408 protein-coding genes, 6 tRNA genes, 2 other RNA genes and 3 pseudogenes (2 of these 419 only partly in view) are annotated in these 445,572 nt (G+C 73.1%); 230 read left to right on the top strand and 189 right to left on the bottom strand.

From position 1 onward, the window contains the following. Positions 1–803, bottom strand: the 5' portion of a protein-coding gene (gene trpD, locus LPC08_RS09455) for an anthranilate phosphoribosyltransferase (RefSeq protein ID WP_230452443.1). Its footprint begins 211 nt before the window's first position; only the first 803 of its 1,014 coding nucleotides appear in the window; its start codon is at positions 801–803; its stop codon lies off the left edge, out of view. Between the two features lie 155 nt (positions 804–958). Next, positions 959–2,866 (bottom strand): peptidylprolyl isomerase, encoded by a 1,908-nt coding sequence (locus LPC08_RS09450; RefSeq protein WP_230452442.1) that lies wholly within the window; start codon positions 2,864–2,866, stop codon positions 959–961. A 135-nt stretch (positions 2,867–3,001) separates the two neighbouring features. On the opposite strand from LPC08_RS09450, the gene tpiA reads away from it, so the two are divergent. From tpiA to kdsA, 5 genes are all read left to right on the top strand, one after another. After that, the gene (tpiA, locus tag LPC08_RS09445; RefSeq protein ID WP_230452441.1) at positions 3,002–3,766 is read left to right on the top strand and encodes a triose-phosphate isomerase; all 765 of its coding nucleotides are present in this window, start codon (positions 3,002–3,004) and stop codon (positions 3,764–3,766) included. A 94-nt stretch (positions 3,767–3,860) separates the two neighbouring features. Then, positions 3,861–5,162 carry an MFS transporter gene (locus LPC08_RS09440; RefSeq protein ID WP_230452440.1) on the top strand — a complete coding sequence of 434 codons (1,302 nt, stop codon included), beginning with the start codon at positions 3,861–3,863 and terminating at the stop codon, positions 5,160–5,162. A gap of 49 nt (positions 5,163–5,211) precedes the next feature. Further along, positions 5,212–5,538 (top strand): preprotein translocase subunit SecG, encoded by a 327-nt coding sequence (secG, locus tag LPC08_RS09435; protein WP_230452439.1) that lies wholly within the window; start codon positions 5,212–5,214, stop codon positions 5,536–5,538. Positions 5,539–5,858: 320 nt separating this feature from the next. Continuing rightward, positions 5,859–7,493, top strand: coding sequence for a CTP synthase (gene pyrG / locus LPC08_RS09430; protein WP_230452438.1), 1,635 nt, complete (start codon positions 5,859–5,861; stop codon positions 7,491–7,493). Continuing rightward, entirely contained in the window at positions 7,493–8,317 is an 825-nt protein-coding gene (gene kdsA / locus LPC08_RS09425) for a 3-deoxy-8-phosphooctulonate synthase (RefSeq protein WP_230452437.1), read from the top strand. Before pyrG ends, kdsA begins: the two co-directional genes overlap by 1 nt. A 29-nt stretch (positions 8,318–8,346) precedes the next feature. On the opposite strand, the gene LPC08_RS09420 is transcribed toward kdsA, so the two are convergent. After that, on the bottom strand, positions 8,347–9,099 hold the full coding sequence (locus LPC08_RS09420) for an amidohydrolase family protein (protein ID WP_230452436.1): 753 nt from the start codon (positions 9,097–9,099) through the stop codon (positions 8,347–8,349). Positions 9,100–9,229: 130 nt separating this feature from the next. Between LPC08_RS09420 and LPC08_RS09415 the strand changes: the two genes are divergently transcribed. The 14 genes from LPC08_RS09415 (at position 9,230) to LPC08_RS09350 (ending at position 23,616) form a co-directional block, all read left to right on the top strand. Next, entirely contained in the window at positions 9,230–10,201 is a 972-nt protein-coding gene (locus LPC08_RS09415; protein ID WP_230452435.1) for a tripartite tricarboxylate transporter substrate binding protein, read from the top strand. A gap of 77 nt (positions 10,202–10,278) precedes the next feature. Next, a complete protein-coding gene (eno, locus tag LPC08_RS09410) occupies positions 10,279–11,559 on the top strand; it encodes a phosphopyruvate hydratase (protein ID WP_230452434.1) in 1,281 nt (426 codons plus the stop codon). Positions 11,560–11,713: 154 nt separating this feature from the next. Beyond that, positions 11,714–12,037, top strand: coding sequence for an FtsB family cell division protein (locus tag LPC08_RS09405; protein ID WP_230452433.1), 324 nt, complete (start codon positions 11,714–11,716; stop codon positions 12,035–12,037). Between the two features lie 314 nt (positions 12,038–12,351). Further along, the gene (gene pdhA, locus LPC08_RS09400) at positions 12,352–13,371 is read left to right on the top strand and encodes a pyruvate dehydrogenase (acetyl-transferring) E1 component subunit alpha (protein WP_230452432.1); all 1,020 of its coding nucleotides are present in this window, start codon (positions 12,352–12,354) and stop codon (positions 13,369–13,371) included. Between the two features lies 1 nt (position 13,372). Continuing rightward, positions 13,373–14,833, top strand: coding sequence for a pyruvate dehydrogenase complex E1 component subunit beta (locus LPC08_RS09395; protein WP_230452431.1), 1,461 nt, complete (start codon positions 13,373–13,375; stop codon positions 14,831–14,833). A 12-nt stretch (positions 14,834–14,845) separates the two neighbouring features. After that, positions 14,846–16,237 carry a pyruvate dehydrogenase complex dihydrolipoamide acetyltransferase gene (locus LPC08_RS09390; protein WP_230452430.1) on the top strand — a complete coding sequence of 464 codons (1,392 nt, stop codon included), beginning with the start codon at positions 14,846–14,848 and terminating at the stop codon, positions 16,235–16,237. Next, the gene (locus LPC08_RS09385) at positions 16,234–16,710 is read left to right on the top strand and encodes a GNAT family N-acetyltransferase (protein ID WP_230452429.1); all 477 of its coding nucleotides are present in this window, start codon (positions 16,234–16,236) and stop codon (positions 16,708–16,710) included. Before LPC08_RS09390 ends, LPC08_RS09385 begins: the two co-directional genes overlap by 4 nt. A gap of 3 nt (positions 16,711–16,713) precedes the next feature. Next, on the top strand, positions 16,714–18,156 hold the full coding sequence (locus LPC08_RS09380) for a hypothetical protein (RefSeq protein ID WP_230452428.1): 1,443 nt from the start codon (positions 16,714–16,716) through the stop codon (positions 18,154–18,156). Between the two features lie 20 nt (positions 18,157–18,176). Next, positions 18,177–19,571: a dihydrolipoyl dehydrogenase gene (gene lpdA / locus LPC08_RS09375; RefSeq protein ID WP_230452427.1), complete on the top strand. Its 1,395-nt coding sequence runs from the start codon at positions 18,177–18,179 to the stop codon at positions 19,569–19,571. Positions 19,572–19,780: 209 nt separating this feature from the next. After that, positions 19,781–20,761, top strand: coding sequence for a lipoyl synthase (lipA, locus tag LPC08_RS09370; protein WP_230453030.1), 981 nt, complete (start codon positions 19,781–19,783; stop codon positions 20,759–20,761). Positions 20,762–20,764: 3 nt separating this feature from the next. Continuing rightward, positions 20,765–21,238: a type II toxin-antitoxin system RatA family toxin gene (locus LPC08_RS09365; RefSeq protein WP_230452426.1), complete on the top strand. Its 474-nt coding sequence runs from the start codon at positions 20,765–20,767 to the stop codon at positions 21,236–21,238. Positions 21,239–21,282: 44 nt separating this feature from the next. Further along, positions 21,283–21,726 carry an ASCH domain-containing protein gene (locus LPC08_RS26205; RefSeq protein WP_304622077.1) on the top strand — a complete coding sequence of 148 codons (444 nt, stop codon included), beginning with the start codon at positions 21,283–21,285 and terminating at the stop codon, positions 21,724–21,726. Positions 21,727–21,832: 106 nt separating this feature from the next. Further along, the gene (locus LPC08_RS09355) at positions 21,833–22,480 is read left to right on the top strand and encodes a glutathione S-transferase family protein (RefSeq protein ID WP_230452425.1); all 648 of its coding nucleotides are present in this window, start codon (positions 21,833–21,835) and stop codon (positions 22,478–22,480) included. A 68-nt stretch (positions 22,481–22,548) separates the two neighbouring features. Continuing rightward, the gene (locus tag LPC08_RS09350; protein WP_230452424.1) at positions 22,549–23,616 is read left to right on the top strand and encodes a threonine aldolase family protein; all 1,068 of its coding nucleotides are present in this window, start codon (positions 22,549–22,551) and stop codon (positions 23,614–23,616) included. Positions 23,617–23,638: 22 nt separating this feature from the next. On the opposite strand, the gene LPC08_RS09345 is transcribed toward LPC08_RS09350, so the two are convergent. The 4 genes from LPC08_RS09345 to LPC08_RS09330 are packed head-to-tail and all read right to left on the bottom strand — an operon-like array spanning position 23,639 to position 27,493. Next, positions 23,639–24,130, bottom strand: a complete 492-nt coding sequence (locus LPC08_RS09345; protein ID WP_230453029.1) for a CinA family protein — start codon at positions 24,128–24,130, stop codon at positions 23,639–23,641. Continuing rightward, complete coding sequence (locus tag LPC08_RS09340) at positions 24,130–24,615, bottom strand: phosphatidylglycerophosphatase A family protein (protein WP_230452423.1); 486 nt, start codon at positions 24,613–24,615, stop codon at positions 24,130–24,132. Before LPC08_RS09340 ends, LPC08_RS09345 begins: the two co-directional genes overlap by 1 nt. Continuing rightward, on the bottom strand, positions 24,612–25,496 hold the full coding sequence (locus LPC08_RS09335; RefSeq protein ID WP_230452422.1) for an alpha/beta fold hydrolase: 885 nt from the start codon (positions 25,494–25,496) through the stop codon (positions 24,612–24,614). Before LPC08_RS09335 ends, LPC08_RS09340 begins: the two co-directional genes overlap by 4 nt. Continuing rightward, entirely contained in the window at positions 25,493–27,493 is a 2,001-nt protein-coding gene (locus tag LPC08_RS09330; RefSeq protein WP_230452421.1) for a lytic transglycosylase domain-containing protein, read from the bottom strand. The genes LPC08_RS09335 and LPC08_RS09330 overlap by 4 nt, the downstream gene beginning before the upstream one ends. 96 nt (positions 27,494–27,589) lie before the next feature. On the opposite strand from LPC08_RS09330, the gene LPC08_RS09325 reads away from it, so the two are divergent. Next, positions 27,590–28,339, top strand: a complete 750-nt coding sequence (locus LPC08_RS09325) for a metallophosphoesterase family protein (RefSeq protein ID WP_230452420.1) — start codon at positions 27,590–27,592, stop codon at positions 28,337–28,339. Positions 28,340–28,354: 15 nt separating this feature from the next. Here the strand turns inward: LPC08_RS09325 and LPC08_RS09320 are convergent, their stop codons facing one another. Further along, entirely contained in the window at positions 28,355–29,386 is a 1,032-nt protein-coding gene (locus LPC08_RS09320; RefSeq protein ID WP_230452419.1) for a glycosyltransferase family 4 protein, read from the bottom strand. A gap of 221 nt (positions 29,387–29,607) precedes the next feature. Here LPC08_RS09320 and dapA point away from each other — a divergent pair, with 221 nt between their 5' ends. The 12 genes from dapA to recO all read left to right on the top strand — a co-directional run bounded on the left by dapA (position 29,608) and on the right by recO (position 39,293). Beyond that, the gene (gene dapA / locus LPC08_RS09315; protein ID WP_230452418.1) at positions 29,608–30,486 is read left to right on the top strand and encodes a 4-hydroxy-tetrahydrodipicolinate synthase; all 879 of its coding nucleotides are present in this window, start codon (positions 29,608–29,610) and stop codon (positions 30,484–30,486) included. A gap of 7 nt (positions 30,487–30,493) precedes the next feature. Beyond that, positions 30,494–30,982 carry an SsrA-binding protein SmpB gene (gene smpB / locus LPC08_RS09310; protein ID WP_230452417.1) on the top strand — a complete coding sequence of 163 codons (489 nt, stop codon included), beginning with the start codon at positions 30,494–30,496 and terminating at the stop codon, positions 30,980–30,982. Continuing rightward, positions 30,982–31,656: a sulfite oxidase-like oxidoreductase gene (locus tag LPC08_RS09305; protein ID WP_230452416.1), complete on the top strand. Its 675-nt coding sequence runs from the start codon at positions 30,982–30,984 to the stop codon at positions 31,654–31,656. Before smpB ends, LPC08_RS09305 begins: the two co-directional genes overlap by 1 nt. After that, positions 31,649–32,188 (top strand): glutathione peroxidase, encoded by a 540-nt coding sequence (locus LPC08_RS09300; RefSeq protein ID WP_230452415.1) that lies wholly within the window; start codon positions 31,649–31,651, stop codon positions 32,186–32,188. The genes LPC08_RS09305 and LPC08_RS09300 overlap by 8 nt, the downstream gene beginning before the upstream one ends. Before the next feature lie 70 nt (positions 32,189–32,258). Further along, positions 32,259–32,759, top strand: coding sequence for a 2-amino-4-hydroxy-6-hydroxymethyldihydropteridine diphosphokinase (gene folK, locus LPC08_RS09295; RefSeq protein ID WP_370643348.1), 501 nt, complete (start codon positions 32,259–32,261; stop codon positions 32,757–32,759). 77 nt (positions 32,760–32,836) lie between these two features. After that, on the top strand, positions 32,837–33,238 hold the full coding sequence (gene rpoZ / locus LPC08_RS09290; protein WP_230452414.1) for a DNA-directed RNA polymerase subunit omega: 402 nt from the start codon (positions 32,837–32,839) through the stop codon (positions 33,236–33,238). A 5-nt stretch (positions 33,239–33,243) separates the two neighbouring features. Then, the gene (locus LPC08_RS09285) at positions 33,244–35,529 is read left to right on the top strand and encodes a RelA/SpoT family protein (protein ID WP_230452413.1); all 2,286 of its coding nucleotides are present in this window, start codon (positions 33,244–33,246) and stop codon (positions 35,527–35,529) included. A gap of 8 nt (positions 35,530–35,537) precedes the next feature. Continuing rightward, entirely contained in the window at positions 35,538–35,945 is a 408-nt protein-coding gene (gene acpS / locus LPC08_RS09280) for a holo-ACP synthase (RefSeq protein ID WP_230452412.1), read from the top strand. A 180-nt stretch (positions 35,946–36,125) separates the two neighbouring features. Then, positions 36,126–36,881 (top strand): signal peptidase I, encoded by a 756-nt coding sequence (lepB, locus tag LPC08_RS09275; RefSeq protein ID WP_230453027.1) that lies wholly within the window; start codon positions 36,126–36,128, stop codon positions 36,879–36,881. A gap of 28 nt (positions 36,882–36,909) precedes the next feature. Then, positions 36,910–37,623 (top strand): ribonuclease III, encoded by a 714-nt coding sequence (gene rnc / locus LPC08_RS09270; protein WP_230452411.1) that lies wholly within the window; start codon positions 36,910–36,912, stop codon positions 37,621–37,623. Further along, positions 37,616–38,530, top strand: coding sequence for a GTPase Era (era, locus tag LPC08_RS09265; protein WP_230452410.1), 915 nt, complete (start codon positions 37,616–37,618; stop codon positions 38,528–38,530). The genes rnc and era overlap by 8 nt, the downstream gene beginning before the upstream one ends. 7 nt (positions 38,531–38,537) lie before the next feature. After that, entirely contained in the window at positions 38,538–39,293 is a 756-nt protein-coding gene (gene recO, locus LPC08_RS09260; protein ID WP_230452409.1) for a DNA repair protein RecO, read from the top strand. Here the strand turns inward: recO and LPC08_RS09255 are convergent. Then, positions 39,290–40,915 (bottom strand): hypothetical protein, encoded by a 1,626-nt coding sequence (locus LPC08_RS09255; RefSeq protein WP_230452408.1) that lies wholly within the window; start codon positions 40,913–40,915, stop codon positions 39,290–39,292. The two genes, recO and LPC08_RS09255, sit on opposite strands and share 4 nt — an antisense overlap. A 121-nt stretch (positions 40,916–41,036) precedes the next feature. Beyond that, positions 41,037–41,468 carry a GFA family protein gene (locus tag LPC08_RS09250; RefSeq protein WP_230452407.1) on the bottom strand — a complete coding sequence of 144 codons (432 nt, stop codon included), beginning with the start codon at positions 41,466–41,468 and terminating at the stop codon, positions 41,037–41,039. Positions 41,469–41,635: 167 nt separating this feature from the next. On the opposite strand from LPC08_RS09250, the gene parC reads away from it, so the two are divergent. Both parC and LPC08_RS09240 read left to right on the top strand, forming a co-directional pair. Continuing rightward, positions 41,636–43,870 (top strand): DNA topoisomerase IV subunit A, encoded by a 2,235-nt coding sequence (parC, locus tag LPC08_RS09245; RefSeq protein WP_230452406.1) that lies wholly within the window; start codon positions 41,636–41,638, stop codon positions 43,868–43,870. Between the two features lie 130 nt (positions 43,871–44,000). Next, positions 44,001–44,432 carry a thioredoxin family protein gene (locus LPC08_RS09240; RefSeq protein ID WP_230452405.1) on the top strand — a complete coding sequence of 144 codons (432 nt, stop codon included), beginning with the start codon at positions 44,001–44,003 and terminating at the stop codon, positions 44,430–44,432. 6 nt (positions 44,433–44,438) lie between these two features. Here the strand turns inward: LPC08_RS09240 and LPC08_RS09235 are convergent, their stop codons facing one another. The 4 genes from LPC08_RS09235 to LPC08_RS09220 all read right to left on the bottom strand — a co-directional run bounded on the left by LPC08_RS09235 (position 44,439) and on the right by LPC08_RS09220 (position 50,954). After that, positions 44,439–45,206, bottom strand: a complete 768-nt coding sequence (locus tag LPC08_RS09235; RefSeq protein ID WP_230452404.1) for an arginyltransferase — start codon at positions 45,204–45,206, stop codon at positions 44,439–44,441. A 139-nt stretch (positions 45,207–45,345) separates the two neighbouring features. Next, positions 45,346–47,715, bottom strand: coding sequence for a penicillin acylase family protein (locus LPC08_RS09230; protein ID WP_230452403.1), 2,370 nt, complete (start codon positions 47,713–47,715; stop codon positions 45,346–45,348). Between the two features lie 107 nt (positions 47,716–47,822). Then, on the bottom strand, positions 47,823–49,334 hold the full coding sequence (locus tag LPC08_RS09225) for an aldehyde dehydrogenase family protein (protein WP_230452402.1): 1,512 nt from the start codon (positions 49,332–49,334) through the stop codon (positions 47,823–47,825). A gap of 153 nt (positions 49,335–49,487) precedes the next feature. Then, positions 49,488–50,954, bottom strand: a complete 1,467-nt coding sequence (locus LPC08_RS09220; RefSeq protein WP_230452401.1) for a hypothetical protein — start codon at positions 50,952–50,954, stop codon at positions 49,488–49,490. A gap of 194 nt (positions 50,955–51,148) precedes the next feature. On the opposite strand from LPC08_RS09220, the gene LPC08_RS09215 reads away from it, so the two are divergent. From LPC08_RS09215 to LPC08_RS09205, 3 genes are all read left to right on the top strand, one after another. Beyond that, on the top strand, positions 51,149–52,381 hold the full coding sequence (locus LPC08_RS09215; protein ID WP_230452400.1) for a CaiB/BaiF CoA transferase family protein: 1,233 nt from the start codon (positions 51,149–51,151) through the stop codon (positions 52,379–52,381). Continuing rightward, the gene (locus LPC08_RS09210; RefSeq protein ID WP_230452399.1) at positions 52,368–53,234 is read left to right on the top strand and encodes an alpha/beta fold hydrolase; all 867 of its coding nucleotides are present in this window, start codon (positions 52,368–52,370) and stop codon (positions 53,232–53,234) included. Before LPC08_RS09215 ends, LPC08_RS09210 begins: the two co-directional genes overlap by 14 nt. Before the next feature lie 70 nt (positions 53,235–53,304). After that, the gene (locus LPC08_RS09205; RefSeq protein WP_230452398.1) at positions 53,305–54,438 is read left to right on the top strand and encodes an alpha/beta hydrolase; all 1,134 of its coding nucleotides are present in this window, start codon (positions 53,305–53,307) and stop codon (positions 54,436–54,438) included. A 30-nt stretch (positions 54,439–54,468) separates the two neighbouring features. Here LPC08_RS09205 and hemB read toward each other — a convergent pair whose 3' ends face one another. Then, positions 54,469–55,473 (bottom strand): porphobilinogen synthase, encoded by a 1,005-nt coding sequence (hemB, locus tag LPC08_RS09200; RefSeq protein WP_230452397.1) that lies wholly within the window; start codon positions 55,471–55,473, stop codon positions 54,469–54,471. Between the two features lie 103 nt (positions 55,474–55,576). Continuing rightward, complete coding sequence (locus tag LPC08_RS09195; protein ID WP_230452396.1) at positions 55,577–56,902, bottom strand: O-acetylhomoserine aminocarboxypropyltransferase/cysteine synthase family protein; 1,326 nt, start codon at positions 56,900–56,902, stop codon at positions 55,577–55,579. Positions 56,903–57,010: 108 nt separating this feature from the next. On the opposite strand from LPC08_RS09195, the gene LPC08_RS09190 reads away from it, so the two are divergent. The 10 genes from LPC08_RS09190 to thiL are packed head-to-tail and all read left to right on the top strand — an operon-like array spanning position 57,011 to position 65,111. Beyond that, positions 57,011–57,871, top strand: a complete 861-nt coding sequence (locus tag LPC08_RS09190; protein ID WP_230452395.1) for a dienelactone hydrolase family protein — start codon at positions 57,011–57,013, stop codon at positions 57,869–57,871. Between the two features lie 44 nt (positions 57,872–57,915). Continuing rightward, complete coding sequence (gene rpiB / locus LPC08_RS09185; RefSeq protein ID WP_230452394.1) at positions 57,916–58,377, top strand: ribose 5-phosphate isomerase B; 462 nt, start codon at positions 57,916–57,918, stop codon at positions 58,375–58,377. A 9-nt stretch (positions 58,378–58,386) separates the two neighbouring features. After that, positions 58,387–59,691 (top strand): serine hydroxymethyltransferase, encoded by a 1,305-nt coding sequence (gene glyA, locus LPC08_RS09180; RefSeq protein ID WP_230452393.1) that lies wholly within the window; start codon positions 58,387–58,389, stop codon positions 59,689–59,691. Between the two features lie 36 nt (positions 59,692–59,727). After that, positions 59,728–60,180 (top strand): transcriptional regulator NrdR, encoded by a 453-nt coding sequence (gene nrdR, locus LPC08_RS09175; RefSeq protein WP_230452392.1) that lies wholly within the window; start codon positions 59,728–59,730, stop codon positions 60,178–60,180. Between the two features lie 27 nt (positions 60,181–60,207). Next, positions 60,208–61,314 (top strand): bifunctional diaminohydroxyphosphoribosylaminopyrimidine deaminase/5-amino-6-(5-phosphoribosylamino)uracil reductase RibD, encoded by a 1,107-nt coding sequence (gene ribD / locus LPC08_RS09170; protein ID WP_230452391.1) that lies wholly within the window; start codon positions 60,208–60,210, stop codon positions 61,312–61,314. Continuing rightward, on the top strand, positions 61,314–61,982 hold the full coding sequence (locus LPC08_RS09165; protein ID WP_230452390.1) for a riboflavin synthase: 669 nt from the start codon (positions 61,314–61,316) through the stop codon (positions 61,980–61,982). Before ribD ends, LPC08_RS09165 begins: the two co-directional genes overlap by 1 nt. Further along, a complete protein-coding gene (gene ribB / locus LPC08_RS09160; protein ID WP_230452389.1) occupies positions 61,979–63,106 on the top strand; it encodes a 3,4-dihydroxy-2-butanone-4-phosphate synthase in 1,128 nt (375 codons plus the stop codon). The genes LPC08_RS09165 and ribB overlap by 4 nt, the downstream gene beginning before the upstream one ends. After that, positions 63,103–63,612, top strand: a complete 510-nt coding sequence (gene ribH, locus LPC08_RS09155; protein ID WP_230452388.1) for a 6,7-dimethyl-8-ribityllumazine synthase — start codon at positions 63,103–63,105, stop codon at positions 63,610–63,612. The genes ribB and ribH overlap by 4 nt, the downstream gene beginning before the upstream one ends. Then, the gene (gene nusB, locus LPC08_RS09150) at positions 63,609–64,118 is read left to right on the top strand and encodes a transcription antitermination factor NusB (protein ID WP_230452387.1); all 510 of its coding nucleotides are present in this window, start codon (positions 63,609–63,611) and stop codon (positions 64,116–64,118) included. Before ribH ends, nusB begins: the two co-directional genes overlap by 4 nt. A gap of 24 nt (positions 64,119–64,142) precedes the next feature. Continuing rightward, positions 64,143–65,111, top strand: a complete 969-nt coding sequence (gene thiL / locus LPC08_RS09145) for a thiamine-phosphate kinase (protein ID WP_230452386.1) — start codon at positions 64,143–64,145, stop codon at positions 65,109–65,111. Positions 65,112–65,189: 78 nt separating this feature from the next. Here the strand turns inward: thiL and LPC08_RS09140 are convergent, their stop codons facing one another. Next, positions 65,190–66,095, bottom strand: coding sequence for a S1C family serine protease (locus tag LPC08_RS09140; protein WP_230452385.1), 906 nt, complete (start codon positions 66,093–66,095; stop codon positions 65,190–65,192). Between the two features lie 85 nt (positions 66,096–66,180). Then, a complete protein-coding gene (gene map, locus LPC08_RS09135; protein ID WP_230452384.1) occupies positions 66,181–66,987 on the bottom strand; it encodes a type I methionyl aminopeptidase in 807 nt (268 codons plus the stop codon). Between the two features lie 65 nt (positions 66,988–67,052). Here map and LPC08_RS09130 point away from each other — a divergent pair, with 65 nt between their 5' ends. From LPC08_RS09130 to pbpC, 4 genes are all read left to right on the top strand, one after another. Further along, entirely contained in the window at positions 67,053–68,465 is a 1,413-nt protein-coding gene (locus LPC08_RS09130) for an MFS transporter (RefSeq protein WP_230452383.1), read from the top strand. A 117-nt stretch (positions 68,466–68,582) separates the two neighbouring features. Continuing rightward, entirely contained in the window at positions 68,583–73,775 is a 5,193-nt protein-coding gene (locus LPC08_RS09125; protein ID WP_230452382.1) for an alpha-2-macroglobulin family protein, read from the top strand. A gap of 126 nt (positions 73,776–73,901) precedes the next feature. After that, positions 73,902–74,975: an endonuclease/exonuclease/phosphatase family protein gene (locus tag LPC08_RS09120; RefSeq protein ID WP_304622087.1), complete on the top strand. Its 1,074-nt coding sequence runs from the start codon at positions 73,902–73,904 to the stop codon at positions 74,973–74,975. After that, positions 74,950–77,034, top strand: coding sequence for a penicillin-binding protein 1C (pbpC, locus tag LPC08_RS09115; RefSeq protein WP_230452381.1), 2,085 nt, complete (start codon positions 74,950–74,952; stop codon positions 77,032–77,034). Before LPC08_RS09120 ends, pbpC begins: the two co-directional genes overlap by 26 nt. On the opposite strand, the gene LPC08_RS09110 is transcribed toward pbpC, so the two are convergent. The 3 genes from LPC08_RS09110 to LPC08_RS09100 form a co-directional block, all read right to left on the bottom strand. Continuing rightward, positions 76,994–78,670: a sensor histidine kinase gene (locus tag LPC08_RS09110; RefSeq protein ID WP_230452380.1), complete on the bottom strand. Its 1,677-nt coding sequence runs from the start codon at positions 78,668–78,670 to the stop codon at positions 76,994–76,996. The two genes, pbpC and LPC08_RS09110, sit on opposite strands and share 41 nt — an antisense overlap. 142 nt (positions 78,671–78,812) lie before the next feature. Further along, entirely contained in the window at positions 78,813–79,505 is a 693-nt protein-coding gene (locus LPC08_RS09105; RefSeq protein ID WP_230452379.1) for an RluA family pseudouridine synthase, read from the bottom strand. 59 nt (positions 79,506–79,564) lie between these two features. Next, positions 79,565–80,428, bottom strand: a complete 864-nt coding sequence (locus LPC08_RS09100; RefSeq protein WP_230452377.1) for a branched-chain amino acid aminotransferase — start codon at positions 80,426–80,428, stop codon at positions 79,565–79,567. A 145-nt stretch (positions 80,429–80,573) separates the two neighbouring features. Between LPC08_RS09100 and LPC08_RS09095 the strand changes: the two genes are divergently transcribed. From LPC08_RS09095 to LPC08_RS09075, 5 genes are all read left to right on the top strand, one after another. Then, positions 80,574–81,815 carry a 2OG-Fe(II) oxygenase family protein gene (locus tag LPC08_RS09095; protein WP_230452376.1) on the top strand — a complete coding sequence of 414 codons (1,242 nt, stop codon included), beginning with the start codon at positions 80,574–80,576 and terminating at the stop codon, positions 81,813–81,815. Beyond that, the gene (locus LPC08_RS09090) at positions 81,733–82,590 is read left to right on the top strand and encodes a TrmH family RNA methyltransferase (RefSeq protein ID WP_230452375.1); all 858 of its coding nucleotides are present in this window, start codon (positions 81,733–81,735) and stop codon (positions 82,588–82,590) included. The genes LPC08_RS09095 and LPC08_RS09090 overlap by 83 nt, the downstream gene beginning before the upstream one ends. A gap of 49 nt (positions 82,591–82,639) precedes the next feature. Continuing rightward, positions 82,640–83,395: an SDR family oxidoreductase gene (locus LPC08_RS09085; protein ID WP_230452374.1), complete on the top strand. Its 756-nt coding sequence runs from the start codon at positions 82,640–82,642 to the stop codon at positions 83,393–83,395. A gap of 82 nt (positions 83,396–83,477) precedes the next feature. After that, positions 83,478–84,491 carry a Bug family tripartite tricarboxylate transporter substrate binding protein gene (locus tag LPC08_RS09080; RefSeq protein ID WP_230452373.1) on the top strand — a complete coding sequence of 338 codons (1,014 nt, stop codon included), beginning with the start codon at positions 83,478–83,480 and terminating at the stop codon, positions 84,489–84,491. Positions 84,492–84,601: 110 nt separating this feature from the next. Beyond that, a complete protein-coding gene (locus tag LPC08_RS09075) occupies positions 84,602–85,390 on the top strand; it encodes an alpha/beta hydrolase (protein WP_230452372.1) in 789 nt (262 codons plus the stop codon). Between the two features lie 74 nt (positions 85,391–85,464). On the opposite strand, the gene LPC08_RS09070 is transcribed toward LPC08_RS09075, so the two are convergent. Then, on the bottom strand, positions 85,465–86,013 hold the full coding sequence (locus LPC08_RS09070; protein ID WP_230452371.1) for a cupin domain-containing protein: 549 nt from the start codon (positions 86,011–86,013) through the stop codon (positions 85,465–85,467). Positions 86,014–86,059: 46 nt separating this feature from the next. Beyond that, the gene (locus LPC08_RS09065; RefSeq protein WP_230452370.1) at positions 86,060–87,100 is read right to left on the bottom strand and encodes an amino acid ABC transporter substrate-binding protein; all 1,041 of its coding nucleotides are present in this window, start codon (positions 87,098–87,100) and stop codon (positions 86,060–86,062) included. A gap of 266 nt (positions 87,101–87,366) precedes the next feature. On the opposite strand from LPC08_RS09065, the gene LPC08_RS09060 reads away from it, so the two are divergent. After that, the gene (locus LPC08_RS09060; protein WP_230452369.1) at positions 87,367–87,909 is read left to right on the top strand and encodes a hypothetical protein; all 543 of its coding nucleotides are present in this window, start codon (positions 87,367–87,369) and stop codon (positions 87,907–87,909) included. 101 nt (positions 87,910–88,010) lie between these two features. On the opposite strand, the gene LPC08_RS09055 is transcribed toward LPC08_RS09060, so the two are convergent. Then, on the bottom strand, positions 88,011–88,559 hold the full coding sequence (locus LPC08_RS09055; RefSeq protein ID WP_230452367.1) for a TIGR00645 family protein: 549 nt from the start codon (positions 88,557–88,559) through the stop codon (positions 88,011–88,013). A 124-nt stretch (positions 88,560–88,683) separates the two neighbouring features. Here LPC08_RS09055 and LPC08_RS09050 point away from each other — a divergent pair, with 124 nt between their 5' ends. The 18 genes from LPC08_RS09050 (at position 88,684) to LPC08_RS08965 (ending at position 103,385) form a co-directional block, all read left to right on the top strand. After that, the gene (locus LPC08_RS09050) at positions 88,684–90,453 is read left to right on the top strand and encodes an arginine--tRNA ligase (protein WP_230452366.1); all 1,770 of its coding nucleotides are present in this window, start codon (positions 88,684–88,686) and stop codon (positions 90,451–90,453) included. After that, complete coding sequence (locus LPC08_RS09045) at positions 90,450–91,223, top strand: SPOR domain-containing protein (RefSeq protein ID WP_230452365.1); 774 nt, start codon at positions 90,450–90,452, stop codon at positions 91,221–91,223. Before LPC08_RS09050 ends, LPC08_RS09045 begins: the two co-directional genes overlap by 4 nt. Continuing rightward, a complete protein-coding gene (locus LPC08_RS09040) occupies positions 91,220–92,182 on the top strand; it encodes a glycoside hydrolase family 3 N-terminal domain-containing protein (protein ID WP_230452364.1) in 963 nt (320 codons plus the stop codon). Before LPC08_RS09045 ends, LPC08_RS09040 begins: the two co-directional genes overlap by 4 nt. 6 nt (positions 92,183–92,188) lie before the next feature. Then, complete coding sequence (locus tag LPC08_RS09035; RefSeq protein ID WP_230452363.1) at positions 92,189–92,887, top strand: site-2 protease family protein; 699 nt, start codon at positions 92,189–92,191, stop codon at positions 92,885–92,887. Continuing rightward, positions 92,884–93,672 carry a segregation and condensation protein A gene (locus tag LPC08_RS09030; RefSeq protein ID WP_230452362.1) on the top strand — a complete coding sequence of 263 codons (789 nt, stop codon included), beginning with the start codon at positions 92,884–92,886 and terminating at the stop codon, positions 93,670–93,672. The genes LPC08_RS09035 and LPC08_RS09030 overlap by 4 nt, the downstream gene beginning before the upstream one ends. Next, the gene (gene scpB / locus LPC08_RS09025; protein ID WP_230452361.1) at positions 93,662–94,414 is read left to right on the top strand and encodes an SMC-Scp complex subunit ScpB; all 753 of its coding nucleotides are present in this window, start codon (positions 93,662–93,664) and stop codon (positions 94,412–94,414) included. Before LPC08_RS09030 ends, scpB begins: the two co-directional genes overlap by 11 nt. Positions 94,415–94,632: 218 nt before the next feature. Then, a complete protein-coding gene (gene tatB, locus LPC08_RS09020) occupies positions 94,633–95,298 on the top strand; it encodes a Sec-independent protein translocase protein TatB (protein WP_230452360.1) in 666 nt (221 codons plus the stop codon). Between the two features lie 15 nt (positions 95,299–95,313). Further along, positions 95,314–96,099 carry a twin-arginine translocase subunit TatC gene (gene tatC / locus LPC08_RS09015; protein ID WP_230452359.1) on the top strand — a complete coding sequence of 262 codons (786 nt, stop codon included), beginning with the start codon at positions 95,314–95,316 and terminating at the stop codon, positions 96,097–96,099. A gap of 7 nt (positions 96,100–96,106) precedes the next feature. Continuing rightward, positions 96,107–97,381, top strand: coding sequence for a serine--tRNA ligase (serS, locus tag LPC08_RS09010; protein ID WP_230452358.1), 1,275 nt, complete (start codon positions 96,107–96,109; stop codon positions 97,379–97,381). Between the two features lie 95 nt (positions 97,382–97,476). Continuing rightward, positions 97,477–97,550, top strand: a tRNA-Pro gene (locus tag LPC08_RS09005). Positions 97,551–97,587: 37 nt separating this feature from the next. Beyond that, positions 97,588–97,899 carry an ETC complex I subunit gene (locus LPC08_RS09000; RefSeq protein ID WP_230452356.1) on the top strand — a complete coding sequence of 104 codons (312 nt, stop codon included), beginning with the start codon at positions 97,588–97,590 and terminating at the stop codon, positions 97,897–97,899. A 71-nt stretch (positions 97,900–97,970) separates the two neighbouring features. Further along, a tRNA-Arg gene (locus tag LPC08_RS08995) sits at positions 97,971–98,047 on the top strand. 141 nt (positions 98,048–98,188) lie between these two features. After that, positions 98,189–98,265, top strand: a tRNA-Pro gene (locus LPC08_RS08990). 356 nt (positions 98,266–98,621) lie between these two features. Continuing rightward, positions 98,622–99,398 carry an ABC transporter ATP-binding protein gene (locus tag LPC08_RS08985; protein ID WP_230452355.1) on the top strand — a complete coding sequence of 259 codons (777 nt, stop codon included), beginning with the start codon at positions 98,622–98,624 and terminating at the stop codon, positions 99,396–99,398. Positions 99,399–99,411: 13 nt separating this feature from the next. Then, complete coding sequence (locus LPC08_RS08980) at positions 99,412–100,137, top strand: ABC transporter ATP-binding protein (protein ID WP_230452353.1); 726 nt, start codon at positions 99,412–99,414, stop codon at positions 100,135–100,137. A gap of 16 nt (positions 100,138–100,153) precedes the next feature. Continuing rightward, positions 100,154–101,392: an ABC transporter substrate-binding protein gene (locus tag LPC08_RS08975; RefSeq protein ID WP_230452351.1), complete on the top strand. Its 1,239-nt coding sequence runs from the start codon at positions 100,154–100,156 to the stop codon at positions 101,390–101,392. 116 nt (positions 101,393–101,508) lie between these two features. Then, entirely contained in the window at positions 101,509–102,393 is an 885-nt protein-coding gene (locus LPC08_RS08970; RefSeq protein WP_230452350.1) for a branched-chain amino acid ABC transporter permease, read from the top strand. Positions 102,394–102,398: 5 nt separating this feature from the next. Further along, a complete protein-coding gene (locus tag LPC08_RS08965; RefSeq protein WP_230452349.1) occupies positions 102,399–103,385 on the top strand; it encodes a branched-chain amino acid ABC transporter permease in 987 nt (328 codons plus the stop codon). A gap of 24 nt (positions 103,386–103,409) precedes the next feature. Here the strand turns inward: LPC08_RS08965 and LPC08_RS08960 are convergent, their stop codons facing one another. Continuing rightward, positions 103,410–105,353, bottom strand: coding sequence for a tetratricopeptide repeat protein (locus LPC08_RS08960; RefSeq protein WP_230452348.1), 1,944 nt, complete (start codon positions 105,351–105,353; stop codon positions 103,410–103,412). 157 nt (positions 105,354–105,510) lie between these two features. Between LPC08_RS08960 and LPC08_RS08955 the strand changes: the two genes are divergently transcribed. Continuing rightward, complete coding sequence (locus LPC08_RS08955; protein ID WP_230452347.1) at positions 105,511–107,265, top strand: M10 family metallopeptidase; 1,755 nt, start codon at positions 105,511–105,513, stop codon at positions 107,263–107,265. Between the two features lie 66 nt (positions 107,266–107,331). On the opposite strand, the gene LPC08_RS08950 is transcribed toward LPC08_RS08955, so the two are convergent. After that, a complete protein-coding gene (locus LPC08_RS08950) occupies positions 107,332–108,399 on the bottom strand; it encodes a histone deacetylase family protein (RefSeq protein ID WP_370643322.1) in 1,068 nt (355 codons plus the stop codon). A gap of 136 nt (positions 108,400–108,535) precedes the next feature. On the opposite strand from LPC08_RS08950, the gene LPC08_RS08945 reads away from it, so the two are divergent. The 4 genes from LPC08_RS08945 (at position 108,536) to LPC08_RS08930 (ending at position 113,259) form a co-directional block, all read left to right on the top strand. Then, positions 108,536–109,825: an ArgE/DapE family deacylase gene (locus LPC08_RS08945; protein WP_230452346.1), complete on the top strand. Its 1,290-nt coding sequence runs from the start codon at positions 108,536–108,538 to the stop codon at positions 109,823–109,825. After that, entirely contained in the window at positions 109,822–111,063 is a 1,242-nt protein-coding gene (locus LPC08_RS08940; RefSeq protein ID WP_230452345.1) for a Zn-dependent hydrolase, read from the top strand. The genes LPC08_RS08945 and LPC08_RS08940 overlap by 4 nt, the downstream gene beginning before the upstream one ends. Positions 111,064–111,068: 5 nt before the next feature. Further along, entirely contained in the window at positions 111,069–112,559 is a 1,491-nt protein-coding gene (locus LPC08_RS08935; RefSeq protein ID WP_230452344.1) for a M81 family metallopeptidase, read from the top strand. A gap of 151 nt (positions 112,560–112,710) precedes the next feature. Beyond that, entirely contained in the window at positions 112,711–113,259 is a 549-nt protein-coding gene (locus LPC08_RS08930; protein ID WP_230452343.1) for a hypothetical protein, read from the top strand. Between the two features lie 50 nt (positions 113,260–113,309). Here LPC08_RS08930 and LPC08_RS08925 read toward each other — a convergent pair whose 3' ends face one another. The 7 genes from LPC08_RS08925 to recG all read right to left on the bottom strand — a co-directional run bounded on the left by LPC08_RS08925 (position 113,310) and on the right by recG (position 120,793). Further along, positions 113,310–113,750, bottom strand: coding sequence for an NUDIX hydrolase (locus LPC08_RS08925; protein WP_230452342.1), 441 nt, complete (start codon positions 113,748–113,750; stop codon positions 113,310–113,312). Further along, a complete protein-coding gene (locus LPC08_RS08920; RefSeq protein ID WP_230452341.1) occupies positions 113,747–114,841 on the bottom strand; it encodes a DUF4340 domain-containing protein in 1,095 nt (364 codons plus the stop codon). Before LPC08_RS08920 ends, LPC08_RS08925 begins: the two co-directional genes overlap by 4 nt. A gap of 10 nt (positions 114,842–114,851) precedes the next feature. Further along, positions 114,852–116,834 (bottom strand): GldG family protein, encoded by a 1,983-nt coding sequence (locus LPC08_RS08915; RefSeq protein WP_230452340.1) that lies wholly within the window; start codon positions 116,832–116,834, stop codon positions 114,852–114,854. 3 nt (positions 116,835–116,837) lie between these two features. Further along, complete coding sequence (locus LPC08_RS08910) at positions 116,838–117,569, bottom strand: ABC transporter permease subunit (protein WP_230452339.1); 732 nt, start codon at positions 117,567–117,569, stop codon at positions 116,838–116,840. Further along, a complete protein-coding gene (locus tag LPC08_RS08905) occupies positions 117,569–118,333 on the bottom strand; it encodes an ABC transporter ATP-binding protein (protein ID WP_230452338.1) in 765 nt (254 codons plus the stop codon). Before LPC08_RS08905 ends, LPC08_RS08910 begins: the two co-directional genes overlap by 1 nt. Positions 118,334–118,427: 94 nt before the next feature. Beyond that, positions 118,428–118,640 carry a hypothetical protein gene (locus tag LPC08_RS08900; protein ID WP_230452337.1) on the bottom strand — a complete coding sequence of 71 codons (213 nt, stop codon included), beginning with the start codon at positions 118,638–118,640 and terminating at the stop codon, positions 118,428–118,430. An 83-nt stretch (positions 118,641–118,723) separates the two neighbouring features. Then, positions 118,724–120,793 (bottom strand): ATP-dependent DNA helicase RecG, encoded by a 2,070-nt coding sequence (recG, locus tag LPC08_RS08895; RefSeq protein ID WP_230452336.1) that lies wholly within the window; start codon positions 120,791–120,793, stop codon positions 118,724–118,726. 87 nt (positions 120,794–120,880) lie between these two features. Between recG and LPC08_RS08890 the strand changes: the two genes are divergently transcribed. Together LPC08_RS08890 and mfd are read left to right on the top strand one after the other, a co-directional pair. Beyond that, positions 120,881–121,201 (top strand): FAD assembly factor SdhE, encoded by a 321-nt coding sequence (locus LPC08_RS08890; protein WP_230452335.1) that lies wholly within the window; start codon positions 120,881–120,883, stop codon positions 121,199–121,201. Beyond that, entirely contained in the window at positions 121,141–124,782 is a 3,642-nt protein-coding gene (gene mfd, locus LPC08_RS08885; protein ID WP_370643321.1) for a transcription-repair coupling factor, read from the top strand. Before LPC08_RS08890 ends, mfd begins: the two co-directional genes overlap by 61 nt. Here mfd and LPC08_RS08880 read toward each other — a convergent pair. From LPC08_RS08880 to LPC08_RS08835, 10 genes are all read right to left on the bottom strand, one after another. Next, the gene (locus LPC08_RS08880) at positions 124,724–125,113 is read right to left on the bottom strand and encodes a hypothetical protein (protein WP_230452334.1); all 390 of its coding nucleotides are present in this window, start codon (positions 125,111–125,113) and stop codon (positions 124,724–124,726) included. The two genes, mfd and LPC08_RS08880, sit on opposite strands and share 59 nt — an antisense overlap. Continuing rightward, positions 125,110–125,778, bottom strand: a complete 669-nt coding sequence (locus LPC08_RS08875) for a DsbA family oxidoreductase (protein ID WP_230452333.1) — start codon at positions 125,776–125,778, stop codon at positions 125,110–125,112. The genes LPC08_RS08880 and LPC08_RS08875 overlap by 4 nt, the downstream gene beginning before the upstream one ends. Before the next feature lie 341 nt (positions 125,779–126,119). Further along, positions 126,120–127,001, bottom strand: a complete 882-nt coding sequence (locus tag LPC08_RS08870) for a hypothetical protein (protein ID WP_230452332.1) — start codon at positions 126,999–127,001, stop codon at positions 126,120–126,122. A 5-nt stretch (positions 127,002–127,006) separates the two neighbouring features. Then, complete coding sequence (locus LPC08_RS08865) at positions 127,007–128,881, bottom strand: glycosyltransferase family 4 protein (protein WP_230452331.1); 1,875 nt, start codon at positions 128,879–128,881, stop codon at positions 127,007–127,009. Beyond that, complete coding sequence (locus LPC08_RS08860; RefSeq protein WP_230452330.1) at positions 128,878–131,535, bottom strand: methyltransferase domain-containing protein; 2,658 nt, start codon at positions 131,533–131,535, stop codon at positions 128,878–128,880. The genes LPC08_RS08865 and LPC08_RS08860 overlap by 4 nt, the downstream gene beginning before the upstream one ends. 60 nt (positions 131,536–131,595) lie before the next feature. Continuing rightward, entirely contained in the window at positions 131,596–132,459 is an 864-nt protein-coding gene (rfbA, locus tag LPC08_RS08855; RefSeq protein ID WP_230452329.1) for a glucose-1-phosphate thymidylyltransferase RfbA, read from the bottom strand. A 2-nt stretch (positions 132,460–132,461) separates the two neighbouring features. Then, positions 132,462–133,358, bottom strand: coding sequence for a dTDP-4-dehydrorhamnose reductase (gene rfbD, locus LPC08_RS08850; RefSeq protein ID WP_230452328.1), 897 nt, complete (start codon positions 133,356–133,358; stop codon positions 132,462–132,464). Then, positions 133,358–134,425, bottom strand: a complete 1,068-nt coding sequence (rfbB, locus tag LPC08_RS08845; protein WP_230452327.1) for a dTDP-glucose 4,6-dehydratase — start codon at positions 134,423–134,425, stop codon at positions 133,358–133,360. The genes rfbD and rfbB overlap by 1 nt, the downstream gene beginning before the upstream one ends. A gap of 13 nt (positions 134,426–134,438) precedes the next feature. After that, on the bottom strand, positions 134,439–135,044 hold the full coding sequence (gene rfbC, locus LPC08_RS08840) for a dTDP-4-dehydrorhamnose 3,5-epimerase (RefSeq protein ID WP_230452326.1): 606 nt from the start codon (positions 135,042–135,044) through the stop codon (positions 134,439–134,441). Between the two features lie 332 nt (positions 135,045–135,376). Beyond that, a tRNA-Ser gene (locus LPC08_RS08835) sits at positions 135,377–135,466 on the bottom strand. A 54-nt stretch (positions 135,467–135,520) separates the two neighbouring features. Between LPC08_RS08835 and LPC08_RS08830 the strand changes: the two genes are divergently transcribed. Continuing rightward, positions 135,521–136,528 (top strand): lipid A deacylase LpxR family protein, encoded by a 1,008-nt coding sequence (locus LPC08_RS08830; RefSeq protein ID WP_230452325.1) that lies wholly within the window; start codon positions 135,521–135,523, stop codon positions 136,526–136,528. A gap of 45 nt (positions 136,529–136,573) precedes the next feature. On the opposite strand, the gene LPC08_RS08825 is transcribed toward LPC08_RS08830, so the two are convergent. Beyond that, positions 136,574–137,374 carry a Hint domain-containing protein gene (locus LPC08_RS08825; RefSeq protein ID WP_230452324.1) on the bottom strand — a complete coding sequence of 267 codons (801 nt, stop codon included), beginning with the start codon at positions 137,372–137,374 and terminating at the stop codon, positions 136,574–136,576. A 330-nt stretch (positions 137,375–137,704) separates the two neighbouring features. Between LPC08_RS08825 and LPC08_RS08820 the strand changes: the two genes are divergently transcribed. The 9 genes from LPC08_RS08820 (at position 137,705) to mazG (ending at position 147,030) form a co-directional block, all read left to right on the top strand. Further along, positions 137,705–138,700: a lytic murein transglycosylase gene (locus tag LPC08_RS08820; RefSeq protein WP_230452323.1), complete on the top strand. Its 996-nt coding sequence runs from the start codon at positions 137,705–137,707 to the stop codon at positions 138,698–138,700. After that, positions 138,697–139,641, top strand: a complete 945-nt coding sequence (locus tag LPC08_RS08815; RefSeq protein ID WP_230452322.1) for a septal ring lytic transglycosylase RlpA family protein — start codon at positions 138,697–138,699, stop codon at positions 139,639–139,641. Before LPC08_RS08820 ends, LPC08_RS08815 begins: the two co-directional genes overlap by 4 nt. 51 nt (positions 139,642–139,692) lie before the next feature. Beyond that, positions 139,693–140,898: a D-alanyl-D-alanine carboxypeptidase family protein gene (locus LPC08_RS08810; RefSeq protein ID WP_230452321.1), complete on the top strand. Its 1,206-nt coding sequence runs from the start codon at positions 139,693–139,695 to the stop codon at positions 140,896–140,898. 4 nt (positions 140,899–140,902) lie between these two features. Then, positions 140,903–141,550, top strand: coding sequence for a dTMP kinase (tmk, locus tag LPC08_RS08805; protein ID WP_230452320.1), 648 nt, complete (start codon positions 140,903–140,905; stop codon positions 141,548–141,550). Beyond that, positions 141,547–142,575 (top strand): DNA polymerase III subunit delta', encoded by a 1,029-nt coding sequence (locus LPC08_RS08800; RefSeq protein WP_230452319.1) that lies wholly within the window; start codon positions 141,547–141,549, stop codon positions 142,573–142,575. Before tmk ends, LPC08_RS08800 begins: the two co-directional genes overlap by 4 nt. 222 nt (positions 142,576–142,797) lie before the next feature. Beyond that, positions 142,798–144,324, top strand: coding sequence for a methionine--tRNA ligase (gene metG / locus LPC08_RS08795; protein ID WP_230452318.1), 1,527 nt, complete (start codon positions 142,798–142,800; stop codon positions 144,322–144,324). Positions 144,325–144,328: 4 nt separating this feature from the next. Beyond that, on the top strand, positions 144,329–145,102 hold the full coding sequence (locus LPC08_RS08790) for a TatD family hydrolase (protein WP_230452317.1): 774 nt from the start codon (positions 144,329–144,331) through the stop codon (positions 145,100–145,102). A gap of 13 nt (positions 145,103–145,115) precedes the next feature. Further along, positions 145,116–145,901 (top strand): MBL fold metallo-hydrolase, encoded by a 786-nt coding sequence (locus LPC08_RS08785; protein WP_230453023.1) that lies wholly within the window; start codon positions 145,116–145,118, stop codon positions 145,899–145,901. A gap of 277 nt (positions 145,902–146,178) precedes the next feature. After that, positions 146,179–147,030, top strand: coding sequence for a nucleoside triphosphate pyrophosphohydrolase (gene mazG, locus LPC08_RS08780; protein WP_230452316.1), 852 nt, complete (start codon positions 146,179–146,181; stop codon positions 147,028–147,030). Position 147,031: 1 nt separating this feature from the next. Here the strand turns inward: mazG and LPC08_RS08775 are convergent, their stop codons facing one another. From LPC08_RS08775 to dusB, 10 genes are all read right to left on the bottom strand, one after another. Further along, on the bottom strand, positions 147,032–147,865 hold the full coding sequence (locus LPC08_RS08775; protein WP_230452315.1) for an inositol monophosphatase family protein: 834 nt from the start codon (positions 147,863–147,865) through the stop codon (positions 147,032–147,034). After that, entirely contained in the window at positions 147,862–149,208 is a 1,347-nt protein-coding gene (hflX, locus tag LPC08_RS08770; RefSeq protein WP_230453022.1) for a GTPase HflX, read from the bottom strand. Before hflX ends, LPC08_RS08775 begins: the two co-directional genes overlap by 4 nt. Continuing rightward, complete coding sequence (hfq, locus tag LPC08_RS08765; RefSeq protein ID WP_230452314.1) at positions 149,189–149,533, bottom strand: RNA chaperone Hfq; 345 nt, start codon at positions 149,531–149,533, stop codon at positions 149,189–149,191. The genes hflX and hfq overlap by 20 nt, the downstream gene beginning before the upstream one ends. A gap of 86 nt (positions 149,534–149,619) precedes the next feature. Continuing rightward, positions 149,620–150,312 carry an HAD family hydrolase gene (locus tag LPC08_RS08760; RefSeq protein WP_230452313.1) on the bottom strand — a complete coding sequence of 231 codons (693 nt, stop codon included), beginning with the start codon at positions 150,310–150,312 and terminating at the stop codon, positions 149,620–149,622. Continuing rightward, the gene (locus tag LPC08_RS08755) at positions 150,309–151,181 is read right to left on the bottom strand and encodes a D-amino-acid transaminase (RefSeq protein ID WP_230452312.1); all 873 of its coding nucleotides are present in this window, start codon (positions 151,179–151,181) and stop codon (positions 150,309–150,311) included. The genes LPC08_RS08760 and LPC08_RS08755 overlap by 4 nt, the downstream gene beginning before the upstream one ends. Before the next feature lie 24 nt (positions 151,182–151,205). Next, the gene (ntrX, locus tag LPC08_RS08750) at positions 151,206–152,615 is read right to left on the bottom strand and encodes a nitrogen assimilation response regulator NtrX (RefSeq protein ID WP_230452311.1); all 1,410 of its coding nucleotides are present in this window, start codon (positions 152,613–152,615) and stop codon (positions 151,206–151,208) included. Next, positions 152,605–155,016: a sensor histidine kinase NtrY-like gene (locus tag LPC08_RS08745; protein ID WP_370643320.1), complete on the bottom strand. Its 2,412-nt coding sequence runs from the start codon at positions 155,014–155,016 to the stop codon at positions 152,605–152,607. Before LPC08_RS08745 ends, ntrX begins: the two co-directional genes overlap by 11 nt. A 136-nt stretch (positions 155,017–155,152) precedes the next feature. After that, a complete protein-coding gene (gene ntrC / locus LPC08_RS08740) occupies positions 155,153–156,595 on the bottom strand; it encodes a nitrogen regulation protein NR(I) (RefSeq protein ID WP_230452310.1) in 1,443 nt (480 codons plus the stop codon). Continuing rightward, positions 156,592–157,821: a two-component system sensor histidine kinase NtrB gene (locus LPC08_RS08735; RefSeq protein ID WP_230452309.1), complete on the bottom strand. Its 1,230-nt coding sequence runs from the start codon at positions 157,819–157,821 to the stop codon at positions 156,592–156,594. The genes ntrC and LPC08_RS08735 overlap by 4 nt, the downstream gene beginning before the upstream one ends. Continuing rightward, positions 157,818–158,888, bottom strand: coding sequence for a tRNA dihydrouridine synthase DusB (dusB, locus tag LPC08_RS08730; protein ID WP_230452308.1), 1,071 nt, complete (start codon positions 158,886–158,888; stop codon positions 157,818–157,820). The genes LPC08_RS08735 and dusB overlap by 4 nt, the downstream gene beginning before the upstream one ends. Before the next feature lie 351 nt (positions 158,889–159,239). On the opposite strand from dusB, the gene LPC08_RS08725 reads away from it, so the two are divergent. Next, a complete protein-coding gene (locus LPC08_RS08725; RefSeq protein WP_230452307.1) occupies positions 159,240–160,427 on the top strand; it encodes a bifunctional 2-C-methyl-D-erythritol 4-phosphate cytidylyltransferase/2-C-methyl-D-erythritol 2,4-cyclodiphosphate synthase in 1,188 nt (395 codons plus the stop codon). A 7-nt stretch (positions 160,428–160,434) separates the two neighbouring features. Here LPC08_RS08725 and LPC08_RS08720 read toward each other — a convergent pair whose 3' ends face one another. Next, a complete protein-coding gene (locus LPC08_RS08720; RefSeq protein ID WP_230452306.1) occupies positions 160,435–161,553 on the bottom strand; it encodes an acetoin utilization protein AcuC in 1,119 nt (372 codons plus the stop codon). A gap of 43 nt (positions 161,554–161,596) precedes the next feature. Then, positions 161,597–162,769: an acetyl-CoA acetyltransferase gene (locus tag LPC08_RS08715; protein ID WP_230452305.1), complete on the bottom strand. Its 1,173-nt coding sequence runs from the start codon at positions 162,767–162,769 to the stop codon at positions 161,597–161,599. Between the two features lie 174 nt (positions 162,770–162,943). Between LPC08_RS08715 and LPC08_RS08710 the strand changes: the two genes are divergently transcribed. After that, the gene (locus tag LPC08_RS08710; protein WP_230452304.1) at positions 162,944–163,447 is read left to right on the top strand and encodes a hypothetical protein; all 504 of its coding nucleotides are present in this window, start codon (positions 162,944–162,946) and stop codon (positions 163,445–163,447) included. A gap of 142 nt (positions 163,448–163,589) precedes the next feature. Here the strand turns inward: LPC08_RS08710 and LPC08_RS08705 are convergent, their stop codons facing one another. From LPC08_RS08705 to LPC08_RS08675, 7 genes are all read right to left on the bottom strand, one after another. Then, on the bottom strand, positions 163,590–163,997 hold the full coding sequence (locus LPC08_RS08705; RefSeq protein WP_230452303.1) for a MerR family transcriptional regulator: 408 nt from the start codon (positions 163,995–163,997) through the stop codon (positions 163,590–163,592). After that, positions 163,997–164,323 carry an integration host factor subunit alpha gene (locus LPC08_RS08700; protein ID WP_230452302.1) on the bottom strand — a complete coding sequence of 109 codons (327 nt, stop codon included), beginning with the start codon at positions 164,321–164,323 and terminating at the stop codon, positions 163,997–163,999. Before LPC08_RS08700 ends, LPC08_RS08705 begins: the two co-directional genes overlap by 1 nt. A gap of 141 nt (positions 164,324–164,464) precedes the next feature. Further along, complete coding sequence (locus LPC08_RS08695) at positions 164,465–165,427, bottom strand: beta-ketoacyl-ACP synthase III (protein ID WP_230452301.1); 963 nt, start codon at positions 165,425–165,427, stop codon at positions 164,465–164,467. Positions 165,428–165,434: 7 nt separating this feature from the next. After that, positions 165,435–166,493 (bottom strand): phosphate acyltransferase PlsX, encoded by a 1,059-nt coding sequence (gene plsX, locus LPC08_RS08690; protein ID WP_230452300.1) that lies wholly within the window; start codon positions 166,491–166,493, stop codon positions 165,435–165,437. A 138-nt stretch (positions 166,494–166,631) separates the two neighbouring features. Then, a complete protein-coding gene (gene rpmF / locus LPC08_RS08685) occupies positions 166,632–166,835 on the bottom strand; it encodes a 50S ribosomal protein L32 (protein ID WP_230452299.1) in 204 nt (67 codons plus the stop codon). A 204-nt stretch (positions 166,836–167,039) separates the two neighbouring features. Then, entirely contained in the window at positions 167,040–167,558 is a 519-nt protein-coding gene (locus LPC08_RS08680; RefSeq protein WP_230452298.1) for a YceD family protein, read from the bottom strand. Further along, on the bottom strand, positions 167,555–168,094 hold the full coding sequence (locus tag LPC08_RS08675) for a ubiquinol-cytochrome C chaperone family protein (RefSeq protein WP_230452297.1): 540 nt from the start codon (positions 168,092–168,094) through the stop codon (positions 167,555–167,557). Before LPC08_RS08675 ends, LPC08_RS08680 begins: the two co-directional genes overlap by 4 nt. Before the next feature lie 144 nt (positions 168,095–168,238). On the opposite strand from LPC08_RS08675, the gene LPC08_RS08670 reads away from it, so the two are divergent. Continuing rightward, positions 168,239–168,790: an outer membrane protein assembly factor BamE gene (locus tag LPC08_RS08670; protein WP_230452296.1), complete on the top strand. Its 552-nt coding sequence runs from the start codon at positions 168,239–168,241 to the stop codon at positions 168,788–168,790. Between the two features lie 158 nt (positions 168,791–168,948). Here LPC08_RS08670 and LPC08_RS08665 read toward each other — a convergent pair whose 3' ends face one another. The 3 genes from LPC08_RS08665 to LPC08_RS08655 all read right to left on the bottom strand — a co-directional run bounded on the left by LPC08_RS08665 (position 168,949) and on the right by LPC08_RS08655 (position 171,173). Further along, positions 168,949–169,497 (bottom strand): hypothetical protein, encoded by a 549-nt coding sequence (locus tag LPC08_RS08665; protein ID WP_230452295.1) that lies wholly within the window; start codon positions 169,495–169,497, stop codon positions 168,949–168,951. 17 nt (positions 169,498–169,514) lie between these two features. Next, on the bottom strand, positions 169,515–170,156 hold the full coding sequence (locus LPC08_RS08660; RefSeq protein WP_230452294.1) for a YjbE family putative metal transport protein: 642 nt from the start codon (positions 170,154–170,156) through the stop codon (positions 169,515–169,517). 351 nt (positions 170,157–170,507) lie between these two features. Further along, the gene (locus LPC08_RS08655; RefSeq protein WP_230452293.1) at positions 170,508–171,173 is read right to left on the bottom strand and encodes a TerC family protein; all 666 of its coding nucleotides are present in this window, start codon (positions 171,171–171,173) and stop codon (positions 170,508–170,510) included. Positions 171,174–171,520: 347 nt separating this feature from the next. On the opposite strand from LPC08_RS08655, the gene purB reads away from it, so the two are divergent. The 3 genes from purB (at position 171,521) to LPC08_RS08640 (ending at position 174,113) form a co-directional block, all read left to right on the top strand. After that, the gene (gene purB / locus LPC08_RS08650; RefSeq protein WP_230452292.1) at positions 171,521–172,858 is read left to right on the top strand and encodes an adenylosuccinate lyase; all 1,338 of its coding nucleotides are present in this window, start codon (positions 171,521–171,523) and stop codon (positions 172,856–172,858) included. Between the two features lie 143 nt (positions 172,859–173,001). Next, a complete protein-coding gene (locus tag LPC08_RS08645) occupies positions 173,002–173,322 on the top strand; it encodes a hypothetical protein (RefSeq protein WP_230452291.1) in 321 nt (106 codons plus the stop codon). Between the two features lie 53 nt (positions 173,323–173,375). Continuing rightward, on the top strand, positions 173,376–174,113 hold the full coding sequence (locus tag LPC08_RS08640) for an NRDE family protein (protein ID WP_230452290.1): 738 nt from the start codon (positions 173,376–173,378) through the stop codon (positions 174,111–174,113). 103 nt (positions 174,114–174,216) lie between these two features. Here LPC08_RS08640 and LPC08_RS08635 read toward each other — a convergent pair whose 3' ends face one another. Beyond that, positions 174,217–175,206, bottom strand: a complete 990-nt coding sequence (locus tag LPC08_RS08635; RefSeq protein ID WP_230452289.1) for a hypothetical protein — start codon at positions 175,204–175,206, stop codon at positions 174,217–174,219. 71 nt (positions 175,207–175,277) lie between these two features. Continuing rightward, positions 175,278–175,790 (bottom strand): hypothetical protein, encoded by a 513-nt coding sequence (locus LPC08_RS08630; protein ID WP_230452288.1) that lies wholly within the window; start codon positions 175,788–175,790, stop codon positions 175,278–175,280. A gap of 285 nt (positions 175,791–176,075) precedes the next feature. Between LPC08_RS08630 and purC the strand changes: the two genes are divergently transcribed. The 10 genes from purC to grxD all read left to right on the top strand — a co-directional run bounded on the left by purC (position 176,076) and on the right by grxD (position 183,654). Further along, positions 176,076–176,840: a phosphoribosylaminoimidazolesuccinocarboxamide synthase gene (purC, locus tag LPC08_RS08625; RefSeq protein ID WP_230452287.1), complete on the top strand. Its 765-nt coding sequence runs from the start codon at positions 176,076–176,078 to the stop codon at positions 176,838–176,840. A 2-nt stretch (positions 176,841–176,842) separates the two neighbouring features. Continuing rightward, on the top strand, positions 176,843–177,088 hold the full coding sequence (gene purS, locus LPC08_RS08620; protein ID WP_230453020.1) for a phosphoribosylformylglycinamidine synthase subunit PurS: 246 nt from the start codon (positions 176,843–176,845) through the stop codon (positions 177,086–177,088). A gap of 29 nt (positions 177,089–177,117) precedes the next feature. Further along, the gene (locus LPC08_RS08615) at positions 177,118–177,363 is read left to right on the top strand and encodes a hypothetical protein (RefSeq protein WP_230452286.1); all 246 of its coding nucleotides are present in this window, start codon (positions 177,118–177,120) and stop codon (positions 177,361–177,363) included. Between the two features lie 34 nt (positions 177,364–177,397). Further along, positions 177,398–178,069, top strand: coding sequence for a phosphoribosylformylglycinamidine synthase subunit PurQ (gene purQ / locus LPC08_RS08610; RefSeq protein WP_230452285.1), 672 nt, complete (start codon positions 177,398–177,400; stop codon positions 178,067–178,069). Positions 178,070–178,378: 309 nt separating this feature from the next. Further along, on the top strand, positions 178,379–179,539 hold the full coding sequence (locus LPC08_RS08605) for an XRE family transcriptional regulator (protein ID WP_230452284.1): 1,161 nt from the start codon (positions 178,379–178,381) through the stop codon (positions 179,537–179,539). 2 nt (positions 179,540–179,541) lie between these two features. Then, on the top strand, positions 179,542–180,054 hold the full coding sequence (locus tag LPC08_RS08600) for a DUF4411 family protein (protein ID WP_230452283.1): 513 nt from the start codon (positions 179,542–179,544) through the stop codon (positions 180,052–180,054). Positions 180,055–180,143: 89 nt separating this feature from the next. Beyond that, on the top strand, positions 180,144–180,752 hold the full coding sequence (locus LPC08_RS08595; protein ID WP_230452282.1) for a transposase: 609 nt from the start codon (positions 180,144–180,146) through the stop codon (positions 180,750–180,752). Beyond that, complete coding sequence (gene purL, locus LPC08_RS08590; protein ID WP_370643318.1) at positions 180,749–183,055, top strand: phosphoribosylformylglycinamidine synthase subunit PurL; 2,307 nt, start codon at positions 180,749–180,751, stop codon at positions 183,053–183,055. The genes LPC08_RS08595 and purL overlap by 4 nt, the downstream gene beginning before the upstream one ends. Before the next feature lie 5 nt (positions 183,056–183,060). Beyond that, positions 183,061–183,294, top strand: a complete 234-nt coding sequence (locus LPC08_RS08585; protein WP_230452281.1) for a BolA family protein — start codon at positions 183,061–183,063, stop codon at positions 183,292–183,294. A 21-nt stretch (positions 183,295–183,315) separates the two neighbouring features. Then, positions 183,316–183,654, top strand: a complete 339-nt coding sequence (gene grxD, locus LPC08_RS08580; protein ID WP_230452280.1) for a Grx4 family monothiol glutaredoxin — start codon at positions 183,316–183,318, stop codon at positions 183,652–183,654. Positions 183,655–183,781: 127 nt separating this feature from the next. On the opposite strand, the gene LPC08_RS08575 is transcribed toward grxD, so the two are convergent. Further along, positions 183,782–184,561 carry a TspO-related membrane protein gene (locus LPC08_RS08575; RefSeq protein ID WP_230452279.1) on the bottom strand — a complete coding sequence of 260 codons (780 nt, stop codon included), beginning with the start codon at positions 184,559–184,561 and terminating at the stop codon, positions 183,782–183,784. A gap of 87 nt (positions 184,562–184,648) precedes the next feature. Further along, a complete protein-coding gene (gene rpsD, locus LPC08_RS08570) occupies positions 184,649–185,266 on the bottom strand; it encodes a 30S ribosomal protein S4 (protein WP_230452278.1) in 618 nt (205 codons plus the stop codon). Positions 185,267–185,471: 205 nt separating this feature from the next. On the opposite strand from rpsD, the gene LPC08_RS08565 reads away from it, so the two are divergent. After that, complete coding sequence (locus tag LPC08_RS08565; RefSeq protein WP_230452277.1) at positions 185,472–185,684, top strand: hypothetical protein; 213 nt, start codon at positions 185,472–185,474, stop codon at positions 185,682–185,684. A 7-nt stretch (positions 185,685–185,691) separates the two neighbouring features. Here LPC08_RS08565 and ruvB read toward each other — a convergent pair whose 3' ends face one another. Further along, positions 185,692–186,732 (bottom strand): Holliday junction branch migration DNA helicase RuvB, encoded by a 1,041-nt coding sequence (gene ruvB / locus LPC08_RS08560; protein ID WP_230452276.1) that lies wholly within the window; start codon positions 186,730–186,732, stop codon positions 185,692–185,694. 240 nt (positions 186,733–186,972) lie between these two features. Here ruvB and aqpZ point away from each other — a divergent pair. Beyond that, positions 186,973–187,647: pseudogene (aqpZ, locus tag LPC08_RS08555) on the top strand (aquaporin Z); the annotation flags it as partial. A gap of 238 nt (positions 187,648–187,885) precedes the next feature. On the opposite strand, the gene ruvA reads toward aqpZ, so the two are convergent. The 9 genes from ruvA to LPC08_RS08510 all read right to left on the bottom strand — a co-directional run bounded on the left by ruvA (position 187,886) and on the right by LPC08_RS08510 (position 192,814). Further along, positions 187,886–188,494: a Holliday junction branch migration protein RuvA gene (gene ruvA / locus LPC08_RS08550; RefSeq protein ID WP_230452275.1), complete on the bottom strand. Its 609-nt coding sequence runs from the start codon at positions 188,492–188,494 to the stop codon at positions 187,886–187,888. After that, the gene (ruvC, locus tag LPC08_RS08545) at positions 188,491–189,054 is read right to left on the bottom strand and encodes a crossover junction endodeoxyribonuclease RuvC (RefSeq protein WP_230452274.1); all 564 of its coding nucleotides are present in this window, start codon (positions 189,052–189,054) and stop codon (positions 188,491–188,493) included. Before ruvC ends, ruvA begins: the two co-directional genes overlap by 4 nt. Continuing rightward, positions 189,051–189,800: a YebC/PmpR family DNA-binding transcriptional regulator gene (locus LPC08_RS08540; RefSeq protein WP_230452273.1), complete on the bottom strand. Its 750-nt coding sequence runs from the start codon at positions 189,798–189,800 to the stop codon at positions 189,051–189,053. The genes ruvC and LPC08_RS08540 overlap by 4 nt, the downstream gene beginning before the upstream one ends. Before the next feature lie 132 nt (positions 189,801–189,932). Next, the gene (locus LPC08_RS08535) at positions 189,933–190,556 is read right to left on the bottom strand and encodes an MSMEG_1061 family FMN-dependent PPOX-type flavoprotein (RefSeq protein ID WP_230452272.1); all 624 of its coding nucleotides are present in this window, start codon (positions 190,554–190,556) and stop codon (positions 189,933–189,935) included. Between the two features lie 5 nt (positions 190,557–190,561). Further along, positions 190,562–191,431: a TIGR00282 family metallophosphoesterase gene (locus tag LPC08_RS08530; protein WP_230452271.1), complete on the bottom strand. Its 870-nt coding sequence runs from the start codon at positions 191,429–191,431 to the stop codon at positions 190,562–190,564. Beyond that, a complete protein-coding gene (locus LPC08_RS08525; protein ID WP_230453017.1) occupies positions 191,428–192,009 on the bottom strand; it encodes a 5-formyltetrahydrofolate cyclo-ligase in 582 nt (193 codons plus the stop codon). Before LPC08_RS08525 ends, LPC08_RS08530 begins: the two co-directional genes overlap by 4 nt. A 13-nt stretch (positions 192,010–192,022) precedes the next feature. Beyond that, positions 192,023–192,177, bottom strand: a non-coding RNA gene (gene ssrS / locus LPC08_RS08520) — 6S RNA. 9 nt (positions 192,178–192,186) lie between these two features. Then, entirely contained in the window at positions 192,187–192,507 is a 321-nt protein-coding gene (locus tag LPC08_RS08515) for a cell division protein ZapA (RefSeq protein ID WP_230452270.1), read from the bottom strand. A 4-nt stretch (positions 192,508–192,511) separates the two neighbouring features. After that, positions 192,512–192,814 (bottom strand): hypothetical protein, encoded by a 303-nt coding sequence (locus LPC08_RS08510; RefSeq protein WP_230452269.1) that lies wholly within the window; start codon positions 192,812–192,814, stop codon positions 192,512–192,514. Between the two features lie 134 nt (positions 192,815–192,948). On the opposite strand from LPC08_RS08510, the gene LPC08_RS08505 reads away from it, so the two are divergent. The 5 genes from LPC08_RS08505 (at position 192,949) to thiE (ending at position 196,959) form a co-directional block, all read left to right on the top strand. Beyond that, a complete protein-coding gene (locus tag LPC08_RS08505) occupies positions 192,949–193,371 on the top strand; it encodes a hypothetical protein (RefSeq protein ID WP_230452268.1) in 423 nt (140 codons plus the stop codon). A gap of 116 nt (positions 193,372–193,487) precedes the next feature. Continuing rightward, positions 193,488–194,405, top strand: coding sequence for a class I fructose-bisphosphate aldolase (locus tag LPC08_RS08500; protein WP_230452267.1), 918 nt, complete (start codon positions 193,488–193,490; stop codon positions 194,403–194,405). Next, on the top strand, positions 194,405–195,664 hold the full coding sequence (locus LPC08_RS08495; RefSeq protein ID WP_230452266.1) for a hypothetical protein: 1,260 nt from the start codon (positions 194,405–194,407) through the stop codon (positions 195,662–195,664). Before LPC08_RS08500 ends, LPC08_RS08495 begins: the two co-directional genes overlap by 1 nt. Beyond that, on the top strand, positions 195,642–196,253 hold the full coding sequence (locus LPC08_RS08490; protein WP_230452265.1) for a hypothetical protein: 612 nt from the start codon (positions 195,642–195,644) through the stop codon (positions 196,251–196,253). Before LPC08_RS08495 ends, LPC08_RS08490 begins: the two co-directional genes overlap by 23 nt. A gap of 67 nt (positions 196,254–196,320) precedes the next feature. Continuing rightward, on the top strand, positions 196,321–196,959 hold the full coding sequence (thiE, locus tag LPC08_RS08485) for a thiamine phosphate synthase (RefSeq protein WP_230452264.1): 639 nt from the start codon (positions 196,321–196,323) through the stop codon (positions 196,957–196,959). A 24-nt stretch (positions 196,960–196,983) separates the two neighbouring features. Here thiE and LPC08_RS08480 read toward each other — a convergent pair whose 3' ends face one another. Then, positions 196,984–198,582, bottom strand: coding sequence for an ABC transporter substrate-binding protein (locus tag LPC08_RS08480; protein ID WP_230452263.1), 1,599 nt, complete (start codon positions 198,580–198,582; stop codon positions 196,984–196,986). A 183-nt stretch (positions 198,583–198,765) separates the two neighbouring features. Here LPC08_RS08480 and LPC08_RS08475 point away from each other — a divergent pair, with 183 nt between their 5' ends. Next, on the top strand, positions 198,766–200,076 hold the full coding sequence (locus LPC08_RS08475) for a hemolysin family protein (RefSeq protein WP_230452262.1): 1,311 nt from the start codon (positions 198,766–198,768) through the stop codon (positions 200,074–200,076). Between the two features lie 46 nt (positions 200,077–200,122). Next, complete coding sequence (locus tag LPC08_RS08470; RefSeq protein WP_230452261.1) at positions 200,123–200,830, top strand: FkbM family methyltransferase; 708 nt, start codon at positions 200,123–200,125, stop codon at positions 200,828–200,830. On the opposite strand, the gene epmA is transcribed toward LPC08_RS08470, so the two are convergent. Further along, the gene (epmA, locus tag LPC08_RS08465; protein ID WP_230452260.1) at positions 200,821–201,870 is read right to left on the bottom strand and encodes an EF-P lysine aminoacylase EpmA; all 1,050 of its coding nucleotides are present in this window, start codon (positions 201,868–201,870) and stop codon (positions 200,821–200,823) included. The genes LPC08_RS08470 and epmA overlap by 10 nt on opposite strands. 95 nt (positions 201,871–201,965) lie before the next feature. On the opposite strand from epmA, the gene LPC08_RS08460 reads away from it, so the two are divergent. Further along, the gene (locus tag LPC08_RS08460) at positions 201,966–203,057 is read left to right on the top strand and encodes a lysine-2,3-aminomutase-like protein (RefSeq protein ID WP_230452259.1); all 1,092 of its coding nucleotides are present in this window, start codon (positions 201,966–201,968) and stop codon (positions 203,055–203,057) included. Here LPC08_RS08460 and LPC08_RS08455 read toward each other — a convergent pair. Continuing rightward, positions 203,024–204,286, bottom strand: a complete 1,263-nt coding sequence (locus LPC08_RS08455) for a metal-dependent hydrolase family protein (RefSeq protein WP_230452258.1) — start codon at positions 204,284–204,286, stop codon at positions 203,024–203,026. The genes LPC08_RS08460 and LPC08_RS08455 overlap by 34 nt on opposite strands. 119 nt (positions 204,287–204,405) lie before the next feature. Here LPC08_RS08455 and LPC08_RS08450 point away from each other — a divergent pair, with 119 nt between their 5' ends. Then, positions 204,406–205,398, top strand: a complete 993-nt coding sequence (locus LPC08_RS08450; protein WP_230452257.1) for a Bug family tripartite tricarboxylate transporter substrate binding protein — start codon at positions 204,406–204,408, stop codon at positions 205,396–205,398. 79 nt (positions 205,399–205,477) lie between these two features. Here the strand turns inward: LPC08_RS08450 and LPC08_RS08445 are convergent, their stop codons facing one another. After that, positions 205,478–205,927 (bottom strand): DUF3592 domain-containing protein, encoded by a 450-nt coding sequence (locus LPC08_RS08445; protein ID WP_230452256.1) that lies wholly within the window; start codon positions 205,925–205,927, stop codon positions 205,478–205,480. A 222-nt stretch (positions 205,928–206,149) separates the two neighbouring features. Here LPC08_RS08445 and efp point away from each other — a divergent pair, with 222 nt between their 5' ends. The 5 genes from efp to LPC08_RS08420 all read left to right on the top strand — a co-directional run bounded on the left by efp (position 206,150) and on the right by LPC08_RS08420 (position 211,317). Continuing rightward, entirely contained in the window at positions 206,150–206,719 is a 570-nt protein-coding gene (efp, locus tag LPC08_RS08440; protein ID WP_230452255.1) for an elongation factor P, read from the top strand. A gap of 163 nt (positions 206,720–206,882) precedes the next feature. Beyond that, positions 206,883–207,740: an inositol monophosphatase family protein gene (locus LPC08_RS08435; RefSeq protein WP_230452254.1), complete on the top strand. Its 858-nt coding sequence runs from the start codon at positions 206,883–206,885 to the stop codon at positions 207,738–207,740. A gap of 138 nt (positions 207,741–207,878) precedes the next feature. Beyond that, the gene (locus LPC08_RS08430; protein WP_230452253.1) at positions 207,879–208,481 is read left to right on the top strand and encodes a hypothetical protein; all 603 of its coding nucleotides are present in this window, start codon (positions 207,879–207,881) and stop codon (positions 208,479–208,481) included. Continuing rightward, complete coding sequence (locus LPC08_RS08425) at positions 208,478–209,626, top strand: MotA/TolQ/ExbB proton channel family protein (RefSeq protein WP_230452252.1); 1,149 nt, start codon at positions 208,478–208,480, stop codon at positions 209,624–209,626. The genes LPC08_RS08430 and LPC08_RS08425 overlap by 4 nt, the downstream gene beginning before the upstream one ends. Positions 209,627–209,673: 47 nt before the next feature. Then, positions 209,674–211,317, top strand: coding sequence for a peptidoglycan -binding protein (locus LPC08_RS08420; protein WP_230452251.1), 1,644 nt, complete (start codon positions 209,674–209,676; stop codon positions 211,315–211,317). A gap of 30 nt (positions 211,318–211,347) precedes the next feature. On the opposite strand, the gene LPC08_RS08415 is transcribed toward LPC08_RS08420, so the two are convergent. Then, entirely contained in the window at positions 211,348–211,683 is a 336-nt protein-coding gene (locus LPC08_RS08415; protein WP_230452250.1) for a DUF1491 family protein, read from the bottom strand. A 169-nt stretch (positions 211,684–211,852) separates the two neighbouring features. Here LPC08_RS08415 and LPC08_RS08410 point away from each other — a divergent pair, with 169 nt between their 5' ends. Then, the gene (locus LPC08_RS08410; protein WP_230452249.1) at positions 211,853–212,071 is read left to right on the top strand and encodes a hypothetical protein; all 219 of its coding nucleotides are present in this window, start codon (positions 211,853–211,855) and stop codon (positions 212,069–212,071) included. Positions 212,072–212,073: 2 nt separating this feature from the next. On the opposite strand, the gene LPC08_RS08405 is transcribed toward LPC08_RS08410, so the two are convergent. Next, on the bottom strand, positions 212,074–212,601 hold the full coding sequence (locus LPC08_RS08405) for a cytochrome b (RefSeq protein WP_230452248.1): 528 nt from the start codon (positions 212,599–212,601) through the stop codon (positions 212,074–212,076). 14 nt (positions 212,602–212,615) lie between these two features. Here LPC08_RS08405 and LPC08_RS08400 point away from each other — a divergent pair, with 14 nt between their 5' ends. Continuing rightward, positions 212,616–213,572, top strand: a complete 957-nt coding sequence (locus LPC08_RS08400; protein WP_230452247.1) for a hypothetical protein — start codon at positions 212,616–212,618, stop codon at positions 213,570–213,572. Here the strand turns inward: LPC08_RS08400 and LPC08_RS08395 are convergent. Further along, positions 213,554–214,540: a ketopantoate reductase family protein gene (locus LPC08_RS08395; protein ID WP_230452246.1), complete on the bottom strand. Its 987-nt coding sequence runs from the start codon at positions 214,538–214,540 to the stop codon at positions 213,554–213,556. The genes LPC08_RS08400 and LPC08_RS08395 overlap by 19 nt on opposite strands. Positions 214,541–214,954: 414 nt before the next feature. Between LPC08_RS08395 and LPC08_RS08390 the strand changes: the two genes are divergently transcribed. The 4 genes from LPC08_RS08390 to LPC08_RS08375 all read left to right on the top strand — a co-directional run bounded on the left by LPC08_RS08390 (position 214,955) and on the right by LPC08_RS08375 (position 220,440). Continuing rightward, complete coding sequence (locus tag LPC08_RS08390) at positions 214,955–215,551, top strand: hypothetical protein (protein WP_230452245.1); 597 nt, start codon at positions 214,955–214,957, stop codon at positions 215,549–215,551. 16 nt (positions 215,552–215,567) lie between these two features. Continuing rightward, the gene (locus LPC08_RS08385) at positions 215,568–217,067 is read left to right on the top strand and encodes a tripartite tricarboxylate transporter permease (protein WP_230452244.1); all 1,500 of its coding nucleotides are present in this window, start codon (positions 215,568–215,570) and stop codon (positions 217,065–217,067) included. A 259-nt stretch (positions 217,068–217,326) separates the two neighbouring features. Next, entirely contained in the window at positions 217,327–218,757 is a 1,431-nt protein-coding gene (locus tag LPC08_RS08380) for a mannose-1-phosphate guanylyltransferase/mannose-6-phosphate isomerase (RefSeq protein WP_230452243.1), read from the top strand. Between the two features lie 114 nt (positions 218,758–218,871). Beyond that, positions 218,872–220,440: a Na+/H+ antiporter gene (locus LPC08_RS08375; RefSeq protein WP_230452242.1), complete on the top strand. Its 1,569-nt coding sequence runs from the start codon at positions 218,872–218,874 to the stop codon at positions 220,438–220,440. Between the two features lie 27 nt (positions 220,441–220,467). On the opposite strand, the gene LPC08_RS08370 is transcribed toward LPC08_RS08375, so the two are convergent. Next, entirely contained in the window at positions 220,468–221,229 is a 762-nt protein-coding gene (locus LPC08_RS08370; RefSeq protein ID WP_230452241.1) for an HpcH/HpaI aldolase family protein, read from the bottom strand. Between the two features lie 308 nt (positions 221,230–221,537). On the opposite strand from LPC08_RS08370, the gene LPC08_RS08365 reads away from it, so the two are divergent. Next, positions 221,538–222,947 (top strand): FAD-binding oxidoreductase, encoded by a 1,410-nt coding sequence (locus LPC08_RS08365; protein WP_230452240.1) that lies wholly within the window; start codon positions 221,538–221,540, stop codon positions 222,945–222,947. A 106-nt stretch (positions 222,948–223,053) separates the two neighbouring features. Further along, positions 223,054–224,277 carry an MFS transporter gene (locus tag LPC08_RS08360; protein ID WP_230452239.1) on the top strand — a complete coding sequence of 408 codons (1,224 nt, stop codon included), beginning with the start codon at positions 223,054–223,056 and terminating at the stop codon, positions 224,275–224,277. Positions 224,278–224,724: 447 nt separating this feature from the next. Here the strand turns inward: LPC08_RS08360 and LPC08_RS08355 are convergent, their stop codons facing one another. Further along, complete coding sequence (locus LPC08_RS08355; protein ID WP_230452238.1) at positions 224,725–225,411, bottom strand: IclR family transcriptional regulator; 687 nt, start codon at positions 225,409–225,411, stop codon at positions 224,725–224,727. A gap of 458 nt (positions 225,412–225,869) precedes the next feature. Here LPC08_RS08355 and LPC08_RS08350 point away from each other — a divergent pair, with 458 nt between their 5' ends. From LPC08_RS08350 to LPC08_RS08335, 4 genes are all read left to right on the top strand, one after another. After that, the gene (locus tag LPC08_RS08350) at positions 225,870–227,099 is read left to right on the top strand and encodes an efflux RND transporter periplasmic adaptor subunit (protein ID WP_230452237.1); all 1,230 of its coding nucleotides are present in this window, start codon (positions 225,870–225,872) and stop codon (positions 227,097–227,099) included. A 12-nt stretch (positions 227,100–227,111) separates the two neighbouring features. After that, positions 227,112–230,282, top strand: a complete 3,171-nt coding sequence (locus LPC08_RS08345) for an efflux RND transporter permease subunit (protein WP_230452236.1) — start codon at positions 227,112–227,114, stop codon at positions 230,280–230,282. A gap of 69 nt (positions 230,283–230,351) precedes the next feature. Next, positions 230,352–230,978, top strand: a complete 627-nt coding sequence (locus LPC08_RS08340) for a glutathione S-transferase family protein (RefSeq protein WP_230452235.1) — start codon at positions 230,352–230,354, stop codon at positions 230,976–230,978. Positions 230,979–231,148: 170 nt separating this feature from the next. Further along, positions 231,149–233,485, top strand: coding sequence for a xanthine dehydrogenase family protein molybdopterin-binding subunit (locus LPC08_RS08335; protein ID WP_230452234.1), 2,337 nt, complete (start codon positions 231,149–231,151; stop codon positions 233,483–233,485). 344 nt (positions 233,486–233,829) lie between these two features. On the opposite strand, the gene LPC08_RS08330 is transcribed toward LPC08_RS08335, so the two are convergent. Continuing rightward, complete coding sequence (locus tag LPC08_RS08330; RefSeq protein WP_230452233.1) at positions 233,830–234,486, bottom strand: hypothetical protein; 657 nt, start codon at positions 234,484–234,486, stop codon at positions 233,830–233,832. Positions 234,487–234,767: 281 nt separating this feature from the next. Next, on the bottom strand, positions 234,768–235,214 hold the full coding sequence (locus LPC08_RS08325; RefSeq protein WP_230452232.1) for a GNAT family N-acetyltransferase: 447 nt from the start codon (positions 235,212–235,214) through the stop codon (positions 234,768–234,770). 178 nt (positions 235,215–235,392) lie between these two features. On the opposite strand from LPC08_RS08325, the gene LPC08_RS08320 reads away from it, so the two are divergent. Then, on the top strand, positions 235,393–235,881 hold the full coding sequence (locus LPC08_RS08320) for a DUF1269 domain-containing protein (RefSeq protein ID WP_230452231.1): 489 nt from the start codon (positions 235,393–235,395) through the stop codon (positions 235,879–235,881). Between the two features lie 104 nt (positions 235,882–235,985). Here the strand turns inward: LPC08_RS08320 and LPC08_RS08315 are convergent. The 9 genes from LPC08_RS08315 to ffh form a co-directional block, all read right to left on the bottom strand. Then, positions 235,986–236,062: transfer RNA gene (locus LPC08_RS08315), tRNA-Arg, on the bottom strand. A gap of 70 nt (positions 236,063–236,132) precedes the next feature. Beyond that, positions 236,133–237,245 (bottom strand): 3-isopropylmalate dehydrogenase, encoded by a 1,113-nt coding sequence (gene leuB, locus LPC08_RS08310; protein ID WP_230452230.1) that lies wholly within the window; start codon positions 237,243–237,245, stop codon positions 236,133–236,135. Then, positions 237,245–237,871, bottom strand: coding sequence for a 3-isopropylmalate dehydratase small subunit (gene leuD, locus LPC08_RS08305; protein WP_230452229.1), 627 nt, complete (start codon positions 237,869–237,871; stop codon positions 237,245–237,247). The genes leuB and leuD overlap by 1 nt, the downstream gene beginning before the upstream one ends. Next, positions 237,871–239,289, bottom strand: coding sequence for a 3-isopropylmalate dehydratase large subunit (gene leuC / locus LPC08_RS08300; protein WP_230452228.1), 1,419 nt, complete (start codon positions 239,287–239,289; stop codon positions 237,871–237,873). Before leuC ends, leuD begins: the two co-directional genes overlap by 1 nt. A 71-nt stretch (positions 239,290–239,360) precedes the next feature. Then, positions 239,361–239,753 carry a 50S ribosomal protein L19 gene (rplS, locus tag LPC08_RS08295; RefSeq protein WP_230452227.1) on the bottom strand — a complete coding sequence of 131 codons (393 nt, stop codon included), beginning with the start codon at positions 239,751–239,753 and terminating at the stop codon, positions 239,361–239,363. Between the two features lie 18 nt (positions 239,754–239,771). Continuing rightward, positions 239,772–240,527 carry a tRNA (guanosine(37)-N1)-methyltransferase TrmD gene (gene trmD, locus LPC08_RS08290; RefSeq protein ID WP_230452226.1) on the bottom strand — a complete coding sequence of 252 codons (756 nt, stop codon included), beginning with the start codon at positions 240,525–240,527 and terminating at the stop codon, positions 239,772–239,774. After that, positions 240,524–241,048, bottom strand: a complete 525-nt coding sequence (gene rimM, locus LPC08_RS08285) for a ribosome maturation factor RimM (protein ID WP_230452225.1) — start codon at positions 241,046–241,048, stop codon at positions 240,524–240,526. The genes trmD and rimM overlap by 4 nt, the downstream gene beginning before the upstream one ends. 29 nt (positions 241,049–241,077) lie before the next feature. After that, positions 241,078–241,419, bottom strand: coding sequence for a 30S ribosomal protein S16 (gene rpsP / locus LPC08_RS08280; protein ID WP_230452224.1), 342 nt, complete (start codon positions 241,417–241,419; stop codon positions 241,078–241,080). A 26-nt stretch (positions 241,420–241,445) separates the two neighbouring features. Continuing rightward, positions 241,446–242,831: a signal recognition particle protein gene (gene ffh, locus LPC08_RS08275; RefSeq protein ID WP_230453016.1), complete on the bottom strand. Its 1,386-nt coding sequence runs from the start codon at positions 242,829–242,831 to the stop codon at positions 241,446–241,448. Between the two features lie 267 nt (positions 242,832–243,098). Between ffh and LPC08_RS08270 the strand changes: the two genes are divergently transcribed. The 4 genes from LPC08_RS08270 to LPC08_RS08255 all read left to right on the top strand — a co-directional run bounded on the left by LPC08_RS08270 (position 243,099) and on the right by LPC08_RS08255 (position 248,982). Beyond that, positions 243,099–244,595, top strand: a complete 1,497-nt coding sequence (locus LPC08_RS08270; protein WP_230452223.1) for a serine hydrolase domain-containing protein — start codon at positions 243,099–243,101, stop codon at positions 244,593–244,595. 13 nt (positions 244,596–244,608) lie between these two features. Continuing rightward, entirely contained in the window at positions 244,609–246,198 is a 1,590-nt protein-coding gene (locus LPC08_RS08265; RefSeq protein WP_230452222.1) for an ABC transporter substrate-binding protein, read from the top strand. Positions 246,199–246,262: 64 nt separating this feature from the next. Continuing rightward, entirely contained in the window at positions 246,263–247,846 is a 1,584-nt protein-coding gene (locus LPC08_RS08260) for an ABC transporter substrate-binding protein (protein WP_230452221.1), read from the top strand. Between the two features lie 5 nt (positions 247,847–247,851). Then, complete coding sequence (locus LPC08_RS08255) at positions 247,852–248,982, top strand: substrate-binding periplasmic protein (RefSeq protein WP_230452220.1); 1,131 nt, start codon at positions 247,852–247,854, stop codon at positions 248,980–248,982. A gap of 50 nt (positions 248,983–249,032) precedes the next feature. Here LPC08_RS08255 and LPC08_RS08250 read toward each other — a convergent pair whose 3' ends face one another. Continuing rightward, the gene (locus LPC08_RS08250) at positions 249,033–249,740 is read right to left on the bottom strand and encodes an RraA family protein (RefSeq protein WP_230452219.1); all 708 of its coding nucleotides are present in this window, start codon (positions 249,738–249,740) and stop codon (positions 249,033–249,035) included. 162 nt (positions 249,741–249,902) lie between these two features. On the opposite strand from LPC08_RS08250, the gene LPC08_RS08245 reads away from it, so the two are divergent. Genes LPC08_RS08245 through LPC08_RS08235 form a run of 3 tightly spaced genes read left to right on the top strand, consistent with a single transcriptional unit; the run spans position 249,903 to position 252,671 of the window. Then, entirely contained in the window at positions 249,903–250,805 is a 903-nt protein-coding gene (locus LPC08_RS08245; RefSeq protein WP_230452218.1) for a dihydrodipicolinate synthase family protein, read from the top strand. Positions 250,806–250,812: 7 nt separating this feature from the next. Next, a complete protein-coding gene (locus LPC08_RS08240; protein WP_230452217.1) occupies positions 250,813–251,844 on the top strand; it encodes an aldo/keto reductase in 1,032 nt (343 codons plus the stop codon). Continuing rightward, a complete protein-coding gene (locus LPC08_RS08235; RefSeq protein WP_230452216.1) occupies positions 251,841–252,671 on the top strand; it encodes an amidohydrolase family protein in 831 nt (276 codons plus the stop codon). Before LPC08_RS08240 ends, LPC08_RS08235 begins: the two co-directional genes overlap by 4 nt. Before the next feature lie 34 nt (positions 252,672–252,705). On the opposite strand, the gene LPC08_RS08230 is transcribed toward LPC08_RS08235, so the two are convergent. The 6 genes from LPC08_RS08230 to LPC08_RS08205 form a co-directional block, all read right to left on the bottom strand. Continuing rightward, complete coding sequence (locus LPC08_RS08230; protein WP_230452215.1) at positions 252,706–253,113, bottom strand: hypothetical protein; 408 nt, start codon at positions 253,111–253,113, stop codon at positions 252,706–252,708. Positions 253,114–253,117: 4 nt separating this feature from the next. Then, positions 253,118–253,399, bottom strand: a complete 282-nt coding sequence (locus tag LPC08_RS08225; RefSeq protein WP_230452214.1) for an ElaB/YgaM/YqjD family protein — start codon at positions 253,397–253,399, stop codon at positions 253,118–253,120. 128 nt (positions 253,400–253,527) lie between these two features. Then, positions 253,528–255,213, bottom strand: a complete 1,686-nt coding sequence (locus tag LPC08_RS26200; RefSeq protein WP_304622075.1) for a sensor histidine kinase — start codon at positions 255,211–255,213, stop codon at positions 253,528–253,530. A gap of 65 nt (positions 255,214–255,278) precedes the next feature. Further along, positions 255,279–255,452 (bottom strand): NepR family anti-sigma factor, encoded by a 174-nt coding sequence (locus LPC08_RS08215; protein ID WP_230452213.1) that lies wholly within the window; start codon positions 255,450–255,452, stop codon positions 255,279–255,281. A 32-nt stretch (positions 255,453–255,484) separates the two neighbouring features. Continuing rightward, on the bottom strand, positions 255,485–256,132 hold the full coding sequence (locus LPC08_RS08210; RefSeq protein WP_230452212.1) for a sigma-70 family RNA polymerase sigma factor: 648 nt from the start codon (positions 256,130–256,132) through the stop codon (positions 255,485–255,487). A gap of 123 nt (positions 256,133–256,255) precedes the next feature. Further along, on the bottom strand, positions 256,256–256,885 hold the full coding sequence (locus LPC08_RS08205; protein WP_230452211.1) for a sigma-70 family RNA polymerase sigma factor: 630 nt from the start codon (positions 256,883–256,885) through the stop codon (positions 256,256–256,258). Between the two features lie 46 nt (positions 256,886–256,931). Between LPC08_RS08205 and LPC08_RS08200 the strand changes: the two genes are divergently transcribed. From LPC08_RS08200 to LPC08_RS08180, 5 genes are all read left to right on the top strand, one after another. Next, positions 256,932–257,654: a PhyR family response regulator anti-anti-sigma factor gene (locus LPC08_RS08200; RefSeq protein ID WP_230452210.1), complete on the top strand. Its 723-nt coding sequence runs from the start codon at positions 256,932–256,934 to the stop codon at positions 257,652–257,654. Positions 257,655–257,811: 157 nt separating this feature from the next. Further along, on the top strand, positions 257,812–257,979 hold the full coding sequence (locus LPC08_RS08195; RefSeq protein ID WP_230452209.1) for a CsbD family protein: 168 nt from the start codon (positions 257,812–257,814) through the stop codon (positions 257,977–257,979). A 127-nt stretch (positions 257,980–258,106) separates the two neighbouring features. Then, the gene (locus LPC08_RS08190) at positions 258,107–258,268 is read left to right on the top strand and encodes a DUF1328 domain-containing protein (RefSeq protein WP_230452208.1); all 162 of its coding nucleotides are present in this window, start codon (positions 258,107–258,109) and stop codon (positions 258,266–258,268) included. A gap of 44 nt (positions 258,269–258,312) precedes the next feature. Further along, positions 258,313–258,996 (top strand): hypothetical protein, encoded by a 684-nt coding sequence (locus tag LPC08_RS08185; protein ID WP_230452207.1) that lies wholly within the window; start codon positions 258,313–258,315, stop codon positions 258,994–258,996. Continuing rightward, positions 258,993–260,855, top strand: coding sequence for an ABC transporter ATP-binding protein/permease (locus LPC08_RS08180; protein WP_230452206.1), 1,863 nt, complete (start codon positions 258,993–258,995; stop codon positions 260,853–260,855). The genes LPC08_RS08185 and LPC08_RS08180 overlap by 4 nt, the downstream gene beginning before the upstream one ends. Positions 260,856–260,919: 64 nt before the next feature. On the opposite strand, the gene LPC08_RS08175 is transcribed toward LPC08_RS08180, so the two are convergent. Next, positions 260,920–261,423 carry an EF-hand domain-containing protein gene (locus tag LPC08_RS08175; RefSeq protein ID WP_230452205.1) on the bottom strand — a complete coding sequence of 168 codons (504 nt, stop codon included), beginning with the start codon at positions 261,421–261,423 and terminating at the stop codon, positions 260,920–260,922. Positions 261,424–261,566: 143 nt separating this feature from the next. Then, complete coding sequence (locus tag LPC08_RS08170; protein WP_370643317.1) at positions 261,567–262,976, bottom strand: M20/M25/M40 family metallo-hydrolase; 1,410 nt, start codon at positions 262,974–262,976, stop codon at positions 261,567–261,569. Between the two features lie 214 nt (positions 262,977–263,190). On the opposite strand from LPC08_RS08170, the gene LPC08_RS08165 reads away from it, so the two are divergent. Genes LPC08_RS08165 through LPC08_RS08155 form a run of 3 tightly spaced genes read left to right on the top strand, consistent with a single transcriptional unit; the run spans position 263,191 to position 267,255 of the window. After that, a complete protein-coding gene (locus LPC08_RS08165) occupies positions 263,191–264,693 on the top strand; it encodes an OpgD/OpgG family glucan biosynthesis protein (RefSeq protein WP_230452204.1) in 1,503 nt (500 codons plus the stop codon). A gap of 20 nt (positions 264,694–264,713) precedes the next feature. After that, positions 264,714–266,870, top strand: coding sequence for a glucans biosynthesis glucosyltransferase MdoH (mdoH, locus tag LPC08_RS08160; RefSeq protein ID WP_230453013.1), 2,157 nt, complete (start codon positions 264,714–264,716; stop codon positions 266,868–266,870). Between the two features lie 58 nt (positions 266,871–266,928). Then, entirely contained in the window at positions 266,929–267,255 is a 327-nt protein-coding gene (locus LPC08_RS08155) for a YciI family protein (RefSeq protein WP_230452203.1), read from the top strand. A gap of 9 nt (positions 267,256–267,264) precedes the next feature. On the opposite strand, the gene LPC08_RS08150 is transcribed toward LPC08_RS08155, so the two are convergent. The 4 genes from LPC08_RS08150 to LPC08_RS08135 all read right to left on the bottom strand — a co-directional run bounded on the left by LPC08_RS08150 (position 267,265) and on the right by LPC08_RS08135 (position 272,766). Beyond that, complete coding sequence (locus LPC08_RS08150) at positions 267,265–267,600, bottom strand: hypothetical protein (protein ID WP_230452202.1); 336 nt, start codon at positions 267,598–267,600, stop codon at positions 267,265–267,267. 79 nt (positions 267,601–267,679) lie between these two features. Then, positions 267,680–268,849 carry an acyl-CoA dehydrogenase family protein gene (locus LPC08_RS08145; RefSeq protein WP_230452201.1) on the bottom strand — a complete coding sequence of 390 codons (1,170 nt, stop codon included), beginning with the start codon at positions 268,847–268,849 and terminating at the stop codon, positions 267,680–267,682. A gap of 52 nt (positions 268,850–268,901) precedes the next feature. Then, entirely contained in the window at positions 268,902–269,297 is a 396-nt protein-coding gene (locus LPC08_RS08140; protein WP_230452200.1) for a GFA family protein, read from the bottom strand. Between the two features lie 25 nt (positions 269,298–269,322). Beyond that, entirely contained in the window at positions 269,323–272,766 is a 3,444-nt protein-coding gene (locus LPC08_RS08135) for an indolepyruvate ferredoxin oxidoreductase family protein (RefSeq protein WP_230452199.1), read from the bottom strand. A gap of 111 nt (positions 272,767–272,877) precedes the next feature. Here LPC08_RS08135 and LPC08_RS08130 point away from each other — a divergent pair, with 111 nt between their 5' ends. The 3 genes from LPC08_RS08130 to serA all read left to right on the top strand — a co-directional run bounded on the left by LPC08_RS08130 (position 272,878) and on the right by serA (position 275,464). Then, complete coding sequence (locus tag LPC08_RS08130) at positions 272,878–273,330, top strand: Lrp/AsnC family transcriptional regulator (RefSeq protein WP_230452198.1); 453 nt, start codon at positions 272,878–272,880, stop codon at positions 273,328–273,330. Positions 273,331–273,503: 173 nt separating this feature from the next. After that, on the top strand, positions 273,504–274,163 hold the full coding sequence (locus LPC08_RS08125; RefSeq protein ID WP_230452197.1) for an SCO family protein: 660 nt from the start codon (positions 273,504–273,506) through the stop codon (positions 274,161–274,163). A gap of 8 nt (positions 274,164–274,171) precedes the next feature. After that, positions 274,172–275,464 (top strand): phosphoglycerate dehydrogenase, encoded by a 1,293-nt coding sequence (gene serA, locus LPC08_RS08120; protein WP_230452196.1) that lies wholly within the window; start codon positions 274,172–274,174, stop codon positions 275,462–275,464. 50 nt (positions 275,465–275,514) lie between these two features. Here the strand turns inward: serA and LPC08_RS08115 are convergent, their stop codons facing one another. The 5 genes from LPC08_RS08115 to hflK form a co-directional block, all read right to left on the bottom strand. After that, on the bottom strand, positions 275,515–277,038 hold the full coding sequence (locus tag LPC08_RS08115; RefSeq protein ID WP_230452195.1) for a DegQ family serine endoprotease: 1,524 nt from the start codon (positions 277,036–277,038) through the stop codon (positions 275,515–275,517). A gap of 160 nt (positions 277,039–277,198) precedes the next feature. After that, entirely contained in the window at positions 277,199–277,615 is a 417-nt protein-coding gene (locus LPC08_RS08110; protein ID WP_230452194.1) for an MliC family protein, read from the bottom strand. Positions 277,616–277,679: 64 nt separating this feature from the next. Then, positions 277,680–277,880 carry a DUF2065 domain-containing protein gene (locus LPC08_RS08105; RefSeq protein WP_230452193.1) on the bottom strand — a complete coding sequence of 67 codons (201 nt, stop codon included), beginning with the start codon at positions 277,878–277,880 and terminating at the stop codon, positions 277,680–277,682. Next, positions 277,877–278,827 (bottom strand): protease modulator HflC, encoded by a 951-nt coding sequence (gene hflC, locus LPC08_RS08100; protein ID WP_230452192.1) that lies wholly within the window; start codon positions 278,825–278,827, stop codon positions 277,877–277,879. The genes LPC08_RS08105 and hflC overlap by 4 nt, the downstream gene beginning before the upstream one ends. Beyond that, complete coding sequence (gene hflK / locus LPC08_RS08095; protein ID WP_441295833.1) at positions 278,824–279,888, bottom strand: FtsH protease activity modulator HflK; 1,065 nt, start codon at positions 279,886–279,888, stop codon at positions 278,824–278,826. The genes hflC and hflK overlap by 4 nt, the downstream gene beginning before the upstream one ends. Before the next feature lie 364 nt (positions 279,889–280,252). On the opposite strand from hflK, the gene apbC reads away from it, so the two are divergent. Further along, a complete protein-coding gene (gene apbC / locus LPC08_RS08090) occupies positions 280,253–281,353 on the top strand; it encodes an iron-sulfur cluster carrier protein ApbC (protein ID WP_230452190.1) in 1,101 nt (366 codons plus the stop codon). A gap of 4 nt (positions 281,354–281,357) precedes the next feature. Here apbC and LPC08_RS08085 read toward each other — a convergent pair whose 3' ends face one another. Continuing rightward, positions 281,358–282,845 (bottom strand): hypothetical protein, encoded by a 1,488-nt coding sequence (locus tag LPC08_RS08085; RefSeq protein WP_230452189.1) that lies wholly within the window; start codon positions 282,843–282,845, stop codon positions 281,358–281,360. Positions 282,846–283,093: 248 nt separating this feature from the next. Here LPC08_RS08085 and LPC08_RS08080 point away from each other — a divergent pair, with 248 nt between their 5' ends. After that, positions 283,094–284,065, top strand: coding sequence for a Bug family tripartite tricarboxylate transporter substrate binding protein (locus LPC08_RS08080; RefSeq protein WP_230452188.1), 972 nt, complete (start codon positions 283,094–283,096; stop codon positions 284,063–284,065). A gap of 106 nt (positions 284,066–284,171) precedes the next feature. Here the strand turns inward: LPC08_RS08080 and LPC08_RS08075 are convergent, their stop codons facing one another. Further along, positions 284,172–284,858, bottom strand: coding sequence for a GntR family transcriptional regulator (locus LPC08_RS08075; protein WP_230452187.1), 687 nt, complete (start codon positions 284,856–284,858; stop codon positions 284,172–284,174). Positions 284,859–284,953: 95 nt separating this feature from the next. Continuing rightward, positions 284,954–285,994, bottom strand: a complete 1,041-nt coding sequence (locus tag LPC08_RS08070; protein ID WP_230452186.1) for a Bug family tripartite tricarboxylate transporter substrate binding protein — start codon at positions 285,992–285,994, stop codon at positions 284,954–284,956. A gap of 176 nt (positions 285,995–286,170) precedes the next feature. Between LPC08_RS08070 and LPC08_RS08065 the strand changes: the two genes are divergently transcribed. Together LPC08_RS08065 and LPC08_RS08060 are read left to right on the top strand one after the other, a co-directional pair. Next, on the top strand, positions 286,171–287,424 hold the full coding sequence (locus tag LPC08_RS08065; RefSeq protein ID WP_230452185.1) for a CaiB/BaiF CoA transferase family protein: 1,254 nt from the start codon (positions 286,171–286,173) through the stop codon (positions 287,422–287,424). After that, positions 287,421–288,209, top strand: a complete 789-nt coding sequence (locus tag LPC08_RS08060) for an enoyl-CoA hydratase/isomerase family protein (protein ID WP_230452184.1) — start codon at positions 287,421–287,423, stop codon at positions 288,207–288,209. Before LPC08_RS08065 ends, LPC08_RS08060 begins: the two co-directional genes overlap by 4 nt. A gap of 18 nt (positions 288,210–288,227) precedes the next feature. Here LPC08_RS08060 and LPC08_RS08055 read toward each other — a convergent pair whose 3' ends face one another. After that, entirely contained in the window at positions 288,228–289,634 is a 1,407-nt protein-coding gene (locus tag LPC08_RS08055) for an amidohydrolase (RefSeq protein ID WP_230452183.1), read from the bottom strand. Between the two features lie 194 nt (positions 289,635–289,828). Between LPC08_RS08055 and LPC08_RS08050 the strand changes: the two genes are divergently transcribed. The 3 genes from LPC08_RS08050 (at position 289,829) to LPC08_RS08040 (ending at position 292,662) form a co-directional block, all read left to right on the top strand. Next, the gene (locus tag LPC08_RS08050) at positions 289,829–291,316 is read left to right on the top strand and encodes an amidase (protein WP_230452182.1); all 1,488 of its coding nucleotides are present in this window, start codon (positions 289,829–289,831) and stop codon (positions 291,314–291,316) included. Between the two features lie 225 nt (positions 291,317–291,541). Further along, a complete protein-coding gene (locus tag LPC08_RS08045; protein ID WP_230452181.1) occupies positions 291,542–291,919 on the top strand; it encodes a nuclear transport factor 2 family protein in 378 nt (125 codons plus the stop codon). After that, positions 291,916–292,662 (top strand): sulfite exporter TauE/SafE family protein, encoded by a 747-nt coding sequence (locus tag LPC08_RS08040; RefSeq protein WP_230452180.1) that lies wholly within the window; start codon positions 291,916–291,918, stop codon positions 292,660–292,662. Before LPC08_RS08045 ends, LPC08_RS08040 begins: the two co-directional genes overlap by 4 nt. A gap of 84 nt (positions 292,663–292,746) precedes the next feature. On the opposite strand, the gene LPC08_RS08035 is transcribed toward LPC08_RS08040, so the two are convergent. The 3 genes from LPC08_RS08035 to LPC08_RS08025 all read right to left on the bottom strand — a co-directional run bounded on the left by LPC08_RS08035 (position 292,747) and on the right by LPC08_RS08025 (position 296,168). Then, the gene (locus LPC08_RS08035; RefSeq protein WP_230452179.1) at positions 292,747–293,109 is read right to left on the bottom strand and encodes a DUF4440 domain-containing protein; all 363 of its coding nucleotides are present in this window, start codon (positions 293,107–293,109) and stop codon (positions 292,747–292,749) included. An 87-nt stretch (positions 293,110–293,196) separates the two neighbouring features. Further along, the gene (locus tag LPC08_RS08030) at positions 293,197–294,570 is read right to left on the bottom strand and encodes an amidase (RefSeq protein ID WP_230452178.1); all 1,374 of its coding nucleotides are present in this window, start codon (positions 294,568–294,570) and stop codon (positions 293,197–293,199) included. A 26-nt stretch (positions 294,571–294,596) separates the two neighbouring features. Next, a complete protein-coding gene (locus tag LPC08_RS08025) occupies positions 294,597–296,168 on the bottom strand; it encodes an ABC transporter substrate-binding protein (RefSeq protein ID WP_230452177.1) in 1,572 nt (523 codons plus the stop codon). 293 nt (positions 296,169–296,461) lie between these two features. Between LPC08_RS08025 and LPC08_RS08020 the strand changes: the two genes are divergently transcribed. Further along, positions 296,462–297,415, top strand: a complete 954-nt coding sequence (locus tag LPC08_RS08020) for a Bug family tripartite tricarboxylate transporter substrate binding protein (RefSeq protein WP_230452176.1) — start codon at positions 296,462–296,464, stop codon at positions 297,413–297,415. Positions 297,416–297,520: 105 nt separating this feature from the next. Beyond that, entirely contained in the window at positions 297,521–298,924 is a 1,404-nt protein-coding gene (locus LPC08_RS08015) for a GGDEF domain-containing protein (RefSeq protein ID WP_230452175.1), read from the top strand. 41 nt (positions 298,925–298,965) lie between these two features. On the opposite strand, the gene LPC08_RS08010 is transcribed toward LPC08_RS08015, so the two are convergent. The 3 genes from LPC08_RS08010 to thyX all read right to left on the bottom strand — a co-directional run bounded on the left by LPC08_RS08010 (position 298,966) and on the right by thyX (position 301,133). Next, a complete protein-coding gene (locus LPC08_RS08010; RefSeq protein WP_230452174.1) occupies positions 298,966–299,859 on the bottom strand; it encodes a PfkB family carbohydrate kinase in 894 nt (297 codons plus the stop codon). Between the two features lie 9 nt (positions 299,860–299,868). After that, positions 299,869–300,117, bottom strand: coding sequence for a tricarboxylate carrier family protein (locus tag LPC08_RS08005; RefSeq protein WP_230452173.1), 249 nt, complete (start codon positions 300,115–300,117; stop codon positions 299,869–299,871). A gap of 77 nt (positions 300,118–300,194) precedes the next feature. Further along, positions 300,195–301,133, bottom strand: coding sequence for an FAD-dependent thymidylate synthase (thyX, locus tag LPC08_RS08000; protein WP_230452172.1), 939 nt, complete (start codon positions 301,131–301,133; stop codon positions 300,195–300,197). Between the two features lie 303 nt (positions 301,134–301,436). On the opposite strand from thyX, the gene LPC08_RS07995 reads away from it, so the two are divergent. The 12 genes from LPC08_RS07995 to LPC08_RS07940 all read left to right on the top strand — a co-directional run bounded on the left by LPC08_RS07995 (position 301,437) and on the right by LPC08_RS07940 (position 312,172). Beyond that, positions 301,437–302,396 carry a Bug family tripartite tricarboxylate transporter substrate binding protein gene (locus LPC08_RS07995; RefSeq protein WP_230452171.1) on the top strand — a complete coding sequence of 320 codons (960 nt, stop codon included), beginning with the start codon at positions 301,437–301,439 and terminating at the stop codon, positions 302,394–302,396. Between the two features lie 5 nt (positions 302,397–302,401). After that, the gene (locus tag LPC08_RS07990) at positions 302,402–303,607 is read left to right on the top strand and encodes a mandelate racemase/muconate lactonizing enzyme family protein (RefSeq protein WP_230452170.1); all 1,206 of its coding nucleotides are present in this window, start codon (positions 302,402–302,404) and stop codon (positions 303,605–303,607) included. A 156-nt stretch (positions 303,608–303,763) separates the two neighbouring features. Continuing rightward, positions 303,764–303,982 carry a hypothetical protein gene (locus tag LPC08_RS07985; protein WP_230452169.1) on the top strand — a complete coding sequence of 73 codons (219 nt, stop codon included), beginning with the start codon at positions 303,764–303,766 and terminating at the stop codon, positions 303,980–303,982. Positions 303,983–304,002: 20 nt separating this feature from the next. Continuing rightward, positions 304,003–304,364: a transfer-messenger RNA gene (gene ssrA / locus LPC08_RS07980) on the top strand. Between the two features lie 110 nt (positions 304,365–304,474). Beyond that, positions 304,475–304,999, top strand: a complete 525-nt coding sequence (locus LPC08_RS07975) for an SspB family protein (RefSeq protein ID WP_230452168.1) — start codon at positions 304,475–304,477, stop codon at positions 304,997–304,999. 225 nt (positions 305,000–305,224) lie between these two features. Further along, positions 305,225–306,868, top strand: coding sequence for a fumarate hydratase (locus LPC08_RS07970; protein WP_230453012.1), 1,644 nt, complete (start codon positions 305,225–305,227; stop codon positions 306,866–306,868). Between the two features lie 40 nt (positions 306,869–306,908). Further along, the gene (locus LPC08_RS07965; RefSeq protein WP_230452167.1) at positions 306,909–307,076 is read left to right on the top strand and encodes a hypothetical protein; all 168 of its coding nucleotides are present in this window, start codon (positions 306,909–306,911) and stop codon (positions 307,074–307,076) included. A gap of 7 nt (positions 307,077–307,083) precedes the next feature. Further along, positions 307,084–307,485 carry a RidA family protein gene (locus tag LPC08_RS07960; protein WP_230452166.1) on the top strand — a complete coding sequence of 134 codons (402 nt, stop codon included), beginning with the start codon at positions 307,084–307,086 and terminating at the stop codon, positions 307,483–307,485. Position 307,486: 1 nt separating this feature from the next. Beyond that, positions 307,487–307,897 (top strand): VOC family protein, encoded by a 411-nt coding sequence (locus LPC08_RS07955; protein WP_230452165.1) that lies wholly within the window; start codon positions 307,487–307,489, stop codon positions 307,895–307,897. 74 nt (positions 307,898–307,971) lie between these two features. Then, complete coding sequence (locus tag LPC08_RS07950; RefSeq protein ID WP_230452164.1) at positions 307,972–309,402, top strand: class II fumarate hydratase; 1,431 nt, start codon at positions 307,972–307,974, stop codon at positions 309,400–309,402. Between the two features lie 15 nt (positions 309,403–309,417). Beyond that, positions 309,418–309,675, top strand: a complete 258-nt coding sequence (locus tag LPC08_RS07945) for a ribbon-helix-helix domain-containing protein (protein WP_230452163.1) — start codon at positions 309,418–309,420, stop codon at positions 309,673–309,675. Positions 309,676–309,946: 271 nt separating this feature from the next. Continuing rightward, on the top strand, positions 309,947–312,172 hold the full coding sequence (locus LPC08_RS07940) for a M10 family metallopeptidase C-terminal domain-containing protein (RefSeq protein ID WP_230452162.1): 2,226 nt from the start codon (positions 309,947–309,949) through the stop codon (positions 312,170–312,172). Between the two features lie 790 nt (positions 312,173–312,962). Here the strand turns inward: LPC08_RS07940 and LPC08_RS07935 are convergent. Genes LPC08_RS07935 through dapD form a run of 4 tightly spaced genes read right to left on the bottom strand, consistent with a single transcriptional unit; the run spans position 312,963 to position 315,824 of the window. Beyond that, positions 312,963–313,226, bottom strand: a complete 264-nt coding sequence (locus LPC08_RS07935) for a hypothetical protein (RefSeq protein ID WP_230452161.1) — start codon at positions 313,224–313,226, stop codon at positions 312,963–312,965. Between the two features lie 60 nt (positions 313,227–313,286). Next, on the bottom strand, positions 313,287–313,859 hold the full coding sequence (locus tag LPC08_RS07930; protein ID WP_230452160.1) for a hypothetical protein: 573 nt from the start codon (positions 313,857–313,859) through the stop codon (positions 313,287–313,289). Positions 313,860–313,867: 8 nt separating this feature from the next. Beyond that, entirely contained in the window at positions 313,868–314,977 is a 1,110-nt protein-coding gene (dapE, locus tag LPC08_RS07925; RefSeq protein WP_230452159.1) for a succinyl-diaminopimelate desuccinylase, read from the bottom strand. A 10-nt stretch (positions 314,978–314,987) separates the two neighbouring features. Continuing rightward, positions 314,988–315,824, bottom strand: a complete 837-nt coding sequence (gene dapD, locus LPC08_RS07920) for a 2,3,4,5-tetrahydropyridine-2,6-dicarboxylate N-succinyltransferase (protein WP_230452158.1) — start codon at positions 315,822–315,824, stop codon at positions 314,988–314,990. A gap of 101 nt (positions 315,825–315,925) precedes the next feature. On the opposite strand from dapD, the gene LPC08_RS07915 reads away from it, so the two are divergent. Beyond that, a complete protein-coding gene (locus LPC08_RS07915; protein ID WP_230452157.1) occupies positions 315,926–316,750 on the top strand; it encodes an alpha/beta fold hydrolase in 825 nt (274 codons plus the stop codon). A gap of 4 nt (positions 316,751–316,754) precedes the next feature. Here the strand turns inward: LPC08_RS07915 and argB are convergent, their stop codons facing one another. From argB to rpmH, 6 genes are all read right to left on the bottom strand, one after another. Continuing rightward, the gene (argB, locus tag LPC08_RS07910) at positions 316,755–317,651 is read right to left on the bottom strand and encodes an acetylglutamate kinase (RefSeq protein WP_230452156.1); all 897 of its coding nucleotides are present in this window, start codon (positions 317,649–317,651) and stop codon (positions 316,755–316,757) included. Positions 317,652–317,813: 162 nt separating this feature from the next. Then, positions 317,814–318,503, bottom strand: coding sequence for a ribosome biogenesis GTP-binding protein YihA/YsxC (yihA, locus tag LPC08_RS07905; protein ID WP_230452155.1), 690 nt, complete (start codon positions 318,501–318,503; stop codon positions 317,814–317,816). Then, a complete protein-coding gene (gene yidC, locus LPC08_RS07900) occupies positions 318,500–320,263 on the bottom strand; it encodes a membrane protein insertase YidC (RefSeq protein WP_230452154.1) in 1,764 nt (587 codons plus the stop codon). The genes yihA and yidC overlap by 4 nt, the downstream gene beginning before the upstream one ends. Continuing rightward, complete coding sequence (yidD, locus tag LPC08_RS07895; RefSeq protein WP_230452153.1) at positions 320,263–320,514, bottom strand: membrane protein insertion efficiency factor YidD; 252 nt, start codon at positions 320,512–320,514, stop codon at positions 320,263–320,265. The genes yidC and yidD overlap by 1 nt, the downstream gene beginning before the upstream one ends. After that, a complete protein-coding gene (gene rnpA / locus LPC08_RS07890) occupies positions 320,511–320,915 on the bottom strand; it encodes a ribonuclease P protein component (RefSeq protein ID WP_230452152.1) in 405 nt (134 codons plus the stop codon). Before rnpA ends, yidD begins: the two co-directional genes overlap by 4 nt. Before the next feature lie 40 nt (positions 320,916–320,955). After that, positions 320,956–321,090, bottom strand: a complete 135-nt coding sequence (gene rpmH / locus LPC08_RS07885) for a 50S ribosomal protein L34 (RefSeq protein ID WP_211865817.1) — start codon at positions 321,088–321,090, stop codon at positions 320,956–320,958. Positions 321,091–321,390: 300 nt separating this feature from the next. Between rpmH and LPC08_RS07880 the strand changes: the two genes are divergently transcribed. Together LPC08_RS07880 and LPC08_RS07875 are read left to right on the top strand one after the other, a co-directional pair. Continuing rightward, the gene (locus LPC08_RS07880; protein WP_230452151.1) at positions 321,391–322,800 is read left to right on the top strand and encodes an FAD-dependent oxidoreductase; all 1,410 of its coding nucleotides are present in this window, start codon (positions 321,391–321,393) and stop codon (positions 322,798–322,800) included. Positions 322,801–322,848: 48 nt separating this feature from the next. Then, positions 322,849–323,640 carry a 3-hydroxybutyrate dehydrogenase gene (locus LPC08_RS07875; protein WP_230452150.1) on the top strand — a complete coding sequence of 264 codons (792 nt, stop codon included), beginning with the start codon at positions 322,849–322,851 and terminating at the stop codon, positions 323,638–323,640. Between the two features lie 4 nt (positions 323,641–323,644). Here LPC08_RS07875 and LPC08_RS07870 read toward each other — a convergent pair whose 3' ends face one another. After that, positions 323,645–324,142, bottom strand: a complete 498-nt coding sequence (locus LPC08_RS07870; RefSeq protein ID WP_230452149.1) for a DUF3293 domain-containing protein — start codon at positions 324,140–324,142, stop codon at positions 323,645–323,647. On the opposite strand from LPC08_RS07870, the gene LPC08_RS07865 reads away from it, so the two are divergent. Then, positions 324,141–325,121, top strand: a complete 981-nt coding sequence (locus LPC08_RS07865) for a serine hydrolase (RefSeq protein WP_230452148.1) — start codon at positions 324,141–324,143, stop codon at positions 325,119–325,121. The genes LPC08_RS07870 and LPC08_RS07865 overlap by 2 nt on opposite strands. Positions 325,122–325,127: 6 nt before the next feature. Here LPC08_RS07865 and LPC08_RS07860 read toward each other — a convergent pair whose 3' ends face one another. Beyond that, positions 325,128–326,321: a class I SAM-dependent rRNA methyltransferase gene (locus LPC08_RS07860; protein ID WP_230452147.1), complete on the bottom strand. Its 1,194-nt coding sequence runs from the start codon at positions 326,319–326,321 to the stop codon at positions 325,128–325,130. 82 nt (positions 326,322–326,403) lie between these two features. On the opposite strand from LPC08_RS07860, the gene LPC08_RS07855 reads away from it, so the two are divergent. Both LPC08_RS07855 and LPC08_RS07850 read left to right on the top strand, forming a co-directional pair. Continuing rightward, positions 326,404–327,642, top strand: a complete 1,239-nt coding sequence (locus LPC08_RS07855; protein ID WP_230452146.1) for an MFS transporter — start codon at positions 326,404–326,406, stop codon at positions 327,640–327,642. Between the two features lie 156 nt (positions 327,643–327,798). Then, positions 327,799–328,503 (top strand): CBS domain-containing protein, encoded by a 705-nt coding sequence (locus LPC08_RS07850; protein ID WP_230452145.1) that lies wholly within the window; start codon positions 327,799–327,801, stop codon positions 328,501–328,503. Positions 328,504–328,671: 168 nt separating this feature from the next. Here the strand turns inward: LPC08_RS07850 and LPC08_RS07845 are convergent. Further along, positions 328,672–329,214: pseudogene (locus LPC08_RS07845) on the bottom strand (sulfatase family protein); the annotation flags it as partial. A gap of 89 nt (positions 329,215–329,303) precedes the next feature. On the opposite strand from LPC08_RS07845, the gene LPC08_RS07840 reads away from it, so the two are divergent. Continuing rightward, positions 329,304–330,239, top strand: coding sequence for a LysR family transcriptional regulator (locus LPC08_RS07840; RefSeq protein WP_230452143.1), 936 nt, complete (start codon positions 329,304–329,306; stop codon positions 330,237–330,239). 10 nt (positions 330,240–330,249) lie between these two features. Here LPC08_RS07840 and LPC08_RS07835 read toward each other — a convergent pair whose 3' ends face one another. Both LPC08_RS07835 and LPC08_RS07830 read right to left on the bottom strand, forming a co-directional pair. Then, complete coding sequence (locus LPC08_RS07835) at positions 330,250–331,527, bottom strand: MFS transporter (RefSeq protein WP_230452142.1); 1,278 nt, start codon at positions 331,525–331,527, stop codon at positions 330,250–330,252. A gap of 7 nt (positions 331,528–331,534) precedes the next feature. Beyond that, positions 331,535–336,211 (bottom strand): NAD-glutamate dehydrogenase, encoded by a 4,677-nt coding sequence (locus tag LPC08_RS07830; RefSeq protein WP_230452141.1) that lies wholly within the window; start codon positions 336,209–336,211, stop codon positions 331,535–331,537. A 137-nt stretch (positions 336,212–336,348) separates the two neighbouring features. On the opposite strand from LPC08_RS07830, the gene LPC08_RS07825 reads away from it, so the two are divergent. Together LPC08_RS07825 and LPC08_RS26195 are read left to right on the top strand one after the other, a co-directional pair. After that, the gene (locus LPC08_RS07825) at positions 336,349–337,575 is read left to right on the top strand and encodes a cupin domain-containing protein (RefSeq protein ID WP_230452140.1); all 1,227 of its coding nucleotides are present in this window, start codon (positions 336,349–336,351) and stop codon (positions 337,573–337,575) included. Further along, positions 337,572–338,387 (top strand): OmpA family protein, encoded by an 816-nt coding sequence (locus LPC08_RS26195; RefSeq protein ID WP_304622074.1) that lies wholly within the window; start codon positions 337,572–337,574, stop codon positions 338,385–338,387. The genes LPC08_RS07825 and LPC08_RS26195 overlap by 4 nt, the downstream gene beginning before the upstream one ends. Before the next feature lie 81 nt (positions 338,388–338,468). On the opposite strand, the gene LPC08_RS07815 is transcribed toward LPC08_RS26195, so the two are convergent. Both LPC08_RS07815 and LPC08_RS07810 read right to left on the bottom strand, forming a co-directional pair. Then, entirely contained in the window at positions 338,469–339,965 is a 1,497-nt protein-coding gene (locus LPC08_RS07815) for a UdgX family uracil-DNA binding protein (RefSeq protein ID WP_230452139.1), read from the bottom strand. After that, complete coding sequence (locus LPC08_RS07810; protein WP_230452138.1) at positions 339,958–341,274, bottom strand: putative DNA modification/repair radical SAM protein; 1,317 nt, start codon at positions 341,272–341,274, stop codon at positions 339,958–339,960. The genes LPC08_RS07815 and LPC08_RS07810 overlap by 8 nt, the downstream gene beginning before the upstream one ends. A 114-nt stretch (positions 341,275–341,388) precedes the next feature. Here LPC08_RS07810 and LPC08_RS07805 point away from each other — a divergent pair, with 114 nt between their 5' ends. After that, positions 341,389–342,231 carry a hypothetical protein gene (locus tag LPC08_RS07805; protein ID WP_230452137.1) on the top strand — a complete coding sequence of 281 codons (843 nt, stop codon included), beginning with the start codon at positions 341,389–341,391 and terminating at the stop codon, positions 342,229–342,231. Between the two features lie 170 nt (positions 342,232–342,401). On the opposite strand, the gene LPC08_RS07800 is transcribed toward LPC08_RS07805, so the two are convergent. Then, complete coding sequence (locus LPC08_RS07800) at positions 342,402–343,031, bottom strand: LysE family translocator (protein WP_230452136.1); 630 nt, start codon at positions 343,029–343,031, stop codon at positions 342,402–342,404. Positions 343,032–343,174: 143 nt separating this feature from the next. Here LPC08_RS07800 and LPC08_RS07795 point away from each other — a divergent pair, with 143 nt between their 5' ends. Continuing rightward, complete coding sequence (locus tag LPC08_RS07795; RefSeq protein WP_230452135.1) at positions 343,175–343,876, top strand: hypothetical protein; 702 nt, start codon at positions 343,175–343,177, stop codon at positions 343,874–343,876. Positions 343,877–343,969: 93 nt separating this feature from the next. Then, positions 343,970–344,191, top strand: a complete 222-nt coding sequence (locus LPC08_RS07790; protein ID WP_230452134.1) for a DUF4170 domain-containing protein — start codon at positions 343,970–343,972, stop codon at positions 344,189–344,191. 21 nt (positions 344,192–344,212) lie between these two features. Here the strand turns inward: LPC08_RS07790 and LPC08_RS07785 are convergent, their stop codons facing one another. Continuing rightward, positions 344,213–345,004 carry an AraC family transcriptional regulator gene (locus LPC08_RS07785; protein ID WP_230452133.1) on the bottom strand — a complete coding sequence of 264 codons (792 nt, stop codon included), beginning with the start codon at positions 345,002–345,004 and terminating at the stop codon, positions 344,213–344,215. Between the two features lie 86 nt (positions 345,005–345,090). Here LPC08_RS07785 and LPC08_RS07780 point away from each other — a divergent pair, with 86 nt between their 5' ends. After that, positions 345,091–346,338, top strand: coding sequence for an MFS transporter (locus LPC08_RS07780; RefSeq protein ID WP_230452132.1), 1,248 nt, complete (start codon positions 345,091–345,093; stop codon positions 346,336–346,338). 451 nt (positions 346,339–346,789) lie between these two features. Here LPC08_RS07780 and LPC08_RS07775 read toward each other — a convergent pair whose 3' ends face one another. Then, on the bottom strand, positions 346,790–348,247 hold the full coding sequence (locus LPC08_RS07775; protein WP_230452131.1) for a serine/threonine-protein kinase: 1,458 nt from the start codon (positions 348,245–348,247) through the stop codon (positions 346,790–346,792). A 55-nt stretch (positions 348,248–348,302) separates the two neighbouring features. Further along, positions 348,303–349,178 (bottom strand): Tll0287-like and HAMP domain-containing protein, encoded by an 876-nt coding sequence (locus LPC08_RS07770; RefSeq protein ID WP_230452130.1) that lies wholly within the window; start codon positions 349,176–349,178, stop codon positions 348,303–348,305. A gap of 173 nt (positions 349,179–349,351) precedes the next feature. Between LPC08_RS07770 and LPC08_RS07765 the strand changes: the two genes are divergently transcribed. Further along, a protein-coding gene (locus LPC08_RS07765; protein WP_230448576.1) for an IS5 family transposase occupies positions 349,352–350,118 on the top strand; the annotation gives its coding sequence in 2 pieces (ribosomal slippage) (positions 349,352–349,676 and positions 349,676–350,118; 768 coding nt in all). On the opposite strand, the gene LPC08_RS07760 is transcribed toward LPC08_RS07765, so the two are convergent. Both LPC08_RS07760 and LPC08_RS07755 read right to left on the bottom strand, forming a co-directional pair. Further along, positions 350,115–351,227, bottom strand: coding sequence for a peptidoglycan-binding domain-containing protein (locus LPC08_RS07760; protein WP_230452129.1), 1,113 nt, complete (start codon positions 351,225–351,227; stop codon positions 350,115–350,117). The two genes, LPC08_RS07765 and LPC08_RS07760, sit on opposite strands and share 4 nt — an antisense overlap. A gap of 107 nt (positions 351,228–351,334) precedes the next feature. Beyond that, entirely contained in the window at positions 351,335–354,121 is a 2,787-nt protein-coding gene (locus LPC08_RS07755) for a polysaccharide biosynthesis/export family protein (RefSeq protein WP_230452128.1), read from the bottom strand. A 97-nt stretch (positions 354,122–354,218) separates the two neighbouring features. On the opposite strand from LPC08_RS07755, the gene LPC08_RS07750 reads away from it, so the two are divergent. From LPC08_RS07750 to phnE (LPC08_RS07665), 18 genes are all read left to right on the top strand, one after another. Continuing rightward, complete coding sequence (locus tag LPC08_RS07750; protein ID WP_230452127.1) at positions 354,219–355,970, top strand: heparinase II/III domain-containing protein; 1,752 nt, start codon at positions 354,219–354,221, stop codon at positions 355,968–355,970. 48 nt (positions 355,971–356,018) lie between these two features. Continuing rightward, entirely contained in the window at positions 356,019–356,933 is a 915-nt protein-coding gene (locus LPC08_RS07745; RefSeq protein ID WP_230452126.1) for a hypothetical protein, read from the top strand. Between the two features lie 30 nt (positions 356,934–356,963). Then, positions 356,964–358,184, top strand: a complete 1,221-nt coding sequence (locus LPC08_RS07740; protein ID WP_230452125.1) for an O-antigen ligase family protein — start codon at positions 356,964–356,966, stop codon at positions 358,182–358,184. After that, a complete protein-coding gene (locus LPC08_RS07735; RefSeq protein WP_230452124.1) occupies positions 358,177–358,839 on the top strand; it encodes a sugar transferase in 663 nt (220 codons plus the stop codon). The genes LPC08_RS07740 and LPC08_RS07735 overlap by 8 nt, the downstream gene beginning before the upstream one ends. A gap of 204 nt (positions 358,840–359,043) precedes the next feature. After that, a complete protein-coding gene (locus LPC08_RS07730; RefSeq protein WP_230452123.1) occupies positions 359,044–360,282 on the top strand; it encodes a DegT/DnrJ/EryC1/StrS family aminotransferase in 1,239 nt (412 codons plus the stop codon). Continuing rightward, positions 360,279–361,535 (top strand): glycosyltransferase family 4 protein, encoded by a 1,257-nt coding sequence (locus LPC08_RS07725; RefSeq protein ID WP_230452122.1) that lies wholly within the window; start codon positions 360,279–360,281, stop codon positions 361,533–361,535. Before LPC08_RS07730 ends, LPC08_RS07725 begins: the two co-directional genes overlap by 4 nt. Further along, on the top strand, positions 361,535–362,674 hold the full coding sequence (wecB, locus tag LPC08_RS07720) for a non-hydrolyzing UDP-N-acetylglucosamine 2-epimerase (RefSeq protein ID WP_304622073.1): 1,140 nt from the start codon (positions 361,535–361,537) through the stop codon (positions 362,672–362,674). Before LPC08_RS07725 ends, wecB begins: the two co-directional genes overlap by 1 nt. Continuing rightward, entirely contained in the window at positions 362,671–363,855 is a 1,185-nt protein-coding gene (locus LPC08_RS07715) for a glycosyltransferase (protein WP_230453011.1), read from the top strand. The genes wecB and LPC08_RS07715 overlap by 4 nt, the downstream gene beginning before the upstream one ends. A gap of 196 nt (positions 363,856–364,051) precedes the next feature. Further along, positions 364,052–366,034 (top strand): polysaccharide biosynthesis protein, encoded by a 1,983-nt coding sequence (locus tag LPC08_RS07710; protein ID WP_230452121.1) that lies wholly within the window; start codon positions 364,052–364,054, stop codon positions 366,032–366,034. 82 nt (positions 366,035–366,116) lie between these two features. Then, entirely contained in the window at positions 366,117–367,586 is a 1,470-nt protein-coding gene (locus LPC08_RS07705) for a nucleotide sugar dehydrogenase (protein WP_230452120.1), read from the top strand. Between the two features lie 113 nt (positions 367,587–367,699). After that, positions 367,700–368,845 carry a DegT/DnrJ/EryC1/StrS family aminotransferase gene (locus LPC08_RS07700; protein ID WP_230452119.1) on the top strand — a complete coding sequence of 382 codons (1,146 nt, stop codon included), beginning with the start codon at positions 367,700–367,702 and terminating at the stop codon, positions 368,843–368,845. Positions 368,846–368,893: 48 nt separating this feature from the next. Continuing rightward, positions 368,894–369,592, top strand: coding sequence for a hypothetical protein (locus tag LPC08_RS07695; RefSeq protein ID WP_230452118.1), 699 nt, complete (start codon positions 368,894–368,896; stop codon positions 369,590–369,592). Positions 369,593–369,674: 82 nt separating this feature from the next. Continuing rightward, on the top strand, positions 369,675–370,475 hold the full coding sequence (gene phnC / locus LPC08_RS07690; protein ID WP_230452117.1) for a phosphonate ABC transporter ATP-binding protein: 801 nt from the start codon (positions 369,675–369,677) through the stop codon (positions 370,473–370,475). Positions 370,476–370,556: 81 nt separating this feature from the next. After that, entirely contained in the window at positions 370,557–371,612 is a 1,056-nt protein-coding gene (locus LPC08_RS07685) for a DUF808 domain-containing protein (RefSeq protein ID WP_230452116.1), read from the top strand. A gap of 111 nt (positions 371,613–371,723) precedes the next feature. Next, a complete protein-coding gene (phnD, locus tag LPC08_RS07680; RefSeq protein ID WP_230452115.1) occupies positions 371,724–372,743 on the top strand; it encodes a phosphate/phosphite/phosphonate ABC transporter substrate-binding protein in 1,020 nt (339 codons plus the stop codon). A gap of 5 nt (positions 372,744–372,748) precedes the next feature. Beyond that, positions 372,749–373,759, top strand: a complete 1,011-nt coding sequence (phnD, locus tag LPC08_RS07675; protein WP_230452114.1) for a phosphate/phosphite/phosphonate ABC transporter substrate-binding protein — start codon at positions 372,749–372,751, stop codon at positions 373,757–373,759. Positions 373,760–373,881: 122 nt separating this feature from the next. After that, positions 373,882–374,784: a phosphonate ABC transporter, permease protein PhnE gene (phnE, locus tag LPC08_RS07670; RefSeq protein ID WP_230452113.1), complete on the top strand. Its 903-nt coding sequence runs from the start codon at positions 373,882–373,884 to the stop codon at positions 374,782–374,784. Continuing rightward, positions 374,781–375,629, top strand: a complete 849-nt coding sequence (gene phnE / locus LPC08_RS07665; RefSeq protein WP_230452112.1) for a phosphonate ABC transporter, permease protein PhnE — start codon at positions 374,781–374,783, stop codon at positions 375,627–375,629. The genes phnE (LPC08_RS07670) and phnE (LPC08_RS07665) overlap by 4 nt, the downstream gene beginning before the upstream one ends. Before the next feature lie 42 nt (positions 375,630–375,671). On the opposite strand, the gene LPC08_RS07660 is transcribed toward phnE (LPC08_RS07665), so the two are convergent. The 3 genes from LPC08_RS07660 to LPC08_RS07650 form a co-directional block, all read right to left on the bottom strand. Then, positions 375,672–376,178, bottom strand: a complete 507-nt coding sequence (locus LPC08_RS07660) for a GcrA family cell cycle regulator (protein WP_230452111.1) — start codon at positions 376,176–376,178, stop codon at positions 375,672–375,674. Positions 376,179–376,329: 151 nt separating this feature from the next. Beyond that, positions 376,330–377,295 carry an acetamidase/formamidase family protein gene (locus LPC08_RS07655; protein WP_230452110.1) on the bottom strand — a complete coding sequence of 322 codons (966 nt, stop codon included), beginning with the start codon at positions 377,293–377,295 and terminating at the stop codon, positions 376,330–376,332. A 105-nt stretch (positions 377,296–377,400) separates the two neighbouring features. Next, a complete protein-coding gene (locus LPC08_RS07650) occupies positions 377,401–378,141 on the bottom strand; it encodes an SDR family NAD(P)-dependent oxidoreductase (RefSeq protein ID WP_230452109.1) in 741 nt (246 codons plus the stop codon). Positions 378,142–378,381: 240 nt separating this feature from the next. On the opposite strand from LPC08_RS07650, the gene LPC08_RS07645 reads away from it, so the two are divergent. Next, the gene (locus LPC08_RS07645; RefSeq protein ID WP_230452108.1) at positions 378,382–379,572 is read left to right on the top strand and encodes a polysaccharide biosynthesis/export family protein; all 1,191 of its coding nucleotides are present in this window, start codon (positions 378,382–378,384) and stop codon (positions 379,570–379,572) included. A 747-nt stretch (positions 379,573–380,319) separates the two neighbouring features. Here the strand turns inward: LPC08_RS07645 and LPC08_RS07640 are convergent. The 4 genes from LPC08_RS07640 to LPC08_RS07625 all read right to left on the bottom strand — a co-directional run bounded on the left by LPC08_RS07640 (position 380,320) and on the right by LPC08_RS07625 (position 385,503). Next, the gene (locus LPC08_RS07640; RefSeq protein WP_230452107.1) at positions 380,320–382,626 is read right to left on the bottom strand and encodes a GNVR domain-containing protein; all 2,307 of its coding nucleotides are present in this window, start codon (positions 382,624–382,626) and stop codon (positions 380,320–380,322) included. A 167-nt stretch (positions 382,627–382,793) separates the two neighbouring features. Next, the gene (locus LPC08_RS07635) at positions 382,794–383,825 is read right to left on the bottom strand and encodes a glycosyltransferase family 2 protein (RefSeq protein ID WP_230452106.1); all 1,032 of its coding nucleotides are present in this window, start codon (positions 383,823–383,825) and stop codon (positions 382,794–382,796) included. 166 nt (positions 383,826–383,991) lie between these two features. After that, positions 383,992–384,210 carry a hypothetical protein gene (locus LPC08_RS07630; protein ID WP_230452105.1) on the bottom strand — a complete coding sequence of 73 codons (219 nt, stop codon included), beginning with the start codon at positions 384,208–384,210 and terminating at the stop codon, positions 383,992–383,994. Between the two features lie 141 nt (positions 384,211–384,351). Continuing rightward, the gene (locus LPC08_RS07625) at positions 384,352–385,503 is read right to left on the bottom strand and encodes a glycosyltransferase family protein (RefSeq protein WP_230452104.1); all 1,152 of its coding nucleotides are present in this window, start codon (positions 385,501–385,503) and stop codon (positions 384,352–384,354) included. A gap of 128 nt (positions 385,504–385,631) precedes the next feature. Here LPC08_RS07625 and LPC08_RS07620 point away from each other — a divergent pair, with 128 nt between their 5' ends. From LPC08_RS07620 to LPC08_RS07605, 4 genes are all read left to right on the top strand, one after another. Continuing rightward, positions 385,632–388,709 carry a family 16 glycosylhydrolase gene (locus LPC08_RS07620; protein WP_230452103.1) on the top strand — a complete coding sequence of 1,026 codons (3,078 nt, stop codon included), beginning with the start codon at positions 385,632–385,634 and terminating at the stop codon, positions 388,707–388,709. 214 nt (positions 388,710–388,923) lie between these two features. Further along, positions 388,924–390,447, top strand: a complete 1,524-nt coding sequence (locus LPC08_RS07615) for an MBOAT family O-acyltransferase (RefSeq protein WP_230452102.1) — start codon at positions 388,924–388,926, stop codon at positions 390,445–390,447. A 16-nt stretch (positions 390,448–390,463) separates the two neighbouring features. Further along, complete coding sequence (locus tag LPC08_RS07610; RefSeq protein WP_230452101.1) at positions 390,464–391,516, top strand: hypothetical protein; 1,053 nt, start codon at positions 390,464–390,466, stop codon at positions 391,514–391,516. A gap of 357 nt (positions 391,517–391,873) precedes the next feature. Beyond that, the gene (locus tag LPC08_RS07605) at positions 391,874–393,175 is read left to right on the top strand and encodes an acyltransferase family protein (protein WP_230452100.1); all 1,302 of its coding nucleotides are present in this window, start codon (positions 391,874–391,876) and stop codon (positions 393,173–393,175) included. 72 nt (positions 393,176–393,247) lie between these two features. On the opposite strand, the gene LPC08_RS07600 is transcribed toward LPC08_RS07605, so the two are convergent. Next, positions 393,248–394,759, bottom strand: coding sequence for a glycosyltransferase family 2 protein (locus LPC08_RS07600; RefSeq protein ID WP_230452099.1), 1,512 nt, complete (start codon positions 394,757–394,759; stop codon positions 393,248–393,250). Between the two features lie 61 nt (positions 394,760–394,820). Next, positions 394,821–395,555 (bottom strand): sugar transferase, encoded by a 735-nt coding sequence (locus tag LPC08_RS07595; protein ID WP_230452098.1) that lies wholly within the window; start codon positions 395,553–395,555, stop codon positions 394,821–394,823. Positions 395,556–396,323: 768 nt separating this feature from the next. On the opposite strand from LPC08_RS07595, the gene LPC08_RS07590 reads away from it, so the two are divergent. Further along, positions 396,324–398,096 carry a hypothetical protein gene (locus tag LPC08_RS07590; protein WP_230452097.1) on the top strand — a complete coding sequence of 591 codons (1,773 nt, stop codon included), beginning with the start codon at positions 396,324–396,326 and terminating at the stop codon, positions 398,094–398,096. 15 nt (positions 398,097–398,111) lie between these two features. Here the strand turns inward: LPC08_RS07590 and LPC08_RS07585 are convergent, their stop codons facing one another. The 5 genes from LPC08_RS07585 to LPC08_RS07565 are packed head-to-tail and all read right to left on the bottom strand — an operon-like array spanning position 398,112 to position 403,734. Beyond that, positions 398,112–398,810, bottom strand: coding sequence for an SDR family oxidoreductase (locus LPC08_RS07585; protein ID WP_230452096.1), 699 nt, complete (start codon positions 398,808–398,810; stop codon positions 398,112–398,114). Between the two features lie 46 nt (positions 398,811–398,856). Continuing rightward, positions 398,857–400,299: a cysteine--tRNA ligase gene (gene cysS, locus LPC08_RS07580; protein WP_230452095.1), complete on the bottom strand. Its 1,443-nt coding sequence runs from the start codon at positions 400,297–400,299 to the stop codon at positions 398,857–398,859. 6 nt (positions 400,300–400,305) lie between these two features. After that, complete coding sequence (gltX, locus tag LPC08_RS07575; RefSeq protein ID WP_230452094.1) at positions 400,306–401,634, bottom strand: glutamate--tRNA ligase; 1,329 nt, start codon at positions 401,632–401,634, stop codon at positions 400,306–400,308. Continuing rightward, positions 401,631–402,017 (bottom strand): hypothetical protein, encoded by a 387-nt coding sequence (locus tag LPC08_RS07570; RefSeq protein ID WP_230452093.1) that lies wholly within the window; start codon positions 402,015–402,017, stop codon positions 401,631–401,633. The genes gltX and LPC08_RS07570 overlap by 4 nt, the downstream gene beginning before the upstream one ends. A 16-nt stretch (positions 402,018–402,033) precedes the next feature. Continuing rightward, complete coding sequence (locus LPC08_RS07565) at positions 402,034–403,734, bottom strand: nitrilase-related carbon-nitrogen hydrolase (RefSeq protein WP_230452092.1); 1,701 nt, start codon at positions 403,732–403,734, stop codon at positions 402,034–402,036. Between the two features lie 121 nt (positions 403,735–403,855). Between LPC08_RS07565 and chrA the strand changes: the two genes are divergently transcribed. After that, positions 403,856–405,139 carry a chromate efflux transporter gene (gene chrA, locus LPC08_RS07560; protein ID WP_230452091.1) on the top strand — a complete coding sequence of 428 codons (1,284 nt, stop codon included), beginning with the start codon at positions 403,856–403,858 and terminating at the stop codon, positions 405,137–405,139. A gap of 34 nt (positions 405,140–405,173) precedes the next feature. On the opposite strand, the gene LPC08_RS07555 is transcribed toward chrA, so the two are convergent. Continuing rightward, positions 405,174–406,079: a DMT family transporter gene (locus LPC08_RS07555; protein WP_230452090.1), complete on the bottom strand. Its 906-nt coding sequence runs from the start codon at positions 406,077–406,079 to the stop codon at positions 405,174–405,176. 118 nt (positions 406,080–406,197) lie between these two features. Here LPC08_RS07555 and LPC08_RS07550 point away from each other — a divergent pair, with 118 nt between their 5' ends. Continuing rightward, positions 406,198–407,247 (top strand): 2OG-Fe(II) oxygenase, encoded by a 1,050-nt coding sequence (locus LPC08_RS07550; RefSeq protein WP_230452089.1) that lies wholly within the window; start codon positions 406,198–406,200, stop codon positions 407,245–407,247. Positions 407,248–407,270: 23 nt separating this feature from the next. Here LPC08_RS07550 and denD read toward each other — a convergent pair whose 3' ends face one another. From denD to LPC08_RS07535, 3 genes are all read right to left on the bottom strand, one after another. Further along, on the bottom strand, positions 407,271–408,257 hold the full coding sequence (gene denD, locus LPC08_RS07545) for a D-erythronate dehydrogenase (RefSeq protein ID WP_230452088.1): 987 nt from the start codon (positions 408,255–408,257) through the stop codon (positions 407,271–407,273). An 80-nt stretch (positions 408,258–408,337) separates the two neighbouring features. Further along, entirely contained in the window at positions 408,338–409,186 is an 849-nt protein-coding gene (locus LPC08_RS07540; protein ID WP_230452087.1) for a sugar phosphate isomerase/epimerase family protein, read from the bottom strand. Position 409,187: 1 nt separating this feature from the next. After that, a complete protein-coding gene (locus LPC08_RS07535) occupies positions 409,188–409,991 on the bottom strand; it encodes an IclR family transcriptional regulator (protein ID WP_230452086.1) in 804 nt (267 codons plus the stop codon). Between the two features lie 130 nt (positions 409,992–410,121). On the opposite strand from LPC08_RS07535, the gene LPC08_RS07530 reads away from it, so the two are divergent. Together LPC08_RS07530 and LPC08_RS07525 are read left to right on the top strand one after the other, a co-directional pair. Further along, a complete protein-coding gene (locus LPC08_RS07530) occupies positions 410,122–411,105 on the top strand; it encodes a Bug family tripartite tricarboxylate transporter substrate binding protein (RefSeq protein ID WP_230452085.1) in 984 nt (327 codons plus the stop codon). Positions 411,106–411,198: 93 nt separating this feature from the next. Further along, a pseudogene (locus tag LPC08_RS07525) lies at positions 411,199–411,959 on the top strand (SDR family NAD(P)-dependent oxidoreductase). 427 nt (positions 411,960–412,386) lie between these two features. Here LPC08_RS07525 and LPC08_RS07515 read toward each other — a convergent pair. The 7 genes from LPC08_RS07515 to LPC08_RS07485 form a co-directional block, all read right to left on the bottom strand. Then, on the bottom strand, positions 412,387–412,740 hold the full coding sequence (locus tag LPC08_RS07515; protein ID WP_230452084.1) for a DMT family protein: 354 nt from the start codon (positions 412,738–412,740) through the stop codon (positions 412,387–412,389). A 130-nt stretch (positions 412,741–412,870) separates the two neighbouring features. Next, positions 412,871–414,004 carry a beta/alpha barrel domain-containing protein gene (locus tag LPC08_RS07510; protein WP_230452083.1) on the bottom strand — a complete coding sequence of 378 codons (1,134 nt, stop codon included), beginning with the start codon at positions 414,002–414,004 and terminating at the stop codon, positions 412,871–412,873. A 22-nt stretch (positions 414,005–414,026) separates the two neighbouring features. Beyond that, a complete protein-coding gene (locus tag LPC08_RS07505) occupies positions 414,027–415,424 on the bottom strand; it encodes a class II 3-deoxy-7-phosphoheptulonate synthase (RefSeq protein ID WP_230452082.1) in 1,398 nt (465 codons plus the stop codon). A 150-nt stretch (positions 415,425–415,574) separates the two neighbouring features. Further along, positions 415,575–416,966, bottom strand: a complete 1,392-nt coding sequence (gorA, locus tag LPC08_RS07500; RefSeq protein WP_230452081.1) for a glutathione-disulfide reductase — start codon at positions 416,964–416,966, stop codon at positions 415,575–415,577. Positions 416,967–417,144: 178 nt separating this feature from the next. Further along, the gene (locus tag LPC08_RS07495) at positions 417,145–418,011 is read right to left on the bottom strand and encodes a Hint domain-containing protein (RefSeq protein ID WP_230452080.1); all 867 of its coding nucleotides are present in this window, start codon (positions 418,009–418,011) and stop codon (positions 417,145–417,147) included. A 150-nt stretch (positions 418,012–418,161) separates the two neighbouring features. Then, entirely contained in the window at positions 418,162–419,067 is a 906-nt protein-coding gene (locus LPC08_RS07490) for a DMT family transporter (RefSeq protein ID WP_230452079.1), read from the bottom strand. Between the two features lie 172 nt (positions 419,068–419,239). After that, positions 419,240–420,721 (bottom strand): NAD-dependent succinate-semialdehyde dehydrogenase, encoded by a 1,482-nt coding sequence (locus tag LPC08_RS07485; protein WP_230452078.1) that lies wholly within the window; start codon positions 420,719–420,721, stop codon positions 419,240–419,242. A gap of 129 nt (positions 420,722–420,850) precedes the next feature. Between LPC08_RS07485 and LPC08_RS07480 the strand changes: the two genes are divergently transcribed. Further along, positions 420,851–421,426: a hypothetical protein gene (locus LPC08_RS07480; protein ID WP_230452077.1), complete on the top strand. Its 576-nt coding sequence runs from the start codon at positions 420,851–420,853 to the stop codon at positions 421,424–421,426. 425 nt (positions 421,427–421,851) lie between these two features. Here LPC08_RS07480 and glmS read toward each other — a convergent pair whose 3' ends face one another. Then, entirely contained in the window at positions 421,852–423,675 is a 1,824-nt protein-coding gene (glmS, locus tag LPC08_RS07475; RefSeq protein WP_230452076.1) for a glutamine--fructose-6-phosphate transaminase (isomerizing), read from the bottom strand. Positions 423,676–423,680: 5 nt separating this feature from the next. Beyond that, positions 423,681–425,015 carry a bifunctional UDP-N-acetylglucosamine diphosphorylase/glucosamine-1-phosphate N-acetyltransferase GlmU gene (gene glmU, locus LPC08_RS07470; protein WP_230452075.1) on the bottom strand — a complete coding sequence of 445 codons (1,335 nt, stop codon included), beginning with the start codon at positions 425,013–425,015 and terminating at the stop codon, positions 423,681–423,683. 108 nt (positions 425,016–425,123) lie between these two features. Between glmU and LPC08_RS07465 the strand changes: the two genes are divergently transcribed. Next, on the top strand, positions 425,124–425,783 hold the full coding sequence (locus tag LPC08_RS07465; protein ID WP_230452074.1) for an HAD hydrolase-like protein: 660 nt from the start codon (positions 425,124–425,126) through the stop codon (positions 425,781–425,783). Between the two features lie 22 nt (positions 425,784–425,805). Here LPC08_RS07465 and LPC08_RS07460 read toward each other — a convergent pair whose 3' ends face one another. Continuing rightward, entirely contained in the window at positions 425,806–426,597 is a 792-nt protein-coding gene (locus LPC08_RS07460; RefSeq protein ID WP_230452073.1) for a DUF3108 domain-containing protein, read from the bottom strand. 171 nt (positions 426,598–426,768) lie between these two features. On the opposite strand from LPC08_RS07460, the gene LPC08_RS07455 reads away from it, so the two are divergent. After that, positions 426,769–426,843 (top strand) — tRNA-Val (locus LPC08_RS07455). 8 nt (positions 426,844–426,851) lie between these two features. Here LPC08_RS07455 and LPC08_RS07450 read toward each other — a convergent pair. Beyond that, positions 426,852–428,024 (bottom strand): M20/M25/M40 family metallo-hydrolase, encoded by a 1,173-nt coding sequence (locus tag LPC08_RS07450; protein ID WP_230452072.1) that lies wholly within the window; start codon positions 428,022–428,024, stop codon positions 426,852–426,854. A 126-nt stretch (positions 428,025–428,150) separates the two neighbouring features. Between LPC08_RS07450 and LPC08_RS07445 the strand changes: the two genes are divergently transcribed. Together LPC08_RS07445 and LPC08_RS07440 are read left to right on the top strand one after the other, a co-directional pair. Continuing rightward, positions 428,151–428,888, top strand: a complete 738-nt coding sequence (locus tag LPC08_RS07445) for a hypothetical protein (protein WP_230452071.1) — start codon at positions 428,151–428,153, stop codon at positions 428,886–428,888. An 83-nt stretch (positions 428,889–428,971) separates the two neighbouring features. Then, the gene (locus LPC08_RS07440; protein ID WP_230452070.1) at positions 428,972–429,358 is read left to right on the top strand and encodes a DOPA 4,5-dioxygenase family protein; all 387 of its coding nucleotides are present in this window, start codon (positions 428,972–428,974) and stop codon (positions 429,356–429,358) included. A 16-nt stretch (positions 429,359–429,374) separates the two neighbouring features. On the opposite strand, the gene LPC08_RS07435 is transcribed toward LPC08_RS07440, so the two are convergent. Then, on the bottom strand, positions 429,375–429,986 hold the full coding sequence (locus LPC08_RS07435) for a flavin reductase family protein (RefSeq protein ID WP_230452069.1): 612 nt from the start codon (positions 429,984–429,986) through the stop codon (positions 429,375–429,377). A 324-nt stretch (positions 429,987–430,310) separates the two neighbouring features. Here LPC08_RS07435 and LPC08_RS07430 point away from each other — a divergent pair, with 324 nt between their 5' ends. Genes LPC08_RS07430 through LPC08_RS07415 form a run of 4 tightly spaced genes read left to right on the top strand, consistent with a single transcriptional unit; the run spans position 430,311 to position 434,846 of the window. After that, the gene (locus tag LPC08_RS07430; RefSeq protein WP_230452068.1) at positions 430,311–431,546 is read left to right on the top strand and encodes an ABC transporter substrate-binding protein; all 1,236 of its coding nucleotides are present in this window, start codon (positions 430,311–430,313) and stop codon (positions 431,544–431,546) included. Between the two features lie 3 nt (positions 431,547–431,549). After that, complete coding sequence (locus tag LPC08_RS07425; protein ID WP_230452067.1) at positions 431,550–433,388, top strand: ABC transporter permease; 1,839 nt, start codon at positions 431,550–431,552, stop codon at positions 433,386–433,388. After that, entirely contained in the window at positions 433,385–434,143 is a 759-nt protein-coding gene (locus tag LPC08_RS07420; protein WP_230452066.1) for an ABC transporter ATP-binding protein, read from the top strand. The genes LPC08_RS07425 and LPC08_RS07420 overlap by 4 nt, the downstream gene beginning before the upstream one ends. Position 434,144: 1 nt before the next feature. Beyond that, entirely contained in the window at positions 434,145–434,846 is a 702-nt protein-coding gene (locus LPC08_RS07415) for an ABC transporter ATP-binding protein (RefSeq protein ID WP_230452065.1), read from the top strand. 18 nt (positions 434,847–434,864) lie between these two features. Here the strand turns inward: LPC08_RS07415 and LPC08_RS07410 are convergent, their stop codons facing one another. After that, complete coding sequence (locus tag LPC08_RS07410; protein WP_230452064.1) at positions 434,865–435,926, bottom strand: sensor domain-containing diguanylate cyclase; 1,062 nt, start codon at positions 435,924–435,926, stop codon at positions 434,865–434,867. A gap of 139 nt (positions 435,927–436,065) precedes the next feature. Next, on the bottom strand, positions 436,066–437,028 hold the full coding sequence (gene pip / locus LPC08_RS07405) for a prolyl aminopeptidase (RefSeq protein WP_230452063.1): 963 nt from the start codon (positions 437,026–437,028) through the stop codon (positions 436,066–436,068). A gap of 187 nt (positions 437,029–437,215) precedes the next feature. Between pip and LPC08_RS07400 the strand changes: the two genes are divergently transcribed. The 3 genes from LPC08_RS07400 to LPC08_RS07390 are packed head-to-tail and all read left to right on the top strand — an operon-like array spanning position 437,216 to position 438,657. Further along, positions 437,216–438,007, top strand: coding sequence for a hypothetical protein (locus LPC08_RS07400; protein ID WP_230452062.1), 792 nt, complete (start codon positions 437,216–437,218; stop codon positions 438,005–438,007). Positions 438,008–438,011: 4 nt separating this feature from the next. Continuing rightward, the gene (locus tag LPC08_RS07395; RefSeq protein ID WP_230452061.1) at positions 438,012–438,416 is read left to right on the top strand and encodes a DUF423 domain-containing protein; all 405 of its coding nucleotides are present in this window, start codon (positions 438,012–438,014) and stop codon (positions 438,414–438,416) included. Positions 438,417–438,453: 37 nt separating this feature from the next. Next, positions 438,454–438,657, top strand: coding sequence for a hypothetical protein (locus tag LPC08_RS07390; RefSeq protein WP_230452060.1), 204 nt, complete (start codon positions 438,454–438,456; stop codon positions 438,655–438,657). Positions 438,658–438,723: 66 nt separating this feature from the next. Here the strand turns inward: LPC08_RS07390 and LPC08_RS07385 are convergent, their stop codons facing one another. From LPC08_RS07385 to LPC08_RS07360, 6 genes are all read right to left on the bottom strand, one after another. Beyond that, complete coding sequence (locus LPC08_RS07385) at positions 438,724–439,551, bottom strand: hypothetical protein (protein ID WP_230452059.1); 828 nt, start codon at positions 439,549–439,551, stop codon at positions 438,724–438,726. Then, on the bottom strand, positions 439,542–440,318 hold the full coding sequence (locus tag LPC08_RS07380) for an SDR family NAD(P)-dependent oxidoreductase (protein WP_230452058.1): 777 nt from the start codon (positions 440,316–440,318) through the stop codon (positions 439,542–439,544). Before LPC08_RS07380 ends, LPC08_RS07385 begins: the two co-directional genes overlap by 10 nt. Positions 440,319–440,341: 23 nt before the next feature. Then, the gene (locus tag LPC08_RS07375; protein ID WP_230452057.1) at positions 440,342–442,225 is read right to left on the bottom strand and encodes a TRAP transporter large permease; all 1,884 of its coding nucleotides are present in this window, start codon (positions 442,223–442,225) and stop codon (positions 440,342–440,344) included. Continuing rightward, entirely contained in the window at positions 442,222–443,238 is a 1,017-nt protein-coding gene (locus LPC08_RS07370; RefSeq protein WP_230453009.1) for a TRAP transporter substrate-binding protein, read from the bottom strand. The genes LPC08_RS07375 and LPC08_RS07370 overlap by 4 nt, the downstream gene beginning before the upstream one ends. A gap of 67 nt (positions 443,239–443,305) precedes the next feature. Then, a complete protein-coding gene (locus LPC08_RS07365) occupies positions 443,306–445,063 on the bottom strand; it encodes a thiamine pyrophosphate-binding protein (RefSeq protein WP_230452056.1) in 1,758 nt (585 codons plus the stop codon). Further along, positions 445,060–445,572: the 3' portion of an alpha-ketoacid dehydrogenase subunit beta gene (locus LPC08_RS07360; protein ID WP_230452055.1), read on the bottom strand. Its footprint extends 480 nt past the window's final position; 513 of the gene's 993 nt are visible here — the last part of the coding sequence; the start codon falls outside the window, past its right edge; the stop codon is at positions 445,060–445,062. Before LPC08_RS07360 ends, LPC08_RS07365 begins: the two co-directional genes overlap by 4 nt.

Here is a 445,572-nt window from a genome sequence, read left to right as displayed (position 1 = left end):
TCCCCGCCGCGAAGCTGCTCGGCCGGGGAGCGGGGCAGGCCCGCCTCCTCGGGCGTGACCTCGAACTCGGCGATGCGACCGTCCTTCAGCTCCACGACCCGGGAGGGGCCGGCGATGGTCAGCTCGTCGAGTCCCTGGCCATGCACCAGCCAGGCATGCTCCGTCCCCAGGCGGCCGAGGCTTTCGGCCATGGGGCGCAGCCATTCCGCCGCATAGGCGCCGGTGAGCTGCCGCTTCACCCGCGCCGGGCTGGCCAGCGGGCCGAGCAGGTTGAAGATGGTCCGCGTCCCCAGCTCCATGCGCGGGCCGGCGGCGTGGCGCAGGGCGGCGTGGTGGCGGGGGGCCATCAGGAAGACCATGCCGGCCCCCGCCAACACCTCCGGCAGCCGCTCCATCGCCACGTCCAGGTTCACGCCCAGCGCCGCCAGCGCGTCCGAGGTGCCGGAGCGGGAGGAGAGGGCGCGGTTGCCGTGCTTGGCCACGGGCACGCCGCAGCCCGCCACCACCAGCGCCGTGGCGGTGGAGATGTTCAGCGTCCCGGCCGCGTCGCCGCCCGTGCCGACGATGTCGATGGTCCCCGGCGGGGCCTCGACGGGGATCATGCGGGCGCGCATGGCACGCAGCGCGCCGGTCATCTCCGCCACCGTCTCGCCGCGCAGGCGCATCGCCATCAGCAGGCCGGCGATCTGGGCCGGCGTGGCCTCGCCCGACATGATGATGCCGAAGGCCTGCTCCGCCTCGCTCTCGGCCAGCCGTTCGCCCGCCGCCAGCCGCGCCAGGATCGGCTTGAGGGAGGCGGTCATGCCGGCACCCCGCGCCACCAGGCCGCGCCGCGCGGAGCGGGGTGACGGGGTGGCGCGGCGGCCGCGCCGGGGCTGCGGAGGATCATGGCGCCCGATCCTTCGGATGCCGGCCGGGCACGGTCAAGGCCGGCCGGTGGCGGGCACCCTGCGGCGGCTCAGGGCGCGCCGGCGATCTGGCGCAGCGCGTCCTCGTTGATCGTGGCCCTGGCGCGGTCCCGCAGGGCGGCGGCGTACTGCGCCTCCAGCTCCTCCTGCATCGCCAGCTCGACCTGCGTGCGGGCGGCGCGCAGCGCCTCGGGGTCGGCGGCCGCGTCGCGGACCACCTCCACCACCTGCCCCACGGCGAATCCGTCCGCCGTGCGGGCCATGGTCACCTCGCGCGGCTTCGCCTCGAAGAGCGGCCGGATCAGCTCCGACGGCAGGGTGGCGGCGCCCGCCGGGTCCTGGCGCGGATCGCGGCCGAAGGGCGCGGTGCGGTCGGCCGACAGCCCGGCCTTCTCCGCGGCTTCGGCCAGCGAGGCGCCATCGCGCGTGGCGGCGAGCAGCGCGGCGGCACGCTCCTCCTGCGACCTCGCCCTGGCGTCGCGGATCCAGGCGAGCCGCACCTCGGGCTCCACCTCCGCGAAGGGGCGCAGCGCCGGGGCGGCGACGGATTGCAGCTGCACGCCGACGAAGCCGGCGCCGGCCTGGGACTCGGTCATCCGCGGCGTCTCGCCCTGGCGGGCGGCGAAGATCGCCTGCACCGCCTCGGTGCGGGCGTAATCCGGCACCGGCATGGCGGCCGGGTTCCCGTCCGGCCCACGGCCCTGGGCATCGGTGGTGACGGTGCCCACTGCGAGGCCGAACTGCCGCGCCGCCTCCTCCAGGGGAGCCCCGCCGGCCAGCGCATCCTCGGCGGCGTTCACCCGCTCGAAGGCGAGGTCGGCGGCGGCGACCTGCGCCAGCTCCTGGCGGATCTCGTCGCGCACCTGGTCCAGCGTCCGGGTCTGCGGCGGCTCGATCCGCTCCACCTTCAGCACGTGCCAGCCGAAGGGGGACTGCACCGGCCCCGCCACCCCGCCCGCGGGGGCGGAGAACGCTGCCTCCGCCAGCTCCGGCACCGACAGGTCGGCGCGGCTGGGCGTGCCGAGATCCACCGCCTGCCCCCCGGCCGCGGTGGCCTGGGACTGGATGGCCGCGAAATCGGCGCCGCCGCGCCAGGCCTCGGCCAGGGCCTTCGCCGCCTCCTCCTGCGGCACCACCGCCTGCTCCAGCGCCCGGCGCTCGGGCAGCTCGTAGCGGCCACGGTTGGCTTCATAGGCCTGGGCGATGTCGGCGTCGGACACCTGCACCTCGGGCGCCACCACCTCGGCGGCGAGGCGGGCGACCACGGCGGTGCGGTACTCGGGGGTGGAGAAGCGCGCCGCCTCGTTCTCCTGGTAGCGGCGAAGCTGCTCCTCGGTCGGCGCGGCCGGCTCGGGCGCGTCGTCGGCGCGCAGGCGCACGATGTCGGCCACCCGCTTCTCCCGCACGAAGGCGACCAGCGGCTTCACCATCGCCTCGGGCCCCGCGGCCCCGGCGCGCACCGCCCCGGTCAGCTGCTGGCGCTGCAGCTCGGCGGCGACCAGGGCGAGGAAGCCCTGCTCCGAGATGCCGTTGCCCGCCAGGAACTGGTTGAACAGCCGCCGGTCGAACTGGCCGGCCGTCTGGAAGGCTGGGATGCCGAAGACGTAGTCGCGCACCGCCTCGGCGGAGGCGGCGACGCGCATCCGCCGCGCCTCCTGCTGCAGGCTGCGCTGCGCCACCAGCGCCTCCACCGCCTGCCGCGCCACCGCGAGGCGCATGGTCTCGTTCGCCTCGAAGCGCGGGCCGAGCTGGCGCTGCAGCCGCTGCAGCTCCCGCCGTGCCGCATCCTGCGCCTCGGTCAGCTCGATCGGCTCGCCATCCACCCGGGCCACCGCCGTCTCGCGGCCGAAGTTGCGGACGATGTCCTCGATCCCCCAGATGCCGAAGGAGAGGATGAGGAGCAGGAACAGGACCTTGGCGAACCAGGTGCCGGCAAGGCGTCGGAAGGCGGAAAGCATCTCGGTCCCGTTCAGGCGGCAGGGAGGCGCGGACGCTTAGCGGAGCGGGCCACGCTTGCCAAACGCCGGTTGCCAAAAACGGGGGGGGCGGATACCGCCGTCACGCAACGTTTCGGTCCGCAGGAGCCTGCCACGATGACCCCCGGTGTCCGCCCCCTCATCGCCGGCAACTGGAAGATGAACGGCACGCTGCGCGAGGCCGCCGCCCTGGCCGAGGGAATCCGGGCCGGCGCGGCGGAGGTGGCGGAGCGGGCGGAGCTGCTGGTCTGCCCGCCCTTCCTGCACCTGCACGTCGCGGCGGCCGCCATCGCCTGGAAGCCCGTCTCGCTCGGCGCCCAGGACTGCGCGCCGCAGGAGAAGGGGGCGCATACCGGCGACGTCTCCGCGCCGATGCTGGCCGATGCCGGCTGCGGCTACGTCATCCTCGGCCATTCCGAGCGCCGGGCGGACCATGGCGAGACGGATGCGGTGGTGAAGGCCAAGGCGGAGGCCGCCATCGCCGCCGGGCTGGTGCCCATCGTCTGCGTCGGCGAGAGCGAGGCGCAGCGTGAGGCCGGGGAGGCCGAGGCGGTGGTGGCCGCCCAGCTCGCCGGCAGCCTGCCGGAGGGATTCGCCGCGGCGAAGGGCGTCGTGGCCTATGAGCCGGTCTGGGCCATCGGCACCGGCAAGACCCCGACCGAGGGGGACATCGCCGCCATGCATGCCCGGATGCGGGCGGAGCTGGCGGGGCGCCTCGGCGCGGGCGGGCAGGCGACCCGGCTGCTCTACGGCGGTTCGGTGAAGCCCTCCAACGCCGCCGGAATCCTGGCGCTGGCGAATGTGGACGGCGCGCTGGTCGGCGGAGCCTCGCTGAAGGCGGAGGATTTCCTGGGCATCGCCAGGGCCGTCGCGGCAGGCTGACGGCGCCGCGCCGCGCGGAAGTTTCGCGGCGCGCCCAACCCGGGGCGGGGGCGCCCGTTGCTGGGCCAGCCCCCCAGCCGGACCCGCGCCCCGCATGCCCACCGCCACGGCCGCCGACGCGCCGCATGCCCCCGTCCCCGCGCGGGCCCATCGCGGGCTGGACGGGCTGAACTTCTTCCTCGCCGATGTCCGCGACGGGCTGGGGCCCTACCTCGCCATCTACCTGCTGGCGGTGCGGGGGCCGGAGGAAGGGTGGAATCCGGCGACCATCGGGCTGGTGATGACCATCGCCGGGATCGTCGGGCTGGTCGCCCAGACCCCGGCCGGGGCGCTGATCGACCGTACCCGGCACAAGCGCGCGGTGGTCATCGCCGCCGCCATCGCGGTGACGCTGAGCTGCCTGGCGCTGCCCTTCATCTCGGACTTCGCCGCCGTCGCGGCCACCCAGTCCGTGGCGGCCATTGCCGGGGCGATCTTCCCGCCCGCGCTGGCCGCGATCACTCTCGGCGTGGTCGGGCCCAAGGCCTTCTCCCGCCGGATCGGGCGCAACGAGGCGTTCAACCACGCGGGCAACGCCGCCTCCGCCGCGCTGGCCGCCGGGACGGCCATGCTGTTCGGGCCGGTGGTGGTGTTCTGGATCATGGCGGTGCTGGCGGTGCTGAGCATCGGGGCCATGCTGCTGGTCCCCGCCGGGGCCATCGACGACGACGTCGCCCGCGGGCTGGACGGGCATGAGCCCGGCGAGGCGGGGGAGCAGCCCTCGGGCCTCGCCGTCCTGCTCACCAACCGGCCGCTGCTGGTCTTCGCCGTGCTGATGGCGACCTTCCACCTGGCCAACGCCGCCATGATGCCCTCGCTCGGCCAGCACCTGACGGGGATCGTGGGGGAGGGCTACGCCACCTCGCTGATCGCCGCCTGCATCGTGGCGGCGCAATGCGTGATGGTGCCCGTGGCGATGCTGGTGGGGGCGAAGGCCGATGCCTGGGGGCGCAAGCCGCTCTTCCTCGCCGCCTTCGCCGTGCTGGCGCTGCGCGGGGTGCTCTACACCCTCTCCGACAACCCGTGGTGGCTGCTGGGGGTGCAACTGCTGGACGGGGTGGGGGCGGGCATCTTCGGCGCCCTGTTTCCCGTGGTGGTGGCCGACCTGACCCGGGGGACGGGGCGCTTCAACGTCAGCCAGGGCGCGATCGCCACCGCCCAGGGGCTGGGCGCGGCGCTGAGCGCCAGCCTCGCCGGCGGCATCATCGTCGCCCATGGCTTCTCCGCCGCCTTCCTGGCGCTGGGGGCGATCGCCGCGGCGGGCTTCGTCGGCTACCTGCTGCTGATGCCGGAGACGCGGGCGGCCCCGGCGCCGCCGCTGCCCCGGGGAGGCATGGGAGCGGTGCCGGCGGAGTAGCGCGCGGCCGGTAGCCTTGCGGCGCGAAGGCCGCTAGAACCCGCCCGCCATGACCACCGTCCTGCTCGTCCTGCACTTCTTCGTCGCCCTCGCCCTGATCGGCGTGGTGCTGCTCCAGCGCAGCGAGGGCGGGGGGCTGGGCATCGGCTCCTCCCAGGGCATGGGCGCCTTCATGACCGGGCGGGGCACGGCCAACCTGCTGACCCGCAGCACGGCGGTCCTGGCCACGATCTTCATGGCGCTGGCCCTGGTGCTGGCGCTGCTGGGCCGCGGCAGCTCCGGAACCGGCTCGATCCTGGACGTGCCGCCCCCGGCCGCGGCGCCCGCCCCGGTGCAGCCGGTGGCCCCGGCCACGCCGGCGGTCCCGACCAACTGATCCGGCAGGCCGGGCGACGGCCCGGCCCGCCAGGGCCTGCCCCCCGCGCGGCCCGACGTGTCGATAGGAATGCCATCATAGATCGGACGCGCTTCGGGCGGCCGGGCGTTGCCATGGCCTGTCTCCATCCCGGGCACGGGAGGCCTGCCGGCCCGGTGGCAAGGCCGTAGGGTCGCGGGCAGGTCGGGCGGAGCCCCCCGAATCCCCGTGGTTCCGGCGCGCGACCGCCGCAAGCCCGGCGTGGACGTGATCCGCGCATGGGCCCTGCGCGTGCCATGCGGCTGGCGTCGGGGGCCTGGGCCGGGTTAGGAAGGACTCCCATGACGCGGTTCGTATTCATCACCGGCGGCGTGGTCTCCTCGCTTGGCAAGGGCATCGCCGCCGCCTCCCTCGCGGCGCTGTTGCAGGCACGCGGCTACAAGGTCCGCCTGCGCAAGCTGGACCCCTACCTCAACGTCGATCCGGGGACGATGAGCCCCTATCAGCACGGCGAGGTCTTCGTGACCGATGACGGGGCGGAGACCGACCTCGACCTCGGCCACTACGAGCGCTTCACCGGGGTGCACGCCAACCAGGCCGATGCCTGGACCACCGGGCGCATCTACTCCGACGTGATCGCCAAGGAGCGCCGCGGCGACTACCTCGGCGGCACGGTGCAGGTGATCCCGCACATCACGGACGCCATCAAGGAAGGCATCGTCACCGGCACCGAGGGCTACGACTTCGTGCTGGTCGAGGTCGGCGGCACGGTGGGCGACATCGAGGGCCTGCCCTTCCTGGAGGCCATGCGCCAGCTCGGCAACGAGCTGGGCCCGCGCCAGGCGCTGTTCGTGCACCTGACGCTGGTGCCCTGGATCGCCTCGGCGGGCGAGCTGAAGACGAAGCCGACGCAGCATTCCGTGAAGGAGCTGCTGGGCCTGGGCATCCAGCCGCAGATCCTGCTCTGCCGCAGCGAGCGGCCGATCCCGGACAACGAGCGGCGCAAGATCGCGCTGTTCTGCAACGTCCGCCCCGAGAGCGTGATCCCTGCGCTGGACGCGAAGAACATCTACGACGTGGTGCTGAAGTACCACGAGGAGGGGCTGGACCGGGAGGTGCTGCGGCACTTCGACATGTCCGCCTATGGCGAGCCCGACCTGTCGCGCTGGCACCGCATCGTCAACCGGATCGAGCAGCCGGAGGGCGAGGTGACCGTCGCCATCGTCGGCAAGTACACCAACCTGCTCGACGCCTATAAGTCGCTGAACGAGGCGCTGACCCATGGCGGGATCGCGCACAACGTGAAGGTGAAGCTCGACTGGGTGGACAGCCGGGTCTTCGAGGACGACGCGGAGGCGATCAGCCGGCTGGAGGGGGTGCACGGCATCCTCGTCCCCGGCGGCTTCGGCGAGCGTGGCGCGGAGGGCAAGATCCGCGCCGTGCAGTTCGCCCGCGAGCGCAACGTGCCCTTCCTGGGCATCTGCTTCGGCATGCAGATGGCGGTGGTGGAGGCGGCGCGGAACCAGGCCGGCCTGCCGCACGCCTCCTCCACCGAGTTCGGCGCCTGCGAGGAGCCGGTGGTCGGGCTGCTGACGGAGTGGCGGCGCGGCAACGAGACAGAGCGGCGGGCCGAGGGCGGTGCCCTCGGCGGCACCATGCGCCTGGGCAGCTATCCCGCGATGCTGGCCGAGGATTCGCTGGTCCGCTCCGTCTATGGCGGCGCGCGCGAGATCAGCGAGCGCCACCGGCACCGCTACGAGGTCAACGTGGACTACCGCGACAGGCTGGAGGCGGCCGGCCTCCGCTTCTCCGGCATGTCGCCCGACGGGGTGCTGCCGGAGATCGTGGAGCGGCCAGACCATCCCTGGTTCATCGGCGTGCAGTTCCACCCGGAGCTGAAGAGCAAGCCCTTCGACCCGCACCCGCTCTTCGCCGGCTTCGTGGGGGCTGCGGTGCGGCAGGCGAGGCTGGTCTGATGAAGACGGTCGACATCGGCGGCGTGGCGGTGGGCAATGGCCTGCCGCTCGCCTTCCTCTGCGGTCCCTGCCAGATCGAGAGCCGGACCCATGCGCTGGAGACGGCGCAGGCCCTGGCGGAGATGGCCGAGGCCGCGGGGGTCGGGCTGATCTACAAATCGTCCTTCGACAAGGCCAACCGCACCAGCCTGTCCGCCGCGCGCGGCATCGGCCTGGCGGAGGGGCTGTCGATCCTGGCCGAGGTGCGCGAGGTCACCGGCCTGCCCGTGCTGACGGACGTGCACGCGGCGGAGCAGTGCGCCCCGGTGGCCGAGGCGGTGGACTGCCTGCAGATCCCCGCCTTCCTCTGCCGCCAGACGGACCTGCTGCTGGCCGCGGGCGAGACGGGCAAGGCGGTGAACGTGAAGAAGGGCCAGTTCCTCGCGCCCTGGGACATGCAGAACGTCGCGGCCAAGATCGCCAGCACGGGGAACGGGAAGGTGCTGCTCTGCGAGCGCGGGGCCTCCTTCGGCTACAACACGCTGGTCTCCGACATGCGCTCGCTGCCGATCATGGCGCGGACGGGCTATCCGGTGGTGTTCGACGCGACCCATTCGGTGCAGCAGCCGGGCGGGCAGGGGACCTCCTCGGGCGGGCAGCGCGAATTCGCCCCGGTCCTGGCCCGCGCGGCCGTGGCAGTGGGCGTGGCGGCGGTGTTCATCGAATGCCACGCCGATCCGGACCGCGCGCCCAGCGACGGGCCGAACATGATCCCGATCCGCGAGATGCCGGCGCTGATCGCCCGGCTGAAGGCCTTCGACGCGCTGGCGAAGGCCGGGGGCTGACCGGCCGGCCCGCCCCGGCCGGGGCGGGATCAGCCGATCCGGTAGTAGGCGGCCGCGGTGTCGTGCAGCGCGGCCTGCGCCCGCTCGGCACCCAGCACCTCGCGGATGAGCGCGATGTCCTCCGGGCCGAAGGGCCGGGCCGCCCGGACCGAGGGCAGGTCGGTGGCGAACATCAGCGCCCCCGGCCGCCTGGCCTCGATCCGTTCCAGCGCGCGCCGCACGTCGAGGGCGACGCGGCCGAATCCCGTTGCCTTCACCATCGCGCCGGCGCCGGCGAGATCGAGGACCAGGGGCAGCCCGGCCTCGGCCATGCCCAGGTGGTCGATCACCAGGCCATCGCCCAGCGATGCCAGCGCCGCCGCGTGCGGTGCCAGCGTGGCGAAATCGGCATAGACCTGCGCGTGCAGCCCGGCCGCCGCGCGGGCGCGGCGGGCCAGGGCGACCAGCTCCTCCACCGGTCCGGCCATGCCCCGGTACAGGTTGAAGCGCAGGCCCCGCGCGCCCGAGGCGGCGAGGCGGCGCAGCGTCGCGTCGTCCCAGGACGGGTCGGCATTCAGCACGGCGACGTAGCGCGGCCCCAACTCGGCCAGCGGCGCCAGCACCGGCGCGGGGTCCAGCCCGTGGGTGGAGGCGGCCACCACGACGCCGCCGGTGATCCCGAGTGCCGCGGCGCGTGCCAGGTAGTCCGCGGCCAGGAAGGGCTCGGGCTGGAAGCCCTGGTTGCCGGGGGAGGGGAAGGCGGGGTCGAAGACGTGGAAGTGGCTGTCGATCAGGGGCGCCACGCGGATCTCCATCGGGCTGGGGCCACCGGCCCACCACGGCACGGCGCGGGAGTCCAGGCCCGGCCGCGGTGACCTTCCCCCCGGCTTGGCCTATGGGACCGGGGACAGATCCGAGCCGGAAGGAAACGCCATGACCCTCAGCCGACGTGCCGCCCTTGCCCTGGCTGCCCTGCTTCCCGCCGCCCGGGCGACGGCGCAGCCCGGCTGGGCGCCCGCGCGGTCGATCCGCATGATCGTCCCCTATGCGCCCGGTGGCGGGGCGGACACCACGGGCCGCCTGGTCGCCGGCCCGATGGGCGAGGCGCTGGGCCAGAGCGTGGTGGTGGAGAACCGTGGCGGCGCGGGCGGCACCATCGGCGCCGCGGAGGTGGCGCGCTCCGCCCCCGACGGGCTGACCGTGATGATGGACGCCATGGGGCATGTCGCCGCGCCTTTCCTGATGCCGCGCCTGCCCTTCGACTACGCGACCGCCTTCACCCCGATCAGCCAGGTGACGGTGCTGCCGCTGATGGTGATCGTGCCGAAATCGGCGCCCTACGCCAGCCTGGCGGCGCTGATCGAGGAAGCCCGGCGGAAGCCGGGACAGGTCAGCTACGGCTCGGCCGGCAACGCCACCTCCAACCACCTCGCGGGCGTGCTGCTGGAGCGGCAGGCGAAGGTGGAGATGCAGCACGTTCCCTATCGCGGCGGCGGGGTCGCCCTTCAGGACGTGGTGGGCGGGCGGCTGACCTTCATGTTCGCGACCGTCTCCTCCGCCACGCAGCTGGTGCGGGACGGGCAGGTCAAGGCGCTGGGCGTCTCCACCGGGCAGCGGATGGCGGCGCTGCCGGACCTTCCCACCATCGCGGAGCAGGGCTTCCCCGGCTTCGACTTCGCCGAGTGGAACGGCTTCTACGCCCCCGCCGGCACCCCGCCGGAAGCCGTCCGGGCGCACCACGCGGCGCTGCGGCACGCCCTGGCGGATGCCAATGTCGCCGCGCGGCTGGAGGCGATGGGGGCCCAGGCGGTGGGCAGCGACCCGGCCACCTTCGCGGCATTCCTGGCCCGGCAGCGGCAGTTCACCGGCGACCTGATCCGCGAGGCGGGAATCCGCGTGGACTGATGATACCGGTAGCGGCCCTTGCCCAAGGCGGGCCCCTCCCGTATCGCCCTGACGACCCACACGACGGAGTGCATCCCGTGGCCGCCATCGCCGACATCATCGCCCGCGAGGTCCTGGACTCGCGCGGTAACCCCACGGTGGAAGTGGACGTGGTCCTGGACAGCGGCGCCACCGGCCGGGCCGCCGTGCCCTCCGGCGCCTCGACCGGCGCCCATGAGGCGGTGGAGCTGCGCGACGGCGACAAGTCCCGCTACGGCGGCAAGGGCGTGGCCAAGGCCGTCGCCAATGTCGAGGGCGAGATCTTCGACGCCCTCTCCGGCCTGGAGGCGTCCGAGCAGGTCAGGATCGACGAGACGATGATCGCCCTCGACGGCACGCCGAACAAGGCGCGGCTGGGGGCGAACGCCATGCTGGCGGTGTCGCTGGCCACGGCCAAGGCGGCGGCCGAGGATGTCGGCCTGCCGCTCTACCGCTATGTCGGCGGCGTCTTCGCCCGTACCCTGCCGGTGCCGATGATGAACATCATCAACGGCGGCAAGCACGCGGACAATCCGATCGACATCCAGGAGTTCATGATCATGCCGGTGGCCGCCGGCACCATGGCGGATGCGGTGCGGATCGGGGCGGAGGTCTTCGCGGCGCTGAAGAAGAAGCTGCACGAGGCCGGCCACAACACCAATGTCGGCGACGAGGGTGGCTTCGCCCCCGACCTGAAGTCCGCCGAGGACGCGCTGGGCTTCATCAGCCAGGCCTGCGAGGCGGCCGGCCACCGGGTGGGCGAGGACATCGTCTTCGCGCTCGACTGCGCCTCCACCGAGTTCTTCAAGGATGGCGTCTACGACATGGAGGGCGAGGGCAAGAAGCTCGATGCCGGGGGCATGGTGGACTACCTCGCCGGGCTCTGCGGCAAGTTCCCCATCGTCTCGATCGAGGATGGCTGCGCCGAGGACGACTGGGCGGGTTGGAAGCTGCTGACCGACCGGCTGGGCGCGCAGTGCAACCTGGTGGGCGACGACCTCTTCGTGACCAACCCGGAGCGGCTGCGCGAGGGCATCGAGAAGGGCGTGGGCAACGCCATCCTGGTCAAGGTCAACCAGATCGGCACGCTGACCGAGACCCTGGACGCGGTCGAGATCGCGCACCGCGCCGGCTACAAGGCGGTGATGTCGCACCGGTCCGGCGAGACGGAGGACGCGACCATCGCCGACCTCGCGGTCGCGACCAATTGCGGGCAGATCAAGACGGGCTCGCTGTCGCGCTCGGACCGGCTGGCCAAGTACAACCAGCTGATCCGCATCGAGCAACTGCTCGGCCCGGCCGCCCGCTACGCCGGGCGCACCGTGCTGCCGAAGGGCTGATCCGGGCGACCGGGCGCGGCTTTGGCGCAACAGCGTTGCGCCAAGGCCCGAGCCGCCCTGCGGCTCCCTTGCCTTCGCCGGCCGGACATCGGAGGCTACGCCGACCGGGGGCTGATTCTCCCGGTCGTGCATTCGCTCGGGGGGGCGGACAGCGATGCTGCGAGAGTTGAAGCGGCACCTGCAGGGTGCTGTCCTTCCGGCCGTTTTCATCGGCCTGTGCGGGTACTTCGCCTATCATGCGCTGATCGGCTCGCGGGGCATCTATGCCCGCGAGGCGAAGCTCGCCGAGATCGCCATGGCGCGGGCCGACCTGGTCGCCGCGGAGGCGGAGCGCGATGCGATGGAGCGCAAGGTCGCCGGGCTGCGGGCCGACCATCTGGACCGCGACATGCTGGAAGAGCGCGCCCGCGCCCTGCTGAACGTCGTCGCGAAGGATGAGGTGATCATTCCCTACGCGCCGTCCGAGCGGCTGTTCTAGCGCGCCGACGACCTGGGTCCGCGCCCGACCGGGCCGGCCGCACCCTCGGGTGCCGCCGGCCTTTTTCGTGTCCGCGCCTCCCGCCCTGCGTCACGGGGCGCCCTGTCGGCCGGCGATCGCAGGGGCCCTGACGGTCCTCCATCATCTGTCAGACCAATCAACCGAAATTCGGTTAATCGCCATGATGCGCTGCAACATCAATAGCTTAGGACCGATTTGGGGTGCCTGCCATCCTTGCGCGGGCCGAAACCCGGGCGTATCTCCGACGCACTGCCTTCCGAGGCGGTGCGGCCATGCAGCAGCGGGAGACCCCCATGATCCAGGGCGTCGAGACGGCACCGAAGCGTCGGGGCAAGGCGAAGGAGCCTAGCCTTTCCCGCGAGGCCCTGCTGCGAGCCTACCGCGACATGCTGCTGATCCGCCGCTTCGAGGAGAAGGCGGGCCAGCTCTACGGCATGGGGCTGATCGGCGGCTTCTGCCACCTCTATATCGGCCAGGAGGCCGTCGTCGTCGGGCTGCAGATGTGCCTGCAGGAGGGCGACCAGGTCATCACCTCCTACCGCGACCACGGCCACATGCTGGCCACGGGGATGGAGGCGCGCGGCGTGATGGCCGAGCTGACCGGGCGCGAGGGGGGCTACTCCAAGGGCAAGGGCGGCTCGATGCACATGTTCAGCCGCGAGAAGGGCTTCTACGGCGGGCACGGCATCGTCGGCGCCCAGGTCTCGCTCGGCAACGGCCTCGCCTTCGCCAACTGGTACCGCGAGGACGGGCGGGTGGCCGTGGCCTATTTCGGCGAGGGCGCCTCGAACCAGGGCCAGGTCTACGAGAGCTTCAACCTCGCCGCCCTGCTGAAGCTGCCCGTGGTCTTCGTGATCGAGAACAACAAGTACGGCATGGGCACCAGCGTGGACCGCGCCTCCGCCTCCAAGGATCTGTCGAAGAACGGCGCCCCTTGGGGCATCCCGGGCGAGCAGGTGAACGGCCAGGACGTGACCGCCGTGCGCGAGGCGGGCGAGCGCGCCGTGGCGCATGCGCGGGAGGGGAAGGGGCCCTACCTGCTGGAGATGCGGACCTACCGCTACCGCGGCCACTCCATGTCCGACCCGGCCAAGTACCGCACCCGCGAAGAGGTGCAGAAGATGCGCGAGACGGCGGACTGCATCGAGACGGCGCGCAAGATGCTGCTGGAGGGCGGAGCCACCGAGGCGGACCTCAAGAGCATCGACGACGAGGTGAAGGCGATCGTGCAGGACGCGGCGGAGTTCTCGCAATCCTCGCCCGAGCCCGATCCGAAGGAGCTATGGACCGACGTGCTGGCGGAGGCGAAGTAAGATGGGTGCGACCGTCCTGATGCCGGCGCTCTCCCCCACCATGACGGAGGGCAAGCTCAGCCGCTGGCTGAAGAAGGAGGGCGACACCGTCAAGTCCGGCGACGTGCTGGCCGAGATCGAGACGGACAAGGCGACCATGGAGGTCGAGGCCGTCGACGAGGGCAAGCTGACGAAGATCCTGGTGCCCGAGGGCACCGAGGGGGTCTCGGTCAACGCCCCCATCGCCGAGCTGGATGGCGGCGACGGGTCCCAGGCCGCCCCGGCCGGCGATGCCGCGACGCCCCCTAAGGAACAGGGCGCGAAGCCCGGCGCGGCGGAGCAGCCGGTGACGCCGGCGAGCCAGACGGCCAGCCCGGCGGCTCAGGCCTCGCGCGAGGCGGAGGACCACGCCAAGGTCGCGGCCAAGGGTGCGGCGGAGCGCGAGGGCGTCGGCGCCCAGCCGAAGGCGCCGGCCGCCGAGCCCGAGAAGGACTGGGGCCCGACCAAGGCGATCACCGTGCGCGAGGCGCTGCGCGAGGCCATGGCGGCGGAGATGCGCGCCGATCCGGACGTCTTCCTGATGGGCGAGGAGGTCGCGCAGTACCAGGGCGCCTACAAGATCAGCCAGGGGCTGCTGGACGAGTTCGGCCCGAAGCGCGTCATCGACACGCCGATCACCGAGCACGGCTTCACCGGCATGGCGGTGGGCGCGGCGCTGACCGGGCTGAAGCCGATCGTCGAGTTCATGACCTTCAACTTCTCGATGCAGGCGATCGACCAGATCATCAATTCGGCCGCCAAGACGCTGTACATGTCGGGCGGTCAGCTCGGCTGTCCCATCGTCTTCCGCGGTCCGAACGGGGCGGCGGCGCGGGTCGCGGCGCAGCACTCGCAGTGCTACGCCTCCTGGTATGCGCATGTCCCCGGGCTGAAGGTGCTGGCGCCCTGGTCGGCGGCGGATGCGAAGGGGCTGCTGCGCGCGGCCATCCGCGACCCGAACCCGGTGATCGTGCTGGAGAACGAGATCCTCTACGGCCAGACCTTCGAATGCCCGACGGCGGAGGATTTCGTCCTTCCCATCGGCAAGGCGAAGGTGGAGCGCGAGGGCACGGGCGTCACCATCGTCGCCTATTCCATCATGGTCGGGCTGGCCATGGAGGCCGCCGAGGCGCTGGCCCAGGAGGGCATCGAGGCGGAGGTGGTGAACCTGCGCTCGCTGCGCCCGCTGGACACCGAGACCGTCGTGAACTCGGTCAGGAAGACGAACCGCCTCGTCACGGTCGAGGAGGGCTGGCCCTATGCCAATATCGGCACGGAGGTGGCGATGCGGGTGATCGAGAACGCCTTCGACCACCTCGACGCGCCGCCGGTGCGGGTCTGCGGCGCGGACGTGCCGATGCCCTATGCGGCGAACCTGGAGAAGCTGGCCCTGCCCACCGTGGCGCAGGTGGTGGAGGCGGCGAAGTCCGTCTCCTACAAGTAGGGGCGCGTTCCGATGGCCACGAACATCCTGATGCCCGCGCTCTCGCCCACGATGACCGAGGGCACGCTGGCCCGCTGGCTGAAGAAGGAAGGCGACACCGTCAAGTCCGGCGACGTGCTGGCCGAGATCGAGACGGACAAGGCGACCATGGAGGTCGAGGCCGTCGACGAGGGCATCCTCGGCAAGATCCTCGTCCCCGACGGCAGCGCGGGGGTGAAGGTCAACGACCCCATCGCCGTGCTGGTGGAGAAGGGCGAGGCGGTGCCGGACGGCGCCGCGCCTTCCGCCGCCAAGGCCCCGGCGCAGCACGGGGGGGAGGGTGGCCCGGCCCCCTCGGCCTCCGGCAGCGCCGCCCTGGCGGGGGTGGAGGCGTCGGGCGGCAAGGTCGCCGGCGCGGCGGAGCAGCCGGCCGCGGCGCCGAAGCCCGCCTCGGAGGGCAAGGCCCCGACCGTCGCGGCCGAGGGCCACGGCGACCGGGTCTTCGCCTCGCCGCTGGCGCGCCGGATGGCGCAGCAGGCCGGTCTCGACCTGGGCGGGATCAGCGGCTCCGGCCCCAACGGGCGGATCGTGAAGTCGGACATCGAGGCGGCGCTGGCCGGCGGCAAGGCCCGGCCCGCCGCGGCGCCGGAGGCACAGCCGGCCGCCGAGGCGCCGAAGCCGGCGCCCGCCGCTGCCCCGGCGCCGAAGGCGCCGCCTGCCATCACCGCCCCGCACAAGGCGGTGCCGAACAGCACGATGCGCAAGGTGATCGCGCGGCGGCTGTCGGAATCCAAGCAGACCATCCCGCATTTCTACGTCTCGATGGACATCCGGCTCGATGCGCTGCTGAAGCTGCGGGCCGACCTGAACGCGCGGTCGCCCAAGGACGGGGCGGGCGCCTACAAGCTCTCGGTCAACGACCTGGTGATCAAGGCGGCCGCCGCGACGCTGCGGAAATACCCCAGCGTCAACGCCGCCTGGACCGAGGACGCGATCCTGCAGTTCGACGACGTGGACGTCTCGGTGGCCGTCTCGATCCCCGAGGGGCTGATCACGCCGATCATCCGCAAGGCGGACCAGAAGGGCCTCGCCACCATCTCGAACGAGATGAAGGACCTCGCCGCCCGTGCCAAGTCGGGCAAGCTGAAGCCCGAGGAGTTCCAGGGCGGCGGCTTCTCCATCTCCAACATGGGGATGTACGGGGTGAAGGACTTCGCCGCGATCATCAACCCGCCCCAGGCCGGCATCCTGGCGGTCTCGGCGGGCGAGCAGCGGCCGGTGGTGCAGGACGGGCAGCTCGCCATCGCGACGGTGATGACCTGCACCCTCTCGGTCGATCACCGCGTCATCGACGGGGCCCTGGCCGCCGAGTGGCTGGGCGCCTTCAAGGCCGCCGTCGAGGACCCGCTGAGCCTGATGCTGTGACCGTATTGCGGGACGCCGCCCCCGGCGACGTCCCCGCCATGCTGGGCTTCGCACGCGCCCTGGCCGAGCATGAGGGCCGGCCGGAGGGGACGGTGGTCGCGACGGAGGCGATGCTGCGCGAGGCCTTCTTCGGCGCGGCGCCCATCGCCTGGGCGCTGGTGGCGGAGCGGGACGGGGCTGCGGTCGGCTATGCCGCCTGGAGCTACCCCTTCCGCGTGTACCAGGGCCGCTCCGTCATGCATGTCAGCAACGTCTTCGTGGTGCCGGAGACCCGTGGCGCCGGGACCGGCCGGGCGATCTTCGCCGAGCTGGCGCGGCGTTGCCTGGACCGGGGCTGCGCGGCCCTGGAATGGGGCGTGAAGGACGACAACGTCACGGCCCTCGCGTTCTACGATGCGCTGGGCGCGCAGCGGCGCACCGGCGGCCTGAGCCTCCATCTGGAAGGCGAGGCGCTGCGCCGCCTCGCGGCCTGACCGGTGCGCCTCGGCCTCCTCCGCGACCGACCGCTGGCGCAGGCCTGGCTCGCCTTCGTCCTGTGCTTCGGGGTGCTGCTGGGCCTCGGCGCGGCGACGCGGCCGCGCACGCTCGACGTCTTCGACCAGCGCTTCTACGTCATGACCGCCTGGGACCTGGTCGAGCACGGCGTCTACTCGAACGGCTATTTCGACGAGGTGGACAGCAGCGAGGAGGTGCCGCCGCCCGGCATGTTCCTGGGCCCGGGCTACCCGCTGCTGCTCGCCGCGCTGATGGAGGCGGATTCCGGCCTGCGCGGCAACGCGACCTGCCTGATGCGGCACTGGCCGCGCGGCGACGTGGCGGCGCATTGCCCGGCCTATCGCGGCCTGACCCTGCCGGTGCAGATGGCGCTCTGCGCCGGGGCGCTCGCCTTCCTCTACGCCGCCGCGCGCCGGCTGGCCCGGGGGGCGCCGGTGGCGGTGCTTGCGACCGCGATCGGGCTGGGGACGCTGGCGAGCTATGCCCATCTGATCACCCTGGCGATGACGGAGAGCCTGGGGTTGTTCCTCTTCGCGGGCGCGGCGCTGCTCTTCCTGCGGCTGGGCCAGGGCGATGGGGTCGACGATGAGCCGGAGGCGGAGGGCCGGGGCCTTCTCGCCCTGCTGGCGGGGGTGGTGTTGGGCCTGCTGGTCCTCACCCGGCCGAGCCATGTCGTGCTGATCCCCGTGGCGCTGGCGGTGGTCGCGCTCCTCGCCTGGCGGGGGCGCACCGCCTGGAGGGCGCTGCCGCTCTGCGCCCTGGGGCTGGGGCTGGCGATGCTGCCCTGGATGCTGCGCAACGCGCTGGTGCTGGGACATTTCGCCGTCACCGCCGGCTACGGCCCCGCCGTGCTGGTGGAGCGGCTGGCCTATGACGGCATGACGTGGCGGGAGTGGTTCGCCTCCTTCCTGTTCTGGCTGCCCGATTTCGGCGACCGGCTGGCCTTCGCCCTGTTCGGCGAGGACACGATCTGGCGGCTGGACTGGGACCGGCCGGGCAGCCTCTACGACATCGGCCAGCACGACCGCGCCGTCGCCCTGGCCGCGCCGGGGGGGATCGACGCGGCCCTGCCCGGGCTGCTCCGCGAGGGGCTGCTCGGCAACCTGTTCTGGCATGGCATGACCACCCTTTCCCTGGCCTGGCGCGGGATCTGGGTCGGCCGCTACTGGGGGCTGGGGATGGCGCTGCTGATCCCCTTCGGCCTGGCCGCGGCACGCCGGGCCGGCCGGCTGGGCTCCCTGCTGCTCTACGCCCTGCCGGCCTGGATCATGCTGGGGGTGCATGCCGCCGCCTCGATCAACCAGGAACGCTACAACCTCGCCCTGATGCTCGGCGGTGCGATCGCCGCGGCCTGGGGGATTCTCGCACTCGCGGCCCGGCGGATGCCGGCGCTGCGCCGCTGGCCCGGTCTGGCCGCGGTCTGAACCGACGGAGGGTGAAACCGATGGCCGAGCAGTTCGACCTGGTGGTGGTGGGCGGCGGCCCCGGCGGCTATGTCGCGGCGATCCGCGGCGCGCAGCTCAAGATGAAGGTGGCGCTGGTGGAGCGCGAGAACCTGGGCGGCATCTGCCTGAACTGGGGCTGCATCCCGACCAAGGCGCTGCTGCGCGCCAGCGAGATCAACCACCTGCTGCACAGCCTCGATGCCTATGGCTTCGCGGCCGACAACATCCGCTACGACTTCGCCAAGGTGATCAAGCGCTCGCGCGGGGTGGCGGGGCAGCTCTCGGCCGGCGTGAAGCACCTGATGAAGAAGAACAAGGTCACGGTCTTCGACGGCCATGCGAAGCTGGCCGGGCCGGGGAAGCTGGCGGTCGCCAAGGACGGCAAGCCGGTCGCGGAGCTTCAGGCCAAGAACATCATCCTGGCGACCGGCGCCCGCGCCCGGGTGCTGCCGGGGATCGAGCCGGACGGCCAGCGGATCTGGACCTATCGCGAGGCGATGGTGCCGCCCGCCATGCCGAAGTCGCTGATCGTCATCGGCTCCGGCGCGATCGGGTCGGAATTCGCCAGCTTCTACCTGAACATGGGCGCCGAGGTGACGCTGATCGAGGCGCTGGACCGGGTCCTGCCGGTCGAGGATGCGGAGATCAGCGCCTTCGTCCACAAGTCCTTCACCAAGCAGGGGATGAAGGTGCTGACCGGCGCCAAGGTCCAGGGCGTGCGGAAGGAGGGCGACGGCGTCGTCGCGACCGTCGAGGCCAACGGCAAGGTCCAGGACATCGCGGCGGAGCGGCTGATCTCGGCGGTCGGCATCGTCGGCAATGTCGAGGATCTCGGCCTGGAAGGGACGAAGGTGAAGGTGGAGCGGACCCATGTGGTCACCGACCCCTTCGGCTTCACCGGCGAGCCGGGGGTCTATGCCATCGGCGACCTGACCGGCCCGCCCTGGCTGGCGCACAAGGCGAGCCACGAGGGGGTGATCTGCGTCGAGGCCATCGCCGGGCTGCACCCGCACCCGATGGACGTCTCCAACATCCCCGGCTGCACCTATTGCCGGCCGCAGGTGGCCTCGGTGGGGCTGACCGAAGCCAAGGCGAAGGAGGCGGGGCACGAGGTGAAGGTCGGCCGCTTCCCCTTCATCGGCAACGGCAAGGCCATCGCCATGGGCGAACCGGAGGGGATGGTGAAGACCGTCTTCGACGCGAAGACCGGCGAGCTGCTGGGCGCGCACATGGCCGGGCCGGAGGTCACGGAGATGATCCAGGGCTACACCATCGCCCGCACCCTGGAATCGACCGAGACGGAGCTGATGCACACCGTCTTCCCCCACCCCACCGTCTCGGAAGCCATGCACGAGGCCGTGCTTGATGCTTACGGCCGGGTGATCCACATCTAGGCGGCGGCCGGCGGGGTCCGGCGGCGCTTCCGGCCGGGGAGGGGGCGCACCTTCCCGCCGCCGGCCGGGGCACAACATCCAGGGGCAGCATGGCCAAGATTCTGGTGGACCACCGTGCCGGCGGGGCGCACATCCAGCGCGGCGAGGCGCCGGCCGAACTGCCGGCGCACCTGGCGGCGCCGGCTGCCGTGATGACCGCGCCCGGCGGCATGCCGGAACCGCTGGCCGCGCCCGCCCGCTCCGCCGCCGCCCTGCGCCACCCGGAGAAGGCCAACCGCCCGGACAACCCGATCAAGCGCAAGCCGGAATGGATCCGGGTCAAGGCGCCGACCCACCCGGTCTATCACGAGACGCGCGCGCTGATGCGCGACAGCAAGCTGGTCACGGTCTGCGAGGAGGCGGCCTGCCCCAATATCGGGGAATGCTGGTCGCAGCGCCACGCGACCATGATGATCATGGGCGAGATCTGCACCCGCGCCTGCTCCTTCTGCAACATCACCACCGGCATGCCCAAGCACCTGGATGCGGACGAGCCGCGCCGGGTGGGGGAGGCGGTGGCGACGCTGGGCCTGAAGCATGTCGTCATCACCTCGGTGGACCGCGACGACCTGCGCGACGGGGGGGCGGCGCATTTCGCGGCCACCATCGCGGCGATCCGGGCCTCGGCCCCCGAGACCACGATCGAGATCCTGACGCCCGACTTCCTGCGCAAGGACGGGGCGCTGGAGGTGGTGGTCGCGGCGCGGCCGGACGTCTTCAACCACAATCTGGAGACGGTCCCGAAGCTCTACCCGACCATCCGGCCGGGGGCGCGCTACTTCCACTCGCTGCGCCTGCTCGACCGGGTGAAGGCGCTGGACCCGCGCATCTTCACCAAGTCCGGCCTGATGGTCGGGCTGGGCGAGACCCGGATCGAGGTGCTGCAGGTGATGGACGACATGCGCGCGGCCGAGATCGACTTCCTGACCATCGGCCAGTACCTGCAGCCCACGGTGAAGCACGCGGCGGTGGACCGCTTCGTGGAGCCGGACGAGTTCGCCGACTACGCCGCCATGGCGCGGGCCAAGGGGTTCCTGCTGGTCTCCTCCACCCCGCTCACCCGCTCCTCCTACCACGCGGACCGGGACTTCGCGGCGCTGCGCGACGCACGGGAGGCGAAGCTCGCCGCCCGTGCCGCCCTGCCGGCCTGAGCCGTGCCCACCTATGCCGAGAAGAGGGTGCTCCGCTACTCGCCGGAGCAGCTCTTCGACATGGTGGCGGATGTCCGGCGCTATCCGGAGTTCCTGCCGTGGTGCGTGGCGGCGCGGATCGTGGAGCGCAGCGAGACGGAGCTGACCGCCGACCTGACCATCGGCTTCAAGATGTTCCGCGAGACCTTCCGCAGCCGGGTGACGCTGGACCGGCCGCACCACGTGCATGTGGAATACCTCACCGGCCCCTTCCGCTACCTCAACAACCACTGGCGCTTCCACCCGCGCCCCGAAGGGACCGAGGTGGAGTTCTTCGTGGATTTCGAGTTCAAGTCGCGCCTGCTCCAGGCGGTGATCGGCACCGTCTTCAACGAGGCCGTCCGCCTGATGGTCCGCGCCTTCGAGCGACGGGCGATGCAGCTCTACGGCCGCCCCGGCGCGCCCGGCACCACGCCGGCCGCCCAGCCGGTGGGGTAGGGCGCGGCCGCGGCCCCGGTCGTGCGGCAGTCCGGGCAGGGACGATGGACAGCGACACGAGGCCTATCCTGGAAGCCGCCTTTCCTGGCGAGGAGGCGCGCTACTTCCTTCCGATGGTCATCGGCGGCGCCCCGGAACACGCCGAGGCGGGCGCCGGGCTGATCCTGGCGGGGACCAAGACGCTGACCTCCTCCCCCTTCTGGGACTATCCGGACGGCAAGCTTCCCTTCGTCGGTGCGCTCAGCGTCCTGCTGGACGGCTCCGGCCGGGCGCGCGGGATCGTGGAGACGGTGCGGCTGGAGGTCCTGCCCTTCGGCGCGGTGACGGAGGAGATGGCGCGGGACTATGGCGAGGGGGACCGGACTCTGGCCTGGTGGCGACGCGCCATGGGGGAGTTCTACCGGGCCTCGGCAGCGCGGGCGGGCGAGGCGCTGACGGAGGGGACTCCCCTCCTGTGGGAATGGCTCGACGTCCGACGCCGGTTCTGACCTGCCCCGAGGGGGTCTTTCCGCCCGCCGGGTTCAACGCCGCTGATGCCGGGCATCAGGCTTTGTGGTTTGCCCGGATGCCCGGATCGGGGGCAGCTTCCCGCCCATGGACCGCTACACGCTCTATGGCGACCGGGGCTCCGGCTCGCATCCCGTCGAGATGGTGCTGGCCGAGATCGGTGCGCCGGTCGAGCTGGTGGAGGTGCCGCTGGAGGGCGACCACCAGCTTTCGGAGGACCATCGCCGCCGCAACCCCATGGGGCGCGTGCCGGTGCTGCTGCTGCCGGACGGCACGGTGGTCACGGAATCCCTCGCCATCCTGCTCACCCTGGCCGCCCGCCATCCGGAGGCGCGGCTGCTCCCCCCGCCCGACGACCCCGGCCACGCCACGGTGCTGCGCTGGATGGCGCTGCTGGCGGGCGAGTTCTATCCCCACGTCACCCGCGCCGATTACCCCGAGCGATTCAGCGCCGACCCCGCCCATGCGCCCGCCATCCGTGCCCGGGCGATGGAGATGGGCCGCGAGGTCTGGTCCGTGCTGGAGGCGAATGCCCCGTTCGGGCCGGACGGGCAGGGCCCCTACCTGCTGGGGGACCGCTTCACCCTGGCCGATCCCTACATCGCCGCGCTCTCGCGCTGGCTGAAGGGCGACGAGTGGATGCCGGCCAACGCCCCGAAGGTGGAACGCCTGACCCGCGCCGTCGCCGCCCGGCCGAAGCTCGCGGCGATCTGGCGGAAGCACCGCGGGGGCTGACCAGGGGGGGCGGTCAGGGGGCCGACCCGTCTGGCCAGGGCGGCGCGCCGCTGGCAGGCTGCGCCGCCATGGTCCATGCCCCTCCGCGCCCGCCCGCCGGCGCCCCGCCCGTCCGCATCAACCTCTATTCCGACACCCAGACCCGCCCCACCCCCGCCATGCGCGCGGCGATGCTGGCGGCCGAGGTGGGGGACGAGCAGTTCGGCGACGACCCCACCGTCACCGCCCTCTGCGACCGCATGGCGGCGCTGCTGGGCAAGGAGGCGGCGGTGTTCCTGCCGTCGGGCACCATGTGCAACGTGGTGGCGCTGCTGACCCATTGCCGGCCCGGCGACGAGGTCCTGGCGCATGAATCGGCGCATATCCTGACCAGCGAGGGCGGCAACCACGCGGCGCTGGGCGGCATCCAGATCACCGGGCTGCGCGGCCCGCGCGGCCTGTTCGACGCGGACTCGCTGCGCGCGGCCATCCGCCCGCGCAGCCGCTACGCCCTGCCGCAGACGCTGCTGGAGATCGAGCAGACCGCCAACCTGGGCGGTGGCACCGTCTGGCCCAAGGCGCGGCTGGATGAGCTGACGGCCATCGCGCGGGAGCAGGGCTGGGCCACCCACATGGACGGCGCGCGGCTGATGAACGCCTGCGTCGCCGCCGGCATCCCCGCGGCCGAGATGACGGCGGGCTTCGACTCCGTGTGGCTGGACTTCACCAAGGGACTCGGCGCGCCGCTGGGCGCGGTGCTGGCCGGGTCGTCGGAGTTCATCGACCGCGCCTGGCGCTGGAAGCAGCGGCTCGGCGGCTCGATGCGCCAGGCGGGGATCAGCGCCGCCGGCTGCCTTTACGCGCTCGACCACCACATCGACCGGCTGGCCGAGGACCATGCCAATGCCCAGGCGCTGGTGCGCGGCCTGCGCCAGATTCCCGGCGTGGCGGTGGAGGAGTGCGACACCAACCTCGTCTACTTCGACCCCTCGGGCGCGGGGCTGTCGGCCGAGGCGCTGGCCGCGAGGCTGCGGGAGCAAGGCATCCAGGTCAGCCTGCTCGCCGGGAAGATCCGCGCCTGCACGCATCTGGATGTCACGGCAGGGATGATGGAGGAGGCGCTCTCCGCCATCCGCGCGATCCTGGCCGACGCCTGAGCCGGGATGTGGCGCGTCGGGGTCAGGCCCCGGCTGCCGCCTCCAGCATCCGCAGCGCCTCGGCCACCGTCGCGGCGCGCACGGCCGCCCGGTCGCCGGGGAAGACGTGGCGCGCCACCACCGTCTCCGTCCCCCGCCGCGCGGCGGCAAGGTAGACCAGACCCACCGGCTTGCCCGGCGTCTCCCCGCCTGGACCGGCGATCCCGGTGGTGGAGACGGCGCAATCCGCGCCCGACCGCGCCATCGCCCCCTCCGCCATGGCCCTCGCCGTCTCGGCGCTGACCGCGCCCACGCTGTCCAGCGTGGCGCGCGGCACGCCGAGCATCGCCTCCTTGGCGTCGTTGGAATAGGTGACGAAGCCCGCCAGCACGCTGGCCGAGGAGCCGGGGATCGCGGTCAGCGCCGCCGCCACCAGCCCGCCGGTACAGGATTCCGCGGTCGCCACGGTCAGGCCCCGCGCCTGCAACGCGCCCAGCAGCACAGCGGCCTGTTCCAACGTCTCCTCGGGCAGCATCACCAGACACTCCGTGCCAGCACCAGCAGCAGGGCGGCCATCGCCCCGCCGATCAGGTCGTCCGCCATCACCCAGCCGGGCCCCGCCTTGCGGTCGGCCCAGGAGACCGGCCAGGGCTTGGCCACGTCCAGCACCCGGAAGGCCAGGAAGGCGGCCAGCAGCCAGCCCCAGCCGAAGCCCGCCGGCAGGGCGGCCAGGGCCAGCGACTGTCCCGCCCCCTCATCGATGACGATCCAGGGAGGGTCCTCCACCGCCTCCGGCAGGCGCCAGATCGACCACATGCCGGCCACGGTCAGCAGCGCGGCCAGGGCCAGGCAGGCATCCGGTCCCGCCCAGGCAACTGGCAGCACGGCGGCCGAGCCCCAGCTTCCCGGCCCGGGCCGCAGCAACCCGATCCCGCCCAGGCTGGCGACCAGCTGCGCCGGGCCGGCATGGAAGCGGCTGCGCGGCGGCGCGCCGGCCGGCGCGGCCGGCGGGACGCTCACGCGATCCGGTCCAGGAAGGCGTCGAGGCGCGGCACGACCTCCGGCTCCTCCAGCGTCGGCGCATGGCCGGCATAGCCCAGGACGACCAGGTCGAGGTCCGGCTTGGCCGCCCGCATCCGGTGCACGGTGCGGGCGCCGAGCAGCTCGCTCCTCTCCCCCCAGACCAGCATCACCGGGAAATCCGCCAGGGCCTCGAAGACGGGGCCGAAATCCTGCCCGCCGCCCGCCCCGCCCTGGCCGTTGCCGCTCCCGTTCCCATTCTGGCGCATGGCCTCGACGATGCGCGTGTCCCAGTGCGCCCACCAGCGCCCGTCCTCGCCCCGCTTGAAGGTGCGCCGCGCGAAGCGGATCCAGCTCCGCTCGTCCGGGATCGGGGTTCCGGGCATCCGGGCCTTCAGCCAGGCGACCGCCTCCTCCTCGCTGGCAAAGCCGGGATTGGAGCCGATGAAGTCCTCCACCCGGCCGAGCCCGCCCGTCTCCAGCCGCGGCCCGATGTCGTTCAGCACCACCCCGCGCAGCAGCGCCGGCCGCACCACGGCCAGGAACATCGCCATCAGCCCGCCGAAGGAGGTGCCGACCACCGCCGCCCGGTCCACCCCCAGCGCGGCGCAGGCATCCAGGATGTCGCGGATCGCATGCTCCGGGCTGTAGCGCGACAGCTCCTCCGCCCGGTCGCTGCGGCCGTGGCCGACATAGTCCAGCGCCACCACCCGGCGCTTGCCCGCGTGGCGCTTGGCCAGGCCCTTGTAGTCCCGCGCGGTGCGCGAGATGCCGGGCAGGCAGAGGATCGGCGTGCGGCCGGGGTCGCCGGCCCATTCCATCGCCCCGAGCGTCAGCCCGTCCCGGGCGGAGATCCGCCGCTTGCGCGCCGCCAGCTTCACGGCGCCAGCCAGCGCGCGAGGGGATGGGTGTTGCCCGCCCCCGCCGCGCCGGCGGGGTTCAGGGCGCGGTACACCACGACGTTCTCCACCACGCGCTGCACGTAGTTGCGCGTCTCGTTGAAGGGGATCAGCTCGATCCAGTCGATCAGGTCCGGATTGCCCGAGGCGGGGTCGCCATAGGTCCCCAGCCACTCGTCGACCCGGCGCGGCCCGGCGTTGTAGGCGGCCGCCGCCAGGGCGGGGTTGCCGCCGAAGCGGTCGAGCTGGTCGCCGAGGTAGCGCGAGCCGAGGCGCATGTTGTGCGCGGGGTTGGCGGTCAGCCAGGCGTACTGGTGCGGGATGCCCGCCTTGCGCGCGACCTCGGCGGCCGTGGTGGGCAGCAGCTGCATCAGCCCGCGGGCGTTGGAGGACGACACGGCGGCAGGGTCGAAGTTGCTCTCCTGGCGGGAGATGGCCAGCACGAGCGCCGGCTCCGGCCCATCCGGCGGCAGCGGGTACGGGGAGGGCCAGCCCTCCGGCAGCAGCGTCACCCCATCGGCCCCGGCGCGGCGCGCGACCCAGACGGCGTGGTCGGGCCGCCCGATGCTGTTCGCCAGCCGCGCGATCAGCAGCCGGGTGGCGGCGTCGGGCGAGAGGTCCTCCATCCGCAGCAGGAAGACCCGGGCCCGGCGCGTGTCGCCCAGGTCGGCCAGGGTCAGCACCGCGCGGGTCAGCTCCCGCTCCACGAAGAGCGCCGTCTGGTCGGCGGGCGGGGCCGCGCTGGTGGCGGCGCGGATGCGCTGCGCCTGCTTCGCCGCATCCTCGCCCAGGGCGACGGAGGCGAGCTGGCCGTAATAGGCGGTGGGCAGCGCGGCCGCCGCCTCCCAGCGGCCGCGCGCGGCATTGGCATTGCCGGAGGCCAGCAGGGCGCGCCCCTCCCAGTAGCCGGCGCGGGCGCGGGTGATGACGCTGGTGCTGCCGTCCGCCACGCGGGAGAAGTGCTCCCGCGCCGTGTCCGGCTCGTTCAGCCGGCGCAGGGCGATCCACCCGGCGAGGAACTCCGCCTCCTGCCGCGCCTCGCTGGGCCCGGGCTGGCCGTGGCGGGAGGCGATGCGATAGGCGGCGCGGTCCTGGCCCAGCCGGATGAGCTTGCGTGCCAGCACGTGCCGCTCCGTCCAGACGGCCTTGGCCGCCTCGGGGGAGAGGCCGTCCTGCCTCGGCTCGGCGGCGAGCCAGACGGCGGCGGCCTCGCCGTCCCGCTCCTGGCGGCGGAGGAAGCGGGCGTGCTCGGCCATCAGGCCGAGGTCGCGGCTCTCCGGCGGCGGCAGCAGGGCCTCGGCGTCCGACCGGTCGGACGCCAGGGCAAGCCGCGCCTGTGCGGCGGCCTGCCGGCCGGCGTCGAGGTACGGCAGCACGCGCGCGGCGGCCGGCATCTCCCGCGCGAAGGCCAGCCGGTCGAAGCGCCTCCAGTGGTCCTCGGCGGTCAGTGCCGCGGCGTTGCGCGAGAGGAAGCCGGATTCGGCGACGGCATCGCCCGGCGCCTCCACCCAGGCGCCGCGGAGGACCGCGGCGGCCTCTGCCCCCTTGCCCGCGCGGCTGAGCGCATCGGCGTAGCGCTGCGCCCCGTCCAGGCTGCGCGGCGGGATGCGGGCGAAGTGCCGCAGCACCAGCGCATCGTCCGGCTCCACCGCCAGCGCCTCCTCGGCGCGCTGGCCGAGGGTGAGGGGCAGCGGCCAGTCCGGATTCTCGGCGAGCCAGGCGGCCAGCTCCGCCCCGGTGGCCTGGCCGCGCGTCTGCAGCCGGATCCAGGTGACGAGCTTGGCCGCCATGGGATCGGCGGCGGCGGCGATCCCCTGCGCCTCCGTCACCCGCCCGGCATTGGCGGCGGCGAGGGCGGTGCGGCCGGCGGCGCGCTGGGACTCGCTGGCCCAGGGCTGCGCGGCGGCATGGGGGGTCGCCATCGGGATGGCGGCCAGGGGAGCGGCGGCAAGGCAGAGGGCGAGGGCGGCACGGCGCATGGTCCGCTCCTTTACCCGAGGCGGCGCGGCTTGTCCTGCAACGCACTGTCTCCATCCGGGCTGGGAGCGCTGTGGCCGCGCGGGTAGCATGGCGCGATGGACGGGCGAATCGCGGTCATCGCGGATATCCACGGCAACCTCCTCGCGCTCGAGGCGGTGCTGCGTGACCTGGAGCGGCGCGGCGGCGCCGACCGGCTGGTGAATCTGGGAGACATCGTCTCCGGCCCGCTCTGGCCGCGCGAGACGCTGGAGCGCCTGGAGGGGCTCGGCGCCGTGACGCTGCGTGGCAACCACGACCGCTGGGTGGCGACGCAGGCGCCGGAGGCGATGGGCCCGTCCGACCGCATCGCGCACGACGCCCTCCTGCCCGCGCAGCGGGCCGCCCTGGGCGCGCTGCCGCTGCGCCACCTGGCGGCGCCCGGCGTGCTGGCCTTCCATGCCTCGCCGGAGGACGACAACGCCTACCTGCTGGAGGAGGTGCGCGAGGGCCGGCTGGTCCGCGCCGCGCCGGAGGCGATCCGCCTTCGGCTCGGGCCGCTGGACCCAGCGGTGCGCCTGGTGCTGTGCGCGCACAGCCACCGGGCGCGGCTGCTGCGGCTGCCGACGGGGCCGCTGATCCTGAATCCCGGCAGCGTCGGCTGCCCCGCCTATGACGACCCAGACCCGCCGGCCCATGTCTCCGAAGCCGGCTCGCCGCTGGCCCGCTATGCGCTGGTCGAGCCGGACGGGGCGGCGGCGCTGCTGGCGGTTCCCTATGACCACGAGGAGGCGGCGCGGCAGGCGGAGCGGCTTGGCCGCCCCGCCTGGGCGCGGGCGCTGCGCACCGGCTTCATGGCCCCGGCCTGAACCCTCCGGCCGGGCTCAGCCCGCCCCGGCCACCAGCCGCTCGTAGAGGTCCAGGTAGCCCTGCGCCATGCGGCGGGCGGACCAGCGCTCCTCGAAGCGGCGCCGCACCCGCGCGCGGTCCAGCCGCTCGGCCTGGGCGCAGGCGGCGACGGCCTCGGCCACGTTGCGCACCACGAAGCCGGTCACGCCCTCCTCCACCACCTCGCGCACGCTGCCGCGGTCATAGGCGATGACGGGACAGCCGCAGGCCATGGCCTCGATCATCACCAGGCCGAAGGGCTCGGGCCAGTCGATCGGGAACAGCAGGGCGCGGGCGCCGGAGAGGAAGGCGGGCTTCTCCGCGTCGTCGATCTCGCCCAGGTACTGCGCCGTGCCGTGCAGCAGCGGGGCGACGGTGGTGCGGTAGTAGGTCTTGTCCTCCTCGCCGATCTTGGCCGCCACCTGCAGCGGGCAGCCGACCTGCCGCGCGATCTCGATGGCGTCCACGATGCCCTTCTCCGGCGAGATGCGGCCGAGGAAGGCCAGGTGGTCGTGCCGCTCCACCGGCTGGGGCGTCAGCAGCCCCGTGGGCATGCCGTGCAGCACCGTTCCCGCCCAGCGGGCATGCGGCAGCGGCGCGCGCTGCGCGTCGGAGATCGAGACCAGCGGCACCCGCGGGAAGAGGTCGTAGACCTCCGGCACCCAGGGCTGGTCCAGCCGCCCGTGCAGGGTGGTCAGGAAGGGGGTGTCCTGGCGCGAGAAGACGGAGAAGGGGTGGAAGTCGATGTGGAAGTGCAGGACGTCGAACTCGTCGGCATGGCGCCGGACCAGTTCGATCATGCGGGCATAGGGGGCGGCGTTGCGCTCGAAGTTCGGCATGAAGCGCTCCGCCCGCGCCCGGGCCGGGATCAGCCGGGCGCTGGTGCGGGAATCGCCGCTGGCGAAGAGCGTCACCTCGTGCCCCATGGCCGCCAGCTCCTCGGTGAGCCAGTGGACCACGCGCTCCGTGCCGCCGTAGCGGCGGGGCGGGACGGATTCGAAGAGCGGCGCGACCTGGGCGATGCGCAAGCAGGGACTCCCCCCGGGACGAACCGGGGCAGGGGAGCGCAGGCCAGGGCGCCGGACCAGGGGCCGGCGGGGCCGCCCTGCTCCGCGCCGGGCGCCGGGCGCCGGGACTTGCGCCCGCGCCGGAACTCGTCGCCCGGGCCGCGCGGCCGGGCCGGGACGCTTGTTCCGGGACCCTCGGGCGCCTAGGTTCCGGCCCTTTCCCGGTTCAAGGACCATCCCCCATGTTCAAGGGCTCCCTCGTCGCCCTCATCTCCCCCATGACGCGCGACGGAGCCCTGGACGAGAAGGCGTTCAAGGCCTTCGTGGACTGGCAGGTGCGCGAAGGGACCCAGGGCCTCATCCCCGTCGGCACCACCGGCGAGAGCCCGACGCTGAGCCACGAGGAGCACGACCGTGTCGTGGAGCTCTGCGTCGAGGTGGCTGACGGGCGCGTGCCGGTGGTGGCGGGCGCCGGCTCCAACTCCACCGCCGAGGCGATCCGCCTGACCCGCCACGCCAAGGAGGCGGGGGCGGACGCCGCGCTGGTGGTGACGCCCTATTACAACAAGCCGACCCAGGAGGGGCTGTACCGCCACTTCATGGCCATCGCCGATGCGGTGGAGTTGCCGGTCATCATCTACAACATCCCCCCCCGCAGCGTGGTGGACATGTCCGTCGAGACCATGGCGCGGCTGGCGAGGCACCCCAACATCGTGGGCGTGAAGGACGCGACCGCGAACCTGACCCGGCCGCTGCACACCCGCGCCGCCTGCGGCCCGGAATTCTGCCAGCTCTCGGGCGAGGACCACACCGCGCTGTCCTTCCTGGCGGCCGGCGGGCATGGCTGCATCAGCGTCACGGCCAACGTCGCCCCCCGCCTGTGCCGCGAGATGCACGACGCCTGGGCCGAGGGCCGCATCCAGGACGCGATCGGGATCCAGGACCGGCTGGTTCCCGTGCACGACGCGATGTTCTGCGAGACCTCGCCCGGCCCCGTGAAGTACGCCGCCAGCCTGCTCGGCCACGGCAGCGACCATTGCCGCCTGCCCCTCGCCCCGGTGGGCGAGGCGAACCAGGCGCGGGTGCGCGCGGCCATGGTCGGGGCGGGGCTGCTGAACTGAGGACCGCATGGCCGAACCCCGCAAGAAGGGCCTGATCAGCCACGGCACCGCGGCGACCAACCGCAAGGCCCGCTTCGACTACAAGATCAACGACACGCTGGAGGCGGGCATCGTCCTCGTCGGGCCGGAGGTGAAGAGCCTCCGCGCCGGCCGCGCGACGCTGACCGAGGCCTGGGCCGGCGAGCGCGACGGCGAGATGTGGCTGTTCAACTGCTACATCCCCGAATGGCAGGCCGGCTCCTTCATGGCGAAGTTCGAGCCGCGCCGGCCGCGCAAGCTGCTGGTCCACCGCAAGCAGGTGGAGACGCTGGCCGGTGCCGTCTCGCGCGAGGGCGCGACGCTGGTGCCGCTGGAGATCCTGTTCAACACGCGGGGCGTCGCCAAGGTCGTGCTCGGCCTGGCCGAGGGCAAGACCAAGGCGGACAAGCGCCACGCCATCGCCGCCCGCGACTGGCAGCGCGACAAGGCCCGGCTGATGCGGGGGGAGAAGGGCTGATGGCCGAGGAGGATGACGGCGTCCGCCTGACCGGGCAGGTCCGGGAGAAGCTGGTCCAGACCAAGCAGGCCTGGGCGCGGGCCGGGCGGCTGCTGACCGGCGAGGCCGCCGACCCCGCCCTGGCGCGGCTGCCGCCGGGCCAGCGGCTGGTGACGGACTTTCCGGTGCTGGACCTGGGCATTCAGCCGGAGGTCCCGGAGTCCGCGGCCCGGCTGCGGCTGGACGGGCTGGTCGCCGCCCCGGCGGTGCTGGACTGGACGGAGCTCATGGCCCTGCCGCGCCAGCCCTTCCGCAACGACATCCACTGCGTCACCCAGTGGTCCCGCTATGACAACGACTGGGACGGCGTGCCGGTCCGGACGCTGATCGAGCGCGTGCGGCCGAAGGAGGAGGCGCGCTTCGTCTCCTTGGAATCCCATGACGGCTACACCACCAACCTGGCGATGGAGGATTTCGACCGGGAGGAGAACTTCCTGGCCTTCGCCTGGAACGGCGCGCCCCTGGAACGCCAGCACGGCGGGCCGATGCGGCTGGTGGTCCCGCACCTGTACTTCTGGAAGAGCCCGAAATGGCTGCGGCGGATCGAGTTCCTGGCCGCCGACCGGCCGGGCTTCTGGGAGGTCCGTGGCTATCACAACCGGGGCGATCCCTGGCAGGAGCAGCGCTATGGCTGAGATCGGTCGCCGGGCCGTCCTGGCCGCCTCCGGGGCGGCGCTGGCGCCGTTTGCGGCGCGGGCGCAGTCCGCGGCCGATTTCCGCTTCGAGGACATCGCCGGTGGGCCACTGCCGCTGTCCCGTTTCGCCGGACGGCCGCTGCTGGTGGTGAACACCGCCTCCTTCTGCGGCTTCACCCGCCAGTACGAGGGGCTGCAGGCGTTGCACGAGCGCCTGTCCCCGCGCGGCCTCGTCGTGTTGGGCGTGCCCTCCAACGACTTCGGGCAGGAGAGCGAGCGGGCCGCGACGATCAAGGATTTCTGCGAGGCGACCTTCGGAGTCGCCTTCCCGATGGCGGCGCCGGAGCACGTCACCGGGGCGCGGGCGCATCCCTTCTTCGCCTGGGCGGCGCGGCAGGGGGGCGGCCCGCCGCGCTGGAACTTCCACAAGTACCTGGTCTCCCGGGACGGGCAGCGGGTCCGCGGCTTCCCCAGCGCGGTGGAACCGGATGCGCCGGAGCTGACCCGCGCGATCGAGGCGGCCCTGGGCTGAGCCACCGCCGCTTGCCGGGGCGGGGCAGGGCGGGGAGGCTCCGGCGGCGCCTCGCGGAGGGGATTCCGTCCTGCTGACCGACACGCTGATCGCCCTGGGGGCCAACCTCCCCGCCCCCGACGGCGCGCCGCCGATCGAGACCTGCCGCCGCGCGGCGGCCGCGCTGGACGGGCTCTGCGGCCTGCCGCTGCGGGCCCTGTCCGGCTGGTGGGAGACGCCGGCGGACCCCCCGGACCCGCGTTCGCCGCCCTATGTGAACGGGGTGGCACGGCTGGCCGGCCTGGCCGACCCGGCGGCGCTGCTGGCCGGCCTCCAGGCCCTGGAGCAGGGGGCGGGGCGGCTGCGCCCCTATCGCAACGCGCCGCGCAGCCTGGACCTGGACCTGATCGCCGTGGGCGGGGTGGTGCGGGACGCACCGGACCCCGTCCTGCCGCATCCGCGGGCGCACCTGCGCCCCTTCGTGCTGGTGCCGCTGGCCGAGGTGGCCCCGCTCTGGGTGCATCCGGGGCTCGGGCGGGGCGTGGCCGACCTGCTTGCCGCCATTCCCGCCATGCCCATGCGGCGCCTCTGACCTTTGCCCAAAAACCTTGCAGCGGGCCGGGCGGGCGTCTATCTCCCGTCATTCTCCGAATCAGCGACTGGTAGGTCATGGCCCGCGTCACGGTCGAAGACTGCATCGACAAGATCCCGAACCGCTTCGAGCTCGTGCTCAAGGCGGCCCAGCGTGCCCGCAACATCAGCCGCGGCGAGGAGCTGACCCTCGACCGTGACAACGACAAGAACCCGGTCGTCGCCCTGCGCGAGATCGCCGACGAGACCCTGGACCTCGAGGCGCTGGAGCAGGACATCGTGAAGTCCCTCCTCCGCGCTCCGGAGCCGGAGCCGGTGGAGGAGGAGGTCATCGACCTCATCGCCACGGACGAGAACATCTTCGGCGTGGTGGACGTCAACGAGGGCGAGGCGAACGAGGCCGGCATGGGCGTCGAGGACATGCCCGCCGACGACATCGAGGCGGCCATCGCCGCCGAGCTGGGCGGCGGCCGACGCTGAACCCGATGGGCGCGAGCGATCCCGGAGGCTTCGGGCTCTGGGCACCGCACGCGCCCGACGGGCTGGCCGCCCCGAGCCTGGCCCAGGCCGAAGCGGCGGACGACCGGACGGGGATCGAGCTGGCCGATCTGGTCGCGTCCTACGACCCCCGGGTCGATCGCGGCGCGATCGAGCGGGCCTATGAATTGGCCCGCGCGCAGCATGCCCCGCAGAAGCGCGAGAACGGCGACCCCTATATCGGCCACCCGGTGGCCGTCGCCCGCATCCTGGCCGGCTACCGGCTGGATACCGCCACCATCGTGACCGCCCTCCTCCACGACACGGTGGAGGATACCGGCCTGACCCTCGCCGAGCTGGAGAAGCGCTTCGGCGGCGAGGTGGCGCGGCTGGTGGACGGCGTCACCAAGCTGACCCGGCTGGAGCTGCAATCGGAGCGGACCAAGCAGGCGGAGAACTTCCGCAAGCTGGTCCTCGCCATGAGCGAGGACATCCGCGTCCTGCTGGTGAAGCTCGCCGACCGGCTGCACAACATCCGCACCCTGCACTTCACCCGGCCGGAGAAGCGGGTCCGCGTCGCGCGCGAGACGATGGAGATCTACGCGCCGCTGGCCGAGCGCATCGGCATGGACGCGCTGCGCACCGAGCTGCAGGCGATCTGCTTCCGCGAGCTGCAGCCGGACGCGTCCCAGACCATCAACGCCCGCCTCGCCTTCCTGCGCGGCCAGGGCGCCGACCTGATCGACGAGATCGCCGCCGACCTGCGCCGCAAGCTGGGCGAGGCGGGGGTGCAGGTCATCGACGTGACCGGGCGGGAGAAGTCGGCCTATTCCATCTGGCTGAAGATGCACGAAAAGAAGGTCGAGTTCGAGCAGCTCTCGGACATCATGGCCTTCCGCGTCGTCGTGCCGGACAAGGGCCAGTGCTACGCGGCGCTGGGGGCGGTGCATTCCGCCTATCGCGTCGTGCCGGGGCGCTTCAAGGACTACATCTCCACCCCCAAGCCCAACGGCTACCAGTCGCTGCACACGGGCGTGACGGTGCCGGAGCGGCACAACGCCAAGATCGAGGTGCAGATCCGCACGCCGGAGATGCACGAGGTCGCGGAGTTCGGCGTCGCCGCGCACTGGATCTACAAGCAGGGGACGGGGGCGGCCCAGCCGCGCCGCCGCTACCCCTGGGTCAAGGACCTGCTCGACATCCTGGAGAATGCCGGGAGCGAGACGCAGGACTTCCTGGAGCACACCAAGCTCGCGCTCCACCAGGACCAGGTCTTCTGCTTCACGCCCAAGGGCGACCTGATCGCCCTGCCCAAGGGCGCGACCCCGGTGGACTTCGCCTATCAGGTCCACTCCCAGGTCGGCGATGCCTGCGTCGGCGCCAAGGTCAACGGCCAGATCAAGCCGCTCCGCCACCGGCTGGAGAATGGCGACCAGGTCGAGATCATCACCGCCCGCGGCAACACGCCCAACCCCGCCTGGGAACGCTTCGTCGTCACCGGCAAGGCGCGCGCCCGCATCCGCCGCTTCGTCCTGGCGAAGCAGCGGGAGGAGGCGAAGGAGCAGGGCCGGGGCGCCATCGCCCGCGCCTTCCGCCAGGAAGGGCTCGACTTCTCCGAGAAGATCGCCGAGCCCGCGGTCAAGGCGCTCAAGCAGCCGGGCTTCGAGGAGCTGTGCATCGCCGTCGGCAACGGCCACATCGCCGCGCGCGACGTGGTCTTCGCCGCCGTGCCGGAGCTGCGCGGCCCGTCCCGGGCGGCGCACGAGATGCTCCCCTATGCCCGGGCGCACGGCAAGCCGGGCGCCACGGTGCTGCCGACGCGGCAGGTGCGCCGGCCCGAGGCGGCCTATGGCATCTCCGGCCTCGTGGCGGGCATGGCGGTCAGCTTCGCCGGCTGCTGCCACCCCGTCCCGGGCGACCGCATCGTCGGCGTGGTGACGACGGGCAAGGGCGTGACGATCCACAACAGCCAGTGCGGCACGCTGGCGGCCTTCAACGCCACGCCGGAGCGGCTGATCGACGTGGACTGGGAAAGCGAGGACGGCACGGTCGGCGAGCACGTCGCCCGCCTGGCCGTGGTGACGACCAACGACAACAAGGCCGTGGCGGAGCTGACGGTGACCATCGCGAAGCAGGACGGCAAGATCCAGTCGCTGAAGTTCCAGCACCGCGCCGCCGACTTCACCGAGCTGAACGTCGACCTGGAGGTGAAGAACCTGCGCCACCTGCAGAGCATCATCGCCGCGCTGCGCGCCTGCTCCGGCGTGGAGCAGGTCGAGCGCGCGAAGGGCTGACGGCGGCCATGATCATCGGCCTCGGCAACGACATGGTGGACATCCGCCGGATCGAGCGCACGCTGGAGCGGCACGGCGAGCGGTTCCTCTCCCGCGTCTTCACGGAGGCGGAGCGGCGCAAGGCGGAATCGCGGGGCGAACGCATCCGCGCCGCCACCTACGCCAAGCGCTTCGCCGCCAAGGAGGCCGCGTCGAAGGCGCTCGGCACGGGCTTCCGGGCGGGAGTGTTCTGGCGCGACCTCGGCGTGGTGAACCTCTCCTCCGGCCAGCCCACCCTGCGCATGACCGGCGGGGCCGCGGCGCGGCTCGCCGCCATCACCCCCCCGGGGCATGCCGCGCAGGTCAGCCTGACCATGACGGACGAATACCCCTATGCCGAAGCGGTGGTGATCATCGCCGCCGTGCCGCTGCCCTGACCCGCGTTCCGCGTCGGTCCGCCCTGCCCTCGACCCCATGGGGCGTTCCTTGACAGGCCGGGGCACGGGGGGCTCTATCCGGCGCCCGGCGGGCCGCTTCCCTTGGCCCCTCGACCCCACCCGGCACCCCGCCCGGACCCTGGGGGACTTCCCAGGGACGCGGACCCTTCCATGAGCGCTATGGCGAAGAAGAAGACGCAGGGCGGCTGGCTCGAAAGCGCCAAGACCATCCTCTATGCCGGGCTGATCGCGATCGGCATCCGCACGGTGGCCTTCGAGCCCTTCAACATCCCCTCGGGCAGCATGATCCCGACCCTGTTGGTGGGGGATTACCTCTTCGTCTCGAAGTACTCCTACGGCTATTCCCGCGCCTCGCTGCCCTTCAGCCCGAACCTGTTCTCCGGCCGCATCTTCGGATCGCTGCCGGCGCGCGGCGACGTGGCGGTGTTCAAGCTGCCGCGCGACGGCACCACGGACTACATCAAGCGCATCGTCGGCCTGCCGGGCGACCGCATCCAGATGCGGGGCGGCATCCTGCACGTGAACGGCCAGCCCGTGCGCCGGGAGTTCATCGGCCCCTTCACGGTCGATGGCGACGGGCCGCGCATGGTGGTGCGCCTCTACCAGGAGACGCTGCCGGCCAGCCCGGGCGCGCAGCCGCGCACGCACCAGATCCTGGAGGCCTCGGATGACGGGCCCTTCGACAACACCCAGGAATTCGTGGTGCCGCCCAACCACGTCTTCGCGATGGGCGACAACCGCGACAACAGCCTCGACAGCCGCGCCATGAGCGCCGTGGGCTTCGTGCCGGTGGAGAACCTGGTCGGGCGGGCGGAGTTCATCTTCTTCTCCTGGGACGGCTCGGCCAACTGGTACGAGGTCTGGGCCTGGCCCTTCGCGGTGCGCTGGGGCCGGCTGCTCTCGGGCGTACGCTGATGCGGGACCCTGGGCCGGGGCCGGGACCGTGACCGGGCGCGATACCTCCGTCCTGGCGCGGCGGCTGGGGCACGACTTCGCCGATGCCTCGCTGCTGGAACAGGCGCTGACGCACCGCTCCGCCGCCGATCCGAAGCGGCGGCAGCTCGACAGCAACGAGCGGCTGGAGTTCCTGGGCGATCGTGTCCTGGCCCTGGCCATCGCCGAGTGGCTCTCGGAGCGCTTCCCGGGCGAGCGGGAGGGCGAGCTGGGCAAGCGGCTGGCCGTGCTCGTCGCGGCCGAGACCCTGGCCAAGGTGGGGGAGGCGATCGGCCTCTCCGCCGCGCTGCGCATCCCCCCGGCCGAGGGCCGCACGGGGCTGCGCCAGCGCGCCAACGTGCTGGCGGATGCGACCGAGGCGCTGATCGGCGCGCTCTACCTCGATGGCGGGCTGGAGGCGGCGCGCCGCTTCGTCCGCCAGGAGTGGGCGGAGTTCGTCCGCGCCGACCCGACGCCGCCGATGTCGGCCAAGAGCCGGCTGCAGGAATGGACCCTGGGCCGCAGCCTGGGCCTGCCGGAATACCGGCTGGAGGCCACCTCCGGCCCCTCCCATGCGCCGGTCTTCACCGTCTCCGTCCATGCCGCCGGCCGCTCGGCCGAGGCGAGCGGGGAGAACAAGCGCGCGGCGGAGCAGGCGGCGGCGGAGGCCTGGCTCGCCGGCATCACGGTACGCGAAGGCCGCGGCGGAGGGCGCGATGGCTGAGCCTGCCACCCCGGCGCAGACCCGCGCCGGCATCGTCGCCGTCCTCGGCGCGCCCAATGCCGGCAAGTCCACCCTGGTGAACCGGCTGGCGGGGACCAAGGTCTCCATCGTCTCGCCCAAGCCGCAGACGACGCGCTTCCGCATCCGCGCCGTGCTGATGCTGGGGGCGTCCCAGGTCGTGCTGACGGACACGCCGGGCATCTTCCGCCCGCGTCGGCGCCTGGACCGTGCCATGGTCCAGGCCGCCTGGACGGGGGCGCAGGACGCGGACATGGCCCTTCTCGTCGTCGATGCCCGCGCCGGGTTGACGGAGGGGGTGGAGGCGATCGTGGCCGGCCTTGCCCGGGGCGCGCCGAAGCTGTGGCTGGTGCTGAACAAGTCCGACCTGATCGATGCCCGCCGCCTGCTGCCGCTGACCGCCGCGCTGAACGAGCGCCTGACCTTCGCCGAGACCTTCATGGTCAGCGCCGAGACGGGCGACGGGCTCGACCGCCTGTCGGAGAAGCTGGCCGAGGCCATGCCGCCCGGCCCCTGGCTGTTCCCCGAGGACGAGCTCTCCGACCTCAACGAGCGGATGCTGGCCGCCGAGATCGTGCGCGAGCAGATCCTGCGCCAGACCCACGAGGAGGTGCCGCACCACGCGACCGTCGAGACGGAGAGCTGGCAGGAGCGCCGGGACGGCAGCGTGCGGGTGGACTGCACCATCTACGTCGCCCGCGCCTCCCAGAAGGCCATCCTGATCGGCGATGGCGGCGCGCGGGTGAAGGAGATCGGCCGCCGGGCGCGGGAGGAGCTGACGAGGCTGCTCGAACGCCGGGTCCACCTGTTCCTGAACGTCAAGGAACGCCCCGGCTGGGACGAGGAGCGCGCGCGGCTGCGCGCCATCGGCCTGCACGAGGAGGGGTAGCCTCGCCGTGGAGGAATGGCAGGCCCCTGCCATCATCCTCGACGCCCGCCCCTATGGCGAAGGCGGCGCCATCGTCACCGTGCTGACCGAGGTCCAGGGCCGCCATGCCGGGCTGGTGCGCGGCGGTGCCTCCCGCGCGAACGCCGCCACCTGGCAGACGGGCAACCTGGTCGAGGCGCGCTGGGTGGCGCGGCTGGCCGAGCAGCTCGGCAACCTCTCCGGCGAGCTGGTGCATCCCACCGCCGCCCTGGCGCTGGAAGACCGGCTGGCGCTGGCGCTGCTCTCCTCCGCCTGCGCCGTCGCGGCCGAGGCCCTGCCGGAGCGCGAGCCGCACCCCCGCGTCTTCCGCGCCCTGCTGCCCATCCTGGCGCATCTGGGGGAGGGGGCGGAGGCGGTGATGGCGGACTACCTGCGCTGGGAGGTGCTGCTGCTGGCCGAGCTGGGCTACGGCCTCGACCTCTCCGCCTGCGCCGTCACCGGGGCGCGGGAGGGGCTGGCCGCGGTCTCGCCCCGGAGCGGCCGGGCGGTCTGCGCCGAGGCGGCGGCACCCTATGCCGGGAGGCTGCTGCCCCTGCCGCGCTTCCTGCTCGACCCCGCCGACCCGGGCGACGCGGCCGCCTGGGCGGAGGGGCTGCGGCTGACCGGGCATTTCCTGGCGCGCGACGCCTTCGGCGCCCGGCACCGCCCCGTGCCGGCGGCGCGGGAGATGCTGTACGACCGGGTGGCCGCCCTGGTGACGACTGCCCCGGACGAGGCCGGCTAGCCCGCCGGGCGGATCAGCACCACCTCGAAGGTCCCCGTTCCGGCATCGACCGTCTTGACGCGCAGGAAGGCTGGACGCGGCTGCGCCGGGATCACCAGCCGGGAGGCGAGGCCGCCCGCGCCGTCGTCATCCTCGGCCAGCACGTTCCCCTGCGCGTCCAGCAGCTCCAGCACCGTATCCGTGGCCCCCTGGAGCGAATGCGTGAGCGCCAGCAGCGGCGCGTCGGAATCCGGCAGCGGCAGCACCGCCACCTGCCCGTTGCGCAGGCGCAGCCGGATGGACCGGCCGATCTCCGGTGCCGGCTTGCCACGTGCCTCCTCGATGGTCGCCGCCACATCGGCGGCCGGCGCCACGGCCTCGCGTGCGGTGACAAGGTCGAACTCGCCGCGGCCGTCGATCAGGTTGACGCGCAGGAAGGCCGGCGCGCGCGGGGCATCGCCCACGGCGAGGCGGGAGGCGAGGTTGCCGCCGCCATCGTCATCCTCCAGCAGCACGTTGCCGTTGGCGTCGAGCAGGGCGAGGTTCGTGTCCACGCCCTCGCCCAGCTTCTCCGTGCGGAAGACGAGGTCCTGCGCCCCCTCCGGCGGCAGGGCGAAGACGGCGACCTGACGCCGCCCCAGCCGCAGGTGCCGGGTGCCCGGGGCGATCGGCGGGCTGGTCGCGGCCTCCAGCAGCGAGGTCGGGAAATCGGGCGGGCCGGCGGGGGCCTCCCGCTCGATGACCAGGTCGAACTCGGCGGAGCCGCCATCGGCGGTGCCCAGCCGCAGCACGGTCGGGCTGCCGCCACCCTCGTCCAGCGGCAGCAGGGAGGCGAGGTCGCCGCCGCCATCGTCATCCTCGGCGATCACCCGCCCGCCGGCATCCAGCAGCGCCAGGGTGGTGTCCGTGCCGCGGCGCAGGTCGCGGGTGCGCGCCACCAGACCCGTGCGCTCGGCCGGCAGGGCGAGGAAGCCCGTCTGGCCGCGGCGCAGGCGGATGTGCAGCGGCTGGCCGGGGGCGGGCAGGGGGAATTGCGCCGCCTCGGCCGCCGAGGTCGCGAAGGGCAGCGGCCCGGGATCGGCGTCGCGGGTCAGCACCAGCTCGAAGCGGCCGCCGGCGCCGTCCACCGTGCCGGCGCGCAGGAAGGCGGGGCGGGGGCTGCCGCTTTCCAGACGGGAGGAAAGGTCCTGGTCGCCGCCGTCGTCATCCTCGCCCAGCGTGCGGCCCTGGGCATCGAGGAACTCCAGCACCGTGTCCGTGCCCTGGGCCAAGTTGCGGGTGGTGGCGGTGAAGGCCGGGCCCGCCTCGGGGGCGATGCGGAAGAAGGCCGACTGGTTGCGGTTCAGGCGCAGGCTGACCGGCCGGTCGGGTTGCAGGGGCGGGGTGCGGGCGGCGTCCTCGCGGCGGTAGGCGATGCTGGGCGCGGCCGGCGGGGGCGCGGGGGTCGTGGTGGCCGGGGCCGGACCCTTGGGCGCGCCCTTGCCGGCATCGGCCGGCGCGGGGGCAGGGCGCGGCGCGGGTTGGGCCGGGGCGGGGGAGGGGCTGCCGAGCAGCAGCGCGCCGGCCAGCAGGACCCCGGCCAGGGCATCGCCCGGCCGGACCCGGCTGGCGGGGGGCATCATCCTGGCGTCGCGCTTGGACATACCTGTCTCCCCTGCCGTCGGCCGTTCGCCTTGCTAGACCAGATCGCGGCGGGGCGGAAATCCATGCGGTGACGACGTCCGCGGCCCGCAGACGCGCGGGCGGGACATCCACGGGCGCCGCCTATGCCCCATCCCGCCGGGTGTCGGGCGGAGGCCTCGGCGGGACGGGGCCTGCCGGGATCGCGGACAGCCAGGGATGCGCGTGTTGGGTGAAGACCGCCTGCTCCGGCGGCGGGAAGCCCGGGTCGGCGAAGCAGCCGAGCGCCACCGCCACCGCTCCCGGCCGGCGCGCCGGGTACCAGAAGACCGTGGAGCCGCAATCCGGGCAGAAATGGAAGGCGATGGTGAAGCCGCTGTCGGCGGCGCGGACATAGGTGGCCGAGCAGCCCTCGGCCCAGGTGGCAGCCGCGCGGAAGAAGGCCGCCACCCCGAAGGCGCTGCCGGTGCGGCGCTGGCAGGCCAGGCAGTGGCAGAGGGACACCCTTTCCGGCTCCCCCCGGCAGTCGATGCGGAGCTGCCCGCAGGCACAGCGCGCGGTGCGGTGCGTGGTCATCGAAAGCCCCCCGTTGCCGTGCGCGCCGTCAGGCCGAGGCGGCGGTCCATCGCACGCTATCCCCGCGCGGCCCACAGGCGAACGATCCTGTGCCCCTGGCTTCTGCTTCCCCGACCTGCTAGAACGGACTCATCAAGAACGAAGCAGGAACAAGGGGCGTTCCGCCCATGCCCGACGACATCAAGGCCCTGCCGGACGGCGACCGCGTGCACGAGGCGCCGCTCGCCGAGGCGCTGAGCCAGCGCTACCTCGCCTATGCCATGTCCACCATCGTCAGCCGCTCGCTGCCGGATGTGCGGGACGGGATGAAGCCGGTGCACCGCCGCCTGCTCTGGGCAATGCAGCAGCTCAAGCTGGACCCGGCCGGCGGCTTCAAGAAATGCGCCCGCGTGGTGGGCGACGTGATCGGCAAGTACCACCCGCATGGCGACGCCTCCGTCTACGAGGCGCTGGTCAGGCTCGCCCAGGACTTCGCCGCCCGCTACCCGCTGGTCGAGGGCCAGGGGAATTTCGGCAACATCGACGGCGATAACGCCGCGGCCATGCGCTACACCGAGGCCAAGCTCACCGAGGTGGCCAAGGCGATGCTGGAAGGCATCGACGAGGATTCGGTGGATTTCCGCCCCACCTATGACGGGGAGGAGCAGGAGCCGGTGGTGCTGCCGGCCGCCTTCCCGAACCTGCTGGCCAATGGCGCCAACGGCATCGCGGTCGGCATGGCGACCTCCATCCCGCCGCACAATGCGGGCGAGCTGTGCGCCGCCGCGCTGGAGCTGGTGCGCAACCCGGGCGCCAGCACGGCAGAGCTGCTGCGCCACGTCCCCGGCCCCGACTTCCCCACCGGCGGCGTGCTGGTCGAGCCGGCAGAGGCCATCCTCGCCGCCTACGAGACGGGGCGCGGCGGCTTCCGCCTGCGCGCGAAGTGGGACACGGAGCCGCTGAAGAACGGCACCTGGCAGATCGTCGTCACCGAGATCCCCTACCAGGTGCAGAAGTCCCGCCTGATCGAGCAGGTGGCGGAGCTGCTGGAGGCGAAGAAGCTGCCGCTGCTCGCCGATATCCGCGACGAGAGCACGGATGTCGTCCGCGTGGTGCTGGAGCCGAAGTCCCGCACCGTCGAGCCCGCGATGCTGATGGAGACGCTGTTCCGCGCGACCGCCTTCGAATCGCGCTTCCCGCTGAACCTGAACGTGCTGGACGCCGACCGCACGCCGAAGGTGATGGGGCTGAAGGAGGTGCTGCGCGCCTGGCTGGACCACCGGCAGGTGGTGCTGATCCGGCGCTCCACCCACCGCCTGGCCGCGATCGGGCGGCGGCTGGAGATCCTCGACGGCTACCTGATCGTCTACCTGAACCTGGACGAGGTGATCCGCATCGTCCGCGAGGAGGACGACCCCAAGGCGGCGCTGATCCGCACCTTCTCGCTGACGGACAATCAGGCCGAGGCGGTGCTGAACATGCGCCTGCGCGCCCTGCGCAAGCTGGAGGAGATGGAGCTGCGGCGGGAGCACAAGAAGCTCTCGGCCGAGCAGAAGGCGTTGCAGCGGCTGCTGGACAGCGAGTCCGCGCGCTGGAAGCAGATCGGCGCCGAGCTGGAGGCGACGCGGGCGAAGTTCGGCTCGGGCCCGCTGGGCGACCGCCGCACGAAGCTGGTCTCGGAAATGGCGGCGGTGACGGTCGACCTCTCCGCCCATGTCGAGCGCGAGCCGATCACCGTGATCCTGTCGGAGAAGGGCTGGCTGCGCGCGCAGAAGGGCCACCTGCCGCCGGAGACGGAGCTCCGCTTCAAGGAGGGCGACGGGCTCCTCCTCATGCTGCACGCGGAGACGACGGACCGCCTGTGCTTCCTGGCCAGCAACGGCCGCAGCTACACCATCAAGGCGGAGGCGGTGCCGCGCGGCCGCGGCGACGGCCAGCCGGTGCGGCTGATGGTCGACCTCGCCAACGAGGACACGGTCGTCGCGGGCTTCGTCTGGAAGGAGGGGCTGCGCTTCCTGCTCGCCTCCCGCGCCGGACGCGGCTTCGTCGTGAAGTCCGAGGATCTGCTGGCCGAGAAGCGCACGGGCAAGCAGGTGCTGGTGGTGGAGGCGCCGGACACGCTGGCCGTCTGCGCCGATGCCGTGGGCGACACGGTCGCGGTGGTGGGCGAGAACCGCAAGCTGCTGGTCTTCCCGCTGGAGCAGGTGCCGGAGATGACGCGCGGCCGCGGCGTGACGCTCCAGGGCTACAAGGATGGCGGGCTGTCGGACGTGAAGGTCTTCGACAAGGCCCATGGGCTGAGCTGGGCGCTGGGCGGGCGCACGCGGACGGAGACGGCGCTGACCGGCTGGCGCGGCAACCGGGGCGGGGCGGGCAAGCAGCCGCCCAACGGCTTCCCGCGCTCCAACCGCTTCGACGGCTAGGCGGGGGGCGCCGGCCCGGACCCGGTGGCTGGAAGGCGTGCTTGCCCTTCCCGGCACCGGCACCGCATGCTGCCCTGCGGCGGGTCAGCCCGGCGACAGATCCGGGCGATCCGCACCAGGGGAGAGCGTCATGGCGAGCACCACCGTTCCGGACTTCTTCGACCGCTTCCCCATGCGCCCGGCCACGAGCGCGGGGCTGGACGAGGCGCTGTCCGAACCCGGGGCAGAGCCGCTGACCCTGCTCTTCCTCTGGGGCGAGAACTGCCCGAACTGCGACGTGGCCAAGCGCGCCATGCTGCAACGGCCGGAGCGGTTCGACTGGCCCCAGGTCCGCTGGCTGCACGCCAACGTCTATGACGACCCGGAGATCGGCACCCGCTTCGGCCTGCACGGCGTGCCGGCCTTCCTCCTGTTCCGGGGTCGCAAGAAGATCGGCCGCATCACCGGCTGGCCGGGGGCGGAGAGCTTCGTCGCCGTGGTGACGCAGCAGATCCGCGAGATGAAGGCGCATCCGGTCCTGGGCCTGGTGCAGCACGGCGCCGCACCGCTCGCCACCGGCTGACGCGCGTCAGCCCACGGTCTCGGGCAGGAAGGCGCTGGGCGCCGGCGCCTCCTGGTCGGTCAGCGCGCGCCAGACGCCGCCGGTGAGGACCTCGCTCGGCCGGAACCGCGCCTTGTAGGCCATCTTGCGGCTCTGCGGGACCCAGTAGCCCAGGTAGACATAGGGCATGCCCAGCGTCCGGGCGTGCTCGATCAGCCACAGGATGGCGTAGGTGCCGAGCGAGCGCTTCTCCAGCGCGAGGTCGTAGAAGGAGTAGACGGCCGACAGCCCGTCCCCGAGCACGTCCGTCAGGCAGGCGCCCACCAGCCGGTCGGGGGCGTCGCGGAACTCCACCAGGCTGGTGGTGATCGGCGTGTCCTCCACCATGGCGCGGTAGTCGTAGAAGCCCATCGCCGCCATGTCGCCGTCGCCGTGCCGGCCCTGCTGGTAGCGCTGGAACAGCCCGTACTGCTCCGCCGTGGCGCGCGCCGCCGCCTCGTGCACCGTCACCCCGGCATTGGCGCGGGCCACCTTGCGCTGGGTGCGGTCGGGCTGGAAGTCGGCCACGCGGATGCGGATCGGGATGCAGGACCGGCAGCCGGGGCAGACGGGCGCATAGGCGATGTTGTGGCTGCGGCGGAAGCCGGCGCGGGAGAGGCGGTCGTGCAGCGCCTCGCCATCCGGCCCCGCCAGCTCGGTCACGATCTTCCGCTCCGTCCGGCCCGCGAGGTAGGGGCAGGGCAGCGGCGCCGTCGTGTAGAAGAACTGTGGTCGGAGAGGCGGGCGGTGCAGCATCGGCGCCCCTATTGTTGGGCGTGTCGCAGCCCGGGGCAATAATGCCGGTGGGAAAACCCGCCCCGCCACCCGGATCGTCGCGCGGGACGCTCCGGCACGGCGGCCCGGCACGGCGGCAGGGGGGCCGTGCCGGCCACCCTCAACGCGCCGCGGCGGGCTCCAGCCGCAGCCGCCCCTCCGCCTCCGCATCACGGCCGAGCCGCAGCGCCCGGCCGTTGGCCCAGAGCGGGTTCAGGTCGGACCAGTGCCGCGACAGGGGGTTGCCGGATTGCCCCGTGGCGATGCTGGCGAGCAGCCCGTCCGGGGAGGCCAGGTTGGCCACCAGCCGCAGGCCCGCACCCTGCACCGCCAGGAAGTCGTCCCGGTAGCCGCCGCGCAGCACCGTGTTGCCATCTCCGGCCATGGGCACGGCGAGGCTGGTCAGCCGCCCCAGCACGGGCAGGAAGCGCAGCAGCGGATGCTCGAAGCGGGCCTGGTGCGCCTCGCCCCAGCGCCAGGCCGTGGGGTCCTGGCCGAAGCGTCCGGCCAGGGCGGCCACCGCCTGCTCCAGCGCGGCCGCGGCCAGGGCGTCGCAACCGCGGCTGCCGCACCAGCGGGCGCCCTGCTCCTCCGTCAGCACCATGCGAAGGAACTCGGGCCGGGGCGACCAGGCGCCGGCGGGCAATCCGCCCTCGGCCATGGCAAGCCGTGCGGCCTCCCGCCACCAGGCGTTGAAGATCAGCGGCTGCGGCCGGTCCGCCGCCATCTCCCCGTCCCACCCCTGCAGCAGGTCGCGCGCCTGCCCCGCCAGCCCGCCCGGGCGCGGCAGGCGGCGCAGCACCGGCAGCAAGTCGCGCGCGAAGAGGCTGACCGCATCCGATTGCAGCGCCACGAAATCCCCCGGCGCATGGCGGGGGCGCGAGGCGAGCACCTCGGCGATCCGGCGGAAGCGCCAGTCCCCGAACCAGTCCCGGCCCAGGAAGACCTCCGCCCCCTCGGGCTGCACCCGGTTGTTGGCATTGGCGACGGCGCCGGATTCCGGGGCGACGACATGGGGCAGCGCGTCGAAGGGAACCCAGCCCGTCCAGTCGTGGCTCCCGTCCCAGCCCGGCGCCGGCTGGTTGCCGTCGCCGGCCCGCCGCAGCGGCGTGCGGCCGGACAGGAACATGGCCACCGGCCCGGCGGCATCGGCGACCATCACGTTCTGCGAGGGCGAGGTGATGGCGGCGACGGCCCGCCGCGCCTCCTCCAGGCTGCGGGCCCGGTTCAGCGCGTGCAGGCCGGAGGGGGCGGTGTCGCCGGGCGCGAGGTTCGCCATGGCCACGGCCAGGATCCGCGGCGTCCCCTCGCCCCCGGGCGGGTCCAGGTCGGAGATGACCGGGCCGTGCCGGGTCTCGCGCACCAGCAGCTGCTCCGGCGGGGCGCCGCGGATGGCGATGAGCTCCTCGCGGGTCGCGAAGGGGCGCGGGCCGTCCGGGGTCTCGTAGGAATCCGTGCCGACGGGCCGCTCGACGAAGACGTCCTGGGTGTCGGAATGGGTGGTGGTGAAGCCCCAGGCCAGCCGGTCGCTGCGCCCGATCACCACCCCCGGCACGCCCGGCGCCGTGGCGCCGGCCAGGAAGCGCCCGCCCGGCAGCTCGATCCGCGCCAGGTACCACAGGACGGGCGCCGAGAAGCCCAGATGCGGATCGGAGGCGAGCAGCGCCCCGCCCGTCGCCGACCGCTCCGCCGCGACGGCCCAGGCGTTCGAGGCGGTCTCCGGCAGCGGCGCATCCTCGGGGAAGCGCGGCAGGGCGGCGAGCAGCCGGTCCAGCGGGCCGGCATCGAGCGCCGCGACCTCCGCCCGGCCAGAGCTGGCGTCGGCGGGCCACAGCTCCTCCAGCCGGTCGGGCGGCAGGATCGGGGCGAGGCGCGCACGCTCCAGCTCGGTGCGCCAGTTGCCCGAGAGGTAGAGCCCCATCAGCTTGCCCCAGAGCAGGCTGTCCCGCGGGCGCCAGGGCTCCGGTGCGCCGAGGGCGAGGTATTCCGGCGCGGCGAAGCGGCCGCGCGCGGCGATCCAGGCATTCACCCCGGCGGCGTAGGCGTCCAGCAGCGCCCGCGTCTCCGGTGCCTGGGCGGCGAGGTCCGCCTCCGCCCGCCGCGCCAGGCCCAGCGTGCGGGAGAAGCGGTCCAGCCGCAGGGCGGAAGGGCCCGCCACCTCCGCCAGCCGGCCGGCGGCGGTGCGGCGCATCATGTCCATCTGGAACAGCCGGTCGCGGGCATGCAGCACGCCCAGCGCCATGGCCGCATCGGTCTCGGTCGCGGCGGTGATGCGCGGGATGCCCTGGGCGTCGATGGCGATGTCAACGGGGGCGGAGAGGCCCGGCAGGGCCAGGCGGCCGTCCCGGGAGGGCAGGGTCCACCACAGCGCGCCGGCGAGCGCGATCGCCGCCAGGACGGGCAGGGCGACCAGGACAAAGGCGAGGCGGCGCAGGAAGCGGCGCCAGCGGGAGGGCCTGCGCCGGGTCTGGCGGTCAGCGGGACTGAGCATCGCGGGCCATTTCACCATGCCCGCCCGGACGGCGACAGGCGCAGGGCCCCGATGTCACGCAAGCGTATCCCGGCCTCCGTCGGGGGGAGGCCGGGGCGGACGCCGCGTCAGGCCATGTTCACCATGATGGTCTTCTTGTGGGTGAAGTGCTCCAGCATCGCCTCCAGCGAGGCTTCCTTGCCGAGGCCCGAGGACTTCACCCCGCCGTAGCTGAGGTTCGCTTGCACCACGAGGTTCTGGTTGATCTGCACCAGACCCGCCTCCAGCCGGTGGGCGAGGTCCAGCCCGACCTTGAGGTTGTTGGTCCAGAGCGACGCCGCGAGGCCGTACTCGCTGTCATTCGCCTCGGCCAGCACCTCCTCCGCGTCGTCGAAGGGGAAGATGCAGGTGACGGGGCCGAAGATCTCCTCCTGCACCAGCCGGCTGTCCTGGCCGAGGCCGGTGAAGATGTGCGGCTGGATGAACAGGCCCTTCCTCAGCGCCTGGTCCTTGGGCATGGCGGAGCAGGCGCGGCCGGTGGCGCCGGCGGTGGCCTTGCCCTCCTCGATAAAGCCGCGGACCTTCTCGAACTGATCCGTGCTGATGATGGTGCCGATGTCCGTCTTCTCGTCCAGCGGGTCGCCCATCACCATGGCGTCCACGCGCGTCGCCATCGCCTCGACGAAGCGGTCGAAGATCGGGCGCTCGACATAGATTCGGCTGGCGGCGGTGCAGCTCTGCCCCTGGCGGGTGAAGCGCATCGAGGTCAGCGCGCCCGCCACCGTCTTCTCGAAGTCGCAATCGGCGAAGACGATCATGGGCGACTTGCCGCCCAGCTCCAGCGTCACCGGGATCAGCTTCTCGCCCGCCGCCTTGGCGACGATCCGGCCCACGGGGACGGAGCCGGTGAAGGTGACCTTGCGCACCTTGGGATGCTCCACCAGCGGCGCGCCGCATTCCGGCCCGAAGCCCGAGAGGATGTTGAAGCAGCCCGCCGGCAGCACCCGGTTCATCAGCTCGCAGATGCGCATCACCGCGAGCGGCGCCTCCTCGGCGCTCTTCACCACCACCGTGTTGCCGGCGACGAGCGCGGGCGCGACCTTCAGCGCCATCAGCAGCATCGGCACGTTCCAGGGGATGATGGCGCCGACCACGCCCAGCGGCTCGCGGATGGTGACGCTCAGCACCTTGGGGTCGAAGGGCACGGACTCGCCCTTCAGCTCGCTGCCCAGCCCGCCGAAGAACTCCAGGATGTCGGCGACGGTGTTGGCCTCGACCCGGCTCTCGGTGCGCAGCGCCTTGCCCGTCTCCAGCGCGATCAGCCGCGCCAGCTCCTCGACATGCTCGCGGATCACGGCCGCGCACTTGTGCACCAGCGCGCCGCGCTTGCGGGCGGGCATCCGCGCCCATTCCTTCTGGGCCCTGGCCGCATCCTGCACGGCCGCATCCACGTCGGCAGCATCGCCCTCGGCGGCGCGGGCGACCTCCTCGCCGGTCGCGGGGTTCACCACGGCGAAGGTCTTGCCGGACTTCGCGGGGACGTAGCGGCCGCCGATGAAGTGGAAGCCGGACATGCGCTTCGCGAGGTCGGCCTGGTCGAGGGTCGGGGCCTCGGGGGTGGGGTGCGGGCGGTCGAGCATCGGCATTTCCTCCGGCAGGCAAGGCGTCTGAGGGCGCGGACCATGCGCCGCCCCCGGCCGGAACGCCAGGGGTGGCCCGCCCTCCGCCCGGCGCGGCGCCGCCCCGCCCACGGACATGTCAGGGGGCGGCGCCAGCCCGGGGGCGCGCGCCCGTCAGCGGGAATCGGTGCGCTGGAAGACGACCGGGCCGGAGACCAGGGCCCGGCCGTCCCGGGTCAGCACCTGGGTGCCCTGCGGGGTGACCAGCGTGATGCGGCCGTCCGCCTCCTCGCCATAGGTGGTGGCGATCGTCTGCCCGTCCGGCCCGGTGACGAAGACGCGCGTCGCGTCCACGAACTCCAGCTTCATCGAGGGACGCGCGGTGGCATAGCGGCGCCCCCGCAGCGGTCCGGCCTCGCGGCGGTTGACCTCCGCCAGGATGACCGCCCGCCGCGCCCTGGCGGCCTCGGCCAGCCGCTGGCCCGTCTCGCGGGACGAGGCCGGCCAGGCCTGCAGGTCCCTTGCCAGCAGGGTGTCGATCTCGCGCAGCGACTCGTCCCGCGCCGGCATCGCCGCCAGCCGCGCCTGGAGCTGCGCCAGCAGGGCCTCGCCCAGTGCGGCGCGGCGCGCCTCGGTGGCCTGCCGGACACGGGCCGCCTCGGGACCGGGGAGCAGCGCGAGGAGACGGGCATCGACCAGGGTGTCGAGCGAGCGGAGCGCATCGGCTTCCACCGGCACGGCCGCGAGCCGCGCGATGGCGGCATCGGCCACCTCGCGGGCCAGGGCGGCGCGGCGTGCCGCCATCGCCGTCTCGATCGCGGCGAGGGCCTCTCGGCCCAGCGCCGGGCCGAACTGCGCGCGGAGCCGCTCCGGGGCCTGCGCCATGGCCTGGAGCGAGTCCGGGGTCGCGGGCATCGCCGCGACCTCCGCCAGGGTCCGGTCGCGCACCGGGCCACGCAGGGCCTCGACCCGCGCCGCGGCCGGGGCCCGGACCTGGGCGTCGTAATCCTCGGGCGTCGAATCGCGGATGGCGCCCACCAGGGCGCGGGCCGCCACCGCGGCCTCCATGGGGAGGCCCTGCTGCGCCTGGGCGAGGACCGTCATCGCCTGCGGCCCGGGGGCGAGGCGCGCCAGCGCGGCGTAGAAGCGGAGCAGCGGCAGGGTGGGCGGCTGCCGCTCCAGCACCGCCATGGCCTGGGTCGACTCCGCCAACCCCTTGTCGCGGGCGGCGGCGTAGGGGATCACCTGGGTGGTGAGGATCTGCGCCGCCCGGCGCAGCCGGTCGGTCCCCTCGCGATTCTTCCGCCGGTCCATCGCGGGGTCGCGCTGGCAGGCGGCGATCGCGGCCAGGATGTCGCGCGCCTCCGCCTCCGTCAGCCGGGTCAGCGGACGGCCGAAGAGGCTCGCGGTCGCCGGCGCGGCGACGATCGCGGGCAGCCGGAAGCGGGTGCTGAAGGCGCCCGGCTCCCAGGTCTCGCCGGGCTTCTCGTCCCTGATCCAGCCGGCCAGGGCATCACAGGCCGGCGCCGCCGGCTGTGCCCGGGCGGGGACGTTCCAGGCGAGGCAGAGGGACAGGCCCAGCGCGGCCAGGCGCGCCGCCCCCGCGGCGGAATGGGCATGTGGCGGCGGACAGCTCGGCATCGGCGAACCCCTCGGCACGGCATCGGGTCGATGCCATGGCTGCATGACGGATCGGTTAGGAAAGGGGTGGGGCGGAAACATGGCTGGCGCGGAACGGGCCGGCGCCGCGTGGCAAGGGGTCCGGTCCCGACCTATAAGCGCCGCGAACGGTGCGGCGAGGGGCGTTCCCGGGCCGCCGGAAGGAGGATGACGGCATGACGGCACCCACGGCGGGACTGACCCCGGCCTCCCTCGCCCCCGGGGCCCTGAACGGGGTGAAGGTGCTGGACCTGACGCGGGTGCTGGCCGGCCCGACCTGCACGCAGATGCTGGGCGACCTGGGCGCCGAGGTGATCAAGATCGAGCGCCCGGGCGCGGGCGACGACACCCGCGGCTTCGCGCCGCCCTACGTGCCGAACACGAAGGAGAGCGCCTATTTCGTCGGGGTGAACCGCAACAAGAAGTCGGTCACGCTGGACATCGCCAGGCCCGAGGGGCAGGCCATCATCCACCGCCTGCTGGAGCAGGCGGACATCCTGGTGGAGAACTTCAAGGTCGGCGCGCTCGCCAAGTACGGGCTGGGCTGGGAGGAGGTGCGCGACCGCTACCCCCGGCTGATCTACTGCTCCATCACCGGCTTCGGGCAGACCGGCCCCTATGCCCCGCGCCCCGGCTATGACGGGCTGGTGCAGGCGATGGGCGGGGTGATGTCCCTGACCGGCGAGCCGGACGGGCTGCCGATGAAGGTGGGCATCCCCGTCGCCGACCTCTTCGCCGGGCTCTACGGCTGCATCGGCGTGCTGGCGGCGCTGAACCACCGGAACGCGACGGGGCAGGGGCAGCGGATCGACATCGGCATGCTCGACACCCACGTCGCCTGGCTGGCCAACCAGGGGATGAACTACCTCGCCACCGGGCAGGACCCGGCGCGGCTGGGCAACGACCACCCGAACATCGTGCCCTACCAGGTTTTCCCGACGGCGGACGGGCATATCGTGCTGTCCATCGGCAACGACCCGACCTTCCAGCGCTTCTGCAAGCTGACCGGGCAGGAGGCGCTGCTCGCCGACGAGCGCTTCGCCACCAACGCGGCGCGGGTCAGCCACCGCCAGCTCGTCACCGACACCCTGACCCCGGTGCTGCAGTCCCGCACCACCGCCGACTGGGTGGCGGCGCTGGAGGCGGCCAAGATCGGCTGCGGCCCGATCAACAAGCTGTCCCAGGTCTTCGCCGACCCGCATGTCCAGGCCCGCAAGGTGGTGGTGGAGATGGACCACGCCTCGGGCGAGACGGTGAAGGTGATCGCCAACCCCGTGCGCCTCTCCGCCACCCCGCCGAGCTACCGCTCCGCGCCTCCGGTGCTGGGGCAGCACACGGAGGAGGTGCTGGGCGGCCTCGGCGTCGGGGCGGAGGAGATCGCGAAGCTGCGGGCCGATGGCATTGCCTGACCAGCCCCGCTTTGGGGCCACCCTCGCCCGGCTGACGCTGGGCGAGGCGGTGGCGGAGGTCCCCCTGCGCTGGGCGGAATGGGGTCCGGCGGAGGGCTTCCCCACCCTCTGCGTCCACGGGCTGACCCGAACGGGCCGTGACTTCGACGACCTCGCCCGGGCGCTGGCCGCGGACGGGCGGCGGGTGATCTGCCCGGACATCCTCGGCCGGGGGATGAGCGGCTGGCTGCCGGACGGGCGTTTCTACGCCGTGCCGACCTATGTCCAGGCGCTGCTGCCGCTGGTGCAGGCGCTGGGCGGGCCGTTCGACTGGGTGGGGACCTCGATGGGCGGGCCGATCGGCATGCCCGTCGCCGCCATCCCCGGCATGCCGCTGCGCCGTCTGGTGCTCAACGACATCGGCGCCTTCATCCCGAAGGCGGCGCTGGCGCAGATCGGCGCCTATGTCGGCCAGGCGATGGACTTCCCCGATCTGCCGGCGCTGGAGGCGCATCTGCGCCGCATCCACGCCCCCTTCGGCCCGCTCACCGACGCGCAGTGGCGCCACCTGGCCCGGACCAGCGGGCGCATGACCCCGGCGGGGCGCTGGGTGCTGCACTACGACCCGGCCATCGCCGCGCCGATGCGGGGGGTGGAGCCGCAGGACGCGGATCTCTGGACGCTGTGGGAGCAGGTGAAGGCGCCGACCCTCATCCTGCGCGGCGAGAGCAGTACCCTGCTGCTGCCGGACACGGCGGCCCGCATGGCGGAGCGGGACGGGGTGCGGCTCGTCACCGTGCCCGGCTGCGGCCATGCGCCGGCGCTGATGGATGTGTCGCAGATCGAAACTGTTCGCGCTTTCCTGAACGGCTGAGGCGAACCCCTCCGGCATCGGGGCGTTCCAGGCGGGTCGTCACACACGGCAACAACCGAAGGACGCCCGCATGAACGCCCTCTCCCGCCGCTCCGCCCTGCTGCTCGGCCTCGGGACGCCGGCTCTCCTCGCCGCCTGCGCCACCCCGATGCCCACCACGCCGCCGGACCCCAGCGGGCTGGCGGATCCGGAGATGCTGTCCCTGCTGCAAAGCCTGGCGTCGCTGGGCGGCCAGCCGATCGAGACGCTGACGCCGCCCGAGGCGCGCCGCCAGCCCACCCTGGCCGATGCCGTCAAGAAGCGCCTGACGGAGCTGGGCCGCCCGACCACGCCGCGCCCGCTGCCGCTGGTCAAGGACACCATGGTCCCCGGCCCCGGCGGGCCGCTGATGGCGCGGGTCTACAGCCCGGCGCAGATTCCGATGATGCCGGGCCAGCTCCCGCTGCCGCTGATCGTCTACTACCACGGCGGCGGCTGGGTGATCGCGGATATCGACGTCTACGACGCCTCCTGCCGCGCGCTGGCCGCCGATACCGGGGCGGTGGTGCTGGCCGTGCACTACCGCCAGGGACCGGAGACGAAGTTCCCCGGCGCGCATGACGATGCCTATGCCGCCTATGTCTGGGCCATGCGCAATGCGGGCGAGCTGGGCGCGGACCCCTCCCGCATCGCCCTGGTCGGCGAGAGCGCGGGCGGCAACCTGGCGATCGCCACGGCGCTGAGCGCGAAGGCCACGGGCGTGACCCTGCCGCGGGCCCTCGGGCTGGTGTACCCGGTGGCGGGCACGGACCTGACCACGCCCTCCTACCAGCGCTTCGCCAACGCCAAGCCGCTGAACAAGCCGATGGTGGAGTGGTTCGTCCGCCACTACACCAACAGCCCGGCCGACCTGCAGGACCCGCGCCTGAACGTCTATGCCGGCGCCGACCTGCGCGGCCTGCCGCCCACCGTCATCGTCAACGCCCAGATCGACCCGCTGGCCGATGACGGGCTGCGCCTGGCGCAGGCGCTCCAGCGTGCGAACGTGCCGGTGGCGCGGCAGGAATATGCCGGCGTGACGCATGAGTTCTTCGGCGCCGACGCCGTGCTGAGCAAGGCCGGCGAGGCCCAGCGCTGGCTGGCGGGCGAGCTGCGCCGGGTGCTGCTGACCCCGGCGCCGGTGGAGCCGCAGCCGGCGATGCGCCGCCGCCGCCCGGTTCGCTGACCGGGGCAGGGGGAGGGCGCGAGCCCTCCCTCAACCCGCCTTCAGCCGGCGCGCGGCATCCAGGGCGAAGTAGGTCAGCACCCCGTCGCACCCGGCCCTGCGGAAGGCCATCAGCGCCTCCAGCACCACGCGGTCGCGGTCCAGCCAACCGTTGCGGATGGCGCCCATCAGCATCGCGTACTCGCCGCTGACCTGATAGGCGAAGGTCGGCACGCGGAACTCGTCCTTCACCCGACGGATGATGTCGAGATAGGGCATGCCCGGCTTCACCATCACCATGTCCGCGCCCTCGGCGAGATCCATGGCCACCTCGCGCAAGGCCTCGTCTGAATTGGCGGGGTCCATCTGGTAGGTCTTCTTGTCCCCCTTCAGCGCCCCGCCCGAGCCCACCGCATCGCGGAACGGGCCGTAGAAGGCGGAGGCATACTTGGCGGCATAGGACATGATCCGGGTGTGCACGTGCCCGTGCTCGTCCAGGGCACGGCGGATGGCGCCGACGCGGCCGTCCATCATGTCGGACGGGGCGACGACGTCGATGCCCGCCTCCGTCTGGTTCAGCGCCTGGCGCACCAGGATCTCCAGGGAGGCGTCGTTGTCCACGTAGAGCCCGCCGGCCGCGGGACGCAGCACCCCGTCATGGCCATGGTCGGTGTAGGGATCGAGCGCGACGTCGCCGATCAGCCCGAGATCGGGGAAGGTCTCCTTCAGCAGCCGCGCGGCCCGGCAGATCAGGTTCTCCGGATTGCCGGATTCCGTGCCCTCGGCGTCCTTCAGCCCGGCGGGCGTCGCGGGGAACAGGGCGATGGCGGGGATGCCCAGCTCCACCGCCGGGCCGACATGGTCCACCAGCCGGTCCAGCCCGACACGCAGCACCTCGGGCATGGAGGGGACCTCTTCCGGCAGCCCGGCGCCGTCGCGGATGAAGATCGGCCAGATCAGGTCGTCCACCGACAGCCGGTGCTCGGCGACCAGCCGCCGGGTCCAGGAATCGCGGCGGTTCCGCCGCGGGCGGGTGGTGGGGAAGCTGCCCTGCATCGTCTCTCCGCTGGGTGGGGGCGTGCCCGGTTCATAGACCTTCGCCGGGCCCGCTCCACCCCGTTCTCGGAAGGGCAGCCCTCCGCCCGCCGGGCGGGCCGGCCTACTCCGCCGCCATGCGCGCCGGGGCGGCGGTCTCCAGCGCCTGCTCCAGGTCGGCAAGGATGTCGTCGATGTGCTCGATGCCGATGGACAGGCGCACATAGCCCGGCGTGACGCCGGACGCCTCCTGCTCGTCCGCGTCGAGCTGGCTGTGGGTGGTGGTCGCCGGGTGGATGGCGAGGCTGCGCGCGTCGCCGATGTTCGCGACGTGGTAGAACAGCTTCAGTGCCTCGATGAAGCGCTGCCCCGCCTCCTTCCCGCCCTTCAGCTCGAAGCCGACCAGGCTGCCCCTGCCGCCCTTGAGATAGGCGTCCGCGCGCCGCCGCGCCTCGCCGGTCGCGAGGTCCGGGTGGATCACCTTCGCCACCGCCGGGTGGCCGACCAGGTAGCCCACCACCTTCGAGGCGTTCTCGCAGGCGCGCTCGATCCGCAGCGGCAGGGTCTCGATGCCCTGGAGGAACTGGAAGGCGTTGAAGGGTGCCATGGCCGCGCCGACGTCGCGCAGCAGGCAGGTGCGCATGCGGATGATGTAGGCGACGGGACCCAGCGGCTTCACCGCCTCCGTCCAGACGGCGCCATGGTAGGAGGGGTCGGGCTGGCACAGGGTGGGGAAGCGCGCCGCGTTCGCCTCCCAGTCGAAGGTGCCGCCATCCACCACGATGCCGCCGATGCTGGTGGCGTGGCCGCTGATCCACTTGGTGGTGGAGTGCATCACCACCGCCGCGCCGTGCTCCAGCGGGCGGCAGAGGATGGGCGCGGCGGTGTTGTCCATGATCAGCGGCACGCCGAGCTTGCGGCCGAGGGCCGCGACCTCGGCGATCGGGAAGACCTGGAGCTTCGGGTTGGGCAGGGTCTCGGCGTACCAGCAGCGGGTGCGCTCGTCGGTGGCGCGGGCGAAGGCCTCCGGATCGGCGGGATCGACGAAGCGGACCTCCACCCCGAACTGCTTCAGCGTGTTGGCGAAGAGGTTCCAGGTGCCGCCGTAGAGATCGGTGGAGGAGACGATGTTGTCCCCCGCCGAGCAGAGATTCATCACGCAGAAGGTCGTCGCCGCCTGCCCCGATCCCACCGCGAGCGCCGCCACCCCGCCCTCCAGCGCCGCGACGCGCTTCTCCAGCACGTCCACGGTGGGGTTCATGATGCGGGAGTAGATGTTGCCCATCTCCTGCAAGGCGAACAGGCGGGTGGCATGGCCGGTGTCCTGGAACTCGAAGCACACCGTCTGGTGGATCGGCACGGCGACCGAGCCGGTGGTCGGGTCCGACCGCCAGCCGGCATGCAGGGCGAGGGTCTCGGGATGGATCGAGGGCGGGGCTTCGCGGGCCATGGAACGTCCTGCCTGTTTCGTTGGTTCTGGCGTGGTCGGCCCCAGGTTACGCGGGGCCGGGGGCAGGGGCCAGCACGTCCCGCGCCCCGCGCCGCCGCAGGAGCCGCCATGTCCCGCACCGCCGCCCTTCTGGCCCTGCTGGCCCTTCTCGTCTCCGACCCGGCACGGGCGGCGGAGGTGGTCCGCTTCCCCGGCCCCGGCGGGGTGGCGCTCCGGGCGGTGCTGGTCCTTCCGCCCGGCGGCCGGCCGGGGGCGCCGGTCGTCGCCCTGCACGGCTGCGGCGGGCTGGGCGGCCCGGGCGCCGACCCGCGCCTGCCGGCCCGGGAGGCGGACTGGGCGGCGCGGCTGGCGGCGCTCGGCCATCCCGTCCTCTTTCCCGACAGCTTCGGCAGCCGCGGCCTCGCCGAGGTCTGCCACGGCGGCGAGCGCGGCATCACCCCCGAGACCCTGCGCCGGGAGGACGCGCTGGCCGCGGCGCGCTGGGCCTCGGCGCAGCCCTGGGCGGCGCCGGGCGGGGCCTTCCTGCTCGGGTGGTCGCACGGCGCCAGCACGGCGCTGACGGCGGCGAACGCGCCGGTGGAGCCGGGGCTGATCCGCGGCGCGGTCGCGCTCTACCCCGGCTGCGTCCGGCCCGGGCGGGCGGCGCCGGCCTTCGCCCCGGTCGCGCCGGTGCTCATGCTGCTGGGCGAGGCGGATGACTGGACCCCCGCCGCGCCCTGCCGCCGCCTGGCCGCGCGGGCGACGGGTGCCCCGGTGGAGGTGGTCGCCTATCCCGACGCCGGGCACGGCTTCGACCAGCCGCGCGGGATGCCGCGGACGCTGGCCGGGCTGGCGATCACCCCCGACGGCTCCGGCCGCGCCACGGTGGGCCAGGACCCGGCGGCGCGGGCGGATGCGCTGCAACGGGTGCCGGCTTTCCTGTCCCGGTCCGGTAGCCCCTTGCATGGCGGGGTCGCACCCCAGAACTAGGGGCCGTTGTTCCGCCGGGACACCGGCCGTGGTAGGGACCGGCCATGAATCCGTCCGACACCCCGATCGCCATCGGCTCCGACCATGCCGGCGTCGAGCTGAAGGCCCTGCTCCGCCGCACGCTGGAGGAGGCGGGGCACGCGGTCGAGGATTGCGGCACCCATGGCCCGGAGAGCGTGGACTACCCCGATTACGGCGACCGGGTCGCCGCCGCCGTGCTGGAGGGGCGCGCCCGCTTCGGCGTGGTGGTCTGCGGCACGGGCATCGGCATCTCCATCGCCGCCAACCGGCACAAGGGCATCCGCTGCGCCCTGGTGTCGGAGACCACCTCCGCCCGGCTGACCCGCCAGCACAACGACGCCAACGTGCTCGCCCTCGGCGCCCGGATGATCGGGCCGGAGATCGCGCTCGACTGCCTGCGTACCTTCCTCGCCACCCCCTACGAGGGCGGCCGGCACGAGCGCCGCGTCGCCAAGCTCTCGCCCGACCGCGCCCCCGCCGCCTGAGGCCCTGCCATGAACGACCAGACCCCCGCCGCCAACCTGACCCGTTTCTTCAACGCCCCGCTGGCCGAGGCCGATCCGGAGCTGGCCGAGGCCATCGGCCTGGAGTTGGGCCGGCAGCAGGACGGTATCGAGCTGATCGCCAGCGAGAACATCGTCTCCCGCGCCGTGCTGGAGGCGCAGGGCTCCGTGCTGACCAACAAGTACGCGGAGGGCTATCCGGGCCGCCGCTACTACGGCGGCTGCGAGTTCGTCGACGTGGCGGAGACGCTGGCCATCGAGCGGGCGAAGCAGCTCTTCGGCGCCGGGTTCGCCAACGTCCAGCCGCATTCGGGCGCCCAGGCCAACCAGGCGGTGTTCTTCGCCCTGATGCAGCCGGGCGACACCTTCATGGGCCTCGACCTCGCGGCCGGCGGGCACCTGACCCACGGCGCCGCGGCCAACCAGTCGGGCAAGTGGTTCAAGGTCGCGCCCTACACGGTGCGGCGCGAGGACCAGCTCATCGACATGGAGGAGGTCGCCCGCATCGCGCGGGAGAGCCGGCCGAAGGTAATCGTGGCCGGCGGCTCCGCCTATGCCCGCCACTGGGACTTCGCCCGCTTCCGCGCGATCGCGGACGAGGTGGGCGCGTATTTCATGGTCGACATGGCGCATTTCGCCGGGCTCGTGGCGGGCGGGGCGCATCCCTCGCCGGTGCCGCACGCCCACGTCACCACCACGACGACGCACAAGACCCTGCGCGGCCCGCGCGGCGGCATGATCCTCACCAATGACGAGGCGCTGGCGAAGAAGATCAACAGCGCCGTCTTCCCGGGCCTCCAGGGCGGGCCGCTGATGCATGTCATCGCCGCCAAGGCCGTGGCCTTCGGCGAGGCGCTGCGCCCGGAGTTCCGCAGCTATGCCCGGCAGGTGGTGGCCAACGCCAAGGCCCTGGCCGAGACGCTGCAGGGGCTGGGCTTCGGCATCGTCACCGGCGGCACGGACAACCACCTGATGCTGGTGGACCTGCGGCCCAAGTCGCTGACCGGAAAGCTGGCCGAGGCGGCGCTGAACCGCGCCCACCTGACCTGCAACAAGAATGCCATCCCCTTCGACCCGGAGAAGCCGATGGTCACCTCCGGCGTCCGGCTGGGCTCCCCCGCCGGCACGACGCGGGGCTTCGGCGAGGCGGAGTTCCGCGAGATCGGCACCCTGATCGGGCAGGTCCTGGAGGGGCTCGGGAAGGCCAACGACCCGGCGGCCAACGAGGCGGCGGAGGCGGCGGCCAAGTCCCGCGTCCTCGACCTCTGCGCCCGCTTCCCGATCTACCAGAGCTGACCGGCGGACCGGGGCAGGGCAGGGGACACACACCGCATGCGCTGCCCCTTCTGCGGAAGCGAGGACACCCAGGTCAAGGACAGCCGCCCGGCGGATGACGGCACGGCGATCCGCCGCCGGCGCTTCTGCAACGCCTGCGGCGACCGCTTCACCACCTTCGAGCGGGTGCAGCTCCGCGAGTTCACCGTGCTGAAGTCGGACGGGCGACGCGTGCCCTTCGACCGCGACAAGCTCGCCCGCTCCATCCGCGTCGCGCTGCGCAAGCGCCCGGTGGAGGACGCCCAGGTGGAGCGCATCGTCAGCGGCCTCCAGCGCCGGCTGGAGAGCGAGGGCGACAGCGAGATCCCCTCCCGCACCATCGGGCGGATGGTGATGGAGCGGCTGAAGGACCTCGACCAGGTCGCCTATGTGCGCTTCGCCAGCGTCTACGAGAACTTCAGCGAGGCGAAGGATTTCCGCGAGTTCCTCGGCTCGCTGGACAACCCCTGACCGGGCTGCCACACCGCCAGCCCCGTCATGTCCACCCCCTCCCAAGCCGACGAGGCGCAGCACATGCGGGCCGCGCTGTCGCTCGCCGCGCGCGGCCTCGGCAACACCTGGCCCAACCCGGCGGTCGGCTGCGTGCTGGTGCGCGACGGGATCGTGGTCGGGCGCGGCTGGACCGCACCCGGCGGCCGCCCGCATGCCGAGACGGAGGCGCTGCGCCGGGCCGGCGAGGCGGCGCGCGGTGCCACCGCCTATGTCACGCTGGAGCCGTGCTGCCACTGGGGCCGCACGCCGCCCTGCACCCAGGCCCTGATCGCCGCCGGGGTGTCGCGCGTCGTCGTCGCGCTGCGCGACCCCTACCCGAAGGTGGACGGGGAGGGGATGCGCCAGCTTCGCACGGCCGGGATCGCCGTGGAGGAAGGGCTGCTGGAGGCGGAGGCGCGCGCGCTGAACGCCGGCTTCCTGGCCCGGCTGGCGGAGGGACGCCCGCTCGTCACCCTCAAGCTCGCCACCACGCTGGACGGGCGCATCGCCACCCGGACCGGGGAGAGCCGCTGGATCACCGGGCCGGAGGCGCGGGCGCGCGGGCACCTGCTCCGCGCCACCCACGACGCCATCCTGGTCGGCAGCGGCACGGTGCTGGCGGACGATCCCGACCTGACCTGCCGCCTCCCCGGCGCGCGGCCGCGTCCGATCCTGCGCGCGGTGGCCGATGCCCGGCTGCGCACCCCGCCGGCAGCGCGACTCTTCTCCACCCCCGGCCCGGTGGTGGTCGCCACCACCCCGCGCGAGGACACCGGCGCCCGCGCGGCGCTGGAGGCGGCGGGCGCCACGCTGCTGGATGTCGCACCCGCGCCCGGCGGCGGGCTGGAGCCGCTCGCCCTGATGCGCGGCCTCGCCGGGCTGGGCGTCACCCGCCTGCTGGCGGAGGGCGGCGGTGCGCTCGCGGCCGCCCTGCTCCGCGCGGGGCTGGTGGACCGGCTCGCCTGGTTCCATGCTCCGGCGGCGATGGGGGGCGACGGCCTGCCCGCCATCCAGCCCCTGCCGGTGGACTCGCTGGCAGGGATGCCCAAATTCCGGCGCACCGCCGTCACCCCCTGCGGCGCCGACCTGTTGAGCGAGTTCGAGCGGATCTGATGTTCACCGGCATCATCACGGCGATCGGCACGGTCGCCGCCACCTCTCCCATCGGCGAGGGGCACGACATGCGGCTGCGGATCGCGACCCCGCCAGGCTGGCTGGAGGGGGTGCAGCTCGGCGCCTCCATCGCCTGCTCCGGCTGCTGCCTGACGGCCGTGGCGCTGGAGCCGGAGGCCTTCGAGGTGGAGGCCTCGGCCGAGACCCTTTCCCTCACCACCCTGGGCGGCTGGCGGGCGGGGACGCGCATCAACCTGGAGCGCGCGCTGCGGATGGGGGACGAGCTGGGCGGCCACGTCGTCTCCGGCCATGTGGACGGGCTGGCCGAGGTGGTCTCCGTCACCCCGGAGAACGGCTCCACCCGCTGGCGCTTCGCCGTCGCGCCAGAGCTGGGGCGCTTCATCGCGCCCAAGGGCTCGGTCACGCTGAACGGCGTGTCGCTGACCGTGAACGAGGTGCTGGGCGACGGGACGGCCCAGGGGAGCAACGGCACCGTCTTCGGCGTCAACCTGATCCCGCACACCCAGCTCGCCACCACCTTCGGGGAGCTGGCCCCGGGGTCCCGCATCAACCTGGAGATCGACATGCTGGCCCGCTACGTCGCCCGCCTCGTCGGCTCCGCCGTGCCCGGCCCGACGCCCGGCCTTGCCCCGGGAGCCGCCGCATGAGCGCCGTCACCACCCAGAAGACCTCCTTCGCCGAGTTCCTCAGCCCCACCGAGGAGCTGTTGGAGGAGGCGCGGCGCGGCCGCATGTTCATCCTCGTCGACGACGAGGACCGGGAGAACGAGGGCGACCTCGTCATCCCCGCCCAGTTCGCGACCCCGGACGCGGTGAACTTCATGGCCCGCCACGCGCGCGGGCTGATCTGCCTGGCCATGACCCGGCAGCGGGTGGAGGCGCTGGGCCTGCCGCTGATGGCGCAGTCCAACGGCACGCGGCACCAGACCGCCTTCACCGTCTCCATCGAGGCGCGGGAGGGGGTCACCACCGGCATCTCCGCCGCCGACCGGGCGCGGACCGTGGCGGTGGCGATCAACCCGGAGAGCCGGCGCGAGGACATCGTCACCCCCGGCCACGTCTTCCCCCTGGTGGCGCGGGAGGGCGGCACGCTGATCCGCGCCGGCCATACCGAGGCGGCGGTGGACTTCGCCCGCCTCGCCGGGCTGAACCCGGCCGGCGTGATCTGCGAGATCATGAACGACGACGGCACCATGGCCCGCATGCCGGACCTGGTGGCCTTCGCCCAGCACCACGGCCTCAAGCTCGGCACCATCGCCGACCTGATCGCCCATCGCCGCCGCACGGAGCGGCTGGTGAGGCGGGTGGAGGAGGGGGTGCTCGAGGACGCGCCGGGCGGCCCCTGGCGGCTGATCATCTATGCCAACACCGTGGAGTACGGCGAGCACGTCGCGCTGGTGAAGGGCGACCCTGCCGCCAACGGCCCGCCGCTGGTGCGGATGCACGCGGTCAACCTGCTCTCCGACATCATCGGCCGCGACGGGCCGGCCGAGCTGCACGCCGCCATGGCGGCGATCGGCGCGGAAGGCCACGGCGTGGTCGTGCTGATCCGCGACGTGAAGTCGACGGCGCTGAGCGAGCGGGTGCGCGCCGGCCGCGAGAAGGCCGCGCCCGAGTTGCGCGACTACGGCATCGGCGCCCAGATCCTGACCGACCTGGGCGTGCGGGAGATGGTGCTGCTGTCCAACCACCCGCGCCCCATCGTCGGGCTGGAGGGCTATGGCCTCTCCGTCACCGGCACGCGCTCCATCGAGGCGGAGACCAAGGCATGAGCACCCAGGACGCCCCCGAGCGCGGCCCCGTCACCCTCGCCGGCCGTCCCGCGCGGCTGCTGCTGATCCAGGCGCCCTACTATGCCGAGGTGGTCGGCGGCATGCGCGACGGCGCGCTGGCGGTGTTCCGGGAGGCGGGCGCGACGCTGGACGTGGTGGACGTCGCCGGCGCCTTCGAGCTGCCGGCCGCGCTGCGCATGGCTCTCCGCGCCGGGGCGCAGGGGACAGCGGGCGTGCCGGGCGGCTATGACGGCTTCCTGATCCTCGGCTGCGTCGTGCGCGGCGAGACGGATCACTACGAACACATCTGCCGCGAGGCCTGCCGCGGGGTCATGGACATCGCCGTCGAGACGGCGGCGCCCATCGGCTTCGGGCTGCTGACCGTGGCCACCATGGACCAGGCGGTGGCGCGCTCGCGCCCCGACCGGCACAACAAGGGCGCCGAGGCCGCGCATGCCCTGCTGGGGCAGGTCGCGCTGGCCCGCCGCCTGGGGATCGCAGGATGAGCGGCACGCAGAAGCCGAAGAAGCCCACCACCGGGCGCCCGCGCCTGGGCGCCCGCGTCGCCGCGGTGCAGGCGCTGTTCCAGTCCGAGGCCAATGGCGACAGCGTGGAGGCGGTGATCCAGCAGTTCGTCCGCCACCGCATCGGCGCGATGCCGGGCGAGGGCGGCTACGACGACGGCCGGGTGCCCCTGGCGGACGTGCCGCTCTTCAGCCAGATCGTGCGCAACGTCGGCAAGCATGCCGAGACGCTCGACGCCATGGTCGCCGCCCAGCTGACCGGGGGCTGGAGCATGGACCGGCTGGACCCGGTGCTGCGCGCCCTGCTGCGCGCCGCCGCCTCCGAGCTGTGGTCGAGCAAGGAGCCGCCGGCCAAGGTCGTCATCAACGAATACATGGACGTCGCGCACGGCTTCTTCGACGAGGCGGAGCCGCGCTTCGCCAACGGCGTGCTGGATTCCCTGGCGCGGCAGCTGCGCCCCGGCGAGTTCGCCGCCACCCGCGCCTGACTCCCCGGCCGGACCGGAGAGCCGATGCCCCTGCCGCCCGAATTCCAGCGCATCGCGCGGCACTTCGCGCCGCTGGCCGGGGAGGGGGCGCTGGGGCTGGCGGATGACGCCGCCCTGCTCGACCCGCCGCCCGGGCGGGTGCTGGTGCTGGCGGCGGATGCGGTGGTGGAAGGGGTCCACTACCTCCCGGACGATCCGCCGGACACCGTCTCGCGCAAGCTGCTGCGGACCAACCTGTCCGACCTCGCGGCCATGGGCGCGGAACCGCTGGCCTATCTTCTCACCACCGCCTGGACCCGCGGGACCGGGGAGGCGACCGTCGCCGCCTTCGCCGCAGGGCTGGCGGAGGACCAGCGGCGCTTCGGCCTCTCCGTGCTCGGCGGGGATACCGTTTCCACCGCCGGCCCCGCGACCCATTCCCTGACCATCCTGGGCACGGTCCCGCCGGGCCAGGCCTTGCGCCGGGCCGGCGCGCGGCCGGGTGACGCGCTCTGGGTCTCGGGCAGCATCGGCGACGGGGCCCTGGGGCTCGCCGTGCTGCGCGGCGAGGTGCCGGCGGATGCGGCGGGACACCTCGCCCGGCGCTACCGCCTGCCGGAGCCGCGGCTGGCCCTGGGCGTCGCGCTGCGCGGGATCGCCCGGGCGGCGATGGATGTCTCCGACGGGCTGGTCCAGGACCTGGGCCACCTGTGCCGCGCCGGCGGCTGCGGCGCGGTGCTGGAGACGGCGCGCGTGCCGCTCTCAGACCCGGCCCGTGGCGTGGTGGCGGAGGACGCGGCCTGGCTGCCGCGCCTGCTCGCCGGGGGCGACGACTACGAGCTGCTCTTCGCCGCCGCGCCGGAGGATTCCGCGGCGGTCGAGGCGGCGGGCCGCGCCGCCGGCGTCCCCGTCACCCGCATCGGGCGTTTCCTGGCCGGACCGGCAGAGGTCACGCTGCACGATTCGCGGGGGGCCACATGGACCCTGGACCGCCAGGGCTGGAGCCACGCGTAGCGGACCCGCGGCCGTGGCGGGTGTCCTGACGGCCGGGGCGGACCTGCCCCCGGCCGCGCCGGCGACCCCAGCCCGCGCTCAGCGCAGGCAGCGGAGGAACAGCACCGAGGGGTGGACCAGCTCGCCGACCTCGGCCGCGCTGCGCGGCGGGCCGGAGCTGTCGGCCAGGCGCGGACGGACGTTGTTCTGGCGCAGGAAGTCCAGCGCCGCATCGCCCTTCACGGCGAAGTTCACGTTCTGCGGGATGTCGCCCGTGCGCTGCGCGATGCGCTGGGCGTTCAGCTTGGAGACGATGACGCCCACCACGTTGCCCGCGGAATCCAGCAGCGGGCCGCCGGAATTGCCCGGCTGCACCGGGGCGCTGATCTGGTACTGCCCTGGATTGTCGGCGAGGCCGGCGAGGGCGGAGATGTCGCCCGTGGTCAGGGTGGGCCCCGAGGAGAGGACGCCGGCCAGCGGGAAGCCGTAGGTGACCACCGTCTCCCCGCGCCGGACCTGCGGCGCCTGCCGGAAGGCGAGGGCGGGGCCGGCATCCTGCCGCAGCTCCAGCAGCGCCAGGTCCTTCTCCGCGTCGGTGGCCTTCACCGTCACGTCGATCTCCCGGCCCTGGGCGTTGCGCGCGCGCAGGGACCGGCACTGCCGGACGACGTGGTTGTTGGTGAGGGCCTGACGGGCGCCGATCAGGAAGCCCGTCCCGGAGCCGACCTCGCGCCCCTGGGAGTCGCCGCCCGCCCCCGGCGGCAGCGGGGGCGGCTTGCCGCCCGGGGCGGCCTGGGCGGAGGGGCCCGGGCGCTGGCCGGGGGGCGGCGAGGGGCGCGGCCCGGCCTCCAGCGGCGGCGGCTTGCCGGACGGGTCGCCGGGGATGGCGGCGCGGGGATCGTTGAGGGGCGGAGGCTTCGCTTGCGCGAAGGCATCGCCCGGCCAGGGCAGGGCGGCAAGCAGTGCCAGCGCGGGGAGGGCCGGCACGAGGGGAGCGCGACGCATGGCGGAAAGGTGCGCGGCTCCGCGCCGGGAATCAACGGGCGAGCGGATCACCGAAGCGTTCGGCGGGCCGAGCCGGCCGGGCGGGTCAGACGCCGTAAGGCGGCTTGTGCAGCCCGGCGGGGGAGTAGGTGAAGACCTCGCAGCCCGTGGCGGTCACCCCGACCATGTGCTCGAACTGGGCGGACAGGGAACGGTCCCGGGTCACGGCGGTCCAGCCGTCGTCCAGGATCTTCACCTCGGGCCGGCCGGCATTCACCATCGGCTCGATGGTGAAGAACATCCCCTCCTTCAGCACCGGGCCCTCGCCGGGCCGGCCGAAGTGCAGCACGTTCGGGGCGGCGTGGAAGGTGCGGCCGACGCCATGGCCGCAGAAGTCGCGCACCACGGAGAAGCGGTGCCGCTCCACGTAGGACTGGATGGCGTGGCCGATGTCGCCCAGGGTGGCGCCCGGCTTCACCGCCGCGATGCCCCGCATCAGGCTCTCATAGGTCACGTCCATCAGCACCCGGGCCCGGGTGGAGGGCTCGCCCGCCACGTACATGCGGGAGGTGTCGCCATGCCAGCCGTCGAGCAACGGGGTGACGTCGATGTTCAGGATGTCGCCCGCCATCAGCCGGCGCTCGCCGGGAATGCCGTGGCACACCACATGGTTGATCGAGATGCAGGAGGACTTGGTGTAGCCGCGGTAGCCCAGCGTCGCCGGCACCGCGCCGTGGTCCAGCATGAAGTCGTGGCAGAGCCGGTCGAGCGCATCCGTGGTCACGCCGGGCTTCACGTGCGGGGTGATCATGTCGAGGCATTCGGCCGCCAGTCGGCCGGCCCGCCGCATGCCCTCGAAATCCTCCGGCCCGTGCAGCGGGATCCGCCGCGCCTCGCCCGCTGACTGTTCCATGTTGCGCAAAATGCGACCGTGGGGGACGCCTTGCAAGACTCCAGACGCCGGCGCATGGGTGGGTCGTGATCCGCTGGCGGGACGACCCGCGCGCGACCGCGGCTATCGTCGCCAGCGCGCTCTTCATGCAGAACCTGGACAGCAGCGTGGTGGCGACCGCGCTGCCGGCCATGGCGCGCGACCTGGGATCCACCCCGGTCCACCTCTCTGCCGCGATCACCGCCTATCTGGTGGCGCTGACGGTGTTCGTGCCGATCAGCGGCTGGGTCGCGGACCGCTACGGCGCCAAGCGCGTCTTCCTGTGGGCCATCGGCGTCTTCGTCGCCGCCTCCGCCGCCTGCGGCCTGGCGCAGGGGGTGGGCGAGCTGGTGGTGGCGCGAATCGTCCAGGGGCTGGGCGGCGCCATGATGGTGCCGGTCGCCCGGCTGCTGCTGCTGCGCCGAGTCACCAAGGAGGAGCTGGTCCGCGCCACCACCTGGCTGACCATGCCGGGGCTGATGGGGCCGATCCTGGGGCCGCCGATCGGGGGCCTGCTGACCGACACGCTCTCCTGGCGCTGGGTGTTCTGGATCAACCTGCCGGTGGGGCTGGTCGGGCTGGCGATGGCCTGGCGCTTCATCACCGAGCCGGACCAGGCGCGGCCGCCCCGGCTGGACATCCTGGGGGTGGTGCTGGTCGGGCTGGCGCTGGCCGCGCTGATGTTCGGGCTGGAGACGATGGGGCGCGGGCTGGTCCCGCCCTGGGCCTCCGGCGCCGCCCTGGCCGTGGGCGTGCTGGTGGGCTGGGCGGCCATCCGCCACTGCCGGCGGGTGCCCTTCCCGGCGGTGGACCTGACCCTGCTGCGCATCCCCGCCTTCGAGGCGACGGTGATCGCCGGCACGCTGTTCCGCATCGGGGCGGGGGCGATCCCCTTCCTGGTGCCCCTGGCGCTGCAGCTGGGGTTCGGCGCCTCGGCCAGCCTGTCGGGGCTGGTCACCCTGGCCTCGGCGCTGGGGGCGCTGGGGATGAAGCCGCTGGTGCAGCCGGTGCTGCGCCGCTTCGGCTACCGCGACACGCTGATCTGGAACACCGTGGCCCAGGCGCTGGCGGTGGGGCTGCTGGCGCTGCTGAATCCGGGCTGGCCGTTCTGGCTGGTCTTCATCGTGCTGGGGCTGGGCGGCATCTTCCGCTCCCTGCACTTCACCTCGCTCAACTCGCTGGCCTATGCCGAGGTGCCCCAGCCGCGCATGTCCGCGGCCACCAGCTTCTACGCGACGGCGCAGCAGCTCTCGATGGCGCTGGGCGTGGTGGCCGGCTCGGCGCTGCTGTCCGGGGCCGTGGCGCTGCACGGGCACGCGGCGCCGCAACTGTCGGACTTCGCCCTGGCCTTCCTGGGCGTGGCGGTGGTGGTGCTGTCCTCCCTGCCGCTGGCGATGCGGCTGCCCCCGGATGCGGGGGCGGCGGTGTCGGGACACGGGGGGCGCGGGCGCGGGCATTAGGCGCCCGTCGCCGGCGGCGGCTCCCACAACCGGGAGAGGTGGGACCGGGGCAGGTACCGCAGCCCCGCCCCGCCGTGGCACACTCCCGGCAACGACCCGCGGAGGACTCCACCAGCCATGCGTCTCGCTCCCCTCCTCGCGGCGCTCGCGCTCCTCCTCGTCCCGTCCTTCGCCCCCGCCCAGACCCCCTTCACCCCGCCGGGCCTGGAGCGCGACGCCTCCGGCTATGCCCGCGACCTGACGCGCCGCTACCCGGCCGGCGCCGCCCCGGCGCTGCGGACGCAGGCCGAGGCCTCCGCCCGCGCCGCCGAGGCGCGGGGCGACTGGTCCGCCGCCGCCGCGGCCTGGGAGCAGCGGGTCGGCATGCCCGACGCCCAGCCGGAGCACTGGCTCTTCCTGGCCCAGGCCCAGATGCGGCGCACCCCGCCCGACCCGAACCGCGCGCTCCAGGCGGCGTGGCGGAACTTCTCCCTCGTCGAGGCCGGCGCCGCCGAGATCCCCTCCCTCGCCGTGATGGCCCAGGCCTTCCAGGCCCTGAACAACTGGCCCCAGGCGGTCGGCGCGCTGGAGGCGATTACCGAGCGCGCGCCCTCCGACACCAAGGCGCGCGATGCCCTGGCCCAGGCGCGCCGCGCCGCCGGGCTGCTGGTCCGGCAGGTGCGGACGGAGCCCGAGGCCGACCCCGCCCGCGCCTGCATCACCTTCTTCGGCTCGCTCTCCCCCACGCTGCGCCCGGGCGACTGGGTGCGCGCCGACCCGCCCGTCCCCAACCTCGCCATCCAGCGCGACGGCCAGGCGATCTGCGTGGCGGGCCTGCCCTGGGGGCAGACCACGCGCCTGACCCTGCGCGCCGGCCTGCCCGGGCAGGATGGCGCCACGCTGCGCGACAACACCCCCGTCGCCATCTCCATGCCGGACCGCGCCGCCCGCATCGCCTTCGACGGCTCGCGCTACCTGCTGCCGCGCGGGCAGGCGGCGCGGGTGGGGATTGCGACCGTCAACATCAGCACGCTGAAGCTGCGCCTGGTGCGGGTGACGGAGCGCAACCTGATCCCCTTCGGGCGCGACAACCCGCTGGGCGACGCGCTGAGCCGCTGGTCCGCCTCCGACGTGCCGGAGAGTTGGGGCCGCGTGATCTGGGAGGGCACGGCGGAGGTCCCGAACTTCCGCCGCAACGTGCTGAACCGCGTGGTCCTGCCGCTGCCCGAGGCGCTGACCGCCTCCGGCCCCGGGCTGCACGTCCTGCTGGCGCAGGAGGCGGGCGCCGGCGACCGCGGCGACGACACGGCCGCCGGCCTGCAGATCATCGCGACCGACCTCGGCCTGACGGCCTGGCGCAGCCCGGCCGGGCTGGCGGCCCAGATCCGCTCGCTGCAGTCGGCCACGCCGCGCGCGGGGGTGAAGGTCGCGCTGATGGCCCGCAACAACGACGTGCTGGCCGAGGCGACCACGGGCGAGGACGGGCTGGTCCGCTTCGACGGCCCGCTGCTGCGCGGGGAGGGGCCGATGGCCCCCGTCGCGCTGCACGCCCGGTCGGGGGAGGGACCCGGGGAGGATCTGGTCTCCCTCCGCCTGGACGCCGCCGCCTTCGACCTGTCCGACCGCGGCGCCGAGGGCCGGCCGCATCCCGGGCCGCTGGATGCGTTCCTCTGGTTGGATCGCGGCATCTACCGGCCGGGCGAGGTGGTGAATCTCGGCCTGCTGCTGCGCGACGCCGCGGGCCAGCCGAAGGACGTGCCGGTGCGGCTGCGCCTCGTCCGCCCCAACGGGCAGGTGGCGGCGGAGGCGGTGCCTGAGCGGGGACCGGACGGCTCGGTGCTCTGGCCGGTGCGCCTCTCCCCCGGCGCCGCCGTGGGCGAATGGGCGATCGAGGCGCGGATCGAACCGGACCAGCCGCCGATCGGCCGTGCCGGCTTCCGCGTCGATGCCTTCGTGCCGGAGCGGCTGGACCTCAGCTTCGGCCCGGCGCCGGGGCCGCTGGTGCCGGGCACGCCGCTCTCCCTGCCGGTGGCGGCGCGCTTCCTCTACGGCGCGCCCGCCGCCGACCTGACCGGCGAACTGAGCGGCCGCCTGGTGCTGGACCCGCAGCCCTTCGCGGTCGCCGGCGATGGCGGCACGCGCAGCCCCTGGGACGGCTGGCGCTTCGGGCTGGCGGAGGAGCCGCTGACCGACGGCACCGCGCTGGAGGGCAGCGTGACGCTGAACGCCGAGGGCAAGGGCAACGTCGAGGTCACCCTGCCGCGCCTGCCGGACGTCACCCGGCCGCTGCGGGCGGAGATGACGCTGACGCTCGCCGATCCCAACGGCCGCGCCAGCCGCGCCGCGCTCTCCGTGCCGGTCCGGGGGACCGGCAACTACATCGCCATCCGTCCCGCCTTCTCCGGCGGCAGCGTGGATGCCAATGCCGAGGCTGCCTTCGACGTGGCGCTGGTCTCGCCGGAGGGCCGGGCGCTCGCCGGCTCGCTGCGCGCCCGGCTGGTGCGGGAGCGGCCGGACTGGCGCATCGTCACCCGCGGTGGCCGCGCCCGCTACGAGACGGTGTGGCGCGACGAGCCGGTGGACAGCGTGACGCTGACCACCCGGGCCGGCGACGGCGCGGACGTCACCGGCACCCCGGCGCGGCTGGCCCGGTCGCTGCCCTTCGGTCGCTACCGGCTGGAGGTGACGCAGCCCGACTCGCTGGCCATCGCCGCGATCCGCTTCCGCTCCGGCTGGGTCGGCTCCGACAGCCTGGACGTCCCCGACAAGGTGGACGTCTCCGCCGGCCGCCCGTCCTACGGCGCCGGGGAGACGGCCCGGATCCATGTCGCCGCGCCCTTCGCCGGGCGGGCCAGCGTGGCGGTGCTGACCGACCGCCTCGTCTCGCTCCGCGAGGTCGAGATCGCCGAGGGCGGCAGCGAGGTCGAGGTCCCCGTGGACTCCGCCTGGGGCCCCGGCGCCTATGTCGCCGTCACCGTCTTCCGCCCCGGCTCCGCCGCCGAGGGCCGGCCGCGGCGGGCCCTGGGCCTCGCCTGGGTGGCGCTGGACCCGGCGCCGCGCCGCCTGGAGGTCGCGATCGAAGCCCCGGATCTGCTGCGGCCGCGTCAGCGGGTGGAGATCCCCGTGCGCGTCGCCGCGGCCGGGGGCGGGGCCGTGACCGGCGCCTGGCTGACCCTCGCGGCGGTGGATGAGGGCGTGCTGCGCATCACCCGCTTCCCGAACCCCGATCCGGTCGGCCACTTCCTCGGCCGCCGCCGCCTGGGCGCGGACATCCGCGACGACTACGGCCGGCTGATCCCGCCACCGGAGGGCGAGCTGGCGGCGCTGCGCCAGGGCGGCGACGGCAATGCCGACCTGGCCGGCGTCACCCCGCCCCAGCGCGTGGTGTCGCTCTTCTCGGGGCGGGTCGAGATCGGGCCGGACGGGCTGGCACGGGTGCCGCTCGACCTGCCGGACTTCGCGGGCGAGCTGCGGCTGATGGCCGTCGCGTGGTCGGGGCCGCGGATCGGCGCCGCCGCGAAGGCGGTGACGGTGCGCGACCCGGTGGTGGCCGAGGCGCTGCTGCCGCGCTTCCTGGCGCCGGGGGACGCCGCCCGCCTGCCGGTGCTGCTGCACAATGTCGAGCTGCCGCCCGGCGAGGTCGCCGCCACGGTCACGGTGGAAGGGCCGCTGGCCCTGGACGGCCCCGCGCGCCTCGCCGCCAGCCTGGGCACCGGGGCACGGGCGCAGCCCTTCGCCACGCTGCGCGCGACCGGCGGCGGGGAGGGGGTGATCCGCGTGGCCGTCACCGGCCCGGACGGCTTCGCGGCGCGGCGGGAGAGCCGCATCACCATCCGCTCCTCCCGCCCCTCGCTGGTGGATGTGGCCGTGAGCGACCTGGCGCCGAATGTGGACACGCGCCTGTCGCCCGATCTCGGCCGCTTCGTCCCCGGCACGGCGGGGGCGCGTGCCCGCTGGGGGCAGCCGGTGCGCTATGACGCGGAGGCGCTGTTGCAGGCGGCGCTGGATTTCCCGCTGGCCTGCGCCGAGCAGGCGGCGACCAAGGTGATGGCCCTGGCCGCGGCGCCCCCCGACGTGCTGCCCGCCGAGACCCAGGCGCAGCGGATGGCGGCGGCCATCGGCTCGCTGCTCGACAAGCAGCGCTGGGACGGCGCCTTCTCGCTCTGGAGCAGCAATGGCGAGCCCGGCTTCTGGGTCTCCGCCTATGCCGTGGAGGCGCTGCTGCGCGCCAAGGCGGCCGGCGCCACGGTGCCGGAGGGCGCGCTGTCCGCCGCGCTCGACGACCTGGCGCGGCGCGCCGAGGAGACCACGCCCGACAGCCCGGAGGAGCGCGCGGACCAGGCCTACCGGCTGCACGTGCTGGCGCTCGCCAACCGCCCGCTGCCCGGCGCGACCCGCCGGCTGGCGGAGCAGATGGACCAGATGCCGACGCCGCTGGCGCGGGCCCAGCTCGGCGCCGCCCTGGCGCGCATCGGCGATGCGCCCCGGGCGGAGGCCGCCTTCACCGGCGCGCTCGAGGCCGGCGGGCGGCGCTGGTGGTACCACGACTATGGCAGCGCCATGCGCGACCAGCTGGCGGTGACGCTGCTGCTGCGCGAGAGCGGCGTGCTGGCGGCCCGCCTGCCGGCGCAGCTCGCCCGGCTGCCGGGCGCGCGCGAGCTGACGCCCGAGGGGTCCTCCACCCAGGAGCAGGCCTGGGCCGTGGCCCTGGCCGCCGCGCTGGGGCAGGACGGGACGCCGGCGCGGATCAGCCTCGACGGCCGCGCCCTGCCGCCGGCGCGCGTCGTCTCCGCCACGCTGGACCAGGCGGTGGTGGTGCGGAACACCGGGCCGCGGCCGGTGATCCAGTCGGTGACGACCACGGGCCTGCCGCAGCAGCCGCTGCCGGCGGCGCGGGCGGGGATGCGGATCAGCCGGAAGTTCCTGACCTTGCAGGGGGCGGACGTGAACCTGGACGACCTCCGGCAGAACACGGACTTCGTCCTGCTGGTCGAGGCCCGCGCCGAGACCGGGGAAAGCCACCGCGCCCTGGTGCAGCAGGGGCTGCCGGCAGGGTGGGAGATCACCTCCCGCCTGCCGTCGGGCGACGTGCCGGGGATGGGCTTCCTGGGCACGCTGACCGAGCCCGCGATGACGGCGGCGCTGGACGACCGCTTCGCCGTGGCGGCGGAGCTGACGCCCACCAATGCGGTGGCGCGCTTCGCCGTGGTGCTGCGCGCCGTGACGCCGGGCGGCTTCGAGCTGCCGGGGGCGCAGGTGCAGGACATGTACCGCCCGGGCGTCTTCGCCCGGCAGAACACCGGCCGCATCACCGTGCTCCCGCCGCCCTGACGGCTCGGGGGCGTGCCCGTCGGATGACGCGTCCGGATGACGCTTTCGGGGCGGCGGTGAACCCGGCGCCGCCCCGGGTGTTCCCCCCGCTGCTGGCCGGTGCGGGGAGGTGGGGCATTGCCGCTGGTGCGGGGCGCGTTGCTGGTGCTGGGGGCGGTGCTGCTGGCGGCGACGCTCCTGCCCCTGGTCCGGACGGGCGAATGGTGGATACGGATCTGGGACTTCCCCCGGCTGCAGATCGGCATCGGCCTGCTGGCGGTCCTGCTCCTCTCCCTCTGGGCCTGGCGCCGGCCGGGCCGCGGGTGGCGGGGCTATGCCCCCTGGCGACTGGCCTGCCTCGCCGCGCTCGCCGCCGCGGCCGCCTACCAGGGCGCGCGGATGCTGCCCTACACCCCACTCTGGCCGGTCGAGATGCGGGGCGGCGCCTGCCCCGCCGGCGAGCGGCTGCGGGTGATGGTGGCCAACGTGCTGATGACCAACCGCGAGGCGCCGGCCCTGCTGGCCCTGGCGCGCTCGCAGCGCCCGGACGTGCTGGTGCTGCTGGAGACGGATTCCTGGTGGGACGGGCAGCTCGCCGCGCTAGATGCCGACTTCCCGCACGCATTGAAGCGGCCGCTGGAGAACACCTACGGCCTGCACGTCTTCTCCCGCCTGCCGATGCGCGACGCGGCGCTGCGCCGGCTGGTGGAGGAGGACGTGCCCTCCGCGCGGATGCAGGTCCGGCTGCCGGGCGGCCACTGGGTCTCCTTCCACGCGCTGCACCCGCGCCCGCCCGTCCCGGGCCAGGATTCCGAGCCGCGCGATGCCGAGCTGCTGCTCGTGGGGCGGGAGATGAAGGCGGCGCCGCACCCCGCCGTGGTGGCGGGCGACATGAACGACGTCGCCTGGTCCTCGACGACCCGGCTGTTCCAGCGGATCAGCGGCACGCTGGACCCGCGCATCGGACGCGGCGCCTACGCCACCTTCAACGCGCACTGGCCGCTGCTGCGCTGGCCGCTGGACCATGTCTTCGCGACGCCGGAGTTCACCCTGGCGGAGCTGCGGGTGCTGCCGGCCATCGGCTCCGACCATTTCCCGATCCTGGCGGAGCTCTGCTACCGCCCGGCGGCCGCCGCGCGGCAGGCGCCGGCGCCCGCGACGCCCGGCGACCAGGAGCGGGCGTCGGAGACCATCCGTGACGGGCGCGAGGAGGTCCGGTGACGCGGCCCGGCGGCTCGCCTGCGGCGCGGCGCTGGGCCTCGCCGGGCTGCTCGGCGCGGGGCTCGCGCTGGACGCCGCCTTTCCGCCCGACCTGTCGCGGGTGGAGTCCGTCGCGCACGCGGTGCGGGACCGGGAGGGGCGACTCCTCTCCGCCCTGCCGGCGCCCGGCGGCGTCTGGCGCCTGCCGACCATGGTCGAGGACGTGCCGCCGCATCTGGTCGAGCTGCTGATCGCGGCCGAGGACCGGCGCTTCCGCCGGCATCCCGGCATCGACCCCCTGGCGATGCTGCGCGCCGCCGGGCAGTGGCTGCGGGCCGGGCGGGTGGTCTCCGGCGGCTCCACCCTGTCGATGCAGGCGGCGCGGCTGCTGGAGCCGCGGCCGCGCAACCTGCGCAGCAAGGCGATCGAGGCCTTCCGCGCGGTCCAGCTGGAGGCACGCCACGGCAAGGCCGGGGTGCTCCGCATCTGGCTCACCCTGGCGCCGATGGGCGGCAACCTCGAGGGGGTGCGGGCCGGGGCGCTGGCCTGGTTCGGACGCGAGGCACGCCAGCTCGACCCGGCGGAATCCGCCCTGCTGGTCGCCCTGCCGCGCCGGCCGGAGGCGCTGCGCCCGGATCGCCACCCGGCCGCCGCCCGTGCCGCGCGGGATGCGCTGCTGACCTCGCGCGCCGCCTCGGCCCCCGGGATCACCGCCGCGGACCGGGCGCTGCTGGCGGAGGACGTGCCGCAGGCCCGGCAGCCCATGCCCGCCCTGGCGCCGCACCTGTCGCGGGAGGTGGTCCGGGACGGGGCGGCCGAGGAGCGGACCACCCTGGACGCGGGGTTGCAGCGGGCGCTGGAGGCGCTGCTGGCCGAGGCGCGCCGCGACCTGCCGCCGCGCGCCTCCATCGCCGCGGTGGTGGCGGACCTGCGCAGCCGCGAGATCCGTGCCCTGGCCGGCGGCGCCTGGGGCGAGGAGGCGCGCGCCGGGGCGCTCGACCTGACCCGCGCCTGGCGCTCGCCCGGCTCGGCGCTCAAGCCGCTGCTCTACGCCCTGGCCTTCGAGGCAGGGCTGGCCCGTCCCGACACGCCGCTGGACGACGCCCCGACCCGCTTCGGCGGCTATGCGCCGGAGAACTTCGATCATGGCTTCGTCGGCCGGGTCAGCGCGGCCGACGCGCTGCGCCGGTCGCTGAACCTGCCGGCGGTGGCGCTGCTCGACCGTCTCGGGCCGCGGACCTTCCTCTCGGCGCTGAAGGCCGCCGGGGTGGCGCCGATGCTGCCGCCGGGGGCGGATGCCTCCCTGCCCCTGGCCCTGGGGGGGGTGGGGGTGACGCTGCGCGAGCTGGTGGGCGCGACGGCCGCGCTGGGCGATGGCGGCCGGGCGGGGCGGCTGGTATGGCGCGAGGGCCAGGCGGGGCTGCGCCCCGCCATCGGCCCGCGCGCGGCGGGGCAGGTGGCGGCCATCCTGACGCGGCCCTTCCCCGGCGGCGGTCCGGCGGGCATCGCCTGGAAGACCGGGACCTCCTGGGGCGGGCGCGACGCGCTGGCCGTGGGCTTCGATGCCGCGCATGTCGCGGGGATCTGGGCCGGGCGGCCGGACGGCACGCCGCTGCTGGTCGGTACCGGCGCCGCCACGGGCACGGCCCTGGCCCTGCCGCTGCTGGCCCGCACCTTCGCGCTGCTGCCCGCGGCCCCGCGCCCCGTGCCGGCGGCGCCCGAGGCCGCGCCGACGCCCATCGCCACGGCCGGGGCGGGCGACCGGCTGCGGCTGCTCTTCCCACCGCCCGGCGCGCAGATCCTGGCCGAGGGCGACGCGGCGGGCGTGACGCTGCGGGCGCTGGGCGGGCGCCGGCCGCTGACCTTCCTGGTGGACGGGGTGCCGCTGCCGAGCCTGCCGGCGCGGCGGGAGACGGCCTGGGCCCCCCCGGGGCCGGGCTTCTACCGCGTGACCGTGCTGGACGCGGAAGGGGCGGCGGTCAGCGTGCCGGTCCGGGTGCGCGGCGAGGCCCGGGCGCCCGCCGGGGCGGAGGCGGTCCTCAGCCCGGCGCCGGCACCGATGGCGCCGGTGTCCAGGTGATCTCCCACACCGTCCCCGGCCCGGGCAGGCGGACGAGGGTGGCGTCCACCGACCGGACCAGGGATTCCGCGACCGTCATGCCCAGCCCGCGCGGCGCGTCGACGGGAAGGCCCGGCCCGTCATCGGCGACGGTCAGGACGAAGCCCTCGCCGCGCGGGCGCAGGCCGATCCGCACCTTGCCGCCCGGCCGGCCGTATTTCAGCGCGTTGGTCGCCAGCTCGTTCACCACGAGGCCGAGCTTCACGGCCACGTCCGCCGGCACGCTGAGCGGCACGAGGTCCGTCTCCACCGAGGCGCTGCCGCCGCTGCCGGCATGGCGCTGCGGCAGGGCCTGGGCGAAGCGCAGGAGCATGCGGTCCAGCGAGACCTCGGCGCCGCCGACCTCGTGCAGCAGCTCATAGGTCGCGGCAATCGCCATCATCCGCCCCTGCGCGGCGCGCAGCGCCGAGACGGCGGCGGGGTCGGGCACGTGGCGCTCCTGCAGGCGCAGGAAGGAGCTGACCAGCGCGAGGTGGTTCTTGATGCGGTGGTGCGCCTCCTGCAGCAGCAGGTCGCGCAGCCGGATCGACTCCTCCTGCGTCGCGCGCGTCGCGCCCAGCCGGCGGATCAGGTCGGCGATCTCGGCCGGCGCCGCGTGCTCGTCGCTGGGCGGCGGCACCGGCCCCGGCGTCTCCAGCCGGCGCGTCGCCGCCTGCAAGGGCCGCAGCACCAGCCGGTTCAGCGACCAGATCAGCGTCCCGAGCCCGAGCAGCAGCAGGCCGCCGACGACCAGCGCCGGCACGGCGACCTCGGCCACCAGCCGCGCCGAGCTGGCCTCGCGCGGGAAGCGTCCGACCAGGGCGAGGTCGCCCGTCAGCCGCGCGACGAAGATGTAGTCGCGGTTTAGCCCCAGCCGCGGCGTGGCGAGGCGCAGCGGCTCGCCATAGGGGGGCCAGTCCTCCGAGGTCAGTTGCGGCTCGGCCGCGTCCTTCGCCGGGGGCGGCCCGAGCAACTGCGCGCTCTGCCCGTCCACGTCGCGCAGCCAGAGCCTTGCCCCGGGGCGGGTGGACAGCAGGTCCGCGACGCCACCCAGCCGTGCGACGTCCACGGGGGCCGCCAGGATGCCGAGGAGCCGGCCGTCCGCCAGCACCGGCTCCAGCACGCCGACCACCTGGCGCCCCGTCCAGGCGCTGGTGGCCAGCCCCCCCATGCCGCCCTGGCCGGCGGCGACCACCGCCTGCACCAGGGGCGAGGCGAGGGGAAGGGTGCGGCCGACGAGGCCGGGCAGGGTGGAGCAGCGCACCTGGAAGTCCGGCCCGACCAGGTACAGGGCCAGGACCTCCGACGGCAGGCTGCGGGCGGCCGCGTCCAGCGTCCCGATGCAGCGTTCCGCCTCCAGGAAGGGCCGCATCGTGCGGGCCAGCAGGGCCAGCCCGTTCCGGTCGCTGTTCAGCACGTTGACGATCCGCTCGGCCACGCGCTGCAGGTCGTTGGCCAGCAGGGCCTCGCCGCGGCGCGTCTCCACCTGTCCGCGCCAGCTGGCATAGGCGATGACGGCGAGGGTGATCACCAGCGCGAAGGCGCTGTAGACCAGGGCGAGGCGGGCGCTGACCGACCAGCCCCGCAGCGCCCGCCCGGTCGTCTTCAGGATGGGCATGGGCGAGGGCTGGCAGGGCCGTCCCCGGCCGGGGGGGAAGGGGCCCCGTTGCCGGGACTGTCACAGCCGGATGGCGCGGGCGGCAGGCAGGCAGGCAGGCGCGATTCGACCGAGACCGTCACAAGCAGCCACTAACCCGGATTCAGGAGCCGTTCCAGCCGCAGCGCCCGAATGCCGCCTGCATCGCTGCGGGCAGCGGCGCCTCCGCCCGCCGCGGCGGGTCGAGCGGCAGGCGCAGGGAGCGCGCCAGCAGGTGCAGCCCCCCCGGGGCGGCGGCGCCGTAGAGCGGGTCGCCCAGGATGGCGCCGCCGAGCAGGGTGCAATGGAGCCGGAGCTGGTGCGTCCGGCCGGTGGCCGGGCGCAGCTCCAGCCAGGTCAGGCCCTCGCCCCGCCCGAGCACGCGCCAGGCGGTGCGCGCGGGCTGGCCCTCCGGGTGCGGCTCCATGCGCCAGCCGGTGCGGGGGTGGCTGACCTTGCGCAGCGGGGCGTCCAGCACGCCGGACCCCCCGGGCGGCGTTCCCGACATCACGGCCCAGTAGGTCTTCTCGGCCCGCCCGCCCGCGAAGAGCGCCCCCAGCGCGGCGAGGGCCGGCTTGGTGCGGCCGAGCGCGAGGCAGCCCGCGGTGTCGCTGTCCAGCCGGTGGGCGGGCTGCGGCAGGTGGCGCTTGCCCTGTTGCAGCAGCGGCAGCCAGTCCTCCAGGCTGCCGCCGCCGCGCGGGCCGCGATGCACCGGCAGGCCGGCGGGCTTGTCGAGGATCAGGACGTCCGGGTCCTGGTGCAGGATCCGGGCCGCCAGCCAGCCGGGCAGCGGCACCGCCGGACGTGCCGCCGCCACGGGGGAGGGGCGCCGGCCGCGCGCGGCGCCCCGTCCGGGCGCGCGTCCTGGGGCGGGGCTCAGGCGGCCTTCGGCAGGATGCGGGAGCCCTCGGCCCAGGCGAAGTACAGCTCCCGGGCCTGGGCGGCCACCGGGCCGGGCTGGAGGTCGCGGCCCTCGTAGCGGGTGCAGGGCTGCACCTTGGCGAAGTTGCCGGTGGCGAAGATCTCGTCCGCGTCCGCCAGCATCGCCGGGGTGACGGTCGTCTCGCGCACCTCGCGTCCCGCCTCGCGCAGCAGGCCGATGACCCGGGCGCGGGTGATGCCGGCCAGGAAGGTGCCGTTGGCCGCAGGCGTCATCACCACCCCGTCCTTGACCATCATCATGTTGGCCGTGGCGAACTCCGCCACCTTGCCGTCCGGGTCGCAGACCACGGCGTTGTCGTAGCCGTTCTTGCGCGCCCAGGCGGTGGCGCGGGCGGAGTTCGGGTAGAGCGCGGCGGCCTTGGCGTCGGTCGGCGCCTGGTCCGGGGCGGGGCGCCGGAAGGGTGCGAGGCAGGCGGAGAAGCCGTTCGGCGGCGGCAGCGGGCTGTCGTAGACGGACAGGATGAAGTCGGTGGAGGCCGGGTCGGGCTCGGCCGCGCCCAGCCCCTTGCGGATGAAGAACATCGGCCGGATGTAGAGCTCCGCCTCCGGCCCCATGCGGCGCACGCCCTCGCGGCACAGCTCCTCGATGGTCGCGGCGTCGAGCTTCGGCTCCATCAGCATGGCGCGGGCGCTGCGCACCACGCGGGCACAGTGCAGGTCCAGGTCGGGGACCAGGCCGCGGATGCCGCGGGCGCCGTCGAAGACGATCGAGCCCAGCCACATGGCATGGTCCATCGGGCCCATGATCTTCGGCTCCTCGGTCGACCACTGCCCGTCGTACCAGAACACGCCCGCCATCGCCCTCGCTCCTCGCGCCGTCGGAAGCCCGGGGTTCTGGCACGTCCGGCGCGGGCGTTGAAGCGGAAGCCGCGCATGGCAGCGGCGGGATCGCGACAGCGGCGAGGCCGCCGGGGACCGCCTCGCCGCCGGCCTTCCCGGGACGGTGATCTGCTCTACCCTGGGGCGCATGGCGCTCGTCGGCTTCGGGGAGTTCCTCCCCGCCCTCACCCTGCCGGGGACCAGCAATCCCCGCTATGCGGTCCCTTCCGTGGCCGGTCGCTGGACCCTGCTGCTCTTCCTGCCGCGCGAGGGTGGCGCGGACCTGGCGCCGCTGGAGGCGGCGATCGCCCCGGTGCGCGCCCTGCTGGACGACCAGCGGGCGCTGCTCTTCCTCATCACCCCCCGTGCGGAGGCGCTGGGGACGGCGCTGCGCGACCACCTGCCCGGCATCCGCATCCTGGCCGATGCGGATGGCGCGGCGCTGGCGGCCTGCGGCGGCGCCCCGGCGGAGGGAGCGGCGATCCTGGCGGACCCCTTCCAGCGCGTCCTGGCCTCCGGCCCCCTGGCGGTGGCGCCGCGCCTCCTGGCGATGCTGCCGGAGTTGCCGCCGCCGGAGCGCCATGCGGGGGAGGAGGTGCCCGCCCCGGTGCTGGTGCTGCCGCGCCTGCTGGAGCCTGCCCTCTGCCGCCGGCTGATCGCGCTCTACGAGGCGGGGGGCGCCACGCCCTCAGGCTTCATGCGCGAGGTGGACGGGCGGACCGTGCCGGTGCGCGACGGCAGCTTCAAGCGGCGCTCCGACCACACCATCGCCGATCCGGAGGTGCTGGACGCCCTGCGCCAGCGGCTGGCGCGGCGCCTGGTCCCGGCGCTCCGCGCCGCCTTCCAGTTCGAGGCCACGCGGATCGAGCGCTTCATCGTCGCCTGCTACGACTCGTCCGAGGGCGGCTTCTTCCGCCCGCATCGCGACAACACCACCCGGGGCACCGCGCACCGCCGCTTCGCGGTGACGGTGAACCTGAACGCCGAGGAGTTCGAGGGCGGCGAGCTGCGCTTCCCGGAATTCGGGCCTCGGCGCTACCGCGCCCCGACCGGCGGGGCGGTGGTGTTCTCCTGCTCGCTGCTGCATGAGGCGATGCCGGTGACGCGGGGGCGGCGCTATGCCTTCCTGCCCTTCCTCTACGATGAAGGCGGCGCCCGCATCCGCGAGGCCAACCTCGCCTATGTCGGCGAGGCCGCCGCCCAGGCCGGAGAGACCAGCCCTGACCAGACCGAACCAGCCCCGACCGCCCCAGAGAGGGGCGCCCGAGCGGGGGGCGCCCCGGATGGAGGCGACCCGGGCGGACGCGCCCCCCCGGGCGCACCAGCGCGGCCAGGACCGGGGGCCGCTGCCGCCGCGCCCGCCTGAGCCGGACCGGCTCTGCGGCCGGGCGGCGGTGCTGGCCGCCTTCGCCCGGCGCCCGGCGGACCTGCTGCGACTCTTCTACCTGCCGTCGATGCGCGAGCCTGCCGGGCCGGTCTGCGCCGCCCTGGCGCGCGCCCGCCGTCCCTACCGGGAGGTCGCGCCGGAGGAGCTCACCCGCATCGCCGGCACGGCGCATCACGGCGGCATCGTCGCCGTGGCCATGCCGCGCCGCGTTCCCGCGCTGCCCGTGCCGCTGCCGGGGGCGCTGGCCCTGCCGGCGTTGGGCGCGGCGCCGGTGCTGCCGGTGCTGGACGGCGTGGGCAACCCGCACAACCTCGGCGCCATCGCCCGGTCGGCGGCCTTCTTCGGATGCCACGCCATGGTGCTCTCGGGCGATCCCCGGCAGGCCGGGCTGTCCGAGGCGGCCTTCCGCACCGCGGAGGGCGGGCTGGAGTCGCTGAGCCTCTACGCCGCGCGGGACCTGCCGGCGGCGCTGCACGCCGTCTCCGCCCAGGTGCTGACGGTCGCGGCGGTGGCGGCGGGCGGCGTGCCGCCGGAGGCGCTGCCGCGCGACCGGGTGCTGGCGCTGGTGCTGGGCAACGAGGAGCAGGGCGTCGCGCCCGCCACGGCCGCCGCCTGCGCGGCCCGCGTGACCCTGCCGGGCTCGGGGCGGGTGGAGAGCCTGAACGTCTCCGTGGCGGCGGCGGTGCTGATCCATGCGCTGTCGGTCCCGGGGACGGCCGGGCGGCAGGATGGGCGGACGGCGCATCTTGAATGACGCGGCGGGGCGGTGCAGGGAACCGCTCGGCCTTCTCGGGGATCGTCCCATGCTTCTGCTCGTTACCGGCGCCTCCGCCGGCTTCGGTGCGGCCATCGCCCGGCGCTTCGCGGCGGATGGCTCGCGAATCATCGCCGTCGGGCGGCGTGGCGACCGGCTGGACGCCCTGGCCTCGGAGTTGGGCGAGGACCGGGTGCTGCCCGTCGCGCTGGACGTGCGGGACCGCGAGGCAGTGCTGGCGGCGGTGGACGGGCTGCCGGCCGACTGGTCGGCGATCGACCTGCTGGTGAACAATGCCGGCCTGGCCCGCGGCCTCGGCCCGGCGCAGGAGGCGTCCCTGGACGACTGGGACGCCATGGTGGACACCAACGTGAAGGGCCTGATGTACATGACCCGCGCAGTGCTGCCGGGCATGATCGCGCGCGGCCGCGGGCATGTGGTGAACCTGGGCTCCACCGCCGGCGAATGGCCCTATCCCGGCGGCAACGTCTATGGCGGCACCAAGGCCTTCGTGCGCCAGTTCTCCAACAACCTGCGCGCCGACCTGTTCGGCACGCCCGTCCGGGTGACCGACATCGAGCCGGGGCTGGTCGGCGGCACGGAGTTCAGCGCGGTGCGCTTCGGCGGCGACCAGGCGAAGGCGGACGCCGTCTATGCCGGAACGGAGGCGCTGACCCCCGACGACATCGCCGACGCGGTGCACTGGGTGGCGAGCCGCCCGGCGCGGGTCAACGTCAACACGTTGCAGGTGATGCCCGTCTGCCAGTCCTATGGGCCGCTGCGGGTGCACCGCGCCGGCGGCTGAGGCGACCCTTAGGCGACGCGGCCGCCGCAACCCAGGCGGGCGCGCCGCGTCCATTCATGCTATGCATTCCGGGATCCCTGCCATGACCCTCTCCCGCCGCGCCCTCCTGGGCGCCGCCGCGCTGCCCCTGGCCTGTGCGTCCGCCCTTCCCCGGTCCGCCTCGGCCCAGGGTGCCGGGGACTTCCCCTCGCGTACCGTCCGCCTCGTCGTCCCCTTCGCCCCGGGCGGGGCGGTGGACATCACCGGGCGGCTGCTGGCCGAGCAGCTCCAGCCCCTGCTCGGGCAGACGGTGGTGGTGGACAACCGCGGGGGCGCGGGCGGCAACATCGGCGCCGACGCCGTGGCGCGGGCCGAGAAGGACGGCCACACCCTGCTGCTGGGCAGCGCCACCATCCTGGCCGCGAACAAGTTCCTCTACCGCCGCTCCATGCCGATCGACCCGCTGCGCGACCTGGCGCCGGTGACCCGCGTGGTGACGGGGACGGTGCTGCTGGTGGTCAATGCCCAGCGTCCCTGGAAGACCTTCCAGGAGCTGGTGGCGGCGGCCAAGGCCAGGCCGGGGGAGATCACCATGGGCTCCTCCGGCACCGGCTCGGTCAGCCACCTGACCCTGTCGGCGGTGAACCGGGCGGCCGGGGTCGACATCACCCACGTGCCCTACCGCGGCGGCGGGCCGGCCATCCAGGACCTGCTCGCCGGCAACATCGACATGATGTTCGACGTCATACCCGCGCTGCTGCCGCATGTGCGGGAGGGCCGCTTCCGGGCGCTCGCGGTCGGTTCGGCCGAGCGGGTCACCTACGTGCCCGAGCTGAAGGACGTGCCGGGGATGAAGGAGCTGCTGCCCGCCTCGAAGCTGGACGCGCAGTCCTGGTACGCGGTGACGGTGCCGTCGGGGACGCCGCCGGAGCGCATCGCCGTGCTGCACGAGCGGCTGCTGGCCGTGGTGCGGTCGGACGGCTTCCGCGAGAAGCTGCAGCCGCTGGGCTTCGCGCCCGTCTGGGATGCCACGCCCGACGACTTCGCTCGGTACTGGCGGGACCAGGAACTGGTCTGGCGCGAGCTGGTCGAGGCCTCCGGAGCCACCCTGGACTGAGGCTGCGAGGGCCGCATGGCGGGCCCGGCCGGACAGGGGCGGTCACCGGATGGTTGTCCTCCTCCCCGCTTGGCCCTAGCGTCCCAATAACGATGCTAAAACGGAACGTCATGCCTGGCCTCCTGCGGGCCCTGCTACTGCTGCTCATCCTCCTCCTCTCCTCAGAGGCCCGGGCCGCCTGCGCGTTGCCGGATCTCACCGATGGCGTGGAGACGCGGGTGGGCTGCCTGGCGCTGCGCTTCCACGGGCCGGCGCCGCGGCAGGACGGCAAGATCGTGGTCCTGATCCATGGCAACGGCGCACCGGGCGGGAAGGGCCCGGTGCGCACCCTTCCGCTCTGGGCACCCAAGGTGGTGGCGGCCATGCCGGGGGCTTCGGTGATCGCGCTGTACCGGCCGGGCTATGGCGATATGGAGGGGCGCGTCTCCGACGGGTCGGATGGCGGACGGGACGACAACTGGACCGCGGACAACATCGACGCCGTGGCCGATGCGCTGCGCGCGCTGCGGGAGCGGTACCGGCCGCAGGAGGTGGTGGTCCTGGCGCATTCCGGTGGCGCGGCGGTCGCCGCGAACATCCTGGGGCGCGCGCCGGGGCTGATCGACCGGGCGCTGCTGCTCGGCTGCCCGTGCAGCCATGCCCAGCTGACGATGGGCCCCTATCCGCGCAGCCTCGATCCCATGGACATCGTCAGCCGCATCCCGACCACGACCCGCGTCCTGCTGATGACCGGCAGCAAGGACAAGGTGACCAACCCGGCGGCCTCGCTGGCCTTCGTCGCCGCCCTGTCCGGCCGTGGCGTCCAGGCGCGCTTCGAGGCGGTGCCGGATGGCCAGCACGAGCTGACGCTGGACCAGTTCATGTTCGTCATGCAGCGGCTGAGCGTCTTCGCGCGCTGAGTTCGCAGCGGAAGGCCGGCCTTCGGGGATGGTCCGGGGCACCGGCCGGCGGTGCCCCGTCATCGGCGGGACGATCAGCCCCCCTCGCACCGCTCCGGCGGGTTGGCCGGGCCGGGATGCGTGTGGGTGGGATCGACCCAGGGCACGTTCTCCGGCTTCTCGACCGGCTCGATGTCCAGGTTCACCACCACCGCCTCGTTGTCACTGCGGACCAGGACGCATTCCAGCGTCTCGTCCTCCAGGGCGTTGATCTCCTGGTGCGGGACGTAGGGCGGGACGTAGATGAAGTCGCCCGGCCCGGCCTCGGCGACGAACTCCAGCTTCTCGCCCCAGCGCAGCCGGGCCTTGCCCTTGACCACGTAGATCACGCTCTCCAGCGCGCCATGGTGGTGCGCGCCGGTCTTGGCATTGGCGTGGATGTGGACGGTGCCGGCCCAGATCTTCTGCGCCCCGACCCGGGCGGCGTTGATCGCGGCGGCGCGGTTCATCCCCGGCGTCTGGGCGGTGTTGGCGTCCAGGCTGTTGCCCGGGATCACCCGCACGCCGGTGTGCTTCCAGCCATCGGGCGGCGTCGCGCCCGGCACCGGGTCGAGGGATTCATGGTGGTGGCCGTCATGCGGCATGGCGTCGGTCTCCCGTCGGGAACGCAAGCTTGGGAAGGGCAGGGGCTCAGCGGAAGGGCGGCGACCACATCAGCCCACCGTCGCGGGCCAGGCGGTTCTGCCCGCGCGCCACGCCCAGCGGCTCGTAGTGGCGCTTCCACACCTCGCCATAGTTGCCCACGGCGCGGACGGCGTTGAAGGCCCAGGCGTTGTCGAGGCCGAGCTGCTTGCCGAACTCGCCCGTGGTGCCGAGCAGGCGCTGCACCTCCGGGTTGGCGTCCTGGCGCCGGGAGTCCGCGTTGGCCTGGGTGACGCCCAGCTCCTCGGCGGCGACCAGGGCGTTGCCCACCCACTTCACGATGCTGAACCAGCGGAAGTCGCCCTGGCGCACCAGGGGCCCCAGCGGCTCGCGCGAGATGGTCTCGGGCATCAGCGCGTAGTCCGCCGCCTGCGGCCCGCGCGAGGCGCGCACGCCGGCCAGGCCGGAGAGGTCGCTGCTGTAGACGTCGCAGCGGCCGGAGAAGAAAGCGTTCTGCACCTCGCTGAAGTTCTCGATCACCACCGGCTGGAAGCGGATGTTGTTCACGCGCGCCCAGTCGGTGATGTTCAGCTCGCTGGTCGAGCCGGGCTGGAGGCAGATGGTGGCGCCGTCCAGCTCCTTCGCCGAGGACACGTTCAGGCTCTTGCGGATCAGGAAGCCCTGGCCGTCATGCAGGGTGACGCCGGTGAAGGCGAGGCCGATGCCCGCGTCGCGCCCGAAGGTCCAGGTGGTGCCGCGCGAGAGCACGTCCACCTCACCCGACTGGAGCGCGGTGAAGCGGGTCTGGGTGGTGGTGGGCACGAAGCGCACCTTCTCGCCGTCGCCCAGCACGGCGGCCGCGACGGCGCGGCAGAAATCCACGTCCAGCCCGCGCCAGACGCCCTGGCTGTCGGCCAGCGACAGGCCCAGCACGCCCGTCGAGACGCCGCAGACGAGCTGGCCGCGGGCGCGGACGGCGGCGAGGGTATCCGCGGCGGGGGCCTGGGCCCGGGCGGCCCAGGGCGAGAGCGCCGCGGCGGCGGCCAGGGCGAGGGCGGCGGGACGAACCCAGCGGTTCAGGCGTGACATCCGTTTCTCCGATCCTTGAACGTGCTATAATTCGTGGCACGGCCTTGTTCTGGCGGCTTTCATGCTCCCGGCGCCGGCATCCGGCAAGAGACCGCCGGCAATGCGCGATCACGCGGCGGTGAATGCCCGGCAGGGCTTGCGCCGGGCCGCGCCCGCCTCCGGCACGGCCGCCCCATCCCTCCGTTCAGGGGGTGCGCCGTGGCCGCGGAAGCGCCTAGCCTGGAGGCCTCCGGGATGACGCCGGCTGCATCAGGACCGTTTCGCGCATGCCACTGCCCTTCACCTACGAGGACCTCGAGAAGCGATTCGCCACCGTCCGCCCCTGGGCGAAGGACCTGGTCGGCGAGGACACGAACCGATGCGCCATCGTCATGGGCTATACGCTGAAGATGGCGCCCGACAAGTCGAAGGGCGACGCGAACCTGACGCACCTCGTGGGCAAGGAGCAGGAGATCGCGAACGCCAAGGCGGTGGTGGACGGCCCGGTGGGCCGGTCCTACCCGGACCTGTTCTTCATCCGCGCCGCGGACCTGCTGCCACGGGTCCGGCAGGCCTACGGCAATCCCGACGTGGAGGGCGAGGGCAAGGTCGTCTGGCCGCAGGTGCATGGCCGGAAGGGCGTCCTCTATGTCGAGAACTGCTATCCGATCGGTCGCGACAAGACCTGGGCCAAGGTCACGCTGGGCATCTACGAGCCCAACAGCGGCGACCACTGGGACCTCTTCGACGGGCTAAAGATGGTCGCGCTGGGCTACTGGGTGTCGAACACCAGCCATCCGGGGAAGATGTACTTCTGGGTGGCGAAGTAGCCTGGCGCCGGCTCCCCCCGGGGCATGGTGTCCGGGCCGGAGGGGTCGGGCCCGGATGGAGGGGCCGGGCCGCGGGACCAGGCCCGCCCCGCCCGCGCCCGTCAGTGCTGCTGGTGCGTCATCCGGTCCACCGCGGCGATGCCCAGCGCGGAGAGAACGAAGATCGAGTGGATGATGGCCTGCCACATGATCCCCTCGCTGGTGTAGCTGGACGCCTCCACCCCGACCCGTCCCGCCTCGATGAAGGTCCGCAGGAGGTGGATGGAGGAGATGCCGATGATCGCCATCGCCAGCTTCACCTTCAGCACCCCGGCATTGACGTGGCTGAGCCATTCCGGCTGGTCCGGGTGCCCCTCCAGCCCCAGGCGGGAGACGAAGGTCTCGTAGCCGCCGACGATCACCATCACCAGCAGGTTGGAGATCATCACCACGTCGATCAGCCCGAGCACGACCAGCATGATCTGCATCTCGCTGAACTCGGTGGCGTGGGTGAGGAGGTGCCACAGCTCCTTCAGGAACAGGAAGACATAGACCCCCTGGGCCACGATCAGGCCCAGGTAGAGCGGCAGTTGCAGCCAGCGCGAGCTGAAGATCAGCAGCGGCAGCGGGCGCAGCGCGGGCGGGACGGGGGAGGAGGGGTTCAGGCTCATGGTGCGGCGCACCTAACAATTTCTCCATGATCCCTCCAGGGGGTGCCCGGGACACCCCCGTGACGGTCCCGCCCCATGCGGGGCGGGCTGGAACGGCGGCGCCGGACATGCTCTAGGGGCGGCCATGTCCCAGGACGTCTTCCACACCATGCGCGAGGCCGTGGTCGCGCAGCTCCAGGCCCTGCTGCCCGACCTTCCGGCGGAGGCCTTCGCCCGCGTGCTGGTCGAGCCGCCGCGCGACCCCGCCCATGGCGACATGGCGACCAACGCCGCGCTGGTGGTGGGCAAGGCCGCGCGCCAGCCGCCGCCGAAGCTGGCCGCCGCGTTGGCGGAGCGCCTCGCCGCCTCCGGGCTGGTGACCGAGGCGGCGCCGGCCGGCCCTGGCTTCGTCAACCTGCGCCTGCCCGAGTCCCTGCTGCGCGCCCAGCTGCCGGTGATCCTGGCGGCGGCGGAGGGCTATGGCGACGGCAGGCTCGGCGGGGGGCGGAAGGCGAACGTGGAATACGTCTCCGCCAACCCGACCGGGCCGATGCATGTGGGCCATTGCCGCGGCGCCGTGGTGGGCGACGCCCTGGCCGGCCTGCTGGACAAGGCCGGCTGGGAGGTCACCAAGGAGTACTACGTCAACGATGCCGGTGCGCAGGTCCAGGCGCTCGCCTGGGCGGCCTACTGGCGCTACCTCCAGGCGCTGGAGACGGCGCTGACCGAGGAGGAGTTCGCGGCCCAGGTCCCTGGCGGCCTCCAGTACAGGGGTGAGTACCTCGTGCCCGTCGGCCAGGCGCTGAAGGCGAGGTACGGCGATGCCCTGGCGCCCGGCGCGCTGCCGGCCGACCCGGCGCTGTGGCTGGACACGGTGCGGGGCTTCACGATCGAGGCGATGATGGCCGAGATCCGCGAGGACCTCGCCGCGCTCGGCGTGCGGCACGACGTCTTCATCAGCGAGGCGGAGCTGGTGCGCGACGGCGTGGCCGACCGCGCCATCGCGGCGCTGGCGGAGAAGGGGCTCGTCTACGAGGGCGTGCTGGAGCCGCCCAAGGGCAAGCTGCCGGACGACTGGGAGCCGCGGCCGCAGACGCTGTTCCGCTCGACCGAGTTCGGCGACGACGTGGACCGGCCGCTGCGCAAGAGCGACGGCAGCAACACCTATTTCGCCAACGACATCGGCAACCACGCGGACAAGCTGGCGCGCGGCTTCGACGAGCTGATGCAGGTCTGGGGCGCCGACCATGGCGGCTACGTCAAGCGCATGCAGGCGGCGGTGAAGGCGCTGTCGGGCGACCGGCCGGTGCCGCTGGACGTGGTGCTGACGCAGATCGTGAAGGTGATGAAAGGCGGCGAGCCGGTTCGCATGTCCAAGCGCGCCGGCACCTACGTCACCCTGCGCGACCTGATCGACGAGGTCGGGAAGGACGCGGTGCGCTTCACCATGCTGACGCGCAAGGCGGACGCCCAGATGGAGTTCGACCTGGACGCGGTGGTGCAGCAGTCGCGCGACAACCCCGTCTTCTACGTGCAGTACGCCCATGCCCGCTGCCGGTCCGTGCTGCGCCAGGCGGGGGACCCGGCGCCGGGCGAGCTGGCCGACGCGCCGCTCGATGCGCTGGCGGATGCGGCGGAGCTGGCGCTGATCCGCCGCCTGATCGCCTGGCCACGCACGGTGGAGGCCGCTGCTGCGGCGCGGGAGCCGCACCGGATCGCGTTCTATCTGGGTGACTTGGCCGCCGACTTTCATCTACTGTGGAACCGGGGTCGCGAGGACGCGACCCTGCGCTTCATCCGGGAGGACGAACCGGAGGCGACGCGCGCGAGGCTGGCCCTCGTCGCCGCGACCGCCACGGTGATCCGCTCGGGCCTGCGCGTCATGGGGGTGACGCCAGTCGAGGAGATGCGGTGAGCGACATCACGGTTCCGTCCTACCGGGTGCACCGGGAGGCGGGTGGGGGAATACCCTGGAGGATGCTGGGGATCGCGGGGGCGGTCCTGGGCGTCATGGGAACGGGCGCAGCGGTGGTCTGGGGGGTCAGCCGCGCCGTCTCGACCGGCGTGCCGGTGATCGAGGCGGACAACCGGCCGATCCGGGTCAAGCCGGACGATCCCGGCGGGCTGCGCGTGGCCAACCAGGACGAGCGCATCTTCGAGATGCAGCGGCGCAATGCGCAGCAGGCCCGCACCGGCCAGCCGCCGGCGGCCGCGCCGACACAGGTGGTGCCGGAGCCGGAGCGCCCCGACCTGGCCGCGCTGCGCCAGGCGACGCAGGCCGCGCGGCAGCCGCCGCCCGCCCCGCGCCAGGCCGCGCCGCCGGCGCCCGCGGCCGCGCAGCCTGCCGCCGGCGGGCCGCCTGCCGCGGCGCCCGAGCCCGCGGCCGCGCGTGCCCCGGCGGCCGCACCGCCTGCCGCGCGCACGACGGGGGGCGGCCGCTTCCAGGTGCAGCTCGGCGCCCTGACGAGCGAGGAGGGCGCGAAGGCGGAATGGGACCGGCTGCAGCGCCGGCTGGGCGACCTGCTCTCCGACCGCAGGCCGCAGGTGCTCCGCTTCGAGCGGGACGGGCTGCCCACCATGTGGCGCCTGCGCACCGGCGGCTTCGCCGATGCCGATGCCGCCAAGGCCTTCTGTGACGCCGCCAAGGCCAAGGGCGCGCCCGCCTGCGCCACCATCGGCGGATGAGCCTGCCCCGCGCGGCCATCCTGGGCATCGCCGGGCCGGCGCTGACGGCGGAGGAGGCGGCGCTGTTCCGTCGCACCCCGCCGGCCGGCGCCATCCTGTTCGCCCGCAACGTCGTCGATCCGGCGCAGCTCCTCGCCCTGACCGCCTCGCTGCGCGAGCTGCTGGGGGAGGAGGCGCCGATCCTGGTGGACCAGGAGGGCGGCCGGGTGGCGCGGCTGCGGCCACCGCACTGGCCCGCCTTCCCACCGCCCGCGCAGTTCGAGGGCGATGCGGAGGGCGCGGCCGCCAATGCCGCCCGGCTCGGCGCGGCCTGCGCCGCAATGGGGCTGGACGTGGTCTGCGCCCCGGTGCTGGACCTGCGGCTGCCGGGCGCCCACGGCATCGTCGGCGACCGTGGCCTGTCGGCGGACCCGGCGGAGGTGGCGCGCCTCGGCGCCGCCTGGATCGGCGGTCTCCGGACCGCCGGCTGCGTGCCGGTGATCAAGCACATCCCCGGGCATGGCCGCGCCCTGCTGGACAGCCACGAGGCGCTGCCGCGGATCGGCGCGGGGGAAGGGGAGCTGGAGGCGGATCTCTTCCCCTTCCAGGCCGTCTGCCAGCCGGACCGGGGTCGCGGGGTCTGGGCGATGACGGCGCATCTGCTCTACGAGGCATGGGATGCCGAGCGCCCCGCCACCCTCTCGCCCATCATCGTCGAATCCGTCATCCGGCAGCGGATCGGCTTCGACGGCCCGCTGGTCTCGGACGACCTGGCGATGAAGGCCCTGTCCGGCACGCCAGCCGGGCTGGCCGTGCAGGCGCTGGCCGCCGGCTGCGACCTGGCGCTGCACTGCACCGGGGTGCTGGCGGAGAACGCCGCCCTGCTCGCGGCCTGCCCGCCCATGACCGACCGCGCGGCGGAGCGCCTGGCCGAGGCCCGCGCCGTCGCCCTGGAGAGCCGCCGCCCCGCGGCGGCCTGACCTCCCATGCCCGACTGGCTGACGGAACTGGTGACGGCGATCGCCGCCTCCGTGCTGGCGATCACGCTGCACGAGGCGGCGCATGGCTATGCGGCGCTCGCCCTGGGCGACCCCACGGCGAAGGAGGCAGGGCGGCTCAGCCTCAACCCGCTCCGGCACGTCGACCCGCTGGGCACGCTGATCGTGCCGGGGGTGCTGCTGCTGACGCAGTTGCTGACCATCGGGCGGGTCGAGGTGATGTTCGGCTGGGCGAAGCCCGTTCCGGTGAACATCCTGCGGCTGCGCAACCCGCGCTTCGGCATGGTGGCGGTCGCGGCGGCCGGGCCGGCGGTGAACATCGCCCTGGCGCTGGCGGCGGCCTTCCTGCTGCATCCCGTGCAGGCGGGGCTGCTGCCCGATGCCGTGGCCGTGGTGCTGTTCCGCTTCCTGCTGCTGCTGATCCTGGCCAACCTGGTGCTCGGCCTGTTCAACCTGATCCCGCTGCCGCCGATGGATGGGGGGCGGATCCTGGGCGGGCTGCTGCCGCCCTCGATCGGCATCCCCTTCCTGCGCCTGGACCGCTTCGGCCTGCTCTTCGTGGTCCTGATCCTGTTCCTGGCGCCGCAGATCGTGCCGGGCTGGTCGCCCATGCAGTGGCTGCTGGACTACGCCGTCACCCCGGCCATCCGGCTGGTGCTGCTGGCGGCGGGGCATCCGGTGCAATGAGCGGGCAGGGGACGCCGGCGCCGGTCGCCCTGCACCTGCGGCTGGAAGGGTTCGAGGGGCCGCTGGACCTGCTGCTGGAGCTGGCCCGGTCGCAGAAGGTCGATCTCTCCAGGCTCGATATCGTGGCGCTGGTGGACCAGTACCTCGCCGTGGTCGAGGGCGCGCGGCGCGTGCGGCTGGAGCTGGCGGCGGACTGGCTGGTGATGGCCGCCTGGCTCGCCTGGCTGAAGTCCCGCCTGCTGCTGCCCGAGCCGGAGCCCGACGCGGATGCCGAGGCCGCGGCCGGCAGCCTGGCCGACCGGCTGCGCGCGCTGGAGCTGCTGCGGGCCGGCGCCGCCTGGCTGGGCGAGCGGCCCGTGCTGGGCCGCGACACCTTCTCCCGCGGCCTGCCGGAGAGCCTGACCCAGCAGCGGGACGGGGCGCTCTCGGCCGACCTGCCGGCCTTGCTGCATGCCTGGAGCCAGGCGTTGCGCCGGGCGGCCGCCCGGCGCCCCTACGTCCCGAAGGCGCGCAAGCTGTGGACCGTGCAGGATGCGCTGGGCCGGCTGCGGCGGCTGCTGGGGACGGTGCCCGGCTGGGGGGAGCTGTCCCGCTTCCTGCCGGAGGAGCTGTCGCCCGACCCGGTGGAGCGCCGCGCCGCCCTGGCCAGCACGCTGATCGCCGGGCTGGAGCTGGCGCGCGGCGGCGGCGTGGAGCTGCGGCAGGAGGAGCCCTTCGGCCCGATCCTGCTTCGCCCGGGCGAGGGGCCGGAGCCGGGCGGGGAGGCGCTGCACGATGCGGCCTGACGAATGGGAGGCGGAAGGCCGCCCCACGGAGGAGCCCACTCCCCCGGCGGAGGCGCCGCCGGCCGTCCCCCCCGAGCCTGCCGCGGCGGAGCCCGATCCGCCGCGGGATGGGGATCTGCCGCCCTCCGACGCCGCGCTGCGGCTGGCCGAGGCGCTGCTCTTCGCCTCGGACCGGCCGGTGCCGCTGAACCGCCTCGCCGCCGCGCTGGGAGCGGAGGGCGAGGCGCGGGCGGTGATGCGCGCCCTGCGCGAACGCTATGCCGGGCGCGGCGTGGAGGTGGCGGAGATCGCCGGCGGCTGGGCCTTCCGCACCGCCCCGGACCTCGCCGCGCGGCTGACGCGCGTGATCGAGGTGCCGAAGCGCCTGCCCCGTTCCGCCATGGAGGCGTTGGCCGCGATTGCCTGGCGGCAGCCCGTCACGCGGTCGGAGATCGAGGAGCTACGGGGCGCCACCCTCTCCCAGAACACGCTGGAGGCGCTGCTGGAACAGGGGCTGATCGCGCCGCGCGGCCGCAAGGAGGCGCCGGGGCGTCCGGTGTTGTGGGGCACGACGCCGCGCTTCCTGGAGCAGTTCGGACTCCGCTCCCTCTCCGAGCTGCCGCGCCAGGAGGACCTGCTGACCGCCGAGGCGCCGCCGCTCGGCAGCGTCGCCGCGACGGGAGAGGGGGAGGGCGCGGAGCCCGGCCTGCCCCCCGACCATGGCGAGCTGGCAGGGGAGATGGAACGGGACGGCGGCGCGTGAGCCGCCGCCCCCGCGGGACCCGCCCGGCGGACCGGCGTGCCGACCGGCGGGGTGGCCCTTCGCTTTCCCGCCTCCGGCACCCTAGATGGGGGGGCGGCGTTGGCGGGGCTGGGCGATCCTGCTAACCCGGTCGCGCGCCCGCGCCCCGGCGGCGCCGGCCGATGCCGTCACTGTGTCTCGGTGGCAACCTTATCCCCTGGGGGCTTGAGCGGAGCACCATGTTCGACCTCGCGTGGTCCGAGATTGCGGTGATCGCCGTCGTGGCGATCGTCGTGATCGGGCCGAAGGACCTGCCCGACACGATCCGCACCGTGGCCAAGGGCATCGGCAAGCTGCGGCGCATGGCCGGCGAGCTGCAGGGCCACCTCGACGAGGTGGTGCGTGAGGCGAAGCTGGAGGACGTGCGCGACCAGATCCGCGACATCCGCAACTTCGACCTGAAGGGCGAGATCGAGCGCGCCGTGGACAAGGACGGCTCCGTGCGTGCCGCCTTCAACGACGATCCGTTCCGGGCGCCGCCGCCGACGCCCTCCGCGGATGCCGCCCCCGCGACGCCGGCCAATGCGGTCGGCGAGGCCCCCGAGGGCGCCGGGACGGATGCCACCGCCGCGGCGCCGGGCCCCGACCCGGCGCTGACGGCCGACGCCCCGGTCCCGGCCAACCCGCCGGAGACGGCCGCTGCGCACGAGCCCGCCGCCGTGGCCACCGGATTCTCGCCGCTGCCCGAGCCCGCCGCCCCGCCCGTGGACACGGCGCCGCCCGTTCCGCCGGCCGCGCCCGTCGCTGACCGGTCGGTCGCTGACCGGCCCGCCGCCGAGCTGCCCGTGACGGCCGCCGATGCAGCGCCGCCGGGCCCGCCCAAGCCGAACACCCAGAACGCCTGAGCCAGAAGAGCACCCGTGCCCCGCGATCCGGACGATACGATCGACGACAAGCCCATGCCGTTGATCGACCACCTGCTGGAGCTGCGCACGCGGCTCCTGTGGTCCCTTGGCGCCTTCGTCATCACCTTCGCGATCTGCTACTACTTCTCCACGCAGATCTACGGCTTCCTCGCCCGCCCGCTGGCCGACGTGCTGCAGCACCAGGGCGCGGGCGACCGGCGGATGATCTTCACGGCGCTGTACGAGGCCTTCTTCACCTACCTGAAGGTGGCCTTCTTCGGCGCGGTCTTCTTCAGCTTCCCGATGTGGGCGACGCAGCTCTGGCTGTTCATCGCGCCGGGCCTGTACCGGTCCGAGAAGAAGGCGATCACGCCCTTCCTCGTCGCCTCGCCCGTCCTGTTCATCATGGGCGCGGCGCTGGCCTACTACTTCATCTTCCCGCTGGCCTGGAAGTTCTTCATCTCCTTCGAGAGCCCCGGCGCGGCCGGCGGCCTGCCGGTGCAGCTGGAGGCCAAGGTCAGCGAGTACCTGTCGCTGGTCATGCACATGATCCTGGCCTTCGGCATCGCCTTCCAGCTTCCGGTGGCGCTGACGCTGATGGCCAAGGTCGGCATCGTCAGCGTGGCCGGGCTGAAGAAGGGCCGCCGCTACGCCATCGTCGGCATGTTCGTGGCGGCGGCCGTGCTGACGCCGCCGGATGTGATCAGCCAGGTCGGCCTCGCCGTGCCCCTGATCCTGCTCTACGAGCTCTCCATCATCGCCGCCGGTTGGGTCGCCCCGAAGCCGCCCGAGCAGAAGTAGACCACCGATGCACGACATCCGCGCGGTCCGGAACGATCCGGCCGGTTTCGACGCCGCCATGGCGCGGCGCGGCCTTGCCCCGGTGGCGGAACGGCTGATCGCGCTGGATTCGGCGCGCCGCGCCGCCATTGCCGCTGGCGAATCGGCCCAGGCGGAGCGCAAGGCGAAGTCCCGCGAGGTCGGCCAGCTCAAGAAGGAGGGCCGGCACGCCGAGGCCGAGGCGCTGATCGCCGCGCTGAACGCGGGCGAGGCGAAGGGGCTGGCCGATGCCGGCGCGGCCGAGGCGGCGCTGACCGCGGCGCTGGAGGTCCTGCCCAACATCCTCGACGCGGACGTCCCCGATGGGCCGGACGAGACGGCGAACGTCGTGCTGCACCAGCACGGCGCGCCCCCCAACTTCGCCTTCGCCCCGAAGCAGCACTTCGAGCTGGGCGAGGCGCTGGGGCTGATGGACTTCGCCGCCGCCGCCAAGCTGGCCGGCGCGCGCTTCACCGTGCTGCGTGGCGCGCTGGCGCGGCTGGAGCGGGCGCTGGGGCAGTGGATGATCGCGCTGCACGCGGACGAGCACGGCTATGCCGAGACCTCCGTCCCGCTGCTGGTCAACGACGCGACCATGTACGGCACCGGCCAGCTGCCGAAGTTCAGCGAGGACCTGTTCCGCACCACCGACGGGCGCTGGCTGATCCCGACCGCCGAGGTGCCGCTGACCAACCTGGCGCGCGACGAGATCCTGGCCGAGGCGACCCTGCCGGTGCGGATGACGGCGCTGACCCCCTCCTTCCGCTCCGAGGCAGGCTCCGCCGGGCGCGACACGCGCGGCATGCTGCGCCAGCACCAGTTCTGGAAGGCGGAGCTGGTGAGCATCACCCGGCCGGAGGACTCGGCCGAGGAGCACGAGCGCATGACCCGCTGCGCCGAGCGGGTGCTGACGGAGCTGGGGCTGGTCTGGCGCCGGGTGCTGCTGTGCTCCGGCGACACGGGCTTCGCCTCGACCAAGACCTACGACCTGGAGGTCTGGCTGCCGGGGCAGGGGGCCTGGCGGGAGATCTCCTCCTGCTCCAACTGCCACGACTTCCAGGCCCGGCGGATGGCCGCGCGCTACCGGCCGCGGGAGGGCAAGGGGACGGGTTTCGTCCATACCCTCAACGGTTCCGGCGTGGCGGTGGGGCGGGCGCTGATCGCCGTGCTGGAGACGCACCAGCAGGAGGACGGCTCCATCCGCATCCCCGAGGCGCTGCGGCCCTGGATGGGCGGGATGGAGGCGATCGTCGCGCCGGGCTGATCCGGCGCCGGTGCCGATGGGCGGCGGCGGGTGGACAGCGGCGGGATCCGCCCATAGGGTCCGGGCCGTCGGCCCCTCCCGCGGGGCTGCCACGTCGGGGCGTAGCTCAGCCTGGTAGAGCATAGCGTTTGGGACGCTAGGGCCGGAGGTTCGAATCCTCTCGCCCCGATATTCCACCGTGACGGTGCAGGGAACGAGCGAGCGCGATGGCCAAGGCCCGAATCTACAACCCCGGCAAGAGTGCCATGCAGTCGGGCCAGGCGCTGACCGATGACTGGGTGCTGGAGTTCGCCCCCGAGCAGCCCAAGCGGATCGACCCGCTGACCGGCTGGTACGGCTCGGCCGACATGAACCAACAGCTCACCTTCCGCTTCAGCTCGGAGGATGCGGCGGTCGATTACGCCAGGCGGCAGGGCTGGGACTATGAGGTCGAGCCGCGGCGCCAGGTCCCGCCGATCCGGCCGAAATCCTATTCCGACAACTTCCGCGCCGGCCGCCGCGAGAACTGGACGCACTGATCCGCCACGCGGATCGCGGGTCCCTCTCGGCAGGCGGCCCGTTCCGCCCTATTTTGTAACGGCTCGTCCACGCGCCCTTAGCTCAACTGGACAGAGCAACCGGCTTCTACCCGGTTGGTTGGGGGTTCGAGTCCCTCAGGGCGCGCCACGCCCCATGCCCATGGCCCGGACGCCTCCCGTGCCGCTCTCCCGTCTCGCCGCCAATGACGGCCGCGCAGAGGACGACCGGGGTAAATGACGGCCGGGCAGGGTTGAGGCTTCCGCGGTCGGGTGCTAGACGCCGCGTCGTCGGAGCGTAGCGCAGCCTGGTAGCGCATCAGTCTGGGGGACTGGGGGTCGTGGGTTCGAATCCCGCCGCTCCGACCATTCCCGGTCCGGGACCCGGGTCCCTGCACCACCGGCCAGCCCTCTCCTCCAGGGCGATGGCCCCGCTCCCTCAAGTCAGGCCGGTCACGGCGACAGGCCGGGGCACACCCCCGAGAAGCCCAAACGCCACGGCGCCCACCGCCTTCCGGCGCAGGCTGCGCGGTACCCCTGGCCGCTCGCAGGAGTAGCAGGCGCGGGCCCCTGCCATGGCTGGTCCGGCGGGGTTGACATTTTCGCTACCGCGCCATCCGACCGTTTGATTCTAGGACATATTTCCGCGCTTGCAGTCCGGCTGGTCTGCGGGCAACGTCTCATGGAACAAAACAACTCACAGGTCTTTGGGAGGCCTTGTCCAGGTGACCGAGTACGTCCTGGAGACATCCGGGTTGACGAAGGAGTTCCGCGGCTTCGTCGCGGTGTCCGACGTCGCCTTGCGCGTGCGGCGCGGCAGCATCCACGGCCTCATCGGTCCCAACGGGGCCGGCAAGACCACCTGCTTCAACCTGCTGACCAAGTTCCTGCAGCCGACGCGCGGCACCATCCGCTACGACGGCAAGGACATCACCCGGACCGCCCCGGCCGAGGTGGCGCGGCTGGGCCTGGTGCGCTCCTTCCAGATCTCCGCCGTCTTCCCGCACCTGACGGTGCTGGAGAACGTGCGCGTGGCGCTGCAACGCCAGCGCGGCGGGTCCTACGACTTCTGGCGCAGCGAATCCGTGCTCTCCACCTATGACGAGCGCGCGCGGGAGCTGCTGGCCGATGTCGGGCTCAGCGGCTACGCCGGTGCCGCCGCCGGGTCGCTGCCCTATGGGCGCAAGCGGGCGCTGGAGATCGCGACCACCCTCGCGCTCGATCCGCAGGTGATGCTGCTGGACGAGCCCACGGCCGGCATGACCCATGAGGACGTGGACCGCGTCGTGGCGCTGGTGCGCCGCGTCGCGGCGGGCCGCACCGTGCTGATGGTCGAGCACAACCTGAAGGTCGTGGAAGGGCTGTGCGACCGCATCACCGTGCTGACGCGCGGCAAGGTCCTGGCCGAGGGCCCCTATGCCGAGGTGTCGCGTAACCCGGAGGTGGTGGCGGCCTATCTCGGCACGGATCCGACCATCGCGGGGGCCACGGCGCATGCTTGACCAGGCGCAACCGATGGCGCCGCCCGCCGGCGCGGCGGGGAATGCCCTGCTGCGCATCCAGGGACTCCAGGCCTGGTACGGCGAGAGCCACGTCCTGCACGGCGTCGACATCGAGGTGCGCAAGGGCGAGGTGGTGACGCTGCTGGGCCGCAACGGCGCCGGCAAGACCTCCACGCTGCGCTCCATCATGGGGCTGGTGGGGCGGCGCGCCGGCTCGATCCGCTTCGAGGGCAAGGAGACGGTCGGCCTGCGCCCGGACGAGATCGCCCGCGCCGGCATCGGCTACTGCCCCGAGGAGCGCGGCATCTTCGCGAGTCTGGACGTCACCGAGAACCTGATGTTGCCGCCCGTGGTGCGGCCCGGCGGGCTGGACCTGCCGACCATCTACGCGCTGTTCCCGAACCTGAAGGAGCGGGCGAACAGCCCGGGCACGAAGCTGTCGGGCGGCGAGCAGCAGATGCTGGCCATCGCGCGAATCCTGCGCACCGGCGCGCCGCTGCTGCTGCTCGACGAGCCGACCGAGGGGCTGGCACCGGTGATCGTGCAGCAGATCGGCGCCACCATCCGCGAGATCAAGAAACGCGGTTTCACCGTGCTGCTGGTGGAGCAGAACTTCCGCTTCGCCCAGACCGTGGCCGACCGTCACTACGTGATGGAGCATGGCCAGGTGGTCGACACGCTGCGCAACGACGAGCTGGCCGGGGACAACAGCCGGCTGCACCAGTGGCTTGGTGTCTGAGAGGGAAACGACTGGGATGACGATGAATCGACGCACGTTGCTCGGCGCCGCCGCAGCCGTTCCCGCCTTCGGGGCTCTGCCTTACGCGACCGCCCGGGCACAGGCCGCGAACACGCTGAAGCTCGGCGTGCTAACGGACATGTCCGGTCCTTATCGCGACGGCTCCGGCCCCGGCTCCTATGCCGCGGTGCGCCAGGCGGTGCAGGATTCCGGCCTGCTCGCGCGCGGCTTCAACATCGAGGTCGTCCAGGGCGACCACCAGAACAAGCCGGACGTCGCCAGCAACCTCGCCCGCCAGTGGATCGACCGCGACGGCGTGGACGTCATCATCGACGTCGCCACCTCCTCCTGCGCCCTCGCCGTGAACGGTGTGGTGAAGGAGAAGAACAAGATCATGCTGAACTCGACGGGCGCGACGGCGGACCTGACGGGTCCGGCCTGCACGCCCAACACCATCCACTGGACCTACGACACCTACATGCTCGCCAAGTCCACCGGCGGGGCGATGGTGAAGGCAGGCGGCGATTCGTGGTTCTTCATCACCGCCGACTACGCCTTCGGCCATGCGCTGGAGCGCGACACGGGCAATCTGGTGAAGGCGCAGGGCGGCAAGGTGCTGGGCTCCACCCGGCATCCCTTCCCGGGCACCACGGACTTCTCCTCCTTCCTGCTCCAGGCGCAGCAGTCCCGGGCGAAGGTGGTGGGGCTGGCCAATGCCGGCACGGACACGATCAACAGCGTGAAGCAGGCGGCGGAGTTCGGGCTGACGCGGCGGCAGAAGCTGGCCGTGCTGCTGTTCATCGTCACCGACGTGCATAGCCTCGGGCTGCAGACGGCGCAGGGGCTGGTGCTGAGCGAGACCTACTACTGGGACCTGAACGACCGCACCCGCAACCTGGCCAACAAGTACAAGGGCGCCATGGGCGGGGCGATGCCGACCATGTGGCAGGCCGGCTGCTACAGCGCGGCCCTGCACTACCTGAAGGCCGCGGCGGAGATGGGCGCGGCCCAGGCCAAGGCGAGCGGCGCCGAGACGGTGGTGAAGATGAAGGCCATGCCGACCGACGACGACGCCTTCGGCCCCGGCTCCATCCGGCAGGACGGGCGGAAGATCCACCCCGCCTACCTGTTCGAGGTGAAGACCCCCGCCGAGAGCAAGGGTCCCTGGGACTACTACAAGCTGGTGCAGACCACCCCGGCCGAGGAGGCTTGGCGCCCCCTCTCCGAGGGCGGCTGCCCCCTCGTCCGCGCCTGAGACCGGGCCTGGGCGGCGCGCCGGGGGCGGGACCGCCGACGGCGTGACGCCGCCCGCCGGCGGAATGGATGTAGCGTTCCGGGGGGCCGGCGGGCTCCCCGCAGAAGAGGCGTCCGATGGAAGACTTCCTGTTCCAGCTTGAGCTGGGCCTGCCTCAGGTCGTCCTGGGCCTGGTGAACGGCGCCTTCTACGCGCTGCTCTCGCTGGGGCTGGCGGTGATCTTCGGCATGCTGAACGTCATCAACTTCGCCCATGGCGCCCAGTTCATGATGGGCGCCTTCGTGGCCTGGATGCTGCTGAACTGGCTGGGCATCGGGTACTGGGGGGCGCTGATCCTGGCGCCGCTGATCGTGGGCGCCTTCGGCATCGTCATCGAGCGATTGCTGATCCGCCGGCTGGCGGGGCTCGACCACCTCTACGGGCTGCTGCTGACCTTCGGGCTGGCGCTGATCATCGAGGGGCTGTTCCGCAACCAGTTCGGCTCCTCCGGCCTGCCCTACTCGCCGCCGGCGGCGCTGACCGGGGCGCCGGTCGACCTGGGCTTCATGCTGCTGCCGAAGTACCGCGTCTGGGTGGTGGTGGCGTCCCTCATCGTCTCGCTGGCCGTCTGGCTGGTGATCGAGAAGACGCGCCTCGGCTCCTACCTGCGCGCGGCCACCGAGAACGCGCCGATGGTACAGGCCTTCGGCATCAACGTACCGCTGATGGTGACGCTGACCTACGCGGCCGGCGTGGCGCTGGCGGGGCTGGCGGGGGTGCTGGCGGCGCCGATCTATTCGGTGAACCCGCAGATGGGCAGCAACCTGATCATCGTGGTCTTCGCCGTGGTGGTGATCGGCGGCATGGGCTCCATCCTGGGCTCGGTGCTGACCGGCTTCGCCCTGGGGCTGGTGGAGGGGCTGACCAAGGTCTTCTACCCCGAGGCCGCGGCGACGGTGATCTTCGTCATCATGGCCATCGTGCTGCTGACGCGGCCGGCCGGCCTGTTCGGGAGGGCGTGAGCGTCATGTCCGCATCCACGGCCGTCCCCGGCTCCGGCGACAAGGTCGAGCTGCCCGGCCTGCTGGGCTTCACCCGGGCGCAGGGGGTGGCGCTGCTGGTGCTGCTGGCGCTGCTGGTGGTCGGTCCTTTCGTGCTCTACCCCGTCTTCCTGATGAAGGTGCTGTGCTTCGCGCTCTTCGCCTGCGCCTTCAACCTGCTGATCGGCTATGTCGGGCTGCTCTCCTTCGGCCATGCGATGTTCTTCGGCATGGGCGGCTACGTCACCGCCCACGCGGCCAAGGAATGGGGGCTGACGCCGGAGATCGCCATCCTGGCCGGCACGGCGGTCGGCGCCTTGCTTGGCGTGGTGGCGGGCTGGATCGCGATCCGGCGCCAGGGCATCTACTTCGCCATGGTCACCCTGGCCCTGTCGCAGATGGTGTATTTCTTCTGCCTCCAGGCGCCCTTCACCCATGGCGAGGACGGCATCCAGTCCGTGCCGCGCGGCCGGCTGCTGGGGGTGGTCGACCTCGGCCCCGACATGGCGATGTACTGGGTGGTGGCGGCGGTCTTCCTGATCGGCTTCCTGCTGATCCACCGCACCGTCCATTCGCCGTTCGGCCAGGTGATGAAGGCAATCCGCGAGAACGAGCCGCGCGCCACCTCGCTCGGCTACCGCACGGACGACTACAAGCTGGTGGCCTTCATCATCTCCGCGGCGCTCGCGGGGGCCGCGGGGGGCACCAAGGCGCTGGTCTTCGGCATCGCGACGCTGACCGACGTCCACTGGACCATGAGCGGCGAGGTGGTGCTGATGACGCTGCTCGGCGGTCTGGGCACGCTGTTCGGGCCGGTGGTCGGGGCGGCGGTGATCGTGTCCATGCAGAACTACCTGGCGCAGTTCGGCGCCTGGGTGACGGTGATCCAGGGCGCGATCTTCGTCGCCTGCGTCATCGCCTTCCGCGCCGGCATCGTGGGCGAGGTGGGCAAGCTGCTGAAGGTCAGGCTCTGACGCCGACGACCTGACGGCGGCGGCTCAGGGCAGGCGCCGGGGAAGACCCTCCAGCGCCTGCCGGACCCGGTCGAGCACGCCTGCCCAGTCGCCGGGGGCGGCCTGGCGGAAAATCCGCAGCGAGGGGTACCAGGGACTGTCCTCCCGCCCGCGCAGCCAGCGCCAGCAGTGGTCGGCACGGTCGAGCAGCCAGACCGGCCGCCCCATTGCGCCGGCAAGGTGGATGACGGCCGTGTCGACGCCGATCACCAGATCCAGGTTCTGCACCAGCGCCGCCGTCTCGGCGAAATCCTGCAGGTCACCGCTGGGGTCCAGCATCTCCAGCGCGGGCCGATGGCCGGCTGGGCCCTTCTGCAGCGATACGAAGCGCAGCCCTGGCACCCCGCCGAGGCGTTCCGGCAGGCCGGGCGCCAGCGAGCGTCGGCGATCGGCCGCCATGGCCGGGTTGCCGGCCCAGACCAGCCCGATCCGCGGCCCGGGCGGCAGGGCGGCCAGGCGTTCCGCCCAGGCGGCGACGCGGGCCGGATCGGGGCACAGGTAGGGGGCAGGCGGAATCGCCGCCTCCGTCCACTGGGCCAGTCGATGCGGCAGGCTCATCAACGGCAGATGCAGGTCGAAGCGGGGCAGGGGGCTGCCCCGCGCCAGCACCCGTCCCATGCCCGGCTGGTCGGCCAGCAGCGGGATCAAGGGCGGCGGCACCTCCAGCAGGATCTCGCCCCCCGACCTCGCCACCCATGGCACGAAGCGGCAGAACTGCAACGTATCCCCCAGGCCCTGCTCGGCATGCAGCAGCAGCGTCCGGCCGGCCAGCGGGCTGCCGTCCCAGATCGGGGCGTGCAGCTCACGCCGCTCGCGGCACAGGGGGGACGCATGCCAGCGCGCCTCGTGCGCGGTCCAACCCTCCCGGAAGCGGCCCTGCTGCAACAGGAGGAAGCCGAGGTTCGTCTCGGCCTCGCCATAGCCCGGCCGGAGCCGCAGCGCCTCGCGCAGCAGCGCCTCCGCCTCGCTGTCTCGCCCGAGGTCGCGCGACAGCGCCCCCAGCGAGTTCAGGACCTCCGCCGATCCCGGCCGCCGGCGCAGCGCCTCGCGTAGGGCGGGCTCCGCCTCGCCGAAGCGTCCCAGCGTCGCCAGGGTGATGCCGAGGCCCAGCCAAGCGTCGGGGTGTTCGGGATGGCCGTCCAGGACCTCCCGGTAGAGCATCGCGGCCGGTTCGGTCCGGCCTGCCTCCGCCAGCGCCCCGGCCAGCTCGATACGGATGTCCGCATCGGCCGGTGCCAGACGCAACGCGTCGCGCAGGATCGCCTCCGCCTCGGCGGGCCGCCCCTGCCGCCGGGCCAGCCGTCCGAGCGCCAGGCGCGGTTCCGGCCCTTGTGGCCATTGCCGGCAGGCGAGGAGAAGCGGAGCGCCCGCTTCCTGCACCCGCCCGTGGTCGAGGAGCAGGAGGCCGAGGTTCAGTCCGGCCCGCGCGTGTCCGGGCGCGAGGCGCAGCGCGGTCCGGAAGGCGGCCTCCGCCTCCACGTCGCGCCCCTGCGCCAGCAGCGCCAGCCCCAGGTTGCTCGCCGCATCGGCATAGCCGGGTTGAAGCCGGAGTGCCCGGCGCAGGGCCTCCTCCGCCTCCTGCGGACGCCCGGTCTCGAGCAGTAGGTTCCCGAGATTGCCGAAGGCATCGGCGGAGCCGGGGGCAAGGCGGCATGCTGCACGCAGCTCGGCCTCCGCCTCGGGACGGGCGCCCTGGATTGCAAGGAGCGTCCCGAGCAGCCGATGCGCCTCCGCGGCCTCCGGCCGCCGGCGGCAAACCTCCCGCAGCAGCGGCTCCGCGGCCACGAGATCGCCGGCGCGCAGACGGTCGAGAGCGAGGGGGAGAAGGTCGCCACGCGCCTCTCGCGCGTCACGCGGCACGGGTGCCGCGGCGGGCGTTGGCGAGACCGGCTGACCGGGCCGACCCATCATGATGATGCGTCGGGTCATGTCGTAGTGTGTGTCTTCTCGCGCACAACCGAGATCGTTTCGTATCCGCAGAATGGACCGAGCATGACGCCGAATTTACCAATTCGTCGCCATCACAAGAAGGTTCCGAGGCCAGGAATCCGGGTGGCTCCCACACGGCTGTCCAAGGAGAAGATCATTGGCTCTCACCGCCGTCGAAGCACCATCAGGCAATCCCTTCGTCGATTTCCTCCTGCAGAACGGGCGCCACTACGTCAACGCGCCCAACGAGGATAGCAGCCCGAACACCGATCCGTTCAACATCAACTACTTCTTCGACACCCGCGTCACGGCGTCTGCGCCCCAGGGCTATACGTGGCGCCCCTTCGAGAAGCAGGCTTTCGCCTCCGCCATTCAGAACTGGGCGAACGTCGCGAACATCACCTTCACCGAAGTCTTCACTGCCCAGGACGCGCTGTTCCGCGAGCGCCTGATGGACCAGGCCACGGCCGGCGGCACCGTCTCCGCCTCGCACAGCCTCCCCTCCGCCAACCCGAACGCCCAGTCCCAGGGCAACTACAATTTCGAGGCGGTGAACGTCCGGCAATGGACGCCGGACCAGCTCGAGCCCGGCGGCAACTTCTACCGCACCTTCATGCACGAGATCGGGCACGGGCTGGGGCTGAAGCACCCGCACGACCCGGGTTCCGCCGCCTACATCGCCAACAACTACTTCCCCGGCGTCGACCCGACCCAGACCAGCGCCGAGCGCCAGCGCGACCTGGGCTTCCTCGAGCTGAACCACATGTTCGGCTCGGTGATGTCCTACATCCATGGCTACGAATTCGACGAGAACGGCCACATCCAGATGGTGCCGACCCGGCAGCGGCCGGTGGCGGATGACTACTTCCTCGACCACGGCTTCGCCGCCACCCCGATGGCCTACGACATCGCGGCCATCCAGTACATGTACGGTGCGAACATGACCTTCCGCACCGAGAACAATGTCTATCTGCTGCCCGACAGCAACGACCCGCGTCCCTTCGTGCGGGGCGAGGAGAACGAGGCGGGCGTGCCGGAGGGCATCGTCTACCAGCCCGATGCCGCCTACTGGGAGAGCATCTGGGATGCGGGCGGCGTCGACGAGCTGCGCTATGACGGGGCCCGCAACGCCATCCTGGACCTGACGGCGGCGACGCTGGACGCGACGGTGACCAGCCGTGGCGTGCTCAGCTACGCGGCCTTCATCGGCGGCGGCTATACCATCGCCAACGGCGTGGTGATCGAGAATGCCACCGGTGGTTCGGGCAACGACCTGATCACCGGCAACACCGCGGACAACGTGCTGCTCGGCCGCGACGGCAACGACACCCTCAAGGGCGCGGGCGGCAACGACACGATCGACGGCGGCGCGGGCACCGACACGATCGTCTTCTCGGACCTGTTCGCGAAGCACTCGGCCAGTCAGTTCGGCGCCTGGCTGGAGGTGACGGACGTCAACGGCGGAACCTCCCGGATCACCAACGTCGAGAGTCTGATGTTCACCGGCTTGACGTTGGATGTCGCCAGCCTGGTGAACGACGGCGACACCTTCGTGGACAGCTTCTACTACTTCGCGCGGCACCCGGACGTGCTGGAGGCCGGGGTGAGCGCGGTGGACCACTACTACGCCTTCGGCGCGAACGAGCGCCGCGATCCGAATGCCTTCTTCGACAGCTCCTACTACCTGGAGACCTATGGCGACGTGGCCGCCGAGGGCATGAATCCGCTGCAGCACTATGCCATCTTCGGTGGCCAGGAGGGGCGTAACACCTCCGCCTCCTTCAGCACCCGGGCCTATCTGGAGGCGAACCCCGACGTGGCCGCCGCCGGGATGAACGCCCTGACGCATTATCTGGAGTTCGGCCGCAACGAAGGCCGGGCCGCCTACGCGGCAGACACGCTCATCGCCTGACGCATGGCCGGGGAGGGGGTAACCCCTCCCCGGACGCCGGCGCCCGCTGCCGCCCGAGGGCGGCTGTCAGCCGCCCCAGCCGCCGAGGAATCGCTCCAGCAACCGACCGAGCTGGTCCACGGCGTAGCCACCCTCCTGGATGATGGCGGCCGGCCGGCCCAGCCCGGCCAGCCGCTCGCCGGCCCGGGCGAAGCCGTCCTCCGTCACCGCCAACGCTGCCAGCGGCTCGTGCTCCGACGCGTCGAAGCCCAGCGACACCACCAGCGCGTCGGGCGCGAAGCCGCGCACCGTCTCCAGCCCGGCATCGAGCGCGGCCAGCCAGCCCTCGTCGCCGGTGCCGAAGGGCAGGGGAAGGTTGCGGTTGCGGCCCTCGCCCGCGCCGGCCCCCGTCTCCCCGGCATGGCCGACGTACCAGGGGTAGTAGCGGTTCGGGTCGGCATGCAGCGAGACGGTCAGCACATCGCCCCGGTCCCAGAAGAGGCCCTGGGTGCCGTTGCCGTGGTGGCTGTCGATGTCCACCACCGCCACCCGCTTCGCCCCGGCGTCGCGCAGCGCCTGCGCAGCCAGGGCGGCGTTGTTGACGTAGCAGTGCCCGCCGGCCCGCGCGGCATAGGCATGGTGCCCTGGCGGGCGGCAGAGCGCATAGGCGGTGCCGCCCTGGGCCGCGACGCCCGCCGCGGCCAGGGCGCAGCCGGCGGCGGCCAGCGACGCCTCCCAGGTGCCCGGCCCGATCGGGCAGGCGGTGTCGGCCGTGTACCAGCCGACCTGCCCGACGATGGTGCCGGGGCGCTGCCCGCCCTGGGCCAGCATCTCCGGCGAGGGGTGGATGTTCGCCACCGCCTCCGGCCCCGCCCCGGGCAGCGCCGCCCATTCGGCCGCGACGCGGCGCAGGAAGTCCAGGTAGTCCGGGGCATGGACCGCGGCGAGGGCGGCCGGGTCGGGCAGGGCCGGCACCTCGGGCACCAGGCCGAGGCGGGCCAGCCCTTCGCGCAGCGCCGTGGCGCGGGCGGGGACCTCGAAATTCGGGCGCACCGCCCCGCGCATGAGGAAGAAGCGCGGCGCGTGCCGCTGGTCGTCGGGATGGGCGAAGCTGCGCATGGGCCGAAGGTTGGACCCGTCCGCGCGCCGCGTCATCCGCCCCTTCCCCCATCCGGCCCGGTCTTGTCGCGCCGCGAAGCCCGCCTGTAGCCTGCCGCACGACCGGGACGCCGCCCGCCCGCCCCACCGGCGGCAGGCCGGCGCGCGTCCCGTGCATGGGCAAGGACGACGGATGACACTCGACCCCGGCGCGCGGCGCGCGATCCTCGATGCGGTGACGGCGCTGGAGGGGGAGGCGGTCGGGACGCTGTTCGGCCTGGTGCGGCACGCCTCCGTGCTGGGGCAAGAGGCGTCCGTGCTGGACGCCATGGCGGAGCACTACGCCGCGCTGGGGCTGGAGCCGCGCCGCATCCCCACCGTGCCGGAGCGGCTGCGCGACCATCCCGGCTTCTCGCCGCCGCTCATCTCCTACGAGGGCCGCGACAACGTCGCCGCGATCCACGCCCCGCGCGAGCGCAAGGGCCGCAGCCTGGTGCTCCAGGGCCATGTGGACGTGGTGCCGGAGGGCGCGCTGGAGGAATGGACGACGCCGCCCTACGAGCCCGCGCTCCGCGGCGGCCGAATCTATGGCCGCGGCGCGGGGGACATGAAGGCGGGCATCGTCTCCTACCTGATGGCCTTCAAGGCGCTGAAGCTCGCCGGCCTCCAGCCCGCCGCCGAGGTGCAGATGCAGGCGGTGATCGAGGAGGAGTGCAGCGGCAACGGCGCGCTGGCGACGATGCTGGCCATGCCGAAGGCCGAGGCCGTCATCATCCCCGAGCCCGGCCCCGGCCTGCCCGCCATCTACGCCGCCGAGGTGGGCGTGATCTGGGCCTGGGTCACGGTCACCGGCCGCCCGAGCCATGTGCGCGACATGCAGGCGGGGGTGAACGCGATCGAGGCCGCCATGGCCGTCGCCGCCGCCTTCAAGCGCTATGAGTCGGAGGCCAACCGCGCCGAGCACGTCCACCCCGCCTATCACGGGGTGAACCACCCGGTGAACGTGAACCTCGGCACGGTCGAGGGCGGGGAGTGGAACTCCTCCGTCGCCAGCAAGGCGCGGATCGGGCTGCGCGTCGGCATCATGCTCGGCCGCACCGCGCGCGAGGTGAAGGCGGAGATCGAGGCGCTGGTCGCCGAGGCCGCCGCCGACGAGCGCCTGCGCGGCGCCAAGGTGAGGCTGGAGTTCAAGGGCTTCATGGCCGATCCCTGCCGCTTCGACCTGGACAGCGACATCGCCGTGCTGGCGCAGCGCAGCTTCGCCGAGGTGACGGGCGGCGCGCTGCGCCACTACCCGGCGACCGGGCTGACGGACGGGCGGTTCTTCACGCTCTACCAGGACACGCCCGTCGCCTGCTTCGGTCCCGACGCGCAGGAGATCCACGGCATCGACGAGAGCGTGGGCGTCGAGAGCCTGCACGCCATCACCCGCACCATCGCGCTCACCATGGCGGAATGGTGCGGGGTGGAGCGCGCGGCATGAGCGGCAACCTCCCGCTCTGCGGCACGCGGCTGTGGGATTCGCTGATGGAGATGGCACGGATCGGCGCCACGGCGAAGGGCGGCTGCAACCGCCAGGCGCTGAGCCCCGAGGATGGCGAGGGCCGCGCCCTGCTGAAGCGCTGGGCGCACGAGATCGGCCTGTCGCTCAGCTTCGACCGGGTCGGCAACATGGTGCTGCTGCGCGAGGGCCTGGAGCCGGACCGCCCGCCGGTCGCCATCGGCTCGCACCTCGACACCCAGCCCACGGGCGGGAAGTTCGACGGGGTGCTGGGCGTGCTGGCCGGGCTGGAGGTGATGCGCGCGCTGCACGAATCCGGCACGCGCACCCTGGCGCCCCTGGTGCTGGTCAACTGGACCAACGAGGAGGGAGCGCGCTTCTCGCCGCCGATGATGGGCAGCGGCGTGGCCATGGGCCTGCTGGACGAGGCGACGGTGCTCGCCACCCGGGACGCGGCCGGGGTCAGCTTCCGCGACGCGCTGTGGTCCGTCGGCTGGACCGGGGGTGAGGACCCGGCGGAGCTGCAGGGGCTCGGCGCCTATCTGGAGCTGCATATCGAGCAGGGGCCGGAGCTGGAGAAGCGCGGGCTGGAGGTCGGCATCGTCACCCATGCCCTCGCCCAGGAATGGCTGGACGTCACCGTGCGCGGCGAGGACGCCCATGCCGGCTCCGCCATGGCCTTCCGCCACGACGCCATGGCGGCGGCGGCGCGGCTGGTCTCGGTGGTCGAGGAGGTGGCGTTGACGGCGGGCGGCGACGGGCGCGGCACGGTCGGCCGGCTGCGCGTGACGCCGGACAGCCGCAACGTCGTGCCCTCCGAGGTCTGGTTCAGCGTGGACCTGCGCCATGGCGACCCGGAGCGCCTGGCCCGGATGGTGGCGGCCTTCCGCGAGCGGGCGGCGGAGATCGGCGCGCAGCGCGGGGTGAGCGTGGCGGTGGAGCCGCACTGGTCCTCGCCGCTGGTGCCCTTCGACCCGGCGCTGGTCGCCCGGCTGCGGGAGGCGGCGCAGGCGAATGGCTGCCGCTTCCAGGAGATGCCGACCGGCATCGGGCACGATGCCGTCTATGTCGCGCGGAAGGTTCCCACGGCGATGCTCTTCGTGCCCTGCCATGGCGGGATCAGCCACAACGAGGCGGAGAGCATCACGCCGGAATGGGCCGAGGCGGGGCTGCGCGTCCTGGCCGGGGCGGTGCTGGCCACGGCCGGCGTGGAGGGGTGAGCGGCATGCGCATCGCCATCGGCGGCTTCCAGCACGAGAGCCATTCCTTCGCCCCGCGCCCGACCGGCTGGCAGGAGTTCCTGCATCCCGGTGGCTGGCCGGCGCTGCAACGGCCGGCGACCCTGCTCGCGGCCATCCGCCCCACCGCCGTCCCCGCCGCCGGGGCCATCGCCGTGGCGGAGCGGGAGGGAGTCACGCTCGCCCCGCTGACCTGGTGCATGGCCAACCCCGCCGGGCCGGTGACGGAGGAGGCCTTCGAGCGCATCGCCGCGCTGATGGTCGCGGACCTCCAGGCGGCGCTGGACGAGGGGAAGCTGGACGGGATCTATCTGGAGCTGCACGGCGCCGCGCTGGCGGACGGCTTCCCGGATGCCGAGGGCGAGCTGCTGCGCCGCATCCGCGCCGTGGTGGGCCCCGGAATGCCGATCGCCGCCAGCCTGGACCCGCACTGCAACCTGACCGCCGCGATGGTGGCGCGGGCGGATGTGCTGGTGCCCTACCGCACCTATCCGCATGTGGACATGCGCTGGGCCGGCGGGCACGCGATGGAGCTGTTGGTCGCGCGCATCCGGCGCGGGGCGCCCTGGGCGCGGGCCTTCCGGCAGATCGACTACTGGATGCCGCTGCCGGCGCAATGCACCCTCGTCCCGCCCATGGCCGATGCCTATGCCGAGCGGGGGCGCCTCGCCGCCGCGCCGGGGGTGGTGGAGCTGGCCTTCTGCTTCGGCTTTCCCTACGCCGACTTCGCCGATTGCGGTGCGGCCATCGCCTGCTACGCCGAGGACCAGGCGGCCGCCGATGCGGGGGCGGAGGCGCTGCTCGGCTGGTTCGTCGCGCACGAGACGGAGTTCCGCCTCGACGTGCTGCCGGCCGCCGAGGGCGTGGCGGAGGCGAAGCGCCTCGCCGCCACGGCCGCGAAGCCGGTGGTGCTGGCGGATACCCAGGACAATCCGGGCGGCGGCGGCCATGGCGACACCACCGGGCTGCTGGCCGAGCTGGTGCGGCAGGGGGCCGCGGCCACGCTGGGGATCATCAACGACGCGGAGAGCGCGAGCGCCTGCCACGCCGCCGGGGTGGGCGCGCGCCTGCATCTCTCGCTGGGCGGCAAGAGCGACGGCGTGCCCTTCGCGGGGGAGGTGGAGGTGCTGCGCCTGTCCGACGGGCGCTTCACCTGCACCGGGCCGATGGGGAAGGGGAACCCGGCCGACCTGGGCCCCTCGGCGCTGGTGGCGATCGGGGCGGTGAAGGTGGTGGTGGTGAGCCGGAAGATGCAGGCCTACGACCAGGCGCTGTTCCGGCACCTGGGCGTGGAGCCTGCGGAGGAGCCGATCCTGGCGCTGAAGAGCAGCGTCCATTTCCGGGCGGACTTCCAGCCGATCGCGGAGCGGGTGCTGGTGGTGGCGGCGCCGGGACCGGTGGTGGCGGACCCGGCGGTGCTGGAGTTCCGGAACGTGCGGGAGGGGGTGCGGAAGCGGCCAGGAGAAGTTACAAGATAAGGAAATTCTCCTTCCATTTTTTCCCGTTATCCAAAAGAGTAAGATGATGAGCGAATTACTCAGCGTTCTTAGTCTTATCATATCGTCACTTGCATTGGTGACATCCATCGTTACAGCATGGCTCACCCTTCTGCGAAGAGGGCGTGTAAGGATGACCAAACCGACAACTATATATTTCGGGCCAGATGGAGGGGAGCTTCGAGAATCAAAGAATAAAATATACCTCCGAACATTATTGTATACCACAGGCAAACGCGGCAGAATTATCGAAAACATGTTTGTTCGAATAAAGCATAGAGAAACCGCTCAAAACTTCAGTGTTTGGGTGCATGGTGACACAAATCTAGTTCGAGGGAGTGGCTTATATGTTCCCGAGACCGGAGTTCTCGCAAACCACCATTTTTTGCTTCAAGGGCAACAGGAGTCTTTTAATTTTAGCCACGGTATTTACAGTGTAGAAATTTACGTGACCTACATGGGTCAACGGAAATCCTATCTTTTAATGCAGATACAGTTAAACCTAACAATAGAACTTGCGCATGAACTCAAAAAAATGGACGGTAAAGGAGTGTATTTCGACTGGAGCCCAGACAATCAAACTTATTATTCGCATTCGAAATCCCCGCCTCCTAAACCAAAACTTCCAGTTTTTCTGCTTGATTCAGCACTTTCGGATGACAAAGAAATAAATGCTTCTTAAGAAACATCGTGTTACTGCTTAAGCTATGACGGAGTGACTGCAAACCTAATTCAGATCATTGACTTTCGCCTTGTTCTAGCCATCACGATCGCCCGCACCGCCTCCTCCCACAACCCTAGCGTCGCCCACTCCTCCGGGATGAAGAATCGCGCCTCGGTCACGTCCCCACCCGGTCGGGGCTCGCCCGACACCCATTCCGCGCAGAAATCCAGGATCGTGTAGTGGAACCGCGCTCGCCCGGCCTCGTCCCGGGTGATCGCGTCCACCACCACGGCAACGGCGAGTGGCCCGACCTCCACGCCCGCCTCCTCGCGCAGCTCGCGGCGCGCGGTGTCCTCCGCGGTCTCGCCCAGCTCCTGGGCCCCGCCCGGGATGGACCACTCCCCCATCCGGGGCGGCTTCCCCCGGCGCACCAGCAGCACTTCCTCGCCTCGGAAGACGATGCAGCCGATGCCGATCCAGGGCCGGTCCGGATACTCGCGCGACGTCACCGCGCGGGCGGGGCGGCAGGAGCCTCCACCGCCGGCCCTCCGGGCAGGCCGGGCACCGCCCCCGGCGGGGGCGCGTTCCGCTCGCGCGCCTTCAGATCCTCCAGCCGCGGCGCGAAGGCCTTCTCCTTCCAGGCGCCGAGCTGATAGGCCCAGCCGCGCCAACGCGCGTTCAGCCGCGCCGCCTCGTCGTCGCCGGCCGCCGCCAGCCGCACCCAGACGGCCTCGCCCTCGCGGCTGGTGCGCACGGTGACGGCCAGGTTGTCCGTCAGGGTGAAGACCGCCTCGCCCACCGCCTCGCCGCCCAGCTCCGCCTCGCGCTTCACGTCCTGGAAGGTCAGGAACTCGAAGCCGCGTCCGATCTCGTCCAGCGCGATCTCGTCGGCGGGCGGCGCGTCGGCGGGGGAGACGATGCGCAGCGTCTCGCCCTCGCGCGCCAGCTCCAGCCGCGCCTCGCCCCGGGTGACGGCGACGCGCTGCACCCGCTCGCGCGGGAGGTTGGCCAGGTCGCGGTCGATCCAGAGCTGCGGGTCGGTGTCCAGCGGCAGCCGCCCCTCCGCCAGCCAGGCCTGGGTCTCGGCCGGGCGGCGGACATAGATGCTCTCCGGCACGTCGCCCTGGGTGCGGACGCGCCGGCGCCCGGTCACCAGCTCCACGATCGGCGCGCCGGCCGCGTCCAGCACGCGCAGCAGGATGGAGGTCGCCCCCGGCCGCGCCGGGTCCTCCAGGCCGAGCTGGTCCAGCAGCTCCGGGTTGGCGGTGCGGCGCTCGGTCAGGCGCAGCTCGGTCAGCCCGACCAGCATCTCCCGCACCCGCTCGCCCCGCGCCGGGTAGCCGGATTTCGCCGGCAGCAGCCAGGTCTCGCCCGCGACGGGCGTGCCGGGCTGGGCGCCCTGGCGCTCCAGCACCAGGGTCGCGTCCGCGCGCCGGATCTCGATGCGCGAGGCGCCGGCCAGGCGCTGCGCCAGCCCCGGGAAGGCGAGCTGCGCGGCGGAGGGCGGCGGGGGCGGGGCCTCCCGCGGGGTCAGCAGGACGGCGCCGCCCACCGCGGCGGCGGCCGCGACGCCCAGCCCGACCAGGGTGCGACGTCTCATGCTCGCCTCCTCACGCCCGGGCGGCGGCGCGGCGCCGCTGCCGCACCACCGCGAGCCCGATGGCGAAGACCGTCAGCAGCAGCGGCACGGCGGCGATGTTGGCGATGCGCAGCCAGCGCTCCAGCCCCTCGATGTCGCGCCGCAGCTCCAGCTGCACGGCGCGGAGCTGGCGGCGCGTGGCCACGATCTCGTCGCGCGCGCGGTCGATCTCGGCGCGCTGCTCCGGGGTGATGACCGTCTGCGCCGTGGCGCCGGTTGCCCCAGGCCCCTGCGGCGTGCCCTGGCGCAGCTCGCGCAGGCGGCGCTCCGTCGCCTCCAGCCGCTGGGTCAGCTCGCGCTCCGTCTGGCGGTACTGCGCCTCCGCCCGGCCGCGCATGTCCTCCACCAGGTCGAAGGGGCGCAGGGATTCGCCGCGCGAGCGCAGCGAGATCAGCGAATCCCCGCCCGCCAGCGTGTCGGTCAGGTTGGAGAGCAGCGCGCCGTTGTCGCTGAAGGGGGTCGCCACCTGCTGGCCGAAGAAATCCTGGGTGCGGACCCAGAAGCGGTCCTCCAGCACGTCGCTGTCGTTGATGACGACGAGGTTGGCCGGGCCGGCGGTGCGGGCGATATGCGCCGGGAAGCCCTCCGGCCGCGTCGTGCCCTCGGCGACGGGCGGCGGCCCGTCCGGGAAGGCGCTGGCCAGCATCCCGCGCACCCGGGCGGCGAGGACGTGGTGCTGCCCGTCCGGGCGGAACTCGGCGAGCAGGCGGGCGGGGTCGGGATTCTCCCGCACCCGGGCGGCGTCCACCAGCATGGCGCGGTCGCTGCTGGTCACCAGCGGCGTCAGCTCGATGGCCGCACCCGGCTTGGCGGAGACCTCGCCGGCCGAGGCGAAGGTCACCTGGTTCAGCTCGGCCGTCGCCACGTCCTGGCGGTTCAGGCCGTCGGCCTGGGCGTTGAACCAGGCGAGGTAGTCCACCGCCTGCACCCGGTCGTTCGGCCCGGCGCGCACGCGCCACGCCCCACGCTGGTCCGCCACCACCCGCTCGGAGGGGGCGACGATGCCCCAGGCATCGAACAGGCGGCCGAGGGAGGAGGCGGTGCTGGCCGGCGGCTGGCCGGTGGGGGAGGGGCGGGAGGCCTGCCCCTCGCTGTGCGGGTCGGTCAGGGCGAGCAGCTTGCCGCCGCGCATGACGAACTGGTCGATGGCGTAGAGGGTCGCGTCGGACAGGCCCTGGGGGTGGGCCACGATCAGCACCTGGATGGCCGGGTCGATCGCCTGCGCGTCCAGCGCCACGTCGCGGATGGAGAAGAACTGCCGCAGCTGGTTCATGGCCGCGAAGGGCTGCCCGGCGCCGGGGATGCGCATCATCATCGCGCGCGGGTCGCCGTTCAGCGGCAGGGGGGAGAGCACGCCGACCACCGGGCGCGTCGGGTTGGACAGCTCGTAGACCAGCCGGGTCAGGTCGTATTCGAGGAAGCGCTCGCGGTCCGGCTGGAAGAAGGGGATGGTGCGCTCCGCATCCACCTGGTTCACGCCCGCGAGGCCGAAATAGACCTGCTCGCCATTCTGGTCGACCGGCACGCCCTGGAGGCCATAGGCCAGCGCCCGGTCCTCCGTCTCGCTGAACGGCTCGGGGTCCAGCACCTCCAGGCGCAGCCTGCCGTTGGAGAGCGCCACGTACTCGGCCAGCATCTCCCGCACCCGGTCGGCATAGGCGCCGAAGACGGGCACGGTCGCGCCCAGGCGGCGGGAGTAGAAGAGCCGCAGGGTGATCGGGTCGGAGAGGTTGCCCAGCACCTGCCGGGTGCCGTCGCTCAGCGTGTAGAGGTGCTGCTGGGTCAGGTCGAGCCGGGCGCGCGGCAGCAGCCGGTCGGCCATGAGGTTGAGCCCGACCGCCAGGGCGCCGGCGGCGAGGAGGGCGGCGGCCGAGAGCCAGAAGCGGCGCGGGGCGGGCTTGGGCGCGGCCGGCGGCGAAGCCGGTTGAGGCGAAGGCAGGGTCGCGTCGCTCACGGGTCAGTCGGCCTTGCTGTGGTCCACGGCGACGGCGTTCGCGAAGAGCCAGAAGCCGATGAAGGTCGCGAAGAAGACGAGGTCGCGGGCGGTGACCACCCCGCGGGAGAAGGCGGCCAGCCGGTCGGTCACCGAGAGGCCGCGGGCGATCTCACTGAGCGCCGGCAGGTTGCGGTCCAGGAACTCGCCCACCACCGGCGAGCCGGCGGCGGCGAAGAGGAAGCAGACCGCGACCGCGAGCACGAAGGCGATCACCTGGTTCTTGGTCAGCGCCGACACCGCCGCGCCGATGGCGAGGTAGGCCCCGGCCACCAGCAGGCAGCCGAGATAGCCCGCCGCGATCACGCCATTGTCCGGGCTGCCCAGGATGTTGACGGTGATGACCAGCGGGAAGGTCAGGGCGAGCGCGATGGCGCAGAAGGCCCAGGCGGCCAGGAACTTGCCCAGCACCGCCTGCCACTGCGCGATGGGCAGGGTCAGCAGCAGCTCGATCGTCCCCTGCCGCCGCTCCTCCGCCCAGAGCCGCATGGTCAGCGCGGGCACGAGGAACAGGAACAGCCAGGGCACGAACTGGAAGAAGGGCTGCAGGTCGGCGGTGCCGCGCGAGAAGAAGCCGCCCAGCGTGAAGGTCAGCGTGCCCGACAGCACCAGGAAGACGATGATGAAGACATAGGCGACGGGCGTGGCGAAGTAGCCGGACAGCTCCCGGCCGGTGACGGCGAGGACGTTGCGCATCAGGCGGCCTCCGCCCCGCGTGCGGGCCCCATCAGGGGGGTGAGGGTCAGGTCGGCGAAGACGGCGTCCAGGGTGGGGCCGCGCCGGGCCAGATCGGCCGGGGTGGAATCGGCCACGATCCGCCCCTGGGCGATCACCACCGCCCGGGTGCAGATGGCCGAGACCTCCTCCAGCAGGTGGGTGGAGATCAGGATCGCCTTCTGCGGCGCCATGCGGACCAGCAGCTCCCGCGCCTCGCGCTTCTGGTTGGGGTCCAGCCCGTCCGTCGGCTCGTCCAGCACCAGCACCGGCGGGTCGTGCAGCAGCGCCTGGGCCAGGCCGACCCGGCGCTTGAAGCCCTTGGAGAGGGTCTCGATCGGCTGCAGCCGCACGCCCTCCAGCGTCGTCAGCGCCATGGCATGGGCCACCCGGTCGCGCGCCTCGCCGCCCGAGAAGCCGCGCACCCGCGCCACGAAGCGCAGGAAGCCGAGCACGGTCATCTCCGGCCAGGTCGGCGCGCCCTCCGGCAGGTAGCCGAGGTGCTTCCGGGCCTCGACTGGGTCATCCACCACGTCGTGGCCCAGGATGCGGGCGGTGCCGGCGGTGGGGGTCACGAAGCCCGCCAGCATCTTCATCGTGGTGGATTTGCCGGCCCCGTTCGGGCCCAGGAAGCCGACCACCTCGCCCGCCCGGACGGAGAAGGAGAGGTCGTCGACCGCGGTGAAGCTCCCGAACCGCTTGGTCAGGCGCTCGATCTCGATGAAACCCGCGCTGTCGCCGGACAAGCCCGCACCCCGAATGTTACCGCGCGCCGGGTTTACGCCGCGACCGGCGCAACGCAAGCCCCGGGCGCGTTGCCGAGTGTGTCCCGGGCCGGCCTCAGCGCCGCAGCTCCTCCTGGATGCGGGCGAGGTCCAGCGGCATGACCAGGACGTTGCCGATCCGCGCGCCCGGCTCGCGGGCCGCGACCGTCTTCGCGGCGCGCGCCTCCGCCTTCTGCTTGTTGATGTCCACGATCACCGCCATGGAGAAGCGGTGCTCCTCGCCCATGTAGTAGGACACGGTCACGGCGAAGGCCTGCTTGCTGGCCATTGGGGTCGTCTCCGGGAATGCCTCGGCCGCCGTGCTTACCGGGCGCCGGCCCCAACGCCTACCCGGGCGCCTATCCCGGGCGCCTACCCGGCGCCCAGCCGTTCCAGCGTCAGGTCGTGCCCGAAGAGCGGCAGCAGCCGCTGCGCCGCGAGCCCGCGGGGGGTGGAATCGAGCCGCGGGTCCTTCCGCAGCAGCAGCTCCGCGTCCTGGTGCGCCACGCGGACCAGCCCGGCATGGCGCTCCGGGTCCACCAGCCGGCGCCCGATCCGCCCCGCCTGCCGGGTGCCCAGCGCGTCGCCGCCGCCCCGGTGCTCCAGGTCGGCGTCCGCGATGACGAAGCCGTCCTCCGTGTCGCGCAGCACGGCGAGGCGGCGCTTCTCCCCCTCCGCCAGCTCGGCCGAGGGGAGGAGGAGGCAGTAGGACTGCGCCGCGCCGCGCCCGACCCGGCCGCGTAACTGGTGCAGGGCGGCGAGGCCGAAGCGCTCCGCCTGCTCGATGATCATGATGGTCGCCTCGGGCACGTCCACGCCCACCTCGACCACCGTGGTCGCGACAAGGAGCTGCGCCCGCCCGGCGGCGAAATCGCCCAGCGCGGCCTCGCGCGCCTCCAGCGTCTGCGCGCCATGGGCGAGGCGGACCCGCTCGCCGAAGACCTCGCGCAGCGCGGCATAGGTCGTCTCGGCGGCGGCGTTGTCGTGCTGCTCGCCCTCCTCGATGGCGCGGACCACCCAGTAGGCGCGGTGCCCCGAATCGAAGGCGCGGCGCAGCGCGGCCAGCACTTCCTCCCGCCGCTCGCGCGAGACGATGCGGGTGACGATCGGCTTGCGCCCGGCCGGGCGCTCGTCGAGGCGGGAGACGGCCATCTCGCCCCATTGGGTGAGGAGAAGGGTGCGCGGGATGGGGGTCGCGGTCATCACCAGCATGTCCGCCTCGCTGCCCTTGCCCGCGAGCATGAGCCGCTGCGACACGCCGAAGCGGTGCTGCTCGTCCACCACCACCAGGGCCAGGTCGCGGAAGGCCACCTTCTCCTGGAACAGCGCATGGGTTCCCACCACCAGCGGGATCGCCCCGCTGGCCAGGCCCAGCAGCACGCGGGAGCGCGCCTTGCCCTTCACGCTGCCGGCCAGCAGCTCCACCTGCACCCCGGCCGCCCCGGCGAGCTTGGCGAAGGTGCGCAGGTGCTGCCGGGCCAGCAACTCCGTGGGGGCCATCAGCGCCGCCTGCGCCCCGGCCTCGACGGCGCGCAGCATCGCCATGAGGGCGACGAGGGTCTTGCCGGAGCCGACATCGCCCTGGAGCAGCCGCAGCATCCGGCGGGGCGCGGCGAGGTCGGCATCGATCTCCGCGACCGCCCGCGACTGCGCCCCGGTCGGCGCGTGCCCGAAGGCGGCCAGCGCCTTCTCCCGCAAGGCCCCGTCGCCCGTCAGCGACCGCCCCGGCCGGTGCTGCACCGCCCGCCGCACCAACCCGATGGCGAGCTGCCCGGCCAGCAGCTCGTCATAGGCGAGCCGGTCGCCCGGTTCCGGCCCAGGCAGGGAGTCCGGCGCCTGCAAGGCGCGCAGCGCCGCGGCGAAGCCGGGCCAGCGCCGCTGCCGCAGCAGGGCGGGGTCCTGCCAGTCCACCGCCTCCTCCAACCGTTCCAGCGCCGCGTCCATGGCGCGTGCCACGTCGCGCCCGGTCAGCCCCTTCACCAGCGGCCAGACGGGTTGCAGGGGCGGGATCTCATCCGGCGGGGACACGAAATCCGCCCCCGCCATCTGCCAGCGCCCGCCATACTGGGTGAGCCGGCCGGACACGGTCCGCACCGCGCCGGCCGGGAAGCGCTTCGCCAGTTCCGCCCCCACCCAGCGGCCGCGACGGAAATCGGCGATCTCCAGCGTCGTGCCGCCGCAGCGGCAGCGCACCACCCAGGGGCGGGAGACATTGGGCGGCGGCGCCACCTCCACCACGGTCACGGAGAGGGTGCCGATGTCGCCATCCATCGCCTCGTCCAGCGAGGTCACCCGGCGCCGGTCCACGTATCGTTCCGGCAGATGGAAGAGCAGATCCACCACCCGCCCGCCGCCCACGGCCTCGGCCAGCCGCGTGGCCTTGGGGCCGGGTTCGACGAGGTCGGCGAGCGGGGAGAGCAGGGGGTCCGTGCGGGCTGACATGACAGGATGCGGGGCTTATATGGCAGCGGACGAACGAAGGGCGAACCCCGCCCCGGCTCCCCGCGGCCCCCAACTCAGGCCAGACCCATGCCCAGCGACGCCCCCGAAGACCTTCCGCCCCGCCGCAAGCGGCTGCTGTTCCGGGCCTGGCACCGCGGCACGCGGGAGGCCGACCTGATGATCGGGCGTTTCGTGGCAGAGCGGATCGCGGGCTTCTCCGAAGCCGAGCTGGACGAGCTGGAGTCGGTGCTGGAGCTGCCGGACGTGGACCTGGCGGACTGGCTCTCAGGCCGCCGTCCCATCCCGGCGGAGCATGCGACGCCGATGCTGGAGCACATGGCCCGGGAATGCGGCGGGCTGGGCGCCGGGGTGCCGCCGGAGGCCCGACGAAGCGGGGGCGCCGCTTGAACGCGCCCACGGCCACGGGCCTCACCCTGCACGGCGCGCCGGAGGGCTTCGACGCGCTGCTCCTGGCCCGCCGCCGCGCGGAGACGGACAAGCCGCTCCTGCACGTCTGCCGCGACGACGCCCGCATGGCGCGGCTGGCGGAGGCGCTGGGCTTCTTCGCCCCTGGCGTCGAGGTGCTGCGCTTCCCCGCCTGGGACTGCCTTCCCTATGACCGCGTCTCCCCCAATCCGGAGATCGTGGCCGAGCGCGTCGCCACCCTGGCGCGGCTGGTCGAGCCAGAGGCCGTGCCCCGCATCGTCCTGACCACGGTCAACGCGCTGGTGCAGAAGGTGCCGCCCGCCGGGGTGTTCCGCGGCGCCAGCCTGACTCTCGCGCGCAACGGCCGGGTGAAGCCGGAGGAACTGACCCGCTTCCTCGAATCCAACGGCTACGGCCGCACGGGCACGGTGATGGAGCCGGGCGAGTACGCCGTGCGCGGCGGCATCATCGATCTCTACCCCTCGGGCGAGCCCGGCCCCGTGCGGCTGGACCTATTCGGCGACGAGATCGAGAGCCTGCGCCGCTTCGACCCCTCGACCCAGCGCAGCGCGGAGGCGCTGGAGTCGCTGCGCATCCGGCCGGTGGGGGAGGTCTCGCTGGACCCGGACTCCATCGCCCATTTCCGCACCGCCTATGTCGACCTGTTCGGCGCGGCGGCGACCGAGGACCCGCTCTACGTCTCCGTCTCCGCCGGGCGGCGGCATCCGGGGATGGAGCACTGGGCGGGACTGTTCCATGAATCCATGGCGGTGCTGCCGGACTACCTGCCCAGCGCCGAGGTCAGCCTGGACCACCAGGCGGAGGACGTGCTCGCCGCCCGGATGGAGATGGTGGAGGACCACTACGAGGCCCGCCGCCTGCCGCCGCGCGACGGCGAGGTGCCCTATCGCCCCGCCCCGCCGCGCAGCCTCTACCTGGAGAAGGGCGGCTGGGACCGGATGCTGGCGCGCGGGCCGCTGGCGCGCTTCTCGCCCTTCGCCGGGGAGAGCGGGCCCGATGCCGGCGGCCGGCCGGGGCGGCTCTACAGCGACGTGCGCGCCTCGGGCGGCAACGTCTTCGCGGCCTACAAGGAACAGGCGGAGGTCCACGCCGCCCAGGGCCGCCGGCCGGTGCTGGCCGCCTGGACGCGCGGCTCGCGCGAGCGGCTGGGCAACCTGCTGCGGGAGAACCGCATCGCCGCCGAGGCGGTGGAGGACTGGGCCGCCGCCCGCAAGCTCGCCCCCGGCGCGGTGGCGCTGGCGGTGGTGGGCGTCGAGCGCGGCTTCGTCGCGGACGGCATCGCCCTCACCGGCGAGCAGGACCTGCTGGGCGAGCGCATCGCCCGCCCGCCGCGCCGCCGCAAGCGCGCCGACCAGTTCATCGCGGACGCGACAGAGATCGCCGAGGGCGACCTCGTGGTGCATGCCGACCACGGCATCGGCCGCTATGACGGTCTGGTCACCATCGAGGTCAACGGCGCGCCGCATGACTGCCTGCGCCTGATCTACGAGGGCAACGACCGCCTGTTCCTGCCGGTCGAGAACATCGAGGTGCTGACGCGCTTCGGCAGCGAGTCGGCCGGCGTGGCGCTGGACAAGCTGGGCGGCGCTTCCTGGCAGAACCGCAAGGCCAAGGCCAAGCAGCGCATCCGCGACATGGCGGCGCAGCTCATCCGCACCGCCGCCGAGCGCAAGGTGCAGGAGGGCCGGGCGGCCACCCCGCCGGAGGGCGCCTGGGACGAGTTCGCCGCCCGCTTCCCCTTCGCCGAGACGGAGGACCAGCAGCGCGCCATCGCGGACGTGGTCGAGGACCTGGCCTCGGGCAAGCCGATGGACCGGCTCATCTGCGGCGACGTGGGCTTCGGCAAGACGGAGGTCGCTCTGCGCGCCGCCTTCCTCGTCGCCATGACGGGGGCGCAGGTGGCCGTGGTGGTGCCGACGACACTCCTCGCCCGGCAGCATTTCCGCACCTTCTCGAAGCGCTTCGAGGGGCTGCCCTTCACGGTTGCCCAGCTCTCCCGCCTGGCCACGGCGAAGGAGGCGGCGCAGACGCGGGAGGGGCTGAAGGACGGCACGGTGAACGTCGTCGTCGGGACCCACGCCCTCCTCGCCAAGGGCATCGAGTTCGCCGATCTCGGCCTCGTCATCGTGGACGAGGAGCAGCATTTCGGCGTCGCCCACAAGGAGCGGCTGAAGGCGCTCAAGACGGATGTCCACGTCCTGACGCTGACCGCCACGCCCATCCCGCGCACGCTGCAACTGGCGCTGTCGGGGGTGCGGGAGATGAGCGTGATCGCCACGCCGCCGGTGGACCGCCTGGCGGTGCGGACCTTCATCATGCCCTTCGACGGCGTGGTGATCCGCGAGGCCATCCAGCGCGAGCGCTTCCGCGGCGGGCAGATCTTCTGCGTCGTCCCGCGCCTGGAGGACATGCCCAAGGTCTCCGCCCGGCTGCGCGAGATCGTGCCCGAGGCGCGGGTGATCGAGGCGCATGGCCGGCTCTCCGCGACCGAGCTGGAGCGGGTGATGACCGAGTTCGGCGACGGCAAGCACGACATCCTGCTCGCCACCAACATCGTCGAGAGCGGGCTCGACATGCCGGCGGTGAACACGCTGATCATCCACCGCGCGGACATGTTCGGCCTGGCACAGCTCTACCAGCTCCGCGGCCGCGTCGGGCGCGGCAAGCAGCGCGGCTATGCCTACCTCACCTGGCCGCCGGCGCACCGGCTCTCCGCCGCCTCGCAGAAGCGGCTGGAGGTGATGCAGACGCTGGACAACCTGGGCGCCGGCTTCACCCTCGCCAGCCACGACCTGGACATCCGCGGCGCCGGCAACCTGCTGGGCGACGAGCAGTCCGGCCAGATCCGCGAGGTCGGCATCGAGCTCTACCAGCAGATGCTGGAGGAGGCGGTGCAGGAGGTGCGCTCGCGCGGGAAGCGCCGGCGGGAGGAGGAGGCGGACACCGACTGGACGCCGCAGATCAACCTCGGCCTGCCCGTCCTCATCCCCGAGGGCTACGTGCGCGACCTGCCGGTGCGCCTCGGCCTCTACCGCCGCATCGGCACCCTCGCCTCCGAGGCGGAGGTGGAGGCGATGGCGGCGGAGCTGGTGGACCGCTTCGGCCCGTTGCCGGCAGAGGTGGAGAACCTGCTCCAGGTCGTCTCGATCAAGCGCCTCTGCCGCGAGACGGGGGTGGAGAAGCTCGATGCCGGGCCCAAGGGCGTGGTGCTGGCCTTCCGGAAGAACCGCTTCGCCAACCCCGGCGGGCTGGTGAACTGGGTCGCCGCGCAGAAGGGCATGGTGAAGCTGCGCCCCGACCACAAGCTGGCCCTGGTGCGGGAGATGGAGCTGCCCGACCGGGTCCGCGCGGCGCGCGACATCCTGGCGGCGCTGGCGACGGTGGTGCGGGAGGGCGAGGAGCCCGGCCGGGGCCCCACGCCGGCCGTCCTGTCCTTCGCGAGCCCCCCCGCGAAGCCGCCGGCGGCCCCCCCGGCCAGGACGATCAGTGCGCCGCCCGGTTCCACAGGGCGGAAAGGGTTCCCTCCAGCTCGGAGGCGGTGAAGGCCACCAGCGGGTCGTCGCGGAACTCGTTCAGCTTGTCGCGGAAGATGCCCTCGCGGCGGACCAGTGCATCCGCCTCTGCCAGGAAGCGGCCCATCTCCTCGGCCGAGGGGGTGGCGCCCTTCGCGCCCGCCTCGTCGATCCGCGCCATCAGCCCGCTCATCGGCCGCAGCCAGGCGAAGTCCTCGTGGTGCATCACCGCCTGCCACAGGGCGAAGGGATTGCCCGAGGACGGGTGGCCCGTGGCCTGCACGTTCAGCAGCGCCTTGTGCAGCGCCGCCAGCGCGGCGGCCAGACGCTTGTGCGGGGCGGTGCCGGGGGTTCCGCTCATGCCCATTCTCCTTCCGCGATGGCCACGTCCAGCAGCCGTTCCAGCACCTCCGGCTCCTGCGCCCCGGCGATGGCGTGCCGGCCGGAGACGACGAAGCAGGGCACGCCGTTGATGCCCAGCCGGTGCGCCCGCAGGTTCTCGGCATGCACCGCCTCGGCCTCGGACTGGCTGGCCAGGAAGCGGCGCAGCGCGACGCGGTCCAGCCCCAGCGCGCCGCCGATCGCCACCAGCGTGCCATGGTCGCCGATGTCGCTGCCGCTGGTGAAATGGGCCAGGAACAGCGCATCCACCATGGCGTCGGCCGCCCCGTGGCGTGCGGCGAAGCGCACCACCCGGTGCGCGTCCATCGAGGCGGGGACGCGGCGCAGCAGGTCGAAGCGGAAGGGGATGCCCTCGGCCCGGCCCAGCTCGCCCAGCGTCGCGTGCAGCCGGCGCGCCCGGTCCTCCCCGCCGAACTTCCGGGCCATGTAGTCGTGCCGCGCCACGCCCGCCGAGCTCGCCTCGGGGTTCAGCAGGAAGGGGCGCCAGACCAGCTCCGGCGTCACCTCGGGCCGCGCGCGCAGCGCCCGCCGCAACCTTCGGGTGCCGAGGAAGCACCAGGGGCAGACCAGGTCGAAGACCACCTCGATGGTCAGGCGGATGCGCGGCGGCGATAGGATGTTCACGGCCGGACAGTAGAGCAGATGGCGCGCGGAGGGGAATCTCCCGGGGTGGCGGAGCGGTCCGCGCGCCCGGACCGCCATCCACGCGATGCGTTGGTCACCATCCGCGAGCCGGCCGATGGGACGTCCCGCCACGAGCTGGCGAGGGGCGGAAGCGACGCTGCCCGCCCCGGCCATCGGCGATCAAAGGATCGCCGTTCCTCAGCGCCACCGAGCGACCTGGGCGGATCGGCGGCGCCGCTGCCGAAGGCGGGCCGGGTCGTCCGGCGCGCCCCTGGCGACGCTCCCCGCAGCGCTCCGGCGGCAGCCGGCCCAGGGCCGGGCGGGGGCTCTGTCCGCCCGTATCAGTCGATCATCCCCTGCGGCGGCGCGGGGTCGTTGTCGCGCGACGTCACCTGCCGGCGCCAGTCCGGTATGGCCCCGATGGCCTTCCCGCCGCCCCGCCCAAGCTGCGTGGCCAGCCAGGTGGCATCCACCAGGGCGCAGCCCTGGGCGCGCAGCCGGCTGCTCAGCATCTGCTCGTTCAGGATGGCGAGGGTCTTGCTCTCGAAGAAGGCCAGGGTGCCCGCATCCAGCCGGAAGCGCGAATGCCATCCCGTGCCCTGGCCGGTCCCGTCGCCGGTGAGCCAGCCGAGGATGTTCTGCCGGTAGCCTTCGGAGATCGGCGCCTCCGCGAGGAACGGCGCCTCCGGCCTGCCGCTGAAGAAGGCCGCGCGCTCCGTCACCCCGGCCAGCGAGCCGAGCAGGCGCAGCTCGGCCGGCGGCAGCAGGACGAAGGAGCTGCGCAGCCATGCCTGGCAGCCGAAGCCCAGCAGCGAGACCGGATCGTTGTAGTAGTCGACATGCCCCACCGCCGCCGCGCGGCCGTGGATCGCCCGCAGCATCGGCGTGTCGAAGCGGTCGAGGTAGCGGACATAGAGCTGCCGGAAGGCGGAGGTGGCAAGGTGGACGAAGTCGTAGCCGTCCAGCCGGTCGCCCAGCCAGCCGACCGCGGAGTCCCAGGCCGAGAACTCCCAGGCGTCGTTCGACCCGCCGATCAGGGTGACGCCCGGCTCCAGCGCTTCCTCGTGCCCCGGCGGCAAGGCGTTGTCGCTGACGACCACCTCGTGCGCGACCTCGGGCATCTGGCCCCGGAACAGCGCCCGGATGTCGGGCAGCGCGTCGGCGTACTTCGCCGTGCCGTGCCGCGCCAGGAGGGTGACGACTCGCATGCGGTCGATGGGCATCCCGGTCAGCCTCGCAGCACGTCGTCGCGGTGCAGCCACCGCTCGGCGCTGACCCCCGCCAGGCCGCGGTCCAGCAGCTCCAGCAACAGGGCCGCGCTCTCGCGCCAGCCGGTGACGGGTGCGCCCGCGTCCAGGCGGACGCCCTGCGGCAGGGCCGCGACGGGCATCCCCTCCAGCACCCGGCCGAGCGCGTCGACCAGGGAGGCAGGGTCGCCGAAGGGGATCAGCCGGCCGGGCAGGCGGGCATGGCCGGCGATCTCCTCCCAGATCGGCGAGCGACGGACGATCACCGGCCGGCCATAGGCCAGCCCCTCCACCACCGGCAGGCCGAAGCCCTCGTAGAAGGAGGGGAAGACGATGGCACGCGCCGTGGCGATCAGCCGATGCACCTCCTCGCTGTCGGCCTGCCCGCTGGGAATGGCCTGGACGAAGGGCGTCGGCTCCGCCTCCCCGCCCAGCACCACGAGGCGCTGGAAGGGAAAGGCCTGGGTCAGGACCGACAGGGTCAGCGCCAGCGCCTTGTGGTCGTAGCTGTTGCCGAACAGCAGGACATGCTCGCCCTCCGGCAGGTCGCGGAAGGCCGCGAGGGACTGCTCCTCCTGCTTCAGGCTGAGATGCGCCACCGCCTGCGCGACCCCGGGCGAGAGCGGGAAGCGCGTCCGGAAGCGGTCGCGCGAATAGCCCGAGATGAAGGCCAGCCCGTCGGCATGACGCGCGATCAGGCGCCAGACCGCTCCCGTCCGGTCCGGCAGCGGGTAGAGGGCATCCCAGCCGATCGTGTCGAGGATGTTGAAGGCGATCACCAGCGCATGCCGGTGCAGGGCCTTCACCGGCGCCAGGTCGAAGGGCTGATTCGGCGTCAGCGCCGCCGCGTAGCGGTCCAGGATCGGGCCGTGGCGGTGGCCAAACCCCGGGTAGCGACGCTTCAGCTCGTGGAACCGGGCCGCCTCCGGCGTGCTGAGCACGTCGATCTGCCAGCCCGTGTCCAGGGCCGCCATGCCGTCCAGCAGGCCCAGGGTGCACAGCGCGGTACCGTTGAACACGGGCGAGAGGCCGTGGCAGTCGAGCAGCAGCCGCCGCCGCTCCCCGGCCGGCGGGAAGCCGGCGCTCAGCAGCGCCTCGAACCGCCGCTGCGGCAGGTCCGCATTCTGCGCGGCGGCGCGGCGCGAATCCGGGTAGGCCGCCGCCAGCAGCGCGGCCTCGGAGGGCGGCGGCAGGGGATAGGCCTGCTCCGGCCCGAGGGTCGAGGCGACGACGGTCCGGTTCGCCACCACGTTGCGGAAGCCGCAGCGGCGGGCCTGGCAGAGCGCGTAGGCGAGGGCGCCGGCGCCGCTGGCCAGCCCCGCGGGAAGGGAGACGATCTCCGCCAGCTCGGGCCGCAGCAGCATGCAGGCGGCGGGCAGCTCCGCGGTGATCAGATGCTCCGGCAGGCGCGACAGGGCACCGCGCGAGGTCTCCGGCTCCGGCGCGGCCAGCGCCCCACGCGCCGGCAGGGGATGGACCAGGTCGGTCGCCGCCGCGGCCAGGCGCGGCTGGCTGCTGCCGAACATGGGATCGGCGGCCAGGGCCCGCAGCAGCCTCGGGACCACCGCGCTGGGCGGGATGATCGGGCCCGTCAGCACCAGCAGGAAGCGGCCGCGCCGCGCCGCCGCCATCAGCGCGGCGTGGAAGGCCTCGGCCGGGTCCGCCCCCGGCGCGGCATGGGCGGCAAGCTCGGGCGGCAGGGTCCGGCCGGGCGGCAACGCCAGGCGGACCTGCCCCGCGACGAGGCTCAGCTCGCCCTCGCGCATCAACCGGCGCAGGTGGGCGGCCGGATCGGTGGCCTCGCTCTCCGCGCCGGAAAGGTCGGCGAAGACGTCGTAGGCGGGCGGTGCGGTCATGTCGGGCCGCTCGTTCCATCCCGGCGCCCGAGGAACCGGCGCAGGGGCTCGTAGACGATGTCGGGGGAGAAGGCGCGGGCGAGCGTGTCGTTCTCGCGCAGGATCGCCTCCGCCGCCGCGTCGTCGGTGAGGAGGCGGATCAGCGCGCGGGCGAAGGTGAACCAGTTCCCGGCCACATGGCAGAAGGGGCGTGCCTCCGCGGGGATGCCCTCGGCCCCGGTGGGCCAGGTCACCACCGGAAGGCGGAAGCCGAGCGCCTCGACCGTCTTGATCTTCAGCCCGGTGCCGGCGACCGCGGGGTTGATGGCGACGCGCGCCGCCGCATAGGCCAGGTCCAGCCGCTCCACCCGCCCGAGCAGCCGCACCCCGTCCGGCGGGTCGAGGAGACCCTCTCCGACGGAGCCGACCACGTGCAGCTCCGCCTCCGGCACCTCGCGACGCACCAGCGGCCAGGCGAGGTCGAGGAAGCTCTGCAGCCCCTGGAGGTTCATGGCGTTGGCCGAGGCCACGAGGATGGCGACCGGGGCCGCTACCGGGGCACGCAAGCCGCCGGCGGCCGGGATGTCCACCCCGACGCTGAGGACGGCGCGGCCGGGGACCAGCCGCTCGATCTCCGCCGCCTCCTCCGGCTGGATGGCGAGGACCCCGTCCGCCCGGCGCAGCAGCGAGGCCTCCTCCTCCGGCGTCAGGCTCAGCGTGTCCCGCACGCCGAAGCGCACCACCTTGCCCGCCTTGGACGAGAACACGTCATGGGTGTCCACCAGCGTCAGGGGCCTGGGCTGCAGCAGCGGGAAGGCGCGGGTCATGAAGACGTACTCGCCGATGAGCAGCTCCGCCCGCAGCTCCTGCTGCAGGTGGCACAGCAGATCGGCGGCGACATCGGGACAGAAGGTCCGCTCGTGGCCGAGGAGGCGCGACTGGCCCCCCGCATCGTCCTCCTGCAACAGCGCCGCCATGGCCCGCGGCCGACGCCCGCGCAGCGGCTCCAGCAGCGCCTCGCCGCCCGGGAGCCGGTGCCACACCGTGCCGTCATGCTGGCAGATCACGAGGTTCGGATAGACCGCCGCCAGCTCGGCCCGCCGCGCCGCCGGGGGCTCCTCGCCCGGCAGGGGCACCAGCAGCAGCGTCATGTCCCATCCCTGGCCGGCGAGCCAGGCGAGCAGGCGATGGATGCGGTACTCGTTCCCCGCCCGCGGCGGATAGGGAAGCACGTGCCCGAGCAGCAGGCCGCGCCGGCCGCCCCCGGCCGGCAGCGCCTCCGGATGCGGTGCCGCCGGCGGGGGCAGCGGGCGGGGATCGAAGGTCACCTGGCGCGGCGGCGCGGCGAAGGGGAGGGATATCGGAGCCGCCGTGGGCACGGGCAGCGCGGGCGGGGCCGCCCCGCCGCCCCGGAAGGGGCGCAGCGTCGCCAGCCGCCAGGCCCCGCGCGCCGAGCGCATCGCCAGGTCCAGGGTGCGCGGATGCCGCGTGGTCACCGCCTGCAGCCGGTGCAGGGCGCCGGGATGCCGCTCCAGGAAGCCGCGCAGCGGCCCCGTCAGGCGCCAGCTGACGGAATTCTGCAGCGCCTCGGCCAGCCCCCGGGCGGCTGCCAGCTCCTCGCCGGTCTCGCGCAGCGCCGATTGCAGCGCCTCGCGGGCCCGGCGGTCCGCCGACAGCTCGCGGCCGGCCAGATCCAGCCGTCGCTCCAGCGCGGCACGCTCCCGCTCCAGCGCGGCCACCTCCTCCGCCCGGCGGGCCAGTTCTCGGCGGCAGTCCTGCGCCTCCGCCTCCTGGGCAAGCCGCCGTTCGTCGTGCCGGCCCAGCTCCGCCCGCATCTGCCGGACCTGCCCGGCTTCCTCGGCCAAGCGCCGCTCCGCGGCATCGGCCGCGGCGAGGCGGTTGAAGATCGCCTCCACCCCGCCGGTCTCGATGTAGAGGCTGCCGCCGGTCCGGCGCAGGGGCGCATCGGAGGCGAGGGCCACGAGGTAGATCGGCCGCGGCAGCCCCGTGGAAGCCTCGAACAGCCGCTGGTCGCGGCGCTCGAAGGTGACGAGGGGCTGGGCGCCGGCGGCGGGCGGCGCCTCGGGCATGACGGCGGAGCCGAGCATCGGGCGCTGCGCATAGAGGTCGACATGCGGGAAGTGGCGGTGCAGCAGCGTGCCGAACTCGGCCCGGGTCAGCTCGCGGGCATGGTACGGGTTGGGCGCGCTCCCGGCCGGCGAATAGACGTCCCGCTCGGGGGAGCTGATGACCAGCAGGCCGCCGGGGCGCAGCACCCGGCGGATTTCCGCCAGGAAGGCGTCGTGCTCGTAGAAGTGCTCGATCGTCTCGAAGGAGACGACGGCGTCGACGCTGGCGTCGCGTAAGGGCAGGCTGCGCGCGTCCCCCGCCAGGTAGCGCAGGTTCGGGCCGGGATAGGCGGCACGGGCATGCGCGACCGCGTCCTCCGCCAGCTCCACCCCGACCACGGACCGGGCGACCTGCGCCAGCATCGCCGCGCCGTAGCCCTCGCCGGACGCAACATCGAGCACGTCCAGCCCGCGGCAGAGCGAGCGGGCGAAGAAGTAGCGGTGCAGGTGCTCGATCTCGGTCTGGCCCGAGGTCTCGGTGGTCAGCCGCTCCCCCGTCCAGCGCAGCGCATGCGGCGGGACGGGGCGCTCGAAGATCTCTCCCATGCGGGGGCCGGTCCTGTCTGATGCGGGGATCCGGGGGCGATGGCCGTCCCCCGGCCGCGCCTACTCCGCCAGCCCTTCGAGGTAGCGCCCGTAGCCGCTGTTGCGCAGCGGCGCGGCGACCTTGCGGAGCTGCGCCTCGTCGATGAAGCCCTGGCGGAAGGCCACCTCCTCGGGGGCGGCGATCTTCTGGCCGGTGCGCTTCTCGATGGCGCGGACGAACTCCCCCGCCTCCAGCAGGCTCTCATGCGTGCCCGTGTCGAGCCAGGCATAGCCGCGGCCCAGCCGGCAGACATGCAGCGAGCCCTCGCGCAGGTAGAGCTGGTTCAGGTCGGTGATCTCCAGCTCCCCGCGCGCCGAGGGCTTCATGGTCCGGGTGAGGGAGGGCGCGCGGCCGTCGTAGAAGTAGAGGCCCGTCACCGCCCATTCCGAGCGCGGCTGCTTCGGCTTCTCCTCGATGCTCAGCGCCCGGCCCTCGGCATCGAACTCGACCACGCCGTACCGCTCGGGGTCGGCCACATGGTAGGCGAAGACCGAGGCGCCGGCCGGCCTCGTCTTGGCCTCGGCCATCTGCCGTTCCAGCCCGTCCCCGAAGAAGATGTTGTCCCCGAGGATCAGGGCGCAGGGGCCGCCCGCCAGGAATTCCTCGCCCAGCAGCAGCGCCTCGGCGATCCCCGTCGGCTTGGCCTGCTCCTGGAAGACCAGCCGGACGCCCCATTGCGAGCCGTCGCCCAGCAGCCGCCGGAAGAGCGGCAGGTCCTGGGGGGTCGAGATGACCATGATCTCCCGGATGCCCGCGAGCATCAGCACGGAGAGCGGGTAGTAGACCATCGGCTTGTCGTAGACGGGCAGCAGCTGCTTCGAGACCGCCAGCGTCGCCGGGTAGAGCCGGGTGCCGCTGCCCCCGGCCAGGACGATGCCCTTCATGGTCAGACCTTTTCCTTGCTGCCGATCAGACGGTCGAGGCAGCGTTCCAGCGCCGGCCGCCAATCGGGCTGCGCGATACCATGGATGGCGGCGATCCTGGTGCAGTCGAGGCGGGAATCCGCCGGTCGCCGGGCCTTCGTGGGATACTCCGCCGTGGTGATCGGATGCAGCACGGGGGAGGGCAGGGCACGCGCTCCGGCGCCCCCGAAGATTGCCGCGGCGAAGCCGTACCAGCTGGTATAGGGCGCGCCGGTGAGGTGGAAGACGCCGAAGGCGGGGTCCCCCTCCGGGCTGGCATGCAGCCGGGGCAGCATCGCGGCGATCGCCGCGGCGAGGTCGTCGGCGAAGGTCGGCGCGCCCTGCTGGTCGGCCACGATCCGCAGCTCGGGCCTTTCCCGGCCCAGGCGGAGCATGGTCCGCACGAAGTTGTTGCCGTCGGCCGAGCAGACCCAGGCGGTGCGCAGCACCAGCGTGCGGGGATTGGCCTTCAGCGCCGCCTCCTCCCCCGCCAGCTTGGACGCGCCATAGGCCCCCGTCGGGTTGGTGGCGTCCTCCTCGGTGTAGGGCGCCCCCTTGGTGCCGTCGAAGACGTAGTCGGTGGAGAGCTGGACGAAGGGCGCCCCCGCGCCCTGCGCCGCCGCGGCCAGCAGGCGCGCGCCGTCGCGGTTGACCGCCATGGCCGCCTCCGGCTCGTCCTCGGCGCGGTCGACCGCCGTGTAGGCGGCCGCGTTGATGACGACCTCCGGCTGCAGCACCTTCACCGCCGCCCGGATCGTCTCCGGCCGGGTCAGGTCCAGCTCCGGCCGGCCCAGGGCGGTGACGTCGTGCCCCGCCTCCGCCAGCCGCGTCCGCAGGGCGAGGCCGAGCTGCCCGACCTTCCCGGCGACCAGCACGCGCATCAGGCCGGAGCCTTCCCGGCCCCGAGCCCCAGTCGCTCGCCGCCATAGACGCGCTCGCGCAGGGGGCGCCACCACCACTCATTGTCCAGGTACCAGCGCACGGTGCGCCCGATGCCGCTCTCGAAGCTCTCGGCCGGGGTCCAGCCCAGCTCGCCGGCGATCTTGGTCGCATCGATCGCATAGCGCCGGTCGTGGCCCGGGCGGTCGGGGACGAAGGTGATCAGCCGCCGCCGGGATCCCTGGCCGTCGGGGGCCAGCCCGTCCAGCAGGTCGCAGATGGTCTCCACCACCGCGAGGTTCCGCCGCTCGCTGTTGCCGCCGATGTTGTAGGTCTCGCCCGGCCGGCCGCGCGTGACCACCGCGACCAGGGCACGGACATGGTCCTCGACGAACAGCCAGTCGCGGATGTTGCCGCCGTCGCCGTAGACGGGCAGGGGCTTGCCCTCCAGCGCGTTGAGGATGACCAGCGGGATCAGCTTCTCGGGGAAGTGGAAGGGCCCGTAGTTGTTGGAGCAGTTGGTGACCAGGGTCGGCAGGCCGTAGGTCTCGTGCCAGGCGCGGACCAGATGGTCCGAGGAGGCCTTGCTGGCCGAGTAGGGCGAGCGCGGGTCGTAGGGCGTCGTCTCGGTGAAGGCGCCGGTCTCGCCCAGCGAGCCGTACACCTCGTCCGTCGAGATGTGGTGGAAGCGGAAGCCGTCCCGCGCCGCGCCGGACAGGCCCTCCCAGTAGCCGCGCGCCGCCTCCAGCATGGAGAAGGTGCCCACGACATTGGTCTGGATGAAGGGCGCGGCGCCGGAGATGGAGCGGTCCACATGGCTCTCGGCGGCCAGGTGCATCACCGCGTCGGGGCGGAACCCGGCCATCGCCCGGGCCATGGCCGGGGTGTCGAGGATGTCGGCCTGGAGGAAGGCGAAGCCCGGCCTGTCCTCGCAGTCGCGCAGCGAGCGGCGCTCGCCGGCATAGGTCAGCTTGTCCACCACCAGGACCTCGTCGCCCCGGTCGAGGACGAGGTGGCGGGCGAGGGCGGAGCCGATGAAGCCGGCGCCGCCGGTGACGAGGACGCGCATGGCGCGGCGCTCCTTAGCCGAAGATCCGGGGCAGGTCGCGCAGCTTCGGCTGGCGACGGTCCTTGTCGGAGAGCAGCGCCGCCTCCGGCGCCACCGGCCAGGCGATCCCCAGCTCCGGGTCGTCCCAGGCCAGGCCGCGGTCGCAATCCGGCGCGTAGAGGTCGGTCACCTTGTAGGTGATCTCGGTATCGGGCTCGAGCGTGCAGAAGCCATGGGCGAAGCCCTCGGGGATGAAGAACTGCTGGTCGTCCGTCCCGCGCAGCTCCACCGCGCAATGCTGGCCGAAGGTGGGCGAGGAGGCCCGCAGGTCCACCACCACGTCCAGGATGGCGCCGCGCAGCACCCGGATCAGCTTGGCCTGGGCATGCGGCGGGGTCTGGAAGTGCAGCCCGCGCACCGTGCCGGCCGGGCGGGACAGGGACTGGTTGTCCTGGACGAAGTCGTGATCGATGCCGACCGCGACGAAGTCCCGCCGGTTGTAGGTTTCCGTGAAGAAGCCACGGGCATCGGAAAAGCGCCGGGTGGTCACCAGCAGCACGCCCGGCAGCTCCAGCTCCCTGGCCTCGACATTGCCGGACCGGCGGACCGCCGGCGCGTCCTGGAGGGTGCTGAGCTGCATGCCTGTCTGCCGGGTCCCGTTCTGCTCCCCGAGCCGGGGGTGAGCGGAGTTCATACGGAGGTTTAACTGCCCTCGCAATCTGGCCAGGGCGAAGCGGAATCAACATCCGGCTGGCGTTGTACCGAAAAAGCAACAAAATGGGCCCCGCGGTAGCGAATTGTTCGCGGGGGAAGCAGGCCGGTCCTGGTCGGAGGCGGGGCAGGGCCCTGTCTGCCGCTGCCGGGGCGGCATGGGCCTCCCCGGGGCGGGGGATTCCCGACTCGCGCGGCCAGGTCCGGGCCTTCCCGGTGCGGCCGGCCCGCTGCAACCGGCCTCCCGGAGCGCGCCACGGGTGGCGGACAGGGTGGGATTCGAACCCACGGTGGGCTTGCACCCACGGCGGTTTTCAAGACCGCTGCCATAGACCGCTCGGCCACCTGTCCCGCGCGGGGCCCTCCTTGCGCCGATCCGGGGGAACGAGGCAAGGGAGGGGCCGCATGCGCATCCTCGCCCTCGCCGCCCTGCTTCCCACCCTGGCCGCCGGCACCGCGGCCGCCCAGACCCGCCCGGTCGATTCCGTGCCACCGCCGGACCAGTACGGGACCTGGAGCCTGACCACGGAGAACGACCTCTTCGGCGGCGGGTCGGACCGCAACTACACGAACGGGCTGCTGCTGACCTGGCGCTCGCCCAGCGCCGACCTCCCCGGCCCCTTCGCCTGGCTGGACCGGCAGATGGACTGGGTGATGGGGCCGGGGGAGCTGCGCTGGGGCCTGTCGCTCGGCCAGAACATGTACACGCCGACGGACACGCAGCGGCGCAACCCGGATCCGCGGGACCGTCCCTATGCCGGGCACCTCTACGGCGCCTTCAGCCTCAGCCGCACCACGGAGCTGACGCAGACCCTGCTGGAAATCCAGGCCGGCGTGGTCGGCCCGGCGGCGCTGGGCGAGCAGGTGCAGAACAACTACCACCGGCTGATCAACGTCGACACGGCCAAGGGCTGGGACTACCAGCTCAAGGACGAGCCGGCGCTGGACGTGCTGCTGGAACGCCGCTGGCGCCTGCCGCTGCAGGCGCTGGGCGGCATCCGGACCGAGGCGATCCCCAGCGTCACCCTCGCCGTGGGCAATGTGCAGACCTATGCCTCGGCCGGCGGGATGCTGCGGCTGGGCACGGCGCTGGACGCGGACTGGGGCCCGGTGCGCATTCGTCCCGCCCTGGCCGGTTCGGGCTTCATCCGCCCGCGCGACGAGTTCGGCTGGTACGTCTTCGCGGGGGTGGAGGGGCGCGCCATCGCCCGGGACATCTTCCTGGATGGCAACACCTGGCGGGATTCGCGCAGCGTGGACAAGCGGCCGCTGGTGGGCGATCTCCAGGCCGGCGTGGCGGTGCTGTGGCAGGGCATGCGCCTGGCCTATACCCAGGTGCTGCGGACCGAGGAGTTCTACGGCCAGAAGGGCGCGCAGTCCTTCGGCTCGATCAGCCTTTCCGTGCGCTTCTGACCCGCGCGGGCGGTCGGGGAGGGCTAGCCCTCCCCATGCCCGGCGTCAGGCGGCCAGGGCGGCCGGGAGCAGGGCCTCGGCGCGGGCGGCCAGCCGGGCGCGCAGGGCGGCCGGCACCTGGCGGTGCGACTTCGCCCGCGGCAGCGCCAGTTCCGCCATCTCCTCCGCCCCGCCCGGATGCTCCGCCCAGTTGTCGAAGCTCCGCCGCGCGGCGTTGTCGATGAAGCTCTCCGCCGCCACCCCCTCGGCCAGCACCAGCGCATGGTCGGCCAGCTCCACGTGGTAGTAGGTGAAGCGCTCCGGCATCGCCGTCTCGCGGGTGATGCTGCGGCCGTGCACCAGCGCTCCGGCCTGCACCAGCACCCCGTCCAGCAGCAGCGCATGGTCGGCCGAGACCAGCAGGTCGCGCACCGGCAGCCCCTCGCCCAGCGCCCCGGCGGCGATGCGCACGGGGGCCACGCGCAGCGGATCGGCGAAGGCGGTGCTGACCGTCTGCCGGCCCAGCCACACCACCGGCGCCTCGCGCCCGTCATGGGTCAGCACCAGGTCGCCCGCCCGCAGCTCCTCCACCGCCACCTCGCCACGCGGCGTCGCGATCAGCGTCCCCGACAGGAAGCAAAGAACGAAGGGGTCCACCTCCAGGGAGAAGGTGGTTCCCACGGCAGGAGGGGTGTTGGTGAGCGCGAAGTAGGACGTCCCACCCATGATCGGGTCGGGATTGAACGAGGATCCCACGAGCCCGCCCACGCCCTGGCCCTCATAGGTCCAGGTGCCGGCGCCGCCGCTGATGGTGATGCCGATCAAGTCGCCAGGATTGATGGTCGAGCTGGGCGTGTTGCTGTCCACCGTCCATATCAGCGACGAATCCACACCCTGAACCGTGAAGACGCTCCCGGACAGGGACAGGTACACAATGTGGGCGAAAGTGCCGGTGGCCATGCAGCATCTCTAGGTTGCATGCAGAGCAGAACCATGCACGTAACGTTGTGAAGAAATCAAGAAGCGGCCGGGATTTTCCTTGTCTGCGGGAATTTTCGCCGTTGCGTGGGATGCGCCACACACGCGTTGATGATCTGAATTGCCCGGTGTTCAACCGCCATGAGGCCGGCCCCTGGCCGCTGGCGCCGCGCAGCCCGTGCGTTGCCGTCCGGCGCCGCTAGTGCCACCTGTTCCCGCATGCCGCCGAACCGCCGCCTTCTCCTCCGCACCCTGTGCAAGGCCCTGGGGAGCGCCGTACCGGCCGCGCTGGTCGCGGCACCCGCCCTTGCCCAGGGAGCGGGCAGCTTCGCCGCCTTCCTCGACGGCGTCCGCGCCGAGGCCCGCCGGGCGGGCGTCTCCCAGCGGACGCTGGAGCGCGCCTTCGCCGGGCTGCGGCCCAATGACAAGGTGGTCGAGCTGGACCGCCGCCAGCCCGAGTTCACCATCACCTGGGAGCAGTATCGGGATGGCCGGCTGAGCCAGACCCGCATCGACCGCGGCCGCCAGATGGTGGCGGAGAACCGCGCCCTGCTGGAATCGATCGAGGACCGTTTCCAGGTCAGCCCGCGCATCGTCGTGGCGATCTGGGGGCTGGAGACGAACTACGGCTCGTTCACCGGCAACTTCAACGTGATCGAGGCCCTGGCCACGCTGGCCTGGGAGGGCCGCCGCGCCTCCTTCTTCCGGGGCGAACTGCTGGCCGCGCTGAAGATCCTCGATGCCGGTCATGTCAGCGTCGAGCGGATGCGCGGCTCCTATGCCGGCGCGATGGGCCAGCCGCAGTTCATGCCGAGCAGCTTCAACCGGCTGGCGGTGGATTTCGACAATGACGGCCGGAAGGATATCTGGGACGACCGCGCCGACGCGCTGGGCTCCATCGCCAACTACCTGTCCAAGAGCGGCTGGCGGAGCGGCGAGCGCTGGGGACGGGAGGTGCTGCTGCCGGCCGGCCTGGACCCCTCGGGGCTGAGCCGCGACAACCGCAAGCCGCTGGCCGAGTGGTCGCGGCTGGGCGTGCGGCAGGCGGATGGCGGGCCGCTGCCGGCCTTCGACCAGCCGGCCGGGATCGTGGTGCCGCGCGGCACCAGCGGGCAGGCTTTCGTGGTCTACCAGAACTTCAACGTCATCCGGCGCTACAACCCCTCCGACTTCTACGCGCTGGCCGTGGGGATGCTGGCGGATCTCGTGGCGTGACCGGGGGCCCGGCCCGCCGTGCCGGGGCCGGGCTCGCCGCCCTGGCCGCCGTGGCGGGGATGGGGCTCGTCCTGCTCGCGGGCTGCGGGGCGCCGCCGCCCCCGGCGACGCCGGAGCCGGTGTACCTGCTGGGCCAGCCCTACAGCCTCGGCGGCGTCTGGTCCTACCCGCGCGAGGATTTCGGCCTGGTCGAGACGGGGCTGGGCACGGTGATCGCCGAGGCAGCCGCCGGGCGCCGCACCGCCAATGGCGAGGTCTACGACCCCGCCGCGCTGACCGCCGCGCACCGGACGCTGCAGCTTCCCGCCATCCTGCGGGTCACCAACCTGGAGAATGGCCGCATCCTCCTGCTGCGCGCCAATGACCGCGGCCCGGCCGACCCCGGCCGGGTGCTCGCGGTGTCGAGGCGCGCCGCCGAGCTGCTGGGCATGAGCCCGGGGCGCCCGGCCCAGCTGCGCGTGGCGGTGGAGGGCGAGCCCTCCCGGGCCCTGGCCGTCGGGCTGCCGCGGGCGCCGGGCGAGGCGCCGGCCCTGGCCGTCGCGACCGCCGCCACCGTGGCCGTGCAGCGCGAGGACCTGGCCCCGCCGCCCGGGGCGCAACAGGCGGCGGTCCGGCGCGAGGGGCGTGCCCCGGCAGCCGCGGCGTCGCCGGCCCGTGAGACGGGCGCGGAGCTTCCGCCGCTGCGCCTGCCGGAGACGCTGCTCTCCGGCCCGGCCATGCCGGGGCGGCTCGTCGTGCAGCTCGGCAGCTTCACCGGCGCCGACGGGGCCCGGCGCCAGGCGGCCCGCATTCCCGGCGCGCGGGCGGAGGCGGTGGGCTCCGGACGCCGCGCGGAGTGGCGCGTTCGCCTCGGACCGTTTCCGGATGTTGCGGCGGCCGATCGCGCCCTTGAGCAAGTGCTGCGGAGCGGCGTATCGGAGGCCCGCATCCTGGTGGACTAGACCGCCGGAGGCGCCCGGCGGGGGAGCCGGGAGGGAAGGGGGATTTCCGCCATGACTCAGCGCCGCGACCTTCTGGGCACCGCCGCCCTGCTCGGCCTGCTCGGCACCGCCGGGGAGGCTGCGGCGCAGCGACGGCCGGCCCAGGGCGGCCGCGCCCCCGCGCCGCCGCCCGGCACGCCGGCGAGCACGCCGCTGGGGCCGCTGGACACCATCGCCAGGCAGGCCATCCTGATCGACGCCGACACGGGCGCCGTGCTGCTGGAGAAGAGCGCCGACGAGCGCATGGCGCCCAGCTCCATGTCGAAGCTGATGACCATGTACGTGGTCTTCGACATGATCCGGCAGGGCCGGCTGCGCTTCGACCAGCAGCTTCCGGTCAGCGAGCGCGCCTGGCGCATGGGCGGCTCGAAGATGTTCGTGGGCCTGGGCGACCAGGTCTCGGTGGAGAACCTGACCCGGGGCGTGATCATCCAGTCGGGCAACGACGCCTGCATCGTGCTGGCCGAGGGGATCGCCGGCAGCGAGCAGCAGTTCGCCGAGATCATGAACGAGTACGGGAAGAAGATCGGGCTGCAGAACAGCACCTTCCGCAACGCGACCGGCTGGCCCGACCCCGAGCACCGGATGACCGCGCGCGACCTGACCATCCTGGCCCGGCGCATCATCAAGGATTTCCCGGAGGATTTCCGCTTCTACAACGAGCGCTCCTTCCGCTGGCACGACATCAACCAGGAGAACCGCAACCCGCTCCTCTCCCGCGTCGCCGGGGCGGACGGGCTCAAGACGGGCCATACCGAGGAGGCGGGCTATGGCCTCACCGGCACCGCGAAGCGCGGCGAGCGGCGCCTGATCCTGGTGGTGAACGGCCTGCCGTCCATGCGCGCCCGCGCCGAGGAGAGCGAGCGGCTGATGGAATGGGGCTTCCGCGAGTTCGACAACGTGGTGCTGTTCCGCGCCGCCGATACGGTGGAGAGCGCGCCGGTCTATCTCGGCGAGCAGTCCACCGTGCCGCTGGTCGGCGGCCGCGACCTGGTCCTCACCCTGCCGCGCGGCTGGCGCCGGCAGCTGGAGGTGAAGGTGCAGTACGACAGCCCCTTGCAGGCCCCGGTCGCCAAGGGCCAGGAGGTCGGCAAGATCAGCGTCGCCGGGCAGGGCGTTCCGCCCATGACCCTGCCGCTGATCGCGGGGGCCGACGTGGGCAAGATGGGGCTGCTGCCGCGCATCCCCGCGGTCATCGGTCGCTGGGTGTCCGGTTGAGCCGGTGAGCCACGGCCCGCAGCCCGCCGCCCGCGGACGCTTCGTCACGCTGGAAGGCGGGGAGGGGGCGGGAAAAAGCACCCTCGCCCGTGCCCTCGCCGCGGCCCTGGCCGCCGCCGGCCAGCCGGCGCTGCGGACCCGCGAGCCTGGCGGCTCCCCGGGCGCCGAGGCCATCCGCGGGCTGATGCTCGGCCGCGACGGGTGGGACCCGCTGGCGGAGGCGATGCTGGTCACCGCGGCCCGGCGCGAGCACCTCGTCCACACCATCCGCCCGGCGCTGGAGGCGGGGATCTGGGTCGTCTCCGACCGCTTCGCCGACAGCACCCTGGCCTATCAGGGCCTCGCCCAGGGGCTGGGCGAGGCGCCGTGCCGCGCCCTGGCGGAGCTGGCGCTGGACGGGCTCCGGCCCGACCTGACCCTGGTGCTGGACGTGGAGCCGGGGCTGGGCACGGCGCGGGCCCTGGGCCGGGGCGATGCCAACCGCTTCGACGCGCGCGACGCCGCCTTCCATGCCCGCATCCGCCGCGCCTTCCTGGACATCGCCGCCGCCGAGCCCGGGCGCTGCCTGGTGCTGGACGCCGCGCGGCCGCCCGAGGCGGTGCTGGCCTCGGCCCTCGCCGCGCTGCGCGAGCGGCTGCCGGGCCCGGCATGAGCCTGCCGCCGGAGCCGCGCGCCAACCCGGAGCTGGTCGGGCAGGACGAGGCGGCCCTGGCCCTGCGCGAGGCGGCGCTGGGCGGACGGCCCCACCATGCCTGGCTGCTGGCCGGGCCGGAGGGGGTGGGCAAGGCCACGCTCGCCTACCGCTACGCCCGCTGGCTGTTGGCGGGCAGCCCGGAGGGGGCGGCGCCGCTGGCGCTCGACCCGTCGCACCCCGTCTTCTCGCGCGTCGCCAACGGCTCGCATGCCGACCTGCGGGTCCTGGCCCCCGAGGTGGCGGAGGGCAAGGTGAAGCGGCAGATCTCGGTGGAGGAGGCGCGGACGGTGCCGCGCTTCCTGTCCATGACCCCCGCCGAGGGCGGCTGGCGCGCGGTGATCGTGGACGAGGCCGCTGCGCTGGCCGGCGAGGCGCAGAACGCCCTGCTCAAGACGCTGGAGGAGCCGCCCGCCCGCGCCGTGCTGCTGCTGGTCACCGACGCGCCGGACCGGCTGCTGCCCACGGTGCGCAGCCGCTGCCGCCGGCTCGACCTGCCGCCGCTGGACCGGCCGCGGCTGGACGGGCTGCTGGCGCGCTGGCTGCCGGAGCTGCCGGGGGACGGGCGCGCGCGGCTGGCGGAGATGGCCGCGGGCTCCCCGGGCCGGGCGCTGCGCCTGGCCGAGGGCGACGCGCTGGCCCTGCACGAGGAGGTCGCCACCTTCCTGCGGAGCCTGCCCCGCCCGGAGCCGCGGGCGCTGCACGCCCTGGCCGACCGGCTGGCGGCGAAGCGCGACGGCAGCGCCTTCACCACCTTCGTGGCCCTGCTGCGCGACGCGCTGGCCCAGGTGCTGCGCCAGGCGGGACGTGGCGGCGCGGCGCCACCCTGGCTTGCGTCCCGGCCGCTTGCGGAGTGGGCGGGGCTGTGGGACATGCTGGGCCGCCTGGCGAACGAGACGGAGACGCTGTTCCTGGACCGCAAGCAGGCGGTCCTGGTCGGCCTCGGCGCGCTGGCCGTTCCGCCCCTGGGGCCCGGGACGGCCTGACCGCACCTCCGGCGCGGCGGGCGGCGTGACTCCGCCAGGGCAGGCCCGCAAGCCGGGCCCCGGGGGATCCATCCGGAAGACGCCTGGACGTGTCCGCGAGGAGCGCCGCCGGGCGCCGCCCGCGATCCGCCGCATGCCCTGCCGAGACCGGCTCCACCTTCCCGGGCACCCGGTGCCCCGTCGCGGCCGGTCCGCGGCGGCCACCCCGAGGGGACAGGACGGATGAGCGACGCGCGGCGCTACTACATCACGACGCCGATCTACTACGTGAACGACAAGCCGCATATCGGCCACGCCTACACCAACATCGCGAGCGACGTGATGGCGCGGTGGAAGCGGCTGACCGGGCACGAGGTGATGTTCCTCACCGGGACGGACGAGCACGGCCAGAAGGTCGAGAAAGCCGCCGAAGCGGTCGGCGAGGCGCCGCAGCCCTTCACCGACCGGGTGTCCACCACCTTCCGCGACCTCGCCTCGGCGATCGGCCTGTCCAACACGGACTTCATCCGCACCACGGAGGAGCGGCACAAGCGCGCCTGCACCGTGCTGTGGGAGCGGCTGGCGGCACGGGACCAGATCTACCTGGGCGCCTACGAGGGCTGGTACGCGGTGCGCGACGAGGCCTTCTACGGCCCCGACGAGATCGTGGAGCGGGACGGGCAGAAGTACGCGATCGCCTCCGGCGCACCGGTCGAGTGGATGCGCGAGCCCTCCTATTTCTTCCGCCTGGGTGACTGGGGCGAGCGGCTGCTCGCCTTCTACGAGGCCAACCCGGACTTCATCGCCCCGGTGAGCCGCCGCAACGAGGTGCTGAGCTTCGTGAAGGCGGGATTGCAGGACCTCTCGGTGTCCCGCACCTCCTTCCGCTGGGGAATCCCCGTGCCGGGCGACCCGGACCACGTGATGTACGTCTGGCTGGACGCGCTCACAAACTACATCACCGCTGCTGGCTATCCCTCTGAAGATATGCCTTTCTGGCCGGCAGACCTGCATATGGTCGGCAAGGACATCCTGCGCTTCCACGCCATCATCTGGCCGGCCGTGCTGATGGCTGCGGAGTTGCCGACGCCGAAGCGGGTCTTCGCCCATGGCTGGTGGACCAACGAGGGCCAGAAGATCAGCAAGTCGCTGGGGAACGTGATCGACCCGCTGGCGCTGATCGAGGAGTTCGGCCTGGACCCCGTGCGCTACTTCCTGCTCCGGGAGGTGCCGTTCGGCAATGACGGGGACTTCTCCCGTCGCGCCCTGATATCCCGTCTGAACAGCGAGTTGGCGAACGATCTTGGCAATCTGGCGCAGCGCAGCCTGTCGCTGATCCAGCGCAACTGCGACGGCGCCCTGCCGCCGCTGGCGCCGCCGACCGAGGAGGACCGGCAGTTGCTGGAGCCGCTCGGCGCCCTGCCGGACGCGGTGGGCGAGGCGCTGGACCGCCAGGCCTTCCACGAGGCGCTGGAGCGGGTCTGGGCGGTGGTCCGCCTCGGCAATGGCTGGATCGACGCGCAGAAGCCCTGGGCGCTGAAGAAGACCGACCCCGTCCGCATGGGCACCGTGCTGCGCAACCTGCACACCGCGCTCCGGGTGCTGGCGACCGTGCTGCTGCCCTTCATGCCGGGGACGATGAACGCGCTGCTGGACCAGCTCGGGGTAGGCGAGGGGGAGCGGACCCTGGCCACGCTGAAGGCCCTGCCGGACGGGACGAAGCTGCCGCCGCCGACGCCGCTGTTCCGCAAGGTCGAGGCGGAGGGCTGAGCGGGTGCTGACGGACAGCCACTGCCACCTGGACTATTTCGAGGGCGGAGAGCTGGAGGCGGTGGTCGCCCGGGCCGGTGAGGCGGGTGTCGCGCGGCTGATCACCATCGGCACCACCATGGCCCAGGGGGAGACGGTGAAGGCGATTGCCGACCGCTTCCCCCAGGTCTTCGCCACGGTCGGGGTACACCCGATGCAGGCGGGGAACGCGCCGATCCCGACGGTGGAGGCGATCATCGCCCTGGCCGACCATCCCAAGGTGGTCGGGATCGGGGAGTCTGGGCTGGACTACCATTACGACACCGCGCCGCCGGAGGTTCAGGCCGAGAGCTTCCGGCGTCACATCCGGGCGGCGCAGCGCACCGGGCTGCCGCTGGTGATTCATGCGCGGGAGGCGGATGACGACATCGCCGCCATCCTGCGGGAGGAGCGCGAGGCGGGCGGGGACTTCGCCGCGCTGCTGCACTGTTTCTCCAGCACCCGGGCGCTGGCGGAGACGGTGGTGGCGGATGGCGGCTACGTCTCCTTCTCCGGCATCCTGACATTCCCGAAAAGCAACGATATCCGCGAGGTGGCGGCCAGCCTGCCGCGCGACCGCATCCTGGTGGAAACGGACTCGCCTTACCTGGCGCCGGTGCCCTACCGCGGGAAGCGATGCGAGCCGGCCTATGTCGCGACGACGGCAGAGGTGCTGGCGAAGACCCTGGGCATGGAGGTGCCGGCGCTGATCGAACTGACGGGTCGGAATACCAGAAACCTGTTCAATAAAATCTCGTAAGGCACTGATCTTGCTGCAAGTCACCATCCTCGGCTGTGGCGGCTCCGGTGGCGTGCCCTTGCTAGGCGGTGCGGATGGGCGCGGCAATTGGGGCGAGTGCGACCCTGGGGAGCCTCGGAACCGCCGAACCCGGTCGAGCATCCTGATCCAAGGCCCTGACGGTGAAGCACTCCTGGTGGACACCGGGCCCGATCTGCGGGCCCAGCTGCTCGCCACGGGCCATGCCCGGGTGGACGCGATCCTTCTGACCCATGCCCATGCCGACCACATCATGGGCATCGACGAGGTCCGCAGCCTGAACCGCATCCGGGGCGCGGCCATCCCGATCCATGGGACGGAAGCGACGCTGGCCGACGTCTCCCACCGCTTTGACTATGCCTTCCGGGAACCCACGGTGGGCTTCTACCGCCCGGCGCTGACCCCGGTGCCCGTGGTCCCGGGGCAGAGCCTGGAGATCGCCGGCCTGCCGGTGAGCGTGTTCCGGCAGGACCACAAGGTGATGGAGACGCTGGGGCTGCGGATCGGGCGCTTTGCCTATTCGACGGATGTCGTCCAGCTGCCGGAGGAGAGCCTGCGGGCGCTGGAGGGGATCGAGACCTGGGTGGTCGGCTGCTTCAGCCGTTCGCCGCATCCCGTGCACGCGCATGTGGACCGGGTGCTGGAGTGGGTGGCGCGGCTGCGGCCGCGGCGCACGCTGTTGACGCATATGGGGACCGATCTGGACTGGGCCTGGATGGCGGCGAACCTGCCGCCGGGCATCGAGGCGGCGCATGACGGGATGCGGATCGACGCCGCCTAGGCCATTAAGTTCCTCGTAGTTTTTACATAATAAATCTTATCGCGCACTCACGAACACCCGGGCGCGGGCCCTCTGGCCTGCCCCTTTCGTCATCTCCGGCCGGCGGAGACAGACGATATGGTTTCCTAAGAAACTACCTTTGACGCCCGCTGCCCGCCTTGACGCCATGGTTTCCTAAGAAACTACCTTTGACGCCCGCTGCCCGCCTTGACGCCCCGGACGGCTGCGCCGAATGGGCGGGCCATCCAGCAACCACGACACCGGGATGCCCAAGCCCATGGCTGATGCCGACACCGAGGTCCATTCGTCCGTCGACCCCGCCGCCGCGCAGATGACCCGGCTGATCGCCATCATGGCGCGGCTTCGCGCCCCGGACGGCTGCCCCTGGGACCAGGTGCAGGACTTCGACAGCATCGCGCCCTATACGCTGGAGGAAGCCCACGAGGTGGCGGAGGCCATCGCCCGGCGCGACTGGCCGGCGCTGCGCGACGAACTGGGCGACCTGCTGTTCCAGTCCGTCTACCACGCTCGCATGGCCGAGGAGGCCGGGCACTTCGCCTTCGCCGATGTCGCCAAGGCGATCGCCGACAAGATGGTCGCCCGCCACCCCCATGTCTTCGGCGAGCGCGAGCTCCGCGACGCCGCCGCCCAGACGGAGGCTTGGGAGGCGCGGAAGGCCGCCGAGCGCAGGGCTTCGGGTGAGACCGGCACCCTGGCCGGGGTGTCGGCCGCCCTCCCCGCGCTCGTCCGCGCCGCCAAGCTGACCCGCCGCGCCGCCCGGGTCGGCTTCGACTGGCCGGATGCGGAATCCGTGCTGACAAAGCTGGACGAGGAGGTCGCGGAGCTGCGCGCCGAGCTGCCCGGGGCCGGTCCGCAGGGCGCCGACCGCGCCCGGCTGGCGGACGAGATGGGCGACCTGCTCTTCGTCCTGGCCAACCTGGCGCGGAAGCTGGACCTCGATCCGGAGGAGTGCCTGCGCGGCGCCAACCGGAAGTTCGAGCGCCGCTTCGGCGCCGTGGAGGCCGCGCTGGCCCGCCAGGGCCGCACCCCGGCCGAAGCGGAGCTGGAGGAGATGGAGGCACTGTGGCAGGCCGCAAAGCGGACCGAGGCCCGCCCCGGAGAGCCATGACTCAGTCCGCGAGCAGCGCCTCGCGCAGGGCCTCCCACGAGGCCCGGTCGGGCGCGCAGAGCAAACCGCCGCTCCGCTGCCGTGCCGGATCGTAAGGCAGGCCGTCGAAGCGCGCGGAGAAACCGCCCGCCTCGGCATGCAGCAGCCAGCCCGCCGCGTGGTCCCAGGGCATCAGCCGCGCATAGGCGGAACAATGGATATGGCCGCCCGCCAGCATGCGGTACTCGTGCGCGGCGCAGCGCAGCCCGATGGTGGCGGCCAGCCGCGGCAGCCGCGCCGGCACCTGCTGGCGCATCCCGTCGGGCATGTAGGTCCAGGAGACGGCGCCCACCATCTGCCGCACCGACACGGGCGGCGCGACGCGCAGCGCCGCGGTCCGGGTGCCGTCCGGCGCGGCGATCCAGGCACCCTCGCCGCGCAGCGCGATGGCCGTGTCGTCGCCCAGCGGGTCGTGGATCCAGCCGGCCACCACCTCGCCGCGGATGAAGGCGGCCGCCATGCAGCCGAACAGCGGCAGGCCGGCGGCGAAGTTGGCGGTGCCGTCCACCGGATCGACCACGAAGGCCAGATCCGCCTCCGCCAGTCGGTCCATGATGGCGGCATCGGCCGAGCAGGCCTCCTCGCCGACCACGGCGCAGCCGGGGAAGAGTTCGGCGAGCCCGGCCGCGATCTTCCGCTCCGCCGCCTCGTCGGCGTCGGTGACCAGGTCGAGCGGGCCGGTCTTCTCCCGGATCGCTCCCTCCGCCAGGCGCCGGAAGCGCGGCATGATCTCCTGCCCGGCGGCCTCGCGCAGCAGCGCGGCCACGGCATCCACGGAGCGTGCGTTCAGGGTCATGTGCGCTGCTCGAACCGTCCCAGATCGGCCTGGCTCAGGCGTACGCGCAGGCGGATCGCGTCGTCCGCATCCTCCCGCGCCAGCACCTCGCCATGCTGGTAGAGCCAGGCCAACCCCGCGCCATCGGCCGGGGGCAGCGCCAGCTCCGTCACCACCAGCCCGGCGTTCAGCCGCTCGTCCAGCGCCTGGCGGAGCGTGTCCAGCCCCTCCCCGGTCAGGGCGGAGACGGCGATCCCCTCCCCCGCCCAGGGCGCGGCCTGCGCCTCCAGCGCCTCGATGCCGCCCAGCAGGTCCGCCTTGTTCAGCACCTCGATGACGCGCGAGGTCCAGTCCGGGTCCAGCGGGGCGTCGGGCCCCTCCGCCATCTCGTTCAGCACCGCCAGCACGTCGGCGCGCTGGGCGGCGGAATCCGGATGCGCCACGTCGCGGACGTGCAGGATGATGTCGGCCGCCGCGACCTCCTCCAGCGTGGCGCGGAAGGCTTCTACCAGCTGCGTCGGCAGCTCGGAGATGAAGCCCACCGTGTCGGAGAGGATCACCGTCCGCCCGCTGGGCAGGCGGATGGCGCGCATGGTCGGGTCCAGCGTCGCGAAGAGCTGGTTCTGGGCGTAGACATCCGCCCCGGTCAGGGCGTTGAACAGGGTGGACTTGCCGGCGTTGGTGTAGCCGACCAGGGCGATGACCGGGTGCGGCACCTTCTCCCGCGCCCGGCGGTGCAGGCCGCGGGTGCGGCGGACCTGCTCCAGCTCCTTCTTCAGCTTGACGATCCGCTCGCCGATCAGGCGGCGGTCGATCTCGATCTGCGACTCACCGGGGCCGCCGAGGAAGCCGAAGCCGCCCCGCTGCCGCTCCAGGTGGGTCCAGGACCGGACGAGGCGGGTGCGCTGGTATTCCAGGTGGGCCAGCTCGACCTGCAGCGAGCCCTCGCGGGTGCGGGCGCGCTCGCCGAAGATCTCCAGGATCAGGCCGGTGCGGTCGATGACCTTGCAGCCCCAGTCCCGCTCCAGGTTGCGCTGCTGCACGGGGGTCAGGGCGGCGTCCACCACCACGACCTGCACGCCCTGCTCGCGCACCGCCTCGCCCACGGCCGCGACCTGCCCCTCGCCCAGTAGTGTGCTGGGTCGGCGGGTGCGGAGCGGATAGACGGCGCTGTGGACGATGGCCACGCCGATCGAGGCGGCGAGGCCCACCGCCTCGGCCAGCCTGGCCTCGGCGGCGCGGATGGCCCCCCCGCCCGTCCCCTGGCCTTCGGCCGCGCTCACCGCGCGGCCGGGCTTCTCCCAGGGAAGGATGACAGCGGCGAGCGTCGGCCCGCCGCGAGTCTCAGTCGTTACTGCCGACAGTCTGTGGCTCCCGGTGCAGGGTCATGGTCGTCTCGCGCAGCGGCCGGGCCGCGGGGGCCGCCGGCACCTCGCCACCCTGCTGCGCGCCCGCCGCGGAGGCGTCGAAGAGCTGGATCGGCGCGCCCGGCATCACCGTGCTGATCGCGTGCTTGTAGACGAGCTGCGTGTGCCCGTCCCGACGGAGCAGGACGGAAAAGTTGTCGAACCAGGTGATGATCCCCTGGAGCTTGACGCCGTTCACCAGGAAGACCGTCACGGGGGTCTTGCTCTTGCGAACGTGGTTCAGGAACACGTCCTGAACGTTCTGGGACTTCTCCGCGGCCATGGGCACGGTCCTTCTTCTTGTTGGCGGGCCATGATGGCCTCGCCGGGATCGGCCCGGCGGCGCCCCGCCCGGCCATTCGGGGACGTTCAGCGCAAGGAAGCGGCCATTGCAAGCCTCGACGCGCCCTGCCCCGTCAGCCAACCCAGAAGTGTTGCTGCGCTGCCGAAATGCACGTCCGCCCCGGCGCTTTCAACCCCCCCGTCATGCGCGGCGTCGCCCAGCAGCACGGCGCGGCACCCCGCCTTGCGGGCCGCCAGCATGTCCAGCGCGTTGTCGCCCACGTACCAGACCTCCGGCCCCGGGCGCACGCCGCAGGCGGCGCAGGCCAGCCGCAGCGGGGCCGGGTCCGGCTTGTCGGCGCGGGCATCGCCGGCCCCGACCAGGGCGCGGAAATGGCCCGTCCAGCCCAGCCGGGCCGCCTCGGCGCGCAGCAGGGCGCCCTGCTTGTTCGATACCACGGCCAGGGGCAGCAGCGCCGCCGCCCCGGCCAGCATGGGCCCGGCCCCCGGCATCGGCTCCAGCACGGCCAGGTGGCGGGCCCGGACCTCGGCATAGAAGACGTCCCGCGCATCTTCCCATGCCGGGCCGAAAAGGTCCGGGAAGGAATCGCGCAGCGACCTGCGGACATTGGCCCGCACCTCCTCCAGCGACCATTCCGGCATCCCGAAGGCACGGAAGGCGGCGTTCAGCCCGGCCTGGATCGCCCCCCAGCCATCGGCCAGGGTGTTGTCCCAGTCCCAGACGATCGCCCGCGGCAGCGGCCCGGCCGGCGGGCTCACGCCGCGTTCCGCGGGCCGCCGGTGACGTGGCGGGCGAAGAGGTCGAAGAGGCGGCGGGTGACCGGGCCCGGCGTGCCGTCGCCCACCGCCCGCCCGTCCACCCGCAGGATCGGCTTCACGAAGGAGGTGGCGGAGGTCAGGAACACCTCCCGCGCCCGCTCCAGCTCGTCCAGGGAGAAGCCGCGCTCCTCCGCCGCGATCCCGGCCGCCGCCAGCTCTGCCAGCAGCGCGCCGCGGGTGCAGCCGGGCAGGATGGCGTGGCCCAGCGGATGGGTGCGCAGCACCCCGGCCGCGTCGACGATCCAGATCGTGGTCGCCGCGCCTTCAGTGACCATGCGGGTGGCGGGATCGTAGAGGATCGCCTCCCCCGACCCCTGCTCCTTCGCGGCCTGGCGGGCCAGGACGTTGGGCAGCAGGTTCACGCTCTTGATGTCGCGCCGCGCCCAGCGCAGGTCGGCCTGGGTGATGGCGGTCAGCGACCAGCCGTCGAGGCTCGCCGGATAGGGCGGGATGCGCCGCACCGTGGCGACGAAGGCGGGCGGCACCGGCTTCGACGGGAAGGCATGCTCCCGCCGCGCCACGCCGCGCGTCACCTGCATGTAGGCCAGCCCCTCGGTGATCCGGTTGCGCCGGACCAGCTCGTGCAGCACCAGCTCCAGCGCCGCGCGTGGCATCGGCATGGGCAGGCGGATCTCGGCCACGGAGCGCTCCAGCCGGCCCAGATGCCGATCCGCATCGATGAAGCGGCCGGCATGGATGTGAACCACCTCGTAGATGCCGTCCCCGAACTGGTAGCCGCGATCCTCGACGTTCACGCTGGCGAAGCGCTGCGGCACGTAGCGGCCGTTCACATAGGCGATGCGCGACATGGGTCTCCTTGTGTGCCCTGTTCCTTAGGCGCTGGCAGCCGTGGCCGCGCGGTCGTCCGCATTCACGCCCAGGAACTTCAGCTTGCGGTGCAGCGCGCTCCGCTCCATGCCGACGAAGTTCGCGGTGCGGCTGATGTTGCCGCAGAAGCGCAGCAGCTGCGCCTCCAGGTACTGGCGCTCGAACAGCTCGCGCGCCTCGCGCAGCGGCAGGGTCATGATCTCGCTCGACCGGTCCAGCTTCAGCATGGCGGGCGCGGCGGAGCCGATCTCCGGCGGCAGCATCTCCGGGCGGATGGACTCGCCGGCGCCGCCCGGGGCCATGATCAGCAGCCAGTCCACCACGTTGCGGAGCTGCCGGACGTTGCCCGGCCAGTCATAGGACTGCATCGCCGCCATCGCATCCTCGCTGATCTCGCGCGGCGGGATGCCGGACGCCTCGGCCGAGCGCGCCATGAAGGCCCGCGCCAGCACGGGCACGTCCTCCCGCCGCTCGCGCAGCGGCGGCACCCGCAGCGGCACCACGGCCAGCCGGTAGAACAGGTCCTCGCGGAAGCGCCCGCCCTGGATCTCGGCCGCCAGGTCGCGGTTGGTGGTGGCCAGCACGCGCACGTCCACCTTCACCCGCGTGCCGCCGCCGACGCGCTCGAAGCCCTGCTCCTGCAGCGCGCGGACGATCTTGCCCTGGGTCTCCAGCGGCATGTCCGCCACCTCGTCCAGCAGCAGCGTGCCGCCATGGGCGCGCTCCAGCACGCCGGCGCGGCGCGGCTGGGCGACCGGGTCGGGGCCGCCCTCCACGCCGAACAGCTCCTCCTCGAACCGGGCGGGGTTCAGGGTCGCGCAGTTCAGCGCGACGAAGGGCTCGCCGGACCGCTTCGAGCGGGCATGGATCATCCGCGCCACCACCTCCTTGCCGGAGCCCGCCGGGCCGGTGATGAGGGCGCGCGAGCCGGTGGGGGCCAGCTTCTCGATCTGGTTGCGCAGCTGCGCGATCGCCGAGGAGACGCCGCCCAGCTCCGCCTCCGGCCCGCCGCGCAGGCGCAGCTCGCTGTTCTCCCGCCGCAGCCGCGCCGCCTCCAGCGCGCGGGCGGCGATCAGCAGCAGCCGGTCGGACTGGAACGGCTTCTCGATGAAGTCGTAGGCGCCTTCCTGGATCGCCTGCACCGCCGTCTCGATGGTGCCGTGACCGGAGATCATCACCACCGGCACGTGGGGCTCCTCCGCATGCAGGGCGCGCAGGATCCCCAGCCCGTCCAGCCGCGAGTTCTGCAGCCAGATGTCGAGGATCACGAGGTTGGGACGGCGCTGCCGGAAGGCGGCCAGCGCCTCGTCGGAGTTGCGCGCCGTCCTGGTCTCGTAGCCCTCGTCGGACAGGATGCCCTCGATCAGGTTCCGGATATCCGGCTCGTCATCCACGATCAGGATGTCATGCGCCATGGCGTAGGATCTCCGTCCCTATGGGCGCCAGCCGGGGCGCCTCGCCCGCCGTCGCGGGCTGTTCCGTCCTTTGATCGGCCGCACCACCCAGGGGGCTGCCCACGGGGCCACCCAGGGGGCCGGTCAGCGGCAGGAGGAGCGACACCCGGGCGCCGCCCGGGCGCTCGCCCTCCCCCGGCCCGGTCCCCTCGCCGGGGCCTTCCGGGGGCCGGTCGGCCAGCACGAGGCGGCCGCCATGGTCCTCCATGATCTTCTTGACGATGGCAAGGCCGAGTCCCGTCCCTTTCGCCTTGTGGGTGACATACGGTTCCGCGAGCCGGTCATGGTCCTCGCCGGAGGGCAGGCCCACGCCGTTGTCCTCGATCACCAGCGCGGCCCATTCGCCCTGGCGCTCCACGGCCAGGCGGATGCGCCCGCCGGCCTCGCCTTCCGGGCGCATGGCCACGGCATCGGCCGCGTTCTGCAGCAGGTTGGTCAGCGCCTGGTTCAGCAGCCGCCGGTCGCAGGGCACCGGCAGCGGCGCCTCCGGCAGCACCGTCTCGTAGGTGATGGCGGGATGGGCGTCGCGCTGCAGCACCAGCGCCTCCCGCGCCAGCCGGCCCAGATCCTCCGGCCGGATCACCGGCTGCGGCATGCGGGCGAAGGCGGAGAACTCGTCCACCATGCGGCCGATGTCGCCAACCTGCCGCACGATGGTGTCGGTGCAGGTGCGGAAGGTCTCCGGATCGGAGGTGATCTCCTTGAGGTAGCGCCGCTTGAGACGCTCGGCCGAGAGCTGGATCGGGGTGAGCGGGTTCTTGATCTCGTGCGCGATGCGCCGCGCCACGTCCGCCCAGGCGGCCTTGCGCTGGGCGGAGAGCAGCTCCGTCACGTCGTCGAAGGTCAGCACGTAGCCGGCCACCTGCCCAGCCTGCACCTCCGCCCCCATCCGCGCGATCAGGGTGCGGCGGGCGTTGGGAGCGCCCAGCTTCACCTCCGCCGTATGCGCCCGCTCCGGCGCGGCGGCGGCGGCGGCGGCCAGCGCCGCGAACTCCGGGACCACCTCCGGCAGCGGATGACCGATGGCGGCCTCCATGTCCTGGCCCAGCAGATCCGAGGCGGAGCGGTTCGGCAGGTTCACCCGGCCCTCCGCATCCAGCCCCACCACCCCGGCCGAGACGCCGGCCAGCACCGTCTCGGTGAAGCGCCGCCGCTCGTCGATCTGGCGATAAGCCTGCATCAGCTCGGAACGCTGGGCGGCGAGCTGGTTCGTCATGCGGTTGAAGGCGCGGCTGAGGCTGCCGAGCTCGTCGTCCTCCGGCCCCTCCTGCAGCTTCACCGACAGGTCGCCCCCCCGCACGCGCTCGGCCGCGTTGATCAGGCGGGAGATGGGGCGGGCCAGCTGGTTCGCGAAGACCAGGCCGATCAGCACCGCCGCCATCAGCACCAGCAGGGCGGCGATGGCAAAGATCATCGCGAAGGTGATCTGCAGCCCGGAGCGGTTGCGGTCGAGCTGGTCATAGGCCTGGAAGGCGCGCTCGGTCGCCAGCATGTGCTCCAGCACGCTGGCATCCACCGGCCGGCCGATCGACAGCATCAGCCCCGGCGCGATGTCCAGCATCACCAGGGCGCGCACCCGCCCCTCCTCCCCCTCGTCATTGGCCAGCACCGCCACCTCGCCGCTGCGGGCGAGGTCCATGGCCCAGGCGGGCGGCGGGGAGACGACGGTGGTGGTGGTCAGCCCGGCATGGGCGACGACCTGGCCCAGCACCGGCTCGAACACCACCGCCTCCTGCAACCCGCGCAGCGCGGTGTGGGTGGCCAGCACCCGGGCAAAGGCCAGGGTGTTGTCGGGCAGCAGGGAGGCGGCGCGGTTCAGGTCCGCCGCCATGGCCAGCGCGTCGGCGCGGATGGTGTTGCGGTGCTCGTCCAGATAGGCGCGGGAGGCGACAAGGCTCGCCTCCAGCGTCGAGCGCACCCGGTCGCTGAACCAGGCCTGGATGCCCCAGTTGAAGAAGACCGCGGCGAAGATGCCGACCAGCGTGGCGGGCACCACCGCCACCACCCCGAACAGTAGCACCAGCCGGACATGCAGCCGAGAGCCGGCGCTGCCCCGCCGCCGCTCCGCCCAGACCCGCACCAGCCGCCCGACGAGGGAGGCGGCGAGCAGGACGAGGAAGGCCGCGTTGACCATGACCATGGCCGCGACCTGTCCCGGCCGGGTGGGGCCGAAGGGGCTGCCATCCGACAGCAGGGTGAAGGTGCCGATGCCCAGCAGCAGCGCCCCCACCGCCAGGCCCAGCGTCATGGCGCGGCCGAGCAGCAGGTCGGCGGTCCGCCGGGCCAGCCCGCGCGGCTGCTCCGCGCCGGCGCGGCCGGCCGCGCCCGCCTCGCCGTGGGCGCTGGTGGGGGCCGCGGTCATGGGCCGGGCCTCATGGTGCGACGCTCGACGCCGATATCATCGGCGCCATCCTAGACCGAACTGTGTCGTCCAGGCCACATCCCGCCGAAGACGTTGCGCACAGCGAACCGTCAGGCAGAACGGCCCCGCCCGGCGGTCAGGAGAGACCGCGCACCACCGGCAGCTCCAGCTCCCGGATCTTCTTGCGGAGCGTGTTGCGGTTCAGCCCGAGCATGGCCGCGGCCTTGATCTGGTTCCCCCGCGTCGCGGCGAGGGCCAGCCGGATCAGCGGCCGCTCCACCTCCGACACCACGCGCTCGTAGAGGTCGCGGACCGGCAGGCCGTCGCGGTGCGCGCCGAGGAAGGTGGTGAGGTGCCGCTCCACCGCCTGTTCCAGCGTCTCGGGGGAGCGCGCCTCGCCGGTCGCGGCGGGCGAGGTCTCCGTCTCCGCCAGCTCCGCCGCCACCGCATCCTCGCCGATCACCTCCTGCGGGTAGAGGGCGGCAAGGCGGCGCATCAGGTTCTCCAGCTCGCGCGCGTTGCCGGGCCAGGAATGCTGCTTCAGCCGCTCCATCGCATCCTGGTCGAGCGTCTTGCCCGGCAGGCCGGCGGCCTTGGCGCGCTCCAGGAAGTGGCGGGCCAGCAGCGGGATGTCCTCCAGCCGCTCGCGCAGCGGCGGCAGGCGGATGGGCACCACGTTCAGCCGGTAGAACAGGTCCTCGCGGAAGCTGCCCGCCCGGATCGCCTGGCGCAGGTCGCGGTGGGTGGCGGCGATGATCCGCACGTTCGCCTTGATCGGCTGGCGCCCGCCGACGGTGGTGAACTCCCCCTCCTGCAGCACGCGCAGCAGGCGGGTCTGCGCCTCGGGCGGCATGTCGCCGATCTCGTCGAGGAAGAGCGAGCCGCCGGCCGCCTGCTCGAAGCGCCCCACGCCGCGGGCCAGCGCGCCGGTGAAGGCGCCGCGCTCGTGGCCGAACAACTCCGCCTCGATCAGCTCGCGCGGGATGGCCGCCATGTTGATCGCCACGAACGGCCCGCCGCGGCGCTTGCCGTAGTCGTGCAGGGCGCGCGCGACCAGCTCCTTGCCGGTGCCGGACTCGCCCGTGATCATCACCGTCAGGTCGGTCGTCGTGAGCCGCGCGACGGTGCGGTAGATCTCCTGCATCGCGGCGGAGCGGCCGACGATGGGCAGGCGCTCGCCCTCCCCGTCCTCGCTCGGCGCCGGGGCGGGCCCCGGGGCGACCAGCGCGCGGCCGACCACCGAGAGCAGCTCCTTCAGGTCGAAGGGCTTGGGCAGGTACTCGAAGGCCCCGCGCTGCGCGGCCTTCACCGCCGTCATGAAGGTGGACTGCGCCGACATCACCAGCACGCGCAGCTCCGGGCGCACGCGCTTGATGCGCGGCACCAGGTCCAGCCCGTTCTCGTCGGGCATCACCACGTCGGTGATGACCAGGTCGCCCTCGCCATCCTCCACCCAGCGCCAGAGCGTGGCGGCGGAGGAGGTGGCGCGGACGTTGTAGCCGGCGCGGCCCAGCGCCTGGGACAGGACGGTGCGGATCGCCCGGTCGTCGTCGGCGATCAGGATGGTCTGTCCGGTCACGGGCTGGTCCTTGCACGGGCGCCGCGCGCGAACGGGCCCTGTTTCCCGGTGCCGGATTCGTCGGTACCGGGCCGGCTGGCGGCGGGTTTGTCGGTGGCGGCGGCCTTGCCGCTGGGCGGGATCGGCAGGGAGAGGCGGAAGACGGTGCGGCCCGGGCGGCTGTCGCATTCGATCAGCCCGCCGAGATCCTCCACCAGCCGCGCCACCAGGGCGAGGCCCAGCCCCTGCCCGCCGCGCTTGGTGCTGACGAAGGGCTCGAAGAGCGTCGCGCGCACCTCCTCCGCGATGCCCGGGCCGTTGTCGCGCACGCTGACCTCGATCGGCAGGTGGACGCGCTCGCGGCTGCTGGGAATGGCGATCCGAACCCCGTGGCGATAGGCGGTGGACAGGGTGATCTCCCCTTCCAGCGGGTCCACCGCCTCGGCCGCGTTCTTCACCAGGTTCAGGATCACCTGCACCAGGATGTCGCGGTTGGCGAGGACGTGCGGCAGCGAGGGGTCGTATTCCTCCACCAGCCGCAGATGCGCCGCGAAGCCGGAGCCGGCGACGAGGCGGACATGGCCCAGCACCTCGTGGATGTTCACCGGGCTGCGCTCGACCGGGCGCTCGCTGAACATGTCCATCCGCTCCACCAGGTCGCGGATGCGGTCCACCTCGTCCTGGATCAGCGTGCACAGCTCGCGGTCGCCCTCCGCCGCCGACTGCTCCAGCAGCTGGGCGGCGCCGCGGATGCCGGAGAGCGGGTTCTTCACCTCGTGCGCCAGCATCGCCGCCATGGCGGAGGCGCCGCGCGCGGCACCCCGGAAGTTGAGCTGCCGGTCCAGCTTCTGCGCCGTCGAGCCGTCCTGCAGCGTCAGCACCACGGCGCCGGGCAGCTCCGGCAGCATCACCCCCTGGGCGGAGACGCCGCTGCGGCTCAGCCGCGGGCTCTCCAGCAGCAGGTCGTAGTCGGAGACCGGGGCCTCGGCGCTGCGCACCTGCCGCACCAGGGCGACGAGGCGGTTGTCCTCCGGCACCAGGGCCTCGAGGGTCAGCTGGGAGAGCGAGACCGCGGAGAGCTGGAAGAACAGCTCCGCCGCCGGGTTGGCGAAGATGAAGCGGTCCTCGGCATCCAGCACGACCACCGGCAGCGGCACGGCGCCGAGCACGGCTGTGGCCTCCGGCGAGGGGACACGGCGGGCGGGGCGGCTCACGGCCCGGCGCAGGGCGGCGGCGACGCCGCTCATGCCGCCAGCGCCTCGGCGCGGCCATGGGCGACGACCACGCCGCGCCCGATCAGCGGCTCCCAGTAGGCGGCGAGCTCGGCCAGGGCAGCCTCCACCGTATCGGCCTGGTTGATGCGGACGCGGTGCTCGGCGCTGCCGGGCAGGCCGCGCGAGTACCAGGCGAGGTGCTTGCGCGCGAGCCGCAGCCCCGGGTCGCGCCCGTGATGCTCCAGCATGGCATCGTAGTGCCGGCGCAGGATGGCGTAGCGCGTGGCGAGGTCCGGATCCTCCGCCATGGTCCCGCCACGCAGGCGGTCGGCGACGGCGGCCATCAGCCAGGGACGCCCATAGGCGCCGCGCCCGATCATGACGCCATCCGCGCCGGAGCGGCGCAGCGCCTCGGCCGCGTCCTCCGCGCCCAGGATGTCGCCGTTCACGATCACCGGGATGCCGGCCACCGCCTTGACCTGGGCCACGAAGCCCCAGTCGGCCGTGCCCGTGTAGAACATCTGCCGGGTGCGGCCGTGCACGGTGACCATGCGGATGCCGCTCTCCCGCGCGATGACCGCAAGGCGGGGGGCGTTCAGGCTGGCATGGTCCCAGCCCATCCGCATCTTCAGCGTCACGGGGACGGACACCGCCCGCGCGGTCGCCTCCAGGATGCGGGCGGCGGCCACCTCGTCGCGCATCAGGGCGGAGCCGGCGGACTGGCCCACCGCGACCTTCTTCACCGGGCAGCCGAAGTTGATGTCGACGATGGCCGCGCCGCGGTCCACGGCCAGCCGCGCGGCCTCGGCCATCACCTCCGGGTCGCAGCCGGCGAGCTGGACGGAGGCAGGGCCGCCGAAGCCGTCCACCTCCGCCATCTTCAGCGTCTGGCGGTTGGTGCGGACCATCGCCTGGCTGGCGATCATCTCGCTGACCACCATCGGCCCGCCCAGCTCCCGCGCCAGCCGCCGGAAGGGCAGGTCGGTGACGCCGGACATCGGCGCCAGGATCACGGGGCAGTCGATCCGCACGCCGCCGCCGAGGTCGATGGGCGCCAGGGCGGCGGACCCGGCTGGCGAGGACCGATCGCCTTCCGTCATGATGGAGGCGTGCGCCGGGGTGCCGCGCCCTGGAAAAGGATCAGGGGCGGCCGCAACAGTCGCTTCAAAGCCGTTCATAATGATGCGGGTATCCGCCGGCCGGGCGCCGCGTCAAGCGCCGTGCTGAGAAATGAGGCATGAAGCGACGGAAGGCGTCATTCTCCGTTCAGCTTCGATATGAAAAGGCGCGCTCTGCCATGTCGGGCGGCGCCAACCCGGGGAGGCGGACGAGGGGGGGGCCGGCCATCGCCGCTTGAGCCCGGTCCGGTCCGCGCGGTCGACCGGGCGGGGCAGATTCCTGCCTCGCCCCCGCTGCCTCCCTCCGGCGATCCGCTCTAGCTTCCGCCGCCCATGACGCGCCCCGTTCCGTCCGCCGCGACTCCGCCCTCCCCGCCCCGCGCCGTCGCCCTGCTGCTGGCGGCGGGCCAGGGGCTGCGCTTCGGCGCGGCCGCCCCGAAGCAGTTCCTGCCCCTCGCCGGCAAGCCGGTGCTGCGCCACGCCGCCGAGGCGCTGCTCGCCGAGGGGCTGGTCGACGCGCTGCTCCCGGTCTGTGCCCCGGCCGAGGCGGGGCGGGTCGCCACGCTGCTGGAGGGCCTGCCCGCCCTCGCCCCCGTGGCCGGCGGCGCCACCCGGCAGGACAGCGTGCGCGCAGGGCTGGAGGCGCTGGCCGCCGACCCGCCCGCCATCGTGCTGGTGCATGACGGCGCCCGCCCGGTCGTGCCCGCCGGCACCGTCGCCGCCCTGCTGGCGGCGCTGCAGGACCGGGCGGGCGCCATCCCGGCGCTCCCCGTCAGCGACACGCTCAAGCGCGGCGAGGGCGGGGCCATCGCGGCGACCGTGCCGCGCGAGGGGCTGTTCCGGGCGCAGACGCCCCAGGCCTTCCGCTTCCCCGTGCTGCTCGCCGGCCACCGCGCCGCCGCGCCGGGGGCGACGGACGACGCGGCGCTGCTGGAGGCGATGGGAGAGGCGGTGGCGCTGGTGCCGGGATCGGAGGAGAACGTGAAGGTGACCTTTCCCGAGGACCTTGCCCGGCTGGAGGCGGCGCGCCGCGCGGCGCTCTGGCCGCGCACCGGCACCGGCTTCGACGTGCACCGGCTGGTGCCGGACCGGCCGCTGTTCCTGTGCGGCGTGAAGGTCGAGCATCCGCTCGGCCTGGATGGGCATTCCGACGCCGATGTGGGCATCCACGCCCTGTGCGACGCGATCTACGGCGCCATGGCGGAGGGCGATATCGGCCGACACTTCCCGCCCTCCGAGGCGGAATGGAAGGATGCCGACAGCGCCCGCTTCCTCCGCCACGCCGCGGCGCTGGTGGCGGAGCGGGGCGGCGTGATCGCCAATGCGGACGTCACCCTGATCTGCGAGCGGCCGAAGATCACCCCCCACGCCCCCGCCATGCGCGCCCGGCTGGCGGAGCTGATGGGCGTGCCGCTGTCCCGCGTCTCGGTGAAGGCGACCACCTCCGAGCGGCTCGGCTTCACCGGGCGGGGCGAGGGCATCGCCTGCCAGGCGGCGGTCTCGGTCCTGCTGCCGGAGTAGCGGCGAGTCAGGGCTCCGGCAGGTCCCGCACCACCGCCGCGCAGACCTCCTGCACCTCGCGGCGGATGACCCCCTCGCGCGGGGGGTCGCGCAAGGTGGTGAACCAGTGCTCCGGCGGCGCGCGCCCGGCGGCGCGGAACCAGGTGAGGCCGCGGAGCACCGCCTCCGCCCCGGGCGGCAGGCGCTCTGGCGCCTCATGCCCGTTCAGCACCCCCCAGACCCCCGCCCAGCAGCGCGCCACGGACCAGGGGTTGTAGCCCCCGCCCCCCGTCACGATCAGCCGGGGCGCTTCCCCCAGCAGCGCCCGAATCACGGCGAAATGGGCGTTGTTGGAGAGGGCGAGCCGGGACAGCGGGTCCTCCTCGATCGCATCCGCGCCGCATTGCAGGACGATCGCCTGCGGCCGCCAGTGGCGCAGCAGCGGCAGGATCGCGTGGTGCAGCACCCAGCGCATCTCGCTGTCGTTGAAGCCCTCCGGCACCGGCAGGTTCCGCGCATGCCCCCCGGCACGGTCGCCGACCAGCCCGGTGCGCGGCCAGCGGTTGGCCTCGTGGACGGAAACGGTCAGCACGCGCGGGTCGTCGTGGAAGGCGGCCTCCACGCCGTCGCCGTGATGCGCGTCGATGTCGAGGTAGAGCACCCGCTCCAGCCTGGCATCGACCAGCGCGAGGCAGCACAGCGCCACGTCGTTGAGGTAGCAGAAGCCGCTCGCCCGGTCGGGCATGGCGTGGTGTGTCCCGGCGCCGGGGATGTGGACCACGCCGCCGTCGCGCACCAGCCGCGCCGCCAGGATCGCGCCCCCGGCGCCGGTGGCGGGGCGGCGGAAGACCTCGCGGTAGATCGGGTTGCCCTCCGCGCCCAGGCGGTGGCGGGCGCGGACCGCGTCGCTCACCGCCTGCTCCGCCTCGGCGCGTTGCAGCGCGGCGACGTAGTCCGGGGTGTGGAAGCGGGTGAGCTGCTCCGGTGTCGCGCGGGGGCTGTCGAGGTACCGCTCCGGGTCCAGCCAGCCCAGGGCGCGGATCAGGTCGAGCGCGGTGGAGACGCGGGGGATCGCCAGCGGGTGCTTCCCGCCATAGGTCGAGCCCCGGTAGATCTCCGACCCGATGAGGAGGGGTGCGGTCTGCAAGCGCCCCCGCAGATGGGGGCGCCGCGTCAGCGCGCCAGGGGCGTCAGCGCAGCCGCTCCAGGATGGAGACGTAGTTCGCCACCGCCGAGCCGCCCATGTTGAACACCCCCGCCACCGTCGCGCCAGGAATCTGCATCCCCCCCGCCGCGTCGCAGAGCTGCATCGCCGCCAGCGCGTGCATGGAGACGCCGGTGGCCCCGATCGGGTGCCCCTTGGCCTTCAGCCCGCCCGAGGGGTTCACCGGCAGCCGCCCGTCCTTGGCCGTCCAGCCCTCCAGCGCGGCGCGGGCCCCCTGCCCCTCCGGCGCCAGGCCCATCGCCTCGTATTCGATGAGCTCCGCGATGGTGAAGCAGTCGTGCACCTCGGCCAGCGACAGGTCGGCGAGCGTCGTCCCGGCGGCGGCATGCGCCCGCGCCCAGGCCTCGCGCGCCCCCTCGAAGCGGGTGATGTCGCGCGCCGAGATCGGCATCAGGTCGTTCACCTGCACCGCCGCCCGGAAGCGCACCGCCTTGCCCAGCGTGCGCGCCGTCTCCTCGTCCGTCAGCACCAGCGCCGCCGCGCCGTCGCTGACCGGCGAGCAGTCGGTGCGCTTCAGCGGCCCGGCGACCACGGGGTTCTTCTCGCTCGGGGTGCGGCAGAACTCGTAGCCCAGGTCCTTGCGGAGCTGGGCATAGGGGTTCTCCACCCCGTTGCGGTGGTTCTTCGCGGCGATGGCGGCCAGCGCGTCGGACTGGTCGCCATGGCGCTGGAAATACGCCTCGGCGATGCGGCCGAAGACCCCGGCGAAGCCCGCCTCGATCTCCCCCTCCTCCTTGCGGTAGGAGCAGCCGAGCAGGATGTCCCCCACCTTCGCCCCCGGCACGGCGGTCATCTTCTCCGCCCCCAGCACCAGCGCGAAGCGCCCCCGCCCGGCCGCCAGGAAGTCCAGCGCGCCATGGATCGCGGCGGAGCCGGTGGCGCAGGCGTTCTCGTAGCGGGTGGCGCGGCGGAAGCGCAGCTCCGGCACGGACTGCATCACCAGCGAGGCGGGGAAGTCCTGGGCCTGGAAGCCGCCGTTGAACAGGCCGACGAAGACGCCCTCGATGTCGGACGGAGCGACCCCCGCATCCTCGATGGCGTTGCGGGCGACGCGGGCCAGCAGGCTTTCGACGTCCGGCGCGTCCTCCAGCTTGCCGAAGGGCGTATGCGCCCAGCCGACGATGCAGGCCTCGGTCATGCCATTCCCTCCCATGCGGTGCGCCCCAGATGGGGCCAGGCGGCCGCGAAGACCAGGGCCGGTGGCCACCCGCCGCCACGGCCCGGCCGGTCCCGTGTTGCGGCGGGCGTCCGATCGGCGGCAGGCTCCGGCGCAGCGCGGGTCCGCAGCGTCCGGGATGCCATGTCCGAAGCCTTGAGCCGAACGCTTTTCGCCGCCGAGATGGTCCTGATCGCGATGCCCGCGTCCTTGTTCGTCGTGCCCTTCCTGCTGCCGGCCATCGTCCTTCTTGTGCCAGTCGCCCTGCTGGGACTCGTCCACACGGTCCTGGCGGGCGGGCCGCGGATGGGCGAGGAGCTGTGGACCGGACTCGGGCTGCTGCTCATGGCCATGCTTTGCCTCTGCGCGGTCGCCGCCCTCTTCCTGTTCGTCGGCCTGGGCGGGCGCTTCCTCCTCCTCGGGCGCGACGGGCTGCGCGGGCAGGGGCGGGCGGCCCGGATCGCCATCCTGCTCGCCGCGCCCCCGATCCTGCTCTCGAGCCTTCCCCGGCTGTACGCGGAAGCCTCGGCCGGCCCCCTCGACCTGAACAGGATGGCGGCGGCGCTGATGTACAGCGGCCTGCCGCTTCTCATCCCGGCGGCGCATCTGCTGATCGAGCTTCGCGCGTGCCTCCGGTCACCGGCACGCCCCGGCGCCTGACGCCGCCGCCCGGCGTAGCGGCGATCCCGCCGGTCCACCCCCGGGCGCCGGTCAATCCCTGTGGCGCGCCGGAGCAGCAGCAGGCCGGCGGTCGCTTGGCGCCGTCACGCGGCGGGCCGGTCCCGGCCCGCCGCCGGAGTCCCTATCCGCGTCCGCCATGGGTGAGGAGGCGGAGGCTGGCCGCGATCGACTCCAGCTCCTCCACGCATTCCTGCAGCAACCCTTCCCGCCCGGTGGCCGCCATCTCGGCCGGGGCCGGCTCAGCCCCCTCCGGCGTGCCGTCGCGCAGCAGCCGCTGCACGCCCTTGATGGTATAGCCCTGGGTGTAGAGCAGGTCGCCGATCCGCCGCAGCAGCGCGATGTCGTCCGGCCGGTAGTAGCGCCGCCCGCCGCCGCGCTTCAGCGGCTTGAGCTGCGGGAACTTGCTTTCCCAGAAGCGCAGCACGTGCTGCGGGATGTGCAGGTCCTCCGCCACCTCGCTGATGGTGCGGAAGGCTGTCGGCGCCTTGCGGGGCCGTGCCGAGGCCTCGTCCATCACCTCGGACGGCATCAGGCGTCATCCCCCCCGTCCGGCGCATCGGCGGGCGCGGCCTCGCCGTTGATCCGCGCCTTCAGCACCTGGCTGGCCCGGAAGGAGAGCACGCGGCGCGGGGAGATCGGCACCTCGATACCGGTCTTGGGGTTGCGGCCCACGCGCTGCGCCTTCTGCCGCACGGTGAAGGTCCCGAAGGCGGAGAGCTTCACCGCCTGCCCCGCCTCCAGGCTGGCGGAGATGCGCTCGAGCACGCCTTCCAGCAGCGCGGCGCTCTCGTTCCGCGACAGACCCACCTGCGCATAGATCGCGTCCGCGAGTTGTGCCCGCGTCACGGTATTCATGCCGGCTGCACCCTGACTCGCCTCAGACGGCGGGATGAAGCCAGGGCCACCGCGGGGCGTCAACGGAGTCCGCTCCCCTGTGGTCACGAAGCCACGGCGTGTGTGGCCGCGCCGCCATGCCGGCGTGGGACCGGCGGCGGGTCAGTAGCGCGCCAGCGCCGCGCCCCAGGTCAGCCCGCCGCCGATGGCCTCCATCAGCACCAGGTCGCCGCGCTGGATGCGGCCGTCGCGCGTCGCCTCGGCGAGCGCGAGCGGGATCGACGCGGCCGAGGTGTTGGCGTGGCGGTCGACGGTGATCACCACCCGCTCGGGCGGCAGGCCCAGCTTGCGGCCCATGGCGTCGATGATGCGCCGGTTCGCCTGGTGCGGCACCAGCCACTGCACCTCGGACCGGTCCAGGCGGTTGGCCGCCAGCGCCTCGTCGACGGCGGAGGCGAGCTTGGCCACGGCGTGGCGGAATACCTCGCGCCCGGCCATCCGCAGCAGGCCGGTGCCGCCGGTGCTGCCGGCCCCGCCCTCCACCTGCAGGATGTCGCCATGGCGGCCATCGGCATGCAGGTGCCAGGAGAGCAGGCCGCGATCCGGGTCCTCCCCCGCCTGGAGCAGCACCGCCCCCGCCCCGTCGCCGAACAGCACGCAGGTGCCGCGGTCGGTCCAGTCCAGGATGCGGGAATAGACCTCCGTGCCGATCACCAGCGCGCTGCGCACCGCGCCGCTGCGCATCAGCGATCCGGCCACGCCCAGCGCATAGATGAAGCCGGCGCAGGCGGCGGAGAGGTCGAAGGCCGGGCCGCCGGGGCAGCCCAGCGCACCCTGGATGCGCGCTGCGGTGGAGGGGAAGGCGCTGTCGGGAGTGGAGGTGGCGACGATCACCGCGCCCACGCTAGCCGGGTCGGCCCCCGCCTGGGCCAGCGCCTGCCGCGCCGCGGCGACGCCCATGGAGGAGGCGGTCTCGCCCTCCGCCGCCAGGTGCCGCTGGCGGATGCCCGTCCGCTCGCGGATCCACTCGTCGGAGGTGTCCAGCCCATAGGCCGCCGCCAACGCATCATTGTCCAGAACGCGCGCGGGAAGGTAGCCGCCGGTTCCGGTGATCAGGGCACGCATCGTCGCCTCAGCGCATCGCGGTCAGGGTGGGGGTGTCGGCATCGCCCCGCCGCAGCAGGCCGATGCCCTCGCGGATGCGGTCGTTGAAGCCATGGGTGACCATGTCCATGGCGACGTCCATCGCATAGGCGAAGCCGAGCGCGTCGGTGCCGCCATGGCTCTTCACCACCACGCCGTTCAGACCGACCAGCACGGCGCCGTTGTAGCGGCGCGGGTCCATCCACTCGCGCAGCCGGTCCAGCGCCGGGCGGGCCAGCAGGTAGCCCAGCCGCGCGGGCACGGAGGAGGTGAAGACCTGGCGCAGCAGGTCGCGCATCAGCTTCAGCGCGCCCTCGCCGGTCTTGAGCGCGATGTTGCCGGTGAAGCCGTCCGTCACCACCACGTCGACCGTGCCGGCGGTGATGTCGTGGCCCTCGACGAAGCCGCGGAAGTTCGCGCCGACATGGCTTTCGCGCAGCGCCTCGGCCGCCTGCCGTACCCGCTCGTCGCCCTTCAGCTCCTCCGAGCCCACGTTGAGCAGGCCGATGGAGGGCGAGGTGAGGCCCAGCACCGCGCGGGCGAAGGCATCGCCCATCACCGCGAACTCGACCAGGTTGCGGGCATCGGCCTGGAGGTTCGCCCCCAGGTCGAGCAGCACCACGTCGCCGCGCGCGGAGGGGCCGATGGCCGCGAGCGCGGGCCGGTCGATCTCCGCCATGGTCTTGAGCACGATCTTGGCGAGCGCCATCAGCGCGCCGGTGTTCCCGGCCGAGACGACGCCGGCGGCCTCGCCCGAGGCCACGGCGTCGATGGCAAGCCGCATGGAGGAGCCGCGCAGGCGCAGCGCCGCCGTGGGCTTCATCTCCCCCGGCACGGCCTCCGGCGCGTGCCGCAGGCTGCATGCCTCCGCCGCACGCTTGCGGCGCGCCAGCAGGGGGGACAGCCGGGCCTCGTCGCCCAGCAGCAGGAAGCGCGCGCCGGGATGGCGCTCGGCCGACAGCTCGACGCCGTCCAGCACTGCCTCGGGCGCGTTGTCGCCGCCCATCGCATCCACCGCCAGGGCGAAGGCAGGAGCCGGGCCGCTCATCGGCGGCCCGTCACGACAGGCTGTTCCACGACAGGCTGTTCCACGACAGGCGGCTCCACGACGGGCGGTTCATGGCAGGCGTGTCATGGCGCGCTCGGGCATGGTGCGCGGCCGGCACGGGAGGCTGGCCGCCCGCCGTCAGACGCGGACCGCGATCTTCTGCTTGTCGCTGGCCTGCACGACCTCGCGGCCGTCGTAATGGCCGCAGGAGTGGCAGACATGGTGGGGGCGCTTCAGCTCGCCGCAGTTGGGGCAGTCGGCATAGGCCTCGGCGGTGAGCGCCTCGTGGCTGCGGCGCATGCCGCGGCGGGAGGGCGAAACTTTCTTCTTAGGGACGGCCATGGGACCGGGCCTTTCTCGAGGTGATCAGAGGATGTCTCAGGAAGGCGCGGCCATTACCACCCGCGCCCGCCCAGGACAAGCGCGGCGAGGCCATGCCCGCCGCAGGTCCGCCCCCCGCGCCGGACGGGGCGCGCAACGGGGCGCCACACGGGGAAGCCAAACAGGGGCACCGAACGGGGAGCGCTCCGGGCGGAGCGCCGCGCCCTACCCGTCGCGGCGGAGGCGGGAGAGGGCGGCGAAGGGCGAGCGCGAATCCCCGGCCCCACCGGGGTCCAGGGCCGCGCCGGGGGCGCGGGGATAGGGGTCGAGCGCCAGGGAGAGCTGCTGCGCCAGCGCCTCGCCGACATCCAGCACGCCGCCCGCGGCCTCCACATCCTCCGGGCCCTCGGCCATGTCCTCGGGCGCCTCGCCCTCGTCCTCCTCCGCGGTGCCGCCGGGGATCACGCGCCAGTCCAGCGACTCCTCGACCTCCTGCGGCACCGGCTCCAGCGTCACGACGCAGGACTGCACCACGGCAGCCCGCATCCGGCCGGTCACCCGGTAGATGCCGCCCGGCCCCCGCTCCGGGCGGATCTCCGCCTCGGCGTCCAACCGGTCCAGCGACACCAGATCCAGCCGCCGGGCCAGCGCCGCCCGCTCCTCCGCGGTGGCGCTCAGGGTCAGGCGCCGGCCGCCCTCCGGCACGGTGGACAGCACCAGGGGGCGGGAGAACTCCACGGTCATGCGGCCTCCATGCGCGGCAGGGCGAGTCGGCCCCCGGCCAGGGCCTCGAAGGGCTGGGCGGCGAGCCACGCCTCCAGCACCCGGGCATGGGCGGCCAGCCGCGCCGGCGCTCCCTCCGGCGCGCTGCCGGCCCAGAGGTTGCGCGCCAGCGCCTCCTCCCACGCGGCATTGCCGGGGGCGGCGATGGCGGCCTCATAGGCACGGGCCCGGCCATGGAAGTTCTCCCACAGCCGCTTCACCCGCTTGCCGATGGACATGTCGCCCACCCCCATCTCGCGCAGGTTCAGGTCCATGTCCGCGAACATGGCATCGAACACCGCCTGGGCGATCGGCGCCCCGCGCGGGTCGGGATCGTGCCGCAGCCGGTGGACCAGCAGGCCGACATGCAGGGAGATGGCCTCGAACCGGCCCTCCAGCGTATCGGGCACGCCGGCGGCGAAGAGCGCGGGCTCCCGCGCCGCGGCCACCGCCGCCGTGTACAGCTCGAAGCCGGTGCGCTCGTGCGGCTTGCGCCGCAGCAGGCCGAAGAGGCCCATCCTCCATCCCATCCTTCGTTTCGCCGGCCCGGCCGGCGGCGGCCGCCCCCCTGGCGCGCCCCCGGCGGCATGGCGGCTGCCCCCGCGTCGGAGGGGGGAACGGCCGTTGACCGGGCGCGGGGGCGGTGGCAATCGGACGCTGACATGGCCCGCCCCCCGCATCCCGTCAATCAACAGACCGGGCGACCGGCCGGGCATCCGACCCGGCTCGGAAAGCCCGCCGGACTGCTCCTCCTGGCCCTGGCCGCCGTGCCGGCCCTGGGCGGCTGCTCCCTGTTCGAGGCTCCGCGGGAACTCCGCGGCAACCGCGTGGACGATGAGCTGCTGTCGCAGATCACGCCGGGCGTGCAGACCAAGCAAGACGTCGCCGCCCTGCTCGGCTCGCCCAGCACCACCGCGACCTTCGACCAGGACCACTGGTACTACATCAGCGTCGTCACCCACATCCGGCCGGCCCGCACCCCGGGGATCGAGGACCAGCGGGTGGTCGCCATCACCTTCAATCCCAACGGGGTGGTGCAGGAGGTCAAGCGCCTGGGAGACGAGGACCGGCGCAACATCGCCTTCGTCGATCGCCAGACCCCGGTCCCGGGCAACGACCGCACGGTGCTGCAGCAGCTGTTCGGCAATATCGGCCGCTTCGGCGGGGGCGGCGCGAGCAGCGACCAGGGTCCGGGCGGCGGCCCGGGCCGCTGATCGCGGCGCGGCCCGGCCGCCGGGCGTAACGGGCCTGCCGCGCCCGCCTCCGGCGCAACGGCGACAGGGTGACGCCGGCGTCCTGGCCGGGGCGGCTCCCCGCCGCCGGCATCCTCTCCATCATCCCCGCCTGCCGCGCCGCGGCAGGCCCGGTCCGCTCACCCCGTCCGCAGCGCGACCGCGATGGCGCGCGCGAAGGCCGCGGAATCGGCGACCGGAACGGGACGGTCCGGCAGCGTGACCTGGACGCGGAGGAAGCGGCCGCCCACCGCGCCGACGCAGACATGCCGTTCCACCGGGTTGCGGCCGAAGCGGCCGTCCAGGACGGCGCAGCTCAGCGGCGTCCCGCCGGGCACGGCCAGGCTGCTGCGACCGACCTCGGTCAGGCTGCGCCCCGTCCGCTCCGCGGGCTGGGCCGTGGCCTCCCGCACCGCCGCCTCCAGCTCCGCCGGCACCTGCGCCGGCGTCGCGGCGGGCAGGCCGCGGTCATAGAGCATGACCTGTGCCGCCGCGGTGCGGGAGGGCGTGGCGTAGTCCACCATCGCCGCCTCCCCGAAGCCGCGCGGCTCCGTCGTGCCGCCGCGCCGGAAGGCGTCGGCCTGCGCCGGCAGGCGGCGCAGCGCCTCCGCCATGCCCGGCCGGGGCTCGGGGGCGGGAACGCCCCCGTCGCCGGGGGCGGCGCAGCCGGCCAGCAGCGCCGCCAGCATCAGGACGCCGCCCGCCCTCAATGCGCCGCCTCGTGATGGGGCGCCGGCAGCGGCAGACCCAGTTGCAGCACGTCGTTTCCGGCCACCATACCCTCCCAGAGAAGCTGCAGGCCGATCCAGACGATCAGCGCGAGGCCGAGATAGGCGATCCAGCGGTAGCGATCGAGCAGCTTGGCCAGCAGCCCGCCCAGCAGGCCCATCATGACGATGGAGACGAGCAGCCCGATCACCAGCAGCGGGAAGTTGTTGCGGGCGATGGCGGCGATGGCCAGGACGTTGTCGAGGGACATCGAGACGTCCGCCACGACGATCTGCCACAGCGCCGCCATCAGGCTCTTGTCGTGATGGGCGTGGCCCTCGGCCGCCTCCTCGGCGTCGGCCTGCCGCAGCTCCCGCCAGAAGCCCCAGGCGATGTAGAGCAGCGCCAGGCCGCCGACGAGCTCGATCCACCAGAGCGTCAGCAGGAAGCTGGCGAAGATCGAGAAGATGATTCGCAGGACCGCCGCGGCGACGACGCCGAACAGCACCGCCTTGGACCGCTGCGCGGCCGGCAGGCCGGCGGCGGCCAGGCCGATGACCACCGCGTTGTCGCCCGACAGGATGGCATTGGCGAAGATGATTTCGAGCAGGCCGGTCAGCGACCCGGTCACGGACTCCATGGATGTCTCCGAAGGGGACATGCGCCGCCCGGCTCGGGCACGCCCCGGGAAAGGACAGGAATCCCCCGGGGGATGCGCCCGGTCGACGCCATGCGCGGTGGCGTGTGCCCGCCCCTTCTCCGCACGGCGTCGCCCGAACGGTCCGTCCCGGCATTCCGCCTCCCGCTCTAGAGCGGATCGCCCGCGCCGCAAATCCGTCCCGGCGTCCTGTCCGGCATTCGCGCGGCGGAAAGCTGCGTCCCTTGGCCCTCAAACGAAACGCGCGCCCCACCCCCATGGCGAAGGGGACCGGGACGCGCGCGGCGTGGCGGGCGGGGGGCTGCCCCCGCCCGCCAGAGGGGATCCGTCGGCTCAGTGCGCCGCAGGAGGCGCCGGCGGCATGCCGCCCCACCAGGCGGCGACGTCGCCCCAGCCGGTCCAGATCATCTCCAGCGCGACGTAGAGGATGACCAGCAGGCCGATCCAGCCGATCCAGCGGTACTTCTCCAGCAGCTTGGCGATGAAGGTGGCGGCGACGCCCATCAGCACCACGGAGATGCCGAGTCCGATGACCAGCACGTCCAGGTGGTCCTTCGCCGCGCCCGCCACCGCGAGCACGTTGTCGAGGGACATGGACACGTCGGCGATCAGGATCTGCGTGATCGCCTGCGCCATGGTCTTGCGCGGCCCGCCGGAATCCGGGGCGTGGCCCTCCACCATGGCCTCGTGCGCCGCCTCCGCACCCTCGGCCTGGGCGTGGTTGGCCCGCAGCTCCCGGAACATCTTCCAGCAGACCCAGAGCAGCAGCAGGCCGCCGAACAGCGCGATGCCCACGATCGCCAGCAGCTGGGTGGTGATGGCCGCGAAGCCGATGCGCATGATCGTGGCGGCCACGATGCCCCAGAAGATCGCCTTGCGGCGCTGGTCCGGGGGCAGGCCGGCCGCGGCCATGCCCACCACGATGGCGTTGTCGCCTGCCAGCACCAGGTCGATCAGCAGGACCTGGCCCAGCGAGATGAACCAATCGGCTCCAAACATGAGGGTCTCGAAAGCCTCCCGGGCAAGACGAGCCCTCCGGGCGGCGCCAGGAGGGCTCGGATCAGGATGATGCCGGAGCGGAACGGCCCTGGCACGGAACTGGATGCACGGGCCCCTTCCCGCGTTGCGAGGCCCTCACGCGCCGGCTGCGCATAAACAAAGGGCCATCTTTCGTCCAGATTCGCCAAAGCCCGGCACCGATTTTTACGGCCCGCGTCCCGGCCTCGCGCGCGCCGGCGCCATGGCGCCCGCCCGTGCAGGCCGCCCCGCGCAGGTCGGCCCGGCGCCGGGACGGCTTGACGCGCCCGCCCGCCGGGGCTTGGACGCCACCGAAGCAGGAGCTGCCGATGATCCCGCGCTATTCCCGCCCCGAAATGGTGGCGATCTGGTCCCCCGAATCCCGCTACCGCATCTGGTTCGAGATCGAGGCCCTGGCCGCCGAGGCGATGGCGCAGCTCGGCACCATCCCGGCCGAGGCGGCGCGTGCGATCCGCGAGCGCGGCGCGCGCCGGGTCGGGGAGATCGGCCCGGCGGAGGTCGAGCAGATCGACGCCATCGAGCGCGAGACGCGCCACGATGTCATCGCCTTCCTCACCTGGCTGGGCGAGGCGATCGGGCCCGAGGCGCGCTTCATGCACCAGGGCCTCACCTCGTCCGACGTGCTGGACACCTGCCTCGCGGTGCAGCTGACCCGCGCCGCCGACCTGCTGATCGCCGATGTGGACGCCGTCCTCGCCGCCCTGCGCCGCCGGGCGGAGGAGCATGCCCATACCCCCACCATCGGCCGCTCCCACGGCATCCATGCCGAGCCGACCACCTTCGGGCTGAAGCTGGCCGGCCACTGGGCGGAGTTCCACCGCGCCCGCCGGCGGCTGGTGACGGCCCGCGAGGAGGTGGCGACCTGCGCCATCTCCGGCGCGGTCGGCACCTTCGCGGCGGTCGATCCCCGGGTGGAGGCGCATGTGGCGCGCCACCTGGGCCTCGCGGCGGAGCCGGTCTCGACCCAGGTCATCCCGCGCGACCGGCATGCCGCCTTCTTCTGCGCCCTGGCGGTGGTGGCGAGCGGGATCGAGCGCCTGGCGATCGAGATCCGGCACCTCCAGCGCAGCGAGGTGCGCGAGGCGGAGGAGTACTTCCACCCCGGCCAGAAGGGGTCCTCCGCCATGCCGCACAAGCGCAACCCCGTGCTGAGCGAGAACCTGACCGGCCTCGCCCGCATCGTGCGCGGCTATGCCGTCCCGGCGCTGGAGAACGTGGCGCTGTGGCACGAGCGGGACATCAGCCACTCCTCGGTGGAGCGGGTGATCGGGCCGGACGCGACGGTGACCCTGGACTTCGCCCTGATGCGCACCGCCGGGATGATGGAGAAGCTGACCATCTATCCGAAGCGGATGCTGCAGAACCTGGAGAGCCTGGGCGGCGTCGTGCACAGCCAGAAGGTGCTGCTGGCGCTGACCCAGGCCGGGCTGAGCCGCGAGGAGGCCTACCGCGCCGTGCAGCGCGCGGCGATGGCCACCTGGACGAAGCTGGGCGACCCGGCCGGCCGCAGCTTCCGCGAGGAGCTGCTGGCCGATCCGGAGGTCGCCGGCCGGATGGACGTGGCGAGCCTGGATGCGGCCATGAACCCGGCCAAGGATTTCGCGCATGTCGAGGCGACGCTGGCGCGGGTCTTCGGCCAGGCCTGACCCCGGCCGCCCCGCCGCCGGGGGCCGGGGGGCGCAGTGCTGACCGGGTTGTTACCGGAAGGGGGCGGAAGCGAGGCAGGGGCGCCGTGATCCTGCCCGACCGCCCCACTACCTTCCTTCCATCATCGAGGAGGTGCCACGCGATGCCCCGCCTTCCGCTTCTTGCCGGTGCCGTGGCGCTCGCGGCCTGCACCGGCGCCGCCACCCTGGCCCAGGCCGCCCCGCCAGCCGCCGGCAGCGACCTGGGTGCCGCCGCCGCCATGGTCCCCGTCCAGTGGGGCTATGGCTACGGCTATGCGCCGCCGCCCCCTCCGCCGCCGCGCTGGGCCCCGCCGCCGCGCTACTACTACCCGCCGCCTCCCCCGCCCCCGCCGGTCTATTACGCGCCGCGCTACTACTATCCCCCGCCGCCCCCGCCGCCGCGCTACTACCGCCCCGGCGTCGGCGTATATTTCGGCTTCTGAGGCGCCGGCGGCCGGGGCTGGACGCTGCCCCGGCCCGGACCGAGCCTGCGCGCATGTGTACGCTGGTGATCCTGCGCCGCCCCGGCCATCGCTGGCCGCTGCTGGCCGCCGCCAACCGCGACGAGCGGCTCGATCGCCCCTGGGATCCGCCCGGACCCTGGTGGCCGGAGGAGGCGCCGGGGGTGATGGGGGGCCGTGACCGGCTGGCCGGCGGAAGCTGGATGGCGCTGGGACCGGGCGGCGTGCTCGCCTGTGTGCTGAACCGGCCCGGCAGCCTGGGCCCGGCCGCCGGACTCAGATCCCGCGGTGTGCTCCCCCTGCTCGCCGCCGCGGCGGCATCCGCGCGGGAGGGCGCCGGGCGGATCGCCGCGCTGGACGCCGCGGCGTGGCGGACCTTCAACATGGTGGTGGCGGATGCCGGGGAGGCCTTCTTCCTCCGCGGCCTGGCGCAGCCCGGTCCGCCGGAGGCCATGGAGCTGCCGGCGGGGCTCACCATGGTCACCGCGCACGACCCGAACGACCTCGCCAGCCCGCGCATCCGGCGCCACCTGCCGCGCTTCCGGGCGGCGGCCGCACCCCAGCCGGACATGGAGGACTGGGCGGCCTGGACGGGCCTGCTGCTCGACGAGGACCACGATCCCGGCGTGGGCGTGCGGGAGGCGCTGCACGTTCCGCCCACGGGCGGCTTCGGCACCGTCTCCTCCAGCCTGGTGGCGCTCGGGTCCCGGGGCGAGCGGCTCTGGCGCTTCGCGGCCACGGGCGACACCTTCCGCCCCGTCGCCCTGGGCTGATCCCCGCGGGCTGACCCCCTGGGCTGATGGCATGGAAAAGGGGCCGGCGGACCGGCCCCTTCCCTGCGTCCCATGCTTCCGCCGGCGAAGGCCGGCGTGCCGGTCAGACCCGGTCGCGGCCCGGATTCGCGCCGCTGAGGTTGGTCCCCGCGGTCCGGTCCACGGCTCGCTCGGCGGCCGTGCCGGGCGGGTTGCGCGGCGTGCCGTCCGACTGCGAGGGGTAGGCCCCGCTGACATTCGTCCCCGCCGCGCGATCCACCGCGCGGCTGGCGGCGGTGCCCGGAGGATTGCCCGGCGTGCCATCCGGGGCGGAGCCGCGCCGCTCGTTCTCCGGATGCGCGCCGCTGATGTTGGTTCCCGCCACCTCGTCGATGCCGCGGCTCAGCTTGGTCCCCGGCGGGTTGCCCGGCGTGCCGTCCGGGGCGGAACGGCTCCGCTCGTTCTCCGGATAGGCGCCGCTGATGTTCGTGCCGGCCACCTGGTCCACACCGCGGCTCGCCATGGTGCCCGGCGGGTTGCCGGGGGTGCCGTCCGGGGCATCGTCATCGCGATAGCCGGCCCAGCCCCCGGCGCGGTAGTCCGCCTCGCGGGCCGTGATGTCGACCGGGGTGTGGCGGGCCAGGATCGACTCCGCCTCGGCCGCGCGCAGGTCGTCCGTGCGCACGGTGACGAGGCTGCCGCCACGGCGGATGCCCTCGGCGTAGACCGGGGCCTCGGCCTCGCTCACCCCGGCGCCGGTCAGGCCGCCGAGAAGGCCGCCCGCCACCGCACCGGCACCCGCGCCGGTCAGCGCCGCGACCAGCCAGCCCGCCGCCACGATGGGGCCCAGGCCGGGGATGGCCAGGGCGCCGAGCCCCGCCGCCAGGCCGGCGCCGCCGCCGAGGACGGTGCCGATGGTGGCACCGACGCCCGCGCCCGTGCCGGAGTCGTCGGCCACCGGGTCGTCGCGGTCGACCACGGCGGGGGCGTCGTCCGCGCCGCGCGCCAGCAGGCTGATGTCGCTGCTCGGGAAACCCGCCGACTCAAGGCTGCGGACGGCGTCCAGCGCCGCGTCGCGCGTGTCGAACAGGCGGGTGATGGTGCGTGTTGCCATGGAAGGTCTGCCTTTCGGAACGTTGGGGGCCGGGCGCCCGAGGGCGCGCCGGCCGTCAGGGGAACGGGGCCTCAGCGCGCCGGGGCGTTGCCGACGACGACGTTGCCCTGGAAGTCCAGGCCAACCTCCGTGCGGCTGCCGCCGCGCATGCCCTGGCCACGCCAGACGCCGTTGTCGTCCTTCCGCAGCCCGGTCACGTCCGTGAACCCCGCCGCCTCGATGCGGCTGCGGGCCTGGCCCTCGGTGAAGCTGTTCGCGCCCGCCACGGGGGTGGCGGTGGTGGGCGGATTGTTGGTGCCGGGCGCGTTCGGCCCGCCACTGCTGGGCGGGGCGCTATCGGCGCGCCCCGCGGGCGCCGGTGCCATCGGGGCCGGCGCCATGGGGGCGGCCGTCGTGCCCGGGGTGGCGGTGGCCGCCGGGTTCGTCGTCCCGGGCGTGCCCTGCGCCATGGTGCTCCCGCCGCCGCTCGGGTTGGTCGGGGTGCCGATCGTGCCCTGCGTGCTGGGCTGGCTGGTCTGGGCCAGGGCGGCAGGCGCAAAAGCCAACGCGGCCAGCAGGCCGAGCCGGGGGATGGTCGCCGTCATGCGTGTCCTCTCCGTCGTGTCTTGTGCCGCGGGTAGGCGCGGCATGGCGGCTTAACGGGCGAGGGCGCAGGACGTTGTCGGCGATCTCGCCGCTCGCCGGGCTGTGTTCCGCACCCCGGAGCGGAGGCGGCAAACCGGCCCCACGCCCCCCGCGACCCTGCCCCCCGCCCGCTCTCGGTGGCCTCCACCGGATGGGGCTGCTATAGGCAGCCGGTATGGCGCCGCCCGGAACGGCCCCTTTCCGGGGCCGGTCCGGCGCGGCCCGAAAGGATTCGGACGACCGCAATGGCCCGCAGGCGACAGCTCTACGAAGGCAAGGCGAAGGTCCTGTTCGAGGGGCCGGAGCCCGGCACCCTGGTGCAGTACTTCAAGGACGACGCGACGGCGGGGAACGGCGCCAAGAAGGGCACCATCACCGGCAAGGGCGTGCTGAACAACCGGATCAGCGAGTTCCTGATGACCAAGCTGGGCGAGATCGGGGTGCCCACGCACTTCATCCGCCGGCTGAACATGCGCGAGCAGCTCATCCGCGAGGTGGAGATCATCCCGCTGGAGATGGTGATCCGCAACGTCGCCGCCGGCTCGCTCTCCACCCGCCTGGGCATCCCGGAGGGGCAGCGGCTGCCGCGCTCCATCGTCGAGTACTACTACAAGAACGACGCGCTGAACGACCCGATGGTCAGCGAGGAGCACATCACCTGCTTCGGCTGGGCGGCGACGCAGGACCTGGACGACATGGTCCAGCTCGCGCTGCGGGTGAACGACTTCCTCACCGGCCTGTTCCTGGGCGTCGGCATCACGCTGGTGGACTTCAAGCTGGAGTTCGGGCGGCTGTACGAGAACGAGGACATGCGCATCGTCCTCGCCGACGAGATCAGCCCGGACAACTGCCGCCTGTGGGACGCCAAGACGGGCGAGAAGATGGACAAGGACCGCTTCCGCCGCGACCTGGGCAAGGTCGAGGAGGGCTATCAGGAGGTCGCCCGGCGCCTGGGCATCCTGCCGGAAGCCGGCGTGCGCGACCTCAAGGGCCCGGAGCTGATGCAGTGACGATCAAGGCGTTCGTGACGGTGATGCCCAAGACGGGCGTCCTCGACCCCCAGGGCAAGGCGATCGAGCACGCGCTGGCCGGGCTCGGCTATCACGGCGTGGGCGAGGTGCGCGCGGGCAAGGTGATCGAGCTGGAGCTGGCCGAGACCGACCCGGCCAAGGCGAAGGAGGCCGCGACCGAGATGGCCCGGCGCCTGCTGGCCAACACGGTCATCGAATCCTTCCGCGTCGAGGTCGCGGGCGCCTGAGCGCGCCGGCCGCCTGAGGGGGGACCGCGATGATCAAGGCCTCCCTCCTCCTCATGCTGCTGCTGACGGTGCTGGTCTGGTTCGGCCTGCGCTGGCGCGACGCCCAGGTGGCGCCGCCCGCCGCGCCGCCGGGGCGCCGCAAGCCGCGCCCGCCCTCGCTGATCGCCCGCGGCAAGGCGGGGATCGACCGCTGGGTGACGGCCGCCGCCATCGGCGCGATCGGCACCATCGTCCTGATGGGCGGGCTGCACTGGCTGCGGGTGTTCCAGCAGTGAGCCCCCTCCCCTTCTTCTCCGAAAGGACCGCCCGATGAAGGCCGGCATCGTCGTCTTCCCCGGCACCAACCGCGAGCGCGACATGGCCCTGGCCCTGAAGCGCGCGACGGGGGTGGCGCCGGTCATGCTGTGGCATGGCGAGGCGAGCCTGCCGCCGGGGCTGGACCTGGTGGTGCTGCCGGGCGGCTTCTCCTTCGGGGATTACCTGCGCACCGGGGCGATGGCGGCGCAGTCGCCGATCATGCGCGACGTGGCCGCCTTCGCCGGGCGCGGGGGGCATGTGCTGGGGGTGTGCAACGGCTTCCAGATCCTGTGCGAGGCGGGGCTGCTGCCCGGCGTGCTGCTGCGGAATGCCTCGCTGCGGTTCCTGTCCATGGATTGCGTGCTGCGGGTGGAGCGGGCGGGGACGCCGTTCACGTCGCGCTGGCAGAAGGGCGCGACCTTCCGCGCGCCGATGGCCCATGGGGATGGGAACTACTTCGCCGATGCCGGGACGCTGGACCGGCTGGAGGGCGAGGGGCTGGTGGCGTTCCGCTACGCGGATGCGAATCGGAACGGGGCGGCGCGGGATATCGCGGGGGTGCTGTCGCCCAACCTCCGGGTGCTGGGGCTGATGCCGCACCCGGAGAATTATGTGGACCCGCTGACGGGCGGGGAGGATGGGATGCCGTTGTTCGAGAGCTTGGCGGCGCTAGCTCTCACCTAGAGTTCATTTCTACTCATATCTCAGAAGAATTTCTTATAAATCGAACGGAGTACAAAACAACAAAAATCATACAAAAAACTACCAGAATCATTTTGGCGCATTATTGGTAATTTCTTTGCTTTTTATTTCAGCAAGCAAGCAACAGATAGAGATAAAACTCCGTGATCTTCACACAAAGCCCGCTCTTTATTTGTTGATTAACCGGGTAGACAACACTATTAATCTGTGTTTAGATCGATTCGTGAACGATCGTTAGTCAACTTCCGGAGTCGTCCACATATGGCTTCTCGCGCAACGAAAAAGCCAAAGTTGCCCATTAACCCATTGATCATGCGTTGGGCGCGGCAATGGAGAGGGCGATCACTCGAAGCCGCTTCAGACAAGCTCCAGATTCCAGTTTCGAAAATAATATCTTGGGAAAGTGGAGAAACCCACCCTACTGTTAGGCAGGCCCGAATTCTCGCGGAATTTTATGATCGCCCATTTCTGGAGTTTCTCTTAGATAGTCCTCCAGAGCTCTCTGAGCCTGAAGCGCTGCCCGACTTCAGACTACACAAGGAAACCGATGATCCACACGAAAAGCGCGAGCTTAAATACATACAAGCATGGGCCGAAGAACAACGCGTCAACGCTGTTGAGTTATTTGACATTATTGGTGAGTCGCCCCCAAAAATTCCGGCAAAACTAAATGCAAATCTAAATGATCAACCTGAAGCCGCAGCAAAGCTGTCACGCGAGGCGATTGGATTTAGTATTAAGCAACAGACATCTCTAACGTCACGAGAGGGAGACAGCTTGCCACGCATTTTGCGACGCTTTCTAGAGATGGCCGGAATCTTAGTTCTCAAAGAATCATCTCTAGTAAAGTTTAGTGCGCGCGGCATGTGCATTTTTAAATCACCGCTACCGATTATAGTTTTTGGTACTGAGGCGCCATCGGCGCAAGTTTTCACAATGTCCCATGAATTGGGCCATATTGTTTTACAAATGAGCGCAATTAGTGGTCCACCTAGCCAGCCAAAAAATATGAACACCAAAGTCAAGGTTGAGTCATGGTGCAATAAATTTGCGGGAGCCTTTTTGGCTCCATTAGAAGAAATTGAGGGAATTTTAGGGAAAGTCGCGCAACCATCAAGCGAAATAGCAGATGACCTTCTAGAGAACCTATCCTCACATTTCCATATCAGCCGACATGCCATGCTTATTCGTCTAGTACATATTGGCTATATTGCTCCAGAATATTATTGGGATAAGAAACTCGCAGAGTTTCTGGCTGAAGAAAAAAAATATAAGTCGTTTGCTAGATCAAAATATTACGGCAGTAGATACAGAAATGCTTTAGGAGACATGTATACCGGTTTAGTTCTGGACGCCTGGGATGATGGCCACATAACAAACCACAATGCTGCAGAATTTATGGGAATCAAAAATATCCGCCACCTTAACGATATTAGGTCGGAGTTTGATTGATTATGAAGAAATATTGTCTGGATATGTCGGGGTTAAGTAATCCATTGGAAACCATGCCACAAGACATACATGTAACGCTCTGGTCACTCATTTCCCAAAAAATTCAACAAGGATGTATAGCTGTTACTAGGGAGATTTACGATGAGCTTTTGCATTTACCAGGAGAAATGGGCGCTTGCATAAAAAGTCATGAGACTCTGCTAATGATGGAAATTGGAAGTAATCACTGGGATTGGCAATCTTACTCTCAACACATACAACGCATGCAAAAAGATCACAGGGCATTTATTGGAGAGTATAACGGAAAAGGAAAATCAACAATAGGCCTCAACGATCTATCAATTATAGCATTAGGTAAATCTCTTGGAGTTCCCGTGCTGAGCATGGAAAAAGCCTGCGCAAATATAACACAGCCTAGTGCATTCAGGCGCAAAATACCCGATATTTGTCTTCTAGAAGGAGTACCACATGTAAACTTCAATGAATTTCTGCGATTGGAATCTGTTTCTATTTAGGCCCCTTCTTGTTCTACTTTCGAATTGAGTTGATGTGACTTTAATAGGAATACTTGCCTAAATCATACCTTCCTGCTACTCTCCCACCCATGCCCTTCCTCCCCCACACCTCCCGCCTCTCCCCTCCCACCCCCTGGTCCCCCCTCTCCGACGCCGCCTGGGCCGCCCTCCTCCCCCACCTCGCCCGCACCGACCCGCGCGGCCGCCCCGTCCACGACCTCCGCGCCCGCATGGACGCCATCTTCCACGCCGCCCTCTCCCGCGCCCCCTGGGCCGCCCTCCCGCCCCGCTTCGGCAACCCCGACACCGTCGCCCGACACTTCCGCCGCCTCACCCATGCCGGCCTCTGGCAGCGCCTCCTCCTCGCCCTCGCCGAGGCCGACCCCTCCCACCCCCTCCGCGCCATCGAGCACGCCATCTGCCGCGCCTGCCGACGCGCCGCCCGCCTCCTCGGCTTCCCCTTCCTTGTCCTGATCCGCCGCCTCGGCCTCCGCTCCGCCCTCGACGGACCGCCCTGGCTCCTCCCCGATCCGCTTTTGTCCGAAACCCTCGCCCGCACCCCGATTCCGGACCCGGATTCCGCGCCCCACGGCCAGTGCGGCCCCCTCCGCGCCCTGCTTGCCACGCTCAAACACCTCCACCGCACCGCCGCCGGCCGCGCCCGCATCCCCCGCTCGGTTCGCTGGGGTTGGCCATGACCTTTCCGCCCCTGGACATTCGCGCCGCGCCCACCCACACCCGGCCCATGTCCGCGCCCGCCGCCCCCCAAAGCCCCGACACGGCCCCGTCCGACGCGCTGCCCGAGCTGCTCCCGCCCGAGCGCGCCACCCAGCTCTCCGCCGAGTTCGGCCTGAAGCCCGAGGAGCACGCGCGTGTCCTCGCCATCCTCGGCCGCCAGCCCTCGCTGACGGAGCTGGGCATCTTCTCGGTGATGTGGAGCGAGCACTGCTCCTACAAATCCAGCCGCGTCTGGCTCCGCACCCTGCCGACCCAGGCGCCGTGGGTGATCCACGGCCCGGGCGAGAATGCGGGCGTCATCGACATCGGCGAGGGGCTGGCCGCCGTCTTCAAGATGGAGAGCCACAACCACCCCAGCTTCATCGAGCCCTACCAGGGCGCGGCCACCGGCGTCGGCGGCATCCTGCGCGACGTCTTCACCATGGGCGCCCGCCCCGTCGCCAACCTCAACGCGCTGCGCTTCGGCAGCGCCTCCAACCCCCGCACGCGGCGGATCGTGGACGGGGTGGTGCGGGGCATCGGCGGCTACGGCAACTGCGTCGGCGTCCCCACCGTGGGCGGCGAGGTCAACTTCCACCCCGCCTATGACGGCAACCCGCTGGTCAACGCCATGACGGTGGGCATCGCCCCGGCCGACCGCATCTTCCTCTCGGCCGCCGCCGGCATCGGCAACCCCGTGGTCTATGTCGGCAGCAAGACCGGCCGCGACGGCATCCACGGCGCCACCATGGCGAGCGCGGAGTTCAGCGCCGACAGCGAGGAGAAGCGCCCCACCGTGCAGATCGGCGATCCCTTCGCCGAGAAGCTGCTGATCGAGGCCTGCATGGAGCTGATGGCGACCGACGCCATCGTCGCCATCCAGGACATGGGCGCGGCCGGGCTGACGAGCAGCAGCGTGGAGATGGCGGGCAAGGGCGGCGTCGGCATCGAGCTGGTGCTGGACAGCGTCCCCCAGCGCGAGACGGGGATGACCGCCTATGAGATGATGCTCTCCGAGAGCCAGGAGCGCATGCTGATCGTCCTCAAGCCGGGGCGGGAGCATGTGGCGGAGGCGATCTTCCGCAAGTGGGAGCTGGACGTGGCGGTGATCGGCCACATCACCGACACCGGCCGGATCGTGGTGAAGCACCACGGGAAGGTGGAGGCGGACATCCCCCTCGCGCCGCTGGAGTCGGAGGCCCCGCTCTACCGCCGCCCCACGGCGGAGACGCCGAAGCTGCCGGTGCTGGACGCGGCCGCCATCCCCGACCCGCACGGGATCGGTGTCGCGCTGGAGCGGCTGGTCGCCTCGCCCGACCTCTGCTCCCGCCGCTGGATCTGGGACCAGTACGACGCGACGGTGGGCGGCCAGACCATCCGCCGCCCCGGCGCGGCGGATGCCGCCGTGGTCCGCGTGGGCGAGGGCAGCCGGGCGCTGGCCATCACCACGGACTGCACCCCGCGCTACTGCCTGGCGGACCCGGAGGCGGGCGGCGCCCAGGCGGTGGCCGAGGCCTGGCGCAACATCACCGCGGTCGGCGGCCTGCCGCTGGCGGTGACGGACAACATGAACTTCGGCAACCCGGAGAAGCCGGAGGTGATGGGCCAGTTCGCCAGTGCCGTGAAGGGCATGGCGGCGGCCTGCCTCGCGCTCGACTTCCCCGTCGTGAGCGGCAACGTCTCCCTCTACAACGAGACGGAGGGGCGGCCGATCCTGCCGACGCCTGCGATCGGCGGCGTGGGCGTGCTGGAGGATGCGGCGAAGGCCACGCGCCTCGCGCCGCCGGCCGGCGCCACGCTGGTCGTGGTGGGCGAGACGGCGGGCTGGCTGGGCCAGTCGCTCTGGCTGCGCGAGATCGCAGGGCGGGAGGAGGGCGCGCCGCCGCCGGTGGACCTCGCCGCCGAGCGCCGCAACGGCGACTTCGTGCGCGGGCGGATCGCGGCGGGCGCGGTCGCGGCCTGCCACGACGTCTCGGATGGCGGGCTGCTGGTCGCGGTGGCGGAGATGGCGATGGCGGGCGAGGTCGGCGTGGCCCTCGACGCCGGGCCGGAGGGAATCCCCGCCCATGCCTTCTGGTACGGCGAGGATCAGGGCCGCTACGTGCTGGCGGTCGCCGATGCGCCGGCCCTGCTGGCGGCGGCCAAGGCGGCGGGGGTGCCGGCGCGGGTGCTGGGGCGCGTCACCGGGAAGGACTTGGTTCTCCCCGGCGGGACCACCATCTCCGTGGCTTCACTCCGGGCGGCGAATGAGGGCACCCTCCCCGCCCTGATGCAGGGAGCCTGACGCGCATGGCGATGCAGCCCGCCGAGATCGAGGCGCTGATCCGCGCCGCCCTTCCGGACGCGCAGGTGACCATCGAGGACCTGGCGGGCGACGGCGACCACTACGCCGCCGCCGTCGTGTCCGAGGCGTTCCGCGGCAAGTCCCGCGTGCAGCAGCACCAGATCGTCTATGCCGCCCTGCGCGGCCGCGTCGGCGGTGAGTTGCACGCCCTCGCGCTCCAGACCTCCGCCCCCGAGTAGAGACCCAGAAGGACCCGACGCATGAGCGACGCCGTCAGCCAGCGCATCCAGGCCGAGATCGAGGAGACCCCGGTCGTCCTCTACATGAAGGGGACGCCCGCCTTCCCGCAATGCGGCTTCTCCGCGCGGGTGGTGCAGATCCTCAGCCACGTGGGCGTGCCGTTCAAGGGCGTGAACGTGCTGGCCGATCCCGAGATCCGCGAGGGCATCAAGGCCTTCACCAACTGGCCGACCATCCCGCAGCTCTACGTGAAGGGCGAGTTTGTCGGCGGCTGCGACATCGTCATGGAGATGTTCCAGTCGGGCGAGCTGCAGAGCCTGCTGGAGGAGAAGGGCGTCGCCACCGACAAGGCGGCCTGAACGGCGCGCCGCCGGGTGTCAGGCCCGGCGGCCTTCCCTGGACAGGGGAACAGATCGAAAAGGATTGATTTCCTATAGGACGCGGCGGTAAGGTTCCGACGCCCTCACCTCTCGGCGCCCGATGCGGTCAGGCCAGGGCCACGCTTTCCGCACGCCGCCGCTGCCACGACACGGCCGCCACCAGTGCCAGCATCGCCGCCGCGACGATCGCTGCCATGATGTCGAACTGGTTGGCGCCAAGATTGGCCACCACCACGGCCACCAGCGCCCAGCCCACCCCGCCCAGATACCAGCGGCTGCCCCGCGAGGCCCAGGCCATGGCCGCGGCGAAGCCCCCGGCGGCGAGCAGGATCAGCACCGCCGCCATGCTGGCGCCGAATCCGCCATCGGGGATCATCCCCGCCGCGCGGGCCGCGCCGGAGATGTTGGCGAAGGTGGCGGCGGTCAGCCAGCCCGCCATCAGCCCGGTCAGCGGATAGACCAGCCAGCGCGCCATCCCGCCCAGCACCGGCCCGCGCCGCGCCAGGAAGAAGGCCGCCAGGGCGCAGGCCAGGGCAATGAGGATCACGAGGACCAGCCCGAAGCCATTGCTGCGGGAGAACTGCGCCGCGAGCTGCCAGAGCGTGTTGGCGGCGAAGACCCCCGCCAGCGGCCAGCCGACCCGCTGCGCGGCCGGGTCGGCGTGCTGCGCCGGTAGCGCCTGCCACACGCCGAAGGCCAGGGAGAGCAGGAAGAGCAGGCCCCACATCAGCGGGAAGGCATAGCCCGCCGGGATCACCGGCGTCTGGCTGGAGGCGGACATCACGGCGACCGAGTGGCCGATGCCGAGATAGGGCAGCGCCGCGGTGACGATCTGCACCACCGGCAGGATCAGGCAGAGCAGTCGTCGCAGGCTGTCACTGGGCATCCGGGGGCCTCCTGGAACGCGAAACGCCGCCCCGGGAGGTTCGTTCCCGGGGCGGCGTCCGACAAGGGCCTCGAAGGAGGCGAAGGCTCAGCGGGAGTAGAACTCGACCACCAGGTTCGGCTCCATCTGCACCGGATAGGGCACGTCGCCCAGCTTCGGCGCGCGGACGAAGGTGCCCTTCATCTGGCGATGGTCGATCTGGATGTACTCCGGCACGTCGCGCTCGCCGGACTGGGCGGCGTCGAGCACGGCGGTCAGCTGCTTGGACTTCTCCTTCACCTCGATGACGTCGCCGTCCTTGACGAGGTAGGAGGGGATGTTCACGCGCTTGCCGTTCACCAGCAGGTGGCCGTGGTTGACGAACTGGCGGGCGGCGAAGGGGGTCACGGCCAGCTTCATGCGGTAGACCACCGCGTCCAGCCGGCGCTCCAGCAGCTCGATCAAGTTCTCGGAGGTATCGCCCTTCCGGCGCACCGCCTCCTCGTAATACTTGCGGAACTGCTTCTCGCCGATGTTGCCGTAGTAGCCCTTCAGCTTCTGCTTCGCCATCAGCTGGATGCCGAAGTCGGTCGGCTTCTGCTTGCGGCGCTGGCCGTGCTGGCCGGGGCCGTACTCGCGCTTGGCGATGGGCGACTTGGCGCGGCCCCAGAGGTTCACGCCGAGGCGGCGGTTGATCTTGTACTTGCTTTCCGCGCGCTTGGTCATGCGGCGGGTCCTTTCATTCGGCGCGGCAAGGCCCGGTTGATGCCGGATCGGTGGCCGCTGGTGTGTCCCGGTAGTCCCAGGCGGCCCGGAGGCGCATGAGCGGGCGCACGGCACGAGGCCGTGTCCACGTTCCCGGAAGGAGGCGGCGCTCTACCTCCGCCCTCCCCGCTTGTCAAACCACCCGCCGCCTGCCACCAGCGGCGCCATGGTGACGCGCGAGGAAATCCTGGTCCTGGGCCTGACCGCGGGGGTGGTCGGCGCCCTGGTCGGTGGGCTGATGCTGGGAGTCGGGCTGGGGCTGGTGGTCAACGGGGCGCATGTCGGCTGGGTCCTGGCGCTGCCGGCGGCGCCCGTGGCGGGCGGGCTGGGCTACCTGCTCGCCCGCAAGCTGGCGGTGCGGGTCGAGCCGCTGCGCTGAGGCGCGGCTACTCCTCCAGCAGCAGGTCGCCCTGGGGCCCGGCGTTGCGAGGCGGGGTCATCCCCAGGTGTCGCCAGCCCGGCAGGCCCAGCACGCGGCCGCGCTGGGTGCGCAGGATCAGCCCCTCCTGGATCAGGTAGGGCTCGATCACCTCCTCCAGCGTGCCGCGATCCTCGGCCAGCGCGGCGGCCAGCGTCTCCACCCCCACCGGCCCGCCACCATGGTGCTCGGCCAGCCGGCGGAGGTAGCGCCGGTCCATCGCGTCCAGCCCGAGCTGGTCCACCTCCAGCCGCAGCAGCGCATCGTCGGCCAGTGCCTTGTCCGCCGGCCGCCCCGCCACGGCGGCGAAGTCCCGGATGCGGCGGAGCAGCCGCCCGGCGATTCGCGGCGTCCCGCGCGAGCGGCAGGCGATCTCCCAGGCACCGTCCGTGGTCAAGGTGAAGCCCAGCTTCTGCGCCCCGCGGGTGACGATCCGCTCCAGCTCCTCCGGCGTGTAGAAGTTCAGCCGCAGCGGGATGCCGAAGCGGTCGCGCAGCGGAGTCGCGAGCAGCCCGGCCCGCGTGGTGGCGCCGACCAGGGTGAAGGGCGGCAGGTCGATGCGCACGGTGCGCGCGGCCGGCCCCTCGCCGATGATGAGGTCGAGCTGGAAATCCTCCATCGCGGGGTAGAGCGTCTCCTCGATCGCCGGCTGGAGCCGGTGGATCTCGTCCACGAAGAGCACGTCGCGCGGCTGCAGGTTGGTCAGGATCGCGGCGAGGTCGCCGGCGCGCTGCAGCACCGGGCCGGAGGTGGCCCGGAACCCCACCCCCAGCTCGCGCGAGACGATCTGGGCCAGGGTCGTCTTGCCCAGCCCCGGCGGACCGAAGAGCAGCACGTGGTCCATCGCGTCGCCGCGCTCCCGCGCCGCCTGGACGAAGACCGAGAGGTTCTCGCGCAGCGCCGGCTGGCCGGTGAAGTCGGCCAGGGTCTGCGGGCGGAGCGCCGCATCGGCGACATCCTCCTCCTGGCGATCCCGGGCGGTCAGGCGGGCGGTGGCGGCGGTGCTCATGGCTGGAACATATAGGGAATCAGGCCAGGCGTCTGCACCGCCGCTTCGTCCGGCGCGGCTCCTGGCCAAAAACCGAATACCGGACACACCATGGCGGCGACGCGGTACGATGGCGCAACGTTGTCGCCTCGTCTAATCGTGGCGTCGTGACTTGATCCGTAAACGGGGGATCGCATGGAAATCGACACTGGCCGCCGCGTGGTGGCTGAATTCTTCGGCACCTTCTGACTTACCTTCGGCGGCTGCGGCGCCGCCGTCCTCGCGGCGGCCTTCCCGGGACTCGGGATCGGCTTCCTGGGGGTGTCCTTCGCCTTCGGCCTGACCGTGCTGACCATGGCCTATGCCGTGGGCCATATCTCGGGCGGGCACTTCAACCCCGCCGTGACGCTCGGCCTCTGGTCGGCCGGGCGCTGCGCCAACAAGCACGTCATTCCCTACATCGTCGCCCAGGTGGTCGGCGCCATCGTGGCGGCGGCGGTGCTGTGGTTCATCGCCTCGGGCAAGGCGGGCTGGGTACCGGGCGGCTTCGCCAGCAACGGCTATGGCGAGCTGAGCCCGGGCAAGTACGGGCTGGGCTCCGCCTTCGTCACCGAGGTGGTGCTGACCTTCTTCTTCCTGCTCATCATCATCGGCACCACCTCCAAGGGCGCGGCCACCGGCTTCGCCGGCATCCCGATCGGCCTGGCGCTGACGCTGATCCACCTGGTCTCGATCCCGGTGACCAACACCTCCGTCAACCCGGCGCGCAGCACCGGCCCGGCGCTCTTCGTCGGCGGCGAGTATATCGGCCAGCTCTGGCTGTTCTGGGTCGCCCCGATCCTGGGGGCGATGGTCGCCGGCTGGCTGGGCCGCTGGCTCTACGAGCCGACGGCGATCGTCGACACGGTCGTGGTCGAAGAGCGGCGGGTCAACTGATCCGCCGGGCGGGGCGCCACCCGGCGCCCCGCATCAGACGCGCTGCCCCCGCACGGCGAAGACCCGGACCTCGGACAGGTGGCGGTGCAGCTCCGCGCCGTCGTACAGGTACAGGGCGTTGGGGCGCCCCGGACCCTCCCGCGCCGCCAGGGCGCGGCGCTCCGGGTCGTAGTCGAAGGGCGCGACACCCTGGCCGCGCAGCGGCTGGATCAGGACGCGCAGGCGGACGCCCCGGCGCTCATCGCGGCGCCAGCTCCTTCAGGCTCTCGCGGATCAGCTCGCCCAGCGCGGCGCCCTCGCCGATCCGCTCCGTCACGCGGTTGACCGCGGCCACCGCCTCCGGCCGCTTCCAGCCGAGGTTGAGCAGCGCCGAGACCGCATCCGCGGCCGCCCCACCCCCCGCCACCGGCGCGGCCGGCACGGGCAGGGAGGAGCCGGTCGGCATGCCGCCGATGCGGTCGCGCAGTTCGGAGACCAGCCGCACCGCCAGCTTCGCCCCCACCCCCGGTGCGCGGGACAGGCTGCCGCGGTCGCCGGCCAGGATCGCCCCGGCGAGGTCGGCCGGGCTGAGGGTGGAGAGCAGCGCCAGGGCCACCTTCGGCCCGACGCCCTGGATGCCGGTGAGCAGGCGGTACCAGTCGCGCTCGGCGGCATCGGCGAAGCCGTAGAGGGTGATGGCGTCCTCGCGCACCACCGTCTCGATCCACAGGGTTCCCAGCGCCGGGGGCTGCGGCAACGCCGCGACGGCGCGGGAGGAGGCGGCGACGAGGTAGCCCACCCCGTTCACGTCGAGGATGCAGCCGCCCTCATGGACGGAGTCGAGCCGCCCGGTGAGCTTGCCGATCACGTGACGCGGCCGAGGAAGGGCACCGTGGTCCGGGCGAGCGCCACGCGGCTGGCGCGATGGTGCGCGTGGCAGATGGCGACCGCCAGCGCGTCCGCCGCATCCGCCCGCCGGAGCACCGCGCCGGGCAGCAGGCGGCGCACCATGTCGGTCACCTGCACCTTGTCGGCGTGTCCCGTGCCGACCACGGCGCGCTTGACCTCCATCGCCTGGTACTCGCCCACGGGGATGCCCAGCAGCGCGGGCGCGAGCAGCGCCACGCCGCGCGCCTGGCCCAGCTTCAGCGCCGCGCCGGGGTTCTTGTTGACGTAGGTGTGCTCCACCGCCGCCTCGTCCGGCTGGTGCTCCTCCAGCAGCGCGGTCAGCGCGCGGTGGATCTGCACCAGCCGCTCGGCCAGCGGCAGCGCGGTCGTCGTGCTGACCACCCCGTCGCCGAGATGGCGCAGGCGAGAGCCGTGGCTCTCGATCAGACCCCAGCCCGTGTGCTGCAGCCCCGGGTCGAGGCCGAGCACGCGGACGGCGAGCGGCCGCAGGTTGCCGCCGCCGCTCGCGCCGATGCTCATGCGGAGAGGCGTTCGGCGATGGCGTCCGAGACCTCGAAATTCGCATAGACGTTCTGCACGTCGTCGTGGTCGTCCAGCACGTCGACCAGCTTGAGCACGGACTGCGCCTGCTCCTCGTTCAGGTCGATCGGCGCGTTGGGCCACCATTCCAGCTTCGCGCTCTCGGCGGGGCCGAACCGCTCCTCCAGCGCGTCGCGCACGGCGGCGAAATCCTCGACCGAGGTGGTGACCTCGTGCATCCCGTCATAGGTCTCGACGTCGCTGGCCCCGGCCTCGATGGCGGCCTCCATCATCGCATCCTCCGAGGCGGCCTCGGGCTTGTAGGTGATGACGCCGCCGCGCTCGAACTGGAAGCTCACCGAGCCGGTCTCGCCCATCGCCCCGCCGTGCTTGGCGAAGGCCGAGCGCAGGTCGGAGGCGGTGCGGTTGCGGTTGTCGGTCAGCGCCTCGACGATGATGGCCACGCCCGCGGGGCCATAGCCCTCGTAGCGGACCTCCTCGTAATTGTCGGAATCGGCGCCGGCGGCGACGCGCTTGATGGCGCGGTCCACCGTGTCGCGCGGCATGTTCGCCGTCAGCGCCGCCTTCACCGCGGCGCGCAGGCGCGGGTTGTGCGCCGGATCGGGCATCCCGGTCTTGGCCGAGACGGTGATCTCGCGGATCAGCTTGCCGAAGGCCCGGGCCTTCTTGGCGGCCTGACCGGCCTTGCGGTGCATGATGTTCTTGGCGTGCGAATGGCCGGCCATGGCCAGACCTCCTGCGAGGCGAGGCGCCCGCCGCGGCGCAGGGGACCGGACGGGGACACTCAGGTTCCGAAAGGGCGGCGAGTGTAGCGGCGCGGCGGGTCCCGGGCCAGCCGGCCCCCGCGCCGAAGGGGGTCAGTAGAGGTTCTTTTCCAGCTCGGGCGAGCGCGCATCCACCTCCGCCGCGTCCACCAACCCGCCGGTATGGGCGGCGATCATCTGACCGGGTGTCGGCGCCCCCGGCGGCCGCGCGTCGCAGGGCCACAGCTTCGCCCGGGCCACGGCGCGCCGGCACTGCATGAAGACCTCCTGCACGCGGATCAGCATCACCGTCGCGGGCTCCCGCCCCTCCACGGCCAGGCGGGCGCGCAGGGCGGGGTCGGCGGTCAGCCGGGCCGTGCCCGCCACCCGCAGCGTTTCGCCCGAGCCCGGCAGCAGGAAGAGCAGCGCCACGCGCGGGTCGTCCACCACGTCGCGCAGCGCGTCCAGCCGGTTGTTCCCGCGCCGGTCCGGCAGGGCCAGGGTGCGCTCGTCCAGCACCGTCACGAAGCCCGGCGCGTCGCCGCGCGGCGTGCCGTGGACCCCGCGCGGCCCCACGGTGGAGAGGATGCAGAAGGGGCTGTGCGCGATGAAGGCCGCCGCCGTCGCGTCCACCACCGGGCTGACCTTGCGCAGCACCATGGCACTGGGCGAGGCGTAGTGCGCCGCCAGGGCCTCCGGCGTGGTGATGGCGTGGGGGTCGGGGGGCAGGCTGTCCATGCGCCTCATCCTGCCACGGACAGGGTGCCGGTTGCGAGCGGCTCACGCGGCCCGGCCGGGGGCGGCAGCAGCGGCGACAGCCGTCCCCCGACCCGCAGCGGATGGATCGCGCGGGCCAGGCCGGTCGCATCGTCCGTCTCCACCAGCGCGCCGCACAGGGTCGCCTCGCCCTCCGCCGGCGCCAGCCGCTCGCCCGGCACCTTGCGCCAGAAGCGCAGCGCGGCCGGGCCCTTCTGCATGCCGATGACGCTGTCGTAGTCGCCGCACATGCCCGCATCGGTCATGTAGGCGGTGCCTTCCGGCAGGACCTGGTGGTCGGCCGTGGGGACATGCGTGTGCGTCCCGATCACCAGCGAGGCGCGGCCGTCGAAGGAATGGCCCAGCGCCAGCTTCTCGCTCGACGCCTCGGCATGCACGTCCACCACGATCGCCTGCACCGTGCCCTGCGCCCCCAGCGCGTGCCGCGCCAGCTCTGCCTGGAGGGCGCGGAAGGGGTCGTCCAGCGGCTCCATGAACAGCCGGCCCATGACGTTCACCACCAGGGCCCGGCGCCCGCCCGGCACCTCCACCACCGCCGCCCCCTGCCCCGGCGTGCCGGGCGGGTAGTTCAGCGGCCGGATCAGCCGCGATTCCTGGGCGATGAAGGGGACGATCTCCTTGCGGTCCCAGCTGTGGTTGCCCAGCGTCAGCACGTCCGCCCCGGCCTCGAGGAAGGCGCGCGCCATCTCGGGCGACAGGCCGAAGCCGTGGCTGGCGTTCTCCGCGTTCACCACCGCCAGGTCCACGCCCAGCTCGCGCCGCAGCCCGGGCAGGCGGGCGACCACCGCGTCCCGCCCGCTGCGGCCCACCACGTCGCCCAGGAACAGAATTCTCACGCAGGCTCTCCACAGGCGATCACGCCCCGCTCGGTGGCCACGGCCGGCAGCGGCACGTCGCCCGGCCCGACCGGCACCGCCGCCACCTCCTGCGCCGCATAGGCGAAGCCCAGCGCCACGGCCCCGGGCAGGGATTCCAGCGTCCGGTCGTAGTAGCCGGCCCCGTAGCCGAGGCGATGGCCGCGCCGGTCGAAGGCCAGCAGCGGCACCAGCAGCCAGTCCGGACGCAGCAGCGGCGCCTCGGGCAACGGTTCGGACAGGCCGAAGCGCGCCGTGGCCAGGGGATCGCCCGGCGCCCAGCGGCGGAAGGCCAGCGGCTGCCCGCGCCGCGTGGCGACCGGCAGGGCGAGGACGTGGCCGCGGGCGTGCAGGGCTTCCAGCAGCGGGCGCGGGTCCAGCTCGTGCCCCATGGGCCAGAAGGCGGAGACGATGGCCCCCGGCGGCGGCGCGTGGCCGGCCAGGACGTGCCGTGCCACGGCCTCGGCCGCGCCGCCCGGGATCAGCCCGGCCCGGCGCCCGATCATGGCCCGGCGCAGCGACGCCTTGCGCGCGACGAGGTCGTCAGCCACCACGTTCATCGGGAAGGAACGGTGCGGAGCCACCGAGACCGCTGGCGATTCATCCTCCCAAGGCCTGCTGACGCAGGTGGGCACCAGATACCCGGACCACGGTCCGGACAGAGCCAGCTCCCGGAGGATGCACATTGGCCCCGGGGATGAGATACCTGGCGCGACCGGCAGCCCCGCCCACCCTAGTTAGGGCCGCTCCAGGTTGGCGGCAATGCCCTCGATCCGCTCCGCGACGCGGGACAGGCGGTCGGCGAGGAGAGGGTTGTCGAGCGTCGGCTGGCCGGAGCGCGCCTGGGACAGTTCCACCCGCAGGTCGTGCACCTCGTCCGCCAGCAGCAGAGCCGCGAGCAGGAGCAGGCGGTTCTCGCCGAACTGCCCGCCCATGGCGCGGACGGAGGCGACGCGCCGGTCCACCTCGGCGGCCAGGGAGACCAGGTGCGCCTCCTGCCCATCCTCGCAGGAGACGGGGTGGCTGTAGCCGCCGACGCGTACCGTGACCTGACCCAATGCCCTAAGCCCCCCGCTCTCGCATCGTATCGCCTGGCTCCTGGCCGGGCTGCTCCCCCTGCCCGGCCGTCTCGCCCACCGCCTCGTCCGGCAGGCTCTCGGCCAGCTCGTCCGGCTCCTCGGGGCTGTCCTCCGCCTCGTCGCGCGCCAGGGCGAGGCGCAGCCGGGCCAGGGTCGCGTCCAGCCGCCGGCTGAGCTCCGCCACCTCAGCCTCGGATGCCGTGTTGCGTGGCCGCGCCGCCACGGCCGCCAGCCGCTCGACCGCCGCCTCGAGCCGTGCCGTGGCCTGGTCCAACCGATCCGCCATCCGCACTCCGACTGCGTGAAATCTTGGCGCAATAGGCACGGCGGGGCCGAGGGGTCAACGTTCCGCCGCCACGCGCGGGCCGCCATGCTGGCCGCCGGCGCGGCGGCACGGGGCGGATGCGGATGCGGGCGGTGGTGGTGCGAAGCGTCGCGGAGGCCGAGGCGGCGCTGGCGGCGGGGGCCGGGCCGGGGGTGCCGGGGGTGCTGCTGCTGTCCGCGCCCGGCGCCGCCGCCTGGCCCGGCGCGGGGGTGGTCGCCGCCATGTTTGCCGCCGCCTCGGCGCGGGTCCCGGGCGTTCCGATGACCGCGGCGCTGGATTGCGGCGCCTCCGCCGGGCTGGCCCTCGACGCCCTGCGGCGCGGCTGGCGCCTGCTGGTGCTGGAGGCCATGGCGCCCGGCCGGGACCAGGTCGCGGGCGCGGCCGCGGCGGTGGGGGCCCGGCTGCTGGCAGCGCGGCCCGAGGCCTTCGACCTGGACGGGCTCGACCTGCGCCGGCCGGCGGTCCGGGCCCGGCTGCTCGCCTGGCTGTCTGGCGGGGCCGGGCCGGACGCGGCATAAGGCGGCAATGCCCCGGCCGGCCGGACGCGCCGCGTCACGCCATGGGCAAGGATGACAGGACGGCCACCCTCGGCTAAACGCCGCGTCATCCTGGGATGGTTCGAAAAGGACGACAAATGCAGCTCACGCCGCAGGTGAAGGAGATCCTCTCCTGGTACGAGAGCGACAACCCCGGGACCAAGGGTAACCTCGCCCGCATCCTGATGCAGGGCAAGCTGGGCGGCACGGGCAAGCTGGTGATCCTGCCGGTGGACCAGGGCTTCGAGCACGGCCCGGCCCGCTCCTTCGCGCCGAACCCTGCCGGCTACGACCCGCGCTACCACTTCGAGCTGGCGCTGGAGGCCGGGCTGAACGCCTATGCCGCGCCGCTCGGCATGATCGAGGCCGGGGCCGCCACCTATGCCGGCACCATCCCGACCATCCTGAAGGTCAACTCCTCCAACAGCCTCTCCACCACCAAGGACCAGGCGGTCACCGGCTCCGTGGCGGATGCGCTGCGGCTCGGCTGCTCGGCGATCGGCTTCACGATCTATCCGGGCTCCGAGTACCAGTTCGAGATGATGGAGGAGTTGCGGGTGCTCGCCGAGGAGGCCAAGGCGGCCGGCCTCGCCGTCGTGGTCTGGTCCTATCCGCGCGGCCCGATGCTGGACAAGGTCGGCGAGACCGCGCTCGACATCTGCGCCTATGCGGCGCACATGGCGGCGCTGCTCGGCGCCCACATCATCAAGGTGAAGCCGCCGACCGAGGCGATCTCGCTCGACGCCGCGAAGAAGACCTACGAGAAGGCGCCGGTTCCCGACATCGGCACCCTCGCCGGCCGCATCAAGCACGTGGTGCAGGCCTGCTTCGGCGGCCGCCGCATCGTCATCTTCTCGGGCGGCGAGGCCGGCACCCACGAGGCGATGGTGGAGATGGCCAAGGGCATCCACGCGGGCGGCGGCAACGGCTCCATCATGGGCCGCAACGCCTTCCAGCGCGCCAAGCCGGACGCCCTGAAGCTGCTGTCCGACATCATCGACGTCTACAAGAGCTGATGTCCGCCGCGTCGGGGCGACGCACCGACTCCGTCGCCCCGGCCAGCCCGATCCTGACCGGTGGCGACGGCATCCGTCTCCACCTTCCCGCTGCCGCCACCGCCCTCGCCCTGCCGCTGGCCCTCGTCGCGCTCGCGCTGGCCTTCCGCTACCTCGCCTATGCCGCCGCTGCCGTGCCCTTCGGGGGGCTGGCCGCCGCCATGTGCCAGTGGGACTGCGGCTGGTACGTCTCGGTCGCGCATGGCGGCTACCAGATCGAGCCCCTGCCGGACGCCTTTGACCGGGCCAACTGGCCGTTCTTCCCCGCCTTCCCGCTGCTGCTCTCGGCCGTCGCGCCGGGAAGCTGGCTCGGCCATATCCAGGCCGGGCTGGTCCTGAACGGCATCCTGCTCGCCGCCTTCGTCGGGCTCGCCATCCTGTGGTCGCAGCAGACCCAGCGCACCGACCCCCGCTGGGCCGGGCCCACCGAGCTCGCGCTGTTCCTGCTCGTCTGGCCGGCCAGCTTCTACCTCTCCGCCCCGCTGACCGAGGCCCTGTTCAACACGCTGCTGCTGGCCATGCTGCTGCTGTGGCGTTCCGGGCGATGGCTGCTGGCGGGAATCGCCGCGGCGCTGCTCTCCGCGACGCGGCCGAACGGCGTGGTCGTCGTCGCGCTGGCCGCGCTGGCCGTCGCCTTGCCGCCCCTGTTCCGCCTCCTCCGCGCCAGGGCGCCGGCGGACCGGCAGGAGGCGGGCCTCGCGCTGCTCCAGGCGGTGGCCTTCGGCGCCCTGGGCGGGCTGGGCGTCGCCGGCTTCATGATCTTCCTGCACCGCCACATCGGCGATGCGCTCGCCTTCGTGCATGTCCAGGTCGCCTGGGGCCATGGCTTCGAGAATCCCATCGCGACGCTGATCCACGGGCTGCGCGCGAACGACCTCGACCGGCTGACCGGGAACGTCGCCGTCAGGCGCAGCGAGCTCTTCGCCGCGCTGATCGCCATGGCCTCGCTGCTGGTCATCGCCTGGCTGGCCTGGACGCGGCGCTGGCTGGAGACGGCGATCCTGACCGCCACGCTGGTCGTCCCCCTCAGCACGGGCTTCCCGATCGGGCTGATCGGCATCCAGCGCTACATGCTGACCAACCCCTTCCTGATCCTGGCCGTCTGGGACCTGGTACGGCGACTGCCGCCGACCCTGCGCGGCGGTGTCTTCCTCCTCCTGGCCGCCGCGCACGGCTGGGGATTGTGGATGTGGTACCGTGGCGCCTTCGCGATGGTCTGACCGCCGTTTCGTGCTGCCCGCCGCCGTCCTGACGGCCGCCATCGGCATCCATGTGACGGCCCTGTCCCTGGCGCTGCAGCCCCGCGTCGGCCACGACTATGCCGAACGCTACATCGCCCTGAACCGCTCCTGCCTGCACATGCCGCCGCCGCCCGTGCTCGCGGCCATCCCGGCCCAGCTGGCCCGGGATCCGGTCACGGGCCGCTGCGGGTCGCTGCTGCGGGCCGGCTGGCATCCGCACGAGGCGACGGGTACCTGGTCGTCGGCGCGCCGTGCCGTGCTGGAGCTGGGCATTGCCCCTGGGCTGCGGACCGAGGACCGGTCCCTGACGCTCCGGCTGATGGCGCCATTCGGGGCCACCGTCCATCCCCGTGTGCTGCGCGTGCTGCTGGACGGCGCCCCGGTCGCCACCGAGCGCTTCACCCGCGACGGGGCCACGGCCATCGTCATCGCCGGCGAGAGCCTGCGTCCGGGCGCCACCCATCGCATCGAGCTGCTCCTCGACCGGCTCTACGCCCCGGCGGAGCTCGGGTTGGGCGACGATCGCCGCCGGATCGGCATCGCCTTCCTGGGCCTTGCGCTGGAATGACGCGACCGGAATGAGAGCGGCTCCGGGCCTTGCCGTGGGACGGGAGGCCATGCATCCAGGGGACACCATGGCCCAGCCCGACTGCCGCCTCTACCTCGTCACCCCGCCCGCGCTCGATCCGGCCGGCTTCGCGGACATGCTGGCACGGGCCCTGGATGCCGGCGACGTCGCCTGCGTGCAGCTGCGCCTCAAGGACGTCTCCGACGACGCGATCCGGCGCGCGGCGGACAGGCTGCGCCCGGTGGCGCAGGCGCGGGACGTGGCCTTCCTGCTCAACGACCGCGCCGACCTCGCCATCGCCACCGGCTGCGACGGCGCGCATCTGGGGCAGGAGGACGGCGACCACGCGGCGGCGCGGGCGCTGCTGGGCGAGCGCATCCTCGGCATCACCTGCCACGACAGCCGGCACCTGGCGATGGAGGCGGGCGAGCTGGGCGCGGACTACGTGGCTTTCGGCGCCTTCTTCCCCACGGACACCAAGCAGGTCGTCCACCATGCGGAGCCGGAGCTGCTGCGCTGGTGGAGCGAGGTGATGGAGGTGCCCAGCGTCGCCATCGGCGGCATCACCGCGGCGAACTGCGCCCCCCTTGTGCAGGCAGGCGCCGACTTCCTCGCCGTGGTCGGGGCGGTGTGGAACCACCCCGACGGGCCCGCGGCGGGCGTGCGGGCGATGAACGCCGCCATTGCCGCCGCGGCGGAGGGCTGAGGGGCGGCGTCCTGCCGCGCCGGATCAGCCGGCCAGCCAGGTGTCGTGATAGTCGCTGGAGTCCCAGCGCGGCGTGTTGTGGTGGTTGCGCACGCGCTTGTCCGTGGCCGCCACCTCCTGGCGCTCGGTCGCCATCCAGACGGGCAGCTCGGCGTTCACCAGCGCCACCCATTCGGCATAGAGCGCCTTGCGCCGCGCCGGATCGAGCGCCGAGGCCGCCTGCGCCGCCAGCTCGTCCGCCTGCTCGTTCACCCAGCCGAACTGGTTGGTCCAGGGCGCGCCCTTCGGAGAGCCGGATGTGTACCAGACGGTGGTGGAGATGGCGGGATCGCCGCGGAAGCGGTGCCAGTCCAGCGCCAGGTCGAAGTCCCAGTCGCGGTTCACGGCATTGATCGCGCCGGCATAGTCGTAGTTCACGATCTCCGCCTCGATGCCGATGGGGCGCAGCGACTGCTGGACGAAGGTCGCGAAGAGCGGGACGTCCTCGCCGTTCTGGATCGGCACGATCTTCAGCCGGAAGCGCTGACCCCGCGAGTCCTTGCGGTATCCCGCCTCGTCGAGCAGGCGTTCCGCCCGGGCCCGGTCGAAGGGATAGGGCGGCTCCCCGCCCGGGTAGAAGGCCTTGGCGACGGAGGGGATCGGCCCGGTCGCGGGCCGCCCGAAGCCGTAGAGGAAGTTCTCGATGAAGAAGGGCACGTCGATCGCATGGGCGATGGCGCGCCGCACGCGGACATCCGACAGCTCCTTCCGGCGCAGGTTGAAGCCGACGGTGTTGTTGATCGAGTTGCCGTCCAGCCCCCGGCCCGAAACCTCGAAGCGGCTGTCCTTGGCCAGCCGGTCCAGGTCCGACAGGGCGAGGGTGGAGTAGGTGCTGAGGTGCAGCCGTCCCGTCTCCAGCGCCGCCGCGGCCGCCGCCTTGTCCGGGATGATGTGCCAGAAGATGCGATCGAGATGCGGAGCGTCCTGCCGCCAGTACGACGGGTTCCGCTCCACCGAGACGTACTGCCCGCGCTCGTATCGCGTGAAGCGGAACGGTCCCGTGCCGACCGGCGCGGTGTTGGCCGGATTCTCCAGCGGGTTGCTGCCTTCGTAGAGGTGGCGCGGCACGACGTAGCCGAGGTCGCACAGCGCGCGCAGCATCAGGTCGAGCGGCATGGGCCGGGCGTAGCGGAACACCGCCGTCCGCGCATCCGGCGTGTCCACCGCCTCCAGGTCGCGGTGCAGCTGGGTGCCGTAGTTCTGGTGCTTCCGCCACAGCTCCATCGCGTTGTACTGCACGTCGGCCGCGGTGAAGGGCCTGCCGTCGTGCCAGGCGACGCCGTCGCGCAGGCGGAAGGCGATGCTCCTGCCGTCCTCCGAAGCGGACCAGGAGGTCGCCAGCACGCCCACGATCTGCCCGTCCGTGCCGAGATCGACGAGCGGCTCGATCATCTTGCTCGCGACCATGTTCACGCCGACGCCGGCGCGGATGGCGGGGTTCAGCACGCGCTGCTCGAAGCTGTAGTGCACGTTCAGCGTGCCGCCCTTCGACGGGGCCTGCGCGGACGCGTCGCGGTACGGCAGCAACGCGGACACGGTTCCGGCAAGCCCGGCCGTGACGGCGGTCCTTCGGGTCAGGCGCATGGTTCGGTCACCTCGGCGGTCATGGGTCGGCGGGATGGCCCCATGGTACAGGTCATGGCGCGGAGGTGAACCGCGACGCCACCGCCGGACGGCGTCGCGGGGCGTCATCCGGCCGCGCCTTGCCGCCCACCCGGCCCGTGGTGCATGAGCCCGGGGCAGGCAAGCCCGCGAGGCGGTACGCTCTTGGACATCCTGTTCGGTCTCCTCCTGACGCTGCTGCTCGTCGCCGTCAGCATCGTCATCTCCCTGGCCGAGATCTCCTTCGCCGCGGCACGCGAGACGCGGCTGCGCGCCCTGGCGCAGGACGGGGATACGCGCGCCGCCCGGTTCCTCGCCCTGCGGAGCGACACTGCGGCGGTGGTCACCGCCATCCAGATCTGCCTCAACGCCGTCGGCGTGCTGGGCGGCGTGGTCGGCGAGGGCATGTTGAGCCCGCCCTTCACCGCCGGCCTCATCCGACTCGGCGTGGAGCCGGGCACGGCCGGGACCGCCGGCTCCGTCCTGTCCTTCGCCCTGGTCACTGGCCTGTTCGTCCTGCTCGCGGACCTGGTGCCGAAGCGGATCGCCATGCAGGCGCCGGAGGCCGTCGCGCTGCGGGTCGGCTGGTTCCCGGCGCTCGCGGTGCAGGTGCTGCGGCCGCTGGTCGTCGTCTTCGGCTGGATGGCGGATGCGCTGCTCCGCCTGCTGGGGCTGCCCACGACCTCCGCCGCCGAGGTGGTCACGGCCGAGGAGCTGCGCGCCACCCTGGCCGCCGGGGTGACCTCCGGCACGCTGGACGAGGACGAGCACCGGCTGATCGAGAACGTCCTGGCCCTGCGCCAGCGCACCGCGGGTTCCGCCATGACGCCGCGCGACGAGGTGGTCTACCTCAACCTCCAGGAATCGCCCGCCGTCTGGCAGGAGCGGGTCCGCGCCCATCCCTATTCCCGCTACCCCGTCTGCGACGGCACCCTCGACCGGGTGATCGGCCTGGCGCGGGCGGAGGACGTGCTGGCGGCTGTGCTGGGGGAAGGGCCGGGCGCCTTCGACCCCGCGAAGCTGCGCCGCGACGCGCCGCTGGTGCCGGACACGCTCGACCTCTGGGAGGTGCTGTACCAGTTCGAGGCGCAGAAGGCGGGCTTCGCCGTCGTGGTGAACGAGTACGCGCTGGTGGTGGGCGTCGTCACCTACAAGGACGTGCTGGCGGCCCTGGTGGGCGGCCTGGCCGATCCGTTCGACGAGCGGGCGATCGTCCCGCGCGACGAGAACTCCTGGCTGGTGGACGGCATCGCCCCGATCGGCGACGTGATCCAGGCGCTGGGCGCCTCGCCCGATCTGGCCGACGGCCCCTATGAGACCGCCGGCGGCTTCGTGATGCACCTGCTGCGGCGGGTTCCGCGCAAGGCGGACAAGGTCGAGGCGGGGGGCTTCACCTTCGAGGTGGTCGACGTGGAGGGCTTCCGGGTCAACCAGCTCCTCGTCACCCGCCAGGGCACGACCCGCACCACCGCCTGAGGCGGGGCAGGTTGCCCGCGGGCCCTGGCGGTGCGACGAGCGGGGCATGGACGAGCTGCATTTCCTGACCCGCCTGCACCGGCCCGGCCGGATCGTGGATGTGGGCGCCCATGACGGGCTGCTGGCCGTGCCGCTGTCCCGGCTGCCCGGCGCCCGGGTGCTGGCCTTCGAGCCGCTGCCGGCGGCCTTCGCCCGGCTGCGCGCCGCCTGCGCCGGGCTGCCGGTGGAGCCTCGGCCGGAGGCGCTGGGCGCGGCGCCCGGGCGGCTGAGCCTCTCCGTGCCCGTGCTCGACGGGGTGGCGCAGGAGCAGTGGGCCTCGACCGCGAAGGACTACGGGTCCTTCCCGCATGTGGCGGTGGAGCGGGTGGAGGTGCCGGTGGCGACGCTCGACTCCCTCGGCCTGGAGGACGTCACCGCCATCAAGCTCGATGCCGAGGGCGCGGAGTACGAGGTGCTTTCCGGCGCCCGCGCCACGCTGCGCCGCTGCCGCCCCGTCCTGACGCTGGAGCTGGAGGAGCGGCACCGGGAGGGCGCGACCTGGGCGGTGCCAGCCTTCCTCGATGCGCTCGACTATGCCGTCTGCTTCGCGCTCGACGGGCGCTGGCATCCGGCGGCGGCGCTGGACCGCGCGACGATGCAGCGGGCGAGCCCGGACCCGGCGGTCTTCGCCGCGTCCGACCCCTATGTCTTCAACTTCTACGCCTGGCCGCTGGAACGCGACGCGGAGGCGCGGGCGCTGCTGCCTCAGCGATAGGGGAAGTCGCCCAGCCAGCGGATCTGGGCGATCTCCCCGACGCCCGCGGCCAGCATCGCCAGCCGGTCGAAGCCCAGCGCGATGCCGGAGGTCGCGGGCATCCCCTGCTCCAGCGCCGCCAGGAAGTCCTCGTCCACGCCCCAGCCCGGGCCGTAGAGCCGCTCCCGCTCCGCCACGTCGCGCGCGAAGCGGTCGCGCTGCTCGGCGGCGTCGGTCAGCTCGTCGAAGGCGTTGCCCAGCTCCAGCCCGGCCGCATAGACCTCGAAGCGCAGCGCGGCGCGCGGGTCGGCGGGATCGCGCCGGGCCAGCGCCGCCTGGGGCGCCGGCCAGTGGGTCAGGATGGTGGCGCGGGCGCGGCCCAGATGCGGCTCCACATGCTCCAGCATCAGGTGGAAGAACAGGTCCTCCCAGCCCAGACCTTCCGGCGCCGCCAGCCCGGCCGCGCGGGCGGCGGCGTGCAGGGTGGCGGCGTCGCCCTCGGCCGTCGCGGCCTCCACCGTGGCCAGGATGTCGAGCCCCCCGGCATGGCGGGCAAAGGCGTCGGCGACGGTGATCCGCTCGAAGGGCAGGGTCAGGTCCGTCTCCACCCCGGCATGGGCGACGCGCGGCGGCAGCACGGCGCGGAGATACGCCTCCACCTCCTCGGCCAGCGCCGCCATGCCGGCGCCGGGGCGGTAGATCTCCAGCATGGTGAATTCCGGCGCGTGGCGGGCGGAGACCTCGCCGTTGCGCCAGACCCTCGCCAGCTCGAAGCACGGCCCCACCCCCGCCACCAGCAGCCGCTTGATCGCCAGCTCCGGCGAGGTGCGCAGCCACAACGTCCGCGCCTCCCCCTGCCCCAGATGCGGTTCGAAGCGGCTGGCGAAGCCGTGCAGGTGCACCTCCATCCCCGGGGCCGGGACCAGGGCGGGGGTCTCCACCTCCACGTAGCCGCGCGCTTCCAGGAAGGCGCGGGTGTCGGCCGTCAGCGCGGCGCGGCGGCGCAGGGCGGGCAGGCGGGCGGCGAGGCTGCCGGGGTGCCAGGGCGGAAAGGGGGGCATGGGCCCTTCCATACGCCGCCCGCGCCGCGCCGGCACCGGACCCGTCCGCGGCGGCGGTTGTCGCCCCCGCCCCCCGGGGCTACCTGCGCCGGACCATGCCCGACGGCTCCCTCCCTCCCCCGCCGGTCCTCGCCTCCCCGGGCCGCACGCTCCGCAGCGCGGAGGCGGTGGTCGCGGCCGGCCTCGCCCCGCCGCAGGCCCTGCCCGCGCTGCGCCAGGTGGCGGAGCGCTACGCCGTCTCCATCACCCCGGCGGTGGCGGCGCTGATCGACCCGGCCGACCCGGCCGACCCCATCGCCGCGCAATACGTCCCCCACCCGGCGGAGCGGGACACCCACCCGCTGGAGCTGGAGGACCCGACCGCCGACCACCCGCACTCCCCTGTGAAAGGCGTAGTCCACCGCTATCCGGACCGCGCCCTGCTGAAGCCGCTGCTGGCCTGCCCGGTCTATTGCCGCTTCTGCTTCCGGCGGGAGCAGGTGGGGCCGGATGGCGGGGTGCTGGGCGAGGCGGAGCTGGACGCCGCGCTGGGCTATTTCGAACGCACGACGACGCTGCGCGAGGCGATCCTGACCGGCGGCGACCCGCTGATGCTCTCGCCGCGCCGGCTCGGGGTGATCCTGACGCGACTCTCGGCCATGCCGCACATCGAGGTCATCCGCCTCCATTCGCGGGTCCCCGTGGCCGATCCGGGCCGGGTGACGGAGGCGCTCTGCGCCGCGCTGGAGACGGGGACGGCCCTCTACCTCTGCGTCCACGCCAACCACGCGCGGGAGTTCACGCCCGAGGCCCGGGACGCGCTGCGCCGGCTGCACGCCGCCGGCGCCGTGCTGCTGGGGCAGTCCGTGCTGCTGCGCGGGGTGAACGACAGCGCGGAGGGGCTGGAGGCCCTGTTCCGCGCCATGCTGTCCGCGCGGGTAAAACCCTATTACCTGCACCAGCTCGACCGGGCGCCGGGGACGGCGCGCTTCGAGGTGCCGATCGCCGAGGGCCGCGCCCTGCTGCGCGCCCTGCGCGGCCGGGTCACCGGGCTCGCCTGGCCGGTCTATGCGCTGGACACGCCGGGCGGCGGCGGCAAGGCGCCGATCGGGCCGGAATTCGCGTCGCCCGATGGCGGCGGATGGGTGGTGGAACGGCCGCTGGACGGCGCGCCCTACCGGCACGCCGCGCCGGATTCGTCGCGGTAGACCACGCCTTCCTTCATCACGAAGACCGGCTGCCGCACCAGGCCGATCCGCGCCCGTGGATCGCCGGGCAGCGCCACGAGGTCGGCCGAATACCCCTCGGCCAGGGCCCCGATCCGGTCGGCCATCCCCAACGCCTCCCGCCCGCCGACGAAGCACGCCGTCAGCGCCTGCTCCGCAGCCATCCCCGCCTCGACCATCAGCTCCAGCTCCACCATGCTGGGGCCGAGCGGGGTGCCGGGCGGGCCGACGAAATCCGTCCCCGCAGCCAGCCGCACGCCGTGCCGCACGGCGAGCTCCAGCGAGCGCCGCTGCACCTCGGCATGCCCGGCCCAGGCCGCGACGGCCTCCGGCCGCAGCCCCTGCGCGGCGCCGTGGCGGGCCCGCAGCGCCGGAAGCGCCAGCGTCGGCACCAGCAGCGCCCCGGACTCCGCGAGGCGGCGGCAGGTCTCCTCGGTGATGCCGTGCCCGTGCTCGATGCTGTCCACCCCGGCATCCAGGGCCTGCCGCACCGCCGCCTCCCCGATGGCGTGGGTCGCGACGCGCAGGCCCTGGCGGTGCGCCTCCTCCACCAGCGCCGCGACCTCCGCATCGCCGTAGGAGAGTCGCTGCCGGCCGGGGTCGTTCCCCCATTGCCGCAGCAGGTCCGTGTGCTCGCCCACCGAGCCGCCGATCTTGATGAAGTCCGCCCCCTGGCGCAGCCGCTGCCGCACCCGCTGCCGGCATTCCGCCTCGCCATCGGCGAACATGCCCAGCGCCTCCACCCATCCTTCCGGCCAGGCGGCATGGTCCCAGGTGCCGGCGCGGGAGCAGATGAACTCCCCGGCCGCCACGATGTGCGGCCCCGGCACCGCGCCGCTGCGCACCGCCCGGGCCAGCGGTGGCCCCAGCGGCCCGCCAAGACAGCGCACCGCCGTCACCCCCGCCTCCAGCATGCGGCGCAGATCGGCCGTGGCGCGGGCGGCGCGCAGGGCCATCGGCCAGGTCCAGAGCGCCGTGGGATCGGCGAGATCCAGCCCCCAGAGATGCAGGTGCGCGTCGATGAAGCCGGGCAGCAGCCAGGCGTCGCCCAGGTCGAGGATGCGCCGCCCGACTTCGGCCGGACGCTCCCCCTGGCGCCCGGTCCAGGCGATGCGGCCGCCGTCGATCCACAGCTCCGGCCGCTCCAGCACGGCGGGGGCCGCGGCGGTCCAGGCGAAGCCCGCCCGCAGGATGGTCCCGGTGTCTGCCATGTGGCCGTCCCCCTGCCCGGCCATCCGCGCGGATGACAGGAAATATGTACCGGATGGTACATTTATGTTATGCAAGTCTCCAGACGGCCTCCGGAAGGCCGCAGGAGGACAAGCGTTCCATGACCCTCGACCGACGCACCACCCTGGCGGCGCTGGCCGGTGCCGGGCTCGGCCCCCTCGCCCTCCGCCCTGCCGCCGCGCAGCAGGCCGCGGGCTTTCCCTCGCGCCCCGTTTCCGTGATCGTGCCCTTCGCGCCGGGCGGCTCCACCGATTTCGTCGCCCGCCTGCTGGCCCAGTTCCTGGGCACGACCATGGGCGGCTCCTTCGTCGTGGACAACCGCGCCGGCGCCAGCGGCACGGTGGGCGTCGCCATGCTCGCCCGCGCGCGGCCGGACGGGCACACCCTGGCCGTGGTGCCCAACGGCACCTTCGCCATGGCGCCCTTCCTGCTGCCCTCCCTGCCCTACGACAACGCCAAGGCGCTGGCGCCGATCGGCATGCTGGCCTCCAACGCCATGTTCATCTGCGTGCATCCGCAGAGCGAGCTGAAGACGCTGGAGGACCTGATCGCCGCCGCCAAGGCGCAGCCGGGCAAGCTCTCCTTCGGCTCGGCCGGCGCGGGGGTGGCCAACCACCTGGGCGTGGAACTGCTCCAGGAGATGGCGGGGATCGAGCTGCTGCACGTCATCTACCGCTCCGGCGCCCAGGGCGTGCAGGCGGTGATGGCGAAGGAGGTCACGCTGTCCTTCGTCGACTCCGTCACCGCCATCCCCTCGCTGAAGGCGGGCGAGTTGCGCGCCCTGGCCGTCACCAGCAAGGAGCGCAGCAAGCAGATGCCGGACGTGCCGACGGTGGCCGAGCGCGGTATGCCCGGCTACGTCGCGACCACGGATTTCGGCTTCTTCGCCCCCGCCGGCACGCCGCAGCCGATCATCCAGGCCCTGGCCGAGAATGCGCGCAAGGTGATGCTGTCGGAGGAGGTGCGGAGCAAGCTGGAGCCGCTCTCGATCGACGTCGTCGGCGGCATGCCGGACGAGTTCGCCGCCTACTACGCGGCGGAGTCGCAGAAGTGGGGCGACCTCATCCGCCGCCGGAACATCAAGCCGGAGTGACCCGTCGCCCATGGCGGCGCGTCGTCCCGGCGGGGCGGCGTGCCGCCGTGGCACACCACGCCCAGCGCGGCACCGGCGGTCACGCCGCGCCCGCAGGTCCGCCCCTGCGGAAGGCCGCGCGCAGGACGGCCGCCAGCAGCCCGGCCAGCAGCGCCGTCGCCCCCCACAGCGCCACGACCCCGCTCCAGAGCGCCCAGAGCCCATCCGCCTCCGCACGGGCATGCGCGGCGGCGTCGTAGCGGACGGGCAGGCGCAGCCCGACCGGGTAATCCTCCCGCGCGAAGCTCCAGGCGCTGGCCGCCTCCCGCTCCACCCCGGCCGCGTCGCGGTAGCGGAAGACCGGCCGGCTCTTCGTCGTGCGGTGGATCGAGCGCTGCTGCGGCGAGCCGGCGCGGTCGCGGTAGCCCGCCACCTCCCCCTCCGCCGTGGCGGAGGCCGCCAGGAAGGCGCGGAGCTGGCCCTGCGCCCGCAGCGCCAGGACGCCCGTCGCCGCCGTCCCCAGCCCCGACAGCAGAACGCAGATTAGCATCAGGAATCGGCGTCGCGATGGGCTCATCCCCCGCATCCTGCGCGCCGGCGACCCGATGCCAAGACGGAACATCATGCCCTGCCTGCGCCGGCCGCGACCCGGCCCCGGCGCCGCCGCGGTTGCCCGAACCGCCGCGCGCGTCTAAACGCCGCCCCTCAGCGCGGGCTCCCCGGGGGTCCGCCCGCTCCTTTCCCGTTCCGAGACCGAGGACGACGCGCCCCCATGGCGAAGCAGCAGGCCAACCAGATGCGCCCTGGCCAGGTGATCGAGTTCGAGGGCCGCCGCTGGTCCGTGCTCAAGATCAACATCATGACCCCCGGCAAGGGCGCGGCCGTGATCCAGGTCGAGATGCGCGACGTGAAGACCGGCACCAAGAAGGACCAGCGCTGGCGCACCCAGGACACCGTCGAGCGCCTGACGACCGAGGACAAGGAGTTCACCTTCTCCTATGCCGAGGGCGACGGGCTGATCCTGATGGACCCGGAGACCTTCGAGCAGACCACCGTGCCCAAGGACATCCTGGGCGAGCGCCTGCCCTTCCTGGTCGAGAACATGACCGTCAATGTCCGTCTGATCGAGGGCGACCCGGTCTCCATGGACCTGCCGGACAGCGTGGTGCTGGAGGTGACGGAGGCCGACCCGGTGGTGAAGAACCAGACCGCCACCTCCTCCTACAAGCCCGCCCTGCTCAGCAACGGCGTGAAGACCATGGTGCCGCCCTTCATCTCCACCGGGGAGAAGATCGTGGTCCGCACCGAGGACGCCTCCTACGTCGAGCGCGCCAAGGGCTGAGGCCCGCCGCCGCCGCGCGGCCCCGCCGCGCGCCGCGGCACGACCCGGCATCCGGGGCGGGCCGGCCCCGTCCCGGCCCCCGGTCCCACCCAGCACACCGCACCCGGACGGCCGCGCCCCGCCGGGCGCATCGCGGTCCGGGGCGCGCCAGGAAGATGCCCCGATGCGCACGAGCGCCCGCCTGTCCCCCGCCCTCAACGTCGTCGTCCAGGCCGCCCAGAAGGCCGGCCGCCGGCTGCTGCGCGACTTCGGCGAGGTGGAGAACCTTCAGGTCAACATGAAGGGGCCGGGCGACTTCGTCTCCCAGGCCGACCTGCGCTCCGAGGAGACGCTGCGCCAGGAACTCTCCCGCGCCCGCCCCGGCTTCGCCTTCCTGATGGAGGAGAGCGGCGCGAGCGGCGATGCCGACTGGGAGTGGCGCTGGGTGGTCGATCCGCTCGACGGCACCACCAACTTCCTGCACGGCCTGCCGCACTGGGCGATCAGCATCGGCATCGAGAAGCGGACCGGCGAGAACAGCTCCGAAGTCGTGGCCGGCGTGATCTACAACCCGGCCGCCGACGAGCTGTTCTGGGCGGAGAAGGGCGTCGGCGCCTTCCTCAACGACCGCCGCCTGCGCGTCTCCGCGCGGCGCGAGATGCGCGAATCCGTCTTCGCGACCGGCATCCCCTTCGCCAACGTGCCGAAGCGCGCCGAGTTCTCGGCCACGCTGGCGCGGCTGATGCCGCAGGTGGCCGGCATCCGGCGCTTCGGCGCCGCCGCGCTCGACCTCGCCTGGACCGCCGCCGGCCGGTACGAGGGCTATTGGGAGCTGGGCCTCAAGCCCTGGGACTTCGCCGCGGGCATCGTGATGGTGCGCGAGGCGGGCGGCTACGTCACCGACCCCGAGGGCGGCGACGCCTGGGCCGGCCCCAGCCCGGGCGGCAACATCGTCGCCGGCAACACCCACATGCACGGCCCCCTGCGCGAGGCCGTGGCCGAGGGCGTGACCCGCGTGGCCAGCGCCAAGGCCGGGGCCTGACCCCGGCAACCCCGCGGCCACGGCCGGATCTCCCGGGCCATGCGCGCGGGAAAACCGCCGGCACCGTGGTTTTTCCGGCCCCGCCATCCGCCCGACCGTTTCCGGCAGGGCGCGAACTGCTCTAGCTTGCAGGCCATCATGCTCCGCTTCCGCGACCCGTCTCGCCGCACGGTGCAGGCCGCCGGTGTGGCCGCCATGCTGGCCACCTTGCTGGTGCTGGGCGGGACCGCCGCCGGGCTGGCGCAGATCGTGCCGCCGCTCGCCGTGCCCCCCGCCCCCGCCGCCGCCCCGCCGGCACCGCCCGTGCTCTCGCCCGATGCCGCGCCGGCCACGGCCTCGGCCGGGCTGGTGCGATTCGGCGACATCCCCCTGCCCACGGATTTCGTTCCGCTCCCCGAGGGCGGATGGCGCCTGCAGGGCAGCCTGGGGCAGGGCATCGCGGAGGGCGCGGATGCGCGCGCGCTCGGCCGGCTGGCCAGGGCCATGGCGGACCGCACCACCGGCCGGGTCACCGTGGTCGCCCGCGTCGCCGGCCCGGCCGACGATGCCTCCACCGCGCGGCGGAACAGCCTCGCCCATGCCCAGGCGCTGAAGGCGGTCCTGGAGGCGGGCGGCCTGCCCGGCACCCGCATCGACCTGCGGCCCATGGGCCATCCGGCCGCCGAGGCCCCGGCGCAGGACAGCCTGGACCTGCTGCCTCCCCCGGCGCCGCGGGCCGGCGCTCAGACACGCACGCCATGACCCGCCCGACCCACTACCTCCTGCGCATGCTGGCCTTCCTGGCCGTGGTGCTGGGGATCGCCGCCGTCCTCTCCGACACGCTGCTGGGCGCCTTCGAGGCGAATCTGGTGCTGAACACGGTCATCCTGGCCGTGCTGCTGCTGGGCGTGGTCTGGACGCTGCGCCAGGTGCTGTCGCTCAAGCGCGAGGTGGACTGGCTGGAGGCGTTCCGCGATCCGCGCCCGGGGCAGCCGGAACCCGCCGCGCCGCACCTGCTGGCGCCGATGGCCTCGATGCTCGCGACCAGCCAGGGCGGGCGGAAGCGCGACCGGCTGATGCTCTCCACCACCGCGATGCGCTCCGTGCTGGACGGCATCGCCTCCCGCCTGGACGAATCGCGCGAGCTGTCGCGCTACATGACCGGGCTGCTGATCTTCCTCGGGCTTCTCGGCACCTTCTGGGGCCTGATCCTCACCATCGGGTCGGTGGCCGAGGTCATCAACGGCATGTCCGTCGGCTCCGGCGATCTGAACGCCCTGTTCAACCAACTGAAGTCGGGGCTGGCACAGCCGCTGCGCGGCATGGGGGTGGCCTTCTCCTCCTCCATGCTGGGCCTCGCCGGCGCGCTGGTCCTGGGCTTCATGGATCTGACCGCGGGCCAGGCGCAGAACCGCTTCTACAACGAGTTGGAGGAATGGCTGGCCGGGGTGACCCGGCTCTCCTCCGGCGTGCTGGGGGGCGAGGGCGAGGCAAGCGGCTCGGTGCCGGCCTATGTCCAGGCACTGCTGGAACAGACGGCGGAGAACCTGGAAGGCCTCCAGCGCATCCTGGCGCGCGGCGAGGAGCGCAGCGGCGCCGCCAGCCAGGCGCTCATCACCCTGACGGAACGCCTGAGCGTGCTGACCGACCAGATGCGCGCCAGGCAGACGCTGATGCAGCGCGTGGCGGAGAGCCAGGCCTCCCTCGCCCCGGTGCTGCAGCGCATGGCCGATGCCCAGGGCCATGACGAGGCCTCGCGCAACCACCTCCGCAACATCGAGCTGTACCTCGCCCGGGTGATGGAGGATGCCGCCCAGGGGCGGGCCCAGTCGACCCAGGAGATCCGCAGCGAGATCAAGCTGCTGGCGCGCACCATCGCCGCGCTGGCGGAGGCGCCGCCATCGTGACCGGGCCGGCCATGCCGCATCCGGCCGGGCGGGGCTGAGGGCGCACCATGGCGCTGGGGAGCGGCCGCCGGGGATCGCGCGAGGGGCTGAACGCCTGGCCCGGCTATGTGGACGCGCTGTCCACGCTGCTGATGGTCATCATCTTCGTGCTGCTGGTCTTCGTGCTGGCGCAGGGCTTCCTCTCGGTGGCCCTGTCCTCCCGCGACCGGGCGCTGGACCGGCTCAACCGCCAGGTCGCGGAGCTGGCCGAGCTGCTGTCCCTGGAACGCGGACAGACCCAGGACCTGCGCAGCAGCCTGGGCCGGGCGCAGCAGGAGCTGCAGGCGGCCATCGCCGCGCGGGAGGCGGCGCAGCGCGACCTGACCGGGTTGCGGGCGGAGCGGGACCGGCTGGATGCGGAGCGCGATGCGCTGCGCGGAGAGCGCGACGGGCTGGCCGCGCGCCTTGCCGATGCGGAGCTGTCGGGCCGCGGCACGGGCGAGCGGATCGCCAGCCTGGAGCGGCGGCTCGCGGAAGCCCTGTCGCGGGTCGAGGCCGCGGGCGGCGAGACGGCCCAGGCACTGCGCGAGCGCACCACGACGGCCCGCAGCCTGACCGCGGAACAGGCGGCCCGCCAGCAGGCGGAGCGTTCCCTGGCCGAGGCCCAGGCCGCGCGGCAACAGACGGAACGATCCCTGGCCGAGGAGCGGGGCGCCCGCCAGCAGGTCGAGCGCAGCCTGGCGGAGACGCGGGCGGCGCAGGAGCAGGCGCAGCGCGCCCTCGCGGCCCTGCGCGAGGAGGCGGCGCGCCTGGACCGGCAGGTGCAGGCCGATGCGAAGACCATCGAGGCCCGTCTGTCGGATCTCGCGACCCTGTCGCAGCAGGTGCAGGCCCTCACCGCCCTGCGCGACCGGCTGGAGCGGGAGGCGCAGCAGGCGCTGGCCCGGGCGGAGGAGGAGGAGCGCCGGCGGACCGCGGCCGAGGTGCTGGTGACCGAATCCCGACGCCAGGCGACCGCCGCCGCCGAGGGAAGGCGCAGCGCCGAGGCCCAGGCCCAGGAGTACGGCCGCCTCGCCGAGAGTGCCCGCGCCCAGGCGGCGCTGCTGGGGCAGCAGCTCGATGCCCTGCGCGCCGAGTTGCAGCGGGTCGCGGCGGCGCTGGAGGCCCAGGAGGCGTCGGGGCGTGACAAGGACGCGCAGATCGCCTCGCTCGGCGCGCGGCTGAACGTCGCCCTCGCCGCGCGGGTGGAGGAGCTGCAGCGCTACCGCAGCGACTTCTTCGGCCGGCTGCGCGACGTGCTGGGCGACCGGCCGGAGGTGCGGATCGTCGGCGACCGCTTCGTCTTCCAGTCGGAGGTGCTGTTCCCCGTGGGCAGCGCCGACATGTCCGCCGCCGGCCAGCAGCAGATCCGCCAGATCGCGGGCGTGATGCGCGAGCTCTCGGCGCAGATCCCGCCGGAGGTGAACTGGATCCTGCGGGTGGATGGCCATGCCGACCGGACACCGATCCGCGGTGGCGGGCGCTTCGCGTCCAACTGGGAGCTTTCGGCCGCGCGGGCCATCGCGGTGGCGCAGCTGCTGATCAACGAGGGCCTGCCGGCGCGCCGGGTGGCGGCCACCGCCTTCGGCGAGAACCAGCCCCTGGACGAAGGGGATTCCCCCGAGGCACTGGCCCGCAACCGGCGCATCGAGCTGCGCCTGACCGACCGCTAGCGATCCGTCAGGAAGGCTTCAGGAACAAGGTTATAGAAGCTTGGCCTCAAACGGCGGGAGAAGGTCCGGGGCCTCGAACTCCAGCACCCAGAGGTCCGGGTCGCGCTTCACCTGCCGCTCGACATAGGCATCGGCGGCCGCCTGATCGACCGGGGCCGGCCCGGTGCCGCGGATCCAGGCAGGCCGGCCGTCGGCGTCCCGGACCTGGGACAGGACGCAGAGCTGCCCGTCCCGTCCCAACAGCACGCAGAGGATGCCGCCGCTATCCGGATCGCCCTTGCGCAGCACCATCCCGGGACGGCCGGCGGAATCGCCCAGCCGCAGGGCCATCGAGGTCCAGATGCCAGCTTTGACACGGGGTTCCATGCCCCTCCCGTGGACCCGGGCCGCCTGCGATGCAAGCCCGCCCCTTGCCCCATGCCGGCCGTCGCGCGAAAGACGCGGCGGAGCGGCGTGCCGTGGGCCCCAGCATGGCCCGCCGGCGCCGGGGCAGAGGGGCGCCGGCTGGCATCGGCGCGACAGGGGAAGAGCATTCATGGCGGGTCCGGAGCGCCGGCTGACCGAGGGACAGCGCGCCTACGAGGCGAAGCGCGCAGCCAAGGCGGGCATGAGCCTGGAGAAGTGGCTGACGTCGAAGGAACGGGAGCGCGCCACGGCCCAGGCCGTGGCCCCTGCCGCCCCGGCCAAGCCGCCGGGCAAGGCCCGCGCGCTGTTCGACCGGCTGATGGAGCGGGCGCAGCGCCCGCTCAAATAGGGCTATCCGGGCAGCATCCGGCGCAGCGTGTCGTCGCGCCGGACCAGATGGTGCCAGAGCGCGGCGCCGGCATGGAGCGCGACCAGCCCGGCGAGGGCCAGCGCCATCCAGCCATGGGCCGCCGACAGGATGGGCGCCCAGGTCTCGTCCCGCCCGATCGGCGAGGGGATGGGAACGAGCCCGAACCAGGTCAGGGGAAAGCCCCAGGCATTCGTGGCCAGGAAGCCCACGACCGGCATGGTCAGCAGCAGCGCGTAGAGGGCTGCGTGGGTCATGTGCGCGGCGAGGCGCAGCACCGCCGCCAGATCCGCCGGCAAGGGCGGCGGCGGGTGGGCCACGCGCCATGCCAGGCGCATCACGGTCAGCACAAAAACCGCAATTCCAATACTTTCGTGGATATTGTAGAGCTTCAGCTTGAATTCTTCATCGGCCGGTTCGGCGCGCGTGATCCAGAGGCCGAGGCTCCCCAGGATCAGCAGCAGTGCCACGGTCAGCCAGTGCAGCAGCCGTGCCGTCGCCGTGTAGCGCATCGGGGCATCCTGGCATGGATCTGATCGCTGCGCATGCGGACTGGTCGGCCGATCCGCGCAAACGTTGGGCCACGCTGGCGCGGCGGCAGGGGGCGGCCTGGCATCTCTCCGCACCCCGGCCGGTGGGAGACCCTTTCCTGCTGGCCGCCGGGCTGATGTCGCACGGGGCGCCGGCGGTGCTGGGCCTGGACCTGCCGCTGGGCCTGCCGCGCGCCTATGCCGCAGGGCTTCCGGAGGCGGACTTCCCGGCCTTCCTGCGCGGCCTGACGGCCCGGCCCGGCTTCTGGTCCGTGGCGGCCACGCTGGAGGCGGTGTCGCGCGACAGCCCCTTCTACCCGGCGCGCGGGGTCCGTGGCATGACGCGGGCGAGCCACGCCGCCGCCCTGGGGCTGGGCGGGCCGGACGGCCTGTCGCGCCTCTGCGACCGGGCCACGGCGGAGCGGCCGGCCGGGGCGCCGCTGTTCTGGACCCTGGGGGCGAACCAGACGGGCAAGGCGGCGATCGGCGCGTGGCGGGACTGGCTGGCGCCCGCGCTGGCGGGCGGCGCGCCCTATGCGCTCTGGCCCTTCGAGGGCGGGGTGCACGCGTTGCTGGCGCCGGGCCGGCTGGTGCTGGCCGAAGTCTATCCCGCGGAGGCGATGCGCCACGTCGGCGTGCGGCTGGCCGGCAGCAAGCGGTCCTGGCCGGCCCGCCGCCAGGCCGCGCCGGCCCTGCACGAGGCGCTGGCCAGGGCCTCGGCCGTGCCGGATGCGGGGCTCGCCGAGGCCATCGAGGCGGGGTTCGGCGCCGATGCCGCCGGGGAGGACCGGCTGGACAGCCTGCTTGGCCTGCTTGGCCTGATCGGCGTGCTGGACGGCCTTCGGCCGGATTTCGTGCCCGAGGACCCCTGGGTGCGGCGCTGGGAGGGGTGGGTGATGGGGCAGACCGCCCTGCCCCGCCCCCTCCCGGGGGCTCAGGCGGCGGGCCGGTAGAGCCCGGCCGATTCCGCCACCTTCCGCACCATCGCGACCAGGAGATCGAGGGTCGGCGTCTCCACCTTCGCCATGCGCGCGAGCTGCAGCGGCACGTTGAGCAGCGCATCGACCTCCATCGGCCGGCCCAGCTCCAGGTCCTGCAGGATGGAGGGCTTGTGGCGGCTGCCGCGGAAGCCCTCGATCGTCGCCATGGTCTCGGCCGGCAGCTCCAGGCCCAGGGCCTTGGTGATGGCCACGCCTTCCCGCGCGATGGCGGAGCGTGCCGCCACGATGGCCGGCTCCTCCAGCGCCGTCAGCAGCGGATGGCGGGTCAGGACGCAGATCGGGCCGCTGGTCAGGTTGCCCAGCAGCTTGGCCCAGATCTCGCGCCGGATGTCGTCCACCACCTTCGAGGTGAATCCGCCGCCGCGCAGCGCCGCCGCGATGCCCTCGGCCTGCGGGCTGGGGCCGCCATCCGGCCGCCCGAGGAAGACGCGGTTATTGGCATGCTCGGTGACGATGACCCCGGGCTCGATCACGGTGCAGGCGGAATAGACGACGCCGCCGACGGTACGCCCCAGGCCCACCGCCGTCCGGACGGCATCGCCGGGGTCCAGTTCCGGCAGCCGGCGTCCCTCCAGGGATCCGCCGTGATGGTCGAAGTACCACCAGGGGATGCCGTTCATGACGAAGGCGACGGCCGTGTCCTCGCGCAGCAGCGGGCCTATCCCCTGCGCCACCTGGGGCAGCGATGGCGCCTTCACCGTCACGATCACCGCATCCTGCGGGCCCAGCGCGGCGGGATCGTCGGAGGCCGCGGGCCGGCAGTGCAGATCTCCGTCCGGGGCACGCACGGTCAGCCCGCGCTCGCGGATCGCCGCGAGCTGCGCGCCGCGCGCCACGACGCTCACCTCCGCGCCGCCCTTCGCCAGGCGGGCGGCCAGGTGCCCGCCGATCGCGCCGGCGCCGTAAATGCAGATCTTCATGCCATCCTCGTCCCTTCACGTCGCCGGCCCGCATCCCGGCACCGCGCCGCGTCGGCCGCCAGGAGGCGCCAGCCGGCGCGGCAGGACAAGTCCGTACCCTGACGATCCGCCATCGGTCCGTTCCATTCCCCGGGAAAGATCGTTGCTTCGGGGGCGCATGGCGAATTTTTCATGGAAACCCCATAAGGCCAAAGCATTGCAAGCCAGTCATCGGAATGAGAGAAGTCACGCGGCCGGGAGGGACGGGGCGTCTCCTGGTTGCCGGTTGCCCCTGATGCCGCGTGGATTGCCGCCGGTCGCACGCCTCGGCCTGCGGCCGCCCGGTCGTCACCACGCGGTGGCAGGGCGTGGACAGGCCGGCTCTTGCCATTTTGCCCGATCGGCTGCCGCGGACGAGTGCGGGGGGAGGGTCAGTTGAAGATTAATGCCAAGGACGTCATCTCGGGGGGGCTGCTCATCGCGCTAGCCGCCATCGGGCTCTGGCTGAACCTCGACCACACGTTGGGATCGGCGCGTCGCATGGGCCCGGGCTACATGCCCATGCTGGTGTTCTGGCTGCTGCTGGCCCTCGGCGCGGTCGTCGTCATAATCGGTCTCAAGAGCGGGCCCGATCCACTGCAGCGCTGGACCAGGATGGAGGTTCTGACCGCGCTTCTGGGCACTGCCACGGGCCTGATTGTCTGGCAGGTGCTGGAGCGGATGGGAATCGGCACGGCCAGCTGGTCGCAGATCGGCTTCGCCTTCCTCGCCGGGCTGCTGGTCCTGGCCATCGCCCCCGGCTGGCGGCCCCTGGCCCTGGTGCATGCGGGTCTCGCCCTGTTCGGGCTGAGCCTGGAGCCGCTTGGCCTGATCATCGCCCTGACGCTGTGCATCGTGGTCGCGGCGCTCTCGGACGAGACGCACACCCCTCTGGGCGTGGTCGGGATGGTGATCTTCCTCTGCGTGCTCTGCTGGTTCGTCTTCATCTACGAGCTGGATATCAGGGTCCCGCTCTGGCCCACCATTTTCTGACCGGCGGAACCGTCCCATGGACCTGATTGCCAATCTGGGCCACGGCTTCGCCGTCGCCCTCTCCCTCGACAACCTCCTCTTCGCCCTCCTCGGCGCGCTGATCGGCACGGCCATCGGCGTGCTGCCCGGCATCGGCCCGGTGGCGACCATCTCGCTGCTGCTGCCGATCACCTTCGGGCAGCCGGCCACCACCGCCATCATCATGCTGGCGGGCATCTACTACGGCGCGCAGTACGGCGGCTCGACCACGGCCATCCTGCTGAACCTGCCGGGCGAGGTCTCCTCGGTCGTCACGACGCTCGAGGGCTACAAGATGGCCCGCAACGGGCGGGCGGGCGCGGCGCTGACCATCGCGGCCGTCGGCTCCTTCTTCGCCGGCTCCGTCGCCACGCTGCTGGTCGCGGCCTCCGGACCGATGCTGACGCAGGTCGCGCTCTCCTTCGGCCCGGCCGACTACTTCTCCCTCATGCTGCTCGGCCTGATCATCTCGGCCGTGCTGGCGCAGGGCTCGGTGGTGAAGTCGATCGCGATGGTGGTGCTGGGCGTGGCGCTCGGCCTGGTCGGCACGGACGTGCAGACCGGCCAGCAGCGCTTCACCTTCGGCATCCCCGAGCTGTCGGACGGCATCGGCTTCGTCTCGATCGCCATGGGCATGTTCGGCATCGCCGAGATCATCCTGAACCTGGAGCGCCCCGAGGCGCGCGAGGTGATGAGCGGCAAGGTCGGCAGCCTGATGCTGACCCGCGAGGAGTTCCGTCGCGCCACCCCGGCCGTGCTGCGCGGGACGCTCGTGGGCTCGGTGCTGGGCATCCTGCCCGGCGGCGGCGCGGCGCTCGCGGCCTTCGGCTCCTACATGATGGAGCGCAAGGTCTCGAAGGGCCGGAACGAGTTCGGCAACGGCGCCATCGAAGGCGTGGCCGGTCCGGAAAGCGCGAACAACGCCGCCGCCCAGACCAGCTTCATCCCGCTGCTGACGCTGGGCATCCCCGCGAACGCCGTGATGGCGCTGATGGTCGGCGCGCTGATCATCCAGGGCATCCAGCCCGGTCCCCGCATGGTCGAGGCCCAGCCGGATCTGTTCTGGGGCCTGATCTGCTCGATGTGGATCGGCAACCTGATGCTGCTGGTCATCAACCTGCCGCTGATCGGCATGTGGGTGAAGCTGCTGCAGGTTCCCTACAAGTACATGTTCCCCTCGATCCTGGTCTTCTGCGCGATCGGCGTGTACTCGCTGAACAACAGCGTCTTCGACGTGTACCAGACGCTGATCTTCGGCATCCTCGGCTACATCTTCTCCAAGCTGAAGATGGAGCCGGCGCCCTTGCTCATCGGCTTCGTGCTGGGCCCGATGATGGAGGAGCACCTGCGCCGCGCCATGCTGCTGTCGCGCGGCGATCCGATCGTCTTCGTGGAGCGCCCGATCTCGGCCGTGCTGCTGGCGATCGGGGCGCTGGCCCTGGGCGCGATGCTGCTGCCCGGCCTGCGCAAGGGCAAGGACAAGGCGCTGGCCGAGTAGGCCCCGGCCTTCCCGTCCGGACGCAACGACAGGCCGCCCCGGGGCTTCCCGGGGCGGCCTTCGTCATTTCCGGGGCCGGCCCCATCCGTTCCGGCGATTTCCCCGGCGCCTGATCTGCTCTAGAGCGGTCCCTGGCCGGGATGGCGGCCGCGGATCGCCTCCTGCTGCGGAAGCAGGCGCGGTCGTAGCGCCGGTCACCGCCCTTCCCTTCCGGCGCCTTCGCCGGTGATCCGCTCCGCCGTTCGAGGACCTGCCTGCCATGACCCCCGCCGAGCCGAAGCTTGTGCCTGTGATTTTGAGCGGGGGGACGGGGACGCGGCTGTGGCCGCTGTCGCGGGAGGGGTATCCGAAGCAGTTCTGGCCGCTGGGGGGCGAGGCGACGATGCTGCAGGCGACGGCGGCGCGGGGCGCGGGGCCCGGGTTTGCGGCGCCGATCGTGGTGGCGTCGGAGCCGCACCGCTTCCTGGTGGCGGAGCAGTTGCGCGAGGCGGGGGTGTCGGGGGCGCGGATCCTGCTGGAGCCGGAGGGGCGCAACTCGGCGCCGGCGATTGCGGCGGCGGCGCTGCTGGCGGCGGAGGAGGACCCGCATGCGGTGCTGTGGGTGATGGCGGCCGACCACGTGATGGAGGACCTCGCGGCGCTGCACGCGGCGGTGGAGCGTGCGGCGCAGGCGGCGCGGGCGGGGGCAATCGTGGCCTTCGGGATGCGGCCGACGGCGCCGGAGACGGGCTATGGCTACATCGAGGCGGGGGCGCCGCTGGAGGGGGTGGCGGGGGTGCAGCGGGTGGCGCGCTTCGTGGAGAAGCCCGACGCGGCGACGGCGCGCGGCTTCCTGGAGAGCGGGCGCTACCTGTGGAACTCGGGCATGTTCGTGGCCAGCGCGGCGACCTGGCTGGCGGAGCTGGAGCGGCTGGAGCCGGAGCTGCTGGCGGCGGTGCGGGCGGCGATGGGGCAGGCGGTGCGCGACCTGGACTTCGTGCGGCTGGGGGCGGAGGCGTTCCGGGCGGCGCCGTCGGTCTCGATCGACTATGCGGTGATGGAGAAGACGCCGCATGCGGCGGTGGTGCCGCTGTCGCTGGAATGGTCGGACGTGGGCTCGTGGGACTCGCTGTGGGCGGTCTCGCCCAAGGACGCGGCGGGCAACGCGACGACGGGTCCGGTGGAGCTGCTGGACGCCCAGGGCTGCTTCGTGCGCTCGGAGGGCATCCTGACCGGGGTGATCGGGCTGACCGACGCGGTGGTGGTGGTGACCGAGGACGCGGTGCTGGCGATGCCGCGGGCGCGGGCGCAGGACGTCAAGAAGCTGGTGGAGCGGCTCAAGGCCCGCGGCGTGCCGCAGGCCACCGAGCACCGCCGCGTCTACCGCCCCTGGGGCCACTACGAGGGGCTGATCCTGGGCAGCCGCTTCCAGGTGAAGAAGATCTCCGTCCGCCCCGGCGCCAAGCTCTCCCTGCAGAAGCACCACCACCGCGCCGAGCACTGGGTGGTGGTCAACGGCACCGCCATCGTCGAGCGCGACGGCGAGCGCGTGCTCCTGCGCGAGAACGAGAGCATCTACCTCCCGCTGGGCTGCGTCCATCGCATGGAAAACCCCGGCATGATCCCCCTCACCCTCATCGAGGTCCAGTCCGGCTCCTACCTCGGCGAGGACGACATCGTCCGCATCGAGGATACCTACGGCCGCGTCTGAGGCCGTGCGGACGCTTCGCACGGCCGGGCCTGGCCGCATGGTGCCCATGACCGTCGGCGCCGCGGCAGGCGGAGCCACCCGCATGGCCGGGACAGCAGGGGGCGACGCCTAGGCATGGTGCTGCTCGACGCCATGCTGCTGCTGCTCGTGGCCTGCATCGGCTGCGCGCTGGTGGCCCGGCTGCTGCACCTGCCCTATGCCGCGGTGCTGGTCGTCGGCGGCATGGTCATCGCGCTGATCCCGGGCCTGCCGCACGTCCGGCTGGATCCGGAGCTGGCCCTGGCCTTCTTCCTGCCGCCCCTGCTGCAGGCCAGTGCCTGGCGGACGGACTGGAACGCCTTCCGCGAGAACCTTCGCCCGATCCTGCTGCTCGCGCTGGGTGCGGTGCTCTTCACCGCCGCCTGCGTCGCCCTGGTGCTGAAGGGCCTGGTGCCGGACCTGCCCTGGCCGGCGGCCGTGGCGCTGGGCGCGCTGGTGGCCCCGCCCGATGCGGTGGCGGCCAGCGCGGTGCTGCAACGGCTGCGCATCCCCGCGCGCATCGTGACGGTGCTGGAGGGTGAGAGCCTCATCAACGACGCCTCCTCCCTCGTGCTCTACCGCGCCGCGCTGGGCGCGCTGGCGGCCGGGGGCGTATCCTGGGGTCAGGCCAGCCTGTCCTTCCTGCTCGTCAGCCTGGGCGGGGTGGCGGTGGGCTGGGCCAGCGGCCGCGCCGCGGCCTGGGTGGTGGCCCGGCTGAACGACACCCTGCTGGAGACCTCCCTCTCCTTCCTCGTCTCCTTCGTCATCTACGCGGCGGCCGAGGCCCTGGGCGTCTCGGGCGTCATCGCCGTGGTGACGGGCGGCTTCGTGGTGGTCCGCCGCGCGCGCGACCGGCTGAGCGCCGAGACCCGGGTGCAGCTGACGGCGGTATGGACCTTCGCCGAGTTCCTCCTGACCAGCTTCGTCTTCATCCTGATGGGGCTCCAGCTGAACGGAATCCTGGACCGGCTGCCGGGGCGGAGCTGGCCGGATCTGCTGGGGCTGACCCTGGCGGTGTCCCTGACGGTCATCCTGGCCCGCTTCCTCTGGGTCTTCCCGACGAACTGGATCCCCCGCAGCCTGCCGCCCCTCGCCCATCATTCGCCCGCGCCGCGCGCCGCGCATGTCACGGTGGTGGCCTGGGCCGGGATGCGCGGCGTGGTGTCGCTGGCGGCCGCGCTGGCCCTGCCGGCCACGATGCCGGAGCGCGAGCTGCTGGTCTTCCTGGCCTTCGGCACCATCCTGGCCACGCTCGTCGTGCAGGGCACGACGCTGGGCTGGCTGATCCGCGCCCTCGACGTCGAGGAGCCGCCGCGCGCCGGCATGCCGCCGGCCGAGGCCATGGCCCGGCGCATCGTGACCCATGCGGAGCGGCAGGCGCTGGAGGAGCGTATCGACAGCCCGATCGACGGTGCCATCGCCCGCGACCTGCTGCCGCCCTACCGGGACATCGAACGGGTATACGACAACGTGGCCAGCGGCGCGTCGCGCGCCGAGCTGACCGCGCGGCTGCAGCTCCGCCTCATGGCCTTGCGGGCCGGGCGGTCGGCGCTGCTGACCTACCACTCGGCGCAGCCGCTGCCGGAGCGGACGCTGACGGCCCTGGCCGGGGAGCTGGACCATGAGGAGCTGCGCCTGCGCCACCTCCTCACGGCCGCGAGCTGAGGCCGGGAGCCGCCCCGCCCGGGGCGGTCAGTCGCCCCGCGCCGCCTGCACCTGCGCCCGCGAGTACAGCAGCATCGAGCCGCTGTCATTGCCCGCCGTGCCGAAGGTGAAGCCCATGTCGAGCATGCGGCGGATGTAGGCGCCGGAGGCGCAGTGGATGCCGATTCCCTGGCCGCGGCTGCGCGTCGCCTTCACCAGGCGTTCGTAATGGCCCAGCATCTCCGGCTCCTCGCGGTCCATGCGCGGCGGCAGGCCCAGCGAGATGCCGAGATCCGACGGGCCGACATAGATCGCATCCACCCCCGGCACGTCGAGGATGGCGTCGAGGTTGTCCAGCGCCTGGCGGGTCTCGATCATGGGGATCACGGCGACGTCGTCGTTCGCCGTCCCGAAATAGGTCCCGGCCTCGCCGTAGATGCCGGCGCGGATGGGGCCGAAGCTGCGGTTGCCGAGCGGCGGGTAGCGGCAGGCGGCGACGAAGGCCTGCGCCTCCTCCGGCGTGTTGATCATGGGACAGATGACGCCCATGGCGCCGGCATCCAGCACCTTGCCGATGATGCCCGGCTCGTTCCACGGCACCCGCACCATCGGCACGACGCCGTGCGGCTGCATGCCCTGAAAGCAGGCCACCATCGAATGGTAGTCCTGCACGCCGTGCTGCATGTCCACGGTCAGGCTGTCGAAGCCGGCCTGGGCCATCACCTCGGCACTGAAGCCGGAGGGGATGGACAGCCACCCGTTGACCGTCCCGCGTCCTGCCTTCCAGGCCTGCTTCACCGCATTGGGCATTCGTTTCCTCCTCATGTCAGGGAACAGCACGCTAGGCCGGAACATCCCGCGCCGGAACCGGCCGCGGCCTGGAATGGCCCGGAAATCAGCCCGCTGCGGGCCCGGCGGCGCGCCGGGCGGCAATGCGTGCGGCGGGGATGCGCCGGCCCGCGCGCCGGTCTAGTCTCGCCGCTCCATCCGCGGTGCCGGGCGCACCGGCCTGGCGGCGCCCCTCCCGCGGGCATCCCGCCGGACGGCCCCTGCCCCGTCCCGCCCTCTCCCGCCGCTCGGCGGGAGCGCCCTCCCTGCGGACATCGGAGCCGCCGAGCATGAACGTCCAGACCCGTCCCGAACCCGCCGTCGCCATGCCGGAGGCCCTGCTCACGGCGCTGCGGGACCTGCTGGGCGACCGGCTTTCCACCCATGCCTCCGTCCGCGAGCAGCACAGCCATGGCGAGGACACCCACCCGCCGGTGATGCCCTCCGCCGTGGCCTTCGCCACCAGCACGGGGGAGGTCTCGGCCATTCTCTCCCTCTGCCACCGGCATGGCGTGCCGGTGACGCCCTTCGGCGCCGGCACCTCGCTGGAAGGGCACGTGACGCCCGTGCGCGGCGGGCTGGTGCTCGACCTCTCGCGCATGGACCGCATCCTGGAGGTCAGCCAGGACGACATGGACTGCCTGATCGAGCCGGGCGTGTCGCGCCACGCGCTGAACGACCACCTGCGCGACCAGGGCCTGTTCTTCCCCGTCGATCCCGGCAGCCACTGCACCATCGGCGGCATGTGCGCGACCCGCGCCTCCGGCACCAACGCCGTGCGCTACGGCACCATCCGCGAGAACGTCATGGGGCTGGAGGTGGTGCTGGCCGATGGCCGCGTCATCAACACCGGCGGGCGGGTGCGCAAGGCGGCGAACGGCTACGACCTGACGCACCTCTTCATCGGCTCCGAGGGCACGCTGGGCGTCATCACGAAGATCCGCCTGCGCCTGCACGGCATCCCGGAGGCGACCAGCGCTGCCGTCTGCCAGTTCGACTCGCTGCGCGGCACGGTGGAGACGGTGATCGCGGTGATGCAGTCGGGCATCCCCGTCGCGCGGATCGAGCTGCTGGACGAGGTGCAGATGGCCGCCTGCATCGCCTACTCCAAGTTGGAAGGCATGCAGCCGCTGCCCACCCTGTTCCTGGAGTTCCACGGCAGCCCGGCCGGCGTCGCGGAGCAGGCGCAGGCGGTGGAGGAGATCGCGACCGCCATGGGCGGCCTGGGCTTCGCCTGGGCCACCGACCAGGAGTCGCGCAACCGCCTGTGGAAGGCGCGGCACGACGGCTACTGGGCGGCGATCGCCAGCAAGCCCGGATCGCGCGGCATCGCCACCGACGTCTGCGTCCCCATCTCGCGACTCGCCGAGGCGCTGCTTGGCGCCAAGGAGGACATCGAGGCCTCGGGCCTCAGCGCCCCCATCGTCGGCCATGCCGGCGACGGCAACTTCCACACCGTGATCCTGGTCGAGCCCGACGATCCGCGCGGGCTGGAGCGCGCCTGGGAGCTGGACCGCAAGATCGTCGCGCGCGGCCTGTCGCTCGGCGGCACCTGCTCCGGCGAGCATGGCGTCGGCATCGGCAAGCGCGAGTTCCTGGAGCAGGAGCACGGCCCGGACGCGCTGGCGGTGATGCGCTCGCTGAAGGCGACGCTGGACCCGAAGGGCATCCTCAACCCGGGTAAGATGTTCCGCGGCTGACCCGGCCGCGGCCGGGCCGTTGCAGGCCCGGCCGGCACCACCTCATCAGAACGACCAGCAGCCGGGACAACCGGCCGGGCCGGAGGGCCCCAGGGAGGAGATCCGCGTGAGCCACGGCGCGAAGGAAGCGTCGGCAGCCTTCGTGCTGCCGCTCGTGGTGCTGGCCATGGGGCATATGCTGTCCAATGCGGTCCGCACCCTGCCCGCCATCGCCGCCGACCTGTTGAGCGCGGATCTGGGCGTCAGCCCGGAGGGGCTGGCGAGCCTGACCGGCGCCTACCACCTCACCTTCGCCGCGGCGCAGGTGCCGGTCGGGGTGGCGCTGGACCGCTACGGGGTGCGGCCGGTCTCGCTCGCCCTGCTGCTGACCGTCTCGCTGGGCGCGGCGATCGCGGCGCTGGCGGGCGGTCCCTGGGGCTTCCTGCTGGCGCAGATCGTGATGGGGCTGGGCAGCGCCGGCATGCTGATCACGCCGATGACGCTCGCGGCCAAGCTGCTGACCCCGGCGCAGTTCGGCCTGTGGTCCGGGCTGATCCAGGGGCTGGGCAACCTCGGCATGCTGCTGACCGCCTCCCCCCTCGCCTGGCTGGTGGAGCAGGCGGGCTGGCGCGCCGGCTTCTGGGCCGCCCTGGCCTTCGGCCTGCTCGTGGCGACGCTGGTCCTGCTGCTGGTGCGCGACCGCCCGACGACGCAGCCCGGCCGCAGCATGACGGGCGATGCGCGCGAAGTGCTGCGGCTCGGGGCCTCCCCGGCGCTGCGCGGGCTGGTGGTCTTCGCCTTCGCCTCCTTCGCCGCCGTGATCGGCGTGCGCGGCCTGTGGGGCGGACCCTGGCTGATGGAGGTGAAGGGCCTCACCCGCCTGGCGGCGGGCAACGTGCTGCTCCTGGGGACGCTGGCGCTGATCGTCGGCCCGGCGCTGGCGGGCGTGCTGGATCGCCGGCTCCATCGGCGCCGGCTGATCCTGGCGCTCGGGCACTTCCTCGCCGCGGGCTTCCTGCTGCTGCTGGTCGCGGGGGGCCCCGGCGGCCCGGCGGGCCCGCTGCCGCCCGCCTGGGACGTGGCGACGCTGGTGCTGTTCGGCCTGGCCATCAGCAGCCAGCCCCTGGCCTTCGCCCTCACCCGCGCCGCCGTGGCGCCGGACCAGGTGGGCAAGGCGCTCTCCGCCGTGAACCTGTCCTTCTTCCTCGGGGCGGCGGTGCTGCAGCCGGCATCCGGGCTGGTTGCCTCCAATTGGGGAATCGGCGCCGCCCTCACCTTCCTGGCCCTGGCGCTGGCAGGCTGTACCCTTGGCTTCCTGCTCCTGACCCGCGGCGCCGGCCGGCCCGCCTGATACGGACACGGCGGAATGCGCCGGTCCGTGCCGGCGTAGAGCCCATGGCCCGGGGGCAAGGCTCTGCCTCGCCCCCGTACCCCCACTCCGCCAGGACCCTGCGGGCCCTGGACCCGATCAGCGCTGCCGCGCGGCAGTCTGTGACGGGGTCGCGGCGCCGAGGAGCATGGCTCCTCGGCGGGTACGGCCGCCGCGCTCGCTGACGCCTGTAACTCTTTTCCAGAGTCCCGCCTGTCCGCGCGCCGTCAGGGCTGAGCCCGGAGGCTCACGGCAGCCCTGTAGCGCCAGACTCCCAGCGGGGACCGGGGCCCGCTTGTGGCCCCGGCAGGGGAGGGTCTGGGACGGGGATCGACGCACGGCTTCGATACCGCAGGCCGGCGTCCCCTCCCGGTCCCCTACCAGAACACCACAGCGCGACAGGTCATCCCACCGTCGGCAAGAGGCTGATCAGCCCGCCAGCCCTGCCCCCAGGGCGTGCGAGACGGACCGGGCGGTGTGGAGGACGAGCGGCCGGAGGCGATCGAGGTCGGAGGTGATCCGCTCCGGCGGGCCGGCGAGGGTGATCGCCCCCCGGATGCTTCCGCCAGGACCGAAGACCGCGGCGGCCAGGACGGAACGCTTGGTTTCCGGGCTTTCGCCGCTTTCCATCAGCTCCGCTTCCGCCACGCCGAGGTCGCCGGCGGGCGGGACCGGGGCGGCGAGGACGCGGCCGGTCACCCCCTGGCCGAGCGGCACCCGGTCGGCGCCGACCTCGTCCCTGTCCTCGATGCCTGCGGGAACGCGAAGCAGGCGAACCCGCATATCCCCGTCCCGGATCCAGTAGGAGGCCTGCTCCCCGGAGGCGGAGCCGAGCTGCTCCAGGGCCGGGCGGACGATGGCCGGGACGTCCAGGCCACGCTCGTAGACCTGCCCCCAGTGCTGCAGCATCGGGCCCAGGGCCCAGTAGCCGTCGGACAGGCGCAGAACGCAGCGGTTCCGCTCCAGCGAGGCGAGCAGGCGAAGGATCGTGCTCTTGTACAGGCCGGTGCGGCGGTGAAGCTCCCGCAGCGGCAGCGGGCCGTCCCCGATCCGCCAGGCCTGCAGGATCAGCAGGGCGCGATCGACCGCCGCGACGCCAGTGGCTTCCGGCCTCATCGCCCGCCACCACCTTCTACATCATACATCCATCGGGTCCCCGGGAGCAGCATGATGGCCAGCCTCCCGTTCGGCATGGCCGGGGCGTGCCAGCTATCCATGGCCCTCTTCTTTCCTGCGGCGCGGAGCTACCGGCGCGATAACGCGCTCGTGATGAACCCTCCTTTCGCCGGCCGCCCGGTGTCAATTCGATTCATCGGCCGGGGCCGTGAAATCTTTGTTCCGATGCCATGCATGATCGATCCGGCCCGGCGGAATGCCGGGCCCGCCATCCCGTTCCGCAGAGCAGGGCCGCTTGACCGCCTCCGGTTCCCTGCCCCATCTCTCTCATCCGACGGAGCCATCAGCAGCAACCGCAGGAGGTGGGCTTCCCCCTGGAAGGTGGTTCCCCATGCTCGGCCTCGCGGCAGGCACCGTCCAGCGGTCCACACCACGCGGCTTGGCCTGGAGGCAGGATTATGAAAAAGGGACTTGCCCTGGCCATCCTGGGGGCCACGCTGGGCTCGGTGATGCCCCTTCCCCCGGCCTGGGCCCAGATGGGGAACCAGGGCCCGCCAGCCGTCACCGCCACCCAGGTGAATCCGCGCCCCGTGACGGAGAGCACGGAGTTCGTCGGCCGCATCGAAGCGGTCGAGCGGGTGGATATCCGCGCCCGCGTCACCGGCACCATCGAGCAGCGCCCGTTCACCGAAGGCCGCGAGGTGAAGCGGGGCGACATCCTCTACCGCCTTGAGCGCGCGCCCTTCGAGGCCGACCTCGCCCGCTCCCGCGCCACCGTGGCCTCCGCCGAGGCGGAGCTGACCAATGCCAGGGTGAGCCTGCAACGGGCGCAGGAGCTGGTCCGCACCAACGCCGGCACCCGCGTCTCCCTCGACAATGCGGTGGCGCAGGAGCGGACGGCCGCGGCCCAGCTTCTGGGCGCGCAGGCCGCAGTGCGGACGAGCGAGATCAACCTCGGCTACACCGAGATCGCCTCGCCCATCGACGGCAAGATCGGCCGCACCAACTTCACGGTCGGCAACGTGGTCGGGCCGGATTCGGGGGCGCTGGCGACCATCGTCTCGGTCGACCCGATGCGCGTCTCCTTCCCCATCAGCACCCGCCAGGCGCTGGAGCTGCGGGACCGCTACGCCGACCGCGGGGGGGCCCGCGCGGTGGAGGTCCGGGTGCGCCTGGGCGACGGCCGGATCTACGGCCAGGTCGGGCGGATCGAGTTCATCGACAACCAGATCGACCGCAACACCGACACGATCCTGGTGCGGGCCCTGCTGCCGAACCCGCTCCGTTCCGGTGCCACCGTGACCGGCGCCGACCGGGACCTCATCGACGGGCAGTTCGTGAACGTGCTGGTCCAGGGCGTGGAGCCGGTGCAGGCCATCGTGCTGCCCCGTTCCGCCGTGCTGCAGGACCAGCAGGGCGCCTATGTCTTCATCGTGGACGGCGAGAGCAAGGCGCAGCGGCGCAACATCCGCCTCGGCCGCAGCCTCGGCGGCGACGTGGTGGTGGAAGGCGGGCTGGAGCCCGGCACACGCGTCGTCACCGAGGGTATCCAGCGTGTGCGTGTGGGGCAGCCGGTGAACGCGGCCCCGCCGGCCCAGGCCCCCGGTGCGGCCCCCGGCGCGGCACCCGGTGCCACCCCCGGCGCCGCGCCGGGCGGCGGCCGGACCGCCCCGGCCGGGCGTGGCTGAGCCGGACGCGCCATGATCTCCGCCATCTTCGTTGATCGCCCGCGGCTGGCGATCGTCATCTCCATCGTGATCACCATCGCGGGGCTGATCTCCCTCACCCGCATCCCGGTCGCGCAGTTCCCCAACATCGTGCCGCCCCAGGTCTCGGTCAGCGCCCGCTACCCCGGCGCCAACGCCGCCGTGCTGGAATCCACGGTGGGCCAGGTGCTCGAGGCACAGATCAACGGCGTCGAGAACATGATCTACATGTCCTCGCGCTCGGCCAATGACGGCACCTACTCGCTGAACGTGTCCTTCACCCTGGGCACCAACGCGGACATCAACACCGTCAACGTCAACAACCGGGTCCAGGCCGCGCTCGCCCGGCTGCCGCAGGAGGTGCAGCGCGCCGGCGTGACCGTGCGCAAGCAGTCCTCCTCCGTGCTGCTCTTCGGCATGCTCTACTCGAGCAGCGGCGAGCAGGACCCGCTGTTCCTGTCGAACTACTTCACCATCAACATGCTCGACACCCTCGCCCGCGTGCCGGGCGTGGGCCAGGTCAGCCTGTTCGGCGCGCAGGACTACTCCATGCGCATCTGGTTCGAGGTGGACCGGCTGATCTCGCTGAACCTGACCCCCTCGGACGTGGTCACCGCCGTCCAGGGACAGAACGTGCAGGCGGCGGTGGGCCGGCTGGGCGGCCGCCCGGCGCCGGACGACCAGGCCTTCCAGATGAACCTGGAGACCAAGGGGCGGCTGAGCAGCCCGGAGGAATTCGGCGCCATCATCATCCGCGCCAATCCCGACGGCTCGCTGCTGCGGGTGCGCGACGTGGCGCGGATCGAGCTGGGCGCCCAGAGCATGGAGACGGAGAACCGCTACAACGGCCAGCCCTCCGTCGCCTTCGGCGTCTACCTGGCGCCCGGCGCCAATGCCGTGAACGTGTCCGCCGCCTTCCACCAGCGGCTGGACGAGCTGCGGCAGCGCTTCCCCCAGGGCGTGGATGCCAGCGTCTTCTACGACAGCACGGACTTCGTGAACGACACGATCCACGAGGTCATCAAGACGCTGGGCGAGGCCTTCGTCCTGGTGGTCGTGGTGGTGTTCGTCTTCCTCGGCTCCTGGCGCGCCACCATCGTGCCGACCATCGCGGTGCCGGTCAGCCTGATCGGCGCCTTCGTCGTGCTGCTGGGGCTGGGCTACTCCGCCAACACCGTCTCCCTGCTCGCCATGGTGCTGGCCATCGGCATCGTGGTCGACGACGCGATCGTGGTGGTGGAGAACGTCGAGCGCGTGATGGAGGAGCACCCGCAGCTCAGCCCCGCCGACGCCACCAAGCAGGCGATGCGCGAGATCACCGCGCCGATCATCGCCATCACCCTGGTGCTGCTCTCGGTCTTCGTCCCGATCGCCTTCATCCCCGGCCTGTCGGGCGAGCTGTTCCGGCAGTTCGCGGTGACCATCTCCGCCTCGATGCTGATCTCGGCGCTGAACGCGCTGACCCTGTCCCCCGCCCTCTGCGCCCTGCTACTGCGGCCGCATCCGGATGCGGCGCATGGCGGCGGCCGGCGCGGGATCATGGGGCGGGTGCTGCGCGGCATCGACTGGACCCGCGACCGCTATGCCGGGGTGGTATCCCGGCTGGTGCGCCTCGCCATCCTCTCCGTGCTGATCGTCGGGGGTGTCGGCGCCGGCATCTGGCAGCTCAGCCGGATGACCCCGACCGGCTTCCTCCCCGCCGAGGACCAGGGCGCCTTCTTCATCCAGGCGCAGCTGCCGCCGGCCGCCAGCGTCTCCCGCACGCGCGAGGTGGTGCGGCAGATCGAGGACATCGTCCGCACCAACGACGCCGTGCTCGGCACGCTGAGCATCGTCGGCTTCTCCCTGATCGACGGCGGCGCGCAGTCCAACTCGGCCTTCGTCGTGGTGCGCATGAAGCCCTTCGCCGACCGGGCCGGGGTGCAGAACAGCGTGCAGACCGCCATCGGCCGGGTCTTCGGCCAGACCCAGGTCATCCGCACCGCGAACATCTTCGCCTTCAACGTGCCGCCGATCCAGGGGCTCGGCACGGGCGGCGGCTTCGAGTACATCCTGCAGGACTACGAGGGCCGGTCGGTGGAGGACCTTGCCGCCACCGCCATGGGCATGATCGCGGCCGGCAACAGCGACCCGCGGCTGACCCAAGTCTTCACGACCTTCTCGGCCAACACGCCGAGCCTCTATCTCGAGGTGGACCGCGACAAGGCGCAGACGCTGGGCGTGCCGATCAGCGCCATCTTCACCGCGCTGCAGACCACGCTGGGCGGCTTCTACGTCAACGACTTCAACCTGTTCGGCCGCACCTGGCAGGTGAACCTGCAGGCGGAGTTCCAGGACCGGCGCGCGCTGGAGGATGTCTGGCGCATCCATGTCCGCAACACGCGCGGCGAGATGGTGCCGCTGCGCGCCTTCGCCGACGTGCGCACGGTGCTCGGGCCGCAGACCATCTTCCGCTACAACAACCTGCGCGCCATCTCGATCAGCGGCGCGCCCAGGCCGGGCGTCTCCTCGGGCGAGGCGCTGCAGGCGATGGAGGAGCTGTCGCGCACCACCCTGCCCAGCGGCTACGGCTTCGAATGGACCGGCACCGCCTATCAGGAGAAGCTGGCCTCCGGGCAGACGGCGATCATCCTGGCGCTCGCGCTGCTCTTCGCCTTCCTCTTCCTGGTGGCGCTCTACGAAAGCTGGACCATCCCGGTCCCGGTGCTGCTTTCCGTCTCCGTCGCGGTGGCGGGCGCCTTCCTGGGGGTGATGCTCTCCGGCCTGTCGCTCGACATCTATGCCCAGATCGGCCTTGTGGTGCTGATCGCCCTGGCGGCGAAGAACGGCATCCTGATCGTCGAGTTCGCCAAGGAGGCACGGGAGCGCGGCATGCCGATCCGGGAGGCGGCGATCGAGGGCGCAAGGCTGCGCTTCCGCGCGGTGATGATGACCTCCATCGCCTTCGTGCTCGGCCTGGTGCCGCTGGTGATCGCGACCGGCGCCGCCGCCGCCTCGCGCCGCGCCGTCGGCACCCCCGTCTTCTGGGGCATGATCGCGGCCTCCGCCCTGGGCATCTTCGTCATCCCGATGCTCTACGTGACCTTCCAGCGCGTGCGGGAGACGGTGAAGGACAAGATCGGCTATCACGACCAGGGCCCGCGCAAGGGCGATCCGGCGGCCTGAGGCCACCGGGGGACGGCAGGAGCGACGACGGAAGGCCGGCGGGAAGCCGGCCCGGCAGGGGAGGCAGGCATGATCCTGATCGGCCAGTTCGATTCGCCCTTCGTCCGGCGCGTCGGCATCGCCCTCCGCCTCTACGGGCTGGACGTCGAGCATCGGCCCTGGTCCACCTTCGGGGATGCCGACCGGCTGGCGGCCTTCAACCCGCTGCGCCGCGTGCCGACCCTGGTGCTGGAGGATGGCGAGGTGCTGCTGGAGAGCGGCGCCATCCTCGACCACCTGGACGAGACGGTCGGCCCCGGGCGGGCGCTGATCGCCCGGGCCGGTCCGGAGCGTCGCCGCGACCTCCGGCGCTGCGCCCTGGCCACCGGGCTGGCCGACAAGGCGGTGAGCCTGGTCTACGAGCGGGTGCTGCACGATCCGCCCTCCGAGGCCTGGATCACCCGTTGCCGCGCCCAGATCACCGACGTGCTGGCGGTGCTGGAAGCGGAGAGGGCCACCTGCCCGGCCCCGTTCTGGCGGGGCGATTCGCCGGGCCATGCGGATATCGCCCTGGCCTGCGTCCTGCGTTTCCTGGGGGAGGCGCAGGCCGGCACGCCCGCCTTCGCCCCGGGCCCCGCCCTCTCCGCCCACGCGGCGCGCTGCGAGGCGCTGGACGCCTTCCGCGCCGTGCAGCAGACCTTCGTCCCGCCGCGCTGAAGGCCCCCGCGCGCCGCGACGTCACGCGGGCCGGCCCGCATCCGGCGCGGCCCGTCGCACCCTTCGCGGCCGTGGGCGCCGGCCATCCGCCCACCCTTGAGGCGCAGCCCCCTTCCCGGCCCAGGCCGCTTGGCCGATGATGCCGCCAGAACACCCGGAGGAACGAGACGATGGCGAAGTTCGGCCTCAGCCAGCCCTTGCGCCGGATCGAGGACCCCCGCCTGCTGGTGGGTGGCGGTCGCTATACCGATGACCTGGCGGTGCAGGGAGCCGCGGTCGGGGCCCTGCTGCGCAGCCCGCACGCCCATGCCCGCATCCTGTCCATCGACACCGCGGCGGCGACGTCGCTGCCGGGGGTTCTGGGCATCTACACGGCCGAGGACCTGAAGGCCGACGGGATCGGCATCATCCCCTGCGTCGCCGTGCTGAAGAACCGCGACGGCTCGACCCAGGCCATGGGCCCGCGCGGCCTGCTGGCGGAGGGGGTGGTGCGCCACGTCGGCGACCCGGTGGCCTTCATCGTCGCCGAGAGCCTGGAGGCGGCCAAGGATGCCGCCGAGGCGGTGATGGTGGACTATGACGTCCTGCCCGCCGTGACCGACCTCGCCACCGCCACCGACCCGGGACAGCCGCAGGTCTGGGAGGAAGCGGCGAACAACACCGTCTTCGACTGGGAGGCGGGGGAGAAGGCGAAGGCCGACGCGCTGTTCGAGAAGGCGGCGCACGTCACCACCCTGACGGTGGTGAACAACCGCATCGTCGTGTCCAGCATGGAGGGACGCGCCGCGCTCGCCTCCTACGACGCGGCGGAGGGGAAGTTCACCCTGCATGCCGGCACGCAGGGCTCCTGGCACGTGAAGGACATGCTGGCGGAGCATGTCTTCAAGCTGCCGCCCGAGAAGTTCCGCGTCGTCACCCACGACGTGGGCGGCGGCTTCGGCATGAAGCTGTTCCTCTACGTCGAGTATGCGCTGGTCTGCTACGCCGCCCGCAAGCTGGGCCGCGCGGTGAAGTGGACCTCGGAGCGGACGGAGGCGTTCCTGTCGGACACGCACGGCCGCGACAACATCACGCGCGGCGAGCTGGCGCTGGACAAGGACGGGAAGTTCCTGGCGCTGCGCACGCACAACGTCGCCGGGATGGGTGCCTACCTCTCCAACTTCGCGCCCTTCATCCCGACCGGCGCGGGCACCAAGGTTCTTGCCAGCGTCTACGACTTCCAGGCGATCCACGCGCATGTCATCGGCGTCTTCACCCACACCACGCCGGTCGACGCCTATCGTGGCGCGGGGCGGCCGGAGAGCAACTACCTGGTCGAGCGGCTGATCGACGCCGCGGCGCGGGAGATGGGGATCGACCGGATCGAGCTGCGCCGTCGCAACATGGTCCCGCCCAGCGCCATGCCCTACACCACCGCGATCGGCCAGAAGTACGACAGCGGCGACTTCCGACTGGTGCTGGATTCGGCGCTGGAGCGCATCGACTGGGCGGGCTTCCCCGCGCGCCGCGCCGAGGCGGAGAAGCGCGGCAAGCGTCGCGGCATCGGCCTCGCCTACTACCTGGAGGCGACGGGCGGCGCGCCGAGCGAACGGGCGGAGGTGCGCTTCGCGTCTGACGGCATGGTCGAGGTGCTGGTGGGCACCCAGTCCACCGGCCAGGGGCATGAGACGGCCTATGCCATGATCACGGCGAGCGAGCTTGGCATCCCGATCGAGAAGATCCGTGTGCTGCAGGGCGATTCCGACGAGATCCCCACCGGCGGCGGCACCGGCGGCGCCCGGTCCCTCTATTCCGAGGGCACGGCGCTGCTCGCCACCACCACCACGGTGCTGGAGCGCGGCAAGCAGGCGGCGAGCGAGGCGCTGGAGGCGGCGCCGGCGGATATCGAGTTCGAAGCCGCAGGCCCCGGCGGCGGCCGCTTCGCCATCGCCGGCACGGACCGCGCCATCGGCATCCTGGAGCTGGCCCAGCGCCAGCGCGAGGCCAAGGCGCGGGGCGAGGATGCCACCACCCTTGATGCCGCCGAGGTCGCGAAGGTCCCCTTCGGCACCTTCCCCAACGGCTGCCACATCGCCGAGGTGGAGGTGGACCCGGACACCGGCATCACCGAGGTCAAGCGCTACCTGGTGATGGACGATGTCGGCCATGCGCTGAACCCGCTGATCGTCCGCGGGCAGGTGCATGGCGGCGTGGCGCAGGGCATTGGCCAGGCGATCCATGAGCGCACCGCCTACGACCCGGAGAGCGGCCAGCTGCTCTCCGCCTCCTTCATGGACTACGCCCTGCCGCGGGCGGAGGACCTGCCGGAGATCGAGGTGGACCTGATCGCCGTCCCCTGCGCCACCAACCCGCTGGGGGTGAAGGGCGCCGGCGAGGCGGGAGCGGTCGGCTCGCCGCCCGCCGTGATGAACGCACTGGTCGATGCCCTGGCCCCGGTCGGCGTGACGCATCTGGACATGCCGGCGACGCCCGAGGTGGTCTGGAAGGCACTGGCCCAGGCTGCCTGAGGCGACTCGCAGGGGGAGCGTGTTCCCGCTCCCCCCTTATCGCCACCGAGGGACCGGCGAGGTTGCGGGAACCGGCGGGCGAGGCCGGAGGCATTCCGCCCGGCGTGGCGCGGGTCATTGGTTTCCTACTCAACCAAATCCTGGGACCGGACAGGAAGTTTCCTTGGAAACCAGATGGGGCGATGGCGTTGGTGCAGCGACGCCAGGGCAGTGGCATCGTGCGGCACAAGTCCGGGTTCCGGCCGCCGCCAGCATGCCGGCACCAGCCCGGCCAGCCGCCACCCAGCGCGGCCAGGGAGCTGACCGGCGACGGCGGGCTCCCTGCCCGCGCCGCCCGGCGGCGGCTACGGGAAGACCAGTTGGGACAGGCCGCAGGTATCGACGTCCCGGCGTTGCTCGCTCGCCCCGCCGTCATAGACCACCCGGACATCGTAGCGGCACTCGCCCAGCGGCAGGCGGACGGCATGGCTCCGGCCGGGCGGCAGGATCGTCGCGCCGAGCAGGTCGGGTCCCCAGTCGGCGCGGCTGGCCGGGGTCGCATAGATCTCGCGGATGTCCCGGCGGGACCGGTTCAGCAGGTTGAAGGAAGGGTTCCCCTCGCGGCCCATGGCGCTCGGCGCCGTCACCCTGGCCCCCACCCCGGGGGCCCCCACCCCGGGGCCCGTTGCCGGCTCGCTCCCGGCGCCGAAGGCGATGCTGCGGAGGCGGCAGGTATCCAGTCCCCGCCGCTCCTCCGCCGCGCCGCTGGCGGTCACGATACGGATGTCGTGGACGCACTCGCCCTGGAAGGGGATGCGCACCAGGTGGCTGCGTCCGGGCGGGATGACCTCGCTGCCCAGCCGGTCGTGGCCCCAACTGCGCTCGCTGGACGGGGAGGCGTAGACCTCATGGATGGGCTGCCCGGTCCGGTTGACCAGGGTGAAGCTCGGATCCTGGGCCCAGGCGGTCCCGGGACCGAGGAGGCCCAGCAGGAGGGCAGGAATCAGGCGCCGCGGCAGCATCCACCCTTCTTTCCACGCCTCGCCCGCCCTGGAAAGCCAGGCCCTGTCACGTCAACCGCCGGGCATCCGTCCCCCCTGGGCGATGCAGGCCTGGATCAACTGGCCGCGCTCGCCGCGGTTCCGCGACAAGGTACCGGGGGGATGGCGCCGCTCGACCTCTCGCCGGCAGCGCTCCTCAAGGCTCTCCGCACCGGCCTCTCCGCGCCGCCGGTCGGGTTCCCGCTCCGCCGCCAGGACCGGCCATGCCAGGCCCAGGGCCAACAGGGCCAGAGCTGCGCGCCTCATTCGTCCTCCCCCTCCACCAGCCGCTTGCGCAGGAAATGCCGGGAATGGCCCGGCGGATACCCCCGGATCGTGCCGACGATCTCGTAGCCCTGCCTGAGGTAGAATCCCGGGGCCTGGAAGCTGAAGGTATCCAGCCAGGCGCCGACGCACCCTCGCCGCAGCGCCTCCTCCTCCGCCTGCCGCAGCAGCGCCGTGCCAAGGCCGCGGCCGCGATGGGGATCGGGAACCACCAGCAGCTCCACGAAGAGCCAGCTCCAGCCGGTGCGGCCCCACAGCCCGCCCTGGATCATCCCCTCCTCGTCCCGCAACAGCACCGCCAGGGGCCGCATCTGAGGCGGGCCGGCCTGCTCCAGGTTGAAGGCCATCAGCGGCGCCAGCACCGCATCCCGGGCTTCCGGCGGCGCGGCATCCGTGAGTTCCAGGGTCAGGTCGCGATCGGGCATGGCCCCATACTGAGCGACAGCGGTGCGCCGGTCACCCTGCAGCCGTCACAAGCGCTTGAGACATGGCGGCCGACAATGAAGGCGGCTGACACAGTGCTGCGACGCGCGCTCCCTTGTTCGGTCCCGACGCCGCCCTAGACTCCTGGTGGCGTCGACGCGCCAACCACAGGAGCGCCCCATGGCAGACCTCGTCATCATCGCCTACCCGAATGAGCAGACGGCCGAGACCGCGCGGCAGAAGCTGCTGACGCTGCAGAAGGAGTACCTGATCGAGCTGGGCGACGCCGTCGTGGCGGTGCGCAGCCCGGACGGCAACATCAAGCTGAACCAGCTGATCAACACCACGGCGGCCGGCACGGCATCGGGCGCGCTCTGGGGGACCCTGGTGGGGCTGCTGTTCCTGAACCCCCTGCTCGGTGCCGCGGTCGGTGCCGGGGCCGGGGCGCTGAGCGGCTACTTCACCGATATCGGAATCGACGACAAGTTCCTGAAGGACGCGGCCAGCGCCCTGCCGCCGGGCGGCGCCGCGCTCTGCGTGCTGTTCCGCAAGGTGACGGCGGATAAGGTCGTGCCCGCCATGGCGGAGTTCGGCGGCACCGTGCTGCGCACCAACCTGACCGAGGAGCAGGAGAAGCGCCTGCGGGACGCGCTGAAGGCCGGCACCTGAACCATCCCCGGCCCCGGTCAGCCGGGGCCGGACCCTGGACGGCAAAACGCCAAAGGCCCGGCGATGGCCGGGCCTTGGGGTGGTGCAGCAATGTCGGGGAGACCTGGCGCGCCCGGGAGGATTCGAACCCCCAACCTCCAGATCCGTAGTCTGGCGCTCTATCCAGTTGAGCTACGGGCGCTTGCCGGTGGCGGCGAGATATCCGAGGTGACGGGGGGACGCAAGCCCACCGTCACCGATTTCCGCAAAGATTACGCGGACAGCTTGTCGAGCTCGCGCACGACCGCTTCGCCCATCACGGAGGTGCCCACCCGCGCGGTGCCGGCGGACATGATGTCGGCCGTGCGCAATCCGCCCGCGAGCACCTTCTCGATCGACTGCTCGATCAGCTTCGCCTCCTCCTCCAGCCCGAACGACCAGCGGAGCAGCATCGCGAAGGACAGGATCTGGGCGCAGGGATTCGCGATCCCCTTCCCCGCGATGTCGGGCGCGGAGCCGTGGATCGGCTCGTACAGCGCATTGCGCTTGCCCGTTTCGTCGGGCGCGCCCAGCGTCGCCGACGGCAGCATGCCGAGGCTGCCGGTCAGCGCCGCGGCGAGGTCGGAGAGCAGGTCGCCGAAGATGTTGCTGGCCAGGATCACGTCGAACTGCTGCGGCTTCAGCGCGATCTGCATGGCGCAGTTGTCCGCGTACATGTGGCTGAGCTCCACGTCGGGGAACTCCGCCTTGCCGATCTCGGACACCACCGCACGCCACAGCCGCCCGGACTGCATGACGTTCGCCTTGTCCACGCTCGTCAGCTTGTTGCGGCGGCCGCGCGCGAGCTCGAAGGCGATGCGCGCGACGCGGGCGATCTCGTCCTCGGTGTAGATCTCCGTGTCGATGCCGACGCGGCGGCCCTGCGCATCGGTAGAGACGCCGCGCGGCTCGCCGAAATAGATGCCGCCGGTGCTCTCGCGCACGATCATCATGTCGAGCCCGGTGACGATCTCGGGCTTCAGCGACGAGGCGTTGGCGAGCGGCGACAGCACCGTCGCCGGGCGCAGGTTGGCGAAAAGGCCCAGCTCCTTGCGCAGGCGCAGGATGCCGAGTTCCGGCCGCTTGTCGAAGGGCAAGGAATCCCACTTCGGCCCGCCGACGGAGCCGAACAGCACCGCGTCCGCCGCCTTGGCCTGGGCCACCGTCTCGTCCGAGCAGGGCGTGCCGGCGGCATCGAGGGAGGCGCCGCCGACCAGCCCCTCCTGGATCTCGAAGGAGATGGCGCGGCGGCGGCCCATCCAGTCGATGACGCGACGGACCTCGCGCATCACCTCCGGCCCGATGCCGTCGCCCGGCAGGATCAGCAGCTTCTTGTTGGCAGCCATCAGGCGATGCTCTCCGTCCCGGTCATCCACGGCTGCGTCTGGCGCAGCCGGGCTTCGTAAGAGTCGATGGCCGGGGCGTGCTGCAGGGTCTGGCCGATATCGTCCAGGCCGTTGAGCAGCAGGTGCTTGCGCAGCGGGTCGACGTTAAAGGGTATCTCCTCCCCGTCCGGCCGCACCATCACCTGGCGCGCGAGATCGACGGTCAGCCGCGCATTTCCGCCCAGCTTCGCATCCTCCATCAGCTTCTCGCAGACCTCGCGGGGCAGGCGGACGGGAAGGATGCCGTTCTTGAAGCAGTTGTTGTGGAAGATGTCGGCGAAGTCCGGGGCGATGACGCAGCGGATGCCGAAGTCCAACAGCGCCCAGGGCGCATGCTCTCGCGAGGAGCCGCAGCCGAAATTCTCGAAGGCGATGAGGATCTCCGCCTTGCGGTACGGCTCCTGGTTGAGCACGAACTCCGGCTTCTCGCTCCCGTCCGGGGCGTAGCGCATGTTGGCGAAGGCGCTCTTGCCCAGGCCGGTGCGCGCGATCGTCTTCAGGAAGCGCGCCGGGATGATCATGTCCGTGTCGACATTAGCCAGCGGCAGCGGGGCGGCGATGCCCGTCAGGGTGGTGAAGGGCTGCATCAGCGCATCAGCTCCCGGACGTCGGTCAGATGGCCGGTCACCGCGGCGGCGGCGGCCATGGCCGGGCTCAGCAGGTGGGTCCGTCCCCCGGGGCCCTGCCGCCCCTCGAAGTTGCGGTTCGAGGTGGAGGCGCAGCGCTCGCCGGGCTTCAGCTTGTCCGGGTTCATGCCCAGGCACATGGAGCAGCCCGCCTCGCGCCATTCGAAGCCCGCCTCGATCAGGATGCGGTCCAACCCCTCCTGCTCGGCCTGCTCCTTCACCAGGCCGGAGCCCGGCACCGCCATGGCGCGCACGCCCGGGGCCAGCTTGCGCCCCTTCAGCACGGCGGCCGCGGCGCGGATGTCCTCGATGCGGCCATTGGTGCAGGACCCGAGGAAGACCGCGTCGATCTTCACCTGCTCCATCGGCGTGTTCGCCGTGAGGCCCATGTAGTCGAGCATGCGCTGCATCTGCGCGCGCTTCGCCTCGTCCGCCTGCTCGGCCGGGTCGGGCACGCGACCCGTCACCGGCACCACCGTCTCGGGCGAGGTGCCCCAGGTGACCTGCGGCACGATGGCGTTGCCGTCCAGCACGACCTCCGTGTCGAAATGCGCGCCGGGGTCGGAGGGCAGCGTGCGCCAGTACTCGATGGCCCGGGCCAGCGCCTCGCCCTTCGGCGCCATCGGACGCTCCGCGACATAGGCGAAGGTCGTCTCGTCGGGGGCGACCATGCCGGCGCGGGCGCCCGCCTCGATCGACATGTTGCAGATCGTCATCCGGCCGGCCATGTCGAGCCCGCGGATCACCTCGCCCGCGAACTCGATGACGTGGCCGGTGCCGCCGGCCGTGCCGATCTTGCCGATGATCGCCAGCATCACGTCCTTGGCGGTGACGCCGAAGCCGAGCCGGCCGTCCACGGTGATGCGCATGTTCTTCGCCGGCTTCTGCAGCAGCGTCTGGGTGGCGAGCACGTGCTCGACCTCCGAGGTGCCGATGCCGAAGGCCAGCGCGCCCATCGCGCCGTGGGTGGAGGTGTGGCTGTCGCCGCAGACGATGGTCATGCCGGGCAGGGACAGGCCCAGCTCCGGGCCGATGATGTGGACGATCCCCTGCCGCTTGTCGTCCAGCGGGATATAGGGGACGCCGAACTCCTTCACGTTCCTCTCGAGCGTCGCGATCTGCAGCGCGCTCTCCGCCTCGTTCACGCCGGTGAAGCGCGTGGCGTCGGTGGGAACGTTATGGTCCACCACGGCGATGGTGGCGTCCGGGCGGCGCACCTTGCGGCCCGTCTGCCGCAGCCCCTCATAGGCCTGCGGCGAGGTCACCTCATGGGTGAGGTGGCGGTCGATGTAGAGGAGCGAGGTCCCATCCGGAAGCGTCTCGACGACGTGCGCATCCCAGATCTTGTCGAACAGGGTCCTGGGCCGGGTCTCCGGCATGGTCGCTCCTCCTCCAGCATCGTGAGGGGCCCGCGCCGAACTCCCCTGGCCACGGGCCCCCGTTCGAACGTTCAGGCCTGGGCCTTCTCCGCCGTCTCGCCGCGCGCGATGGTGCGCTCGGCGATGCGGGCCGACTTACCCGTGCGGCCGCGCAGGTAGTACAGCTTGGCGCGCCGCACCTTGCCGCGGCGGACCACCACGATCTCCGCCACGTTGGGCGAGTAGAGCGGGAAGACGCGCTCCACGCCCTCGCCGTAGGACAGCTTGCGGACCGTGAAGTTACTGTTCAGGCCGCGGTTGGAGCGCGCGATCACCACGCCCTCATAGGCCTGGGTGCGGGTGCGCTCGCCCTCGACCACCTTCACCATCACGCGCACCGTGTCGCCGGCATCGAAGTCCGGGGTGGCGCGGTTGGCGGAGAGCTTGGAGAGCTGCTCCGCCTCGAACTGCTGCAGCAGGTTCATCGTCGTTGTTCCTCTGTCTCAACCGTTGCGGGTGGCCGCCCAGGCCACCGAATGTGTGTCCGCCGAAGCCTGATCCGTCCGGCGCCGCCACAGGTCCGGCCGCCGCTCGCGGGTCGCGGCCTCCGACTGCGCGGCGCGCCAGCGCGCCACCTCGGCGTGATGGCCCGAGAGCAGCACCTCCGGCACGCGCATCCCGTTCCACTCGGCCGGGCGCGTGTAGTGCGGGTATTCCAGCAGCGGGCCGGAGTCCTGCGCCGAGAAGGATTCCTCCTCGGCGCTCTCCGCCCCGCCCATGACGCCGGGCAGCAGCCGCACGCAGGCATCCAGCAGCACCAGCGCCGCGGGCTCGCCGCCCGAGAGCACGTAGTCGCCGACCGAGACCTCGCGCATGCGCCGCGCCTCGATCACCCGCTGGTCCAGCCCCTCGTAGCGGCCGCAGAGCACCACCACCCCCGGCCCCGCCGCCAGCTCCCGCACCAGCGCCTGGTCCAGCAGCCGGCCCCGCGGCGTCAGGTAGAGCAGCGGCCGCGCCGGGCCCTCGCCCATCGCGGCGTCGCAGGCGGCGTCCACCACGTCGGGACGCAGGACCATGCCCGCGCCGCCGCCGAAGGGCGTGTCGTCCACGCTGCTGTGCCGGCCCAGGCCGAAGTCGCGGAGCTGCCGCGCCTCCAGCGACCAGTCGCCGCGCGACAGCGCACGACCGGCGAGCGACAGGCCCAGCGGCCCCGGGAACATCTCCGGGAAGAGCGTCAGCACGGTGGCGCGCCAGCTCATGCCGCATCCTCCTCGCCGGGTTGGGGAGGCACGACGACCTCCTCCGGCGGGACGATGGTGCAGCGGCCGGCGGCGAGGTCCACCACGGGCACGCAGGCGCGGTTGAAGGGGATGTCCCGCTCCCGCCCCGCCGCGTCGCGCAGCGTCAGGAAGGCGCCGGCACCGTAATCCTGCACCGCGCCCACCGTGCCGAGCGCCGCGCCCTCCGCCGAGACGGCGGCGAGCCCGATCAGGTCGGCGAGGTAGAACTCCTCCTCCTCCGCCTCGGGCAGCGCGTCGCGCTCGACATAGAGCCGCACCCCGGTCAGCCGCGCCGCCGCGTCGCGGTCGGCCACGCCCTGGACGCGCGCGATCCCGCCGGGCAGCAGCTCGATGGCGAAGCGGCGCGTTCCGCTCTCATCCGAGAGCGGCCCGTAGTCGCCGATCGCCTCCGGCTCCGCGGTGAAGGAGCGCAGCTTGACCAGCCCCCTCACGCCATGGGGCCGGCCGAACTCGCCCACCAGGATGCGCTTGGCTTCCATCAGGGTCCCGGGCGGATCGCCTCAGAGGCTCAGCCGGCCGCGGCGGCGGCGGCCGCGGCGCGCTCCTGCGCCTTCTTCTTCGGCGCGGACTGCTTCGGCTGCTCCGGATAGACGGGCATCTCGATGATGCCGGCGCGGCCCAGGAACTTCGCCACGCGGTCGGTCGCGACGGCACCCTGGCTCAGCCAGTGCGCGATGCGCTCGTCCTGCAGGCGGATGCGCTCCTCGTGCTCGGCCGGCAGCATCGGGTTGTAGGAGCCCAGCTTCTCGATGAAGCGGCCGTCGCGCGGCGAGCGGCTGTCGGCCACCACGATGTGGTAGTAGGGGCGCTTCTTGGCGCCGGCACGGGCGAGGCGGATCTTCAGTCCCATGGGGGGTCCTCTCTACGATCTCGAATTCAGAAGGGTCGTCGGCCGCCGGAGCCGGGCAGCAGGGCGGAGAGTCCGCCCCGCATCAGCCCCTTCTGGCCGAGCTTGCTCATCCGCTTCATCATCGCGGACATGTCGTCGAACTGCTTGAGCAGCTTGTTCACCTCCTGCACGGAGGTGCCGCTGCCGGCGGCGATGCGCTTCTTGCGCGACGCCTTGATGAGGTCGGGCTTGCGCCGCTCCCCCGGGGTCATGGACGAGATGATGGCCGCCTGGCGCTTCAGCACCGACTGATCGAGGTTCGCGTTCTCGATCTGCGCCTTCATCTTGCCGATGCCCGGCAGCATGCCGAGGATGCCGGACAGCGAGCCCATCTTGCCGATCTGCTTGAGCTGGCTCGCGTAGTCCTCCAGGTCGAACTGACCCTTCTGCATCTTCGCGGCCAGCTTCTCGGCCTGCTCGCGGTCGATCGTCTCCGCCGCGCGCTCGACGAGGGAGACGATGTCGCCCATGCCGAGGATGCGGTTGGCGATCCGGTCGGGGTGGAAGTCCTCCAGCGCGTCCAGCTTCTCGCCCGCGCCCAGCAGGCGGATCGGCGCGCCGGTGACGCTGCGCATGGACAGCGCCGCGCCGCCGCGGGCGTCGCCGTCCACGCGGGTCATGACGATGCCGGTGACGCCGACCTTCTGCTGGAAGGCGCTGGCGGTGTTCACCGCGTCCTGGCCGGTCATGGCGTCCACGACCAGCAGCGTCTGGTGCGGCTTCGTCGCGGCCTTCACCGCCGCGACCTCGGCCATCAGCGCCTCGTCGATGGCCAGCCGCCCGGCGGTGTCGAGGATGACCACGTCGTACAGCTCGCGCCGCGCCACATCCATGGCGCGGGCGGCGATCTCCAGCGGGGTCTGGCCGGGCACGATCGGCAGGGAGCCGACCTCCGCCTGCTTCGCCAGGGTCTCCAGCTGGAGCTGGGCGGCCGGGCGGTGCACGTCCAGCGAGGCCAGCAGCACCTTCTTGCGCTCGCGCGTGCGCAGCCGCAGGGCGATCTTGCCCGAGGTGGTCGTCTTGCCCGAACCCTGGAGCCCGACCATCAGCACCGGCACCGGCGCGGGGGCGTTCAGCTCTAGCCCACGCTGGCCGTCATCCGCCTCGCCGCCGCCCAGCGCCTCGACCAGCGCGTCGTTGACGATCTTGACGACCTGCTGCGCCGGGCTGACCGAGCGCACGACCTCGGCGCCCACGGCGCGCTCGCGCACCTTGGCGATCAGGTCGCGGGCGACCGGCAGAGCGACGTCGGCCTCCAGCAGGGCCACGCGGACCTCGCGCAGCGCCTCGGCGACATCGGCCTCCGACAGCGCGCCACGGCGTCGCAGCCGGTCGAAGACCCCGTTCAGCCTGCCTGACAACGCCTCGAACACGGGCCGCGGATACTCCAATGCCATACGCGCCGCTGCGCGAGCCTTCGCGGAGCGGCGGAGCCGGCTGCCCGAGGCGGCCGACCAGGGTTCGGGACAGGTCCCGGGAGGGCGGGCCATAGCCGTTCCGCACCGGCCGGGTCAAGCGCGGCACGGCCCGCCGCCCTGCCCCACGGGGCTGCTCAGCCATGCCGGCCGCGCACCCTTGCCCTGCCCCGCCCCCCGGGCGCATCCCGGGGGGCGACCCACCCGCCCGGAGGCCCGCGCCGCATGACCACCCCCGACCGCTCCCGCGCCGCCGCCGCGGCCGCCGCGATCGCCGATGCCTGGAGCGAGGCGGGCGGCCCCGGCGGCGCCCTGGTCCTCTTCGACGCCCAGGGCGTGCGGGAGGCGGCGGCGGGCGGCCTCGCCTCGCTGGAGCACCGGTTGCCCTTCACCCCGGACTCGGTCGGGCGCTGGGCCTCCATCAGCAAGCACCTCTGCGCCGCGACCCTGCTGGCCGAGGGCTTCGACCTCCACGACACCTATGGCCGCTTCGTCCCCGGCCTGGATCGGCGCGTCGCCGCCGTCCCGCTGCGCCAGGGGCTGGCGATGACCGGCGGCATCCCGGACCTGATGGAGACCATGGTCCTGGCCGGGCTGCCCTACTCCGCCTCCTGGTCCGAGGCGGAGCTGCTGGAGACCTGCCGACTCCTGCCCGGGCTGAACAACCCGCCTGGCGGGGAGATGATCTACTCGAACACCGGCTGGCGCCTGGCCCAGGCCAGCTTCCCGGCGGCGCGCGGCACCACCTATGCCGAGGCGCTGCGCGACCGGCTACTCGCCCCGCTCGACCTCGACATCCGCTTCCCCGAGGACGAGACGGTGCCCGTGGCCGACCTCGCCACCGGCTACTGGCGCGAGGCCGGCGGCCCTTGGCGGCGCGGGCGCTACGGGCTGCACTTCTCCGCTTCCGGCGGGCTGGCCGGCAGCACGGCGACGCTCGCCCGCTGGGGCTCCGCCCTGCTCGCCGGACGCGGGCCGCTGGCCGGCATGCTGGAGCGGCTGGCGCCGGAGGCGGGCGGCTTCTACGGGCTCGGCCTCGCCGTCACCCCGCTGGGCGGCCTGCGTCTGCTGGGCCATGGCGGCTCGCTGCCCGGCTACAAGAACCATCTGCTCTTCTCGCCGGAGCTGGGCATCGGGGTCGCGGTGCTCTGCAACCAGGAGGAAGCGGAGCCGCTCTGGCTCGCCCTGCGCGTCCTCTCCGCCTGGACGGGCGAACCCCTCCCCGCCCCCGGCCACCTGCCCGCGGGCCTCTATGCCGAGGAGGAGGGCAGCGCCTGGGCCGAAAGCACGGGGGAGGCGCTGGTCTTCATGGGCGCGCAGAACCGGCTGACCGCCGGGCCCGGCGGCACGGTGGAGGGGCTGTCCGGCTCGCTCGCCCTCTCCCTGCGCGCCGCCCCGGACGGGGCGCTGGAGGGTCGCATCGGCGGCGTCCCGCGCCGGCTGCTGCGGGTTCCGGACGGGGTGGCGCTCGACCCCGCCCTGACCGGCCGCTGGCGGGAGCCGGCCTTCGGCGGCGTGCTGGAGGTGCGGGAGGACGGCACCGTCATCCTGCCGGGCCATCCGATGGAGCCCCTGCCCCTCACCCCCCTGCCCGGGCGGCGCGCCCTGGCCTCGCGCCAGCGCGGCCCCTGGCGCAGCCGCCCCTGCCTGTGGCTGGCGGAACCGGGCCGGCTGCGCCTTGCCGTGCATCGGTCGCGGGTGCTGGAATTCCGCGCCACCTGACCAGGACAACGACATGCCGCGCCTGACCACGATCCTCCTCGCCGGCGCGGCCCTCCTCCCCCTCGCCGCCCCGCCGGCGGCGAGGGCGCAGCAGCCCGACCCGAACCGCGTGCTGCGCATCGCGCCCAGCGCGGACCTGCGCACGCTCGATCCCGTCGCCGCCTCCATCGTCATCACCCGGATCCACGGGATGATGATCTACGAGAGCCTCTTCGCCTGGGACTCGAAGCTCGAATCGAAGCCACAGATGGTGGATCAGGCGGAGCTCTCGCCGGACGGGCTGACCTGGACCTTCCGCCTGCGCGAGGGGCTGCGCTTCCACGACGGCCAGCCGGTGACCACGCGCGACGTCATCCCCTCGCTGAACCGCTGGATGGCGCGCGACACGCTGGGCGGCAAGCTGCGCGGCGACGTGGCGGGGATGGCGGCGCTGGACGAGCGCCGCTTCACTCTGACGCTGAAGCGCCCCACCGGGCTCGTCACCTTCGCCCTCGGCTCGGCGGTGGGGAACATCCCCGCCATCATGCGCGAGCAGGACGCGACCTCCGACCCCGCCGTGCCCATCACCGCCACGGTCGGCTCCGGCCCCTTCCGCTTCAACCGCGACGCCTGGCGACAGGGCGCGCTGGTGGTCTACGACCGCAACACGGACTACGTGCCGCGCGCGGAGCCCGCCGACGGCCTGGCCGGCGGCCGCGTGGTGAAGGTGGACCGGGTCGAATGGCATGTGATGCCCGATCCGATGACGGCGGCGAACGCCCTCCAGACGGGCGAGATCGACCTGTGGGAGCAGCCGGCGCAGGACATCCTCCCCACCCTCTCCCGGGCACGGGACGTGCGCATCGCCAACTACGCGCCGCTGCCCAACCAGGCGCTGCTGCGGCCGAACAGCATGCAGCCGCCCTTCGACAAGCCGCTCGCCCGGCAGGCCCTGGCGCTGGCGACGGACCAGGGCGACTTCCTCGCCGCCGGCTTCGGCGAGGAACGCTGGTGGAAGCGCTGCAACGCCTATTTCGTCTGCGGCGGCCCGAACGGCACCACCGCCGGGACGGAACGCTTCGCCGCGCCGAACCTGGACGCGGCGCGCAAGCTGCTGGCCGATTCGGGCTATCGCAACGAGCCGGTGGTGATCATCACCGCCAGCGACGTTCCCTGGATGGCGCGGATGGCGGAGGTGGCGGCGGATTCGCTCAGGCGCATCGGGGCCAATGTCGACCTCCAGTTCATGGACTGGGGCACGGTGGGCACGCGGCTGCGCAACCAGGGGCCGGCGGCGCAAGGCGGGTGGAGCCTCTTCGTCACCTCCGCCTCCGGTGCCACGATGCAGTCCCCCGCCACCAACCTGGGCACCAACATGTCCTGCGAGCGCGCCTGGGTCGGCTGGCCCTGCGACGCGGAGGCGGAGCGCCTGCGCGCCGCCGCCATCGACGCCCCCGACGCGGCCGCCCGTGCCACGGCGGTGGAGGCGCTGCACCGGCGGCTGGCGGAGCAGCAGCCCTATCGCCTGCTCGGCCAGTACGACCAGCCCTATGCCCACCGCGCGAACGTCACCCCGGTGCTGCAGGCGCCCGTGATGGTGTTCTGGAACGTCGAGAAGCGTTGAGCGGCCCGCCCCGGCGCCAGCCCCCAGAGCAGAACCAGACCCAGCTCCAGCAAGGAACCGCTCCGTGAGCCTCGTCGCCCGACTGCTCGCCGCCTGCGCGCCCCTCGCGCTCGCCTTGCCCGCCGCGGCCCAGACACCCGCCGCGCCCCCGCCGGAGAGGGTACTGCGGGTGGCGCCGCATGCGGACCTGCGCACCCTGGACCCGGTCTTCGCCTCGATCCTCGTCACCCGCATGCACGGGACGATGATCTACGAGAGCCTCTTCTCCTGGGATTCGACGCTCGAGGCCCGGCCGCAGATGCTGGAGAGCTATGCGGTCACCCCGGACAACCTGACCTGGAGCTTCACCCTGCGCGGGGGGCTGCGCTTCCACGACGGCCAGCCGGTCACCACGCGCGACGTCATCGCCTCGCTCAATCGTTGGATGGCACGCGACACGGTCGGCACCAAGCTGCGCGAGTACGTCGCGGCCCTGGAGGCCACGGACGAGCGCCGCTTCACCCTGCGGCTGAGCAAGGCGCACGGCGCGGTGCCCTTCTCGCTCGGCTCCGCGGTCGGGCAGATCCCGGCCATCATGCGCGAGTCGGACGCGACCAGCGACCCGTCCAAGCCGGTGACGGAGGCCATCGGCTCCGGCCCCTTCCGCTTCAACCGCGCCGCCTGGCGACCGGGTGCGATGGTGGTCTACGACCGCAACCCCGACTACGTCCCGCGCGCCGAGCCGCCGGACGGGCTGGCCGGCGGCCGCGTGGTGAAGGTGGACCGGGTCGAGTGGCACATCATGCCCGACCCGGCGACCGCCGCCGCCGCGCTCCAGACGGGCGAGATCGACGTCTGGGAGCAGCCGGCGCAGGACCTGCTGCCCACCCTCCAGCGTGCCCGCAACGTGGTGGTGGACCGCTACACCACCAACCAAGCGCTGCTGCGGCCGAACCACCTCTTCCCGCCCTTCAACGACCCGCGCGCCCGGCTGGCCCTGGCCTATCTGGTGGACCAGGGCGACGCGCTCGCGGCCGGCGTGGGCGAGGAGCGCTGGTGGAGGCGCTGCGGCTCCTACTTCGTCTGCGGCAGCGCGAACGGCACCGAAGCGGGGGCGGAGGGCTACGCGACCCCCAATGTCGAGACGGCGAAGCGCCTGCTGGCCGAGGCGGGCTACCGTGGCGAGAAGGTGGTGCTGATCACCACCACGGACATCCCCGCGATCGGCCGCATGGCGGAGGTCTCCGCGGCGGCGCTGCGCGCGGGGGGCGTCAACGTCGACCTCCAGGTGCAGGACTGGGGCAGCGTCACCTCCCGCCAGCCGCGCCGCGACCCGCCGGACCAGGGCGGGTGGAACCTCTTCGTCACCTTCGCCTCGGGTGCGACGATGCAGTCGCCCATCACCAACATCGGCACCAACATGGCCTGCGAGCGCGCCTGGGCCGGCTGGCCCTGCGACGCGGAGGCGGAGCGGCTGCGCGGCAGCTATGTCGAGGCGGTGGGCGAGGCGGCCCGCCGCACCGCGGTCGAGGCGCTGCACCGGCGCCTGGCGGAGCAGCAGCCCTACCGCCTGCTCGGCCAGTTCGACCAGCCCTATGCGCGCCGGGCCAATGTCTCGCCGCTGATCGGCGGACCGGTCATGATCTTCTGGAACGTCGAGAAGCAATGACGCGCATGGCCCCGCCGCGGTTCCTGGCCATCCTCCTGCTGCTGCTCGGGATCGCGGCGCCCGCCCTCGGCCAGCCGTCCCCCATCCAGCCGGCCCCCGCCCAGCCTGCCGGCGACGGCGGACGGGAGCTGGTGGTCGGCACCAAGGAGGCCGCGCCCTTCTCGATGAAGGGCGAGGGCGGCACGTGGGAGGGGATCAGCATCGACCTGTGGCGGCACGTGGCCCAGCAGCTCGGCCTGCGCTACCGGATCGCGGAATATCCCACCGTCCAGGCCCTGCTCGATGCGACGCGGGGGCGGCAGGTGGATGTGGCGGTGGCGGCGCTGACCGTCACCGCCGACCGCAAGCGGGACATGGACTTCACCCAGCCCTTCTACGCCACCGGGCTGGGCGTCGCCGTCTCCTCCCAGGGCTGGGCAAGCTGGCTGCCGGTGATCCGCACCTTCCTCTCCTTCAACTTCCTCCAGGCGGTGCTGGTGCTGCTGGGCATCGCCCTGCTGGTCGGCGTGCTGATCTGGGTGTTCGAGCGGCGGGAGAACCCGCCCTATGGTGGTGGCCCGGTGCGCGGGCTGACCGCCGGCGCCTACTGGTCCGCCATCGCCATGACGCAGGCAGGGGCGGCGCAGGACGGGCCGCGCTCGCTGCCCGGGCGCATCCTGGCGGTGATCTGGATGATCGCCTCGGTGGTGACCATCGCGACCTTCATCGCGGGCATCACCTCGGCGCTCACCACCCAGCGCATGCAGGGGTTGGTGCGCAACCTCGCCGACCTGCGCGGCCTGCGCGTCGGCGTCGTGTCCGGCTCCTCGGCGGCGGAGTTCCTGCACGCGCAGCGGGTGGAGAACCAGGGCTTCCCCACGCCGCAGGACGGGCTGCGCGCGGTGCAGGCGAACCGGCTGGACGCCTTCGTCTACGACCGGCCGCTGATGACCTGGATCGTGCGCAACGACTTCCCGGCGCTGGAGGTGCTGGGCATCAACCTCGACACCCAGAACTACGCCATCGCCCTGGCCGAGGGAGATGCGCTGCGCAACCGGCTGGACGTGGCGCTGCTGGAGACCCTGCGCAGCGAGTGGTGGCAGCAGACGCTGTTCCGCTACCTCGGCCAGGCGGCGGAGAACACCGGGGGGCGGTGACGCCCCGGCGGTGCCTGCCCCGGCGGTGCCTGCCCCCGGGCCGGCCCGGGTCAGTGGATCTCGCTGGACCGGTTCAGCGCGTCCTTCAGCGCCGCGACGGAGAAGTCGCGGGAGCGGCAGATCTCCAGGATCGGCGCCTCGCGCCGGGCGCAGAGGTCGAGCGCCGCCGGCAGCTTCGTCACCGCGTCGTGCGGGATCACCACGGCGCCGTGCTTGTCGGCATGCACCACCGCGTCGTGGTGGCAGGCCATGCCGTGCACCGTCACCTCCTGCCCGTACTGCACCATGTGGACGTAGGCGTGCGACGGATTCACCACCCCGGCGATGAGCTGGAAGTCGCTCGCCAGCATGTCGAGGTCGCGGATCGAGCCGTTGGTGACGCAGCCCTGGCTGCCCAGCGCCTTGTGCACGTTGGAATGGACCTCGCCCCAGAAGGCGCCGGTGCCGGGGGTGTCGTCCAGGTCCTGCAGCACGACGATGGTCGGCATCGCCGCCTCCGCGACGTAGTCGTACCAGCCCAGCCGCGCCGCGCGGTCCACCTCCGGCGCGCGGCCGGACGGGGCGGCCGCGCGGATCGTGCCGGTGCGCGCCAGGCCGCAGACCGGCGCCATGGACGGGAAGGCCGCGACCATCGGCCGCACCGTGAACCCATGGCCGCGGCGGTGCGGCACCACCAGCTCCAGGGCGTTGCAGATGGTGGGCGTGTCCCATTGCCGCAGCGCCTCCAGATCCGCCGCGGTGAAGGGGTACTCGGCCATGCGCTGTCTCCATTCCCGATCGTCGCGGCTCCACCCTTGCTGGCGGGGCGCCGTCGCGGCGGCATCCTTGATGGCGGCCGCGCCACGGTCAAACCCGGCCGCTGCGCCTGGGCGACCGCGGGGCGGCCTGCTACGCTCCCGGACCGAGGGAGAACGTCGATCATGTCCGACAGCCAGCAGCAACCGCCCCGCTTCGGCCTGGGCTGCGCCATCGCCACCCCGGTGCAGGAGGACGGGGCGATCGATCTGCCCCGGCTGACCGCCCAGGCCCGCTGGTGCCTCGACCAGGGCTGCGACAGCCTGACCCTGTTCGGCACCACGGGCGAGGGCAGCTCCTTCGGCCTGGCCCCGCGCGAGGCGGCCTTCGCCGCCCTGGCCCGGGCGGGGATTCCCGCCCCCGAGCGGCTGCTGGCCGGCATCCTGGCCGTCAGCGAGGAGGACGTGGCCGCCCAGGCGGAGCAGGCGCTCGCCGCCGGCTGCCGCGGCCTGCTGCTCGCCCCGCCCTACTACTTCCGCGAGACCTCGGACGACATGCTGTTCGAGTGGTTCGGCCGGGTGCTGAAGCCGCTGCACGGGCGGACGAAGGTCTACCTCTACCATATCCCCGGCATGACCGGCGTGCCGCTCTCCGTCGACCTGGTGGGCCGGCTGAAGTCGGCCTTCCCCGGGACCGTGGCGGGGGTGAAGGACAGCTCCGGCGACTGGTCGAACGCCGAGGCGCTGCTCTCCACCCATCGCGACCTCCAGCTCCTGTTCGGCGACGAGCGCCTCCTCGCCCGCGCCTTCCGCCTCGGCGGGTCGGGCACGATCTGCGGCATGGCCAACATCGCCCCCGAGCTGATCGGCCCGGCCGTGCGCGAGGGCCGCGACGAGCCGCGCATCGCGGAGCTGGTGGGCGTCTTCCTCGCCTTCCCCGTCATCCCGGCGATCAAGGCCGGCATCGCCCATCGCACGGGCGAGGCGGACTGGGTCCGCACCCGTGCCCCGCTGGCGCCGCTGGACGAGGCGGCCGTCCGGCGCCTGGGCGGGATGCTCGATGGCCTCCTCGCCGCCCGCGCTGCCTGACGCCGCCATGCGGGCCGCCCCCCCGCGCGGCTGGCGGGCGGCCGACCCGCGCCCCTTCGGCCGCTCGGGTCTGACGGTCTCCCGCCTGGGCTTCGGCGCGGCGCCGCTGGGCGACCTCTTCGCCCGGCTGGACGAGGATACGGCGATCGGCGCGGCCCGTGCCGCCCTCGCGGCCGGGCTGACCCTGCTGGACGTGGCCCCGCTCTATGGCCACGGGCTGGCGGAGCACCGGCTGGGAACCGCGCTGCGCGACGTGCCGCGCGATTCCGTGGTGCTGTCGAGCAAGGTCGGGCGGGTGCTGGAGCCCGGCCGGCCGGCCGGCTTCTCCGGCTACGTGAACGGCCTGCCCTTCGCCGCCCGCTACGACTATTCCGGCGACGGCGCGCGCCGCTCGCTGGAGCAGTCGCTGCTGCGGCTGGGCACCGACCGGCTCGACATCGTGCTGGTGCACGACCTCGACCCGCAGACCCATGGCCCCGGCTGGGAAGGGCGGATGCAGGAGGCGCTGGATGGCGTCTTCCCCGCCCTGCTCCGGCTGCGGGACGAAGGGGTGGTACGGGCGGTCGGGATCGGGGTGAACGATGCGGCGGCGGCGGCGCGGGCAATCCGGGCCGCCGACCTGGACGCGGTGCTGATCGCCGGGCGCTACTCGCTGCTGGAACAGCCGGCCGCCGGGGACCTGCTGCCGCTCTGCGCCGCGCGCGGCGTCGGCGTGATGCTGGGCGGCGTGTTCAACAGCGGCATCCTGGCCACCGGCGCCTCGGGCGGCGGGGCCTACAACTATGCCCGCGCGCCGGAGGCCGTGGTGGCGAAGGTCCGCCGCCTGGAGGCGGTCTGCATCCGGCATGGCATCCCCCTCTCCCGCGCGGCGCTGCATTTCGCCGCGGCGCATCCGGCCGTCGCGAGCGTGGTGGTCGGCGCCGTCGCCGCAGCGGAGGTGGCGCAGAACGTCGCGGCGCTCGAGGCCCCCGTCCCCGCCTCCCTGTGGGCCGAGCTGAAGGCAGAAGGCCTGCTGCCCGAAGAGGCGCCTACGCCATGAGGGTCGATGCGCACCAGCACTACTGGTCGCTGGCGCGCGGCGACTACGGCTGGCTGACGGCGGACCTGGCCAACATCCACCGCGACTTCGGTCCGCAGGACCTGGTGCCGCATCTGGCGCGCCACGGCCTGGACGGCACGGTGCTGGTCCAGGCGGCGCCGACCGAGGCGGAGACACGGTGGCTGCTGGACCTGGCGCGCGACGAGCCGACGGTGCTGGGCGTGGTCGGGTGGACGGAGCTGGAAGGGCCGATGGCGGCCGGGCGCGTGGCGGCCCTGGCGGCCGAGCCGAAGCTCGTCGGTCTGCGCCCCATGGCGCACGACCTGCCCGACCCCGACTGGCTCGCCCGCCCCTCGCTCGACCCGGCCTTGCGGGAGATGGCGGCGGCGGGCCTGGTCTTCGACGCGCTGGTACGCCCGGCGCAGATGCCGGCGATGCTGCGGCTGCTGGACCGTCACCCGGATCTGCAGGTGGTGCTGGACCATGGTGGCAAGCCGCCCATCGCCCGGGGCGAATGGCAGCCCTGGGCCGGGCTCGCCACGAAGGCGGCCGCGCATGCGCGCTGCGCCTGCAAGCTGTCCGGGCTGTTGACGGAAGCCGCGCCGGGGGCCGAGGTGGAGGCGCTGCGGCCCTGGGTCGGGCATCTGCTCGACACCTTCGGCCCGGACCGCCTGATGTTCGGCAGCGACTGGCCCGTGCTGGAACTCGCCGCCGGCTACGCGGACTGGGTTGGCATGGTGGAGGAACTTCTCGCGCCGCTGCCGGCCGAGGCGCAGACGGCGGTGATGGGGCGCACGGCGATGCGCGTGTACCGACTGCCGCGCTGAGGCGGGCGACGGCCTCCCGGCCGCCGCCATGCCATCACCGGCGCCGCAGCAGCGTCAGGATCAGCCCGCCCGCGACGGCGAGGGGCGCGCTGCGCTTGGCGACGCCCAGGAAGATCTCCTCGGCCGCGCCGGCCAGGGCCACGTCGCGCACGGCCCGCGCCTCGATCTCCGCCTGCGGCTCGCTGACGCGGGACGCGAGCAGCGCCAGCACCAGGGCCAGCACGACATCGACGCCGAGCACGATCGCCGCGCCGCCGATGGGGCCCACCCAGGCATGCGCGGCGTTGTAGCCGAGCACGTGGAACATGATGAAGGCCGTGAGGCCGAAGACCGCGGCGCCGGCATAGAAGCCGAGCTGGCTGACCTTCGCGCCGGCCTGGACCTTCAGGCGTCGGCTCTCCGCCTGAGCGGCCATGCCGACAAGGCGGAGCGCGCGCAGCATCGCCTCAGCGCCCCAGGAGGCGGCCGAGGACGAATCCCACGGCCGCTGCGATCAGGAGGGAGGACCCCGGACGCTCGCGGACGCGGTCCTGGACCTCGTCGTAGCCGCGCTGCGCCTTGTCAGCGACGGTGCCCGCATAGACCTCCGCCTTGTCGACGGCGCGGGAGAGCGACGTCGAGCGCTCGGCCAGCAGAGACTCTACCTTGCGGCGCAGCTCCTCGATCTGCGCGCGGGCGTCGTCGGCGGTGTCTGAAACGAACTGACGCGCCTCGCTCTGGCCGGACATGCGTGTTCTCCTCGAAGCCGTTGGGCGCAGTCGCAACGCGACCTGTGACACGCGGTTGCTCCTGCCTGCCTTCCCGCGCACCCGACCGTGGCATTCCCGCCAGGAATCCGGTCCGGGGCGGCGCGGTCTCAGGCGATCTTCGTGGCGCGGGGGGAAGCGCCAGGGTGCCGCGCCTCCGCGCGTTCGCGCAATGGGAAGCGCACGATCCACGATGTTCCCGGCCCCGGGCCGCGCGCGAGCCGGCCACCCAGTTGCCGCGCGAAGCCGTCGAGCAGCTGCAGTCCCAGCCCCAGCGAGGTGGGGGGCGTCGCCACGGGCAGGCCGATGCCGTCATCCGTCACGGTCAGGATCGCCTCCGCGCCCTCGCGGCGCATCGCCACCGTGACCGTGCCGGTGCGGTCGTCGGGGAAGGCATGGGCGACGGCATTGCCCACGGTCTCCGTCAGCAGAAGGGCGATGGAGACGGCCTGGTCGGTGGAGATGACGAGATCCTCCGCCTCGATCCGCAGCGCCAGCCGTTCGCCCGGCGCCTCCCCCTGGGAGCTGAACTGCTGCGCCGCCAGCTCGTCCAGGAAGGGACGCAGCGTGATCGATTCGAAGGATTGCTGCAGGTAGAGGTGCCGGTGCAGCGTGGCCAGCGCGCGCACCCTGTTGCGTGCCGCGCGGAACTCGTTCTGCGCCGCCGGATCGGCGATGCGGTTGCCCTGGAGGTTCAGCAGGGAGGAGACGACCTGGAGGTTGTTCTTCACCCGGTGATGGATCTCGGCCATCAGCGCGTCGCTATGGTCCAGCGCCGTGCGAAGCTCGCCCTCCCGCGCCTCCAGGGCGCGGACGACCTGGTCGAAGGCCTTCTCCAGCTCGATGACCTCGCGTGGCTCAGTGGTGGAGGGCGGGCGCTCGAACACCACGCCCGAACGCCAACGCTGGACCCGCTCGGCCAGCGACCGCAGCGGACGCACCATGGCGAGGTCCGCCCCGATGATGATGGCCGCCAGGCAGACGACGAGGAACGCCGCGAGCTCCGCGAGCCGTTGCAGGAGGACCGCCCAGGCTGCCTCCCGCACCGGCGCGTAGGGCATCCCCACCACCAGGTGCAGTTCCGACCCCAGGGCCGAGGCGGCGTAGGCCATGTCCTCGCCATTCACCGCCTGCCCCTGCACCACGCCCTCCCCGCGGATCGCCTTGCCGAGGCTCCGGGGGTCCGGGCGGCGGGCGGGCAGGGTTCCGCCCAGGGAGATGATGGTCGAGCGGCGATCGGTCAGCCAGGCCTGGACCCCGCCGGCCTGACGCGATGCGGCCGGCGCCAGGGATTCGACGATCAGCGTGCCGCCCAGGCTACGCCGCGGAAGCTGGGTTGCGTCCAGCGGCACCGCGAAGGGCAGCAGGGTCGGGCCCGTGGCGCCGCCCGTCAGGAAGAAACCCACGGCCAGCTCTCCCGCGACGAGAGGCCGTTGCCACTGCAACGATTCGGGAGGCGGGATCTGCACCTCGCCCGGCAGGCCCGAGCAGCGGCGCGTGCCGCCGACGTCGATGACCCAGAGATTCCCGTAGCGGCCGGGCTGCATGTCGAGGACGCGACGCAGGATCTCGGCGCAACCGTCGCCGTCTAGGCCGAGGACGGGCTGGGTCCGGGCCAGGGTACGCATGACGATATCGAGGTTTTCCAGCGCGCCCGCGACCTGGGTGGTCGCGACCTCACGCGCGGACAGCAACCGCTGCATGCCTTCGCGCAACGCGATGTCCCGGCTTTGCAGCGCGTTGCCGATCGCAATCACAAGAACGGGGATACCGGCCGCGAACAGCAGCGCGATCATCCGTCCGCGAATGCCACCGAGTGACCTCGCCATCCGCCTCGCGCGTTGCGCGAGGCCAGCTGGCTTCATGACTTGCTGCGATCCTGCTCGATCAGTCGAAGCAGTTCCTCGGGCACGGGCTCGCGGGCCACATCGTCATAGATGGCGTGGAGCCCGCGCTGGAGCCAAAGGTTGAAAGCAGCATCGGGCGCGCTTTTTGAAGCGCGCCCCCCGCCCGCTCCCGTGCCCTCGACCGGCATGGGACGTCCCCTCTTGTCTGGTTTGCCGTCCATCAAGCCGAAAGGGTTGCCCGGTCTCCCTCGTCGCCGGCGCGGCCGGCGGCACGCATCGTACGGGCAGAACGGGCCGCGGCGGAAGCCTCCTTGCGCTCGCGGGCTGCCTTGCGCGCACCGCTACGCTCCTCGCCCATCAGCCAACGCTGCAGGGTCTGCCGGGCGCGGAAGACGCGGCACTTGGCGGTGCCGACCGCGCAGTTCATCGCCTCGGCCACTTCCTCGTAGGACATGCCCTGCACGGTCACCATGACCAGCGCCGTGCGCTGCTCCTCGGGCAGCCGGGCCATGTGGATGCGCAGCTCGCGCATCACCAAGCTGTCCTCCTGCGCCCCCGGGCGGGCAAACGCCCCGCTCGGCACGTCGTCCAGGTCGACCGTCTCGCGGCGGCGGCGGATGTCGGAGATGAAGCGGTTGCGGAGGATGCGGAACATCCAGGCGCCGAAATTGGTGCCAGGGGTGAAGGACTCCTTCGCGGCCAGGGCGGAGGTGACGGCGGACTGGACCAGATCGTCGGCGTCGGCGCGGTTGCGGGTCAGCGCCAGCGCCTGGACGCGCAGCCGCGGCAGGGTGGAAGCCAGCAGCTTGTGGAAGTCGAAGCCCTCTTCGGCAGTGGCGGGACGATCGATCTGGGCCGTCTGAGTCACGTGGCGGGCTCCTGTGCCTGGGCCGGATGGTTCCGGCTTTCGGGGGATCAATGAACGACCCCGAAAAACCGTTGCCGCGGCCCTCGCCTTATATCGCATATCAGACATTCCATTATCGCATGTCTAGTCCACCGGGTCACTCTCCGGTGCGAAGCGCTCGGCCAGGGCCCGCCGGGCCCGGGAGACCCGCGCCTTCAGCGTGCCCTCCGCCACGCCGATGACCCGCGCGCCCTCCTCGTAGGAAAAGCCGAGCGCCCCGACGAGGACCAGCGCCTCCCGCTGCTCCACCGGCAGGACTGCCAGCGCGGCATCGAGGCCGGCCACCTCCATGCGGGCGTGCTGGCGTGCCTCCTCGCTCTCCTCCTGCCCCACGGCCTCCAGCACCCGCCGCTCGACCGCGAAGCGGCGCCGGCTCTCGTAGAAGACGTTGCGCAGGATGCGGAAGGCCCAGCCACGCAAGCTTGTTCCCGGTTCCCATTGCGATTCCGCCCGCAGTGCCCGAAGGAGCGCTTCCTGAACGAGGTCGTCGGCGGCGGCGGCATCCCGGGACAGGAACCGTCCGAAGGCACGCAGATCCGGGAGGAGCCGTGCCAGGCCGGCCCTGAAGTCTTCGTCCTGTTCCAATGGGCTTCCTCGCCGGGACAAGGGCGGCCATCCTGCTTCGGCTGCCCCTCTCCGGCCCTGTTCCGGTGGCCGGCGCGCGACCTGGGCGAAGCCGCCGTGTCGCACGCCGTTCTGACTTGGCTTCAACATGGTGGCCCGGCGCCTTCCGGCCCGCGCCGCAGGAGGACGTAGCACGATGAACGCTGTGACGCAGGGGGAGCTGGTGCGTACCCTCCCCTATGCGCGGCGCTATGCCAGGGCGCTGGCAGGCGGACAGGAACGCGGCGACCGGCTGGTGGCGGAGGCGCTGAAGGCGGGGCTGCCCCAGGTGCCGGGCCATCTGGCCCTCTACGCCGGAGTGACCGCGCAGGTCGCCGCGGCCGGGGACGACGCGGACTCCCCCATGACGATCCGCCAGCGCCAGCTCCTGCTGCTGACGGCGCTGGAGGATCTGACGCTGGGCGACGCCGCCCGGGTGGTGGGCCTGCCCGCCGAGGACGCCCGGCGGGAGCTGGAGGCCGCCCGCTCCGTGCTGAAGGCCACCGCCGCCACGGAGGTGCTGGTGATCGAGGACGAGCCCATCATCGCCATGGACATCCGCCAGTTGGTCGAGGGCTGCGGCCACCGCGTCGTCGGCATGGCCTCCGGCGAGTCCGAGGCGGTGGAACTGGCGCGCAGCCTGCGCCCCGGGCTCATCCTGGCGGACGTGAACCTCGGCCCCGGCGGCGACGGCATCTCGGCGGTGGAGCGGATCCTGCGCGAGCAGAGCATCCCCGTCATCTTCGTCACCGCCTATCCGGAGCGGCTGCTGACGGCGGAGCGGCTGGAGCCGGCCTTCATCATCAGCAAGCCCTTCGAGCCGATCGCCCTGGCCATCGCCACCTACCAGGCGGTCTCCGGCGGCATCCGGCTCGACTGAGCGGCGGGGCGGGTGCGCCCGCCGACGCAACCCCGCCCTGCCGGCCTCCGTTGCCGGCGGGCGGGGGCGGCCGCCCCCGGGCGCAACCGGGAAGGGCAATGCGATGGCGCAGCAGGGGGACGGGGACTGGAGCCGGGTCGAAGGCAACTGGTCCGGCATGAGCGGCAAAGTGCGCGAGGAATGGGGCAACCTGACCGAGCAGGAGGTCGCCGGCATCAAGGGTGACCGGACCGCCCTGCTCTCCCTCATCCGGGAGCGCTACGGCTTCGGCGAGGAGGAGGCGGAGCGCCGCCTGCGGGACTGGGAGCACCGGCTCGGCGGCTGACGGCGACGCCAGGTGGTGCACGGGCGCCACGCCGATCCGACCGGTATGCAACAGATTGCCGGACCGGCGGCAACCGCCCGAATGGAAGCGACGTTGAGCGGCAGCAACAGACCGGAGAAAGGGACCCATGCTATACTGGACAGTCATTTTCCTCATCATCGCCCTGGTGGCCGGCGTCCTCGGCTTCGGCGGCGTGTCCTCGGCGGCCAGCGGCATCGCCAAGGTCCTGTTCGTCATCTTCCTGGTGCTGTTCCTCGTCTCCCTGGTCATGGGCCGAGGCTGGGTCTGACCTGAGCGATGCGCGGGGGGGTATTCGCAGCCGGAGTTGCCCTGATGCTGGTGCTGTCCTGCACCGCCATGGGGCAGCCCGCATCGCCTCCCGCGCCACAGCGCGGCACCGGTGGCGGTTCCACCAATGGCAGCCCCGGTGCCGGCGATTTCAGCAGGCTCTGGTTCGATCCGACCCAGCTCCCCGCCTTCACCGGCGTCGTGGAGCGTTACCTCATGGACCCGGAGGGGAAGATCGAGCGCCTGCTGTTCCGCGAGGGACCGCAGGTCATCCTGCCCCCGCCGGTGGGGGATGAGGTCGAGAAGGCCGTGGAGCCAGGGCGAAGCATCATCGTCTGGGGGATCCGGGCCCGCCGGGCTCCCGTCATCACCATGCTGGCCTGGGCGACCGACAGCAACGCGCAGCCGAACTTCGTGGAACGCCCCCGCTGGGGGATACCCGGCTTCAATGCCGGCTCGCAGACCATCGAGGTCTCGGGCGACGTGCAGGCCCCCCTCTACACGCCGCAGGGCGACCCGATGGGCGCGATCCTGCAGGACGGGATGGTGATCCGCCTGCCACCCGACGTCGCCGCCGCGATGGGTGGCCGGCTGTCGCCAGGCTCCAAGCTGGCAGCGTCCGGGCAGGGTACGGCGGGTCCGCTGGGCCGCTCCCTGGACGCCGACCGGATCGGGGATTCCCTTGCAACGCTGGGCCCCCTGCCCAGACCGGCGGAGAAGCGGCCGTGACCGTGCCACCCCGCGAGGCGCAGATCCAGACCAGCGCCCTGCGGGGGTTCCTCCGCATGGCAGGGGCGTATTTCCTCAAGGAGCGGAAGGCACAGGGGCTGGCGCTGGGGCTGCTGCTGCTGACGCTGCTGCAGATCGGCATCCAGATCCGCTTCAACCTCTGGGGCCGCGATTTCTTCAACGCGCTGGAAAGCCGCGACCGCAATGCCTTCATGTGGCAGATGGTCCTGTTCCTGGGCCTCGCCGCCGCATCGATGATCACCGCGGTCTACCAGCTCTACGTGAAGCAGCTCACCCAGCTGCGGTGGCGCGAATGGCTGACCATGCGGCTGCTGGGCGACTGGATGTCCGATGCACGGCACTACCAGTTGGAGAAGGCGGGCGGCGCCGACGTGAACCCCGACCAGCGCATCGCCGAGGATGCGCGCATCAGCACCGAGATGGCCGTGGACTTCGCCACCGGCCTGTTCAACGCGGCGGTGATGCTCTGCGCCTTCATCGGCATCCTGTGGACCATCTCCGGCTCGCTGAAGTTCACCGCCCTGGGCTACGACGTCGAGATCCCCGGCTACATGGTCTGGGCAGCGCTCCTCTATGCGATGATCGGCTCCGGCCTTACCTACTTCGTGGGGCGGCCGATGGTGGCCCTGAACTTCCGCCGGGCCTCGCGGGAGGCGGATTTCCGCTTCGGACTGGTCCGCGCCCGGGAGAGCAGCGAGGGGATCGCGCTGATCGGCGGCGAGGCCGATGAACGGCGCGGCCTCGCCGGGTTGCTGAGCCGGACGGCGGATGCGGTGCGGGATCTGATGCAGAGCCAGCGCCGGCTGATGTGGCTCACCAGCGCCTACGGGATGCTGACGGGGGTCTTCCCGACCGTTGTCGCCGCGCCCTCCTATTTCTCCGGCGCCATCACCCTGGGAGGGCTGATGCAGATTGGCTCCGCCTTCGGGTCGGTGCAGGCCTCGCTGAACTGGTTCGTGGACAACTTCCCCCGCCTCGCCGAATGGCGCAGCAGCGTGGAGCGCCTGCTGACCTTCCGCGAAGCGCTGCACCAGATGGATGCCATGGTGAAGGACCCCAAGCAGCCGACCCTCACCCGGGGGGTGGCGAAGCCCGGCGAGGGGGAGGAGAAGATCTCCTTCCGAGACGTGCAGGTCGCCTTCGCCAACGGCTCGGTGGTGATCGCCGAGGCCAGCGCCGAGATCCATGCCGGCGAGCGCGTGCTGATCAAGGGCGAGTCCGGCACGGGCAAGAGCACCCTCTTCCGGGCCTTCGCCGGGGTCTGGCCCTGGGGCAGCGGGGAGATCCGCATGCCGCCGCGCGAGGCCACCATGTTCATGCCCCAGCGCCCCTATCTTCCGCTCGGCTCGCTCCGCACGGCCCTCGCCTATCCGGCGGGGCCGGCCAGCCTCCCCGACGCCGTGGCGGTCGAGGCGCTGGAGACGGTCGGGCTGGAGCGGCTGGTCAGCCGGCTGGATGTCGAGGATCGCTGGGACCAGACGCTCAGCCTGGGCGAGCAGCAGCGGCTGGCCTTCGCCCGGCTGCTGATCCAGAAGCCGCGCTGGATCTTCATGGACGAGGCGACGGCCGCCCTGGACGAGCAGAACCAGGACGCGATGATGCGGCTCATCCTGGAACGCCTGCCGGGTTCGGCCCTGGTGTCGATCGGGCATCGGCCCGGCCTGGAAGCCTTCCACGACCGCACCCTGACCCTCGAGCGTGGGCCGGAGGGCGCGAAGCTCCAGATCCGCGAGCGGCGACCGGTGAAGCTGCGGCGCATCCGGGACCGCTTCAGCCGGCTGCGTCGCCGGCGCGCCGCGGCGGCATCGCCGGAACCGGAGCCGGTGCTGCCGCCCTGATCCCCGCGATGCCGCAGGGGGCCGGCGCCAGCGCCGGCCCCCGTGTCGCCTTCGCCGCGAGACCTCAGCGCGCCGGGGCGTCACCCCGCGGCGGCTGGCCACCCCGCTGCTGCGGACGCAGCTCCTCGCGGGTCAGGACGCCGTCGCCATTCCGGTCACGCGCGCGGAACATGGCCTCGGCGACGGGGCGGAACTCCGCCAGCGTCACGCGGCCGTCCCGGTCGGCGTCGATGGCGCGGAACATGGCTTCGCCGCGCTGCTCCATCCGTACCGGGATCGGCCGGTTGCCGCGCTGCTTCCGGGCGAAGTCGCGCAGCTCCTCCGGCGTCACGGCGCCGTCGCGGTTCGCATCCGCCTCGGCGAAGCGGGCAGAAGCGAGGGCCCAGGCCTCGTCCAGCGTCACCCGACCGTCATGGTTGGCGTCGGCCGCCTCGAACAGCCGGGCCGGGCCATGCGGGCGGCCAGCGGCGTCCGGGCGCGGCGCCGGCTGCGCCAGGGCCGGCAGGGCACCGGCGGTCAGCAGGGCCGCCAGGGCCAGGAGTGCGGGAGTCTTGGTGCGGGCGTTCATCGGGCATTCCTTGCGGGGTCGTGCGTGGCCTGCCGGATCTGGCGCCGGGCATGTAACGGCGCCACGCGGCGCGCGTGAGGAAGAGTGACGACCCGCTGCCCCACCCCCGCAGGCCACCGAAAGCCTGCGGGGGGTGGCTAGATTCAGCCGCGCTTCGGCGCGCCCTCGCCCAGATCCCACCACATGCCGGCAAAGGCCGCGATGCCCTCGCGCAGCGGCTCCGGCAGGGCATGCTCGTCCGGCCCGTGCTGCTGGCAGCCGTTGTAGCTGTGCGGCACCCAGACCAGCGGCACGCCCAGCGCATCCACGAAGACGTCGCCCGGCAGCCCGCCGCTGGCATTCGGGATCACCTGCACCCGCTTGCCCAGGCTGCGCTCCATGCTCTCCCGCGCCCAGACCACCCAGGGGTCCGCGGGATCGGTGCGGCTGGCGTTCATGCGGATGCCCGCATTCTCGATCGCCACCTCGGGGAAGCCGGCCGCGTCCAGGTGCCGGCGCAGGCTGGGGGCGAAGCTGAGCGGATCGGTATCGACCGTGTAGCGGATCTGGCAATGCGCCCGGGCATCCGGCGCCACCGCGTTCACGGGGTTCTCCGGCCGGCCCGAGATCATCGCCAGCACGATGAACGAGTTCCAGCCGTAGATCTTCTCGGCCGAGCTGAGGCCGGGCTCGCCCCACCCCTCGTCGATCGTCGCCGCGGCACCGCCGCCGCCCACCGGGCAGCCCTCCAGCACCTGCTTCACGCTGGCCGGCACGCCATCCGGCGGCAGCCAGTCGCGGACCAGGATCTTCCCGTTGCGGTCCACGATGCTGGCCAGCGCGTGGGCCAGGATGATCGCGGGGTCCTTGGTCAGCCCGCCCCAATGCCCCGAATGCACGCCCCCGGGGCGCAGCCGCACGGCCAGGTCGAAATGCACCGTCCCGCGCGTGCCGGTGGCGATGGTGGGCAGCTCCGGCTCCACGCGCGGCCCGTCGGAGGCGATCAGCACGTCCGCCGCCAGCATCGCCTTGTTGGCCTCGACGAACTCGCGCAGCCCGGCCGAGCCGCGCTCCTCCGCGGTCTCGATCAGCACGGTGACGTTGAAGCCCAGCCGGCCGCCACGCGCATCCAGCACCGCCTCCAGCGCCGCGATGTCCAGCGCGTGCTGCCCCTTGTTGTCCACCGTGCCACGCCCGTACCAGCGGCCCTCCCGCTCGGTGAGCGTCCAGGGCTTCAGCCCCTCGCTCCACTGCTCGTCCAGGCCGCGAACCGTATCGCCGTGACCATAGACCAGCACCGTGGGCAGGGCCGGGTCCTCGACCCGCGTCCCGGTCAGGATCGGGCCGACCCCGGCGACGGGGTTGTCGTGCACGGTGACCGCGAAGCCCAGCCGCTCCAGCCAGGGCTTCAGCCCCTCCTCCAGGTAGCGGCGGCAGTCCTCGCCGTGGGCGGGGTCCTGCGAGGTCGACGGATAGGCGACCAGCGCCGCCAGCCGGTCGCGGAACTCCGCGTCGAACAGCGCCCGTGCCCGCGCCAGCGCGCCCTCGCGGCCGGCTCCCGCCATTCCGTCCATCGCCCGTCTCCTTCGTTGGCCGGTCGCAAACTGCGACGGAGCATCCGGAATGAAAAGCCGCTCCCGGCAGGTCCCCGGCGGGCGGGGCCCACGCGGCCGGCCCGGCCATCCTGCACACGCGGATGTGTGGTGCATTGCCCTGCTTCCGCGGAAGCCCGCGGCTCCGCTCCCCCGCTGGCTTCGCTATCACCGGCGGACCATCCGGAGGTCTTCGTTGCAGCGACGCGATGTCCTGGCCACCCTGGCCATCCCCGCCCTGCTGGCCACGCGGGGCGCCGCCGCCCAGGACGGGCAGCCCTTCGCCCCGCAGGACGTGCGGGCGATCGCGCGCGAGCTGGCGCAGAAGCCGTTTCAGGCGCCCGATACGCGGCTGCCCGGGCCGCTGGCCAATCTCAGCTACGACCGCTACCGGATGATCCGCTTCGATCCGCAGAAGGCGTTGTGGAAGGGCGACAACCTGCCCTTCCAGATGCAGCTCTTCCATCGCGGCTTCCTCTATGCCGCGCGGGTCGATCTCTACGAGGTGGCCGACGGCCGCTCGCGCCCCATCCCCTACAGCCCGGACCTCTTCGACTTCGGGCCCGTCGAGCGGCCCGCGCCCGATGCAAATCTGGGCTTCGCCGGCTTCCGCCTGCATGCCCCGCTGAACCGCCCGGACTATTTCGACGAGGTCGCGGCCTTCCTCGGCGCCAGCTACTTCCGCGCGGTGGGGCGACACCTGGGCTATGGGCTCTCGGCCCGCGGCCTCGCCATCAAGACCGCCGATCCGGGGGGCGAGGAGTTCCCCTTCTTCCGCGCCTTCTGGATCGAGCGGCCGCGCCCCGGCGTGAACGCGATCGTCGTCCACGCCCTGCTGGACAGCCCGAGCGCCGCCGCCTCCTACCGCTTCACCATCCGCCCCGGGGACGACACGGTCTTCGACGTGGAGGCGACGGTCTTCCCGCGCGCCGACCTCGCCGCCGCCGGCATCGCGCCCCTGACCAGCATGTTCTGGTTCGCCCCCAACGACCGGGCCGGCGTCGACGACTTCCGCCCGGCGGTGCATGATTCGGACGGGCTGCTGCTGGCCTCCGGGCGCGGCGAGCAGCTCTGGCGGCCGCTGCACAATCCGCGCGACCTCCAGGTGACGGTGCTGGCGGATGCCAATCCGCGCGGCTTCGGCCTGGTGCAGCGGCGCCGCGACTTCGATTCCTATCAGGACCTCGAGGCCCGCTACGAACGGCGGCCGAGCCTCTGGATCGAGCCGATCGGCGACTGGGGCGAGGGCGCGGTGCAACTCGTCGAGATCCCGACCGGCGGAGAGATCCACGACAACATCGTCGCCTTCTGGCGCCCCAAGGACCCGCTGCGCGCGAAGGGGGAGTACGGCTACGTCTACCGCATGCACTGGCTGCCGCTGCCGCAGGGCAACCCGGCGCTGGCCACCTTCGTCAGCACGCGCGCCGGCGCCGCCGGGTCGAACGGCCTGATCTTCGTCCTCGACGCGGTGGGCGGCCGGCTGAAGGACCTGCCGGCCGAAGCCAGGCCGAAGCTCGATGTCTCCGCCGGGCCGGGCCGCATCCAGAACCCCGTCGCGCAGCGCAACCCGGAGACGGGCGGCTGGCGCATCAGCTTCGAGCTTCTCCCCGGCAATGCGCCGCTGGCGGAGCTGCGGGCGGTGCTGTCGGACGAGCAGGGCCCGCTGACGGAAAGCTGGATCTACCGTTGGACGCGCTGACGCCCGATCCCTGGCGTGCCATGCCCCCGGCGCTGCCGCCCGAGGCGCCGCTCGCCATGCCGGTGCAGTCCCTGCGCCGGCGGCCGGAGCAGCGGCAGCCGGTGCGCCCCTCGCAGCCGCGCGGCCTGTTCTGGCGCCGCCTGCTTGTGATCGGCAGTGCCGTGGCGCTGACCGGCTTCGGCGGGTGGGAGATGTACCGGGTGCTGGACCTGGACCGCCCCACCCCGTTCGAGCTGGCCTTCTTCCTGCTGTTCCTCCCCCTCTTCGCCTGGATCGCGCTCTCCTTCACCAGTGCGCTGGCGGGCTTCCTGGTGGTGCTGCGCGGCGGCGAGCGGAGGCTGGGGATCGACCCGGCGGGCCCGCTGCCGGAGCTTTCCACCCGCACAGCGCTGCTGATGCCCGTCTACAATGAATCGCCCGAGCGGGTGATGGCCGGCCTCCAGGCGATCCAGGAATCCCTGGCCGCGCGGGGTGCCGGCGCGTGGTTCGACACCTTCATCCTCAGCGACACCACCGATGCCGATGCCTGGATCGCCGAGGAAGCGGCCTTCCTCGGCCTGCGCGAGCGGGTCGCGGCCGGGGGCGGCGATGCGTCGCGCCTCTTCTACCGCCGCCGCCCGAAGAACACGGAGCGCAAGTCCGGCAACATCGCCGAATGGGTCAGCCGCTTCGGCGGCGCCTATCCGCAGATGCTGGTGCTGGACGCGGACAGCGTGATGGAGGGCGACACCATCATCCGCCTGGCCGCGGCCATGGAGCGGCACCCGGATGTCGGGCTGATCCAGAGCCTGCCGCTGATCGTCAACGGTTCCACCCTCTTCGCCCGGATGCAGCAGTTCGCCGGCCGGGTCTATGGCCCGCTCATCGCCCAGGGCATCGCCTGGTGGCACGGGGCGGAGGGCAACTACTGGGGGCACAACGCGGTCATCCGCACCCGCGCCTTCGCCGAGCAGGCCGGCCTGCCGGCGCTGCGCGGCCCGAAGCCCTTCGGCGGCCACATCCTGAGCCACGACTTCGTGGAGGCCGCCCTGCTCCGGCGCGGCGGCTGGGCGGTGCACATGGTGCCCGCCCTGGCCGGCAGCTACGAGGAGAGTCCGCCCTCCCTGACCGACCTCGCCCTGCGCGACCGGCGCTGGTGCCAGGGCAACCTCCAGCACATGGCCGTGCTGCCGGCCAGGGGATTGCACTGGGTCAGCCGGCTGCACCTGCTGACCGGCATCGGCTCCTACATCACGGCGCCGCTCTGGCTGCTCTTCCTGGTGGTCGGCGTGCTGATCGCGCTGCAGTCGCGCTTCATCCGGCCGAGCTACTTCCCCCAGGGCTACAGCCTCTTCCCCGACTGGCCCACCGTCGACCCGGTGCGCGCCATGTGGGTCTTCATCGGCTCCATGGCCCTGCTGCTGCTGCCGAAGCTGCTGGCCTGGTTCGCCCTGTGCCTGCGCCCGCGCGACCGGCGCGGCAGCGGCGGGGCGGGCCGCGCGCTGCTCAGCCTGCTGCTGGAATCGGTGATCGCCGGGCTGCTGGCGCCGGTGACGATGCTGACCCAGTCGCTGGACGTGGTGTCCATCCTGCTGGGCCGCGATTCCGGCTGGCAGGCGCAGCGGCGCGACGACGGCTCCCTGTCCTGGCGCGAGGTGGTGCGGCTCTATGGCTGGCACACGGGCTTCGGCGTGCTCTTCGGCATCGTCGCCTGGCTCGTCTCGCCCTGGCTGGCCCTGTGGATGTCGCCGGTGATCCTGGGGCTGGCGCTGGCGATCCCGCTTGCCGCCCTGACCGCCCGACGCGACCTCGGGCTGGGTCTCCGGCGCCTCGGGCTGCTGCTGATCCCGGAGGAGAGCGAGCCGCCGAGGGTCCTGGCCCGCGCCAACGCCCTGCTGCGGGAGCTGCGCGCGGCGCCACCCGCCCCGGCGGAGGCCGTCGCGCGTCTCGTGGCCGATCCCGTGCTGCTGGAGGCGCATCGCCGCATGCTGCCCCCGCCGCGGCGCCCGCGGGTCGACCCGATCGACCCCGTGCTGCTGGTCGGCCTGCTGCGGGTGGAGGAGGCGGCGACGCTGGAGGAGGCGCTGTCCGCCCTCAACCGGGCGGAAAAGGCGGCGGTCCTCGGGAATGCCGGCGGTCTGGACCGGCTGGTCGCACTCTCCGGGGGGCCGAAGGGCCGGGACCGTGCCGCGGCATGACGGCCGGAGCCGCGCCGGCGCCCCCGTCCCACCGGAGGCTGCCAGGCAAGGATCGGCGATGCGCGTGATGGTGCTGGTGAAGGCAATGATGGAGAACGAGGCCGGGGAGCTGCCCTCGGCGAAGGGAAAGCGTGTTGCCTTCGACCGCGTGGGGCGCACCGTGCGGGATGGTCCCTTCCCCGCGACCAGCGAGCTCGTGGCCGGCTTCTGGCTCTGGCAGGTCCAGGACATGGACGAGGCGGTGGCCTGGGTGAGACGGGGCCCCAACCCCATGCCCGGCCCCAGCGAGATCGAGATCCGCCCGATCTTCGAGGCGCGCGATTTCGGCGACGCCCTGACGCCGGAGATGGCGGAGCGCGAGGAAAGGCCGCGCGCGGGAGGCTGATCGCCGCCGTCAGCGCGTCTGGGCTGGCGCGGAGGAGCCGCCGCCGCCCGCCACGCCCGCCGCAAAGAGTGCCGCTGCGGCGAGGGGTAGCAGGAGAAGCGCGCTCGGCGGCGTTTCGGCCTCCCGGGTTTCCGGCATCGGTGGCAGGCGCGGCGCCGCGGTGGCGGCCGGCTGCGTCGGCCGGGCGGCGAGGCGGGGCGGGGCGCTGCGTGGGGCGACGACGACGCCGGCTTCCGCAGGGACCACGACGGTCTGAAGACGCTGCGCCCGGGCAGGGAGGGCCAGGGAGGCGATCACCGCCAGGGCCAGGGCCCGGCCTGCCGGACCGCTCCATCGCTGCAGCATCGCCTCGACTCCCGCATGCCCTGGCGAGGATAGCGTGCGGAGAGAGAAAGTCGCTACCCTTCCGCAACCAGGGCGGGCGTCAGCGCGCGCCCAGCATCTGCCGGGCGATGATCACCCGCATGATCTCGTTGGTGCCTTCCAGGATGCGATGGACCCGCAGGTCGCGGACCAGTTTCTCGATCCCGTAATCCGACAGGTAGCCGTAGCCGCCGAGGAGCTGGAGCGCCTCGTCCGCCACCCGGAAGGCTGTGTCGGTCACGAAGCGCTTGGCCATGGCGCAGAAGGCGGTGGCGTCGGGCGCCTTCGCGTCCAGCTTGCCGCAGGCACGCCAGAGCAGCGCCCGGCAGGCCTCCAGCTCCGTCGCCATGTCCGCCAGCCGGAACTGCGTCGCCTGGAAATCGGCGACGGCCTTCCCGAAGGCCCGGCGCTCCCGCACGTAGTCCAGCGCCAGATCCAGCGCCCGCTGCGCCCCACCGATGGAGCAGGCGGAGATGTTCAGCCGCCCGCCGTCGAGCCCCGCCATGGCGTAGCGGAACCCCTTCCCCTCCTCGCCCAGCAGGGCGGCGGCCGGGATTCGGGCCTCCTCGAAGACCACCGTACGGGTGGGCTGCGCCTTCCAGCCCATCTTGCGCTCCTCCGCCCCGAAGGAGAGGCCGGGCGTGTCCTTCGGCACCAGCAGGGCGGAGATGCCGTCCGGCCCCTCCCCCCCGGTCCGCACCATGGTGAGGTAGAGGTCGGAGGTCCCTGCACCGGAGATGAACTGCTTCGCCCCATCGAGCACGAAGCCCGCATTGTCGCGCCGCGCCCGGGTCCGCAGCGCGGCGGCGTCGGAGCCGCAGCCGGGCTCGGTCAGCGCGTAGGAAGCGATGCGCTCCATGGTGACGAGCGAGGGCAGATGCTCCGCCCGCTGCGCGTCGCTGCCGAAGCGGTCGATCATCCAGGCGACCATGTTGTGGATCGACAGGAAGGCGGAGATGGTGGGGCAGCCGGTCGCCAGCGCCTCGAACACCACCGCCGCGTCCAGCCGGGTCAGCCCCGCGCCGCCGGATTCCTCGCGGACATAGAGGGCGGCCATGCCCAGCGCCGCGGCCTGGCGCATCTCCGCGACCGGGAAATGCCCTGTCTGGTCCCATTCCACGGCCTTCGGCGCCAGGACCTCGCGGGCGAAGTCCAGCGCCGTCTCGCGCAGGGCCCTCGTGTCCTCGGGCAGGTCGAAGGCCGCAGAAGCGGCAGGCGTGTCGAGCGGCATGGTTCCTGGTTCCTCCCTGGGCGCGCAGGCTGTCACGCTCCGGCCCCGGACGTCAGCCCGGGAAGCGCGCGAACTCCGGCAGCTCGTGCGCCGTCCGCATCCAGCCGATCCGCTCCGCCACCTGGATCTGCACCTGCGGCGGCAGGGCGCCCGGATCGTCCAGCGTGCCGGTCTGCACGTCGATCATGCCGGGCAGCATCGCCTCGTTCACGTAGAACAAGCTGGTGCCGCAACCAGCGCAGAAGTGCCGTCGCCCGTGCTCCGAGGAGGCATAGACCTTCGGCGTCCCCGTCACACGCAGACGCTCCGCCGGCAGCATGGCCCAGCCCACCACCGGCGCGCCGGCATGGCGCCGGCAGTCGCCGCAATGGCACAGCGCGTGGTGCAGGACCTCCGCCTCCGGCAACTCGTAGCGGATGGCGGCACAGTGGCATCGTCCGGTCAGCATCGGCGGTCTCCCGGCCCGCAGCCTATCAGGCCGCCAGCCTTTCGCGAGCGGCCGGCGCGTCGAGCCGCGCCTCGGCCGCCGCGATCCGCTCCCGCGCCTGCGCCAGCCGCGCCGCCTTCACCGGGCCGAAGCCGCGGATGCCGCCCCAGGCCTCGACCCACTCCACCAGCGTGCCCTGCGTCGCGGGGGTCAGGCGCGGCAGCAGCGCCGTCAGCCGCACGCGGAACTCGCCGATCAGGGCGCGCTCCATCCGCCGCTCCTCCGTCCGCCCGAAGGGATCGAGCGCCGTGCCGCGCACCACCTTGCCGTGGCGCAGCCAGCCCATGGCACGCAGCATCCACGGCCCGAACTCCCGCTTGCGCGGCCGGCCGCTATCCGGGTCCTCGGCCGAGAGGAGCGGCGGGGCGAGGTGCAGCCGTTGCGCCTTCGTCCCCGTGAAGTGCCGCGCCAGCTCCGCCTGCCAGGCGGGATCGGCGTGCAGCCGGGCGACCTCGTACTCGTCCTTGTAGGCCATCAGCCGATGGAGCTGGACGGCCACCGCCCGGGTCAGCGATTCCTCGCCGGGCACCGCCGCCGCCTCGGCGGTACGGACCGTCGCGACGAAGCCGGCATAGTCCCGGGCATAACGCGCGTTCTGGTAGGCGGTCAGGTCCGCCCCCCGCCGCGCCAGCAGCGCGTCCAGCGTCTCCGGCACGCGGGGCCCGGCCATGGCGTCCTGGGGGTCCTCCAGCGCGGCGGCGCGGCCGAGGCCGAAGGCGGCCTGGTTGGCCTTCACCTGTGCCCCGTTCAGTTCCAACGCGCGCAGGATCGCCTCGGCCGGCAGCGGCACCAGCCCCCGCTGCCACGCCACGCCGAGGAGGAAGACGTTGAGGAAGATCGCATCCCCCAGCTCCGCCACCACCCGCTCCGCGCCCGGCAGGGCGATCACTTCGCGCGACGCCTCACGCAGGCTGGCGAGCATGCCGGCGCGGTCGTAGCGGGTGGCGCCGTCGCGGATGAAGGCGGCGGTGGGGGCGAGGTCCGCGTTCACCACCACGGCGCTGCGCGTCCGGCCGAGCAGCGGCCGGGCATTGCGCCCATGCGCGCCCACGAGGTCGGCGGCGATCACCAGATCGGCCTGCCCTGCCCCGATGCGCGGCCCCGCCAGGGTGGCGGGCGAGGCGCCGGCGCGGCCGATCCGCACCTGGCCGTAGACCCCGCCGCCCTTCTGGGCGAGGCCGAGCTGGTCCATCGAGCGCACCGGCCGCCCATCCAGATGCGCCGCCATGGCGAGGATGGCGGAGAGCGCCGTCACCCCCTGCCCGCCCACGCCCGCGATCAGCAGGTTGAAGCCGTCGGCAGGGGTCTCCGGCAGGGTCGCGTCCGGCAGCGCCGCCAGCTCCCTGGCCGCCGGGACGTGCTTCGCGGGCTCCGCCCCCTCCAGCGTGACGAAGGAGGGGCAGAAGCCCTTGAGGCAGGAATAGTCCTGGTTGCAGGCGCTCTGGTCGATCTGGCGCTTGCGGCCGAAGGCGGTCTCCACCGGCTCGACCGCGAGGCAGTTGGACTGGGTGGAGCAGTCGCCACAATCCTCGCAGACGCGCGGGTTGATGACGACGCGCTTCGCCGCGGCCGGCGCGGTGCCGCGCTTGCGGTGGCGGCGGCGCTCGGTGGCGCATTCCTGGTCGTAGATCAGGATGGTGACGCCCGGGACCTCGCGCAGCGCCTTCTGCACGGCGTCCAGCCGGTCGCGGGGCTCGAAGCCCACGCCCTTCGGCATCAGCGGGTCGCCCTGGTGGCGCGCGGGATCGTCCGAGACGACGACGATCCGCGCCACCCCCTCCGCCGCCATCTGCGCGGCGATGCGCGGCACGCTGGCCTCCGCATCCGGGGCCTGGCCGCCGGTCATGGCGACGGCGCCGTTCACCAGGATCTTGTAGGTGATGTTCACCCCGGCCGCGATCGCGGCGCGGATGGCGAGGCTGCCGGAATGGGCATAGGTGCCGTCGCCCAGGTTGGTGAAGACATGCGGCTCGGTGGTGAAGGGCTGCTGGCCGATCCATGGCGCGCCCTCGCCGCCCATCTGGGTGAAGCTCTCCGTCCCCCGGTCCATCCAGGTGACCATGTAGTGGCAGCCGATGCCCGCCATGCCGCGCGAGCCCTCGGGCAGCTTCGTGGAGGTGTTGTGCGGGCAGCCGGGGCAGAACCAGGGCTCGCGCAGGTGGAGAGGCTCCCGCGCGCCCTCGGCCAGGGCGTCCAGCTCCGCCAGCCGCGCCGCCATCCGCTCCGGCCAGTCGCCGCGCGGGACGCGGGCGGCGAGGGCCCGTGCCACCTGGGCAGCGTCCAGCTCCGTGAGGTCGGAGAGCAGCGGCCGGCCCGCCTCGTCGCGCTTGCCCAGGACACGGGGCCGCCGGTCCAGGGCATAGAGCGCCTCGCGCAACTGCGGCTCCAGCAGGGGGCGGCGGTCCTCGACCACCAGCACCTCCTGCAACCCTTCGGCGAAGTCGCGCGCCCCCGCCTCGTCCAGCGGCCAGGCGAGGCCGACCTTCCACAGCCGCAGGCCGAGCCGGCGGGCCTCCGCCTCGTCGATCCCGCAATCCAGCATGGCCTGCCGCAGCATCGCATAGGCCTTGCCGCGCGCGGCGATGCCGAAGCGGGCGCGGGGGGAATCCAGCACCAGACGGTTCAGCCCGTTCGCCCGCGCATAGGCCACCGCGGCCGGCAGCCGGTAGTGGCGCAGCCGCGCCTCCTGCAACAGCGGCGTGTCCTTCAGCCGGATGTGCAGACCGTCGGGCCCCTGGTCCACGCCCTCCGGGATGACGGGCGCCCAGGCGGCGGCGTCCACCTGCACGGTCGCGGAGGCGTCCATCGTGTCGGCCACGCACTTCATCCCCGCCCAGAGGCCGGAGAAGCGCGACATCCCGATGCCCTTCAGCCCGAACTCCAGCACCTCCTGCACGCCGGAGGGATCGAGGAAGGGAATTTCCAGATCGACGAAGGCGTGGTCGGAGGTGTTGGTGACCGTGGAGGATTTCGAGGACGGGTCGTCGCCGGACAGCATCAGCACGCCGGAGAGCGGCCCGACCCCGGCGGAATTGGCGTGGCGCAGGGCGTCGCCGGAGCGGTCCACCCCCGGCCCCTTGCCGTACCAGATGGCGAAGACCCCCTGGTGCTTCGCGCCGGGCAGGAGATGGACCTGCTGGCTGCCCCAGACGGCGGTGGCGGCCAGATCCTCGTTCAGCCCCGGCCGGACGACGACCTTCGCCTCCGCCAGCCGCGCTCCGAGCTTCGCCAGCTCCTTGTCGTAGGTGCCGAGCGGGCTGCCGCGATAGCCGCTGATGAAGCCCGCCGTATCCAGCCCGCGCGAAGAGTCCAGCTCCCGCTGCAACAGCGGCAGCCGGACCAGCGCCTGGACGCCGGTGATCAGCACCGGCTCGCCGGCCAGCTCCCAGCGGTCCTCGATGCTCGCCTGCGGGCGCTGAAGGCTTCCCATGGCCGCCGTCTCCGGAGTCTTCTATCTGATGCAGCATGTTGGCATGCGGGGCCGGGAAGTCTTCCTCGATTTCCCTTGTGCGCCGCCGAAAGCACGGAAGACCCTTCCGCGATGGACGCGATCGACAAGAAGATCCTCCGGGCGCTGGCCCGCCAGGGACGGCTGACCAATGCCGAGCTGGCGCAGGAGGTCGGCCTCTCCCCCTCCCCCTGCTGGACCCGGGTGAAGCGGCTGGAGCAGGCGGGGGTGATCCGGGGCTACGCCGCCCTGCTGGATGCGGCCGCGCTGGGCATGCCGGACACGGTCTTCCTGGAGGTGATGATGGAGAAGCACGACGACACGCTGCTGAAGCGCTTCGAGGACGCGGTGCGGGTGATGCCCGAGGTGCTGGAATGCCACCTCGTCACGGGGGAGTACGACTACATCCTCAAGCTCGCCGTCGGCGGCACGGCGGGGTACGAGGCGTTACTGCGCGAGAAGATCTACCGCCTGCCCGGCGTGCGGCACACCCGCTCCTCCTTCACCCTGCGCTGCCTGAAGGCGGAGCCTTCCCCATTGCCCTGAGGCGGAGCCGTCGCCTTTGCCCTGAGGGCGGAGCCTTCCCCCTTACGCTGACGGTGAAGCCCTCCTCCTCGCCCTGACGGCGGAGCCCCGGCCGCGGGGGCGCCCCGCGCGCAGCCCGGCCCTGCGTCACCCCCCGTTCGCGCCGCAGACCAGCGGGGCTATATCGCGGCACCATGGTTCGTCTCGTGCGCCTCCTCGCTGCGATGCTCGTCGTCCTGCTGGCCGCCGGCTGGGGCGTGGCATGGTTCGCGCGGGCCCCGAGCGAAAGCTGGGCGGCCGCCTTCACCCGCCTGGCGACCGGCGCCGGCGCCGCACCCCCCGCCGTGGGCGGCGTGACCCTGCCGGCCGGAGCCAGCCTCGGCGGGCCGTTCAGCATGACCGATCACACGGGCAAGGCGGTGACGGAGGCCGACTACCAGGGCAAGGCGCTCCTCGTCTTCTTCGGCTTCACCTTCTGCCCGGATGTGTGCCCGACCGAGCTGCAGACCATCGCCGCCACCATGGACCTGCTGGGTGTCCAGGCATCGCGGGTGCAGCCGCTCTTCGTCACCATCGACCCGGAACGCGACAAGCCGGCGCGCCTGGCCGACTACGTCGCCCTGTTCCACCCCTCGATCGTCGGGCTGACCGGCACGCCGCAGCAGGTCGCCGCCATGGCCCGTGCCTTTCGCGTCTACTACGCCAAGGTGACGCCTCCGGGCGCCGGCGACTACCTGATGGACCACTCCGCCTTCACCTACCTCCTCGGCCCCGACGGGCAGGTGCGGGGCCTCTTCCGCCCCGGCGTGCCACCCGAGGAACTTGCCGAGGCCGTGAAGCGCATCCTGGGATGAACATGCCGATGGACACCCTCCCCCCGCCGATGCAGCAGGTCGTGCCGCTGGCCGAGCGCCGCGACGCCATCTCCCTGCCCAAGGACCGCATCCGCATCCTGCTGCTCGAAGGCATCTCGGACAACGCGGTCGCGACGCTGCGCGCCGCGGGCTACGAGACCATCCGCCGCGAGCCCAAGGCACTGGACACCGCCGCGCTGAAGGAGGCGATCCAGGGCGTCCACCTGCTCGGCATCCGCTCCCGCACCCGCGTGACGCAGGAGGTGCTGGAGGCGGCCGACCGGCTGATCGCCATCGGCTGCTTCTGCATCGGCACCGACCAGGTGGACCTGCGCGCCGCGCGCCACCGCGGCATCCCTGTCTTCAACGCGCCCTTCTCCAACACCCGCTCCGTCGCGGAGCTGGTGATGGGCGAGATCGTCATGCTGCTGCGCGGCATCCCCGGCCGCTCCAACGCGGCCCATGTCGGCGTCTGGGACAAGTCCGCGGCCGGCGCGCACGAGGTGCGCGGCAAGACGCTGGGCATCGTCGGCTACGGCAACATCGGCACCCAGGTCAGCGTGCTGGCCGAGGCCTTCGGCATGCGCGTCATCTACTACGACGCGATCCCCAAGCTGCCGCACGGGAACGCCCAGAACGCCGGCAGCCTCGGCGCGCTGCTGGCCGAGAGCGACGTGGTGACGCTGCACGTCCCCGACACCGCTGCCACCGTCAACCTGATCGGCGCCGCCGAGCTGGCCACGATGAAGAAGGGCGCCGTGCTGATCAACAACAGCCGCGGCCGGGTGGTGGACCTCGACGCGCTGCGCGCCGCGCTGGAGTCCAACCGCGTCTCCGGCGCCGCGGTGGACGTGTTCCCGGAGGAGCCGGAGCGCAACGGCGATCCCTTCGTCACCCCGCTCCAGGGCCTGCGCAACGTCATCCTGACGCCGCATATCGGCGGCAGCACGGTCGAGGCGCAGGAGCGCATCGGCGAGGAGACGGCGAGCAAGCTCACCGGCTATTCCGACACCGGCGCGACGCTGGGCGCGGTGAACTTTCCGGAGGCGATCCTGCCCGCCCGCGCGCGCGGCACCCGCTTCATGCACGTGCATTCCAACATCGCGGGCATGCTGGCGGCGATCAACGACACCTTCGCCAAGCACCGGCTCAACATTTCCAGCCAGGTGCTGCAGACCGACCCGGAGGTCGGCTACGTCGTGGTGGATGCAGAGGAGGTGGCGGACCCGCAGGCCGTGCTGTCCGACCTCCGCGCCCTGCCCGGCACGATCCGCGCCCGGCTGCTGTACGAGCGCCGCTGACGGACGGCGGCCCCGGGGAAGGCGGCGCCTCCCCCGGGGCCGTGTTGGCCTCAGCCCGGGCTGCGGCCCGGCTGCTCGCGCAGGCGCAGCGGCACGAAGCGCTGGCCCTGCGCGTTCTCCACCAGCACCAGGGCGGTGGCGCGGTTCTGCTTGCGCAGGGTCTCCAGGCGCGCTTGCAGCTCCTGCGGGGTGTTCACCCGCTCCTGCTGGACTTCCACGATCACGTCGCCGGGGCGCAGGTCACGCTCCGCCCCCGCGCCGCCGGGCGCCACCTCGGTGATCACGACGCCCTTCGTCTCCTCGCGCAGGGAGAAGCGCTCGCGCGTCTCGCTGGTGATCGGCGCGACCTTCAGCCCCATGCCGGACAGCTCCACCACCTGGCTGCCGGGGCGGGCCTGGCCGGGATTGGTCGCCGCCTGCTGCACGTCGGCGGGAAGCTCCGCGACCGTGACGGTCACCGTCTCCTCCTTGCCGTCGCGCCAGACCACCACGGGGGCCTGGGTGCCGACCGCGGTCTCGGCCACGATGCGCGGCAGGTTGCGCATCTCCTTCACGTCCTGGTTGTTGAAGCGCAGGATCACGTCGCCGTTGCGGATGCCGCCCTTGGCCGCCGGCCCATCCTCCTGGGCACGGGCCACCAGGGCGCCGCGCGCGCCGCCCTTCAGGCCCAGGCTCTCGGCGATCTCGTCCGTCACCTGCTGGATGTTCACCCCCAGCCAGCCGCGGCGGACCTTACCGCCGTCGCGAAGCTGCGCGACGATGTTGCGCGCCAGGTTGGACGGGATGGAGAAGCCGATGCCGATCGACCCGCCGGACGGCGAGTAGATGGCGGTGTTGATGCCGATCACCTTGCCGTCGAGGTTGAACAGCGGCCCGCCGGAGTTGCCGCGGTTGATGGCGGCGTCCGTCTGGATGAAGTCGTCGTAGAGGCCCTGGCGGATGTCGCGGCCGCGCGCCGAGACGATGCCCGCCGTCACCGACCCGCCGAGGCCGAAGGGATTGCCGATCGCCAGCACCCAGTCGCCCACCTGGGCGGTGTCGCTGTCGCCGAAATCCACGGCCGTCAGGCTGTGGCCCGCCGTCGGGATCTTCAGCACCGCGATGTCGGTGCGCGGGTCGGTGCCCAGCAGCTCCGCCTTGATCGAGGTGTTGTCCTGCAGCACCACGTTGATCTCGTCGGCGCCGTCGATGACGTGGTTGTTGGTGACCACGATGCCGGCGGCGGCATCCACGACGAAGCCCGAGCCCAGGGACTGGGCCCGCCGCGGCTGCTGCGGCTGGTTCGGGCGGCCCGGCTGCTGACCGGGGCGGTTGCGCTCCAGGAAGTCGCGGAAGAACTCCTCGAAGGGGCTGCCCGGCGGGGCCTGGGGGACCTCCGGCGCATCGGGGCGGCCGGCGCGGGCCTGCAGGGTCGTCGTGGTCTGGATGTTCACGACGGCCGGCAGCAGTTGCCGCGCCAGGGGGGCGAAGGAGGTGGGGGCGTCACGCATCGGGGCCTGGGCAAGGACCGGCGCCGGCGAAACGGCCGCGAGGCAGGCCGCCAAGGCGGCCGTGGCGAGCAGGTGGGGACGCACGTGTGAGCTTTCCTGTTCGGAGACGTGGCCCAGATATGTAACGCGCCCGGGCGGGAGGGAAGCGGGACAAGCGTGACGAAGCACCACAGAAGCTGGCGGGCCTGTCACGTTCCGGGGACGGAGGGGCCGCGAACGGACCGGGCTGCCTCCCCGGGGCCGCCTAGCCCTGGGCGCGGCAGGCGAGCGGGGCCTGGCGGCCGACCGTCCAGGTCGCGTCGCCGCCCTTGCCGCGCAGCTCGTGGACCGCATCGGCATAGCGGATGCCGGAGCCGCTCACCTGCTGCGGCAGGGTGATGGGCGCGGCACCGGGCAGCGCGATCTCCACGTCGGACCGCGACGGCCTGAAGGTCGCGGTGAAGCGCAGCCCGCCCTCGCAGGCATAGGTGATGTCATTGTCATCGGCGGCCGTGGCCATGGGCGGGGGCAGCGCCCGCGGCGATGCCGTGGCGAGGGTGGCGAGCGAGGGGGAAACCTCCGCCCGGCCGCAGGCCGCCAGGACCAGGAGCAGGGCTGCCGGCAGCGCCGCCTGGCGCAGGCCGACCCGGCCAGGGAGGGAAAGGCGCGGGAGGCGGCGCATGATGTCGTTCCTTGGACGGGAAGGACCGGCGGGCGGGCGGGCGGGCCCTTCCCGATCCCGGCTGTCAGGCATGGGCGTGGGTCAGCAGGAAGGCGGCGCCGATGCCGAGCACGGCCGCCACCAGCCCGCCCAGCCGGAGGCGCTCCTCCGGCGTGGCGGCCAGGGTGGCGACGGCGCGCCGCATCAGGCCGGGGGCCACGGCATAGGCCAGGCCCTCCAGCGCCAGGGCGACGCCCAGCCCCGCCAGGAGCTGGGCGCCCGTCACGGCGCCTGGGCCGGCGGCGCGGGCGATGCCGCCGCGGGGGCCGGGGCGGATGCGCCCGGCGGCTCCGGCGCCGTGGTCACCAGATTGCCGGGGGCATGGCGGAAGTAGCGGAAGAAGTCGCTCTCCGGGCTCAGCACCAGCCGGTTGTCGCCCTCGGAGAAGGACTCCCGGTAGGCCTGCATGGTCCGCCAGAACTGGAAGAACTGCGGGTCGCGCTGGAAGGCGTCGGCGAAGATCGCGATCGACTCCTGCTCGCCCTGGCCGCGCAGGATGTCGGCCTGTGCCTGCGCCTCGGCCAGCAGCACGGTGCGCTCGCGGTCGGCGCCGGCGCGGACGCGGGCGCGGATCTCCTCGCCCTCGGCCCGGGCCTCGCGGGCGACGCGCTCGCGCTCGGACTGCATGCGCGACAGGATCGCCTGGGTGTTCTCCTCCGGCAGGTCGGCGCGGCGGAGGCGGACATCGGCGACCTCGATGCCGAAGCGCCGCGCCTCCTCGTTCACCTGCCGGCGGATCTCGTTCATGATCCGCAGCCGGTCGGCGGAGAGCACCGCGAGCAGCGGCTCGTTGCCCAGCACGCGGCGCAACGCCGAGGACACGATCGAGGAGAGCCGGCCGCGGATGCCGGCCTCCGCCGCGCCCACCGTCTGGTAGAACAGCAGCGGGTCGGTGATGCTGAACCGGGTGAAGGTGTCCACGATCAGCCGGCGCTGGTCGCCCAGGATCAGCTCCTCGCCGGGCGCCTCGAAGTCCAGCAGGCGGCGGTCGAAGGCGATGACGTTCTGGATCAGCGGGATCTTGGCGTGCAGCCCGGGCTCGCGGATCACGCGGATCGGCTCGCCGAACTGGGTGATCAGCACCTGCTGCGTCTGGTGGACGGTGAACAGGGTCGAGGCGACCAGGATCAGCGCGACCAGGGCGGCCGCGCCGAGGGCGATCAGGCGGTTCATCGGCCGCCTCCCGTCGGGACCTGGGGCCGCACGGCGGGCGGGGCCGGCGGGGTGGCCGGGCGCGACTGGGTGCTCGCCGCGGCCGCGGCGCGCGCGCCGTCCAGGTTCAGCAGCGGCACGATGCCGGACAGCCGGTCATCCACCACGATCTTCGGGTTGCGCCGCAGGATCTCCTCCATGGTCTCCAAGTACATGCGCCGCAGGGTCACGTCCTGCGCCGCCTGATAGGCGGAGAGCACCGAGACGAAGCGCTGCGCCTCGCCGCGGGCGCGGGCGATCTGGGATTCGCGCTGGCCCTGCGCCTCCTGGGTAAGGCGCTCGGCCTCGCCGCGGGCACGCGGGATGATGTCGTTGCGGTAGCTCTCCGCCTCGTTGCGGGCGCGCTCGCGGTCGGCCTGGGCGCGCTGCACGTCGCGGAAGGCGTCCACGACGGAAGGCGGCGGATCGACCTTCTGCATCTGCACCTGGGTGATCTCAACGCCCGCCTTGTACTGGTCCATGATCGCCTGGGTGCCGAGCCGGACGGCCTGCTCGATCTGGGCGCGGGCCTCGGTCAGGGCGGGCTGGATCGGGGTGCGGCCGATCACCTCACGCATCATGCTCTCGGCCGCGGACTTCACCGTGGGCTCGGGGTTGCGCGTGTTGAACAGGAACTCGCCGGCGTCGCGGATCCGCCAGAACACGGCGAAGTCGATGTCGATGATGTTCTCGTCGCCGGTGAGCATCATCGATTCCTCCAGCACGTCGCGCGACGGCGTCGGCCGCACGGCGGCGGTGCTGTCCACGGCGCTGCGGAAGCCGATGTCCACCCGGTTGATGCGGGTGACGCGCGGCGTCGTCACCGTCTCGATCGGCCAGGGCAGGTGGTAGTTCAGGCCGGGGCCGGTGGTGGCGCGGAAGGCGCCGAAGCGCATCACCACGCCCTGCTCGTCCGGTTCCACCCGGTAGATGCCGGAGGCCGCCCAGCCGGCGAGCAGCAGAACGCCGAGCAGCGCCAGCCCCTTGCCGCCGCCGCGTCGCGGCAGGTAGCGGCGTACCGCGTCCTGCGCCTGTCGGATCACGTCATCCAGATCGGGCCCACGACCGCCGAAGGGTCCGCCGTTGCCGCCCTGGGGCGGCTGGCCCCAAGGACCGCCGCCGCCGGAGGGGCGCTGATTGCCCCAGGGGCTGGGTCCGCCGTTGCTGTTCCACGGCATGAGCCGTCGCGTCTCCTCAGAGAAGTCTCACCGCTGGCCACTCCGCGCCGCTGGGTCAACCCCCTCCCGGGGAAGTTCCCCGTTCGGCCCGGCCTGATCGACCCGGACGGTCGGACCCTTGCCGGCTTGCCTGCCGGCGCGGCTTGCGCTGGAAAGGATGGCCCATATCACGACGTGGCGTGTGCGCGCCCATGTCGGGCACGGCGCGAAAGATTACAAGAGGTTCATCATGTCTGGCGATCTGAGGGAGGCGGTGCGGCAGGCCCTGGCCGCGGTGCGCGATCCCGCCACCGGCGCGGACGTGGTGTCCTCGGGCTGGGTTCAGGGGATGGTGGTGCGCGACGGGCTGGTGCAGCTGGCCCTGGAGGTGCCGCGCGAACGCGCCCGGTCGCTGGAGTCGGTCCGGGCCGCGGCGGAGAGGGCGGCGGCGGCCGTGCCGGGCGTGCTCTCCGCCACGGTGGTCCTGACCGCGCAGCGCCCCGCCCCCGCCGCCGACGCGCCGCGCGCCGTCCGCCCCGCCCCCGGGCAGGGGGCGATGCTGCTGCCGCAGGTCGGCGCGATCGTGGCCGTGGCGTCGGGCAAGGGCGGGGTCGGCAAGTCCACCACCGCCGTCAACCTGGCCGTGGCGCTCGCCGCCCGGGGCCTGCGGGTCGGCCTGCTGGACGCGGACATCTACGGCCCCTCGCTGCCGCAGATGCTGGGCACGCGGGACCGGCCCGTGACGGACGGCCAGCGCATCCGGCCCATCGAGGCCTGGGGGCTGAAGGCCATGTCCATCGGCTTCCTGGTGGACCAGGAGACGGCGATGATCTGGCGCGGCCCGATGGTGATGGGCGCGCTGGAGCAGATGATGGCCCAGGTCGAATGGGGTGCGCTGGACATCATGGTGGTGGACATGCCCCCCGGCACTGGCGACGCGCAGCTGACGATGAGCCAGCGCGTGCCGCTGCGCGGTGCCGTCATCGTCTCCACGCCGCAGGACGTGGCGCTGATCGACGCGCGGCGGGGGGTGAGGATGTTCGAGAAGGTCAACGTCCCCGTCCTCGGGATCGTCGAGAACATGTCCTACTTCTGCTGCCCCAACTGCAACCACCGGTCGGAGATCTTCGGCCATGGCGGCGCCCGCGCGGAGGCGGAGCGGCTGGGGATCGAGTTCCTCGGCGAGCTGCCGCTTCGCCTGGCCATCCGCGAGCTGGCCGATGCCGGCACCCCCATCGTGCTCGCCCGGCCGGAGAGCGAGGAGGCCGCGGCCTACAGGGCCATGGCGGCCCGGCTGTGGGAGAAGGCCGCGGCGCCGGCCGCGGACGGGCCACGCATCGTGGAGGAGTGATCCCCTATGGTGGGACGCGGCCCAGGCGGCGGAGCCGGCCCCGCAGGCGCTGCCAGAGGCCGGGCGGAGCGGGCGGCACGTGCCGCCCGGCCTCCGCGACGATGAACGCGCAGGCCTCCTCCAGCGCCGTCACGACATAGCCGTCATGGCGCAGCTCGGCGGCCAGCGCATCGCCCTCCACGCGCGGCCCCAGCTCTCCGATGAGGCGCTCCGGCAGGTAGACGGGGGCGACCCCGCCTTCCACATGCCCCGCCACGCTCGGCGCCGGGTCGGCCAGGGTGATCTCGCGGTTGGAATGCGCGATGCCAGGCACGTCCGTGAACCAGCCGATCTTGTGCTGCACCGTCCCGTGGTGACAGACGTAGAAGTCGCAGCCTCGCGCCAGCGTCAGGGATTGCGAGATGCGCAGGCCGACTGCCTTCGTCACGCGGACCCGCCGGCGGCGGCGCAGCCCGGCCGCCACCGCATCCGCGACCGCCAGGTCCGCGGCGGCGATGGCGAGGTTCGAACGATCCCCGAGAGCCATCAGCCGGTCGTTGTCCTCGGCCAGCGAGTGGCCATCCAGGATGACCTCGCAGCCGGGATAGGCGGCGCCGAGCGCCTGGCAGAGGGCGGTCAGGAACTCGATCTGGTTGGCGGCCGTCCGGTTCCGGGTGCGGATGCTGATCCAGAAGCGCCAGCCGCGGGGATGGCGCGGCAGCGGCGCCGTCCCCGGCAGGGCGGCGACATGGCGGAACAGCCTCTCCCGCGCCCCCCGCGTGACGAGCGCGCCGCCGAGCGGGACGAAGAGCCGCCCCGGGGCGTTCAGCTCCTCCAGCGCGTGCTCGAAGCAGTGGGTCACCGTCCAGCCCTGGCAGTCCGCGAAGAGGCCGCGGATCGGGCCCAGCGGCTCATGCGTGACGACGAGGTCGAGCCGCCGGTCCCGCCATCCCTCCGCGGCGAGGCGGTCGAGGGCGCCGAGCTGGTTCCAGACGTGGTGCGCGAAGCTCGGGTCGCCGCTCACCACCGTCACGCGGGCCCCGTCGCCGGCGGGCGGGGCGTGGCCCATCGCGGCGAGGATGCGCTCGGCGCCCAGGACCTGCTCCGGCCTGGCGCCCCAGACCTCGTGCCCCAGGTTCAGGAACAGGCGGCGCGACGGGATGAAGACGCTGTTGACCGGGCATCCGTCGCCCAGCGAGCCGGCGCCGAGCCAGAGATCCGGCTCGCCATCGAACAGGTAGACGACGGACTTGTCGCGGAGCAGGACGGATTGCCGGGTCCGCACCGGCTCACCGGTCCAGGCCGACGGGACCTCGAAGAAGCCCTGGCCGATCAGGTCCCGCTGGAACCAGCGCCCCGTCCGCTCCGACGGCCGGGCCTGAAGCGCGTGAAGGTGCTCGATCAGCGGCAGCAGGAAGGGAATGCCCAGGCCCGCCAAGCCCTCCCGATCGAGCCGGGCGGGCGCGGCCTGGACCACGGTGACGCCGCCCTGGCCCGATCCCATCGTCGACACGCCGGCATCCCTCCCTCGGCGAGCGGCCGGGCAACACCCGGGCGCCCCGGATCGGGGCATCCCCCGCGCTGCCGTCCACGCCCCGGGCCGATCCCGTCGCGCTCTATCGCACGCGCCGCCTGTGATGACGATGTCGTGTCCCCGGATCGTGCGGCCGGTACGGGACGAGGTGCCTGGGCGGCCGGCCGCCGCCCCCCTATCCTCGGCGGGAAGGCGCCCGCAGCGGCTCCCGACAGGAGACATCCCGGATGATCACCCCCCGACGCCAGCTTCTGGCGGGAGCCGCCGTCCTGGCCCTGCCCCGCATCGGCCGGGCCCAGGCCCCCGCGCCCATCACCATGATCGTCCCCTATGCGGCGGGCGGCGGCACGGACATCGTCGGCCGCATCTTCGCGCAGGAGTTCTCGCAGACCCTCGGCCAGCAGGTGGTGGTGGACAACCGCGGCGGCGCGGCGGGCTATATCGGCTCCACCGCCGTGGCGCGGGCGCGGCCCGACGGCAGCACCCTGCTCTATGCGGTCAGCACGAACATTGTCGTCAACCCGCACCTGCAGCGCGGCGACAAGGTCGACCTCGCGACCGCCCTGGCGCCGATCGCGCAGGTCTCGTCCTACTCCTACGTCCTGGTCGTGGACCCGTCCCTCGGCGTCTCCACCGTCGCGGAGCTGGTGGCCCTGGCGAAGCGCAAGCGGCCGGGGGAGCTGACCTTCTCCTCCGGCGGCGTGGGCAGCAACAACCATCTGGCCGGCGTGCTCTTCTCCGAGGCGGCAGGGTTCGAGATGGACCACGTCTCCTACCGCGGCACGGCGCCCGCGCTGATGGACGTGGTGGCGCAGCGCGTCTCGATGAACTTCAGCTCGCCGCCGCCGGCGATCCCGCTGATCCAGGAGGGCAAGCTGAAGGCCCTCGCCGTCACCGGCCCGACCCGGATGACCGCCCTGCCCAACGTGCCCACCCTGGGCGAGGCGGGCATGCCCGGCATCGTCATCGCCGGCTGGCACGGCCTGCTCGCCCCCGCGCGCACCCCCGCCGAGACCCTGGACCGTTTCGAGGTGGCGGCGAAGAAGGCCGCAAGCACGCCGCTGTTCCGCGAGCGCCTGGCGCTGGAGGGGCTGGAGCCGGCGCCGGACCAGCCGCGCGCCGTCTTCGCCAAGGCCGTCACCGAGGAGAGCGCCTTCTGGGCGCGCAAGGTGAAGGAGCTGAACATCCAGCTGGAGTAGCGCGGCGGCGCGCCGCGGAGCCCGCCCGTGCCCGGGACCGCGGAGCGCCCGGGCCTGGCTTCCCGCCCTGGGCGGCGCCCCCTCCCGGCAGGGTGCCGCCCTTGCGCTACCGCGCCGCAGTGCCGTCCACCGCCTGGCGCAGCGCATCCTGCGCGATCTTCACCGTCACCCCGTTGACGTGCCGGCGCAGCAGGCGCGACAGCTTCGCGCCGTCCCGGGCCTCGATCGCCTCCATGATCCGCTCGTGCTCCTCCGCCGCCTGCCGCCAGTTGTCCGGGCTCTTGCGCGCGATGAAGCGGAAGGCGCGGATGCGGGTCAGGATCTGCTGGTAGAAGGCGTGCAGCGTCGCGTTCCCGGCCGCGACGAAGAGCAGGTCGTGGAACTCCCGGTTGCTGCGCAGATAGGCCGGCTCGTCGCCCCGCGCGTACTCCCCCATCATGCGATCGTGCACGGCGCGCAGCGCGGCGATCCGCGCCGCGTCCGCATGGCGGCACAGCATCTCCCCCGCCAAGCCCTCCAGCACCGCCATGATCGGGAAGAGCTCCTCGATCTCCTCCGGCGTCACCTGCGCGACCACCGCCCCGCGCCGTGGCAGGAGCTGGATCATCCCCTCCGCCGCCAGCACCTTCAGCGCCTCCCGCAGGGGCGTGCGGGACACGTCGAAGCGCTCGCAGAGCTGCGCCTCGGGGACCTTCCCGCCGGGGCGCAGCTCGCCCGACACGATCATCTCGCGGATGCCGCCCACCAGCATGTCGTGCAGGCTGTGGCGGGGGATCGGCGTGGCGACGGTCATGCGGGGGCGGGATTCCTCACCTCCCCAGGCATAGCCCCCCGGCGCTGGCGAGGGAACGCCGGCGTCCGGCAGGCCGGGGGAGGGCTTGCCGTCCATCACTCCAGCCGGATGTTCGCGGCCCGCGCCAGCGCGCCGAAGCGCTCCTGCTCGGCCCGGATCAGCTGCGCGGTGCTGGCCAGGGTGCCGCCGCCGGGCACGAAGCCCGCCTCGTTCATCCGGGTCTTCACCTGCGGATCGGCCAGCGCCTCGTTCAGCATCCCGGCCCAGCGCTCGGCGAGCGGGGCCGGCAGCCCGGCCGGGGCGAAGACGATGTAGCGCGTCACCACGTCGAATTCCGGCACGCCGGCCTCGATCAGCGTCGGCACGTCCGGCAGCCAGGGCACGCGCTGCGGCGTGGTCACGGCCAGCGCCCGCAAGGTGCCCTGGCGGACATGCGGCAGCACGGTCGGCAGGGTGTCGAAGTTCACGTCCACCTGACCGGCGATCAGGTCGCTGATCGCCTGGCCGCTGCCGCGATAGGGCACGTGGGTCATGCTGCCGCCGATGCCCTTGGCGAAGAACTCCGCCGCGAGGTGCTGCTGCGTGGCGACGCCGGAGGAGGCGTAGTTGATGGCGCCGGGCTTCGCCTTCACCATCGCGATGAAGCCCTGCACGTCGCGCGCCGGCGAGCTCGCGGGGACCGTCAGCACCTGCGGCGAGTAGCCGACATGCAGGATGGGCGTCTGGTCCTTCAGCACGTCGTAGGGCGGCGGGGTCATCAGCTGCGGCACGATGGCGTTGCTGGAGTTGGTGCCCACCCCGAAGGTGTAGCCATCCGGCCTGGCGCGCAGCACGGTGTTCACGGCGATGGTGCCGCTGCCGCCGGGGCGGTTCTCCACCGGCACCGGCTGGCCCAGGCTCTGCTGCAGGCGCTGGCCCAGCAGCCGCGCGATGGTGTCCGCCCCGCCGCCGGGGGCGAAGCCGACCATGATCGTCACGGCACGGCTGGGATAGCCGTCCTGCGCCCGGGCGGCGCGCGGCATCAATGCGGGCGCGCCGAACGCGCCCGCCGCCGCCAGCAGGGCGCGGCGCGGCAGGGCGCCCTGTCCGGCCGGGGCACCGGCGGCGGGGGGCATCGGCAGGGTCCTCGGGCGCATGGTTGTCTCCTCCTCGGACCGGCACGCTAGCGGGGCAACGGAGCGCCGTAAAGGGATTTTGCATTCAGAATGCATAACGTAAAACTCAATATTCCCTTGCCCCGTCGCCCGCTCCTGCCCTACCCATCCGCCGCCCCCGCCGCGGCCACCGGCGGCACCGAGGAGGAACCGCCACCATGCCCGACACCCTGCCCCCGCGCTCGGACGCCATCGCCCCCGATGCCCAGGCGACCCGGGCCCTGCCGCTGTCCGGCATCCGCGTGCTGGACGTGACCCAGGTGATGGCCGGCCCCTTCGCGGGCATGATGCTGGCCGACCTGGGCGCGGACGTGATCAAGGTCGAGCCGCCCGGCGGCGGCGACCAGACGCGCTCGGCCATGGGGTTCAAGATGAAGGGGCCCGACAGCATGGGCTTCCTCAACCTGAACCGGAACAAGCGCAGCATCGCCATCAACCTCAAGAGCGAGGCGGGCAAGGCCGTCTTCCTGAAGCTGGTCGAGACGGCGGACGTGCTGATCGAGAACTACCGCCCGGGGGTGATGAAGCGCCTCGGCCTCGGCTACGAGGACCTGCGGACGATCAACCCGCGGCTGATCTACGCCTCCATCTCCGGCTTCGGGCAGTCCGGCCCCTGGGCGATGCGCCCGGGCTTCGACCTGATGGCCCAGGCCATGTCGGGGGTGATGAGCGTCACCGGCCACCCCGGCTCGCCCCCGGTGAAGGCAGGGGTGCCGGTGGCCGACATCGGCTGCGCCCTGTTCACCCTCTACGCCGTGCTCAGCGCCTATATCGGCCGGCAGAAGAGCGGCGAGGGGCAGTATATCGACGCCGCGCTGTTCGACGCGGCGATGGCCTTCTCCATCTGGGACATCTCGGAATACTGGGGCACGGGGCGCATCCCGCAGCCGGTCGGCACCTCCAACCGCATGAGCGCGCCCTACCAGGCGGTGAAGGCATCGGACGGCTACTTCGTGATGGGCGCGCCCAGCCAGAAGCTGTGGCTGAAGCTGTGCGAGATGCTGGAACGGCCGGAGCTGACCACCGACCCGCGCTTCGTCGACATCCCCGCCCGCCTCGCCAACCGCGAGGTGCTGATCGAGGAGCTGGAGAAGACCTTCGCCACCAAGACCGCCGAGGAATGGGTGGAGACCATGCTCGCCGCCGGCCTGCCCGCCGGGCGCATGAACACCTACCCCGAGGCCTTCGAGAGCGAGCACGCGCAGCACCGCGCCATGCGCATGGAGGTGCCGCACCCGATCGAGGGCAGCGTCCCCAACATCGGCTTCCCGGTGAAGCTCTCCGCCACGCCGCAGCAGCTCCGCCGCCACGCGCCGCTGCTGGGCGAGCACACGGAGGACCTGCTCGCCGAGCTGGGCATCGACGCCAAGGCGGCGGAGACGCTGCGCCAGAACGGGGCCTTCGCGGCATGAGCGGCGCGCGCGACGAGGGCGCCGTCCGCTTCCGCGTGGAGGACGGCGTCGCCCACCTGACCTTCGACCGTCCGGCGGCGCGCAACGCCATGACCTGGACGATGTACCAGCAGCTCGGCGAGGCGGTCGGCCGGATCGACGCGGACAGCTCCATCCGCCTCGCGGTGCTGCGCGGCGCGGGCGGCCAGGCCTTCGTCGCCGGGACGGACATCGCCCAGTTCACCGAATTCGCCTCGGGCGAGGATGGCGTCGCCTACGAGCGCAGGATCGACACCTATGTGGAGGCGCTGGAGCGCCTCCGCGTGCCGACCGTCTGCGTGGTGGAGGGCTTCGCCATCGGCGGCGGCCTCGCCATCGCCAATGCCTGCGACCTGCGCGTCGCGACCCCGGGCGCGCGCTTCGGCGTGCCGATCGCGCGGACCCTGGGCAACTGCCTGTCGCCGGCCAACCTGCGCCGGCTCTCCGCGACGCTGGGCGTCAGCATGGTCCGCCGCATGCTGCTGCTGGCGGAGATGCCGACCGCCGAGACCCTGGCGCCGCTCGGCTACCTCGCCGCCATCGTGCCCCCGGAGAGCCTCGATGCCGAGCTCGGCAAGCTGACGGGGAAGCTGCTCGGCCACGCCCCGGTGACCATGGCGGTGACGCGGGAGATGCTGCGCCGCCTGGCGCACGATCCGCAGGAGCAGGCGGAGGATCTGATCCGGCAATGCTACGGCAGCGACGACTTCCGGCTCGGCGTGCGCGCCTTCCTGGACAAGGCGGCGCCCGCCTGGACGGGACGCTGAGCGCCCCCTCCCCCGCCGTCAGGCCGGCGCGCCGCTGCCGGTGAAGTCCGCGGCGGCGTGCAGCAGGCCGCGCAGCCCGTAGAGCAGCCCCGCCTCGTCCACCCGGAAGCGCGGCGAGTGGTTGGGCGGCGCGGTGCGCGGGTCGATGCCGGGGCCGATGATGCCGACGGTGAAGAAGAAGCCGGGCACCGCCTGGGCGAAGTAGGCGAAGTCCTCCGCGGCCAGCCCGGGTGCCGTCAGCCGCAGCTGGTCCGGACCGCAGACCCGGGCCAGGCTGGGCGCCATGCGCTCGGACAGGGTGGGATCGTTGCGGTTGCTGGGATAGCCGTTGGGCTCCCAGTGGACATCGGCGCGGGCGTCCATGCCGGCCGCCACACCCTCCGCCATCTCCTTCACCCGGCGCATCATGTAGCTGCGCCGCTCGTCCGAGTAGGTGCGCAGGGTGCCGTTCATCTCCGCCCGGTCGGGGATGATGTTGCTGCGGTTGCCGGCATGGAACTGCCCCACCGTCAGCACCGAGGGCTCGCCCACATCCACCTGCCGGCTCTGCAGGGTCTGGAGGGCGGAGACGATCTGCGCCCCCACCACGATCGGGTCCACGCCGGCCCAGGGCCGGGCGCCATGGGTCTGGCGGCCATGGACGGTGATGCGGAACTCGTCCGCGCTCGCCGCCGTCGCCCCCGGCCGCCAGCCCAGCGCCCCCACCGGCAGGCCGCTGGACAAATGCAGGCCGAACACGGCATCGGGCTTGAGGTCGGCGAAGGCGCCCTCCTCCAGCATGCGCCGGGCGCCGCCGATCTCGCCGCGCGGCAGGTTCTCCTCGGCCGGCTGGAACAGCAGGCGGATGGTGCCGCGGAGCTGGTCCCGGTGCTGCGCCAGGATCTCGGCCGCGGCCATCAGGATGGCGACGTGCCCGTCATGGCCGCAGGCGTGCATGACGCTCACCTCCTGCCCATCCCACTGCGCCTTCGCGCGGGAGGCGAAGGGCAGGTCCACCTCCTCCGCCACCGGCAGGGCGTCCATGTCCGCGCGCAGGGCCAGCACCGGGCCGGGCCCGGCCCCGCCGCGCAGCGTCGCGACGATGCCGGTGACGGCGACCTTCTCCCGCACCTCGTAGCCCAGCCGCCTCAGGTGCGCGGCGACGAGGCCGGAGGTGCGGACCTCCTGGTTGCCCAGCTCCGGGTTCTGGTGGATGTCGCGACGCCAGGCGATCATGCGCGGCTCGATCGCCGCCGCTGCCTGGTCCAGTGCCGCATGGAAGGGCCGGGCCGGGGCCGCCGCCACCGCGGCGCGGGCGGAGAGCGGCAACAGGGACGGCAGCACGCCGCAGGCGCAGGCGAGGGCGAGGAGCCCGCGGCGGGAGGGCGCGGCCTCCGGCAGCACCGTCTCGGCCTTCAGGGCGCGCCGCTGGGGGATCCGGACCATCACGTCCTCCTCTGCCTTCGGCCCGAGGCTAGCGGGGCGGCAGGGCCGCGAACAGCCGCCATGCCCCTCCGGCCCGCTCCATTCGCCCGGTCCCCCTTGCGCCCGGCGCCAGGACGGCATGGGCTGTGCTGGAACGCCTCCGGGGCCCACCCTGCGGCCGGCGGCGCCCCCTTGCAAGGGATCGGACTCGCGACATGACTCTGGCGATGGGTTGGGACGAATGGTGCGCCCATGATGCGACGGCGCTGGCGGCGCGCGTCCGGGCGGGCGAGCTGACCCCGGCCGAGCTGGCCGCCCAGGCCGCCGCCGGCGTCGCCCTGGTCAACCCCAGCCTGTCCGCCGTGGTCGAGCTCTTCGAGGATGTCGTCGCCGATCCGCTGCGCGACGGGATGAACCCGGGCGGGCCCTTCGCCGGCGTGCCCTATCTGCTGAAGGATCTCGGCCCCACCATGCGGGGCCGGCTGCAGGAGATGGGCTCGCGGCTGATGCGCGGGAACCGCGCGGCGGCCGATACCTGGCTGACCGGGCGCATCCGCGAGGCCGGGCTGAACATCATCGGGCGCACCACCACGCCGGAATTCGGCTGCTGCTCCTCCGCCGAGAACCCGGCCGTCTACGTCACCCGCAACCCCTGGAACCCCGGATACACCACCAACGGCTCCTCGGCCGGCAGCTCGGCCATGGTGGCGGCCGGGGTGGTGCCGATGGCGCATGCGACGGATGGCGGCGGTTCCATCCGCATCCCCGCGGGGGCCACGGGCGGGATCGGGCTGAAGCCGTCGCGCGGCGTCTTTTCCATCGCGCCGGGCGCCTCGGACCTGACCGGGCTGGTCTCCACCCAGGGCTGCATCACCCGCAGCGTGCGCGACATGGCGCTCTACGTGGATTCCTGCCGCGGCGGGGCGCCGGGTGAATTCATGCCCTACTGGATGCCGCCCGGACCCTATGCCGCGCTGGTCGCGCGCGACCCGTCGCCGCTGCGCATCGCCGTGTCGCACGAATGGGGCGATTACCACGCCGCGCCGCATTTCGTGGCGGAGCTGGAGCGGGTGGCGCACCTGCTGGAATCCCTGGGCCACCATGTCGAATGGGTGGTGCCGGAGATCGACTTCCGCGCCGCCTTCGCCGCGCAGACCACCTGCTACATCAGCAACTTCGCCCAGACGGTGAACAACCTGATCGGCGCCCTGGGGCTGGAGCGGCCGCCCGCCGACCTGGTCGAGCCGATGAACATCCGCATCTGGGAGGCGGGGCTGCACACCTCCTTCACCGAACGGGCGCGGATGCAGGCGGTGTTCAACGCCACAGCCCGCGCCTTCGGGACCTTCTTCGAGGCGTGGGACATCATCCTCACCCCCATCACCGCGAAGCCGACGCCCGTGATCGGGACCACGGAATACCTGACGATCAGCGACAACCCGGACGTCCTCGACTGGTTCGGCAACCTCTGGCGCAACTTCGCCTACACGCCGCTCGCCAACCTCTGCGGCATCCCCGGCATCTCCCTGCCGCTGGCCATGCAGGAGAGCGGCCTGCCGCTGGGCATCCAGGCCCTGGCCAGGCAGGCGGATGACGGGCGGCTGCTGCAGCTGGCGGCCCAGGTCGAACGCGCCATCGGCGGCGCCTGGAACCTCGGGCAGCGGCCGGGCATTCACGTCACGCGGGCCCCGACGGGCGATTGACAGCCCCCTGCCCCGCCGGGAAACTCCGCGCCGATGCCTGTGCTCCGCCCCATCGCCGACCGACGCCGACGCCCCGCCGCCCGCGGGCCTTTGGGCTTCGCGTCGGTGCGGACCGGGCGCATGGGGAGGGGGTATCGCCTCCCCTAAGACCCGTTCCCCCCGGCCGAAGTGCCACAGCCCCCGCGACCACCGTCGCGGGGGTTTTTGCGTTTCAGGAGTGTCGCCATGCCGACCGAGAGCGATCCGACCCTGCCCGTCCAGCGGCAGCTCGATGCCTACAATGCGCGCGACATCGAGGCCTTCATGGCCTGCTGGGCGGAGGATTGCGCGTATTACGGCTTCCCCGGGCAGCTCCTCGCACAGGGCGCGGCGGCGGTCCGCGCGCGCCATGTCGAACGCTTCCGCGAGCCCGACCTCCACGGCCGGCTGCTGCACCGCATGGCCGTGGGGAACCTAGTGACGGACCATGAGGTGGTGACCCGCAACCTCCCCGGGGGTCGCGCCGAGGTGGGGGTCATCGCCCTGTACGAGGTGATCGACGGCCGCATCGCCCGCGCCTGGTTCCGCATGGGCGAGGCGCGACCGCTGCCGGCCGGGCCATGAGCGGTTTCATCCTGCCCGCGCCGGCCCTGCTGGCCGGAACGCTTCTGGCGAGCTTCCTCGCGGGGCTCGCGCGCGGCTTCTCCGGCTTCGGCTCGGCGCTGATCTTCGTGCCCCTGGCCAGCGCCCTGCTCGGCCCGCGCCTCGCCGTGCCGCTGCTGATGCTGATCGACAACCTCTCCGCCCTGCCGATGGTCCCCGCGGCATGGCGGAACGCGGCCCGGCGGGAGGTCGCCCTGCTGGCGGCCGGGGCCATGGTGGGCACGCCGCTCGGCGTCCTGGCCCTGCTGCGGCTGGACCCGGTGGTGGTGCGCTGGGCGATGTGCCTGCTGGCCCTGGCGATGCTGGCCCTGCTGGTCTCCGGCTGGCGCTACCGGGGCCGGCCGGTGACGCCTCTGTCCCTCGCCGTCGGGGTGGTGGCGGGGATCTGCGGCGGCCTGGCGCAGATGAGCGGGCCGGCCGTCCTGGCCTACTGGCTCGGCGGCGCCGTCCCGGCGCACCGGATACGGTCCAACATCATCCTCTTCTTCGCCTTCACCAGCGTGGTGGGCGCCGCCACCTACCTGCTGAGCGGGCTGCTGACCCTGGAGGTGGTCGTCCTGAGCCTGCTGGCCGGCCCCGTCTTCGCCCTGGGCACATGGATGGGGGCCCGGCTCTTCGGCCTGGCGAGCGAGGCCACCTTCCGGCGCATCTGCCTCATCCTCATCGGCCTCGCCGCCCTGCTGGGTCTGCCGCTCTGGCAATAGCAGGGCCGCAGATGCGCCGAGTGCCGCGCCGCGGCCGGGCCGCGTCCACGGCTTCCGCCCGGCGCGGCGGGGGGCCTCGCTGCCTCAGCCTCCCGCCTTCAGCGGCGGCGTCTGCTGGTGCTGCACCACCCGCCACGCCTCATGAGCGAGGCGACGATAGGTCGAGGTGCAGTGCGCCTCATAGGGTGGCACCCCGTCCCGCTCCGCCCGTGCCTTGTAGGCGACGACGATCAGCCCTTCCTGCGGCCGGGCCACCTGCCGCTCCGTCAACGCGGCGCGGGCCCATCGCGGCGTGCCGGACACGGCCGCCACCGACTGCTCCCCGCTCATCACGTAGGGCGGCATGGGCAGGACCATCAGGCATTCCGGGTCGATGCACTCCCGGTAATGCGCCGCGTCGCCCGTCCACAGGCTTTCCTCGAAGCTCCAAACCCGCTCGTCTTCCATCCGCCGCTCCCGTCTCCTGAACGGGTGGGAAACGCGGGGGACGCGCCCGGGTGTTCCACCCCGCGAAAAGGTGTGCAGGCCGCGCCGCTACAGCGACGGCCAGCGCTGCGCCCAGGGATGCGCCCGCTCGAACTGCCGCGCCATCGCCACCAGCAGCCAGTCGGCGCCGAAGGGGGCGACGAGCTGGAAGCCGATCGGCAGCCCCTCCGGCGAGGGGTCGCAGGGGATGCTGATCCCCGGCAGCCCGGCGGCGTTGACGAAGCCGGTGAAGGCGCGGTGGTAGGGCTTGCCGAACTCCTCGGCCGTCCAGGGCAGCGCCCCGGCGCTGGGCGTCATGAGCAGGTCGTAGGAGCGGAAGAACACCGCCATCTGCGCGTAGATCTCGCGGAAGGCGGCCAGCGCCTCGATGTAGTCGGCGGCGGAGAGCGTCTCGCCCTTCTCGATCATCTCGACATAGATGTCGCCGACCTTGCCGCGCCACTCCTGGCCGCGCACCAGCCAGGCAAGGCCGGCGGCGCCGATGTTGGGCCAGTGCTTCTCGAAGAGCTGCGGGTCGAAGGGCGCCGGGCCTTCCTCGACGGTGTGGCCCAATGCGGCGAGGTCGCGCGCGGCCTTGGCGCAGGATTCCGCGACCGGCGCATCCACCTGGTAGTCCGCCATGCGCGGCATGTAGAGGATGCGCAGGCCCTTCGGCTCCGCCGGCTCCCCCTCGTCGGCGCGGAAGGAGAGCGAGGCGCGGTCCTCGTCCAGCGGCCCCTGGATGGCGGCCAGCGCCAGGGCCAGGTCGTCCACCGTGCGCGCGATGGGGCCGATGATCTCCGCATCGTGCAGGATGATCGGCAGCCCGTTGCGCCGCGCCACCCGGCCGGTGGTGGGCTTCAGCCCGAGGAGGCCGCAGTGGCAGGCCGGCCGCCGGATCGAGCCGCCGCCGTCGGTGCCCAGCGTCAGCGGCCCCATGCCGGAGGAGACCGCTGCCGCCCCGCCGCCGGTGGAGGCGCCGGCGGTCAGCCGCGGGTCGTAGGGGTTGCGCGTGGTGCCGAACAGCGGGGTGTGCACGTTGCCGCGCCCGAGCGTGAACTCCGACACGTTGGTCTTGCCCAGGATCACGGCACCCTGCGCCCGCAGCCGCGCCACCGGGGTCTCGTCCACCGGCGCGACGTAGTCCTTGTACAGCGCGCTGCCCCAGGCGCAGCGCAGCCCCTGCACGGGGATGTTGTCCTTGATGCTGACCGGCACGCCGTCCAGCCTGCCCAGCGGCTTGCCCTCGGCGTGGCGCGCATCGCTCTGCTCCGCCGCCACGCGCGCCCCGCCCTCGTCCAACTGGGCGAAGGCGTTCACCACCGGGTTGGCGACGGCGACGCGCGACAGCACCGCCTCCAGCGCCTCGCTCGGGCGCAGCGTGCCGTCGCGGAAGCGCGCGGCCAGGGTGGTGGCAGGAAGCTGCCAGATCTCGTCAGCCATGTGGGGCGTTCCTTGCTTGCTGGGCGTCAGGGCGCGGGAGTGACGAAGCGGGCCAGGGTCCACTCGTCGGCACGTGGGACATAGGCGAGGCCCGGGCGCGTCGCCCAGACGTTCACCTGGAACAGGATCGGCACGATGGCCTGGTCGGCCATCGCCGTCTCCGCCGCCTGCTCCAGCAGGGCGCGGCGCTGCGCCTCGTCCACCGTGCCCAGCGCGCGCTTCAGGATCGCATCGAATTCCGGGTTGGAATAGCGGCCGCGATTGGCCGCGCCCATCCCCGTCTCGCGGTCCGGCGTGGCGATCAGCGCGCGCAGCGAGGCGGAGGCCTCGCCCGTGTTCGCGCCGAAGCTCAGCAGCATGGAGGAGAAGGCGTAGTTCGGCGCCCCGCCCTGCGACAGCAGCACGGAGAAGGGCAGCGCCTCCGCCTTCGCCTCGATGCCCGCGCGGGTCAGCATCTGCGCCACCGCCTGCAGCAGCTTGTCGTCGTTCGGGAAGCGGTCGTTCGAGCCCTGGATGGCGAGGCGGAAGCCGTTGGGATAGCCCGCCTCGGCCAGCAGCGCCTTCGCGCCCCCGAGGTCGAAGGCATCCGGGCGCAGCCGCGGGCTGGCGCCGAAGAAGCCCTGGGCCAGCACGTCACCGGCCGGCACCGCCTCGCCCTCCATCAGCCGTTCGGCCAGGACGGGGCGGTTCAGCGCGCGCGATATGGCCTGGCGCACGCGGCGGTCGCGCAGCGGGTTGGCGGCGAGCGGCCGGCCCTCGCGGTCGCTCGCCTGCGGCGTCACCTCGCGATGCGTGTCGAAGGCGAGGAAGGCGACGCGGTTCGAGGTGGCGCGCCACAGGTGCGCGCCGGGGCGCTTCAGCACCGCCTCACGCTGGGAGACGGGCACCGCCTCGATCATGTCCACGTCGCCCGCGGCGAGCGCGGCGACGCGCGCGGAATCGTTGGGGATGATGCGCAGCGTCACCTTCTCCCAGGCCGGCGGGCCGCCCCAGTGGTCGGCGTTGCGGGTGAAGGACGCCTCCGCCCCCGGGGTGAAGGCCGCATAGCGGAACGGGCCGGTGCCGATCATCGCCTCGCCGCTGCGGAAGGCGTCGGACCCCGCCTTGCCGAAGCGCGCCGCGATGATGTCGATGGTGGAGAGATCCGTCGGCAGCAGCGGATAGGGCGCGCGCGTGGTGATCCGCAGCCGGTGCGGCCCGAGCGCTTCCACCGAGGCGATGGCGCGCACGAACTGCGCGAAGCTGCCCGGGCTGTTCTGCACGGCGGGAACGCGCGCCAAGCTCGCCACCACGTCCTCGGCGGTGAAGGGCTGGCCGTCGTGGAAGCGCACGCCCTCGCGCAGCACGAATTCCCAGACGGTGTCGGAGACGGTGGTCCAGGACAGCGCCAGGCCGGGCGTCAGGTTCTGCTTCTCGTCCTGGTGCACCAGCCGGTCGAAGACATGCGCCGCGATGGCATTGTTCGGCATCAGGTTGTGGAAATGCGGGTCGATCGAGGTCGGCGGCGACGAGGTGCCGATCATCAGGCTCTGCGCCCCGGCCGGCGTGCCGGCCGCAAGCAGCGCGGCAAGGGTCAGGGCGGTCGTCTTCCTGAGCACGGGTGGCCTCCGTCGGCGGTGGTGGCGGGCAGCAGGCCGCTGCCAGCGGTCACGGCCCCGCGGCATTCGCCAGGACGCATGCCGCGGGGCCATCGGCATTCAGCAGGAACGGCATTCAGCAGGAAGCATGCCGCACGCATCGCGTCGCGCACCATGGCAGCCATGCGCAAGGTCACCATGGACTTGACGACAGCCTGCACGCGCGGGATGCAGCGCCCAGGGAAGCGCGCCGGTCCTGTCTCGCGAAGGGCCCGATCATGATTCGGCAAGCCGCTTTCCTTCCACGCCGCGGTATGCTCGCCGCTGCCGCCACGCTTCTCGCTTGCCCCGCCCTGGCGCAGCCCAGGCTGCCGGGCAAGACCGTGCGCATCATCGTGCCCTTCGCGCCCGGCGGCATCAGCGACATCGTCGCGCGCATGATGGCCGATGCGCTGTCCGGCCCGCTGGGGCAGCCGGTGGTCGTGGAGAATCGCAGCGGGGCCGGCGGCAACATCGGGGCCGAGTACGTCGCGCGTTCCGCCCCCGACGGCGCCACGCTGCTCGCCGCCAGCCCCTCGGTGATGGCGATCGCCAAGCCGCTCTACCCGAAGCTGAACTACGATCCGGACACCGAGCTGGTGCCGGTCGGCATGATGGGCGCCCAGGCCAATGTCCTGCTCACCAGCCCCAGGGCGCTGACCGTGCCGACGCTGGAGGGGCTGGTGAAGGCGGCGAAGGAGCGCCCCGGCGCGGTCAATTTCGGCTCCAGCGGCGCCGGCTCGCTGGCGCACCTGACGGGGGTGCTCTTCGCCGCCGATGCGGGCATCGAGATGACGCACGTCCCCTATCGCGGCAGTCCACCCGCCGTGGCCGACCTCGTTTCGGGCCAGATCCAGATGCTGTTCGACGCGGTGACCACGGCGCTGCCGCTGGCCGAGGCGGGCTCCCTGCGCATGCTCGGCACCGCCACCGCCGCGCGCCAGCCCGCCATCCCCGCGGTGCCCAGCCTGGTGGAACTCGGCTACCAGCGCTCCGACGCGCCGAACTGGTTCTGCCTCTTCGCGCCCTCGGCCACGCCGCCCGCCACGCTGGCGATGCTGCGCGGGGCGGTGGAGGACATCGCCGCCTCGCCCGGCTGGGCGCAGCAGATGCAGGCGCGCAGCGCCACCACCCTGCCTTACTCCGGGGCGAGGCTGGATGAGTTCCTGGCGACCGAGCGTGCGCGCTGGGCCGAGACGGTCCGGCGCAGCGGGGCGACGGTGGAGTGACGCCGCCCCGACCGGCTTCGGCGAAGATGGCTGGGGAAAGACAACCTACGGCTGTATAGGCACCCCCGTCAGCCGAAGGTGACGGCGAAGCGGAGGCAAGACGCGATGGATCAATCCCCTGCCATCCCGGGGACCGGGCTGCCCCCTGCCGCACCTGCCGGGGAAGGGAGTGCCGGCTGGTCGTCGCTGTGGGCCTCCATCGCTCCGGCGGAGGCGGCAGCGATCGCCGGGGTGGTGCGAGACCGGCAGGAGGCCCTGGTCGGGGCCTTCTATACCACCCTGCTCCAGCATCCCGAGGCGCGGCACTTCCTCTCCGCCCGGGTCGTCGGCGAGCGGCTCGGCCGGGCCCTGGGGCAGTGGCTGCTGCGGCTTTTCTGCGACCCGGCGCCGGACGATGCGACCTTCGCGGCGGAGCAGGAGAGGATCGGCATGGCCCATGCCCGCATCCGCCTGCCGCTGCATCTGGTGATCCAGGGCGCCGCCATCCTCAAGGCCGGCATCGCGCAGGGGCTGGAGCAGACCGACCTCCCGCGTGGGGCGCTGTGCCGCGCGGTGGTGCATGTCCATGCGGCCATCGACCTGTCGATCGCGGCGATGAGCCGGAGCTTCGTCAACGATACCGCCCAGGGGGCACAGGTGGAGGAGGCCTTCCGGCTCTTCTCCCTGGGCCAGGACATCACCCTGGAGCGCGAGACGCAGCGCGCGGCGCTGATGGAATGGAGCCAGGCCGTGCTCTTCGGCCTGCACAGCACCCCCGACAGCCCCCTGCCCGCCATCGGGCGCTCGGAGTTCGGCCTCTGGCTGAACCACAAGGCGGAGTTCCTCTTCCGCGGCTCGCCGGTGCTGGAGCGGCTGCAGGGCAGCCTGGCCGGGATCGACGCCGACCTCCTGCCGCGGCTGGCGGCCGCGCGGGGCGACGGCACGGGGGAGCTCGGCCACGATTTGGAGGAGCTCCAGAACCGCATCGCCGAGATCAAGTACCTGCTCGCGGAGATGTTCCAGGGTGCGGCAGCCCTGGAGAGCGGGCGCGATCCCCTGACCCGCGCGCTCAACCGCCGCTTCCTGCCCACCCTGCTGGGGCGGGAGGTGGCCGCGGCGCTCCGTGGCGGCGGCACCCTCAGCGTGCTGATGATCGACGTCGACCACTTCAAGTCGGTCAACGACCGCTTCGGCCATCCCGGCGGCGACACGGTGCTCCAGGCCCTGGCCGAGACCATCCTGGAATGCTGCCGCAGCAGCGACGTCGTCTTCCGCTATGGCGGCGAGGAGTTCCTCGTGGTGCTGGTGGAGACCGACGCCGAGGCGGCCATGCGGGTCGCAGAACGCCTGCGCCTGCAGATGGCGGGCCGGAGCATCCGGCTGCCCGACGGGCAGGCGGCCCGGGTGACCCTGTCGATCGGCGTCGCGACCTTCGATGGCCACCCCGACCACGCCCGCCTCATCACCGCGGCGGACCAGGCATTGTACCGGGCGAAGCAGGGTGGCCGGAACCGGTCCGTCGCGGCCTGACGCCGCCGCGCCCCGCCGGACCGGCCTGGGTCCCCCGGGCCTCAGCCGGCCGCGAGCAGCGCGTCCGTCTCCGCCGCCCAGGGCATGGCCTGGGCGGCCCCGGGCCGGCCCACGGCCAGGGAGGCGGCCGCCGCCGCCCGGCGCATGGCCGCCGCCAGGGGCGCGCCGCGCGACAGGGCGGCGGCCAGCACGCCGCACCAGCAATCCCCGGCCCCGGTGGTATCGACCGCCGTGGCGGGGAAGATCGCCTGCCGCAGCGGCCCGCCCACCGTCGCCGCCTCGGCCCCCGCCTCGCCCAGGGTGACGGCCACGTCGATCCCCAGCGCCGCGTGCAGCGCCGCCGCCGCGGCGCCGCAGCCCAGCCGCTGCGCCAGCCACGCGGCCTCGTGCTCGTTGACGATCAGCAGGTCGAGCGCGCGCAGGGTCTCCGGCGGCAGGTCGCCAGGCGGCGCCAGGTTCAGCACCACCCGCGCCCCGCGCCGCCGCGCCCGGCCGATCAGCGCCGCCATCTCCGGCACCGGGACCTCCATCTGCAGCAGCAGCAGCGTGTCGGGGCCGAGCGCGGCCTCCTCCACCTGCGTCGCCCGCGCCAGGGCGTTGGCGCCCGGCGCCACGGCGATCTGGTTGCGCCCGTCGCGGTCGACGCAGATGCAGGCGGCGCCGGTCGGCGCCTCGACGACGGCGAGGCGGGCGAGGTCCACCCCGGACTCCCGCATCGCGCCACTGGCCACCCCGGCCAGCGCGTCCCGCCCGACCGCCCCGGCGAAGGCGGTGGTGGCGTCGTCGCGCGCGGCGGCCACGGCCTGGTTCGCCCCCTTGCCGCCGGGCAGGGCGCTCCAGGCCTCGCCCAGCACGGTGTGGCCGGGGGCGGGCAGGCTCGGGACGGGAAAGACCAGGTCGGCATTGGCCGAGCCGAAGACGAGGACGGAGCCCATGCGACCCTCTCAGGCGGTGGCGCGGCCGAGCGCGAACCCGGCCACGATGCAGGCGAGCAGCAGCGCGCCCAGGTCGCCGAACAGGGCCTGGGCGAGCGGCAGGCCGATGAACAGCCCGGCCAGGATGGCGAGGATGGCAACCGGCCGGCGCCACCAGGGCCGCGATGCGACGACGCGCGCCGCGCCCCGCCCGCCGCGGCTGCCGCCCTTGCGCGCCGGCTTGCCGCCGGCCGGCCGTTTCGCCGTCGCGCCGCTCATCGAGTCCGGCTCACCCCGCCCCCTGCCGCGTCCGCCGAGTCATGCCAGGATGCCGGCGGCCGGGCCAGGGCCGGGCTTCAGGCCGGGCGGCCCAGCACCGCCATCAGCTCGCGCCATTCGCGCTTCGACAGGCCGGCGGCCGCGGCCGAGACGGGCTCGCCCGCCAGCATCCCGCGCACCACCCCCAGCATGCGGGCGGAGAGGGTGACGGCGCCCAGCCGGTAGTCGCGGAAGGCCTCGGCGGTCAGCGGCACCCAGGCGTCGAGGACGCGCAGCATCGCCTCGGCATAGACCCGGATCTCGTGCTGCGCGTGGCTGTCGGCGCGCAGCGAGAGGAAGCCCATCAGATTGTGCAGGTCGGTCTTCCAGTACCACTGGGTATAGGCGTTGAGCGTGAGGTTCATCCGCGCCAGCTCCCGCGCCAGCCCGGCGCGGCCGGCATCGAGCGCCTGGCCGGTGGCGTCCTCGTTCAGCATCTCGACGTAGTGGTCGTAGTTGCGCGTCGAATCCTCGCGCAGCAGGGCGAGCACGCGCGCCGCCTCCTCGCCCTCCAGCACCGCGCCGCGCCCCTGGCGGTTGTCGGCCGATTGCGCCGCCAGATGCTCCGGCGCGGGAATGTAGAACTCGCGGTCCATCACCGAGTAGCGCGCCGAGTACTCGTTCACGTTGGCGGTGCGGTGGCGGATCCATTGCCGCGCCACGAAGATCGGCAGCTTCACATGGAACTTGATCTCGCCCATCTCGAAGGGAGTCGAGTGCCGGTGCCGCATCAGGTAGCGGATCAGCCCGCGATCCTCGTTGGCCGCGCGCGTGCCGCGGCCGTAGGAGACGCGCGCCGCCTGCACCACGGCCGCGTCGTCGCCCATGTAGTCGATCACCCGCACGAAGCCGTGGTCCAGCACGGGGATCGGCTCGAACAGCATCTCCTCCAGCGCGGGCACGGTGGGGCGGCGGGTCTCGGCCCGGGCGGCGCGGGCCTCGGCCAGTTCCGCGCGCTGCTCTTCCGTGAAGTCCATCTGCCTAACCCCCGTCCTGGTCCCGCGCGGCGCCAGGCCCGGCACCGGTGCCGCCATGCGGATGGCGGGGTCCGGCGCGGCCGCGCGGGGGGCCGGCCCTTCTAGCGGAAGGAGGCCGCCCGGCCCGTGGCGCGCCGGTCACGCGGGCCCGGAAGGGTGGCTTATCCCCGGCTTCCACAGCCCGTCGCCGGCCAGCCCGGAGCATTGCGCGCCATCTGAAATCTGATATTGCAGATGCGCCGCCGCGCCCAGGCCGCCCGGCCCGGATGCGTGCAGGCCCAACCGTCCCGGAAGGAAACGCCCTTGCCACGCCTGCTCGCCGCGCTCGGATTCTGCCTCCTCGCCGCCCTCTCTCCAGCCGCCGCGCAGCTTCCCGACCGGCCGCTGCGCGTCATCGTCCCCTCCCCGCCCGGCGGCACCGGCGACATCGTGGCGCGGCTGCTGGCCGAGGCGGCGGCGCCGCACCTGCCGCGCGGCGCGGTGGTGGACAACCGCGCGGGGGCCAACGGCAATATCGGCATGGCGGAGGCCGCGCGCGGCGCCCCCGACGGCTCCGTCCTGGTGCAGTGCGCCTTCGGCCCCTGCGGCGCCAATCCGGCGCTCTACGCCCAGCCGGGCTACGAGCTGGACGCCTTCGTGCCGGTGATCCTGACCGGCGCCGTGCACAACGTGATGGTGACGCGGCGCGGCTTCCCGGCGCGGACCCTGCCGGAGGTGATCGCGCTGGTGAAGGCGAAGCCCGGCACCGTCACCTTCGCCTCCTCGGGCGTCGGCGCCTCCAACCACCTCGGCCCGGAGCTGCTGCGCACGCGCTTCGGGCTCGACTGGGTGCACGTGCCCTATCGCGGCAGCGGCCCCGCCATCACCGACCTCGTCGCCGGCACGGTGGACGTGTTCTTCGACAACATCCCCTCGATCCTTCCCCATATCCGCGCGGGCGCGGTGCAGCCTGTCGCCGTGCTCTCCGCGCAGCGCCTGCCGGAGCTGCCGGAGGTGCCGACCTTCGGCGAGTCCGGCGCGCCGGGCGTGGTGATCGACAGCTGGTTCGGCTTCCTCGCCCCGCCGCGCACCCCGGCCGCGGTGGCCGAGGCGCTGAACGCCGCCTTCAACCAGGCCCTGTCGCAGCCCGCCGTGCAGGAGCGGCTGCGCGCCGCCGGCGTGGAACCCCTCGGCGGCGGGACGGCGCGCATGGGCGAGCAGGTCCGCACCGAATCGGCCCGCTGGGCCGAGGTGGTGAAGGCCAACGGCATCCGGGCGGAGTGAGAGAGATGAGCCGCATCACCGCGCTGCGGACCATCCGCATCACCGAGCGCCCCAACCTCCTCTGGGTCGAGATCGACACCGACGAAGGGCTGACCGGGCTGGGCGAGACCTTCCGCGGCGCCGAGGCCAGCGAGGCGGTGCTGCACGAGCACGTCTTCCCCTGGCTGCTGGGCCGGGATTCGCGGCGGATCGAGGCGGTCTCGCGCCACCTCCTCACCCCCTATGTCGGCTTCGGCGCCGCCTCGGCCGAGGTGCGGGCGGCGAGCGCGGTGGACATCGCGCTCTGGGACCTCGCCGGCCAGCGCCACGGCATCCCCGTGCACGAGGCGCTGGGCGGCGCCTCGCGCGATGCCATCCGCGCCTACAACACCTGTGCCGGCTACGACTACAACAGCCGCGGCCGGGTGCAGCGGGCGATCGGCGCGGCGGATGCGGCCATCGGGCCGTATGACGACCAGGTCGCCTTCAACCGCGACGCCGGGGCGCTGGCCGAGAGCCTGCTGTCCGAAGGCTATGCGGCGATGAAGATCTGGCCCTTCGACCCCTTCGCCGCCGCGACCGGCGGGCAGGCCATCTCGCTCACCGACCTCAAGGCGGGGCTGGAGCCGTTCCGCAGGATCCGCGCCGCCGTGGGCGAGCGGATCGAGGTGATGGCGGAGCTGCATTCGATGTGGTCCGCCACCGCCGCCGCCCGCATCTGCCACGCGCTGGAGGACTACGCCGTCACCTGGGCGGAGGACCCGCTCGCCAAGATGGACGATCCGAAGGTGCTGGCCGACCTGCGGCGGAGCACGCGCGTGCCGATCTGCGGCAGCGAGACGCTGGGCGGGAAAGGCGCCTTCCGCCGCATGCTGGAGGCGGATGCGCTGGATATCGTGATGCTCGACCTCGGCTGGTGCGGCGGGCTGACCGAGGCGCGCAAGATCGCGGCGCTGGCCGAGGCGTACAACCGCCCCCTCGCCCCGCACGACTGTACCGGGCCGGTGGCGCTGCTGGCCGGGCTGCACCTCGCCTTGCATGCGCCAACCGCGATCTTCCAGGAGGTGGTGCGCGCCACGCTGGCGAGCTGGTACCCGGAGCTGGTCACCACCCTGCCGGTTGTGCGGGCCGGGATGGTGCACGCCCCCGAGGCCGCGGGCCTGGGCACGGCGCTGCGCCCCGAGGTGCGGCGGCGCCCCGACGCGGTGGTGCGGGAGGCGCGGGCCGGCTGAGCCGGTGGCGGGTGCATGAGCCCGGCGTGAAGAATGCGACAGGTCGGCGACCTGTCCGCTTTGTCACGCCCTTCGGCGGGGATCGTCGCGCTCAATGCGCGCGCGGCGCCCACCCCATTCCGGCGGTTTCAGGCGGCGCCGATCCGGAGGATCTCCATGGGGGCCGTTTCCCGGCTGTTCGACCCGCTCTGGCGGGCGATCGGCAACAACACGCTCGTCAGCTGCATCGTGCTGGCCATCGCCACCTTCGCCGCCTTCTGGCTGCACAGCCCGTCCCTGGGCACCGTGCTCGGCTGCGTGCTGGGGACCGTGATGATGGTCCGCGCGGAGAAGGACAACCCCGCCGTGCCGGCGGCCCCGGTCCCCGCGGAATAGCCCGCGCGACGACCGGCGGCTCCCTGGAAAAGCCGGCCGGCCGATGCTATCTGTACGGCGTCCCCTCGGGGACTATGGCGATAAACGTTGCGTGGAATAAGCGTTGCGGACCCGGGGGCAGTGCCCGGCGCCTCCACCATCCCTCCCCCACCCGCCCCGCCTTGTCAGCGGTCCGGCGGTTCGAACGGGGGGCGACAGGGAGACCTGGGGGCGAAACAGGCTCGACGCGCGAGGTAAAGACGCAGCTTTTGCCCGGCATTGTACCGCCGTTATCGGGCTAAATCACAAGTGCCAACGACAACAGCCGCGAGGCTGTGGCGCTCGCTGCCTAACCATAGGTAAGCGCGGTCCGGGGGGAACCGGGCAACAGAATCCCCCCACTTCCCCCTGCCGGCCCCAGGTGCCAGCCCAGGCCCGTGAAATCCTTCCGCGCGGGGCGCTGGTGCGACGGCGTCATCGTTCCTACACTACGGCCGCCTGGAACGATGCGACATGAGTGAAGAGCCACCGCTGGCGGACAGCCTCCTGCCCTATGACCGCTGGACCGAGGACGCGATGCGCGAGGTGGCGCTGCGTGCCCTCGAGCATGCCGCGGCGCATGGCCTGCCGGGCGAGCACCATTTCTACCTGACCTTCCGCACCGACATGCCGGGCGTGACCGTGCCGGGCCACCTGAAGGCCCGCTACCCGCAGGAGATGACGGTTGTCCTGCAGCACCAGTTCTGGGACCTGCGGGTGGACCGGGCGCTGAAGCACGTCACCGTGGGGCTGTCCTTCGGCGGCACCCCCTCCACGCTGGTGATTCCTTTCGAAGCCATCGTGGCCTTCCTCGACCCCGCCGTGCGGCTGGGCCTGCGCTTCGGCGCGCCGGCGCCCGAGGCGGAGCCGGAGCCCGAGGGCGCGACCGCCCCGCTGCTGCCGCCGACCGAGGAGGCGGAGCAGAAGCCACCGGCCGCCGGCCAGGTGGTGAACCTCGACGCCTTCCGGCGCCGCCCCGGCAACAGCCGCGCCGACTGACCGGGCGGCCGGCCCGGCCTTTCCCCGGCACGCCTCACCCTGCCCCGCCGACCGGGGGGCAGGTTCCGCGCCTGCGCAGACGGCACCCCCGCGACACGGCGGCCCGGCTGCGCTACAGCCGGCGGTGATCGCATACCTCCCGCCCCGGAGACGCCGCGCATGAGCCCCGCCCTCGACACCCCCTCCCCCGTCGCCGCCGCCGGCCACAGCGAGGCCGATGCCGGCATGCCCGTCTCCCAGCGCAGCAAGGGCTTCGACTACAGCCCGATGTTCCCGCTGGGCGAGGACGCCACCCCCTACACCCGCCTGCCGATCGAGGGGGTGAAGGTGATCGAGGTGGAGGGCCGCAAGGTCCTCAAGGTGAGCCCGAAGGCGCTGGAGGAGCTGGCCTTCGCCGCCTGCCGCCAGGTCTCGCACCTGCTGCGCCCCGCCCACCTGGCGCAGCTCGCCAAGATCCTGAAGGACCCCGAGGCCAGCGCCAACGACCGCTTCGTCGCGCTCGACCTGCTGAAGAACGCCAACATCGCCGCCGGCGGCGTGCTGCCCATGTGCCAGGACACGGGCACCGCCATCGTCTTCGGCAAGAAGGGCCAGCGCGTCTGGATCGAGGGCGACGAGGAGGAGGCGCTCTCCTACGGCGTCCACCGCACCTACACCGAGACCAACCTGCGCTATTCCCAGATGGCGCCGCTCTCGATGTACGAGGAGGTGAACACCGGCAACAACCTGCCGGTGCAGTTCGACATCTACGCCAGCCCCGGCGAGCACCACGCGGACGAGTTCCACCTGATGTTCGTGCTCAAGGGCGGCGGCTCGGCCAACAAGACCTTCCTCTACCAGCAGACCCGCGCGGTGCTGAACCCGGGCAAGCTGCTCGGCTTCCTGGAGGAGAAGATCAAGACGCTGGGCACCTCCGCCTGCCCGCCCTACCACCTGTCCATCGTCATCGGCGGCACCTCGGCCGAGACGACGCTCAAGACGGTGAAGCTCGCCTCCACCAAGTGGCTGGACGCGCTGCCGACGCAGGGCTCGCGCGCCGGCCACGGCTTCCGCGACACGGCGCTGGAGGCGGAGGTCCACAAGCTGACGCAGAACATCGGCATCGGCGCGCAGTTCGGCGGCAAGTACTTCTGCCACGACGTGCGCGTCGTCCGCCTGCCGCGCCACGGCGCCTCGCTGCCCATCGGCATCGGCGTCTCCTGCTCCGCCGACCGCCAGATCAAGGCGAAGATCACGCCGGAGGGCGTGTTCCTGGAGGAGCTGGAGCACGACCCGGCGAAGTACCTGCCGGAGCACACGGACGACATCCTGGGTGGAGAGGTCGTGAAGATCGACCTGAACCAGCCGATGGAGGCGATCCGCGCCACCCTGACGCAGTACCCGGTCAAGACCCGCGTCTCGCTGACCGGCACCATCGTGGTCGCCCGCGACATCGCGCACGCCAAGCTGATGGAGCGGCTGGAGAGCGGCCAGGGCCTGCCGCAATACATCAAGGACCATCCCGTCTACTACGCCGGCCCCGCCAAGACGCCGGAGGGCTACGCCACCGGCTCCTTCGGCCCCACCACCGCGGGCCGCATGGACAGCTACGTCCCCGCCTTCCAGGCGGCCGGCGGCTCGCTGGTCATGCTGGCCAAGGGCAACCGCTCTCGGGCGGTGACGGAGAGCTGCAAGCGCAACGGCGGCTTCTACCTCGGCTCGGTCGGCGGCCCGGCGGCCCGGCTGGCGCAGGACTGCATCCGCAAGGTCGAGGTGCTGGAATACCCCGAGCTGGGGATGGAGGCCGTCTGGCGCATCCAGGTGGAGGACTTCCCCGCCTTCATCGTCGTGGACGACAAGGGCAACGACTTCTACGACGGGCTGGAGTAGGCCCGGCGTGGAGGCCCGCTACCTGGCGGAGTCCCCGGGCATGACCGACCCGCGCGAGACCGGACCGCACGGCCCCCGCGCGGTGCGGTTCAACGGCCCCGGCTGGTACGTGCTGGACGATTCCGACGAGATCACCGACGGCCCCTTCGCGACGCGGGAGGCGGCGGAGCAGGTGATCGCGCAGCAGTACCCGCCGCCGCGACGCTGAGGGCGCCATGACCCGCCGCCTGATCTCCTCCGGCTCCGCCTTCGAGGAGGCGATCGGCTATTCCCGCGCCGTGGTGGACGGACGGGACGTCTTCGTCTCCGGCACCACCGGCTATGACTACGCGGCCATGACCATCGCGCCGGGCGTGGTGGAGCAGGCGGAGCAGTGCTTCGCCAACATCGCCGCCGCCCTGGCCGAGGCGGGCGCGACGCTGGACGACGTGGTGCGCGTTCGCTTCATCGTGCCGGACCGCGCGGACTGGGAGCCCTGCTGGCCGGTGGTCCGCCGCCATCTGGGGCGCGCCCGTCCCGCCGCCACGCTGATCCATGCCGGGCTGCAGACCGATGCGATGCGCATCGAGATCGAGGTCACGGCGCGGCTTCCCGAAACACCCCAAGGCAGGGCCTGAGATGCGCTTCTCCGTCGACCGTCTCGACCACCTGGTCATCACCTGCGCGGATGTGGAGACCTCCGCCTCCTGGTACCAGCGCGTCCTGGGGATGGAGCGGGAGGGCTTCGGCCCGCACAACCGCACCGCGCTCCGCTTCGGGGGGCAGAAGCTCAACCTGCGCCCCGTCGAATCGAGCCAGGAGGAATGGTTCACCGGCACGGGTGCGGCCCCTGGCAGCCAGGACCTGTGCTTCATCGTCACGGTCAGCGCCGAGGACACGATCGAGCACCTGCGCGCCTGCGGCGTGGCGGTGGAGCTGGGTCCCGTGCCAAAGGCCGGGGCGCTGGGGCCGATCACCTCCGTCTACTGCCGCGACCCGGACGGCAACCTGATCGAGGTCGCCACCTACTCGGACCCCGACATGCCCTGAGACGTTGTCGGGGGACGCGCCATTTGGCTTGACAAGTTGAGAGTAATTCTCAACTAAAGCCATGGAGGTTCCCCATGGACGACCCCGTGACCCCGCCCAGCGGGATGCGAACCGAGACGGACAGCCTCGGCACCATCGACATCCCCGCCGACCGCTACTGGGGCCCGCAGACGGAGCGGGCCCGGCAGCTCTTCCGCATCGGCGTCGAACGCTTCCCGCCGATCCTGATCCGTGCGGTCGGCCTGCAGAAGCAGGCAGCGGCGGAGGCCAACAAGGCCCTGGGCGAGCTGCCGGCGGAGATCGCCGATCCGATCATCGCCGCCGCCCGCCAGATCGCGGCGAACGGGCGCGACGCCGATTTCCCCCTGCCCGTCTGGCAGACCGGCAGCGGCACCCAGACGAACATGAATGCCAACGAGGTCATCTCGAACCTCGCCAACGAATCGCTCGGCCAGCCGCCGGGCAGCCGCAAGCCCGTCCACCCCAACGACCACGTCAACCGCGGCCAGTCCTCCAACGACAGCTTCCCCACGGTGATGCACGTCGCCGCCGCCGAGGCGGTGACGCACCACCTGATCCCCGCGCTGGAGGCGCTGCACGCCTCGCTCGACGCCCGGGCGCGGCAGTGGGCGGATGTGGTGAAGGTCGGCCGCACCCACCTGATGGACGCCGTCCCGGTCACGCTGGGCCAGGAGTTCGCCGCTTGGGCGCGGATGGTGGAACTGGGCATCGCCCGCCTGCGGGACGCCCTGCCCCGCCTGATGGCGCTGCCCCAGGGCGGCACCGCCGCCGGCACGGGGCTGAACACCCACAAGGACTTCGCCGCCGCCTTCGCGGAGCGGATGGCGGCGCTGACCGGCCTGCCCTTCGTCGCGAACCTCAACCCCTTCGAGGGCATGGGCGCGCACGACGCCTTCGTGGAGCTGCAGGGGGCGATGAACGTCCTCGCCGTCTCGCTGAACAAGATCGCCAATGACGTGCGCCTGCTCGGCTCCGGCCCGCGCTCCGGCTTCGCGGAGCTGGTGATCCCGGCGGACGGGCTGTCCTCCTCCATCATGCCGGGCAAGACCAACCCGACCCAGAGCGAGGCGCTGACCATGGTCTGCGCCCAGGTGATGGGGAACACCACCACCGTCACCGTGGCGGGCGCCCAGGGCCACCTGGAGCTGAACGTCTTCAAGCCCGTCATCATCCAGGCCGTGCTGCAATCGGCCCAGCTCCTGGGCGACGCGTCGCGCAGCTTCGCCGCCAACATGGTGGACAAGCTGGAGCCGAACCTGGACCGGATCGCCACCAACCTCGCCAACTCGCTGATGCTGGTGACGGCGCTGAACCCGCATATCGGCTACGACAAGGCCGTCGCGATCGGGAAGCTGGCGCTGAAGGAGAGCCTGCCGCTGCGGGATGCGGCCGAGAAGCTGGGCTACGTGACGCCCGGGGATTTCGATCGCTGGGTCCGGCCCGAGGAGATGATCCACCCCGGCGCCACGCTGGCGGGCGGCTGAAAGGAGGCACGAGACATGTCGGACATCATGAGGGCGCGGATTGGGCACCTGGCCAAGCGCTCCTTCACCCTGGCGGGCCATCGGACCTCCGTGGCGCTGGAGCCGGAGTTCTGGGCGGCGCTGGAAGGGGTGGCACGGCAACGCGGCCAGGGCCTCTCACGCCTGGTGGCGGCCGTGGATGCGGATCGGTTGGACGACACGCGCCCCCTTGCCTCGGCGCTGCGGGTGCTCGCGCTGACCGAGGCCGTGGGACGGGACGCCCAGGCCGCCTGACGCGCGGCCTGTCCGCCCGACAGGCGATGACGGCCCCGGGCGGCTCCGCCCGGGGCCGCCCTACCCTCCGCCGATCTGCTGGCTCGCGCGCCGAACCCAAGCACCCGCGAGCTTTTCGGTTGCGTGTGATACAATTCATGCAACCATAAGTTTTATGGGCCGTATAATAATCCCTCAGACGAGAACCTGACCCTGCCACCAGGCGGGGTCGCCCGCAGCCTTCGTAACATTACGATATCGTACCGGATTGCGGGTGGCAGGACAGAGGGACATGGCCAGCACGCTGTCAGTGGCATCCGGCTGGGTCGCGCTGGACCAGCCCGTCCTGGGGGCGGGGTCCTTCGCCGCCGATCCGACCATCCTGCGCGACGGGGAGATCTGGCGCCTGTACTATACGGGCGTCGACCCCGAGACCCTGCGCCCCGCCATCCTGCAGGCCATCTCCCCGGACGGCCTGACCTGGACCGTCGTCGGCGGGGCGGCGACGCCTTCCATGGCCGCCAGGTCCACCAGCGGCGACCATGCGAATGTCGAGACCGCCGGGGTCTTCCGGACGGATGACGGGATCATCCTGCTCTATTCCGCCTACCCGGATGACGGTTACCCGCGGCCGCAATTCCCCGCGCAGCTCTACGCCGCGCGCTCCACGGACGGCGTCCACTTCACGCCCGTCTCGGACACGCCGCTGCTCAGCCCGACACCGGGCTGGTACGACAACGACGCCATCTTCAGCCCCAGCATCCTGCCCTATGGCAGCGGCTACCTGATGATCTATGCGGGCCACCAGTATTCCGACACCTCCGCCACCGGGGGCCATGGCGGCGTATTCCTGCTGGCGGCGACCTCGCCGGACGGCCTGACCTGGACCAAGCATCCGGCACCGATCCTGGCGGCGTCCGGGGCAGGCTGGATGTCGGACGGCGTCGCCGAGCCGTCGATCGTGCTCGGCCCGGACGGGCGCTACACCCTGTTCTTCACCGGGCTCCACGCGGAGGAGCGGTCGATCGGCATGGCGGTGTCCGATGACCCACTCTCCGGCACCTGGGAGGTGAGCGCGGCCCCCATCCTGACGTCCATCGGCAGCGGCTTCGCCAGCGGCATGGTCATCGCCCCCGAGGCGGTGGTGGAGGACGGGCTGATCCGCCTGTGGTTCACCGGCGTGACCGAGGGGGATGCCTGGTCGATCGGCTATGCCCAGACCGGACCGGAGCTTGCCCAGCCGGATCCCTCCCGCGTGCTGCAACTCGGCACTGCGGGGGACAACCTCCTGACGGGCGGCGGCCGCGCGGACGACATCGCCGCCATGGCGGGCCATGACACCCTCTTCGGCGCCGGGGGCAACGATACGCTCGATGGCGGGGACGGCGACGACCGGATCGACGGCGGCCCGGGCGACGACTCCCTGCTCGGCGGCGACGGGCAGGATTCCGTGACCGGCGGGGACGGCACCGATACGCTGCTGGGCGGTGGGGGCGCGGATGCGCTCGACGGGGGCGCCGGCAACGACCTGATCCAGGGGGGCGCCGGCGACGACCTGCTCGATGGCGGCACGGGGGCCGATACGCTGCGCGGCGGCGCGGGGGACGACGTCTTCGTCATCGACGCCCCGGGCGACGTGGTCGTCGAGCTGGCCGGGGAAGGCAACGACACCGCCGTCAGCTCCGTCACCTACACCCTGCCGGCGCAGGTCGAGAACCTCGTGCTGACGGGCAGCGGCCGCACGGACGGCACCGGGAACGGCCTGGCCAATATCCTTCTAGGCTCGGAGCGGGACAACAGCCTCTCCGGCGGCGCCGGGAGCGACACGCTGCAAGGCGGGGCCGGCAAGGACACGCTCGACGGCGGCACGGGCGCGGACGTGATGGCGGGCGGGGCCGGCGACGACCTCTACCGCGTCGACCATGCGGGCGACTATGTGCATGAGGATGCCGGGGGCGGCCGGGACACGGTGCAATCCTCGGTGACCTTCGCCCTGCCCGCACAGGTGGAGGTGCTGGTCCTGACGGGTTCCGCCGCCATCAGCGGCTATGGCGGCAGCGGCGCCGACAGCATCACCGGCAATGCCGCGGCCAACCGGATCGAGGGAGCCGGGGGCAACGACACGCTCGTGGGCGGCGCCGGGAACGACACCCTCTCGGGCGAGGCCGGCAACGACGTGCTGACCGGCGGGACCGGGACCGACCTGCTCTCCGGCGGCGCCGGCAGCGACCGCTTCGTCTTCACCAGCACCGCCGACACACCCCGCGGCAAGGCGGACACGATCCTCGACTTCGCCGCCGGCGACCGCATCGACCTGCGCGACATCGACGCGAACACGCAGTTGGCCGGCGACCAAGCCTTCATCCTGTCCACCTCCCTCGGCCTGGGCAGGCTCGTAGCCAGCCAGGGCGCAGGGGTCACCACCCTGCGGGGCGACGTCAATGGCGACGGCATCGCCGATCTGGAAATCCGGCTGCAGGGCCTGCACACCCTCACCGCCTCTGACGTCCTGCTCTGATACGGACGACGGAATGACGTGGCCCGTTATGCTGTGATGGTCCGGCGGTGGACCGGGAGGGGACGCTGGCCTGCGGCATCGACGCCGTGCGTCGATCCCCGTCCCGGACCCTCCCCTGCCGGGGCCACAAGCGGACCCCGGTCCCCGCTGGGAGTTGGTCCTACCCGGTAGGCGTCAGCCTGCGGGCTGAACCCTGACGGAGCGCAGACAGGCGGAACTCTGAAGAAGCTTTCAGAGGGCGTCAGCGAGCGCGGACACCGTGCCCGCCGAGGAGCATGGCTCCTCGGCGCCTCGACCCCGTCACCACTACCGCGCGGCAGCGCCGATCGGGTCCAGGGCCCGCAGGGTCCTGGCGGAGTGGGGGTATCGGGGGCGAGGCAGAGCCTTGCCCCCGGGGCCCCGGGCGCACCCCACGCCGCCACGGATCAAGGCATCGTACCGCGCGTATGAGCAGGGCAGCCCTTCCGCAACCCCGACAGCTCCCTGGGCGCTACCTGGCGCAGGACCGGGAAGGCAGCGTAGCGATGGCCCTCGGATGGCTTCGAGCCGGCTTGGTGCTGACGGCGATGCTGTCGGCCGTTTCCGTCTGCGCACAGACTGCCGCGCCGGATACGACGACACGGACCGATCCGATGGTCATCCCGCCTGGCCCGCTGCCCCGCACCAATGCCGATCCCGGCATCGTCGCCCCTACGCCGGAGCCGCCGCCCGGCACCACGGACCACCGCATGCCATTGGTCGTCCCACCCGGCGGCGGCGACCCGACCAGGCCACGCGACGGGGCACCGCCTCAGTCCGGGTCGGGCGAGGCCAGGCCCAGCCGATAGGCGCTCAGCTCCCGCGGCGTCGGCAGGGTGGTCTCCGGACGGCCGAAGGCGGCACTGAACGTCAGCACCACCAGACCTGTCGAGGCATCGAGGGATGGGGCCGGGCTCATCGCCGGCATCACCAGCGAGGGCGGAGGATCGGCCAGGGCGGCCCCGCGCGCGGCCGGCATGGCACGGGCCGCATTGACTGCGGCGGAAATGACGGACGGGTTCACCGAGGCGGACATCACACTCCTCCTGGCCCACTTCATCGGCCGGAATGCTGAGGATTCCGTTAAGCGTGGCCGTCAGCTCCCCGAGATCGACTGCACCACCCCGGTGACGAGCAGGCTGATCGCGAGGTCGAAGGCCACGAAGCCCGCGGCCGTGCCCCATCCGATCTGCAACGCGGTGCGGGTCACGAAGCCTTCCAGCCACAGGGCGTAGCCCACCGCCAGCAGTCCCGCGACGGGGCCCAGGATCTCCCCGGAGAACAGCAGCAGCACGGAGAGCACGAGGTACTGGACCACGTTGGCCCAGTTCCAGGCGGCGATGAAGCGCGGCCAGAGGGCCGCCCGGCCCAGCCGCACCGCCATGCCGAGCGAGGCCAGGGCGAAGCCCGCCCAGGTGATGACATAGCCCAGCAGCTCCGCCAGCACGGCCTGCAGCGAATCCGGCGTGCTCTCGCCCGCCTCGCCCAGCAGGCGCAGGCCCAGGAAGGCCGGGAGGCAGATCAGCGCCGCCCAGAAGGAGCGCACCGTCCCCTCGGGCGAAAGCTGCATGAAGGCCAGGCCGCGCACCTGCCCGCGGGCCAGCAGGAAGGCGCCGTGCAGCCCGGCGACGACCTGCACGGCCAGGGGCGGCGCGGCCGGCGGCGGCATGGCGCCGCTCAGCCCAGGCACTCCGCGATGACGGCGGCGTAGAGAGCGGCGAGGTCGCGCAGCTCCGCGACGGGGGTGCATTCGTCGCGCTGGTGCATGGTGGTGCCCACCGCCCCCAGCTCCGCCACGGGGCAGTAGCGGGTGATGAAGCGCGCGTCCGACGTGCCGCCGCCCGTGTCCAGCGTCGCCGCCTGCCCGGTCACGCGCTCCACCGCGCGTTGCAGCGCCTCGACGAAGGGGCCGGGCTCCGTCAGGAAGGCCTCGCCGGAGCAGGAGAAGCGGGCTTCGTGCCGCGGCGCCTCCGCCTCCAGCGCGTCGCGGATCCACCGCTCCAGGCTGGCGGCGCTGTGCCGGTTGTTGAAGCGGATGTTCAGCGTGGCCCTCGCCTCGGCCGGCACCAGGTTCGTCGTGGGATTGCCGACATCGACGGTGGTGACCTGGAGCGAGGAGGGCTCGAACCACTCGGTGCCCTCGTCCAGCGGCGCCGCCGTCAGCCGGTGCAGCACCCGCACCAGCCGGTGCACGGGGTTGTCGCAGCGTGCCGGATAGGCGACGTGGCCCTGGGTGCCGAACACGGTCAGATAGGCCGTGATGCTGCCCCGCCGGCCGATCTTGATGGTGTCGCCCAGCCGCGCCTTGCTGGTCGGCTCGCCCACCAGCGCCATGTCGGGCGTATGGCCGTTCGCCGCCATCCACTCCAGCACGCGGACGGTGCCGTCCTTCGCATCGCCCTCCTCGTCGCCGGTGATCAGGAAGGACAGGCTGCCGCGCGCCTGGGGGGCCGTCACGGCGGCGGCGAAGGCGGCCACGCCGCCCTTCATGTCCACCGCCCCGCGGCCGTACAGCACCCCCTCCTCCACCACCGCGGCGAAGGGGTCGTGGCGCCAGCCCTCGCCGGGCGGCACCACGTCCGTATGGCCGGCGAGGCAGAGATGCGGCCCCTCCGTCCCGCGCCGGGCGAAGAGGTTCTCCGTCTCGCCGAAGCGCAGCCGGGTGCAGGCGAAGCCCAGCGGCGCCAGGGCCGCCTCCAGCGCCGCCAGCGCCCCGTCATCGGCGGGGGTGACGGAGCGGCAGCGGATCAGCGCCTGCGCCAGGGGCAGCGGGTCGGCGGGGGGCATGGGCGCGCGGCTACTCGCGCAGCAGGTCGTTGATCGAGGTCTTCTCGCGCGTGCGCTGGTCCACCCGCTTCACGATGACCGCGCAGTAGAGCGACGGCCCGGGCGTGCCGTCCGGCAGCGGCTTGCCGGGCAGGGAGCCGGGCACCACCACGGAATAGGGCGGCACCTTGCCGGTGAAGACCTCGCCCGTCGCGCGGTCGACGATCTTGGTCGAGCCCGAGAGGAACACGCCCATCGAAAGCACGGAGCCGCGGCCGACGATCACCCCCTCCGCCACCTCGGAGCGGGCGCCGATGAAGCAGTCGTCCTCGATGATGGTCGGGTTGGCCTGCAACGGCTCCAGCACGCCGCCGATGCCGATGCCGCCCGAAAGGTGGCAGTTCTTCCCGATCTGCGCGCAGGAGCCGACGGTGGCCCAGGTATCGACCATGGTGCCGGAATCGACATAGGCGCCGACATTCACGAAGGAGGGCATCAGCACCACGTTCGGCCCGATATAGGCGGAATACCGCGCGATCGCGCCCGGCACCGCGCGGAAGCCGGCGGCGCGCCAGCGGTCGGAGCGCCAGTCGGCCCACTTCAGCGGCACCTTGTCCCAGGCGCCGGCGCCCTCGAACTCGCGCTTGGTGTTCTCCTCCAGCCGGAAGGAGAGCAGCACCGCCTGCTTCAGCCACTGGTTGACCGTCCAGCCGCCCTGCCCGTCCGGCTCCGCCACGCGGGCGCGGCCCATGTCCAGCATCCCCAGCGCGTCCTCGACCGCGGCGCGGTCGGCGCCCCGGGTCTCGGGCGTCAGCTCCGCGCGCCGCTCCCACAGGGCGGCGATGGTGGCGGCGAGCGTCTCGGTCATGCTTCCCTCGGGCATTGCGCAGGCATCGGGCGGCGCAGGTTCCGGCCCGTCTCGCGCGCAGGCCGCGGCAAGTCAACGGCGGAAGGCCGGAGAGGCACAGGATGCTGGGAATCGCGTCGGGCAGCGTGCCCCGTCGTCAGGGGCGCTACGAGCGGGCGGGGGCGCGCCTGTACTGGGAAGCCACGGGCAGCGGCCCGGCCCTGGTGCTGGCGCATGGGCTGGGCGGCAGCCACCTGTCCTGGTGGCAGCAGGTGCCCGCCTTCGCCGACCGCTGCACCGTGGTCACCTTTGCCCATCGCGGCTTCCACCCCTCCACGGACGCGGCCGGCACGCCGGACCCGGGCGAGTATGCGGGCGACCTGCTCGGGCTGCTCGACCATCTCGGCATCGGCCAAGCGGTGCTGGTCGGCCAGTCCATGGGCGGCTGGAGCTGCCTGGAGGTCGCCCTGGCCGCGCCGGAGCGGGTGCGCGGCCTGGTGATGTCCGCCACCTCCGGCACCATCGCGCCGACGGCGGCCGCCGGGCTGGGCGGCTGGCCGGAACGGGCGGCCGCCGAACAGGCGGCGCTGCGGGAGCGCGGCATCCACCCGGCCATGGGCGCCCGCGCCGCGGCGGAGCAACCGGCGCTGCACCTGCTCTACCGCCATGTCGACGATTCCGCCGCGCTGGCGGACAAGGAGGGGCTGCGCGCGCGGCTGATGGCCGGCCGCACCCGCCCGCCGGAGGACGTCGCCCGGCTGGCGATGCCCACCCTGTTCCTGGCGGGCGAGGAGGATATCGTCTTCCCGCCCGCCGCCGCCGTTGCCCTGGGCGAGCGGGTCGGGCGGCGCGCGGAGATCGTCCCGCGCTGCGGCCACTCGCCCTATTTCGAGCGGGCGGAGGCGTTCAACGCGATCCTGGCCCGCTTCCTCGACGCGCTGCCCTGACCGTTCAGGGACGGATCAGCGTGCCCGCGCCGCCATCGGTGAAGAGCTCGGCCAGCACCGCATGCGGCACGCGGCCATCGAGGATGACGGCGCCCTTCACCCCCTGCTCCACCGCGTGCATGCAGGTCTCGACCTTGGGAATCATGCCGCCGGAGATCATGCCGCTGGCGATGCCCGCCTTCACCTCGGCCACCGTCATCTCCGGGATCAGGCGCTTCTCCGCGTCCAGCACGCCCGGCACGTCCGTCAGCATCAGCAGGCGGGAGGCCTTCAGCGCCCCGGCCACGGCGCCGGCCACGGTATCGGCGTTGATGTTGTAGGTCTGGCCGTCCTCGCCCACGCCCACGGGCGAGACGACGGGGACGATGTCCGCGCCGATCAGCAGCTCCAGCACCTTGGTGTTCACCCGCTCCGGCTCGCCGACGAAGCCCAGGTCCAGCACCTGCTCGATGCGGCTGCCCGGGTCGCGCACGATGCGGGTGGCCTTGCGGGCGGTGATCAGGTTGCCGTCCTTGCCGCTGATGCCCACGGCCAGGGCGCCGGCGCGGGTGATGGAAGCCGCGACCTGCTTGTTGACGGTCCCGGCCAGGACCATCTCCACCACCTCGACCATCTGGCTGTCGGTGACGCGCAGCCCCTGCACGAAGGTGGACTTCACGTCCAGCTTCTTCAGCATGGCGTTGATCTGCGGCCCGCCCCCGTGCACGACGACGGGGTTGATCCCCACCTGCTCCAGCAGGGCGATGTCCGCGCCGAAGCGCAGCGCCGTCTCCTCCTCGCCCATGGCGTGGCCGCCATACTTCACCACCACGATCTGGTCGTCGTAGCGCTTGAGGAAGGGCAGCGCGCCGGAGAGGATCTCCATGCGCAGGTCGCGGGGCGCGGGCGCGTCGTCGTTCATGCGTCCTCGTTCACCGGGCGAGAGCCTCGGCACTACGGGCTGGCGGTCCAAAGGCTGTAAGGGGCAGCCCCCGCCAGGGTCAACCGTTCCGCCGTGGCGGCGGGATTGTCCTGCGGGCGGATCGGGCCCTGAAACTCCCGGCCGGGAGAGCGCCGTACCCGGTCAGGCCGCGAAGGCCGCCAGCTCCGCCCGCAGCTCGGGGATGCCCGCCCCCGTCTCGCTGCTGGTGGTGATCACCACCGGATGCGCCGCGGTCCGCTTGCGGACCAGCTCCGCCGCCTCCTCCTGCCGCTTCTGCAGCCAGTACGGCTTGGCGCCGTCCGCCTTGGTCAGCACGATCTGGAAGGGCACGGCGGCCTCGCCCAGCAGGTCCATGGCGGCGCGGTCGGAATCCTTGGTCTCGATCCGGGCATCGAGCAGGAGCACCACGCGGCGCAGGTTCGGCCGGCCGCGCAGGTAGTCGAACATCAGCCCCTGCCAGTCCGCCTTCACCGACTTCGATGCCTGGGCGTAGCCATAGCCCGGCATGTCCACCAGCATCAGCCGCGGCCCGCCCTCCTCCCCCAGTTCGAAGAAGTTGAGCTGGCGGGTGCGGCCTGGGGTGTTGGAGACGCGCGCCAGGGTGTTCTGCCCGGTCAGCGCGTTGACCAGCGACGACTTGCCGACGTTGGAGCGCCCGCAGAAGGCGATCTCCGGCATGTCGCTGTCCAGCAGGCCGTCGATCTGCTGCGCCGCGTGCACGAAGCGGCAGGGCTTGGCGAAGAGGAGGCGGCCGCGCTCCAGCGCCGCCGCCTGTTCCGCCGCGTCCTCCGGGCCGCGGAGCAGCTCCCCCTTGGCCGGAAGCGGGCTCATGTCTTGGCTGGGACCCCTGCCCCGCGCCGCTCCGCCCGGTCGTGGCGGGAGATGTAGTACTGCTGCGACACGGAGAGCAGGTTGTTCCAGGACCAGTAGATCACGAGGCCCGCCGGGAAGCTCGCCAGCATGAAGGTGAAGATCAGCGGCATGAAGGCGAAGAGCTTGGCCTGGATCGGGTCGGGCGGCGTCGGGTTCAGCTTGTACTGAACGTACATGGTGATGCCCATGATGATCGCCCAGGCCGGCATGTGCAGCATGTGCGGCGGGTCCCAGGGGATCAGCCCGAACAGGGTGAACAGGTTGGTCGGGTCGGGCGCCGAGAGGTCGCGGATCCAGCCGAAGAAGGGCGCGTGCCGCATCTCGATGGTGACGAACAGCACCTTGTAGAGCGCGAAGAAGACGGGGATCTGGATCAGGATCGGCAGGCAGCCGGAGGCGGGGTTCACCTTCTCCGACTTGTAGAGCGCCATCATCTCCTGCTGCGCCTTGGCGGGATCGTCCTTCGTCCGCTCCTTGATCTCCTGCATCTTCGGCGCGAGCGCCTTCATGCGGGCCATGGACTTGTAGGCCTTGTTGGCCAGCGGGAAGAACGCCGCCTTCAGCGCCACGGTGAAGAGCAGGATCGCGACGCCGAAATTGCCGGACAGGTGGTACAGCCAGTCCAGCGCGTAGAAGAACGGCTTGGTCAGGAAGTAGAACCAGCCGAAGTCGATCGCCTTGTCGAAGTCGCGGATGTGCAGGTTGTCGCGGTAGTGGTCGAGCGTCCGCACCTCCTTCGCGCCGCCGAAGACGCGGGTGGCGAAGCCCGCCGTCGCGCCGGGCGCGGCGGTCAGCGGCGCGGGGGCGGAGACGTCCACCTGCCAGCGGTCCTGCCCGCCTTCCGGCACGTGCCGGAAGGTGGCGCGCACGCGCTGGGACGGATCGGCGCCCGGCGCGCCGGCCTGGTTCACCGGGGCGATGGCGGCCAGCCAGTACTTGTCGGTGATGCCGGCCCAGCCGTCGCCGGATTCCATGGAAAGGCCGACGCCCTGGTTGCGCGCGCCCTCCTCCTTCACCGCGCTGTACTTCATCTCCTGCAGGCGCCCGTCGAGCACGCCGACGAAGCCCTCGTGCAGGATGTAGAAGCCCTCGATGTGCGGCGTGTACTCGCGGCGGATGCGGGTCCAGGGCAGCACCTGCACCGGCTCGGCACCGTTGTTGATCACGCGCTGCTCGGCGGTGAACATGAAGTTCCGGTCCACCGCGAGGACGATCTCGAAGACCTGGCCCTGGCCGTTGTCCCAGCGCAAGGTCAGCGGCCGGTCCACCTCCAGCGGCCCCGCGCCCTGCAGCGTCCAGTCCGTCTCGCCGTCCGGCACGCGGGTGCGGCCATCGGCGGCGGTCCAGCCCCACTGGGCGAAGTACGGGCTCGGCTCGCCCCGGGGGGCGAACATGCGCACCAGCGGCGAATCCCGGGCCACCGTCTCGCGGTAGTCCTTCAGCACCAGGTCATCCAGCCGCGCACCGCGCAGGTTGACGTGGCCCGACAGGCGCGGCGTCTCGATGGCCAGCTGCTCCGCCGCCGGGCGGTTCGGCTCCGCATTGCCGGGGATCGGGGCCGGAGAGCCCACGCCGGGCGGCAGCGGCACGGTCGGCGCCTGCTGCGCCTGTCGCTGCTCCTGCCGCTGCTGCTCCACGGCCGGACGCTTGAGCAGGTCGAAGCCCAGCAGGATGGCGATCGAGATGGCGATCGCGATGAGCAGGCGCTTGTTGTCCATCAGGATGAGTGACCGTTCTTGGGCGCGGTGGTGGGGGGCACGGGATCCCAGCCGCCGGGGTTCCAGGGATGGCAGCGCAGGATGCGGCGCGCCGTGAGCCAGGTGCCGCGGGCCGCCCCGTGGGTGGCCAGGGCCTCCAGCGCGTAGTCGCTGCAATGCGGGTGGAAGCGGCAGTGGCTGCCGATGATGGGCCGCACGCCGTAGCGGTAGGCGTGGACGGCGACCGTCAGGGCACCCGCGGCGGGGGTCATGGCGCAGCCCCCGCGGGGACCGGGGGCACCGCCCCAGCCGCCGGCGGCGTCCGTGCCTCCGGGCTGCCGAGCGGCACGCCCGCCTGGCGCAGCGCGCCGCGCAGGTCGCCCAGCAGGGTCGCGAAGTCCCGCCGGGCGGTATCCTCCCGCCCGATCAGGACCAGGTCCCAGCCCGGCGGCGGCGCCTCGGACAGCAGCAGATGCGCCGCCGCCCGCAACCGCCGCTTGGTGCGGTTGCGGACGACGGCGTTGCCGAGCTTCTTGGTCGCGGTGAAGCCGACCCGCAGGGGGGCGTCGGTTCCCGGGAGCGCCTGCACCACCACGCCCGGTCGCGCGGCCCGCTTGCCGCTCCTGGCGGCGCGCAGGAACTCGCGCCGCCGCTTCAGGCGCGGCAGGGCCATGACCGGGGCATACCCCTGAAGGGTGGCTGGGCGCCGCCGGTCAGGCCGACAGGCGCTTCCGGCCCTTGGCGCGACGGTTGGCCAGGACCTTGCGGCCGCCGACCGTGGCGAGACGGGCGCGGAAGCCGTGCCGGCGCTTCCGGACGAGCTTGGAGGGCTGATAGGTACGCTTCACGGCACGTGGCTCCGTTACGTCTCTGCTGCGCGGGATGACCCGGGGATGGTGCCCGCCGCTTCTGCGTCCGAACCGGAGTTCGATGCCGGACGCGCGGCGAGACGCCGGACGGGGCCCGGCGTGGTGGCCGCTGTATAGGGAGGGCGGCGCCGGCGCGTCAACCGATGGCCGCACCCGGGCCGCGCACGGCCGCCCCCGGTGCCGCGCAGGGCGCCGCCCACGGCAAGGCGCCCACGGCAGGGCGCAGCGGGCCGGGCGTGCACCTTGCCCCGGCGCCCGCCGCCCCATATCGCTGCGCCCATGCCTGATACCGACCTCGCCGTGATCGGCGCCGGCGCCGCCGGCCTTTCCGTCGCGACCCTGGCCGCCGCGCTGGGGCTGCGGGTGACGCTGTTCGAGCGTGACCGGGCGGGCGGGCGGCGCCTGGCGGAGGAGGTCCCGGCCCAGGCGCTGCTGGCCTGCGCCCGGGCCGCCCAGGCGGTGCGGGACAGCGGGCGATTCGGGGTGCGCGCCGGCGATCTGGCGATCGACTGGACCCGGGTGCGCGACCGCATGGCCGAGGCGGCCCTGGCCTATGGGAGGGATGCCTCGCTGGCCCGGGTCCGCGGGCTGGGGGTGGAGGTGGTCCCGGCCGCGGCGCGATTCGACGGCCCCGGCACCGTGGCGGCGGCGGACCGGATCTGGCGCTTCCGCCGCTGCCTCCTCGCCGCCGGCAGCGTGCCGGCCATGCCGGAGCTGCCGGGAATCGCGGAGGCCCCCGCCCTCGCCCCGGCGGAGCTGCTGGACCTGGCCGATCCGCCCGGCCACCTCATGGTGCTGGGCGGCGGCGCCGAGGGGCTGGCGCTGGCCCAGGCCTATCGCCGCCTGGGCAGCCTCGTCACCGTGATCGAGCCCGGGCCTCTGGCACCCGGCGAGGACCCGGAGCTCGCGGCGGTCCTCCGCGCCGCCCTGGCGCAGGACGGGGTGACGCTGCTGGAGGATGCCGCCCTCGCCCGCGCGGAGAAGCGCCCGGACGGCCTCACCCTGCTCCTGGCCGATGGCCGGCGGGTGGCGGGGACGCACCTGCTGGTCGCGCAGGGCCGGCGGCCGCATCTGACGCCGCTGGATCTCGCCGCGGGCAGGGTCGAGGCCGGCGAGGCCGGCGTGGCGGTCGATGCCGGCCTCCGCTCGCGCAGCAACCGCCGGGTCTGGGCGGCCGGCAGCCTGGCCGCGCCGGGCGAGGGCGGGCGCGGCACGGCGGAAACCCAGGTCGGGCTGCTGCTGCGCTCCCTCCTCTTCCGCCTGCCTGTGCGGGGCGGGGCTGCCCCGGCGCCACGCCTGATCCGGACCGACCCCGCCCTGGTGCAGGCCGGGCTGACCGAGGCGGAGGCCGAGGCGCGGGGGCTGCAACCGCGCACCCAGCGCTTTCCGCTGGCCCATGCGGCGCGCGGGATGGCCGAGGGCTGCTCCGCCGGGCTGGTGAAGCTGGTGAGCGACCGGCGCGGCCGGTTGCTGGGCGCGGGCGTGGCCGGGCCGGGGGCGGAGGGGATGGCCGGGCTCTTCTCCGCGCTCCTGGCCGGGCGCCGGTCGCTCTCCGACCTCGCGACCCTGCCGTTGCCCGCGCTGGCGGAGGCGGAGGCGGCGCGGCAGGCGGCGACGGGCTTCTATGCCCCGCTCGCGACCGGCCCCTGGGCCCGGAAACTCGCGCGGGTGGCCCGGCTTCTTCCCTGAGCCTCCCGGGTCTAGCCTCCGGGAGAGACAGGACGCGGATAAGGCAGCATGGACAAGATTCTCGAAGGGCGTACCGCCCTCGTCACCGGCTCGACCAGCGGCATCGGCCTCGGCATCGCCCTCGCCTTCGCCAGGGCCGGCGCCAAGGTCATGATCCACGGGCTGGGCGAGCCGGGGCAGATCGATCACGCCAGGGCCGAGATCTACAAGGTGCTGAACGAGGACGCGCCCTATTCCCCGGCGGACCTCTCCGACCCGCGCGAGGTCCGCAAGATGTGCGGCGAGGCGCAGAAGGCGCTGGGCCGGGTGGACATCCTGGTGAACAACGCCGGCATCCAGTTCACCAGCCCGGTGGAGGAGTTCCCCGAGGAGAAGTGGGACGCGATCCTGGCGATCAACCTCTCCTCCGCCTTCCACGCCACCAAGGTGCTGCTGCCGCCGATGAAGGAAGCGGGCTGGGGGCGGATCATCAACATCGCCTCGGCGCACGGCCTCGTCGCCTCGCCCTTCAAGGCGGCCTATGTCGCGGCCAAGCACGGCGTCGTCGGGCTGACCAAGGTGGTGGCGCTGGAGACGGCGCGTACGGGCGTCACCTGCAACGCCATCTGCCCGGGCTTCGTCCGCACCCCGCTGGCCGAGAAGCAGGTGGACGCGATCATGAAGGAGAAGGGCCTGGACGCCGAGCACGCCCTGACCGACGTGCTGCTGGAGCGGCAGCCGAGCAAGCGCTGGGTCGAAGTGGAGGAGGTGGCGCAGGGCGCGCTCTACCTCGCCGGGCCGCACAGCGGGTCGGTGACGGGGTCGAGCCTGTCCATCGACGGGGCCTGGACGACGGCCTGAGGCCTCAGACGCGCGCGGGCAACCACACCAGCCGAGCAGGCTGCCCGACCCGCACCACGACGATGGCCGTCTGCCGGAAACGGCGGCCCAGCGCCGCCAGCCGACGCGGGTCGCCGCCCAGCAGCCAGTGCCGCTCCGCCCAGCCCTGCGCCGAACCCTCTCCCGGCGCGCCGGGCAGCCGTCGCGCAGCCTGCCGCAGCCGCACCAGCATGCGGTCGTTCCACCCGCCCGGCATGCGCCGGCTGTACGGGTTCCAGGCGGTGACGAAGCCACCCTCCCGCACCCGCCAGCGGCGCAGCAGCGCGTCCACCCCCGCGCTGCGCCGGCCGATCCGCGTCGCCACACCGCCCGCCGCGTAGCACGTGCGGCGATAGGCCAGGCCAAGCCCGCCCGCGGAGCGGGCCGCGCCGGCGCCCTGCCGTGCTTCCGGCGCGCGGCCGCTTGCGCCGCCCCGGTCCGCCCGCCATCGTACCGAATCCGTATCGACCGGATCTTCCGCCATGCGCCGCCGTCACCTCCCCCTGCTGCTGGCCGCCGGCACGCCTGCCGCCGCCCTGGCCCAGCCCGCCGCGAGCCCGGCGGTCCTGGACGCGACCGTTGCCGAGGCGGTGCGGAGCTTCGCCGCCCTGCCGGGCGAAACCGCCCTGCTGGTGGCGGCGAGCGGTCCGAAGGGTCCCCTCACCGTCACGCACCGGGAGGAGGCGCCGATCTTCGTCGGAAGCTGCATCAAGACCCTCATCCTGGGCGCCTGGCTTCTGGAGGTCGAGGCCGGGCGCCTGTCCCTGGCGGAGCCCCTGGCCGTGGATGACGGGCTGCGCTCCCTGGTCAGCCCGGTCCTCGGCCAGTTGACCGGCCGCGCCACGGCGCAGGTGGTGCTGGAGGCCATGATCGCCCACAGCGACAACACCGCCACCGACATCGCCCTGCACCGCGTCGGCGCGGACAAGGTGCGCGCGCTGATCGCGCGGATGGGGCTGGCCGGCACCCGGATTCCCGATTCCACGCGGATCATGTTCTCCATCCTCGCCGGGGCGCCGCCCGGAAGCGACCTCGGCTGGAAGGGGATCAACCGCGCCGTGCAGGGCCAGCCGCCCGGCCCGCTGCGCGCCCCGGCCAACCCGGACCAGACCATGGTCAGCACGGCGCGCGACCTTTGCAGCTGGTACGCTCGCGCCCTGGGCGGGGAGGTGTTCGCCACGCCCGCCGCGCTGGCCGAGTTCAGGCGCATCAGCGCCATGGCCGACGCCATGCCGCTTGTCGCGCCGCCCGATGTCATGGCCTATGGCAAGGGCGGCAGCATCGACTGGAACGGCGCCCAGGCCGTGGCCGTCGCTGGCCAGATGGTGGCCGGCCCGGTGCGCGCGGCCTTCTTCGCCGGCGCCAACTGGCCGGGTGAGGTCGACAGCGCGCCGGGGGTGATCGCGCGGCTGGGCGGGGCGCTGCGGACGGTGCTGACCCGCGCGGCGACGGACCTCGCCTGACCCGCCTCAGCCCAGGGCCAGCAGCACGCCCTTGAGGTAGGCGCTCTCCGGCAGCATCGGATGCACCGGATGATCCGGCCCGGCGCCGTGGATGCCCAGGATGCGCGCCTCCCGCCGGGCGCGGAACAGCCCGTCGATCACCGCGTCGGCGAACTCGCCCGTGCCGACATGGTGCGAGCAGGAGGCGATGAAGAGGATGCCGCCCGGCTCCACCAGCGCCGCCGAGAGCCGCGCCAGCTTCGCATAGGCCCGCAGCGCGGAATCATGGTCCTTGCGCGACTTGGCGAAGGCCGGCGGGTCGGAGACCACCACGCCGAAGCGCCGCCCCTCGCCCCCCAGCCGCTCCAGCACCTCCATGGCCTCGCCGCGTAGCGATTCCACCCGCTCGCCGAGGCCGTTGCGCGCCGCCGTCTCGGCGGCCGTCGCCAGGGCGTGCTCCGACCGGTCCAGCAGCGTCACCCGCCCCGCCCCCGCCGCCGCGGCCTGCAAGCCGAAGCCGCCGGTGTGGCAGAAGGCGTCCAGCACCGTCCGCCCGCGCGACAGCGCCGCGACGCGCGCCCGGTTGTCGCGCTGGTCGTAGAACCAGCCGGTCTTCTGCCCGCCCAGCGGATCGACGGCGAAGGCGACGCCGCCTTCCTCGATGGTGGCGCGCGCGTCCTCGCCGTGCAGGAGCTTCACCTCCTGTGCCAGCCCCTCCAGCCCCCGCACCCCCGCATCGTTGCGCGCCAGCACGGCGCGCAGCGGCATCAGTCCGAGCAGCGCGGCCAGGATGTCGGGCGTCGCCGCCTCCATTCCCGCCGTGTTCGCCTGCAGGGCCACCACATCGCCGTAGCGGTCCAGCACCAGCCCCGGCAGCCCGTCCGCCTCGGCATGGGCGAGGCGGTAGTAGGGGCCGTCGCGCAGCCGCTCGCGCAGCGCCAGGCATTCGGCGATGCGGGCGCGCCAGAAGCCGGCATCGATCGCCGCGTCGGGGTCGCGCGACAGGCGGCGGGCGGCGATCAGGCTGTGCGGGTTGAAGTGGAAGGCACCGAGCCGGGCACCGTCCTCCGCCTCGATCCGCACCACCGAGCCCGGCGGCAGCGCCTTCGCCGCGGCGTTCATGACGATCTCGTTGGAGAAGACCCAGGGGTGGCCGGCCCGCGCGCGGCGGTCGCGGCCGGGGGAGAGGCGGAGCAGCGGGCGGGCCGGTGGAGCGGACATGGCCTGCCTCCTAGGCCGGATCGCCGCGCGGCGGAACCGGCCGCCCCTTGCGCCCCGCCCGCCCCCGTGGCGAAGCGGAGGCATGGCGCCGGTTCCCGAGTCTGCCCCCTCCCCCCCGGTCTCCTGGGTCTCGGCGCTGACGGCCACCCTGCTGATGCAGACCGTCGCCTCGCTGCTGTCGCAGAGCCTGACCGTGCTCGCCCCCCTCCTCACCGGCCGCGCCGGGCTGCCACCGGAGACGGTGGGGCACCTCTCCGCCCTCTCCTCCTTCGGCTCCATGCTGTTCTTCGTCTTCGGCGCGCCGCTGCTGGAACGCTTCGGGCCGCTGCGCACGCTCCAGGCCGGGGTGCTGGGCGCCTCGCTGGGCCTTGGCGTCGCGGCGCTGGGCAGCACGGCGGCGCTCCTCGCCTCCGCCCTGCTGATCGGCATCGGCTATGCGCCCACGACCCCCGCCGGCAGCCGGCTGCTGATGGCCACCGCCCCGGCGCGGCACCGGACGCTGATCTTCTCGGTCAAGCAGGCGGGCGCGCCGCTGGGCGGGGCGCTGTGCGGCGTGACCGTGGCCCCGGTGGCGAGCTGGGCCGGCGGCGGCGCGGCGATGCTGCTGGCCATCGCCCTGGCATGGCTCACCGTCCTGGCGCTGCAACCCCTGCGCCCGGCGCTGGATGCCGACCGGGAGAGGGAGCGCGACATCCGCCCCGCCGTGCTGTTCAGCCGGGCCAACGTCACCGCCCCCTTCGCCGCGCTGCGCCTGCACCCGCTGCTGCCGGCGCTGACGCTGATGGCCTTCTCGCTGGCCGCGTCGCAGGGCTGCTTCTTCGCCTTCTCCGTCACCTGGATGACGGTGCACCAGGGGCTGAGCCTGGTGCAGGCCGGCACGGTCTTCGCCGTGGCGCTGACCTGCGGCGCCTTCGCCCGCATCCTGCTGGGCTGGCTGGCCGACCGGACGGGAACGGGGCTGCTGAACCTGGGCGTGCAGGGGGTGGTGGCCGCCGCCGCCGCGGCCGGATTTGCCCTGATCCCGGCCGGCACGCCCTATCCCGCCATGCTGCTGGCGGGCGGCCTGGCCGGCGCCCTGATCGCGAGCTGGAACGGCATCTTCCAGGCAGAAGTCGCGCGGCTGGTGCCGCCGGCGCGGGTGGGGGTGGCGACCGCCGGCTCCACGACGCTGTGCTTCCTCGGCTACGTGGCCGGGCCGGCGCTCTTCGCGCCGGCGGTCAGCCTGTCCGGAAGCTGGCTGCTGCCGCAGATGCTCGCGGCCGCGCAGCTCGCCGCGATCAGCCTCGCGCTGCTGGTCCTGGTCCTCCGGCGCGGGCGGTAGGATGGGCCGCCCGCCCTTGCTTTCCCCGCGCGGCTCTTCCCATCCTATGATCCAGCGCAAGGACGTCCGGCGGCACGGGGCCTAGCTGGTGCGAAGCAAGCCCAGGCCCGGCGGGGATTCTCGCCGGACCTGACCAACAGGGAAGGAATCCAGACGATGACCACCATGCTCGCCCGTGACCTGATGACCACCGAGGTGACGACCGTCGCCCCCGACACGCCCGTCCTGGCGGTGGCCAGCCTGCTGGCCGATCGCCACATCTCCGCGGTGCCGGTGGTGGGCACCGATGGCGTGTTGCAGGGGCTGGTCTCCGAGGCCGACCTGATCCGCCGCATCGCCAACGAGGCGGAGGAGCGCCCGGGCTGGTTCGCCGCCCTCTTCGCCAACCGCTCCGTCCAGGCGGAGCGATTCGCCAAGGCGCACGGGCTGACGGCGGCGGATGTGATGACGCGCAACCTGCACACCGTCGCCCCGACGACCCCGGTGGAGGAGGTGGCGAACCTGCTGGAGCAGAAGCACATCCGCCGCGCCCCGGTGGTGGAGGGCGGCAAGCTGGTCGGGCTGGTCAGCCGCGCCGACCTGCTGCGCGCCCTGGTCGCCGCGCCGGCCCCCGCCGCCTCCGCCGACCTGTCGGACGAGGCGATCCGCCGCAACCTGCTCGACCGCCTGCGGCGCGAGCCCTGGGGCGATGTCTGGTCGCTGGCGGTGACGGTGCAGGACGGCATCGTCTCGCTCGACGGCTGGTCGCGCGACCCGGCGACCGCCCGCGCGGTGACCGTGCTGGCGCAGGAGACGCCGGGGGTGAAGGGCGTGCAGGACAACAGCCGCCCCTACCCCGCGCCGGTCTACATCGCGCGCTGAGACCGGACCGCGCGGATCCTGCCCATGCCAATCCCGGCACCGCCGCCGGGGTTGGCGCAGCAGGCGCGCGCCAGGCCGGGATCGCACCGGCCTGCAAACGCGCGTTCCTGCTTCCGCAGGTCGACACAGAAGTCCGCCGGACGGGTCCGTGCCCGACCGGCGGGCCGGCTACCAGAGCATGTCGCTGAGATTCTTCATCGGTGCCGGCAGGCCCTCCGGGACGGGCAGCATGGTGGCGTCCCATGCCTCCCATTGTGCCCGCAGCTCGGCGAGGAGGTCCGGCCGCTTCGTCGCCAGGTTGCCGCGCTCGCGCGGGTCCCAGGCGACATCGAACAGGAACTCGCGGTCGGCGACCTTCAGGTACTTGTGGTCGCCGCAGCGCACGGCACGCTGCGAACGGTTGGCCATGCGCCAGTAGAGCGTCCGGTCGGTGGAGGCAGGGACCGCGCCCGACAGCACCGGCAGCAGGTCCTGCCCGTCCAGCGGATGATCGGGATGCGGATCGACGCCGGCCGCCGCGAAGCAGGTCGCGGTAAGGTCCATGGTGATGGTCAGGTGGTCCGTGACCACCCCCGCGGCGATCCGGCCGGGCCACCAGGCGATCTGCGGCACGCGCAGACCGCCCTCCAGCAGGTCCCACTTCCGGCCGACGAAGGGCCAGATCTTGGAATAGCGCTCGCCGCCGTTGTCACTAGTGAAGACCACGAGCGTGTCGCGGCCCGTCCGGGACCGCCAATGCCAAGACTTCCGTCAGCAATGCCTTGAAGGCATCGGCCGGAGACAGGCGGGAGGGGAGAGGCATGCGGCCGCGCCGGCTGTCGACGCAGCAGATGGAGACCTTCCGCGCGGTGATGCACGCCGGCTCCGTGCACGGCGCGGCGCGGCAACTGGGCACGTCGCAGCCCTCACTCACCCGCATCCTACGGCGGATGGAGGATCTGGCGGGCTTTGCGCTGTTCCAGACGGTGAAGGGGCGGTTGATCCCGACCGGCGAGGCGCGGGCGCTGCTCCAGGGAGTCGAGCACGTCCATCACCAGCTCGACGCGCTGGAGGAGATGATGCAGCGCATCGCCCGGCATGGCGACGGGCCCTTTCGCTTCGGCGCCTCGCCGAGCCTCGGCCGCGCGGTGGTCCCGGCAGCGCTGGTCGGATTCCGGCGGCTCTTCCCGGAGGCGGAGCTGCGCTTCGACACCGTCGCGCTGCCGAACGTGGTGGACTACCTGGCGCTGGGCCGCGGCGAATGCTTCCTGACCATCCACCCGATCGCGCATCCGGCCATCGAATGCCGGGCGATCTGGCCCTGCGGATTGTGCTGCCTGCTGCCCGCAGGGCACCGGCTGGCCGGGCGCGAGCGCATCGACCCTGCCGAGATCGCGGCGGAGGAGCTGATCCTGGGCGAGCCCGAGACGCCGCACGGCGAGATCGTGCGCGACGTCTTCCGGGGCATCGGACGCACGCCCAACATCCGCATCGTGATCCGCGTGACGGAGGCCGCGATCGGCCTGGTCGCGCACGGCCACGGCATCGCCATCCTCGACGAGTTCACGGCGCTGGATGCCGCCTCGGAGCGTGTGGTGGTACGGCCACTAAACGCGGGCACGCGGATGCACGCCTGCATCAGCCGCGGGCAGGACCTCCTCCGCTCCCGCTATGCGGAGGTGCTGGAGGCGGAGGTACTGGGGGTCCTGCGGCACCGCGAGCGGCTGGCCGACCGCCACGGAGTGCCGGCCGGCTGACTGGGGCCGGTCAGCCGACGCCCCGGCGGGGCCCGCCCTGAGGCGGCATGCTCCACAGGATCAGCCCGCCCAGCGCCAGGAAGACCGCCACGGTCGCCATGCCCCAGCGCTGGCTGCCGGTCGCCGCCGTCACCGCCGCCAGCACGGCGGGGCCGAGGAAGCCGGTGACGCGGCCGGAGAGGGCGAACAGCCCGAAATGCGCCGCCATCTCGCCGGGCGGCGCCATGCGCGCCATCAGCGTGCGCGACGCCGCCTGGGCCGGGCCGAAGAACAGGCCCAGCACCAGGGCCAGCCCCCAGAACAGCGGCTTGGTCTGCACCAGCACCAGCCCCAGCCCGAGGACCGTCATCGCCGCCAGCGAGATCAGCACCGTGCGGCGGGAGCCGAGGCGGTCCTCGACAAGCCCGAATCCGGCGGCGCCCAGCCCGGCGGTGACGTTCATGGCGATGCCGAACAGCAGCACCTCGTCGAAGCTCATGCCGAACACCCCGGCGGCGAAGATCGCTCCGAAGGCGAAGAGCGTGTTCAGCCCGTCCGTGTAGAACAGCCGGGCGATCAGGAAGCGGGTCAGCGCCGGCTCGTGCGGCAGGCGCCGCAGCACGGCGGCGATCTCCTCCAGCCCGTGCCGCGCGGCCGCCGCCCAGCCGGGACGCTCGCCCGCCGGGTCGGGCAACAACGCGAGGACGGGCCAGCCGAAGACCAGCGTCCAGGCCGCGACCAGCAGGGCGGTCGCCCGCAGGTGCTCCGCCGCGCCGCGGTCCAGCCCCAGCGGCGACGGGTCGGGCAGCACCAGCAGGACGAGGCACAGCACCAGGCAGGCGAGGCCCCCGGCATAGCCCAGCCCCCAGGCCAGGCCGGAAAGCCGGCCGATGCTCTCGGGCGGCGCCACGTCGGGCAGCATGGCGTTGTAGAAGACCGTCCCCACCTCGAAGGCCACGGTGGCGAGGCCCACGCAGACCAGTGCCCAGAGCGTCCAGGAGGGGTCGGGCTTCGCGAACCACAGCGCCGCCGTGAAGCCCGCCATGGCCAGGGTGCAGAGGAACAGCAGCAGCCGGCGCCGCCCGCCGGCATCCGCCACGGCCCCGAGCACCGGCGAGAGCAGGGCGATGGCCACCGCTGCCGCCGCCTGCATCCAGCCCCACATCGCCTGGCCCGTCGCCGGGTCCGGGGCGATGCCCTGGGTGAAGTAGGCGGCGATCACGAAGGTCGAGACCACCGTGGGAAAGGCGCTGTTCGCCCAATCGTAGAGCGCCCAGGCGAAGGCGCGCCGGCCCAGGGAGACCGCCAAGCCGCGATCAGCCCTGCGACGGCGGCAGGAGCCGCGCCAGCGCCCGCAGCCCCACCGTGACGGCGGAGAGATCGGGCACCAGGGCCGCCTCCCGCACCGTGCGCAGCGCCTCCGCCGCGCCCGGCCCGCCGGACGGGTCCTGATCCGCCAGCAGTGCCCCGGCCAGCCGGGCCTGGGCGGCGTCCAGCTCGTCCAGCAGGGCGGCCCGCGCCCGGCTGCCGAAGGCTCCCGTGACCGGAGCCGCCTGGGCGGCGTGGCGCAGCGCCTCCAGCCCGAACTGCCGTCCCGCCTGGGTCCAGGCAGCGGCCGCCTCGGCGGGTGCCGCGCTGGCCACGGCGGCCAGCCGCAGCACGCCCACCGCCGGCAGCAGCCCGGGCGCGGCGGCGGCGAGCCGTGCCGGCCCCTCCGGCAGGTCCCGGGCGGGTTCCGCCGCGGCCGCCTCCACCAGCGCGTCGACGCCGGGGCGAAGCCGCTCCAGCGCCTCGGCCAGGGAGAGGCCGGCCTCCGCGCCCCCGGCGATGCCGCGCGCGGCGGCCTCCTGCAACCGCCGCAGCGCCAGCAGCGCGTCGCGCCGCACGGGCCAGGGCGCCGGGGCGGAGTCGATCGCCCGCGCCGCCGGGTCGATGCCGAACAGCGCATCCGCCAGCCAGGCCGCGCGCGCCACGGCGGGCAGCTCTGCCTCGGCCGCCAGCCGCGCGAGCCCGGCGGGGCCGATCCGGTTGGCGACGGAATTGGCCAGCACCGTCGCGACCAGCTCCCGGCGCAGGCGGTGACGGCCGATCTGTTCGCCGAAACGCTCGCGCAGCGGGGTGGGGAAGTAGTCGAGCAGCAGCGCCTCCAGCGCCGGTTCGTCCGGCAGGCCGCTCTCCCCGATGGCGTCGTTCAGCCACAGCTTGGCCACGGGCAGCAGGGCCGCGATCTCCGGCCGGGTCAGCGCCTCGCCCGCCGCGATGCGCTCCGCCATGGCCTCGGCCGAAGGCAGGCCGATCACGGCCCGGTCCATCAGCCCGGCGGCCTCCAGCCGGGTCATCAGCGCCGCCTGGGCGGGCAGCGCCTCCGCCCCCGCCGCCTGCTCCAGGCTGACGGCGAGGCCCTGCTCCGTGTTGTCCAGCAGCACCAGCGCGCCGACCTCGCCGGTCATCTCCGCCAGCAGGTCGTCGCGCTGGCGCCGGGTCAGCAGCCCAGAGGCGGTCACGTCGGCCAGCAGGATCTTGATGTTCACCTCGTGGTCGGAGGTGCTGACGCCCGCCGAGTTGTCCAGCGCATCGGTGTTCAGCCGCACGCCGCGCCGCGCCGCCTCGATCCGCCCGGCCTGGGTGACGGCGAGGTTGGCCCCCTCCCCGATCACCTTCGCCCGGACCTCCGCGCCGTCGATCCGCAGCGCGTCGTTGGCCCGGTCGCCTGCCTCCGCCTGGGATTCGGTCGAGGCCTTCAGATAGGTCCCGATGCCGCCGAAATAGAGCAGGTCGACGTCGAGCTTCAGGATGGCGCGCATCACCGTCGCCGGGTCGGGGCGCTCCGCCGCGATCCCCAGCAGGGCGCGGGCCTCGGGCGAGAGCGGCACGGTCTTGGCGTTGCGCGGGAAGACGCCGCCGCCGGCGCTGATCCTCGCCCGGTCGTAGTCGTCCCAGGAGGAGCGCGGCAGGGCGAAGAGCCGCGCGCGCTCCTCGTAGGAGGCGGCCGGGTCGGGATCGGGGTCGAGGAAGATGTGGCGGTGGTCGAAGGCCGCGACCAGCTTCGTCTGCCGCGAGACCAGCAGCCCGTTGCCGAAGACGTCGCCGCTCATGTCGCCCACGCCGGCGCAGGTGAAGGGCTCCGCCTGGATGTCGTGCCCCATCTCGCGGAAATGCCGCGCGACCATCACCCAGGCGCCCTTGGCGGTGATGCCCATCGCCTTGTGGTCGTAGCCCTGGCTGCCGCCCGAGGCGAAGGCATCGCCCAGCCAGAAGCCGTATTCCGCCGAGAGCCCGTTGGCGATGTCGGAGAAGGTGGCCGTGCCCTTGTCCGCCGCCGCAACGATGTAGGGGTCGTCGCCGTCGCGCCGGACCACGCGCTCGGGCGGCACCACCTCCTGGCCGCGCAGGTTGTCGGTGACATCCAGCATGCCGCGCACGAGCTGGCGGTAGGCCGCCTGGCCGGTGGCGAGGAAGCCCTCCCGGTCCGTCGGCACGGCCCCCTTCAGCACGAAGCCGCCCTTGGCGCCGGTGGGGACGATGATGACGTTCTTCAGCCGCTGCGCCTTCATCAGCCCCAGGATCTCCGTGCGGAAATCCTCGCGCCGGTCGGACCAGCGGATGCCGCCGCGCGCCACGGGGCCGGCGCGCAGGTGGCAGCCCTCCATGCTGACGGCGTGCACGAAGATCTCGCGCCAGGGGCGCGGTGCCGGCATCTCGCCTGCGGCGGCGCTGTCGATCTTCAGCACCAGCCGGTCATGGCCCTGGTGGAAGTTGGTGCGCAGCACGGCGTCGAGCAGCGTCCGCAGCCGCGTCAGGATGCGGTCCGCCTCCGCATCCGTGTTCGCCTCCAGCAGCGAATCCCATTCCGCCGAGAGTTGCGCCTCGCGCGCCGCGTCGCGCGGCCGGTCGGGGTCGAAGCGCGCCTGGAACAGGTCCAGCAGCAGTTGCGCCGCCCGCGGCTGGGCGCAGAGCGCCGCCGCGATGGCTTCGGGCGCGAAGGCGAAGCCCACCTGCTTCAGCCAGCGCGCCATGGCCCGCAGCAGCCAGCATTCGCGCCAGTCGAGCCCGGCGCGCAGCACCAGCCGGTCGAAGCCGTCCGCCTCCGCACGGCCGTCGAGCAGCGCGTCCAGCGCCTCCAGCAGCGCGGGGAAGCGGTGCTCCGGCGCCTCCGCCCCCGCCTCCAGCCCGAAGACGTGCAGCACCACCGGATCGGCGCCCTCGGGCGCGAGACGGTGCGGATTCTCCTCGATGGCCCGCAGGTCCAGCGCCTCGAACAGCGGCAGCATGTCCGCCAGCGGCAGCGGCCCGCCGGGATTGGCCAGGCGCAGCATCAGGCGTCGCGCCCCCTCGCCCGGGGCGCGCGACAGGTGGGCGGCGGGGCGGCCGGAGGCGAGCGCCGCCTCGGCCAGTTGCAGGTCCGCCACGGCGCGGGAGGCCGTCGCCTCCTCGCGATAGGCGGCCGGGAAGGCGCCGCCCCAGCGGGCGAGCAGCCGCGCCGCCTCCGCCTCTCCCGCGCCGCGCGACAGGGCGTCGGAGAGCCGGTCGGCGAAGGGGCGCGCGGCCTGCACCACCGCCGCCTCCAGCGCGTCCACCTCCACCTCGGGCAGGGCGCCGGGGGTGGTGCCGATGACGTAGTGGATGCGCGCCAGCGGCCCGTCGCCCAGCGCGATGTAGAAGGCGGAGAGCCGCCCGGCATAGGCGCCGGCCACCAGCCGCCCGACCCGCTCGCGCAGGCGGGTGTCGAAGGTATCGCGTGGCAGCCAAGCGATGGCGGAGACGAAGCGCTCGAAGGGGTCGGGCCGGACGTAGAGCGCCGGGCGGGGGCGGAGCTGGAGGTCCACGGCGCGGCGGGCGCCGGCCAGGATCTCCGCCTCGCTCGCCTGGAACAGCTCGTCGCGCGGCCAGGTGTCGAGGATGTGGCGGAAGGCGCGCTCGTCGTGGCTGTCGGGCGCGGCGCCGGTCATCTCCAGCACCCGCTTCACCTTGGAGGCGAGCCAGGGGATGAAGCGCGGGTTGCGGTTGTAGGCATCCGCCGCGAACAGCCCGAGGAAGGCGCGCACGGCCACGACCTTGCCGCCCTCGAAGATCTTCGTCGCCACCACGTCGCAATGCGACGGGCGGTGGACGCGGGTGCGGAGGTTGGCCTTGGCCACCGTCATCGCCACCGGCTCGGCCAGCGCGCCGCGCACCCCGGGCGCGACGGCCGAGAGGTCGCGCAGCGCGTCGAAGACAGGGATCGAGGCGTCGCGCAGCAGCCCAAGCCCCTCACCCGCGCGCAGCGGGTCGAGGTCGAGCCGGCGATGGCCGAGCAGGACGAAGTTGCCCTCCACCAGCCAGCGCAGGAACTCGGCGGCCTCCGCCCCGTCCGGCGCCGCCGCCACTTCGCGCTCCGCCTCGCGCAGGCGTTCCAGCATGGCGGGGAAGTCGTCCACGGCGAGGCGGACCTCAGCCATGGCGCGGGTCAGCGCCTCCTCCACCGCCGCCCAGTCCGAGGCGGGGACGACGCCCGCGCCCAGCAGCCGCGCCGGGGCGGGGGCGATCTCGATGCGCATCATGCTCTCGGGGGCGCCCTCCCCGGCGGGGGTCAGGCCCAGCAGCCTCCCCTCCGCGTCCCGCCGCGTGGCCACCACGGGGTGCAGCAGGCGGCGCACCGTCCGGCCGGTCAGGGTCAGGGCGGCCATGGCGCTGTCCACGAGGAAGGGCATGTCCTCGGTGACGATCTCGGCCACCGCCGCCGCGCTGCCCTGGCCGGGCGGGTGGAGGCGGACGCTGGCGGCACCCGGCCGGTGCGCGGCGGCCAGGTCCCAGAGCGAGGCGGCGGCCTGGGCGATCGCCTCGGGCGGCTCGGCGGCCAGCTCGGCCGTGGGGAGGGCGTCGAACAGCGCGTGCAGCAGCGCGACGGCGTCCGCCGGCAGGGCCGGGGCGAGGCGCCGCAGCTCCCCGGCGGCGTCGCGAAGCACCTCCCGGCGCAGGCTGTCGGCTGGCGGCGGGGCGAGGTCCTGTGGCATGGCAGCGTTCCGCGTTTCCCTGCCACAGGGTATCGGCCGGTCCGGGGCGGGGGCGCAAGCGCGGGCCGGTGACATCCCCGAAATCCCCTGCCCCGCCTGCTGACGTGCCCCGCGCCCTCGGCTAGCCTCGCCCCGCCATGGCCCTGACCCTCGCCGACCTGCTCGCGCCCATCACGCCCGAGCGCTTCTTCGCCGAGTTCTACGACAGGCAACCGCTGCACATCCGCGGCGGGGCGGCGAAATTCGCCCAGGTGCTGTCCTGGCGCGGCATCGACCGCCTGCTGGACCAGACCCACATCTGGTCCAGCCAGTCGCTGAAGCTGGTGCTGGACGGCAACGCCGTGCCGCCCGACGCCTACTGCACCCGCGCCACCGGCCGGGACGGCCAGCCGGTGCAGCAGCCGGATTCGCGCAAGGTGCGGGACTGGGTCGCCCGGGGCACCTCCGTCGTGATGAACGACGTGGACAGCCTCACCCCCGGCCTGGCCGCCGTGAGCAACGCGCTGGAGGAGGCGGGGCTGGGGAAGGCCCAGGCCAACGTCTACATCTCCTTCCGCAGCCACAAGGCCTTCCCGGCCCATTTCGACACGCACGACGTCTGGGCTGTGCAGGTCGAGGGCGAGAAGGACTGGAACATCTGGTCCGGCCGCGCCGAATGGCCGATCGCCCACCCCGCCTTCCGCAACCTCGGCCAGGCGCATCACGAGCAGGCCAAGGGCGCGCTGCGCGAGAAGGTGAAGGTGAAGGCGGGCGACCTGCTCTACCTGCCGCGCGGCTGGTACCACGACGCGCTGGCCGAGGCGGACGCCTCCGTCCACGTCGCCTATGGCGTCAGCCCGCCGATGGGGCTGGACCTGCTCTCCATGCTGTTCGAGCGCGCCATCCAGGACCCGCTGTTCCGCCAGCCCCTGCCCCGCCAGGACGGCACGCCGGCGACGCAGTTCGCCCTCACCACCCGCGCCGGGCAGATCGGCCAGCGCCTCGCGGAGTTCTGCCGCGAGCCCAAGGTGCTGGAGACGCTGGGCCGGCTGGTCGCCGAGCACCGCTACCACCGCGGCGGCAACGACCTGCTCGCCGCCCGTGGCCTCGCCGCCCCGCGCGAGGCGGCGGCCGCGTCCGGGGGCGAGGAGCCCGGCTTCCGCGTGGTGGCGGAGGGGGCGAAGCCCGTGCGGCGCGGCGCCGAATGGCTGCTGAAGGGCGCGAACGGCAACCTGCCGCTCAGCCCGCCCGAGGCGGAGGCCGCCGGCTGGGTCCTCGCCCGCCGCGACGTGGACGAGGCGGGGCTGCGCGCCGCCCATCCCGCCGTGGACGCCCCGGCCCTGCTCCGCCGGCTGGCCGAGGCCGGGCTGCTGGCCGCGGCATGAGACCCCTGCTCCAGGCGGCGCCGCTCCTCTCCCTGCTCCTGCTCCCGTCCTGGACGGCCCTGGCGCAGGCGCCGACCCGCGCCTTCAACTGCGTCGGCGTCGAGGATCTGGAGGAGGATGTCTTCGCCGTCCCCTTCGCCGCCGGCAGCACCCAGGTGACGGAGGCGGCGCGCAGCATCCTCGCCGCGGCAGCGGAGCGCATCCGGGCCGAGCCGGACCGCAACATCTGCATCCTGGGCCATGCCGACCGGGAGGGCGGCCAGTCCACCAAGCTGCGCCTCGCCGCCGGGCGCGCCCGCTCCGTGGTCGAGGCACTGGTCGGGCGCTATCGCGTCGAGCGCGACCGGATGCGGTCCGAGGCGCGGGTCGCCGGATTCAGCCGCCGGACCGGCACGCCGGAGACCCGCAGCGCGCGGATCGTGATCTTGCCACCGCAGCCCCCGGTGCCGGAACGCGGCCCGCCCCGCACGCCGCCGGCACGGCCCGAGGCGCCGCCGGCCCCGGCGCGCGAACCGGTACAGCCGCCGCCGTCGCAGGCTCCCGCCTCTCCCGTGCCCGACGCTCCCCCGCGGGACGCGCCGGAGCGCGGCCGGCCCGAGGCGCCGCCGGCCCAGCCCACCTCACCGCCGGCGGCGCCCGCCCCGGCCACGCCACCGTCGGCGCCCACGAACAACGCTCCGCCCGACGCTCCACCGGCGGACGCCGCCCGCACACCCCCGGCATCGACCGCGCCGGCTCAGGAACCGCCGCCGGTGCGGCCGCAGCCCGAGGCCGGGTCACAGGCCGCGCCGCCGCGCCAGACGGAGCCCTGACCGGGACGGCATCCCGAGGGTGCCCCCGGGCCGATCCGGCCTCGCCCCCTGGCCGCTCCACGGGGGACCCGGGGCTGGCGATCAGGCCGCCGCCGGCAGCGCCCGGGCCGTCGCGTCCGCCTTCGCCAGATCCTCGACGAAGCGCTCGTATTCCCGTGCCTTGCCCGCCTCGTCCGGGATGCGCAGCAGGTAGGAGGGATGGACGGTGGCGAAGAAGGGCCGTCCGTCCGGCCCGCGCAGCAGCGACCCGCGCACCTTCGTCACCGGCATGGCGCGCCCCGAGACGGCCCGCAGCGCGGTCGCGCCCAGCGCCACCACCAGCCGCGGCGACACCAGGTCGATCTCCCGTTGCAGGAAGGGGCGATAGTAGGTGATGTCCCCCGCATCCGGCGTCTGGTGCAGCCGCCGCTTGCCCGTGGGCGTGAACTTGAAGTGCTTCACCGCATTGGTGACATAGGCTTGGTCGCGGCCGATGCCGGCCTCCGCCATCGCCCGGTCGAACAGGCGGCCGGCCGGGCCGACGAAGGGGCGGCCCTTGAGGTCCTCCTCGTCGCCCGGCTGCTCGCCGACGAACATCAGCGGCGCCCCGACCGGCCCCTCGCCGAAGACCATCTGGGTGGCGTTGGCGGTCCAGGGCGGCAGGTCGTTGCGGCCGGCCAGCTCGCGCCCGAGCGCCTCCAGCGCGGCGGTCTTCTCGGGCAGGGTCACGGCGACGGCGTCTGACATGGCGATGGTTCCAACGCGCGACGGGTGCGCGAGGTGCAGCGGGCGTTGCCGCCGCGCTGCCGGTTCGGTGGCACCGCGCTCCACCATCGCCGCCACCCGCGCCGGGGCGGCGGCGATCAGCGTGGGGATGTCCCGCGCCTCCGGCAGGTTGCGCCAGTACCTTTTCGGCATCTCGGCGCGCATCGCCTCCGGCTTCAGCCGGGCCGGGTTGAAGATGGAGGCGAAGTAGGCGCGCCACAGCTCCTCCGCGGCATCCTCCGCCGGCGCGTCGGCGCGGTGCGCCCCGGGACCGAGGCGAAGCTCCTCCCCATCCCAGTGGGCGCTCGCCTCGGGAGTCAGGATGGACCAGCGCATGGCCGCGAAGCGGCGGCGGAAGAAGCCCGCCTCGGCCTCCAGGATGTGGTGCTGCGGCTCGAACCAGGCGACGTAGCGAACCGGTTCGCCCGCCTCGCCCGGCACTTCGCGGAAGCGGACGAAGGCGTGCATCTTGTGCGCGTCGCGGCGTACGGCGCGGGCCATGGCCTCGGCGCGGGAGACGTCCGGATCGCTCGCCACCTCCAGCAGCGCCCGCTCGTCCTGCAGCCGGGCGAGCAGGCGGTGCAGCAGGGCGAAGCGCTGCGGATCGCGATGGCGCACCACCAGCTCCGCCAGTTCCAGGAAGGCGCGAGGCACACGCGGCAGCGCCGAACCGGCGGGCGGTTCGGGGGGCGGCGGCCCGCCGAAGAGGGGGGCAGGATCGCCGGGGACCCGCCAGGCGACCTCCTCCGGCGCGATCCCGGCCATCACCAGCCGGCGCGTGGCCGCCCGCCAGCCGGCGAAGTCGGCGGGACCGTCGAGCGCCACGCTATGCACGCATGGCCTCCGGCGCGAAGAGCGGCAACTGCGTCGGCCGCGCCGGCTGCGCCACCCCCTCCCCGAAGCCGGAAGCCGGCGCGAGCAGCGCCCGCAGGTCGCCGCGGTCCAGCAGCCCGGCCCGGGGGCGATGGCCGGCCGCCAGCAGGAAGGGCGCGACCTTGCGCAGCGGCACGCGCAGCCGGGCCAGATCCTCCAGCCGCAGGGTCCGGTGCCGGCGCGCCGCCACGATCCGCTCCACCGTCTTCGCGCCCAGGCCAGGGACGCGCAGCAACAGCTCGCGGTCGGCGCGGTTCAGGTCCACCGGGAAGCGGTGGCGATGGCGCAGCGCCCAGGAGAGCTTGGGGTCGATGTCGAGCTCGAGCATCCCCGCCGCGCCATCCTCCGGCCCGCCGGCCACGATCTCCCCGGCGCCGAAGCCGTAGAAGCGCATCAGCCAGTCCGCCTGGTACAGCCGGTGCTCCCGCACCAGGGGCGGCGCCACCGGCGGCAGGGCGGCGGAGGCATCGGGGATAGGCGAATAGGCGGAGTAGTACACCCGCCTGAGCCGGTAGGAGCCGTAGAGCCCGGCCGAGGTCGCCAGCACCTGCGCGTCGTTGGAGGCATCGGCGCCGACGATCATCTGGGTGGACTGCCCGGCCGGGGCGAAGCGCGGCGGCGCGGCGCGGGAGGGGGCGGCCCTGGCCGCCTCCGCCTCGTCCAGGCGCAGGCGCAGCCGGCCCATGGCGCGGCGGATCGACCCTGCCTCCTTCTCCGGCGCCAGGGCGGCGAGGCTCTCCGCGCGCGGCAGTTCGATGTTGATGGAGAGCCGGTCGGCATGCGTCCCCGCCTCGGCCAGCAGGGCCGGGTCGGCGTCGGGGATGGTCTTGAGGTGGATGTAGCCCTTGAAGCCATGGGTCAGGCGCAGCTCCCGCGCCACGCGGACGATCTGCTCCATCGTGTAGTCGGGCGAGCGGATGATGCCGGAGGAGAGGAACAGCCCCTCGATGTAGTTGCGCCGGTAGAAGTCGAGCGTCAGCCCGACCAGCTCCTCCACCGTGAAGCGGGCGCGCGGCACGTTGGAGGCGGCGCGGTTGATGCAGTAGGCGCAGTCATAGACGCAGGCATTGGTCAGCAGCACCTTGAGCAGCGAGATGCAGCGCCCGTCGGGGGCATAGGCGTGGCAGATGCCCATGCCCTCCGTGCTGCCCAGCCCGCCATCCAGGCTGTCGCGCTTCTCCGTGCCGGAGGAGGCGCAGGAGGCGTCGTACTTCGCCGCATCGGCCAGGATCTCCAGCTTGCGGCGCAGGTCCATGCGGGTTCCAGGCATGTTCGTTCATATTATGTTCCTTGCTGGTCCCGCAACGGCCCGATCCCCGAAATTCCTGGCGGCGTTTCGGCACGAAGGTGTAACGTCCTGCCCTGGACCCTCGGGGACGCGACCATGTCCGCCGCCATGGATGCTGCCGCCAGGCCGTTGCCGGAGGCGCCCGGCCTGCCCGTCCTGGCCGGCGATCCGACCGCCCTCATGCCCGTCGTGCTGCAGCGCCTGACCCAGCCCCTGGAGAACGGGCTGGAGACCGAGCTGCCGAAGCTGATCGACGTGCTGGAGCGCTACCGCCGGGCGGGGCTGAGCACCAGCCCGCTGCGCCTCGCGGCCCTGGCCGCCGTGCTGGGCGGGCAAGAGAAGGTGGACCTCGCGGCGCTGCAATCCATCCGGCAGCAGCTCGCCCTGGACCTCTGGAGCGCCGAGAAGGGGATGACGGGCTGGCTGGTCCGGCAGACGGATGGCGGGGCGCCGGTGCCGTTGGTGCTGCTCGGCGTGCTCAGCTCCACCCTCCTGACCCTGCTCTGCTTCGGGCTGGTGCAGGCGTTCCTCATGCCGTCCGGCACCCTGCCCGTCGCCGATGCGGGGTCGATCGTCGTCATGTCGAAGCTGGATGTCGTCCCGCTGTTCGCCTCGGCGGTGCTGGGGGCCAATGCCAGCATCGTGACGCGGATGGAGCAGTTCGGCGCGCTGTCCTCCTATCACCCCTTCATCCTGACGGCGAACGCCTTCTTCAAGCCCGTGGTCGCGCTGATCTTCGCGCTCATCGTCTACTCGGTGCTGAAATCCGGCTTCATCACGCTCAGCGGCGTCAGCGACTACTTCCGCGACACGCCGAGCAACCGCTACGTCATCTGGGTGCTGGGCTTCCTCTGCGGCTTCAGCGAACGCCTCGCCTCGGACATCGTGTCGCGGGCCGAGACCATCGTGAGCGGCGTCACGGCCCCCGCCGCGCGCTAGCCGCCCGGCTGGCCCTGGGAGGTGCGCCTCGTCGACGCGCCGACGCTGGCCTCTCCCGCGTGCCGCGCCAGCCAGCCCTTCGGGCCGGTTCCCATCCTGGAGGAGGATGGCGCGGGTCCCGAGGGACCGCACCGGGCGGCGGACGCGGCGGCCCCCTCCGCCGCACGCCGTCAGCCCCGCGCGGCGACCTCGCGCGCCGCGGTGCCCAGCCCGGCCGCGACCAGCAGCCCGCCACCGATGCGCCGCATCAGCCCCATGGCCCGGGGGCTGCGCGCCACCCGGCGGGCCCGCGAGGCGGCGAGCGCATAGGCCAGCGCGTTCGCGAAGGCGAGGAGCAGGAAGGTCGCCTCCAGGACCACGATCTGGGTGCCGAGGCTCCCGGCCGGATCGAGGAACTGCGGCAGGAAGGCCACGAAGAAGGTGATGCTCTTCGGGTTCAGCGCGGTGACCAGCCAGGCATGGCCGAACATCCGCCGTGCCGAGGCCGGGCCGCGCGCCACGCCCGGCCCGGTGCTGCCGCCGACCCGCCAGAGCGCCACGCCGAGCCAGACGAGATAGGCCGCCCCGGCCCATTTCAGCGCGGTGAACACCGCGGCCGAGGTCGCGAGCAGGGCGCCAAGCCCCAGCACCGAGACGGTCATGGCGGTGAAGTCGCCCAGGGCCACGCCCGCCGCCATGGGAAGGGCGGTGCGCCAGCCCTGCCCCAGCGCGTAGGAGACGACCAGCAGCACCGTCGGCCCGGGGATGGCCAGCATCACGGAGGAGGCAGCGGCGAAGGCCAGCCAGGTCTCGAAGGTCATGGTCGCGGACTCCCTCCCGGATGCCATGAGGCCAGGGCCGCCCACGCGGCGGACCCTCCGTCCGGATGATGCGGCGCCCTGGCCCGCCCGGATAGGCTGGCCCCGCCCGACAGGCCACCGGGCCAAGCCGAGGACGTCGCCGCATGCGCATTCCCATCCGCTACGACAGCTTCCTGATCTCCAACGGCCGGAAGGGCGCCGAGCGGGCCGTGGTCGGGCGCGGCCTGCACCACACCGTCTTCCGCGACGCCGCCGACCGCGAGGTCTCCGCGCACGACCACCACATCGCCGGCCTCACCGGCATGGACCCGGGCGACGTGGCGACCTTCCGGGCCGTGGCGATGGAATGCCAGGTGCTTTTCGTGGTCCGCTGCCCCGGCGTCTCCACCGGCCGCTTCGCGACGCTGGGCATCCCCGTCACGGGCAAGCCGGAGGAGGAGAAGGAGGGGCTGAAGGTCGGCAACGACCTCGTCCGGCGCGGCAACGGCCAGTTGATCGTCGGCGACTACGACCTGATGTCCGTCTGGCTGGCCGAGGGCGGTCGCTACGAGCGGCTGGAATTCACCCGCGACGGCCCGGGCCATGCCGCGCGCTGGACGAACCTGGACGCCGAGCGCCTGTTCGACCGGCTGAACCGCGACCTGAACATCCCCGTCGAGCACGGTGCCAACGATGACTGGAAGACGGCGAACGCGACCTGCCGCGAGATCCGGCAGGGGGCCGTGGTGGGCCGCCGCCGCTTCGTCGCCTTCGCCGAAGGCGGCGGCTACCGCCTGCTGCCCGACCCCGGCGCCCTGAAGCGCTACTATGCCGACGTGCTGAAGGCCGGCTGGCCCTACGCCTGATTCCCGCAGGCACCGGAAGGGGGGCGGCAGGGTGCGGCGGGCGCCCGGCCATCCTACATTGCGGCGCAGCACGACAGGCAGGAGTCCCGAGTCATGTCCGACCGCAAGATCTACTTCGTCTGGGGCGGCATCTTCACCGCCCCCGACTGGGCGACGCTCGAGCCGCAGACGGAGGAGTGCTACGGCCCCTTCCACGATGCGCAGGTCGCCGAGCGCGTGTGGAACGAAAAGGCGCGGCGCAACATCGACATCGCCACCCACCGGCTCTTCGTCCTGGCGGTGGATCGTCCCGGCGGCCAGGCGAGGACCGCCTGACCGGCCGCGCCTGACGCCAGGTCAGCGCCCTGGCGCCGGCGGTCGGGCCGCCATACCGGGCGTCATGCCGAAGGCCGCCCGGAAGGCGGCGCCGAACGCCGCGGTGGAGGCGTATCCCACCGCGGCCGCCGCCCGCGCCGGGGGCAGGCCGCCGGCCAGCAGCGCGCCGGCCTCGGTCAGCCGCAGCGCCTGGCGCCAGGCGGCGAAGGACAGCCCCGTCTCGCGACGGAACAGCCGCGACAGGGTACGCGGGCTGGCCCCGACCAGCGCCGACCACTCCTCCAGCCCCTCCTCCCGCCCCGGCCGCTCCCGCAGCAGGGCGGCCAGCCGCCGCAGCCGCGGGTCGCGCGGCTCGGGCAGGCCGAAGGGCAGCCGCGGGGCGTGCCGGATCTCGTCCAGGATCAGCGCCGCCAGATGCGGGCCGCGCCCGCGCTCCGCCCATTCCACCGGCTCGGCGCAGGTCGCGAGGATCAGCTCGCGCAGCAGCGGCGAGACGCCGAGGACCTGGGGGCGCTGCGGCCCCGCCCCGGCGGCATCGGCGCGGAGGAACAGGGCCCGCATCGCCACCTCCCCCTGCATCCGCAGCGCATGCGGCGTCCCGCCCGGCACCCAGAGCGCCAGCCCCGCCGGCAGGACGAAGCTGGCCCCCGCCGTCGCGATCCGCATCACCCCGCGCAGCCCGTAGAGCAGCTGCACCCGGGCATGGTGATGCCAGCCGGTTTCCGCGCCGTCCGGATAATCCCGGGCGAAGCCGGCCAGCGGCCGGTCCACGGCATCCTGGGGAAGGCCCTCGCGCAGGGGCGCGACGGCCACGGGGGGAAAGGCTTGGCCGGTTGGCGACATGATCTGGCCGGACAGCGACGGACGGCCAGTCCTATCCTGACGGCCGAGGAGACGCCATGCCCACCGATCCCGCCACCCGCCAGGTGTGGTTCATCAACGCCGCCCACCTGCTCTGCCACTACATGCTGCTGATCCTGGCCACGGCCGTGCTGGGCATGGTGGCGCAGCAACCGGGGGTGTTCGGCGCGGAGTACGGGCCGGTCCTGGCGCTGGGGACGGCGATGTTCGTGCTCTACGGCGCGGGCTCCCTGCCGATGGGCTGGCTGCAGGACCGCTTCGGCCGGCACGCGCTGATGCTGGCCTACTTCTTCGGCACGGGCCTCTGCCTGGTGGCGGCCGGGCTGACCGGCGGGCCCTGGAGCCTCGCCTTCGCCCTGGCCTGCGCGGGCGCCTTCAACGCCATCTACCACCCGATCGGCACGGCCATGCTGGTCGAGGCGGCGGGCGAGCGCGTCGGCCGCGCCGTCGGCAACAACGGCGTCTTCGGCAATCTCGGCGTGGCCCTGGCGCCGGTGGCCACCGCCCTGATCGTCACGCAGGCCGGCTGGCGCTGGGCCTTCATCCTGCCCGGCCTCGCCTGCCTGGCGATGGGGGTGATGTATGCGCGCGAGCCCGCCTTCGACCACGGCGCCGCCGCCCGCCGCGCCCGCCCCTTCCCCACCATCCCGCCCCGGATCGTGCGGCAGGCCGTGCTGTCGCTGATGCTGGTGGCCGCCGCCTCCGGCTTCGTCTTCAACGCCTTCACGCTGCTGCTGCCGAAGCTGATGCAGGAGCGGCTGGCGAGCTCGCCTTCGCTGCTGCCGGTGGTGGGGATGCTGGCCTTCCTGGCCACCCTCTGCGGCGGGCTGACGCAGTTCAGCGTGGGCCGGATGATCGACCGCACCACGCTGCGCCGCGCCTTCCTGCCGCTGGCGCTGCTGCTGGTGCCGACCCTGCTCGCGCTGTCCTTCCTCCAGGGCTGGATCGTGCTGCCCGTGGCCGGGCTGGCGGCCGCCGCCATCTTCGGCCAGGTCACGGTGAACGAGACGATGACGGCGCGCTACATCGCCCCGCCACTCCGCGCCAAGCTGTACTCCATCCGCTTCTTCGTGGGCTTCGTCGGCGCCGCGGCCGCCTCGCCGCTGATCGGCTGGCTGCACGATTCCACCGGCAACCTGTCCCTGGCCATGATGGTGCTGGCGGCCTCCGGGCTGGTCACGCTCGGCTGCGCGCTGCTCTTCCCCGACCGGCCCGAAGAGCTGCGGCCCGAACTCTGGCAGGCGGTGCCGGAGCGCGGCATCGTGGCCGCCCCGGCGGCGGAATAGCGGCACGGCCGCTGCCACTAGGCCGGGTCCTCATACCGACGGCAGGATGACCTGACCGGTCGTGCCGTCGTGTTCGGGCGGCAGACCGGGAGGGGACGCCGTCCCCTCCCGGACCCTCCCCTGCCGGGGCCACAAGCGGGCCCCGGTCCCCGCTGGGAGTTTGGTGCTTCCGGTAGGCTTCAGCCTCCGGGCTGAACCCAGGGAGCGCGCGGACAGGCGGGACTCCGAAAAAGGTTCAGAGCGCGTCAGCGAGAACGGACACCGTACCCGCCGAGGAGCATGGCTCCTCGGCGCATCGACCCCGTGTCAGGCTGTCCCGCGGCAGCGCTGATCGGGTCCAGGGCCCGCAGGGTCCTGGCGGAGTGGGGGTATCGGGGGCGAGGCAGAGCCTTGCCCCCGGGCCACGGGCGCACCCCGCACCGGCACGGATCAAGGCATCCCGCCGTCCGTATCAGGCCGTCCGCTTGCGCAGGAACTGCGCCCGCTCCGACTCCCGGTCGATATGCCGCGCCACCCGGTCCCAGACGGCGGCCGCCGGGGTGCCGCCCTCCGCCGCACGGCGTACCAGGATGCGCGCCATCGGGCCGATATGCGGGGCCAGGGCGGCCCGCACTGCCTCCAGCTCCACCTCAGTGGCGGGTGGGGCGCCGGGAACCGCCGGCACCGCGGTGGCGGCGGCCGCCGGCCCGGCCGCCGTACCGCCCGTCCGCCCCGTGCCGGTCTGCCGCCCCACCAGCGATGCCGCGCCCATCCCGCCCGACAGGCGCTGCGTCGCCTCGGCGCGGAAGCGCCGGCGCTCCTCGGGCTGGACGATGCTCTCCGCCAGCGCCTCGCACAGCCCCTCCAGGCTGTCGGCCCGGCGGATCGCGGAACGGACGAGCATCGGCGCGATCGGACCAACGTAGTTCGCGAGGGAGCGCTCGATCCCGCTGATCGCCGCCCGGTCCACCAGGCCCGAGCCCAGCAGCGCGGTGAGGCCGGCGCCCGAGGCCGCGGGCTCCGCCGCCGCGCCGCCCGGCGCGGGCGGGGGCAGGTCGGGGCTCCACAGCACGGTATGATCGTCGCCCGCCGCCAGGGGCGAGCCCGACACCGCGCCGCGCAGCGCCGCCGCCATCTCGGCGGCGGAGGCGAAGCGCTCCTCCGGCCGCTTCGCCAGCGCGCGTGCCAGCACGGAGGGCAGGCCCGGCGCCAGGGCGGCCACGGGGGGCGGCAGGGGCGGCGGCTCGGCCTCCATCACGCGGCGGATCACCTCCACCACCGAGCCGCCGCCGAAGGCGCGGCCGCCGGTCAGCAGCTCGTGCAGCACGGCCGCGGCGGAGAAGAGGTCGGTGCGCCCGTCCACCGCCTCTCCCCGGCACTGCTCCGGCGACATGTAGGCGGGCGTGCCGACCATGTTGCCGAGCTGCGTCAGGCTGGAATCCCCGAAGCGGGCGATGCCGAAATCCGCGACCTTCACCCGCAGGTCCGGGAGGACGAGGATATTGGCCGGCTTGATGTCCCGGTGGACGATGCCGGCGGCATGGGCGCAGTCCAGCGCGTCGAGCACCTGCCCCAGGATCCGCGCCGCTTCGGCCAGGGTGAAGCGCCGCCCGGCCGACACGGCGGCCTGCAGGCTCATCCCTTCCACGAACTCCATTGCCAGGAAGGGGCGGCCCTCGTGCAGGCCGAAGTCGTGCACCGCGACGATGTTGGGATGGGAACAGCGGCCGGAGGCCCTGGCCTCCCGCCGGAAGCGGTCCAGGTACTCTGCGGCGTCCGCCCCTTCCAGCAGGGCGGCGGCGACCAGCTTGATGGCCAGCGTGCGGTCGATCTCCGGGTCGTGCGCCCGGTAGATCACGCCCATGGCGCCGCGGCCGACCAGGGCTTCCACGAGGTAGCGGCCGATCTGCCGCGGCTGGTCCGGTGTCATCGGGCCGCCATCCTGCGGCCCGCACGTTGCTGGAAGATGTCCGGCACCGCTGCGCTCAGCCTTCCTCGAGCATCTTCATCGCATTGGCCAGCGAGCGCCGCATCAGGTTGAAGCTGCGCGCCAGCGAGGCGATCTCGTCCTTCCCGGTGACCTGGTATTCCGGCATGTCCATCTCGCCCGCCGCCACCCGTTCGGCCATGCCGGTCATGCGCTGCACCGGCTTGATGATGAAGACGTGCAGCAGCAGGTTCAGCAGCAGCAGCACGGCCAGGAACACGGCGCCGAGGCTGGAGAGGAAGGCGATCAGGGTGGTGTTGGCGCGGTCCAGCGCCACGCGCATCGGCACGGACACGATCTGCGCCCCGATCACGTCGCCCAGCTGCCAGCCGAAGCCGTTGTTCGGCCCGTACAGGTCGATCATCGCCGCCGGCGCCGCGGACGGGGTGGAGTGGCAGGCAAGGCAGTTGCGGTCCGTCAGCCGGAAGGGCCGGGCGAAGGTCAGCACCGGGCCGGCCGGCGTCTCCCGCTCGCCGAAATGCTGCGCGAGCTGCTGGTCGCGCCGGAACAGGTTGATGATGTCCGCCTCCCAGTCCGTGGCGCGGTCCGCGGGGTTGGTCGGGTTCAGCGCCGCTTCCTTGTAGTCGTAGTCCGGGAAGCTCTTCTGCACCGTGCGGAAGACCGTCTGCGCGGACCAGGACGGGACGGTGTGCGGCAGGAAGCGCAGCTGCGACTGCTCGTTCAGCAGCGGCGCGACCTCGCCGGCGGTATAGCCGCGCACGGCGGTGGCCTGCAGCATCAGCAGCGTCGCCTCCTGCTGCACCTGGCGCCGTGCCGTCTCCTCGGCGATGCCGCGCGCGAAATAGGCGGCCAGGAGCAGCCCGACCAGCAGCGCCCCGACCATCACCAGGTTGAACTTGACCCTCAGCCCCATGGACCGTCCCCTCCCCGCCGCGGCCGCCCGCGGGCGGGCCCTGCGACACCTTCACCCCCGCCCCGCCCGCGTCCCGCCGCCCCGGGTCGGGGCGCGGCCGCGCTAGGTTCTGAACTCATAAAGCTTGCTGGTTGAGCGGGAGGCTGATTCAAGTCTCTGGGAAGGAGCCTTGGATGGCGAGGTACGATTTGAGCGAGGCGGAGTGGCGGTTGATTGAGGCGTTGCTGCCGAACAAGCCCCGCGGGGTGGCCCGGGTGGACGATCGTCGGGTGATCAACGGGATTTTCTATGTGCTGCGAACAGGCTCGCCATGGCGGGACCTGCCGAGCCGCTATGGTCCCTCCACCACGATCTACAATCGCTACAACCGGTGGGCGAAGGCCGGGGTCTGGCTGCGGGTCTTTGAGGCTCTGGCGGCAACATCGCCTCAATCCCTGCACCTGATCGACAGTTCCATCATCCGGGCCCACCAGCATGCCGCCGGTGGAAAAAAGGGGGCCCGGATCACGCCATCGGCCGTTCTCGTGGAGGACTGAGCACCAAGATCAACGTCCTGGTGAACCAGGATGGATTGCCGCTGCGGATCGTGCTCTCGGCTGGACAAGCCTCAGACAAGGCCGCCGTGGAGGCCCTGATCGACGGCCTGCCGCCCGCCCAAGCCCTTGTCGCTGACCGGGGCTATGACGCGCAGGCCATCCTCGATCTGGTTCGGGATCGCGGAGGCTGCGCCCATATCCCGACCCAGCGGGACCGGAAGATACAGCGCTCCGTCGATCCGACCCTCTACCGTCAACGCAATCAGGTCGAACGCTTCTTCTGCAAGCTCAAGCACTTCAGGCGCATCGCCACCCGCTTCGACAAGCTCGCGCGCAACTTCCTCGCCGCCATTCTCCTCGCCTCAACACGTCTGTGGCTCAAATCTTATGAGTCCACGACCTAGGACGCCTCGTCGACGAGGCGCGTCGCCTGCTCCGCCGTCAGCACGCCGGTCATCTCCGCCTTGAGCTCGAACTGGAAGCGCCGGATCGCGGCGCGGGTGCCCGGGCCGAAGCGTCCGTCCACCCGGTCGGCGTAGTAGCCGAGGCGCGCCAGCGCCGCCTGGACGCGGCGCCGGTCGGCTTCGGTCATCCGCCCCTCCTCCGGCATGGCGACAGCGGGAGGCGTGGCCGCAGCCGGCGGCAAGGTGGCCGGTGGCGGCACCGGGGCCGCCGCGACGGCGGGCTCCGGCGCGGCGGGCTCCGGCACGGGCGGGGCGGCGGCACTGGGCGCGGGCGCGTCCGGCGGCGGCAGGTCGAGCGGCGGGAGCGGCGATCCGGGCAGGCGCGCCGCCAGCAGCGTCGCCCCGGGCACCTCGCGGCGCAACGCCTCAACCAGCGCAGCCGGCGTCACCGCCGGCGCGGCGAGGCCGGTCCGCAGCGCGGCGGCCAGCGGGGTGGGGCCAGGCGCCGTGTCGTCGGCCGGCCGGGCCACGACCAACGCGACGCCCGAGGCGGCCGCCGCTTCGGCCAGGGCGGCGAAGGCCGGCAGGTCGGCCGGGCCGGCGGCGGGCACGACGTCGAAGGCGACGAACCCGGACCGCACCGCCCCGCGCGACAGCGCATCCGGCAGCAGCCGCGCGAGCAGCCCCTGCGTCAGCACGTCGGAATCCCGGGCAGGGTTGGCGGAGACCGGCAGCAGGAAGGCACGGCCGTTGAACTCCGATGCCCGGCCGCAGACATAGGCGACGCCGATCGAGCCCGGTTCGTCGCGCAACTTCCGCGCGAATCCGGCCATGGCCGCATCGGCCACGCTGCGCGTGGCGTCCAGCCGCTCCGTCACCTCGAAGCCCTGCCCGCGCAGCGCCGCGCCGACGGCCCGCGCCGAATCCGGGCAGGCCGGCACGGGCATGGGGCCGCCCGCAGCGGCGTAGGCGCCATTGCCGACAACCAGCGCGATGCGCAGCGGTTCCGCAAGGACGGGGCCCGCCGCCAGCAGCGTGGCGAGGCACCCGAGGCCGGCTGCCGCGCCGATCCGGCCGAAGGCGGCGCGCGCGGGCTGGGCGATGGCCATGGTCGTCGGTCCGGCTATGAGGGAGCGGCTTCGCGAAAGCGACCATACTACCATGGCGTGTCCTGCGGCGCGAGGGCGCGGCGGCGCAACTGGCCCCTCCGGCAAGGCTACCGCGTCTGCCGCGACACGACGGCGAGCGCGGCGGCGCTGACGCTGACCTGGCCGAGGACCTGGGTCAGGTCGCGGATGAAGCCCCAGGTCTCGAAGGGACTCGGGTCCTGCGGGATCACCACCAGGGAGCCCGGCGGCACGGGCGGCCCGCCCGCCTGCCAGGCGCCGAGCCCAGCCGGCACCGACTGGCCGTTGGGCAGCACCACGAAGCCACGGCCGGAATCGGCGAAGCGCTGCTCCCCCCCGGCGGCCCGCACGTAATCCGCCGCCTTGCCGCCGGTGATGAACTGCAGGCTGCCGGGGTTCAACACCGCGCCCACGACGGTGACCTCGTTCGGCCGCTTCGGCACAGCGATCAGGTCCCCCGGCTCCAGCAGCACGTCCAGCTCCGGCCGGGCGGCCAGGATCACCGGGTTCGCCTCCACCACCATCCGCCCGGCGGCGCGCGCCTCGCGCAACGCGCCCGCCAGCTCGCGCCCGGCGGTGATGGCGCCGCCCAGGTCGCCGCTCGCCCGGCTGCCCGCCACGGCCTGCCCGGCCGCGACCTGGATCAGGCTGGTCTCCAGCTCCCGCGCCGTGCGGGCGAAGCCGTCCTGCTGCCGCTGCCGCACGCTCTCGCGGGTGAAGACGGCGCCGTAGGGATAGGCCTGCGGCGTCAGCCCGCCGGCGCGGGCGATCAGCTCCGACAGCTTCTCGCCGCGCCGGATGTCGTAGGTGCCGGGGCGGATGAACTCGCCCATCAGCGTCACCGGCCCCAGGTCGCGGTCGCCGAAGCCGCGCGGCACCCGCACCGCGTCGCGCGGCGACAGGCGCACGGCAGCGAAGTTGCGCGACCGCAGGTCGAGCTGCACGCGGGTCAGCGGGATGGCCCCCGCCTGCTCCAGCGGCTCCCGCGCGAACTCCACCGCGGAGAGGTCGGCCGTGTCGCCCGCGCCGCCGGCCGCGGCCATCACCTGGTCCAGCCCGGTATCCTCGAGGATCGGATAGAGGCCCGGCATGCCGACCTCGCCGGTCAGCAGCACGGCCTGCCCCACCAGGAAGGGCAGCAGCGCCGGCTGGTCGAGGAAGATCTGCGGGCAGGGCGGGTTGCCCAGGTCGGGAAAGCCCGCCCCCCGGGCATGGGCGAAGCGCAGCGGGCTGGCGCGCGCCGCCACCGCCAGCCCCTGCAGGGCCGGGCAGTCCGTGGGGGGCGGGACCGCCAGCACGGCGGGCGCCACGCCGGCGGGGCCGGGCGGCGCGGCCACGGGCAGGACGGCGGGGGCCGGGACCTCGCCACGCAAGGCCCGCTGCACCGGCGGCGAAGCGAGCCACTGCACATCCGCCTGGGAGAGGATCAGGACCTCGTCCGACTCGCGCAGCGGCATGTCGGACTGCCCCTGCAACACGCGGCCGAGGTCGAAGCCCAGGAAGCGGCGCACGCGCGTCGCCGGGTCGATCCGCCATACGACCCCGAGCCGGACATAGGGGTCGGGCCGCACCAGCCGGGAATCCGACAGGAGCTGCCGCAGCGAGAAGCCGGCCCGCCCCCGGCCGCCACCGGCGGAGCGCAGGACCGGCGCGGCCACGTGCCCCGCCAGCCGCAGCGCATTCGCCGCCACGTCGGCGCCCGGCTGCACCAGCACGGCGTCGCCCCGGCGCAGCGGCGCCGCCGGGGCGATCTCGGCGAAGGCGCGGCGGCCGCCGGCATCCGTGCCCTGCAGCAGGAAGCGGTTCCCGGCGGGGCGCAACGTCTCCCCGGCCAGGCGCAGCGCATGGGCCAGCGGCGCCACCGCGGCGCCGGCCGGAAGCTCGTAGATGGCGGGCCGCGTCACGTCCCCCGCCACCGCGACGACCCCGCCCAGCGCCGGCACCAGCACGCGGTCGCCCTCGCGCAGCGACAGGTCGGGCGCCGGCCCGATCCCCGCGATCAGCGGATAGAGGTCGACCACCCGGCCGCCGCGCGGCCCCTCGACCCGGATGGCGCGGAGCGAGCCCGTGCGCCGCACCCCGCCCGCCGCGTTCAGCGCGTCGAGCAGGCTGGACAGCGCCGGCAGCGCGACCAGCCCGGGCCGGGTCACCTCGCCCGCGACGACGATGCCGACCTGCCGCGTCTGCGCAATGGAGACGAAGGCCTCCGACCCCCCCAGCTCCCGCGCCACCCGCGCCTCGACCTCCGCGCGCAGCTCGCGCAGGGTGCGGCCGGCGGCCACGAAGGGCTGCAGGTCGGGCAGCAGCAGCAGCCCGTCCCGCCCGACCTTCAGGGTGTAGGATTGCCGGGCACGGCCACGCAGGGCGATCAGCACCTCGTCGTCGCGCCCCAGCACGTAGTCGTCGGGCAGCGCCCCGGCGGTCAGCGGCGCGGCGCCGGGTGCGACGGCGGCATGGAACTGGAACAGGTCGTAGCCGAACTGGCGCAGCGGCGGCTGCTGTTCGGGCAGGCGGTTCGCGAAGAAGGTCTCCGTATTGGACAGGGGCTCCACCGCCGCCGGGACCGGGGCGGAGATGCCGGCGGCAGGCGCGCCGGGCAGAGCCAGGGGCACCGCCGGCACGGGAGCGGCCAGCGGCGGCGGCGGCATGCGGCCCGCCGCGGCATCGAGGATGCGTTGCAGGATCTCCTGCTGCGTCTGGGCCGGGAGGTTGGGCAGGGGCGCGCCGCCGGGCAGCACCGAGGGCAGCGAGGGGGGCGACAGCAGCGGCGACGGCGCGACGCCCGGCGCCTGGGCCTGTGCCGGCGACGACAGGAGGAGGCTTCCGGCGAGGACCGCCGACAGGACACGACGCAGCGCTGCGACCGCTTGACCCACCCCGCATCCCCCAGCCGGCAGGCCCCCGCCTGCCACAACCTGTCGTAGCGATATCGCCGCCTGACAGGGTGTTTCAGTTGTCTTAACACAGTCTCGAATGTTGCCCCAAGCCCATCGCCTCCTGCTCCTCACCGAGACCGTGTGCCGCCTGGGCCCTTCACCCGTCTTCCGGCTGGCACGCCACCGTGCCTCCCTGCGCCTCGGATGGGCCGCGCGGTCGCTGGCCGATGCCGCCATTCCCGCCGGCTCCTTCCTCGCCGCGCACCATCCGGGCAGGGCCCCCGCCGATCCGGGTCCGCTGGGCGTCGTCGCGGCCGGGCTTGCCGCCCCGGACTGCCATGGCGGCTTCGATCCCGCCGCGCCCGCCCTCTCGCTGGACCTCTTCGCCGCCGGCGACGTCCGCCCGGTCTGGGAAGCCAACCGCTGGGCGGAGCTGCCGCTGCTGGCCCAGGCGCACCGGCTGGAGCCGGAGGGCGGCCATCTCGCCAGGGCGGAGGCTTGGCTGCGGCGCTGGTGCCAGGCCAACCCCCCGTTCCGCGGCCCGAACTGGGCCTGCGGGCAGGAGGCCGCGTTGCGCCTGCTGCACCTGGCCCTGGCCTGGCGGCTGCTGGGCGGCGCGCCCCCCTCCTCCGGCCTGCGCGCCCTGGTCGCGCTGCACCGCCGCCGCATCGCCGCGACCCGGGCCTATGCCGCGGCCCAGGACAACAACCATGCGGTCAGCGAGCCGGCCGGGCTGCTGGCGGGCGCGCTGCTGCTGGGCGAGGACCCCGCCCCGGCCGCGGGCGAGGTGGCGGCGGCGCTCAGGCGGCTGGTCGCCCCGGATGGCGGGTTCGCCCAGCTCTCCACCGGCTATCACCGGTTGCTGCTGGACGTGCTCTCCGTCGTGGAATGGCTCCGCCGCGAGACCGGCGCGGCGCCCTTCCCCGCCCCTTTCGCCGACCGTGCCGCGGCCGCCACGCGCTGGCTCGCCCGGCTGGCCGCCCCGGGCAGCGGCGCGCTGCCGCGGCTGGGGCACCAGGACGGGTCACGCCTCGCCGACCTGTCCCTCGCCGGGGAAGCTTCGGCGCGCGGCAGCCTGGAACGGGCGGCGCGGCTCTTCCTTGGCGCCTCGGCGGGCTGGCCGGAGGATCCGGGCTGCGACTGGCTGGGCCTCCCGCCGGGGCCGCCGCTGGCCAGGGAGGCCCGCTGGACGGCCGCCGGCAGCACCGGCTGGTCCCTGGAAGACGCGCGCGCCCTGCTGCGCACCGGCCCGCTGCGCTTCCGGCCGGGGCATTCGGACCTGCTGCATCTCGACCTCTGGGACGGGCCGGTGAACCTGATCCGGGATGGGGGCACCCTGTCCTACAACCCGGCACCGGCTTCGCGCGCCCTGGCCGCGTGGATGGAGGATGCGGCCGGGCACAATGCCGTGCTGTTCGACGGGGCCGAACCGATGGCCCGCATCGGCCGCTTCCTGCGTGCCCGCTGGTCGCCATCCGGCCCGCTGCCGGCGGGCGGCTGGCGCCGGGACCGGGCCGGCAACCGGCACGAGCGCGAGATCGGTGCCGAGGGCCGGCGCTGGGTCGTCACGGACCGCCTCTCGGGCCGCTTCCGCCAGGCCAGCCTGTGCTGGCGCCTCGCGCCCGCGGCCTGGGACACGGTGCCGGGCGGCGTGGTCTCGCCCCTGGCACGCATCACCCTCGCCTCGGATGCTGCGCTGGAGGTGACCCTGGGCGAGGCGCCCGAGGCGGATCGCTACGGCCAGTGGCGGATGGTCCCGGCCCTGCACGCGCGCGTCGCGGGTCCTGCCGGCCGCATCGTCACCAGCATCGACCTGCCTCGCCGGACGCCGCCACCCGTGGTTGCGTAGTCCGGAACCCTGTCCGATGCTGTGCGCCTGTACCGGGCTCGGAATGGCATGCCGCTGGGACGTCTGCTGCGGGAGATCTGGCTGATCCGCCTCCCGGTCGCCGTCGCCGCCGCCCTGCTGCTGGCGGCCGGCGCCGCCCCCGTCCTGCTCGCCACGCGGCAATACGTGGCGAGCGCGGTGGTCGCGCCCGCGGAAACCACGGGCCTTGCCGCCTCCACGCTGATCCAGGCCAATGTCGTGCTCCAGGCCGGCGGCCTGCTCGACAACCGGCCCAGCGGTAACTTCGCGGTCTACCTGACCTCCTTGCGGGGGCCGGAGGCGGCGGCGATGCTGGCGCGCGACACGGGCCTCCTCCGCTGGCTCGGGGACCAGCGTGCCGCAGGGGTCCTCGGTGGGCTGCGGTCCCTGCTCGGGCTGCGGACGGAGGCGGATCGGGACGACCTGGAGCGCTGGCTGGACCGCAACCTCGCGGTGACGCAATCGCTCGCCACCGTCACCGTCTCGCTCGATCTGCCGCACCCGGACCGCGAGGTGGCGCTGGACACGCTGCGCCGGCTGCACGCCTTCGCCGAAGGCAAGGTGCGGGACGACCTCGCCGCGCTGACCGCCCGCCGCACCGCCGCGTTGCAGGAAAGGCTGGCTGCGGAACGCGACCTCTACCTGCGCACGCCACTCTACGAGCTGCTGGCGCAGCACCAGCGGGCGGCGCTGGTCATGCTCTCCGACACGGCCGTCGCGGCCCGCGTCGTCTCCGCGCCCAGCGTGGAGCTGTCGCCCTCGCTGCCGAACCGGCCGCTGCTGCTCGGCCTCGTGCTGCTGCTGGCGCCGCTGGCCAGCCTGCTGGGCGCCGCCTGCCTGATCCTGCTGCGCCAGCCCGTGCAGGAGCCGTCCCCCTGGCGCACCGCCGGGCTGGCCGGGGGAATGCCCGGCTACGGCGAGGCCTGGCGCAGCCCGGAGCGGTGAGCGGCGGGTGAAGCCGGGGCCCCGCCGTCCGTGATCCTGCTGCCGCGCCCCGACGCCGGCTCGCCCGCCGCCCTGGCCGGGCTGTTCGCGGCGATGCTGCACTTGGCAGGGGCGCTGAAATCGGCGCCGCCCCTCGCCGCCCTGCCCTTCGACTTGACCCTGGCTGCGGCAGCGGCCCTGGCGCCCTGCCTGCTGTGGCTGCTGGCCTCCCGCCGCTGGCGGCTGCGGCCGGCGCTCGCCATGCCGCTCGCCGCCTGCGGTGGGCTCTGGCTGTGGATGACCGTGGCGGGAAGCTGGAGTCCCTCCCGCGAGATCCTGGTCCAGAAGCTGCCGGAGGCCGTGCTGCTCGGCCCGGCGATGCTGGTGGCCGGGCTGCTGGTCGGCGCGGATGCCGCGGCGCGGCGCTGGCTGGTCGGGGCCACGCTGCTGATCGGCCCCTTCGTCGCGGCCAGCGTCGCCTGGGGGCTGGCGACGGGCGCGGCGGTGTCCGGCGGGCTGGCCGGCGCCAGCGAGACGGTGCGGGTGCAGTACCAGCTTGCCGGCCTGGCCATGGCCTGCGCCGCCGCCCTGTCGGCGCTCCGCGGCGCCGAGGCCGGCGGCTGGCGCCGCTGGGGCTGGTGGGGGCTGACCTCGGGCCTGGCGGCGGGGTCGCTGCTGCCGGGCGGGCGGGCGGCGCTGCTCTCGCTGGGCGCGGCGGTGACGCTGGCGCCCGCGGCGCGGCTGCTGGCCCTGGGACGGCACCGCGCGGCGCTGGGCTGGATCGGCGCCGTGGCCCTGGCCGGGGCCGCCGCGCTGGCGCTGCTGCTGGCCGATCCGGCGCGCAGCCAGGGGCTGCGGACGCTGGAGCGCTTCACCGGCGAGGGCATCGCCGCCTCGGCCCGGCCAGTGCTCTGGGCGGCGGCGCTGGACTGGGCCGGCGCGGCGGCGCCGCTCGGGCTGGGAACGGGGGGATTCACCATCGCGACCGGCAGCGGCGAGAGGCGCGGCCTCTACCCGCACAACCATGCGCTGGAGGCATTGGCCGAGGGCGGGCTGCCCGGCCTGCTGCTCTGGCTCGGGGCCTTCGGCGGCGGCCTCGCGGTGCTGCTGACCGGGCTGCGCGGGGCCGATCCCGGCCGGGCGGGCCGGATGGTGGCGCTGGTCGTGCCGGTCGCCATCGGGGCGATGGTCTCCACCGACCTGGGCAACCGCATGGCGTGGTTCGCGCTCGGCCTGGCGCTGTCGCGCGCGGTGGAGGCGCAGCGTGGCTGAGCCGGTGCGCGAGGGCGTCTACGCGCGCCACCTGAAGCGGCCGCTGGACATCCTGGGGGCGGCGCTGCTGCTGCTGCCGGCGCTGCCACTGCTCGCCCTGGCGGCGCTGGGGGTCTGGCTGACCCTGGGCCGGCCCGTGCTGTTCCGGCAGTGCCGCAGCGGGCGGGACGGCGTGCCCTTCACCCTGCTGAAGCTGCGCAGCATGCGGCCCTCCCCCGCCGGCGCGGCCTTCGACCCGGCCACCGATGCGGTTCGCCTCACGCGCTTCGGCCGTTGGCTGCGGGCCAGCGCCCTGGATGAGTTGCCGCAGCTGTGGAACATCCTGCGTGGCGAGATGAGCCTGGTCGGGCCACGGCCGCTGCCGCCCGACTACCTGCCTCTCTACAGCCCCCGGCAGCGGATACGGCTGCGGGTGCGGCCGGGCCTGCTGGGCCTGGCCCAGGCCAGGGGACGCAACGCGCTGGGTTGGACGGAACGCCTGGAATGGGACGCGCGCTACGCCGTCCGCGTCACCTTCCTGGGCGATGTCGCGGCCGCCGCCGGCAGCCTGGCCGTCCTCCTCCGTGGCCGCGGCACTCGCTCGCCGGGACACGCCACGAGCGCCCCGTTATCGGCCGGGGCAACCGATTCTTCGCCGCCGGCCGGGATGCCTTGACACGTCCCGGCGTCGCCGCCCGTCTCTGGTTGCTTCCAATCGATTTACGATCCGATTGTTTTGCGACAAAGATGCAACATTCTTCGTAATGTTTGAGTAAACTCCAGCAACAATAACCATAAGTTGTGCAAGAGCATTGCGACCAATCCAAATGGGCGTTCTGCTCCATGCACGCCCAGGACGGGCCATGCAGCGAGACACGCCATGAGGGGCATCCCACAGGGTTCTGCCGATTCCACGGTGGTGGCGTTTCCGGCCGGCGCCCCGGCGTGCCCGCCTGCGGCGCCGCAACTGTCCCGCCTGTACCTCTCGCCGCCGCAGCTCGGGGGTGGCGAATTCGAGGCGCTGCGGCAAACGCTCGAAAGCGGCTGGATCGCGCCCGCGGGACCCGTTCCGCGCGCCTTCGAGGCGGCTCTGGCCGCGGCCACGGGCTTCGGCCATGTGCTCGGGGTGTCCTCCGGCACCGCCGCGCTGCACCTGGGCTACCGGGTGCTCGACCTGGCGCCCGGCGACGCCGTCTGGACCAGCACCCTGACCTTCGTCGCCACCGTGGCACCCGCGGTGCAGATGGGGGCGGCGGTCACCTTCCTGGACGTCTCCCCGGAGAGCTGGACGCTCGATCCGGAGCTGCTGCGCGAGGCGCTGGGACGCGCCGCCCGGCGCGGCCGGCTGCCACGCGTCGTCGTGCCGGTGGATCTCTATGGCCAGTGCAGCGACCTCGAGGCGATCCAGGCCGTCTGCGACCGCTGGGGCGTGCCGGTGCTGTGCGACAGCGCCGAGGCGCTCGGCGCCTCGCAACGCGGCCAGCCCGCCGGCTACGGCGCGCGCCTCGCCGCCTTCTCCTTCAACGGCAACAAGATCGTCACCGCCGGCGGCGGCGGTGCCCTCGCCTCGGACGACGCGCGGCTGATCGAGCGGGCACGGCACCTGGCGGGGCAGGCGAAGGAGGCCTCGCCGCACTACCAGCACGAGACGACGGGCTATTCCTATGCCCTCTCCTCGGTCCTGGCCGCGATCGGCATGGCCCAGCTCTCCCGGCTGGAGGAGCGGGTCGCGCAGCGCCGCGCCACCTTCGCCCGCTATGTCGAGGCGCTGTCCGACCTGCCCGGCGTGTCCTTCATGCCCGAGCCGTGCTGGGGCCAGTCCTCGCGCTGGCTGAGCGTCGCCCTGTTCGACGCGGCTCTGTGCGGCGCCGACCGCGAGACGGTGCGGCGGGCCCTGGACGCCGAGGGCATCGAGAGCCGGCCGGTCTGGAAGCCGCTGCACCTGCAGCCCGCCTTCCGCGGCAGCGTCTTCGTCGGGGGCGGCGTGGCCGCCGGCCTGTTCGAGCGCGGCCTCTGCCTGCCTTCCGGCGCCATGCCGCCGGGCGAGCAGGACCGGGTGATCCAGGCGATCCGCCGCTGCCTGTGCCCGGGCGGGCGACGCTCCGGGGCCGGCCGATGAGCGGGCTGCGGATCCTCTATCTGCACCAGCACTACTCCGCCCCGGATGGCGCCACCGCCACGCGCTCCCACGCGATGGCCAGTGCCCTGGGCGCGCGGGGCCACGAGGTGACGCTCGCCTGCGGCCGCTACGGCGGCGCCCGGACGGGGCTCTCCGCCCCTTTCCGCGGCGGACGGCGCGAAGGGCGGGGCACCGGCCCCTTCCGCGTGGTGGAGTTCGACATCCCCTGCGCCAATGCCCAGCCGCTGCGCCGCCGGTCCGCCGCCTTCCTGCGCTATGCCGGGCGCGCCACCGGCCTGGCGCTGCGCGGCGGGTGGGACGTGGTGATCGCCTCCTCCACCCCGCTGACCGTGGCGCTGCCGGCCCTGGCCGCGCACCGGCTGCGCGGCACTCCCTTCGTCTTCGAGATCCGCGACCCCTGGCCGGAGCTGCCGCGCGCCATGGGCGCCGGGCCGCGCTGGGCCCTGGCGGGGATGGAGCGGCTGGCCGACGCCGCCTGCCGCTCCGCCGCCGCCGTGGTGGCGCTGACGGAGGGGATGGCCGGGACCGCCCTGTCCCGCGGCGCCCACCCGGCGCGGGTGCGGGTCGTGCCGAACGGCTGCGACCTGGACCTGTTCGGCCCCCAGCTTGCCCCCTGGCGGCCGCCCGAGGCCGCGCCCTGGGAGCGGCTGGCGGTCTATGCCGGGGCCCATGGCCTGGCCAACGGGCTGGAGGCGCTGCTGGATGCCGCGGCGGAGTTGCAGCGGCGCGGCCGCCACGACATCCGCCTGCTGCTGGTGGGGGAGGGCAGCGAGAAGACGCGCCTGGTCGCCGAGGCGGCGGGGCGCGGGCTGCTCAACGTCACCTTCCTCGACCCGCTGCCCAAGCGCCGCCTGGCCGGGCTGCTGGCGGGCAGCCAGATCGTGCTGCACTGCCTGGCGGACGTGCCGGCCTTCGCCGAATGGACGGCGCCGAACAAGCTGATGGACGGGCTGGCCGCCGGGCGGCCGGTGGTCAGCAACGTGCCCGGCCGCGCCGCCCGCATCCTGCAGGACGGGCCCTCGGGCATCGCCGTGCCGCCGGGCGACGCCCCGGCGCTGGCGGATGCCCTGTCCAGGCTGGCGGAGGACCGCCCGCTGCGCGAGGCGATGGGCGAGGCCGGCCGCCTCCAGGCCGTGCGCCGCTGGGACCGGCGCCTGCAGGCGCGTCACTTCTGCGAGGTGGTGGAGGCGGCGGCGCAGGCGGCGCCCGTGCCCGGGCTGGCGATCGCGTGATGCGCCCCGCCGCCCCTCCCGCGCCCGAGCTGCACCTGGTCGTCGCCGCACGCCCGAACCTGCCCAAGATCGCCGCGCTCTGGCATGCCCTGCGCGAGCACCCGGTGGGCGCCACGCCCGTGCTGCTCCACACCGGCCAGCATCACGACGCGGCGATGTTCGCGGACCACCTCGCCGATCTCGGCCTGCCGGCGCCGGGCATCTCCCTGGGCATCGCCGGCGGCTCCCATGCGGAGCTGACGGGCCGCACCCTGATGGCCTGCGGCGCGCTCTGGGCGGAACGGCGCCCCGTGCTGGCGGTGGTGCCGGGCGACGTGGATGGCGGGCTGGCCGCGACGCTGGCCGCGCGCAAGCTGGCCATCCCGGTGGCGCATCTGGAGGCCGGGCTGCGCTGCGGCGAGCAGGACATGCCGGAGGAGATCAACCGCCGTGCCATGGACGCCGTGAGCAACCTGCTCTGGGCCCCGGACGAGGCCACCGCGGCCCGGCTGCTGGCGGAGGGCCACCCCGCCCACGCGGTCCGCGCCGTCGGCAACGCGATGATCGACAGCCTGCTCCGCGCCCTTCCCGGCGCCCGCGCCCGGCCACTGCCGGACGGGCTGCAGCCCGGCGGCTACGGCGTGCTCACCCTGCACCGGCCGTCCAATGTGGACGACCCCACGGCCCTGGCGGCGGTGCTGCGCGGCGTGGCCGCGGCGGCGGAGCGGCTGCCGCTGGCCTGGCCGCTGCATCCGCGCACCGCCCGGCGACTGGCGGAGTCCGGGCTGGCCCCGCCCCCCGGCGTGCGCGTCCTGCCGCCGCTCGGCTATGCGGCTTTCCTCGGCCTGCTCGCCCATGCCCGGCTGGTCGCCACCGACAGCGGCGGGATCCAGGAGGAGGCGGCGGTGCTGGACCTGCCCTGCCTGACGCTGCGCCCCTCCACCGAACGGCCGGCCACGCTGGAATCCGGCGCGAACCGCCTAGTCCGGCCGGAGGGGCTGGCCGCCGGGGTGGCGGAGGTGGTGGCCGGCCATTGGCCCCCGGCGCGTCCGATCCCGCTCTGGGACGGGCAGGCCGGGGCCCGGATGGCCCGGCACCTCGCCGAGTTCCTGGCGGCCGCCAGCCCGCATCCGCTCCACGCCGTCCCCGAGGCCGCATGACGACCGCACCGCATCCCGCCTCCGCCGCGATGGCGCGCGGCCCCGTGGTGGCCATGCTCTCCGCCGCCCATCCGCCGGAGGATGTCCGGGTCGTGGGCAAGGAGGGCGCCGCCCTCGCCGCCGCCGGCTGGCAGGTGCTGCACATCTGCCCGGGCGAATCCGCCCCCGCCGAATCCGCGGGCGTGGCACTCTCGCCCTATGCCCGCCGGCGCGGCTGGCGCGGCCGGATGCTGGGCCTGCCGGCCCTGGTGCGGCGTGCCCGGCGCAGCGGCGCGGCGGTGCTGCACGCCTCGGAACCGGATGCCTGGCTGGCCGCGCTGCTGGCCGCCCGGGGCAGCGGCGCGCGGGTGGTGCTGGACGTGCACGAGCACTACCCCTCCCGCCTCGACCACCGCCTGCCGCGCCCGCTGCGGCCGGTGGCCCGCGCGGCGATCCGACTCGCCTGCCGCGGGATGGCGGCGCGGGCCGATGCCGTGGTGGTGGCGAAGGACGGGCTGGATCAGGATTTCGGCCCCGCCGCCCGGCTGCTGCCGGTCCGCAACTACGCCGAGGCCCTGCCGCTGCTGCCGCGCATCCATGCCCCCGGGCCCGTGACGCTGGTGCATCTGGGGGCGCTGACCCGCTCGCGCGGTAGCCACGAGATGCTGGATGCCCTGGCGCTCTGCCCCGAGGGGACGCGCCTCTCCCTGGTCGGCCGTTTCACCGATGGCAGCGAGGCCGCCTTCCTGGAGCGGATGGAGGCCCTGGCGCTGGGCGAACGGGTCGAGCGGCACGGCTGGCGCGCCCGGGCCGACGCGCTGGCCCTGGCGGCGGAGGCGGATATCGGGCTGGTGCTGTTCCAGCCGGGAATCGAGAACCACCGCCTCGCGCTGCCGCACAAGCTGTTCGACTGCATGCTGGCCGGGCTGCCGGTGATCGCCCCCGCCTTCGCGACCGAGGTGGCGGAGGTGGTGCGCGAGGCGCGCTGCGGCCTGCTGGTCGATGCCACCAGCCCCTCGGACATCGCCGCCGCCGTGGCGGAGCTGTCCGACCCCGCCCACCGCGCCCTGCTGGGCGCCAATGGCCGGGCGGCGGCGCTGGGCCGCTTCGGCTGGGCGAGCGAGGCGGAGCGGCTGGTCGGCCTGTACCAGGAGCTGGCGCCCCTGCCCGGCCCCGTGCCGGGCCGCGCCGGGGGACACTGAGGAACGCGGGGGAGAGGGTCGGGACGGCATGCTGCCCCGGGGCGTGATGCGGCTGGCAGGGCGGAACGGGGCCTCGCGCCCCGTCGCCCTCGCCCTGCCCGCCGCCGTGGCCGGCGCCGTCCCGACCCTCCTGGCGCCCCAGCCCCGCGGCGAAGGCGATTTCCAGCCTGCGCCGATCCGCTCTAGAGGACGCAGGATGGCGCCCCGACGCATTCTGCTGAACCTCTCCCTCGACCTGGCGCTGACGCTGCTGGCCCTGCCGCTGGCCCTCTGGGTCGCGGCGCCCGGCGCCTGGCCCCCCGGCGGCTGGTGGCCGCCCGCCCTGTCCGGGCTGGTGGCGGCCTTCCTGGCCGTCGCCGTGCCGCTTGGCCTGCCGCGGCAGTACTGGCGCTTCGCCGGCCTGCCGGACCAGGTGGCGGTGGTCGGCGCCAGCCTGGGCACCGCCGCGCTGTTCTGGGCGGGGCTGCACGCCTTCGGCGGCTGGCGGCCTCCGAACCTGGCCTTCCCGGCGGTGCATGCCGCGGCCCTCGTCACCCTGCTCGGCGGGGCGCGGGCGATCGGCCGGCTGCGGCACTCGCACCGGGCCGGGCCCGTCTCCGACGCACCGCCGCGCAGCGCGCTGCTCGCCGGCTCGGGCGAGGCGGCGGACCTGTTCCTGCGGGCCCTGGCGGCACAGCGCTCGCCCGGCTTCCAGGTTCTGGGCCTGCTGGCGCCGCGCGCGCGGCAGGCCGGGCGCCGCATCCAGGGGGTGCCGATCCTGGGCGCGCTGGACGACGCCGCGGAGGTGCTGGAGCGGCTGCGTGCCGACGGCCGCCTGCCCGCCCTGCTGGTGGTCGTCGGGCCGGACCTGTCCGGCAAGCCGCTGGAGGCGCTGCTGGACGCGGCCGACCGGCACGGCATCGCGGTCCGCCGCGCACCGCGCCCCACCACGCTCGACCCGGCCGCGCTGGACTCCCATGGCGAGCGCAACGGCGCCCCGGCCAGGCGGCTGGTCCTGCGCCCCGTCGGCATCGAGGAGCTGCTGGACCGGCCGCAGGTGCCGCTGGACCGCGAGGGCATGGCACGGCTGGTGCAGGGGCGGCGCGTACTGGTGACGGGCGCGGGCGGAACCATCGGCGGCGAGCTGGCGCGGCAGGTGGCGGCGCTGGGGCCGGCCATGCTGACCCTGCTCGACCATGGCGAGTTCGCGCTCTACTCGATCGACCTGGAGCTGGGCGAGCGGCACCCCACCGTGCCGCGCCGCGCCGTGCTGGCGGACGTGCGCGACGAGGCGCGGCTGAAGCGGCTGGTCGAGGAGACGCGGCCGGAGCTGGTCTTCCACGCCGCCGCGCTGAAGCACGTGCCGATGGTGGAGAACGACCCGGCCGAGGGGCTGCTGACCAACGCCCAGGGCACGCGCATCGTGGCGGACGCCGCCCGCGCGGCCGGCGCGACGGCGATGGTCTTCATCTCCACCGACAAGGCGGTGAACCCGACCAGCGTGATGGGCGCCTCCAAGCGCCTGGCGGAGATGTACTGCCAGGCGCTGGACGTGCAGGCGCGGCAGAGCGGCGGGATGCGCTGCGTCACCGTGCGCTTCGGCAACGTGCTGGGCTCCACCGGCTCCGTCGTGCCGCTGTTCCGCCGGCAGCTGGAGCGCGGCGGGCCGCTGACCGTGACGCATCCCGACATGCGCCGCTACTTCATGACGGTGCGCGAGGCGGTGGGGCTCGTCCTCCAGGCGAGCGTCGTCGGCGTGGCCGATGCGGAGGAGTTCCGGGCCGGCGGCGCGGCCGGGGCCGGGGACCGCGCCGGCCAGCCGCCGGAGCTGCGCGAGGGCGGGATCTTCGTGCTCGACATGGGCGAGCCGGTGAAGATCGTGGACCTCGCCCGCCGCATGATCCGGCTCGCCGGGCTGCGCCCGGACGAGGATGTGGAGATCCGCTTCACCGGCCTGCGCCCCGGGGAGAAGCTCTACGAGGAGCTGTTCCACGGGCAGGAGCCGCCGCGCCCGACGCAGTTCCCCGGCCTGCTGGTCGCCACCCCCCGCACCGCCGACGCGGCGCTGGTCGGCCGCGCCATCGACGAGATCGCGGCCGCCTGCCGCACCGGCCAGCCGCGCGCCGCGCTGGCGCAGCTCGCGCGCCTCGTGCCCGAGTTCGACCACGACCCGCACCACGCGGCGGCGGGCCGGGCTTGAGCGGCGCGCCCGCGACGACCGATCCGTCGCGGGCGCCCGCCGGGGCGCGGGGCGGCCATCCCTTCGCCGCGAGGCCCGAGCCATGAAGCCCCTGCCCGACGCCGCGCGGATGCTGATCCGGCGCCTCGACGAACGGCAGGCGCGCATCGGCGTGGTGGGGCTGGGCTATGCCGGCCTGCCGCTGGCGCTGCGCTTCGCGGAGCTGGGCTTCCCCGTCGCCGGCTTCGACACCGACCCGGCCAAGGTGGACGCCATCAACGCCGGCCGCAGCCCTGTCCACGGCATCGCCGATGCGCGCGTGGCGCGTTCGGGCATGGTGGCGCATGGCGACATGGCGGCGGCGCGGGACTGCGACGCGGTGGTGATCTGCGTCCCCACGCCCATCGGGCCGCACAAGGAACCGGACCTGACCGCGGTGCGCGAGACGCTGGCGGCGCTCGGCCCGTACCTGCGCCCGGGCCAGGCCGTCTCGCTGGAGAGCACGACCTATCCCGGCACGACGGAGGAATACGTCCTGCCCGCCTTCCGCGCCGCCGGGCTGCTGGTGGGCGAGGACGCCTTCTGCCTCTACAGCCCCGAGCGAGAGGACCCGGGCAACCCCCTCGGCACCGTCTCGCGCATGCCCAAGCTGCTGGCGGGGGCGACGCGGGCCTGCCTTTCCGTCGGCAAGGCACTGTACGGGCCGGTGGCGGAATCGCTGGTGCCCGTCTCCTCCCTCGCCGCGGCCGAGCTGGCCAAGTGCTACGAGAACGTGTTCCGCGCCGTGAACATCGGGCTGGTGAACGAGCTGAAGCGCCTGTCCCATGCGATGAACCTCGACGTGCACGAGGTCATCGACGCCGCCGCCACCAAGCCCTTCGGCTTCATGCCCTTCCGCCCCGGCCCCGGGCTGGGCGGACACTGCATCCCCGTCGATCCCTACTACCTGGCCTGGAAGTCGCGCGAGCTGGGCGTGCCGAGCGACTTCATCGAGCTGGCGGGCCGGGTGAACGATGCCCAGCCGCGCTACGTGGTGGACCGGCTGCGCGACGCGCTGGACGCGCGCGGAGTGACGCTGCGCGGGGCGAAGGTGCTGCTGCTCGGCCTCGCCTACAAGCCGGACGTGCCCGACACGCGGGAGAGCCCGGCGGTGGAGATCTTCCGCATCCTGGCCTCGCACGGCGCGGCGGTCGGCTACCACGACCCGCTGGTGCCGCGCTTCCCCGTCACCCGCCGCCTGTCGGGCGAGGCGCCGGACCTCGCCAGCCTGCCGCTGGACGCCGCGACGCTCGCCGCCCAGGACGCGGTGGTGGTGGTCACGCCGCACCGCTGCATGGACCTGGCCCTGGTCGGCCGCCACGCGCGGCTGGTGGTGGACACGCGCGGGGCGCTGCGCCGCCCGCTCCCGCAGGCCGGCGCCGCGCCGGCGGAACGGGTGGCGGGCATGGCCGAGGCCCAGGCCGGCTGGTCCGACCCGGAGGAGGCGGCGAACGCGGCGGCCGTCACATTGCCGGGCGATACGAAGGGTGACTTGGCCGGGTGGCCGGGTGGGGCCTACATCGTCCAGGCCTGAGGACAGGTGGCGCGGCCGGCCGGCCGCACCGCCCGCCCCGCGAAACCGTGCCGTCCTGCGGCGCCGCCATCGGCGGCACCGGCGGGCTTGGCGTGCCAGTGACCGGATACCGCATGACCGCCGCGACCGACCGACCCATCGCCTTCTTCGACATGCAGGCGCAGCAGGCCCCCATCCGCGCCGAGCTGAACCGGCGCATCGCCGCCGTGCTGGACAGCGGCCGCTTCGTCCTGGGCCCGGAGGTGACGGAGCTGGAGGCGAAGCTGTGCGAGTATGCCGGCGCGAAGCACGCGGTCGGCGTCTCCTCCGGCACCGACGCGCTGCAGATCGCGATGATGGGCGCGGGGATCGGGCGCGGCGACGCGGTCTTCCTGCCCGCCTTCACCTACACCGCGACGGCCGAGGTGCCGCTGGTGCTCGGCGCCACGCCCGTCTTCGTCGATGTCGACCCACGCACCTTCAACATCGACCTCGCCGACCTGCGGCGCCGCATCGCCGCGGTGAAGGCGGACGGGAAGCTGCGCCCGCGCGCCGTGGTGGGGGTGGACCTGTTCGGCCTGCCGGCGGACTGGCCCGCCCTGCTCGACCTCTGCGCGGCGGAGGGGATGTTCGCCCTCGACGACGCGGCCCAGGCCTTCGGCGCCTCGCTGCACGGGAAGAAGCTCGGCACCTGGGCGCATGCCACGGCGCTGTCCTTCTACCCGACCAAGACGCTGGGCGGGTATGGCGACGGCGGCGCGCTGCTGACCGACGACGCGGAGACGGCGGAGCTGTACCGCTCTCTGCGCTCGCACGGCGAGGGCACGACCCGCTACCAGGTGCTGCGCACGGGGATGAACGGGCGGCTGGACACGCTCCAGGCGGCGATCCTGCTGTGCAAGCTGCCGCTGATGGAGGAGGAGCTGCGTGCCCGCACGGAGGTCGCCGGCTGGTACGGCCAGCGGCTGTCCAACGCCGTGCAGCTCACCGCCGAGATTCCCGGCGCGGTGCATGCCTTCGGCTACTTCCCCATCGTGCTGCCGGACGCCGGGGCGCGGCCGCGCGTGCAGGAGGCGTGCAAGGCCGCCGGCGTGCCGACGGCGATCTACTACCCGCTGCCGCTGCACCACCAGCCCGCCTATCGCGACCACCACGCCGGCGCCGCGCCGCTGCCGGTCAGCGAGGACCTGGCGACGCGAATCCTGCACCTGCCGATCCACGCCTATATGGATGAGGCGCAGGCGGATCGCGTCTGCCAGGCTGTGCGTTCGGCGCTCTGACGCCCCCGGGGCGGGCGGGGAGCGCCGCCACGGATCTCGAGGCGGATCATGATGTTCGGCACGGCCGCATCGTTCACCACGGCACTGCGGCAGCAGGTCGCGGCGCATGTACAGAACCTCGCTCCGCCCGATCCGAAGGTCTGGCCGCTCGACCTGATGGTCGCCTTCCCGGCGCTGGACGGGCGCAACGGGCTCGGCAAGTATCGCGACCTCGGCCAGATCGCGGTGGAGATGCTGCCGGGCCCCGCCGCGCGGGTGCGCTATCCGGGCTGGCCGATCCCCTACCTCTACATCGACCCGCTGGTGAACGGCTACGATCCCGCCTTCCGGCGCGAGATCCTGGCCACGGTGCTGCCGGCGGCCGAGCATGGCGCTGTCCTGTCCGGCCAGGCGGTGGACCATGTCTTCCCGCGCGAGCAGGCGAAGCGCGACGGCATCGGCTTCGTCCTGCTGCTGCCCTGCGCGCGCGGGGTGAACAGCGCGCATGGCGGCGGGATCGAGCGGCGCATGACCGGCCAGGAGAAGCGCGAGGCCAAGGTCTACCGCGCGGACTGGACCACGCTGATCAAGATGGGCGGGCTGGCGCCCCCCAGCATCGCCCAGGGCGCCGACCTGCGGGCCCAGGCGGCCAACCTCACGCGGGAGCTGTCGCAGGTCTACCCGCAGACGGTGGGCAACACCGAGGCGACGCGGGATTCGGTGGCAAGCTACCTGCGCATCGTCCAGACGGGCCACTGGGGCGCCTGAGGGCGGGCGCGGCCGCTCCCGCCCGGCGTTGCGTGCCGGAGGATCGGCGGTGAGGCTTGCCGCAGGCCGGAAGGGATCGTGCATGCTGGAGCTTCAGGACCTGACCCGCCGCTTCGGCGACCGGGCGGCGGTGGACGGGGTGACGCTCGCCGTCCCCGACGGGCAGATGGTGGGCATCATCGGCCGCTCCGGCGCGGGCAAGTCCACCCTGCTGCGCATGATCAACCGGCTGACCGAGCCCAGCGCCGGCCGCATCCTGCACGACGGGCGCGATGTCACCGCCCTGCGCGGCCAGGGCCTGCGCGACTGGCGCAGCGACTGCGCCATGATCTTCCAGCAGTTCAACCTGGTGCAGCGGCTGGACGTGCTGACCAACGTGCTGATCGGCCGGCTGAACCGGCGGCCCGGCGCCTGGGGCGCCGTCACCTCCCTGCTCGGCCTCTTCACCCCCGCCGAGCGGGCGCTGGCGCTCACCACCCTCGACCGCTTCGACCTGGTGGAGGTGGCGCTGCAACGGGCGGACACGCTCTCGGGCGGGCAGCAGCAGCGCGTCGCCATCGCCCGCGCCCTGATGCAGGAGCCGAGGCTGATCCTGGCGGACGAGCCCATCGCCTCGCTCGACCCGCGCAACGCGGAGGTGGTGATGGGCGCGCTGCGCGACGTGAACCGGCGCGAGGGGCTGACCGTGCTGGTGAACCTGCACCACCTCGACACCGCGCGCGAATACTGCGGCCGGATCGTCGCCATGCAGCGGGGCAAGGTGGTGTTCGACGGCACGCCGGAGGAACTGACCCCGCTGCGGGTGCGCGAGATCTACGGCGTGTCGGAGGAGGAGTTCGCCGCCGGGCGCGAGATTGGGCGCGAGCATGCCGGCGCGGCCTGACCCGCTGCGTCCCGCACGCCCGTTGCATTCCGCGTGGCCCGTCCGGCATTACCCTGCGCGACAGGCCGGGAAGACGGGATCGTGAGCACGGGGCTGCTGGCGCTGCTGGATGACGTGGTGGCGCTGACCAAGCTGTCCGCCGCCTCGCTGGACGACGTGGTGGCGCAGGCGGGGCGGGCTGGCTCCAAGGCGGTGGGCGTGGTGATCGACGACGCGGCGGTGACGCCGCGCTACGTCACCGGCCTGGCCGCGGCGCGGGAGCTGCCGATCGTCGGGCGGATCGCGCTCGGCTCGCTGAAGAACAAGCTGCTCTTCCTGCTGCCGGCGGCGCTGCTGCTCAGCGCCTTCGCACCCTGGGCGATCACGCCGCTGCTGATGCTGGGCGGCGCCTATCTCTGCTACGAGGGGGCGGAGAAGGTGTTCCACGCCCTGCGCCGGCACGCGGCCGAGGCGCACGAGGCGGCCACCGGCGCCGCCCCGGTCGATGCCGCCCGGCTGGAGGAGCAGCGCGTCGCCGGCGCGATCAAGACGGACTTCATCCTCTCCGCCGAGATCATGGCGCTGACCCTTTCCTCGCTGGAGACGCCCTCCCTCTGGGCCCAGGCGGTCATCCTGGCCGTCGTCGGCACCGCCATCACCGGGCTGGTCTATGGCGGCGTGGCGCTGATCGTGAAGGCGGACGATGCCGGCGTGGCGCTGGCGGCCAATCCGCGCCCGGCCTCCAGCCTGCTCGGGCTGCGCCGCGCCACGGGGGAGGAGACGGGGGGCGACCGCGCGCTGCGCCCGCTGACCCAGGCGCTGGGGCGGGGGCTGGTGAAGGGGATGCCGCCCTTCCTGCGCCTCCTCGCCATGGTCGGCACGGCGGCCATGCTCTGGGTCGGCGGCGGCATCCTGCTGCACGGGGCGGAGAGCCTCGGCCTGGCCGCGCCCGCCCACTGGCTGCATGGCCTAGCCGTGGCCGCGGGGCGCCTGCTCCCCGCCGCGGGCGGGGCGGTGGAGTGGCTGGTGGGCGCCGCCGGCTCGGCGCTGGTCGGCCTCGCGGCGGGCGGCCTGCTGATCCCCGTGGTGGAGCACGGGCTCTCCCCCGCGCTGCGCCTCCTCCCCGGCCGGAAGCGGGCGGCCGGGCACGGCGCCTGAAGCGGCGCTGCCCCGCGACGGGGCCGGCTGACCGGCCGCCGCCGCCGTGCCTATCTTCCCGGCCTGTCCGTCCCGCCGGCGCCCCGTCCTGCCGGCTCAAGGAGGCCCGCCATGCCCCTGCCCTTCGCCCCCACCCGCCGTCGGCTGCTCGTTGCCGGCGCGGCCCTGGCGCTCGCCGGACGCGACCTGACCGGGAGCGCCCTCGCCCAGCCCGCGGCGCGGCGCACGGCCGACGGCATCCCCTTCCCCGCCGCCGGGCGGCGCGACTGGGCGGCGCAGATCCCCACCCTGCGCATCGGCATCTCGGGCGGCGAGAACGAGGCGGACCGGCTGGGCCGCTACGACGGCTATCGCCGGCTGCTGGAGGAGACCTTCAAGGTGCCCGTCCGGCTCTACCCCGCGGCCGACTTCGCCGGCATCGGCCAGGCCTTCTCGGCGAAGCAGATCGACGTGGCGCAGATGGGCGCGGCCGCCTTCGCCGGGGTGTGGATGGACACGGACGGCGCGGTGGTGCCGCTGGTCGCGGCCGAGGAGGAGGACGGCTCGATCGGCTATGTCGCGGTGATGGTGGTGCGCGCCGATTCCGGCATCACCGACCTCGCCGGCATGAAGGGGAAGTCGCTGGCCTGGGCCGACCCCAACTCCACCTCCGGCTATTTCGCGCCCCGCGCCGCGCTGCGCGCCCAGGGTATCCCGACCGAGGGCGGCCAGTTCTTCAGCCGCACGGGCTTCGGCGGCGGGCACGAGCAGGCGGTGGTCGCCGTGCTGCAGCGCCAGTACGACGCGGCCTGCACCTGGGCCTCGGCCCAGGGCGACCCGGAGAAGGGCTTCAACCGCGGCAACCTGCGCGCCATGGTGGACAAGGGGATGCTGGACATGCGCGACCTGCGCGTGATCTGGCGCTCCGGCATCATCCCCACCGGGCCGGTCGCCGCCCGCGCCGACCTGCCGGCGGCGTTCAAGGCGGACATGACGGACTTCCTCCTCGCCCTGCCCGCCGCGCATCCCGACATCTACCGCCAGATCGAGCGCGGCGGCGGCGCGGGCTTCCGCACCGTGACGGTGGAGGACTACGCCCTGCCGATCGCGCTGCGACGGGAGGAGGCGGCGGAGCGGCGGCGGCGGAACTGAGCGGGATGGCCCTCCCCCGCCGCGCCCTGCTCGCCGCCGCGCTGGCCGCGCCCACGCTGGTTGCCCCCAGCCTGGCCGCCCCCGCCCTGCCGGCCCTGGCGCAGCGCCGCTCGGCCGATCCCGGCCTCGCCTTCCCCGCCGCCGGCCCGCGCGACTGGGCGCGCGAGGTGCCGGTACTGCGCCTCGGCCTGCTGGGCGGCGAGAACGAGGCGGACCGGCTCGGCCGCTACGAGGCGTACCGCGCGCTGCTGGCCGAGACCTTCCGCATCCCCGTGCGCCTCTACCCGGCCGCCGACTACGCCGGCATCGTCCAGGCCTTCTCGGCCGGGCAGCTCGACATCGCCACCGTCAGCCCCGCCGTCTACGCCGCCGCCTGGATCGACACGGAGGGCGGGGTCGAGCCGCTGGTGGTGACGGAGGAGGCGGACGGCTCCATCGGCTATGTTGGCGTCATGGTCGTGCGGGCGGATTCCGGCATCGCCGACCTCGCCGGGATGCGGGGGAAGTCCCTCGCCTGGCCCGACCCGAACTCCGCCTCCGGCTATCTCGTCCCGCGCTTCGCGCTGCGGCGGCAGGGGATCGACCCGGAGCCGGGGCGGTATTTCGGCCGCACGGGCTTCGCGGGCGGGCACGAGCAGGCGGTGGTCGCCGTGCTGGGCCGGCAGTACGACGCCACCGTCACCTGGGCCAGCGGCCAGGGCGACCCCGCGACCGGCTATACCCGCGGCAACCTGCGGGCGATGGTGGAGAAGGGCATGCTGGACATGCGCGACCTGCGCGTGGTCTGGCAGAGCGAACCGGTCCCCTACGGCCCGCTGATGGCGCGCAGCGCGTTGCCCGATGCCTGCAAGGAGGACCTCCGGCTGTTCCACCTGGCCCTGCCGGCGGCGCATCCCGACATCTACCGCCAGATCGAGCGCGGCGCCGGCGCGGGCTACCGCGAGGTGCGGCACGCGCAGTACCAGCTCATGATCGACCTCCGCCGCGAGGAAGCGGCCGCGCGGCGGCGTGGCTGACCGGCGGGGGTCGCGGCCCGTCCGCGCGGTGACGCTTCCCGGTGCCCATGCCATCCTGCCCCGGCCCGGCCAGCCGAGGAGACGGCGCTGAACCCCACGGATATCCCTCGCCGCCCCGCCGCATGCCGGCGTTGAGCGCGACCGCCCCGGCTGCGGCCGAGGCGGTCCGGCGCGGCGAGGCGGCCTTCCGCGCCGCCCGCCGCCGGCACCGCCTCGCCTGGCTGGCCTCCCTCGCCGTGCTGCTGCCCGCCCTCTACCTCGCGGCGCAGGTCAGCGAGTTCCACTGGCACGCGCTCGCCGCCGGGCTGCCGCGCGTGGGCGAGTACTTCGCCCGCATCGCGCCCGAGCTGCGCTGGGATTCGCTGCTCTCGGGGCCCAAGACGGAGGGCAGCCTCGCCTTCTGGTTCTACCGCCTCGACAAGTGGCTGTGGCTGCTGTTCGAGACGGCGAACATGGCGGCGCTGGCCACGCTGGCCGGCACGGTGGCGGCGCTGCCGCTCGCCTTCCTCGCCGCGCGCAACCTCTCGCCGGGCCCCCTCTCCTACCAGCTCGCGCGGCGCGGGCTGGAGGCGGTGCGGACGGTGCCGGAGCTGGTCTACGCGCTGATCCTGGTCTGGGCCTTCGGCGTCGGCGCGCTGGCCGGCATCCTGGCCATCGCCCTGCACACGGCCGGCGCGCTGGGCAAGCTCTTCGCCGAGGCGATCGAGAATGCGGAGATGGGGCCCTGGGAGGGCGTGCGCGCGGCGGGCGGCACCTGGGCCCAGGCCTGCCGCTGGGCCATCCTGCCGCAGGTCGCGCCCAACGTCGTCAGCTACGTGCTGCTGCGCTTCGAGATCAACGTGCGCGGCGCGAGCGTGATCGGCTTCGTCGGCGCGGGCGGCATCGGGGAGGAGCTGTATACGGTGATCTCCTCCAACTACTACGAGGAGATCAGCGCCATCGTCCTCCTGATCGTGCTAGCGGTGATGCTGATCGACCTGACCAGCGAACGCCTGCGCCACGTCCTGATCGGGCGGCGCGCATGAGCGGGGCAAGCGACGTCGCCCGCTGGCGCGCGGCGCTGCCGGCGGCCTTCGGCGCCACGGGGCGCACGCGCCTGCTGCGAAGGCTGGGCGCGCTGGGCTTCCTCGCCTGGCTGGGCTGGGCACTGTGGTGGTTCGACGTCTCGCCCACACGGATCTGGAACGGGCTCTCCGGCCTGTGGGTGATCGTGCGGCTGATGATCCCGCCCTCGCCCGGCGAGCTGTGGGGCGACATCCTCAAGGGCCTGGCGGAGAGCATCGCCATGGCCTTCCTGGGCAGCGTCATCGCGGCGGTGCTGGCCGTGCCGCTGGGCTTCCTCGGCGCGCGCAACGTGGTGACGGTGACGCTGCTGCGCTTCTCGCTGCGCCGGGTCTTCGACGGGGTGCGCGGGGTGGACCAGCTCATCTGGGCGCTGGCCTATGTGCGCGCGGTGGGACTCGGGCCGCTGGCCGGGGTGCTGGCGATCGTCACCTCCGACACCGCCGTGCTGGCCAAGCTCTTCGCCGAGGCGATCGAGAACGCCGAGTCGCGGCAGGCGGAAGGCGTCGTGGCGGCGGGCGGCTCGCGGCTGGCCGCGATCCGCTGGGGCCTCTGGCCGCAGGTGCTGCCGGTGATGCTGGCCCAGGCGCTCTACTTCTTCGAGAGCAACACCCGCTCGGCGGCCGTGCTCGGCGTGGTCGGCGCGGGCGGCATCGGCTTGCAGATCGCCGAGCGCATCCGCGTGCGCCACTGGGACGAGGTGGCCTTCATCATCCTGCTGATGGTCGTCACCGTGGCGGTGATCGACGCCATCTCCGGCCGCATCCGCCGCCGCCTGATCGGGCAGCGCGACGCCGCGGTCACGTAAAGGGCCGGTGCGCCGCCTACGGAGCGCCGCGCCGGAGTCCGTTCAGGCCGCGTCCTCGCGACGGTCGCGCGCCTTCACATAAGCGATGGCCGCGTGCTCCGCGCAGTAGGGACGCCCCCCCGCGGCCTCCGCCGTGCAGAAGCGGAACTCCGGCGTGCCGGGCTCGCCGATCGGCCAGCAGCAGGTGCGCGCGCCCACGCGCTGGAACGGCCGCACCACCGGCGCAGGGGGCGCGACCGGGGCACGCGGCGCGGGCGGCGCGGCGGGCTGAGGACGCGGCGACGCGGCCGGGCGTGGAGCGGCCGGCGCACGAACCGGTGCTTCCGCGGCGGGAGCCGGCGCCGGTGTTGCCACGCGACGTGGCGACTCGGTGCCCGCCTGCTCGCCTTCACGTCGGATCGGGCTTGGGCGCGCGGCGAGGTTCAGGCGATGCGCCTTCCCCACCACCGCGTTCTTCGAGATTCCCATGCGGCGGCCGATCTCTGCCGTGGAATGTCCTTCCGCCCACAGGGCCTGAAGGGTCTCGATCGCTTCGGCGGTCCACTCCATGTCGGGGGCTCCTCCGTATCCAGCAGCCACTAGATACGGTAGGTGAACACGCCAGCTTCCCACAAGATGCGGGCGCCGTTCGGCACCCGCAAAAACTGTGGACAGGTTGTGGAACCTGGGGAGAAGACCGACTCCCGAACGGTGGGACGCCTCAGAACAGCAGGCCCTTGCGCAGCATGCCGTGCACGCCCTTCTCGCCGTTCACGGTCTGCGTCACGTGGAAATCCACCGCGAGCGAGCAGAACTGATAGGCATCGGCGGCGGACAGGTTCGCGCGCGCGCTGATGAAGGCGATCATCTCGCGCAGCGCCTGCTTCATCGCGAGGTCCAGATCCTCGTTCAGCCCCATGGTGATGAAGTGCGTCGCCGTCTCCGCACGCGGGAAGCGCAGGATCGGGTCGGCCTTGCCGCCGCCCTTCTCCAGCCCGAGTCGGAAGTGCCCGGTCAGGCACATCTCCAGCGCGTTGATGCAGACCTCGCCGTCGCCCTGCACGCCGTGCCCGTCGCCCGCGCTGAACATCGCGCCCGGCACATGCACCGGCAGGAACAGCGTCGCACCCTCGCCGATCTCCTTGTTGTCCAGGTTGCCGCCATGCGCGCGCGGCTCCTTCGTGCTGATGCGGCCCCACTCGGGGGGCGGCGCCACGCCCATCACTCCGAAGAAGGGTGAGAGCGGCAGGGTGATCCCCTCCCCCATCGGCAGGCGGCAGGTGCGCGCCTCGCGGTCCACGGGGATGTGCAGCATGCGCGCATAGGGGAAGTCCTCCGGCAGCGTGCCGAAGAGCGGGCGGAAGCCGCAGAAGCCCCAGTCCGCGCCAAGCTCGATCCGCTCGATGTCCACGCGCAGCATGTCGCCGGGCTCGGCGCCCTTCACCTCGACGGGGCCGGTGATGATGTGCGGCCCCATCCGGGGCGGGTCGGCGGCGTGGATCGCCGCCAGCGGCGGCGGCACCACCATCCCGCTCTCCGGCTTCGGCATGATCTCCGGGGCGCCGGAGACGCATTCCAGCACCACCAGCTCGCCCGGCGCGATGCTCGCCACCGGCGGGAAGGCGGCGTCGAAGGCGCCGAAGCGCACCGTCTGGGGCGTGGCGGCGACGCGGTGCGCCTGGGTCATGGGCCTCTCTCCGGATGAAGCGACTCCGCGCGCGGCGGAGCGGGGGCTGCGCGCCTTCCTGCACCGATCGTGCCAGGGCGGGCCAGCCCCGCCCCCAGGCCCCGGTCAGACGTGCTGGCCGCCGTTGATGTGGATCTCGGCACCGTTGATGTAGGAGGAGGCGCCGGAGCAGAGGAACAGGATCGTCTCCGCCACCTCCGCCGGCTCGCCCAGCCGGTGCATCGGGATCTGCCGGTCCACGATCTCCTCCGTGCCGGGCGAGAGGATCGCCGTGCGGATCTCGCCCGGGGCGATGGCGTTGACCCGGATGCCGTGGCCGCCGAACTCATGCGCCATCTCCCGCGTCAGCGCGTTCAGCGCGGCCTTGGAACAGGCATAGGCGGCGCCGGCGAAGGGATGCACGCGCGAGCCGACGATGGAGGTGACGTTGACGATGTTGCCGCGCGCCGCCTTCAGCTCCTCGAACAGCCCCCGCGCCAGCAGGGCGATGGAGAAGAGGTTGACGTTGAAGACGGCGTTCCAGGCGGCGTAGTCGGTGGCCAGCACGCCGAGGCGGGAGCCGCCCGGCCCCTTCGGCGAGATGCCGGCATTGTTGACCAGCGCATGCAACTGCCCGTCCGGCAGGCGCTGCCGCACCAGGGCGATCAGCTCGCCCACCGCCACCGGATCGGAGAGATCGGCCTGAAGGTGGTTCTCCCGCGCCTCCGGCCAGCGGCACTCCTCGGAAAAGGGCTGGCGGGAGACGGTCATGATCCGCCACCCCTCCGCCTGGAAGCGTTTGACCGTGGCGTGGCCGATCCCGCGGCTCGCCCCGGTCAGCAGCATGATCCTGCGCGGCGCGCCCATCCTGGCCCCCTTGCTCCGCCGGATACCTACGCCCGCGCCGGCGCGCCGGCCAGTGCAGAGGCTGTTGCGCCGGCCGCGCATGCAGGTGTGGCGCGGGGGACACGCCGGGGCGCAGCCGCCCTGCCCGGAGGCGTCGCAAATACGGCACGCCCTCCCAGCCGCTGGAGCGACAGTGTAACCTTACGGCCGGCACCGGGCTGTCTGGCCCGCGTGAACGGCTTGAAATGGAGAGCGTAGACCGTGAACCAGGCGATCCGAATCACCACCCTGCTCGGCGCTCTGGCTACCGCGGGTTGCAACACCGTCTTCCTGCCCCGGAGCGGGCCGACGCAGATGACCATGGTGAACGGCGCGGAGTACCGGCTCTACGAGGAGCCGGGCGCGAGCTCCGTGCCCTATGCGCTGATGCCGCTGACGCCCCGCCTGATCACGCGCCTGGAAGCGGAGGAGCGGCGGCCGCTCTTCACCGGCAGCACGCTCAGCGCCACGCCGACGGACCTGGTCATCGGCATCGGCGACGTCGTGGCCGTCACCATCTTCGAGAGCCAGTCGGGCGGGCTCTTCATCCCATCGGATGCCGGCGCGCGGTCGGGGAACTTCGTGCAGCTGCCGGCGCAGCAGGTGGATGCCTCCGGCACCATCACAGTTCCCTTCGGCGGCTCGATCCGCGCCGCCGGCCTGACGCCGGTACAGCTGCAGCGTTCCATCGAGGGTCGCCTCTCCCGCCGCGCGCTGGAGCCGCAGGCGGTGGTCACGCTGACCGAGCGGCGGTCGAACAACATCAGCGTGCTCGGCGAGGTCATGAATTCCCAGCGCTTCCCGCTGGACCCGCAGGGCGACCGGCTGCTGAGCGCCATCGCCCGCGCCGGCGGCCCGAAGTTCCCCGCCTATGAGACGATGGTGACGCTGCAGCGCGGCGGCCGGATCGAGCGCGCCCTGCTGGGCGAGATCGGTGTCGACCCGGAGCAGAACATCGCCCTGCGTCCGGGCGACGTCATCGTGGTGACGCGCGAGCCGCGCTACTTCACGGCGCTGGGCGCGATGGGCCAGACCAACTCGGTCAGCCAGATCAACCGCCGCTTCTCCTTCGACGACACGCGGCTAAGCATGGCCGATGCGGTGGGGCGCGCGGGCGGGCTGACGGATGACCGGGCCGACCCGCAGGCCGTGTTCCTGTTCCGCTACGAGACGCCGCAGATGCTGCGCAACGCGGGGCTGAGCCTGCCGCCCGAGGTCACGGAGCCCGTGCCCACCGTCTACCAGGCGGACTTCCTGAATCCGGGGGCGTTCTTCATGGCGAACCGCTTCCCGATGCGCCACGGGGACGTGATGTTCACCTCCAATGCCCCGGCGACGCAGCTCTCGAAGTTCCTCAACCTGATCCTGCCGGGCGCCACCAGCAGCTCGTCGATCCGCTCCGCCGTGAACTGACGCGGCGGGCCACCGCCCGAAGATCAGGTGGCCCGGACCGCCGGCAAGAGTTGAGGACGAGAGGGGCGGACGCGGCCGTCACGAGGCCGCCATGGCCCGGACGTCTGCGCCAAAGCCAGCCCGTTGCATCCTGCGACCTTCGGCCAGGATGGCGCCTATGGCCCGGGGGCAAGGCTCTGCCTCGCCCCCGTACCCCCACTCCGCCAGGACCCTGCGGGCCCTGGACCCGATCAGCGCTGCCGCGGGACAGCCGGACACGGGGTCGCGGCGCCGAGGAGCCATGCTCCTCGGCGGGACCGTCCTCCACGCTTGCTGACGCCTTCTGAGTTCTTTCGGAGTCCCGTCTGTCCGCGTTCCGTCAGGGTTGAGCCTGGAAGCTGACACCCCCCGAAAGCACCAGACTCCCAGCGTGGACCGGGGCCCGCTTGTGGCCCCGGCAGGGGAAGGTCCGGGACGGGGATCGACGCACGGCGTCGATGCCGCAGGCCGGTGTCCCCTCCCGGTCCCACGCCCGAACACCACAGCACGACCGGTCAGGTCATCCTACCGTCCATATGAGACCGTTCAGTGGCCGCCCCGCGCTACCGGGCCGGACGGGCGCCCACCCACCCCGGCCACGCTCTGTGCCATGCCGCCCTCAGGACATCGCGGGCCGCCAGGATAGGGTCGCGCCCTACGCCAAACGCAAAACACCCCGCCCGACCTGCGTCGAGCGGGGTGTTGTGCCTCGGCAACCCCGTCCGGAGGTTACGCCGCGCGCGGCGAAGCGCCCCAGATCGGCAGGGCCGTGTTGACGTACCGGCCCAGGGCGCGGCGGTCGACCTTGTTGAACACCACGCCCAGCAGATGGGCATCGTTCACCAGGAAGCGGTTCAGCGCCTCGTTCAGCACGTCGGCCTCGCTCCGGCCCCACTCCGTCGTCAGCACGAAGCCGTCGACCAGCTCGTCCGCGGCGTGGGCATCCATGGCCACCGTCAGCGGCCGCAGGTCCACCACGATGCAGTCGAAGCGGTCCCGCAGCGAGAGCATCAGCTGCCGCACCTTTTCCGAGGCGAAGAGCGCGGCCGCGTGCGGCACGGGCCCCTGCGCCGCGGCAGGCAGGAAGTACAGGCCCGTCACCGGATCCTGCCACAGCGCGTCTTCCAGCGCGACCTCGCCGGCAAGGACCTGCAGGAAGCCCGGGGTGCGCTCCGCGCCCATGCCGTAGGTCAGGTCCATGTGGCGCATGTCCCAATCCAGCAGCAGGGTGGACTGCCCGGACTCGGCCAGCATCTGGGCCAGGTTCGCCGCCGTGGTGGTGGCGCCCTCGCCCGGCAGGGCGGAGACGCAGCCGATCACCTTCACGGCGCGGCCGCGCTGACGGAGCTGCAGGACCCGAACCAGCACGCTGCGCACCACCTCGGCGAAGGGCGACATCGGCGCGCTGACGGCGTAGCGCAGGATCGTGTTGTCGACCGGCAGGGCGCGGCCGCTGGCGACCGCGACGGTCGGCCGGGCCTCGCGGGCACGGTTGCCGGCGCGGCGGATCTCCCGCCGCGACAGGCTGCTGAGCGCGCCCAGGCAATCGGCGCCCGTCACCGCCCGAAGCTGCTCCGGCGTGCGGAGGCCGCGGTCCATCATCTCCCGGACGAAGGCCAGGAAGCCGCCCAGGCCCAGGCCGAGCACCAGGGCGCCCGCAAGGACCAGCACGGCCTTGGGCGAGCTCTTGCTGAGCGGCACCGTCGCCTCGCTCACCACCCGCGCGTCGGAGATCGGGTAGGACTGGTCCTGCATCGCCTGGGTGTAGCGCTGCAGGAAGTTCTCGTAGATCGAGCGGTAGGTATCGGCCGAGGACTGCAGCGAGCGCAGCAGGATGCGGTCCGTGTTCAGCCGGCCGGCCTGCTCGACCAGCTCGGCCATGCGGGCCTCCAGCGCCTTCTGGTTCGCCACCGCGACCTCCGCGTCGCTGCGGTAGGTCTGGGCGATCCGGCCCAGCTCGTCCTGGATGGCCCGGCGGATCTGGGCCATCTCGTTGCGCATGTTCACGGCGGCGGCGTGGCTGGCGCCGTAGCGCTGCGACCACTCCGCCTCGCGCCGCGACGCGTCCAGGTACTGCTGGCGCAGCCGGACGATGACCTGGTTCTGCAGCGTGTCCGCCACCGTCGCGTCCGGCACGGGCGTGCCGTTGCCCAGGATCGCCTCCACCCGGGCGAGGCGCGACTGGGTCTCCGCGGTGCGGCTGGCGGCGGCGATGATCTGCGTGTTCAGCTCGCCGATTTCACGCTCGTAGAGCAGGCCCTTGTCGGTATCGACGATGTTGTTCTCGGCCTTGTAGCGCTGCACCGCCTCGTCGGCGGTGATCGCCTGCTCGCGCAGGGAGCGCAGCCGCTCCTCGAGCCAGCCGCCGGCCTGGCGGGTGTTCGCGGCGATCGTGTCGAGCTGGCCGGAGATGTAGACATGTGCCGCGGCGTTCGCGAGCGTCGCCGCCAGCTCCGCATCGGGCGAGGTGACGCTGAGCTGGACGACGGAGGTCTGCCCGATCCGGCGGACCTTCATCATGCCCTGCATCTGGTCCGTGGCGCGCGTCAGCTGCTCGGCGGCCTCGTTGGCGCTGGGCGCGCTGTCGGCCTGGATGCCAAAGCCCCCGGCGACACGGGCGACGAGCGCCATCACCTGCTGCCTGGCCTGCCCCAGGATGCCCGGGCCGCGCATGAAGCGCGGGTCGTTCACCAGGTTCTGGGACTCGACGAGGGCGCGCGCCGTGCCGGCGGAGCGCATCACCTCGACCTGGCTCTCGACGTAGGTGTTGTCGTAGAGGCTGTCGACGACGAGCGGCTGCTGCCGGAAGGGGTGGGCGCGCCGGGTATCGATGGACAGGTCGACCGTCGCGGTGAACTGGGGCGTCGCCACCGCGAGGTAGGCGCCGGCCAGCGCCAGGAAGAGGGCCAGGACCGCCGCCATCCAGGGCCAGCGCCGGCGCGCGAAGCGCAGCACGGCCGGAAGCCATTGGAAGGCCGGCTCGGGCAAGGGTGCCACGAACTGGGTCTGATCGATCGGCTTGGCGATGTTCAGCATGGGTCCGATCCTGTCGTCAGCCGCATCGAGGCGCCGTTGCATGTAGCGGGATTATTTCCCGCATTTTGGACACAGGCCGCGCGGCCAGTTCACGCGGTCTTATCGTGTTCCAGGGCAGAATCAAAGTGATTTTGCAGTGCAGCATACACGGGCTGGTGATCGCCCGGTCAGGGGCTGGTGGCAACCTGTCGGTTCCGCCGCCGCATCAGGGAACGCAGGAAGCCCACGGCCCAGGCATGGTGCATCGTCATCGCCGCCGGCCCTGCCGCCAGGAGCCAGGCATCGCGCTCGCGCAGGGCGGAACGGGCCCCCCATCCCAGGCACAGCAGCGCATAGACCGCCGGCACCAGAAGGGTTGCGGGCACGACCGGCGCCGCAACCAAGGCGGCGGAATTTCCCAGAAGCGCCACAACCGGCGCCATCTGGCGGGGCTTCGGCTTCAGCCGGTGCTTGAGGATGGTCCGGGCCCGGCCGGCACCGTGCCGGCTGTATTGCCGCCCCAGGCTGACGAGGTCCCGGCGCGGGAAATAGGTCACCGCCGCTTCGGCGCACATCCAGACCTTGCCCCCCGCCGCCGTGGCGCGCTGGTCGAGCTCGGCATCCTCGTTATGGGTGAAGGTCTCGTCGTAGCCGCCGATGGACAGGAAGAACGCCCGGTCGAAGGCGGCATGGTGGCCGTGATCCACCCACCGCGATTGGCCGAGCCGCCGGTGCGCCGAGCCGCCATTGCCGAAGCGGCTGTTCTGGGCGGCGGCGATCGCCCGCTGCAAGCCGATTCGGCCTTCCGTGACCATGGGCACCACCACGGAGGTCGCACCGCGCTGGCTGCGCAGGGCGCCCACCACCTTCACCAGGAAGTCGGGCGGATAGACGGCGTGCGCGTCCGCCCGGACCAGGATGCCCGCTTCGGGCGTGGCCAGGCGGGCAGCGAGGTTGACGGCCGCCGACTGCAGGCGCCGCGGGTTGTCGAGCAGGCGCAGGCCGGGAAAGCCCGGCATCATGGCCTCCACCTTCTCCCGCGTGTCGTCGCGGCTGCCGCCATCCAGCACGAGCACCTCGAACCGCCCCTCCGGCCACTGGCCGCGCAGGGATTCGAGGCAGGGCTGGATGTAGTGGGACTCGTTCAGCACAGGGACGGCGACGGAGACGAAGGGGACCTCCCCCTCCGCGCTGGAGGCTTGAACGGCGGCGTCGGGCATGAGGCGGCTCCGCTGCGGCAGCCGCGGTCAGGGTCACGACAACCATCGCGGCGCGCTAGGGGGTATGCCGAGGCTACCGGGTCAGCGTCAAATGCGGTTACGGCGGCGCAGCAATGATCCGGCCCGGGGCATCCCGGCACCGATGCTCGGCAATGGGTTCAGCGCTTCAGATATAGGAATATATTCCGAAAACAATCGCGATCCACAGGATGGACGACAGGAGCAGCCCGACGAGGATGCCACGGAAGGGGACTGGCATCCGGGAGGAAGGCTGTCCCTCCTCGGTAAGGATCTGCCCCGCTCCTCTCGCCGGAAGGCCGAAGGTCACGCGCATCGGGTGCGGGTTCGCGGCTGCGCCATGGGCGGATGCATGCTGCGGGACCATGTCTAGCCTCCTACCCCTGCCGGGAGCCTTCAGCGGAACGGCTGGCTCCCTGGTTGCATTACGACAATTCCCTTAACGTAATGCTAGCATGAGGGTTCTCGCCAGACGTAACCCCTCCGGCGCTCAAAAGTATTTCATTTGTCAGAACGAGTCACGCGATACCGAGGCGGACAGCGCCTCGGCCAGCCTCGCGGCAGCCTCGGGGCCGTCCACATAGGCGGCTCGCGGCACCGCTGCCGCGGCCCGTCTTGCCTCGCCCCATTGCTCCGCCGTCATCCCGGCGAAGAGGTCGCGCAGCGCCTCGCCCAGCGGCTCCTCCAGCCGGATGCCGGCGCCGTGGCGCGCCAGCCAGCGCCCCGTCTCCACGTTCCGCATCGCCAGCGGCACCGCACCGTGCGCCCCGCCCTCATAGAGGCGGTTGGGCAGCAGCCAGTCGGAATTCGCCCCAGCCTCGTAGAAGTCGATCGCCCAGGTGAAATGCACCCCCGCATACATGCCGGCTAGGTCGCGCCGGCGGTCGTAGGGCCCGTCGAACCGCATCCCCGGGGCGGAGGCCAGCACCCCCTCCAGGTCGCCGAGCGCATCCAGGGCCGGGCGGCCCCGCAGGACCACCTCCACCTGCCCCGGCAGGGCCCGGGTCAACCCCGCCAGGAGCTCCAGGCTCCGTCGGCAGCGCAGCATGCCGAACCAGCCGATTCGCCAGGGCGGGCCGGCCACGGGTGGGGGCGGCGGCCCGGCCAGGACCTCGGGTGACAGCTCCTCCTCCAGCACGCGGTTCTCGACCAGCTCCGTCGGGGGCAGCCGGGGATAGGCGCGGGCGAAGTGGTTCTCGACGAAGGCCGGGGAGCTGACGAGCAGCAGGTCCGTCCGGCGCAGCAACGCCCCTTCCAGCGCGCGCAGGGCCCGCCCAGGCGGGCCCTGGGACAGCATCAGCCGATGGATATCCAGGCATTCGTAGACCAGCGACGCCGAGCGCGCCGCCACGGCGCGACCGCGCGCGCCCAGCGCCAGCATCTCGAGCTGCCGCGCCAGGATGATGTCGGCGCCGCGCACCGCCTCGACCCAGGCGCCGGGCCGTGCCGCCGCGCCCAGCACGCTGCCGATCCGCCGGACCAGCCGGGCGTTCTCGGTCCTTCCCATCGGCACGGCCGGAACCCCGGCCACCTCGGACGGCGGCGTTTCCGCGCGGTGGAATCCGGCCAGGGCCAGATCGAAGCCCGCGGACCGCAGCTGGCGTAGCCGCCGCTCCACCGCCGCGTCGCCGAGGTCATGCACGAGGTAGGCGACCCTCATCGCGACCGCTCCCCGCTTGCTCGCTGCCACCGCCGTTCCGCCGGCCGGCCCGCTGCCGCGCCGTCAAGAACCTCTTCATCAGTTCGTCGCATTATTTGTACGTCATCCCACGAAACGGAACACGGCTCATGCAGAACGTCACCCTCGGAGCACTCCCGGTCTCGTTGGCGCGCGGGTTGAAGGACGGCGTGGCCGCCTACGGGGCCTGGGGCGATCCGACCGCGGAACCGGTTGCCCCCATCGCCGCCGTACCGGGCCGCAGCTTGGCGCTGACCTCCCCGACCGCCAAGGGCCTGGGCGCGGCTGGCCAGGTGATCCAGGCGCCCACGGCCTGGGCCTGGCGCAACGTGGCGGTGCACAGCGAATCCGGCGCTCCGCTGACGGTGCGGGACGTGGTGCAGGTGGATCTGCTGGGCGGCGCCGGTGCCGACACCTTCACCGTCGAGGGCGCCAAGCGCGGCATCGTGCAGAGCGGCGCGGGCGACGACGTCATCACGGTCCGCGCCCTCTCCAATGCCGGCGGGGCGGGGAATGGCTTCGTGATCGATGCCGGCGCAGGCAACGACACCGTCTTCTTCGCCGGCACCCTGCGCTGGACCGAGGCCGCGATCAGCCTCGGCGCGGGCAACGACCGCCTCACCATCGGCGGTGCCCGCGCCGCCATGATCGACGCGGGGGCGGGCGACGACACCCTGTCCGTCGCGCTGGACGGCTTCTATGCCATCGAGGGCGGGGCGGGCACCGACACGCTGCAGCTCGCCTTCGTCCAGTCCGCTCTGACGCTCTCGCGCTCGGCGGAGGGCGTGGTGACGATCGAGATCGCCGGGCGGCGCGATATCGGCATCGCCATGACCGGGGTGGAGTACCTGCGCTTCGGCGACGGCACGCTGCGCAGCCTGGAGCAGCTCTTCCCCCCGGCGGTGAAGCCGGCGGAGCCCGTGCCGGCCGGGACCACCCTTCCCGGCGTCATCAACGCCGCCCCGCTGACCCTGCCCGCCTCGGCCGATCCCGGCACCCCCACGCTGGGCGTCAAGGCCGGCAAGTGGATCACGGACCAGGACCCGAGGGCGAACCTCGTGACCGGCACGGACGGGCACGACGTGCTGGCGCCGAAGGGGAACGACACGCTGGCCGGCGGCAAGGGCGACGACAACTACTATGCCGGGGACGGCTCGAAGGTGGTGGAGAAGCCCGGCGAGGGCATCGACACCATCACCTACTACGGCAGCGGCACCGCCCTGGCCGTGGACAATGTCGAGAACATCCAGCTGACCGGCGGCAACCGGCCGATCTACGGCGACCACCTGAAGCGGCTGGGCTCGATCGGCGGCACCTCGGCCCAGGGCAACGAGCTGGCGAACGTGCTGATCGGCAGCGAGGGGGACAACCGCCTCGACGGCATGGGCAACAACGACCTGCTGACCGGCGGCGCCGGCAGCGACACCTTCGTCTTCGGCAAGGGCTATGGCCATGACACGGTGACGGATTTCGCGCCGGGCGTGGACCGCATCCGGATCCTGGACGGCGCGCTGACATGGGAGGCACTGCGGCCGCTGCTGCGCGACACGGCCCAGGGCGCGCAGCTCTCCTTCGGGGACGACACGCTGACCCTCACCGGCCGCAAGGTGGCCGAGCTCGGCGCGCGGGACTTCGAGCTCAGCCTGGATGCCTCCAAGTACCGGCTCGTCTTCGGGGACGAGTTCGACACCTTCTCTCGCTTCGACGGCAAGCACGACGACGGCGGCACCTGGCGGACGCGGATGAACCCCGGCTCGGGCAACTACAACGCCTACAGCGACCTCCAGTACTACGTCGATCCCGGCACCTTCGGGGTCCAGCCCATCACCGTGGCGGACGGGGCGGTCAGCCTGCGGGCGGAATACCATCCGGAGCTGAAGTCCCAGATGGAGGGCCGGGAATACACCTCCGGGGTGCTGACCACCGCGGGCAGCTTCTCCCAGCAGTACGGGTATTTCGAGGCCCGCATCAAGATGAGCGCGGGGGACGGCCTCTTCCCCGCCTTCTGGCTGCTGCCCAGCGACAACACCTGGCCGCCCGAGATCGACGTGATGGAGCAGCTCGGACGCGCCCCGGGCGAGGTCTGGCAGATGGGCAACCAGGTCCATCTCGACACCACGGAGTGGCACACCTACGGCCTGGAATGGACGGCGGAGCGGCTGGCCTGGTTCGTCGACGGCAAGATGACCCATGTCGTCTACGACCATAACCAGCACACGCCGATGTACATGATCCTGAACGTGGCGATGGGCGGCAACTGGGCCGGCGGCGTCACCCAGGTGCCGGAGAAGTCGGGGGACCTGCTGGGCGACATGCAGGTGGACTATGTCCGCGCCTATCAGCTTGCCGACGTGGCCGCCGCGAGGGAGGCCACCGCGAAGGCCGCGCCGGACGTCACCTTCAGCATGGGCAAGCTGGCCGCCGATGGCAGCGCCGCCGCGGCCGACAGCTTCCACTACGTGGCGGAGGCCGGCGGGACGATGACCTTCAAGGGCAGCGACCTGGGCTTCGCCAGCCTCAAGAGCTTCGTCGAGCTGAAGGTCGTCAACGACCGCGCCGGGGACAGCTACTCGGCCGATGTCAGCAATGCCTGGACGGGCCTCAACATCCGCGTCCGGGATGCCGATGGCGGCCGCTACGACCTGATCGACCTGACCCAGGTGGACGTGGTGCTGGGCGGCTCCTCCGCCAGCCAGGTCGCCCTCACCCGCACCCAGGGCGGCACCGTCCAGACCGGCGGGGGCAACGACACCATCACCATCACCGATCCGAAGGTCTGGCGCGCCGGCGACACGACGGTCTTCACCCTCTCCACCGGGGCGGGCAACGACCGGATCGAAGGCGCCGCCACCGGGACCCAAAAGCTGCTGGTGGAGGCCGGATCGGGGGCGGACACCGTCATCGGCGGCGCCGGGGCGGACAGGCTGGCCGGCGGCGCGGGGAACGACGTGCTGACCGGCGGCGCAGGGTCGGACACCTTCGTCTTCCGCAGCGGCGAGGCGGGGCAGGACCACATCACCGATTTCGTGGCGGGGGTCGACCGGCTGCGCTTCGAGGGGATCACCAAGGCCGGGCTGCACATCAGCGACACCGCCACCGGCGCGCTGCTCTCCTGGTCCGGGGGGAGCGTGGTGCTGGACGGGGTCGCCGCCTCCGGCTCGGGCAAGTGGCTCATGGACTTCGCCTGACCGCCCGGCCGCGGGGCGCCCCCTCCGGGCGCCCCGATCCGGCCTGCGACGCCTTATGCTGCAAAGCACAATGAGGGTTGGCAGGGACCGGGCGGCTGGCTAGAAGAAGGGCGGCGCAGCACGACCTGGGCAGGCATCCGCACGGATGCCTCGTGCCAGCAAAATCAGACCCCGGGGAAGAGGCGTCCGTCCCTGCTGGGAGACCGGTTCCCGAATGCTGTTCGGCTCCTTCGAGTTCCTCCTGGCGTTCCTGCCGGTCTGCCTGCTCGTCTATCACACCTGCCGCGTGCGTGGCTGGCAGCTGCCGGCGAAGGTCTTCCTCGTCTGCGCCTCGCTGTTCTTCTACGGCTGGTGGGACTGGAAGTACGTCTTCCTCGTCCTCGGCTCGATCCTGGCCAACTACGCCATCGGCGCGTTCATGCACCGCCTGCCCGTTCCGCGGCGTGGACCGGTGCTGCTGGTCGGGCTGATCTTCAACCTGGGCCTGCTCGGCTACTACAAGTACGCCGGCTTCTTCCTGGGCAACCTCGAGGCGGTGTTCGGCTGGGAATTCGGCTTCCGCGCGGTGATCCTGCCGCTGGCCATCAGCTTCTTCACCTTCCAGCAGATCGCCTACATCGTGGAGATCCGGAAGGGCGACCACCCGGCCGGCACCCTGCTGGACTACATGCTCTTCATCCTGTTCTTCCCGCACCTGATCGCGGGCCCCATCACCCACCACAAGGAGATGCTGCCGCAGTTCGCCGCCGCCGGCCGCGGCCCGCTGCCGCATTCCTGGGTGCTGGCAGGGCTCGCGGTGCTGATCCTGGGGCTGACCAAGAAGGTGCTGGTGGCGGACACCCTGGCCACCTACGCCGACCCCGTCTTCACCGCGGCGCTGGCCGGCCATGCGCCCACCGTCGCCGATGCCTGGCTGGGCGCGCTGGCCTATACGTTCCAGCTCTATTTCGACTTCTCCGGCTACTCGGACATGGCCGTGGGGCTGGGCCTGCTCTTCGGCATCCGCTTCCCGGTGAACTTCTTCTCGCCCTACCGCTCCGGCAGCATCATCGAGTTCTGGCGGCGCTGGCACATCACCCTCTCCGCCTTCCTGCGCAACTACGTCTACGTTCCGCTGGGCGGCAACCGGAAGGGCAAGCACCGGCGCTACGTGAACCTGCTGGCGACCATGGCGATCGGCGGCCTCTGGCATGGCGCCGCCTGGACCTTCGTCATCTGGGGCGTGCTGCATGGGCTCTACCTGATCGTGAACCACCTCTGGCGCGCCACGGTCGGCGAGATCCGCTCCCCCGCCTTCGCCCTCTTCGCCTGGGCCCTCACCTTCCTCGCCGTCGTGGTCGGCTGGGTCTTCTTCCGCGCCCCCTCGGTCGGCTCGGCGCTCGGCATGCTGGCGGCCATGGTCGGGCTGGTCCCCGGGACGGCCGTGACCGGTATCCCCGGCCCCGCCTTCGGCTGGATCGTGGTGGCCGGCGCCGCCGCCATCGCCTTCCTGCTGCCGAACGTGCTGCAGATGGTCCGCTACCCCGAGGCCTTCGAGGGCGCGGCCGGCCCGTCCCATCCCGGCGAGGCCACGGACAGCCGCCCGGTCGGCCCGCACACCACGGCCCACCGGCCCGTCGAGGCGCGGCCGGTCTTCGCCCGCAACGCCGCCCTGGCCGCGGCCGCGCTGGGTGTGCTGGCCGGGATCTGCTTCGCCCGCCTGCCCGACCCGGGCATCTTCCTGTACTTCAACTTCTGAGCGGGGAAACGAGGCGATGCGATCCGCCCTGCGCCTGATCGGGATCGGCCTGGCCTGCGCCCTGGCCGTCCTGGTGGGAAGCCTGTTCCTGCCGCACGACCGCTACATCCGCTTCCAGGACGTCCGGGTGGAATCCTTCGCCCGGCTGGGCTGGCTCTACGAGCGGATCCACTTCGACGACACGCCGATCGACGTGGCCTTCGTGGGCACCTCGCGGACGCTGAACGGCATCGACCCGCAGGCGGTGGAGCGCAGCATCGCCGATGGCAGCGGGCGATGCCTGAACGTGACGAACCTCGCCATCCCGTCCTATGGCCGCAACCTGCACTGGCTCATCGTGCGGGAGCTGCTGGAGAACCGGCGGGTCGGCACGCTGGTGCTGGAGGTGTTCGAGAACGAGACCCGCCTGCCCCACCCCGCCTTCGCCTACATCGCAGAGGTGAGCGACGTGCTCGAGGCACCGATGCTCATCAACCTGAAGTACTTCTCCGACCTCTCGAAGCTGCCGCTGCGCCAGATCATGCTGGCCTGGAAGACGCTCTTCCCGGAGCAGTACGGATTGCGGCGCGAGTTCGATCCGAAGCACTACGACGGCCCCAACCCGGACAACACGCGCCAGGTCGCCGTCGGCGGCGTCGCCTTCACCCCCCTGCGCGACCGCATCGCCGACCGCGACGCGCTGGAGCGCGAGGCGGCCATCGTGCGCGCCAACAAGAACCTCTCGATGCTGGGCCCTGCGCTGCGCGACTTCGAGTTCGCGATGCCGCGACGCTACCTGACGGAGATCCTGACGCTGGCGAAGGAGAAGGGCGTGCCCGTGCGGCTGCTCTACCTGCCTTCCTACGGACAGAATGCCGAACCCTACGACATGAGCTGGTACCAGGGGCTCGGCCCGCTCATCAGCGCGCAGGACATCCTTGCCGATCCGCAGAATTGGAGCGACTTCCACCACATGAACATGATGGGTGCCGCGAAGATGTCCGAGCGTGTCGGCCACAGCCTCGGCGACGCGCGCGCGACGCCGGGCGCCATGGTGGCGCAGGGAAGCTGCCGCCCCCGCCTGGGATGACGCGCCCGGCATGGCAGGGGGCGTCGCGCCGGGGCAACGCGATCCTGGCTTCCGGCATGGCTGCCAACGGATGGGTCAGCGATATTTCCCTGTCCTTCGCCGGACGGATGCGGCAATCTTCGCGACAGGGTCAGGAATTCCCGGCAGAGCCGGTTCCCGTCTCCGGGACCGAGACAGGCCAGGGCAAGCCCGGCGCCACGGCGAACGGGACGACAGTCGATCCGGACGCAGCGACGTCCCCCCGGAGCCGATGCCGATGAGAGGCGCAAGCTTGCGGTCTTCCAGCGGAATGCCGCGTGCCGTGACGGAAGCGGCCGCGGCCCTCGCGGGATCGCAGAACCAAGGCAGGAGCCGATCATGACAAGCCTGCTGCGAAGCCTTGCTGCCATCCCGGCGCGGTTCGGCCGCCCGGTGGCCAGCACCCGCTACATCGCGCAGATCGACGGCCTCCGCTTCCTCGCCATCGCCTCCGTGCTGGTCTGGCACAGCACCCTGCGCGCCACGCGGTTCTCCGACGGCAGCACCGGCAGCCTGGGCGAAAGCATCCTCGGCTGGGTACCCCATGGCGAGGTCGGGGTCGCGCTGTTCTTCTTCATCAGCGGCTTCATCATCGCCCAGCCCTTCATCAAGGGCGCGCAGCGCGGCGCCTGGCCGTCCACCCCCGATTTCTACCAGCGCCGCCTGATCCGGATCGTGCCGCCCTACCTGATCGTCATGGCCGGTTGCTTCGTCCTGCTGTCCTCGGCCGGCCAGGTGCCCAACGCGCCCAGCTTCCAGGGGCAGGATGCGTCGCTGGGTCAGAGCTTCGCGGCCAGCGTGCTCTACATCCACGGGATCCTGTTCAACGCACCGCCGCGGCTCAACCCGCCGACCTGGTCGCTCGAGATCGAGATGCAGTTCTACCTGATCAGCCCGCTGCTGGTCTGGTTGTACCTGCGTATCCGGCAGCCGCGCGACCGGGCCATCCTCGGCGTCGCGGTCCTGATCCTGTCCATGCTGGCCGCGATCACCGCAGCGCATGTGTTCGGCGAATGGGGGCGCTACCGCTGGACCCTGCTGAAGTTCTTCCACCTGTTCTGGGCAGGCATCCTGGTGGCCGATGCCACCAGCCGGAACGATCCGCTGCAGGCGACGCCGGGCCTACGCTTCGACGCGCTCTTCGTCGCGGGGCTGGCCGGGCTTGCCTTCACCGGCGTGTTCGAGCGGCACGGCGCCACCACCCTGCCGGATGATCCGCTGCGCATCGTGGCCTCCATGCTCTGCGCCGTGGCCGTGTATTATGGCGGGATGCGCGGGCGCATCGCGCGGCGGCTGCTGGCGGTGCCGGCGATCGCCCTGATCGGGACGATGTGCTACTCGGTCTACCTCGTCCATGTGCCGGCGATGCACGTCACCGCCGTGGTGGTGTCCCGCATCGTGCCGTTGCCGGACAGCTGGGCCACGATGATCGGCCTGCCGGTGCTGCTGATCCTCGTCTCGCTGCTGCTCGGCTTCCTCTACTACGTCACCGTGGAGCGCCTGTTCATGCTGCTGGCGCGCGGCCGCCGGCCACCGGCCGCGGCGGCAGGTCCGGCCGGCGCACCGCAGGACGTGTCCCGGCCGGATGCCACGGAAGGGTTCCCCACGGGCCCGGGCGAGTCCGACAAGACGGCGCGCTGATCCCACCGGGCCGGCGTCCGGGGGTCGGTCCGGGGGCTGGCAACGGCCCGGCCCGGGCCCCTCGCCAGCCGGTCAGCGGCCGTGCCGGACGGCCCAGTCGACCAGGCTGCCTGCCGCCGATCCGTCTTGCAGGTCGAAGACCATACCGGCCCAGTCCGGCAACGCCGCGCCGGGCAACCCGGCGCCACGCAGCACCGCCCACCCCTTCTCCGGACGGAGAGAGTACGGCAGCAACGCCGCCATCTCCTCCCCATCCGCCAGCACGATGGCGGCGCCATGGGCGTGCTGCGCGACGAAGAGCGCTGCCGCGTCATCCGCCGGCACGGCGTCCGTCGCCGCCCCGGCGTCCCGCATCCCGTTCCCACGCAGCAGCAGCCGGCGGACGCCCGGGGGCGGGGCCTGCGGCGTCGCCGGGGCGCCGGGGGCGGGGCAGAGCAGGTCCACCGCCAGGCCCGCCCCGGCCAGGGCGCTGACGAGACGCAGCAGCCGTCGGCCGGACTCCGTCTCCCAGCCCTCCAGCGGCTGGCGGGTGATCAGGGCCACCTGCCCCTCCCCCGTCGCGGCCTGGGGTCCGCCGCGCCGGCGGGACAGGCGACGCAGCCGGTCGCCCATTGCCCCGGCCAGGGGGCGTGCCGCGCCGGGCCGGTGCAGCAGCTGCCGCATCGCCTCCAGCGGCCGGCGCGCCTTCAGCGCGGCGACGAGGTGCTCGAAGGCCAGGGCATCGGACAGGCTCCCGGCGCGCCGGCGCAGGGCGGCCCGCACCACCTCGGGCGCCCCTTCCGCCAGCGGCACGTCATTCGCGGCGGCCATGGCCGAGAGGGTGCGAAGGGACAGGCGGTGGGAGATCGAGGCCGCATGCTTGCGATAGAAATAGGTCAGGTCCGGATGGACGCTGAACCGCGCCCCGGCGAGCAGCAGCTGCAGGATGAAGTCGTAATCCTCGGCGATGCGCAGGCGCTCGTCGTAGCGCACGCCATGGCGCTGCAGCGCCTCACGCCGGAAGATGGGCTTGAGGTAGCCCAGCATGGGCCCGCCGGCGAACAGCGTGTTCGCGCGAATCCAGCCTGCTGCATCCACGGTGAAGGTCTGGCGGCTGCCAGGCGGCAGCATGCGGGAGGGCGGGACGACTCCGCCATCGTCGAAGATCAGCAGGTCGTCGGCCGCGATGTCGGAGCCCGCCGCCTCCGCCGCCGCGACCAGGCGGCGGAGCCGCTCGGGATGCAGCAGGTCGTCGCTGTCCACCACGGCGGCCCAGCGCCCGCGCGCCGCGTCCAGCGCCCGGTTCCGCGCCGCCGCGGGGCCGCCATTGGCCGGGGCGCGCAACAGCCGCACGCGCGGATCGGTGGCGGCGATGGCTTCGACCAGGGCGCAGCTGCCATCGGTGGAGGCGTCGTCCGCGACGATGACCTCGATCGCCGTCACGCTCTGCGAGAGGATGGCGTGGAGCGTTCCGGCCAGGAACCGTTCGCCGTTCCAGTTGGCGACGATCACGCTGACCAGCGGCACCGGCAGGCGTTCCGTGTCGCCGGCGGACAGGAGGCCCGCCCCCGGGGCGGGAGCCCCGTTGTGCAGTGGGACATTCATGACGGTGAGGCGCCGCGCCCCTGGCGGGGACCGCGGCGCGGATCAGCCCGGGGCGGCTGGATCAATAGGCGCCGCGCCGGGCCAGGACGGCCGGGACGGTGCGCAGCAGGATGCGCAGGTCCTGGAGGATGGAGAACTCCTGGACGTAGCGCTGGTCCAACTCCACCCGCTCGACATAGGTGGTGTCGCTGCGGCCGCTGATCTGCCAGAGGCCCGTGATGCCCGGGCGGACGGCGATGTAGTGGGCCGTGGCGGCGCCGTAGTGGCGGCGCAACTCGTCCGTGACGACCGGCCGGGGACCGACGAAGCTCATCTCGCCGCGCAGCACGTTGATGATCTGCGGCAGCTCGTCGAGGCTCGTCGCCCGCAGGAAGCGGCCGATCCGGGTCACCCGGGGGTCGTGGCGCAGCTTGCGGTTCGTGGCCCAGTCCTTGGCGGCCACCGGGTCGCGCGCCAGCAGCTCCTGCAACACCTGGTCGGAGTTGATGACCATGCTGCGGAACTTGAGGCAGGGGAACTCGACGCCCCCCCGCCCGACCCGGCGGTGGCCGTAGAAGGCCGGTCCGCCATCCTTGCGGACGGCGAGGGCCAGGATCAGCATCAGGGGCGCCAGGATCACGAGCAGCACGATCGCCAGCGACACGTCGAAGCCGCGCTTCACGCCCTGCGTCCATTCGCTGTGCGCGGGGCTTGACGCAGCATCGAGAGCGACGGCTGGCAGGCCGTAGCCTGCCGACTGCTCCATGAGGGTCGGCGTGGAAGCACGCCGGCCAAGATCGTTCAGGGCGTCGAGCATAGGATTGCCTCCGCGAAGCGTCCCATTGGGATTCCCGGACAGTGGCCCTCCCCCTTCTTGGTCTGAGGTCTTAACGGTCTGGTAACTGCCGCACTGCACATTGTCCAGATGGAAATTTCGGTCAGTTCGCGTACCACGCGAGTTCGTCAGGTCCGGAACCCAGATTTTTGTCACAAAACCGCCTCATTTGGCACCCGACGTCCGAAAACGATGTCAGCACCATATCATTTTTTAAACTGCTATCGTTGATCTGATACAAGTCCCGCGTTTGGATACTGTTTTGATTCCGTTTCGTCTAACCGCCTTGAAGGGTGTCGGAGGACGTCACGGGCGGGCTGCGAGCCATGCCGTACGCCAGTATGTTGCAATGCAGCGCAAGCCTATTTCAAGGGCAGACCATCTGTATCGAAGCGCTCACGGTGGATTTACTCGCGCCGTAGTAGGCCTGCGACAGATTCTGCATCCTTGCGGGAGAATCGCCGTGGCCCGCCATCCTCTCCCGGTCGCAGGCAGGCCAATTGATCTTCCGGGCGGAACGTTCTGGTGGGCGCTGGCCTGGACCGTTCCCTCACCCCACGCGCCGATGAGGGTGCGAGGGGACGGCGCAGCGGGATATCCGCGACCGCTGACCGGCGGGCCTGCCTCGGCACTGGCAGCCATCCCGCCACCCCAGGCTCGCCCTGGCATCCGGGGCAGCGGCGCCCCTCCGCGCCGGGCCAGCCGTCGATCCCCGTTGGCCTCCTTGCCGCCGTGAGGCAGACATTCCTGATGCAGGCTGCCTCCGTCCTGGTCCAACCCCTACCCGTGCGTGGCCTGCGCCACGCCGCGATCGTCGAGATCCCCGGGACGGTGCTGGATGGTGCCGTCCGGACACGTCTGGCCGAGTTGCGCGACCGGCTGGCGCCCGGCGCCGACCCCGAGAGCCTGCGGCCGCGCTTCGGCCGCGGCGTGACGGATGCGGCGGTCCGCAGCCTGGCGCTGGAGGCCGCGCGCCAGTTGATCGGCGCCCGCCGCCTCCGGCCGGCCGAGTCGCCGAAGCTCAACCCCCTGCCCCCCGGCCCCGATGGGGGGCGCCGGATGCACATCGCCTTCGAGGCCCTGCCTGACATCGCCGTCCCCGACCCGTCCGGCTTGTGCCCACCGGACCTTCCCCCCATCAGCGTGGACGCCGTCCGGCTGGATGCGGAGCTGCGGCGTCTCGCGGGGCGGCATGGCCCCTGGCAGGTGGCCGCGCCTCCGGTGCCTGCCGCCGCCGGGGACCGCGTCGTGCTGTCCGTGGAGTCGGTGCGAGCCCTCGATTCCGCCAATCTCCTGGGGAATCCGGATGGCGTCGGCGCCGTCCCGGGCCTCAACCGCATGCCGCCGCGCTGGAGCCTGGTCTGGCAGAAGGAGCGGCTGGCCCGGGTGGAGGGGACCGGGGAGGAGGACGGCCTTCCCTGCCTGGACCTGCGCATCGAAGGCCGCGTCACCCCGAAGCAGACGCCGCAACTGGCGCTGGACCGGCCCGGGGCCGTCGCCGTGGTTCCCGGCGAGACCCTTCTTCTTGAGGGCGCCTGGCGCCTCCTGGCGGGCGAGATCCACCCCGGGACCTCCGCCAGCGCGCTTCTGGAAGAACAGGACGCGGCCGGGACCCTGGTGGAGCGGCACGACGCGCCCCTGCCTCTCCCTGGGCCGGGGCGGCTGGCGGCGCAACGATTCGCCGCCGAACTGGTCGTGCGGCACCCGGGCACGACGGGGGTCCGAGTCTTCCTGCGCCTGCGGCCGCCGGGGGAGGTCGACGCCGCCTATACGCTGCGGCTCGGGGGCATGCGGCTGTCGCGCGGTGCGCGAGAGGGCGACAGCCTGCCCTCCCCCTGGCCTGACGGGTTGCTGGTGCCGGTGGGACCCACGGCAGCGGCAGACATCCCGGCGGGCATCCCGGCGGGCCTGTCGGAGCGGCTGGTCGGGCGGCGTGCGGGCGAGCGCCTGACCCATGACCTGATCCTGCCATCCGGGGCCGGCGAGCCCGGCCGACGGGAGGCCCGGCTGACCCTGCAGCTGCGGCAGGTCCGCCAGCCCATGCCACCCGGGCCGGACCTCGCCCGGCTGCTGGGATGGCCGGACCTCGCCGCCCTGCGTGCGGAGGTCGCCCGGCGGCTGGTGGCGGAGGCGACCGCGGAGGCCCAGGCCATGCGGCGAACCGCATGGCTGGATGCCTTGCTCGCGGCAGCGCCTTTTCCGGTGCCCGAGGTGCTGGTGGACGCGGTCTTCGCCCGCTGGCGCGCGGCCCAGGCGGCCCGGCGCGCCGCCGGCGACCTGCGCCCGGAGGAGCGGCGCACCACGATCGAGGCGCTGGAGACCTCCCTGCGCCGGGAGGCCCGCCGCCGTGTCCGGGCCGACCTGCTGCTGGCGGCCATGCGCGGCCCGGGCGAGCCGAGGCCCACGGAGGCGCCCACGGAGGCGCCCACGGAGGCGGAGAATGGCCCCGCGGAGGAGCGCCATGCGGCGCAACTCGACCGCCTGCTCGCCGGGCTGCGGCAGCCTGCCACCGGGGAGGCCTGACGGGGGCCGGCCGGCCTATTCCGCGTAGATCATCTTCCGGGTCATGCCGCCGTCGCTGACGAATTCGGCGCCGGTGACGAAGCCGCTCTCCGGACCGACCAGCCAGGCGACCAGGGCGGCGATGTCCTCCACCCGCCCCACCCGGCCCGCCGGGTGCTGCGCATGGTCCCCGGGGCGAAGCGCCTCCCCCGCCACGTCGATCCAGCCGGGGCTGACCACGTTGGCCCGCACCTCCGGCCCCAGGCTGACCGCCAGCGCGTGGGTGAGCGCGAGGAGGCCGCCCTTGCTGGCGGCATAGCTCTCCGTATCCGGCTCCGACTGGTGCGCGCGGGTGGAGGCGATGGTGACGATGGCACCCCGCGCCGCCCGCAGCATCCGCTCCGCCGCCTGGGCCAGCAGGAAGGTGCTGGTCAGGTTGGTGGCCAGCACCGCGTTCCACTCGGCGAGCGTCAGCTCCCGGATCGGCTTGCGGATCATGAAGCCGGCGTTGCAGACCAGCGCGTCCAGCCGCCCCTCGGTCTCCGCGACGGCCCTGACCAGGGCCGCGACCTGCTGCGGGTCGGCCACGTCCGCCGGCACCGCCCGCGCCTCCAGATCGGCCGGCGGTGCCTTGCGGTCCGCGATCACCACCCGCCAGCCGTCGCGGGTCAGCCGTCGGGCGATGCCCAGCCCGATGCCATGCGCGGCCCCCGTCACCAGCGCCACCTTCGTCATGCCACCCTCCATCGCCGCGCGATGAACGGCGAGACCGGCGCCGGGTTCACCCCCGGCGCCAGGTGGTGCCCTGCGGCCCGTCCTCCAGCACCACGCCCCGCGCGGCGAGGCCGTCGCGGATTCGGTCGGCCTCCGCCCAGTCCCGCGCCTTGCGGGCGGCGAGGCGCGCGGCGATGGCCGCCTCGATCTCCGCCGCCTCGTCCGCCGCGTCGCCGCCGGCCCCGCCTTGGCGCCAGGCCACCGGATCGCTGCCCAGCAGCCCCAGCACCCCGGCCGCCTCGCGCAGCGCCGCCGCGGCCGTCGCCGGCTGCGGCAGGGCGTCGAGCCCCACCCGCCCCAGCACCACGCTGGCCGAGCCGCCGACGGCGCCAAGATTGCCCAGCGCCCGCAGGTCGCGCAGCCGGGCCAGGGCCAGCGGCGTGTTGAGGTCGTCGCCCAGCGGCTCCAGCGCCCAGTCGGCGAGGCGCGCGGCCAGTTCCGGCTCCGGCGCGGGGGCCTCCGGCAGCCGGGCGAGCAGGGCGTAGTGGTCGTCCAGCTCCGCCTTGGCGTCGTGCAGCCGCTCCTCCGTGTAGTCGAGCTCGGAGCGGTAGTGCGTGCGCAGCAGCAGCAGGCGGAACGCCTCCCCCGCCCAGGCCCCGTGCGCCAGGATGTCGCGCACGGTGCGGAAGTTGCCGAGCGACTTCGACATCTTCTCGCCGTCCACGCGCAGCATGCCGTTGTGCATCCACAGCGCCGCGAAGCGGCTGCCGGGGAAGGCGCAGAGGCTCTGGGCCAGCTCGTTCTCGTGGTGCGGGAAGAGCAGATCGTGCCCGCCGCCATGGATGTCGAAGCTCTCGCCCAGGAACTTCCACGACATGGCGGAGCACTCGATGTGCCAGCCCGGCCGGCCGCGGCCCCAGGGGCTGTCCCAGCCGGGCAGGTCGGGCTCGGAGGGCTTCCACAGCACGAAGTCGCCGGGGTCGCGCTTGTAGGGCGCGACCTCGACGCGGGCGCCGGCCAGCATCTCCTCCGGATCGCGGCCCGAGAGCTTCCCGTAGTCGGGGAAGGAGGGAACGCTGAACAGCACGTGCCCCTCGGCGGCATAGGCATGGCCGGAGGCGATCAGCCGCTCGATCAGCGTGACCATCTCGGCGATGGTCTCGGTCGCGCGCGGCTCCCGGTCGGGCGGCAGGGCGCCGAGGGCGGCCATGTCCGCGTGGAAATCGGTCGTGGTGCGCGCGGTGATCGCGCCGATCGGCTCGCCGCTCTCGCGGCTCCGCGCGTTGATCTTGTCGTCCACGTCCGTGATGTTGCGGACATAGGTAACGCGCGGGAACAGCCGCCGCAGCAGCCGCGCCAGCACGTCGAAGACGACGACCGGGCGCGCGTTGCCGAGATGGGCGAGGTCGTAGACGGTCGGGCCGCAGACATAGATCCGCACGTTCTGCGGGTCGATCGGGGTGAACCCGACCTTGCGCCGGCTGGCGCTGTCGTGGAAGCGAAGCTGCATGGCGGGTCAGCCCATGGAATGCGTCAGCCGCCGCACCGCGCGGTCGCGGCCGATCAGCGGCAGGAGGGCCTTGAGGTCCGGCCCGTGCTCCTCGCCGGTCAGCGCCCGGCGCAGCGGCCAGTACAGCGCGCGGCCCTTGCGGCCCGTGCGTTGCGCCAGCTCTGCGGTCCAGTGCGGCCAGGTGTCACCGTTCCAGGGCTCCGGCGGCAGGGTGTCGAGGGCGGCGCGGAGGAAATCCGCCTCCTCTTCCTGCACGGGGGGAAGGATATTCCCTTCCGCGACGTCCAGCCAGTCCTGCGCTTCCCCGACGGTGTCGAGGTTGCCGCGCACCGCGAGCCAGAACGCCTCCCCCGCCCCCTCGGGCAGGCGGCCGCGCACGGCCGCGTAGGGCAGGGCGTGCAGGTACTTCCGGTTCAGCGCCAGCATCTGCTTCGCGTCGAACCGGGCCGCGCTCTTCGACAGCCCGTCGAGCGACCAGCCCTGCACCATCTCCGCCGGCATGGCGGGCTCGGGGTCGCGGCGCGAGCCCAGGGCCGCGAGGTATCCCGCGATCGCCGCCGGCTCAATCCCGTCGCGGCGGAACTGGCGCAGCGAGACGGAGGCGAGGCGTTTGGACAGCGGCCCGCCCTCCGCATCGGTCAGCAGCGGCAGGTGGGCGAAGCGGATCGGCCGCCCCATGCCCAGCGCGCCCATGATGTCGAGCTGGATGCCCGTGTTGGTGACGTGGTCCTCGCCGCGGATGATGTCCGTGATCCCCGTCTCCAGGTCGTCCACCACGGAGGTGAAGGTGTAGAGGAAGGTCCCGTCCGCCCGCACCAGCACCGGGTCGGAGAGGCTGGGCAGCTTCACCCGCCGCTCGCCCAGCACCTCGTCGCGCCACGTCGCCTCGCCGCCCGAGAGCTTGAAGCGCCAGTAGGGCGTCTTGCCGTTCGCCTCGGCCTTGGCGAGTTGCTCCGCCGTCATCTTCAGCGCGGCGCGGTCGTAGACGGGCGGCTTGCCCTGGCGGCGGCGCTGTTCGCGCTTGAACTCCAGCTCCTCCTCGCTCTCCAGGCAGGGGTAGAGCCGGCCCTGCGCCTTCAGCTTCTCGGCCGCCGCGGCGTAGAGCGCGGTGCGGTCCGACTGGCGCAGGAACTCGTCCCAGTCGAGGCCGAGCCAGCGCAGGTCCTCCTCGATGGCGCGGGCGAATTCCGGCTTGGACCGCTCCGCATCCGTGTCGTCCAGGCGGAGGAGGAAGCGGCCGCCATGCCGGCGCGCGTGCAGCCAGTTGGCCAGCGCGGCGCGGGCGTTGCCGACATGCAGGTAACCGGTGGGGCTGGGGGCGAAGCGGACCTTCACGCCTCGTCCTCCTCCCCCTCATCCTCGCCGTCGCGGCGGGGGTCGAGGACGCGCCAGTCGCGCTCCTCCTCGTCCTCCGGCGGATAGGCGGCGAAGCCCGCCAGCTCCGTCGCGCTGGACCACGCCTCGTCGCCCGCGCCCAGCACGTCGGCGTCCTCGCCGAAGGCGAACCAGGCGGCGAGCACCTCCTTGGCATCCATCCCGCGCGCCCGGCACAGCTCGACGCTGTCGCGCACGTAGCGGCGGGCGAAGGCGTTGGCGTGCTCGGCGGAGACGAAGCCGCGGATGGTCTCCACCGGCTCCGATCCGTTGCCGCCGGACAGGTCGCGGATGCGGACGGCGAAGCCCGCCTCCTCGGGGACGGGGGGTAGGTCGTCGCTCATGGCAGGCTCGCAATCCTCAGGCGACGGGTTCGGGCTGGCGCCGGTCGCCGCGCGCCTCGGGCGGGACCGGCGGCGGGGCCCCGCCCGTCGCGGCGGCGGCCGTGTAGCCGTGGGTGATCGGGGCGCGCCGGTCCCGCCCGTTGGGGCGGGCGAAGAGAGTCAGGCCCGGCGGCGATTGGCGGCGCTTGTACGCGCCCTCGGCCAGCAGGCGCCAGACCCGCCGCACGGCCTCGCGGTCCAGCCCCTCCGCGACCAGCGCCTCCACCCCCGCCTCCCGCTCCACCAGCCCGTGCAGGATGGCGTCCAGCGCGGGCTGGGGCGGCAGGCCGTCCCGGACAGGGGGCGCCGCGATCGCCCGCTCCGGCACGACCGGGCCCTCCGGGCCCAGCAGGCCGGCGGGGCGGTTCGCGTTGCGCCAGCGGGCGAGGCGGAGGAGGTCCGTCCGGTACAGGTCCTTCAGGAGCGCGAAGCCGTCCCCGGGAGCGGCCTCCCCGACGGCCAGCCCGCTCCTGTCGACGGTGGCCAGCGGCAGGTCGCCCGTCGCGTCGGACAGCGCCAGCAGGGCGGCGGCGCGGGCGCGGGGCGGGATGGCCTCCCGGGCGGCCCCCTCCCTGGAATCCCCCGGTGGCAGGGGAGCCAGCGCGGGCGCAAGCAGGGCGGCGAAGGCGTCCAGGGCCGGGGCGAGCGGGACGGTCGCGCAGCGCAGCCCCAGCCGCCCGGCGCAGGCTTCGGCCTCCTCCAGCCGCTCCGCGGTGGTATCGGGGCCGGGCAGCAGGACGCCGCGGACCCGGCCGGCGCCCAGCGCATCCACGGCGCAGGCGGCGGCGAGGGCGGCGCCGGGGCCGCCGGCGAGATCCAGCACCACGCCGGGGCAGCCGTTCCGCTCCACATGGTCGCGCAGGCCCAGCACCAGGGCGCGCCAGGTCGCCTCCTCCTCTCCCAGCCAGGGCAGCAGGGGCCGCGCGGCGCAGCGCCAGCCGCCCTGACCGTCGCGCGACCAGTCGGTGACGGCCAGCGCCTCGGCGAAGGCGGGCAGCGTCGCGGCGAGGGAGCAGTCGGCGTTCAGCACGAAGGAGGCGCCGTCGGCGACCCCCTCCCCCAGCCCGCCGATCCGGTTGAGGAAGACGAAGGGCAGGCCGGTCTCCACCACCCGGGGCACCGCCCGCTCCACCCGGCGGTCGGAGCGGCCCAGGACGAAGGGGCTGGCGTGGGTCGAGAGAAGCAGCTCCGCCCCGCTTTCCGCCAGGGTTTCCGCCACCTCGGGGGTCCAGGCGTCCTCGCCGGGCAGCAGGCCCAGCCGGATGCCGCGGAAGGCCACCGGGCCGGGCGCGGGGCCGGGGTCGAAGCCGTCCTCCCCGGACGGCGCGTGCCTGGCCCGCCGCGCCACGACCCGGCCGCCATCGAGCAGGGTGACGGCGTCGAAGCGCCGGCCGCCCTCCGCCCAGGGGCCGCCGACCACCATCCCCGGCCCGCCATCCGCCGTGGCCGCCGCCAGCCGCGCCAGCGCCGCGTCGCAGGCGGCCTGGACGTCCGGGAGGCGCGGAAGATCCTGGGGCGCATGGCCGGCGATGCCCAGCTCCGGGGTCAGCAGCAGGTCGGCCCCCTGCGCCGCCGCCTCGGCCCGAAGCGCCAGGAGGCGGTCGGCGTTCCGCTCCATCGCGCCCGGATGCGGGTTGCACTGGGCGAGCGCGATCCGGAGCGTGTCGGGCGGGGCCATGATCCGGCCGAACCTAGGAAGGCGCCCCCCGGGGGTCAACGAAGCCGGCCTGCCCGCCGGGGAGCGATGTCCGCAAGGTGCCATCCGAATCGCGGCCGGACCCTGGTATGCGGCGACGGGCATGCCGCCCCCGCGCCCCGCCACCCCGCCCTCCTCGCCAGGCGATCCCCCGGCGGACGATCTCTGGGCCAGCCACCTCCCGGCGGGCGGCCGCTCGCCGGAGGGCACGGTCCGGGAGGTCTTCCGCGTCTTCCTGCTGCTCGGCCTGACCTCCTTCGGTGGGCCGGTCGCGCATCTGGGATACTTCCACGCCGCCTTCGTGGAGCGCCGGCGCTGGCTGAGCGAGGCGGCCTATGCCGAGCTGGTGGCCCTCTGCCAGTTCCTTCCCGGCCCCGCCTCCAGCCAGGTCGGCTTCGCCCTCGGCCTGCTGCGCGCGGGGATGCCGGGCGCGCTGGCCGCCTGGGCGGGCTTCACCCTGCCCTCCGCCACGATCCTGGTGCTGTTCGCGGCCTGGGCAGGCCCACTGGCGCAATCCCAGGCGGGCGCCGGCCTGCTGCACGGGCTGAAGCTCGCCGCCGTGGCCATCGTGGCCCAGGCGGTCTGGGGCATGGCGCGCAGCCTCTGTCCGGACCGGGCGCGGGCGGGGATCGCCCTCGCCGCCCTGGCCATGGCGGCCGCCTGGACCGGCCCGTCCGGACAGCTGGCCGCGATTCTCCTCGGCGGGCTGGCGGGGCTCGGGCTCTGCCGCGGCGAGGCCGGCGCCGCCCCGGCCGGCGCGCTGCCCGTGCCGCTGTCGCGCCGGGCCGGCCTGGCCTGGCTGCTGCTCTTCGCGGCGCTCCTCCTGGCGGGGCCGCTGCTGCCCGCGCTCGGTGCCGCCGGCCGCCTCTTCGACGCCTTCTACCGCGCCGGCGCCCTGGTCTTCGGCGGCGGCCACGTGGTGCTGCCGCTGCTCCGGGACACGTTGGTGCTGCCGGGGCTGGTGGCCGGGGATGCCTTCCTCGCCGGCTACGGCGCCGCCCAGGCGGTGCCGGGGCCGCTCTTCACCGTCGCGGCCTATCTGGGTGCCGTGGCACATCCCGGCCCCGGCGGCCTGGCGGGCGCCGTGCTGGCGCTGACGGCGATCTTCCTGCCGGGATTCCTGCTGCTGCTGGGCATCCTGCCCTTCTGGAGCGGGCTGCGCCGGCGCCCCGCCGCCCAGGCGGCGCTGCGCGGGGTGAATGCCGCCGTGGTCGGCCTGCTGGGCGCGGCGCTGTACGATCCGGTCTGGACGGGGGCCGTGCTGCGGCCGGCGGATGCGGCGGTGGCCGCGGCGGGCTTCCTGGCCCTGGCGGTCTGGCGCGCACCGGCCCTGCCGGTGGTGGGGCTTTGCGCCCTGGCCGGGCTGGCCTCCGCCCTCGCGCCCTGACCCGCCCCGGCCCCGTGACCCTACCCGGCCACCGTCAGCCGCCCCGCCGCCAGACCAGGGTCAGCATTCCCACGGAGACCAGCGCCACCCCCGCCAGCCCCATCCAGCCCAGCGCCTCGCCCAGCAGCGGCCAGGCGCCGAGCGCGGTCAGCGCCGGGACCAGCGCGGTGATGGCGGTGGCCGTGGTCGCCCCCAGCGCGTTCACCGCCCGGGTGAACAGGAAGCCCGCCAGCACCACGGCCAGGACGCCGTGGTAGAAGAACTGGAACAGGATCGTCCCCCAGCCCGCCTCGGCCATCCGGCTGGGCAGGGCCAGCCACCAGACGGGCAGGTAGGCGGGGGCGCAGAGCAGGGCGATGCACAGCGTGGCCGAGAGCGCCGGGACCTGCCAGCGCCGCACCAGCCGCATGTAGGCCAGCCAGGACAGGGCGGCGCCGAGGAAGAGCAGGTCGCCCTTCCAGGCGCCGGGATGGGCCCCGAAGGTGTCGCGTGCCAGCAGCCCCATGCCCAGCCCGGCCAGGGCCAGCGCCGCGACCTGCCGCCCCGTCCAGCGCTCGCCCAGCACCAGCGCGCCGAAGGCGGCGCCGAGGAAGGGCAGCGAGCCCGCCAGCAGCACCCCCGCATGCGCCGCCGGCGCGAAGAGGAAGCCGAGATAGGCCAGCAGCGGATAGCCGAGCCCCGCCGTCGCGGCGAGCGCGGCCGCCCGGCCGAAGCGGATGCGGGGGACCCCGCGCAGCGCCAGCAGCGGCAACGCGGCCAGGAAGGCGCCGGTGTAGCGCAGCGCCGCCACGTCCCAGGCGGTGAAGGGCTGGTGCCCGGCCAGGCGCGCGGCGAGGGGAAAGCCCGCCCAGACCAGCAGCGAGCCCAGCGCGCAGAGCAGGCCGATCCGCCACTCCCGTCTCTCGGCGGGGCTCGGCGCGGGGCGGGCGGGGTCGGGCATGCGGCCAGCCTGGGGGGCCGGCCGGGCGGCGTCCATGCCCGGCGCCGCACCCCTCGCCCGCGCCCCCGGGGGATTGTGGCGCTTGCAGCCGGGCCGCGCCCCGACGATGAAGGCGGCCATGAGCCATGCTGCCCTCCTGCCCGGCGACATCATCTCCTCCCTTTCCCTGGCCGATGCGCGGGGCGAGGCGTGGGACGTGCTGCAACAGTCCATCGCCCACCTGCACCGGGTGCTGGTCCTGCTGGCCGGGCCGCAGGACCGCCCCGCCCCGGAGGCGCTGGCGGCGGCGGAGGCGGAGGCGCGGCGCCGCGGCGGCGTGCTGCTGGTGGTGGAGGCCGGCCCGCCCGGCGGCGCGGCGCAGGCCGGCGGGGTGACGCGGCTGTTCGACCCGCAGGGCGCCCTGGCCCGGGCGCTGGGCTTCCCCCGGGGCGGGGTGGCGGTGCTGGCGCCGCGTGGCGGCCTGGGCTTCCTGGGCCAGGGGCCGGAGGCGCTGCGGCAGGCGCTCGACAGCCTGCCGGAACCGCGCGAGGGCGTGCTGCGCACCCCCGGCGCGCCGGTGCTGATCATCCCCGGCATCCTGGAGCCCGCGCTGGTCGCCGCCCTGCTTGCGCATTGGGAGAAGGGCGAGAAGAGCCGCAACCGTGTCGCCAGCGCGGCCGGGGCGGCGAGCGCGGCCGCGAACATCAAGCGCCGGATCGACGTGCCGCTGGACGACCAGGGCCTCTACGCCACCTTCCAGCAGCGGCTGCAACGCCGCGTCCTGCCGGAGATGGCCCGCGCCTTCCGCTTCCGGGCGGCGAGCTTCGAGCCGCCGCGCATCGGCTGCTACGACGCCGCCGATGCCGGGGCCTTCGGCGCGCACCGCGACAACCGCACCCCCTTCACCCAGCAGCGCCGCTTCGCGCTCAGCCTGAACCTCAACGCCCATGGCGTGGACTACGAGGGCGGGACGCTGCGCTTCCCGGAGTTCGAGCCGGATTTCTACGCGCCCCCCGTCGGCGGCGGCGCGGTCTTCGGCTGCGACATGCTGCACGAGGCGATGCCCGTCACGCGCGGCCGGCGCTTCGCTATCTTCACCTTCTTCACCGACGCGGAGGGCGCCCGGGCGGAGCAGGAGCTGATCCGCCAGCGCATGGCCGCCGGTGAAAGCGGCGTGGCGATGCGCTGAGGCATCGCCGCGCCGCCGTCGCGTCAGCCGGGCAGGCGGCCGCCCAGCTCATCCTCGATATGGACGCGGATGATCTCGTCGAAGCTGCCCTCCGCCCGGAAGCCCAGCGCCAGGGCACGCTTCGGGTCGAAGCCCTGCGGCCAGCCGGCGACGATGCCGGCGATGGTGGCGTCGGGCTCGCGGCGGATCAGCTTCACCGCCTTCTCCCCCGCGACGCGGCGCAACGCCTCGATCTGCTCGCCCACCGTGGCGGAAAGGCCGGGCATGGAGAGGGTGCGGCGCGCGCCCAGCGGCGCCGTGTCCAGCGTCGCCGCGTGCAGCAGGAAGCCGACCGCGGCGCGCGGGCTGGCGTGCCAGTGGCGCACGGATTCGTCGACCGGCAGCACCGCGTCCTTCCCCGACAGCGGCTCGCGCAGGATGTTGGAGAAGAAGCCCGAGGCCGCCTTGTTGGGCGCGCCGGGGCGGATGCAGATGGTGGGCAGGCGGATGCCGATGCCGTCGAGGAAGCCGCGCCGGGAGTAGTCGGCCAGCAGCAACTCGCCGATCGCCTTCTGGGTGCCGTAGCTGGTCAGCGGCGCCAGCACGTAGTCGTCCGGGATGGCCTCGGGCAGCGGCACGCCGAAGACGGCGACGGAGGAGGTGAAGACCACCCGCGGCTTGTAGGGGCCGTTGCGCAGACCCTCCTGCCGGATCGCCTCGAACAGGTCCCGCGTGCCGTCCAGGTTGATGCGGTAGCCCTTGTCGAAATCCGCCTCCGCCTCGCCGGAGACGATGGCGGCGAGGTGGAAGACCACGTCCGGGCGGCCGGCGATCATGCGCGCCGCCTCGCCGGGGGCGGAGATATCGGCGGCCCAGCATTCCGTGGGGATGCTCTCGGGCGCGTCCGGCGCCACCACGTCCACCAGCGACAGGCGGGACACCTGCTGCCCGCCGAGCTGCCCGTCCTTCGCCAGGCGCGCCACCAGCTTGCGGCCGACCATGCCGGCGGCGCCGACGACCAGGATGTGCATGCGCTTCCCCCTTGCTGCTCCCCGTTGCCGGGCGGGCCGCACTCTCGTCCGGGGCGGGGCGGGCGTCCAGAGCCGCCGGCTCAGCCCAGCAGGAGGCGCAGCGCATCCAGGCTGCGGCGGATCGCGGCGATCTCGTCCGTGCCGTGGCGCGGATGCAGGTAGTCGATCTCGACCGCCAGCAGCCCGTCATACCCCGCCCGCCGCAGCTCCGCGATGACGGCGGGGATGCCCACCACCCCCTCCCCCAGCGGCACGCTGGGCCAGGCGGCGAAGGCTCCCTCCGCCCCGGGCAGCGGCGCCACGTCCTTGACGTGCGTCGCCCGGGTCCAGGGGGCCAGCCGGCGCACCACGGCCAGCGGCTCCTCGCCCATGCGGACGTTGTTGGCCGTGTCGAGGCAGGCACCGAGCCAGGGGGAGTCGATCGTCTCCAGCAGCTCCGCCAGCTCCCCGGCCAGCAGGTCGATGTGGTTCTCGATCGCCAGGACCACGCCCTGCGCCTCGGCGGCGGGGAGCAGGCCTCGCAGCAGCGGCAACAGCAGCGCACGATGCTCCGGCCAGGAATCCGGGCGCGTGCGCCGGCCGCCGCAGCAGATGCGCATGACGCCGGCCCCCACGCGGCGGGCCATGGCCAGGTGGCGGAGCAGATCCTCCGCCGCCTCCGGCTTCCGCCCGGAGCCCAGCCCGTCGGGATGGCCCCAGGCCCAGACCCGCGCCAGCCCGGCCGCGTCCAGCGCCCCGCGCAGCCGGTCGAGGAAGGCCGCGTCGCCGGGAAGGTAGCAGCCCTCCAGCGAGACTCCGCCCGCCCCCAGCTCGCCGGCCAGGCGCAGGACGTCCCAGACCTCCATCCGCCGGCCCGGATCGCGCTCCAGCCCCGGGTAGCAATCGCCGAAGTAGCGGTGGAAGCAGTAGGAATCGATGGCCGGGATCATCTCAGGCCACCCGGCCCAGCGCGGGCGCGAAGAGGGGCGAGGCGCCGGAGGAGGCCGCCAGCTCCGCCGCCGCCTCCAGCAGTGCGGGGGCCAGGGCCTGCATCCGTGCCTCGGTCAGGCGGAAGCTGGGGCCGGCAACGCTGAGCGTGCCGCAGGGCTGCGCCGTCCCGGGCCTTCGGATCGCCGCGGCCATGGCGGAGGTCCCGGATTCATAGGCCTCCTGCACCGTCGCGAAGCCCCGCTCGCGGGCCAGGCGCAGACGGTCGAGCAAGGCCGGGATGCTGCGCGGCGCGCCGGGGCCGCTCTGCCCGGCCGGGGCGAAGCCCTGCCGCGCCACCAGCTCCAGCGCCGCCTCGTCGGTCAGGCTGGCCAGCCAGGCATGGCCGTTGGCGGTGCAGGAGAGGCGCACCTCCGCCCCCGCATCCGGGTCGGGATCGTAGCGCAGCCCGTGCCGCGCGCCCTGGGCCTTGGCCACCCAGGTCAGGCGGTCGCCGTCGATCACCGCGAGGCGGACCAGCTCCCCGGCGCGCTCCGCCAGGGCGTCGAGGATGGGCTGGGCGATGTCCGTGATGCCGTTGGCCGACAGGTAGGCGAAGGCCAGGGAGGCGATCCGCGCCGTCAGCCGGTAGGGCCCGCCCTCCTCGTCCTGGCGGACATAGCCGCTGGCCCGGAGGTCGCCGAGCAGCCTGTGGGTGGCGCTGCGCGGGATGTCCAGCCGGTCGGCGATGGCATGCAGCGGCAGGCCGCCGGCATGGGGGGCCAGAAGCTCCAGGATCGCAAGCGGCCGGTCGCGGGTGCTGGTCATGCGCGGGCTCCTTCGCGGGCATCCTGGCACCAGCGGAAAAATGGATCAACATTCCACTTGGAACATCATTCCATATCATCTACGAGAGCCGCGCCGCGGGTGACGCGACCCGGATGGAGGAACGAACCGCATGACCCTGACCCGACGGAGCCTGGCCGCCGGCCTGCTCGGTGCCACCGCCCTGCCGGCCGCCGCCCGTGCCCAGGGCACGCCGCCCTACCCGGCACGGCCGGTCACCATCGTTGTGGCCTGGGCGCCGGGCGGCGGGACCGACTACGTCGCCCGCCTGCTGGCCGAGCAGTTCGGCCGGGAGTTCGGCCAGAGCTTCGTCGTGGAGAACCGCCCGGGCGCGAGCGGCACCATCGGCCATGCCTCCGTCGCCCGTGCCCGGCCTGACGGCTACACGCTGCTGATGGGGGTGAACTCCACCTACGCCATGGCGCGACACCTGTTCGGCAACCGTGGCTACGACGACGAAAAGGACTTCGCGCCCGTCGGCCGGCTGGCGACCATCGCCGCCTATCTCTGCGTCCACCGGGATTCGCCGATCCGCAGCGTGGCCGACCTGGTCGCCGCGGCGAAGGCCGCGCCGGGCAGGATGACCTACGCCTCGCCGGGCGCCGGCAGCTCCGGTCACCTGGCGCCGGAGCTGTTCCTGAAGATGACCGGCCTGCAGGTGGAGAACATCACCTATCGCGGCGGCGCGCCGATGCTGCAGGCGATGCTGGCCAAGGAGGTCGACATGGCCTTCCTCGACGTCGTCACCGTGCTGCCCTACCTCCGCTCGGGCGAGCTGCGGGCGCTGGCCATCGGCAGCCAGGAGCGCCTCGCCCTCACGCCCGACATCCCCACCGTGGCCGAGTCCGGCGTCCCCGGCTTCGCCTGCAACACGGACTACGCGCTGCTGGCCCCGGCCCGCACGCCGGAGCCGGTGATCCGGCGCCTGCACGAAGGCGTCGCCGCCGCGCTGAACTCCCCCGCCGTGCGTGAGAAGCTGGCCGCCAACGGCTATGTCATCGAGCCCGGCGCGCCGGAGCAGTGGCCCGCCTACCTGGCGGCCGAGAGCGCGAAATGGGGCGACGTGATCCGCACCCGGGGGATCACCATCGAGTAGCGGGCCGCCCTTGACGCTGCCCGGCAGGGAGCGCGCCATGCGCCCCGGCGGGCAGCACGACCCGCCGCGCGAGGAACGCACAGGAACGCCGCCATGGGCCGCACCGCCATCGTCACCGGGGGAGGCTCCGGCATCGGCGCCGCCACCGCCCGCCTGCTGCTGCGCCAGGGCTGGCGGGTGCTGGCGGCGGACCGGAACGCCGACGCCCTCGCGGCGCTGGCGGCGGAGCAGCGGGACGCGCCGTTGCGGACGGCCACGCTGGACGTGACGGACGCGGCGGCGGTGGCGACCCTGGTGCGCGAGGCGGCAGCGGGCTTCGGCCCGCTGCGGGGCCTGGTGAACTCGGCGGGGATCGGCGCGGACACGCCCTTCCTCGACACCACGGCCGAGCAGTTCCGCCGTATCCACGAGATCAACGTCGTCGGCACCTTCCTGATGGCCCAGGCCGTCGCCCGCACGCTGCGCGACCGGGGCGAGGCACAGGGTGCTGCGATCGTGAACATCGGCTCCGTCTCCGGCCTGCGCGGCAATCCGGGGCGGGCGGCCTATGGCGCGTCCAAGGGCGCGGTGGCGAACCTGACGCAGGTGATGGCGGTGGAGCTCGCGCCGCTGGGGATTCGGGCGAACCTCGTCGCCCCCGGCCCGGTGGAGACGCCGCTGGTGGCGCAGCACCACACCGCCGCCGCGCGGCAGGGCTGGGTCGAGGCAGTGCCGCTGGCGCGCTACGCACGCCGGAGGAGATCGCCTCGGTCATCGCCTTCCTGCTGGACGAGGCATCCGCCTACGTCACCGGCCAGATGGTCGCCGTGGATGGCGGCTTCACCGCGCGCGGCATGCGCAACGACGCCGGCTGAGCCCGGCTCATACGGACGGCGGGATGACCTGACCCGTCGTGCTGTGGTGTTCGGGCGGCGGACCGGGAGGGGACGCCGTCCCCTCCCAGACCCTCCCCTGCCGGGGCCACAAGCGGGCCCCGGACCCCGCTGGGAGTTGGTTCTTCGCGGTTGCCGTCAACCTGCGGGCTGAACCCTGGCGGAACACGGACAGGCGGGACTCTGAAAGAAACATCAAAGGCGTCAGCGAGTCCTGCGGCCGTCCCCGCCGAGGAGCCATGCTCCTCGGTGCCTCGACCCCGTCGCAGGCTGTCCCGCGGCAGCGCCAAATGGGTCCAGGGCCCGCAGGGTCCTGGCGGAGTGGGGGTACGGGGGCGAGGCGGAGCCTTGCCCCCGGGCTACAGGCTCACCCCACGCCGGTAGACGTCGACGCAGTGTGCTGGGCGTCTCAGAGCGGTCCCTTGAAGACGAAGAAGGCGCCGAGGGCGATGAAGGCGAAGCCGACCGCGTGGTTCCAGGTCAGCGCCTCCTTCAGGTAGAGCACGGAGAAGACGGCGAAGATGGCCAGGGTGATGACCTCCTGCATCGTCTTCAGCTCGGCCGCGCTGTAGGCGGCATGGCCGATGCGGTTGGCCGGCACGGCGAAGCAGTACTCGACGAAGGCGATGCCCCAGCTTGCCAGGATGACCAGCCACAGCGGGCGGTCCGTGAACCGCAGGTGCCCGTACCAGGCGAAGGTCATGAAGACGTTGGAACAGAGCAGCAGCAGGATCGGCAGCACCTTCACCATCGTGGCGCTCATGGCTCGGATTCGTTCCCGCAGGGGTAGGAGGGACTCCAGGCGTAGCAGAGCCCCGTGCCACGCGGCAGCGTGCCGCCCTGCCGGGGCGGCCCGCGCAGCCGGGGATGGCAGGGCGGGCGCCCCGGGGGCGTCAGCCGCGCAGCAGGAACTCGCGCCCGACCTTCACGCGCGGCACGCCGTCATAGGCGACGATGTCGGCGGTGGCGTAGGTCTCGCTCCAGACGTCGGGGATGAAGGAGCCGGTGCCCACCACGTCGACGGGCGCCCGTGCCTCCGCCATGACGCGGCACTTCGCGACCGAGAAGCCGGAGGAGGCGATGATCCGCACCTTCGGGAAGCCCGCCTCGTCCATCACCTCGCGCATGCGCCAGATCGCCGCCGCGGACACGCCCGTGCCGACCAGGTAGCGCAGCTCGGCTTCCGTGCGGTAGCGGCGGATGGCGCCCGGCACGTGCCGCTCCAGCACCGCGTAGGACTGCGCGGGATCGAGTCCCTCCAGGAAGCGGCCGCCATGGGTGTCGAGCCGCACGGACAGCCGGCCCGCCGCCGCCAGCTCGGGGAAGTGGCGGCAGACCTCCAGCCCGTCCGTGACCTCCCGGCCGAAGTAATCGGTCAGGACGGTCAGATCCTCCTCCGGGAAGGTCTCGTGGAACAGCTCTGCGGCGCGTAGGGTGGAGCCGGCATAGCCGATCAGCGCGTGCGGCATCGTCCCGCGTCCGCGCGGCGCGCCGAACCAGTGCGCCGTGCCGTCATTGGCATTGCCGATGAAGCCCGCCGCTCCCTCGCGCTGCGCCGCGGCGCTGCCGACGGAGGCGGCATAGGCCATCATCTCCTGCATCTCCGCGCCCGCGCAGTGCCGCGCCTCCATGGCGAGGAAGGGAACCTGCGGCAGCTCCAGGCACATCTGATAGGCGTTCTGCGCGGCGACGCAGGGCGCGCCGAGCTTCTGCAGGATGATCGTCTCCAGGTCGGCGAGATGCACGAAGGATCCGGAGAGGTAGAAGATCGGATCGCCGGCGCCGACCCACTCGCCCTCGGGGTGCATCAGCTCGACGTCGAAGGCGGTGCCGCGCGCCCGCGCGACCTCGGCCAGCCAGTCCAGCGCCAGCCGCGGGGCGGAGACCACCGGCCGGCGCAGGAAGACGGCATAGGTCACCCGGCAGTCGCCGTGGCGCGCGACGATCGCCTTGGTGCGGTTGAAGTAGCAGTCGGTGCGGGCGGAGACGGCGGTCTCCGCATCCGGATCGGCGATGAACCCATCCATCCCGGCGCCCTCCCCGTCCCGGCTACTGCGCGGCCTGCAACGGCAGGGCCGGCGCGCCGGGACGGCGCGACTTCAGCTCCTCCGCGACCAGGAAGGCCAGCTCCAGCGACTGCTCCGCGTTCAGCCGCGGGTCGCAGGCGGTGGCGTAGCTGCGCGACAGGTCCGCCTCGGTCAGGCGGTGGGCGCCACCCAGGCACTCCGTCACGTCCGCGCCGGTCATCTCGACATGCACGCCGCCCGGCCAGGTGCCGGCCGCCTGGTGCACGTCGAAGAAGCTGCGGACCTCGCGCAGGATCGCGTCGAAGGAACGGGTCTTGTAGCTGCCGGCGGCCACGGTGTTGCCGTGCATGGGGTCGCACAGCCAGGTCACCTTGCGCCCCTCGGCGGCCAGCGCCTTGACCAGCGGCGGCAGGTGCTCCTCGACCTTGCCCGCGCCCATGCGCGCGATCAGCGTCAGCCGGCCCGGCACGTTCGCCGGGTTCAGCCGCTCGACGAGGCGCAGCAGGTCGTCCAGCACCGTGGTCGGCCCGACCTTCAGCCCGATCGGGTTGGCGACGCCACGCAGGAACTCGACATGCGCGCCCTCCGGCTGGCGGGTGCGGTCGCCGATCCACAGGAAGTGCGCGGAGCAGGCGTAGTGCTTGCCGCGATGGGTGGAGGGCTCTCGGGTCAGCGCCTGCTCGTAGCCGAGCAGGAGCGCCTCGTGGCTGGTGTAGAACTCCGTCTCGCGCACCTGCGGCGCCTCGCTCATGCCGCAGGCGGCCATGAAGCGCAGCGTCTCGTCGATGCGGTGCGCGAGATCCTGGTAGCGTTCCGCCAGCGGCGAGCGCGCGACGAAGGACAGGTTCCAGCGGTGGACCTCGTGCAGGTCGGCGAAGCCGCCGGTCGCGAAGGCGCGCAGCAGGTTCAGCGTGGCGGCGGACTGGAGATAGGCGAACTCCATCCGCGCCGGGTCGGGCACGCGCGCGGCGGCGGTGAATTCCGGCCCGTTGACGATGTCGCCACGGTAGGAGGGCAGCACCTCGTCGCCCTTCTTCTCCACGTCCGAGGAGCGCGGCTTGGCGAACTGCCCGGCCATGCGGCCCAGCTTCACCACCGGCAGGGAGGCGCCGAAGGTCAGCGCCACCGCCATCTGCAGCAGCACCTTGAAGGTGTCGCGGATGCCGTCGGCGCGGAAGTCGCCGAAGGATTCCGCGCAGTCCCCGCCCTGGAGCACGAAGGCGCGGCCCTCCGCCGCCTCGGCCAGGCGCGCGGTCAGGCGGTCCACCTCGCCCGCGAAGACCAGGGGCGGGAAGGAGGCGATCTTCCCCTCCACGGCCGCGAGGCGGTCGCGATCCGGATAGTCCGGCACCTGCCGGATCGGCATCTCGCGCCAGGAGCCGGGAGTCCAGTTGCCGGAGGTCCGGTGGCGGTCGGTCATGGCTTTACGGTTACGCTTCCGTGGACGGGGGCGCGGACCATAGACGCCGGGCCAGGGGAGAGGAAGCCGCGTCCGCCGCACCCCTGCCCCGGCGCGTGTCGCGGGGAGCGGATGCGGCCCTCCGCGCCGGCGTCCCCAGGGCCCGCCCGGTCAAGCGGCGTCGTCCGCCGCCTCCTCCTCCTCGCCGCCGACGGTGCGGGCGGGAGAGCGCAGGGTGACGAACTCCTCCGCCGCCGTCGGGTGGATCCCGATCGTGGCGTCGAAATCCTCCTTGGTCAGCCCGGCGCGGACGGCGATGCCGATGCCCTGCATGATCTCCGGCGCGTCCTCGCCCAGCATGTGGGCGCCCAGGACCTTCCGGCTCTCGGCGTCCACCACCAGCTTCATCAGGGTCCGCCGACCCTCGCGCTTCGTGATGGTGTGGCGCATGGGGGTGAAGCGGGTGGTGTAGATCTCCGTCCGGCCGCGCTTCTCCGCCTCCTCCTCGGTCAGGCCGACGCTGCCGATGGGCGGGGTGGAGAACACGGCCTTGGGCACGTTGTCGTAGGAGGCGCGGCGCGGGTTCTTGCCGAACAGCGTGTCCGCCAGGGCATGGCCCACGGCGGTGGCCATGGGCGTCAGGTTCAGCCGGTCCGTCACGTCGCCGATGGCGTAGACATGCGGCAGGTTCGTCGCGTGGTCGTCATCCACCCGGATGGCGCCACGCTCGTTGGTCTCGATGCCGGCCGCCTCCAGCCCCAGCCCCTCGGTCGCCGGGTCGCGGCCCACGGCCAGGAAGACCGCATCCGCTTCCAGCACCTGGCCGGAGGCGAGGGTGAGGATGCGCCCGTCGCCCGCGGCCTCCAGGCTCTCGATCTTCTGGCCGGGGAAGACGTCGATCCCCTGCGCCGCCAGGGCGTCGGCCAGCGCCTCGCGCATCTCCTGGTCGAAGCCGCGCAGCGGCAGCTTCTGGCGGTAGGTCAGCTTCACCTTCGACCCCAGCCCGCAGAGCAGCCCGGCGAACTCCACGCCGATATAGCCGCCGCCGACCACGATCACCGTCTCCGGCCGCTTCTCCAGCGTGAAGAGGTCGTCCGAGATCAGGCCGCAATCGACGCCCTTCAGGTCGGGGCGGGAGGGCCGGCCGCCGACGGCGACGACGATACGCTCCGCCGTCACCCGCTCCTCGCCGACCTGCAGGGTATGGGCGTCGAGGAAGCGGGCATGCGCCTCGAACACCGTCGCCCCCGCCCCTTCCAGCAGCCGGCGGTAGAGTCCGTTCAGCCGCGCCACCTCCGCGTCGCGCGCGGCGCGCAGGACGGACCAGTCGTGGCCATGGCATTCGATGTCCCAGCCGAAGGCCTTCGCATCCTCGGCCCAGGGTCCGTACTCCGCCGCCTGGACCATGATCTTCTTGGGCACGCAGCCGACATTGACGCAGGTGCCGCCCCAGAACCGCGCCTCGGCGATGCCCACCCGGGCGCCGTGCCCGGCGGCGATGCGGGCGCAGCGCACCCCCGCGCTGCCGCCGCCGATGACGAAGAGGTCGAAGTCGTAGGCCATGGGGGCTCCCCGGTGTGTCGGGAAGCAAGGTCGGGTCGCGGGCCCCCGGCGGCAAGGCTTGCCGGGGGGGGGTCCGGCCGGCAGCAGCCGCAGGGCCGGCGCCTCCGCCAGAGGCCGTGCCGGCGTTATGGAAAGGGAGGCCCCGCCGGATGTCCGGCGGGGCCTGCCTCGCGTGACCTCAGGCGGCCAGGGGGGCCGGGAGCAGGGCCTCGGCGCGCGCGGCGAGGCGGGCGCGCAGGGCAGCCGGCAACTGCCGGTGCGACTTCGCCCGCGGCAGCGCCAGCTCCGCCATCTCCTCCGCCCCGCCCGGATGCTCCGCCCAGTTGTCGAAGCTCCGCCGCGCGGCGTTGTCGATGAAGCTCTCCGCCGCCACCCCCTCGGCCAGCACCAGCGCGTGGTCGGCCAGCTCCACGTGGTAGTAGGTGAAGCGCTCCGGCATCGCCATCTCGCGGGTGATGCTGCGGCCGTTCACCAGCGCCCCGGCCTGCACCAGCACCCCGTCCAGCAGCAGCGCATGGTCGGCCGAGACCAGCAGGTCGCGCACCGGCAGCCCCTCGCCCAGCGCCCCGGCGGCGATGCGCACAGGGGCCACGCGCAGCGGGTCGGCGAAGGCGGTGCTGACCGTCTGCCGGCCCAGCCACACCACCGGCGCCTCGCGCCCGTCATGGGTCAGCACCAGGTCGCCCGCCCGCAGCTCCTCCACCGCCACCTCGCCACGCGGCGTCGCGATCAGCGTCCCAGACAGGAAGCAGATGACGAAGGAGGCGCCGGTATCGATCCCGACGGTGTCGCCGATCGTCAGTTCGGTGTTGGTGAAGATGAGGGCGTTGCCGCCCACGTCGAACAGGGCCCCGTCGCCAGCGGTCCCGTAGAAGGTCGAGGTGATCCCGCTACCGACCGAGGAATCGATGACGGCCGTGTCGCCGGGGGCCAGCGTGCCCAGGGCTCCGCCGTCGATGACGGCCTCGACGAAGCTGATGTCGTCGAGAATCGCGCCGGTGGCGACATCGACCGTGTAGGTAAAGGCATAAGTCCCGACGGCCACGCGAACCCTCCTGCACCCGTTTCGGATGCGGCAAGAGTGCCATCGGAAGCGTAACAGATAAAGCTATATTTCACATTCCGTTCAGCCGCACGCAATGGTTTCCAACGCCCTGGCACCACACGCCCGTCGCGGCATCCCTGGCATGGCTCCTCAACCGTCGGACCTCACCGGCGGCGCGCCACCGCCCCCTGGCGAGCGGCGTGCCCGCTCGCGGGCCAGGGTGAAGAGGCCGGAGCCGACGATCACCGCGGCCCCCGCGAAGGTCCAGACATCCAGCCGGTCGCCGAAGACCCAGTACCCGAAGCCGATCGCCCAGAGCATCTGGCTGTACTGGGTCGGTGCCGTCAGGCTGACCGGCGCCGCCGCCGAGGCGGCCTGGATCAGCACCCCCGCCACGGCCGCCAGCAGCCCGTAGCCCAGCAGCCAGACCCATTGCATCGCGCTCGGCCAGGCGAGGTTCGGCAGCATCAGCGCGCCGCAGACCGCCAGGATGCCGAGCAGGCCGGAGAGGTAGAGGCTCGCCCGGCTCTCCGTGCGGCCCAGGGCGCGCATCAGCACCACCGTCACCGCCCCCGCGAAGCCGCCGATGATGGCCGCGACATGGCCCAGCGTCAGTTCCCGGAAGCCGGGGCGCAGCACGATCAGCACGCCCGCGAAGCCCACGATCACCGCGCTCCAGCGGCGCCAGCCCACCTGCTCCTTCAGGAACAGGACGGAGAGGATGGTCACGAAGGTCGGTAGCAGGAAGAGCAGCGCGAAGGCCTCGGCCATCGGCAGGCGGGTGAAGGCGGTGACGCTGCACACGCTGCCCAGCGCCGCCATCAGCCCGCGCAGCAGCCACAGCCCGCGCCGCCGGGTGGCGAGCAGCGAGCGCCAGGGCATGCCGCGCCCATGGATGAAGGGCAGGACGGAAAAGCCCAGCAACGCCCCGATGAAGGAGACCTGGAAGGGGTCCAGCCCGCCGTGGAGCAGCTTCACCGACGCGTCGCTGACCGCGAAGAACGCATAGGCCAGCAGGGCGAGGACCACGCCGCGCGCGGACGGGCTGTCCATCATGGGGCATTGATTCCGGGGAATGGGCGCCGTGCCAGGGCCCCCGGGTCGGTGGCGATGGCACGGGGCGGGAGGTCGGAGGCCTCGAACGTTTCCCCGGCAGGTCCCGTCTAGCCCAGCCCGCGGGCCCCGGCCACCGTGCGGCGGGGCATGGCAGCCCCGCCGCACGCCATCGTCAGGCCCCGAGCCCGCCGAGCAGGCAGTACTTGATCTCCAGGTAGTCCTCGATCCCGTACTTCGAGCCCTCGCGCCCCAGCCCGCTCTGCTTCACGCCGCCGAAGGGTGCGACCTCGCTGCTGATGATGCCCTCGTTGATGCCGATGATGCCGCTCTCGATCGCCTCGGCCACGCGGAAGATGCGGCCGATGTCGCGGGCATAGAAATAGGCGGCCAGGCCGAACTCGCTGGCGTTGGCTAGGCGGACGCCCTCCTCCTCCGTGCGGAACTTGAAGAGGGGCGCGACGGGGCCGAAGGTCTCCTCGCGGAAGATCAGCGCGTCGTCCGGCACGTCGGTCAGGACGGTCGGCTGGAAGAAGTTGCCGCCCTTCTCGTGGCGATGGCCGCCGGTCAGGATCCTGGCGCCCTTGCCGGTGGCGTCGGCGATGTGCTCCTCCACCTTCTCCACCGCGTCGGCATTGATCAGCGGGCCCTGGGTCACGCCCGGCTCCATGCCGTTGCCGACCTTGAGCGCCTCGACCGCCGTCTTCAGCTTCGCGGCGAAGGCGTCGTAGACCCCCTCCTGCACGAGGATGCGGTTGGCGCAGACGCAGGTCTGCCCGGTGTTGCGGTACTTCGACGCCATGACGCCCTGCACCGCCGCATCCAGGTCGGCATCGTCGAAGACCAGGAAGGGCGCGTTGCCGCCCAGCTCCATCGAGGTCTTCTTGATCGTCGCGGCGCACTGCTCCAGCAGCTTGCGCCCCACCTCGGTCGAGCCGGTGAAGGAGAACTTCCGCACGATCGGGTTGCCGGTCAGCTCCGCCCCCGTCTCGGACGCGGCGCCCGTCACCACGTTGCACACCCCCGGCGGCATGCCGGCGCGCTCGGCCAGCACGGCGATGGCGAGCGCGGAGAAGGGTGTCTGCGAGGCCGGGCGGATGACGCCCGTGCAGCCCGCGGCCCAGCCCGGCCCGGCCTTGCGGGTGATCATGGCGGCGGGGAAGTTCCAGGGGGTGATGGCCGCGAAGACGCCGATCGGCTGCTTCATCGCCAGGATGCGTGAGCCCTGCTTGAAGGTCGGGATCATGTCGCCGTAGACGCGCTTCCCCTCCTCGGCGAACCACTCGAAGAAGGCGGCGGCATAGGCGACCTCGCCCTTGGCCTCGGCCAGCGGCTTGCCCTGCTCGGCCGTCATGATGGCGGCCAGGTCGTCCGCGTTCTGGTGCATCAGGTCGTGCAGCTTCCGCAGGATGGCGGCCCGCTCCTTGGCGAGCAGGCCGCGCCAGGCCGGCAGCGCCGCCTCGGCCGCCTCGATCGCCTCGCGCACCTCGGCGGCGGAGAGGGAGGGGACGCTGCCGATCACTTCGCCGGTCGCGGGGTTCTTCACCGCGATGGTCTTGCCGGAGGCGGCGGCGTTCACCCAGCGGTCGCCGATCCGGTTCGCCTGACGGAACAGGTCGGGGTCCTTGAGAACGAGCTTGCTGACCGTATCGAGCATGGCGCCTCTCCTGGGATGATGCGCCGACAGATGGGCCGTCCGGCGGCCCATGTCACGCCCGTCCCCTGTCGACGGAATCCTCCTGGTCAGGACAGGATGTCGTGGGACCTGGGTCCGCAAGGAGTTCGCATGCGCCTCGTCCCGCTGGGCTTCCTGCTCCTGCTGGCCGCCGCCCCCGCCGCGGGGCGGGCGCCGGCCGACTTCCCACCCCGGCCGGAGGCGCTGTTCGCCCTCCTGGACCAGGCCTGGCGGTCCCTGCCGCCGGAGTCGCGCGGCCGTTGGCAGCCCCTCCTCTCCCCGCCCTTTCCCGCCCGCTGGCCGCCGGCGGGACGTGGGGCCGTCGCCTACGAGGCCTATGCCGTCCGGATCGAGCCGGGGCTGGTGGATGCGGTGCGGATCGCGCGTCCCTGGGCGCGGGTGGAGGCCGCGCCGGGAGGGCCGCCCCGGCTGCTGCCGTCCGGCACGCCGGAGCCGTTGGGAATCCAGGGTGTCCGCCCGATCCGGCCGGACGACGCCACCGCCCCCCCGGCCGATCCCCGGCTCGCCACCCTCCTCGCCTCGCTCGACGCCCTCCCGCCGGAGGGGTCGGAGGCGGCCCTGGTCCTGCGCCGGGCCTATTGCGGCTGGCGAAAATTCAACGGCGTGATCGCGGCCGTGCTGGCGGAGGCCAGCGCGACCTTCTTCGCCTGGTTCGCCTGCCGCTGACAGTTCATGCGGACGGGGGGATGACGTGCCCCGTGGTGCTGTGATGTTCGGGCGTCGGACCGGGAGGGGACGCCGTCCCCTCCCAGACCCTCCCCTGCCGGGGCCACAAGCGGGCCCCGGTCCCCGCTGGGAGTTGGCTCTTCGCGGTGGGCGTCAGCCTGCGGGCTCAACCCTGACGGAACGCGGACAGGCGGGACTCCAGAAGAAATCCAGCAGGCGTCAGCGCGAGCGGACCTCGTACCCGCCGAGGAGCATGGCTCCTCGGCGCCGCGACCCCGTATCCGGCTGTCCCGCGGCAGCACCCTCCGGGTCCAGGGCCCGCAGGGTCCTGGCGGAGTGGGGGTACGGGGGCGAGGCGGAGCCTTGCCCCCGGGTCACGGGCGCCAGCCACGCCGGCACGGACCGGCGCATCCTGCCGTCCACACTCACTCCACCGTCACGGCCTTGGCCAGGTTGCGCGGCTGGTCCACGTCCGTGCCCTTCAGCACGGCGACGTGGTAGGCCAGCATCTGCACCGGGATGGCGTGCAGGATCGGCGCCACGAAGGGATCGACCTCCGGCAGCACCACCACGCGCTCGGCGAAGCGGCGCAGCGTCGGGGCGCCCGTCGCGTCGGTGAAGGCGATGATCCGCCCGCCGCGCGCCGCCGCCTCCTGGAGGTTCGACGCCGTCTTCTCGAACAGCGGGCCGCTCGGGCAGAGCGCGATGACCGGCACGGAGGCGTCGATCAGCGCGATGGGTCCGTGCTTCATCTCGCCGGCGGCATAGCCCTCGGCATGGATGTAGGAGAGCTCCTTGAGCTTCAGCGCCCCTTCCATGGCGATCGGGAAGAGCGAGCCACGGCCGAGGTAGAGCACGTCCCGCGCCTTCGCGACCTCGGCGGCCACCGACTCGATCTCGGAGGAATCCTCCAGCAGCCGGGCCGCGTGCTCCGGCACCTCCAGCAGCGCGGCCGTCAGCCGTGCCTCCTCGGCCGCGCCGATGGTCCCCCGGCTGCGGGCGAAGTTGATGGCGAGGCAGGCCAGGACCGAGAGCTGCGCGGTGAAGGCCTTGGTCGAGGCGACGCCGATCTCCGGCCCGGCGACGGTCAGGAGGGACGCATCGGCCTCCCGCGCCATGCTGCTCTCCGGCACGTTCACCACCGCGACGGTGGCCTGCCCGCCCTGGCGCAGCAGGTGCATCGCCGCCAGCGTGTCCGCCGTCTCGCCCGACTGGCTGATCATCAGCGCCGCCGCGCCCGGGGTCAGGGGCGGGTCGCGGTAGCGCAGCTCGGAGGCGACGTCCGCATCCACGGGAACCCGGGCCAGCGTCTCGATCCAGTAGCGGCCGACCAGCCCGGCCAGGTAGGCGCTGCCGCAGCCGGTCAGGGTCAGGCGCGGCAGGGTGGCGGGGTCGAAGGGCAGGTCGGGCCGGCCCACCGCGCGGGTGCCGGCATCGACGTACTGCGCGAGCGTGTCGCCGATGACGACCGGGTGCTCGTGCAGCTCCTTCTCCATGAAGTGCCGGTAGTTGCCCTTGCCGACCGCGGCGCCGGAGAAGGCGGAGACGCGGATCTCCCGCTGCACCGGCCGGTCCTGGGCATCGAAGAAGCGGGCGCCCGCCTCGTCCACCGCCGCCCAGTCGCCCTCCTCCAGATAGGCGATGCGCCGGGTCAGCGGCGCCAGGGCCAGCGCGTCGGAGCCGACGAACATCTCCCCCTCGCCGTAGCCGACGGCCAGCGGCGCCCCCTGCCGGGCGGCCAGGAGCTTACGCGGGTGCCCGGCGAAGATGGCGGCGAGCGCGAAGGCGCCGTGGACGCGCTTCAGCGCGCCGGCGAAGGCAGCCTCCGGCTCCTGCCCCTGCGCCAGGTTGCGGTCGAGGAGGCGCGCGAAGGTCTCGGTGTCCGTCTCCGTCTCGAACTCGGTGCCCTCGGCCTCCAGCTCCGCGCGCAGCGCGGCGTGGTTCTCGATGATGCCGTTGTGGACGACGGACACGCGGGCCGTGCCGTGGGGATGGGCGTTGCGCTCGGTCGGCGCGCCATGGGTGGCCCAGCGGGTGTGGCCGATGCCGGTGCGGCCCTCGAGCGGCGCCCGCTCCAGCACCTCGGCGAGGTGGAACAGCTTGCCCTCCGCCCGGCGGCGCTCGATGTGGCCGTTCACCAGCGTCGCGATGCCGGCGCTGTCATAGCCGCGGTATTCCAGGCGCCGCAGCGCCTCCAGCAGCCGCGGCGCGGCGTCCTGCCGCCCGACCACACCGACGATGCCGCACATGGCCCCTACCCCTTCTTCCCCGTGACGCCGCGCCCCGGGACACTGCGCCCCGAGACACCACGGCCGGGCTTCGTGGCCTGGCGCCCGCGCGCGATGGCCAGCGCGTCGTCCGGCACGTCGTCGGTGATCACGCTGCCCGCCGCGACCAGCGCCCGCGCCCCGATCCGGACCGGCGCGACCAGCGCCGTGTCGGAGCCGATGAAGGCCCCGGGGCCGATTTCCGTGCGGTGCTTGGCGCGGCCGTCGTAGTTGCAGGTGATCGTTCCGGCTCCGATGTTAGCACCGGCTCCCACCACCGCGTCACCCAGATAGGTAAGGTGGCTGGCCTTCGCCCCCTCTCCCAGCACGGCGGCCTTCAGCTCCACGAAGTTGCCGACATGGGCCGAGGGCTCGATCACCGTACCCGGGCGCAGCCGGGCGAAGGGGCCGATCACGGCGCCGCGCCGCACGATGCAGCCCTCGAGATGGCAGAAGGGGCGGATCTCCACCCCGTCCTCCACCGTCACGCCAGGGGCGAAGACGACGTCCGGCCCCACCGTCACATCCTGGCCCAGCCGCGTGTCGTGGCTGAAGGTCACGCTCTCCGGCCGGGCCAGGGTCGCGCCGCCGGCCATCGCCGCCTCGCGCAGGGCGCGCTGCACGTCCGCCTCGGCGGCGGCCAGCTCGGCGCGGCTGTTGATGCCGCGGCACTCCGCCTCCGTCGCCTCCGCCGCGACCGCGCGCCGCCCGTCGGCGCGGCACAGCGACACCACGTCGCCCAGGTAGTACTCCCCCGCCGCGTTGTCGTTGCGGACCCGGCGCAGCCAGCCGAACAGCGCATCGCCCGGGGCGCAGACGACGCCGGCATTGCACAGCCGCTCCGCCCGCTCCGCCTCGGTCGCGTCCTTCCACTCCACGATGCGGCTGATGCCGCCGTCGGGGTGCGGCAGCACCCGGCCGTAGCGCGCGGGATCGGCGGGACGCATCGCCAGCAGGGCGAGGTCCGCCTCCTGCCGCCGCGCCAGCATCGCCCGCAGCGTCTCCGGCCGGACCAGCGGGTTGTCGGCGTAGAGCACGGCGACGTCGCCGGGAAAGCCGTCCAGGATCGACGCGGCCTGCAAGGCCGCGTGCGCGGTGCCCAGCCGCTCCTCCTGCACGACGCAGGGATAGGGGTCGGCCACCGCCTCCAGGGCGGGCATGCCGGGACCGACGACGACCACGACATGGTCGAACACCTCCTCGACCGAGGCGACCAGGTGCGAGAGCATCGGCCTCCCCGCGAGCGGGTGCAGCGCCTTGGGCAGGGCGGAGCGCATGCGCGTGCCGAGGCCGGCGGCGAGGATGATGGCGGCGGCGGACATGGTCCGACCGGCCTAGCGGGGATCGCCCGCCCCCGTCCAGACTCCCGCCCGGGGCCCGGCGTCACGTCATGTTGCGGCGCATGACCGGGCGGGGGATACGACGCGCCCATGAGCCGCATCGCCCTCCTCGACCTCGACGGCACGCTGGTGGACAGCGCGCCGGACATCCACGCCGCGCTGGACCGGCTGATGGCCTCCCGCGGCCTGCCGCGCTTCACCCGGGGCGAGGTGGTCCACATGATCGGCGACGGGGTGCGGGTGCTGATCGAGCGGGCCCTGGCCGCCCGCGGCCTGCCCTTCGATCCCGCGGCGCTGGAGCAGTTCCTCCCGGACTACGAGGCGCATGCGCTGGACCTGACCCGCCCGTTCCCCGGCATCCCCGAGGCGCTGGAGGCGCTGCGCGCCGAGGGCTGGCGGCTCGCGGTCTGCACCAACAAGCCGGTCCAGGCGGCGCGGATCGTCCTGGAGCGCCTGGGCCTGATGCCGCTGCTGGACGGGCTGGCGGGGGGCGACAGCTTCGCGGTGCGCAAGCCCGATCCCCGGCACCTGCTGGGCACGCTGGGGCTGATGGGGGTGCCGGAGGGCGTGGTGCCGCCCGGCACGGCGATGCTGGGCGACCACAGCAACGACATCCGCTCCGCCCGCGGCGCGGGGATCGCCCCGGTCTTCTGCGCCTGGGGCTATGGCCTGCCGGAGATGGCCGACGGCGCGCCGGTGGCCGAGCGGCCGCAGGACCTGCCGGCGCTGATGGCGCGCCTGGCCGCCTGACCCCCCGGCGCGCGCCGGGGGGTCAGCGGGTTGCCGTGCCGGTCGCGGCGGGCTCGCCGACCCGCGTCAGGATGATGACGGTGCTGCCGAACCACTTGCTCGGCACCTCCAGGCGCACCGGGATGGGCGGCTCGCCGGGGCGGACCTCCGCCATCCAGGCGTCGCCCTCCTGCGGGCGGCGGTCGCTGGCGTCGTCGTCGAAGCGGAAGCCGGCCAGCAACTGGCCGACGAACCGGCAATGCAGGGCTCGGCCCGACCAGGTGTCGCGGGCGGGCGGGATCATCTCCCAGCCCGCGGTGCGCACGCGGAACTCCGTCAGGCGGCGCCCGTCGAAGGTGCGCGCCTGCCCTTCGCAGCGCCCGGTGCGCCGGATGTCCTGGGCGAGCTGCGCGACGCCGGAGAGCGAATCGATGGTGCCGCGCTGCAGCTCCGGCGCCACCGACTCGCGCTCGCCCTCGTTGGGGGGCACGAGGCTGCGCACCGCCGGCTGGCCGTTGACGTACTCCAGCAATGTCCGGCGCTGCTCGCCGCGATAGGTCCCCTCCGAGCTGAAGCGTGTCGGCCGGGCGCGGTTGTCCACCCAGCGGCCGGTGGTGCGGGAGACCATGTCCGCGCTGACGAAGACCGAGGCGATGCCGCGGGTGCGGTGGCGGACCTCGATGGCGTAGCCATCGGGCGTGGAGAAATCGAACTGCACCGTGGCCTCGACGACCGTCACGCCAGCGGCCTGCACGGCATAGACCGCCTCGATCGGCGCGGCGCGGGCGGCGGCGGGGGCCAGCAGCAGGGCCAGGAGCAGCGAGGGGACGCGCATCCGCACCTCATCGGGAAAGCCCACATATCGGGCCTTCGCCGCGCTTGACACCCCCACGCCCCGCGCATGACGGGAACGTGGCCGGCCCCGGCGCGCGGCGCCGCCCGGCCTTCCCCGGGGGCTTGCGCGCCCCGGCGAAAGCCCATAGAAGCCGCCCCGTTCCGCTGGTTCGGGCGCGTAGCTCAGCGGGAGAGCATTCGCTTCACACGCGAAGGGTCACAGGTTCAATCCCTGTCGCGCCCACCACCCCTACCTCAGACGCTCGCCAGCAGGCCGGCCAGCAGCCGGGTGCGCGGCAGGATGCTGTCCATCCGGACATGCTCGTTCAGCGTATGGATGCCGGCGCCGATCAGGCCCAGCCCGTCCAGCGTCGGCACCCCCATCGCCCCGGTGAAGTTGCCGTCCGAGCCGCCGCCGGCGCTGGCATGGCCCAGGCCGAAGCCCAGCCGCTCCGCCATCGCGCGCGCCCTGCCGTAGAGCGCCAGGACCGCCGCATCCGGCTCCCAGACCGGGCGGGTCACGCCGCGGCGGACCTCCAGCGCCACGTCGCCCGCCTCGGGCCGCAGCCCCAGCATGCGCTCCACCGCGCGGTCCAGGTCGGGCTGGCGCTTGGCCATGGTCAGCGCCTCCGCGTCGCAATGCGTGGCGACGCAGTTCACCCACTGCCCGCCCCGCACCACGCCGACCGAGAAGGTGCACGCCTCCGTCGTCATCGCCTCGATCGCCAGGACCTGGCGGCACATCTCGCGGATGGCGCTGCGCCCATCGCCCAGCGCCGAGCCGGCATGGCTCGGCCGCCCGGTGGTGCGCAGGTTGAAGCGGGCGATGGCGTAGCGCCCCGTCACCACCCCGCCCATGGCCGTGCCGTCGGGGCGCCCCGGCTCCGGCACCAGCACCACGGCGTGGCGCGCCGCCTCCGCCTCGATCAGGTCGCGCGTGGAGGGGCTGCCCACCTCCTCGTCGCTGGTCAGCAGCACGGTCACCGGACGGGAGGTGGCGATGCCCGCCCGGGCGAGCGCGGCGAGCGCCTCCAGCGCCAGCACCGTGCCGCCTTTCATGTCGCACAGGCCCGGCCCGAAGCAGAGCCCGCCCTCCTCCCGGAACGGCAGCACGCCCAGGGTCCCGACCGGATGGACGGTATCGAGATGCGCCAGCACCAGGATGCCGGGAACCTCCCCGGCCTCGCGGTCGGACGGGTGCGGAAGACGGGCACGGACGCAGCCGGCGAAGCCCATGCGGCCGGGGATGCGCTCGATCCGGGCGCCCATCACAGCCAGGTCGCGGGCGGCGAGGTCCATCATGGCCTCCACGGCCGCCGCGTCGAAGGTCGGGCTCTCCTGCTCCACCCAGCGGCGCAGCCGGGCGAGCACGGCGTCGAGGGGGATGTCCAGGGCCAGCGCGTCCATGGGCAAGGGGGCATCGGGCATGGGTTGCATGGGGGTCAGCCTCCGCCCGATGGCGGATAGTGGGCAAGGCCCCCCGTGCCCGCGTAACCTGCCCGGCGCATGAGTGATTCCACCCCGACCGTCCCTCCGGCCCCCCGGCCCCCGGGCGTGCCCCCGCGCCGGATCACGCCGCAGCTCGGCGACATGGCCTGGCGCGGCGACTCGCTGCGGGCCGGCGAGATCATGATCCCCCTGGGCGCGGAGCACGCCGCCGAGCTGCAGGCCGGGCCGGGCGTCGCCACGCCACGGCTGGAGGCGCTGGCGGCCGATCTGGCCGGCCGGCTCGACCATCGCCAGGGCCTCGCTTTGCTCCGCGGCCTGCCCCAGGGGATCGAGCCCACGCTGCTGCTGCAACGGCTGGGGTCCCAGCTGGGCACGCCCGTCGCGCCGGAGGAGGCGGCCAGCGGCTTCGGCGACGTGCTGCTGCTGCAGGTGCCGGAGCCGGCCGAGGCGGTGGTGGTCGCCGCCGCCACGGTCCACAACACGCTGATGGCCGCCGACCGCGCCGCGCTGGCCTCGCTCTACGAGGCCCGCCCCGGCACGGGCACGCCCGTCTTCTGCACCCATGAGGGCGTCTTCGCCGCGCGCTGGCACCCCGCCAAGGAGCCGCCGGACACCCTGCCTCCCGCCTTCCTGGCAGCGATGGAGGAGGCCGGGCTGGCCCTGCGCCTGCCGCTCCAGCGCGGCGACGTGCTGGCCACCAACCCGTTCCTGGTCTGGCCCTCGCCCCGCTCCGCCCTCCTGCCCGGCGCGCCGCGGCTGCTGCTCCAGGCCGCGCACACCCGCATGGAGGCCCCGCCCTGGCGGCCGTTGCGCCGCCAGCGGATTCCCGAGGTCGGCGGCTAACCCAGGGAGGGCGCCGCGCAGCCCGGTGCCGGGGAGACGCTCCCACCCGGCGCCGTCCGTACCGGCAGGCGAAGGACAGGACCATGGCCCAGGCCCCCACCCCCCGCGATCCCGCGGCGATCACCGACTATCACGCCCATGTCTACTACCGGGACCCGGCGGAGCGGGACCGGGCCGCCTGGCTGCGCGCGCAGGTGGAGGCCGCCTTTCCGGCCGTCCGGATCGGCCGCTGGCGCGACATGCCGGTGGGGCCGCACCCGGCGCCGATGTTCCAGCTGGCCTTCGAGGCCGCGCTGTTGCCGGCGTTGCTGCCCTGGCTGATGCTCAACCGGCGCGGGCTGGTGGTGCTGCTGCATCCGGAGACGGACAACCCTCTGGCGGACCACCTGCGCCACGCCGCCTGGATGGGCGAGGTGCTGCCGCTGGACGGCAGCGGCCTGCCCGGCACGCTGGAGCAGGAGCCGGGTTGAGCCTGCTGCCGGGCGCTCAGACGACCGGCCGCACCATCTCGAACAGGCTTTCCACCGTGGCGTAGTCGCCGCGGTAGCCGCAGCGGGCGATGGGCCTGGCCGCCGCGGTGTCGAAGATCCCGTCGCGCAGGTAGGCCGGGTCGATGTGCACGCCGACCACCTGGCCGAGCACCAGGTGAGCGCCCGTCTCCTGCCCCTCCAGGTCCTTCAGCGCGATCACCTGCAGCACGCGGCATTCCATCGCCGCCGGGGTGGCGGCGACGCGGGGCGGGCGCACGAGGGTGGAGGGCGCCGATTCCAACCCGGCGAATTCCATCTCGTCCGTGCCCGGCGGCAGGGCCGCGCTGGTCAGGTTCATCGCCTCGGCCAGGTCGCGGGTGGCGAGGTTGCAGACGAACTCCCCCGTCGCCGCGGCGTTGCGGGCGCTGTCCTTCAGCCCCTCGCTGGAGAAGCCGACGATGGGCGGCCGGCTGCTGAACCCGCCGAAGAAGCTGTAGGGCGCGAGGTTCACCCGGCCCCCGGCATCCACCGTGCTGATCCAGCCGATCGGCCGCGGCACCAGGATCGCCTTGAACGGATCGTGCCGCAGGCCGTGGCCGCGCGCCGTCTCGTAGAAATGCGTGGTCATGCCGTCCCGCTCCCCGGCGATCCTCGAAAGGACCAGGGATACGCGGCGGCGCGGCTTGGCGGTAGCTGCTTTGCGACATGCACGGGTGGAGCCCGACGCGTGGACCGGGGCGCATCCCTGCCTGTATGGTCGCCGCCGCTTCCGCGCGCGACCGTGCCCGACCGCCTTCGCTGCCGCCTGCGGCCCCACCGGGCCGACATGGCCCGCCACGCTCCCCCCGCCGGCCCGCCTCGCCAGGCTGCCTCGGAAGGGACGCGGCGCGGCCAGCCGGGCGTTCCGCGGGGCGGGATGGCCACGCCGTGCCAGACCGGGGAATTCCACGACATGAGCCCGACCCGCCTTCCGACCACCCGGCGCCTGCTGCTTGCCGCCGGCCTGGGCCTCGCCGGGCTGCTGGCCCGCCCCGGCCTGCTCCGCGCCCAGGGCGAGGTTCCGCTGCGCATCGGCGAGATCAACAGCTACACGACCCAGTCCGCCTTCACCCTGCCCTATCGCAACGCGATGAACCTCGCGGTCGAGGAGGTGAACGCGGCCGGCGGCGTGCTGGGCCGGAAGCTGGAGCTGATCACCCGTGACGATGCCGGCCGGCCGCAGGATGCGGTGCGCCTGGCGGGCGAGCTGCTGAACGAGCGCAAGGTCGATGTGCTGGCCGGCGCCTACCTCTCCAATGTCGGGCTGGCCCTCAGCGAGTACGCGGCGCAGAACCGCCGCCTCTACGTGGCGGGGGAGCCGCTGACCGATGCCCTGGTCTGGGAGCGCGGCAACCGCTTCACCTTCCGCCTGCGCCCCTCCACCTACATGCAGGCGTCGATCCTGGCGGAGGAGGCGGCGAAGCGCCCGGCGAAGCGCTGGGTGACGGTCGCCCCCAACTACGAATACGGCCAGTCCGCGGTGAAGTGGTTCAAGCAGCTTCTCGGCGAGAAGCGTCCGGACGTGCAGTTCGTGGGCGAGCAGTGGCCGGCGCTGGGCCGGGTGGACGCCGGCGCGACGGTACAGGCGCTGGAGCAGCTCCGGCCCGAGGGCATCTTCAACGTGCTCTTCGCGACCGACCTGACCAACTTCGTCCGCCAGGGCAACACGCGCGGCCTGTTCGAGGGCCGCACGGTCGCCTCCATGCTGACCGGAGAGCCGGAATACCTCGACCCGCTGGGCGACGAGGCGCCGGAGGGCTGGATCGTCACCGGCTATCCCGGCGAGGCGATCGCGACCCCCGAGCACAAGGCCTACGTCGCCGCCTACCGCGCGAAGTTCAACGAGACGCCGATGTGCGGCTCCCTCGTCGGCTATGCGCTGATCCGCTCCATCGTCGCCGGGCTGGCCGCGGCGGGCGGGCTGGAGGTGGACCGGCTGATCGCGGGCTTCCGCGGCGTGCGCTTCGCCACCCCGGTGGGCGAGATCGGCTACCGCCCCATCGACCATCAGGGCACGCTCGGCGTCTTCGTCGGCACCACGGCGCTGGAGCGGGGCCGGGGCGTGATGCGCGACTGGCGCTACGTCCCCGGCGAGTCGCTGCTGCCCTCCGACGAGGCCGTCCGCAAGCTCCGCCCCGCCGACGCCTGAGCCGTGGAGGGCCTCGTCCCGACGCTGCTGACGGGGCTCGCCGGGGCGTCGTCGCTGTTCCTGGTCGCCGCGGGACTGACGATCATCTTCGGCGTCACGCGCATCGTGAACTTCGCGCATGGCAGCCTGACCATGCTCGGCGCGTATCTCGGCTGGAGCATCCTCACCCGGCTGCCGCGCGAGCCGGAGTGGTTCGCGCTGGGCCTGCTCCTCACGGCGCTGGCGGTGGCGGCGATCGGGGCGCTGCTGGAGGTGCTGCTGCTCCGCCGCGTCTACCGCGCGCCGGAGCTGTTCCAGCTGCTGGCCACCTTCGGCGTGGTGCTGGTGGCGCAGGACGCCGTGCTGTGGCTCTGGGGCCCGACGGAGCTGACCCTGCCGCGGCCGCGCTGGCTGCGCGGCTTCGTCGAGATCGCGGGCAGCCGCTTCCCCGTCTTCGACCTGATCCTGATCGGGGTCGGGCCGCTGGTGCTGGGGCTGCTGTGGCTGCTGATGAACCGGACGCGCTGGGGCATCCTGGTCCGGGCGGCGACGCTGGACCGCGAGATGGCGGCAGCCCTCGGCGTGGACCAGCGCCGGCTCTTCACCGCCGTCTTCGCCCTGGGCGCGGGGCTGGCGGGGCTGGGCGGGGCGCTGTCGCTGCCCAGCGCCTCGGCCAACCCGAACATCGACCTCGCCGTGATCGTCGATGCCTTCGTCGTCGTCGTGGTGGGCGGGCTCGGCAGCCTGCCCGGCGCCTTCCTGGCCAGCATCCTGATCGGGCTGCTGCAGGCCTTCGGCATCGTCTGGCTGCCCAAGATCACGCTGGTCCTGGTCTTCCTCATCATGGCGGCGGTCCTGGCGCTGCGTCCCAACGGGCTGCTCGGCCGGCCCCAGGCCGAGGCGCACGCCCCCGCCCCCGCCCCGGTGGTCCGCCCCGCCCCGCCGGCCCTGCGCGCGCTGGGCGCCGCCGCCCTGATGCTCGCGATGGCCGCGCCGCTGCTGGTCGGGCCCTATGCGCTGATCGTGCTGACCGATGCGGCGGTGGCGGTGCTCTTCGCCGCCAGCCTGCACGTGATGATGGGGCCGGGCGGGATGGCCAGCTTCGGCCATGCCGCCTGGTTCGGCATCGGCGCCTATGCCGCCGGGCTGGCGGCGCAGGGGCTGGGCGCCCCCTTCCCGCTCGCCCTGCTGGCGGCGCCGCTCGCGGCCGCGGCGGCGGCGGCCGGGTTCGGGGCGGTGGTGGTGCGGCTGTCCGGCGTCTACCTCGCCATGCTGACGCTCGCCTTCGCCCAGATCGTCTGGGCCATCGCCTTCCAGTGGGTGGAGCTGACCGGCGGCGACAACGGGCTGCTGGGGCTCTGGCCGCCGGAGGCGCTGCGCGACCCGGCCGCCTACTACTGGCTGGCCCTGGCGCTCTGCCTCGGCGCGACGCTGCTGCTGCGCCGCGCGCTCTACGCGCCCTGGGGCTACGCGCTGCGGGCGGCGCGGGATTCCGCGCCGCGGGCGGAGGCGATCGGGCTGGACCTGCGGGCGTTGCGCATCAGCGCGCTGGTGGTGGCCGGGGCGGCGGCGGGGCTGTCGGGCGCCGTCTTCGCCTATGCCAAGGGTGGGGTCTTCCCCACCGCCGTCAGCATCCCGCATTCGGTGGAGGCGCTGCTGATGGTGCTGCTCGGCGGCGTGCAGACCATGAGCGGCCCCATCGTCGGCGCCCTGGCCTATACCGGCCTGGCCGACTGGCTGACACGGGCCACCGACCTGTGGCGCCTCGTGCTGGGGGCGGTGATCATCCTGCTGGTCGTCGCCTTCCCGGAGGGGATCGCCGGCGCCGCGCGGCGCCTCTGGCTGCGGGGGCGGGAGGCGTGACGCTGCTCGTCGCGGCGGGCCTCCGCAAGTCCTTCGGCGGGGTGGCAGCGGTGGACGGGGTGTCCTTCGCCCTGGCCGCGGGCGAGGTGCTGGCGCTGATCGGGCCGAACGGTGCCGGCAAGTCCACCTGCTTCAACCTGATCGGCGGCCAGTTGCGGCCCGATGCAGGCGAGGTGCGGCTGGACGGCCGGCCGGTCACCGGGGCCGGGGCGCGGCGGATGGCACGGCTGGGCGTCGGTCGCACCTTCCAGGTCACCGCCACCTTCGGCTCGATGACCGTGCGGGAGAACGTGCAGATGGCGCTGCTTTCCCACCGGGGCGAGGCCCGGGGCCTCTGGCGCCCGGTGGCCGACCGGCACGCGGAGGAGGCGATGGCGCTGCTCGCCGCGGTCGGGCTGGAGGAGCAGGCGGGGCGGGCGGCGGGGGTGCTGGCCTATGGGGACCTGAAGCGGCTGGAACTGGCCGTGGCCCTGGGCGGCTCGCCGCGCCTGCTGCTGATGGACGAGCCCACCGCCGGCATGGCCCCGGGGGAGCGGACCGCGCTGATGCGCCTCACGCGCGGCCTCGCGCTGGAGCGGGAGGTGGCCGTCCTGTTCACCGAGCACGACATGGACGTGGTCTTCGGCGTCGCCGACCGCATCATGGTCCTGGACCACGGCCGGCTGATCGCCGAGGGCGACGGCCCGGCGATCCGGGCGGATGCGCGGGTGCGGGAGGTCTATCTCGGCACCGACGCCACGGGCGGCGGGGGCTGAGATGCTGACGGTGAGCCACCTGGACAGCCATTACGGCCGGGCGCAAATCCTGCACGGCGTCTCGCTGGAGGTCGCGGCCGGCGAGGCGGTCGCCCTGCTGGGCCGCAACGGCGCGGGCAAGAGCACGCTGCTGAAGACGCTCATCGGCCTGGTCCGCCCCAGCGCCGGCTCCGTGCGCTTCGGCGGGGCGGAGATCGCGGGCTGGGAGCCGCACCGCATCGCCCGGGCCGGGCTGGGCTACGTCCCGGAGGAGCGGCGCATCTTCGCGGAGCTGACCGTGACGGAGAACCTGGAGGTCGGCCGCCAGCCGCCACGGCCGGGCGCGCCGGAATGGACGCCGGCGAAGCTCTTCGCCCTGTTCCCCAACCTCGCCGGCATGCGCAACCGGCCGGGCGGGCGGATGAGCGGCGGCGAGCAGCAGATGCTGACCATCGCCCGGACCTTGATGGGCAATCCGCGCCTGGTGCTGCTGGACGAGCCCAGCGAGGGGCTGGCCCCGGTGATCGTCGAGCAGATGGCCCGCGCCATCCGGGCGCTGAGGCAGGAGGGGCTGACCGTGCTGCTGGCCGAGCAGAACCTGCGCGTCGCCGCGGGCATCGCCGACCGCGCGGTGATGATCGAGGGCGGCCGGGTGGTCTGGACCGGCAGCATGGCGGCGCTGGAGGCGGACGAGGCGGCGCGGCGCCGCTACCTGGCGGTGTGATACGGACGGCGCCATGCCCTAGCTGCTCCAGCGTATGCTGCCCGCCCCCGCGGCTTCCGCCTCGCGCAGGCTTGCCTCCGCCCGTTGCAGGGCCGGGCCGACGGCGGCTTCGGCGGGGTGCCACTGCGACACGCCGATTGCTGACTCCGGCAGCGCCACGGCTGCCCTGACCGGGAGCGCGATGCCGGCCATCAGGTGGGAGAGCGCCTGGGCCAGTGCCAGCGCGCCCTTCGGCGGCGTCCAGGGCAGGAGGATGGCCAGGATCGCCTCCTCGTAGCAGGCCAGCAGGTCCGTCCGGCGCAGCCGGGACCGCACCGCCACGACGACCGCGCGCGACAGCTCCGCGGCCACCTCGTGGCCGTGCCGCGATGCCGCCCGCCGCACGCCGGCAAGGCCAACGAGCAGCAGGCTGCCGGGGCTGGCCTGCCCGTCCTGCAGCTCGCCCAACACGCGGGTGATGCGGTCGAAGGCCGCCCGGCTGGGAATGCCCAGGCGGGGGTCATGCTCCACCAGCTGTCCCAGCACAGGCACCCGCTCCCCCGAGGCACGGGATCGGTCGGCGAGCAGGGCGGCGACCGGGTCCACCACGCTCGCCTCGGGCAGCAGCTCCGTCAGCGTGGTGACGTAGCCGCCGCCGGGCAGGGGGCAGCCGCCCACCAGCAGGCGCTGGTGCGCCTGCGAGTCCCGCTCCAGCTGGAAGCACAGCCCTTCCAGGATCGCCCGCTTGCGGAAGGTGGCGTGCCGCTCCGGCGGGCCATCACCGTACTCGCCCCGATGCGCCAGGAAGTCGATCGCGGGCCAGGTGAAGGCCCCTTCCTGACGATAGGCGTCCGGGAGCTGCAGCACCTCGTGGTAGCGGCGGTTGCAGAGGACGAGCCGCCCGTCCGGATCGTTCACGGCGATGGCCTGCGCGGACCCCTGGAGGACGGGCCGAAGCCGTTCGACATGGTCCAGGGTGATGGGGTGGGCCAGCAGTTCCCGCCCGTCGCCCCTGGGTTCCGCGACGAACGGGGCGGCGGAGCCGTTCCAGGCATCGATGACGACCTGAACGCCAAGTCCGGGTCGTGGCGCATAGCGCAAGGTCGGTGTTCCTGGGCAAGCGAGGAGCATATCCCGCCATCACGGGCTACCGCCGGCCGCTTCTAGCGGCCTTTGCTGCACCGCAAAAGATATTCTTACGCAGCCGGTCGCATCGATGTTCCGCGACCCGGCCCGCGCCTCAGCCCCGCCGCCGGAACCGCTCCACGGCCGAGACCAGCGCCGTCCGCACCCCCGGCTCCAGCGCGCTGTGGCCGGCATCGGGCACGATGGTCAGCCGGGCGCGCGACCAGGCCTCGGCGAGGTCGAAGGCGGTGACCGCGGGGCAGACCATGTCGTAGCGGCCCTGCACGATCTCGGCCGGGATGTTGGCGATGCGGGACATGCCAGCGAGCAGCCCGCCCTCAGGCAAGAAGAGGTCGTGCGCGAAGTAGTGCGCCTCGATCCGCGCGAGGCCGAGGGCGCTGCGGTCCTGCGCGAAGCTCGCGACCGTCTCCGGGCTGGGCAACAAGGTGCTGCACAGCCCTTCGTAGTTCGACCAGGCGCGGGCGGCTGCCAGATGGATGGCGGGCTCCGGGTGGGTCAGCCGCTTCAGGTAGGCGGCCAGCAGGTCGTGCCGCTCCGCCGGCGGGACGTGCTCGGCGAAGCTGGCCCATGCGTCGGGGAAGACGCGGCGCAGCCCGTAGAGGAACCACTCCACCTCCTCCGGCCGGCCGAGGAACACGCCCCGCAGCACGCAGCCTGCGACCCGGTCCGGATGCGCCTGGGCATAGGCGAGGGCCAGGGTGGAGCCCCAGGAGCCGCCGAAGAGCAGCCAGCGCTCGATGCCGAGGAAGCGGCGCAGCGTCTCGATGTCCTGCACCAGGTGTGGCGTGGTGTTGTCGCGCAGCTCGCCGAGCGGGCGCGAGCGGCCGGCGCCGCGCTGGTCGAAGATCACCACGCGCCAGTGATGCGGGTCGAAGAAGCGACGGTGCACCGCCCCGGCCCCGGCCCCCGGGCCGCCATGCAGGAACAGGACGGGCTGGCCGCGCGGGTTGCCCACCTGCTCCCAGTACATGACGTGGTTCACCCCGCCCTGGTTGGCCAGGGGCAGGAGGCCCGTCTCGTAGGGAGCGATGTCGGGGAAGAGGTCGCCGCGCGGCATGCGCGCTGTTGTCGCAGGAAGCGGCGACCGCGCGCAATCCGGCATGCCCGTCACGCCACGCCGGGCGGCCCTGCCGGCAGCGGGACACGCTCCCCCGGGGCAGGCCCGGGGCACCGCGCGCCGCGTCGGACGATTTGGCATGCATCCGCCCCTTCGCCCGGCCGGGTGCAGCGCCTAATTTCCCTCCATGGCCATTCCTTCCTCCGCCCGCGGCGCCAAAGGCTCGCAGGCCCCGGCAAAGCCGGCCTCCGCCACGGGCGGCGCCGCCGGTGCCCTGCGCTGCGCCGTCTGCGGCACGGAGAGCCGGCAGCCGCGGCCCCGCCACCAACCACCCGAACAGGCGCCCGACCTGGACCTGCGCCCGGGCGAGCCGTTGCGCTCCACCATGGCGAGCTGGCTGCAGCAATGCCCCCATTGCGGCTATGCGGCGCCCGACATCACCCGCGCCCATCCCGCCGCGGCGCAGGCGGTGGCGGCCGCGCCCTTCCGCGCCCTGGTGAATGATTCCAGCCACCCGCCCCTGGCCCGGCGCTTCCTGGGCTGGGCGCATGTGCTGGAGGAAAGCGGCGCGCTGCATGCGGCGGCGGAGGCCACGCTGCAGGCCGCCTGGATCGCGGATGACGAGCGCCTGCCGGATCTGGCCCGCGCCTGGCGGCTGGAGGCGGTGGCGCTGTGGCGCGCCGGCCCGCCGCTGGACCACGAGCAGACGGTGCGCGTGGTCGATGCGCTGCGCCGCGCCGGGGAATGGGGCGATGCCGCCGCCTCCGCCCGGGCGGCGAGCGCGGACCATCCGCCGGAGGCCGCCGCCCAGGTCCTGGCCCTGGAGGCGCGGCTGATCACGGCGCAGGATGACGGCCGGCACACCGTCGCCTCCGCCCTGCCGCCGCCCTCGCGCCGCCCGCATGTGAGCCACCACCGGCCCGCCGCGACCGGGGAAGGGCTCTGGGGCCGGTTCCGGCGCTGGCTGCGGCGCGACTGACGGCATGCCGCGCGGGGGCAGGGTGTGGATGGTGGCGGGCGCGCTGGCCGGCTGCCTGGCGGTGGGCCTCTCGGCCTGGGCGGCGCATGCGCCGGCCGCGGCGGAACCCGTGACGGCGCATCGGCTGGGCCAGGCCTTGACCATGCAGGGCTGGCACGCCCTGGCCCTGCTGGGCACCGGCCTGCTGGCGGAGCGGCGGACGGGCTGGGCGGCCCATGTCGCCGGCGGCGCCTTCCTTCTCGGCATGGCGCTGTTCTGCGGCGCGGTGTGGTCCGTGGCGCTGACGGGCCAGTCCTGGGGCCGGCTGGCGCCGGCGGGTGGCACCCTGCTGATGCTCGGCTGGCTGGCCCTGGCCGTCGCGGCGCTCGGCCGGTCCAGGGACGACACCCTTCCCGCGCCGCCGCGTTGACCCTCCCGGGCGACATCCGCCCGAAGGAGAGGACGTCATGGCCGAGACGCCGCAGCCGGCAAGCGAGCCCGAGCCCAGCCGCAGCGGGGGACCCGAGGGCTACATCCCCCGCCCGCCCAGCCCGGAAGCGCTGAAGGAGATCGGCCGGCAACAGGCCTTGATCACCGACGAGTGGAGCGGCGAGCCCGAGGCGGAGGCCACCGCCCCCGCACCGCCGTCCGGGCGCGGCGATCCAGGCTGACGCCGCTGGGGCCCAGTCGGACCGCCCCGCCCCGTCCCGTCGGCGGGTACGGGGCGGCGCCGTTCCTCAGGAGCCCGCTCTGCCGCGTGCCCAGGCCAGCAGCACGGGCTCGGCCCGCAACCCCTCCCGCGCGCCGATGCGCCGGGCCGTTTCGTTGACCGCCGAGATGATGCCGTCGGCGAAGGTCGATCCCGCCTCGCCGATCCGGGCGGAGGCGGCCGCCACGGTGAAGGCCGCGATGCCGCGCCCGTCCAGGGCCGGCAGGCGGGTGGTCCCGGGGCCGCCGCCCGCATCGTTGAAGACGCCCGCGAAGCCCGGCACGCGGAGGGCGAGCGCGGGGTCGCCGCCGATCAGCCCGCCATGCGAGCCGGTCACGATGATCTGCCCGGCATCCTCCGGCCGCACCAGCGAGGCGGAATCGAGCAGCAGGATGCGGCGTGTCCCACCGGCCACCGGATGCTCGCGCCGCTCCTCGCCCAGCTCCGGAACCCAGGCCCGGCGTTGTGGCGCCGCGCGCAGCCGCTCCGCCGCCGCCGCCGCCGGCTGCCCTGCCTCCACCCCCGCGGCACGGGCGGGGGCATTGGCACGGCTGATGACGCCATGGGTGAACATCCCCGCCGTGTCGCCGATCGGCGCGCTGTCATGGGCGATCGTGGCCGCGGCGATGCCGAAGCCTTCCAGCCAGGGCAGGGAGCCGATCCCGGCCTCCTGGAAGCCGATCCCGGCATCGTTGAGGATCACTGCCCGCGCCCCGGCCTTCGCCGCGAGCCAGCCGGGGTAGCGCCCGCCATGCGAGCCGCTGACGATCACCGCGCCCTCCGCCTCCGGCGGCAGCTTGGTGATGGTGTCGGCGGCCAGGACGCCCGGCCCGTGCCAGCGCCAGGTCACAGGCACGACAATCCGCCATCGACCGGCAGGCAGACACCGTTGACGTAGCGCGCCTCGTCGGAGGCCAGGAACAGCGCCGCCTGCGCCACGTCCCAGGCGGTGCCCATCTTCCCCGTCGGGCTGCGCGCGTCGCGGGCCGCCACCATCTCCTCCACGCTGCCGTACTGGCCGCTGATCTGCTTGTAGATCAGCGGCGTGTCGATGACGCCGGGGAGCACGGCATTGGCCCGGATGCCCTTCGCCGCGTAGCGGATGGCGAGCGCCCGGGTGAAATGGTCCAGCCCGGCCTTGCCCGCATAATAGGAGAAGTATGGATAATCCGTGATCCTCTGCGCGGCGAGCGAGGAGATGTTGACGATGGCCCCCCTCCCCTGCCGCAGCATCACCGGCAGCACGTGCTTGCAGGCGAGGAAGGCGCTGGTCAGGTTCAGGTCCAGCCCGCGCCGCCACGCCTCCTCGCCCAGCTCCACCGGGTCGCCCATGATGGTGACGCCGACGTTGTTGTGCAGCACGTCGATGCCGCCGAACTCCGCCACCGTCCGCTCCACCACGGCCGCGACCTGGTCGGAGCGGGTGACATCCGCCGTCAGCGCGAGGGCGGTGCCGCCCTCGGCCCGGATCAGCCCGGCCGTCTCCTCCGCCGCCTCGGCGCGAAGGTCCACGGCCGCCACCCGGCCGCCCTCCCGCGCATAGAGCACCGCGGCCGCCTTGCCGTTGCCCCAGCCCGGGCCGTCCGAGCCGGCGCCCAGCACCAGCACCGCCTTGCCGGCCATGCGGCCGCGTCCCGCCGGCTCCGTCATCGTGCGAGCAGCCCGATGGAGAACCAGGGCACCGCCGCGACGACGATCAGCCCGATGGTCAGCGCGACGAGGTAGCCGACGATCGGCCGCATCCCCGCATCTGGGCTGACCTTGGCGATGGCGCAGGCGGTGTAGTAGCCGACGCCGAAGGGCGGGGCGAAGAGGCCGATGCCCATGGCGAGGATGACCACGATGGCATAGTGGACCTCGTGGATGTGCAGATCCCGCGCGATGGGGAAGAGCAGCGGGCCGAACAGCACCACGGCCGGGATGCCCTCCAGCAGGCTGCCCAGGATGATGAAGGCGACCACGGAGATCGCCATGAAGGTCACGGCCCCGCCCGGCAGCCCCTCCATCATTCCCGCGAGCTGGCGCGAGAAGCCGGATTGCGTCAGCGCCCAGGCCATGGCCGTCGCCGTGCCGATGATGAGCAGGATCGCGCCCGAGAGCGTCGCCGTGCCCACCAGCGCGTCATACAGGCGCCTCAGCCCGATGCGCTGGTAGAACAGCACCCCGATCACCGCGCCGTAGACGATGCCGATGGTCGAGACCTCGGTGGCCGTGGCGATGCCCTCCACCACCGCGAAGCGGATCACCAGCGGCAGCAGCAGCACGGGAATAGCGACCCAGAGACTGCGCAGCACCTCGGCCTTGGTGGCGCGGCGCACGCCGGACATGTCGTCGCCCCGGGCGCGCCACCACACCACCACGGCCATGGCGAGCGCCAGCACCACCGCCGGCAGCAGCCCGCCGGTGAACAGGTCCGCGATGGAGACGGCCGTGACCGTGCCGATGGTGATCAGCACCAGGGAGGGCGGGATGGTCTCCGACATGGCGCCGGAGGCGGCGAGGAGCGCCACCAGCTCGCCGGGCTTCGAGCCGCGCTCGCGCATCTCCGGGAACAGCACCGGGGCCACGGCGGCCATGTCCGCCGCCTTGGAGCCGGCGATGCCCGAGACGAGGTAGATCGCCACCAGCAGCACGTAGGAGAGCCCGCCGCGAACGTGGCCGATCAGCCCGGCGAGGAAGCGGACCATGGCGCGGGCCATGCCGTTCATCTCGATCAGCGCGCCGAGGAAGACGAAGAGCGGCACGGCGAGCAGGACGATGTGCGACATCCCCTCGCCCATCCGCCCCACCACCACGGCCAGCGGCACGCGGGTGGAGAGCGCCAGGTAGCCCACCGTCGCGAGGCCGAAGGCGAAGCCGATCGGCACGCCGGCGAAGACCGTCGCCGCGATCACGCCGACGAAGAAGAGGACGAGGTTCCAGTTGCCCAGCGGCCGCAGCACCGGCCCCAGCCCCAGCACCGCCGCCACCAGCACGGCCGCGACCGCGATGGCCAGCAGCACCACCGCCGGCCGCGCCACGGACAGGAGCTGAAGCGCCGCGAAGACCAGCATCAGGGCGAAGCCGGCGGGGATCGCCGCCAGGCGCCAGGCGTTGGAGATCTCCAGCGCCGGCGTCACCACCGGCAGCTCGTCCAGCATCATCTCCCAGGCGGGCTCCGCCAGCATCACCAGGAAGGCGGCGGAGGCGACGATGGCGACCGTGTTCAGCGCCGCCTGGGTCTGGGGCGAGACGTTGGCGATGAAGGCGGTCATGCGCATGTGCGCCCCGCGCCGCAGCGCGACCGCCGTGCCGAACATGGCGAGCCAGAGGAAGAGGATGGAGGAGAGCTCGTCCGACCAGACCAGCGGGACGTGCAGCAGGTAGCGCGCCACCACGCCCGCGAAGAGCAGGGCGACGAGCACCAGCACCAGCACGGCCGAGGCGGCCTCGACCGCCGTGCCCAGGAGGGTGTCGAGGCGCCGCGCCGCGACGCCGAGCGCCGAGGTCGGCGTCCGGCCCGGGACGGCGGCCGCGGCCGGCGCGCTCACTGCAGCCCGCCCGCGAACTTCTCCAGGATCTTCCAGGGCGCATCGCCGAAGCGGCCGCGCCACTCGGCGTAGAAGCCCGCCTGGCGCAGCCGGTTGCGGAACTGCTCCTTGTTCACCTCGTTGAAGAGCATGCCCTTGCCCTCGAGGTCGGCGCGCAGGCTGGTGTTCAGCACGGCGAGGTCGGCGCGCTGGTCCAGCGCTCCCTGGTTTAGGTGCTTCGCCGCCATCGCGCGCAGGTCATTGGGCAGGGCGTTCCAGGCGCGGCGGTTGGCGAGCGGCCAGTAGCCGTCCCACATGTGGCCGGTCAGGGCGAGGTACTTCTGCACCTCGAAGATCTTGGTGTTCCAGATGGCGGCGAGCGGGTTCTCCTGCCCCTCGGCGATCTTGGTCTGGAGCGCCGAGTACATCTCGGCGGCGTTGATGCTCACCGGGGCCGAGCCGAAGGCGCGGAACATCGAGGTCCAGAGCGGGCTGACCGGCACCCGCATCTTCACGTCCTTCAGGTCGTCGGGCGTGCGGATCGGCCGCGTGCTCATGGTGATGTGGCGGAAGCCGTTGTCCCAGATGCGGTCCATGGCCACGATGTTCGCCTTGGCGATCTCGCCGCGGATATGCGCGCCCAGCTCGCCGTCCATCGCCTTCCAGACGGTGTCGTAGTCGTTGAAGGCGAAGCCGATGCCGTTGATCGAGGCGACCGGCACCAGGGTCGAGAGGATCACGCCCGAGAGGGTGAAGAACTCCACCGCGCCGGAGCGCAGCTGGTTCAGCACGTCCGTGTCCGCGCCGAGCTGGTTGTTGGGGAAGAGCGTGATCTCCAGCGCCCCGTTGCTGTCCTTCTTGATGCGGTCGAAGGATTCCTGCAGCCGCACGTTCAGCGGATGCGTCGCCGGCACGTTGGTGGCGAACTTGTAGCTGAAATCCGCCGCCGCCCGGGCCTTGCCGATGGCGAAGGCCCCCGTCCCCAGCGCCGCACCGCCCAGCAGGGCGGCGCGCCGCCCGATCACCATACCCATACCCGTCACTCCCTTGTCCGTTTCCCATGAGGCGCCGGGCTTTTGGTGCCCGGTCGCCCCCGATCGATCAGGCCACCCGGTCGCCCTTCTTCACCTGCACCGTGCGGTTGTCCACGCCCGGCAGCATCTTGGCCGGGTCGCGCGTGACCACCACGTCCAGCACCGTCGGCCCCTGGCCGGCCATGCCTTGCGCGAGGGCATCGGCGAGATCGCCCGGCCGCTCCACCCGGATGCCGCGGCAGCCCATCGCCTGGGCGATGCGCGCGTAATCCGTCTCGGCCAGGTCGGAGGCGTGGTAGCTGCCGGCGCCGTACATCAGGTGCTGCAACGCCTTCACGTAGCCCGACGCCGCGTTGTTCACGACGATGACGGTGAAGGAGAGGCCCATGCGCCGGGCCGTCTCCATCTCGCCCAGCATCATGTTGAAGCCGCCATCGCCGGTCAGCGCCACCACCGCGCGGCCGGGCGCGGCCAGCGCCGCGCCCATCGCGCCGGGCAGGCCGTAGCCGATGGAGGCGAAGCCGCGATCGGGGACGAAGCAGCGCCCGGGCCGCTTCGTGTCGAAGAGCAGCCCGCCCCAATGCGCCGCGAAGCCGCCATCGGCGATCAGGATGCCGTCCTCCGGCAGGGCGCGGTTCAGCTCGCCCAGCAGGCGCGCCATGCTGACCGGCACCTCCTCGGAGGCGTACTTGTCCGCGACGCCCGCCCGCCACTCCGCCATGCGCGAGGAGACCAGGCCGGCATAGCCCTCCTGCCGCTCGCGGATGGCGGGCGCCCGGTCCTTCAGCATCGCCGCGATCTCGGCGAGCGTCTCCTTCGCATCGCCCCAGAGGGCGAGCTCCGGCCGGGCGGTGCGCCCGATCTCCTCCGCCACGATGTCGAGATGGATGATGCGCTTGCCCGCCGCCGGCACGGAGTAGCGCTTGGTCGCGATCTCGCCCAGCTTGCAGCCGACGACGAGCAGCAGGTCGGATTCCTCGATCAGCCGGTTGGCGATGCGGTCGTAGCGGCCGAACAGCCCGGCGCTCAGCGGATCGGTGCAGGCGATGGCGCCCTTGCCCGTCAGCGTGTGCGCGACCGGCAGGTTCAGCGCCTGCGCCAGATCGCTCAGCACCTGCGCCGCGCCGGAGAGGTGGACGCCGCCGCCGGCCAGCACCAGCGGCCGCTTCGCCTCGGCCAGCAGCGCCGCCGCCTTCGCGACGCCGGCCGCATCCGGGCGGCAGCGCAGGGCGGGGGCGGCGCGGTAGATCGGATCGACCGCGAAGGCGTCGTCCGCATAGCCGTGGGTGGCGTGGCAGACATCCTCCGGCACGTCCACCACGACCGGGCCGGGACGGCCGGTGGTGGCGACGGCGAAGGCGCGGCGCATCAGCTCCGGGATGCGGGCCGGGCTCTCGATGCGGATGACCTCCTTCGCGGCGGGGCGGAGGATGTCCACCTGCCGGCTCTCCTGGGTCATGTTCTTCCAGGAGTGGTCGCGATGGCTGTCGCCCACCAGCGCCACCATCGGCGTGCCGGCGTTCAGCGCCTCGACCAGTCCCGTGACGAGGTTGGTCGCCCCCGGGCCCAGCGTCGCATCCACCAGCCCGACCCGGCCGGAGACCTTGGCATAGGCATCCGCCGCGAAGACGCCGGCGCGCTCGTCGTTGATCAGGTGGTGCTCCAGGCCGAGACGGCGGGCGGCGTCGTAGAAGGGCAGAAGCTGGAAGCCGCCCATGCCGAACATGGGCCCGCCCTCGAAGGCCTGGATCATGCGGGCGATGGCCTCGCCGCCGCTCATCTCGTTGGAGGGCATTTCGTTGGAGGGCATCTCGTTGTCGCTCATCGGCGGGCGTCTCCGTTCCGCATCATCTCGCGCACCGCCTGGGCGATGGCCGGCGCGCCCACCCGCACCGCATCCTCGGCGGGCGGCGCATAGGCGATGTTGGTGCGCGGCGCGCCCAGGCGCCGGACAGGCGCGCGCAGGAAGGCCGCGCCGTGCTCGGCCACGCTCGCCGCGACCTCGGCGCCGAAGCCGCCCACCGCCACGGATTCGTGCGTGACCAGCAGGCGCCCCGTCTTCTCCACGCTGCGCAGCACGGCCGCCTTGTCCCAGGGCCAGAGGGTGCGCAGGTCGATCACCTCGGCACGGATACCGTCCTCGGCCAGCAGCGCGGCGGCGCGGTCGGCGACATGCACCTGGGCGGACCAGGAGACGATGGTCGCGTGCTCACCCTCCCGCACCAGCCGCGCCTCGCCGAAGGGGATGGTGAAGTCCGGGTCCTCCGGCACCTCGCCCTCCAGCCCCCAGAGGTTCTTGTGCTCCATGTAGACCACCGGGTCGTCGCAACGGAT

Source organism: Roseomonas sp. OT10, assembly GCF_020991085.1.
Taxonomy (GTDB): domain Bacteria; phylum Pseudomonadota; class Alphaproteobacteria; order Acetobacterales; family Acetobacteraceae; genus Roseomonas; species Roseomonas cutis.
This window is presented reverse-complemented; position numbering and strand designations above follow the sequence as displayed.

What these genes read in the sequence shown, in the direction of transcription:
- lipA (WP_230453030.1), top strand. Translation starts at nt 19,781, where the DNA reads ATGCCGGAACCGCTGGCCGCGCCCGCCCGCTCCGCCGCCGCCCTGCGC.
- LPC08_RS07460 (WP_230452073.1), bottom strand. Translation starts at nt 426,597, where the DNA reads ATGCGCGTCCCCTCGCTGCTCCTGGCCCTGCTGCTGGCCCCCGCCGCC.
- LPC08_RS08330 (WP_230452233.1), bottom strand. Translation starts at nt 234,486, where the DNA reads ATGCTGCCGCGGCGCCTGATTCCTGCCCTCCTGCTGGGCCTCCTCGGT.
- LPC08_RS07600 (WP_230452099.1), bottom strand. Translation starts at nt 394,759, where the DNA reads ATGAATGTCCCACTGCACAACGGGGCTCCCGCCCCGGGGGCGGGCCTC.
- lpdA (WP_230452427.1), top strand. Translation starts at nt 18,177, where the DNA reads ATGGCCGAGCAGTTCGACCTGGTGGTGGTGGGCGGCGGCCCCGGCGGC.
- glmS (WP_230452076.1), bottom strand. Translation starts at nt 423,675, where the DNA reads ATGTGCGGCATCGTCGGTGTGGTCGGGCGGCAGGACGCCGCGCCGCGG.
- purB (WP_230452292.1), top strand. Translation starts at nt 171,521, where the DNA reads ATGATCCCGCGCTATTCCCGCCCCGAAATGGTGGCGATCTGGTCCCCC.
- LPC08_RS07880 (WP_230452151.1), top strand. Translation starts at nt 321,391, where the DNA reads ATGCCTGATACCGACCTCGCCGTGATCGGCGCCGGCGCCGCCGGCCTT.
- LPC08_RS07960 (WP_230452166.1), top strand. Translation starts at nt 307,084, where the DNA reads ATGACCCGCCGCCTGATCTCCTCCGGCTCCGCCTTCGAGGAGGCGATC.
- LPC08_RS08385 (WP_230452244.1), top strand. Translation starts at nt 215,568, where the DNA reads ATGGACCTGATTGCCAATCTGGGCCACGGCTTCGCCGTCGCCCTCTCC.
- LPC08_RS08695 (WP_230452301.1), bottom strand. Translation starts at nt 165,427, where the DNA reads ATGCGTGCCCTGATCACCGGAACCGGCGGCTACCTTCCCGCGCGCGTT.
- LPC08_RS07780 (WP_230452132.1), top strand. Translation starts at nt 345,091, where the DNA reads ATGCCCACCGATCCCGCCACCCGCCAGGTGTGGTTCATCAACGCCGCC.
- LPC08_RS26195 (WP_304622074.1), top strand. Translation starts at nt 337,572, where the DNA reads ATGAGACCCCTGCTCCAGGCGGCGCCGCTCCTCTCCCTGCTCCTGCTC.
- LPC08_RS08370 (WP_230452241.1), bottom strand. Translation starts at nt 221,229, where the DNA reads ATGCCCAATGCGGTGAAGCAGGCCTGGAAGGCAGGACGCGGGACGGTC.
- LPC08_RS07975 (WP_230452168.1), top strand. Translation starts at nt 304,475, where the DNA reads ATGAGTGAAGAGCCACCGCTGGCGGACAGCCTCCTGCCCTATGACCGC.
- LPC08_RS08880 (WP_230452334.1), bottom strand. Translation starts at nt 125,113, where the DNA reads ATGAGCGGAACCCCCGGCACCGCCCCGCACAAGCGTCTGGCCGCCGCG.
- LPC08_RS09075 (WP_230452372.1), top strand. Translation starts at nt 84,602, where the DNA reads ATGCCTGGCCTCCTGCGGGCCCTGCTACTGCTGCTCATCCTCCTCCTC.
- LPC08_RS07415 (WP_230452065.1), top strand. Translation starts at nt 434,145, where the DNA reads ATGCTGACGGTGAGCCACCTGGACAGCCATTACGGCCGGGCGCAAATC.
- LPC08_RS09300 (WP_230452415.1), top strand. Translation starts at nt 31,649, where the DNA reads ATGGCTGAGATCGGTCGCCGGGCCGTCCTGGCCGCCTCCGGGGCGGCG.
- LPC08_RS08890 (WP_230452335.1), top strand. Translation starts at nt 120,881, where the DNA reads ATGCCCAGCGACGCCCCCGAAGACCTTCCGCCCCGCCGCAAGCGGCTG.
- LPC08_RS07730 (WP_230452123.1), top strand. Translation starts at nt 359,044, where the DNA reads ATGAGGGGCATCCCACAGGGTTCTGCCGATTCCACGGTGGTGGCGTTT.
- LPC08_RS09250 (WP_230452407.1), bottom strand. Translation starts at nt 41,468, where the DNA reads ATGACCACGCACCGCACCGCGCGCTGTGCCTGCGGGCAGCTCCGCATC.
- LPC08_RS09190 (WP_230452395.1), top strand. Translation starts at nt 57,011, where the DNA reads ATGTCCCGCACCGCCGCCCTTCTGGCCCTGCTGGCCCTTCTCGTCTCC.
- LPC08_RS07395 (WP_230452061.1), top strand. Translation starts at nt 438,012, where the DNA reads ATGCCGCGCGGGGGCAGGGTGTGGATGGTGGCGGGCGCGCTGGCCGGC.
- LPC08_RS08070 (WP_230452186.1), bottom strand. Translation starts at nt 285,994, where the DNA reads ATGCGCCCGAGGACCCTGCCGATGCCCCCCGCCGCCGGTGCCCCGGCC.
- LPC08_RS09390 (WP_230452430.1), top strand. Translation starts at nt 14,846, where the DNA reads ATGGCCACGAACATCCTGATGCCCGCGCTCTCGCCCACGATGACCGAG.
- LPC08_RS07955 (WP_230452165.1), top strand. Translation starts at nt 307,487, where the DNA reads ATGCGCTTCTCCGTCGACCGTCTCGACCACCTGGTCATCACCTGCGCG.
- pip (WP_230452063.1), bottom strand. Translation starts at nt 437,028, where the DNA reads ATGCCGCGCGGCGACCTCTTCCCCGACATCGCTCCCTACGAGACGGGC.
- LPC08_RS09240 (WP_230452405.1), top strand. Translation starts at nt 44,001, where the DNA reads ATGGCGAGCACCACCGTTCCGGACTTCTTCGACCGCTTCCCCATGCGC.
- LPC08_RS08910 (WP_230452339.1), bottom strand. Translation starts at nt 117,569, where the DNA reads ATGCGCAACGTCCTCGCCGTCACCGGCCGGGAGCTGTCCGGCTACTTC.
- LPC08_RS07805 (WP_230452137.1), top strand. Translation starts at nt 341,389, where the DNA reads ATGTCCGCCGCCATGGATGCTGCCGCCAGGCCGTTGCCGGAGGCGCCC.
- LPC08_RS09090 (WP_230452375.1), top strand. Translation starts at nt 81,733, where the DNA reads ATGGAGGCGACCCGGGCGGACGCGCCCCCCCGGGCGCACCAGCGCGGC.
- LPC08_RS09220 (WP_230452401.1), bottom strand. Translation starts at nt 50,954, where the DNA reads ATGCCGAGCTGTCCGCCGCCACATGCCCATTCCGCCGCGGGGGCGGCG.
- LPC08_RS09345 (WP_230453029.1), bottom strand. Translation starts at nt 24,130, where the DNA reads ATGCTGCCCGAGGAGACGTTGGAACAGGCCGCTGTGCTGCTGGGCGCG.
- LPC08_RS09440 (WP_230452440.1), top strand. Translation starts at nt 3,861, where the DNA reads ATGCCCACCGCCACGGCCGCCGACGCGCCGCATGCCCCCGTCCCCGCG.
- rfbA (WP_230452329.1), bottom strand. Translation starts at nt 132,459, where the DNA reads ATGAAGGGCATCGTCCTGGCCGGGGGCAGCGGCACCCGGCTCTACCCG.
- LPC08_RS09405 (WP_230452433.1), top strand. Translation starts at nt 11,714, where the DNA reads ATGCTGCGAGAGTTGAAGCGGCACCTGCAGGGTGCTGTCCTTCCGGCC.
- rpmF (WP_230452299.1), bottom strand. Translation starts at nt 166,835, where the DNA reads ATGGCCGTCCCTAAGAAGAAAGTTTCGCCCTCCCGCCGCGGCATGCGC.
- LPC08_RS08900 (WP_230452337.1), bottom strand. Translation starts at nt 118,640, where the DNA reads ATGGCCAGCAAGCAGGCCTTCGCCGTGACCGTGTCCTACTACATGGGC.
- yidD (WP_230452153.1), bottom strand. Translation starts at nt 320,514, where the DNA reads ATGACCCCCGCCGCGGGTGCCCTGACGGTCGCCGTCCACGCCTACCGC.
- LPC08_RS08595 (WP_230452282.1), top strand. Translation starts at nt 180,144, where the DNA reads ATGCCCTTCCTCCCCCACACCTCCCGCCTCTCCCCTCCCACCCCCTGG.
- LPC08_RS08145 (WP_230452201.1), bottom strand. Translation starts at nt 268,849, where the DNA reads ATGCCGCTCGACACGCCTGCCGCTTCTGCGGCCTTCGACCTGCCCGAG.
- LPC08_RS07715 (WP_230453011.1), top strand. Translation starts at nt 362,671, where the DNA reads ATGACGACCGCACCGCATCCCGCCTCCGCCGCGATGGCGCGCGGCCCC.
- LPC08_RS07810 (WP_230452138.1), bottom strand. Translation starts at nt 341,274, where the DNA reads ATGCCTGGAACCCGCATGGACCTGCGCCGCAAGCTGGAGATCCTGGCC.
- LPC08_RS08130 (WP_230452198.1), top strand. Translation starts at nt 272,878, where the DNA reads ATGGACGCGATCGACAAGAAGATCCTCCGGGCGCTGGCCCGCCAGGGA.
- LPC08_RS08700 (WP_230452302.1), bottom strand. Translation starts at nt 164,323, where the DNA reads ATGAATACCGTGACGCGGGCACAACTCGCGGACGCGATCTATGCGCAG.
- LPC08_RS09225 (WP_230452402.1), bottom strand. Translation starts at nt 49,334, where the DNA reads ATGCTCGACCGCCCGCACCCCACCCCCGAGGCCCCGACCCTCGACCAG.
- LPC08_RS09210 (WP_230452399.1), top strand. Translation starts at nt 52,368, where the DNA reads ATGGCATTGCCTGACCAGCCCCGCTTTGGGGCCACCCTCGCCCGGCTG.
- LPC08_RS08495 (WP_230452266.1), top strand. Translation starts at nt 194,405, where the DNA reads ATGTCCGCCGCGTCGGGGCGACGCACCGACTCCGTCGCCCCGGCCAGC.
- tpiA (WP_230452441.1), top strand. Translation starts at nt 3,002, where the DNA reads ATGACCCCCGGTGTCCGCCCCCTCATCGCCGGCAACTGGAAGATGAAC.
- glyA (WP_230452393.1), top strand. Translation starts at nt 58,387, where the DNA reads ATGAACGACCAGACCCCCGCCGCCAACCTGACCCGTTTCTTCAACGCC.
- hemB (WP_230452397.1), bottom strand. Translation starts at nt 55,473, where the DNA reads ATGCAGGGCAGCTTCCCCACCACCCGCCCGCGGCGGAACCGCCGCGAT.
- LPC08_RS08045 (WP_230452181.1), top strand. Translation starts at nt 291,542, where the DNA reads ATGCCGACCGAGAGCGATCCGACCCTGCCCGTCCAGCGGCAGCTCGAT.
- thyX (WP_230452172.1), bottom strand. Translation starts at nt 301,133, where the DNA reads ATGGACTTCACGGAAGAGCAGCGCGCGGAACTGGCCGAGGCCCGCGCC.
- LPC08_RS08670 (WP_230452296.1), top strand. Translation starts at nt 168,239, where the DNA reads ATGGCCCGCCCCCCGCATCCCGTCAATCAACAGACCGGGCGACCGGCC.
- LPC08_RS07950 (WP_230452164.1), top strand. Translation starts at nt 307,972, where the DNA reads ATGGACGACCCCGTGACCCCGCCCAGCGGGATGCGAACCGAGACGGAC.
- mfd (WP_370643321.1), top strand. Translation starts at nt 121,141, where the DNA reads ATGCGGCGGGCTGGGCGCCGGGGTGCCGCCGGAGGCCCGACGAAGCGG.
- LPC08_RS09215 (WP_230452400.1), top strand. Translation starts at nt 51,149, where the DNA reads ATGACGGCACCCACGGCGGGACTGACCCCGGCCTCCCTCGCCCCCGGG.
- LPC08_RS08675 (WP_230452297.1), bottom strand. Translation starts at nt 168,094, where the DNA reads ATGGGCCTCTTCGGCCTGCTGCGGCGCAAGCCGCACGAGCGCACCGGC.
- LPC08_RS09285 (WP_230452413.1), top strand. Translation starts at nt 33,244, where the DNA reads ATGGGCGCGAGCGATCCCGGAGGCTTCGGGCTCTGGGCACCGCACGCG.
- denD (WP_230452088.1), bottom strand. Translation starts at nt 408,257, where the DNA reads ATGCACATCCTGGTCGTCGGCGCCGCCGGCATGGTCGGCCGCAAGCTG.
- LPC08_RS09055 (WP_230452367.1), bottom strand. Translation starts at nt 88,559, where the DNA reads ATGAGCCTGAACCCCTCCTCCCCCGTCCCGCCCGCGCTGCGCCCGCTG.
- LPC08_RS07650 (WP_230452109.1), bottom strand. Translation starts at nt 378,141, where the DNA reads ATGGGCGCGCCGCGCAGGATCATGCTGCTGACCGGGGCGAGCCGCGGG.
- rpoZ (WP_230452414.1), top strand. Translation starts at nt 32,837, where the DNA reads ATGGCCCGCGTCACGGTCGAAGACTGCATCGACAAGATCCCGAACCGC.
- LPC08_RS07370 (WP_230453009.1), bottom strand. Translation starts at nt 443,238, where the DNA reads ATGGGTATGGTGATCGGGCGGCGCGCCGCCCTGCTGGGCGGTGCGGCG.
- LPC08_RS08345 (WP_230452236.1), top strand. Translation starts at nt 227,112, where the DNA reads ATGATCTCCGCCATCTTCGTTGATCGCCCGCGGCTGGCGATCGTCATC.
- LPC08_RS08455 (WP_230452258.1), bottom strand. Translation starts at nt 204,286, where the DNA reads ATGGCAGACACCGGGACCATCCTGCGGGCGGGCTTCGCCTGGACCGCC.
- LPC08_RS08150 (WP_230452202.1), bottom strand. Translation starts at nt 267,600, where the DNA reads ATGCTGCAGCGATGGAGCGGTCCGGCAGGCCGGGCCCTGGCCCTGGCG.
- LPC08_RS09125 (WP_230452382.1), top strand. Translation starts at nt 68,583, where the DNA reads ATGCGTCTCGCTCCCCTCCTCGCGGCGCTCGCGCTCCTCCTCGTCCCG.
- LPC08_RS08080 (WP_230452188.1), top strand. Translation starts at nt 283,094, where the DNA reads ATGATCACCCCCCGACGCCAGCTTCTGGCGGGAGCCGCCGTCCTGGCC.
- LPC08_RS08745 (WP_370643320.1), bottom strand. Translation starts at nt 155,016, where the DNA reads ATGACCGCGGCCCCCACCAGCGCCCACGGCGAGGCGGGCGCGGCCGGC.
- leuD (WP_230452229.1), bottom strand. Translation starts at nt 237,871, where the DNA reads ATGCAGCCCTTCACCACCCTGACGGGCATCGCCGCCCCGCTGCCGCTG.
- leuB (WP_230452230.1), bottom strand. Translation starts at nt 237,245, where the DNA reads ATGGCTGCCAACAAGAAGCTGCTGATCCTGCCGGGCGACGGCATCGGG.
- LPC08_RS08640 (WP_230452290.1), top strand. Translation starts at nt 173,376, where the DNA reads ATGTGTACGCTGGTGATCCTGCGCCGCCCCGGCCATCGCTGGCCGCTG.
- LPC08_RS07750 (WP_230452127.1), top strand. Translation starts at nt 354,219, where the DNA reads ATGTTGCCCCAAGCCCATCGCCTCCTGCTCCTCACCGAGACCGTGTGC.
- parC (WP_230452406.1), top strand. Translation starts at nt 41,636, where the DNA reads ATGCCCGACGACATCAAGGCCCTGCCGGACGGCGACCGCGTGCACGAG.
- map (WP_230452384.1), bottom strand. Translation starts at nt 66,987, where the DNA reads ATGGAACAGTCAGCGGGCGAGGCGCGGCGGATCCCGCTGCACGGGCCG.
- mazG (WP_230452316.1), top strand. Translation starts at nt 146,179, where the DNA reads ATGGCTGATGCCGACACCGAGGTCCATTCGTCCGTCGACCCCGCCGCC.
- ntrX (WP_230452311.1), bottom strand. Translation starts at nt 152,615, where the DNA reads ATGGCGCATGACATCCTGATCGTGGATGACGAGCCGGATATCCGGAAC.
- LPC08_RS08565 (WP_230452277.1), top strand. Translation starts at nt 185,472, where the DNA reads ATGGTGACGCGCGAGGAAATCCTGGTCCTGGGCCTGACCGCGGGGGTG.
- LPC08_RS08945 (WP_230452346.1), top strand. Translation starts at nt 108,536, where the DNA reads ATGACACTCGACCCCGGCGCGCGGCGCGCGATCCTCGATGCGGTGACG.
- LPC08_RS07540 (WP_230452087.1), bottom strand. Translation starts at nt 409,186, where the DNA reads ATGATCCCGGCCATCGATTCCTACTGCTTCCACCGCTACTTCGGCGAT.
- LPC08_RS08430 (WP_230452253.1), top strand. Translation starts at nt 207,879, where the DNA reads ATGCTCCGCTTCCGCGACCCGTCTCGCCGCACGGTGCAGGCCGCCGGT.
- LPC08_RS08005 (WP_230452173.1), bottom strand. Translation starts at nt 300,117, where the DNA reads ATGAGCGGCGCGACGGCGAAACGGCCGGCCGGCGGCAAGCCGGCGCGC.
- glmU (WP_230452075.1), bottom strand. Translation starts at nt 425,015, where the DNA reads ATGTCCGCCGCCGCCATCATCCTCGCCGCCGGCCTCGGCACGCGCATG.
- purC (WP_230452287.1), top strand. Translation starts at nt 176,076, where the DNA reads ATGGCCCGCAGGCGACAGCTCTACGAAGGCAAGGCGAAGGTCCTGTTC.
- LPC08_RS08030 (WP_230452178.1), bottom strand. Translation starts at nt 294,570, where the DNA reads ATGGCTGACGAGATCTGGCAGCTTCCTGCCACCACCCTGGCCGCGCGC.
- LPC08_RS09065 (WP_230452370.1), bottom strand. Translation starts at nt 87,100, where the DNA reads ATGTCACGCCTGAACCGCTGGGTTCGTCCCGCCGCCCTCGCCCTGGCC.
- phnE (WP_230452113.1), top strand. Translation starts at nt 373,882, where the DNA reads ATGCCGGCGTTGAGCGCGACCGCCCCGGCTGCGGCCGAGGCGGTCCGG.
- kdsA (WP_230452437.1), top strand. Translation starts at nt 7,493, where the DNA reads ATGAAGACGGTCGACATCGGCGGCGTGGCGGTGGGCAATGGCCTGCCG.
- LPC08_RS08445 (WP_230452256.1), bottom strand. Translation starts at nt 205,927, where the DNA reads ATGCTAATCTGCGTTCTGCTGTCGGGGCTGGGGACGGCGGCGACGGGC.
- LPC08_RS08575 (WP_230452279.1), bottom strand. Translation starts at nt 184,561, where the DNA reads ATGCCCAGTGACAGCCTGCGACGACTGCTCTGCCTGATCCTGCCGGTG.
- LPC08_RS08380 (WP_230452243.1), top strand. Translation starts at nt 217,327, where the DNA reads ATGACCCCCGCCGAGCCGAAGCTTGTGCCTGTGATTTTGAGCGGGGGG.
- ruvB (WP_230452276.1), bottom strand. Translation starts at nt 186,732, where the DNA reads ATGAGCACCGCCGCCACCGCCCGCCTGACCGCCCGGGATCGCCAGGAG.
- LPC08_RS07435 (WP_230452069.1), bottom strand. Translation starts at nt 429,986, where the DNA reads ATGACCACGCATTTCTACGAGACGGCGCGCGGCCACGGCCTGCGGCAC.
- dapE (WP_230452159.1), bottom strand. Translation starts at nt 314,977, where the DNA reads ATGCCCCCCGCCGACCCGCTGCCCCTGGCGCAGGCGCTGATCCGCTGC.
- LPC08_RS08185 (WP_230452207.1), top strand. Translation starts at nt 258,313, where the DNA reads ATGCTGGTGCTGTCCTGCACCGCCATGGGGCAGCCCGCATCGCCTCCC.
- thiE (WP_230452264.1), top strand. Translation starts at nt 196,321, where the DNA reads ATGGCCCAGCCCGACTGCCGCCTCTACCTCGTCACCCCGCCCGCGCTC.
- LPC08_RS08015 (WP_230452175.1), top strand. Translation starts at nt 297,521, where the DNA reads ATGGATCAATCCCCTGCCATCCCGGGGACCGGGCTGCCCCCTGCCGCA.
- LPC08_RS07935 (WP_230452161.1), bottom strand. Translation starts at nt 313,226, where the DNA reads ATGTCCGCCTCGGTGAACCCGTCCGTCATTTCCGCCGCAGTCAATGCG.
- LPC08_RS08190 (WP_230452208.1), top strand. Translation starts at nt 258,107, where the DNA reads ATGCTATACTGGACAGTCATTTTCCTCATCATCGCCCTGGTGGCCGGC.
- LPC08_RS07770 (WP_230452130.1), bottom strand. Translation starts at nt 349,178, where the DNA reads ATGGGGCTGAGGGTCAAGTTCAACCTGGTGATGGTCGGGGCGCTGCTG.
- LPC08_RS07850 (WP_230452145.1), top strand. Translation starts at nt 327,799, where the DNA reads ATGACCACCATGCTCGCCCGTGACCTGATGACCACCGAGGTGACGACC.
- LPC08_RS08365 (WP_230452240.1), top strand. Translation starts at nt 221,538, where the DNA reads ATGAACGTCCAGACCCGTCCCGAACCCGCCGTCGCCATGCCGGAGGCC.
- LPC08_RS08535 (WP_230452272.1), bottom strand. Translation starts at nt 190,556, where the DNA reads ATGGACAGCCTGCCCCCCGACCCCCACGCCATCACCACGCCGGAGGCC.
- LPC08_RS07620 (WP_230452103.1), top strand. Translation starts at nt 385,632, where the DNA reads ATGCAGAACGTCACCCTCGGAGCACTCCCGGTCTCGTTGGCGCGCGGG.
- hfq (WP_230452314.1), bottom strand. Translation starts at nt 149,533, where the DNA reads ATGGCCGCGGAGAAGTCCCAGAACGTTCAGGACGTGTTCCTGAACCAC.
- LPC08_RS07970 (WP_230453012.1), top strand. Translation starts at nt 305,225, where the DNA reads ATGCCCGTCTCCCAGCGCAGCAAGGGCTTCGACTACAGCCCGATGTTC.
- LPC08_RS07700 (WP_230452119.1), top strand. Translation starts at nt 367,700, where the DNA reads ATGACCGCCGCGACCGACCGACCCATCGCCTTCTTCGACATGCAGGCG.
- LPC08_RS08075 (WP_230452187.1), bottom strand. Translation starts at nt 284,858, where the DNA reads ATGACCGTCGCCACGCCGATCCCCCGCCACAGCCTGCACGACATGCTG.
- LPC08_RS07635 (WP_230452106.1), bottom strand. Translation starts at nt 383,825, where the DNA reads ATGCCCGACGCCGCCGTTCAAGCCTCCAGCGCGGAGGGGGAGGTCCCC.
- LPC08_RS08525 (WP_230453017.1), bottom strand. Translation starts at nt 192,009, where the DNA reads ATGAACGTGGTGGCTGACGACCTCGTCGCGCGCAAGGCGTCGCTGCGC.
- LPC08_RS08425 (WP_230452252.1), top strand. Translation starts at nt 208,478, where the DNA reads ATGACCCGCCCGACCCACTACCTCCTGCGCATGCTGGCCTTCCTGGCC.
- LPC08_RS08340 (WP_230452235.1), top strand. Translation starts at nt 230,352, where the DNA reads ATGATCCTGATCGGCCAGTTCGATTCGCCCTTCGTCCGGCGCGTCGGC.
- LPC08_RS08125 (WP_230452197.1), top strand. Translation starts at nt 273,504, where the DNA reads ATGGTTCGTCTCGTGCGCCTCCTCGCTGCGATGCTCGTCGTCCTGCTG.
- LPC08_RS07745 (WP_230452126.1), top strand. Translation starts at nt 356,019, where the DNA reads ATGCCGCTGGGACGTCTGCTGCGGGAGATCTGGCTGATCCGCCTCCCG.
- LPC08_RS07510 (WP_230452083.1), bottom strand. Translation starts at nt 414,004, where the DNA reads ATGGATGGGTTCATCGCCGATCCGGATGCGGAGACCGCCGTCTCCGCC.
- LPC08_RS08865 (WP_230452331.1), bottom strand. Translation starts at nt 128,881, where the DNA reads ATGACCGCACCGCCCGCCTACGACGTCTTCGCCGACCTTTCCGGCGCG.
- LPC08_RS08830 (WP_230452325.1), top strand. Translation starts at nt 135,521, where the DNA reads ATGCGCATCCTCGCCCTCGCCGCCCTGCTTCCCACCCTGGCCGCCGGC.
- LPC08_RS08140 (WP_230452200.1), bottom strand. Translation starts at nt 269,297, where the DNA reads ATGCTGACCGGACGATGCCACTGTGCCGCCATCCGCTACGAGTTGCCG.
- LPC08_RS08325 (WP_230452232.1), bottom strand. Translation starts at nt 235,214, where the DNA reads ATGCCCGATCGCGACCTGACCCTGGAACTCACGGATGCCGCGCCGCCG.
- LPC08_RS08010 (WP_230452174.1), bottom strand. Translation starts at nt 299,859, where the DNA reads ATGGGCTCCGTCCTCGTCTTCGGCTCGGCCAATGCCGACCTGGTCTTT.
- LPC08_RS07840 (WP_230452143.1), top strand. Translation starts at nt 329,304, where the DNA reads ATGCGGCCGCGCCGGCTGTCGACGCAGCAGATGGAGACCTTCCGCGCG.
- LPC08_RS07865 (WP_230452148.1), top strand. Translation starts at nt 324,141, where the DNA reads ATGCGCCGCCGTCACCTCCCCCTGCTGCTGGCCGCCGGCACGCCTGCC.
- LPC08_RS08320 (WP_230452231.1), top strand. Translation starts at nt 235,393, where the DNA reads ATGGCAGACCTCGTCATCATCGCCTACCCGAATGAGCAGACGGCCGAG.
- LPC08_RS08040 (WP_230452180.1), top strand. Translation starts at nt 291,916, where the DNA reads ATGAGCGGTTTCATCCTGCCCGCGCCGGCCCTGCTGGCCGGAACGCTT.
- acpS (WP_230452412.1), top strand. Translation starts at nt 35,538, where the DNA reads ATGATCATCGGCCTCGGCAACGACATGGTGGACATCCGCCGGATCGAG.
- epmA (WP_230452260.1), bottom strand. Translation starts at nt 201,870, where the DNA reads ATGCCCCCCTTTCCGCCCTGGCACCCCGGCAGCCTCGCCGCCCGCCTG.
- LPC08_RS09000 (WP_230452356.1), top strand. Translation starts at nt 97,588, where the DNA reads ATGGCCAAGGCCCGAATCTACAACCCCGGCAAGAGTGCCATGCAGTCG.
- LPC08_RS08870 (WP_230452332.1), bottom strand. Translation starts at nt 127,001, where the DNA reads ATGCCCATCGACCGCATGCGAGTCGTCACCCTCCTGGCGCGGCACGGC.
- LPC08_RS08225 (WP_230452214.1), bottom strand. Translation starts at nt 253,399, where the DNA reads ATGTCCGGCCAGAGCGAGGCGCGTCAGTTCGTTTCAGACACCGCCGAC.
- LPC08_RS08200 (WP_230452210.1), top strand. Translation starts at nt 256,932, where the DNA reads ATGAACGCTGTGACGCAGGGGGAGCTGGTGCGTACCCTCCCCTATGCG.
- LPC08_RS08470 (WP_230452261.1), top strand. Translation starts at nt 200,123, where the DNA reads ATGGACGAGCTGCATTTCCTGACCCGCCTGCACCGGCCCGGCCGGATC.
- LPC08_RS07505 (WP_230452082.1), bottom strand. Translation starts at nt 415,424, where the DNA reads ATGACCGACCGCCACCGGACCTCCGGCAACTGGACTCCCGGCTCCTGG.
- LPC08_RS09350 (WP_230452424.1), top strand. Translation starts at nt 22,549, where the DNA reads ATGGTCCATGCCCCTCCGCGCCCGCCCGCCGGCGCCCCGCCCGTCCGC.
- phnD (WP_230452115.1), top strand. Translation starts at nt 371,724, where the DNA reads ATGCCCCTGCCCTTCGCCCCCACCCGCCGTCGGCTGCTCGTTGCCGGC.
- LPC08_RS09085 (WP_230452374.1), top strand. Translation starts at nt 82,640, where the DNA reads ATGCTTCTGCTCGTTACCGGCGCCTCCGCCGGCTTCGGTGCGGCCATC.
- LPC08_RS09070 (WP_230452371.1), bottom strand. Translation starts at nt 86,013, where the DNA reads ATGCCGCATGACGGCCACCACCATGAATCCCTCGACCCGGTGCCGGGC.
- LPC08_RS08420 (WP_230452251.1), top strand. Translation starts at nt 209,674, where the DNA reads ATGGCGCTGGGGAGCGGCCGCCGGGGATCGCGCGAGGGGCTGAACGCC.
- LPC08_RS07985 (WP_230452169.1), top strand. Translation starts at nt 303,764, where the DNA reads ATGGGGGCCGTTTCCCGGCTGTTCGACCCGCTCTGGCGGGCGATCGGC.
- LPC08_RS07590 (WP_230452097.1), top strand. Translation starts at nt 396,324, where the DNA reads ATGCAGGCTGCCTCCGTCCTGGTCCAACCCCTACCCGTGCGTGGCCTG.
- LPC08_RS08940 (WP_230452345.1), top strand. Translation starts at nt 109,822, where the DNA reads ATGAGCGGCAACCTCCCGCTCTGCGGCACGCGGCTGTGGGATTCGCTG.
- LPC08_RS08405 (WP_230452248.1), bottom strand. Translation starts at nt 212,601, where the DNA reads ATGCGCTACACGGCGACGGCACGGCTGCTGCACTGGCTGACCGTGGCA.
- LPC08_RS07610 (WP_230452101.1), top strand. Translation starts at nt 390,464, where the DNA reads ATGCGATCCGCCCTGCGCCTGATCGGGATCGGCCTGGCCTGCGCCCTG.
- LPC08_RS09050 (WP_230452366.1), top strand. Translation starts at nt 88,684, where the DNA reads ATGTCCCAGGACGTCTTCCACACCATGCGCGAGGCCGTGGTCGCGCAG.
- hflC (WP_230452192.1), bottom strand. Translation starts at nt 278,827, where the DNA reads ATGAACCGCCTGATCGCCCTCGGCGCGGCCGCCCTGGTCGCGCTGATC.
- LPC08_RS07625 (WP_230452104.1), bottom strand. Translation starts at nt 385,503, where the DNA reads ATGAGGGTCGCCTACCTCGTGCATGACCTCGGCGACGCGGCGGTGGAG.
- mdoH (WP_230453013.1), top strand. Translation starts at nt 264,714, where the DNA reads ATGCCCCCGGCGCTGCCGCCCGAGGCGCCGCTCGCCATGCCGGTGCAG.
- ribH (WP_230452388.1), top strand. Translation starts at nt 63,103, where the DNA reads ATGAGCACCCAGGACGCCCCCGAGCGCGGCCCCGTCACCCTCGCCGGC.
- LPC08_RS08450 (WP_230452257.1), top strand. Translation starts at nt 204,406, where the DNA reads ATGACCCTCGACCGACGCACCACCCTGGCGGCGCTGGCCGGTGCCGGG.
- LPC08_RS08980 (WP_230452353.1), top strand. Translation starts at nt 99,412, where the DNA reads ATGGCGCCGCCCGCCGGCGCGGCGGGGAATGCCCTGCTGCGCATCCAG.
- serA (WP_230452196.1), top strand. Translation starts at nt 274,172, where the DNA reads ATGGACACCCTCCCCCCGCCGATGCAGCAGGTCGTGCCGCTGGCCGAG.
- LPC08_RS08600 (WP_230452283.1), top strand. Translation starts at nt 179,542, where the DNA reads ATGAAGAAATATTGTCTGGATATGTCGGGGTTAAGTAATCCATTGGAA.
- LPC08_RS07775 (WP_230452131.1), bottom strand. Translation starts at nt 348,247, where the DNA reads ATGACACCGGACCAGCCGCGGCAGATCGGCCGCTACCTCGTGGAAGCC.
- LPC08_RS26205 (WP_304622077.1), top strand. Translation starts at nt 21,283, where the DNA reads ATGGACAGCGACACGAGGCCTATCCTGGAAGCCGCCTTTCCTGGCGAG.
- LPC08_RS08055 (WP_230452183.1), bottom strand. Translation starts at nt 289,634, where the DNA reads ATGGTCCGGATCCCCCAGCGGCGCGCCCTGAAGGCCGAGACGGTGCTG.
- LPC08_RS08930 (WP_230452343.1), top strand. Translation starts at nt 112,711, where the DNA reads ATGACCAAACCGACAACTATATATTTCGGGCCAGATGGAGGGGAGCTT.
- LPC08_RS07530 (WP_230452085.1), top strand. Translation starts at nt 410,122, where the DNA reads ATGACCCTGACCCGACGGAGCCTGGCCGCCGGCCTGCTCGGTGCCACC.
- LPC08_RS09415 (WP_230452435.1), top strand. Translation starts at nt 9,230, where the DNA reads ATGACCCTCAGCCGACGTGCCGCCCTTGCCCTGGCTGCCCTGCTTCCC.
- rfbC (WP_230452326.1), bottom strand. Translation starts at nt 135,044, where the DNA reads ATGCAGCTCAGCACCCTCCAGGACGCGCCGGCGGTCCGCCGGTCCGGC.
- nrdR (WP_230452392.1), top strand. Translation starts at nt 59,728, where the DNA reads ATGCGCTGCCCCTTCTGCGGAAGCGAGGACACCCAGGTCAAGGACAGC.
- LPC08_RS08375 (WP_230452242.1), top strand. Translation starts at nt 218,872, where the DNA reads ATGGTGCTGCTCGACGCCATGCTGCTGCTGCTCGTGGCCTGCATCGGC.
- argB (WP_230452156.1), bottom strand. Translation starts at nt 317,651, where the DNA reads ATGAACGACGACGCGCCCGCGCCCCGCGACCTGCGCATGGAGATCCTC.
- rplS (WP_230452227.1), bottom strand. Translation starts at nt 239,753, where the DNA reads ATGAACCTGCTGCAGCAGTTCGAGGCGGAGCAGCTCTCCAAGCTCTCC.
- LPC08_RS08195 (WP_230452209.1), top strand. Translation starts at nt 257,812, where the DNA reads ATGAGCGGCAAAGTGCGCGAGGAATGGGGCAACCTGACCGAGCAGGAG.
- LPC08_RS08935 (WP_230452344.1), top strand. Translation starts at nt 111,069, where the DNA reads ATGCGCATCGCCATCGGCGGCTTCCAGCACGAGAGCCATTCCTTCGCC.
- LPC08_RS08960 (WP_230452348.1), bottom strand. Translation starts at nt 105,353, where the DNA reads ATGACCCGACGCATCATCATGATGGGTCGGCCCGGTCAGCCGGTCTCG.
- LPC08_RS08705 (WP_230452303.1), bottom strand. Translation starts at nt 163,997, where the DNA reads ATGCCGTCCGAGGTGATGGACGAGGCCTCGGCACGGCCCCGCAAGGCG.
- dapA (WP_230452418.1), top strand. Translation starts at nt 29,608, where the DNA reads ATGTTCAAGGGCTCCCTCGTCGCCCTCATCTCCCCCATGACGCGCGAC.
- LPC08_RS07535 (WP_230452086.1), bottom strand. Translation starts at nt 409,991, where the DNA reads ATGACCAGCACCCGCGACCGGCCGCTTGCGATCCTGGAGCTTCTGGCC.
- purQ (WP_230452285.1), top strand. Translation starts at nt 177,398, where the DNA reads ATGAAGGCCGGCATCGTCGTCTTCCCCGGCACCAACCGCGAGCGCGAC.
- LPC08_RS08255 (WP_230452220.1), top strand. Translation starts at nt 247,852, where the DNA reads ATGGCCCCGCCGCGGTTCCTGGCCATCCTCCTGCTGCTGCTCGGGATC.
- LPC08_RS07965 (WP_230452167.1), top strand. Translation starts at nt 306,909, where the DNA reads ATGACCGACCCGCGCGAGACCGGACCGCACGGCCCCCGCGCGGTGCGG.
- LPC08_RS09100 (WP_230452377.1), bottom strand. Translation starts at nt 80,428, where the DNA reads ATGGCGGGCGTGTTCTGGTACGACGGGCAGTGGTCGACCGAGGAGCCG.
- LPC08_RS07430 (WP_230452068.1), top strand. Translation starts at nt 430,311, where the DNA reads ATGAGCCCGACCCGCCTTCCGACCACCCGGCGCCTGCTGCTTGCCGCC.
- LPC08_RS08540 (WP_230452273.1), bottom strand. Translation starts at nt 189,800, where the DNA reads ATGGCCGGCCATTCGCACGCCAAGAACATCATGCACCGCAAGGCCGGT.
- LPC08_RS08410 (WP_230452249.1), top strand. Translation starts at nt 211,853, where the DNA reads ATGGCGGGTCCGGAGCGCCGGCTGACCGAGGGACAGCGCGCCTACGAG.
- LPC08_RS09040 (WP_230452364.1), top strand. Translation starts at nt 91,220, where the DNA reads ATGAGCCTGCCCCGCGCGGCCATCCTGGGCATCGCCGGGCCGGCGCTG.
- LPC08_RS08135 (WP_230452199.1), bottom strand. Translation starts at nt 272,766, where the DNA reads ATGGGAAGCCTTCAGCGCCCGCAGGCGAGCATCGAGGACCGCTGGGAG.
- gorA (WP_230452081.1), bottom strand. Translation starts at nt 416,966, where the DNA reads ATGGCCTACGACTTCGACCTCTTCGTCATCGGCGGCGGCAGCGCGGGG.
- LPC08_RS08395 (WP_230452246.1), bottom strand. Translation starts at nt 214,540, where the DNA reads ATGAAGATCTGCATTTACGGCGCCGGCGCGATCGGCGGGCACCTGGCC.
- LPC08_RS08215 (WP_230452213.1), bottom strand. Translation starts at nt 255,452, where the DNA reads ATGCCGGTCGAGGGCACGGGAGCGGGCGGGGGGCGCGCTTCAAAAAGC.
- LPC08_RS08050 (WP_230452182.1), top strand. Translation starts at nt 289,829, where the DNA reads ATGACTCTGGCGATGGGTTGGGACGAATGGTGCGCCCATGATGCGACG.
- LPC08_RS08170 (WP_370643317.1), bottom strand. Translation starts at nt 262,976, where the DNA reads ATGGACGGAATGGCGGGAGCCGGCCGCGAGGGCGCGCTGGCGCGGGCA.
- LPC08_RS07930 (WP_230452160.1), bottom strand. Translation starts at nt 313,859, where the DNA reads ATGCCGCCGCCGGCCGCGCCGCCCCTGGCCGTGCAGGTCGTCGCCGGG.
- grxD (WP_230452280.1), top strand. Translation starts at nt 183,316, where the DNA reads ATGAGCGACGCCGTCAGCCAGCGCATCCAGGCCGAGATCGAGGAGACC.
- LPC08_RS07585 (WP_230452096.1), bottom strand. Translation starts at nt 398,810, where the DNA reads ATGACGAAGGTGGCGCTGGTGACGGGGGCCGCGCATGGCATCGGGCTG.
- LPC08_RS09450 (WP_230452442.1), bottom strand. Translation starts at nt 2,866, where the DNA reads ATGCTTTCCGCCTTCCGACGCCTTGCCGGCACCTGGTTCGCCAAGGTC.
- LPC08_RS07790 (WP_230452134.1), top strand. Translation starts at nt 343,970, where the DNA reads ATGTCCGACCGCAAGATCTACTTCGTCTGGGGCGGCATCTTCACCGCC.
- LPC08_RS08860 (WP_230452330.1), bottom strand. Translation starts at nt 131,535, where the DNA reads ATGGGAGAGATCTTCGAGCGCCCCGTCCCGCCGCATGCGCTGCGCTGG.
- LPC08_RS07450 (WP_230452072.1), bottom strand. Translation starts at nt 428,024, where the DNA reads ATGCCCGATGCCCCCTTGCCCATGGACGCGCTGGCCCTGGACATCCCC.
- LPC08_RS08335 (WP_230452234.1), top strand. Translation starts at nt 231,149, where the DNA reads ATGGCGAAGTTCGGCCTCAGCCAGCCCTTGCGCCGGATCGAGGACCCC.
- LPC08_RS07660 (WP_230452111.1), bottom strand. Translation starts at nt 376,178, where the DNA reads ATGGAGTGGACCGCCGAAGCGATCGAGACCCTTCAGGCCCTGTGGGCG.
- chrA (WP_230452091.1), top strand. Translation starts at nt 403,856, where the DNA reads ATGCCGCCCCCGCGCCCCGCCACCCCGCCCTCCTCGCCAGGCGATCCC.
- LPC08_RS08725 (WP_230452307.1), top strand. Translation starts at nt 159,240, where the DNA reads ATGACGCGCCCCGTTCCGTCCGCCGCGACTCCGCCCTCCCCGCCCCGC.
- LPC08_RS09395 (WP_230452431.1), top strand. Translation starts at nt 13,373, where the DNA reads ATGGGTGCGACCGTCCTGATGCCGGCGCTCTCCCCCACCATGACGGAG.
- LPC08_RS08965 (WP_230452349.1), top strand. Translation starts at nt 102,399, where the DNA reads ATGTCCGCATCCACGGCCGTCCCCGGCTCCGGCGACAAGGTCGAGCTG.
- LPC08_RS07550 (WP_230452089.1), top strand. Translation starts at nt 406,198, where the DNA reads ATGAGCCATGCTGCCCTCCTGCCCGGCGACATCATCTCCTCCCTTTCC.
- rfbD (WP_230452328.1), bottom strand. Translation starts at nt 133,358, where the DNA reads ATGCGCGTGCTGGTCGCCGGGAAGGTCGGGCAGCTCGGCCTCGCCCTG.
- LPC08_RS08035 (WP_230452179.1), bottom strand. Translation starts at nt 293,109, where the DNA reads ATGGAAGACGAGCGGGTTTGGAGCTTCGAGGAAAGCCTGTGGACGGGC.
- LPC08_RS07640 (WP_230452107.1), bottom strand. Translation starts at nt 382,626, where the DNA reads ATGCTGAACATCGCCAAGCCGATCGATCAGACCCAGTTCGTGGCACCC.
- LPC08_RS07570 (WP_230452093.1), bottom strand. Translation starts at nt 402,017, where the DNA reads ATGAGCGACGACCTACCCCCCGTCCCCGAGGAGGCGGGCTTCGCCGTC.
- rnpA (WP_230452152.1), bottom strand. Translation starts at nt 320,915, where the DNA reads ATGGCCCTGCCGCGCCTGAAGCGGCGGCGCGAGTTCCTGCGCGCCGCC.
- scpB (WP_230452361.1), top strand. Translation starts at nt 93,662, where the DNA reads ATGCGGCCTGACGAATGGGAGGCGGAAGGCCGCCCCACGGAGGAGCCC.
- ribB (WP_230452389.1), top strand. Translation starts at nt 61,979, where the DNA reads ATGAGCGCCGTCACCACCCAGAAGACCTCCTTCGCCGAGTTCCTCAGC.
- LPC08_RS08500 (WP_230452267.1), top strand. Translation starts at nt 193,488, where the DNA reads ATGCAGCTCACGCCGCAGGTGAAGGAGATCCTCTCCTGGTACGAGAGC.
- rfbB (WP_230452327.1), bottom strand. Translation starts at nt 134,425, where the DNA reads ATGCGCGTCCTCGTCACCGGCGGCGCCGGCTTCATCGGCTCCGCCCTC.
- LPC08_RS07795 (WP_230452135.1), top strand. Translation starts at nt 343,175, where the DNA reads ATGCGCATTCCCATCCGCTACGACAGCTTCCTGATCTCCAACGGCCGG.
- LPC08_RS09195 (WP_230452396.1), bottom strand. Translation starts at nt 56,902, where the DNA reads ATGGCCCGCGAAGCCCCGCCCTCGATCCATCCCGAGACCCTCGCCCTG.
- LPC08_RS08665 (WP_230452295.1), bottom strand. Translation starts at nt 169,497, where the DNA reads ATGCTGGCGGCGCTGCTGGCCGGCTGCGCCGCCCCCGGCGACGGGGGC.
- LPC08_RS08175 (WP_230452205.1), bottom strand. Translation starts at nt 261,423, where the DNA reads ATGAACGCCCGCACCAAGACTCCCGCACTCCTGGCCCTGGCGGCCCTG.
- LPC08_RS07830 (WP_230452141.1), bottom strand. Translation starts at nt 336,211, where the DNA reads ATGCCACAGGACCTCGCCCCGCCGCCAGCCGACAGCCTGCGCCGGGAG.
- serS (WP_230452358.1), top strand. Translation starts at nt 96,107, where the DNA reads ATGCACGACATCCGCGCGGTCCGGAACGATCCGGCCGGTTTCGACGCC.
- LPC08_RS07695 (WP_230452118.1), top strand. Translation starts at nt 368,894, where the DNA reads ATGATGTTCGGCACGGCCGCATCGTTCACCACGGCACTGCGGCAGCAG.
- plsX (WP_230452300.1), bottom strand. Translation starts at nt 166,493, where the DNA reads ATGAGCGGCCCGGCTCCTGCCTTCGCCCTGGCGGTGGATGCGATGGGC.
- LPC08_RS07490 (WP_230452079.1), bottom strand. Translation starts at nt 419,067, where the DNA reads ATGATGGACAGCCCGTCCGCGCGCGGCGTGGTCCTCGCCCTGCTGGCC.
- LPC08_RS07380 (WP_230452058.1), bottom strand. Translation starts at nt 440,318, where the DNA reads ATGGCCGGCAAGGCGGTGCTGGTGCTGGGCGCCGGCTCGGACGGCCCG.
- LPC08_RS08810 (WP_230452321.1), top strand. Translation starts at nt 139,693, where the DNA reads ATGACTCAGCGCCGCGACCTTCTGGGCACCGCCGCCCTGCTCGGCCTG.
- tatB (WP_230452360.1), top strand. Translation starts at nt 94,633, where the DNA reads ATGTTCGACCTCGCGTGGTCCGAGATTGCGGTGATCGCCGTCGTGGCG.
- dapD (WP_230452158.1), bottom strand. Translation starts at nt 315,824, where the DNA reads ATGACCGAGACGCTCGCCGCCACCATCGCCGCCCTGTGGGAGCGGCGC.
- rpsP (WP_230452224.1), bottom strand. Translation starts at nt 241,419, where the DNA reads ATGGGACTGAAGATCCGCCTCGCCCGTGCCGGCGCCAAGAAGCGCCCC.
- LPC08_RS08350 (WP_230452237.1), top strand. Translation starts at nt 225,870, where the DNA reads ATGAAAAAGGGACTTGCCCTGGCCATCCTGGGGGCCACGCTGGGCTCG.
- dusB (WP_230452308.1), bottom strand. Translation starts at nt 158,888, where the DNA reads ATGACGGAAGGCGATCGGTCCTCGCCAGCCGGGTCCGCCGCCCTGGCG.
- LPC08_RS08715 (WP_230452305.1), bottom strand. Translation starts at nt 162,769, where the DNA reads ATGACCGAGGCCTGCATCGTCGGCTGGGCGCATACGCCCTTCGGCAAG.
- LPC08_RS08065 (WP_230452185.1), top strand. Translation starts at nt 286,171, where the DNA reads ATGCCCGACACCCTGCCCCCGCGCTCGGACGCCATCGCCCCCGATGCC.
- LPC08_RS07855 (WP_230452146.1), top strand. Translation starts at nt 326,404, where the DNA reads ATGGCGCCGGTTCCCGAGTCTGCCCCCTCCCCCCCGGTCTCCTGGGTC.
- LPC08_RS09255 (WP_230452408.1), bottom strand. Translation starts at nt 40,915, where the DNA reads ATGTCCAAGCGCGACGCCAGGATGATGCCCCCCGCCAGCCGGGTCCGG.
- rpiB (WP_230452394.1), top strand. Translation starts at nt 57,916, where the DNA reads ATGAATCCGTCCGACACCCCGATCGCCATCGGCTCCGACCATGCCGGC.
- LPC08_RS09140 (WP_230452385.1), bottom strand. Translation starts at nt 66,095, where the DNA reads ATGCGTCGCGCTCCCCTCGTGCCGGCCCTCCCCGCGCTGGCACTGCTT.
- ribD (WP_230452391.1), top strand. Translation starts at nt 60,208, where the DNA reads ATGTCCACCCCCTCCCAAGCCGACGAGGCGCAGCACATGCGGGCCGCG.
- LPC08_RS07440 (WP_230452070.1), top strand. Translation starts at nt 428,972, where the DNA reads ATGGCCCAGGCCCCCACCCCCCGCGATCCCGCGGCGATCACCGACTAT.
- LPC08_RS07915 (WP_230452157.1), top strand. Translation starts at nt 315,926, where the DNA reads ATGCTGGGAATCGCGTCGGGCAGCGTGCCCCGTCGTCAGGGGCGCTAC.
- phnE (WP_230452112.1), top strand. Translation starts at nt 374,781, where the DNA reads ATGAGCGGGGCAAGCGACGTCGCCCGCTGGCGCGCGGCGCTGCCGGCG.
- LPC08_RS09060 (WP_230452369.1), top strand. Translation starts at nt 87,367, where the DNA reads ATGCCACTGCCCTTCACCTACGAGGACCTCGAGAAGCGATTCGCCACC.
- LPC08_RS07365 (WP_230452056.1), bottom strand. Translation starts at nt 445,063, where the DNA reads ATGAGCGACAACGAGATGCCCTCCAACGAAATGCCCTCCAACGAGATG.
- LPC08_RS09330 (WP_230452421.1), bottom strand. Translation starts at nt 27,493, where the DNA reads ATGCGCCGTGCCGCCCTCGCCCTCTGCCTTGCCGCCGCTCCCCTGGCC.
- LPC08_RS07725 (WP_230452122.1), top strand. Translation starts at nt 360,279, where the DNA reads ATGAGCGGGCTGCGGATCCTCTATCTGCACCAGCACTACTCCGCCCCG.
- LPC08_RS08235 (WP_230452216.1), top strand. Translation starts at nt 251,841, where the DNA reads ATGAGGGTCGATGCGCACCAGCACTACTGGTCGCTGGCGCGCGGCGAC.
- efp (WP_230452255.1), top strand. Translation starts at nt 206,150, where the DNA reads ATGGCGAAGCAGCAGGCCAACCAGATGCGCCCTGGCCAGGTGATCGAG.
- LPC08_RS08400 (WP_230452247.1), top strand. Translation starts at nt 212,616, where the DNA reads ATGGATCTGATCGCTGCGCATGCGGACTGGTCGGCCGATCCGCGCAAA.
- purL (WP_370643318.1), top strand. Translation starts at nt 180,749, where the DNA reads ATGACCTTTCCGCCCCTGGACATTCGCGCCGCGCCCACCCACACCCGG.
- LPC08_RS07515 (WP_230452084.1), bottom strand. Translation starts at nt 412,740, where the DNA reads ATGAGCGCCACGATGGTGAAGGTGCTGCCGATCCTGCTGCTGCTCTGT.
- yihA (WP_230452155.1), bottom strand. Translation starts at nt 318,503, where the DNA reads ATGAGCCCGCTTCCGGCCAAGGGGGAGCTGCTCCGCGGCCCGGAGGAC.
- LPC08_RS07945 (WP_230452163.1), top strand. Translation starts at nt 309,418, where the DNA reads ATGTCGGACATCATGAGGGCGCGGATTGGGCACCTGGCCAAGCGCTCC.
- LPC08_RS08615 (WP_230452286.1), top strand. Translation starts at nt 177,118, where the DNA reads ATGATCAAGGCCTCCCTCCTCCTCATGCTGCTGCTGACGGTGCTGGTC.
- LPC08_RS08585 (WP_230452281.1), top strand. Translation starts at nt 183,061, where the DNA reads ATGGCGATGCAGCCCGCCGAGATCGAGGCGCTGATCCGCGCCGCCCTT.
- LPC08_RS08950 (WP_370643322.1), bottom strand. Translation starts at nt 108,399, where the DNA reads ATGACGCGGCGCGCGGACGGGTCCAACCTTCGGCCCATGCGCAGCTTC.
- LPC08_RS07875 (WP_230452150.1), top strand. Translation starts at nt 322,849, where the DNA reads ATGGACAAGATTCTCGAAGGGCGTACCGCCCTCGTCACCGGCTCGACC.
- LPC08_RS08510 (WP_230452269.1), bottom strand. Translation starts at nt 192,814, where the DNA reads ATGGCGGATCGGTTGGACCAGGCCACGGCACGGCTCGAGGCGGCGGTC.
- pdhA (WP_230452432.1), top strand. Translation starts at nt 12,352, where the DNA reads ATGATCCAGGGCGTCGAGACGGCACCGAAGCGTCGGGGCAAGGCGAAG.
- LPC08_RS09030 (WP_230452362.1), top strand. Translation starts at nt 92,884, where the DNA reads ATGAGCGGGCAGGGGACGCCGGCGCCGGTCGCCCTGCACCTGCGGCTG.
- thiL (WP_230452386.1), top strand. Translation starts at nt 64,143, where the DNA reads ATGCCCCTGCCGCCCGAATTCCAGCGCATCGCGCGGCACTTCGCGCCG.
- LPC08_RS08020 (WP_230452176.1), top strand. Translation starts at nt 296,462, where the DNA reads ATGCTCGCCGCTGCCGCCACGCTTCTCGCTTGCCCCGCCCTGGCGCAG.
- yidC (WP_230452154.1), bottom strand. Translation starts at nt 320,263, where the DNA reads ATGGACAACAAGCGCCTGCTCATCGCGATCGCCATCTCGATCGCCATC.
- rpsD (WP_230452278.1), bottom strand. Translation starts at nt 185,266, where the DNA reads ATGACCAAGCGCGCGGAAAGCAAGTACAAGATCAACCGCCGCCTCGGC.
- LPC08_RS08820 (WP_230452323.1), top strand. Translation starts at nt 137,705, where the DNA reads ATGCCGCCGAACCGCCGCCTTCTCCTCCGCACCCTGTGCAAGGCCCTG.
- LPC08_RS07760 (WP_230452129.1), bottom strand. Translation starts at nt 351,227, where the DNA reads ATGGCCATCGCCCAGCCCGCGCGCGCCGCCTTCGGCCGGATCGGCGCG.
- phnC (WP_230452117.1), top strand. Translation starts at nt 369,675, where the DNA reads ATGCTGGAGCTTCAGGACCTGACCCGCCGCTTCGGCGACCGGGCGGCG.
- LPC08_RS07860 (WP_230452147.1), bottom strand. Translation starts at nt 326,321, where the DNA reads ATGTCCGCTCCACCGGCCCGCCCGCTGCTCCGCCTCTCCCCCGGCCGC.
- LPC08_RS07990 (WP_230452170.1), top strand. Translation starts at nt 302,402, where the DNA reads ATGAGCCGCATCACCGCGCTGCGGACCATCCGCATCACCGAGCGCCCC.
- recG (WP_230452336.1), bottom strand. Translation starts at nt 120,793, where the DNA reads ATGTCAGCCCGCACGGACCCCCTGCTCTCCCCGCTCGCCGACCTCGTC.
- LPC08_RS09305 (WP_230452416.1), top strand. Translation starts at nt 30,982, where the DNA reads ATGGCCGAGGAGGATGACGGCGTCCGCCTGACCGGGCAGGTCCGGGAG.
- lepB (WP_230453027.1), top strand. Translation starts at nt 36,126, where the DNA reads ATGGCGAAGAAGAAGACGCAGGGCGGCTGGCTCGAAAGCGCCAAGACC.
- LPC08_RS26200 (WP_304622075.1), bottom strand. Translation starts at nt 255,213, where the DNA reads ATGATCGCGCTGCTGTTCGCGGCCGGTATCCCCGTTCTTGTGATTGCG.
- LPC08_RS08250 (WP_230452219.1), bottom strand. Translation starts at nt 249,740, where the DNA reads ATGGCCGAGTACCCCTTCACCGCGGCGGATCTGGAGGCGCTGCGGCAA.
- LPC08_RS08655 (WP_230452293.1), bottom strand. Translation starts at nt 171,173, where the DNA reads ATGTTTGGAGCCGATTGGTTCATCTCGCTGGGCCAGGTCCTGCTGATC.
- metG (WP_230452318.1), top strand. Translation starts at nt 142,798, where the DNA reads ATGAGCGACGCGCGGCGCTACTACATCACGACGCCGATCTACTACGTG.
- LPC08_RS09230 (WP_230452403.1), bottom strand. Translation starts at nt 47,715, where the DNA reads ATGCTCAGTCCCGCTGACCGCCAGACCCGGCGCAGGCCCTCCCGCTGG.
- LPC08_RS09355 (WP_230452425.1), top strand. Translation starts at nt 21,833, where the DNA reads ATGGACCGCTACACGCTCTATGGCGACCGGGGCTCCGGCTCGCATCCC.
- LPC08_RS08800 (WP_230452319.1), top strand. Translation starts at nt 141,547, where the DNA reads ATGAGCCTGCCGCCGGAGCCGCGCGCCAACCCGGAGCTGGTCGGGCAG.
- LPC08_RS09235 (WP_230452404.1), bottom strand. Translation starts at nt 45,206, where the DNA reads ATGCTGCACCGCCCGCCTCTCCGACCACAGTTCTTCTACACGACGGCG.
- LPC08_RS07390 (WP_230452060.1), top strand. Translation starts at nt 438,454, where the DNA reads ATGGCCGAGACGCCGCAGCCGGCAAGCGAGCCCGAGCCCAGCCGCAGC.
- LPC08_RS08970 (WP_230452350.1), top strand. Translation starts at nt 101,509, where the DNA reads ATGGAAGACTTCCTGTTCCAGCTTGAGCTGGGCCTGCCTCAGGTCGTC.
- LPC08_RS08110 (WP_230452194.1), bottom strand. Translation starts at nt 277,615, where the DNA reads ATGCGCCGCCTCCCGCGCCTTTCCCTCCCTGGCCGGGTCGGCCTGCGC.
- LPC08_RS08355 (WP_230452238.1), bottom strand. Translation starts at nt 225,411, where the DNA reads ATGAGGCCGGAAGCCACTGGCGTCGCGGCGGTCGATCGCGCCCTGCTG.
- LPC08_RS09080 (WP_230452373.1), top strand. Translation starts at nt 83,478, where the DNA reads ATGACCCTCTCCCGCCGCGCCCTCCTGGGCGCCGCCGCGCTGCCCCTG.
- LPC08_RS09035 (WP_230452363.1), top strand. Translation starts at nt 92,189, where the DNA reads ATGCCCGACTGGCTGACGGAACTGGTGACGGCGATCGCCGCCTCCGTG.
- LPC08_RS08435 (WP_230452254.1), top strand. Translation starts at nt 206,883, where the DNA reads ATGCGCACGAGCGCCCGCCTGTCCCCCGCCCTCAACGTCGTCGTCCAG.
- LPC08_RS08245 (WP_230452218.1), top strand. Translation starts at nt 249,903, where the DNA reads ATGTCCGACAGCCAGCAGCAACCGCCCCGCTTCGGCCTGGGCTGCGCC.
- LPC08_RS08460 (WP_230452259.1), top strand. Translation starts at nt 201,966, where the DNA reads ATGCCCGACGGCTCCCTCCCTCCCCCGCCGGTCCTCGCCTCCCCGGGC.
- LPC08_RS08645 (WP_230452291.1), top strand. Translation starts at nt 173,002, where the DNA reads ATGCCCCGCCTTCCGCTTCTTGCCGGTGCCGTGGCGCTCGCGGCCTGC.
- LPC08_RS08920 (WP_230452341.1), bottom strand. Translation starts at nt 114,841, where the DNA reads ATGAGACGTCGCACCCTGGTCGGGCTGGGCGTCGCGGCCGCCGCCGCG.
- LPC08_RS07555 (WP_230452090.1), bottom strand. Translation starts at nt 406,079, where the DNA reads ATGCCCGACCCCGCCCGCCCCGCGCCGAGCCCCGCCGAGAGACGGGAG.
- secG (WP_230452439.1), top strand. Translation starts at nt 5,212, where the DNA reads ATGACCACCGTCCTGCTCGTCCTGCACTTCTTCGTCGCCCTCGCCCTG.
- LPC08_RS08480 (WP_230452263.1), bottom strand. Translation starts at nt 198,582, where the DNA reads ATGCGCCTGACCCGAAGGACCGCCGTCACGGCCGGGCTTGCCGGAACC.
- LPC08_RS07465 (WP_230452074.1), top strand. Translation starts at nt 425,124, where the DNA reads ATGAGCCGCATCGCCCTCCTCGACCTCGACGGCACGCTGGTGGACAGC.
- LPC08_RS08660 (WP_230452294.1), bottom strand. Translation starts at nt 170,156, where the DNA reads ATGGAGTCCGTGACCGGGTCGCTGACCGGCCTGCTCGAAATCATCTTC.
- LPC08_RS09205 (WP_230452398.1), top strand. Translation starts at nt 53,305, where the DNA reads ATGAACGCCCTCTCCCGCCGCTCCGCCCTGCTGCTCGGCCTCGGGACG.
- LPC08_RS07480 (WP_230452077.1), top strand. Translation starts at nt 420,851, where the DNA reads ATGCGCCTCGTCCCGCTGGGCTTCCTGCTCCTGCTGGCCGCCGCCCCC.
- cysS (WP_230452095.1), bottom strand. Translation starts at nt 400,299, where the DNA reads ATGCAGCTTCGCTTCCACGACAGCGCCAGCCGGCGCAAGGTCGGGTTC.
- LPC08_RS08265 (WP_230452222.1), top strand. Translation starts at nt 244,609, where the DNA reads ATGCCGCGCCTGACCACGATCCTCCTCGCCGGCGCGGCCCTCCTCCCC.
- LPC08_RS08975 (WP_230452351.1), top strand. Translation starts at nt 100,154, where the DNA reads ATGACGATGAATCGACGCACGTTGCTCGGCGCCGCCGCAGCCGTTCCC.
- smpB (WP_230452417.1), top strand. Translation starts at nt 30,494, where the DNA reads ATGGCCGAACCCCGCAAGAAGGGCCTGATCAGCCACGGCACCGCGGCG.
- LPC08_RS09165 (WP_230452390.1), top strand. Translation starts at nt 61,314, where the DNA reads ATGTTCACCGGCATCATCACGGCGATCGGCACGGTCGCCGCCACCTCT.
- phnD (WP_230452114.1), top strand. Translation starts at nt 372,749, where the DNA reads ATGGCCCTCCCCCGCCGCGCCCTGCTCGCCGCCGCGCTGGCCGCGCCC.
- LPC08_RS08240 (WP_230452217.1), top strand. Translation starts at nt 250,813, where the DNA reads ATGCGGGCCGCCCCCCCGCGCGGCTGGCGGGCGGCCGACCCGCGCCCC.
- LPC08_RS07940 (WP_230452162.1), top strand. Translation starts at nt 309,947, where the DNA reads ATGGCCAGCACGCTGTCAGTGGCATCCGGCTGGGTCGCGCTGGACCAG.
- LPC08_RS08205 (WP_230452211.1), bottom strand. Translation starts at nt 256,885, where the DNA reads ATGTTGAAGCCAAGTCAGAACGGCGTGCGACACGGCGGCTTCGCCCAG.
- LPC08_RS09110 (WP_230452380.1), bottom strand. Translation starts at nt 78,670, where the DNA reads ATGCCCATCCTGAAGACGACCGGGCGGGCGCTGCGGGGCTGGTCGGTC.
- LPC08_RS08755 (WP_230452312.1), bottom strand. Translation starts at nt 151,181, where the DNA reads ATGTCGCGCATCGCCTATGTGAACGGCCGCTACGTGCCGCAGCGCTTC.
- LPC08_RS08635 (WP_230452289.1), bottom strand. Translation starts at nt 175,206, where the DNA reads ATGGCAACACGCACCATCACCCGCCTGTTCGACACGCGCGACGCGGCG.
- ruvC (WP_230452274.1), bottom strand. Translation starts at nt 189,054, where the DNA reads ATGAGCATCGGCGCGAGCGGCGGCGGCAACCTGCGGCCGCTCGCCGTC.
- LPC08_RS07565 (WP_230452092.1), bottom strand. Translation starts at nt 403,734, where the DNA reads ATGGCCCCGCCCGACACGCTCCGGATCGCGCTCGCCCAGTGCAACCCG.
- LPC08_RS08735 (WP_230452309.1), bottom strand. Translation starts at nt 157,821, where the DNA reads ATGAGCGGCGTCGCCGCCGCCCTGCGCCGGGCCGTGAGCCGCCCCGCC.
- trmD (WP_230452226.1), bottom strand. Translation starts at nt 240,527, where the DNA reads ATGAGCTGGCGCGCCACCGTGCTGACGCTCTTCCCGGAGATGTTCCCG.
- LPC08_RS07615 (WP_230452102.1), top strand. Translation starts at nt 388,924, where the DNA reads ATGCTGTTCGGCTCCTTCGAGTTCCTCCTGGCGTTCCTGCCGGTCTGC.
- LPC08_RS07605 (WP_230452100.1), top strand. Translation starts at nt 391,874, where the DNA reads ATGACAAGCCTGCTGCGAAGCCTTGCTGCCATCCCGGCGCGGTTCGGC.
- era (WP_230452410.1), top strand. Translation starts at nt 37,616, where the DNA reads ATGGCTGAGCCTGCCACCCCGGCGCAGACCCGCGCCGGCATCGTCGCC.
- LPC08_RS07400 (WP_230452062.1), top strand. Translation starts at nt 437,216, where the DNA reads ATGGCCATTCCTTCCTCCGCCCGCGGCGCCAAAGGCTCGCAGGCCCCG.
- LPC08_RS07870 (WP_230452149.1), bottom strand. Translation starts at nt 324,142, where the DNA reads ATGGCGGAAGATCCGGTCGATACGGATTCGGTACGATGGCGGGCGGAC.
- LPC08_RS07710 (WP_230452121.1), top strand. Translation starts at nt 364,052, where the DNA reads ATGGCGCCCCGACGCATTCTGCTGAACCTCTCCCTCGACCTGGCGCTG.
- LPC08_RS07630 (WP_230452105.1), bottom strand. Translation starts at nt 384,210, where the DNA reads ATGGTCCCGCAGCATGCATCCGCCCATGGCGCAGCCGCGAACCCGCAC.
- leuC (WP_230452228.1), bottom strand. Translation starts at nt 239,289, where the DNA reads ATGCCGGAGACCCGGCCCAGGACCCTGTTCGACAAGATCTGGGATGCG.
- LPC08_RS07595 (WP_230452098.1), bottom strand. Translation starts at nt 395,555, where the DNA reads ATGCTCGACGCCCTGAACGATCTTGGCCGGCGTGCTTCCACGCCGACC.
- LPC08_RS08270 (WP_230452223.1), top strand. Translation starts at nt 243,099, where the DNA reads ATGACCACCCCCGACCGCTCCCGCGCCGCCGCCGCGGCCGCCGCGATC.
- LPC08_RS07655 (WP_230452110.1), bottom strand. Translation starts at nt 377,295, where the DNA reads ATGACCCAGGCGCACCGCGTCGCCGCCACGCCCCAGACGGTGCGCTTC.
- apbC (WP_230452190.1), top strand. Translation starts at nt 280,253, where the DNA reads ATGTCTGGCGATCTGAGGGAGGCGGTGCGGCAGGCCCTGGCCGCGGTG.
- wecB (WP_304622073.1), top strand. Translation starts at nt 361,535, where the DNA reads ATGCGCCCCGCCGCCCCTCCCGCGCCCGAGCTGCACCTGGTCGTCGCC.
- LPC08_RS07485 (WP_230452078.1), bottom strand. Translation starts at nt 420,721, where the DNA reads ATGCTCGATACGGTCAGCAAGCTCGTTCTCAAGGACCCCGACCTGTTC.
- LPC08_RS07825 (WP_230452140.1), top strand. Translation starts at nt 336,349, where the DNA reads ATGGCCCTGACCCTCGCCGACCTGCTCGCGCCCATCACGCCCGAGCGC.
- LPC08_RS09325 (WP_230452420.1), top strand. Translation starts at nt 27,590, where the DNA reads ATGGACGGGCGAATCGCGGTCATCGCGGATATCCACGGCAACCTCCTC.
- nusB (WP_230452387.1), top strand. Translation starts at nt 63,609, where the DNA reads ATGAGCGGCACGCAGAAGCCGAAGAAGCCCACCACCGGGCGCCCGCGC.
- LPC08_RS08060 (WP_230452184.1), top strand. Translation starts at nt 287,421, where the DNA reads ATGAGCGGCGCGCGCGACGAGGGCGCCGTCCGCTTCCGCGTGGAGGAC.
- LPC08_RS08630 (WP_230452288.1), bottom strand. Translation starts at nt 175,790, where the DNA reads ATGACGGCGACCATCCCCCGGCTCGGCCTGCTGGCCGCGTTGGCTTTT.
- pyrG (WP_230452438.1), top strand. Translation starts at nt 5,859, where the DNA reads ATGACGCGGTTCGTATTCATCACCGGCGGCGTGGTCTCCTCGCTTGGC.
- LPC08_RS07705 (WP_230452120.1), top strand. Translation starts at nt 366,117, where the DNA reads ATGAAGCCCCTGCCCGACGCCGCGCGGATGCTGATCCGGCGCCTCGAC.
- LPC08_RS08680 (WP_230452298.1), bottom strand. Translation starts at nt 167,558, where the DNA reads ATGACCGTGGAGTTCTCCCGCCCCCTGGTGCTGTCCACCGTGCCGGAG.
- LPC08_RS08230 (WP_230452215.1), bottom strand. Translation starts at nt 253,113, where the DNA reads ATGCTGCGCGCGCTCCGCCTTGTCGGCATGGCCGCTCAGGCGGAGAGC.
- LPC08_RS08155 (WP_230452203.1), top strand. Translation starts at nt 266,929, where the DNA reads ATGCGCGTGATGGTGCTGGTGAAGGCAATGATGGAGAACGAGGCCGGG.
- rimM (WP_230452225.1), bottom strand. Translation starts at nt 241,048, where the DNA reads ATGGAAGCCAAGCGCATCCTGGTGGGCGAGTTCGGCCGGCCCCATGGC.
- LPC08_RS07800 (WP_230452136.1), bottom strand. Translation starts at nt 343,031, where the DNA reads ATGACCTTCGAGACCTGGCTGGCCTTCGCCGCTGCCTCCTCCGTGATG.
- LPC08_RS08775 (WP_230452315.1), bottom strand. Translation starts at nt 147,865, where the DNA reads ATGACCCTGAACGCACGCTCCGTGGATGCCGTGGCCGCGCTGCTGCGC.
- LPC08_RS08415 (WP_230452250.1), bottom strand. Translation starts at nt 211,683, where the DNA reads ATGGAACCCCGTGTCAAAGCTGGCATCTGGACCTCGATGGCCCTGCGG.